This is a genomic window from Bradyrhizobium prioriisuperbiae (assembly GCF_032397745.1).
Classification (GTDB): domain Bacteria; phylum Pseudomonadota; class Alphaproteobacteria; order Rhizobiales; family Xanthobacteraceae; genus Bradyrhizobium_A; species Bradyrhizobium_A prioriisuperbiae.
The window spans coordinates 5900573-6355333 of sequence record NZ_CP135921.1; the positions used below are offsets into that span (position 1 = coordinate 5900573).

The following is a 454761-nucleotide window of genomic DNA, read 5'->3' on the forward strand; positions in this document are numbered from 1 at the left end:
AATTGTAGAACGTCGCATCGGATGTCGCGTTCACTTTCAGGGCGGTCTGCAGATACGGCTCGGCTTCGCCGTACTTCTTCTGGCTCATAAGGATCGCGGCCAGAATATTGAGGGCTGCGGGATGTCTCGTCTCTTTCCGCAGGAGCTGCTTGAACTGGCGCTCGGCCTCTTCGAGCCGTCCCTGCTGGAACGAGGACATCGCACGTTGGAATAGTTCAGCCGTCGTGGCCATGGGCGTGCGAGCGATTATGCGGCGCGGTCGCAGCGTGCGCAGAACGCGGCGATGCGGGCGATGGTTGGCGCGTCCGCCAGCAACGGCGCATGGCCCTGGTCGGCGACCGTGACCAACGCGAGATCGGGATGATGAGCCGCCATCTTTTCGACGGTTGCTCGGCTCAACAGGTCGGAGAGAGCGCCATGGATCAGCATCATCGGCAGATCCTTCATGGCGTCGAATGCCTCCCAGAGCTTCGGTAGAGGCGCGTCCGGATCCAGGCCGGCGAGGGTCTGGGCCAGGGCCGGATCGTAGGTCTGTTCGAAGCGCCCGTCAGTTTCCCGCCAGGCTCGCCCTGCCCAGGCCAACCAGCCGGCCTCGTCGAGATTCGGGAAATCGCTTGCGAACATGGTCCTGATCGCGTTGGCCGCGTCGTCCCACGACGTCGGCGTCGGCCGGATCCCCACATACCCCTTGATCTTCAACAGACCCGTCATCTCGAGCGCCGGGCCGATGTCGTTGAGCACGACGGCCGCGAGCAGCGGCGATTGCGACGCGGCCATCACCATGGAGATCAGACCGCCGCGCGAGGTGCCGATCACGATGGCCTTGCCGATGCCGAGATGGGTGGCGACCGCAAGCACGTCGCCCATTTCCACCGGTACGGCGTATTTTGCCGGATCCGGATCGTGGTCGGACAGTCCCCGGCCGCGATAGTCGATCGCGACGACACGGCGGGGGGTGTTGGGATCTTCGGCTAGTACTTGAGCGAGAACCTCGAAATCGGCGGTCGTGCGCGTGAGGCCAGGCAGGCACAGCACTGGCAGCGCACTGCTGGCTGCGGGACCGATCTCACGGGCATGCAGCCTCAGGCCGTCGGCGGACGCGCAAAAAACATCATGAAATTGGGCTGGCATGTCGGCGGTCTCGGGCTGGGAGGGACGCGAAACGGAAGCGAGCCCAACTCTATTCTACCGCCGCCCCCCGGCGCAAATCGGCCTCGATCTGCAGGTGCGATCCGCCGCCGAAGCGGGCGCGATAGACCTGCACGTTCTCCATCACCCGCTGAACATAATTGCGGGTCTCGGAGAACGGGATTTTCTCGACCCAGTCCACCGCATCGACATTGGGATCGCGCGGATCGCCATAACGCTCGATCCACTTCCTGACGCTGCCGCGCCCGGCATTGTAGCCGGCAAAGGTCAGGATGTAGGAGCCGCGATAGTCCTCGATCAGGCCGCCGAGCTCGGCTGCGCCGATCGAGGCATTGTAGGACGGGTCTGACAGCAGCCGTTTCTGGTCGAACACCTCGCCGTATTTCTTGGTGACGTATTTGCCGGCCGCCGGCGTCACTTGCAGCAGGCCCATCGCGTTGGCGCTGGACACCACCTTGGGATTGAACGCGCTTTCCTGCCGGGCGATCGCGAACACCACGCTGCGCTCGACCTCAGGCCCGACGGTCTTGTATTTGGGGATGCCGGAAACGGGGTAGGCATAATGGTCGAACGGCAGTCCGCGGTTGAGCGCGGCCTTGCCCAACAGCAGCATGCCGCGGGCATCGTTGTTGCGCTGTGCCAGTTCGCCAAGCGCCGCCAGCGCATCGGGATCGTCGGTGCGTTCGCCCATCTCGGCGAGGATCGGGATCGCGATTTCGCCTTCGTCGAGCGCGTACAAAAGCTCCACGGCGCGCACCACCTCCAGCCGCTCGCTGCCGCGCGCACGCGACGGCGCTTCGCGCAGGCCGAGTTGCGGCAAGCCGAGCTTCGCGCGTGCGAGCTGGCCGTAATAGCTGGTCGATTGCGTGGCGGCTGACTGATAGGCCGCACGCGCGTCCTGCGTCCGGCCCATCGCTTCGGCTGCGCGCCCCTGCCAATAGCCGGCGCGGGCGATCGCCGTGGGATTGCTGCTGTCGACACCGATGCGGGCAAAATGCTGGGCCGCGGTCGCCGGATCATTGAGAAAGCGTAGAGCGATCCAGCCGGCGGTGAACTCCTGCTCGGTCTTGTAGATGTCGCGCGCCGGCAGCGCCGCATCGCGGGCAATGAGATAGGCGTTACGCGCGTCGTTCTGGTCGAGTAGCTTGCGGGCGAGCAGACGGCGCTCGATCCACCATTCGTCGACATTGATCAGCCGCCCCGCATCGCGCGGCGCGTTGAGCATCAATTGGGCTGCTTCCGTGTATTTTTCGTCGCGGCGAAATTGCTGGATACGGCCAAAAATAAAGCTGGGATCGCCGTGCAGCTCACGCGGCACCGCGTCGAGCAGCGCCTTCAGATTGTCCGACTTGCCGTTGCCGGCAAGGCGCGCCTTCACCAGCGCCACGTAGCCTGCGCCGAGCCGCTGCGCCGAGCGCATGGCGGTCTCGCGATCATTGGCATATAGCGCGTAATCCATCCGCGCCTTGTGGTCGCCGCCGTTCAGCAGGGCGCCGAACTGGTCGAGCACTGCCGACTCGGTGTCGCCGGACATGGTGTCGCCACGCCAGGCCTCGCGAACAAGCCGCTCCGCATTGCGACGATCGCCGCGTGCAAGCAGCGTCCGCGCCATCACCAGCCGGCCTTTGCCGGAGATCGGTTCTTCGTTGCCGAACCAGCTCAGAGCCGTGGCGTCGTCGCGCTTGTCATCCCACAGCGCAGCTTCACCGCGCCGGCGCAGGAAGGTCTGGCTCGGCCAGCTCGGATTGGCGCTGAGGAAAGCGCGATAGCGCTCGACGGTGGCGCCATTGTTGTCGCTGCGAAGAATAATCCATTCGGCGAGTTTGCGCGCGACCGGATCGCCGATCCCGGCCGCAATCTGGGTTGCCCCTGCCGGATCCTTCTTGGTGCGGATCTGCTCGATGACTTCTTCAACGGCTTGTGCGTCGGCCTGTGGCGTCGACGAACTCGCCGACATCGCCAGCGGTGCATGGGGTTTCCGCGGCGCGGGTGCGGCACGGGTGGCGGCCTGCGACGGGGTCACCGCGGTGGAGGGGCCCGTTTTCGTGGCGACCGCCTTGGCCTCGATGAGTTTGACCGGCGGGGAGGCAGGAACGGTGCTGCGCGAGGTTGGCCGCGGTTTCGGTAGCGGGACCCCGGAGGCGGCCGGCGGCGCCAGCGCGCACACGGCGATCAAAAGACCGGCGGCAAGCGCCGTCGATCGCAGGGCGGATGCGCGGGCGGACGGCGTCACCTTGGGCCTCGATGGCGAATCACGCTTGGCTCTCGGAACAGGTTCTATTTCATTGAGTTTTTAGACAAAACATTAAATATGTTATCAGGTCGTTATCATCGCCCAGCACGGCGGAATCACGACTTTGCCGGGTTACCATGGTGCTTTCCTCCATGGCCCAGACCCGGTATCAATCCCGGTCCGAATTCGGGCAGTAATTCAAGGCACAATTGAGGAAGCCGCAAAGGCGGTGGTCGGAGCAGGAACATGGCAGGCAAGACGAATTTCCGGGGATCCTACACTGCCTTGGTCACGCCGTTCAAAAACGGCGCGCTGGACGAGGCCGGGTTCCGGCAATTCGTGAACTGGCAGATCTCCGAGGGAACTCATGGCTTGGTGCCCGTGGGCACCACCGGCGAAAGCCCGACCGTCGATCACGAGGAGCACCAGCGTGTGGTCGAATGGTGCATCGACGAGGCGAAGGGGCGGGTGCCGGTCATTGCCGGTGCTGGTTCCAATTCGACCGCAGAAGCGATCGGGCTGTCGCAGCATGCGGAAAAGGCCGGTGCCGCGGCGGTCCTGGTCGTGACGCCATACTACAACAAGCCGACCCAGGAAGGGCTCTACCAGCACTTCAAGGCGATCAATGATGCGATCGGCATTCCGATCATCATCTACAATATTCCGGGGCGCTCGATCATCGACATGTCGGTCGACACCATGAAGCGGCTGTACGACCTGAAGAACATCGCTGGCGTCAAGGATGCGACCGCGAATCCGGTACGGGTGTCGCAACAGCGGGCCGCGCTGGGCGAAGGCTTCAATCAGCTGTCGGGCGAGGATGGCACCGCGCTTGCGTTCAACGCCCATGGCGGGCACGGCTGCATTTCGGTGACGTCCAACGTGGCGCCGCGGCTCTGCTCGGAATTTCAGAGCGCGTGCCAGCGTGGTGACTATGCCCAGGCTCTGCAACTGCAGGACAAGCTGATGCCGCTGCACGTCAACCTGTTCATCGAGACCAATCCGTCGCCGGTGAAATATGCGCTGTCGTTGCTCGGAAAAATGAGTGCCGATGTGCGCCTGCCGATGGTGCCTGTCTCCGAGCCGACCAAGGCCGCGGTGCGCAGCGCGATGGTTCATGCGGGGCTGCTGAACTAGAAGCTGTGTGCAGAGGCCAAAACAGCGCTCGGTCGCGTGGCCGAGTTTTCGAATTTCCCTTGAGATTTTAGGCCCTTAGCGCCATATGTAGTTCTGCGGTCGCGCTTGGGGAGAACGCAGGCCCCGGATGTCGGGGAAAACCGGTTTCCCCTTTTCCTGATCATGCTCTAGGTTTTGGGCCGTGGAGAGAAACCCGTTTGCTCCACTCTTGAAAGTGAAAGGGAGGGCTGCACGTGCTCAAGGAATTCCGTGAATTCGCCATGAAGGGCAACGTCGTCGATCTCGCGGTCGGCGTCATCATTGGCGCGGCATTCGGCTCCATCGTCACATCGATGGTCGCCGACATCATCATGCCGATCATCGGCGCCATCACCGGCGGTCTTGATTTCTCCAACTACTTCACGGCGCTTTCGGCCAAGGTCAATGCCGGCAATCTCGCCGATGCCAAGAAGCAAGGCGCGGTGTTGGCCTGGGGCAATTTCCTGACGCTTGTACTGAACTTCCTGATCGTGGCCTTCGTGCTGTTCATCGTTATTCGCCTGATAAACAGACTGAAGAAGCAGGATGCCGCAGCACCCGCCGCGCCGCCGGCCCCGACCAAGGATCAGGAACTGCTGACGGAAATTCGCGACCTTCTCAAGCAGCGAGCCTGAACTCTCGCAGGACAGCGAAGCGGGATCTGATTCGGCCGCTCTCGGACGTGTTATTCCTGAATCAGCCCCATTGATGATTAGCGGGCCCGGTTTGTCGAACCGGGCTCGGAGGACGTTGAGACGATGACTGAGAAGACCAAGCGCGCGATCAAGGTCGTGGCCGAGAATCGCAAGGCGCGCTTCAACTATGCGATCGAGGACACGATCGAGACCGGCATCGCCCTGACCGGTACCGAGGTCAAATCGATTCGCAACGGCAAGAGCACGATCGCGGAGTCCTATGCGGATCCGCGCGCCGGTGAGATCTGGCTCGTCAACGCCAACATCCCGGAATATTTGCAGGCCAACCGCTTCAACCATGAGCCGCGGCGGCCACGGAAATTGCTGCTGCACAAGCGCCAGATCAACAAGCTGATCGGTGCCGTGGAGCGCGAAGGCATGACGCTGATTCCGCTGAAGCTGTATTTCAACGAGCGGGGGCGGGCGAAACTGGAGCTGGCGCTGGCCAAGGGCAAGAAGTTGCACGACAAGCGCGAGACCGAAAAGAAGCGCGACTGGAGTCGCGAGAAGGGCCGCCTGCTGCGGGCCAGGGGGTAACGTCTCATGAATCAGTCCAACCTGACCGATGTCGACTGGAGCAAGATTCCGGCGCCGGAAGACGATGGCGCCGCGCGGCATCTGCCGGGGATGACGGTGGCTTCAGTCAACCTCCCGGCGACCGACGGATCGTCGATTGATCTGTCCGCTCTGTCCGGCCGCGTCGTGCTGTTTGCCTATCCCCGAACTGGTGAGCCCGGCAAGATCGGCCTCACCGACGATTGGGACATGATTCCGGGTGCGCGCGGCTGCACACCGCAGACGTGTGCGTTCCGCGATCTCCATGCGGACTTGAAAGCGGGCGGTGCGGATCATGTGTTCGGGCTGTCGACCCAGAGCCCGTCATATCAGGGAGAGATGGTTGAACGCCTTCACGTTCCGTTTCCCGTGCTCTCCGATGAGCGCCTCGCGTTCGCGATTGCGATGAAACTGCCGACCATGACAGTCGCCGATCAAACCCTGATCAAGCGCCTCGCTGTGATCATCGATGCGGCGCGGATCGTGCACGTCTTCTACCCGGTGTTTCCGCCGGATCGTAACGCGGGCGACGTGCTGGCCTGGCTCAAGGCGCATCCGCGCTAAGGCGGGTCATTTCGGGAGAGAATGCGCGCCGCTCCGCCAACGCCGATGCGAAATGCTTCGTCGAAGTTGATGCCTCTGGCGCTCCATCGCGCGGCTTTGCCGGTATCCGCGAGCCGCCATTCGACGATCCAGCCGAGCGCGGCATCGCTCCATCTCAAAAGGCCGACCAGCGTGACTTCGGCTCCGGCATTGCCGGCCAATCGCCGCAATGCCGCGCCACCTGCGCGATCGACGGTTCGCGGCGTGAGGGCGGCTTCGCGCAAGACGGCCTCGGTGGGCAGCAGCACTTTCAAACCGAAGCGATCCGCCGCGTTCGCGAGCGCTTCGTCCATGCCTGGTCCGCGGCCGCCGTCGCGCGACAGCAGGAAAGAAAGGTCGCCGCGGCGCACGGCAACCAGCGCCAGCAATGCAGGCCGGTGAGCGATCCAGGGTTTGCGATTCAGTTTTGCCAGAAATGCATCAATGGGCGCGGCCTTGAAAGTCACGGTCAGATCGTAGGGCCGATCGCGCGTTCCCTGTTCGTCATGCACGGGGCGGCCGGCCTTCTGGTCGTGCAGCGCGATAGTTTCGATGAACGGTTCAATCCGGTCCGCGCTGAGGCTGGTGGCAGGATCGTTCATCAGGCGGCGATCGCCGGATACTTTCACCAGAACCAGTTTGAAGCATTCGATCAGGCCGGGCCCGCGTCGCTCGGGGTCCTGGCCCGTGATGACGGTGCGCGATTGGTAAAGTGGGCTCTCACCTTCCGCGGCGCGGCCCGCGACGGCGCTGCATAGCAGCCCGCTCATCGCTCCCTGCGCCAGCATCGCCAAGGCGGTCCTGCGGGACACGGTCATGCTCTGCTCTAACCCGTCTTCGCGGATTGGCGGGTTTTTGAAGGGTCGACATCAGCCAGATCAATGGCTTAGCTCGAAAGGTCTTCACTACAGCGGCTGGCTTGGTTGACGGCGGCTGTGGTGATCCTGGGCGGCGGTTGCGGTGGCAGCCGGAGCTTCAGCCGATCAATCAGGAGCTGCAGTTCCGGTTCGGGATGGGTGTAGCGGGTGAGCAGGATCTCGCGCCCATCTGTGGTCGGCAGATGGACGTCGATCATCTGGATGGCGGCGAACTTTTCGAGCGCGCGACGTGCGGTCAAGCCCGATGCGAGGGCATGAAGCCGGCGCGTCAGCGTGACCTGCATGCAGTAGGCCAGGAAGGCGATGAAGATGTGGGCCTCGATCCGGACCTCGTCTTGATGGAACACCGGACGAATCGCCAGGTCGCCCTTGAGATTGCGGAACGCTTCTTCGACGGCAACGAGTTGGACGTAGTATTGCCAGAGCTGGGCGGGGTCATTGTCGGCGAGGTTGGTGCGCAGCAGATAACGGCCTTCGCGACGTCGGGTCTTTCTCAATCTGTTTCGATTGAGTGCGAAGCTGAAGCTCGGGCGCTGCTTGTCGATCTCGATATCGACCAGACGCCAGGCCGCCGGCGCTTTGGATCGCGCGCCGCCAAGCTTCATCAGCAATTCTTCGCGCGTGATCTCCATCGCATCGATTTGCCTGAGCCGTTTCCACAACCACTTCAGCTGCCGCCGGCGCATCGCGCGTTCCTTACTGATCCGATCGGCGCTTTGAGCGAAGACGTAGAGCTCACCGTCCTCGGACAACAATTTGACCTGCACGCCCTCCCGCGCGTCCTGCCAGGGCTTGTCCAGCAGATGCTTCTCCAGCCGGTTCAGGCGTCCCTTCGGCGTACCGACCAGATATTGCACTGGCGGATCGCTGTGGCGCATTTCGGCCAGCACGGCCTCGGTCGGCACGCCACGATCCATCACCCAGACCCGGCGCGCCTTGCCGTATTGCTGCTCGATCTTGGCAAGGAACATCCGCAGTGTCTTGTTGTCAGCGGTGTTGCCGGGCAGCACCTCGTAAGCCAACGGCAAGCCATCGGGCGTCACCACCAGCGCGATTACCACTTGCGGGCAATCCGGCCGCTTGTCGCGGCTGTAGCCGTGGCGGCGCTTGCTGCCTTCCGGCAAGTCCGATGCGTTGACCTCGAAGTAGCTGCTGGTCAGATCGTACAGCAGCACGTCGAAGTCGGCATTGAACAAATCGCGCCAACGCCCGACCAGATGCGAGAATAGCGCCTCCTTATGCGCGAGCAGCAGATCGTGGCAGGCATAGAGTTTGTGCTCTTCCGCGAGGCCGAAGTCTGCTCCCAGAAGATCGGCCATTGCGCTCTGACCGAACCATTGCCGATGCAGCCGCCACTCGCTGCCCGGCGCGATCAGCCGGTAGGTTGCCAGCACCTGCAGGATCTGGTCCCACCTCGTCTTCTTGCGGCTTGGCGGCAGCCGCTCTGCCCAGAACCAATCGAGCTGAAGCTCCTGCCACAACTGTCCGGCCAGCCAGCAGGCGCCCCATTGCCGCGGACGTCGAAGCTGCATCTCGGACAGGCGTAGCTGGACGATCGACGCATCGCCCGCGATCGCCTCGCATCGATCTTCCGGAAACAGCGACAACGTTCGCGCATGTCCGGCGTCTTCGTCGAGCACGTCGATCGCCTTGCGCCACGCCGCTGCCTGCGAGGAATTGATCTCACCGAGATACAGCACATGCCGCTGCACCACTCGCCCGTTATCGAGACGCTTGTTCTCGACAACGTTCCAGTAGCTGTGCGTCTTGCCGTTCTTCTTTCGCTCGGTGCGTCGCAGGAACATGGCGCTGCGAATCTATCCGCACCGTCACGTCATTGGGAATCCGGTAGGTCTTCACTACAGCCGTTTTCGGCCGATTCCGGACACCTCACCCTTTGCAGATCAAAGACTTAGCTCGCCAAAAAATCGCAAAATCGCGATTTTCCAGCGCGAATCCGCGAACTCGGGTTAACGGCGCTAAGGGGCTGGTCGTCGACCTGACCAAGGTTGCGCGGCCTCCAGCTGCGCTGCCAGTCGGAACAGCGTGGCTTCGTCGCCGTGCTTTGCCACGAACTGCACGCCGAACGGAATCTCCGGTTCATCTGGAGCGATCCTTGCCCAGTGCAGCGGCACCGACATGCTCGGCGTTCCCGTGAGATTGGACAATTGCGTAAACGGGACGCGTTTCAGGCTGTTCACCGCCAGGCTCTTGACCGTTCCCATCATGTCGACGAAGCGACCGGCTCGGAGCGTGAGCATCAGGTGGGACAGCGGCTGTAACCAGCCCGGCGTATCGAGTTCGCCGATGCGATTGGGCGGTTCTGCCGTCGTCGGTGTCAGATAAAGGTCGTATTGCTGGTGAAACGCACCGAGATCGCGCGCATAGTCATCCCACCGTGCGCGTTCGCGCTTGTAGATATCAGGACTTCGGGCGTTGCCGACCAGGGCCAGCATGCGCGTGTCCAGTTCGAACGCGTCGTCACTCGCGCCGCTGCGCGCCTTGATCTTGCTGATCTCGTTGGCGACCTCGCGGTAGTAGAGCGAGACGAAGCCTTCCACCAATGCGGCGCCATCGACGTTCGGCTGTGCCGGCACGACTTCGTGCTTCAGGTCTTTCAGCAGTTCAACCGTGCGCTCCACCGCTCTCACGCATTCGGGATGCACTTTGTTGCCGATCGGCGACTGTGTGCTGAAACCGATGCGCAAGCGCCCAGGGGGAAGTTGTATCTCCTTTGCATAAGGCGTTGGCGGCGGCGGGAGTGGTGCGCCGATGGCGATGGCGTCGAGGATGCCTGCTGAATCGCGCACGCTGCGGGTCAGCGCATGCTCGCTGCAGGCGCCGTCCCAGTATCCATCCGGCCATGGCGGATCGGATGGCACGCGGCTGCGCGAAGGCTTCAGGCCGAACAGGCCGCAATAAGCGGCCGGGATGCGGATCGAGCCGCCGCCATCGGAGGCGCCGGCCGCGGGCACGATGCCGGCGGCGACGGCGGCGGCGGCACCGCCGGATGAGCCGCCGGGGACGCGCGCAAGATCCCACGGGTTGCGGGTCGGCCCCCACAGCAGCGACGAGGTTTCGGCCTTCAGTCCGAACTCGGGGGTGGCGGTCTTGCCGAAAATCACCAGGCCGGCGTCAAGGTAGCGATTGACCAATTGCGAGTTCGCGGTGGGTGTCCAGTCGCGCGATGCACGGCAGCCGGCGGTGGTGGGCACGCCGGCATAATGCTGGAGAATGTCTTTCAACAGGAATGGCACACCGGCAAAGGGGCCGGACAGATTTCCGCGTGCGCGCTGGCGGGCGATCTCCAGCATCGGGATACAAATCGCCTTGAGCTGTGGGTCGACCCTCTCGGCTCGCGCGATGGCGGCGTCCAGCACCTCGAGCGGCGTCACCTCGCGGCGCGCGATCAATTCGGCAAGGCCGGTCGCGTCGTGGTCGGCGTAATCCCTGAACATGCGGGCCCCCTGACAGCAGGCCAAAGCATACATGGCTTTGCTGGTGCAGGAAGGGGGCGGCTTGACCCGACCAGTCTCTCAGGATCTCTGCGCGCCGGCAGCCGAGGCCTTGGGGCGCTCCTTGCGGACCGCAGGCTTTCCCATCAGGGCATAACCGGCGGTCTGGACGATCCGCTCGATGATGTCGTCGACGTCATCGAGATCGCAGAGGTCGCCGGACAATTTCTTCAGGCGGTCGCTGTCGGTGATGGTCTGCCGGATCATGGCCAGCGCGAAGTGCAGGCCCCAATAGACGTCGACCTCGTCACGGTCCGGCAGGGCGCGGCGCAGCGCATCGGCGAAGCGCCGCAGATGGGTGATGTCGCGTTCGACGATCTTGCGGATCGGCGGCACGGTTTCGACCGATGCGCGCGTCATGAAACGCGCGGCAGCGGAGCGCTGCCGGTCGGCGCCGCGGCACCAGCGGATCGGCGGGCCGGCCAGTGCCCGCAGAATCGCTTCGACGTCGGCGCGGCCCCCGCCGGCCTCTTCTGCGGCTTTCAGCTCGGCGAAACGTTCGCGGTTGAGACTGGTGGCGCGGCTGAGGAACAATTCCGCCAGCAATTCGTCCTTGGAGCCGAAATGATAATTGATCGCGGCAAGGTTGACGTTCGCCGCTGCGACGATGTCGCGCAGGCTGACCTCGCCGAAGCTGCGCTCGGCGTAGAGTTTCTCGGCGGCAGTCAAAATCGCGGTCTTGGTATGGTCTGTGGACATCGATCAGCCATGTGAGATTTGCAATGCGTGGAAGGCAATGGTGCGTTGCCGGAACGTGTCGAAAGTCACCGATTGCAATTCAAACTATTGTATGAAACTATCGTTTAAGATCGGGAAATGTCAATGCGGCTGTGCCACATGACATTTTGATGGAGCATGATCCGGAAAAGTGGGAACCGGTTTTCCGAAAAGATCATGCTCGAACAAGGACAACGACGAATCTGATCCAACAAGTTGGATCAGATTCGCGGAGTTGAATTTGCAGGATTTTCCGTTCCGCGGGATTTCGACAAGGCTCTTGCGGGCAACGGACGGCAAGCAGACACTGTGACAAAGACTTTCAAACAAACAGCGAGGATCGCCTGATGGATTTTACAATGTCGGATCGCCAGCGTGAATGGCTCGAGCGCGTCTCGTCGTTCATGACCAAGCATGTTCGCCCCGCGGTGAAGACCTACAAGGAGCAGGACGCGGCCGGTGAACGCTGGAAAGTCATTCCGGTTCTCGAAGAGCTGAAGAAGAAGGCGCGGGCCGAAGGCCTCTGGAACATGTTCATGCCGCCGTCGTCGCATGAAGACGATGAATTCCGCGGTGCGGGACTGAGCAATTTGGAATACGCGCTGCTGTCCGAGCAGATGGGGCACATCGGCTGGGCTTCCGAGGTGTTCAATTGCTCGGCGCCGGACACCGGCAACATGGAAGTGCTGATGCGCTACGCGTCGAAGGAGCAGAAGCGGCAGTGGCTGCGGCCCCTGATGGACGGCGAAATCCGCTCCGCCTTCCTGATGACCGAGCCGGCGGTGGCGTCGTCGGACGCGACCAACATCGAAACCAGCATTGTGCGTGACGGCGATCATTATGTGATCAACGGCCGCAAGTGGTGGTCGTCTGGCGTCGGCGATCCTCGCTGCAAGATCGCGATCCTGATGGGCAAGACCGATTTCAAGGCGGCCAAGCATCAGCAGCAGTCGCAGATCCTGGTTCCGCTCGACACCAAGGGCATCACCGTCGAGAAGATGCTGCCGGTGTTCGGTTATGACGACGCGCCGCACGGCCACGCCCAAGTGCTGCTGGAGAACGTCCGCGTTCCGGTCGCCAACCTGCTGCTCGGCGAAGGCCGAGGCTTCGAGATCGCCCAGGGCCGCCTCGGTCCGGGCCGCATCCATCACTGCATGCGCACCATCGGCAAGGCCGAAGAGGCGCTGGAGAAGATGGTGCGCCGGCTGTCGTCGCGCACCGCTTTCGGCAAGAAGATCATCGAGCACTCGGTGTGGGAACAGCGCATCGGTGAAGCGCGCACCGACATCGAAATGAACCGCCTGCTGTGCCTCAAGGCCGCCGACATGATGGATAAGGTCGGCAACAAGAGCGCCCAGCTCGAAATCGCCATGATCAAGGTGGCCGCGCCGAACATGGCGTTGCGCATCATCGATCAGGCGATTCAGGCCTTTGGTGGCGCCGGCGTGTCCGATGAGGCGGGTCTCGCCAAGGACTATGCAGGCATTCGTACGCTGCGTCTTGCCGACGGCCCCGACGAGGTGCACAACCGTGCCATCGCACGGCTGGAGCTGCGCAAGTACGCCAACTCTCCGGCCTCGCACTAATAAGAGAAGCGGAGAGACGGCATGGGCCTCGGCGTGAGGGAAGACGCGGATTTTTCCGGCACCAAGCCGGTCGAGGAGCGGCATCGCATCGATGAAGCGAGCCTCGACCGCTGGATGTCCTCGCATGTCGAGGGCTATGCCGGACCGCTGACGGTGTCGCAGTTCAAGGGCGGGCAGTCCAATCCGACCTATCGTCTCGACACGCCGGGCCGTGCCTACGTGATGCGCCGCAAGCCGTTCGGCAAACTGTTGCCGTCGGCGCATGCGGTGGATCGCGAGTTCCGCGTCATCGATGCGCTGTACAAGCAGGGCTTTCCGGTGGCGCGGGCCTATGCCTTGTGCATGGACGATGCCGTGATCGGTGCGGCCTTCTACATCATGTCGATGGAAGAGGGGCGCGTGTTCTGGAATCCGACACTGCCGAAGCAGTCGCCGGAGGAACGTCGCGCCATCTTCACCAGCAAGGTCGAGACGCTGGCGAAATTGCATCAGTACGATCCCGCAGCGATCGGGCTCGGCGATTTCGGCAAGCCGGGAAACTACTTTGCCCGCCAGGTCGAGCGCTGGACCAAGCAGTATCGGGCGTCGGAGACCGACGTCATTCCGGAGATGGACCGTCTGATCGAGTGGCTGCCGAAAACCGTGCCGCAGCAGGACCGCGTCTCTGTCGTGCATGGCGACTACCGGCTCGACAACATGATCTTCCATGCCACCGAACCGCGGGTGACCGCGGTGCTGGACTGGGAGTTGTCGACACTTGGCGATCCGCTGGCGGACTTCACTTATTTGCTGATGCAGTGGGTGATGCCGGGGCTGGAGGGTGCCGACTTCAAGGCGCTGAATATCCCGACCATGGATGAGGCCGAGGCGATCTACTGCAAGGTCACTGGACGCACGAGCGTTCCGGACCTGAACTGGTACTTTTCCTACAACCTGTTCCGGCTCGCCGGCATTGTGCAGGGCATTGCCGCACGGATCCGCGACGGCACCGCCGCCAACGCCCGCGCTGCCGAATCCGCCGCGCGTCGCATCCCGCTGGCGCAGGCCGCGTGGGCCTATGCCCAGAAAGCAGGCGCCTGATCCACTCGCATCGCGCGAGGCCTGACCGGCGCCGCGCGACCCTCATCGGATTATCAAGGACACTATCATGGGTCGCCTCGAAGGCAGGTCTGTCATCATCACCGGCGCGGGCAGCGGCATCGGCCGCGCCGCGTCATTGCTGTTCACCAAGGAAGGCGCACGGCTGATTGCCGTCGACCGCAGTGAGGGCGTCAAGGACACCGTCGAACAGGTTCGCAAGGCCGGCGGCACCGCGGAAGCGGTGCTGGCGGATGCGGGTTCGGAACAAGATGTCCAGGCCTTCATCGCCAAGGCGATTTCCACCTATGGCAAGCTCGATGCGATCTGGGCCAATGCCGGCATCGGCGGCGGCCTGGTGCCGATCGCTGAGCAGACCCCGGAGCACTGGCAGGAAGTCCTGCGCGTCAACCTGATCGGGCCGTTCCTGGCAGTGAAGCATTCCATTCCGCACATGGTGAAGCAGGGCTACGGCGCGATCGTCTGCACGGCCTCCGTCGCCGGCCTGAAATCCGGCGCTAGTGGCCATCCCTACGCCGCAAGCAAGGCCGGCGTGATCAGTCTCGTGCAAACCACAGCCTATTCGCTGTCCGGCACCGGCGTACGCATCAATGCGGTGTGCCCCGGTCTGATCGAGACCGGCATGACCAAGCCGATCTTCGACGGCGCCAAGGAGCGCGGCACCGAGGGCAAGATCGGCCAGCTCAATCCGCTGAAGCGGGCAGGGCAGCCGCATGAACTCGCGGCAATGGGGTTGTTCCTGCTCAGCGACGAAGCCTCCTATGTCAACGGCCAGGCGTTCCCGGTCGACGGCGGTTTGACCGCGTCGATGCCGTACGCCGGCAAACCGATCTGATTGGTATCCGCATGTCCGCTCCCCTCCCGCACACCGGACCGAGCCGCGCAACGCCTGCGGGGGTCGAAGTCACCCGATGGTGGTGGGTGCGGCATGCGCCGGTCCGCGAGGACGGCGGAAATATCTACGGCCAAGCCGACCTCAACTGTGATTGCAGTGATACGTCGGTCTTCAACGCGGTCGCGCGCATCCTGCCGACGAACGCGACCTGGTACACCAGCAATCTGAAGCGCACGCATCAGACGGCGGATGCCATTCTGGCCGCCGGCGGCCGCGCGCCGGTCGGCATTCAGCAGGATATTGCGCTCGCCGAACAGGACATGGGCGAATGGCAGGGCCGCAATCGCGCTGATTTCGTTGCCACGCTCAGCCCGGAGGTCGCCAGTTACTGGTATGCCCCTGCCGACGTGCGCGCGCCCGGTGGCGAGAGCTTCGTCGATCTCTATGAGCGCGTGAGCGTCGCGATAGCGCGGATCAGCGCCGCCCATGCCGGCCAGGACATCGTTGCCGTTGCGCATGGCGGCACCATCAAGGCGGCCATTGCCGTTGCGCTCGGTCTCGAACCCAAGGCAGGCCTGACATTCGTGATCGACAATTGCTCGGTGACGCGGCTCGACCTGCTGAGCAGCCCGGGGCACGCCGGCTGGCGCATTGCCATGATCAACCAGCAGCCCTGGATCGCCGATCCGTCCCATGCGGCGATGCATCAGCCCGCCGGCCCCGAGGTGACCCCGCCGGGCAAGCTCGCGTAAGCCTCGCGCGCCGAACAATTCAGAAACAACATCAGGGAGAAACGTCATGACGCTGTTCGATATGACCGGGAAGGTTGCGGTGATCACCGGCTCGACGCGCGGCATCGGCCGCGCCATCGCCGAGCGCATGGTGGAACACGGCGCGCAGGTGGTGATCTCGTCGCGCAAACAGGACGTCTGCGATGCGGTGGCAAAGGAGTTCAACGAGCGTTTTGGCAAGGGCAAGGCGATCGCCATCGCCGCCAACATCTCCAGCAAGGAAAACCTGCAGAACCTGGTCGACGAAAGCAACCGTGCCTTCGGCAAGATCGACGTGCTGGTCTGCAATGCCGCGTCCAATCCGTATTATGGTCCGCTCGCCGGCATTTCCGACGACCAGTTTCGCAAGATCCTCGACAACAACATCGTCGCCAACAACTGGCTGATCGGCATGGTGGTGCCGCAGATGATCGAACGCAAGGATGGCTCGATCATCATCGTGTCCTCTATCGGGGGCCTGAAAGGTTCGACCATCCTCGGCGCCTACGCCATCTCCAAGGCCGCCGACATGCAGCTCGCGCGCAATCTCGCCTGCGAGTATGGCCCGCACAATGTGCGGGTGAACTGCATCGCGCCGGGTCTGATCAAGACCGATTTCGCCAAGGCGCTGTGGGACAATCCGGATAACCTGAAGGCCTCGACCGCACGCTCGCCGCTGCTGCGCATCGGCATTCCCGACGAAATCGCCGGCGCCGCGGTGTTCCTGGGCTCCGCCGCCGGCAATTTCATGACCGGACAGTCGATGGTGATCGACGGCGGCGCCACCATCAGTTGATGGACGTGTCACCCACGACCCAAGTGGCCACGACCGCGGCACTGTTCTCGGGGCTTATCATAATCTCCGCGCCGCGAGCGCGTTCGCCATCAGCTTTCGGACGCCGTACCTGTGAAACGGGACAACGAAAAACAGGTAGAGCTTGCCGGACAGGTTGTGGACCATGCAGATCGTGGAGACGACCACGCTCGTGTTGTCGCCGTCGGGCACTTTCAGCACCGATAGCCTGAAGTCCAGGTGTTTGTTATTTCGCCCGGCGACGATTTCATTCTCGCTCAGCGAGAAGATTGGCCAAACGCCGATCTTTTCGCCGATGACATAACGATCCTTGATCTCGACGCGCAGAATTTCGGACGCGGTCGGTGCATCCAGGCCCGCAAGCGAGGCGACCTTGTTGCGGACGATCAGGAGCAGCTTCATCCACAACGGATGATGCGCGAAAATGGCGGCGAAGATATCGGAAATGGCAAGCTCACCGTGGCTTAGCGGCGCCCGATAGGCGTCCCGGAAATACGCGCGCTCGATCGATTCCCGGCTCAGCACGCTGCCGGAGGGCACATCACATGCAACGACGTTCATGCCAAATTCCCAACATGGCTAGTCAGGCGCGTTGTCTCACTCCAGCGTCGCATACACCAGGCTACGGATCTGCGAACGGAAGTATTCGCGTTGTCCCGGACCCTGCGACAGGAACACCGCAAACATCTCTTCGGTCGGGTCGATCCAGAAGAACGTGCCGGCCATGCCGCTCCAGAAGAACTGGCCGACGGAGCCCGCGAACGGCGCCAGGCCCTGATGGGTGCGCACCGCGAAGCCGAGGCCGAAGGAATGGCCAGGTGGAATCAGGTGGGTTTCCACTTTGACATTCGACGCGAGATGATCGGCGGCCATGAACTGCAGGGTCTTGCGCGCGATGATGGACTGGCCGTCGAGGCTGCCGCCATTGAGCAGCATCTGGCAGAAGCGGGCGTAGTCCATCGCCGTCGATACCAGCCCGCCGCCGCCGGACTCCATGCTGGGCTTTTCGGTCTGATCGAACAGCATCACTTTGTCGCCGGTCCACGGATCATTCGGGAATGGTTCGGCGAGGCGTGGCTTGTTGGCGGCGTCGGTGTGGAAGGCCGTCTCCGTCATCTGCAGCGGCGCCAGGATGCGTTCGGTGAGGAAGGCGCTCAGCGTCTTGCCGGAAATCACCTCGATGACGCGTCCCAGGATATCGGTGGAGCGGCTGTAATTCCATTCCGTGCCGGGCTGGCACATCAGCGGCAGGCTGGCGATCAGCTTGGCATGCTCCTCATTGCTGATGTCGCGGCGGAATATTTTCGCCTCACGGTACATCTTCTGCACCAAACTGTTGCCGGTGATCTCGTAGGAGATGCCGGAGGTGTGGCGCAGCAGGTCGTGGATCATGATCGGGCGGCTGAGCGGCACCAGGTCGAGCTTGCCGTTGTTTTCGACGCCCACCTTCTGGTTGGCGAATTCCGGGATGAATTTCTGCAGGGGATCGTTCAACAGCAGATGGCCTTCTTCCAGCAGCAAGCCGATGCCGATCGAGACCAGCGGCTTGGTCATGGAGAAGATGCGGAACAGGCTGTCGCGGGCCATCGGGGTCGGGGCCGCGGGGCTCTGCCGCCCATCCAGTCGTCCTTGCGCCTCGAACCAGCCGATCTGGCCGCGTCGGGCGATCATGGTGACCACGCCGGGCGTGGTGCCACGGTCGATTTCGCGCTCAAGCGCATCGCGCATCTGCTGCAACCGTACCGGAGACAGCCCCAGCCTGGCCGGATCCGCGAACGGCAGGGACGGGGTTTGCAGCCCGGTGGCGGATTTCGGGGCGGATTGCGGGGTCATGGCGTCTCCAATGGTTTTTAGCCGCTTTTTTGCCGCTTGGCATGGTGGCCGGCCGGGGCTTGACCACAGCTTTACCCATAACTTCGCCCTTGAACAGCAACGTTTTCCGCAGTAACCAGCCGCGGATTTGCCGCGCAGCCGCGCCGGCCGCAGAGGGTGGACGTAAGAATGGCCAAAGCTAAGTTTGAACGTAATAAGCCGCATTGTAACATCGGCACCATTGGTCACGTCGACCATGGCAAGACCTCGCTGACCGCAGCGATCACCAAGGTGCTGGCGGAGACCGGCGGGGCTACGTTCACGGCGTACGACCAGATCGACAAGGCGCCCGAGGAAAAGGCGCGCGGCATCACCATTTCGACGGCGCACGTGGAATACGAGACCGCGAACCGTCACTATGCCCACGTCGACTGCCCCGGCCACGCCGACTATGTGAAGAACATGATCACCGGTGCCGCCCAGATGGACGGCGCGATCCTGGTGGTGTCGGCGGCCGACGGCCCGATGCCGCAGACCCGCGAGCACATCCTGCTGGCCCGCCAGGTCGGCGTTCCCGCCATCGTGGTGTTCCTCAACAAGTGCGACATGGTCGACGATCCGGAACTGCTCGAACTGGTCGAGATGGAAGTCCGCGAACTGCTGTCGAAGTACGATTTCCCGGGCGACGACATTCCGATCATCAAGGGTTCGGCTCTGGCCGCTCTTGAGAACAAGGATCCGAAGCTCGGCCACGACGCCGTGCTGGAATTGATGAAGGCTGTGGATGCAAGCATTCCGCAGCCGGCACGTCCGGTCGACCTGCCGTTCCTGATGCCGGTTGAAGACGTGTTCTCGATCTCGGGCCGCGGCACGGTTGTGACCGGTCGCGTCGAGCGCGGCATCGTCAAGGTCGGCGAGGAAATCGAGATCGTCGGTCTGAAGGACACCCAGAAGACCATCGTTACCGGCGTTGAAATGTTCCGCAAGCTGCTGGACCAGGGCCAGGCGGGCGACAACATCGGCGCGCTGCTGCGCGGCACCAAGCGCGAGGAAGTCGAGCGCGGTCAGGTGCTGTGCAAGCCGGGTTCGGTGAAGCCGCACACGAAGTTCAAGGCTGAAGCCTACATTCTGACCAAGGAAGAGGGTGGCCGTCACACGCCGTTCTTCACCAACTACCGTCCGCAGTTCTACTTCCGCACCACCGACGTGACCGGTGTGGTGCATCTGCCGGAAGGCACCGAGATGGTGATGCCGGGCGACAACATCGCGATGGAAGTGCACCTGATCGTGCCGATCGCGATGGAAGAGAAGCTGCGCTTCGCCATCCGCGAAGGCGGACGCACCGTCGGTTCGGGCGTCGTCGCTTCGATCATCGAGTAATCGATCGAGACCCATTAAAAGCAGAAATGCCCGGCTCGCGCCGGGCATTTTTGTTTTGTGACAGATGGAGGAGAGTGTCAGGCCGCGCGGACGTCGCGCAGGAAGGTATCGACCTGGGTCTTGAGGACGTCACCATTCCGGGCCAGTTCGGTTGCGGAATCGACCACGCGCCCGGCGGCCGTGCCGGTTTCGCGCGCGGCCTCGTCGACGCCGGAGATGTTTGCCGACACCTCGCCGGTGCCGCGCGCAGCTTCGGCGACGTTGTGGGCGATTTCCCGGGTCGCGGCGCCTTGTTCTTCGACCGCGGAAGCGATGGCGCTGGCGATCTCGTTGACCTTGCGGATCGTGGTGGTGATGGCTTCGATGGCGCGCACCGACGACTGGGTCGCCGACTGGATGGCGCCGACCTGGGCGGAGATTTCCTCGGTCGCCTTCGATGTCTGGGTTGCCAGCGCCTTCACCTCAGAAGCAACCACCGCAAAGCCGCGGCCGGCGTCACCGGCACGGGCGGCTTCGATGGTGGCATTGAGGGCGAGCAGGTTGGTCTGGGCGGCGATCTCGCTGATCAGCTTGACCACGTCGCCGATTTTCTGGGCGGCTTCGGCCAGTCCCAGCACTTCGGCGTTGGTTTCGCTGGCCTGTGCGGCTGCATCACTCGCGACCTTGGCCGACTCGTTGACCCGCTGGGCAATCTCGTTGATCGAGGCATTGAGTTCTTCGATCGCGGCAGCGACGGCCTGAGCGTTCTGCGAGGCTTCCTCGGAGGCCGCGGCAACGGTGGTGGTTTGGCGTGTCGCTTCCTCTGCCGTGCTCGCCATGGATGTCGCCGTGATCCGCAGGTCTGACGCGGCCGATCCGACCGCATTGACGACCTGGCCCACGCCGCTTTCGAACTTTGACGCCAGCGCATGCAAGGTCTCGCGACGATCCTGCTCGGCAACCGCCCGCTGCTGCTCCTGCACCTTGCGCAGGCGGCCGGTCTCCAAGAGGCTGTCCTTGAAGACTTCGACGGCTTTCGCCATCGCGCCGATTTCGTCGCCGCGCTGGGCGCCCGGCACCTCGACCGCATGCTGGCCCGAGGTGATCTGCCCCATCGCCGACTGCAAAGCGAGAATCGGCTGCGCCAGGCCGCGGCCGAGCCAGGCGGCAATCAGCGCCGCCAGCAGCACCACGGCTGCTGTTCCACCGCCCAGCCACATCTCGGACCGATAGGCGAGATCGGCATAAGCGGTGGTATCGCGCACGATTTCGACAACGGCGATCGGCTCGCCGGAGAAACTCTTGATCGGGCCAAGAGTGGAGGCGGTGGGATGGTTGTCCTGCTCGCCGGTCTGGAACACCATCTCACCACCGAGCGCGCGCTTCAGCACGGCTTCGCTTGGCGGCGGAGCCTTCAGCGTGGATGCGAGCGTCCTGCCGGTATTGCCGTCGATCTGATGGATCGCCACGTCGACGCCAAAGCGCTCTTTCATGGTCTTGACATAGTTGTCGCCGAACGGCGCGCCGATATCGACCACGCCGAGCAGCTTGTCGCCGTCGAGCAGGGGAGAGACACCGAACACGTTCAGCACTTCGCGGCCCGCCTCGACGCCGGCCACCGGCGCACGCGTGGCGAATGACTGCATCACCATCTTGCGGCGCTTGGAGAGGTCATCGCCGAACGAGTCGGGGGCGTGCACCCGGGCGAATGCGGTCGAGGGCGGAATCTGGATGGAAATCAGCTCCAGCCCCAGCGGCTTGATCTGGGCGAGGGCACCCTTGAGCAGGTTGATGGTTGCCGTCCGGTCGCCCGATCGGATCACGGATTTCACTTCGGGCAGGGTGGCCAATGCGTTGCTGACGGCCAGAACGCTGCGGGTCTGCCCGTCGAGGGCCGCCAGCATGTTGGCGTAGTCGGCGCGCAATTCGCGTTGCAGCGCGAGGTCGACGGTCATCTGCTGCCGCCACATGCCGAAGGCTGCGAGAACCGCGCAGGACACCGCAGCGACAAGAGAAATAGCGACCATGATCCGCGCGGACACGGATTTGAATTTCAGCATGAAGAAGGACCCCAAGCCCGAGGTTGACGGGATGAAAATTTTCAACCGGCATCCTATGAACGCGGCGTCAACAGTCCATTAATGATGCGGTGCGTGCGGACTATGCGGTCGCGCGCGAAGCGCCGGCTTGATCGCGCGGCTCGGCTTTCGGTGTGATGAAGCGGATGTGACAGACCAGCCCCGACGGCGGATAGCGGGACTCGGCGCTGCCGTGCATCTGACGGGTAAGGTTGGTGATCAGGCGGGTGCCGAAGCCTTCCTGCTGCGGGCGTTCGACGGTCGGACCGCCGCTTTCGCTCCAGGTCAGGCTCACCGCCGTGCCACGCTCGTCCAGCGTGGTGCTCCAGCGGATCTCGACGGCGCCGTTCTCGTTCGACAGCGCGCCGTATTTCATCGCGTTGGTGCAGAGTTCGTGCATGATCATCGCGATCGGCACCGCGCTTGTCGGCGGCAGGTCGACCGATGGCCCCGACAGCGTGAAGCGATGGCTTTCTTCGCGTAGCGTGGCCACCGCCACTTTCATGATGTCGGCCATATCGGCGTTTTCCCAGTTGCGCTGGGTCAGCAGATCGTGGCTGCGCACCAGCGCCTGTAGCCGCTCCTGGAAGCCGCGCAAGGCTTCCGGCCCCTGGCTGTGGCGAAAACTCAGGGATGCAATCGACTGCACCGTGGCCAGCGTGTTCTTGACCCGGTGCGCGAGTTCATGGACCAGGATTTCGCGGCGGGCTTCCGCGGTCTCGCGTTCACGCTCGCGTTGCTGGCTTTCGTCCATCAGGCGGTCGAAGGTCTGTCCGAGCAGGCCGATCTCGTCGTCACGATCGGTGATTCCGGTCCGCGCCATATCGTGTCCGCGCCGCCAGGCCTCCGCGGTGGCGACCACTTTCATAAGGGGCTGGCGAATCATTCCTTCGCCGACCAGCCACGCCAGCACCAGTGCGACCAGGCTCCCCAGCGCAAACAGCAGCAGGCTGCGGCGGGTGGCGTCATCGATCGGCCGCATGACCTCGTCGCGGGAGATGCCGGTCGAGACATAGAGGCCGAAGGGCGTGAGCGAAGCAGGGACGTAGCCCGCGATGCGGGTGGTGCCGTCGGGGCTCTCGATCTCGGCGGATCCCGCTGATGGCGCCGTGACGAAGGGGAGGCCGGACGGCACGATCCGGCTGCCGATGTATTTTTCAGGCGACGGTTCACGGGAGACGATGATGCCATCCCGGTCGGCGACGGTGATGGCGCTCCCGCGCGCAGCGCTGCGTTCACGGAGTTGCCGGCCCAGCCATTGCAGATTGAGGCCGGCCATCACCACGCCCTCGACGTTGCCGCCGTTCAACAGCGGCAAGGCCACCGGCACCAGATTGCGATCGGAGACCCGGCTTGCGGTGAAGGTGCCGACCGAGAATGTCTTGGTCTTCAGCACGTTCTGGAAATAATCGCGATCGCCCAGATAGGCGTTCGAACTCCGCGCTTCGCTGTAGCAGCGTACGGATCCATCGAGATTGAGAATCAGGATCGATGTCAGCGCATCCTGTCCTTTGCGGACGCGCGTCACATAACCGGAGCAGATCTCGGTGTTGTCCTGCCGGACCTCGGCGGCTTGCGAGACGGCGTGCAGGATGCCCCGGACGCCACCGAAGATCTGGTCCAGTTCGGAGACCGCGAGCTGGGTGTTGCGCAGCGCCTCGTCGTGGACTTCGGCATAGCGTGCCTTGCGCAGATCGACGGCATTGTAGGCCAGCGCCAGCAGGCCGGGCACCGCGGCAACCAGCGTCAGCGCCAGCAGCCGATGGGTCAGCGATAGCCGGCGGATAAACCCCAATGAGCGTAAAGCGTTGATCGTCCCCACCCCGTCCCCCGCCGCGTCCTGTTTGAACAGACGCAGCTCTGACCAGCCTACCCGATTGTTCCCCACGGGCGGCATTCGTAGTTCCCCGATTTGCCCGATACTGAACGCGAAATCGGGTCAGAACGGGGCACCGTCGGCGAAGTGTCGCACCCGACCGGCAATGGACTGCGCCGGGGGGCGAAAAATTGGCGACTTAAAATTATTTCGGGGGCGTGACGAGCGGCAAAGGCTTCGCTATAGAAGCGCCCAGTAGGAGTGTAGCTCAATTGGTAGAGCACCGGTCTCCAAAACCGGGGGTCGCAGGTTCGAGCCCTGCCACTCCTGCCAGATTTGAGACGCTGCCTCCGAAATCTCCCTGAAGGCCTTGAGTTTTTTGGATTAAAGCTCATTTGGCCGGGCGGCCTGAGGCCCTTTGTGAGGGCGGGGCGGCCGCAGTGCCACCTTGACGTCCCGAGCGGTCCGAAGTAGGAAGCTGCACCCGCCGTCGGCCCGATAACACGGACTTCCGAGGCGGCTTTGATTTTCCCAAATAGGGCCCGTCCGCCGGCCCCATCCTTGAAACAAGGTTGGGCACGCGAGGGGGCTTGTTCGGATTCCTGAATTCAGGGCCGGACCTGACGATGGACATGGACCAGACGATGGCGCTCAACCCGGGCAAGTTTCTGCAGGAAGTGCGGACCGAGACCAACAAGGTCTCGTGGCCGTCGCGGCGTGAAGTGGTGATCACCACCATCATGGTGTTCGTGATGGTCGCCGTGTCGTCGGTGTTTTTCTTCGCCGCGGATCAGATCATCCGCATCCTGGTGACATTCATTCTCGGCATCCAAGCCTGACGCAAGCGGACCTGACCACATGAGCATGCGCTGGTACATCGTTCACGCCTATTCGAACTTCGAAAAGAAGGTCTCGGAATCGATTCGCGAGCAGGCCAAGCAGCGCAATCTCGAGGACCTGTTCGACCAGATCCTGGTTCCGACTGAAAAGGTCACGGAAGTGCGGCGCGGCCGCAAGATCGACACCGAGCGCAAGTTCTTTCCCGGCTACGTGCTCGTGAAGATGAACCTGACCGACGAAGCGTTCCACCTGATCAAGAACACGCCCAAAGTGACGGGCTTCCTTGGCGCGGAAAACAAGCCGATGCCGATCTCGGAAGCCGAGGCCATGCGCATCATCCATCAGGTGCAGGAGGGTGTGGAGCGGCCGAAGGCATCTGTGTCCTTCGAAATCGGCGAGAACGTCCGCGTGGCGGATGGCCCCTTCGCTTCGTTCTCGGGTGTGGTCGAGGAAATCGACGAGGCGCGTTCCCGCGTCAAGGTCGCGGTGTCGATCTTCGGACGCGCGACGCCGGTCGAACTGGAATTCGGTCAGGTCGAAAAGGTCTGATCGCAGAGTTCCGTCCACGCGCGCGTGGACGGGGGAGACGGCGAGAGCCGTGTCCGCAATGCCGTGGGAGGAGGCTGCTGATCGCCAATCAGCTTGCCGAACCGAACCACGGTCCCTGAAGATCCGGATGGTCCGGATCGTTTAGAGGAGTCAAAGATGGCAAAGAAAGTGACCGGATACCTGAAGCTTCAGGTGCCGGCCGGTGCGGCGAACCCGTCGCCACCGATCGGCCCCGCGCTTGGTCAGCGCGGTCTCAACATCATGGAATTCTGCAAGGCGTTCAACGCGCAGACCCAGAAGGAAGAAAAGAACACCCCGATCCCGGTGGTCATCACCATTTATGCGGATCGTTCTTTCACCTTCGAAATGCGCACGCCGCCGATGTCCCACTTCCTCAAGCAGGCCGCCAAGATCCAGTCCGGTTCGAAAGCCCCGGGCCGCGACAAGGCCGGCGCGGTGACCAAGGCGCAGGTGCGCGAGATCGCCGAGAAGAAGATGAAGGATCTCAATTGCGACACCATCGAATCGGCCATGAAGATGGTCGAGGGCTCTGCCCGTTCGATGGGTCTGGAAGTGGCGGGGTAACGGTCATGGCAATCGGAAAACGTTTGACGAAGGCCCGCGAAGGCGTCGATCGCGAAAAGCTCTATCCGATCGCGGATGCGATCAAGATGGTGAAGGAACGCGCCAAGTCGAAGTTCGACGAGACCATCGAAATCGCGATGAATCTCGGCGTCGATCCGCGCCACGCCGACCAGATGGTCCGTGGCGTCGTCACCCTGCCGAACGGCACCGGCCGCACGCTGCGCGTCGGCGTGTTTGCCCGTGGCGCCAAGGCTGAGGAAGCCAAGGCGGCGGGTGCGGACGTGGTCGGTGCGGAAGACCTGGTCGAGAAGGTCCAGGCCGGCAACATCGATTTCGATCGTTGTATCGCCACCCCGGACATGATGCCGCTGGTCGGTCGCCTCGGTAAGGTGCTGGGTCCGCGCGGCATGATGCCGAACCCGAAGATCGGCACCGTGACCATGGACGTTGTTGGCGCCGTCAAGGGTGCCAAGGGCGGTTCGGTCGAGTTCCGCGTCGAGAAGGCCGGCATCGTGCAGGCCGGCATCGGCAAGGCTTCGTTCTCCGAGGACAAACTGGTCGAGAACGTCAAGGCGCTCGCCGACGCGGTCTCCAAGGCGAAGCCGGCGGGTGCCAAGGGCACCTACATCCAGCGCGTTGCGGTGTCCTCGACCATGGGCCCCGGCGTGAAGGTCGAGCCGGGCAGCGTGCTCGCCTGATCTCTGGAATGTTTGCATGAATCAAAGGCGGGACGGGTTTTTGCCTATCCCGCCTTTTTCTTTGGTTTCTGTTTGGTGTGGTGAGACATGGCTGCCGATCGGGTTCTGATCTATTCGCGATTTCCCAAAGCCCTGATGGTCCGGATCGGCCAGCATTTCGAACTGATCGATGCCGCCGGCAAGCCGCCGCGCGATGTCTTCAGCGCCGACCAGCTTGCTGATATCCGCGCCCTGATCACCGCTGGCGGGCAGGGGCTCGGCGCCGACGTGATGGAGATGCTGCCGAAGCTCGGCGCCATCGTCTGTTACGGCACCGGTTATGACGGCATCGATCTCTCCGCCGCCGCGCAGCGCGGCATTGCCGTTGGCAACAGCCCGGCGGCGAATGCCGCCGCCGTCGCCGATCTGGCGATGACCCTGATGCTGGCGGCGACCCGCCGCCTGATCCCGGCCGACAGTTATGTCAAAAGCGGCGGCTGGGCCTCGGCCACGCCATCGCCGCTGATGAGCGCGCCGCAAGGGCTGACCGGTGCGCGGATCGGAATCTACGGCATGGGCGAGATCGGCCGCAAGGTCGCCGCCCGCGCCGCCGCATTCGAGATGGACGTCGCCTATCACAGCCGCAGCCGTTACGACCTGCCGTTCGCTTATCATGCGACGCTCGGTGGCCTTGTCGACTGGTGCGATATCCTGGTCATCGCGGTGCGCGCCGGCCCGGACACCCAGCACATCATCGATGCGCCGATGCTGAAGCGGCTCGGACCCAACGGCACGCTGATCAACATTTCGCGCGGCTCGGTGATTGATGAGCAGGCGCTGGTCGCGGCGTTGCGCGACAAGGTCATCGGCGCCGCCGGCCTCGATGTGTTCGAGGTCGAGCCGCACAAGCCCGATGCGCTGACCGAGCTTCCGAACGTGGTGCTGACCCCGCACATCGGCGGCCACACCGCGCAGTCGCACATCGGCATGCAGGATTGCGTGATCGCCAATCTCTCGGCATTCTTTGCCGGGAAGCCGCTGGTTTATCCGGTTAAAGCCTGATCAATTCACGCTGACCAGCAGGGTGTCTTGCTGCCGTAGCACCCGGCCATCCTGTGCGCGCAACTCGATCTTGCGGATGCGCTTGCCTGTCTTGCGGTCGACCAGCCGGGTGTATTCTTCGCCCGGCTTGAACAGGTAATCGTCCGCCCACTGGCGTAACGCCACCAGCACTGGAAACAGGTCCTTGCCTTTGTCGGTGAGGACATATTCCTGATGCGGGCTGCCGTCCGATGCCGGCTTCAACTCGAAAATGCCGTGGGTCACCAGGGCGCGCAGCCGCGCGGCCAGGATGTTCTTTGCCATGCCCAGGCCTTTCTGGAATTCGCTGAAGCGTCGTCCTCCACCCAGCGCATTGCGAATGATCAGCAACGACCAGCCGTCGCCGACCACGTCGAGCGAGCGGGCGATCGGGCATTGCGCGTCCTCGAAACTGGTTCGTTTCACCATGGGAGGAGCCTCGAAGACGGGATGAGGGACCGGGGCGAATTATTTTTGCGATTCATGGTTGCAATATAAAACTCACCGATCTAAGTAGCAAGCGGAGGGTTTCATAATGAAACCATAACTGGCGGGAACAGGAACGGATCATGGCAGGCAGGCTTGCGAACAAGGTGGCGTTGATTACCGGCGGCAACAGCGGCATCGGGCTGGCCACCGCGCGGGTGTTCGTGGCGGAGGGGGCGCGGGTCGCGATCACCGGGCGCAACCAGGAAACGCTCGATCAGGCGGCGAAGGAACTCGGCGACAAGGTGCTGGCGATCACAGCCGACACCACGAATGTCGAAGACCTGGAGCGCGCCGTTGCCGCCACGGTGAAAGCATTCGGCAAGATCGACACGTTGTTCGCCAATGCCGGCATCGGCGGCGCCACGCCGCTCGGCGGCACCACGCTCAAGGCGTTCGAGGATGTCATCAGGACCAACCTGACCGCGGTGTTCTTCACCGTCCAGGCGGCGGCGCCGCATCTCAACGACAACGCGTCGGTCATTCTCAATGGGTCGGTCCATACCGCGCTCGGCATGCCCGGCTATTCGGCTTATGCCGCGACCAAGGCGGGTGTCACCGGCATGTCCCGCGTGCTGGCGTCTGAGCTCGCCCCTCGCGGCATTCGCGTCAATGTGGTGGCGCCAGGCGGCACCAAAACCCCGATCTGGAAAGGTGCGGCCCCCACGCCCGAAGCGTTCAATGCATTGGAACAGCGGATCGCCCACAGCACGCCGCTTGGCCGCATGGGCGAAGCCGATGACATCGCCAAGACAGTCCTGTTCCTGGCCTCCGACGATGCCCGCCATGTCAATGCGACGGAAATCTTCGTCGATGGCGGCACGATCGGTGCACGGATGGGGGCGGCGCTCTACCGTTGACGTCGACTTATGAGGATTGTTGCGGCGGGCCCTTCGCTCACCGCAGCTTGTCCGGATTGCGTTCCAATCAAAGTGCGGCTATCCGACCGCCGTCGCGCGCGCAACTGACCGCGAGAACACCGGCTCCGGCAGCCATGGGCCGGAACCTCCTGCGCTCGAGACGAGCGAGGAGGGCCGGATGTGACGGGGTCCGCAAATTTTGGTCGCGAATTTAAGGCCGATTCGGCCATTTCTCGGACAGGTTGCTGGAACCGGGAGGGAGAGGCCGGCCTATGCAAATTCCGGGCAACAAGGCGCTAAAAGGCCTTGGCAAGCCGGCGAAGAATCGTTAAAGAACCCCTTCCGGGCGTGCTGGCCTTTGCTGGCACGTTCGTGCGCGCTTTCCGAAAACCCAAGCTGTTAGGAGACCATTCCTCTCTGGACGTCCGCATGGAACGCTCAAAGATGGAAAGGGAGCCCACAACTGCTTGATGTTCAAGGATTTCGCGTGGGGCTGGTCTGAAAAGATCGGCTCATCCTGTCCAAGACTGCGGGTGTCAGCTGAAGGCCTTATAGGCCATTGGCCGACTTAATCTCCCGCATAGACGGGTGAAGACCGGATTTCGCATGTGGCCGTGGATGCGGTGCGCAGTGGATCGGGTTCGAACCTCGACACCTTGTGCCGGCTTCCGGTGCAAGAGGGCAGGCTACTGAAATGTCGTCCTGCCGGACGTGTCCTGACTGCGAGGTGACTCGTTGATTTGGGATCGAGGGTAGGGCGGCGGGTGCAACCCGGCGGTCCTGCCTCGTGCAAAGACCGCCAACCGGAGAGAGCTTGCTGTGGAACGAGCGGCAAAAAAAGAGGCGGTCGACGCGCTGAACGAGGTCTTTAAGGCCACCGGCGTTGCGGTCGTTGCTCATTATTCCGGCCTCACCGTGGCCCAGATGCAGAAGCTGCGTTCGCAGATGAAGCAGGCTGGGGCGTCGGTGAAGGTCTCGAAGAACCGTCTCGCCAAAATCGCTCTTGAAGGCACCGACGTTGTGGCCATCGGCTCCCTGCTAAAGGGGCCGACAGTGATCGCTACTTCCAACGATCCGGTCGCGGCGCCGAAGGTTGCCGTCGAATTCGCCAAGACGAACGAACAGTTCGTCATTCTCGGCGGTTCGATGGGTAAAACCGTCCTGAATGTCGACAGCGTGAAGGCTCTTGCCGCGCTGCCGTCTCTGGATGAACTGCGCGCGAAGATCCTCGGCCTCCTTGTGGCGCCGGCGACCAAGATCGCTCAGCTCACCACCGCACCGGCGGCGAAGCTCGCCCGCGTGGTTCAGGCATATGCCTCAAAGAACGAAGCGGCGTAGGCCCTTCGCAAATCCAACCTGGTTCGAACTGATACGCTGAAGGAAATACATCAATGGCTGACTTGCAGAAGATTGTGGACGATTTGTCGAGCCTGACCGTGCTCGAAGCCGCCGAACTCGCGAAGCTTCTCGAAGAGAAGTGGGGCGTTTCGGCTGCTGCTGCCGTGGCGGTTGCCGCGGCTCCGGGCGCGGCTGCTGCTGCCGTCGAAGAGAAGACCGAATTCTCGGTCGTGCTCGCGGCTGCCGGCGACAAGAAGATTGAGGTCATCAAGGAAGTCCGTGCGATCACGGGCCTCGGCCTCAAGGAAGCCAAGGACCTCGTCGAGGGCGCGCCGAAGCCGGTCAAGGACGGCGTGGCCAAGGACGAAGCCGAAAAGATCAAGGCTCAGCTCGAGAAGGCTGGCGCCAAGGTCGAACTCAAGTAAGTCGATTTGGGCCGGTTCCTTATTGGAACCGGCCCGCTTCTTCGAAATCTGCAGCATTTCAAGATGTTGGGTCTGGAACTGCTGCGAAAGCCGCCCATATAGGGGCGGAGGCACGAAAATGCGGTCCGCCCTCGGGAATCAGATAGATCTCGATGCCGGACAGCGGGAGACGAACCGATTTCGGGCTTTTGCAGTCCGTAACGACAGGATTCAGACGGGCAGAGCGTGGCAGCGCTCCGCACGTCGTTTTGCGTTCTGAGATTCAGGTCCGCTGGAATTCGGAACGAGTGGGATTTTAACCCGAAGCGCGATGCCAGTTTCGCTTTGGAAGGTCCGCCCCGGCAGGCGGCGAAATGAGAGGCCACGATGGCGCAGCAAACGTTCACCGGTCGCAAACGCGTTCGCAAGTTTTTTGGACAAATCAAGGAAGTGGCTGAGATGCCGAACCTCATCGAGGTTCAAAAGGCATCCTATGACCAGTTCCTGATGGTCGCCGAACCGGCGGGCGGACGGCTGGATGAAGGCCTGCAGGCGGTGTTCAAGTCGGTGTTCCCGATCTCCGACTTCTCCAACACCTCGATGCTGGAATTCGTCCGCTATGAGTTCGAGGCGCCGAAGTATGACGTCGACGAGTGCCGCCAGCGCGGCATGACCTTTGCCGCGCCGTTGAAGGTGACGCTGCGCCTGATCGTGTTCGATATCGACGAAGAAACCGGCGCGCGTTCGGTCAAGGACATCAAGGAGCAGGATGTCTACATGGGCGATATTCCGCTCATGACCATGAACGGCACCTTCATCGTCAACGGCACCGAGCGCGTCATCGTCTCGCAGATGCACCGCTCGCCCGGCGTGTTCTTCGATCACGACAAGGGCAAGACCCATTCGTCGGGCAAGCTGCTGTTCGCCGCCCGCGTCATTCCTTATCGCGGTTCGTGGCTCGACATCGAGTTCGACGCCAAGGACATCGTGTTCGCGCGTATCGACCGTCGCCGCAAGATTCCGGTGACGTCGCTGATGTATGCGCTGGGTCTCGACGGTGAAGAGATCCTGTCGACCTTCTACAAGAAGATCGCCTACAAGCGCACCAAGGAAGGCTGGCGCGTGCCGTTCGACGCCGCGCGTTTCCGCGGCTACACCACCATCAACGACCTGATCGACGCCGACACCGGCAAGGTCGTGCTCGAGGCCGGCAAGAAGCTCACCGTCCGTGCCGCCCGTCAGCTCCAGGAAAAGGGGCTGAAGGCGCTGCGCATGTCGGACGAGGAGTTGGTCACCAACTATCTCGCGGAAGATCTCGTCAACCCGAAGACCGGCGAAATCCATGCCGAGGCCGGCGACGAAATCACCGAGAAGTCGCTGAAGGTGCTCAACGAGATCGGCTACAAGGAACTGCCGATCCTCGACATCGACCACGTCAATGTCGGGCCCTACATCCGCAACACGCTCAATGCCGACAAGAACATGACGCGTGAAGACGCGCTGTTCGATATCTACCGCGTGATGCGCCCGGGCGAGCCGCCGACGCTGGATTCGGCGCAGAACATGTTCCAGTCGCTGTTCTTCGATTCGGAGCGCTACGACCTCTCGGCCGTCGGCCGGGTGAAGATGAACATGCGCCTCGAACTCGATGCGCCGGACACCCATCGCACGCTGCGCAAGGAAGACATCCTCTCCGTCATCAAGACGCTGGTGGACCTGCGTGACGGCAAGGGCGAAATCGACGACATCGACCATCTCGGCAACCGCCGGGTGCGTTCGGTCGGCGAATTGATGGAGAACCAGTACCGCATCGGTCTGCTGCGCATGGAGCGTGCGATCAAGGAGCGCATGTCGTCGGTCGATATCGACACCGTCATGCCGCAGGACCTGATCAACGCCAAGCCGGCCGCCGCCGCGGTGCGCGAGTTCTTCGGTTCGTCGCAGCTGTCGCAGTTCATGGACCAGACCAACCCGCTGTCGGAGATCACCCACAAGCGCCGCTTGTCGGCGCTTGGCCCGGGCGGTCTGACCCGCGAGCGCGCCGGCTTCGAAGTGCGCGACGTGCATCCGACCCACTACGGCCGTATCTGCCCGATCGAGACGCCGGAAGGCCCGAACATCGGTCTGATCAACTCGCTCGCTACCTTCGCCCGCGTCAACAAGTACGGCTTCGTCGAGACGCCGTATCGCAAGGTGAAGGACGGCCGCGTCACCGACGAGGTGATCTACCTCTCGGCGATGGAAGAGGGCCGTCACCACGTTGCGCAGGCCAACGTGCCGCTCGACGCCAAGGGCCGCTTCACGGAAGACTTGGTCGTCGCGCGTCATGCCGGCGACGTGTTGCAGGTCACGCCGGACAAGGTCGACTACATGGACGTGTCGCCGAAACAGCTGGTTTCGGTCGCCGCGGCGCTGATCCCGTTCCTCGAGAACGACGACGCCAACCGCGCGCTGATGGGCTCGAACATGCAGCGTCAGGCCGTGCCGCTGGTCCGTGCCGAGGCGCCGTTCGTCGGCACCGGCATGGAAGGCGTCGTGGCACGCGACTCCGGTGCTGCGATTGCATCCCGCCGTTCGGGCGTGATCGACCAGATCGACGCAACCCGTATCGTCATCCGGGCGACCGACGATCTCGATCCGACCAAGTCGGGCGTCGATATCTACCGCCTGATGAAGTATCAGCGCTCCAACCAGTCGACCTGCATCAACCAGCGTCCGCTGGTGAAGGTCGGCGACGTGGTCAAGAAGGGTGACATCATCGCTGACGGTCCGTCGACCGATCTCGGTGAGCTCGCGCTCGGCCGCAACGTGCTGGTCGCGTTCATGCCGTGGAATGGCTACAACTTCGAAGACTCGATCCTGCTCTCCGAGCGGATCGTGAAGGACGACGTGTTCACGTCCATTCACATCGAGGAATTCGAGGTGATGGCCCGCGACACCAAGCTTGGTCCTGAGGAAATCACCCGCGATATTCCGAACGTCTCGGAAGAAGCGCTGAAGAACCTCGACGAAGCCGGCATCGTCTACATCGGTGCGGAAGTGCGCGCCGGCGACATCCTGGTCGGCAAGATCACGCCGAAGGGCGAAAGCCCGATGACGCCGGAAGAAAAGCTGCTGCGCGCGATCTTCGGTGAAAAGGCGTCCGACGTTCGCGATACCTCGCTCCGCGTGCCTCCGGGCGTGCAGGGCACCATCGTCGAAGTGCGGGTGTTCAACCGGCATGGCGTCGACAAGGACGAGCGCGCCCTGGCGATCGAACGGGAAGAGATCGAGCGTCTGGCCAAGGACCGCGACGACGAGCAGGCGATCCTGGATCGTAACGTGTTCGGCCGTCTTGCCGAGCTCCTGAACAACCGCGAAGGCATCGCGGGTCCGAAGGGCTTCAAGAAGGACACCCGGATCACCAAGGCAGTGCTGGAAGAGTATCCGCGCTCGCAGTGGTGGCTGTTTGCCTCGCCGAACGACAAGCTGATGGCCGAGATCGAGGCCATGCGGAAGCAGTACGACGAGTCGAAGAAGGGCCTTGAACAGCGCTTCCTCGACAAGGTCGAGAAGCTGCAGCGTGGTGACGAACTTCCGCCCGGCGTGATGAAGATGGTCAAGGTCTTCGTCGCGGTGAAGCGCAAGATCCAGCCCGGCGACAAGATGGCGGGACGTCACGGCAACAAGGGCGTGGTGTCGAAGATCGTGCCGATCGAAGACATGCCGTTCCTGGAAGACGGGACCCATGCCGACATCGTGCTCAATCCGCTCGGCGTGCCGAGCCGCATGAACGTCGGTCAGATTCTCGAAACCCATCTCGGCTGGGCCTGTGCCGGCCTCGGCAAGCGGATCGGCCAGGCGGTCGATGCTTACCTGGCGAAGCAGGACACCAAGCCGCTGAAGGAGACCTTGAAGAAGGTCTACGGCGAGGACGAGACCATCAAGTCGCTCGGCGATACCGAGTTGCTTGAGCTCGGCCGCAATCTCACCCACGGCGTGCCGATCGCGACGCCGGTGTTCGATGGCGCCAAGGAAAGCGACATCGAAGAGATGCTGAAGCTGGCGGGTCTCGACGGCTCTGGTCAGTCGACGGTCTATGACGGCCGCACGGGTGACGAGTTCGATCGCAAGGTGACGGTGGGCTACATCTACATGCTCAAGCTGCACCATCTTGTGGACGACAAGATCCATGCCCGTTCGATCGGTCCGTACTCGCTCGTCACGCAGCAGCCGCTGGGTGGCAAGGCGCAGTTCGGCGGCCAGCGCTTCGGCGAAATGGAGGTGTGGGCGCTCGAAGCTTACGGCGCGGCTTACACCTTGCAGGAAATGCTGACCGTGAAGTCGGACGACGTCGCGGGCCGCACCAAGGTGTACGAAGCGATCGTGCGCGGCGACGACACGTTCGAGGCCGGTATTCCGGAATCGTTCAACGTGCTGGTCAAGGAAATGCGCTCGCTCGGCCTCAACGTCGACCTGCACAACTCCAAGCTCACCCCGGGGACGACTGCCGAGGCGGCTGAGTAAAGCATTCGCCCCTTCCGTGCGCGGAAGGGGCTCCCGGACGGGTTCGCGAACGCGGACCCGTTTGCGGCCTTCCCCGTAAGCGGGGCGAGAAGCGAAATTCGGAAAACGACCCGCGGGCCGAGGCTCTACGGTCGAGGAGAAGACGATGAACCAAGAGATTATGAACCTCTTCAATCCGACGACGCCGGCTCAGGTCTTCGACCAGATCCGGATCTCGATCGCGTCGCCGGAAAAGATTCTCTCGTGGTCCTACGGCGAGATCAAGAAGCCGGAGACGATCAACTACCGTACCTTCAAGCCCGAGCGCGACGGCCTGTTCTGCGCCCGCATTTTCGGGCCGATCAAGGATTACGAGTGCTTGTGCGGCAAGTACAAGCGCATGAAGTACAAGGGCATCATCTGCGAGAAGTGCTCGGTCGAAGTCACGCTGTCGCGCGTCCGGCGCGAGCGCATGGGTCATATCGAGCTCGCTGCTCCGGTCGCCCACATCTGGTTCCTGAAGTCGCTGCCGAGCCGCATCGGATTGCTGCTCGACATGACGCTGAAGGATCTCGAGCGGATTCTGTATTTCGAATACTACGTCGTCCTCGAGCCGGGTCTCACCGCGCTCAAGGACCGTCAGCTGCTGTCCGAAGAAGAGTATCTTCGCGCCCAGGACGAGTACGGCCAGGACTCCTTCACCGCCATGATCGGCGCTGAAGCCATTCGCGAACTGCTGAAGGGCCTCGATCTCGAGAAGCTCGAAGGTCAGCTGCGCGTCGACATGGGCGAGACTGAATCCGACATCAAGCACAAGAAGCTCGCCAAGCGCCTGAAGATCGTCGAGGCCTTCCGCCATTCCGGCAACAAGCCGGAGTGGATGATCCTCACGGTGGTGCCGGTGATCCCGCCGGACCTGCGTCCGCTGGTGCCGCTCGACGGCGGCCGCTTCGCGACCTCGGATCTCAACGATCTCTATCGCCGCGTCATCAACCGCAACAATCGTCTGAAGCGGCTGATGGAATTGCGGGCGCCGGACATCATCATCCGCAACGAAAAGCGCATGCTGCAGGAAGCAGTCGACGCGCTGTTCGACAACGGCCGCCGCGGCCGCGTCATCACCGGCGCCAACAAGCGTCCGCTGAAGTCGCTCGCCGACATGCTGAAGGGCAAGCAGGGCCGCTTCCGTCAGAACCTGCTCGGCAAGCGCGTCGACTATTCGGGCCGTTCGGTGATCGTGGTCGGTCCCGAACTGCGCCTGCATCAGTGCGGCCTGCCGAAGAAGATGGCGCTCGAACTGTTCAAGCCGTTCATCTATTCGCGGCTCGACGCCAAGGGTCTGTCCACCACGGTGAAGCAGGCGAAGAAGCTGGTCGAGAAGGAGCGTCCCGAGGTCTGGGACATCCTCGACGAGGTCATTCGCGAGCATCCCGTGCTGCTCAACCGCGCGCCGACGCTGCATCGTCTCGGCATCCAGGCGTTCGAGCCCGTGCTGATCGAGGGCAAGGCGATCCAGCTGCATCCGCTGGTCTGCGCCGCGTTCAACGCCGACTTCGACGGCGACCAGATGGCCGTGCACGTCCCGCTGTCGCTCGAAGCGCAACTGGAAGCGCGCGTGCTGATGATGTCGACCAACAACATCCTGCATCCGGCCAACGGTCAGCCGATCATCGTGCCGTCGCAGGACATCGTGCTCGGTCTGTATTATCTGTCGCTGATGCGTGAAGGCCTGCCCGGCGAGGGCAAGGTGTTCGGCGAAATGGCCGAGCTCGAGCACGCCCTGTTCTCCAAGGTGATCCACCTCCACACCAAGATCAAATACCGGTGGGAGGGAATGGACGAGACCGGCAAGGTGGGCAAGCGCTGGATCGACACCACCGCGGGCCGCGTCATGCTGGGTCAGGTGCTGCCGAAATCGCCGAAGATGCCGTTCGAAGTCATCAACAAGCTGATGACCAAGCGCGAAATCTCCGGCGTGATCGATCAGGTCTACCGTCACTGCGGTCAGAAGGAGACTGTGATCTTCTGCGACCGCATCATGGCGCTCGGCTTCTACAACGCCTTCAAGGCGGGCATTTCGTTCGGCAAGGACGACATGGTCGTGCCGCACGGCAAGTGGAAGATCGTCGACGACACCCGTTCGCTGGCGAAGGAATTCGAGCAGCAGTACAATGACGGCCTGATCACTCAGGGCGAAAAGTACAACAAGGTGGTCGACGCCTGGTCGAAGGCTACTGAAAAGATCGCCGAGGAGATGATGAAGGAGATCTCCTCCGTCAAGCGCAACCCGAAGACCGGGGAAGTCGCCCAGGTCAACTCGATCTACATGATGGCGCACTCCGGTGCGCGTGGTTCGCCGGCGCAGATGCGTCAGCTCGCGGGTATGCGCGGACTGATGGCGAAGCCGTCGGGCGAGATCATCGAGACGCCGATCATTTCCAACTTCAAGGAAGGTCTCTCGGTTCTCGAGTACTTCAACTCGACCCACGGCGCCCGCAAGGGTCTCGCCGACACCGCGTTGAAGACCGCGAACTCCGGCTACCTGACCCGGCGTCTGGTCGACGTCGCGCAGGACTGCATCATCACGGCTGATGATTGCGGCACCAAGCAGGGCATCAAGATGCGCGCCATCATTGATGCCGGCACGGTGGTCGCATCGCTGTCCTCGCGCATTCTCGGCCGCACCGCGGGCGAGGACTTGCGCGATCCGGTGAGCGGCAAGGTGGTCGTCAAGCGCGGCGTGCTGATGGAAGAAATCCATGTCGACGCCATCACCCAGGCCGGCATCCAGGAGGTCAAGATCCGCTCCGCACTGACCTGCGAGCTGGTCAACGGCATCTGCGGCAAGTGTTATGGGCGCGATCTCGCCCGCGGCACTCCGGTCAACCACGGTGAGGCGGTCGGCGTGATCGCGGCGCAGTCGATCGGCGAGCCGGGCACCCAGCTGACGATGCGTACCTTCCACATCGGCGGCGCGGCGCAGATCAACGAGCAGTCGTTCATCGAATCCAACTTCGACGGCAAGATCGTGATCCGCAACAAGGCCATTTCGACCAATGCCGAAGGGCATGCGATCGCAATGGTGCGCAACATGGTGGTGGCGGTGGTCGATCCCGACGGCACCGAGCGCGCGACCCATCGTATCCAGTACGGCGCGCGGATGCGCGTCGACGAGGGCGATATGATCAAGCGCGGCCAGCGCATCGCGGAGTGGGATCCCTATACCCGTCCCATTCTCACCGAGGTCGAAGGCATCATCGCGTTCGAGGATCTGGTCGAAGGCCAGTCGATTTCGGAAACGCTGGACGAGGCCACCGGTATCGCCAAGCGCGTGGTCATCGACTGGCGCACGTCGGGCCGTGGTGCGGACCTGCGTCCGGCCATCGTCATCAAGGGCAAGGACGGCAAGGTTCTCAAGCTCGCACGTGGCGGTGACGCCCGCTACATGCTGTCGGTCGACGCCATTCTGTCGGTGGACACCGGTGCCAAGGTGACGGCGGGCGACGTGGTCGCGCGTATCTCGACGGAAAGCGCCAAGACGCGCGACATCACCGGCGGTCTGCCGCGTGTTGCCGAGTTGTTCGAAGCGCGCAAGCCGAAGGATGCAGCGATCATCGCTGAAATCGCCGGCACGATCCGGTTCGGTCGCGACTACAAGAACAAGCGCCGGATCTCGATCGAGCCCGTCGACAAGACCGAGGAGACTCGCGAGTACCTGATCCCGAAGGGCAAGCACATCCATCTGCAGGACGGCGACATCGTCGAAAAGGGCGATTTCATCGTCGAAGGCAATCCGGCGCCGCACGACATTCTGGCGATCAAGGGCATCGAGGAACTCGCTGCCTATCTGGTCAACGAAATCCAGGAAGTCTACCGGTTGCAGGGCGTGCTCATCAACGACAAGCACATCGAGGTGATTGTCCGTCAGATGCTGCAGAAGGTGGAGATCACCGAGCAGGGCGAGACCGACATGATCTCGGGCGAACAGATCGACAAGATCGAGTTCGACCAGATCAACGCCAAGGCCAAGGAAGAGGGCAAGAAGATTGCAACTGGGACCCCGGTGCTGCTCGGCATCACCAAGGCCAGCCTGCAGACCCGCTCCTTCTTCTCGGCGGCGTCGTTCCAGGAGACCACCCGCGTGCTCACCGAAGCCGCCGTCAACGGCAAGGTGGACCCGCTGGAAGGCCTCAAGGAGAACGTCATTGTCGGCCGGCTGATCCCGGCTGGTACCGGTGCTTCGATGTCGAAGATCCGCGAAGTCGCAGGCAAGCGCGACAAGCTGATCCTGGACGAGCGCGAGAAGCAGGCCGAGGCGGCGATTGTGCCGTCCGCGCCGGAACCGGAGCCGCTGGCTCTGCCGTCCGCGGAGTAAGCCAGGGTTGTAAAACCTCACGAAAAGGCCGGCGCAAGCCGGCCTTTTTGCGGTTTTTACCCCTTACGGCCGTGAAAACTCCTTTTGTTCATCTTCCTTTCATATGAAAAAGTGCTTTGTTTGAGGCAACTTAGACTGGGCTTAAACCGGTTGGGGCGAACTTTGCCGCCGCCGCAGTCGGCGGGATAACAGGAACACTATGCTCGATCTTGCAATCGTTGGGGGCGGGCCGGGCGGCCTGATGAGCGCCTGGTATCTCAAGAAGAAACTGGGAAGCCTCTGCCGCATCACCATCTATGAAGCCACCGACCGGGTCGGCGGCAAGGTTCTCACGCGCAAATTCGACAGCGCGCCGGCGATGTATGAGGCCGGCGTCGCCGAGATTTATGACTACTCCATGACGGGCCCCGACCCGCTGCGCGAACTGATTCAGCACTTCGGCCTGCAGACCATCCCGATGGACGCTGAACAGGTGATGCTCGATGGCGAGCTGCTGGAGGATGTTCTGGGCATGCGCCGCAAGTACGGTGCCAAGACCGCGGACGCAATCGAGGCCTTCCGCAAGCTGTGCGCCAACGAGATTTCACCGGCGGAATACTATGAGGGCGTCGGCGCGCACGACAACGAGCATCCGTGGGCCTTCATGACTGCTGAGGAACTGCTCGACCGCGAGGTGAAGGACCCGGTCGCCAAGCGTTTCTTCAAGGTGATGGCGCGCTCCGATATCGCGACTGAGAGCCACAACACCAATGGCCTGAATGCGCTCAAGAACTTCGTGATGGATGTAGAGGGTTATATCGGCCTTTACTCGATCCAGAACGGCAACGAACAGCTGATCTCCTGCCTGGAGTCGGAGATTGACGCCGAGATCAAGCTCAATCACCGCGTACTGAGGGTCGGCAAGACCGAGGCGGGGCGCTATCAGCTGAACATGCTGAACGGCAAGCATCCGGTGGTCGAGGATTTCGACCTGGTGCTGATGTGCCTGCCGCACAACTGGTTGACCACCGTGAACTGGGGCGGCGAGAAGCTGCGGCAGTCGATGGTGAAGCACGTCGCCTATTTCGATCGTCCGGCGCACTATCTGCGGGTGTCGGTGCTGTTCGACAGCCCGTTCTGGGGCGACAAGATCCCGGGCGCTTGGTTCATGTCGGAGGCGTTCGGCGGCTGCTGCGTCTATGTCGAGGGCGCGCGCCACGATGTCGGCCGGCACGGTGTGCTGAACTGGCTGATCGCGGGCTCCGACGCGCTGGCCTATGTCGGCCTGCGCGATGAGCAACTGATCGATGTCGCACTGAAGACGCTGCCGGCGTCGCTGGGCGATGCTCGCGCGCATTTTGTCGAGGGCAAGATCCACCGCTGGCTGTCGTCGGTGAATGCTATTCCGGGCGGCCTGCCGGCACGGGACGTCATCACCAATCACCGGCCCGAGCCGGTCGAGCATCCAGGGCTGGTCGTGGTCGGCGACTATCTCTTCGATTCCACCCTGAACGGCTTGCTTGATTCGTCCGATGCGGCGACCGACATCATCCTGACGCAGATGATGAAGCTGCGGAATGCCCGCGGTGAGGGGGGGCACCAGGCTTCGGACAAGATCGACCGCGCCTATTTCGAGAATTATCGCGGGGTCGGGCCCTACCACGAGGTCTGGAGCCGATTCACCGATCCATCATATCTGACCGATCTGATCCGGATCGTGTGGGGCCGGGCGAGGGGCTACAAACTCCTGATCGCGGGCTCGGCCAGCGGCGAGCTGGTGGGTGCGCTGCGCGAGCGCGGCATCGACGCCTGGGGCATCGAGAACAATCGCGCCATTCACGCCAAGACGCCGAAAGCGCTGCGCAAGTACAACAAGCTCGGGTCCATCACCGATCTGCCGTTCCGCAACGGCCAGTTCGACTTCGTGTTCGAAACCAGCCTGTGCCACGTTTCGGAAAAACAGGTGGCGAAGGCGGTCCGCGAACTCAATCGTGTCATGAAGACGGGCCTGGTATTCGCCTCCGTCACCAGCGACATGCCGCCGGCGCTGATCGACCAGTACGACCTGCTGCGGGGTGTCAAGAAACTGGGCACCTGGTGGGAGTGGTCGGAACTGTTCTTTGGCAACGGCTTCGATCTGTCGATGAACCGGCGCGATACCATCGACGCCGTGTGGGCCGCGACCCTGGCCGCGGGCAAGGGACCGGGCAACTGGTACATCGACGCCGACAGCCTGCGCTATTCGTTCTTTGACAAGGTCGCCGCGGACGATTAATCGCATCATTGGATGCGACGCCGCTGCGGCGGTGCGCATTGATTTTGCGGATATGTGTGCCGCGCAGCGGTGATCGGGGTCCATGGTAGTGAAGCCGGCGTCCGATGAAGACCCCGCCTCGGGACGCGATCCCGGTGCGGTGCCGGCTGATGACAAGCAGGCGGCTGTGGCTGCCGTCGGCGCAAAGCCCGAGGACACAGCCGCTTCTCCGCTCCCGCCACCGTCGCCCGTCATCGATGACGACGATGACGACGAGGATCTAATTGCCTTTACCGCGCGCGAGGCGGCAGGCGCCTTTGCCACGCTCTACAGCTTCACCCGGCCTTTCCTGCGCAACTACCGCAAAGGGCTGCTGTTTGTCGGCATCGGTCTTCTGGTTGAGACGTTGTTCAACGTCATCATGCCGCTCAGCCTCAAGTACCTGATCGACGAGGCGCTGGGCGAGGAGGATTTCCAGGCGCTGGTGATCATCCTGTCGGTGCTGGCGGCGGCCGGCGTCGTGACCTCGCTGGTGGCGATCTGGTACGAACTGTGGGATGCGCGAACCTGCGCGGCGATTATCGCCGACGTGCGCAATAAGCTGTTCGAGCACGTCCAGAATCTGCCGTCGGCGTTTTTCGCCCGCACCAAGCGCGGCGAGATCCTGTCGCGTTTTTCCGTCGACATGGCGGCCTATGAAGGCGCGATCAAGCATCTCGCCAACAGCGCTTTGCTGCCGTTTTTCGAGCTGATCGCCGGCATCGTGCTGATGCTCTGGCTGAACTGGCAGCTTGCCGCCGTGGCGCTGCTGGTGTTTCCGATCACCCTGATCGGGCCGCGGATCCTGACCCCAAAGGCCGTGACGGCCAATTACGAGCAGAAGGTCAACGAGGCGGCGATCCTCGGCGTGGTGCAGGAAAACGTCGCGGCGCAGGCGGTGGTCAAGGCGTTTGGCCTGCAGCGCCGCGCGCTGGGTTGGTTCGGTTCACGCAACCATGATGCCCGCCGCTCGATGGCGAAGGCGACCTTCCTGTCCACCATGGTGGAACGCACCGTGACCATCTCGGTGCTGTTGCTGCATCTCGTCGTGCTGGCGATCGGCGCCTATCTCGCCACCAACGGCCAGATCACCATTGGAACCTTCGTCACCTTTGAGAGCGCGTTCTGGGAGATTTCCTACAACATCGCCCACCTGATGCATTTCATCCCGGTGGCGATTTCGTCGGCGGCAGCCGTGCAGCACATGCAGGAGATGCTCGACGAGCCGCAGCGCGGCGCCGATCGCACCGGAGCCCCGGATCTGCCGCGCATCACCCACGACATCACCTTCGATCGGGTGACATTCCGATACGAAAACAGCGAAACGCCGATCCTCGATGGGCTGACGCTGAAGCTGACCGTCGGCAAGAGCATCGCGATCGTCGGACCCAGCGGCTCCGGCAAGAGTACGCTGCTCAATTTGATTTTGCGGCTTTACGTGCCGGACGAGGGGCGGCTGACCATCGATGGCGTCGACATCCGCCGGGTCACCCGGGATTCGCTTCGCAGCAGTATGGCGGTGGTGTTCCAGGAGAACATGCTGTTCAACATGTCGCTGATGGAGAATATCCGTCTCGGCAAGGAAGGCGCGACCGACGAGGACGTGATCGAGGCCGCCAAAAGGGCCGAGATTCATACGCACATCATGAGCCTGCCACAGGGCTACGACACCGTGGTTGGCGAACGCGGTGACACGCTGTCGGGCGGCCAGCGCCAGCGCATCGCGATTGCGCGGGCCATCGTGCGCAATCCCTCGGTGCTGCTGCTGGACGAGGCGACCTCGGCGCTCGACCAGACCACGGAAGCGGCGATCAATCGCACGCTGCTGAATCTCGCCCGCGGCCGCACCATGATCTTCTCCACCCACCGCCTGACCTCGGTGGTGGAGATGGACGAAATCATCGTGATCAATGGCGGCCGTGCGATCGAGCGCGGCACGCACGAGGAACTGCTCGCGCTCAACGGCGCGTACCGTAAGCTCTGGGACGACCAGTCGCACACACCGCATCACGCTGTCGAGGATGCGGACGATGACGATGACGATGATGATGATGACGAGGACGACGACGACGACGACGAATAAAGCGCAGGCCGTCGCGTCGCCGAGCCGCGTACTTTACGCGGCGAGCTTGCCGGAGGTAGGACCCGCGTGGCCACCGGGGCGATGCGGCGCGCGCAACTGCCGCGCGGCTCCGATTCCGGCGCGCAGGATAAAGCGCGCCCAGCGCTGCGCCTCCCAGATCAAGCCGTCATTGATGGACACCGAGCGCAACTGATAGGCCTGCTCCATCGATGCCTGATCGGAGGCGCACTTGACCGGATCGTCGTAGAATTCGGTGATCTTGGTCGCGGCCATGCCGGGGCTCGCAAGCCAGTTCGGGATGTGGACACTGCAGAGCTGCTCGACGTCGGCGAACACCTTCCGGGTGCCGGTGCCGGCCGCGGGGCAGGAGGTCGCAAAGGCGTCGCCGACCAGCACGACGCCGGCCTGGCGATGCCCCTGGGTAACGTAGAGATCTGCCGGCCGGATCTTGATCGGGCCGACCACGTCGATCTCTCCGGTCAGCGGCCGAAGATTTGGCATTAGGTCGAACAGGCTGGTCTCCGGGGCGCGGCGCATGTCGCGCAGCCACGGATCGTCCATGGTGCGATAGACCATCAGGTTGGCGCGCATCGACGATCCGATCGGAAACAGCGTCAGATAGGCCATCCGGGCGGCTATGGTCTCGCCATAGTAGGTCAGGGCACCAAAATCGAACGCCAGCGCATGGCGCGGCTTGAGATCAAATCCGAGCGTGATCGAGTGGCATGCGCTGGTGACGATCCGCTCCACGCCAAGCTGATGGCGCAGACCGACGTTCAGTCCATTGGCGAGAACGACCAGGCGCGCACGCACGGTCTCGCCGTTCGACAATGTCACCTGTTGTTTGTCGGCGCTGGTGGAAACACCTGTCGCCTTGGCGACGATGACATCGACGGCCGCTGGAACGGCGGCCCGCATGGCGTTGACAAGACCGTCGTAGAGAAAGCCGTACTGGTCGCCGGGACGCCGGTCGATCACCCGTCCCAGGCGCGCGACCCAGACGGTCTTGTCGTAGGTCATGGCCGGCATCATCTGATCGGCGAGGCCGATCCGGCGCAGGATGTCGATCTGCGGGCCATCGAGTTTTTCGCAGCGGAAGTCCGGCGGATACACCGGATGCGGATCAATCAGCGCGACGCTGATGCCGGCGCGGCCGAGCATGGCGGCGGCGGTCGAGCCGGCCAGGCCTGCGCCAATGATCGCAACGTCGGTTTCCCGCATGTCGTGCCTCTTCAAGAGGGGTTATCATCGCCTCAGGCCAGCGAATAAAGTTTGAAGGATGTCGGTTAATAGTGCGCCGAAATATGTTTCAAAATACTATTTCCAAATATTGTTTCTAAGTATTTCGACGGCGGCGTCGCGGTAACCACGTGGGCTGAATGGCGCAAATTGTCTTAGTCTGCGGCGCCTATGTTGGTAGGTTGGCACCACTTGCTTTGCCGATCGAGGCTCCGATGCGGGCAGACGTCGTTGCGCAACCGCGGCGTACATCCGGTCGGCACTGCGGCCAGCGGTAGAGCGACGAGGGGCGTGAACCGCAGGGGGAAAACTGCGGACACAGACCAGCGTCCGTTGGATGTGGATGGCAGGCCGTCTCACGGCGCGGGCGGTGGCGGAACTGCGTGCGATGTAACAGACTCTGCTCGGCATGTCCGATTCCGGGGCAGGGTTTCCGGTTCCCATTCTGCCTGGTTTTAAGCCATCGCATTTCTATCTCCGAACCAAAGGCGCGTGATGATTGCAGGCCGAAATAGTCAGCTTCGGGTACGCCTCCCGGAGCGCCTCATATGATCGGATACGCCCTTTGAGCATCAGGGCTGAGCGCGAAGATCAGGTCGACTACGAGGAAACCGCTCGGCTGGCGAACCGGGTGTTCGCAGCGATGAAGATTTCTTTCGAGGCGCGGCAACTGCAGTGGTTCTACGAGCGCTGTTTTTCGCAGGGAGCAGCAGTCATCGCGCTTCGGCACAACGATCTCAAGGTCGGACAGATGGCGATGGTGCGCCAGACCATCATGACCAACGGCGGAGCGGAGGCCGCTGTGCAACTCGTCGATCTGTTCGTGCTGCCGGAACATCGCGGCCGGCAAAGTCTTGAACAGCTGTTTGGAGCGGTCGAGACCGAGTGTCTCGCCCAGGATATCCGTTTTGCGATCGGCATGCCGAATGCTGCGGCCACGGGTGTGAACGAGTTTTTTTTCAAACTCCAGCCGTTCCTTCGGATGCCGTTGTGCATGGGCGTGGCGCTGCCTTTCGAGTTGCCCTGGTCAGCACGACGGACGCCGTTGTCCTACCGCTTCGACCGGACCGACAGGAGCCGGAGCCTGGAGTTATTCGCGCGGTTTCGGACGGCGCCGGACGTCAACGGGCAACCATGGGATGAGACCAGCCTGTTCGATCGCCTGTGCGGGTACAAGCAGCGGTACGGTGTTCATGCGCTGGATGACCTGCTTCTGATCTCCTCGCCGCGGGTGTCGCGCGGCATCAGCTACACGCTGCTCTGCGGCTTCTTGACTAGCCCTGGCACGACCGCCGATCCCGGCACCATGCGTGCGCTGGTGCACAGCGCCTGTGGCATGTGGGGGCGGCGGGTGTTCGCTTATGCCGGCGTCAATTCCGGACTGGCGTCGCTGCCGGGGATTCGGCTGCCCGATAGCATCAGGCCATCCCCGTTGCTGGTCCAGTTGCGGGACTTCAAGCCGGACCGGGAGCCGCTGCGTCTGGACCGCTTTCAGCTGCTGGACTTCGATTTTGCCTGAGTGTCTCTCGGAATCGCTACCGAAATACCTTTATTCTGGTTCTGGGCGCCCCTAAGGCAGGTTCCGCTCCACCAAATTCGATAAAACCCGGATAGAATTTGGCGGCCGGTTCTGGCTTTTGACTCCGACCCCCGATGCGGCGCCGGGAGGCGAGGGACCCCAAGCAGCTCCGACTCGCGTGTCCGGCGATTCTCCCGCAACGCGCCAAACGTGTTGCGGAGCACCCGCGGCGATGTCAGAAGTGCCTGTGCGACACTGACTTCTTGAATCGTGTTTGTTCTTGACTTGATCGGCGAGGGCCGTTAGAACCCGGCCACTTAACGACAGGCGGTGAGCTTCGTCTGCGTCGGAACGGAACACCCAAATCATCTTCCAGTTCGTTAGATCTGGATCGAGACGGGCACCAACCTCGACGAATGTCGCTCAAACGCTGTCGATATAGCCAGTCACTGCCAAGTCAATCTTGATCCCTTATGCGACGCCGTCGGCGGCAGCATCAGGAGATAGGTTTCGGAAGCATGATCGCGGCGGACCTTATGGTGCGTTGTGATCCTCTGTGACTTCGAAGCGCCTCCGCTCAGATAATGAGTGGTTGGCGTGATTTCGTTTTGCGTGGATGCGTAGGTTCCCTGCACCAGATGGGGCCGCTGCATGAAGCGCGAAGCGACCCGACCGGACGGGATGTCCGACAAATTTTGCGAAACCGGTTGGTTTCGCGCGAACGAGGGTGAAGGCGAACAATGCCGACGATCAACCAGCTGATCGCAAATCCGCGGGCCGTCCAGAAGGCGCGCAAGAAGGTGCCGGCTCTGCAGCAGTCGCCGCAGAAGCGTGGCGTGTGCACGCGCGTCTACACCACGACGCCGAAGAAGCCGAACTCGGCGCTTCGTAAGGTCGCCAAGGTGCGCCTGACCAATGGCTTCGAGGTGATCGGCTACATCCCGGGTGAAGGTCACAACCTTCAGGAGCACTCGGTGGTCATGATCCGCGGCGGCCGCGTCAAGGATTTGCCCGGCGTGCGTTACCACATCCTCCGCGGCGTCCTCGATACCCAGGGCGTCAAGAACCGTAAGCAGCGTCGTTCGAAGTACGGCGCGAAGCGTCCGAAGTAAGCAGGAGCCGAAACAATGTCGCGTCGTCACGCTGCAGAAAAGCGCGAAGTGCTTCCGGATCCGAAGTTCGGAAACATCATCATCACCAAGTTCATGAACTCGATCATGTACGCGGGCAAGAAGTCGGTTGCTGAAGGCATCGTGTACGGTGCTCTCAATTCGATCGAGGTCAAGACCAAGCAGAGCCCGCTGACCGTGTTCGAGCAGGCGCTCGACAATGTGATGCCGACCATCGAAGTCCGGTCGCGTCGCGTCGGTGGCGCCACCTACCAGGTGCCGGTCGAAGTTCGCTCGACCCGCCGTCAGGCGCTGGGCATTCGCTGGATCATCACCGCGGCTCGCGGTCGCAACGAAAAGACCATGACCGAGCGGCTCTCCGCGGAGTTGCTCGATGCGTCGAACAATCGGGGCAACGCAGTCAAGAAGCGTGAAGACGTGCACAAGATGGCGGAAGCCAACCGTGCCTTCTCGCATTATCGCTGGTAACGGCGACACGAACGGAATTTAAGGAACAACCTATGCCCCGCGTTCATGCCATTGAGGACTACCGCAACTTCGGTATCATGGCGCATATCGATGCCGGCAAGACCACGACCACCGAGCGCATCCTCTATTACACCGGCAAGAGCCACAAAATCGGCGAAGTGCACGAAGGTGCCGCGACGATGGACTGGATGGAGCAGGAGCAGGAGCGTGGCATCACCATCACGTCGGCCGCCACCACCGCGTTCTGGAACGGCAAGCGTCTGAACATCATCGACACTCCCGGTCACGTCGACTTCACCATCGAAGTCGAGCGTTCGCTGCGCGTGCTCGACGGCGCCGTTTGCGTGCTCGACTCGAACCAGGGCGTCGAGCCGCAGACCGAAACCGTCTGGCGCCAGGGCGACAAGTATCGCGTGCCGCGCATCGTGTTCGCCAACAAGATGGATAAGACCGGCGCGGACTTCTACAAGTGCCTGCAGGACATCATCGATCGTCTCGGCGCCAAGCCGATTGCGATCCAGCTGCCGATCGGTTCGGAAAACAATTTCAAGGGTCTCATCGATCTCGTTCGCATGAAGGCTGTCGTCTGGAAGGACGAGGCGCTCGGTGCGAAGTACGATGACGAAGAGATTCCGGCCGACATGCTCGAGAAGGCCAAGGAATATCGCGAGAAGATGGTGGAAGCCGCCGTCGAACTCGATGACGACGTTCTCGCTGCCTTCCTCGACGGCAACGAGCCGGACGAAGCCACGCTGAAGCGGATGATCCGCAAGGCCGTGCTGACCGGTGCCTTCTATCCGGTGCTGTGTGGTTCGGCCTTCAAGAACAAGGGCGTGCAGCCGCTGCTCGACGCCGTCGTCGATTATCTGCCGTCGCCGATCGACGTGCCCGCGATCAAGGGCACCGACGAGGACGGCAACGAGCTGGTTCGCCTTCCCGACGACAAGGAGCCGCTCGCGCTGCTCGCGTTCAAGATCATGGACGATCCGTTTGTCGGCACCATCACGTTCTGCCGCATCTATTCCGGTACGCTGACCTCCGGCACCGGCGTCATCAATTCGACGCGCGACCGCAAGGAGCGTATCGGCCGCATGCTGCTGATGCATGCGAACAACCGTGAAGACATCAAGGAAGCCTATGCCGGCGACATCGTTGCGCTGGCCGGCCTGAAGGAAGCGCGCACCGGTGACACGCTGTGCGATCCCGACAAGCCTGTGATCCTGGAAAAGATGGAATTCCCGGAGCCGGTGATCGAAATCGCGATCGAGCCGAAGTCGAAGGCCGACCAGGAAAAGCTCGGCGTCGCGCTGGCGAAGCTGGCGGCGGAAGATCCGTCGTTCCGGGTGTCGACCGACCAGGAGTCCGGCCAGACCATTCTCAAGGGCATGGGCGAACTCCATCTCGACATCAAGGTCGACATTCTGCGCCGGACCTACAAGGTCGACGCCAACATCGGTGCGCCGCAGGTGGCGTTCCGTGAGCGGGTGACCAAGCGCGCGGAAGTCAAGTACACGCACAAGAAGCAGACCGGTGGTACCGGTCAGTTCGCCGAAGTGTCGATCATCGTTGAGCCGAACGAGCCCGGCAAGGGCTACGAGTTCGAGTCCAAGATCATCGGCGGCGCGGTGCCGAAGGAATACATCCCCGGCGTCGAAAAGGGCCTCAACAGCGTGATGGGCTCCGGCGTGGTCGCCGGCTTCCCGGTGGTTGACGTCAAGGTCCAGCTGGTCGACGGCAAGTATCACGATGTCGACTCGTCGGCACTGGCGTTCGAAATCGCGTCCCGCGCGGCGTTCCGTGAGGCTCTGCAGAAGGGCAAGTCGGTCCTGCTCGAGCCGATCATGAAGGTCGAGGTGGTGACGCCTGAGGACTACACCGGTTCTGTGATCGGCGATCTCAATTCCCGCCGTGGCCAGATCCAGGGTCAAGACATGCGCGGCAACGCCAACGTCATCAATGCGATGGTGCCGCTCATGAATATGTTCGGTTACGTGAACAACCTGCGCTCGATGAGCCAGGGGCGCGCGACCTTCACGATGCAATTCGACCACTACGCCGAGGCTCCGGCCAACGTGTCAGCGGAAGTCCAGAAGAAGTTTGCCTGATCGTCTTTGACTGAAGTCAAAGCCTGAACGGAGAGTGTCATGGCCAAAGCTAAGTTTGAACGTAATAAGCCGCATTGTAACATCGGCACCATTGGTCACGTCGACCATGGCAAGACCTCGCTGACCGCAGCGATCACCAAGGTGCTGGCGGAGACCGGCGGGGCTACGTTCACGGCGTACGACCAGATCGACAAGGCGCCCGAGGAAAAGGCGCGCGGCATCACCATTTCGACGGCGCACGTGGAATACGAGACCGCGAACCGTCACTATGCCCACGTCGACTGCCCCGGCCACGCCGACTATGTGAAGAACATGATCACCGGTGCCGCCCAGATGGACGGCGCGATCCTGGTGGTGTCGGCGGCCGACGGCCCGATGCCGCAGACCCGCGAGCACATCCTGCTGGCCCGCCAGGTCGGCGTTCCCGCCATCGTGGTGTTCCTCAACAAGTGCGACATGGTCGACGATCCGGAACTGCTCGAACTGGTCGAGATGGAAGTCCGCGAACTGCTGTCGAAGTACGATTTCCCGGGCGACGACATTCCGATCATCAAGGGTTCGGCTCTGGCCGCTCTTGAGAACAAGGATCCGAAGCTCGGCCACGACGCCGTGCTGGAATTGATGAAGGCTGTGGATGCAAGCATTCCGCAGCCGGCACGTCCGGTCGACCTGCCGTTCCTGATGCCGGTTGAAGACGTGTTCTCGATCTCGGGCCGCGGCACGGTTGTGACCGGTCGCGTCGAGCGCGGCATCGTCAAGGTCGGCGAGGAAATCGAGATCGTCGGTCTGAAGGACACCCAGAAGACCATCGTTACCGGCGTTGAAATGTTCCGCAAGCTGCTGGACCAGGGCCAGGCGGGCGACAACATCGGCGCGCTGCTGCGCGGCACCAAGCGCGAGGAAGTCGAGCGCGGTCAGGTGCTGTGCAAGCCGGGTTCGGTGAAGCCGCACACGAAGTTCAAGGCTGAAGCCTACATTCTGACCAAGGAAGAGGGTGGCCGTCACACGCCGTTCTTCACCAACTACCGTCCGCAGTTCTACTTCCGCACCACCGACGTGACCGGTGTGGTGCATCTGCCGGAAGGCACCGAGATGGTGATGCCGGGCGACAACATCGCGATGGAAGTGCACCTGATCGTGCCGATCGCGATGGAAGAGAAGCTGCGCTTCGCCATCCGCGAAGGCGGACGCACCGTCGGTTCGGGCGTCGTCGCTTCGATCATCGAGTAACACTGTCGTGCCCCGCAGCAATGCGGGGCACCCAGTAATCCGCGAGGTCGCGGGTTACATTCACGGCTGACGAATTACTGGATCGCTCACTGGAGCGATGACGAAAAGAAAGACAACGGCAATGAACGGCCAAAACATCCGCATCCGGCTCAAGGCGTTCGACCATCGAATTCTCGATACGTCGACCCGCGAGATCGTGAATACGGCGAAACGCACCGGCGCGCAGGTGCGTGGACCCATCCCGCTGCCGACGCGCATCGAGAAGTTCACCGTCAACCGTTCGCCGCACGTCGACAAGAAGAGCCGCGAGCAGTTCGAAATGCGTACGCATAAGCGCCTGCTCGACATCGTCGATCCGACGCCGCAGACGGTCGATGCTCTGATGAAGCTCGACCTGGCTGCCGGTGTCGACGTCGAAATCAAGCTTTAAGTTCAGGGTCCGGGTTTTCGGACGAAGAGATAGGAAGAACGCCAATGCGTTCCGGAGTGATCGCTCAAAAGATCGGGATGACGCGGGTCTTTACGGAGACCGGTGAACATATCCCTGTGACGGTGCTGAAGTTGAGCAACTGTCAGGTGCTTGGTCATCGTACCAAGGACGCCAACGGCTATGTCGCGCTGCAGCTCGGCTCCGGCGCCCGCAAGACCGTTTATCTGCCGAAGGCCGAGCGCGGCCAGTTCGCCGTCGCCAAGGTCGAGCCGAAGCGCAAGGTCGCGGAGTTCCGTGTGTCGGAAGACGCGCTGCTCCCGGTCGGCGCCGAGATCCAGGCAGATCATTTCGTGGTTGGCCAGTTCGTCGACGTCACCGGCACCTCGGTCGGTAAGGGCTTCGCCGGCGGCATGAAGCGCTGGAACTTCGGCGGTTTGCGCGCCACGCACGGTGTGTCGGTGTCGCATCGCTCGATCGGTTCGACCGGTGGTCGTCAGGATCCCGGCAAGACCTTCAAGAACAAGAAGATGCCCGGCCACATGGGCGTCGATCGCATCACCACGCTGAACCTGCGTGTGGTGCAGACGGACGTGGAGCGCGGTCTGGTGCTGGTCGAAGGCGCCGTTCCCGGCTCCAAGGGCGGCTGGATCACGGTGCGTGACGCCGTGAAGAAGCCGCTGCCGAAGGACGCGCCGAAGCCCGGCAAGTTCAAGGTCGCCAATGGCGGCGCAGAGGCTGCACCCGCGGAAGCGGCAGCCGAGAAGGAGGGCGTGTGACATGGAACTGAACGTCACCACGCTCGAAGGTAAGGCGGCCGGATCGGTGCAGCTGTCGGACGAGATCTTCGGTCTTGAGCCGCGCATCGACATCATCCAGCGCTGCGTCAACTGGCAGCTCGCCAAGCGCCAGGCCGGAACCCACAAGGCCAAGGGCCGTGCGGAGATCTGGCGTACCGGCAAGAAGATGTACAAGCAGAAGGGCACCGGCGGTGCTCGTCACGGCTCGGCCCGCGTGCCGCAGTTCCGCGGCGGTGGTCGCGCGTTCGGTCCGGTGGTGCGCAGCCATGCGTTCGACCTGCCGAAGAAGGTTCGCGCGCTCGCGCTCAAGCATGCTCTCTCGGCCAAGGCCAAGGACGGTGGGCTGATCGTGATCGACAATGCCGACCTCAAGGACGGCAAGACCAAGGGCCTGATCGCTCACTTCTCCGGTCTGGGTCTCACCAACGCGCTGATTATCGACGGCGCCGAAGTGAACACCGGGTTCGCGGCTGCTGCGCGCAACATTCCGAATATCGACGTGCTGCCGATCCAGGGCATCAACGTCTACGACATTCTGCGTCGTCAGAAGCTGGTGCTGACGAAGGCTGCACTCGATGCGTTGGAGGCGCGCTTCAAATGACAATCGATGCGAAGCATTACGACGTGATCGTCGCGCCGGTCATCACCGAAAAGGCGACGACGGCCTCGGAGCACAACAAGGTTGTGTTCAAGGTGGTGGTGAAGGCGACCAAGCCGCAGATCAAGGAAGCGGTTGAGAAGCTGTTCGACGTCAAGGTCAAGAGCGTGAACACGATCGTGCGCAAGGGCAAGACCAAGGTCTTCCGCGGCACCTTCGGCACGCAGTCGGACTCAAAGCGCGCGGTCGTGACCCTCGAAGAGGGCCACCGCATCGACGTTACGACCGGACTGTAAGGCGATACGACGATGGCATTGAAAAAATTCAACCCCACGACGCCGGGCCAGCGCCAGCTGGTGATGGTCGATCGTTCCGCCCTCTACAAGGGCAAGCCGGTCAAGACGCTCACCGAGGGCAAGCGTTCGTCCGGCGGACGCAACGCAACCGGCCGCATCACCGTGCGTTTCCGCGGCGGTGGCCACAAGCAGTCGTACCGCATCGTCGACTTCAAGCGTTCGAAGCTCGATGTGCCGGCGACGGTCGAGCGGCTGGAATACGATCCGAACCGCACCGCGTTCCTCGCCCTGATCAAGTATCAGGACGGTGAGCAGGCCTACATCCTGGCGCCGCAGCGCCTGGCAGTCGGCGATACCGTGATCGCGGGCAGCTATGTCGACGTGAAGCCGGGCAATGTCATGCCGCTGGGCAACATGCCGATCGGCACCATTGTCCACAATATCGAGCTGAAGATCGGGAAGGGCGGGCAGATCGCTCGCTCCGCCGGTACCTACGCTCAGATCGTCGGCCGCGATCAGGACTACGTCATCATGCGCCTGAACTCGGGCGAGCAGCGCCTGGTCCACGGCCGCTGCACGGGCACCATCGGTGCGGTGTCGAACCCGGACCACATGAACATTTCGATCGGCAAGGCCGGTCGCAACCGCTGGCTCGGCCGCAAGCCGCACAACCGCGGTGTTTCGATGAACCCGATCGACCATCCGCACGGCGGCGGCGAAGGCCGCACCTCGGGCGGCCGTCACCCGGTCACGCCGTGGGGCTTCCCGACCAAGGGCAAGAAGACCCGCAAGAACAAGTCAACCGCGAGATTCATCCTCGCCAGCCGCCACAAGCGGAAGAAGTAAGGGATCGCACGCCATGGTTCGTTCGGTGTGGAAAGGCCCGTTTGTCGAGGGTTCGCTGCTTAAGAAGGCAGATGCAGCCCGCGCGTCAGGCCGTCACGACGTCATCAAGATCTGGAGCCGTCGTTCGACGATCCTGCCGCAGTTCGTTGGTCTGACCTTCGGTGTCTACAACGGTCAGAAACACGTTCCGGTCGCCGTCAACGAGGAAATGGTAGGTCACAAGTTCGGCGAGTTTTCGCCGACCCGTACCTTCCATGGCCATTCGGGCGACAAGAAAGCCAAGAGGGCTTGAGGATTAGGTCATGAGCAAACCAAAGCGCGAACGGAGCCTCGCCGATAACGAGGCCAAGGCGATCGCCCGGATGCTGCGGGTGAGCCCGCAGAAGCTCAATCTGGTTGCGGCGATGATCCGCGGCAAGAAGGCGTCGTCTGCGCTCGCCGATTTGCAGTTCTCGCGCAAGCGGATCTCGGTCGACGTCAAGAAGTGCCTGGAGTCGGCGATCGCCAATGCCGAGAACAACCATGACCTCGAGGTCGACGATCTGATCGTCGCCGAGGCGCATGTCGGCAAGGGTATTGTGATGAAGCGTTTCGCGCCGCGCGGCCGTGGCCGTTCGGGACGTGTGTTCAAACCGTTCTCGCAGCTGACGATCGTGGTTCGTCAGGTCGAGGCGAGCGCTTAAGCGCAGGAGAAGACGATGGGTCAGAAGATCAATCCAATCGGGCTGCGTCTGGGCATCAACCGGACCTGGGATTCCCGTTGGTACGCCGGCAAGAACGAATACGGCAAGCTGTTGCATGAAGACGTCCGGATCCGCGAGCTGCTGCACAAGGAGCTGAAGCAGGCTGCTGTCGCGCGCATCGTGATCGAGCGTCCGCACAAGAAGTGCCGCGTGACCATTCATTCCGCGCGCCCCGGCGTCGTTATCGGCAAGAAGGGCGCCGACATCGACAAGCTGCGCAAGAAGATTGCGGACATCACCGCGTCCGACGTCGTTCTCAACATCGTCGAGATCCGCAAGCCCGAACTCGACGCGACCCTGGTCGCGGAATCGATCGCGCAGCAGCTCGAGCGCCGCGTCGCATTCCGTCGCGCCATGAAGCGCGCCGTGCAGTCGGCGATGCGTCTCGGTGCCGAGGGCATTCGTATCAACTGCTCGGGCCGTCTCGGCGGCGCCGAAATCGCCCGCATGGAGTGGTACCGCGAAGGTCGCGTGCCGCTGCACACGCTGCGCGCCGACATCGATTATGGCGTCGCGACCGCGTTCACCACGTTCGGCACCTGCGGCGTCAAGGTCTGGATCTTCAAGGGCGAAATCCTTGAGCACGATCCGATGGCTCAGGACAAGCGTCTCGCCGAAGGTGACAATTCGCGGCCGCGTCGCGACGCGGCTTGATTTGGTTTTTGGAAGGGTTGGCGTAAGCCAGGAACAAGAACATGTTGCAACCAAAGCGCACAAAGTTTCGCAAGGCGCATAAGGGCCGGATCCACGGCGTGGCGTCGTCCGGCGCGACGCTGTCGTTCGGCCAGTATGGGCTGAAGGCGATGGAGCCGGAGCGTGTTACCGCGCGCCAGATCGAGGCCGCCCGCCGCGCCCTGACCCGTCACATGAAGCGTGCCGGCCGCGTCTGGATCCGTGTTTTCCCGGACGTTCCGGTGTCGAAGAAGCCCGCCGAAGTGCGCATGGGTTCCGGCAAGGGAACGCCGGAATTGTGGGTCGCGCGCGTTAAGCCGGGCCGTATCCTGTTCGAGATCGACGGCGTCACCAATCAGACGGCGAAGGAAGCGTTGACGCTGGCTGCCGCCAAGCTGCCGATCAAGACGCGCTTCGTTGCGCGCATTGCGGAGTGAGGATTTAGCCATGGCCGACCTGAAACCCGCCGACATTCGCGCGATGAGCGCCGATCAGATGGACGACGAGATCGTCAAGCTGAAGAAGGAGCGCTTCAACCTGCGCTTCCAGCGCGCCACCGGGCAGCTCGAGAACACCTCGCGTCTGCGCGAGGCCCGTCGCGATATCGCTCGCGTCAAGACCATCGCCGCGCAGAAGCGCGCGAAGACGAAGTAAGGGGCCGAAGATGCCGAAACGAACTCTGCAAGGCGTCGTCGTCAGCGACAAGCAGGACAAGACGGTTGTGGTGCGCGTCGATCGTCGCTTCACCCACCCGATCTACAAGAAGACGATTCGCCGTTCCAAGAACTACCACGCGCACGACGAGAACAACGCGTTCAAGCCGGGCGACCAGGTGTGGATCGAGGAAAGCAAGCCGATCTCGAAGTTGAAGCGCTGGACGGTTGTCCAGGGCGAAAAGACGAAAACAGCTTAAAGCGCACTTTCGCGCATAGAAAGAGGACGAGGTGCATCAATGATCCAGATGCAGACCAACCTCGACGTGGCCGATAATTCAGGCGCGCGCCGTGTCATGTGTATCAAGGTTCTTGGGGGTTCCAAGCGCCGGTACGCGACCGTCGGCGACATTATCGTCGTGTCCGTCAAGGAAGCCATTCCGCGTGGGAAGGTGAAGAAGGGCGACGTCATGAAGGCGGTCGTGGTGCGTGTGGCGAAGGATATTCGCCGCGCCGACGGCTCCGTCATCCGTTTCGACCGCAATGCGGCTGTGTTGATCAACAACCAGTCCGAGCCGGTCGGCACCCGTATCTTTGGGCCGGTGCCGCGCGAGCTGCGCGCCAAGAACCATATGAAGATCATTTCGCTCGCGCCGGAGGTGCTGTGATGGCTGCCAAGATCCGGAAGGGCGACAAGGTCGTCGTGCTGTCGGGACGCGACAAGGGTCGCACCGGCGAAGTGTTCGAGGTGCGTCCGAGCGAGAGCCGAGCGCTGGTGCGCGGCGTTAATCTCGTCAAGCGCCACCAGAAGCAGACCCAGGCCCAGGAAGGCGGCATCATCTCCAAGGAGTCGCCGATCCACCTGTCCAACATCGCCATCGTTGCCAAGGACGGCAAGCCGACCCGCGTCGGCTTCAAGATCCTGGCCGACGGCAAGAAGGTGCGCGTTGCCAAGCGCACGGGAGCTGAGATCGATGGCTGAGACCGTGAACGTGCCGCGCCTGCGCGCGCAGTATGACAAGGAAATCCGAACCAAGCTCACCGAGCAGTTCGGTTACGCGAACGTCATGCAGGTGCCGACCTTGAGCAAGGTCGTCCTCAACATGGGCGTCGGCGAAGCTGTCAACGACCGTAAGAAGGTCGAACTGGCTGCTGCCGATCTCGCGCTGATCGCCGGTCAGAAGCCGATCGTGACCTATTCACGGATGGCGATCGCGACCTTCAAGCTGCGCGAAAACCAGCCGATCGGCGCCAAGGTGACGCTGCGCAAGGTCCGCATGTACGAGTTCATCGATCGCTTGGTGAACATCGCATTGCCCCGCGTGCGCGACTTCCGTGGCCTCAATCCGAAGAGCTTCGACGGCCGCGGCAACTATTCGCTCGGCATCAAGGAGCACCTCATTTTCCCGGAAATCGACTACGATAAGTCCGGCGAGACCTGGGGCATGGACATTACGGTTTGCACCACCGCGCGGACCGACGACGAAGCGCGGGCGCTGTTGACCGCATTCAATTTCCCTTTCCGGCAGTGAGACCTGATCGACAGGATCTCAAACGCGGAAATTCAGGAGCCTGATATGGCGAAGAAGAGTTCGATCGAGAAGAACAACCGTCGTCAGCGGATGACGAAGAACGCGGCTGAAAAGCGTGCGAAATTGAAGGCGATCATCGCCGACAAGAAGCTGCCGCTGGAAGAGCGTTTTGCGGCCACGCTGAAGCTTGCCGAGATGCCGCGCAATTCGTCGGCGACCCGCATTCGCAACCGTTGCGAAATCACGGGCCGGCCGCGCTCGGTCTACCGCAAGAACAAACTCAGCCGTATCGCGCTGCGCGAATATGGCTCCAAGGGCCTGGTTCCGGGCCTCGTGAAGTCGAGCTGGTAAGGAGGGTCGCAAATGTCCACGCACGATCCGATCAGCGATCTCATCACCCGCATCCGCAACGCGCAGATGCGTAACAAGCCGAAGGTTTCGACCCCGGGCTCGAAGATGCGCGCCAACGTGCTCGAAGTGCTGAAGAGCGAAGGCTACATTCGTGGCTTCGCCAGCGTCGAGCATGCCGGCGGCCGCAGCGAGCTGGAGATCGAGCTGAAGTATTTCGATGGTGAGCCTGTGATCCGCGAGATCGAGCGGGTGTCCAAGCCGGGCCGGCGTGTCTACGCCTCGGTGAAGAACCTGCCGCGCGTCAACAATGGCCTCGGCATTTCAGTGCTTTCCACGCCGAAGGGAATTATGGCTGACCACGCCGCGCGCGACGCGAATGTGGGCGGCGAAGTTCTCTTCACGGTGTTCTAATTCAGGAAGGGTAGAACCATGTCCCGCGTTGGCAAACGACCAGTACCGGTGCCGTCGGGCGTGACCGCGACCGTCGAAGGGCAGACCGTCAAGATGAAGGGGCCGAAGGGCCAGCTTCAGTTCATCGTTCACGATGACGTTGCGGTAAAGCTCGACAACGGAGCGATCAAGGTCGATCCGCGTTTCGAGACCAAGCGCGCGCGCTCGCTGTACGGCACCGCCCGTGCGCAGGTCGCGAACCTGGTCGAAGGCGTCACCAAGGGTTTCGAGAAGAAGCTCGAGATCACCGGCGTAGGCTACCGCGCCGCGCTGCAGGGCAAGAACCTGCAGCTCGCGCTCGGTTACAGCCACGACGTGGTGTATCCGATCCCGGACGGCATCACGATCGTGACTCCGAAGCCGACCGAAATCGTCATCACCGGCAACGACATTCAGCGTGTCGGCCAGGTCGCCGCCGAGATTCGCGGCTATCGTCCGCCGGAGCCCTACAAGGGCAAGGGCGTGAAGTACGCCGGCGAATTCATCTTCCGCAAGGAAGGCAAGAAGAAGTAACGGAGCGGGTCATGTCGAAACTCAAGATTACGAATGCCCGGCGCAAGAATCGCGTAAGGGGTCAGATCCGCCGCACGGCGAATGGCCGTCCGCGCTTGTCGGTGTTCCGTTCGTCGAAGCATATCTATGCCCAGGTCATCGACGACCTGAAGGGCGAGACCCTGGCTTCGGCTTCGTCGCTGGAAAAGTCGCTGCGTGAGGGTGCCAAGACCGGTGCCGACGTCGATGCGGCGACCCTGGTCGGCAAGCTCGTTGCGGAACGCGCCGTGAAGAACGGCGTCAAGGAAGTGATTTTCGATCGTGGTCAGTATCTCTACCACGGTCGCGTCAAGGCACTCGCCGATGCGGCGCGTGAAGGCGGTTTGAGTTTCTAAGGTTTTGAACAGGATAGGGGCCGACGGCCTCACAAGGATTGGACAGCACCATGGCAGGTGAACGCGAACGCGGCGGCCGCGACCGGAACAATCGTGAAGAGCGCGACAGCGAGTTTGTCGACAAGCTCGTTCACATCAACCGTGTCGCCAAGGTCGTGAAGGGCGGTAAGCGCTTCGGTTTCGCAGCGCTGGTCGTCATCGGCGACCAGAAGGGCCGGGTCGGTTTCGGCCACGGCAAGGCGCGCGAAGTTCCGGAAGCGATCCGCAAGGCGACGGACTCGGCGAAGCGCAACCTCACGCGGGTGCCGCTGCGCGAAGGCCGTACGCTGCATCATGACATTGCCGGCCGTCACGGTGCGGGCAAAGTGTATCTGCGCGCGGCTCCTCCCGGCACCGGCATCATCGCCGGCGGCCCGATGCGTGCCGTGTTCGAGAGCCTCGGCGTCCAGGACGTGGTGGCGAAGTCGATCGGTTCGTCGAACCCCTACAACATGGTTCGCGCCACCTTCGACGCGCTGAAGCACCAGGATTCGCCGCGTTCGGTTGCTTCGCGCCGCAATCTCAAGGTTTCGGTTCTGCAGTCGCGCCGCGTCGGCGGCGATGCTGAAGCGGCCGCGGACTAATTCGCGCCTGATTGGAGTTTGAGACAATGGCCAAGGCCGCAAAGACCATCAAGATCGAGCAGGTTGGCAGCGCGATCCGCCGCCAGGCGGATCAGCGCGGGACGCTGATCGGCCTCGGTCTCAACAAGATCGGTCGCGTCAATGAGCTGGAGGATACGCCTTCGGTTCGTGGCATGATCGCAAAGGTTCAGCACCTCGTTCGCGTCGTCGACGAGAAGTAAGGAGACAGGGCGATGAAGCTCAGCGATCTCGCCGATAATCCCGGCTCGCGCAAGAAGCGCATGCGGCTCGGCCGCGGCATTGGTTCCGGCAAGGGCAAGACCTCGGGCCGCGGCGGCAAGGGCCAGACCGCGCGTACCGGTGTGCGCATCAAGGGCTTTGAAGGCGGCCAGATGCCGCTGCATCGCCGTCTGCCGAAGCGCGGATTCAACAACATCTTCCGGCTGGACCTGGTAGAGATCAATCTTGATCGCCTCCAGGATGCGATCGATTCGAAGAAGATCGACATCAAGGAAACGGTCAACGCCGAGGCCTTGGTGAAGGCGGGCGTGCTGCGCCGCGCGCGCGATGGCGTGCGGCTGCTGGGTCGTGGCGAAATCAAGGCAAAGATCACCGTTGAAGTTCACGGTGCATCGAAGTCTGCCGTGGCTGCGGTCGAGAAGGCCGGCGGATCGGTCAAGATCCTGGCGCCGAAAGAGCCCGAGGGCGAGCAGAAGGCGTCGTAATCTTCACAGCACCGCTCGCGTCAGCGGGCGTTCTGCTGCTGCGCGGATGATGGATTTCCGGCAAGCCGCGACCCATATAAGGTCCGGTGCCGACTGGATGCCCCGCCTGCGCGGGGCGTCGTGGTCAGAGGGGCGCGGAACGCGGGAATAAGGCAACACAAATGGTCTCTGCAGCGGAACAACTCGCGGCCAATCTGAACTTTTCGGCGCTGGCAAAGGCCGACGAACTGAAGAAGCGCATCTGGTTTACCCTGGGTGCGCTACTTGTTTATCGGCTCGGCACTTACATTCCGCTGCCCGGTATCGATCCCGCGATCTGGGAGCAGGTGTTCCGCACTCAGCAGGGCGGCATTCTCGGCATGTTTAACATGTTCGCCGGCGGCGGCATCCACCGCATGGCGATCTTCGCGCTGAACATCATGCCGTACATCTCGGCGTCGATCATCATCCAGCTGTTGACGACGGTGTCGCCGCAGCTCGAGGCCCTCAAGAAAGAGGGCGAGGCCGGCCGCAAGACACTTAATCAGTACACCCGCTATCTCACCGTGATCCTCGCCGCGTTCCAGTCCTACGGCATCGCCGTCGGCCTCGAAGGCGCGGGCAATGTGGTCAGCGATCCCGGCATGTTCTTCCGGATCTCGACCGCGATCACGCTGACCGGCGGCACCATGTTCCTGATGTGGCTCGGCGAGCAGATTACCTCGCGCGGCATTGGCAACGGCATCTCGCTGATCATCTTGTCGGGCATTGTCGCCGAACTGCCGTCGGCGATCGCCGGGACTCTTGAGCTTGGACGTCAGGGCGCGCTCTCGACCGGCATCATCCTGCTGATCATCATCATGGCGGTGGTCGTGATCGCCTTCATCGTGTTCATGGAGCGCGCGCAGCGCCGCCTTTTGATTCAGTATCCGAAGCGCCAGGTCGGCAACAAGATGTTCGAGGGCCAGTCCTCGCATCTTCCGTTGAAGCTCAACACCTCCGGCGTGATTCCGCCGATCTTCGCCTCGTCGCTGCTGCTGTTGCCGACCACGGTTGCGAACTTCAATGCCGGCAAGGGGCCGGAGTGGTTTCAGTGGCTCAACACGCAGCTCGGCCACGGCCGGCCGTTGTTCCTGGTGCTCTATCTCGCGCTGATCGTGTTCTTCGCGTTCTTCTACACCGCAATCGTGTTCAACCCGACCGAGACGGCCGACAATCTCAAGAAGCACGGTGGATTCATTCCCGGCATTCGTCCGGGCGAGCGCACCGCCGAATACATCGACTATGTTCTGTCGCGAATCACGGTGCTCGGCGCTATCTATCTGGCGATCGTCTGTCTGATCCCGGAAATCCTGATTTCCTACGCATCGGTGCCGTTCTACTTCGGCGGCACTTCGTTGCTGATCGTGGTCAGCGTGACGATGGATACGGTGGCCCAGGTGCAGGGCTATTTGCTGGCCCATCAGTATGAAGGGCTGATCAAGAAATCGAAATTGAGGGGCCGTCGTCGATGAGACTTATCCTTCTCGGGCCGCCGGGGGCGGGCAAGGGAACACAGGCGAAGCTTCTCGTTGAACGTTACGGCATTGTTCCGTTGTCTACTGGCGATATGTTGCGCGCGGCCGTCGCCGCCGCCACGCCGATCGGGCTCAAGGCCAAGGACATCATGGCCGCCGGCGGCCTCGTCCCGGATGAGGTCGTGATCGGCATCATCGCTGATCGGATCGCGGAGCCGGATGCGGCGAAGGGATTCATTCTGGATGGGTTTCCGCGCACCGTGCCGCAGGCCGAGGCGCTGGACCAGCTGCTGCAGGAGCGGGGCCTGAAGCTCGACGCGGTGGTCGAGCTGCGGGTCAATGAAAGCGCGCTGCTGCAGCGGGTCGAGGCGCGGGTGGCGCAGATGGAAGCCCGTGGCGAGACAGTTCGAATCGACGATACGCCGGAGGTGCTGTCAAAGCGTCTCGCGGCCTACCGCACCCAGACTGAGCCGCTGGTGCACTATTATTCCGAGCGCCGGAAGCTCCTGACCATCGATGGCATGATGACCATCGACGAGGTCACCAAGGAGATCGAACGGCTGCTGTTGGCCATCGAGGCCGCCGAAAAGCGGGCGAAATCGACCGCCCGGAAGCCCAAGGGATCGAGCAACACCTCAAAGGTAGCGAAAAAGGCCTCAAAAACGGCCGTAAGAGCCCCAGCCGCCGCCAAAAAGCAGGCCACTGGCGCCAAGGCGACCGCCAAGAGGGCTCCCACAAAGGCTGCCACGACGGCTGGCAAGGCTGCCAAGAAGGCGGCGTTCCGGGATACCGCTAAAAAGGGCGCCAAGACGACGGCTAGGAAGACGCTCAAAGGGGCCAAACGCGCGGGTTCCACCGCGAAAAAGGCCGCAAAAAAGCGTACGAAACAGCCCGCCAAGGCGGCCAAAAGGTTGACGAAACGACGTTGAGTCCTTTAATACAGCCCGCATCCAGTCGGATACGTTTCTAACGATGCCGGGCCCCGAAGAGATCCAGGGGAGGGCGTCGTGTTTGCGTTTGTAAACACCGCCCGACAAAACGAAAACCGGCCGTGAGCGGTCGGTAACAGGAGTGAAGACCGTGGCCCGTATTGCCGGCGTGAATATCCCGACCAACAAGCGCGTGCTGATCGCGCTTCAGTATATCCATGGCATTGGCCAGAGGAATGCGGCCGAGATCCTGGAAAAGACCAAGATCCCGGTGGACCGCCGCGTCGCGCAGTTGAGCGATGCTGAGGTCCTGCAGATCCGCGAAGTAATCGACCGCGACTATCTCGTCGAGGGCGATCTGCGCCGTGAAGTCGGCATCAACATCAAGCGTCTGATGGATCTCGGCTGCTATCGCGGCCTGCGCCATCGCCGTGGCCTTCCGGTCCGCGGTCAGCGCACGCACACCAACGCCCGCACCCGCAAGGGTCCGGCGAAGGCGATCGCCGGCAAGAAGAAGTAATCGGCGGCATAGCCGTCCAGATACGCACCGGCCACGCATACCGCGTGGCCGGATTAATAGTTTGAAATTCCCCAGCATCCGGAATCACGGATGCGCTTGAAGGAAGAGAAGATGGGTAAAGAAGCCACTCGCGTTCGCCGTCGTGAACGCAAGAACATTGCCTCCGGCATCGCGCACGTGAATTCGTCGTTCAACAACACGACCATCACCATCACCGACGCGCAGGGCAACACGATTGCCTGGTCCTCGGCCGGCACCATGGGTTTCAAGGGCTCGCGCAAGTCGACACCGTATGCGGCGCAGGTTGCCGCCGAAGACGTCTCGAAGAAGGCGCAGGAACACGGCATGCGCACCCTTGAGGTTGAGGTTGCAGGTCCCGGTTCGGGTCGTGAGTCGGCGCTTCGTGCGCTGCAGGCCGCGGGCTTCACCGTCACCTCGATCCGTGACGTGACCACGATCCCGCACAACGGCTGCCGTCCGCGTAAGCGCCGTCGCGTTTGATTTTTGTTACGGGCGGCATGATGGCCGCCCGCACTGCTTTTGGGACAATTTGTTGCGCGGACTGATCCGCGATCTCCAACGCCGGTAATTCAGACGGCATGGGTGAAAAAAAGTGACGATCCAGAAAAATTGGCAAGAGCTTATTCGACCGAACAAGCTGCAGGTCACACCGGGCACTGACCCGACGCGTGTCGCTACCGTCGTTGCCGAACCGCTTGAGCGTGGCTTCGGTCAGACGCTGGGCAATGCGCTGCGCCGCATCCTGCTGTCCTCGCTGCAGGGTGCAGCGGTTCAGTCGGTGCACATCGACGGCGTGCTGCACGAGTTCTCCTCGATCCCCGGCGTGCGCGAGGACGTGACCGACATCGTCCTCAACATCAAGGACATCTCGATCAAGATGCAGGGCGAAGGCCCCAAGCGCATGATCGTGAAGAAGCAGGGCCCGGGTGCCGTCACTGCCGGTGATATCCAAACCGTCGGCGACGTGGTTGTGCTCAACCCCGACCTGCAGCTCTGCACCCTCGACGACGGCGCCGAGATCCGCATGGAGTTCACGGTCAACTCGGGCAAGGGCTATGTCGCCGCCGAGCGCAACCGTCCCGAGGACGCGCCGATCGGCCTGATTCCGGTCGACAGCCTGTTCTCGCCGGTGCGCAAGGTGTCGTACAAGGTCGAGAATACCCGCGAAGGCCAGATTCTCGACTACGACAAGCTGACTTTGACGATCGAGACCAACGGCGCGATTACACCGGACGACTCGCTGGCCTATGCCGCTCGCATTCTGCAGGACCAGCTCAACGTCTTCGTCAACTTCGAAGAGCCTCGTAAGGAAGTGGCCGCCGAGGTCATTCCGGATCTCGCGTTCAACCCGGCGTTCCTCAAGAAGGTCGACGAGCTCGAGCTGTCGGTGCGTTCTGCCAACTGCCTGAAGAACGACAACATCGTCTACATCGGTGACCTCGTGCAGAAGTCGGAAGCGGAAATGCTTCGTACCCCGAACTTCGGCCGCAAGTCGCTGAACGAAATCAAGGAAGTGCTGGCTCAGATGGGCCTGCACCTCGGCATGGAAGTGCCCGGTTGGCCGCCGGAGAATATCGACGAACTGGCCAAGCGCTTCGAAGATCACTACTGAACTGAGCTTGTGATCCGGGGTCGCGTGAGCGCGTCTCCGGAATCATTGGGCGAACGCAGGAAGCCCACCTGGGAAACTTGTCCGACGAACCGTCGTGGCAGAATTGAAGAAGGAATAGATCAATGCGTCACGGCAAGGTTCACCGCAAACTTAACCGCACCGCCGAACATCGGCGCGCGATGTTTGCCAATATGTCCGCAGCGCTGATCAAGCACGAGCAGATCGTCACGACGCTGCCGAAGGCGAAGGAACTGCGTCCGATCGTCGAGAAGCTGATCACGCTCGGCAAGCGTGGCGGGCTCGCGCTGCGTCGCCAGGCGATCGGCGAAATTCGCGATGTCGATCAGGCCAAGAAGCTGTTTGACGTGCTGGCGCCGCGCTACAAGGACCGCCAGGGCGGTTATACGCGCATCATCAAGGCCGGTTTCCGCTACGGCGACAACGCCGCGATGGCGGTGATCGAGTTCGTCGATCGCGACGTCGATGCCAAGGGCAAGGACTCCGGTCCGGTGCAGGAGAAGACCGAAGAGGCGGCGTAAGCGGCCTCAAGGTCTGAGAGATTTCAAAAGCGGCGCTTCTTCGGCGCCGCTTTTTTGTTGTCTGGGCTCCGGGCGCGCCGTCACGGCCTGTAAGGGCGGGTTGTTTTGGATCGGGCGCCACCCGATATCAGAGCGATCGCAGCAGGAGCAACGCAGATGAAAATCGACCTATCGGGCAAGACCGCGCTGGTTACTGGGTCCACTGCCGGCATCGGCCATGCCATTGCCAGGGGACTTGCCGCAACCGGGGCCGAGGTCGTGGTCAACGGCCGCAGCCAGCCCAACGTCGATGCGGCGGTTGCGTCGATCGCCAAGGCGGTGCCCGGGAGCAAGGTCAGGGGCGTCGCCGCTGACGTTTCGACAGCGGCGGGATGCAAGGCCCTCGTCGCCGCGCTGCCGCAGACCGACATCCTGATCAACAATGCCGGCATCTTCGAGCCGAAAGACTTCTTCGATATTCCCGACGAAGACTGGACCCGTTTCTTCGAGGTCAACGTGATGTCGGGTGTGCGGCTGTCGCGCGCCTACATGCAGGGCATGCTGAAACGCAACTGGGGCCGCATCGTCTTTGTCTCCTCGGAATCAGGACTGAACATTCCGACCGAAATGATCCACTACGGCACGAGCAAGACTGCGCAGCTCGCAATTTCGCGCGGCCTCGCCGAACTGACGGCCGGCACCGCCGTCACCGTCAACTCGGTGCTGCCCGGGCCGACCATGTCGGAAGGGGTCGAAACCTTCGTAGCGGATTTGGCCCGGCAGAACGGACAATCCGTGGAACAAGCTGCGGCGTCGTTCGTCAAGCAGCACCGGCCGAGCTCGCTGCTGCAGCGTTTCGCCAGTGTCGACGAGATCGCCAACATGGTTGTCTATGTTAGCTCGCGGGAGGCCTCTGCCACCAACGGCGCCGCGCTGCGTGTCGAAGGTGGCATCGTCCAGACCATCGCCTGATACGCCGCTCTCGGACGGTCTGGCATCGCCGTCCGAGTGTGGTGAACGGCGGTTCACCACGCCGCTGAAAGTGCTTCTGCCTCCCATGATTCTCTGGTTCCATCGCCGCCGGGGTTCAAAGAGGGGGCGAAGGCATGAGAGCATTGATAGCGGCCGTTCTGACGCTGGCAGCGTCGGCCGCGGGCGCACAGACACTGGTCGAACGGGGCGCTTATCTCGTCAACGCGGTAATGGCTTGCAATAACTGCCACACACCGTTCGGGCCGAATGGTCCGGATCTTTCCAGGCTGTTGTCCGGCGGCCGCACGTTTGACGAGCCGCGGTTCAAGGTCACCGGATCGAACATCACTCCCGACAAGGAGACCGGCATCGGCAGTTGGAGCGATGCCGATTTCAAGACATTCCTGCGCACCGGTGTTCGCCCCAACGGCGTGCCGGTCGCGCCGATCATGCCCAATATCTTCTACACGGTTTTGACGGCGCGCGATCTCGATGCGCTGGTCGCCTATCTGCGCTCGATACCCGCGGTGCATCGCGAGACGCCGGCGCCCGAATACCGGGCCAGGTCACCGCAAGAGGTCGCGCCATACGCGGGACAGGCGATGACCGAGGCCGACATGGCCGATCGGGTCCAGCACGGCCGTTATCTGGCGGCCATCGCGCATTGCCTGGAATGCCATACGCCGTCGGGCGAAACCGGCCACGACTTCACCAAGGCAGGGCGCGGCGGCACGGTCTTCAAAGGTCCGTTCGGAGAATCAATCTCCGCCAATCTCACGTCGCATCCGACCAAGGGTCTCGGCGGCTGGAGCGACGACGAAATCAAGCGCGCCGTGACGCAGGGAATCTCGCGCGATGGACGCAAGCTGAAACCGCCGATGGCCTATGCCGCCTACGCGCACATGACGCCGCAGGATCAGAGCGCGCTGGTGGCCTTCCTGCGCACGCTGCCGGCGCGATTGAGGGCGATCACGCAAGCAGAAGAGAGCGACGCTCTCTTCTGTCGATGACAGGCGCAATGCACGTTCAGATCGTAGGGCGGATAGCGCTCCGGCTGATCCGCCCGACAAGAGCGCCTACCAGCCTTCCAGCACCAGCTTGCCGGTGGAGCGGCCGCTCTCGATCGCAGCGTGGGCGCGCTTGAGATTCTCGGCATTGATCTTGCCCATCACCTTGTCGAGGGTGGTACGCAGCACGCCGTTGTCGATCAGGTTGCCGACATCGTTGAGGAGGCGATGCTGCGCGATCATGTCGGAGGTCTGGAATGAGGATCGCGTGAACATCGATTCCCAGTGCAGCGAGCACGCTTTGCTCTTGAGCAGGGAGACGTTCAGCGTTGCCGGATCGTCGATCAGTCCGAATTTGCCTTGCGGCGACAGGATGTCGGCCAGTGCCGGGAAATGTTGTTCGGTGCCGGTCAGGCTCGCGATCAGCCGCACCGGCGGCAGTTTCAGCTTTTCGATCTGCTCCTTCAGCGGCTGGGTGTGATCGATCACCGCGTGCGCGCCGAGGTCGAGGCACCATTTGGTCGATTCCGGTCGCGACGCGGTGGCGACCACGGCAAGGCCAGTGAGGCGGCGCGCCAGTTGAATCATGATCGAGCCGACGCCGCCGGCGCCGCCGACGATCAGCAGCGTGCGCGGATCGATGCTCTTGCCGGGCTGCACATCCAGCCGGTCGAACAGGAGCTCCCACGCGGTGATGGAGGTGAGGGGGAGGGCCGCGGCCTGTGCGAACGACAGCGACTTCGGCTTGCGTCCGACGATGCGCTCGTCGACCAGATGATATTCGGAATTGGTGCCTTGTCGCTGGATCGAGCCGGCGTAATAGACCTCGTCGCCAGCCTTGAACAGCGTGACGTCGGGCCCGACCGCGTCGACAACGCCGGCGGCGTCGAAGCCGAGGATCTTGGTTTCGCCCGCCGGCGGCGCCGCCCGCATACGCACCTTGGTGTCGACCGGGTTCACCGAAATCGCCTTCACCGCGACGCGGATGTCGCGCCCCTTCGGATCGGGTTTGGTGGTTTCGAAATCGATCAGGGCATCCGCCGCATCGATCGGACGTGATTTGGTGTAGCCGACGGCCTTCATCCACGTGTCTCCGTTGCGATCGACGGCGATCAGCCGTCCTGGTGCGGTAGTTGTCGGTGTGGGGCAGCAAATGCAAGTACGGTCCGCGGTGGGAGATAGTACACCACGTGATACGATCCGCCGGAACCGATTGACCAACGCGCAATACAAAAGGGCCTCCGGCGCGTGCCGGAGGCCCTGATGGCGTCGTTGGCTCGTTTATGCGTCAGAAGTTGCGACGGATCTCGACCGCGCCCTGAAACAGGTTCTGGTCCTTGAGCTGGAACTGGGTTCCCGCGGCAACGCCGGGGATTGAGGTGCCCGTCGAGGTGAAGGTGCCGTTCAGATGCTGGTCCATCCTGACATAGGTGAATTCGGCCGCCAGCGTCAGGTCCTTCACGGGAGTCCAGGCCGTCCGGGTGCCGACTTCCGCCAGCGCCAGATCGAAGCTGCCGGTGGCGTTGGTGAAGCCCGTGCTCAGCCGCCCAGCATTGGCCGCAGTCAGCAGCAGCGAGTTGCCGCCGGAGCCATAACCGATGTGGCTGTACGAGCCGAACAACGACGTCCGCCACTGCGGAGTCCAGTAGTGCTCGTAGAACGCGGCCACCTGCCACGCATCGCTCTTCTCGATGCTGGTGCCGTTGCCGTAGACGCCGTCCAGGATGTAGCCGAAGCCCATGCCTCCATCGCCGAGCTTGGCGAGGCGACCGGCACCGGATGAATCCCAGCTGCCGCCGAACACGTACTTGGCCGCGCCGTTGGCGAACGCGCCGACGACCTTCAAGCTGTCGCCCGCGCCGGTCGGCAGATTCTTCAGCTCGAACGCGCCCGTGACCGCGAAGCCCCAGGTCGAATCCGGCTTGCCCGAGTCGCTGGTCGTGGGGGTGTAGTAGGTGCCGTGCACTTCATGGGCGGCCGCACCGAGGTGCAGCGTGCCCCAGGATTGGTCGAGCCGCAGGTTGGCGACGATATCGGGCACATGATCACCGCTCTGGGCGTTGCCCTGGAAAGTATTGGACGAGGTGCCGTAACCGGTGGTCGCGCCACCAAACGGTCCAAGCAGGGCGTTGGCGCCGGTCAGCGAGGTGTTGACGACGCCGGCCGAGCGATAGGGCTGCGCATCCTCGAGCGAGAGCGTGCCTGACACGCCGTTGCCGAACTCCGCGGTGTAGGACAATTGTGGAATACCGGTGTCGTTGTGCGAGCCGGACAAGCCGCCGGTGGTCGTGCCGATGATCGGCTTCGCCAGCGCCCACTGCGGATCGAACTGCGACACCGCCTTGCCGAAGGTGAAGCCTGCGAACTGGATGAACAGGAAGTCGTTCTCGACAAAGCCACCGGCGATATTCTCGCGGCCCTGCGAGAAGTCGAACAGCAGGCTGGCGTAGGTCCTGAGCACGCCATATTCGGTCTGGGTACGGGTATCGAGGTTCAGATAAGCGCGCTCACGGGCGCCGAAATAGTTGCGGTTGTAGGAATTCGCGCCACCGGTGCCGCCCTGGAAGAGCGGCACGTCCCATGGATTGCCGTTGAGGGTGGTGCCGATGCGGATGGCGCCGCCGATGCGGATGCAGGTGTCGGTGCCCGGGATGTAGTAGAAGCCTGCGCCGTACAGCGAACAGATTTTGACGTACTCGACAGCCTTGGCTTTGACCGGAAGATCGGCGGCTTGCGCCGAGGTCAGTGCAACGACGCCGGCTGCGGTGCCGAGCGCGAGGCTGGTGAGTGTTTTGCTGACGGTGCTGATGGATAGACGTTTGGTCATGACTTGCCCTTGATGAATCCTGCGGACATGCCCTCCCGCTTGGTGCGACAATTTATACCACCTGTCGCTGGAGCAGGCGTGCTGAGGGCGGTCAGGCAGGTTGAAAAAGCTACGCCGTGACTTTTAGGTCTCGCATCGAAGGTATGAGGCCACCTCACGCAGTTGCGAAATCGATGTCACGCGACTGACATGGGGTGACTCTTGCAGCGCACAAAAAGCGGGGCACAAACAAACAAGAGAAGACACTGACAAAAAAAGACCTCCGGCGGGGCACGCCGGAGGTCCATGGAGGTCAACAAAGATTCGCTCCGCTCTCGCGGTGTTTGTTGACGATCAGAAGCTGCGAGTCACCTGAGCGTGGCCAGAGTAGATGTTCTGGTCCCTGAGCTGGAACTGCGTTCCGGCTGCGATGCCCGAGGGCGTTCCAGCTGCAGTGTTGGTGAACGTACCAACCAGGTTCTGGTCGAGCCGGGTGTAGTCGAACTCCACCGCGAAGGTGAGGTTCTTGACCGGATCCCAAGCAGTACGGGTACCGACCTGAAGCACGCCAAACTCGAACGAGCCCGACGCGTTCGTGGTGCCGGTGCTCAGCCGACCGCCGTTGGCTGCCGAGAGCAGCAGAGCGTTGCCGCTGGAGCCGTAGTCGATGTTGCTGTACGAGCCGAACACCGAAGTGCGCCACTGCGGGTTCCAGTAGTGCTCGTAGAACGCGCTGACTTCCCAGGCCGTGCTCTTGCTGATCGACGTGCCGTTGCCATAGACGCCGTCAAGCACGTAACCGAATGCCATGCCATTGCCGTTGAGCCTGGCGAGACGGCCCGCACCAGCGGAGTCCCAGGTGCCGCCGAACACATACTTGGCCGCGCCGTTGGCGAAGGTGGCCTGCACCTTCAAGCTGTCGCCCACGCCGGTCGGCAGGTTCTTGAGTTCGAACGCGCCGATGACAGCGTAACCCCAGGTCGACTCCGGCTTGCCCGAGTCGCTGGTGGTCGGGGTGTAGTAGGTGCCGTGCACTTCGTGCGCGGCGGCACCGACATGCAGCGAGCCCCAGGCCTGGTCGAGGCGCAGGTTGGCAACGATATCCGGCACGTGGTCGCCGCCCTGGGCATTGCCCTGGAAGGTGTTGGCCGTGGTGCCGTAACCGGTGGTCGCCGAGCCGAACGGGCCGAGCAGCGCGCTGCCGCCGGTCAGCGAGGTGTTAGCGACGCCAGCCGAACGATAGGGCTGGGCGTCTTCCAGCGAAAGGCTGGCCGACACGCCGTTGCCGAATTCCGCGGTGTAGGACAACTGCGGAATGCCGCTGGCGTCGTACGAACCGGAGAAGAAGCCGCTGGTGCTGATGATCGGCTTGGACAGTGTCCACTGCGGATCGAACTGCGACACCGCCTTACCAAAGGTGAAGCCGGCGAACTGGATGAAGATGAAGTCGTTCTCGACGAAGCCGCCGGCGATGTTCTCGCGGCCCTGCGAGAAGTCGAACAGCATGTTGGCGTAGGTACGAACAACGCCGTATTCGGTGGCGGTGCGGGTGTCGAGGAACAGCGTGAACCGCGAACGGGTGGTGAAGTAGTTACGGTTGAACGAGTTCGCGCCGCCGGTGCCGCCCTGGTAGAACGGAACGCCCCAGACGCCGCCGTTGAACGAGGTGCCCGCACGCAGCGCGCCGCCGATGCGGACGCAGGTGTCGGTGCCCGGAATGTAGTAGAAGCCCGCGCCGTAAATCGAGCAGATCTTCACGTATTCGACCGCCTTGGCCTTGACGGGAAGGTCGGCTGCCTGGGCGCCGGTCAGTGCGACGAGACCCGCCGCAGTGCCGAGCGCGAGGCTCTTCATCGTGTTGATATAAAGTCGTTTGGTCATGACGTACCCCTGTAAAGATTATGGGGATGCCGCCTGCCGCCCTCCCGGATCGGCCGAACGCATCACCCAGTACGCCATGGATTGTCAGTGTCTGATGACGTCGACAGGATCAACTCCCGCCGCGCCTTTGGTTTGCCCCACAGCGCACCCCATGCCTTGCTTAAGCCATTTGTTTGACAGTTTTTCTGAGCTATCGTGCATGGCAGCGCTGCCGCACGTCGCTCGAAAGGTGGCCCCGACTTTTATGACGCGCGGCCCCCGTCCCGGAGAAAAATTTATGTCATTTTCCCCTCGAATCGGGGGATTTTGATGTCTAGATTTCCGGGCGGCGAGCACAAAATTCTAGGAAGCCCGAAGTGTTGCAGGAAGACCCCATGCCTCGATTATCTCCAATTGTTACTGCGTTTCTGTTTGGGTTGATGGCGGCCGCGAGCCCTGCTCACGCGCAGGATCGAATCGTGCCCAATTCGGCCAGCCAGCTGCGTCTGTCCTACGCGCCGATCGTACAGCGGGTGCAGCCGGCGGTGGTAAATGTGTACGCGGCGAAGGTGATTCAGAATCGCAATCCGTTGCTGGACGATCCGATCTTCCGTCGCTTTTTCGGTGCGCCGGGACAGCAGCCCGAGCAGATGCAGCGCTCGCTTGGCTCCGGCGTCATGGTCGATTCCTCTGGCCTCGTGGTGACCAACAATCACGTGGTCGAGGGGGCCGACCAGGTGAAGGTGTCGCTCGCCGACAAGCGCGAGTTTGAGGCCGAGATCATCCTGAAGGACAGCCGCAGCGATCTGGCGGTGTTGCGGATCAAGGACAGCAAGGAACGTTTTCCTACCCTCGATTTCGCGAATTCAGATGAGCTGCTGGTTGGCGACGTGGTGCTGGCGATCGGCAACCCGTTCGGCGTCGGCCAGACCGTGACCCATGGTATCGTGTCGGCGTTGGCGCGCACCCAGGTCGGCATCACCGACTATCAATTCTTCATCCAGACCGATGCGGCGATCAATCCCGGCAACTCGGGCGGTGCGCTGGTCGACATGACCGGCAAGCTGGTCGGCATCAACACCGCGATCTTCTCCCGCTCCGGTGGCTCGCAGGGCATCGGCTTCGCCATTCCCGCCAACATGGTGCGCGTGGTGGTGGCGTCCGCCAAGAGTGGCGGCAACGCGGTGAAGCGTCCCTGGCTCGGCGCGCGGCTGCAGGCTGTCACGCCGGAGATTGCCGAGACCCTCGGGCTGCCGCGGCCGACCGGTGCGCTGGTGGCAAGTGTGGTCACCGGCAGTCCGGCGGCGCGCGCTGGGCTGAAGCTGTCCGATCTGATCATGTCGATCGACGGTCAGGTGATCGACGATCCCAATGCGTTCGACTATCGGTTCGCGACCCGTCCGTTCGGCGGCAACGCCGCGGTCGAGGTGCAGCGCGCGGGCAAGACCGTCAAGCTGGCGATCCCGCTCGAGGTCGCGCCCGACACCGGACGCGACGAAGTCACCATCACGTCGCGCTCGCCGTTCCAGGGCGCAAAAGTCGCAAACATCTCGCCAGCGCTGGCGGAAGAGCTGCATCTCGACAGCAGCGCGGAGGGCGTGATCATCACCGAGATTGCCGACGGTCTGGCCTCCAATGTCGGTTTCCAGAAGGGCGATATCATCAGTGCGGTCAATGGCCAGAAGATCGCCAAGACCGGCGACCTGGAGCGGGTGACCCGAGAACCCAGCCGTCTCTGGCGCATCACCGTGGTGCGTGGCGGCCAGCAGCTGTCGGTCGTGCTCGGCGGATGAGCCCGAAACGACCGCAGTCATCGCCGTCGCTATTCGCCGCTGCCGGCCTCGAGCATGATGCGCCGCATCCGCTGCCGGACAAGCTGCGTCCGCGCACGCTGTCCGACGTGGTCGGACAGGATCACATCCTGGGGCCCGACGGCGCGCTGACGCGCATGCTGGAGACGCGCACGCTGGGCTCGCTGGTGTTCTGGGGCCCACCGGGCACTGGCAAGACCACCGTGGCGCGGCTGCTGGCGGATGCGACGGAGCTGCATTTCGAGCAGATCTCGGCGGTGTTTTCTGGTGTCGCCGACCTGAAGAAAGTGTTCGACGCCGCGCGTGCCCGCCGCGAAACCGGCAAGGGCACGCTGCTGTTTGTCGACGAGGTGCATCGTTTCAATCGCGCACAGCAAGACTCCTTTCTGCCGGTGATGGAAGACGGCACCGTGGTGCTGGTCGGCGCCACCACGGAAAACCCGTCGTTCGAGCTCAACGCCGCTCTGCTGTCGCGGGCGCGGGTGCTGGTGTTCCGCTCGCTCGATACAGCCGCGGTGGAAAAACTGTTCGCGCGCGCCGAGCAGGTCGAGGGCAGGCAGCTGCCACTGGATGACGAGGCGCGCGCCGTGCTGGTGCGGATGGCGGACGGTGACGGTCGCGCGTCGCTGACGCTGGCCGAAGAGGTCTGGCGTTCGGCGCGGGCGGACGAGGTGTTCAATGCCGAGCAGTTGCAGACCATCCTGCAGCGCCGCGCGCCGATCTACGACAAGTCCGCCGACGGCCATTACAATCTGATCTCGGCCCTGCACAAATCGGTGCGCGGCTCCGATCCGGACGCGGCGCTGTATTATCTCGCGCGCATGCTGGATGCCGGCGAGGATCCGCTGTTTCTCGCGCGCCGCGTGGTGCGCATGGCGATCGAAGACATCGGCCTCGCGGACCCGCAGGCGCTGGTGATCTGCAACGCCGCCAAAGATACCTACGATTTTCTCGGCAGTCCCGAAGGCGAGCTGGCGATCGCGCAAGCGGTGATTTATCTCGCCACCGCGCCGAAATCCAACGCGGCTTACATGGCGTTCGGTGCCGCGATGCGCACCGCGAAAGAAGCGGGCTCGCTGCTGCCGCCGAAACATATCCTCAACTCGCCGACCAAGCTGATGAAGTCGGAAGGCTACGGCGGCGGTTATCAGTACGACCATGATGCGCCGGACGCATTTTCCGGACAGGATTATTTTCCGGAGGAACTGGGCCGGCAGACGTTTTACGATCCGCCGGACCGCGGTTTCGAACGCGAGATCCGGAAACGGCTGGATTACTGGGCCAAGCTGCGCGCGCAGCGGAGATAGGGCAGGAGGCGACGGATATGGCTGGGGGTGTTCGTCGGGGCACCGCCAGTGCGGTGGTGTTGTTTGCATGCGCGATCACGGTCGGACTGGTTTTGCAGCTTTGCTCGGCGGCTGCCGAAACGGTTGAGGTTGCGCCAGGGGTGAAAGTCACGAAGCGGACTTTTCAAGCCCCGTTCAACGAGCAGCCGTTTTTTGGATTCGCTGAAAAGTCGGCGTCCTTGCGTGAAGCCGACGAAGCCTTTGTATCCTCCGTGGTCAAGGCTTCCGGCTCGCGCAAGAATGCTTTTGATGAGACGACCTCTCGCGCCTGGCGCGCGATTGCCGCAGGAAACATTCCCGAAGCAGCCAAGCGGTTCAACCAGGCGTTTCTGCTGGCGCCGGAGCAGAGCGAAGTCTTCCACGGCTTTGCCATTGTCGTCGCCGCCCGCTTCGACGATGCCGCGTTTTCCGAAGAGCTGTTTCAGATTGCCCGAAACCAGCCCGCGCCATTGAATACGGTGAATGCGGACTATGGGCGGTTTCTCCTGATGGTGAAACGCCCCCGCGATGCCCAACCTGTGCTGGAGCAGGCCGTCAAGGATGTGCCCGCATTTGGCGATGCGTGGTCAAATCTGGCCATTGCGCGGGTCCACAACGGAGATCATGTCGCGGCCTGCACGGCGGCGGCAGAGGCTGCCAAACTTTCCAATCCCGCAAACGTCACTGACGATCTGGCGTGGGTTCGCCGTGAGGCCAGATGCAGCTGAAAATGCGTATATCGCAAGCCGCTGAATGATCGAGGCTCGGGCGGCTTTGCCGCTGGAATGCGGCAAAAAATCTTTCATTTGCAACGATTTGACCGTGACCCTGGGCTCCTTTTGGGCTAGGCCATAACCTCACGCCCCGGAACGGCCGCAGTGCGACTCCGGGGCCCTGTGGCAAGAGCTGGACCAGGCAGACATCATGAGCCGTCGCGTCAAACGACCGTTGCAAAAATCGAGAGTTCCCGCGGGCGACCGCTTCCGGGATGAGCGCCCGAAGGGCAAGCCGCCGGCGCGTTCCGGCGCATCGAAATTCGGATCAAAACCGGGTGGATCGCGGCCGGGTGCCTCGAAGCCCGGCTTCTCGCCGCGTTCGGGCGCCGACAAACCCTTTACCCCCAGATCGTTTCCCGACGTGGATGTGCGACCGGTCGAAAAGCCGGATGCCCCGCCGCTGCCCACCAAGGTTCAGACCGTCACCGTGACAGCCGACGAAAACGGCATGCGGGTCGATCGTTTTCTCGAGGCGCGGTTTCCCGGGCTGTCGTTCTCCCACATCCAGCGCATCGTTCGCAAAGGCGAGTTGCGGGTCAACGGCAAGCGTGCCGACAGCAAGGACCGTATTGAAGAGGGCCAGAGCGTCCGCATTCCGCCGTTGAAGCTCGATGCGCCGAAGGGGCCCGCCCGCGAATTGTCCGAAGCGCAGCAGAAGACCCGCGATGCGCTGAAGGCGATGACGTTGTACGAAGACGCCGACGTCATGGTGCTGAACAAGCCGGCGGGCTTGGCAGTGCAGGGCGGTTCCGGCACCACGCGCCATGTCGACCAGATGCTCGAGGTGCTGCGCGATTCCAAAGGGCAGAAGCCACGGCTGGTGCACCGGCTCGACAAGGAGACGTCGGGCTGCCTGTTGATCGCCAAGACCCGCTTTGCCGCGTCGGCCCTGACCGGCTCGTTCCGGCATCGCTCCGCGCGCAAGATCTATTGGGCGCTGGTCGCCGGTGTGCCGAAACCGAAGCAGGGGCGGATCTCGACCTTCTTGGCCAAGGAAGAGCGCGAAGACGATTCCGTGATGGTCATCGCCGAGCACGGCGACGAAGGCGCGAGCCACGCCGTCACTTATTACGCCGTGGTGGAGACCTCGGCGCAGAAGCTCGCCTGGGTGTCGCTGAAGCCGGTGACGGGACGCACCCACCAGTTGCGCGCTCACATGGCCCATATCGATCACGCCATCGTGGGCGATCCCAAATACTTCAACAAGGAGAACTGGGAACTCCCCGGCGGGCTGCAGAACCGGCTGCATCTGCTGGCGCGCCGCATCGTGATCCCACATCCCCGCGGCGGCTTTATCGATGCCACCGCGCCGCTGCCGCCGCATATGCAGCAATCGTGGAACCTGCTGGGGCTGGAGGCCGACCGGTTCGATCCGATCGAGAATGCGCCGGAGGAGTGAGCTTGCAATGCGGCGCGGCCGTTCCGATATCTGGAGTATGAAACGGCTTGTCGCGATCATGCTGGTGGTAACGGCGGTGGTGGTATCCGCACCACCCCATGCGGTTGCGCAGATCATCGGGCCCAACTCGTCACCCTCGCTGCTCCCGCCACCTCCACCGGCGCCTCCGCCGCCCAAGATCGAAGTGGCGCCGATCCCCCAGATGAATGCGCCGCTTGGGACGCCACGGCCCAATCTCGAGCAGCGCGGCTCGTTCAGCGATCGGGTCGGGCGCTGCCTGGATTATGGGGCGTCGCAGGGGCTTGGCCCGAACGAGCGTTCCGAGTATTCACGCGCCTGCGCCAACTAAATAACGAACTGGGACGAGCTGATGCGAGAGTTGTTCGATGAGGTCGCGGGGAAATCACCGCTCGATCCCAACGAGTCGGCGCGTCAATCGTCGCGCGGGCCGCGGCGCAAACGGTTCTACAGCAGTGTCGATGTTGCTGAGACCGCGGACGGTTATGTCGTCACGCTGGATGGCCGCACTCTCAAGACGCCGGGCAAGCGGCTGCTGGCGGTGCCGGTTCGCGACATCGCGGCGGCAATCTCCGCCGAATGGGCGGCGCAGACAGACATTATCGATCCCAGGTCGATGCCGCTGGCGCGCCTCGCCAATAGCGTGATCGATGGCGTCACCGACCGTACGCAGGACGTGGCCGACGACATCGCCAAATATTTCGGCTCCGATGAGCTGTTCTATCGGGCCGACCACCCCGAAGCGCTGGTGGCGCGGCAGGCGCAGCATTGGGATCCGGTGCTGTTCTGGGCGGCGGAGACGCTGGGCGCGCATTTCATCCTCGCCCAGGGCATCCTGCATGTGCAGCAGCCGGAGGAGGCCATCGCCGCCGCCCGTGCCGCCATGCCCGCTGACGCCTGGCGTCTCGGCGCATTGCACATCGTGACCACGCTGACCGGCTCGGCGCTGCTGGCGCTGGCGCTGCTGCATCGCAGGCTGGATGCGGATGCAGTGTGGACCGCGGCCCATGTCGACGAGGACTGGAATATCGAGACCTGGGGCGCCGACGACGAGGTGATGAGCAAGCGTGCCGCGCGTCGCGTCGATTTTGATGCGGCGGCCAAGGTGCTGGTCGCACACGCCTGATATTGCTTGGAATATCTCTTGGGATTTTGTCACCGGTGTGTGGGCTTGAGGTTCCCTCGGTTAAGTGCGGATTAACGACGAGGGCCTAGCTTCGCCTCATACGAGGCCCCCCGCATGCCGATATCGATCAATCCCGTCTTTCCGGTCATCGCCGCTCAGGAGGCCGCGCCAGATCTGGTACTGCAGCCGGGTTCGGTGATCGATGCGCGAGTGCTGAAGGTGCTCGAGGCGGGTCTGGTGCGGATCGCGATCGCGAGCCTGGCCATCGATGTGCTGTCGGAAGTGGACGTCCAGCCGGGCGCGATGCTCAAACTTGCGGTGTCGCAGACGCCGGATGGCATTCGCCTCGCCATCATCTCGCCGGAAGACGGCAGCGGTGCCACGCGCCCGGCCGCGGTGATGTCGGCCGCCACCGATCTCTCCGCTATCGCAATTCCGCGCCCTGTGGGCACCCCGACGCCGACGCTGACCCCGGTTGAGGCGCTGGCGGTGACGGCGGCAGCGCAAGCCGCAGCCGTGAAACAGACGGGGTTGTCGCCGCTGTTCGCCAATGCCGCGGCAGTCGCGTCCTCCGATGCACTGCCGGAGCCGCTGCAGGCGGCAGCCCAGCAATTGCTGGCCGCACGCCCGGCACTGACCACCAGCCTCACGGGCGACGACATCAAATCGGCGTTTCAGAACTCGGGATTGTTTTTGGAAACCTCACTGGCGTCCGGATCTCCGTTGACGCAGGGCGGCATGCCGGATCTGAAGGCGGCGCTGGTGGTGTTTCGCCAGACCCTGTCGACCTGGCTCGACCAGGCCGCGCCCGCGACGGCGCCGTCGCCGGCCCAAGCCAGCGCTACGACCGCAGGCAATGCGCCGCGCGAAACCGCGGGACAGCCTGCTGCCATCGCCTCGCTGGTGCCCGATATCGATGTCGAGGAAGTGTATCTGCCGAAAGCCCTGCTGCCGGTGGCGGAGGAGTTTTTCGCCTCTGACGCCCGCGGCCAGATGTTCACCGCTGGAGCTCCGCCCACAAGCCCCGGCGCGCGGGCCGCGGCTGTTACGGCCACTTTGAACATCCTGCAGGACGCTGATGGTGCGGTGCCCGCAGGCATGATCGAGACCATCCGGCGGATGGTGGACGGCAAACTCATCATCGAACCTGTGATCACCTCGGCGCGTGGCGCTCCGATGGCTGACGAGGGGTTCGCGCGCACCGACATGCCGCCACCACCGTTCCGCGGCGCGGCGCCTGCGCCGCAGCAGGTGGCATCGCCATCGATTGCCTCCGATGCCACGCCGGTCGAGGCCGTGCGCCGCCTGATCGATGATGCCGATGGCGCGATCGCCCGCCAGACCCTGCTGCAGATCGCGTCGCTGCCCGATCGCACCGACGTGCCCGGCGTGAGGATCGATCCCAGCGTGCCGCGCTGGAATTTCGAGATTCCATTCAGCACGCCACAGGGAACGGCGGTGGCGCAGTTCGAGATTTCGCGTGATGGCGGCGGCAAGTCCGCGTCGTCGGCGCATCGGGTCTGGCGCGCGCGCTTTTCCCTCGATGTCGAGCCCGCCGGTCCCGTGCATGCCATCGTCACGCTGACCGGGGAGACCACGTCGGTGCGGATGTGGGCGGAACGTCCCGCCACCGCGATGCAGTTGCGCGACAATGCCGTCCAGCTCACCCAGGCCTTGCGCCAGGCCGAGCTCGAGCCCGGCGATATCGTGATCGGCGAAGGCACCCCGCCGCAGCCGGCCGTGGTGGCGCCCGCCGGGCATTTCCTGGATCGTGCCACATGAGCGTGAAACCGGTCAGTTCGCTTGCGGTCGCGCTGCATTATGACAAGCAGGGCGCGCCGCGCGTTGTCGCCAAGGGCAAGGGCTCGCTCGGTGACAAGATCATCGAGGTCGCCAAGGCCAACAACATCCCGATCCAGGAAAACGAGGCGCTGGCCGGTGCATTGTCCAATGTGGAGCTTGGCGACGAAATTCCCGCCGAACTCTACAAGGCCGTGGCCGAAGTGCTGATTTTCGTGCTGCGGCTGTCGGGCCGCGTGAGGTGAGCGGGCGTCAAAAGCGTCATCTTTTCACCAAGATATCGGATGTATTGACGGGCATTATCTGAAATCCAGGTGTATCCGGGAACAGCCTTGATCAATCGTCGTCATGCCCTTGCGTTGTCTTTGGGACTGCTTGCTGCCGCGAGCAGACGTGCGTCCGCGACCGTGGCGCCGATGAAGAACGTCATCCAGGACAGCCTGGCCAAGCACTTCAGTGACAACGGCACCCAGGGCACTTTCGTCGCCTACAAGGTCGACGACTACACCGTGATCGCGAGCGATGCGGAGCGCTCCGGCGAGGCGATGCTGCCGGCTTCGACTTTCAAGATTCCGAATTCGGTGATTGCGCTGGAGACCGGCGTGGTCGGCGATCCCGACAAGGACGTGTTCAAATGGGATGGCGTCGTCAGATTCATTCCCGAATGGAACAAGGATCACACCTTGCGCTCCGCCATCGCCGCATCCGCCGTGCCGGTCTATCAGGAGATCGCGCGTCGGATCGGCGAGGAGCGGATGCAGAAGTATCTCGCCGCGTTCGATTACGGCAACCATGACATCGGCGGCGGCATCGATCGCTTCTGGCTTACCGGCGACCTGCGCATCGATCCGGTGCAGCAGGTCGATTTCATCGACCGGCTGCGGCGCAATGCCTTGCCGGTGTCCAAGCGGGCGCAGCAACTGACGCGGGACATTCTGCCTATCACCAAGGTGGGCAATGCCACCATCCGCTCCAAGACCGGACTGATCGGCGTCGACGACAAGACGGAAGGTGGTGGCGCCCGTTCCAGCGTCGGCTGGCTGGTGGGCTGGGTGGAAAAGGACGACAAGGAAACCGTGTTCGCCCTCAACCTCGACATCCGCGAAGAGCACCACCGCGCCGCCCGCATGAAACTCGCCGAACAGTGCCTGACGGATATCGGCGCGCTTTAATCCTCACGCGCTTGCTTTCGCAGGTACGATGGCGAGCGCCCGCCGGCTCGGCAACGCCAGCGCGACGATGGCTGCGGCGAACGACAGTGCCGCTGATACCCCGATCGCGACCGCGAATCCGCTGTTGAACGCCTGCGGCGAGGCGATGCTGCCGCGTGTCGCGAACACGGCCACCAGCAGCGCCACGCCGAACGCGCCGCCGAGAAAGCGCGACATGTTGAAGATGCCCGAAGCCTTGCCGATCTCCGTGAGCGCCACCGCGCCCAGAACGGCATTCTGGGCCGCGGGCATCGCCAGCGAAATGCCGGCTCCCGCGAGAATGAGTGGCGCCAGCAGATGGACGAAAGCGAGACCGGGGGTGGCGATCAGCGCGATCCAGGCAAAGCCGATCGCCTGCAGCAGCGTACCGCCCGCCACCAGCAGGCGCTCGCCAAGCCGATTGACAAGCCGGCCGCCGATCGGCGCGAATACGAACAGTGTCGCGGTCCAGGGCAACAGCCGCAATCCGGCGTCGAGCGGGCCGTACGACTGCGCGGTCTGCAGGAACTGCGGCAGGAAAAACACCACGCTGTACATCGATGCATAGAACAGGAAACTCGCTCCGATCGCGGATGAGAAGCCGATGTTGCGAAACAGCCGCATCGGCACCATGGGCGCCGGTGTCCTCAACTCCCAACCGACGAAGGTGGCGGCTGCGATCAGTCCCACGATCAGCGCGGTGGCCACTTCCGTACTGGCCCAACCGACATGATTGCCGCGCACCAGCGCCCACACGATCGCGAGTGTCGCGCCTGTCACCAGTGCCAGCCCTGGCATGTCGAGTGCGGCCGGAGGACCGAAGCTTTCCGGGCAGTGGCGCAACAGCAGCAGGATGACGACACAGCCGATCGGCAGGTTGATCCAGAAGATCCACTGCCAGGCGAGACCGCCGGCGATCGCACCGCCGACCACCGGACCCACGATCAAGGCAAGCCCGGTGATGCCGCTGAACAGGCCCAGCACACGGGCACGCTCCTCGCGCGTAAACGTGGCGCTCAGCAGCGCCATTGCCAGCGGCATCACCAGCGCCGCACCCATGCCCTGGATGGCCCGTGCCGCGATCAATGCGCCGATGTCGCGCGCCAGCGCGCAGCCAACCGATGCGGCCACGAACAGGCCGAGACCGGCGGCGAAAATGCGCCGGCGGCCGAACCGGTCGCCGAGCGCGGCGCCGGTCAGCAGCAAGACCGCGAAGGTGATATTGTAGGCATTGAACGTCCATTCCAGCGTGTCGATCGAAGTCTGCAGATCGGCGCGGATGGTGGTCAGTGCCGTTGTCAGAGTAAGTGCGTCCAGCGCGACCATGAAGGAGGCGATGGAGGTCAGCGCCAGCACCCAGGTTTTGGCGGTCTTGTGTGGGTCGTCGGTCATCGGGTGGGTCCTCGGTTGAAGCGGGGACCGGCGGTTCTTCGACGTTTCTTGGATCGCAGGCGCCGGCCGTCGATGACCAAGACGAACGGCCGGCCATAAAAGACTCCGGAAAATTTTTCATCGGAGCTGGAATCCTTCCGGTCAGCCCGAACGTCTTGGGGGTGAGAGCGGTGGGAAAGGCCCAGCCGAGGAGATCACTGATGAAACGGATGATTGTGCGCTATAAGACCAAGCCAGAGAAAGCTGCGGAGAACGAACGCTTGATCCAGAACGTGTTCCTCGAACTGGGCGCACGATCCCCCGGCGGCTTGCGTTATGCGGCGCTGAGGCTGCCGGATGATACGTTCATCCATGTGGTGGAACGCGATGACGGCACCGATCCGCTGCGGGAACTCAATGCATTCCAGGCTTTCCTGAGCGGAATTCAGGAGCGCTGTCTGGAGCCGCCGCAATCCGGCGAAGCGGTGATCGTGGGCAACTACAGAATGATCGGCGAAGGACGAAACCCATGAGCTGCACAGGGCGGTGGCGCGGCGCATGAGCATGTTGTCCTCCACCGACGCAAACGCCCGTGACGTCTTCAACCGGGTGCTGGGCGAGCTGCGTCCGAAACTGCATCGTTATACCGCGCGCATGACCGGCTCTGCGATCGATGGTGAAGACGTGGTGCAGGACGCCATGCTGAAGGCGATCGAAGCGTTCTCGGTGGCGGGGACCATCGTCAATGTGGAGGGCTGGATGTTCCGGATCATCCACAACACCACGCTGGATTATCTGCGCCGCCGCGGCCGGCAGAGCGCGCTGTATGCCGACAGCGATCCCGACATGGTAGCCGATCCCGCGTCGGTGATGAGCGAACATGAGATTGCGGCCACCAGCCTGCGCACGTTCATGCAGTTGCCGCCGGCCCATCGCAGTTGCGTCATCCTGATGGACGTGCTCGGGCATTCGCTGCAGGAGATTGCCGATCTCTCCGGGCTTACCATTCCCGCGGTCAAGGCGGCGCTGCACAAGGGCCGGCTGCGGCTGCGCGAACTGGCGCAGACGCCCGATGGCCGTGCTCCGTCGGTGCTCGACGAGGCCGAGCGCGGACGGCTCGCCGCTTATGTCGATCGTTTCAATGCGCGGGATTTCGATGCGCTGCGCGACCTCCTGGCCGACGATGTCCGGCTTGATCTGCTCGGCAAGAGCCGGTTGCAGGGGCGCAAGGACGTCTCGCGCTATTTCGAGAACTATGCACGCCTGGTCGACCTGCGTGTTGCGGTCGGGATGGCTGATGGCCGGCTGGCGCTTCTTGTGTTCGAGACGGACAAGCCGGCCCAGGGGCCGATCTACATCGTGGTGCTGGAGTGGCGCGAAGGCCGGATCGCGCATATCCGCGATTTTCACTATGCGCGTTACGCGATGGCAGACATCGAACTCGGTGGTTGACCGGCTGAGCTGTCAGGCCGCGGCATCTTGCGCCGTCATCGCCGCCCATCGTCCCGGCGACAGGCCGTAGGCTTTGGTGAAATGGCGAGTCATGTGGCTTTGGTCGGCGAAGCCGCAGGTGACGGCCGTATCGGCAAGTGATTTACCCTGGCGGATCAGCGAACGCGCCCGGTCGAGGCGGCGCAAGACCAGATAACGGTACGGGCTGGTGCCGAGGCAGGCGCGGAAATGCCGCGCCAGTTCGTACCGCGACAGCCCGGTGGCCGCTTCCAGGTCGGCCGATGTCACCATTGCCCCCGCATGATCATCCAGCACCGCGCGCGCCACGTTGACTGCCCGCCAGTGCCGCGCCGAGACTCTGCGCCGCGCGATCGACGGATCGGCCGAGGCGAGCGCGTCCGCCAATGCGGCGACGATCTGGTCGCGCTGCAACTCCTCCAGCGGCAGATCAAGATCATCGAGCGCAGGCAGGATTGCGGCTGCGATGCGCCGGTCGGTCGAGACGGCGTCGCGCACAAAGGGCAGGGGACTGCGCGTCTCGTTGAGCGCCTCGTGGATGGCGCTGGGCTCGATATAGAGCATTCGGTAACGAAAGCCGGCGTCGCTGCCGGCGCGGCCGTCATGGACCTCATCCGGGTGCAGCACCAGCACCTGGCCGGGCATGCTGTGTTGTGCCGCGCCGCGGTAGCGGAACGACTGCACGCCGTGGAGCGTAATACCTATCGCATAGGTGTCATGGCGATGCGGACCGAACGCGGCTCCAGCAAAGAAAGCCTCGAAGCGCTCCAGGCCCTCCGCCGGGGGTGCGCTCCGGATCCAGTCGGCGCCAGGACCCCACGATCGTTCAAGACGCCCCTTTGCGCTGTCGTTCATAAAAGTCGTCATGGATATTCATAACAGAAACGCGATCCGATGGAGAGTGCGGTGGATGGTTGGCTCGGCTTCGTTCTGGCCGCTCTTGCGCTGGTCGGAAGTCCCGGTCCGGCCACACTGAGTCTTGCGGCGACCGGTGCCGCATTCGGCGCCCGTCGTGGCCTCGGCTACATGGCCGGGATCATCGGCGGCATGATGGCCGTGATGGGGATTGTCGCCACCGGTGTCATGGGCGTCGTGCTGGCGCTGCCGGGTGCGACGCCCGTGGTGGCCACCCTGGCGGCAGGGTATTTCGTCTATCTCGCTTATCGCATCGCCACGGCGCCGCCACTGACCGGGCGGCCCGACACCGATCGCCAGCCATCGTTCACCGCGGGCGTGCTGCTGTCACTGATCAATCCGAAGGGATACGCCGCCATGGCGGCGTTGTTCTCCGGCTTCGTGCTGGTCCATGAGCGCCTTGCGCTGGATGCCGCGATGAAGGTAGGCGTGCTGTCGCTGCTGATCGCCGCGGTCAATGTGGCCTGGCTTTGTTCCGGCGCAGCGCTGACGCGTGCCTTTCGCAATCCCCGCAGCAACCGCGTCATCAATGTGGTCTTCGCAGTTCTCTTGATTGCATCGGTCGGCGTCGGGCTGCTGCTTTAGGGCGCAAGACGGAGTGCTCCTGGTATGACATGATGACGACTCATCGAAGTCATAATGGGAGGACAACGATGGTCCAGTTCAAGCGGCTGACGCTGTGCGATGACGGCGAGCATCCGGTCGACGTCAATCTCGACGCCGTGCTGTATTACAAGCGTGGTGGACACAGCACCACGCTGCATTTCGTCCATGACCATCGTCTCTGCGTCAAGGAAACGCCGGACCAGATCAGGGATGTCGCGTCGCGGCCCGAGCCTCGCTGAGAGGGCGAGGCCAGGATAAGACCGGCCGCTGATCCCCTTAATTCGAACCGGCAGCGCCCGCGGTGAAGCTGCGGTCGACGGACTTGCTCACGTCGACTTGCTTACTGACGATGCCATAGCGGGTGGCGCGGTCCGACGCGGCCTGGAACTCCCGCACCACGGCGTCGTCGATGACGATTGGGCTGGTGCGTTGCGCCGTGTAGGCGCGGGCCAGCACGTCCTCGGGCAGTTTCGTCAGCTCCGACGTGTTCTTCGCATACTCGGCGATATGGTCGAGCGACCACAGCCGCGCCTTGTCGAGCCGCTGCAGGAAATCGGCGACGGCCGCGCGCTTGGTCGCAATGGCGCTGTCGGACGCAACGATGAAGGTGATGGTCGGGGTCAGCCCTTGGCCGTCGGCCACGACGCGGGCATTATCCTTGAGTACGGCGAAGGAAACGTACGGCTCCCACACCGCCCAGCCGTCGATCGATCCGGCAACCAGTGCGATCTTGGCATCCACCGGGCCGAGCGGCGCGAAGGTGGCGTCCTCGATCTTGTAACCGGCCTTTTCCAGTGTCGCTGAGATCAGGAACTGACCCCAGCCGCCGCGCGTGCCGGCCAGCTTTTTGCCCTTGAGATCGGCGGCGGCTTTGATCGGTGAATCGTTGCGCACCAGGATCGCCTGGGTGCGCGCGTCGGAGCGGGTGCCGCCAATCGCCTTGATCGGCGCGCCGGCCGCATAGACCGTCAGGAACGAGAGATCGCCGGTGTAGCCGACATCGAGCGCGCCGGCGTTGAGGGCTTCCAGGATGGGCGCGGCCGCCGGGAATTCCGACCATTCGATCTTGTAGGGCAGGTCCTTGGCGAGGCCCGAGATCTCCAGTAGCGACCGGTTGCCGCCTTTTTGGTCGCCGACCCGCAGCGTCACCTGGTCCGCCGCGGAAGCCGACGTTGCAAACGCAAGCGTGAGCGCAAAAGCGGCAATCGTGCGTCGTGTGAAGCCAGTTTCAGCAAATCTCATTGATAGGTCCTTCCAGGCAATCCGTCTTGCATGACGTCGATGCGTATTCGTATGGAGGAGTGGCCTGTGGTCAATGAAATGGTCCGCTGAAGATTTTGATGTATAGGCAAGGATCGTCTCGAAAACCGCGACTTGGCGGAATAGTTGCCGTGCTGCGAAATCGTTACCTCCTGACCAGCGTTGCCGTGGAGAGAATGTCTCCCGTGCATTTCACATTCAAAATTCCATTTCATTGACGATGAACCGGGTGCTGACCATCATCACCGGCATGATTTGATCGATCGCGAGCCGGAAGCGGGCTGCAACCCTTCTCATGATCTGCTCGCCACGATCGGATTAAAAATCATTGGGGTGTCGGCGCCGTATCGGCTCGACGCGTAGGCGATGACGCTTGCGCGAGCGGGTTTCTGTGCGCTGTTGAGGAGATCGAGCATGGACAAGCGGGACAACGGCAGCCTCATTCATCGGCGGGCGCTGCTGCAGGGAGCCGCAGCCGCGGCCTTCGCTGCACCAATCGGTGTATTTGGCGCGCAGGCCTTCCCCGGAAGGTCGGCTCCGGCAAACATCGATTTCTCGGAATTTCCCATTTGCAAGACGGCGTCCGATGCGCCGGCGCTGACGGGCGCGCCGCGCAAGCTGAAGCTGTCATGGAACGCGGGCGCCGTCTGTCTCGCGCCGCTGCCGGTCGCCATCGACAACGGCTTTTTCCAGAAACACAATCTCGATGTCGAACTCGTCAATTACAGCGGCTCGACCGACCAGTTGCTGGAGGCGATCGCCACCGGAAAATCCGATGCCGGTCTCGGCATGGCGTTGCGCTGGCTGAAGCCGCTGGAGCAGGGATTTGATGTCAAGATCGCGGCCGGCACCCATGGCGGTTGCATGCGGGTGCTGACGCGCACCAATTCCGGTGTCGACAAGCTCGCCGACCTCAAGGGCAAGGTGGTCGGCGTCGGCGATCTCGCCGGGCCTGACAAGAATTTTTTCTCGATCCAGCTCGCCAAGCAGGGGATCGATCCCAATAAGGATGTCGATTGGCGTCCGTTTCCCGGAAATCTGCTGCAGCTAGCGGTCGACAAGGGCGAGGTGCAGGCGTTCCTCGCCTCCGATCCCCTCGCTTATCTGTGGCTGAAGAACACCGCCTATAAGGAAGTCGCCTCCAATCTGGACGGCGACTACAAGGACAAGACCTGCTGCATCGTCGGCCTGCGCGGCAGCCTGATCCGCGAAGAGCCGCAGACGGCGCGTGCCATCACCCAGGCACTGCTGGATGCTGCGATGTTCACCTCGCAGAATCCGGAAAAGGCGGCGAAATCCTTCCAGCCTTACGCGCCCAAGAACGCCAGCCTCGCCGATCTCGAATGCATGGTGCGTTATCACACCCATCACCATCATCCGGTCGGGGAAGTGCTGAAGCGGGAACTGAAGGCCTATGCGGACGATTTGAAGAGCGTGTCCGTGTTCAAGGCTTCGACCGACACGGCGAAATTCGCGGAGAAGATCTATGTCGACGTTTTCGGCGTCTGACGCCGGTCCGTATAGCGCCCCGCGGACTGGCCGCGACGGCGTCGTCGTTTCGCGGCTTCAGGCGGCCTTGCGGCTGATATGGCCGGCCGCCATCAGCTTCGCAGCCGGGGCGGCATGGTTTGCTTTTGGATTTTCCTGCCTCTGGCGGGACGATCTCGGCGACTGGTCCCGGACCCATGAACTGGCCATCACGGCGTTCGTGATCGCCGCGGGGCTTGCGGTCGTGGCTGCTGGGGGCAAATGGCTGGGGCGGGTCGGTGCGGTCGTGCAGCAGCGCGCACCTTGGTTTCTGGTTTTGGGTATCGCCCTGACGATATGGGAGATCGCGACGGCAAAACTGGCCTGGCTGCCGCTGCCGTTCTTCCCGCCGCCGCAGGCGATTATCGAGGTGTATACCGACGATCTGCCCAAGCTGCTGGACAGCGTCTGGGCGTCGGTCAAATTGCAGCTCGGCGGCTATGTCATCGGCGCCACCGTCGGTTTCCTCACCGGTGTCTCGATCGGCTGGTCGCGCAGCATCGGCTATTGGGTGCATCCGGTGTTACGCTTCATCGGTCCGCTGCCGGCGACCGCATGGCTGCCGATTGCATTCTTCACGTTTCCGTCGAGCTGGAGCGCCAGCACCTTCCTGATCGCGCTCGCGACTGGTTTTCCGGTCACGGTGCTGACCTGGTCGGGCGTGGCGAGTGTCAGCAACGCCTATTACGACGTGGCGCGCACGCTGGGGGCCAAGCCATCGTTCCTGGTGCTCAAGGTGGCGATCCCGGCAGCGCTGCCGCACGTGTTCGTTGGCCTTTTCATGGGACTGGGATCGTCGTTCGCCGTGCTGGTGGTGGCTGAGATGATCGGCGTTAAAGCGGGGCTCGGCTGGTATCTGCAGTGGGCCCAGGGCTGGGCCGCCTATGCCAACATGTATGCCGCGCTGATTGTGATGTCGCTGTTGTGCTCCGGCGCGATCACGCTGTTGTTCAGGGTGCGCGATCGGGCGCTGGTTTGGCAGAAGGGTGTTGTGAAATGGTAGCGCTTGCGACCAGGCTGCCGCCGGCGGGAGCCGCGCTCGACGTCGATCACGTCAGTCATCAGTTCGATATCGACGGCCGCGTGCTGCCGGTGCTCGACGATGTCAGCTTCAACGTCGCTCCCGGAGAGTTCGTGGCGTTGCTCGGGCCGTCCGGCTGCGGAAAGTCGACCCTGCTGCGTCTGGTCGCGGGGCTCGAGCCGCCGCGATCCGGTGTCGTTCGTGAGGACGGCGACCTGATCACCGGGCCCTGGCCGTCACGCGTCGTGGTGTTCCAGGATCCGACGCTGTTTCCCTGGCGAACCGTCTGGAACAATGTCGCGCTCGGCCTGGAGGCACAGGGCATCCTGCGCACCCAAAAAAGCCGGGTCGATGCCGCCCTCGAACTGGTGGGGTTGTCCGGGTTCCGCGATGCCTATCCACACCAGCTTTCTGGCGGCATGGCGCAGCGCGTCGCGCTGGCCCGGGCGCTGGTCAATGATCCGAAGATTCTCGTGCTCGATGAGCCGCTTGGCAAGCTCGACTCGCTGACGCGGATCACCATGCAGTCGGAACTGGTGTCGTTGTGGCAGCGCAGCGGGTTTACCGCTTTGCTGGTCACCCATGACGTGGAGGAGGCGCTGTTTCTCGCCAACCGTGTCATTGTGTTCAGCGATCGTCCGGCGCGGATCAAGGCCGACATCCAGGTCGACCGTCCGTATCCGCGTCATCGCGGCGATGCGCGCCTCACGGAGCTGCGGCGCGAAATTCTCGGCCTGCTTGGGCTCGATGCCACCTGGTAGACCTAAGGCGAAGAGAGATGGACGCGACCCCCACGATTTTCGACAAGGCCAATCTGCTCGCGCCGGGTTTTGCCGCGCGCGCGGCGCAGCATGATCGTGACGCGAGTTTTCCGTTCGAGAATTTCAGCGAGCTCGCCGACACAGGGCTGCTGGCCCTGACTGTGCCGGCCGCGCAGGGCGGCAGCGGAGCGGGTGCGCGGGAGGCCGCGCGTGTCATCAACATCTTCGGCAAGGCCGATCCGTCGACCGCGCTGGTGCTGTCGATGCACTACATCCATCATCTGACTATCGCCAAAAGTGGCGAGACGGGCCGTCGCTGGCCGGCGCATCTGGCTGGCCTGCTCCAGCGCGAAACCCTCGATGGCGTGGCGCTGATCAACGCATTGCGGGTGGAGCCCGATCTGGGATCGCCCTCACGTGGCGGCCTGCCGGCAACCACAGCCAGGCGCACACCGGACGGATGGCGGATCACCGGCCGCAAGATTTATTCGACCGGAGCGCCGATCCTGAAATGGTATGCGGTCTGGGCCAGCACCGACGAACCGGACGTTCGTGTCGGCATGTTCCTGGTGCCGGCCGGTTTGCCCGGCACGCGCATCATCGAGACCTGGGATCATCTCGGGCTGCGGGCCAGCGGCAGCCATGACGTGGTGTTCGACGACGTGCTGTTTCCGCTCGACCACGAGGTTGACGTGCGCGCGCCGGCGCAATGGCTGGCGCCGGATAATGCGCAGATTGCGATCAACGCGATTCTGGTGGCCGCTGTTTATGACGGCGTCGCCCAGGCGGCGCGGGACTGGCTGGTCGGTTTCCTGAAAACCAGGACGCCCGCCAGTCTCGGTGCGCCGCTGGCGACACTGCCGCGGGCGCAGGAAATCCTCGGCGGCATCGAGGCGCGGCTCGCCGTCAACGCGCGGCTGATCGCCAGTTTTGCCGACGATTATGATCAGGGGCGTGCCTTGACCGCGTCGGAGGCCAATATCGTCAAGCTGACCGTGACCAACAATGCGGTGGCCGCTGTGGAAGGCGCCCTCTCGCTCACCAGTAACCATGGCCTGAGCCGAACCAACCCCTTGGAGCGGCATTATCGCGACGTGCTGTGCGGCCGGGTGCACACGCCGCAGGACGATGCCACCCGGATCACGGCAGGGCGCCTCGCGCTCGGCCTTTAAGCCATCAATCCTATTTTCAGACGGAGCCGTCACATGTCAGTGGAATTCATCGGGTTCATCACCAACAGCAATGCGTCGGAGACCATCGTTCGCGAGGGCCCCGTCCTCGACCGTCATCACATCGAGACGGTGGCGAAGATCCATGAGAACTCCGGGTTCGACCGGGCGCTGCTGGCGTTTCACTCGACCATTCCCGATGCACTACAAGTCGGCCAGCATGTGCTCAGCGTCACCGAAAAGCTCAAGGTGCTGATCGCGCAGCGACCCGGCTTCACCGCGCCGACCCTGCTGGCGCGGCAACTGGCGACCATCGACCAGCTCTGGCACGGCCGTGTCGCGCTGCATGTCATCACCGGCGGCAATGCCACCGAGCTGAAGCAGGACGGCAACACCATCGACGACAAGGACGAGCGTTACGCCCGGACCGACGAATTCCTCGATCTGGTGCGCTCCGAATGGAGCAGCGACAAGCCGTTCAACTACAGCGGAAAATACTATCAGGTCACGAACGGCTTTTCACAGATCAAGCCGTACCGTCCCGAGGGCATTCCCGTGTTTGTCGGCGGCGGTTCTGACGCCGCGATCGAAGTGGCGGGCAAACACGCCGATACGTTCGCGCTGTGGGGCGAATCCTACGCCCAGGTGCGCGATGTGACGTCGCGCGTGCGCGCCGCCGCCGCCAAGCACGGCCGCCCGGCGCCGCGCTTCAGCCTGTCGATCCGGCCGATCCTGGCCGACACCGAAGAGAAGGCCTGGGCCAAGGCGGACGAAATTCTGGCACGCGCCACGGCGCTGCAGGACAAGACCGGTTACCGCCGCCCGGCGGATGGCCACGCCACCGAGGGCGCCAAGCGGTTGCTGGCACTGGCCGACCAGGGTACGCGGATCGACAAGCGGCTGTGGACCGAGATCGCAAAACTCACCGGCGCCAACAGCAACACCACCGCGCTGGTCGGCACGCCGGCGCAGGTCGCGGAGGTGTTCGCCGATTACTACGATCTCGGCGTCAGCCATTTCCTGATCCGCGGCTTCGATCCGCTGGTGGACGCGATTGAGTACGGCCGCGAACTGATCCCGCTGACACGCAAGCTCATTGCCGAGCGCCAGTCGGCGCGGGGAGTGGCCGCCGAATGATCCGCCTTGTTGCGCTCGCGGCATCGCTGCTTGTTGCCGCCACCGTCTCCGCCGCCGCGCAAGTGACGCTGCGCGTCGGCGACCAGAAAGGCAACGCCCAAGCCGTGATGGAAGCGGCCGGCGTGCTCAAGGATGTTCCCTACAAGATCGAGTGGAAGGAGTTTCCCGCCGCCGCGCCGCTGCTGGAGGCGCTCGGCGCCGGCGCGATCGAGGCCGGCCTGGTCGGCGATGCGCCGTTCACGTTCGCAGCTGCCGCCAATATCCCGGTCAAGGCGATCGGTGCCATCCGCCAGTCGCAGGAAGGACTGGCGATCCTGGTGCCCAAAGATTCTCCCATCAATAGTTTCGACGACCTCAAGGGCAAGAAGATCGCGACCGGCCGCGGTTCGATCGGCCATCAGCTGATTCTGGCTGCGCTCGAATCCAAGGCGTTGTCGGTGGACGATGTGCAGATCGTGTTTCTCGCGCCGTCGGATGCCAAGGTCGCTTATACGCGCGGATCGGTTGACGCGTGGTCGACCTGGGAACCCTATGTCAGTCAGGAAGAGGTGCTGTTCGCCTCGCGCCGCGTAATCACGGCGGAAGGCCTGACGCCCGGCCTCAGTTTCGTGGTGGCGCGGCCGGATGCGATCAGCGAGAAGCGGCCGCAACTGGAAGACTTCCTGCGGCGGCAGGCGGCGGCGCGGGTGTGGTCACAGTCGAACGTGGAAGGTTACGCGCAGACCTGGGGCAAGCTGATGAACATTCCGCCCGAGGTGGCGCTGAACTGGCTGCGTCGCGCCAGGATCCGGGTGGCACCGGTCGACGACAGCGTCGTTGCCGGCGAGCAGCAAACCATCGATCTCTACCACCGTGCCGGGCTGATCAAGCAGAAGCTCTACGCCGCCGACATCGTCGACCGCTCGTTCGCGGACGCGATCACAAAGGGGGCGGGCGGCTGAGGCTTTGGGGCCGACGGCGCTGTGTCGGCTGATGCGTGGTCTTGATGGACAGATGCGATTCCATGATGATGTCGATCCGGAACTGGGTCGGTCGGCGTCTGGAATCAATCCCACCATGGAAGAACCATCGCAGCATTGGTCGTCGCGGCTGCCATTCTATTATGGCTGGCTGATCGTCGGCATCGCCTTCGTGACCATGGCTGTCGGCGTCACAGCGCGGACGGCTTTTTCATTGCTGCTGCCGCCGCTGATCGACGAGTTCAAATGGGATCGCGGCGTGGCGGCGGGCGCTTTCTCGTTCGGGTTTCTGGTCTCCGCGGTGGTGAGCCCGGTGGTCGGCCGCGCCATGGATGCCCGTGGGCCGCGGTTCGTGATCCTGATCGGGGTTGTGCTGATGGCCTGCGGCCTGCTGCTCGCGCCCTGGGTGGCGTCGCCCTGGCATCTTTACGCCACGCTCGGTGTTGCCGTCGGCGGCGGCGCCAACATGATGACTTATACGGTGCATTCGCAATTCCTGCCGAACTGGTTCGTGCGCCGGCGCGGCCTTGCCATCAGCGTGGCATTCGCGGGCGCCGGTGTCGGCGCCATCGTGCTGCTGCCATGGCTGCAGCGGATCATTCTGACCGATGGCTGGCGAGCCTCGTGCGTGGCGATGGGGCTTGTCGTTGTGCTGGTGATCGCGCCGCTGACCCTGTTTGTTCGCAAAAGCCCGGCCGATGTCGGCCAGCGTCCGGACGGAGACACAGTGTCACCGGAGGCGGCGGCAACGCGCAGCGCCGCGGCGGTGGTGGATCCGGCGTGGGCTGCGACCGAGTGGACGCTCGCTCGTGCGTTACGCACTTCGCGGTTCTGGTGGATTACACTCGGCTATTTCCTGGCGCTGATCGCCTGGTACGCGGTGCAGGTGCACCAGACCAAGTATCTCATCGAGGTGGGCTTCTCGCCGGTGGTTGCCGCCTGGGCGCTTGGCGCCGTCGCCATCACTGCAATCCCCGGACAGATTCTGCTTGGCGCCTTGTCGGATCGCATCGGCCGGGAGTGGGTGTGGGCGGCGGGCTGCCTCGGGTTTGCCATGTCGTATGCGGCGCTGCTCGGGCTCGAGCAGGCGCAGTCGAATGTGCTGCTTTATACGATGGTGTTCACCCAGGGCTTCCTCGGCTACGCGCTGACATCGGTGATGGGGCCGATTGTCGCCGAAATCTTCGAGGGGCCGCACTTCGGCTCGATCTTCGGCACCATCACCATTGCACTGATCGGCGGCGGTGCCGTCGGGCCCTGGATGGCCGGCGTGATCCACGACGTGACCGGTAGCTACCGGCTTGCGTTTCTGCTGATCATCGGCTGCTGCCTCGTCTCTGCTGTTGCGATCTGGATGGCGGCTCCACGGGGAGTGCGGCTTGTGCCAGGGCGGGCAGGTCGCGCCTGATTCAGGCAAATGCGGGATGCGGCGGCTGCCGGAACATCGTCCACAAGGCAGGCCGGTTTCTGTCACATCACTGTCATCAAAGTCCTGAAAGGTCGCCGCCAACAGACGGGGTTGGTGACAGAAACATGAATTACTTTCAGCGCTTTACGTTCCTCTTTTCGGCTCCGGTGTTCGACGCCGATGATCTTGAAGGCCTGCGCCTTCAGCAGATCATGGCGGCGATCGAACAGATGGGGTTTCAGGTCGTCAAGGCGCGACGCACCGAGGATGCGGAAATCTCGGTTCAGACCGACGCCGCCATCGGCTGCATGGTGGTCGATTGGGGCAAGAAGGGACTGGAGGGCAAGACCGCGTCCCTGATCAACCTGATGCGGCGCCGCGGGCTGGAAATGCCGATCGTGCTGCTGGTGCGGCGCAAGCGGTTCGAGGATATCCCCGTCGAGGTGCTGGATTTCATCGACGGTTATATTTTCCTGGCCGAGGAGACCCCGGAATTCATCGCCAAGAATCTGGTCAGCCGGCTGAAGCAATATGCCGAGACATTGAAGACGCCGTTTTTCGGTGCCCTGACCGACTATGCCGAGGAGGGCAACCAGCTCTGGACCTGCCCGGGGCACAATGGCGGCATCTTCTACAGCCGCAGCCCGATCGGCCGCATCTTCATGGAGCATCTCGGCGAAGCGGTGTTCCGCGACGACCTCGACAATTCCGTGCTCGAGCTCGGCGACCTGCTGGTCCATGAAGGGCCGGCGCTGCAGGCGCAGAAGGAAGCCGCCGCCATCTTCGGCGCCGAGAAAACGTATTTCGTCCTCAATGGCACGTCAGCCTCCAACAAGATCGTGCTCTCCGCACTCGTGGCCGAAGGCGATCTCGTGCTGTTCGACCGCAACAACCACAAGGCCGCCCATCACGGTGCGTTACTGCTCGGCGGCGGCACGCCAGTGTATCTGCCGACAGAGCGTAATGCCTTCGGGTTGATCGGGCCGATCACGCCCGATGCGTTCGACGAGACCCGCATTCGCGAGGCGATCAAGGCCAATCCGCTGGTCAAGGATCCCGAGGCCTGGAAACGCGAACGCCCGTTCCGTGTCGCCGTCATCGAGCAGTGCACCTACGACGGCACCATCTATAATGCCCAGAGCATCCTGGAGCGGATCGGGCATCTCTGCGACTACATCCTGTTCGACGAAGCCTGGGCCGGCTTCATGAAATTCCACCCGATCTATGCCGAACGCTTCGCCATGGGATTGCGTGGTCTCAGCGAAAATTCGCCCGGCATCATTGCCACCCAGTCGACCCACAAGCAGCTCGCGAGTTTTTCGCAGGCCTCCCAGATTCATATCAAGGATCGTCATATCAAGGGGCAGCGCCGGCGCGTCGAGCATCGGCGGTTCAACGAGAGTTTCCTGCAGCACGCCTCGACCTCGCCATTCTATCCGCTGTTCGCATCGCTGGATGTCGGCGCACAGATGATGAAGGGGCGTTCGGGCGAAGTGCTGTGGGATGACACCATCCGGCTCGGCATTGAGCTGCGCAAGAAACTGCGCGCGATCCGCCGCGAATTCGACGAGAAGGAAGCCGATCCCGCCCGCCGCTGGTTCTTCGATCCCTTCGTGCCCGATCGGGTCGCGCTTCCCGACGTGGCGCGGGAAGGTGGCGCTCACAACGTGCCGTGGGAGAGTCTGTCGACCGACCAGCTTGCCAGCAACGCGCGCTTCTGGGAGTTTCTGCCGGATGAAAAATGGCACGGCTTCGGACGGCTGGCACCGGGTCTCGCCATCACCGATCCCAACAAGCTGACCTTGCTGACGCCCGGGCTGGACCGGACCACGGGGGAATATGAACAGCACGGCATTCCCGCGCCGGTGGTCGCGCAGTATCTGCGCGAAAATCGCGTGGTGTGCGAAAAGAACGATCTCAACTCGCTGCTGTTCCTGCTCACGCCGGGCGTCGAATCCAGCAAGGCCGGTACGCTGGTGAGTTCGCTGGTGGCGTTCAAGCGGCAGCACGACGCCAATGCATTGCTCGAAGATGTGATGCCCGAGTTCGTCCGGCGCCGGCCTGCGCGCTATCGTGGCGTCCGGTTGCGCGATCTCTGTGCGGACATGCATGATTTCTATAGCTCGGCGAATGTCAGCGAGCTGCAGCAGGCGCAATTCCGCAGCGAGCATCTCCCCGAACCGGCAATGACGCCGCAGGAAGCGGCGCGCCATCTGACGCGCAACAATGTCGACTACCTGCCGATCGACCAGATCGCGGGACGGATCGCGACAACGCTGTTCGTGGTCTATCCACCGGGCATCGCGACCATCGTCCCGGGGGAACGTTTGACCGAACGCGCCACTCCCATGATTGCCTACCTCAAGGCCTTCGAGCGCGCCGAGAACCTGTTTCCCGGGTTCGGCGCGGAAATCCAGGGCATCTACCGCGAAGTCGAGGCCGGCGGTACAATCCGCTTTCATACCTACGTCGTTCGTGAGACCAGTGATGGCCGCTGAACCGAGCCTTGACCTCCATGATGCGTCCACCGTGCATCCGCTGCCTCAGATCGTCATCCGTCCCTCCCGCGACGATGATGTCGATGCGATGCTGGCGATCTACCGCTATCATGTCCGTCACGGCGTCGAGCCCGGCGCCTTCCAGGTTGCGGAGATGCCACATCCGGACGACCTGAAGCAGCGGCGCAAGAACATGCGCAGCCGCCGGCTGCCGCATATCGTGGCCGAGATCGATGGCGCGGTGGTGGGTTATGCCTATGCCGTGCTATTCCGCAAACGCCCGGCGTATCGCTACACGGCCAAGCATTCGATCTATGTGCATCACGATCATCTGCGCCACGGTGTCGGACGCGCGCTGCTGCCGGCGCTGGTCGATGCCTGCGCTGCTGCGGGCTACCGGCAGTTGATCGGCTATATCGATGGCGTCAACACCGCGTCCATTCGCCTGCATGAAAGCTGCGGCTTCCGGCAGGTCGGTTACCTGCCGGCGATCGGTTACAAGTTCGGGCGCTGGGCCGACACGGTGATGATGCAGCGCTCGCTCGGCGCGGGAGACTCCACGTTACCCGAAGCGGTGGTTCAGTTGCATCCGCCCGGGGCGGGGGACACCTAACTTTACCGGAGCGTATCCCGACGTTTGTGTCGGCTTTTTTCTTCGTCATGGCCGCGCTTGTCGCGGCCATCTCGCTTAGGGACGCAGTGCTCTCCTTATCGGGGCCACCGGAACAAGTCCGGTGGCGACGAAAGAGAGAAACGCATCCGATCCTCAGTGGCCTTCCACCGGTGGCGTCCCGTGGGTGTGGAAGGACTCGATGGTCTTGAGTCCCCAGGCCTGGCCTTTCTTGCGCTCTTCTTCCGTCCACACGATCGGCTTCCAGTCCGGTGCCAGGATCAGCCGTGCGCCGGCATTGGCGACCTCGACGCGATTGCCGCCGGGTTCATAGACATAGAGAAAGAACGTCTGCTGCACCGCGTGCTTGTGCGGCCCCGTCTCGATGTGGATGCCGTTCTCCAGGAAGATGTCGGCGGCGCGCAGGATCTCCTCGCGGCTGTCGAGCGCATAGGTGACGTGGTGGAAGCGCCCCGGCGTGCCGGAATGGTCGCGGGTGTAGGCAAAGTCATAGGTCTTGTTCGAGACCGTCAGCCACATGCCGGCTTCGGTGCCGTCGTTCAGCACGATCTGCTCGGTCAGCCGGCAGCCGAGATAATTTTCGAAGAACAGGCGATTGGCCTTGATGTCGACGGCCAGGCAGTTGAGGTGGTCGAGGCGGCGCACATTGACACCGCGGGCGGGAAAGCGCTGCGCCTGGTTTTTCAGCGCCGGCTTCAAGTCCGGCGGTGGCTGGTACCATTCGGTCTCGTAGTAGAGTTCGACGACGTGGCCGTCGGGATCGCGGCAGCGAAACGACGGGCCGTGCCCGAGATCGCCATCGGTCCAGCCGATGTCGTGGCCTGATCCCTTCAGCGCCGCCACCCGGCGCTCCAGCGCCTGCGGGCTGCGCGCGCGAAACGCCATGTGCTCCATGCCGGACGTCTTCGACGCAGTGAGCTTGAGGGTGTAGCGCTCATAATCATCCCAGGCGCGCAGATAGACCGACTCGTTCTGCCGGCCGCTGACGGTCATGCCCATCACATCGACAAAGAACTTCAGGCTCTCATCCGGCTTCGGTGTCAGCAATTCCATGTGGCCGAGATGGGCCAGATCGAGAATGGGCTCGGGAGGCGGGGTGGAGGTCATGCGCGCTCGCTTTTTGGGGCCTCGGATAAAAGGGGCGTGGCTTATTATTGACAAGACCATATCTTTTGTACAAGTGTACAAATCAATCTGGAGAGGAAATTTGCATGGCGCGGAACCCGAACATGCGGGAAGCGATCCTGAGCGCGGCGGAATTGTTGTTTTCGACCAACGGCTACACCGCCGTGTCGATCCGCGACATCGCCCAGGAGGCTGGCGCCAATCCGGGCAGCGTGACCTACCACTTCAAGAGCAAGGACGGCCTGCTGCTGGAAATCTACAAGCGGCACTGCGGGCCGATGAACCAGCGCCGCATCGAGTTATTGGTCGCAGCCAACCAGGTCCGTGATCCGCAGAACCGGCTGGAGGCGATCGTGCGCGCTTATGTGCTGCCGGCGTTCTCCTCGCGGAGCGATCTCGCCGGCGGCGGCGCGCGGTTCACGCGGCTGCGAGCGGTGATGTCCGCCGAAGGCAATGAAGTGGTGGGGCGCATCATTGCGGAAATTTTCGACGATACGACGCAAGCGTTCATCGCCGCCGTCCAGCAAAGTGTGCCGCATGTGCCGCGCACCACGATCATCTGGCGTTTCCAGTTCCTGCTGGGCGCGCTGTATTACACCCTGATCACGCCCGAGCGGGTGACGCGGCTGTCGCGCGGCGAAGCCGATGGCTCCGACGTGGCTTACGCCATCGAACAGCTCGTGGCCTCGACCGTTGCATCGCTGCAGGCAGACGATGTCGATGAGGAGCTCAAGCCCAAGCTTCCGAAATCCCGCGCAATGCAAAGAGCAAAGGCTGAGTGACGGCACCGTCACCTCCCACGCGTTTTCCGATCGAACACCATCAGAACGAGACAGAGCATGCTGCAGCCGACAATCCCCGGACCCGATCCCGATACGCGTACCCCCAAATTCCGGTTGCCGGCCCTGGCCTGCGATGCCCACACCCACATCTTCGGCCCGCATGCCAAATATCCCTATGCGGAGGGCAGGCCCTATACGCCGCCCGACGCGCCGCTGGAGGACTTCCGCGCCCTGCACAAGAAACTCGGCATCGGCCGTGCTGTCATCGTCAATGCCAGCGTGCACGGCACCGATAACCGCGTCGCGCTCGACGCCATTGCGGAAAGCGGCGGCACGTTCCGCGCGGTGGCCAATATCGACGGCAGCATCACCGAGCGCGACCTGCGCGACCTGCACGAGGGCGGCTTCCGCGGCTGTCGCTTCAACTTTGTCCGGCACCTCGGCGGTGTTCCCGACATGGGCGTGTTTCATCGCATCGTCGCCATGATCGCGGAGCTCGGCTGGCATGTCGACCTGCACTTCGACGCGATCGATTTGCCGGAATATGCCGAGCTGCTGGCGAAGCTGCCGGTGCGCTACACCATCGACCACATGGGGCGGGTGAAGGCATCCGATGGGCTCGACCAACTGCCGTTCCGCACGTTGATCGACCTGATGCAGCGTGACGAGAAATGCTGGGTCAAGGTCTGCGGCTGCGAGCGGGTATCCTCGATCGGCCCGCCATTCCATGATGCGGTGCCGTTCGCGCGCAAGATCGTCGAGACCGCGCCGGAGCGGGTGATCTGGGGCACCGATTGGCCACACCCCAATGTCAAGGCCATGCCGAACGACGGCGACCTGGTTGATCTGATTCCGTTGTTTGCGCCGGAGCCCGCGCTGCAGCAGCAGATCCTGGTCGACAATCCGGCGCGCCTGTTCGAGTTCTGAAACATCAATCAAAAACGAATATGTCAGGGAGAGAGATGTGAGCCTATCGATGACGGAAACGACTGCTGCGCCACGCGCCGGCAAGGCCTGGTGGAAAGAGCTCTGGGCCCAGGTCATGATCGCCATGGCGCTGGGAATCGTACTTGGCATCACGCATCCCGCCTTCGCCACGCAGATGCAGCCGTTCGGCGACGCCTTCATCAAGGCGATCCGCATGCTGATCGCGCCGATCATCTTCTGCACCGTGGTCAACGGCATCGCGCACATGGCTGATATGGCGCGGGTCGGGCGGGTGGCGATCAAGGCGATCATCTATTTCGAAGTCATCACCACCTTCGCGCTGATCATCGGGCTTGTGGCCGTCAATCTCTGGCAGCCCGGCGCCGGCATGAACATCGATCCCGCGACCATCAATGCCAGTGTCATTGAGCCCTATGTCAAGCAGACCTCGGCGGTCGGCTTCGTGCCGTTCCTGATGAACATCATTCCCAACACGTTTGTTGGGGCCTTCTCCGAAGGCCACATCCTGCAGGTGCTGTTCCTGTCAGTAATGTGCGGCTTCTCCCTGATCTGGCTCGGTGAACGTGCCAAGCCGATGACCGATGTGATCGACGTCGGCGCCAAGATGGTGTTCGGCCTGGTCAAGATCGTGATGTGGGCGGCGCCGCTGGGCGCCTTCGGCGCCATTGCCTTCACCGTCGGCAAGTTCGGCGTCGGCTCGCTGTCGTCGCTGGGCAAGCTGATCGGCGGTTTCTACGTCACCTGCATCATCTTCATCGCGCTGGTGCTTGGCCCGGTGGCCGCTTTCTGCGGCTTCAACCTGCTGAAACTGATTCGCTACATCTGGGAAGAACTGCTGGTCTGCATCGCCACCACGTCGTCGGAAACCGTGCTGCCGCGGATGCTGACCAAGCTGGAGGCGCTGGGCTGCGAGAAGAGCGTGGTCGGTCTGGTGATCCCGACCGGCTATTCCTTCAACCTTGACGGCACCTGTCTTTATCTGGCGACCGCGTCGGTGTTCCTGGCGCAGGCCACCAACACCCATTTCGATCTCAGCCACCAGATCGGCCTGCTGCTGATCCTGCTCGTTACTTCGAAAGGGGCGGCCGGCATCGCAGGGGCGGCCTTCGTGGTGCTGGCGGCGACACTGGCTGCGGGCGGCACCATCCCGGTCGCCAGTGTGGCGCTGGTGCTCGGCGTGCACCGGCTGATGTCGCAGGCGCTGACCCCGACCAATCTGGTCGGCAATGCGGTCGCGACCATCGTGATCGCGAAGTGGGAAAATGCACTGGATACGGCGCGGATGCGGCAGGTGCTCGACGGCAAGCCCGTGCCTGCCGCGTAATCGGATCATGGTTTGGCCGTCACGAGCGGCCTGGGAGTAAAGAAAGGAAACATCATGGCTGCTGGAAAAACCGGCCTCGTGGTCACGGCGCATCCCGGCGACTTCGTCTGGCGGGCGGGCGGCGCGATCGCGCTCCACGTCAAGAAGGGCTACCGCGTCAAGATCGTCTGTCTCTCGTTCGGTGAACGCGGCGAAAGCCAGTTCGCCTGGAAGGAGGCCGGCGCCACCCTTGAGAAGGTCAAGGCGGGCCGGCGCGACGAAGCGGAGCGGGCGGCCGCGGTGCTCGGCGCGGAGATCGAGTTCTTCGACACCGGCGATTATCCGCTGCGGCTCAAGGAAGCCCATTTCGACCGGATGGTCGACATCTACAGAGAGACCAGTCCGTCGTTCGTGCTGACCCATGCCCTGGAAGATCCCTATAATTTCGACCATCCCAACGCGGCGCACTTCGCGCAGGAGACCCGGGTGGTCGCGCAGGCGATGGGGCACAAGCCCGGCGCGAAATACACCTATGCCGCGCCGCCGGTGTTCCTGTTTGAGCCGCACCAGCCCGAACAGTGCAATTTCAAGCCGCAGGTCATCCTCAACATCGACGAGGTCTGGGACCTGAAGCGCAAGGCCTTCGAGGTCCTGGCTGCGCAGAAACACCTTTGGGAGTACTACACCCGTGTTGCACTCAATCGCGGTGTGCAAGGTGGTCGCAACGCCGGCACGCCGATGACCTATGGCGAAGCCTATCAGCGGCTGTTCCCGTCCGTGGTGGGAGAACTGGCATGAAGACCGTGGTGGTGCGTAACATTCCGCGCGCGGACGAGGCGACGATCCAGACATTGGCCGGTGTCGGCGTGTCGACGGCGCATGAGGCGTTCGGCCGTTTCGGGCTGATGAAGCCGTACATGCGGCCGATCTGGGCCGATGCGGAAGTTGCCGGCAGTGCCGTGACGGTGCTGGCGCAGCCCGGCGACAACTGGATGCTGCATGTCGCCGTCGAACAGTGCCGCAAGGGCGACATCCTGGTGGTCGGCTGCACCACCGAGAACACCGACGGCATGTTTGGCGAGCTGCTGGCTACCTCGCTGATCGCGCGCGGGGTGGTGGGACTGGTGATCGATGCGGGGTGCCGCGACGTCAAGGCGCTGACCAGGCTCGGCTTCCCGGTATGGTCGCGGGCGGTCTCGGCGAAAGGCACGGTGAAGGCGACGCTCGGCGCAGTCAACGTTCCGGTGGTCTGCGCCGGTGCGCTGGTCACGCCCGGCGATGTTGTCGTCGCCGACGACGATGGTGTGGTGGTGATCCCGCGGGCGCAGGCAGCCGAGGTCGCGACCAAGGCCGCCAAGCGCAATGCCGACGAGGACGGCAAGCGCAAGCGGCTCGCGTCCGGCGAACTCGGCCTCGACATGTACAACATGCGCGAAGCGCTGCAGAAGGCCGGCCTTGTCTATGTCGACAAGCCGGAAGACGTGTAACGGGCAAGGTGTGGTGATGAACAGATGTCTGCGGGCTGGAGTCGCGATCCTGCTGCTCCTCACGGGGGGCGGTCTTGCATCGGCGGAGACCTTTCCGTCGCGCCCGGTGCATATCCTGGTGCCCTATGCCGCCGGCGGTGCTGTCGACATCATCGCGCGAACCCTGGGCGATGTGCTGGCGAAGACCTGGGGCCAGCAGCCGGTGATCGACAACCGGCCGGGGGCCGGCGGCATCATTGCCTCCCAGGCATTGGTGCAGTCGGCGCCGGACGGTTACACCCTGATCCTGGTGGCCAGCGGCCATCCCCTGAACCAGTTTTTCTATTCAAAGCTGCCCTACGACACCTTCAAGGATTTCACGCCGATCACCGAGGTGGGCTATTCGCCGCTGGCCGTCGTTGTCGACAGCAAGACATCGACCAGGGATCTCAGTGCTCTCCTGGCCGACATGCGGCAGAAGCCGGATGCGTTTTCCTACGCGACGTCAGGCATTGGAACATCGGCGCATCTGGCCGGCGAACTGCTCAAGCACATGGCTAAGGTGCAGATGACCATGGTGCCGTATCGCGGCGGCGCGCCGGCGGTGACCGCGGTGCTGTCCGGTGACGTGCCGCTGGCCATCAATCCACTGGCGGAGATCCTGAGCCAGGTCGAGGGCAAGAATCTGCGAGCGCTGGCGGTGACCACCAAGACTCGCTCGAGTGTTCTGCCTGATGTACCGACGGTCACCGAACAGGGTGTGCCCGGCTACGACGCCGCGGTGTGGTGGGGATTCCTGGGCCCCAAGGGCATGCCGGCCGATCTCGTCGATCGTCTCAACCGCGACCTCATCGCGGCGCTGCGCACGCCGTCGGTGGTGGAACGGCTGAAAAGCCTCGGCGCCGAGCCGGTCGGCAGTTCACCCGCCGAATTCGACGCCTATATGCGTGCCGAGGCCGAGCGTTGGGAGCCGATCCTGAAGGACGCCAACATCAAGATGCAATGATGGGATTCTTTGGAGTGCGGGGATGACGTCTGACCCCAAACGATTGCGGACGTTGCTGGGCGATCATCCGGGGACGGCTGCGCTCAAGAGTGGCCAGCTAGTCTCGGATCGCGTCGCACTGGAGTTCGCTGCCTATTCGCCGACCAACAAGGGCTTCAAGCCGATGGTCAGGGAGCAGGCGTTCGACGTCTCGGAAATGGCCATCGTCACCTATCTGATGGCGAGGGATCACGGCAAGCCGATGGTGCTGTTGCCGGCCACCGTGATGGGGCGCTTCCAGCACAGCTACGCGCTTTATCACGCCGAGCGCGGACCGCTGACGCCGGCGGATCTTCCCGGCAAGCGCGTCGGCATCCGTTCGTTCACCACCACCACCGGCGCATGGGTGCGCGGTATGCTGGCCGGCGACTACGGCGTCGACCTCGATCGTATCAAGTGGATCACCTTCGAGGATCCGCACGTCGCTGAATACGAGGATACGACTGAGCGAGCGCCCGTGGGCAAGAACATCATCCAGATGCTGCTCGACGGCGAGCTCGATGCGGTGGTTGGAGAGGTGTCCAGCGACCCCCGGCTGAAGCCTTTGTTCGCCGATCCGGAGGCCGAGGCCAGGGCTTGGTACGCCAAGCATGGTGTGGTGCCGATCAATCACGTTGTGGTTGTCAGCGAGGCACTGAACGACAGCGATCCGGACGCCGTCCGCGAGGTCTACCGGCTGCTGAAGCAGTCCAAGGCGCTCGCAGCGCCGTCGCAACCGGAGGCCACGCCGTTCGGCATCGCGGCGATGCGGCCGTCGCTGCAACTGATCATTGACTATGCCGCGCAGCAGGATCTGATCTCGCGGCGCTTTACGGTGGACGAGCTGTTCAGCGACCTGACCCGGAGCCTCAGCTGATCGTAACGGGCGCGGGCAGAGCGTTGCGATCAAGCAACGCGCCCTGGGCGATCAGCCTCTTGCGTACGGCTGAGACGTCGACCGTGCCGCTGCCGGCGAGCCCTGCGGCAGCCACGCCCGCGGCCTGTCCCGTCGCGAACGCCGTTCCCATGACCCGGATCGAGGCGCCGGCATTGCGGTCGCCGTCAGCGGTACGGCCCGCTGCGAACAGGTTGAGCGTGTCAACACTCATCAGGCAGTGCAGCGGGATGTCGTAGGCGCCACCGTTCGGCGGCATATGCATGGTGCTGACGAAGGTGGTGCGGTCATGCCATTCCACGCCCCAGGCACCGAGCGCGATGGTGTCGGGCTGCCGGACATCGTCGATGACCTCCTGCCAGGTCAATTGCCTCACCGAATTGATGTGACGGGATTCCCGGGTACCGAAATCGGGGCCGGTTGCGACGAGAAAGGCCTTTTCGCAGCCGGGGATGGTGCGAAGAATCTCCAGATAGACCCAGGCTTGCTCGCGACCGAACATTTCGGCGCGCGACAGGCTGGCGTTGTCGCGAGGGTCGTAATCGGCTGACGCCAGATAACAGACGATATCGCCGGAACCGGGCAGGCGGCTGACCACACTGCGGTCCTTGGTAATCGGGCCGACGCCGCGACTGCGCGCGCTTTCGACCGCGTTGAGCACCACGTCGGCCGTGATCTGTGCGTCCGGTGCGATGCCGCCAAAACGCGTGCCCAGCGTGCCGAGATTGACGTCGCCATGGTTGCCATAACGCGTGCTGGCGCCGCTGAAGGCTGCGAGGTCGCAGTCGCCGGTGGCATCGATGAAGGTCTTGCCGCGCACCGTATGGGCGCCGCCATGGTCGTAATAGGTGACGGAAGTGATACGGTCGCCCTCGCGTTGCGCGCTGCCGACAAAGGCATGCAGCGCCACCTCGAGATCGGCCTCGGTGCAGACCTCGTCGAGGGCGCGCTTGGTTGCCTCGGGATCGATCACGACAAAAACGCCGCGATGACGCTTTGGCGTGGTGATACCGCCAAGCCGGCGCAGTTTGGCCACGACGTCTTCGGCGACACCGAACACTGCCTGCTGCGGACGCTCGCCCAAGGTGTAGAGGCCGCAATAGGTCAGCACGTTGCGCATGGTCGATGCGCCGCCGAGGCAACCGGCGCTTTCGATCAGCAGGGTGCGGGCGCCGGTGCGACGTGCACCCACGGCGGCGCCGACCCCGGCGCTGCCGCCGCCAACCACAATGACGTCATAGAGCTCCGCCGACTGCGTCATGTCGTGTCCTTACTGGCTGATGCGGATATTGTTGGTCCTGATCACCGGCTCCCAGCGATCCAGCTCTTCCTTCATCACCGCGCGAAACGCCTCGGTCGAGTTCGCCACCGGTTCCATGTACAGCAGCGCGAGTTTTTCCCGTATCGCCGGATCCGCCGCGATCTCCGCAACCGTGTCCCGGATCTTATCCTGGATAGCCGGCGATAGTTTGGCCGGCGCGATGAGACCGATCCAGGCATCGGCCTCGACGCCCTCGATGCCGTTCTCGCGCAGTGTGGGCAGCTCCGGCAGCAGCGCGGAGCGTTTCGGGCTGGTCACCGCCAGCATGGTCAGCATGCCGGCCTTGGCCTGCTCGACCACGGCGGCTGCGGGCAGCACCGCCATCTGCACGTCGTTGCGGGTCAGCGCGGTGACGACGTTCGGCGATCCCGCGTAGGGAATGTGCTCGGGATGCGCATTGCTCTTCATGGCAATCGCAGCCATCGCCAGGTGGGAGAGGGAGCCATAGCCGATCGAGCCGAAATTCAGCTTTGCTGCGTCGCGTTTCAGCAGGGCGGCGAAATCGGCAAAGGTTTTCACCCCGAGATTGTTGCTGACCACGAGGATGCTGGGCTGGCTTGCGACAATGGTGATCGGGGCTAGATCTGTGGCGGGATCATAGGGCAGCGACTGGAACAGCAGCTTGTTGAGCACCAGCGGCCCGACAATGGAGAGGCCGATGGTGGTGCCGTCGGTCTCCGCTTTGGCGACGGCGTCCGTGCCGGTGTTGCCGCTGGCGCCGGGCTTGTTCTCGACCACGAACGGCGTGCCGAATTTCGCCTGGAATCGTTCGGCGACGATGCGGCCGACGCTGTCCGGTGTCGAGCCCGGTGCGAACGGCACGATCACTCTCACGTTCCGCGAGGGCCAGGATTGCGCATGGGCCAATCCGCCCGTCACCGTGAGGGCAAGCAGCACAGCCAGCAGCTTTTTCAAAGGCGTCTCTCCCAAGTATTTTTTGTCGTATCGTCGGGTGCCAGCTAGCCGGCGAGGCCGGTGCCGCCATAAAGCCAGGCCAGATGGTCGTAAAAATCTTCCGACGTCTTGGCCCGCATGATCTCGTTGCGAACCGCGGCATGGGCGCCGGCCGGATGATAGATGTGCTCGCCGATGGCGCGGGACTGCAACTGCACCCGCGCCGTGCGTACCACGCGCTGTTTGCGGTAGGCTTCCAGCGCGGCGGCCTGGTCGTCCGGATGCTGCTCCAGCATATGCGACAGACATACCGCGTCCTCCATCGCCATGCAGGCGCCCTGCGCGAAATACTGCATCATCGGGTGGGCGGCATCGCCAAGCAGCGCGACGCGGCCATCGATCCAGGTTTCCACCGGATCGCGGTCGCACAGCACCCAGAGTTTCCAATCCTTGCCATGGCGAATGATATTTTGAGCCCGCTCATGGACGTGATGAAATCCCTTCATCACTTCGCTGTGGGGAGCGGGCTGGCCGGCGACCGGCTCCGGCGCATCATTGTGGAAGGTGACCACGAGGTTGAATACCTTCCAGCCCGACAGCGGGTAATGGACGATATGACATTTCGGGCCGGCCCATAGTGTCGCCGCGTTCCAGCGCAGATCCTCCGGCATGTCCTGTGTCGGGATCACGGAGCGATAGGTGGTGTGGCCGGACACGCGCGGACGGCCATCTCCCACCACCTGCTTGCGGATGTTCGACCACAGCCCATCGGCGCCGACCAACAGCGATCCGGTGACGGTGCCACCGGAGGTGAGGCGGGCGGTCACGGATGAACCGTCCTGGTTATAGCCGGTCACCTCGCTGCGGACGCGAAGTTCGATCAGGTCGTGGGCCTGGCATTCCCTGAGGAACACGCCATGCAGGTCGCCACGATGCACCACCGCATAGGGATTGCGGAAGCGGGAGCGGAAGGCGTCGCGCAGGTCGATATGGGTGATCTCTTCGGCAGTCAGCGCGTCCATCAGCCGGAGTTGGTCGACATAGACGGCCATGCCGCGGGCGGCCTCGCCAACACCGAGATAATCGAAGGCGTGGAATGCGTTTGGTCCGAGCTGGATGCCGGCGCCGATCTCGCCCAGTGCAGCGGCCTTTTCCAGCACGATGCTGCGGATGCCTTTGCGGGCGAGGCCGAGCGCGGTGGCAAGGCCGCCGATGCCGCCGCCTGCGATCAGCACGGGATGTGGACTGGCTTGAATGCTCACGGTTGTCTCCGTCAGGTCGATTTCTTCAGATGCTCGACGGCGTCTTCCGCGCGCAACGGCACCCTGGAGGCTTCATTGTTGAGGTCGACGAGCTGGATCAGCAGCGCCAGCAGCGTCTTGCGATCGGCGGGCTTCAACGGCTGGAGCATGCGCGCCTGGGCGCTGTCGACCGAGACCATCACCTCCTGCAGCAGCGCCGCGCCGCCCTTGGTGAGGTGGAGCAGCTTGACGCGCTTGTCCTCGGCGTCGGGCTTGCGCTGGATCAGCTCCTTGGTTTCCAGCCGCTCGATCACGCTGCCGAGTGTCGAACGATCGAAGGCGATCACCGCCGACAGCCGCGTGGCATCGATGCCGGGATGGGCGCGGATCGCCACCAAAGCTGCGTACTGCACGGGGGTGAGGTCGAACGTCTTGCATTCTTCCATGAAGATGGAGACGGCGATCTGCTGCATCCGCCGGAACAGGTATCCCGGCTTGGTGTAGACGTCGTCCATCGAGATCGGATCGGTTTTATTCCGCATTGCAACAGCCTTTGCAGTGATGACGCAGCCATGGTTCGGCGCTGAAACCTGTCGGCTTCAACGTGATTCCCATGGGGCAGGAGGCGCTGTGCAATTTCAATCGAAACCTCCCGGGAGATTTTTTCTTGTTGTCGAATATTGACAGTATGCATTCTAACAGTATGCTGTCAATAAATCACAACAAGAAACCCGGGAGGCTGATCGTGGATCATCCCATTCAACAGACACCTGAGCGCGACGCGTTCTATCGCAGGATCGACGGCGAGAATCTGTCGGCGTTGTGGAACGTGATGGGGGACCTGATCACGCCGCAGCCGAAGTCTCCGTGCCGGCCGCATCTGTGGAATTTCGATGCGATCCGCGCCTACATGGTGGAAGCGGGCAAGCTGATCACCGCCAAGGAAGCCGAACGGCGGGTGCTGGTACTGGAAAATCCGGGCTTGCGCGGACAGTCCAAGGTCACGACGTCGCTTTATGCCGGCGTGCAGATGGTGATGCCGGGTGAAGTCGCCCCGGCCCACCGTCACAGCCAGTCGGCGCTGCGGTTCATCCTGGAAGGCAAGGGCGCACACACGGCCGTGGATGGCGAGCGCACCTATATGGAGCCCGGTGATTTCGTGATCACGCCGTCGATGACCTGGCATGATCACGGCAATGAAGCGTCCGAGCCGATGTTCTGGCTCGATGGCCTCGACATTCCCCTGGTGCAGTTCTTCGATGCTTCGTTCGCGGAAGGCCTCGAGGAGGACCAGCAGCCGATCACCCGCGCGGCCGGCGACAGCCTGGCCCGTTATGGCCACAACCTGCTGCCGGTCGACCACAAGCGGACGTCGCAGACTTCGCCAGTGTTCAACTATCCCTATGCCCACACCCGTGAAGCACTGGAAACCGCCAAGAAGCAGAGCGAGTGGGACGTCTGCCACGGCCTGAAGCTGCGTTACACCAACCCGGTCAGCGGTGAATTCGCGATGCCGACCATCGGCACTTTCATCCAGCTGCTGCCGAAAGGCTTTTCCACCACGCGCTATCGCTCGACCGACGCCACCGTGTTCGCGCCGATCGAGGGGCGGGGACGCTCGCGGGTCGGCGGCCACACCTTCGAATGGGGGCCGCGCGACATTTTCGTGGTGCCGAGCTGGCACTGGGTCACCCACGAGGCTGACGAGGAAGCCGTGTTGTTCAGCTTCTCCGACCGGCCGGTGCAGCAGAAGCTTGATCTGTTCCGCGAAAGCCGCGGCAACGCCTGAGGATTCATATGATCGACTACGTACTTTCTCCACCCGCCACACCAACCGTTGCCATGGCTGGCGAGCAGGGCCGTTTCCCGGTCCGGCGCGTCTTCTGTGTCGGCCGCAACTACGCCGCCCACGCGCGCGAGATGGGCAAGGATCCGGATCGCGAGCCGCCGTTCTTTTTCACCAAGCCGGCGGATGCCGTGGTCGACAGCGGGGCCACCATTCCGTATCCGCCGGAAACCAGCAATCTGCATTATGAGATCGAGCTGATCGTGGCGATCGGTCGCGAGGGGTTTGACGTCAGCCGTGAGGCGGCGCTTGACCTCGTGTTCGGCTATGGCGTCGGCATCGATCTCACGCGCCGCGACCTGCAGTTCGAGGCGCGCGACAAGGGCCGTCCCTGGGATTGGGGCAAGGCGTTCGACCAGTCGGCGCCGATCGCGCCGCTGCACCGGGTGCCGAATGGACAGCACCTCGCCAAGGGACGGATCTGGCTCGCGGTCAATGGCACCGTCAAACAGGACGCCGACCTCACCGAGCTGATCTGGCCGGTGCCGGATATCATTTCCATCCTGTCGCGTTCGATGGTGCTCAAGCCCGGCGACCTGATCATGACGGGAACGCCGGCCGGCGTCGGCGCCATTGTGGCCGGCGACAAGGTCACCGGCGGCATCGACGGTCTTAGCGGCATCGACATCACCATCGGTCAGCCGGCGGGCAAGCGCTCGCACGCCGCCTGACCAGACGGCACGTTTTCGACTGAACACCACACAACGAGAGCCTCAACGGCTCCGCACAGGGAGGGATACCATGAAGACGATTTCGCTCGCCGCTGCAGCCTTGATGCTGTCGGCGACGTCCACTTTCGCCCAGGAGCCGATCAAGATCGGCTTCATCTCCACTTTCTCGGGCCCGTCCGGACAGCTCGGGCAGGAGCTGCTCGACGGCTTCAAGCTCGGCCTGAAAAGCGTCGGCGACAAGCTCGGTGGCCGTCCGGTCGAATTGATCCAGGGCGACGATCAGACCAAGCCCGATGTCGGCCGGCAGCTCGCCGACAAGATGATCGAAAGCGATCGGGTCCAGATCATCACCGGCATCAATTTTTCCAATGTGATGCTGGCGGTGGCGAAGCCTGTACTGGAGGCCGGCGCGTTCGTGTTCAGCATCAATGCCGGTCCCTCGCAATACGCCGGCAAGCTCTGCCATCCCCGCTACTTCAACGCCTCCTTCCAGAACGACACATTGCCGGAGGCGATGGGGATTTATCTCCGTGAAAATGGCCTGAAGCGCGCCTATCTGATGGCGCCGAATTATCCGGCCGGCAAGGATTTCCTGGCCGGCTTCAAGCGGACCTTCAAGGGCGAGATCGCCGGCGAAGTCTACACCGCGTTCGGCCAGCTCGACTACGCCGCCGAGATCGCGCAGCTGCGCTCGGTGAAGCCCGATGCGGTGTTCTTCTTCTATCCCGGCGGCATGGGGATCAACTTCGTCAAGCAGTATGCCCAGGCCGGTCTCAAGGATCAGATCAAACTATACGGGCCGTCATTCTCGATGGACCAGACCGTCCTGCCGGGCATGGGCGATGCGGCGGTCGGTGCGTTCGTGTCGACGTTCTGGAGCGAGGATTTCGACAAACCCGCCAGCCGGAAATTCGCCGCCGATTTCGAGGCGGCCTATGGCCGGATCCCGTCGCCTTACGCCGCCAATGCCTATGACGGCGCCCGCATGCTCGATGCCGCGCTGCAATCCATCGGCGGCAAGATCGAGGACAAGGCGGCATTCCAGAAAGCGCTGGAGACTGTGAAGTTCGACTCGGTGCGCGGCAACTTCAAGTTCAACAGCAACCACCATCCGATCCAGGATTCGTATCTGGCCGAGATCGTCAAGGACGCCAAGGGGCGCCCGGTGATGAAGAAGCTCGAGCTGATCAAGGCGGAACAGGCCGACTCTTATGTCGGGGAGTGCGTCATGAAGGCCGCGAACTGAGGTCGCGAACTGAGCCCTGAAACACGGCCATCCGGAGGATGTGATGGGTGCAGCACTGTTCATCGAGCAGTCGCTCAACGGCCTGCAGCTCGGCGTCCAGCTGTTCCTGATGGCCGCCGGGCTGACGCTGGTGTTCGGCATCATGAACATGATCAACCTGACCCACGGCTCGCTGTTCATGATCGGCGCGTTTCTGGCGGCGGCGCTGCTGGCGCGCACCGGCAGCTTCGTGTTGGCGCTGCTGATCGCGGTGCCGGCCACCGCGCTGGCCGCGGCCTTGCTGGAGGCCGCGGTGCTGCGGCGGTTCTATCACCGCGGCCATCTCGACCAGGTGCTGGTGACGTTCGGCCTGATCATGGTGCTCAATGAAATCGTCAGGATGATCTGGGGGCCCGTTCCGGTGCCGATGCCATTGCCGCAGATGCTGTCCGGGTCGGTGACGCTGTTGCCCGGCGTGGTCTATCCCAGTTTCCGGCTCGCCATTCTTGGTGTCGGCATCGCGGTTGCGGTGGCGTTGTATGTCATCGTCGCGCACACGCGGATCGGCATGTGGGTTCGCGCAGGCGCCAGCAACCGCGACATCGCCTCGGCCATGGGGGTGAATGTCGAACTGATCTTTTCGCTGGTGTTCGCAGCGGGCGCGGCGCTGGCCGGGTTGGCCGGTATCATGGCGGGGCCGATCAGCGCCGTGCAAGTCGGCATGGGCGAGCCGGTGCTGATCCTGGCGCTGGTGGTGACGGTGATCGGTGGCATCGGTTCGATCAAGGGCGCATTCATCGCCGCTATTCTGATCGGCGTGGTCGACACCTTCGGGCGTGTGCTGCTGCCGCCAGCGCTCGGCAGCATGATGATCTTCATGATGATGGCCGCCATCCTGGCATGGCGGCCACGCGGATTGTTTCCGGTCCATGGCTGAGACTTCAATGACTGAGCAATTCGTCAGCGCGGCCATCCCCACGGCGCCCCGCCGCCCATTCGCGGATATGGCGGCGATTGCGGCCTTGATCCTGCTGCTGGCGCTGCTGCCGGTCGCTGCCTCTCTGCTCGGCAATCCCTTCCTGATCAAGATCGCCACCCGGATCGTGGTGTTTTCGATCGCGGCGGTGGCGCTCAATCTTGTGCTTGGCTTCGGCGGCCTTGTCAGCCTGCTGCATGCCGGCCTGTTCGGGATCGGTGGTTACGTGGTCGGTATCCTGGCGTTCCACGCCGAGAACGGCGACGCCTTTCTGGGACTTTTGCCGGGAACGGGTGAGCTGGCGATTCTGCTGCCGCTGGCCATGCTGGTGTCGGGTGGAGCGGCCGCGGCCATGGGCGTGATCTCGCTGCGCACCAGCGGCTCGTACTTCATCATGATCACGCTCGCCTTCAACCAGATGCTGTTTTATTTCTTCATTGCCCTGCAGCAGTACGGTGGCGAGGATGGATTGCAGATCAACGCCGATCTCACGCTGTTCGGGCACGCGGCGACGTCGCGTGTGCCGTTCTACTACGGCTGCGTCACCGTGCTCGCCATTGTCCTGGTTCTGTTGCAGCGCCTGATTGACAGCCGCTTCGGCGTGGTGCTGCGTGCCGCCGCCCAGAACGAGCGTCGGCTGACGGCGCTCGGCATTGCGCCCTTGCGCTACAAGCTCGCGGCGTTCGCGCTGTCTGGAGCGATTGCAGGCCTCGCCGGTGCGCTGCTCGCGTCGGGACAGCAGTTCATCAGCCCGTCGGAGATGTCCTGGGTGCGCTCGGGCGATCTCGTCGTGATGTGCGTGCTCGGCGGCATGGCCCTGGTCTGGGGGCCGGTGATTGGCGCAGCAGCTTTTCTGGTGCTGGAGATCGTGCTGTCGGGCTGGTCGGTGCACTGGCAGCTGGTGTTTGGTCTCTTCATCATCGCCGTGGTTGTGTCGCTGCGCGGCGGGCTGACGGATCTGTTTCGGCTGGCGGCCGGGCAGGAGGGGCGGTGATGAGCGAGCCCCTGTTGCAGGTGAAGGGCCTGGTCAAACGGTTCGGTGGCCTGATCGCCACCAATTATCTGGACCTGGATGTGTGGCCGGGCGAGACGCTGGCCCTCATCGGCCCGAACGGCGCCGGCAAGACCTCGCTGATCTCGCAATTGCAGGGTGATCTGACGCCCGACGGTGGCACCATTCGGTTTGCCGGCCGAGAGATTACGCGGGAGCCGGCGCATCGCCGCGCGCGGATGGGACTGGCCCGCTCGTTCCAGATCACCTCGGTGTTTCCGGAGTTCTCGCTGCTCGGCAACGTGGCCGTCGCGATCCAGGCCCGCTGCGGCCACAGCTTCCGCTTCTGGCGCAATGCACACCGCGATCCGGAGCTGACCGGGCCGGCGCGCGAAGCTCTCGACGTGGTCGGTCTTCCGTTTCCGGAACGGCGAGCCGGCGACGTCTCCCATGGCGAGCGCCGCCAGCTCGAGCTTGCGATGGCGCTGGCCATGCAGCCGCGCCTGCTGCTGTTGGACGAGCCGATGGCCGGCATGGGGCGCGAGGACAGTGCGCGGATGACGGGCCTGCTCAATGACCTGAAGCGGCGCTATTCGATCCTGCTGGTCGAGCACGACATGAATGCGGTGTTCGCGCTGGCCGATCGTGTCACCGTGCTGGTCTCCGGCCAGGCCATCGCCAGCGGCGATCCCGCAGCCGTGCGCGCCGATCCGGCGGTGCGGGCCGCCTATCTCGGGCAGTAGTGAGCGCACCGATGCTGGATATCCGCAACCTCAGTGCAGCTTATGGACAGAGCCAGGTGCTGTTCGGGGTCTCGTTGTCCATCGCGCGCGGGCAGGTGGTGACGCTGCTCGGCCGCAACGGCATGGGCAAAACCACCACGGTGCGGACACTCTCCGGACTCTTGCCCGCGACCGGCGGGACCATCACGCTGGCCGGCGAGCCGATCAATCGCCTGCCGCCGCATCGTATCGTGCGGCTTGGCCTTGGCCTGGTCCCGGAGGGCCGGCACATCTTTGCCAACCTGACCGTACGCGAGAACCTGCTGATGGCACAGGCCAACCCGCTGGCGGCAGCCGATCCCTGGACCATGGACAAGGTGATCGAGTTCTTCCCGCGGCTCGGCGCGCGGCTGTCGAACGGTGGGGCGCAACTCTCCGGTGGCGAGCAGCAGATGCTGGCCATCGGTCGGGCACTGATGACCAATCCCAGCCTGCTGGTGCTGGATGAGGCGACCGAGGGGCTGGCCCCGGTGATCCGCGAGGAAATCTGGGCGCGACTGAAGGTGCTCAAGGCGCAGGGGCTATCGATGATGGTGATCGACAAGGAGGTCGACGCGCTCACCGAGTTTGCCGATCATCATTACGCCATCGAGAAAGGCGAAGTGATCTGGAGCGGCGACAATGCCGCGCTGCTGGCCGACGAGACCATCCGGCACAAGTTTCTGGGCATCTGACTATATCAGGCGTCGCCAGGCTCGCGCCGCTCAGCGCACGCGCGCAAGGTAATAGGCGAGATCGGCGATCTGGGTTTCGGTGACCGGCTGCAGCACGTCGGCCATGGTCGCGTCATAGCCATGGCGGGTGTTGCTCTTGTACTCCAGCATGGTCTTGGCGAGATAATCTTCGCGCTGGTTGGCGATGCGGGGGATGTTGTCGCGTCCCGCGAAGTCGAGGCCGTGGCAGGAGTTGCAGCGGTTCTGCTGCACTAGCGTCTCGGCGCGCTGCATCCGCGCTGCGTCAGGCGCATCGGTCGGCGGCGCAGGTTTCGGCAGCTTGCCGATCAGGTCTGAGAACGTCCGCAGGTCGTCGTCGGTAAGGTCCTTCGCCATCTCGTTCATGACGTCGAACGTCCGCAGCTTCTCGCGGAACATGTAGAGCTGGATCAGCACATAGGCGGGCTGCTGGGCACCGAGCGATGGTGTGTTGTCGGTGGCCGATTGTCCCTTCTCGCCATGGCAGGCGAGGCAGGTCGCGGTCCGCTCTTCGACGGTTTCGGCTTTGGCGGCACAAGTCAGCAGCAGCAGGGCGAGCAGGGCAGATGTGACGCGCATTCAGCAAACCGATTCTAGGTTGTTCAATGGGGAAGAGCACCGGAGCCGGAAAACCGGCTCCAGTGCTGTCGGTGTTCAGCGGGCCGCGACCTTCGGCTTGCCGTAGGTGATGCGATATACGGCGCCGTTCCAGTCGTCGGACACCAGCAGCGAGCCGTCCTTCAACTGCAGCACGTCGACTGGGCGTCCCAGATAGTTGTTGTTCTCGATGAAGCCGGTCAGGAACGGTTCAACCGATTTCACGGTGCCGTCCTTGTTCAGCTTCACCACCTCGATGTCACCGCCGACCTTTTTGGTCTTGTTCCAGGAGCCGTGACGCGCCACGAAGATCGCGTTCTTGTAGGCCTTCGGGAACATGTCGCCGGTGTAGAAGCGCATGCCGAGTGCGGCGGAGTGCGGTCCCATCAGGGTGACCGGCGCCACGAATTCGCTGCAGGAACGGCCCCAGCCAAATTCCGGGTCGACGATATTGCCCTGGTAGCAATAGGGCGCGCCGAAATCCTGGCCGGCCTTGGTCACGCGATTGAGCTCGTCCTCCGGCACGTCTTCGGACATCCAGTCGCGGCCGTTGTCGGTGAAGTAGAGCTGCTTGTTCACCGGGTTCCAGTCGAAGCCGACGGTGTTGCGCACGCCGACGGCGTAGAGCTCGACGCCGGTGCCGTCCAAATTCATGCGGCGGATCTGGCCGTGGTCCTTGTCGTGCAGCACGTTGTTGCCGGGCTGGCCGACCGGGACGTACAGCTTGTTGTCCGGTCCGATGCCGATGAACTTCCAGCCATGGGCCTCGTCCTTCGGCAGGTCGTCATAGACCAGCGTCGGCTTCGGCGGATTGTCGAGGACGTCCTCGACCTTGTCGATCTTGGAGATCTTCGACAGTTCGGCGATGTACAGCACGCCGTTATGGTAGGCGAGGCCGTTGGGACGATAAAGGCCCGACGCGAGGGTCTTGACCTCGCGTTTGCCGTCCTTGTTGCGGATGGCATAGACCTTGTCGACGAGGCGGCTGCCGACGAACACGGTGCCTTTGTCGCCTTCGCGCATCGAGCGGGCATTGGCCATTCCGGATGCATAGACTTCGACATTGAAGCCGGGCGGCAGTTTCAGTTTCGCGGTCGGCAGCTTGTCGGCCGCCGATGGAATCGGTGGCGCCGCAACCGGCGCGAGTTTAGCGGCGGCAGCATTGTCCGGCCGGCCGATCAGCGGCGATCCCGGCGGAAGTGCAGGTGCTGTGGCAGCAGGCGCAGCCGCGGGGGCTGCCGGCTGTTGCGCATTCGCGTTCAGCGTCAGCAAGCTGAAAACAGCTCCTGCCAGCAACAGGCTGCGGGAAGCAGTCAAATAAGATGTCATGAAGTTCTCCCTCTCGGACGTCGCATTCAAACGGTTGCTTTGATCGCAAATCGCCAGCCAGCGTCCGCGGTTCCACTCTCTAATATTTCATTGAGGGGATGCAATCGCAATTTATCGGCTGCTCACTAAAGCATGATCCGGAAAAGCGGAAACCGGTTTTCCGAAAAAATCATGCTCAAACAGAAACGTGATGCAGTGCGAGAATCATTGTCCGCAAACAGCGATGAATTTTCCTGGCCTGGATCAATTGGTGCAGCCTCAACGCGCGGGATTGCTGCCTTCAACATGATGTGAAGATTGTGCACTGCCGCGGTGCGAAAGCGGCGGAGGAGAAGCCTAAAACCGGAACAATCCCAGGTCCTGCTGCACTGCAACCGTCCAGAATATATATCTCTTTCGCCGTCCCTGAACTTTCCACCGGCGGGATGTTTATTATATGCTAGCGAAGCGGCGGTAGCGCCGTTCCTCCCTAAGGGACTCAAGGAGACTTCATAATGGCCTGGAAAACACCAAAAATCGTCGAAGTGCCCGTGGGCCTCGAGATCAATATGTATGCTTGCGCGGTCCGGAAGTAATCACGTCCAACAATAAGATCTTCTGGAGAGGTGGAAGTCGGTCCCGCTGGGGCTGGCGTCACCTCTTTCAGTTTTTTGGGTTGCCGTCCGCCGGGCCGCAACGTGTCGAGACCCCCGCTGCCAGATCAATTTCATGCTTCGTGTGATCGTTCTCGGAGCTGCGGCGGGAGGCGGAATTCCGCAATGGAATTGCGGTTGTCCGGTGTGCCGCGCGGCGCGCGGCGATCATCCGGCTCTCCAAAGCACGCAGACATCGATCGCCGTCAGCGTGGACGATATCAATTGGTTCCTGATCAATGCCGCGCCGGATTTGCGCCAGCAACTGGTCGCGACACCGCGGCTTCATCCGCATGCGGGCCGTCTGCGTCACAGCCCCGTCGCAGGTGTGGTGCTGACCAATGGCGAGGTCGATGCGGTTGCCGGCCTGCTGTCGCTGCGCGAGGGATCGCCGTTCACGCTCTATGCCCATGACCGGGTGCTGGCGATTCTGCGCTCCAACAGCATCTTCAATGTGTTGAATGAAAAGCTGGTCGCGCGTGTGCCGATCGCCGTCGACGCCCCGGTCGAGTTGAGCCTGCCGGGCGGTGCGCCATCGGGTCTTGAAATTCTGCCGTTCGTCGTGCCCGGCAAGAGCGCGTGGTATCTGGATGGCACATCGCATCCGGCTGGCGAGGATGGCGACGGCGATACGCTGGGATTGCGCATCAGCAGCAAGCAGGATGGAAAGTCCTTTTATTTTATCGCGGCCTGCGCGAGGGTAACCGACGAACTGGCGCAACGTCTTGCCGGTGTTTCGCTGGTGTTCTTTGATGGCACGCTGTGGCGCGACGATGAAATGATCTCGCTCGGCTTGAGCGCAAAAACAGGAAGAAGCATGGGACACATCGCGATGTCGGGTCAGGACGGAGCGATTGACGCGCTGGCCGGTCTTGGGATCGGCCGCAAGGTCTTTCTGCATGTCAACAACTCGAATCCCGCGCTGATGCCGAATGCGCCGGAGCGTGAGACGGCGACACAGGCAGGCTGGGAATTCGCCCACGACGGAATGGAGATCGTGCTGTGAGCGTGGCGACGGCTTTTGCGATCAATCCCGGCGTCTCGTTGCGCTCTGCCGACGAGCTTGAGTTGCGGCTGCGCGAGATCGGCGCCACGCGTTATCACAACCTGCATCCGTTCCACGGGCTGCTGCACGGCGGCAAGCTCAACAAGGGGCAGGTGCAGGCCTGGGCGCTCAACCGCTACTATTATCAAAGCACCATTCCCATCAAGGACGCGGTGGTGATCTCGCGCTTCCGCGACCGCGACATCCGCATGGAATGGCGCCACCGGATCGAAGACCACGACGGCAATGTCGGCAGCGAAGGCGGCATCGAACGCTGGCTCAAGCTGACGGAGGGCCTGGGGCTGGATTCGGCCTATGTCGAATCCGCCGAAGGCATCCTGCCGGCAACGCGTTTTGCGGTGGATGCCTATGTCCATTTCGTGCGCGACCGCACGCCGCTCGAGGCGATCGCATCGTCACTGACCGAACTGTTTGCTCCGAACCTGCATGAGGAGCGGATTTCGGGCATGCTGGCGCACTATGATTTCGTCAATCCCGAGATCATGAGCTACTTCAAGCGCCGCCTGGAGCAGGCGCCGCGCGATGCCAATTTCGCCCTGAAGTACGTCAGGGAGCACGCCACCACGCCGGCGGAGCGCGAAGCGGTCTGCAACGCGCTGATCTTCAAGACCAACGTGTTGTGGGTGCAGCTCGATGCGCTCTATCACGCCTATGTCAGCGGCCACATTCCGCCCGGCGCGTTTGTTCCGGAGGCGAGCTGATGGCCGTCCGCCAGCGTATGATCGTGACCGAGGCGAGCCGGCCGGTGCTGCCGCGCCACGCCAAGCTGCGGTTCGACGAAACGCGGCAGCTGTGGGTGATCCTTGCGCCGGAGCGGGTGCTGGTTCCGGACGAAACCGCCGTCGAAGTCCTGCAGCTGTGCGATGGCGAACGGAACGTGTCTCAGGTGGTCGACGTTCTCGCGGCCAAGTACGCGGCGGACCGCGCGGCGATTACCACCGACGTGATCGCGATGCTGGCCGACCTCGCGGAAAAAGGCTTTCTGATCGAAGCGAAGGAGACGCCGTCGTGACGCCGGTATCGCCGGATCCTGTGGTGGTAAGCGACGCGAGGTCGGACGTCAGGTCCGATCCGACGGACGCGCTGGCCATCATGGAGTCCGGTGCCTCGACCGCGCAGACCTTCGGCATTCCGCTGGCGGTGCTGGCGGAGTTGACCCATCGCTGCCCGCTGCAATGCCCGTATTGTTCGAATCCGGTCGAGCTCGACCGCTCCGGCAGCGAGCTGACCACGGCGGAGTGGAAGAAGGTTCTGAGCGAGCTGGCCGAGATCGGCGTGCTGCAGATTCATTTTTCCGGCGGTGAGCCGACCGCGCGCAAGGATCTGGTCGAACTGATCCAGCACGCCAGCGACGTCGGTCTTTATTCCAATCTGATCACTTCTGCGGTGCTGCTCACCCGTGACAGGCTGAAGGCGCTGGTCGATGCCGGCCTCTGCCATATCCAGATCAGTTTCCAGGGCAGCGAGCCGGTGGTGGCCGACCGCGTCGGCGGCTTCAAGAATGGTCACGCCAAGAAGATCGAGGTCGCCCGCTGGTCGCGCGAACTCGATCTGCCGCTGACCGTCAATGCGGTAATGCATCGCCAGAACCTGTATCAATTGTCTGATATCATCGAGATGGCAGTCGAGGCCGGTGCCGACCGGCTCGAGGTCGCCAATGTGCAATATTACGGCTGGGCGCTGAAGAACCGCGCTGCCTTGATGCCGACACTGGAGCAGATCGAAGAGACCAGCCGCATCGTCGAGGACGCCGAAGTTCGGTTGAAGGGCATTCTCGCCATCGATTATGTGGTGCCGGACTATTACGCGCTGCGCCCGAAGAAATGCATGGGCGGCTGGGGGCGGCAGTTTTTCAACATCTCGCCGGCCGGCAAGATCCTGCCGTGCCACGCCGCCGAATCCATCACCGGGCTCGAGTTCGAATCCGTGCGCAGCAATCGGTCGATTGCCTGGATCTGGCAGAATTCCGAGGCGTTCAATCGTTATCGCGGCACCGGCTGGATGCCGGAGCCGTGCAAGAGCTGCGAATTCAGGGAAGTGGACTTCGGCGGCTGCCGCTGCCAGGCGTTCGCATTGACCGGCAGCGCCGGCAATACCGATCCTGCCTGCACGCTGTCACCGATGCATGAGCAGATCTTCAAGCTGGCGGAAACCGAATCGGCGGCGGACGCCAACCGATTCATCTATCGCAATTTCGCCGGCGGCACCGCCGAACCCGTGGCCGGGAGCGGCGATTGATCGGCAGGGCTCCCGCCAAGCTAGATTGATGAGTTGAGATTAGGCCATATTCCGTCATCCTGAGGTGGCCATGCGCAGCATGGCGCTCGAAGGGCGACGGCCCGAGCAGTGATTCTGTGGCCGTTCATCCTTCGAGGCGCGCAAGAGCGCGCACCTCAGGATGACGGATTACATTGATCGAACCTCAACTCTAGATCAACTGACGCAGCACCGTTTCGAAGTCGGTCTCGCCTTTGCGCGTCTCGCTCGGGGTCTCGAATTCGATCCAGCCTGCGTTGAAGCCGTCGAGCATGCGCATCCGCGGTGTCGGGTGTGTCATGCCCTGTGCTCTGAACAGTCCCTCCCAGCTGTCGCGCGCCACCGTCTCGATCCGGATCGGCTTTTCCAGCACCTTTGTAAAACTTGCCGCGATCTCGTTGGGGGTGATGCGACGTGGCCCTTCGAGTTCAACCACCTTGCGTCCGGTCCAGTCCTCCTGAAGCATCTCGGCGGCCACCCCGCCCACGTCAGTGGTCGCAACCATCGGCACCGGCTTATCGAGCGGCTGCAGGAAACTCTGCAGCACGCCGTTGTCGCGCGCCGGCGCGACATCCCACTTCGAATTTTCCATGAACCACCCCGCACGCAGGAAGGCGACTGGCATCGGCACGGTGCCGAGTGTCCGCTCCATCAGGCCGAGCCTGTTGAGCAGATTGGGTTGCGTGGCCTGGGCGCCAATGGTGGACAGGCACACCACTTTGCGGGGCTGCGCCGCGGTGAGGGCGGCGTGGACAGCGGCGTCGATCTTGACGGAGTCGGGGAAGCCCGGTTCGGGATCGAAGTTGGACGGCATCAGGATGAAGACGGCCTCCATGCCATTGAATGCCGCCGTCATGGCTGCGACATCGGTGAGTTCGGCGATGGCGATGTCGCAGCCGCGCGCGGCCCATGGCGCGCCTTTGGCGTTGTCGCGCACCACGGCGCGGACCATCAATTTGGCTGCCAGCAGGGCGCGCGCGACCGCGCCCCCGACCTGGCCGGTGGTTCCAGTAACGGCAAACATGTGAAGACGTCCTCGTGGGGTTGGAAGATGACGCGGCTGATGTCGCCGCGTCGGGGTTAGATCGCGATCATGCGGTGGCCTTGTCCCAGGCCGGCGCGAAGCCCGGATTAACGAAGCGCTGGTTTTTCGGCAACGCGGCGATCACGCGCCGGTCGTCGTCGTCCAGCCTGAGTTTTAGGGCATCGAGATTGCTTTGCTGGCTTGCCGGACGTCCCGCCTTGGGAATGGCGGCAACGCCATCCTGATCGAGCAGCCATTTCAGCGCGACCTGTGCCGGACTTGCGTCGTGTTTTTTGGCGATCGCAGTCAGTTGCGGATGCTCGGCGAGCCGGCCCTGCGCCAGCGGCGCATAGGCGACGATCGGGATCGCTTTGCCGGCCAGATAAGTGTGGATCGGCGTCTGCTCCAGCAGCACATGATATTCGATCTGGTTGCAGGCGATCGGCGCCCCGATGGTCTCGATGCTTTCACGCAGCAACGGCAGGGTGAAATTGCAGACGCCGATGGCGCGCGTGCAGCCCTCTTCCTTGAGCTTCACCAGGCTGTCGAACACCGCGCCGAGATTCATCGTGGGCGAGGGCCAGTGCACCAGATAGAGGTCGACGCGATCGAGCCGCAACTTGTCGAGGCTTACATCGCAGGCGCGGCGGATCGCGTCCGGCGCCAGCTGATCGTGCCAGACCTTTGTCGTGACATGCAGGTCGGCCCGGGCGATCCCGGATGCCGCGATGGCGGCGCCGACAGCCTCTTCGTTGCCGTACATCGTGGCGGTGTCGATGTGGCGATATCCCAGCGACAGTGCGCTTTCGACCGCTGTGCGACAGGCGTCGCCCTGCAGGCGGAAGGTCCCGAGGCCGAGGCGTGGCAGACTGATGCCCTGCGTGGTCAGATTGTCCATGATGGTGTCCTTGTTTTTGGGCAAGCGGCTGTGACGTTCACCAGCGAACCGTGCGCCCAAGGTAATCGAGATAACGAAGGCCGGCCTTGCCGGAGTAGCTGGAAATGGTGTCCACCACGCGCGGAATGCTGTCTTCAATACCCAGCGCGGCGTTGGCACCGCCCATGTCGGTGCGCACCCAGCCCGGGGACATGATGACCAGCGCACGTGGATCGTCGGCGTGCCGGGCCGCAAAGGATCGCATCAGCGTGTTCAGGCCTGCCTTGCTGGCGCGGTAGACTTCCCAGCCGCCGTTTTCGTTGTCGGCGACGCTGCCGAGGCCCGACGACATCACACCGATGGTGCCGGAGGCCGGAACGAGGCTTTCGAACGCCTCGATCATCCGCATTGGACCGAGCGTATTGGTCACCATGACACGGACGAATTCGTTGGTACTGGTTTTGCTGATGGTTTCACCGGGGCCGTTGGCGACGCCGGCATTGACGAACAAAAGGTCGAAGCTTCGCGGCCCGAGACGTTGACGAAGTGCCGTTACCTGATCGGGGTCGACGATATCGACGGTTTCGATCTCCAGCCTGCCTTCGCTGCGCGCGGCAAGGGCGTGCAAGGGCGTCTGGTCGTGCCCGCGGACGGTGGCGACGACGCGCCAGCCGCGCTTGAGATATTCCTCGGCCAGCGCCAGGCCGAGACCGCGAGAGGCGCCGATGATAAGCGCGGTGGAAGGAGCGGAAGGAGACATGTGGGGATCCGGCAAAAGGGGGCTCGAAGCGAACGGTCGGGACGGAGAAGATTGCCCGGCCCGATCACGCAACGCAAACATGCCATCGATCGAGCTTTGACTTAAGTGCGCTTCTATCACATCATTGCTGGCTAAAAGTCAGGAATGAGGACATCGCGTTCGATGGGCGATTGCTGGCTGGCGTGAGCGTGCCGGCCGCGGTGGTGGAGGGCGGCAGCTTTGTGCAGGCCGCGGAGATGCTGGGGCTGTCTGCGTCCGGCGTCAGCCGCGCGGTGGCACGGCTGGAAGCCCGAATGGGCGTGCGGCTGCTCGACCGCACCACGCGCCCGATGCAACTGACCGATGAAGGCCGCCGGTTCTACCAACAGGTCGGGCCGATGCTGTCGGGCATCGCGGATGCCGCGGTGGTGGCGTCGGGATCGGCAAGCGCGGTGCGTGGGCGATTGCGCGTGGACATCGATCCGTTTTTCGCGCAGCTGCTGCTGGCCGGGCGCATGGGTGACTTCCTCGAACGCCATCCGGAGCTGTCGCTTGAACTGGTGACTCGCGATCACGCCGGCGATCTGATCGCCGATGGCATCGATGTCGCCATGCGGTTCGGCGAACCCGTGCAGTCGTCTGCGATCGCGCGCAAGCTGCTCGAAACCCGGGTTTTGACCGTGGCGTCGCCCGGCTATCTCAAGCGGCATGGCCGGCCGAAGCATCCGACGGATCTGACCAGGCACACCTGTGTACATTTTCGCGATCCGGCGACCGGGCGTCCCTTCGATTGGGAGTTTCACAAGGGCAAGAAGGTGCTGACCGTCAACACCGCGGGACGGCTTGTGGTCAGCGATGTCGGGACCATGCAGAGCGCCTGCGTCGCGGGGGCGGGTGTCGCGCAGGTGCTGCGTTGTGCGTTCAGGATCTGCTCGACAAGGGCTTGCTGGTCGAGCTGTTTCCGGATTGGCCGGATGAAACCTTCCCGCTCTATGCGCTGCATCCCTCGCGACATCAGCCGGCCGCGAAAGTGAGAGCTTTTATCGATTTCGCGCTGCAGGCGGTCAGCTGATTGAATGTCGGCTTAAATTTTAGGCGCTGCGCGACGAATGTCGCTGCTTGGCCCGCTATGTCCGATTCACTATAAAGGCACCCATGCCGCAGCCACTCCTTGTCACGTTCATTGCCGGGACTTCGGGAGCCTGGCGGGTCGAACGTATCGATGCCGTTGTCGGGGACAGCCTGACCATGGCCGAAGCCCTCGATGTGGTGGAAAGCCCGAACTTTCCGGAACGAGCGAACAACGCAGCCTGGCAGCTCAGCGGCGTGACCAGCAACACGCGCTACACCAGCCGGACCGAGGTCGATGCGCTGGTCGCGGTTCAGCAAGGTCTGGGCCGGCCGCAGGCGACCCGCGCGGCGCTTATTCCCATTCGCAAGTCCGACGCCTGGTGGGCGCTGGCGCAGGATGAGCGCCGTGCGATTCTGGAAGAGCAGTCCCGCCACATCGCGATCGGGCTGGACTATCTGCCAGGTATTGCGCGGCGGTTGCATCACAGCCGCGAGCTTGGCGGACCCTTCGATTTTCTCACCTGGTTCGAATATGCGCCTGAGCACAGCGACGCGTTCGAGGATCTGGTGCTGCGGTTGAGGCAGACGCCGGAATGGTGCTACGTCACACGTGAGGTCGATATACGGCTGACGCGCCATCCGCGTTCTTGAAACGACGCGTTTGCTGCTGCTGCGACGCGGCTCAGTCGTGAGGGAGGACGGCGTAGGGGGTGGTGTAGGGTTCGACACGAAGCGAGCTATTGGCGATGAGGCCGATCTTGGCGGTGGGCGCCTGCTGCAACTCGCCGTTCTTGCCGCGATGGACATTGTATTGCCAGACCGTGATGTCGCCCTTTTGCACGATCGCGTGCGCCACCGCGCCGGCATCGGTGCCGCCCAGTGCCTTGAGTTCGGTGTCGGACAATCCGATGACGATCTCGTCCTTGACGGTAATGACCTTGAACAGGCTGGTCTTGATCTCCTGAGCCACGGCACTGTGGGCGATGGCGACCATCAACGCGACCAAAGCGGCGCGCCTGACAAGAGCGTGTCGGGAAAACATTCGTTTGTCCTTTGAAATGCTGGAGCGAGAAAATCTGAATCCGTATGTTGGGTTTGTCGCGCCGGCGGCCTCATGGTTCACAATGCCGTGCCATGATCGTGCCTGGTCTTTTCGGCGGCGCAACCAGATCGCGGCCCGCAGAGCATGACGTTGCCGTCCGGCTCTCGACAACAGGCCGGTTTCGGGTCATGCTAACTTATCAGGTTGTCGTATAGGTCGGCGACGCTCCCGCGTTCCGCCCGCCGAAATAAGCCGAGGACAAAAAGCAAAAATAGCCGGGATTCAAGGCGGCTTCGGGACGACAGCGACAAATCGAAATGCTGCGTCCGGAAAGACCGGGACACCCAACAAGAAACGCCTGGGAGGGCAAGCATGTCGATCACACGTCGCAACTTTACCATTGGTACGGCAGCTGTGGGCGCGGCTGCGCTCGGGATTGCCCGGCCGGCGATTGCTCAGGTCGAACCGATCCGGATCGGCTGGCTCGCGGCATTGACGGGGGCGAGTTCGGCGCCGGCCATCGGCTTCAATCGCGGTGTGATGTTTGCCGTCTCCGAGATCAATGCGGCTGGCGGCGTCAAGGGACGCAAGATCGAACTCACAACCCGGGATACTCAGGGCGATCCGGCGAAGGCTGTCAACGCGACCCAGGAAATGATCAGCCAGGTGAAGGTCCACGCGATCTGGGGGCCGACCAATTCGGGTGAATCGCTGGCGGTGACGCCGATCATGGCGCGCACCAAGATTCCCAATGTGCATCCCTGCGTGGTGGAAAGCCTGATCGATACCACGAAATTTCCCAACGCCTTCCGGATGGCGCCGTCGAACACCCAGTGGGACGATGCGGTTCGTTTCTATGCTATCAAAGTGCTGAAGGCTAAAAAGGTGGCGGTGGTCGCCGACACCACCGGTTACGGCGTGTCTGCCGTGAAATCCTCCGTCGAGGGCTTCAAGAAGGACGGTATCGAGGTCGTCTACCAGGCGACCATCGATGCAACCCAGCCCGACATGACCCCGGATATGCTGCGGGCCAAGAATGCCGGCGCCGAGGCCATCGTGATGTGGAGCACCTCGAGCGGAATGGCTGCGCGGATGTTCAATGCACGCGCTCAAATGGGATGGGATGTTCCCTTTGTCGGACACCCGTCGCTCTCTTCCGGTGATATTGCCGGCCTGATCGAGAAGAAGTCGAACTGGGAGAAGGTTTACGCGGTCGGTTATCGCAGCTGCAGCTTCGACCAGGCCGGCAAGTTGCCGCCGCGGTCGGAAGAACTGGTCAGCCGGATGAAGGGCAAGGTCGAGCTCAACGACTCCTTGCTCTGGTGGGTGGCCGGTGGTTTCGATGCGATCACTCTGATTGCAAAAGCCGTCGAGGCCACCGGATCGTCTGATAGCGCCGAGATCATCAAATACTGGAACAGCCTGAACCCATACCCCGGCTATTTCGGCGACTACACCTTCACGCCGGAGCAGCACAACGGCTATCCGACCAAGGACATCGTGATGTCGGAGGCAAGCTCGGCCAAGGGCGGAGCATTCGCGATCGCGCCCGGTTACACCTGATCGCAATTCGGCCGCTCCACCTCGTCAGAAGGATCGCCGGATGCTCGGTTCCATTCTTGCCTCGGGTCTGGCCGTGGGCGCGGTCTACGCGCTCATCGGCGTCACCTACAACACCATGTTCTCGACCTCGCGGGTCATGAGCTTCACCGCCGGGCAACTCGGCATGCTCGGTGGTGTGTTCGGATCGCTGTTTATTATCCGGCTTGGCCTGCCCCCGATCGTGGGTTTTGCGCTGACATTGATTGCGTGCGCGCTGGTCGGTGTGATCACCGAAATCGTGGCAGTGCGTCCGGTGCTCAAAAGCCTCGAACAGCATCTCTATGTGCTGTCGACCCTGGCACTGGCGCTGATGATCCAGCAGGTCACGGCGATTGAATGGAGCACCGAGCCGCAGAGCTTTCCGCGCCTGTTTGGCCTGGGATCGGGCATCTGGGATGAAAAGTTCTGGCTGCCGGTGGTGGCTTGCGGGCTGGTCATGGTCGGCCTTGAACTGCTGTATCGGCACACGCTGGTCGGGCGCGCCTTCCTCGCCATCGCCGAGGACAATTTCGCGGCGCGGGCGCTGGGCTTGCCGGAGCGCAATTTGCGCATTGCAAGTTACGCCCTGGCGGGCGCGATCGGCGGCGTTGCCGGCTTTTCCGGTGGCCAGCTGATGCTGGCGTTTGTCGCCAATGGGGCACTGCTCAATTTCTATGGCTTTGTGCCGGTGGCGCTGGGCGGCCTTGGCAACAATCGCGGGGCGATCATCGGCGGCTTTGCGCTTGGCATTTTTCAGCAGGCGATGAACTTCACCGTTGGCGGCATCTTTGCCTCTGTCGCGGTGTTTGCCTTGTTCATTGTCATTCTGGTGGCGGTGCCCGGCGGCCTGTTCGGCTCCTACGCCTCGCGGAGAGTGTGATGAGCGATGCCCCCGGAATAGCTGCGGAACTGCCCGCCACGGATGGGGCCGCATCGCTTCGTGACCTCCTTCCACGACTGCTGCCGTTTGTCGCGATTTTTGCGGTCGCGCTGGTGGTGCCGTTCCTGACCAATGATTATTGGGTGCTGATCGCGAGCCGTGCCGCGATCTACTGGGTCCTGATCGCAGCGCTTAATCTCGTGGTCGGCTTCGCCGGACAGCTTGCGATCGGCTACATAGCGCTGCTGACGCTCGGGGCCTACACCACCAGTGTGCTTGCCGCCGGCAATGTGTTGCCTCCGATTCCGTCATTTGCCGCGCTCGGCATCGCCGGCGTTGCGGGCGCGATCTTCGGCGTGGTGGTGGGATTGCCGGCGCTGCGTCTGCGCACCTTTTATTTCGCCATCTCGACGCTCGGTTTTGCCACCATCGTGACCCAGATCGCCTTGGCCTGGCAGAGCGTGACCGGTGGCGGCATCGGCTTGTCCGGGCCGCAGTTTCCCGGTCCGTTCGAATCGACCCACGGTTTCTACTATCTCTGTCTGGCGCTGGCGGCGCTCATCACCTGGATGACCGCGAATGTTGCGCACAGTCGTGTCGGGCGGGCGCTGGTCACGATCCGGGATGCCGATGTCGCGGCCGAGGCCAGCGGCATTTCCAAGCCGCGGCTGTTGATTTCGATTTTCATGTTCAGCGGCGCGGTGGCCGCGATCGCCGGCGGGCTGTTCGCCAGCCTGCAGACCTACATCACGCCGGACGCCTTCACCTTCGATCTGTCGGTGATGTTCTTCATCGCGATCCTGATCGGCGGGCGCGGCTCCATCCTGGGGCCGCTGATCGGCACCATCGTGCTGACGCTATTGCCGGAATTCGTCGCATCGCTGGCGGCATGGTCGACGTTTCTGTATGCGGTGCTGCTGCTCGGTGTAGTGCTGGTGGCGCCGGGCGGCATCGCCGCGCTGCTGGATATGCGCAACCGCACGCCGTTGCAGAGCAACCGGGCGATCACGCCACGGGTCGCTCTGCTCGACGACATGCTCGGCACGACAACGGGGGAGTCACAGATATCGCTGGAACGCATCGAGCTGCGGTTCGCCTCAGTGCGCGCCATCGACGGTGTCGACCTCGTGATCCGCTCCGGCAGGGTGCACGGTCTGATTGGCCCCAACGGCAGCGGCAAGACCACCATCCTCAATGTCATCTCCGGTTATTACCGTCCCCAGGTCGGCCGGCTGATGCTCGGCAACACGGAGCTTGAGACGGGGGCTCCGGTATTACGCGCCGCGCGCGGCATCGCCCGTACATTCCAGACGCCGCGCATCGTCGGCGAATCCTCCGTGCTCGACAATGTCCTGATCGGGGCCACCATTCGCGGCACGGCAAGTTTCCCGGAAATTCTGTTCGCGCTGGGCCGGCATCGCCGCGACGAGAGTGCGCTGCGGTCCGCCGGCCGTCTGGCGCTGCGGGTGGTCGGACTGGAGTCGCTCGCCGATGTGCGGGCCGATCGGCTGCAGCACAGCGAATTGCGTTTTCTCGAGATCGCCCGCGCGTTGATGCTGCGTCCGCAATTCCTGCTGCTCGATGAGCCAGCCGCAGGCCTGTCGGCCGACGAGATCCGCAAGCTCGGGCAACTGATCAAGGCGATCAGCCGCTGCGGGGTCGGGGTGCTGCTGGTCGAACATCATGCCGACTTGATTTTTGACATCTGCGACGACGTCACCGTGCTCAATCTGGGCAAGGTGCTGGCGCGGGGAACGCCGTCCGAAATCCGCGTACACAAGGATGTGGTGCATGCCTATCTCGGCGGGTGAAGCCATTCTGGGCGAAGCTATTTTAGATGTCCGCAATCTGTCCGCCGGCTACGGCAAGATCGGCGTGCTCAGCGGCATCGATCTCACCATCAAAGCCGGCGAACGCGTCACGCTGCTAGGGCCGAACGGCGCCGGCAAGACCACGCTGCTGCGCGCCATCTCCGGGCTGTTGCCCTGGAAGGGCGACATCTCCTTCGACGGCAACAGTCTGCAGGGGGCGGATGCCCGGCGAACGTCGAAGGCCGGGCTGGTGCATGTCATCGAGGGCCATCGGATCTTCACCCAGCTGTCGGTGTGGGACAACCTGCTGCTGGCGGGGTACGACCTGTCGCGCCATGAGCGCGCAAGCCGTATCGACGAGGCGCTGGCGTTCTTTCCGGAGATTGCGGAAAAGCGGGCACAGCGCGGCGCCGCACTCAGCGGCGGCCAGCAGCAGATGCTGGCGGTGGCGCAGGGATTGGTCCGGCGTCCGCGGCTGTTGATGCTGGACGAGCCGTCGGCGGGATTATCGCCGGTGCTGGTGGACCGGGTGCTCGACGTCATTCGCCGGTTGGGCGCGGCGGGTACCGCCGTGCTGCTGGTCGAGCAACTGGTGGAAAAAGCGCTGGCCGCCACCGATCGGGTTTATGCCCTGGCGAAAGGTCGCATCGTGCTGGAAGCGCCGACAACGCAACCGGATCTCGCGGCCGAGCTGGAGAAAGCGTACTTCCACTGATCCGATGCTTCAGCCGCCGAGCTTCGGCCGCAGCGATCGCTGCATTTCCATGGTGTAGGTGTAGCGGCCTTCCGGATGGGTGGTGATGGTCACCTCGAACAACTCGTCGCGCACGCCATAGTAGCGCCGCACCATGGTGAGGGCCGGGGAGTCCGGCTTCACGTCCAGCGGTTCGGCGAGATCGGCCGGCATGCCGCGGGCGAACACTTCGAGCTGGGCGTGCTCGATGGTCTGTCCGAACATCTTGGCGATCTGTTCGTGCACCGGGGTGCGGCCGTGGTCGCGCCGCTCCACCACCGAGGCATATTTCCGCAGCACATAGATCTCGGTCCAGCCCAGCGGAGCGGCGAAGGCGTCGGAACGGCGAATCGCCTCGATCAGGAACCAGCGCTTGCCGAGCTCGCATTTCAGCAGCGCGGCCAGCCTGTGGTCGGCGACCACTTCGCTGGTCCGGACCACCTCGCGGTAGGTTTCGTTGGGATAACGCAGCCATTCGGCCAGCGTGCCGACACTGTGGGTGAACAATACAGGCGGTTCGCTGGCGATGACAATGGAGCCGAGGCCCGCCCGCCGCACGATCAGGCCCTGTTCGGTGATGATGCGCAGCGCTTCGCGCACGGTCTGGCGGCTGGCCGAGAAGCGGGTCATCAGCTCGGTTTCAACCGGCAGCAGATTGCCGACCGGATAGACGCCAAGGCGAATCTCCTGCTGCAACTCGGTGGCGATCTCGCGATAGCGCGGCTGGCTGCGCTCCTTGTCTTTGTCCTTGTCCTTATTGGCCATCAGCATGCAATCACGGTCCTTGTCTGGATCGAGAGCAATGTAGCCTCGAAAGCGGCAAGAGTCGCCAGCACGTCTGCTTCGGGAACCGGAAATGGACGGCCTTCCGCCAGGCAGTCCACGAAGGCGTCGAACTCGGCGCGCAGGGCATTGACCGGGGGATAGATCCGCTGTTCCGGTGCCAATCCCGATTTGCGCAGCACCAGCGTGGCCTCGTCCAGCACCTCGGCCGAGCCCTCGGTTCCGAACACATGCACCCGCCAGTAGAACGGCGTCATCCGGATGGTGGTGAGCGTGCCGCTGACGCCATTGGTGAAATTCAGCACCAGCGACACGGTGTCGAGCTGCGGGGGCTCCTGTCGCCGCGGCACCAGCTGCGCATACACGTTGCGGATGGGGCCCATCAGGCTGACAAAGCCGTCCAGCACATGAAGCCCCGCGCCGGTCAGTCCGCCACCGGGAGATTCCTCCGGCGACAGCCGCCAGCCGCCGAGCACCGCCTTGGAATTCTCGTTGCTGTTGTGGCCTTCGACATGGAGCAGGGTGCCGAGTTCTCCGCTGGCGACAATCGCGCGCAACGCCTGCATCGACGGCCAGAAACGCCGGTTGTGTCCCACCGCCAGTGTCACCCCGGCCTTGCGGCACGCCGCGAACATTTCCCGCGCATTGTCCTGGTGCAGGGCCAGCGGTTTTTCGCAAAACACCTGCTTGCCGGCGGCGGCGCAGGCCTCGACCTGGGCGCGGTGCAATGAATGTGGCGTGGCCAGGAATACCGCGTCGATCGAGGGATCGGCGAGGGCTGTGGCGAGATCGTCGACCAGGGTCAGCTCATGCTCGGCGCAGTAGGCGCGGGCACCGTCGATGGCGGGCTCAATCGCGGTCACGAAACGCAGGCGGTCGTAACCGACCGAGGCATCGACAATGGCGCGTCCCCAGCGGCCGAGGCCGGCAATGGCGGCGTTGATCAAGGCGTGCTCCCTTCAGTTTCAGAGCTGGGCTCGATTGCCGCGATCACCGCGGCGCTGTCGCATTCGCCGCCCTTCAGGGCGATGGCCTGGCGCAGCAGTGCAGCCTGGGTCGATGTCATCGGCAGTGTCAGCTGATGTTTTTGCGCTTCGTTGATGATGAGCTCGGCGTCTTTCAGGGTTTGCGCGATGCGCGACTGCGGACGGAAATCCCGCTGCAGCATTTTCTCGCCTTTGGCGTCCATCACCCGCGAATAGGCGGCCGAGGCCCGAACCGCCGAGAGGAAGGCGGCTGGATCGAGGCCGATGGTTTCGGCGAAGACGATGCCTTCGGCAAGCGCGGCGCGGTTGCTCTGCAGCACCAGGTTGATGGCGAGTTTGATCCGACTGGCGTCGCCGATCTTGCCGACGGGCACGATGCATGGGCACAGCGTCGTCAGCAATGGGGTCCATCGTTCGATCACGTCAGCCGCACCGGAGACGAGGGCGCTGGCCTCGCCGGCGCGGACATCCCGGCTGGTGCCGGAGATCGGCGCCTCAACAAACGCGATGCCGGCGCGATCTGCACGTGCCGCGATCCGGTCGATGTCATCGGGATCGCACGTCGTGGTGCAGATCACGGTCGGCCGGTGTCCCGCGCCGGCAGCGGGTTCGAGTATGTCGAACACACTTTCGACCTGGCTGCCGTCGAACACGGCGAGCACAAGCACATCGCACTGCTGTGCAAGGTCTTTCAGCGAGGCCGGATGTCCACCGTTGCGTTCCAGCGCGTCACGACGGTCGCTTTCCGGATCGAAGCCCATGACCGGCATGCCGGCGGCGATCAGGCGGTTGGCCAGCGCGCTGCCCATCAGGCCGAGGCCGACCAGAGCGATGTGGATGTTGGATTGCATCGTCTGGATCGCCTCGTTCCTGACAGCCCTTGTCCGTGTTATTTCGCCTCGATGCCCGCTTCCTTGGCGTCTCGGGTCCAGCGATCGATTTCGCTGAGCACGAAAGCGCCGAATTCCTTGGGCGGCATCGGCGCGGTGATGACGCCGAGATTGGCGAGTTTTTCGCGCGTTGAGGACATGTTCAGGAATTTCGCGCTGGTTTCGTAAAGTTTGTTGACGATCGGCTCCGGTGTGTTGGCGGGGGCGAACAGGCCATACCAGATGGTGGATTGAAAGCCCGGCATCACCTCCGCGAGCGCCGGAAGATCGGGGGTGAGTTCGTTGCGGGTCGGCGATGTCACGCCGATGCCGCGCACGGTTTTACCCTGCATTTGCGGGATCGCGATCGAGAAGTCCGCGAAGGCGATATCGATCACGCCGGCCATCACGTCGGTGACAGTCTGCGGCACGCCGCGATAGGACGCGGTCACGAGCGACAGGCCGCCGCGGCTCTGCAGTTGCGCCGCCGAGATCTGTGATGCGCCGGAGCCGTAACCGGCGGTCATGCCGGGATGAGCCTTGGCATAGGCCATGAATTCGGTGATGTTCTTGGCGGGAAAGTCCGGCTTCACCAGCATCACCATCGCGGTGGTGATGGCGCGGGTGATCGGTGCGAAATCCTTGGCCGGATCATAGGGCAGGTTCTTCAGCATCGACACGTTTCCGGCCTGGGTCGTGTTGGTGCCCATCAGCAAGGTGTAGCCGTCGGGAGCGCTGCGGGCGACTTCCTGTGCGCCGATGCTGCCGAGCGCACCCGCGCGATTTTCGATCACGACGGTCTGGCCCAGGGTGTCCTGCAGATGTTGTCCAAGCATGCGCGCCACGTTGTCCGGGCCGGCGCCGGCCGGGAAGGGCACGATCAGGCGGATCGGTTTCTTCGGATAGTCGTCGTTCGCGGCGCTCGCGCGCTCGGCGGCACCAAACGCGAGCAGGCAGGCCATCATCGCAGGCAGCAGTCGCAGCATTTCCAGTATCTCCCCCAGGAAGGCGGCTTTCGTGCCGCCGGCTTTTTCATTCATAAAAGTTTATACGGACATTTATTGGCAATCAATTGGAAATCTGCTATATCTTCGATTATTGCACTTATATATTTGACCGTACAAATTGGTCCGGTCGATCGAGCCGTGCGAGGACAGCGTGGATACAAAAGATCTCTATGAGCGCGGACTTAAACTGCGCCAGGCGATGTTCGGCGAGGCCGATGTCGACAAGCGCATGCAGGCGTCCGGTGATTTCGGCGCGCCGCTGCAAAACATCATCAATGCCTATGTCTATGGCGACGTCTGGCAGCGGGATGGCCTTCCCAATCATGTGCGCAGCCTGGTGATGCTGGGGATCACCGCGGCCAGCGACCGGCCCGCGGAATTTCGTGTTCACGCCAAGGGCGCACTCGCGAACGGATGCACGCGTGAGCAGATTCAAGACGTGCTGCAACTTGTCGCGATGTATTGTGGCGTGCCCGCCGCGATCGAGACGTATCGCATTGCAGCAGAAGTTCTCGGAGAAGTCGATCCGGCTAACGAGGCGCCGCAGGGGCGTTGACGTCCGGTTTGGCTGCAACGCAGACGTGCGCGTCGCGTCATCAATTGTTGATCAGCCGGCGCGATATCTGGCGTGAAACTTGCTAACATCTTGGCGTGTTCAGTCCGTGCGGTTCTGGTTTCCGGAACACGACGTGGCCGAGAGAGACGCCGTATGTCTGCTTCCCGAAAAGAAGATGGATGCATGAGCCGCATTCTCGCCGTTGGTGCGGTCCACGCTGGGCTGCTCCACGAGAGGGGTGATTGCGTGTGCGTCGCGCATAGTGATTTGATACCTCACGCGCGCCAGCGCATGAACCAACACGACTGATCCTCTCGCCACTGTCTTCACGGCTTCACGTTCGGAGATTGCAATGCCTTTCGATTTGGTCCTGCGCGGGGGGCGGGTGATCGACCCGTCCCAGAAGCTCGACGCTGTTACCGATGTGGCCTTTGCCGGTGGCAAGGTGGTCATGGTCGGCAACGCGCTCAAGGTCGAGCCGGGCACGGATGTGCGCGACGTATCGGGGTATATCGTCACCCCGGGCCTGATCGATCTGCACACCCACGTTTATTGGGGCGGCACGTCGCTGGGCATCGATGCCGAGGAATTCTGCCGCACCTCCGGTGTCACCACGGCGGTCGACACCGGCAGCGCCGGACCCGGCAATTTCGCGGGTTTCCGCAAGCATGTGATCGAACCCAGCCATGTCCGCATTCTCGCCTATCTGCATGTCTCGCACGCCGGGATCTTCGGCTTCTCGAACAAGGTCATGGTCGGCGAGAGCGAAGAGCTCCGGCTGATGAATCCGATCGACGCCGTCGCCGTGGCGGACGCCAATCGTGACCTGATCGTTGGCATCAAGGTGCGAGTGGGCCGCCACTCATCGGGCACCTCGGGGATCGTGCCGCTCGATATCGCCCTCGAAGTCGCCCAGGAGGTCGGCATGCCGCTGATGGCGCATATCGATCATCCCCCGCCGAGTTATGAGGAGGTGGTCGCGCGCCTGCGCCCGGGCGACGTTCTCACCCACGCATTCCGTCCCTTTCCCAATACGGCCGTCACCGCGCAGGGTACGATAAAAAGGGTGGTTCTGGAGGCACGCGAACGCGGCGTTCTCTTCGACATCGGTCATGGCAAGGGATCTTTCGCCTTCAAAACCGCGCGCGCGATGCTGGCCAACGGCTTTTATCCCGACACCATCTCCTCGGACGTCCATCTGCTGTGCATCGACGGCCCAGCTTTCGATCAGGTGACGACCATGTCCAAGTTCCTGTGCATGGGCATGCCGCTTTCTGATGTGATCGAAGCATCGACAGTCAATGCAGCGATGGCGCTGCGGCGTCCCGAACTCGGCAGCCTCAAGCCCGGGAGTGTTGGAGACGCAACCCTGATTTCGGTCCGGGAAGGCCAGTTCGATTATATCGACGTAGTTGGCGAACATTTGATCGGCGATCGCAAGATCGTGTCCGAAGGAGTCGTCATTGGTGGTCGCTGGTGGCACTCGGCGCCGTCGTCGGAATTCAAGCAGCGCGCGGGCTAGGCGAAACGTCTGCGCTGGCATACCATTTGCAAACAACCAAGGGAGACTGCTGCATCATCTGATCGCCCGTTTCACACGTTGCGCCGATCCCCTCGGCCGGTGAGACGGGCAGACCCACCATACAACCCGACTGGGAGAGCTCTATGGATCGCAGGACTCTGTTGAAGGGATTGGCCGGAGCGGGCAGCCTGGCGGCAACGGGCGGGCTTTCGATGCCAGCGCTGTCGCAGGGCGCCGCCGCGCGCACCCTGCGTTTTGTGCCTCAGGCCAATCTCGCGAACTTCGATCCCATCTGGGGGACCCAATATGTGGTTCGCAACGCCGCCGCGCTGGTGTGGGATACTCTTTATGGCATCGACGACGCACTGCAACCGCAGCGCCAGATGGTCGAATCCGAAGAGGTGTCCGACGACGGCCTAGTCTGGACCTTCCGCCTGCGCCCCGGACTGAAGTTTCATGACGGCGAGCCGGTGCTGAGCAAGGATGTGGTGGCGAGCATTGCGCGCTGGTCGGCACGCGATCCCATGGGGCAGATGATCAAGGCGATCCAGAACGAACTGGTCGCCGTCGACGACAGGACCTTCAGATGGGCGCTGAAACAGCCTTATCCGAAGATGCTGCTGGCGCTGGCCAAGAACAATGCGCCGTGCTCCTTTATCATGCCGGAGCGCATCGCCCAGACCGATCCTTTCAAGCAGATCACCGAATATGTCGGCTCGGGCCCGATGAAGTTCGCGAAAAGCGAGTGGGTGCCCGGCGCGAAGGCGGTGTTCGAGAAATTTGCCGATTACGTGCCGCGGCAGGAGAAGGCGTCCTGGCTCGCCGGCGGCAAGCAGATGCTGGTCGATCGCATCGAATGGGTGGTGATCCCGGATCCAGCCACGGCGGCCGCTGCGCTTCAGAACGGCGAGGTCGACTGGTGGGAGAATCCGATTCCCGATCTCGTGCCGGTGCTGAAGAAGAACCGCAACATCAGCGTCGACATCGCCGATCCGCTCGGCAACATCGGCGTGTTCCGGATGAATCATCTGCATCCGCCTTTCAACGATGTCAGAGCACGCCGCGCCGTGCTCGCCGCGTTGAACCAGGAAGATTATATGCGGGCGCTGGTCGGCGATGACGAGTCGCTCTGGAAGCCGCTGCCGAGTTTCTTCACGCCGGGCACGCCGCTCTACACCGAGCAGGGCGGCGACATCCTGAAAGGCAAACGCGATATCGCCGCGGCCAAGAAGCTTCTGGCCGAGAGCGGATATGCCGGTCAGCCGATCACATGCCTGGTGGCGCAGGATCAACCGATCACCAAGGCGCAGGGCGATGTCACCGCGGAACTGTTGAAGTCGCTGGGCATGAACCTCGACTTCGTCGCCACCGATTGGGGCACGGTCGGCTCCCGCCGCGCCGTGAAGACGCCGCCGGGGCAGGGCGGCTGGCACATGTTCCACACCTGGCACTCGGGTGCCGACTGCCTCAATCCCGCCGCCTACACCGGCATTCGCGCCAATGGCGACAAGGCGTGGTGGGGCTGGCCGACCATCCCCGCGGTGGAAAAGGAAGTCGTGGCCTGGTTCGATGCCAAGACTCTCGATGAGGAGAAAGCCGCGATCGGTCGCCTCAACGCGGCGGCTTTCGAGGACGTGATCTATGCGCCGACCGGCTTCTTCCTGAGCTACACGGCGTGGCGCAAAAACGTTTCCGGCATTGTAAAGGGGCCGCTGCCGTTCTTCTGGGGCGTATCGAAAACCGCATGACGGGGCGGTGAACCCAGATGCTCTCATATATCCTCCGACGCATTCTCGCGACCTTGCCTGTGATGGCGATCGTCGCGCTGTTTGTGTTCAGCCTGCTTCACCTCGCACCGGGCGATCCGGCGGTGGTGATCGCGGGCGACCAGGCGAGTCCGGCCGACGTCGAACGCATTCGCCAGAGCCTCGGCCTCGACCGTCCCTTCCTGGTCCAGTTCGGCAGCTGGCTCTGGGGCATCCTGCATTTCGATTTGGGTACCTCGATCTTCACCAGCCTGCCGGTGACAGCCTTGATCGCGCAGCGCATCGAACCGACGCTCTCGCTGATGGTGATCACGCTGCTGCTGACCATTGTTGTCGCCGTGCCGCTCGGTGTGGTGGCGGCGTGGAAGGCGGGCAGCTGGATTGATCGCACCATCATGGCCTTCGCGGTGTTCGGCTTCTCGCTTCCCGTGTTTGTTGTCGGATATGTCCTTGCCTATGTGTTCGCGCTGGAGCTGGAGTGGCTTCCGGTGCAGGGTTACACGCCGCTGGCCCAAGGCGTCTGGCCATGGCTGAAGAACCTGATCCTTCCATCGATCGCGCTCGGCTGCGTCTACATCGCATTGATCGCGCGCATCACCCGTGCCGCCATGCTCGAGGTGCTGCAGCAGGATTATGTCCGCACCGCCCGCGCCAAGGGCCTGGGGCAGGGCAGCATCTTGTTCGTTCATGCGCTGAAGAATGCCGCCGTTCCCGTCGTCACCGTGATCGGTATCGGCATCGCGCTGCTGATCGGCGGTGCGGTGGTGACGGAGAGCGTGTTCGCCATTCCGGGCCTTGGCCGGCTGACCATCGATGCGATCCTGCGCCGTGACTATCCCGTCATCCAGGGCATCGTGCTGCTGTTCAGCTTTGTCTATGTGCTGGTCAATTTGATGATCGACCTCGTCTACACCCTGATCGACCCGAGGATCCGCTATTGACAGTCCAGACCGTTCGCACCGTGCCCGTGCCGCCGGGCCTTGTCATCGCGCCGCAACTGCCGGACCTGCTGTTGCCGGTGGCCGTCCGGCGCGGGATCATCGGCTTCCTGCGCAACCATCCGACCGTCGCGATCGGCGGCGCGTTGCTGCTCTGCCTCGTGCTGATGGCGATCTTCGCGCCTTATCTCGGCACGGTCGATCCGACCGCGCTGGCGCCGGCCAAACGCACGCGCGCGCCGTCGGCGGCCTTCTGGTTCGGCACCGACGCGCTGGGCCGCGATATCTATTCACGTGTGCTGTACGGGGCGCGGGTTTCGCTCACCGTCGGCCTGTCGGTGGCGGCGCTGGCATCGCTCGCGGGCCTCGCCATCGGTCTCGTCTCGGGTTTCGTGCGGTGGGCTGATGGGATCGTCATGCGGTTCATGGACGGGCTGATGTCGATCCCGCCGATCCTGCTTGCGATCGCGCTGATGGCGCTGACACGCGGCAGTGTCGGCAATGTCATTTTGGCGATCACGGTTGCCGAAATCCCGCGAGTGTCGCGCCTGGTGCGCAGTGTGGTGCTGTCGTTGCGCGAACAGCCCTATGTCGACGGCGCCACGGCGTCCGGCACGCGAACGCCGATGATCATCCTGCGGCACATCCTGCCCAACACGCTGGCGCCAATGCTGGTCCAGGCCACCTATGTCTGTGCCAGCGCCATGATCGTGGAGTCTATCCTCTCTTTTATTGGCGCCGGCACGCCGCCCACCATTCCGTCCTGGGGCAACATCATGGCCGAGGGCAGGGCTCTGTGGCAGGTGAAGCCCTACATCGTGTTCTTTCCCGCCGCGTTCCTGTCCGTCACCGTGCTTGCCGTCAATCTGGTCGGTGATGGCCTGCGCGATGCGCTTGATCCGCGCATGGCCAAAAATCTGTAGAGCGTTTTCTCTAGAACGCTTCACGATCCGGTTCGTCGTCACAATGGGGATACCAGACGGTGGCATTGCTCGAAGTCCAAAATCTGCAGACCCATTTCCGCACCCCCGAGGGGATCAACCGCGCTGTCGATGGCGTCTCCTTTCATGTCGACGAAGGCGAGACGCTGGCCATTGTCGGTGAATCCGGCTGCGGCAAGTCGGTCACCTCAATGTCGTTGATGCGGCTCATCCCCGAGCCCCCGGGCAAGATCGGTGGTTCGATCCGCTTTCAGGGCAAGGAGCTGCTGCAACTCTCCGACCGCGAGATGCGCGCCATCCGCGGCAACGACATCTCGATGATCTTCCAGGAGCCGATGACAAGCCTCAATCCGGTGCTGACGGTGGGACGGCAGATTGGCGAGACCTTGCGGATGCACCAGGGACTGGACAAGCAGGCCGCGGAGGCCCGAGCCATCGAGATGCTGACCCTGGTCGGGATCCCGGAGCCGGCGCGGCGGGTGCGCGAATATCCGCACCAGCTCTCCGGCGGCATGCGTCAGCGTGTGATGATCGCCATGGCGCTGGCCTGCAACCCGAAGCTCCTGATCGCCGACGAGCCGACCACGGCGCTGGACGTCACCATTCAGGCCCAGATCCTGAATTTGATGCTGGATCTCAAGCACCGCATCGGTGCCGCGATCGTGCTGATCACCCATGATCTCGGCGTGGTCGCCGAAATCGCCGAACGTGTCATGGTGATGTATGCCGGCCGCAAGGTCGAGGAGGCGCCGGTGGCCGAGCTGTTTCGCTCTCCGCGTCATCCCTATACGCAGGGTTTGCTCGGTGCGGTGCCGAGGCTCGGCTCCACTTTGACCGGTGCGGCGCGACGCCTTGCGGAGATCCCCGGGCAGGTGCCGAGCCTCAAACAGCGCATCGAAGGCTGCGTCTTCGCGGGGCGCTGTTCGCTGGTGACCGATCTTTGCCGAGAGGTCGCGCCGGGTCTTGAAGAGAAGGGGCCTCGTCACATCGCAGCCTGCCACTACGCGCGCAAGGAGGCAGCCGCCGCATGAGCAGCGCCCCGCTTCTTCAAGTCAACGATCTCAAGAAGTATTTTCCGGTTCGCGGTGGCCTGTTCAGCCGCATGTCCGGCAAGGTCCACGCCGTGGATGGCGTGTCGTTCGAGGTTCGGCGCGGCGAAACCTTGTCTCTGGTCGGAGAGTCCGGTTGCGGCAAGTCGACGGTTGGCCGGGCCATCCTGCGGTTGCTCGACATCACCGCCGGCCAGGTGGTGCTGGATGGTCAGCGTATCGACGGTCTGTCGCCCGATGGTTTGCGCGGCATGCGCCGCCGCGTGCAGGTGGTGTTCCAGGATCCGTTCTCCAGCCTCAATCCACGGATGCGGGTGCGCGATATCCTGGCGGAACCGATCCGCAATTTCGGCCTTGCCAAGTCGTCCGCCGATCTCGAGGCCAAGGTCGCGGCGCTGATGGACACCGTCCAACTGCCGCGCGATGCGCTCAATCGCCGGCCACACGAGTTTTCAGGCGGACAACGCCAGCGCATCGGCATCGCCCGGGCATTGGCGGCGGAGCCGGAACTGATAGTCTGTGACGAGGCGGTCTCTGCGCTCGATGTCTCGGTCAAGGCGCAGATCGTCAATTTGCTGCAGGACCTGCAGCGGGAGTTCGGCCTCGCGCTGCTGTTCATCAGCCACGATCTCGCGATTGTCGAACACATGACCCACCGCGTCGCGGTGATGTATCTCGGCAAGATTGTCGAAATGGCGCCTCGGCAACAGATCTTCACCGCGCCGCGGCATCCCTACACCCGGGCGCTGCTTTCCGCCGTGCCGGTGCCGGAGCCAGGAGCCGCCCGTAACCGGGTCATCCTGAAGGGCGACGTGCCGAGCCCGATCAATCCGCCCAGCGGGTGCCGTTTCCACACCCGCTGTCCCTACGTCTTTGATCGCTGCCGGACGGAGGAGCCGGAGTTCCGGCTGGCCGACGAGGGGCAATGGGTGGCGTGTCATCTCGACGCGTTGCCGGACAGGCCAGCGCCCGCGCAGTGACGCGCCGGCGGATCCTCTGGGACAATGGGCTATCAGCGCAATCTCGGTGCGCGGCGTTTGTCTGTCGGTCGCATGTCGGAATCTGAGTGCTGAAGGCGGCGCAGGATGCTGCTACACTGGTGCCCAATCTGTGCGGCTGCCGTTGGTCTCTGCCGCGAGTCAATCCGATGCACCGCGACGCGATTGTTCAGGAAGGCATCTTGCAATGAATAGTCAACCGACCGCTCTGGCGTCGAAGATCCCGTTCGACGCTGACAAGCTCGATACGCTGCTCGATCAGGCCGGGATCGATATCCTGATCGCCACGTCCAAGCACAACGTGCAGTATTTGCTGGGCGGATATCGTTTCTTCTTCTTCGATTACATGGATGCGATCGGTCTCAGCCGTTATCTGCCGGTTCTGATCTATCCCAAAGGGCGGCCCGACAAAGCGGTGTTTATCGGTTACGGCCTCGAGAAGTACGAGAAGGAGCTGAACCGGTTCTGGACTCCGACCGCAGACACGTCGAGCAGAACCAGTGTGGGGGCGGCGCAGTTGGCGGTCTCCCATATCGGGAAAATGGGCGTTGCTTCGGCAAAAATCGGCGTGGAGACCGCGTTTCTTCCGGTGGATGCCGCCGATGCGCTGCGCTCCGCATTTTCCGGCAACCAGATTGTCGATGCGACGGTGCCGCTGGAGCGGCTCCGCGCACGCAAGACGGCGGAGGAGCTGTCCTTCCTGAAGCAGGCGTCCGAGCGTGTCGTTGCCTCGATGCAGGCTGCGTTCGCGGCATCAAAACCAGGTATGACCAAACACGATGTCGTTCGGCGCTTGCGCCATGAGGAGATCGATCGTGACCTCATGTTCGAATATTGTCTGATCACCGCCGGCACCAGCTTCAACCGCGCACCCTCCGATCAGCAACTCAGGGTCGGTGACATCATGTCGCTCGACTCCGGCGCCAACTACCATAGCTACATCGGTGACCTCTGCCGTATGGGCATTCTCGGCCAACCGGATTCCGAGCTTGTGGATCTGCTGGCCGAAATCGAAACCATCCAGCAGGCCGCGCGCAAGCCGATCCAAGCGGGCGCGCGGGGCGGCGACATCTTCGCGACGGCGGAAGCCGTGATGCACAGCTCGCCAAATGTGTCTTGTCTCGAATTTCTGGCGCATGGAATGGGGTTGGTCAGCCACGAGGCTCCGCGGTTGACCAGCACGGGACCCGTTCCGTACCCGGGCTACGACGTCGACCGCGCGCTCGAGAGCGGCATGGTGATCTCGATTGAAACCACCATGCATCACCCGAAACGAGGTTTTATCAAGCTCGAGGATACCATTACTGTCACCGATAGCGGGTGGGAAGGATTTGGCGATGCAGGCCGGACCTGGAATGTCGTCACATAGGAGAAGTGCGGAACGGCTTGCATGAGCCGCGAGACAATGGACGTGGCGCCGAAGGACCGCCTCAATTCGCGTTGTCGATCTCCGCGCCTCGTTCCCGGGCGCTTGCGCAAGTGAGGCGTCGATCAATCTCAATTTCTGGACTTATGAAAATCCGGAAACGTGGCCAGGATTCCGGTTGGGAAATCATGACGCATCGATCGGGCCAGCCATGGTCCGCAATTGGAAGGAATGAAAGTTGAAGCCAATTCCCACCATCGACGGTCATCATCACATCTGGCGGCTCAAGGACCTGGCCTGGCTGTCCGGCCCGCAGGTGCCGCGCATCTTCGGTCCTTATGAATCGATCTGCCGCGACTATCCGGTCGACGAGTTTCGTGCCGACACCGACGGCTGTAATGTCGTCAAGTCAGTTTATGTGCAGACCAATTGGCCGGCCGGGCAAAGCTATGACGAAGCCAAATGGGTCCAGTCGGTGTCCGACGCCACCGGCTGGCCGCACGCCAATGTGGCCCATGCCGATCTTGCCGATCCGGACTGCGGCGCCCTGATCAAGCGCCTGGCGCAATTGCCGGCGACACGCGGCATCCGGCAGCAGCTGCACTGGCATCAGAATGCCCAGTATCGCTTCGCCCCCATCCCGAAGTCATGAACGATCCGATCTGGCGCAAAGGGCTCGCGCATCTCTCCGACCACGGGCTGCTGTTCGAGATCCAGCTGTTCACCAGCCAGATGGCGCATGGTGCGGCGCTGGCCCGCGCATTTCCCGATACCGTGTTCGTGCTGGAGCACGCCGGCCATGCTGGAGGATATGTCGGAGCAGGGCTGGACGCGATGGCGCGAGGGCATGCAGGCGCTGGCCGCCGCGCCGAACATGAACGTCAAGCTATCCGGGCTCGGGACCTTCGTCCACGCCTGCCGCGCCGATGTCATGGGGCCGATCATCAAGGAGACGGTAAAAATCTTCGGTGCCGACCGCTGTCTTTACGGCAGCAATTTTCCGATCGAGAAACTCTGGACCGATTACCGCACGCTCTACACCACGTTCCGTGGTGCGATCGATCATCTGAGCGAAGACGAGCAGAGCGCGATCCTGCACGGCACGGCGGCCCGGCTTTATCGCATTTGAAGCCAACCGTTCGGGGCCTTGGGCCAAATATGAGCAACTTTTCCCTTCGGGCGGCCTGAGTGCTAGGCAAACCAGCCCCACGCGTGGGCGGCGGTCAGCAGTGTGACCGCCAGCAACAAGGCCGGATACTCCACGCGCATGAATTCGCGGTGCCGCCATAACGTGGCAATCACGCCGAGCAGGACGATGACGGCGATCGCGCAGCCGATCGGGCGAAGCGAAGGGATCAACAGGGCAGCCGCCGCAATCCATTCCAGCACGCCGACTCCGATGCGCAGGCGCTCGGAGTATCCCCATGCGCGAAATTCCGCGCGGATGAAATCCGGCGCGGTCAGGTTCAGCCATCCCGCGCGAGCCATGACCACGGCGAGCAGGATGGACAGAATATCCGGGGTGCTCATCCCTTAGCGATCTCTGGGAAGCGCCGCGATCATGTCCAGCTCCACCCGCGCGCCGGGTGTCGAGAGCTGGTTGATGCAGATGGTCGTGCTCGCCGGCGTCCAGTCGCCGAAATATTCCTTCAGCACCGCCACCATGCCGTCCTGGTCGCGGATGTCGGTGAGATATTTCGTGACCTTGACGATATCGGTCCAGGTCAGCCCTTCGTGGTCGAGAATGGTCTTGATGGTGTCCATGGCGCGGCGGGTCTGGTCCACGATCGAGTTGGGATGATCGTGCTCCGCCAGCACATGCGGATGCTTGTGATAGAGCGGTGAGGGGGTGGAGCCCGAAATGAACAGCAGCCCGCAAGGACTCTCGACACGGATCGCCGGTGCATAAGGCATGTCGACCTTGCGCTCGGGATTGGTCTGGATCTCCTTGATGTCCGGGTTGGAGGGGGAGGTGGCGAAGGCGGGGCGTCTCGTCATGGGTGTTTCTCTCCAGGCTGCCCGAACCGTGACGTGACACCTGATCGGCTCCCGCGTTCGAGACGCGTCGCGTGGCGCACACCGGCTTGCGGCATCGTCTGTACCGCGATCAAATCGCATGTGCAATCGCTTGCACAAAATATTCGATGGATGATATGCCGGGCAGTCCAATATCTGCCTGTAAATACTGAATTATTATGGATTTTATCTTTTTCGGTCGACGGATTGCGACAGTTTTGCTCCGCTCGTGACGATTTTTCGAGCTTGATTGTGCAATCGTTTGCCAATATGGCTCGCTCAACAAAGAACGCATCTTGTGCGGTGAGGGGACGGATACGCGTGCTGATGAACGAGCAAAGCCCCGATCATGGGTCCGGATTGAAGGTGTCGTCGTTGCCTGGGGATATCGACATCAGACATGACGTGCCGCTGCTGCGGCTGATCGACATCAGCAAGTCGTTTCCAGGCGTGCATGCGCTCAAGGGCGTGTCGCTCGAAATCCATGCCGGCGAGGTGCACGTCATTCTCGGTCAGAATGGCGCCGGCAAGTCATCCCTCATCAAGGTGCTGTGCGGCGCTTATCTCGCCGATGGCGGTGCGATCGAGTGCGACGGTCGTAACGTCGTCGTTCGCGGTCCAGCCGATGCCAATGCCATCGGTGTGGCCGTCATCTTCCAGGAGTTCTCGCTCGCGCCGTATCTCGACATTGCGCAGAACATCTTTCTTGGCCGCGAGCGCGCTTTCACCAAGGCTGGCGTGATCGACAAGGCGGCGATGCATGCTGCGGCGCGCGATGTGCTGGCGCAGCTCGGCCTGGGTTACGACACCCGTACCTTCGCCGCCGATCTCGGCGTGGCGCAGCAGCAGATGGTGGAAATCGCCAAGGCGCTGTCGCAGAATGCTCGGATCCTGGTGATGGATGAGCCGACCGCGGCGATTTCCGACCGGGAATCGGAACGGCTGTTCGAGGTCATCGCGCGGCTCAAGCAGCGCGGCGTGGCCATCGTCTACATTTCCCACCGGATGAAAGAGGTCATGGCGCTGGGCGACCGCATCACCGTGATGCGGGATGGCTCCGTGGTGGCCACCTTCCGACGCAATGAAGTCAGTGCGGACGAGATGGTCCGCGCCATGATCGGGCGCTCACTTGACGGGCTGGCGCGGCGTGAGCCGGCGACCGCCGGCGCGCCGGTGTTGACCGTGACGCATATGCGCACTGCCAAACTGTCCGATATCTCACTGGAGGTACGTGCCGGAGAAGTGGTGGGACTGGCCGGTCTGGTTGGTTCGGGACGCACCGAAGTGGTGCGTGCGATTTTCGGCGTCGATCCCGTTCTCGGTGGCGATATCAGCCTGAATGGCGTGGCATTCGCGCAGCGTCCGGATCGCAGCACGCGTGCCGGCCTCGCGCTGTTGCCGGAAGACCGCAAGCGGGAAGGCCTCGCGCTGCCGCTCGCGGTGCGTGAGAACGCAACCGCGGCGGCGCTGTGGCGCTTGTTCCGGCGCGGCTGGTTCGCGCCGGCGACAGCCGAGCAGGTGTGCCGTGACCTGATTACACGATTGAACATCGCAACGCCCGGATCCGCGCAGGTGGTGCGTAATCTCAGCGGCGGCAATCAGCAGAAGGTGGTGCTCGGCAAGTGGCTCGCCGCCGGATCGCGGCTTTTCATGCTGGATGAGCCGACCCGCGGTGTTGACGTCGGTGCCAAGACCGAGATCTACCGCTTGATCGATGATCTCGTGAAGGACGGCGCCGCCGTGCTGGTGATCAGTTCGGAGCTGCCGGAGCTGATCCATCTGTGCGACCGCGCCTATGTCATGCGCGATTACCGCATCGTCGGCCATCTCGCCCGCGACGAGCTTTCGGAAAAAGCCATTCTCGACCTGGCGGTGCAGCAATGACGGATCAGATCGTCCATGAAAGTCCGGTGAGCCTCGGGGCGCTGTTACGGCGCATCCCCGGTGTCTCGTTCATCCTGGTCGGCATGATCGTGGTTTTCGCTGTTGGCAACCCGCGGTTCCTGTCCGGCGTCAATCTCGCCAACATCGGCCTGCAGGCCTCGCTGCTGCTGATGCTGGCATTGCCGATGACCCTGATCATTCTCACCGCGGGGCTGGACCTCTCGGTGGGGGCATTGCTCGGCCTGTGCGGTGTGGTGATCGCGGCGCTTCTGGTCGCAGGATGGAGCCTTCCGGTCGCCGTTGTGGCGGCGCTTTTTGTCGGGCTCGTGTTCGGCGCGGTGAACGGCATTCTGATCAGTTATCTTGCGCTGCCGGCGTTCGTGGTCACCCTCGGCACCATGGGACTTTGCGAAGGCTTGTCGCTGGTCATCACCAATGGCGATCCGATCGGCGGCTTCACGCCCGCGCTCGAGGTCTTCTATCGCTCCACGGTGCTTGCGGTGCCGACCCCGGTGGTGGTGGCCGCCGCGTTCTATGCTCTGCTCTGGCTGGTGCTCTACCGCACCCGTTTCGGCAATTATGTCTTCGCGATCGGCGGCAACAAGGATGCGCTGCATCTCGCCGGCATCAAGGCCAATCTCGTTCATATGAGCGCGTACGTGCTTTGCAGCCTGTCCGTCGCGCTGTCGGCGCTGTTGCTGCTGGGGCGGACCAATTCGGCGCATCCCTCGGTGGCTGTCGGCATGGAGTTCGAGGCCATTGCCGCGGTGGTGCTTGGCGGCACCTCGTTCGAGAAGGGGCAGGGCTGGCTGTTCGGGACGGTTCTCGGCGTGCTGGCCATCACGGTGCTTCGCAACGGCCTCAATATTCTGTCGGTCGAGCCGTCGCTGCAGGTCGTCTGCGTCGGCGTGCTCCTGATCGCGGCGCTGCTGATCGATCGCAACCGCAAACGCACATCCAGGGACGCGGCATGACGACCATGGTGAACCCGGCTCTTCCGTCCCGCTCCGCGCAGCAATTGGCTCCCGGCACGCTCGCCATCCTGGTGCGGCTCGGCCTGATCGCCGCGATTGCCGTGATGCTGGCGGTCGTCAGTCCGGGCTTCGTGGCCGCGGATAATCTTCTCAACATCCTGCGGCAGGCGAGCCTGCTGTTCCTGGTGGCGTCGGGCCTGACGCTGGTGATCATCGGCGGCGGGCTTGATCTGTCCGTCGGCGCCAACCTCACGCTCTGCGCGTGTCTTTCGGCCGCCGCGATCAAGAGCACGGGACAGCCGGTCGCGGGCGTCGTGGTCGCGCTGGGGTGCGGAGCATTGGTCGGCCTAACCAACGGTGTGCTGATCAACCGTCTGAAAATTCCCGCCTTCCTCGCCACCTTCGGCATGCTGTGGGTGGCGCAGGGCATCGCCTACTGGTTCATGGCCGGGCAGGTGGTGTACGGCTTCCCGCCCGCGTTCCGCTTCTTCGGCGGTGGTTTCTGGCTCGGCATTCCCGTGCCGATCTGGGTCATGTCGATGGTCGGCGCCTGCGGCCTGGTGTTCATGTCGCGCACCACCATGGGGCGGGAAGTCTATCTCATGGGTGCCAATGAAGCGGCCGCGGTGTTGTCCGGTATTCCGGTCGGCCGGCGCCGGGTCCTGCTTTATGTGGTGAGCGGACTGATGGCCGGGCTCGCCGCCCTGATCTATGTCGCCCGTCTCAACGCCGCGGAGCCCGGCATCGGCGAGCCGCTTCTGCTGCCGGCAATTGCTGCCGTGCTTGTCGGCGGCACCTCGCTGTTCGGCGGCAGCGGCGGCGTGTTCGGCACGCTGCTGGGCGCGATCATTCTCACCTTGATCGTCAACGCCCTGAATCTCCTGAACGTGAGCGCCACCTGGCATCCGTTCGTCACCGGCGCCATCGTGCTGGTGGCGATGCTGGCGGATGCGGCAGTCAATCGCGGGGCGCGGAAATGAGTACCCGGCCGCCCGTGCAGGCGTCTGGTTATCTGATGATGCAGCTGATTTTCATTGAGAGGGGTATCATGACGATCCGAACTGCCCAAAATACAGTCAAGAATGCCGGACGATCGCTTGCGGCAATCGGCGCTGCAGTCTGCTGGCTTGCTGCGTCGCCTGCGTTTGCCGACGGCGAGGTGATCGCGGCATTTACCAAGAACCAGGTCGATCCGCACTTCGAAGGCGTGCGCGCCGGGGTCGAGCAGGTCGCGAAGAAAATGGGCGCCACGGTCCGCCAGTATGTGCCGACCAAGCCCAACAACATCACCGAAGGCATGTCCCAGCTCGAGGATGTCGGGGTTACCAAGCCGAACCTCGTCCTGTTCATGCCGATTGATCCGAAGGCCCAGTTGCCTACCATCAAGCGGCTGATCGAGGCGGGCACACCGGTCGTCAACTACAACGACAAGGCCGGCGACGCGCCGTATCTCGCCTTTGTGGGCGAGGATGACTACAAGCTGGGATACGACATTGCCAAGACCCTGTTCGATCATCTCGGCGGCAAGGGCAATGTGGTGATCCTTGAGGGCATCAAGGGCTCCAACACCGGTGACGAGCGCAAGCGCGGCTTCGACGCTGCGCTCAAGGAGTATCCCAACATCAAGCTGCTGGCTTCTCAGCCGGCCAACTTCCAGCGCCTGCTTGGTCTGCAGGTGATGGAAAACCTGATCCAGCAGTTCAGCACCATCGACGGCGTCATTGCGGCCGCGGATGCCTCGGCGCTTGGCGCGGCGGAGGCGCTGAAATCGGCCGGACGCGGCAACGTGGCCGTGGTGTCGATCAATGGCGTTCCGGAAGCGGTGGAGGCGGTGAAGAACGGCGGTTTGCTCGCCATCGCCGAGTTCAACGGCTTCAAGATCGGTTGCGTCGCGACCGAGATCGGTCTCAAGGCGATACGTGGCGAGACCGTTCCGAAGCAGGTCGTAATCCCCGGCGCCATTATCACCAAGGCGAATCATGCGGAGTGGCTGGTGCCTTATCAGCGGCGGACGTGTCCGACCGCGGCGAGTTATGTCGCAAAATGGTAGTGGGCAGTACCAGTTGCTGAACCCTTCTCCCGGTGGGTTTGCCCGCCGGGAGACCATTTGCTATCTGCTGGCGCTTCGATTTCATGCAAGGACGTCTGACGATTGACAGGCCCTTCAAAAGGTAAACGGCCGACTCTCAAGGACGTCGCGGCGCATGTCGGCGTGCACTATTCGACCGTGTCGCGCGCGCTGGATCCCGCCACGGCGCATCGTATCACCGATGAAGTCCGGGCCCGCGTCCTGGCGGCCGTTGCCGAGCTAAATTATCGTCACAACGCGGCCGCGGCCACGCTGCGCACCAAATCCAGCAAGACCATCGGCATTGTCGTTCCCGACATCACCAACAGCCTGTTCGGCCCGATCATCAAGGGCATCGACAGCGTGTCGTCCCAGCATGGCTATGTGGCGCTGATTGGCAACACCGACAACAGTCCTGACAAAGAAGGACAGCTGATCAGCACTTTTCTCGCGCGCGGCATCGAGGGGCTGATCGTTGCCAGCGCGCTGCGCGAGGACGACGTGGTGTCGGCGGTCGCCCACGACGGTACGCCGATCGTGACGGTGAACAGCCATGTCGACGACGATTCCGTACCATCGGTCAGCTACAATGTGCGGCCCAGCATTGGTGCGCTTGTCAAGCATCTGGCGGACCTCGGCCACCGGCGCATTGCTTTTATTTCCGGACCGTCGTCCTGGTCGACCGCGGAGGAGCGTCTTGCGGCGTATCGCTACTGGATCGGCCGGGTCAAGGCGGTCGCCTCCGACGATCTGATCGTCTTCAGCCGGGAGTATCGCGAGGAGGAGGGCGCGCGCTGCACTGAGGAGCTGCTGAAGTCAGGCGTGTCCTTTACGGCGCTTATGTGCGCCAGCGACGTGCTGGCGTTCGGGGCGCTGAAGACGCTGGAACAGCACGGCCTGCAATGTCCGGCCGATATTTCGGTGACGGGCTTCAACGATGTCCCCATGGCGGAGCGGTGGTCGCCGCCGCTGACCACGATCCGGGTCGATCCCTTCCAGGCCGGCAAGGCCGCCGCCGAAATCCTGTTCGCCGACATGAAGGTCACCCCCGAGGAGCGGCTGCCCAAGCATGTGCTGCTGCCGGCGTCGATGGTTGTCCGGGGGTCGACCGCGGCGCCGTCGCCGCTGCGAAGGGCGAAGGAGATGTGATCGGCGAAAGGGTTTCAGCGCCCCTGGAACACCGGCTTGCGCTTTTCCATGAACGCGGTGCGGCCTTCCTCATAGTCCTTGCTGGCAAAGCACTTTGCGACCATGTCGGCGCATGTCTGCATGTCGCGCTTGCCTTCGTCCTTTACCGCTTCACCGGCAATGAACTTGATGGAATCGACCGTCAGCGGCGCGTTGGCGGAGATCATCTGGGCGTAGTCGCTGACATACTCTTCCAGTTTATCAGCCGCGACCACGCGGTTCACGAGGCCCATCTCGCGGGCCTCGGTGGCGTCGAACTGGCGCGCGGTGAAGAAGATCTCCTTGGTGAAGGAGGGGCCGACGATATCGATCAGGCGCTTCACGCCGGGATAGGCGTAGCCCAGTCCGAGCTTGGCAGCGGGCACCGCGAACTTGGAATTGTCCGAGCAGATCCGCAGGTCGCAGCAACTCGCCAGTCCCATGCCGCCGCCGATGCAATAGCCGCGGATCATGGCGATGGTGGGCTTCGGGAATTCGTGCACCGTAGCGTAGCCGATTTCCACGACCGCGTTGTAGGCCTTGACCGCGGCTTCGCTCGAGCGTTCCTCGCCGAATTTCGAGATGTCGGCGCCCGAGACGAACGCCTTGCCGCCGGCACCGGTCAGCACCACCACACGCACCTCGGGATCGGTGGCAAAGCCGTTGAGGATCTCGACACAGGCCTTCCACATGTCGAGGGACACCGCGTTGTGCCGCTCCGGATTGTTGAAGATGACGTAGCCGACGCCCTTGTCCTTGCGCGAGAGCATCTTGTCTGTTTGTGACATGTCGGTTTCCTGGTCCGTCAACGGTTGGTGGCGCAATCGGCGCGTGGATATTTCAGCCCGGCCGACGTGTCTCTAAACGATCTTGTGATCCCTGAGGTCTGCAATCTCCTCGGGGCTGAACCCGAATTCCGCCAGCACCTCATGGGTGTGCTCGCTGACTTCCGGAGGGCGGGCCGCCATCCGGCTTGGCGTCCGCGACAGTGTCACGGGCTGGCCGACCACGCGGATGCTCCGCCCGTCCGTATTGGGCACGTCTTGCGCGAGGCCAAGGTGCCGGACCTGGGCGTCGTCGAACATCTGGTCGACGGAATAAATCGGTCCGCAGGGCACGCCGGCCTGGTTTAGCAGGTCCACCCATTCGGCGCTGCTCCGGCCCACCGTGCGTTGTTCGATGGCGGCGTTCAGCACGTCACGGTTGGCCGAGCGTTTGGCGCCGGTCGCATAACGTTCATCTTCCAGCAGGTCCATCGCACCAATGGTGCGGGCGAGCCGCTCCCAGATGGCGTGTCCGGCGGCCGCGATGTTGATATAACCGTCCGAGGTCTTGAATACGCCGGTGGGAATGCTGGTGGGATGGTTGTTGCCGGCCTGCTTCGGGACCTCCTGATGCATCAGCCAGCGGGCCGCCTGGAAATCCAGCATGAAAATCTGGGCCTGCAGCAGAGACGTCTGCACCCACTGGCCCTGGCCGGATTGCTCGCGTTCCAGCAGGGCGGTGAGGACACCCATGGCGCAAAAAAGTCCCGCGGTGAGGTCGGCGACGGGAATGCCGACCCGCATCGGTCCTTCGCCGGGCGCGCCGGTGATCGACATCAGTCCGCCCATGCCCTGCGCGATCTGATCGAACCCCGGTCGCTTGTGATAAGGGCCGTCCTGTCCAAATCCCGAAATGCTGGCGTAGACGATCCGCGGATTGATCTTGCGCAAGGCGTCGTAGTCGATCCCCAGCTTGGTTTTGACGTCGGGCCGAAAATTCTCCACCACCACGTCGGCTTTCGCGGCCAGCCGCATGAACACGGCGTGGCCTTTGGGATCCTTCAGGTCCAGCGTCATCGCGCGCTTGTTGCGGTGCAGGTTCTGGAAGTCGGCGCCGTGGCGCGGGCCGCCCATCTGTTCGCCATCGGCGACATCGGTCGGCGCCTCGATCTTGATGACATTGGCGCCCCAGTCCGCCAGTTGCCGCACCGCGGTCGGGCCGGACCTGACTCGGGTCAGATCCAGCACGGTGAAGCGGGACAGGGCCGTTGAGGCGCTTGGAAATGTCATTCTCTGCTCTCCGGCAGTTTTTGAGCGTGCGCGGGGATGGCCGCGGGCGGCTGGAAATCGCTATCCGATATTAGCGGTTAGCCCAGCGGATTCGATCCCCGCAACTGCACAGCTCTCATCGTTTTCCGAGGTATCGCCACTGATGCCGATGGCGCCGAGCAGGGCGCCGCTGCCGTCCTGGATCAGCACGCCGCCGGGCACCGGCACGATGGCGCCGCGGGCCAGCGTGTTCACCGCATCGACGAAATAGGGCTGCTCGTTTGCCCGCTTGAAAATCGCGCGCGAGCCGATGCCCAGCGCCAGCGCGCCATAGGCCTTGCCATGGGCGATCTCGCTGCGCAGCAGGCTGGTGCCGTCCTGCGCGACGGCGGCCTTGATGCAGCCCCGCTCGTCGAGCACCGCGATCGCCAGCGGCTTCAGCTTGTTGTCGAGGGCCGTGGCGAGGGCGGAGTCCAGGATCTTGCGGGCGATATCGAGCGTCAGGGTGGTCATCTCTGTCTCTTGGTTGTGGTTCGAGGGAGCCGGCGAAACGGGTTCGCAGGCGGCTTAATGCAATGTCGAGGTCGTCGCTTGACGATGCTTGTCGAGGCTCAGCGCGAGGACTTTTGCGACGTGAAGAGCCTGCCGTCCGGAGCCGTCCTTGATCTGGTGCCGGCAGGAGGTGCCGTCGGCGACGATCAGTGTCTCCGGAGTGGCCTTGCGCGCCGCCGGCAGCAGCGAGGCTTCGGCCATGGCGATCGAGGCATCGTAGGTCTCCGCGCCATAACCGAATGCGCCGGCCATGCCGCAGCAGCTCGACTCGATGGTTTCGACCGCAAGATTCGGAATCAGCCGCAGCACCTGTTCGACCGGCTTGAACGCATCGAACGACTTCTGGTGACAATGGCCGTGGACCAGCGCCTTGCCGCCGATCGGCGACAGCGCAAGCGTGAGGCGGCCGGCCTTGGCCTCCCTGGCCAGAAACTCCTCGAACAGCAGGGCGTGTGTCGAGATTTTCGCGGCCAGGTCGTCCCGTCGCAGCGACAGCAGTTCGTCGCGGAGCGTCAGCAGGCAGCTTGGCTCGAGGCCAACGATGGGAATGCCGCGCGCCACAAACGGAGTCAGGCTCTCGACCACGCGATTGAGCTCGGCGCATGCCTGATCGACCAGCCCCGCCGACAGGAACGTGCGCCCGCAGCACAGCGCGCGCTTGCCGTCCGGTGGTTTGGGCAGGTGGACGCGATAGCCGGCGGCGGACAGCACGGCGAGTGCGGCGTCGAGATTCTCGCGCTCATAGACCCGGTTGAATGTATCGGCGAACAGCACGACCTCGGGGCCGCCCTCGGGCCCCACCGCCAGAGCCGTGGGATCGAACGTGTCGCCGCGCCATGCCGGCAGATCGCGCCGCGCGCTGAACCCGGCGAAGCGTTCGCCGAGACGGCGCAGAAGACGGCTGCGATTGCGCAGGTTGAGCAGCGGCGCCAGGCGCGACGCCAGCGCGGCATAGTGGGGAAGGTAGGCAACCAGGCGATCGCGCAATGTCAGGCCATGGCTGCGGGCGCGGGCCGCCAGCACCTCGATTTTCATCTTGGCCATGTCGACGCCGGTCGGGCACTCGCGGCGGCAGGCCTTGCACGAGACGCAGAGTTTCAGTGTCTCCATCATCGCATCGGACGACAGCGCATCCGGACCCAGTTGTCCGGAGATCGCCAGCCGCAGCGTGTTGGCGCGGCCGCGGGTCACGTCCTGCTCGTTGCGGGTGGCCCGATAAGAGGGGCACATCACGCCGCCTTCGAGCTTGCGGCAGGCGCCGTTGTTGTTGCACATCTCGACCGCGCCCTGGAAACCGCCGGCGGCGCCGGGATAGGTCGACCAGTCGAGCACGGTCTTGAAGTCGTTGATGCGGTAGTCCGGCGGGTACCGAAACAGCGAACGATCGTCCATTCGCGCCGCGTCGACGATCTTGCCGGGATTGAGCACATTGTCTGGATCGAAACGCTGCTTCACCTCGGAGAACGCGCGCACCAGCCGTTCCCCGAACATCGCCTCATGGAATTCCGAGCGGACAAGGCCGTCGCCATGCTCGCCGGAGTGCGATCCTTTGTACTCCCGCACCATCGCGAAGGTTTCCTCCGCGATTGCCCGCATCGCCTTGACGTCTTTATCAAGCTTGAGATTGAGCACGGGGCGCACGTGCAGGCAGCCTTCCGAGGCGTGCGCATACATGGTCGGACGGGTGCCGTGCTTCTCAAAGATGCGGTTGAGGCGGTCGGTGTATTCGGCCAGATGGGGCAGCGGCACCGCGCAGTCCTCGACGAAGGAGACCGGCTTACCCTCCTGTTTCATCGACATCATGACGTTGAGGCCGGCCGCGCGGAAATCGGCGATGCTGGCCTGCAGGGCCGGCTCGGTCACCTCGACCACGCCGCCCCAGCGCCGCTGCGGCTGATTCCAGCCGAAGCCGAGATCGGCCATCAGTTCTCCGAGCTGCTTCAGCCGCCGCAGATTCTCGTCCTGATCCTCTTCGGCAAACTCGACCACCAGCAGCGCATCGGGGTCGCCGCGTACCGCCGCTTCGATGGTCGGGCGGAACATGGCGATGTCGCGTCCCAGGCCGATCATGGTGCGGTCGACCAGTTCGACCGCGATCGGCTTGAGTTTCACCAGGTGCTGGGTCGCGTCCATCGCTTCATAGAAGCTGCCGAAGTGGCAGACGCCGAGCACCTTGTTGCGGATCAGTGGCCACAGCTTCAGTTCGACCTTGGTGGTGAACGCAAGTGTCCCTTCCGAGCCCACCAGGATATGGGCCATGTTGTTGTGCGCCCCGTTGGGCGTCAGCGCGTCGAGATTGTAGCCGCCGACACGGCGCTGCACTTGCGGGAAACGTTCGGCGATCTCGCCGGCTTCGCGCTCACCAAGCGCCAGCAGGTCGCGAAACAGCGCGATCTGCGGCTCGTCGGCATTCAGCTTGGCGATGTCGCGGGGCACCGTGCCGAACTGCAGCAGGCGGCCGTCGGCCAGCGCCGCTTCCAGCGAGATGGTGTTGTCGCGCATGGTGCCGTAGCGCAGCGAGCGTCCGCCGCAGGAATTGTTGCCGGCCATGCCGCCGATGGTGGCGCGCGATGCGGTGGAGACGTCGACGGGAAACCACAGTCCGTGCCGCTTGAGCTGGCGATTGAGATCGTCCAGCACGATGCCGGGCTCGACCACGCAGGTGCGCTTCTCCACATCGAGCGACAGGATCTTGTTCAGGTGCTTGGAGACGTCGACCACGATGCCGGTATTGACGGTCTGGCCGCACTGCGAGGTGCCGCCGCCGCGCGGCGTGACGATGCGGCCGTCGTCGCGCGCGATCGCGAGTGTTCGCAGCGCTTCGTCGACAGTGCGCGGCACCACCACGCCGGCGGGAAGGATCTGGTAGAACGATGCATCGGTCGCGTAGCGGCCGCGGTTGAAGGTGTCGAAAAACACGTCGCCGGTGACCTCGCGGCGCAGCCGCTGGGCGAGGGCGCTGTGGTCGCCGGTGTCGGACTCCGGCTTGCTGGCGGCCATCGTTGTCACGATCTCACCGCCGGGTTTTGCATGCTATAATTGTGCAACGCGGAAAATTTTTGCATTCAAACGGCCTGAGCTTCCGGAAGTGCACTTTCCGCAGGCGTGTCAGTGGCTTGATGGCTGGCCAGGTACTCGCATGTGGCCTCGCACTTGCGCCGCATGTGCTCGAACATCAGCAGGCTCAGTTCCTCACCGGCGCGCCGCCGCAGGGCGTCGACAATGCCCTCATGTTCGCGCATGGCGTCGCCCAGGCGGTCGCGGTGCACCAGATTGGCCGCATAACGCAGCCGGCGCACGATCGCATTCAGGTTGGCGTAGTTCGCGCTCAGGATCGGGTTGCCCGCGGCGTCGACGATGGCCTGGTGGATCTTCTGGTTGAGCCGGAAATAATCCGTCAGTTCGCGCCGCAGGTAATGGGTGTACATTTCCAGGTGCATGCGCTCGATCTCGGCGATCGCGGCGTCGGAAATGCGTTCGCAGGCGAGGCGGCCGGCGACGAAATCGAGCCCGGAGATCACTTCAAAAAGGCTCTTGATGTCAGTCTCGGTGAATTGCCTGATACGCGCGCCGCGGTTGGGCAGGAGTTCGATCAGGCCTTCGGCCGCGAGTACTTTGAGGGCCTCGCGCAGCGGGGTGCGCGAGACATTGAATTTCTCGCAGAGCTCGCGCTCGGGAACGCGCGCGCCGGGCTCCAGGTGGCCTTCGACAATGAAGTCGCGCAACTGGCTGAGGATGTCCTCGTGAAGCGACGCCGGCTGCGTTTCGATCAGCTTAAGGCCGGTGGCCGACATGCGATTGCTCAAGGTTCCACCCCCTGCAGAGGCGGGCAGGCTGGCCCGCTCAGCGCCGCCTTCTCGTGACTGGGCGGCGTGATTAAACGCAGCTTAGCTCAGATTGGGCTTGTCATGAAGCAAAATATGGATACAATTTTGATCACTGGCTCATCAGCCGTCAAAAAATTTGAATTCAAAATAGAGCAGGGAGTGATCCATGGCCACCAACGCCCCCGTCCACACCGGGCGCCACTTCTTGCAGATTCCCGGGCCCACCAATGTGCCGGACAGGGTGCTGCGGGCGATGGACATGCCGACCATCGATCATCGTGGTCCTGAATTCGCCAAGCTTGGCCTTGAAGTGCTGGAAGGCTGCAAGGATGTCTTCCGCACCAAGAATCCGGTGATCATCTATCCGTCCTCGGGCACCGGCGCGTGGGAAGCGGCGATCGTCAACACGCTGTCGCAGGGCGACAAGGTGCTGATGGCGGAGACCGGTCACTTCGCCACGCTGTGGTGCACGTTGGCGAAAAAATTCAATATCGAGGTGGAGTTCCTTCCCGGTGACTGGCGCCACGGCGCCAGCCCCGAGCAGATCGAGGCGCGCCTGCGTGAAGACCGTGCACACACCATCAAGGCGGTGATGGTGGTGCACAATGAGACGTCGACCGGCGTCACCAGTCGCATTGCTGCGATTCGCAAGGCGATCGACGGTGCAGGACATCCAGCGCTGTTTCTGGTCGACACCATCTCTTCGCTCGGCTCGATCGAGTACAATCACGACGCCTGGGGCGTCGACGTCACCGTGTCCTGCTCGCAGAAGGGCTTGATGCTGCCGCCCGGCCTCGGCTTCAATGCCATCTCCGACAAGGCGATGGCGGCGGCCAAGGCCAACACCATGCCGCGCTCCTACTGGGACTGGCACGAGATCATCGGCAGCAACAAGAGTGGTGGCTGGCCCTATACGCCGGCGACCAACATGCTGTACGGCCTGAAAGAGGCGATCACCATGCTGCAGGAAGAGGGGCTGGACAATGTGTTCGCCCGTCATCTGCGTCATGCCGCCGCAACCCGCGCTGCGGTCCGCGCCTGGGATCTCGAAATTCTCTGTCTCAATGAAGACGAGCACTCGCCGATCCTGACTGCGGTGCTGATGCCGGACGGTCACGATGCTGACCGTTTCCGCCAGGTGACGCTGGACAATTTCGACATGTCACTGGGCGCCGGATTGTCGAAGGTGAAAGGCAAGGTGTTCCGAATCGGTCACCTCGGACATTTCAACGATCTGATGCTGATGGGCACTCTGGCGGGTGTGGAAATGGGGCTCGCGCTCGCCAAGGTTCCTCACCGTGCCGGCGGTGTCACCGCGGCAATGGGTGTGCTGACCGGGGCGGAGGCCAAAGCCGCTCGCTCTTAAGTCTGGAAGTCTGGGTTGCCGATCGTCGCCAAGCTCTTGATGATGTGGGGACGCGACCGGTCGGGGATGTCGTGAGCGTGACACGGAAACAATCTGTTAAAGCCATCACGCCAAGAAGACCGGATTGAAGCGCAAGGGAGAGTTTGATGAGAAATTTCGTCAAGGCGGCTGCGGCATCCGCAGTCATTCTGGCCGCGGCACCGGCACATGCGTGGGAGCCGACCAAGCCGGTGGAAATCGTGGTGGCGGCCGGGGCGGGTGGTGCCTCCGACCAGATGGCGCGGATGATGCAGGCCGCGATCCAGAAGAACAATCTGATGAAGCAGCCCACCGTGGTGTCGCTGAAAGGCGGCGCGTCGGGCGCGGAAGCGCTGATCTACATGAAGTCCAGCGAAGGCGATCCGAACAAGGTGCTGATCGCCTATTCGCTGATCTACATGCTGCCGCTGTCGGCCAAGATTCCCTTCAACTGGCGTGAGTTGACGCCGGTTTCTGTGATCGCGCTGGACCAGTTCGTGCTGTGGACCAACGCATCGGCGCCCTACAAGACGGTCAAGGAGTTCGTCGAGGCCGCGAAGGCATCGCCGACCCCGTTTAAGATGGGCGGCACCGGCTCCAAGCGTGAGGACCACGTGCTGACCGCCTTCCTGGAAAAGAAGACCGGCGCGAAGTTCGCCTATCTGCCCTACAAGTCCGGCGGCGAGGCGGCGACGCAACTGGTCGGCAATCACACCGAAGCCAACGTCAATAATCCATCGGAGAATCTCGAGATCTGGCGCGCCGGCCAGGCCCGCGCACTCTGCGTGTTCGACAAGGAGCGGATTTCCTACAAGACCAAGGTCGCGGGCGATCTGTCCTGGAACGACATCCCGACCTGCAAGGACGAAGGGCTGGACCTGCAGTATCTGATGCTGCGCGCCATGTTCCTGCCCGGCAAGGTGACGGCCGAGCAGAAGGACTTTTATGTCGATCTGTTCGAGAAGGTGACCCGCACGCCGGAATACAAGGACTATATGGAGAAGCAGGCGCTGAAGCCGATTTTGCTCTTCGGCAAGGACATGACCCGCTTCCTTGAAGACGACGATGCGATCAACAAGTCGCTGATGACCGAAGCAGGATTTGTCGCCAACTGACGCGTTCCGGCTTGCCGCCTTGCCCTGAGGCGGGGCGGCAAGCCTCAACGACAAGTCTTCAACGACGTCACGGCCTCACTCGATATGCGTCTCATGCCCGGGCCTTTGCCGCAGGTGACGTGAGACGGTCTGCGACCTCTTCACATTCTTGAACGCTGCCGGGGGACCATGTCGAACTCTGAACTCGAAATCGTTGTCGAAGATCCCGATGCGCCGTCGGAAGATTCCCCGTCGGTGGTCAGCAAGCGCAGCGTCGAGGCCGTCGCCATGGCGCTGCTGATGGCACTGGCGCTCTTGATGGGGTTCGACAATTGGCGAACCGGCATCTCGTGGGCTTCCGACGGACCGCAGGCCGGATACTTTCCGTTCTATCTTTCGGTCATCCTGTTTCTGGCCTCGGCCTTCGGTCTCGTTGTCGCGTTGCGCTCCGGCGCAGCCGCGGGCGAGACGTTCGTCACCCGCGACCAGTTGCGGCGGGTGTCGCAGGTGTTCGTTCCGACGCTCGTCTTCTGCCTGATGACGCAGTGGCTCGGACTCTATGTCGCGAGCTTCCTGCTGATCGCCGGCTTCATGCGCTTCATCGGCAAGATCGCCTGGTGGAAGTCGGTGCTGACCGGCTTCGTGTTCTCGATGATCATGTTCGTCACATTCCAGATCGCGTTCGACGTGATCATGCCAAAGGGGCCGCTCGAAGCCCTCCTGGGATATTGAGGAGAGCGCCATGGAAGCCCTTTCACTGCTGTTTCACGGGTTCGCGGTCCTGCTGACCTGGAAGATCATTCTCCTGATGCTGCTCGGGCTTGTGCTCGGCATTTTTGTCGGCGTGCTGCCGGGGCTCGGCGGCCCCAACGGCGTGGCGATCCTGCTGCCGCTGACCTTCACGATGGATCCAACGTCGGCCATCGTGATGCTGTCGAGCATCTATTGGGGCGCGCTGTTCGGCGGCGCCATCACCTCGATCCTGTTCAACATCCCGGGTGAAGCGTGGTCGGTGGCGACCACCTTCGACGGTTATCCGATGGCCCAGCAGGGGCGGGCGGCGGAAGCGCTGACCGCGGCCTTCACCTCGTCGTTCATCGGTTCGCTGGTTGCGGTGATGTTGATCACGTTCCTCGCGCCGAGCATCGCCTCGTTTGCGCTACGGTTCGGACCGCCGGAATTCTTCGCCGTCTATCTCCTGACCTTCTGTTCCTTCGTCGGCCTCGGCCGCGAAGACAAGCACAAGGTGGTGATCTCGATGGCCCTGGGCCTGCTGATCGCCGGCATCGGCATGGACACTGTGTCGGGCACATTGCGCATGACGTTTGGCTCCGGTGACCTGCTGCGCGGCATCAACTTCCTGGTCGCCGTGATCGGCCTGTTCGGCATCAGCGAAATCCTGCTGACCATGGAAGAGCGCCTGGCACTGCGCGGCCATGCCGCGAAGATCAACCTGCGGGTGGTGCTGAGTGTCTGGAAGGATCTGCCGAAATATTGGGCGACGCTGCTGCGATCGTCTGTGATCGGTTGCTGGCTCGGCATCACGCCGGGCGGCGCAATCGCGGCCTCGTTCATGGGCTACAACCTGGCCAAGCGGTTTTCCAAGGACAAGGAAAGTTTCGGCAAGGGACGGATCGAAGGCGTGTTCGCGCCGGAAACCGCGGCGCATGCTTCGGGCACCGCGGCGCTGCTGCCGATGCTGGCGCTGGGCATTCCCGGATCGGGCACCGCCGCGATTCTGCTCGGCGGCCTGATGGTGTGGGGCCTCAATCCCGGACCACTGCTGTTCGTCGAACAGAAGGATTTCGTCTGGGGACTGATCGCCTCGATGTATCTCGGCAATGTCGTCGGCCTCGTGCTGGTGCTCTCCACCGTGCCGATCTTCGCGGCGATCCTGCGGGTGCCGTTTGCCGCCGTCGCCCCGATGATCGTGGTGTCCTGCGCCATCGGCGCCTATGCGATCCAGAACGCGATGTTCGACATCTGGCTGATGCTCGGGTTCGGCGTGGTCGGTTATATCTTCAAGAAGATCGGCATTCCGCTGGCGCCGCTGACGCTGGCGCTGGTGCTTGGCAGCCGCGCCGAAGATGCTTTCCGTCTGTCGATGATCGGCGCGGGCGGTGACGTCAGGGTGTTCTGGTCCAACGGCCTTGTCGGCTCGATCACCACGCTTGCCATCATCCTGCTGTTCTGGCCGGTGATCGAGAAGGCGTTTTCGCGGCTCGGCTCGCTCCGGCACCAGCCCGAAGGGGCTTGAGGTCGCGGGTGTTCTGACTCTAGTACCCGGAATCAGAGCCAAGTGACACGAGCAACCACTGTACGTGCCCACCGATTCTGAATCACGTTTGATCAAAAGTGGGTACTAGCGTTGCGGGGCTTGTCCCGGCACCCTCGATCAGGCAGTTGGCTTGATATCGCGGTTTAAACGGCGGCGGGGCTCACACCAACTCCATACGCAGCTGGCGCCCAACCGCTTGGGCGGCGCGCGTCAAAGTGCCGAGTGTGACAGACTCGTTCTCCGGATCGAGGAGACGGTCGAGTTGAGCGCGGCTGGTTTGCATGCGGTTGGCCAGTTCCGTCTTCGAAATATCCTCTCGCTTCATCAGCTCATCGAGTTGCCGGACAAGGACGCGCTTGATGGCGCGTGCGGTGACGCCCTCATAGATCCCCTCCTGCTTCAGGAAGTCGTCGAAGGACGAGCCAATTTTCCCGGCGACCTTTTTCTTTGCAGGCTTGGTCATGTGATGCCCTTTTTTCGCTTCATAGCCAATTCTAAATCTGCGTCCGGTGTTTTTTGCGTCTTCTTGATGAAGGCATGCAGCAGCACCATCTTGCCGTCGTGTTCGCAGAACAGCACCCGTGCGATGCGACCTTGTGTCAGGGTGCTGCGCACCTCCCACAACCCACGTCTCAACGGGCGGCATAGCGGCATACCTATCGGCCAGGCGAACTCGACATCCTTGATGTCTTCGCCGACGGTCCTGCGATCGTTCTCTGGCAACTCCTTGAGCCATTCGCGCACCGGCTCACGGCCGGATGGCAAGGCATAAAAGAAGGCAGGCAGCTGTTTCAGCGGCATCTTCTCCAAATGTACCATTTTTGATACGTTTGTTCAAGGCCCAACTCCGGTTAGAGGCCGTCTTGTCGCACGATGCGATTTGAAGTCAGGGCAGGGATCTCGTCGACCGGCGGACGATCAGCTCCGGCTCGAGAATAATGTGCTGAACCGCATGCGCCCGGGTTTCAATTTCCTTCAGCAGCAGCTTTGCCGCGTCGCGGCCCATGTCGCGATGCCCGATGCGCACCGTGGTCAGTGGTGGCGACACCAGGTCGACCAGCGGCATGTCGTTGTGACCGACGATCGAAATATCCTTTGGGCAGTTGAGGCCGAGCTGGCCGATCGCATCCAGCGTGCCCAGCGCGAGCAGGTCATTGGCGGCGACGATCCCGGTCAGTCCCGGAATTGATGAGATGAGCTTGGTCGCGGGGGCAATGCCGGCCTCGCGCGAATAACGCTCGGCCTCCTCGATATGACCGGACAGCCCGTGCTGGGCCATCGCCTTGTTGAAGCCGTCCCGTCGCAGCGCGCCGGTGGAGGTGGTCATCGGGCCGGAGAGGTGGCCGATGACCCGATGTCCGCGGCTCACCAGATGATCGACCGCAAGCCGGATGCCCTTTTCATCGTCGGACACCACCGACGAGACGCGGTCGCGGAATTCGAAACGATTGACCAGGACGACGGGAACGCCGCGGTCGAGACAATAGCTGACCACGTCGTCGTCGCGTGACACGGTGGCGAGCACCAGGCCATCGACCCGCTGGTTGATGAGATTGTCGATGAACGCGATCTGCTGTGACGCGTCGTTGCCGGCGTCGGCCACGATTGGGGAGTAGCCTTCGGCGGCCAGCGCTTCGGCGATGCCGCCAAGGATCGGTGCGAACACCGGATTGGCGATATCGGGAAGGATGACGCCGATCAGTTGCGAGCGTCCGGTGCGCAGGCTCGCCGCCAGCCGGTTCGGCTGATATCCGAGCGACTGCGCCAGGCTGATGATTTTTTCAGCAACATCCCCGGCTACCAGATGGCGCTTCTGCGGGTCGAGCGCGCGCGAGACCGTCGAGGTGTGCACCCCCGTGGCTTCCGCGATCTGTTTCAGGGTGGGCGGGCTGGCCCGGGTCATCATGTTTCGCCATTCAAATGAAGCGGACGCATTATGTCGAACCCCTTGACAAACTGCAATCGATTGCATTATTGCTGCAAACGATTGCAATAACAAGGAGGCTGCGATGTCCACATCATTGGCGGCGCGCGAGACCAAGGAATTCCAGGGGCGGATCATTGACGGGGTCGACGACGTCACCCCGACGGTGATTGCCGCAATGGCGCAGGCGTCGAACGTGCGGGTGCGCGAAATCGGCGAAGCCTTCGTTCGCCACATGCATGCCTTCGCCCGCGAGGTGAAGCTGACCGAGGCGGAATACGACATCGGCATCGATTTTCTTAATCGGATCGGCCAGGCCACCAACGATCATCACAACGAAGGCATCCTGTTCGCCGATGCCGTCGGCTTCTCCACCCTGGTCTGCCTGATGAACAATGGCAACTATGGTGCGACCGAGACTGCGGCGGCGCTGCTCGGTCCGTTCTGGCGCATGAACTCGCCACGGACGGAAGCGGGTGGTTCGATCGTCCGCTCGCCGACGCCCGGGGCGGAGCTGTTCGTGTCCTGCCAGATCAAGGACGCCAAGGGCGCGCCGATCGAAGGGGTCGAAGTGGATGTCTGGCAGTCCTCGCCGGTTGGTCTTTACGAAAACCAGGACGACACCCAGGCCGACATGAATTTGCGCGGCAAGTTCATGACGGACGCGCAGGGGCGCTTCGGTTTTCGCTCGGTCAGACCGGCGGGCTATCCGGTCCCGACCGATGGCCCGGTTGGCGATATGCTGCGCGCGCAAAATCGCCATCCATATCGCCCTGCGCACATTCACTTCCTCGGTTTCAAGCAGGGCTTCAAGACGCTCATCACCCAGATATTTGTCGACGAAGACAAATATCTCGAAACCGATGCGGTATTCGGTGTCACCCGTCATCTGGTCGGCAACTATCAGCGCCACGACAGCGGCACGCCGCCGGCCGCCGGCGTCACAGCACCATGGTATACCCTCGAATACACCTTTGTGATGGAAGCTGGCGAGGCCAAGCTTCCGATTCCTCCCATCAAGTGAGTGGTCATGCCGTATCCGGTTTCTTTGAAAGATAAAGTCGTTCTGATCATCGGCGGCGCGGGCGGCATCGGTGCCGCCAGTGCGCGCCAGTTTGCCGAGATCGGCGCGCGCGTCGTCATCACCCATCGCGACGGGGCCGACAAGGCGCTTGCGGCGAAGGCGCTGATCGACGGATTGCCGGGCAAGGGACATGCGGCGTTGCCCGCCGATGTCGCGACAACCTCGACACTGATTGCCTTGCGCGACGCCATTACCACGCAATACGGGCGGCTGGACGTGCTGGTAAACTCAGCCGGCTTTACCAAGGCGGTGCCGCATGCCGACCTCGAGGGGCTGAACGACGATTTCATCGACCGCATGTTCCAGGTGAATTGGCGCGGCCAGTTCGCTGCTATCAGGACCTTCGTGCCGCTGCTCAAGGCCTCCGGCGATGGCCTGATCGTCTCGGTGTCGTCGATCGCCGGCATCAGCGGCAGTGGATCGTCGATCGTCTATGGCGCGACCAAGGCCGGCATCGACGTGATGACCAAGTCGCTGGCGCGGGTACTGGCCCCTGAGGTGCGGGTGCTCGGCGTCTCGCCAGGTGCGGTGGATACCAATTTTGTGCCGGGACGCGGGGCCGAATTCAATGCCAAGGCGGCTGCCTCGATCCCCTTGAAGCGGGTTGCAACCCCGGACGATGTGGGCGCGGCCATCGTCGCCTGCGCAACTCATCTCGCTTACTCGACCGGCTCGACGATTCTCGTCGACGGCGGCCGGATTCTCTAGGGCCTTCCTGGTTGCATCGGAACCAGACTCTAAATTTTATATAGAGGACTTCGACATGCGCGATCCCCGCGACAAGGTTTTCATCACCTGTGCCGTCACCGGCAACCTGACCACGCCGGACCAGACCCCGCATCTGCCGATCACGCCGGAGCAGATCGCCGACGCCTGTCTTGGCGCCGCCGAGGCGGGCGCCGCGGTCGTCCACATCCATGTGCGCGATCCGGAGACGGGCAAGCCGTCCATGGAGCTCGGTTATTATCGCGACGTGGTCGAGCGCATTCGTGCCAGGAACACCCAGCTGATCCTGAACATCACCACCGGCCCGGGCGGCCGTTTCGTGCCGTCGCCGGATGAGCCGCGCATCGCCGGCCCCGGCACCACCTTGATGAATCCGGAAAAGCGGGTCGAACACATCGCGGCGCTGAAGCCGGAAATCTGCACCATCGACCTCAACACCATGAACTCCGGCAAGGAAGTGGTGATCAACACGCCCGGCAACGTGCGGCGGATGGCCAAGGTGATGCGGGAAGCCGGCGTCAAGCCGGAGGTGGAGCTGTTCGATTCCGGCGACATCGCGCTGATGCTCGATTTGCTCAAGGACGGCTCGCTGCAGGGCCCGGTGCTGTGCTCGTTCGTGATGGGCGTGCGGTATGGCTTCCAGCCGTCGCCGGAGACCGTGCTTTACGCACGCAACCTGCTGCCGTCGGATGCGCAATTCACCGCCATCGGCATCGGCCGCTCCGCGTTCACATCCGTAGCGCAATCTTATCTGGCCGGGGGCCATGTTCGCGTCGGCCTGGAGGATGCGGTCTATTTGTCGCGTGGCGAACTCGCGCCATCCAATGCCGTGATGGTGGAAAAGGCGCGCCGCATGGTGGAAGATCTCGGCGGCCAGATCGCAACCCCGCGCGAGGCGCGCGAGATCATCGGCCTGCCGGCGCGGCTGGCTGATGCCTGCGGCGCCTGAGGAGGGGACGATGACAGTTGCAAGCGCCAGGACGAACGCAACGGCCGTTGCCGTCGAGGCCACATGCCTGCGCCTGACCGCCAAGGCAGCCGATGCCGCCTCCGTCGCGCCCGTCGTCGAGCGGCACCAGCTGGTCCGCGGGCTCGACGATATGCTGGTCGAAGTGAAGGCGGCTGCCGTCAATCCGTCGGACGTCAAGGCGGCCACTGGACTGATGCCTTACGCGGTGTTTCCGCGTACGCCGGGACGTGACTTCGCCGGCATGGTCGTCGATGGTCCCGCTGAGTGGATCGGGCGCGAGGTGTTTGGCTCGTCCGGTGACCTCGGCATCCGCCGCGACGGAACCCACGCCACCCACCTTGTGGTCGAGGCGGCAGCGCTGGTCGAGAAGCCTGCGTCGATTTCGATGGAGGAGGCCGCCGGCATCGGCGTTCCCTTCGTCACCGCGATCGAAGGCTTTCGTCGCACCAGTCAGCCCAAGCCCGGCGAAACCGTCCTGATCATGGGAGTCAACGGCAAGGTCGGCCAGGCGGCGGCGCAGCTCGCCACCTGGCATGGCGCGCGGGTGATCGGGGTCGTGCGCAAGGACGAGCCGTACCAGGGGCACGCCAATGGGCCCATCGAATTGATCAACTCCGCGACCACGGAGATCGCGCCGCGGGCGCGCGAGATGACCGCCGGCAAGGGCGTCGATATCATTTTCAATACCGTCGGTGGCGAGGCGTATTTTCAGGCGGCCAACAAGGCGCTGGCTCTGGCGGGTCGGCAGATCCTGATTGCCACCGTCGACAAGACCGTGAACTTCAATATCCTGGAGTTCTACCGCGGACGTCACACTTACTTCGGTGTGGACACGCTGGCGTTCTCGTCGATCGCGAGCGGCGAGATCCTGCGGGAAGCCGTCGCGGGCTTTGCCAGCGGTCATCTCAAGCCGTTTCCGATCGCCGATAGCGCGATCTATTCCCTGCAGGACGCCAAACAGGCGTATGCGGCGGTGACCGGTTCGGCGCGCGATCGTATCGTTCTCAGACCGGTGGGGTAGGCCATGCATGTGACGCGGTTCGCCCAGGCGCTGGCCTACTTTCCACCTGAACATCATGACATGCGCTGCCTGCGCCTGCAGGGGCGCGAGGCCGGTCCGTCAGATACGCTGTGGCTGGGCATGTCGCAGATCCTGCCGGGCGGCCACACCTCGCTTGACGCATCACCGATCGAGAAGATCTATTTCGTCGTTGAGGGAGAACTGACCATCGAAACCCCTGACGGCGAAATCACGCTGTCACAGTTTGATTCCTGTCGCATCGCACCCAACGAGGCGCGGGCGCTCAAAAACAAAACCAACAAGCCGGTCATTGTCCTGTTGTCGATGCCTCTGGCAGCGGCAGGCAAATGAAGGCCATCACGGAGGAAACAATGCCCACGAAAGTTTTGAAACGACTGCTGCCCGCCGCTCTGATCATAGCGATGATCGCGTCATCAGCGACATCAGCTCTGGCGCAGACCCCGGTCAAGATCGGGATCGGATTCGGGATCGGCTTTCTGCCGACCTTCATCCTGCGCGACATGAACCTGATCGAGAAGCATGCCAAGGCCGCCGGCCTTGACGTCAAGACGGAGTATCAGCGGATTTCCGGCTCGTCGGCGATGCAGGATGCGGTGCTGTCCGGATCGGTTGACCTCGGCACCTACGGGGTTGCCGCCATGCTGTTCGCCTGGGACAAGGCGCGCAACACGCCGCAGCAGATCTTCGGTATCGCGGGGGTTAATTCCAGCCCGCTCATCCTCGTGACCAACAAGCCGGAGGTCAAGAAAATCTCTGATCTTGCGCCGACCGACAAGATCGCGATGCCGGCGCTGGTGTCGCCGCAGATGTATGCGCTGCAGATGGTGTCGGAAAAGATCTTCGGTCCGGGCCAGGAAGACAAGCTGAAGCCGCAGGTGGTGGCGCTGCCACATCCGGAATCGCTCAATGCCATGCTGTCCGGCGGCACCGAGGTGAAGGCTTATTTCGCCCCGCCGCCGTTCGCCCAGATCGCCTTGGAAAGCGGCAAGGCCCACGCCATCACCTCGACTGAGGAAGCCTTTGGCGGGCGATCGTCGTTTCTGATCGTCGGTGCGACCAAGCGTTATCTCGACGCCAATCCGAAAATGATCGAGGTCGTGGTCAAGGCGCTGACGGAGGCGAGCGACCTGATCCGCAACGAGCCCGATAAGGCCGCGGAACTGTATCTCAAGGCCGAGCCGTCAAAACTGTTCGACCAGGCCAAGGTGGCGGCGCTCTTGAAAGCCAACCCGGATGACTTCGGCGTCGCCGTCTACGGCGTGAAGCAGACGGCGGATTTCATGGCGCGGCAGAAGCTGATCAAGACCGTGCCGGCGAATTTCAAGGACGTCTTTATCGGGCCGGTCCAGCAGACCGCGAGCAACTGACCGGTATGGGCACGCCCGGTGCAACGGGCGGCGCCATGTCGTGACGAACCTGCCGTATCGGAGGAAGCAATGCAGATGGCCCAACGACTGACCCCCGCCGAGCCGGCCGACGCCACGATATCAGCCGTCGGGGCGCCGGTTCTCGCCGTCGATGGCGTCACCCTGCAGTACAAGACGCCGGAGCATCTGGTGACGGCGACCTATCGCGTCGGCTTCGATATCTATGCCGGTGACAGGTTGGTGCTGCTCGGCCCGTCGGGCTGCGGCAAGTCGACTTTGCTGAAGTCGATCGCCGGCTTCCACAAGCCGGTGGCGGGGTCGATCAAACTGAAGGGCAAGCCGGTCACGGGGCCCGGACCGGACCGCATGATGGTGTTCCAGGAATTCGACCAGCTGTTTCCCTGGAAGAGCGTGTTGGACAATGTCGCATTTCCGATGCGCGAGAACGGTGTCTCAAGGGCCGAGGCGGATGCGCGCGCCCGCGACGCCATCGCCAAGGTCAACCTGACCAAGTTCACCGACGTGTTTCCACACATGCTGTCCGGTGGCATGAAGCAGCGCGTCGCCATTGCCCGTGCAATGGCGATGAAGCCGGATGTGCTGCTGATGGACGAGCCGTATGCCGCGCTCGATGCGCTGACGCGGCGAAAAATGCAGGAAGAGCTGCTGCAGCTCTGGGACGATATCCGCTTCACCCTGGTGTTCGTGACCCACTCGATCGAGGAAGCGGTCATTGTCGGTTCGCGGGTGGTGGTGCTGTCGCCGCATCCGGGGCAGGTGCGGGCGGAGCTGAATTGCCATCATCTCGGCGTTGCGCACCAGGATGGCGCGGAATTCCAGATGCTGACGCGGCGGATCGCCGCGATGCTGTTCGAAGACAAGACCGTCGGGCAGTGAGGGAGGCGATCATGAGCGAGATGACTTTGAAACTGACCCCGCCGATCCGCACCGAGCACGAATACGCGGTGTCAGCTCCGGTCGGCCTTGGCGATGTCGAGAAGCCACTGTCGCTGCTGGAGCGGCTGGCCAACAATGTCGCGGTCCGGCGCGGGCTGATCCTGATCGGACTTGCCATTGTCTGGGAATTGTATGGCCGCTGGCTGAATTCGCCGCTGACGTTTCCGACCTTCCTCGACACGATTGATGCGCTGAAAAGCGGCATCGCCTCGGGTGTGATCCCGCAGCGGCTGTTCGTGACCCTGCAGACGCTCGTCGCGGGGTATGCGATCGGGCTGGTGATCGCCGCGCTGTTCACCAGCCTTGCGGTGACAACGCGGGTCGGCACGGATCTGTTGTCGACGCTGACGGCGATGTTCAACCCGCTGCCGGCGATCGCGCTGCTGCCGCTGGCGCTGTTGTGGTTTGGCCTGGGACGTTCCTCGCTGATCTTTGTCATCATTCATTCGGTGCTGTGGGCGGTGGCACTCAACATGCACAGCGGCTTTCTGTCGGTGTCGGAAACCCAGCGCATGGCCGGGCGCACCTTCGGCCTGTCGGGTCTTCGTCTTGTGCTGAAGATTCTGGTGCCGGCGGCATTTCCCGCCATCCTGGCCGGCCTCAAGATCGGCTGGGCGTTCGCCTGGCGCACCCTGATCGCGGCCGAGCTCGTGTTCGGTGTGTCATCGGGGCAGGGTGGGCTCGGCTGGTACATCTTTGAGAATCGCAACACGCTCGATACCGCTGCCGTGTTCGCCGGACTGTTGACCGTGATGGCGGTTGGCCTGTTTGTCGAAGGCGTGATTTTCCGTGCCATTGAAGCCAGGACGGTCCGGCGCTGGGGGATGCAGCGCGGCTAAGATTTCAAGCTCCATAACAAAAAACATTTGGGGGAAACATGTCCATCCTGACGATCGATCGCCGCAGTGTGCTGGCGGGCGCAGCCTTGCCTTTGCTCTCAGCGCAACTGCCGGCCCAGGCGCAAACCGCGCCTGCTGCGGGCCGCCCGATCCTGATCCGCGGCGCCACCGTCCTGACACTGGACGATGCCATCGGTACGTTGCCGCGCGGCGACGTGCTGGTGCGCGACGGCCGCATCGCCGACATCAAGCCGAACATCGAGGCCGCGGATGCCCAGGTGATCGACGGCACCGGCTGCATTGCGTCGCCGGGCTTCGTCAACAGCCACATCCATCTCGCGCAGGCGATCCTGCGCGGGCTGGCCGGCGATGCCACGCTCGATCAGTATTTCAAGCAGATCGTCTTCAAGTATACCCGTCACATCAAGCCGGAGGATCTCGCCGCCAGCGACTATGCCGGCGCGCTGGAGCAGTTATCCGCCGGCACCACGACATTGTTCGACTGGTGCCGCGAAGCGCAGACGCCGGCGCATGCCGATGCCATTGTCGATGCCATGAAGCGCTCGGGTATTCGGGCCTTTTTCGGGTATGGCGTCACCGGCCCCGCCCAGGGCGGTGCGGCGATTTGGGACGACGTCAAACGCCTGCGCAACGGTCCGCTGTCGTCTGACAGCGGTCGTGTTCGCCTTGCATTGGCATTGCGTGGGCCGGATTCCTCGCCGATGAATGAATCCGAAGATGATTTCCGCGCCGCGCGCGATCTCGGCCTGCTGCACCAGTTCCACGTCGGTGTGCTGCTCTATTCGGCGCGCACCCGGCGCGGTGTCGCCCAACTGGCGGAGAAGGGGCTGATCGGGCCGGGGGCCATCCTGGTCCATGCCAACGATCTCGACGAGGACGAGTACAAGATCACTGCCGACAAGGGCGCCAAGATCGCGACCACGCCAGAGGTCGAGATGATGATGGGCCATGGCCAACCGGTGATGGGGCGGGCCGTCAAAGCCGGACACCGTCCGGCGATTGGCGTCGATGTCGTGACCGGCGTCGGCGGCGACATGTTTGCCCAAATGCGCGCGGCGATCTCGGCGCAGCGCCTGGCCGATAATCTTGCGGCTGCTGCCGCCAAGACGCCGCTGCCCAAAGTGACGCTGACCGCTCGTCAGGCGCTGGAAGCCTCCACCATCGATGGTGCTCGGATGCTGGGGCTCGAGCGGGAAATCGGCTCGCTGACGCCGGGCAAGCGCGCCGATATCATTCTGGTGCGCGCCGATGCGCTCGGCACCGCGCCGCTCAACGATCCCGTTGGCACCGTAGTGCTGCAATCAAGCCCGGCCAATGTCGATACCGTGATGGTCGAGGGCGAGCTGATCAAGAGCGGCGGCCAGTTCGTTGGCCGTGATGCGGCCCGTGCTGTGAAAGAGCTCAGTGAGCGCTCACGCGATCTCAATGCTCGCGTCGAGGCGGCGGCGCGCAACCCGGGATAGTGAGTTCATGAATCATTGGGTCCCGCGTGAAGCAGGACCCAATGTTCTCAGGCTGCGTCCCGAGCAACCACCCCAGTACTGGCCGTCACGTCGCCGAACCCCATCGTATTGAGCAGGTTCTGCATCTCAAGCCGCGCACTCACGTGCGACAGCGTGGGGCGAGTCCCCAGCGTGACTTCGTCGAGGTCATCGACAGCCGTCAGGCCGCGTGGAAAGAACTCGCGGAAGATCACCCGTTTCGCCAAGCCGTCGACGCAGCGGAAATTATTCATTTGCGAGAGTTCTTGCAGTCCCTCTCCGACCAGGCGCTTGTTGCGCGACGCCAACATCGAGAGGCGGTTGCGCAGCACGATCCAGTCGGTGGCAGCCTCATGAAGAAGCTGTCGCTGGCGGCGCGCCTCTTCGACCATCTCGGAATAGCGGCTGGTGCCGGTGACGCCGAAACTCTCGGGGTCGACGGTGCCGAGCACGTCGAAGTCGACGAAGCTGTCGTTCAGCGGCGTGATCAGGGTGTCGGCCAGGGAATGCGCCAGTCGCGCCAGATAGCTGTCGTGACCGGGCGTGTCGATGACAATGGCGTCGTACAAGCGCGCGAGTTCGGCGACAGTGTCCGACAGGGTCTTGCATCCGGCCGCCTCGTCCTCGGCAGTGGGATAGGCGACGCTGCCGAAACAAAAATGATCCGGCGTTTCCAGGTCGCGCGCGATCCGCTTGGCCCAGGCCCGTCTGTTCTCGATGTAGTGGGTGAAGCTGCGTTGCCTGAAATCGAGATCGATTGTTGCAACACGTTGCTGCGACTTGAGCAGCGCAATGGCAATGTTCATCGCGACAGTGGACTTGCCCGATCCACCCTTTTCGTTGCCCACGACGATGACGCGAGCAGTTGCGCTTTCAACCGACATCAGAGCAGCCCTCGAAGATCTGGTTGATGTATAGGATGTGCATGTATTGCAGGTTGCAGCAGTAGCTCTGATTCTTCCGGTTCCCGCAAGTTGTTCGCGATGATCTCATTGATTGAGATAAAGTTGTGAGCGCGCGGTGCGACAATTCGCAGATGCGAGTCGTTCGATCGCTGCGTGTGCGTCAGCGCACCGGCAGCGCGATCGAGTATTTCACCTGGCTCAGCGCGAAACTCGATTCAATAGAAGCGATTCCATCGAGCCGCGTCAGTTTGGTCTTCAGGAATGTTTCATAGGAGGCGAGGTCGGCGGCGACGACGCGCAGGAGATAGTCGCGGTTCCCCGTCATCAGATAACACTCGAGCACTTCTTCCCAGCGCGAGATCGCCTTGGCGAAACGATCGAGGTCCTCTTCCTTCTGTCGCGCCAGCTTGATCGAGATGAAGACGCTGACATGCAGCCCCAGCGACTTCTGGTCGACGGTGGCGATATAGCCGGTGATGACGCCGCGTTCTTCCAGCAGCTTGACCCGGCGATGGCAGGGCGAGATCGACAGGCCGACCTGATCTGCCAGCTCCTGCATGGTCACACGGCTGTCCGCCTGCAGCACGGCGAGGATCTTGCGGTCTATCGGATCGAGGTCGGTCATTGGGATAAATCGCCTGATTTTGCATCATTATTGGTAATTTATACCAATAATGTGCCGGCTGGCGAGTGTCTTTGGGAACGAACTGGATCACATTATGATTAGGCTCGTGCTCATCCAATCTGAGTCCCGGGTGATGTCATGTCGAACGCGCCGTCCCGTATCGAGATCCTTTCTGCCCTGACCCGCAAGGCGCTGTGGCTCTCGTCGTGGACCATCCACAACGCCAACCACATCCGTCCCAATGTCGACGGCTTGAAAGTCGGCGGCCACCAGGCCTCGTCGGCCTCGCTCGCCGCGATCATGTCGGCGCTGTATTTCTCCGTGCTCAAGCCGGAGGATCGCGTCGCTGTGAAGCCGCACGCAAGCCCGGTGTTTCATGCCATCCAGTATCTGCTGGGGCAGCAGACCCGCGACAAACTCGAGAACTTTCGCGGCCTGAAGGGCGCGCAGTCCTATCCGTCGCGTACCAAGGACACCGACGATGTCGATTTCTCCACCGGCTCGGTCGGGCTCGGCGTGGCGCAGACACTCTTTTCCTCGCTGGTGCAGTCCTACGTCACCGCCCACGGCTGGATGAAGGACCGGCCCGAAGGCCGCATGATCGCGCTGGTCGGCGATGCCGAGATGGACGAGGGCAACATCTTCGAGGCGCTGGCCGAAGGCTGGAAGCAGGGCCTGCGCAACACCTGGTGGGTGGTCGACTACAACCGCCAGAGCCTGGACGCGGTGGTGCGCGAAGGCCTGTGGGAAAAATTCGAGGTGATGTTCCGCAATTTCGGTTGGGACGTCGTCATCATCAAGTACGGCAAGCTGATGCGCCAGGCGTTCGCCGAGCCCGGCGGCGAAGCCCTGCGCAAATGGATCGATGGGTGCCCCAACCAGATGTATGCGGCGCTGTCGTTCCAGGGCGGCGCGGCGTTCCGCAAGCACCTTTTGGACGACATCGGCGATCAGGGGCCGGTGACGCGGCTGATCGAGAAGCGGTCTGACGCGGAATTGCTGGCGCTGATGTCGAACCTCGGCGGCCATGACGTGGAAACGCTGATCGACGCCTTCGAGGCGATCGATCACGACCGTCCGGTCTGCTTCATCGCCTACACCATCAAGGGCATCGGACTGCCGTTCCAGGGCCACAAGGACAACCACGCCGGCCTGATGACCGTCAATCAGATGGAAGCCTGGCGCGCCACCCAAAAGATTCGTCCGGGGCACGAGTGGGACAAGTTCGAGGGGCTGGACTTGCCCCCAGCCGTGCTCGAGGAATTCCTGTCCAACGTGCCATTCGCGCGCGAGGGACGCCGGCGGCTGCAGGCGCCGCAGATCCCGGTGCCAGATCGCCTGCCGTTCAAGCCGGCCGCGCGAATGTCGACCCAGCAGGGCTTTGGCCTGGTGCTGAGCGAACTGGCGCGCACCGATACGGAGCTGGCGGAACGCATCGTCACCACATCGCCTGACGTTACAGTCTCCACCAATCTCGGCGGCTGGGTGAACCGGCGCGGCTTGTTTGCCCGCGCCGAGCAGGCTGACGAATTCCGCAAGGAAAAGATCCCGTCGACCTTCACCTGGGACTTCTCGCCGAAGGGACAGCACATCGAGCTCGGCATCGCGGAGATGAACCTGTTCATCCTGCTGTCCGCGCTCGGCCTGTCTCATTCCATCAATGGCGCGCGCCTGTTGCCGGTCGGCACGCTGTACGATCCCTTCATCGAGCGCGGCCTCGATGCGCTGAACTATGCCTGTTACCAGGACGCGCGCTTCATGGTCGCGGCGACGCCGTCGGGCATTTCGCTGGCGCCGGAAGGCGGCGCGCATCAGTCGATCGCCACGCCTTTGATCGGCATGGCGCAAGATGGGCTGTCGTCGTTCGAGCCCGCCTTTGTCGATGAGTTGGCCGCGATCATGCGCTGGGGGTTCCAGCACATGCAGAAGGACGCCCAGAAGGACGTGTCAGACTCGACGCAGCCGGGGCAGGAGGGTGGCGGCTCGGTGTATCTGCGGCTGTCGACCCGCACCATCGACCAGCCGCAGCGCCAGCTCACGCCGGAGCTGGAAGCCAACATCACTGACGGTGCCTACTGGATGCGCAAGCCAGGTCCTAACGCCGAGCTGGTGATCGCCTATACCGGCACGATTGCGCCGGAGGCCATCGAAGCGACCGGACTGCTCGGCGATGGCCGCCGCGACATCGGGCTGCTGGCGATTACCTCGGCCGACCGGCTCTACAGCGGCTGGACCGCTTCACGCCGGCGCCAGCGCGAGGGCGCGCTGACCAGCATGAGCCATATCGAACGGCTGCTTGCGCCGCTGCCGCGCCATTGCGGCATCGTCTCGGTGATCGACGGCCACCCGGCGACGCTGGCCTGGCTCGGCGGCGTGCACGGTCATCGCGTGGAGGCGCTCGGCGTCGACCACTTCGGCCAGACCGGCACCATCGACGATCTCTATGCGCACTACGGCATCGACACCAACGCCATCATCGAAGCCGCTGAGCGGCTGACGCGCGGCGGACCGATCTTCCATCGCAAGGTGGCGGTCTGACAGCGGGCGTCACCCAGCCGCTTGGAGATTTTCTGAAGCGGCAACTCAGACGTGCCTGCGACGATCTGACGATCGCGCAGGCACGGGAGCGGCGGCACGTTTGCCCCTGCTGGCTGACTTCGCTTCTTCCCGCATCAACGCGATGAAAGCGCGAAGCCCGGCCGTCATATGCCGGTGACCGGGGTAATAAAGACGCAGCCCCGGGAATGGCGGCGTCCAGTCTTCCAGGACGGCTTGCAGGTGTCCGGCGGCGAGATGATCCGCCACCCAGAAGTCGCTGAGAAACGCCAGCCCCAGGCCTTCGAGCGCGGCTTCGATCATCAAGCCGTCGTTGTCGAGCGTGAGCCTGCCCGGGACATCCATGGTGATCTCTTCGCCCCGCTTTTCAAATTCCCAGCGGTAGAGTTTGCCGCCGGGCATGCGTCTGCGAATGCATTCGTGTGACAGCAAATCCGCAGGTGTCAGCGGCATCGATGCGCGCGCGAAATAGGCCGGCGCTCCCACCACGATAAAACGGGAATCCGGGCCGCAGGGGATCGCGATCATGTCCAGCGGAACGGATTCAGCCAGGCGAACGCCGGCATCGAAACCTTCCGCGACAATATCGATAGGACGGCCTTCCAACACCAGTTCGACATTCATGTCGGGATAGCGCCGAAGAAATTTCGCGACCACAGGGCGCAGGATCTGATGCGCGGCGCGTTCCTTCAGATTGATGCGAAGCGTGCCGGCGGGCGTGTCGCGAAACGCGTTCACGTCTTCCATCGCCCCGGCGATCTCGCTCAGTGCAGGACGCACCCGGGCGAGAAAGCGCTCTCCCGCTTCCGACAACGCCACGCTGCGGGTGGTGCGATTGATGAGGCGGACCCCAAGCCGTTTTTCCAGCCCGGCGATGGCGTGGCTGAGGGCGGACGGCGAAATGCCGAGTTCTGCCGCCGCGGCACGAAAACTGCGATGCGCGGAAATCGTGGCGACGGCATTCAGTTCGAAAAGACCGGTCTGTAACATTGTGCGATATCCTGCATCAGGTCATGCCATTTTATGCGTATTATTGCATCAATCAAGGTGCCCTATATCGAGCCGACGATCAGGATCGAACAGGCATTCCAAAGGCATCCCCATGGCAAAGACATTCCTCATCACAGGCGTTTCCAGCGGTTTCGGCCGGGCATTGGCGGAGGCCGCGGTGAACGATGGCCACATCGTCGCCGGCACCGTGCGTAACGACGCCGACAAGACAACATTCGAGGCGCTGGGCCGAAGCGCGCATGCGGTGATCCTCGACGTCACCAACACCGCAGCGATCGCGCCCGCGGTTGCCGGCATCGAGACCAGGATCGGCGCGATCGACGTTCTGGTGAACAATGCCGGCTATGGCCACGAGGGCATTCTGGAAGAATCGTCGATCGACGATCTGCGGCGCCAGTTCGAGGTCAACGTGTTCGGCGCCGTTGCGATGATCCAGGCGGTGTTGCCCTCCATGCGCAAGCGACGTGCCGGGCATATCCTCAACATCACGTCGATGGGCGGAATCATCACGCTGCCGGGCCTCAGCTATTACCACGGCAGCAAGTTCGCGCTGGAAGGGATATCCGAATCTCTTGGCAAGGAAGTCAAAGACCTTGGCATCAAGGTCACCGCGGTCGAGCCAGGTGGCTTCCGGACCGACTGGGCCGGACGATCGATGGTGCGAGCGGGACGATCGATCGGGGACTACGATGCTGTCATGGAGCCAGTCCGCAAGCGCCGCATGGAAATGAGCGGCCGGCAGGTCGGCGACCCCACGAAAGCCGCACAGGCGATGCTGAAAGTCGCCCTGTCGGACAATCCACCGGCGCACCTGCTGCTCGGAAGCGACGCCGTGCGGATGGTCGAAGAAAAAATCAAATCGCTGCAGGCCGAATTCGACGCATGGAAAAGCGTTTCGCTGTCCACCGATGTGACCTGAATAATTGAAACCTCAAGAGTCCCGGGCGCAACACACTCAGCCTTGTCGCGCGTCCGGGGCATGTATGGTTCGACATCCGCAGGTCCGGTGGCTCCTGCTGCCGGCGGGCTGTGCCCTGGCTCATGCGTCAGATCCCCAGATAGATCTGGCGGATATACTCATCATCCGCGAGTTCAGCGGCCTTGCCCTCGCGCACCGTGCGGCCGTGCTCCAGCACATAGACCCGGTCGGTGATCCGCAGCGTCGAGGTTGCATCCTGCTCCACGATCAGGATCGCGGTGCCGTCGCGGCGGATCTGCTCGACCGCGTCGAAGATCAGTTTCTTCAGTCGCGGCGCGATGCCCACTGAGGGCTCGTCGAGCAGCAAGAGTTCAGGCCGTCCCATCATGGCGCGGCCGATCGCCACCATCTGCTGTTCGCCGCCGGACAGGGTGCTGGACTGCTGGGTCTGTCGTTCCCGCAGCACTGGGAACAGCGCGAACACCCGTTCCAGGTCCTGTTCGATCTCCGCCTTGTTGTTGCGGAGATAAGCGCCGAGCTGCAGGTTTTTCAGCACCGACAGTTCCGGAAACAGTTTGCGCCCCTCGGGGCAGTGGCAGATGCCGCGCGCCACCACATGATAAGCCGCGAGACCGTCGAGCGCCTGGCCCTTGAACGACAGCGATCCCTTGGAGGGAATGGCGCGCGAGATCGCCTTCAGGAGCGTGGTCTTGCCGGCGCCGTTCGGGCCGAGCACGCCGACCAGTTCGCCCTTGTCGACATGGATCGAGACGTCTTCGATCGCCAGCGCCTTGCCATAACTGACGCTGAGGTTTCGGATATCAAGCAGAGGCACGGTGGTCCTCCGACTGTCCGATATAGGCCTCGATCACCCGGGGATGGCGCACGATCTCCGACGGCGGTGAGATGGCGATGATCTCGCCGAAATTCATCGCGATCACCCGCGACACCAGCGCCATGAACTCGCGCAGCTTGTGCTCGATCAACAGGATCGTCAGGTCCTCCTCGCGGTGCAGCTTGCGGATCAACTGTGCCAGCGGCTCGATCTCGCTGCTGCCGAGGCCGGCGAAGGGCTCGTCGAGCAGGAGCAGCTTCGGCCGCGTTGCCAGTGCGCGTGCGATTTCCAGCCGCCGCAGATCGCCATAAGGCAGTGTCTCGACCGGCTCGCGGCCTTTGCCGCCGAGGCCGACTTGCTCCAGCAATTGCTGTGCGCGGGCTTCCTTGTCTTTGTCGGCGTGGGCGCGGGGCGAGAGACAGGCGACCACAACGTTTTCCAGCACGTTCATGCCGACAAAGGGACGGGTGAGCTGGAAGGTGCGGGCGATGCCGCGATTGACGATCTTGTAGGGCGCGAGGCGCTGCAGCCTCTCGCCCTCGAACATCACGCTGCCGGTGTCGAACGAGATGAAGCCGGTCAAGAGATTGAACAGGGTGGTCTTGCCGGCGCCGTTGGGCCCGAGGATTCCCGTCAGCTCGCCCTTCTGCAGGGTGAAGGAGACATTTTTCACGGCGGTGAGGCCGCCGAAGCGCTTGGAGACGCCGTCGACTTCGAGAAGGGCACTCATCGCCAGCGCTCCGTCAGCCGCCGCCACGCCGGCGCGATCAGCCCGTTGGGCAGGAAGAACAGGATCAGCATCAAGGTGAGGGTGTAGATCCAGAGCCGGTATTCGCCGAAGCCGCGCAACATCTCGGTGAGCAGGGTCAGCAGGATGGCGCCGACGGCGGCGCCGTAGATCGAGCCGATACCGCCGACATACACCATGATGATCACGGTGATGGACACGACCACCGAGAACAGCGGCGGACTGACCTGGAGTTGGTAGTGCGCGTAAAGCGCGCCGCCGAGGCCGGCAAACGCAGCCGAGATCGCCAGCGACGCGATCTTGTAGAAGGTCGCGTTGATGCCAGCCGCCTGGCAGGTGGCTTCGTCGCCGCGGATCGCCCGCAGCAGCAAGCCCCAGTGCGAGTGCGCCAGTGCTGTGAGGATCGCGACCGTGACCACCAGGATGGCCAGGACGAACCAGTAGTAATGCAGCGGGTTCTTGATCAGCGGATCGAGACCATAAAGCCCTTCCTCGCCGCCGGTGTACTCCCAGAAGATCAGGCAGAGCCGCTGCAGGATCGCGGACGCGGACAGCATCGCCAGCGCGAAGTAGGGCCCCCGCAGCCGCAGTGTCGGGAAACCGACGATGATGCTGAAGATGACAGCGACCGCGACGCCGGCCGGCAGGCTGTACCAGGGATCGGTGAACCAGGTCGTGCCCATGAAGCCGGCGGTGTAGGCGCCGGCGCCGATGAACAGCGAATGGCCGAAATTCTCCCGGCCGGTCAGGCCGGACATGAAGTCCCAGCTCGCCGCCCAGATGCCGTAGATGGCGCACACCGTCAGCACGCCGGTGAGATAATTGCTGGCCACCAGCATCGGCAACAGCGCGAGAATGGCGACGAGGATCACGGCGCCGGTGAGATCGATCAGTGCATTGCGCCGCATGCTAAAATGCCGCCCGCCGGCCGAGCAGGCCCGACGGCCTGACCATGAGAGTGATGACGACGGCAACGAGCGATACGAGTTCGGTCCAGGACGTCGAGACGAGGTAAGCGACGATGGTCTCGGAATATCCCAGCAGCAGCGACGCCAGGATGCTTCCGGGGATCGAGCCCAGGCCGCCGACAATCACAATGGCGAACGCCTTCACCATCGGCAGCAGCCCCATGGTCGGCTGCACCGTGAGGAACGGCGACACCAGCACGCCGGCCAGCGCCGCGGTGCCTGCCGAGATCGCCATCACGATGGAGAAGATGCGGTTGGTCGGGATGCCCATGTATTCCGCCGCCTGCGGGTCCTGCGATACCGCGAGAATGGCGGCACCGAGCCGGGTGCGCTGGATGAACAGCCACAGGCAGCACAGCATCAGCACCGAGGCTACCAGCGCCAACAGCCGCTGGCCGCTGATGTCGACGCCGCCGATGCTGAGCTTGTCGGCGACAAAGCTGGGCACATTGCGGTATTCGGAGCCGAAGGTGATGAACAGGCCCTGTTCGACCGCCAGCGACACCGCAAGGGTGATCATCAGCACCGCAAGCTGCGAGTGCCGCAGCGGGCGAACCAGATAGCGCTCCATCACCACGCCAAAGCCCGCCACCAGCAGCATGGCAAGCGGCGCCGCGATGAACAGCGGCAGCTTGAAAATGGCGGTGAAGACGTAGGCCGAATAGGCGCCGAGCGCGTAGAACGAGCCGTGGGCCAGATTGAGGATGCGGGCGACGCCGAAGATGAGGGTGAAGCCGACCGCCAGCATGGCGTAGATCGCGCTGGAGACCGCACCATAGATCAGGATTTGAAGCATGTGACCTGCATCGAACCGAGTTCAGTAAATGGCCGGACCCGATTGAGGTCCGGCCATCGTTCGAAACACAGGCTGTCAGTTGCTCAGCCAGGGCGGGTTGATCATCTTGCCGGTGGCGGCTTCCTTCGGCCACACCACCACGCGCGCGCCGTCCTTCTGCCACTGCACGAACAGCAGGTTTTGCAGGCCGGGGCCGGTCTTCACATCATGGGTCTCGTCGAACACCAGCTTGCCGGCGATGCCGACATGGTCGGTCTTCTCGAGCTCCTTGATGACCGCGTTGGGATCGGTCGACTTGGCGCGGGCGACGGCGTCGGCATAGACGTAAACAGCGTCGTAGGCGCCGATGCCGGTATAGACGGGAGCGGTTCCGAACCGCTTCACGAATTCATCCCAGAACGGGATGGTCTTCGGGGTCAGCGGGGCGCGGATCGCGAACAGGCCGACGGTCTCCGAGTTGGCCTTGCCGCCGACGCGGGTGAAGAAATCGGCGTCCTGGCTTTTCACGTCGATGCCGCCGATCGGAATTGGCACCTGGGCGTCATGCCACTGCTTGACGAAGATGTCGGACGAGGCGTGCGACAGGATCACGATCAGGTATTGCGCGCCGCTGTCCTTGACCTTGGCGAACAGCGGGGAGAAGTCGGAGGTCGAGGTGTCGAACAGCTCGGCCATCTTCACTTCGGTGCCGCCGTCGGTCGCGCCCTTCTTCAGGATCGGCACCAGGTCCTGCACCCATTTGGCGTTTTCACCGACAATGGCGATCTTGCTGAGCTTGAGATCGCCTTTAAGCTTGCCGTTGATGAAGTCGACCAGCGCGCGGGCCTGGTGCGCCGCGTTGATCGGGAAGGCGCGGAAGATGTATTTGTAGTTCTCGTAGTCGCTCTTGACCTTCGCCGTGATCGCGGGCGATGCAGCGCCGACCCCGATATAGATGGTTTTGGCGTTGGAGATATGCGGCAACTGCGCCAGCGTCACGCCGCTGGTGTAGCCGCCGATCAGGACGTCGACCTTGTCGTCGGCGGTCAGCTTCTTGATCGCGGCGATGCCCTGTTCCGGATTTTCGGTCTCATCCGCGACCACCAGTTCGATCTTGCGGCCGAGCAGGCCGCCCTTGGCGTTGATTTCGTCCGCCGCGATCTTGGCGGCATTCTGGGTGTCGCGTCCGACCTGGAGCTGGATCGAGGTCGGGATGCCGATCTTGATGGGTGGTTGCTGGGCTGACGCCGGCGCCGCGAAGATGAGTGCGCCGAAACTCACGACACTCGCGGATGCGAGCAGCTTCAGAAATGGTCGCATGTCGTTACTCCCTCAAGCATCTGGATTTGACTCCGATGCGTTTATTTTTGGGAGTTTCAGAGTGCCCGTCGGGAAAAGATCAAGTCAAGGGGTGAATGCCCGGCTGCGGCAACGTCTGCTCATTTCAGCATTGTGCAATGCAAGGGGAGGCCGTCATCGATCGGCGGATCGAAAACCGGCAAGTGCTTGCTCGTTTTAAACGTTTGACTGAATTGCCCGCCGCTGCTCAATAATGTGGCGGTGGCGGTTCCTGCTGGGCTGATACACCTGACTTGCTTTCCGCGTCCTGCACGCGATCGGTCAGGCGGGCGACCTCGCGCTTCAGCGCATCGATCTGGGCCCACTGCGCTGTCACAGTCTTGTTCAACGTCTCGATGATCTCGTCCTGGTAGGCGACGCGGATTTCGAGGGCGTCGAGCCGGTCGGTTGCCACATCACTCATCGCACGAGCCGCTGGTTTCCGTTTCACGAACGGGTGTCTGCTCGACAAGTCCATGTCCGAGCGCGACGCGCTCGTCGAACACGAAGCAGCCGCCGCGCCAGCGGCTGTCCGATTCCGGAATATCCTCGAGATATCTGAGGATGCCCCCCTTGAGGTGATAGACCTGTTCGAAGCCGTGCGACAGCAAATAGGAGCTGGCCTTCTCGCAGCGGATGCCGCCGGTGCAGAACATTGCGATCTTCTTGTGCCTGGCGGGGTCGAGCGCGGACTTGGCGAAGTCGCGGAAGTCGCTGAAGCGCGCCATCTTCGGGTCCACGGCGCCTTCGAAGGTGCCCATCTCCACCTCGAACGCATTGCGGGTGTCGATGACAAGCACATCCGGCGCGGCCAGCAGCTCATTCCAGTCGGCGGGCGCCACATAGGTGCCGACCCGGCGGGTGGGGTCGGCTATGTTGTCGCCGAGGGTGACGATCTCCTTCTTGAGGCGGATCTTCAGCCGGCGGAACGGCATGTCCGTTGCGGTCGATAGTTTCAGTTCGAGGCCGTCGAGCCGGCCGCCGAACAGGGGGCCGTTTCGCAGCTCATCGACGAAGCGGTCGATCGCGTCGGGCAGGCCGCTGATGGTGCCGTTCAGGCCCTCATGGGCCAACAGTAGGGAACCCTTCAGTCCGAGCCCTTCGCAAAGGTCGCGCAATGGTTCCCGCAGCGCACGGAAGTCCGGCAACGGGACGAATTGATAAAGGGCTGCGACCGCATAAGGCATTTGCGCGCTTTAGCATCTCCCGAACGCCTCGAAAACGGGCCATTGCAGTTGCGGTATCCTATTTGCACCACTTCACTTTTTCGAGACGTCGTTGCGGCGCCCGATAGCGGTCTGGTATATCAGTTGGGCGAGGGGATTCCTAAAAAACAACAGACATGTTTGACTTGGCCGCGGATCGGGGAATGGCATGCCGATGATCGGCCCTGTGTGAGCTTGAGCTGGGGGAACGGCAGACCCTGACGTCGAGCCATAAAGTACTGAATTTATGAATCCTGTTCATATGATTATGCGGCCCGGGACGGCTAATCGCGTCGGTTCGGTCGCCTTAATTAGAGGTCGCAACCCAGACCGCCCACCGGGGAAGTTGCAATGACAAAGGTGGGATCGAGAGACGACATGCGTGATGTGGGGCGCCGTTTTGAAACAGCGGCGCGGTGGGGATTCCAGAATCAACCAGGGCGCGTCCATGGCCGCGCGGCAGGGATAACGGCGCGCCGATGATCAATCTTGTTCGCATCGCGCTGACGCGCCCTTATACATTCGTCGTGCTGGCCCTGCTGCTCCTGATCGTCGGGCCGCTCGCCGCCTTGCGCACCCCGACCGATATTTTCCCCGAGATCCGCATTCCGGTGATCGGCGTGGTCTGGCAGTACACGGGTTTGCCGCCGGATCAGATGTCCGGGCGTATCACGACGCCGTTCCAGAAGGCGCTGACCACCACCGTCAATGACATCGAGCACATCGAAGCCAACTCCTACAACGGCTTCGGCATCATCAAGATCTTCTTCCAGCCCAATGTGGACATCCGCACCGCCAATGCGCAGGTGACGGCGATCTCGCAAACCCTGCTCAAGCAGATGCCGCCGGGTGCGACGCCGCCGCTGGTCCTGAACTACAGCGCCGCCACGGTTCCGATCCTGCAGATCGCACTGGCCGGCGAGGGGCTGACCGAGCAAAATCTCGGCGACCTCGCCATCAATGTGGTCCGCACCCCGCTGGTGACCATCCCGGGCGCCGCGATTCCCTATCCGTTCGGCGGCAAGCAGCGCCAGGTCCAGATCGATCTGGATTCCGGCGCCATGCAGGCCCGCGGCCTCTCCGGGCAGGACGTCGCCAATACGCTGGCGGCCCAGAACCTGATCACCCCGGTCGGCACCCAGAAGATCGGCAGTTTCGAATACACGATCCAGCTCAACAATGCGGCTGCGAGGCTGGAGGATCTGGGCAACCTGCCGATCAAGGCGGTCAACGGCGCGATGGTCTATCTGCGCGATGTCGCCCAGGTCCGCGACGGCAACCCGCCGCAGACCAACATCGTGCATGTGGAGGGCAACCGCTCGGCGCTGCTGCAGGTGCTGAAGAACGGCTCGGCCTCGACGCTGGCGATCATCGCCGGCATCAAGCAGACTCTCGTGCAGATGAAGGACACGCTGCCCGAGCAGCTCAAGATCTCGCTGCTGGCCGACCAGTCGGTATTCGTACGCGGCGCCATCACCGGGGTTGCGGTCGAAGGCGCCATCGCGGCGGCACTGACCAGCATCATGATCCTGCTGTTTCTCGGCAGCTGGCGCTCGACCGTGATCATCGCAACCTCGATCCCGCTGGCCATTCTCGGCGCGATCATTGCGCTGTCGCTGATCGGCGAGACGCTGAACATCATGACCCTCGGCGGTCTTGCGCTGGCGGTGGGCATCCTGGTCGACGACGCCACGGTGACGATCGAAAACATCAACTGGCATCTCGAACACGGCAAGGATGTCGAGACCTCGATCATGGACGGTGCGCAGCAAATTGTGACGCCGGCCTTCGTGTCGTTGCTCTGTATCTGCATCGTGTTCGTGCCGATGTTCTTCCTCGACGGCGTCGCCCGCTTCCTGTTTGTGCCGATGGCCGAAGCGGTGATGTTCGCGATGATCTGGTCGTTCATCCTGTCGCGCACCCTGGTGCCGACCATGGCGAATTACCTGCTGCGCGCCCACGACACCGATGCCCATGACAAGCCGCCCTCGCGCAATCCGCTGGTTCGGTTCCAGCGCGGATTCGAAGCCGGTTTTGAAAAATTCCGTGCCGGCTATCGCGGCCTGCTGGAAATGGCGCTGGCGCATCGCGCCGTCTTCGTCGGCGGCTTTCTGGCGTTTGTCGGGGTGTCGTTCCTGCTGACGCCGTTCCTGGGGCGGAATTTCTTTCCCGCCGTCGATACCGGCCAGATCCTGATGCATGTCCGCACCCAGGTCGGCACCCGGGTCGAGGAAAGCTCGTCGCAGTTCGCCGATATCACCAAGGCGATCCGCAAGCTGATTCCGGCCAGTCAGCTCGACACCATCGTCGACAACATCGGCATGCCGATCAGCGGCATCAACATGACCTACAACAACACCGGCGTGATCGGAGCCCAGGACGGCGATATCCAGATCAAGCTGAAGGAAGACCATCGCCCGACGGCGGAGTATGTTCGCCTGCTGCGCGAGGAGCTGCCGCGGGCGTTCCCTGGTACCACCTTCGCCTTCCTGCCGGCCGACATCGTCAGCCAGATCCTGAACTTCGGTGCGCCGGCGCCGATTGATCTGCAGATCCGTGGCGCCAATCTTCCGGCCAACTTCACTTACGCTAACTTGGTGCTGAACAAGATCCGCCATATCCCGGGCGTCGCCGACGCCCGCATCCAGCAGTCGCAGAGCAATCCCACCTTCAACGTGGATGTGGATCGCACCCGCGCCCAATACATCGGACTGACCGAACGCGACGTCACCAACAGCCTTGTGGTGAATCTTGCCGGCAGCTCGCAGGTGTCGCCGACCTACTGGCTCAATCCGGACAACGGCATTTCCTATCCGATCGTGATGCAGACGCCGCAGTATCAGATCGACTCCTTGGGCGCTTTGCAGACGCTGCCGATCACCGCGACGGGCATCAGCTCGCTGCCGATCCTTGGCGGCATCGCCAACATCTCGCGCACCACGTCGAATGCGGTGGTGTCGCAATACAACATCCAGTCGATGGTGCAGATCTACGCCACCACCCAGGATCGCGACCTTGGCGCCGTCGCGGCCGACATCCAGAAGGTGGTTGCCGATACCGCGAAGGATGTGCCGAAAGGCAGTTCGGTGGTGCTGCAGGGGCAGGTGAAGACCATGAACAGCGCCTTCTCCGGGCTGCTGTTCGGCCTGCTCGGCGCCATCGTGCTGATTTATCTGCTGATCGTGGTCAATTTCCAGTCATGGTCCGATCCGTTCGTGATCATCACGGCGTTGCCTGCGGCGCTCGCCGGCATCGTCTGGATGCTGTTCACGACCCAGACCACGCTATCGGTGCCCGCTTTGACCGGCGCCATCATGTGCATGGGCGTCGCCACCGCCAACAGCGTGCTGGTGATCAGCTTCGCCCGCGAACGCCTTGAAGAATTGGGCGACCCGATCGCGGCGGCGCTGGACGCCGGCTTCGTCCGGTTCCGCCCGGTTCTGATGACCGCGCTGGCCATGATTATCGGCATGGCGCCGATGGCGCTCGGGCTCGGGGAGGGCGGCGAACAGAACGCCCCGCTCGGCCGGGCTGTGGTCGGCGGCCTGATTTTCGCAACAATTGCAACCCTGCTGTTCGTTCCCGTGGTATTCAGTCTGGTCCATGGGAAACGGCAAACCCCTTCTGCTGCGCCAACGGAGACGCCCCATGCCGCCTGAACAACCCGCTTCCGCAATCAGCGGCCGGAAGCTCAGTATTGTCGGCGTGGTGGTCGGCATTGGCCTGATTGTCGTGGTCGTGACCGGCATCGTGGCTCGCGAGAAGGGCGATGCGCATCTGCGCGAGTGGACCGAGACCCAGTCGATTCCGACCGTCGCGGTCGCCCCACCGGGCAGCAAGACGCTGACCCCGGCACTCAACTTGCCCGGACGGCTCGAGGCTTACTCCCGCGCGCCGATTTTCGCGCGCGTCAGCGGTTATGTGACCAGTTGGAAAGTGGACATCGGCGCGCGCGTGAAGTCCGGCGATCTCCTGGCTGAGATCGAAGCCCCGGATCTCGACCAGCAGTTGCTGCAGGCCCGCGCCGATCTTGCGAATGCGCAGGCCGCGGCCAAGCTCTCGGAAGCAACCTTGAAACGCCGGCAAACCCTGCTGACGCAGAATTTCGCATCACAGCAGGACGTCGACGAGCGCACCGCCGACCTGAACAGCAAGAACGCGCTGGTCAAGTCCGGCCAGGCCAATGTCGACCGGCTGGAAGCGCTGGCTGCCTACAAGCGGCTGACGGCGCCGTTCGACGGCATCGTCACCGCGCGTGATACCGACGTCGGCGCCCTGATCAACGCCGGCAACGGTGGTGCCGCGATGTTCGTGATTTCGGACATCAAGAAGCTGCGCGTCTATGTCAACGTTCCGCAGAATTATGTGCCGTCCATCAAGATCGGCACCAAGGGCTCTATCACCGTTCCGGAATATCCGGAGCGCGCGTTCCAGGCGGTGGTGGAATCCTCATCCCAGGCCGTCGATGTGTCGTCGGGTACCACCCGCATGCAGCTCGGTGTCGAGAACGACAAGGGCGAGCTCTTGCCCGGCAGCTACAGCAATGTGCGGCTGGATCTGTCACGCGACGTGCAACCGCTGCACATTCCGGCCAGCGCATTGATCTTCGACCAGAACGGCCTGCGTGTCGCCACCGTCGGCGCGAACGATCGCGTGCTGTTCAAGAAGGTGACGATCGCGCGCGATCTCGGCCGCGAGATCGAGATCGCAACGGGACTTGCCGCCGACGACCGGGTGATCCTGACGCCGCCGGACGGATTGGCCGACAACGATCAGGTGCGCATCGCTGGCGCGCCACAACGCAAGAACGTTCCGACAGCGTCCGCTGCGCAGGATGGCAAGAGCTGACGTCTGCGGCGGTCCGCTGATATCGGGCCGCCGCCATGACGTCATTAGCGGTCCAAATTCCCCTGGTTCTGATCTGCCAAGGTGTCCTGGATCATCGTTTCGAGGCTGCTGGCGCGGACGCCGAGGAGTCGCTCGGTATCATCCGCGTCGACCAGCAGCGGTTTGTCGAACAGGTAGGACATCTCGATGGCTTCCCTGAAGCCAAGTCCTTCCAGTTCGATCGATGTGAGCCGGCGCAGTTCAGGCGCTTCGCGGTTGAGGGCAATTGCGAACTTTCCAATCAGCTCGCGGATTGACGCGTTCTGCGTTGGCACATGAAACGCATGCCCCCATGGCCCGGTATAGTGCGCGGCCGCCACCAGCGTCTTCGCGGTGTCCCTGGTAAACGACCAGGCGTGGAGCGCGTCTGGATCCCCCGGAAACTGGACCGCTTCATTCCTAAGAAGGGAGGGCAATGCAAGCAGCGAAAAATACGTGACCGCTCCCCGGCCCAGATAGTCGCTGGCCCGGACCTCGACGGCAGGAACGTTCGATCGGACAGCACGCTGCCACATCACGTTTCGAACCGCGCCCTTTCTCGTGGTCGGATCCGGCGTCAGGTCTGGTCGAAGGGGGATTGTGGCGTTTTCACCATAGGCGTACAGATTGCCGAGAATGACGATCTTGGCGCCCACCGCCTCGGCGGCCTTGACTGTCCCGTCCATGATCGGAAAGAAGTCCGTCGGCCATCGGTGGTAGGCGGCCATGGCGCACATCAGGATCGCGTCCGCGCCTTTGCTGATCCCAGCCAATTGCATTGCATCGCTGGCATCTGCCGAAACGGTGCGCACGGAGTTTGTCTCCAGCGAACCTGCGTTCCTGCTGGTCAGAACGACATGGTGTCCTTCTTCCGCAAGAAGGCGTGCTGTCTCACGACCGACAGGGCCAGCTCCAACAACGACATAAAAACTCATTTCCGGATCCTCAGCGCTGATTCCAAGAAATCAGCTTTAGCGCTTGGTGCCGTTGAAATTCGAGCACGATCCGCCAAATATTGGATACGTTCCGCCAAGAGTTCGAGAAGTAGCCAATGCGTCCTCAGATCGATTCAGCTCCATGGTCGACCGCCGTCAGTATTGCATCAACGCATGGCGAGCCGGGCTCGCATCCGTTGCCGGCGATCGATGCTCATCGGATCAGAGTGCACCTCAGTCCCGCCACCCGTTCCTTTTGTCGCGAGACGGGATACCCGGCTCTGCGCGAAGTGGGCGACATCGACCTCATTCCATCCGGAACTGCTGGCGGATTCGATGCGGAGACAGCCTACGAGTCGCTTGAGATCCGTCTTTCGCCCACGGTACTGGATCGTGTCGCAGCCGAGATCGGGCGCCCCGCAAGTGCCGGGGCGTTTGAAATGCGCCATATGCTGCGCAACGACCGAATTTTCTTGTTGGCTCGAGCTCTCGAAAATGACCTCACGGCGAGTTCGCCAAGCGGAATCTTGTATGCCGAGAGCGTCGGCGTCGCGCTGGCAATTCAGCTGCTCGGCCTGACTGAAGATCCACCCGCGCGTGCGATCCGCCTTTCCCCCAATCAGCTCAAGCGAGTGCTGTCCTATATCGACGCTCACCTGGATCAGCCTCTCACGCTCGAGACATTGAGCCGGGAGGCTGGCGTCAGCAGTTCGCATCTGCGGACATGGTTCAAGGTGGCCACGGGCCTGACGGTTCATCGCTACGTTTTGCGGAGAAGAGTGGAGCGGGCGCGTGTGCTCCTGCTTCAAGGAGCTCTAAGACCAAGCGAGGTCGCGCTGGAGGTCGGCTTCGCCCACCAATCCCATCTGGCACGATGGATTCGCCGGGAATTCGGTTGCACACCAAATAGCCTGCGTCGAACGCGACCTTCGAGATGAGCGCTGTGTCCGGCATTTTAACGATTCTCGACCGGAAACGTTAATCATACCTCTTAAGCTCCGGGAACCGTTTTTGCTGTCTAATCCTCTGCGATGAGTAGCTGAGTACGCGTATCGCTGGGGTTGGAGTATGTCGTTAGTTGATGGGTCTCTCGGCCGAAGGAATTTGCTTCTGGCGTCCGATCGGGGCGACCGGAGCCGGGAGCTCGAGCAGATTTTGTCCATGGTCGGCCATGTCGATGTGGTGTCCACGTCGGACATGCCGGAGAAGCCGGCCAAAAGCCTCTCGGGAATCGTGGTCGACATCGACCTGCGCTCGACTGAGAGCGTGCAGCGCGTTCGCAACAAGTTAGTCAGCAAGGCGTATCAGTCGATGCCGCGCCTGTTCGTGCTTGCCGATACCCTGCATCACGGCTCGACCCAGGCTTGGGCTCTCGGTGCCACCGATACGATCCAGCGTCCGTTCGACCCGCAGGCGGTTCTGCGCCGGCTGACCGCGTCATTCGCAGAGACATCCGAGAAGAGCGAGACGTCCAGTGCCGCCCGCGAAGCGCTGATGCGCGGCGTCGCGGCTGCGCATGCCGCGCTGGTGCGCGTGTTCGAGAAACTGCGTGCAGGCGTGCCGCTGTCGCCTGATGACGTGATGCAGGAAGAAACCCGCATCCTGAAAGCGCTCAAGCGCTCCTCGATCCGGGAATGGATCCTCGCCGTTCGCAAACATCATAACCGCAGCTACCGGCACTGCCTGCTGGTGACCGGCTTTGCCGTCGCCTTCGGCCAGCAGCTCGGCATGCGCGAGGAAGACCAGCGCCGGCTGGCGCGGGCCGGCCTCATTCACGATGTCGGCAAGGCGTTTATCCCGGTCGCTATCCTGAACAAGGCAAGCGCGTTGAGCGCGACTGAGGAAGAGACCATGCGCGAGCACACCCGCCGCGGCTTCGATGCGCTCTCGGCGCAGGCAAGTTTCCCGCGCGAGATGCTCGACGTTGTGCTGCATCATCACGAATTGCTCGACGGCACCGGATATCCAGACCGCCTGCGCAATGGCGAAATCTCGGACATCGTGCGCATCATCACCATTGTCGATATCTTCTCGACCTTTGTGGAGCGGGCCAACCACGAACCCGAATTCACCCGCGAGAAGGCCTTCTCCACCCTCGAGCACATGAGCGGCAAGGTGGACCAGCAACTGGTGCAGGCCTTCCGCCCGGTCGCGCTGGGCTCGTGAACCTGGGTCGGGTGACCCGTCAGCTTTGTCCAAGAGAGAAATTGTTTTGTCCGGGAGAGAAGTCTTGGCGATGAGACCCGGTCCGCCGGTGCTCGTCGCCCGGTCTTCCGCTCTTGCGCGGTATCGGGCGCGGTCCTAGGCTTGATGTCGACGCGGTGTTCGCGTCCAAATCTCTCTTGGAGGATGCAATGGCCTGGAAGACCCCTAAGGTTGTCGAAGTTCCGGTGGGCATGGAAATCAACATGTACGCCTGCGCAGCGCGCAAATAAGCAGCCAGATAAGCTGAATCGAAACAACTGGCCCGGCTCGACAGCAATGCTTGCGTCGAGCCGTGGCACGTCGTGTTATCACGCTACTACAAGTGATGCTGTGTTATGATGCTACTACAGTGATGGCGCACACGGCTTAATTTTGATTCGCAAAAAGAAAAACTAATCGAAGCAAAAATCACTTCGAGATCGCTTCCTGATGGAACCGGTGTCTCACTCGCAAGCCACATTGAGACGCGGGCCGGCGAAAAATCGTTCTTCGCAACCTCACTTTCGCGACGCCTTCACAGCCATCGCCGCGGCCGCGGTACGGTTCTCCACCCCGAGTTTGGCGTAGATCTGCTCCAGGTGTTTGTCGACGGTGCGCGGGCTGAGCCCCAGGATCTGGGCGATGTCCCGGTTGGCCTTGCCTTTGCTGAGCCACGCCAGCACTTCGCCTTCGCGAGCAGTCAGGCCCAACTCCTTGCTGAACTGCGCCGGGGTGTCAGGGCTGGTTTCCTTTGCGATCCGCAACAGGAATTCGTCGGGGCCGAGCTTGCCCATGAACTGCAGCCGAAGCTGGTCGTTCAGGAGCGGGGCGGCCGGCGGCTTGGCGTCGGCCCGTCCGTCCTCGATGTCCCGCAGCCAATCCGGCAGAGAGGCGGGGAGTGTGACCCGGTCGGATGTCGCCGATCCCAGCAGCTTCTGCGCCTGCGGCGTCGCCCACACCACCTTGCCCTCGCGATTGGCCGCAAACAGAAAGCGACCGGAGACGTCGAGTGCCATCCGGGCGCTCTGCGCCAGCCGCGCATTTGCCAGATGCACTCTGATGCGCGCCAGCATTTCCTGGATCGCGATCGGCTTGGTCACATAGTCGACGCCGCCGGCATCGAGGCCGCGCACGATATGCTCGGTGTCCGCCAATCCCGTCATGAAGATCACGGGCACATGGCCGAGGCCGGCATCGCCCTTCAGCCGCCGGCAGGTCTCGAAACCGTCCATGCCCGGCATCACCGCGTCGAGCAGGATGATGTCGGGGGTGATCTGCTCGACGATCCGCATGCCGGCCGCGCCATCGAGCGCGACCATCACAGTCATGCCGGCGGCATCCAGCGCATCGGTCAAGAGCCGCAGCGTTTCCGGCGAGTCATCGATGACAAGGGCGACGTCGCGCCGTTTCGGATCATGAATCATTGGATTGATGGTACGGGGAATCGACATCTTGCGAACACAGCATTTTCAGGGTGGCGGCGTATTGGTTGAAATCGAAATCGTCGACCAATGAACGGATCCGGGTAACGAAGGCGGTGTGCTCAGGATAATCCGCATCCAGCTGATCGAGCTTGGCCTGGATCGCCCGGACGTGGCCGATCTCGCCGAGGTCGATCAGCTCCTGCATGTCCTGGGTCGACGGCAGCGAGCCGCTGCCCGGCGTCCACACCGGCTCGGGTTTCTCGCGGCTGTCGTATTGCCAATCAATCTTCAGCAATTGTCCGATTTGCTCCAGCACCCGCGACACGTCGATCGGCTTCATCAGGTAGCCGTCGTGGAAGGGCTGCGCCAGCGGCATGCCGTGGGCTTCCAGTGCGCTGGCCGAAATCATCAGGATCCGTGCCTGGTGATGCCCGCTGCCGCGCAGCGCTTCGGCGACGCTCCAGCCGTCCATGCCCGGCATCGAGATGTCGAGCAGGAACAGATCGGGCCGGCAGTGCTGCGCCAGCGCAAGGCAGGAGGGGCCGTCCTGCGCGCTGAGGATGATGAAGCCGAGCGGGCTCAGCACCTGGCGCAGCAGGTCGCGGTGCGAGGGATCGTCATCGGTGATCAGGATGGTCTTGCGCGGGCCGTGATATCCGAACACGGGTTTCGCGATCGGAGCGATCCGGGTCGGGTTGGTGACTTCGGACAGCAGGAGTTTGACGCGGAAGGTGCTGCCGGTGCCCACCGTGCTGGTGACGCGGATGTCGCCCCCCATCACGCCGGCCAGCAGGCGGCTGATGGTGAGCCCAAGGCCCGTTCCGGTGTGCGGCTGCGAGCTGCCGAGCGCGCCGCGCTCGAACGGCGCGAAAATGCGCTCCAGGTCGTCCGGCTGGATGCCCGGTCCGGTGTCGATGATTTCGAACTCGGCGACCGGGCTGCGGTAATGCATCACGAACTGCACGCTGCCGCTGGCCGTGAACTTGATGGCGTTGGAGAGCAGGTTGATCAGGATCTGGCGCAGCCGTTTCTCGTCGGCGAACACCACCGGTGGCAGATAGCCCGGGCGGCGGAAGACGAAGTCGATGCCCTTGGCGGCGGCCTGCAGCCGGAACATCCCCACGAGCTGGTCGAGGAATTCGCCGAGGCGGACCTCGTCGCGGGAGAGATAAAGCCGGCCGGCCTCGATCTTGGAAATGTCGAGGATGCCGTCGATCAGTCCGGAGAGATGGTCGGCGCTCCGGCGCACCACACGCACCTGGTCGCGCGGCTTGGTTTCCAGGCTGGAATCCTGTTCCAGCAGTTGCGCATAGCCGCTGATGGCATTGAGTGGCGACCTTAGTTCATGACTGAGCCCCACCACATAACGGCTTTTGGCGAGGTTGGCGGATTCGGCGACCTCCTTGGCGCGCTGTAGTTCGGCATCGGTGCGCTTGTGGGCATCGATTTCCTGGATCAGCAGCGTGGTCTGCCGGCGGGTTTCGTCTTCCGCCGCGCGCCGGCTCTGCTGCGCCAGCACGAACAGCCAGGCCACCACGGCGATGATGATGACCAGCGCGAAAAACACCTTCCACAGCACGTCGGAGAGCTGCACCGCTTCGGTGGTGATTTCGGTGGATGACTGCAAATAGATCAGTCCCAGTGTCAGCCCGACCAGGCCGGACGAGATCAGGAACACCCGCAGATAATGCCCGAGCTGGGAGTTGAGATATGCCTGGATACGCTGCGGCAGGATCTTGCCGAGGGAGTCCGAGATCTGTCCCTGCACGCGGGCGTGCGGCTTGCAGAGGTCGTGGCAGCGCGCATCGAGGGAGCAGCACAGCGAACAGATCGGGCCGGAGTAGGCGGGGCAGGAGGCCATGTCCTCGGGCTCGAACGAATGCTCACAGATGCAGCAGGGAATCTGCTCCAGGTCCTGCCAGCTCCGCTTCGGCTTGCGCGCGATGTAGTATTTGCCGCGCGTCGCCAGCGCGATGGCCGGCGCCGAGACAAAGGCTGCCAATAGCGCCACGAACGGCGACAGTGCTTTCGCGGTCGGTCCGAACAGGCCGTAGAATGCGCTGACGGAGACGATGGTCGCGATTGCCATGGCGCCGACACCGACCGGATTGATGTCGTAGAGATGCGCGCGCTTGAACTCCATCAATTGTGGACGCAGCCCCAGCGGTTTGTTGATGACGAGATCCGCCACCAGCGCGCCGACCCAGGCGATCGCCACATTGGAGTAGAGCGCCAGCGTTTGTTCCAGCGCCTTGTAGACCCCGATCTCCATCAGGAGCACGGCGACCACGACATTGAACACCAGCCAGACCACGCGTCCCGGATGGTTGTGGGTCAGGCGCGAGAAGAAGTTCGACCAGGCGATCGATCCCGCATATGCATTGGTCACGTTGATCTTGATCTGCGAGAGAATGACGAAGGTGCCGGTCAGCGCCAGCGCCAGGTCGGGCTGCGACAGCACATATCGGAAGGCCGACAGATACATCTGCGTCGGCTCTGCCGCGTGCTCGGGGGCGATGCCATGACTGAGTGCGAAGAAGGCAAGAAATGATCCCGCCAGCAGCTTGATCGCACCGATCACGATCCAGCCGGGGCCGGCGCTGAGCAGCGCCACCCACCATGACGTCTTTGAGGTGCGGCGATCGCGCGGCAGGAAACGCAGGAAGTCGACCTGTTCGCCGATCTGCGCCACCAGCGAAAACACCACCGACGCCGCCGTGCCGAACAGCAGCAGGTCGAGATGGCCGGCCGGATTGCCATGCTCGCCGGTGAACTGTGTCCAGGCGACAAAGGAGTCGCGGTTACCGTAGGCGATCGCCGCGAACGGCAGGATATGCAGGATGACCCACAGCGGCTGGGTCCAGAGCTGGAAGCGGCTGATCAGCGTGATGCCGTGGGTCACCAGCGGGATGATCACCACGGCGCTGACCAGATATCCGATCGGGCGGGGGATCCCGAAGCAGAGCTCCAGCGCCATCGCCAGGATCACCGCTTCGATGGCGAAGAAAATGAACGTGAAGGTGGCGTAGATCAGCGAGGTGATGGTGGAGCCGATGTAGCCGAAGCCGGCGCCGCGGGTCAGCAGATCGATGTCCACGCCGCAGCGCGCGGCATAGTAGGCGATCGGCAGCCCGCAGCAGAAGATGATGACACTGACCACAAGGATGGCGGCGACTGAATTGGTGGCGCCGTAATTGAGAGTGATGGTGCCACCGATCGCTTCCAGCGCCAGGAACGAAATCGCGCCGAGCGCGGTGTTGGCGACGCGAGCGGCGGACCAGCGTCGCGCGCTCTTGGCGGTGAAGCGGAGCGCGTAGTCTTCCAGCGTCTGGTTGGCGACCCACTGATTGTACTGGCGCCTGACGCGGTCTATCCGCTGCCGCCCCTCCACCCTTGTTACCCCTCAAATTGGCCGAACCGCCTCGGCTCACCTCTTGCCAAAATCTACGTCGCTGTTTTGCGGTGCAGTATACGCGATCCTGCGTATCTGTGCAGCGCACAATTTCAGCAATCCTCGATCAGAACGTGAGCTTACAACCAGAAGGGGTGATCATGTCTGAGGAACAGGATAGAGGGTTGCAATCGGCATTTCGCCGAAAGCTGTTGATGGGGATGGCGGCGCTGCCCGCCATGTCGCTGCTGCCGACGCCATCATTGGCACAGGCGCCGGCAACGTCGGCGGTCAACACCACGGGCCTTGCGGTCACCGACACCGAGGTCACGGTCGGTATCCTGCACTCGGTGACCGGCACCATGGCCATCAGCGAGACTGGTTCCGTCGAAGCCGAAAAGCTTGCCATCGAGCAGATCAACGCCGCGGGCGGCGTGCTCGGCCGCAAGATCAAGTTCATCCAGGAAGACGGCGCCAGCGATTGGCCGACGTTTGCCGAAAAGGCCAAGAAGCTGCTGGTCAACGACAAGTGCGCCGCCGTGATGGGCTGCTGGACCTCGGCCTCGCGCAAGGCGGTGCTGCCGGTGTTCGAGCAGTACAACGGCATGCTGTACTACCCGACCTTCTATGAAGGCCTGGAGCAGTCCAAGAACGTCATCTACACCGGACAGGAAGCCACCCAGCAGATCATCGCCGGCCTCGACTGGGTCAACAAGACCAAGAGCGCCAAGAGCTTTTATCTGCTCGGCTCCGACTACATCTGGCCGCGCACCTCCAACAAGATCGCGCGCAAGCACATCGAGGGACACCTGCAGGGCTGCAAGGTGGTCGGCGAGGAATACTTCCCGCTGGGCCACACCCAGTTCAACTCGGTGATCAACAAGATCAAGCTGACCAAGCCGGACGTGATCTACGCCATCATCGTCGGCGGCTCCAACGTCGCCTTCTACAAGCAGCTCAAGGCCGCCGGCATCGATCTCTCCAAGCAGACCCTGCTGACCATCTCGGTCACCGAGGACGAGATCGACGGCATCGGTGGTGAAAACATCGCCGGCGCCTATGCCTGCATGAAGTATTTCCAGTCCCTCGACAACGCCAACAACAAGACGTTCGTGCCCGCGTTCAAGAAGATGTGGGGCGAAAAGACCGTGATCGGCGACGTCACCCAGGCTGCTTATCTCGGCCCGTGGCTGTGGAAATTGACGGTGGAGAAGGCCGGCAGCTTCGACATCGACAAGGTCGCGGCCGCATCCCCGGGCGTGGAATTCAAGGGCGCGCCGGAAGGCTATGTGCGCATCCACGAAAACCATCATCTGTGGTCCAAGACCCGCGTCGGCCGCGCCCGCGCCGACGGGCAGTACGAACTGATCTACGAGACCGCGGATCTGGTCGAGCCGGATCCGTTCCCCAAAGGTTACCAGTAAGCGTTTTCGGCCTCCCAGGCCCGGACCGTTCGGTCCGTGCCGACGCCCCGCGCCGCGGTCCTCATCCCGCGGCGCGGGCACTCTCCGGAGAGACGATGAGATGAAGTGGAACAGTTATCCGTCACCCTGAGGTGGCCGCGCAGCGGCCCTCGAAGGGCGACGGCCCGAGCGGGTAGCTCCGGGGCCGTTCCATCCTTCGAGGCGCGCAAGAGCGCGCACCTCAGGATGACGGAACTGCAGTTCAACCGCGTTTAGCAAAGACGACAGCAGGAGAGGTTGATGTTCGGCGACTATTCGCTTGGTGATCTCAGCTCGATCTTTGTGATGCAGGGCTTTGCAGGCCTGATCCTGTTCTCGGTGTTCGTGCTGATGGCGCTGGGCCTGGCGATCATCTTCGGCCAGATGGGCGTCATCAACATGGCGCACGGCGAGTTCATGATCCTGGGCGCCTACGTCACCTGGCTGACGTCGAGCTTCTTCCAGGCGCATTTTCCGGCGCTGTTCAGCGGCTACTTCTTTGTTGCGATGATCCTCGCATTCTTTGCCTCAGGCGCACTGGGCATGCTGGTGGAATGGGCGCTGATCCGCCATCTCTACAAGCGTCCGCTCGATACGCTGCTGGCCACCTGGGGCCTGAGCCTGATCCTGCAGCAGACTTATCGTTCGGTGTTCGGCGCCCGCGAGGTTGGCGTCGAACTGCCGGAATGGATGATGGGCTCCAAGCAGGTCACCGACACCATCGAGATTCCCATCAACGGCATCTTCGTGATGTGCCTGACAGTGCTGATCACGCTGGCTGTCGCCTACATCATGTACAAGTCGCGCTGGGGCCAGCAGGTGCGCGCCGTAATGCAGAACCGCGTCATGGCCGGTGCCGTCGGCATCAACACCGACAAGGTCGATCGCTACACCTTCGCGCTGGGCTGCGGCATTGCCGGGATCGCCGGCAGCGCCTTCACCATGATCGGCTCCACAGGGCCGACCGCCGGCCAGCTTTACATCGTCGACACCTTCCTGGTCGTGGTGTTTGGCGGCGCCGCCAGCCTCCTGGGCACCATAGCCTCCGCGTTCACCATCTCGCAGGCCCGCTCCACACTTGAGTTCTTCACCTCCGGATCGATGGCGCAAGTGATCACGCTGCTCGCGATCGTGGGCATTCTGATGCTGCGGCCGCAGGGGCTGTTCGCCCTCAAGGTCCGCAAATAACACGACGGGGGCTGGGGCTATGAACGACAATCCGCGCTTCTTTACGCGCTCCGAACTGGTGGGATTGGCCGCGCTCGCGCTGCTGCTGGTGGTGATCCTGCCGGTCAGCCTCGATGTGTTCCGGCTGAACCTGGTGGCCAAGTATCTGACCTACTCATTTGTCGCGCTCGGGCTGGTGCTGTGCTGGGGATACGGCGGCATTCTCAGCCTGGGGCAGGGCGTGTTCTTTGGCCTCGGCGGCTATTGCATGGCGATGTTCCTCAAGCTGGAGGCATCGAGTGTTGCCAACACCAAGATCCAGTCGACCCCGGGCATTCCCGACTTCATGGACTGGAATCAGCTGACCCAGCTGCCGTTCTTCTGGAAGCCGTTTCACAGCCTGACCTTCACCATCGTGGCCATTCTGGTGGTTCCCGCCATCTTCGCTTTCATCATCGGTGCGGCGATGTTCAAGCGCCGGGTCGGCGGCGTCTATTTCGCGATCATCACCCAGGCGGTGGCCGCCATCCTGACCATCCTGATCGTGGGCCAGCAGGGTTACACCGGCGGCATCAATGGCATCACCGACCTGCGCACCCTCAATGGCTGGGACATCCGCACCGACCACGCCAAGTTCATTCTCTACTTCGTCGAGGTCGCCTGTCTGTTCGGCTGCATCGGCGTGGCGCAATTCATCCGCCACTCCAAGCTCGGCCGCATCCTGGTAGCGATGCGCGACAAGGAAGACCGCGTCCGCTTCTCCGGCTACAGCGTCGCCAACTTTAAGATCTTTGCATTCTGCGCCGCGGCCGTGTTCGCCGCGATCGGCGGCGCGCTATTCACTCTCGAGGTCGGCTTCATGTCGCCGTCCTTCGTCGGCATCGTGCCCTCGATCGAAATGGTGATCTACACCGCGGTGGGCGGCCGTCTGTCGATCTTCGGCGCCGTCTACGGCACGCTGCTGGTGAATTTCGCCAAGACCAGCCTGTCGGAATCCTTCCCGCAATTGTGGCTGTTCGGCCTCGGCGCATTGTTCATTGCGGTGGTGCTTGCGTTCCCGGACGGCCTGGCCGGCATCTGGCGCGACCATGTGCAATCGCGGATCGACAGGTTGCTGTCACGCAAGGTCAAGAATGGCGCCGACAAGGGCAGCTGGACTGACAGTTCGGTCGCCGACGGCGCTCCGGCGGAGTGAGGAGGGCATCATGCTGGTCGGTCATCAACCCAAGGACTTCCTGCTCGCGGTCGAAAGTCTCACCGTGTCGTTTGACGGCTTCAAGGCGGTCAACGATCTCTCCTTCTATGTCGACGAGAATGAGATCCGCGTCATCATTGGGCCAAACGGCGCCGGTAAAACCACCGTGCTCGATTTGATCTGCGGCAAGACCAAGGCCACCGCGGGCTCCATCCAGTTCCGCGGCAAGGAGCTGACCCGGATGAAGGAAAACCAGATCGTCCAGGCGGGCGTCGGGCGCAAGTTCCAGACCCCGTCGATCTATGACGATCTCACCGTGTTCGAGAATCTGGAAATCTCCTATCCGCGCGGCCGCACCGTGTTCGGCGCGCTGGCGTTCAAGCGCGATGCGGCGGTGCGCGATCGGGTGGAGGAGATCGCCGAGATGATCTTTTTGAAGGATCGCCTCCATATGAGCGCGGACCTGCTCAGCCACGGCCAGAAGCAGTGGCTGGAGATCGGCATGCTGCTGATCCAGGACCCGGAACTTCTGATGCTGGACGAGCCGGTCGCCGGCATGAGCGTCAGCGAACGGGTGAAGACCGCCGAGCTGCTCAACCGCATCATCAAGGATCGTTCGGTGCTGGTGATCGAGCACGACATGAAATTCGTCGAGGATATCGCCCACAAGGTTACGGTGCTGCACCAGGGCCAGATCCTCTCGGAAGGCTCGATGGACAAGGTCAAGAGCGACCCCAAAGTCATCGAAGTCTATCTCGGACACTGAGCGGGAGACATGTGATGCTGGCAATCTCGGATCTTCATGTCGCCTACGGCCAGAGCGAGGTGCTGCACGGCCTTAATGTCTCCGTCGCGCCCAACGAAATCGTGGCGATCATGGGCCGCAACGGCATGGGCAAGACCACCCTGATGAAATCCCTGATGGGGATCGTGCCGACCAAAAGCGGTTCGGTCACCATGAACGGCGTCGAGGTGTCCGGACTCAAGAGTTACGAGCGGGTGGCCCAGGGCCTGGCCTATGTGCCGCAGGGCCGGATGATTTTTTCCGCCATGACGGTGCAGGAAAATATCGAGACGGGCCTCGTCACGTCGGGTGCAAAGAACGTGCCCGCGGATATCTATGAGCTGTTTCCGGTGCTGCTGGAGATGAAAGGTCGCCGTGGCGGCAACCTCTCGGGTGGCCAGCAGCAGCAACTCGCGATCGCCCGTGCGCTCGCAACCAAGCCCAAGGTGCTGCTGCTGGACGAACCGACCGAAGGCATCCAGCCCTCGATCATCCGCGAGATGGCGCGGACGCTCAAACGAATCCGCGACGAGCGAGGGCTCTCCATCGTGGTGTCTGAGCAGGTGCTGAGCTTTGCGCTGGATATCGCCGACCGCGTGCTGGTGATTGAGAACGGCGAGATCGTCCGCGACGATCCGCGCGCCGGGATCGATGAGGCTCAAATCGCCAAATTCCTGTCCGTCTAACTCCAAACGTCACTTGCAAAAGAAGGGGAGCGTTCGATGCCTGACACACTGATCAAGGTTGACCTCACGCAATCGGCTTATGAAAACGACAAGATCCACAACCGCTGGCATCCCGATATTCCGATGGTGGAATGGGTCAGCCCCGGCGATGACTTCATCATCGAGACCTACGACTGGACCGGCGGCTTCATCAAGAACAACGATTCCGCCGATGACGTCCGCGACATCGATCTGTCGATCGTGCACTTCCTCTCCGGCCCGATCGGGGTGAAGGGCGCCGAGCCCGGCGATCTCCTGGTGGTCGACCTGCTCGACGTCGGCCCGATGAAGGAAAGCCTCTGGGGCTTCAACGGCTTTTTCTCCAAGCAGAACGGCGGCGGATTCCTCACCGATCACTTCCCGCTGGCGCAGAAGTCGATTTGGGACTTCAAGGGCATGTACACCTCGTCGCGGCATATTCCCGGCGTGAACTTCGCCGGCCTGATCCATCCCGGCCTGATCGGTTGTCTGCCCGATCCAAAACTGCTCGCAACCTGGAACGAGCGCGAGACCGCGCTGATCGCCACCAATCCGACCCGTGTTCCCGGTCTTGCCAATCCCCCCTTCGGCCCGACCGCGCACATGGGCCGCCTCAAGGGTGACGACAAGGCCAAGGCGGCGGCGGAGGGCGCACGCACGGTGCCGCCGCGCGAGCATGGCGGCAACTGCGACATCAAGGATCTGTCGCGGGGCTCGAAGATCTATTTCCCGGTCTATGTGCCCGGCGGCGGCCTCTCCATGGGCGATCTGCACTTCAGCCAGGGCGACGGCGAAATCACCTTCTGCGGCGCCATCGAGATGGCCGGCTGGCTGCACATCAAGGTCGATGTGATCAAGGACGGCGTGGCCAAATACGGCATCAAGAACCCGGTGTTCAAGCCGTCGCCGGTGACGCCGAACTACAAGGATTATCTGATTTTCGAGGGCATCTCGGTCGACGAGCAGGGCAAGCAGCATTATCTCGACGTCCACATCGCCTATCGCCAGGCCTGTCTCAATGCCATCGAGTATCTGAAGAAGTTCGGCTACTCCGGCGCCCAGGCCTATTCTATCCTCGGCACCGCGCCATGCCAGGGCCACATCTCCGGCGTGGTCGATGTGCCCAACGCCTGCGCCACCCTGTGGCTGCCGACGGAAATCTTCGACTTCGACATCATGCCGTCGTCGGCGGGGCCGATCAAACACATCAAGGGCGGCATCGACATGCCGCTGTCGCAGGACAAATAAGCTGACCGTGTAGCCCGCATGAGCGTCAGCGACATGCGGGAGCCGCATCGCGATCAATCCCGGGTGTCGCTTACGCTCACCCGGGCTACAGCTCCTCTCTCTGGAGACCCAACATGCCGGTCTATGAATATCTCTGCGACGATTGCGGCCCCTTCACCAACATGCGCCCGATGGCGGAATGTGACGAGCCGGATGACTGTCCGGCCTGCGGCACGGTGGCGCCGCGCGTCATTCTCACCGCGCCACATTTCTCCTGTCTTCCGGCCTCCACCCGCAAGGCCCACGCGACCAATGAGCGCAGCGCCCATGCGCCGAAGACGCTGGGTGAGTACAAGGCCTCTCACGCTCCCGGATGCGGCTGCTGTTCCGGCAAGGCCTCGCGGCTGATGACCAAGAGCAAGAGCGGAGCCAAGGGCTTTCCCAGCGCAAGGCCGTGGATGATCAGCCATTGACGTCGACACTGGCTCTGCTGGCGCTGCGGCGCACACTGGTCGCACTGGCCGGCCGGTGCATTTAATCGTTTGGCGGGCTTGATGGGCCGGCCAAACCGACGCACTGTCGCGGCGTGCCGGCATTTCGGCCGACGGGCGACACATCATGACCACGACTTCGATGAGCCGACTGGTCCTGCCGGGATTGGGTCTGTGCGTCGTCTGTGCCGTGTCGGCTGCCGCGCTTGTGTTTGCGTATGTCCGCCACGAGGTGCCGTCTCAACCGAAAGTCGCGTTCGTGGCACCAACGGCGACAAAGCCGGCCACAGGCGTAGCTGAGGACAAGCCGGTTCCGCTCGCAAAGGCCTTGGCGGAGGCCAATGCCGTGGTGGCCGCACTCGGCACAGCAGCGCCGGATGTCAGTGACGGTGGTCCGGCCTTCGATGTCGCTAGCATCGAGCCGGGCGGCGATGCGGTGATCGCGGGCAGGGCAGCGCCCGGTGCGACGGTCGAACTGCTGCGGAACGGTGAGCCGCATGACCGTGCGGTTGCCGATCGCTCCGGGCAATTTGCCATGGTGCCGCCCCGGCTTCCGGCGGGCAGCTACGACCTGACCCTGCGGGTCACGCAGCCCGACGGCAAGCAAATCACATCCCGGCAAAGTGTGGCGGTGGTGATCGAGCCGGGCCAGCAGGAACGGCCGGTGGCGGCCTTGATGACCCCGGGCAAGCCGACCGTGGTCCTGTCGCAGCCGGCAACGCCCGCGCCGGCAGGCGGTCCGGTTGCTGTGGAGACGGTCGAGACGGAGGCGGGCGGCAAGCTCTACATCAGCGGCCGCTCTCGCCCCGGTGCGACGATCAGACTTTATCTCAACGACAGTTATCTGGCGTCTGTGACAGCGGCCGCCGATGGACGCTTTGCGGTGACCATCAACAAGGGTGTGGCGCCCGGCAGCTATCGCGTTAGGCTGGACGAAGTGGAGGGCAGCGCTGGAGCGGTCCGGTCGCGGGCGGAGGTTCCGTTCAACGTCCCGGATGCGGTGATGGCCACAGGGTCCGTGCCGGAGCAGAGCGCCGCGTCCAACGAGAAGAATGCAATTGCATCAGGGCCGCGGCTTGCCGCTGCCATCACGCCACCCGTCGGTGGATCGCCGTCTGCCGTGGTCGTGCCCGGCATTGTCACGACCACCGTATCCCGCGGTGACAGCCTTTGGCGCATCAGCCAGCTCGCCTATGGTGCCGGCACGCGATACGCGGTGATCTACAACGCCAACCGCCAGCAGATCCGCAATCCGGATCGCATCTATCCCGGCCAGATCTTTGTCCTTCCCACGAAGGAGCGCTGAGCTCACTTGCGGTACCGCGACCTGATTTCTGCGAGAGGTCACGTGCGGGCACCGTGGCCGGGGACATCCAGACCGGGCCCATATACGCAGTCCGCCGAGGTTTGCCATCGTTGGTTCCGACGGCTAACTTCGCGGTTGCGTCGGCAGGGGCGGTGACCGCGTCCGACGCGGATCGCGCGGAGGGCTTGGAATGACCAGGGGTTGGCAGCTCAAAACGATCTCTGCGGCCGTCCTTGTGGCGCTTGCTGGGATGATCGGCCAGGCGGTTGCCGCGCAGTGCGGCAGTACATCGGCCGGCTTCGAGGCGTGGAAGGAGCAGTTCGCCGCGGAAGCGCGGGGGCGGGCCAGCGCTTCTGCCATCGCCGCGCTGATGGGGACGACGTATTCCAGCGCCACCATCGCCGCCGACCGCAACCAGCACAGCATGCGGCTGTCGCTGGACCAGTTTCTTGCCAGGCGCGGCGGCCCTGCCATCGTGTCGCGCGGGCGGTCGCTCAAGCAATCCAGCGCGGCGATGTTTGCCTCCATCGAGCAGCGCTACGGCGTTCCGCCAGGCCCGCTCCTGGCCATATGGGGAATGGAGACGGGGTTCGGCCGCTCGCGGGGAAATCAGAACACGCTGTCCGCGGTGGCGACGCTCGCCTATGACTGTCGCCGATCGGAGTATTTCACCGACCAACTGAATGCAGCCCTGACCCTGGTCGGCCGGGGTGTCTTCTCGGCCAACACTCGCGGCTCGATGCATGGCGAGGTCGGCCATACCCAATTCCTGCCCAAGAACATCCTGACCTATGGCACCGGCGGAAGCCTCGACAATGCGAGCACCGCACTGAGCTCGACGGCCAATTTCCTGCGAGGCCATGGCTGGCGTGCGGGCGGGGGCTATCAGCCCGGCGACGGCAACTTTGCCGCGATCCAGGCCTGGAATGCCGCGCCGGTCTATCAGAAGGCCATCGCCATTATCGGCCAGCAGATCGATGGCGGAGAGCGCTGAAGCGAACTTGGCCAAAGCTTTTGTCGGCCGGCGGTTATTCCGTAACGCAGAAGCGCCGGTTCTCGATGCGCTCGCCATTGTCATACATCCAGCGGGCTATGGACTCGTACCGGTTTGTGGCGCACTGCGCCGAGGCGATCGTGGTCGCCGTCGCGGCGTCATGACCTGAGCTGTCGTCAGTACAGCGCGGCGCGGTTGAGCGCTTCGTCGAAATGTCGCGTCATCATCTTGCGCGCCTTGATGGCGTCGCGGTTGCGGATCGCCTGCACGATGCCTTCGTGGGTTTTCAGGATCTGCTTCCATTCGGCCAGCGACGTGATCGAGCAGAGCCCGTCATAGATCATGCTCTTGATCGACATGGTCAGCGCTTCGGTGGTGATGGCGTACAGCGGGTTGCCCGACGCCTGCGCGATGGCTGCATGCAGCTCGAAGTCGGTGACCAGGAACTGCTTGGGATTCTGCAGGCTGCCGCGCAGGCCTTCGATCGCCACGTCAAGCCGGCACAGATGCGCGTCGGTGCGTTCGCTGGCGGCGAGCACCGCGGCTTCGCATTCGACGGTCCGGCGAAACGTTCCGATATGTCGGAACGTCACCTGCCGCGTCGCGAGGCCATGATCGAAGGCCCGCGCCATCGCATTGGGCTCCAGCCGATGCACGATCGGCCGTCGGCCATTGGCAATGTCGACGATGCCGACCGCCTCGAGCTGGGTGAGGGCTTCGCGCACGACACCGCGACTGACGCCGAAGATCGCGCCGAGCTCCTGCGCGCTTGGGAGAAAATCGCCGGCGCCAAGACCGTTTTCCACAATGTGATCCCGCACGCGGTCCACGACCTGGTCCACCAGGCTCACGGCCTTGATCGGCTCCACCGGATTTTTCCTCACGTTCGTTCTTATTTATCTGTGCGCATCGGCGCTCGCCCCAACATGTGAGGCGAGGGCGAACATACATCGATCTGCGAACGCTAGACAATCCTACTGTCCGCCTATATGACAGCTAACAAGCAACACGGCGGATAACGCCGGGGCTGAGATGGACGAGGGGAGAGGCCGATGCGACAGTTTCCATCGTGCACGCACGCGTGGTTTGCGACATGATCGACGCGGACGATCGACCGATATCTGGCCGGCGGCGCGCTTGCGCCGCGGCATGCGATTCAAACGCAAATCAAATCAAAAATCCAAATCAAGAACTGTAGGAGGACTGGAATGGGGAGGTCTCACATGAAGTGTATGGTTGCGGCGGGATTGGCGGCGGCTCTGCTGTCATCGACCGCGCCGGCGTCGGCGGACACGCTGACGGTGTGGTGGGTGAAGGGCTTCTACAAGGCCGAAGACGATGCGCTGAACCACGCCATCAAGGGTTTCGAGGCGAAGACCGGCCACAAGGTCGAGCTGTCGCAGTATCCCGTGCAGGACATGATCCCGAAGACCGTCGCGGCGCTGGATTCCGGCACCCCGCCGGACGTGGCCTATGCGGACGTCTACGACTTCCAGGTCGCCGGCAAGTGGGCGTTCGACGGCAAGCTCGAAGACATCTCCGATATCATGGCGCCGCTCAAGGACAAGTTCGCGCCGAACACCCTAGAGACGGCCTATCTGCTCAATGGCAAGACCAACACGCGTGCCTATTACGCGTTCCCGATCAAGCAGCAGACCATGCATATCCAGTACTGGAAGGACATGCTGGAGAAAGCCGACATCAAGGCCTCCGACATTCCGACCGGATGGGACGACTACTGGAATTTCTGGTGCGAGAAGGTGCAGCCGGCCGTGCGCAAGGCCACCGGGCAGCGCATCTTCGGCATCGGCGTGCCGATGGGCGTGGACTCCAGCGACTCCTTCTATTCGTTCCTGACCTTCATGGACGCCTACAACGTCAAGCTTGTCGACGACAACGGCAAGCTCCTGGTCGACGATCCCAAGGTGAAGGAAGGCCTGGTCAAGGCGCTCAACAGTTATGTGATGCCGGCGCTGAAAGGCTGCGCGCCGCCGTCGGCCACCAGCTGGAAGGATCCGGACAACAACGTCGCCTTCCACAACCGTTCCATCGTGCTGACCCACAACGCCACCATCTCGATCGCCGGCAAGTGGCTCGACGACAGCAACAACGAGTCGCTGACGCCGGAGCAGCGGGCACAAGCCAAGAAGAACTATGAGGAACTGATCGCGACCGCCGGGTTCCCCAACAAGCCGGATGGTTCGAAGATGGTCTATCGCGCTGCGGTGAAGGTCGGTGCCATCTTCTCGAACTCGAAGAACAAGGCGGTGGCCAAACAGTTCGTGACATTCCTGCTGCAGGATGAGAACCTGAAGCCGTATGTCGAGGGATCGCTTGGCCGCTGGTTCCCGGTGACGAAGAGCGGGCAGGAAAGTCCGTTCTGGCAGGCGGATGCGCACCGCAAGTCGGTCTACAACCAGTTCAAGTCGGGGACCGTGACCTTCGAGTTCACCAAGAACTACAAGTTCACCGTCGTCAACAACGAGAATGTCTGGGCGGTGGCGATGAACCGCGTGGTCAACGAAAAGATGCCGGCAGACAAGGCGGTCGATGAAATGATTGCCCGCATCAAGGCGATCGCCAACTAGGCTCTTGAAGGGCGAGGCGGCGCGCGCCGCCTCGCTTTCCTTTCCGGATCACCAGGCGGGACTGCCCGCCGCACACGCAGAGGCACACCCATGTCCGTGCTGGCATCGGCCGCTCCCCCAGACACAGCCGAGGGACGATTCAGTCTGTCGCGGATGACGCCGGCGGAAAAGCTCGGCCTCATGATGATCGTGCCGTACGTCATCTTGTTCTTGGTGTTCGTGCTGTATCCGGTCTGTTACGGCCTGTGGCTGGCGCGCAATCCGGCGAGCTATGCCAAGCTTGCGGCCGATCCGATCTTCCTGCGCACCGTCATCAACACGGTGATTTTCCTCGGCGTCGGCATCACGCTGAAAATGATCATCGCGCTGTTCCTGTCGGATTTCTTCGTGCAGGACCGCTGGTGGATCAAGATCCTGGCGCTGATCTTCATCCTGCCGTGGGCGGTGCCATCGATCACCACCATCCTGTCGATCCGCTTCATGCTCAATCCGGAGTGGGGTATCATCAACCACACGATCTTTACCCTGACCGGCGACGACGGGCCGAACTGGCTGAACAATCCGACGCTGGCGCTGGCACTCGCCATGGTTGTACACATCTGGAAATCGCTGCCGTTCTGGACTCTGATTTTGGTTGCCGGGCGGCTGGCGATTCCGAACGACCTCTATGAGGCCGCCGATGTTGACGGAGCCACAACGGTGCAGAAATTCCGCTTCGTGACATGGCCGTCGCTGCAGACACTGTGGCTGACCTGCCTGATCCTGTCGACGTTGTGGTCGCTCGGCGACTTCAACAGTGTGTATCTCTTGACCGGAGGCGGGCCCGCCGATCTCACCCATGTGCTGGCCACGTTGGGGCTGCGCTATCTGCGGCTCGACCAGGTCGAGATGTCGGTGGCGGCGGTGGTCTGCGCCATGCCGCTGGTCATTCCCCTGATTTACTTCATGATGAAACGGTTGGCCAAATGAGCGCGGTCGCACGAGAGGCCTTCTGGCACAAGATCACCACCGAGGCGAAGCTGCTGCTGATCGGCATCCCGGTGCTGCTGTGGACCATGGCGCCGATCTACCACATGATGCTGTTCGCCTTCTCGGCGAAGGACAGCGCAATGTCCGGCGCGCTGTGGCCGAAGGAGCCGACCCTCAACAATTTCGCCATCGTGTTCGGCCAGAAGCACTTTTATCTGCATCATTTCTGGCTGCAGTTCTGGAATTCGTTCGTGATCGCTGCGGCGACCGGGATCATCACGCTGTTCATCGCCACGTTCGCGGCGTTCGCCATCAGCCGGCTGAAGGTGAGGGGCGGGGCGATGGTGATGAACCTCGCGCTGTTCACCTACTTCATTCCGGCGGCGTTCCTTGCCGTGCCGATGTATCGCACCATGGGCAATTACGGCCTGCTCAACACCCACTGGGCGATGATCCTGGCCATGGTGACGCTGTCGTCGCCCTACGCGATCTGGGTGCTCAAGCAGGCCTCCGACAAGCTGCCTTTCGAACTCGACGAGGCCGCCACCATGGACGGCGCCTCGCCCTGGCAGCTGTTCCGGCTGGTCTATCTGCCGCTGATGGTGCCGTCGCTGGTCGCGGTCGGCACCTACGCCCTGCTGCTCGCCTGGAACGAATATCTCTATGCTTTCCTGCTGTTGTCGCGCGACACCGACATCACGCTGGGCGTGGCGCTCGGCAACTTCCTGGCGGCGGACGACTCGCCTTGGGAGTTGTTGATGGCGACGGGACTGGTCTACTCGCTGCCGCCGGTCGTCATCTATTATGTGTTCAAGCGCTACATGGTGTCCGGGCTGACCGCGGGCGCGGTGAAGAGCTGAGGCGCTCCCGTCGGGCGTCGCCTTGCTGGTTGCATTTTGGAGAAAAACTTGTGGATCTGCGCGGTGTGAGACGACGCATGTCACGTGACTGCGCTACCGCTTGTTCTCGCCACAACTATAACTTATAGTTGTGGTTTATTGTTTCATAAACTGTTTGGCCTATGGGATTTTGTTTGTGCGGGGCGATGCCTGGAATACCCGCGATTTTATCTAAATTGTCTTCTCAACACGTGATTTTTGTCACCGCGCCGGGCGGACTTTCCGGTTTAGACCTCTTTTAGAACTCTAACCTGTAGTTGCACCTGGGGCGACAAACCGCAGCCGTTTGGCATGTGGCGTCCCCGGCAAGCGGGGAGCCATGTCTATGGCCGCGTTTTTGTCGGACCGATTTGTTCTGCTGGTTACAATCGCGCTGAGTGCAATTGCAGGGATAGGGGCAAGTCTAAGTTCAGCGTCGGCCGCAGACGCCGTCTGCAGCGATGGCCAGCGCCGCACCATGCAGGCGAGTGTCGTCGCGTTCGATCAGCCGATGATGATCAACCGGTTGGGCACCAACCGGCCGCAGGGCATGATCTACGCTTTGCTCGGCGATGTCGTTCCGATCGATGCCTCACAGAAGCTTGGACCGGGCAATGTCCAGCTTCGGTCCGACAAGCGTCCGCGCCCGCTGGTGCTGCGCGTCAATGTCGGCGATTGCCTGAAGATCGATTTCCGGAATTTTCTCAGCGCTGCTCCCGCAAGTCCGCAGCAGCCGGTCACCCGCACCGCGTCGATCCATGTCACGGGCCTCGAGCCCGCCACCAACATCGCTGATGACGGCTTCGATGCCGGCAGCAATCCCGACGGCCAGGTCGCCCAGAGCTCGTGGCGCACCTACACGCTGTATGCCCCCGCCGAGGGCACGTTCCTGATGTACAGCCCGGCCGGCGACTTCAACGGCTTCGGCACGTCCCAGCAGATGGCTGGCTTGTTCGGTGCGGTGCATGTCGAGCCCAAGGGTGCCGAGTGGTATCGCAGCCAGGTCTCCAACGCCGACCTGATGCAGGCGACGCGGGGATCGCGCAACGGCCAGCCCATCATCGATTATGACGCGCGCTTCCGCGACGGCCCGCGTCGCGGCCAGCCGGTGCTGCGGATGACCGATGGCGACACGATCGTCGCGTCCGACCTCACTGCCGTCATCACCGGGCCGAACCATGGCCGTTTCCCCAAGGGCAGCCGTCCCACCGTCAATCCGACATTGCTGCCGGATCGCGAAGCGCCGTTCCGCGAGATCACCTCGATCTATTCGGAGTCGCTCGATCTGGTTCAGGCGTTTCCGGATTACTACACCACGCCCGGCACCAATCTTGTGGTCAGCGGCGGCGGCGACGGCTTCGCCATCAATTACGGCGCCTCGGGCATCGTCAACGAGATCCTGGCCAACCGGCTCAAGATCGGCCCGTCCGCCGATTGTCCGGAATGCAAGTTCGAGGAGTTTTTCCTGAGCTCATGGCCGAACGGCGATCCCGGGGTCGTGGTGGATGTGCCGGCCAACCTGAACTGCGTCGACAACTGGCTGTCCAATATCGGCGTGTCCGCCGTCACGCCCAACTCCAACCCGCCGACCACCACGTCGCAGAGCTGGGGCACCACCCGTTGCAAGAATGCGGACATGCCGGGCCTGAAGCCGACCAAGGCGTTCTATCCGGACGATCCGTCGAACGTCTATCACAGCTATCTCGGCGACCACGTGATCTTCCGTGTGCTGCACGCCGGCGTGTCGGTCCATCACGTCCACCACCATCATGCGCATCAGTGGTTGTTCTCGCCGGAGCAGCCGGGCAGCAATTATCTCGACAGCCAAGCGATCGGGCCCGGTTCGACTTTCTCGATGGAGCTGGTCTATTACGGCGCCGGCAACCAGAACCTGACCGCCGGCGATTCCATTTTCCACTGCCATTTCTATCCACACTTCGCCTCGGGCATGTGGGCGCTGTTTCGGGTGCACGACACGCTTGAACTTGGCACCGAGCTCGATGCCAATGGGCGGCCGAAGCCGGGCAGCCGCGCGCTGCCAGATCCGGAGATCATGACGGGCACGCCGACGCCGGCGGTGTTGCCGCTGCCGATGTACGCGATGGCGCCGGTGCCGGCGCCGGTCGAGATCGCCAACGGCCAGGTGCATTTTGCCAAGAAGCCGGACCGCAATCCCGGTTATCCGTTCTTTGTGCCGGGCCTCGCCGGCCATCGTCCGCCGCATCCGCCGCTGGCGTTTGCGCAGGACAAGGGCGACGTGCTCGACGGCGGCCTGCCGCGCCATCTGGTGATGGCTGGCCGGGTCGCGACCAATGTGCACAGCCAGACTGATTACACCAAGAACCTCGATCTGATCGATGCGCTGCGGCTGCCCGAGCAGGGCACCGTGGTCGAGCAACTGGCCATGAAGGCGCATGAGCAGCGTTTCCAGCGCAGCATCACGCCGGAAGGGCAGCCCGCCGAATTCCGCCTGACCGGCGCGCCGCGCGCCTCCGGCGCACCGTTCGCCAATCCGACGCCGCAGGATACCAAGGTGCAGAAGCGCCTGTACAAAGGCGCCGACGTGCAGATCGACACGGTGTTCAACAAGGCCGGCTGGCACTATCCGCAGCAGCGCATGATGGCGCTGTGGGATGACGTCAAGCCGCTGGTCAATGGCACCAAGCCGCCGGAGCCGCTGTTCGTCCGCGCCAACAATGGCGAACTGGTCGAATACTGGCAGACCAACCTGGTGCCGTCCTATTACGAGCTCGACGATTATCAGGTGCGCACGCCGACCGACATCATCGGCCAGCACATCCATCTCGTGAAGTTCGATGTACTGGCGGCCGACGGCGCCGCCAATGGATTCAATTACGAGGACGGCACCTTCAGTCCGCAGGAGGTGCGCGACCGCATCAAGGCGATCAATGAGTTCGGCGGCATGTGCGAGCCGTTGCCCGGCCTGATCGATGTGCCGAAAACCTGTCCCCCCGGAGCGAACCGCGTGCCGAAGACCGCGAAGGCAATCCCCGCCCTCGGCGACGGCCCGACCAAGGACAGCCAGGACTGGAAGGGTGCGCAAGCGACCGTGCGGCTCTGGTACGTCGATCCCCTGAAGGATCTTCAGCGCGAGCGTTCCTACATGACCGTGTTCACGCACGATCATTTCTCTCCATCGACCCATCAGGAAGCCGGGCTTTACGGCGGCCTGCTGATCGAGCCCAGGGGCTCGACCTGGACAACACCGGGTGGTGCGCTGCTGGGGCAGGGGCGTGATGACGGCGGTCCCACCAGTTATGCCGCCAGCATCCTGCCTCCATCAGGCAGCCCGGAGACCAGTTACCGCGAGTTCGCGCTGGCGTGGGCCGATACCCAGCTGGTTTACAACAACATCAGCAAGACCCGGCCCGATTGTTATCCGACCGGTCCGACCGCGCCGGGCTGTGTCCCGGTCGCGCCCGGCACATACACCGGCTGGTCCGACACCGCGAACGCGGTCAATCCGGCCGCGTCGCCGGTCACCGGCGCGGCGCAGCCGCTGGTGATCGCCGATTTCGGCTCCGGCACGTTCTCGATGAACTATCGCAACGAACCGCTGCCGCTGCGTCTGAACAACGCGACCGATCCGCGCGCCGGCGATGCGGCGTGGTCCTACGCCTCGATCCCCGGCCGCAATGCGGCCTTCGCCAAGCAGCCCGATGCCGGCGGCAAGATCAATCCGGCCTGCACCGACAACTCCTGCTTTACCTATCCCAGGCTGCCGATCAGCAGCGGCATGAAGGGCGAGGATCCGTACACGCCGCTGTTCAACGTCTATCCGCAGGACCCGGTGCAGATCCGGCTGCTGGCGGGCGGCTTCACCACCATGCACGATGTCATCACCCACGGCCTGCCGTGGAAGTTCGAGCCGTACAACCCGAACTCGGGTTGGCGCGAGAGCCAGCTGACATTGCTGAGCGAGCATTTCGAACTGCATGTCAAGCCACCGCGCGCGGGCGATTATCTCTACAGCACCGGCGCGTCCTATGAGGGCATGACCAACGGGATGTGGGGGCTATTGCGCGCCCATGCCACGGCGCAACCGGATCTCAAGCCGCTGCCGTCGAATCCGGCGCCGACCAGCCTGCCGTTCACGCCACCCGCGGTCTCCGCGCAGTGCGACCGCGGCGTTCCCTGCAAGCGTCAGTTCGCCGTCACGGCGCTGACCATCGGCCAGGCGCTCGGGCAGGGGACTGCCCTTACTTACAATGGCCGTGGCCTGACCCTGAAGGCGGGTCTTGCTGCGAACGAAGTGCTGAACGATCCCATGGCGATCATCTATGTGCGCAATGAGGATCTCTGCCAGCCGACGTCGGCCGCATGCGTACCCGGCGGATTGTTGAAGCGCGGTATCAAGGTCGAGCCGCTGGTGTTGCGGGTGGCCGCCGGTGACGTGGTGGAAGTCACCTTGACCAATGGCGTCGACACCAATGCTCAGACCTTCACGACGGCGATTCCCGGCGCCCGGGTCGGGATTCCGTATTCCAACCCGTATCAGGCCATCAACCTGCTGCCGTCGACCAATGTCGGTCTGCATCCGCAGTTGCTGGCGTTCGACGTGAAGAGCGACAACGGCATCAATGTCGGTGAGAACACGGTCAGCACCGTGGCACCGACATACAACCGAACCTACACCTGGTACGCCGGCACAATCGAAGCCGGCCCGGGCGGCGTGCCGAAGGCGACGCCGGTGGAGTTCGGCGCGCTCAATCTGATGCCGGCGGATCCGCTCAATCATCCCTATCGTGGCCTGTTCGGCGGGCTCGTGGTCCAGCCGGCCGGTTCGACCTGGGTCGAGGATCCCGACAGCCATATGTCGGCCACGGTGTTTCTCGACGACGGCTCGTCGTTCCGCGATTTCGTGGTGATCGGCCAGGACGACGTCGACATTCTGCTCAACGGCAGCTCGAACTATGCCGCCGGCAATGCCTTGTCGGCGATCAATTACCGGACCGAGCCCGCGATCTATCGTTACGGTGAGTTGCTTGAGACATATCCCAATGCGCTGACCGCGGCGGTCAAGGATTGGTCGAACCTGACCGCCGCCAATCTCGGAACGCTTGGCAGCGTCAATTGGGCCGATGTGGACACCAGCAAGTATATCGCCAACGTGCTGGTCGGCGGTGAGCCGCAGACGCCGATCTTCCGTGCGCCCGCCGGCATGCCCGTGCGTTTCCGCCTGCTGCACGCCGGCGGCAACGGCGACAATCAGCAGGTGTTCGAGCTGAGCGGTCATGTCTGGCAAGCCGAGCCTTATCTCAACAACTCCACCGTGATCGGCGACAACAAGGCCTCGCCGATGCTCGGCGTCACCAGCGGCTATGGCGTGAGTTCGCATTTCGACGTGGTGATCCCGTCAGCCGGCGGCACCGCCAAGGTGGCGGGGGATTATATTTATCGCACCTGGACCGCGGATCAGTTCCAGGTCGGTTTCTGGGGCTTGTTCCGCGTGGCGCCTCTCGTCGGGCCGATTGCCGGCGGTTTCCCCGACACGGTCGCGGTGACCGGCGCCGGTCCCGCTGACGGCGGCAAGTTCGCGGTGTCGGGTCATGTCACTGTGGCCGCCGCGCGATCGGCGATAGGACGGGTCCAGGCCTCACAGCTTCAGCTCAAGATTGATGGCGCGGCAATGACCACATCAGTCAATGCGGATGGTCGCTGGGAGGTGGTGCTGGACAAGGAGCCGGTGCGTGTTGAGGTGAGCTCGCCGAACGGCGGTGTCACCCAATGGGAGCGCCGTGCGCCACAACTGGCGGCGGACTTCGTCGCAGCGGCGGCGCCAGTGCCGCCGCCATTGCGGCCGCGCCCGAGGGTTCCGAACCGGCGTCATGTTGGGCAACTGCAGTGATCCCCCGAGGGGAGCGGCTGAGGTCCGCATCCATGGCCGCTGCGTTTGCGCTGCTGCAGTTGGCTGCGTGGGGTGACGCCACACCCGCGCGGGCCGAGCAGACCGAGAAGCAAGCCGAATCTGCAGGCGTATGCATCAGCTTCACGCTGTCAGCGCTGACGTCGGCGACAGCGCCATCGGCTGGTCGTGATGCCGCGTTCGCTTTCAAGCTCGCCATGGGCAACGACGCGCCGCTGCGCGGCGCCAAGCCCGCGGCCTGGCTGGTGCCGCATGCACCCGGCGACACGCTCGACGAGCGTCGCTGCCGGCGCATCGCGGCGGCCTTCGTGCGCGGCGCCAGCATGACGGTGCCGGCCATCGACCTCAACGCCTTCTACATTCTGTCGCTCGGCGGCGACGCCAGTGTCTCGGTGATCGATCCCCGGATCGGCTTTGGCGGATCGCGGCTGCTGGATCTCGCCACCTTCGACGCCAACGCCACCGACTGGGCGCTGACACCGGACCAGGGCCTGCTGGCGGTGGCGCAGCCGTCCGTCGATCAGATTGCGCTGATCGACACCCGGGACTGGAGCATCAGGAGCAAAGTCAACGTGCCCGGTGCCACGCGACTGGCGCTCACGCCCGATGGGCGAACGTTGCTGGCGTCCTATCGGGCAGCTTCGGGCGGCAACGAAGCGGAGAACGGGCTCGCCCTTGTCGATCTCGGCACGCCGACTACGTCGCCGTCGCGCATCGCCACCGGTGCCGGTCCGCACGACATCGTTGTCGATAACGAGGGCCGGGTTGCCTTCGTGACCAATGCAGGGGCCGACACCGTGAGTGTCATTGACCTCGCAGCCAAGCGGATAGCACGCACCGTACCCGCCGGCCATCGGCCGACCGTGCTCGCCTATTCGGCGCTGGCCCGGCGAGCCTACGTGGCCGCGGAGGACGGCAAGTTGACGACTGTCAGCGCATCGCCATCGGCGCCGACAGCCACAATCGACGGGCCGCGCGGAATAACCGCGCTGCGATTTGCGCCGGGCGAGCGTTTCCTGCTCGCGGCCAGCCCGCAAGCGGGCGAGGTGGTGGTGCTCGATACCGCGACTGATCGCATCGTGCAGCGTTTTCCGGTCGCCGGCCAGCCCGACGCCATCGGCTTCTCCGATCACGTCGTGTACATCCGCCGGCGCGCCAGCGAGTTCGTCGATGCGTTTCCGCTGGACCAGATCGGCATCGAGGGGCGCACGCCAAGCGCAATGAGCGTCGGCATGGGGCAGCTGGCACTGGGCGCCATGAGCGCGTCGGCGCGCGCCGATGTGATGGCTCCGGTGCCGGGCGGCGACGGCGTGATGATCGCAAGCCCAGGCGAGCGCACCATCTATTTTTATCGCGAAGGCATGGCCGCGCCCTCCGGCAGCTTCACCACCTACGGCCGCGAGCCGCGCGCGGTGCAGATCCTCGATCGCCGCCTGCGTGAGGCCGAGCCCGGCGTTTATCGCACGGTTGGCCGATTGCCTCGCGCGGGCACCTACGACGTCGTGCTTTATATCGACGCGCCGCGGCTCGTGCAGTGTTTCGAGGTGCGTATCGATGAGGATTCCAAAGGCGGTGACGGCACGGCGGCAACACCGCGGGTTGCTGACCTTGCGTTGAACGGCACGCCGCGTGCCGGTGCGCCGCTCGCCCTGCAATTCCGCCTTGTCGATCCGCAGACCGGCGCGCCCATGAACGGCGTGAGCGACGCGCGCATCCTTTCCTTTGCCATCCCTGGGCAGAGCGCCGTGCGCAGCATTGCGAGGCCGCTCGGTGACGGCGCGTATGCGGCCGAAATCACCATGCCCGTGCCGGGCAATTATTACGTCTTCGTCGAGGCGCCTTCGGTCGCGCTGGCGCCGGCGGCAGGCCGGCTTGTTGCGGTCGCGCCTGCCGCCTCGCCGTAGAGAGAATTTGAACACTGGACGTTGGAAGGGGAGTGTTATGCCAGAGATCGATACCGGCAAGATTGCATACTGCCAGATTTACCCCGGGGTCGGCATCGCGCGGATCGGCAACAGTCCCACCGAGTTCTTCATCGGGCCGGAGACGCCGGACCAGGTGGTCGCGCCGGTTGGCGGCTTCAAGGACAAGGGCGGGCGGATCAAGCGGCAGGCCGCGCGCTTCCGTCTCTACGCCTTCGACAAGGACAACGCCTGTCTCGGTGAAGTCACCACGGGCGAGGGCGTCGACATCACCTGGACGGTGCATCTCGCCAATGCCAAGCCGAGCTTCAACACCTTTCTCGGCCGTTTCTGGCAAAGCCAGTATCCCAATTTCTACAAATACAATCCCAATGAGACACCGCTGCGCAACCAGGAGATCATGGATCCCGAGCAGCGGCGCAAGCTCCTTGTCATCGATCCCGGTCCACGCTCTATCAAGCCCGGCGAGGGGCCCGTGGAGTTCGACACCGGCACCATTGGCCCGCTGCCGTACTCAGACATTCCGGTGCCGGCGAATGGGCCCGATCCTCTCGCGGGCACGCGTGACGGCTGGTGGAATTGCCCGACCAGGGATCGGCTGCCCAAGCCGGTCAAGATGTCCGTGAAGGAGACTGTGGCGCTCGGGACCCTGCGGGTCGACGACTCTGGCCGGCTTCTGGTGCTCGGCGGTTACGGACGCAGCGACTCGCTGATTCCGAACAATCCGGTCGGCCGGCTGATGGACAGCAACTATTACGCCAACAACGATTACTGGTTCGACGATACGTCCGACGGTCCGGTGTCCGCCGAAGTACGGATCGGCGGCAAGCCGATCACGGTGAAGGACAGCGCGTGGGTGCTGGTGACGCCGCCCAAGTTCGCGGTCGATGCCCAGATGCCGACCACGCTCTACGACACGGCGATGGAAACCTGGGAGAAAAAACAAAACGGCGGCAAGCTGCCCGAGCGGAAGGTGTCGTTCAGCCGCGACATCTATCCCATCCTGCGCCGCCTGGACGGTATCACCTGGCTCAATCGCACCGCCTACCAGCATCACGGCGCCAACACCAACAACGACTTCGCCAATGTGCACAGCGCGCTGTTCCAGCTGCTGCACAGCAAGCAGAAGAAGCAGGAGGTCGAGGCGGCCCAGGCACGCCAGCACATCTTCGGACGATTGCGCCCGCCCGGGCTGGTGCCGGCGACGCCGAACGCGGCCGATACACCCGAAAGCCTGCCGTACGCCAGCTATCGGTTCATGCCGCAGATGTCCGGTGACGGTGGCGAGCCGACCACGCTGGAGGATCCGGCCAGCTCCATCAACGACAAGGTCTATGATTGCACCACCGGCCAGGAATGGCCGGTGACCACGCCGACATCGCCGCCACCGGGCGGCTGCTATATCACCTGGCTGACGCTGTCGGATCGCCAGTATGCCGACATGGGCCAGTGGGCGGCGGGCGCGTTCGACGACGACTGGACCGGGCCGCCGCAGCCGGTGCCGCTTGAAAGCCTGCCGGTCGCGGCGCAGCCGGATGCGCTCAATCGCGCCGCGTTTGATCCCTGCATCGGAGCGCCGTTCTATCCCGGCATCGAGATCACCTACATATCGACCGATCCGGCATTGTGGTCCGGTCCATGCCGCATCGACGCCGCGACCACGACGCCCGGTGGCATCACCTGCCACATGGCGCTGCCATGGCAGGCCGATTTCAGCGAATGCAATACCAACTGGTGGCCGACCGCGCGGCCGGACGATGTCGTCTCGGAAGCCGAACTCGACAGGGTGATGAACGCCTACAGCGAAGCCAGCGAAGGCACGCTCTCGCGCGCGCTGTCGGTGCGTGTGCCATGGGCGCGCGGCATTCCCTCCGTGTCGCCGGCGCTCGACAATGCGATGGTGAAGGCGTGGTCGCATTTCGGCTTCGTCGTGAAGAAGCAGGTCGCCAGCGGCGAGACCGTTTATGTCGAAACCGAGCGCTCGCCGTATTTCGGCAGCACTGAACGCGACTTCTTCTATTATCTGATGAACATCGACGCCTATCCGGACTTCGTGCCGCGTGCGCACCAGCTGGTGCACCAGTATCTGGCGGAGGGGCGGCGCAACGGGCAGGAGGCAGATCTGGATGAAGTGTGGACCTATTTCCCCTTCAGCCAGGAGGCGTTCGATGCGCGGCTGGAGCTGATCTACGCCAATTTCGTCCGCGACAATCAGACCACCGCCAATCCCGAGATGCTCTCGAGCCGCCAGTTCTCCCCGCCGAACTATCTCAGCACCAGCAACCGCGCCCAGCAGGCGTATCAGTTGCTGCAGATGGGGCCGTTCAATCAGCTTGATGGCGCCTGGCTGCGCCGGGCGGTTCCGGACGGGCCCGTGGACGAGGTCGGTGAGCTTTTGGCGCACATCCGCCAGGACGAGCTCGGCGACGGCGTGGCGTCGCAGAACCACTCGAACGTCTACACCGATCTGCTCAAGAGCCTGAACTTCTACCTGCCGGATCTCTACACCCGCGCATACGCCGACGATCCGCGCCTGCTCGACGCGGCCTTCACCCAGCCGTGCTTCATCCTTGCGATCTCGCAGTTCGACGACGAGTTCCTGCCAGAGATCCTCGGCATGACGCTCTATCTGGAGTGGTCGTCGATCGGCCTCGTCACCACCGTGAACACGCTGAACGCGTTCGACATCAACCCGCTGTACTATTCGCTGCATGTCGGCATCGACAACGCCGCCGCCGGCCACGGCGCGCTGGCCAAGCGCGCCATCGAGATTTATCTCGATCGCGTCAGAGCGAGCGAAGGCCCCGAAGTGATGCAGCAGATCTGGGAGCGGATCTGGACCGGCTATGTCACGTTCGGCACCCTGGGGAATCTGGGCGACGCGATCCAGCAGCAGTTCACCAGCCAGAGCCTTGCCAGCCAGGTGCAGGCGCTGATCGTCAGGAAGGCGCCCTACGCCAGCCAGACTCACGGCCAGAAGACCCTGGGCAATGCCGCGATCAATGACTGGTTCCTGGATCCGCCGGGCTTCATGAACGAGTTGCAGAAGTCGGGCCTGATCATTCCGGGCAAGCCGGAGATCAGCCCGTTCTTCCAGCTGCTCAGCTTCACCGGGCCGATGTACCACGTGTTCATGCCGGATGAGGAGCAGTTGCTGCGCGACTGGTGTTTCTCGCTCGCCGCGACCGCGGAGCCCCCGAACAAGACCATCCTTCAGGGCATGAATTACGTCATCGACACCTTGCGCCAGCGCCAGGTCGGGCAGGCCGGACACAATGTCCGCATCACCGGGCCGGATCCGGACAAGAAGGGCGCCAGGCGCACGGAGTCGGTGCACTGGTGGTTCGACAGGGGCAATCTGCCTTTGATGAGCGCCCTGGCCAATCCGGACAATGGCTGGGTCGTGCCGTTCGATTCCATCGCCAGCCCGATCATGACCAGCCTGCTCGCCGGCAACGGCGCCATGGCGGATGATTTCCGCTCCATCGTGCCCGACACCGGAGGCCTGACCTGCGCCAACGTGTTCGCGCAATGGATCGATGCCGGCTGCCCGCTGCAGGAAAAGGTGGAGGAGGAGGCGGTGATGCTGCAACGGCCGCGCGAGACAGCGCCGGTCACGCCGTATCGGATCTATCGGCGCAAGGATGGCAAGGTCTGGGGCATGGGTACGCCTCACTAAATGGGCACGCCTTACTAAGTGAGTGAAAGATATGGAAGTGAACACAACTCTGCCCGGTTACGTTGAAGTGGCTGTTATCGGTGGCGGCCCGGCCGGTGCCGTTGCCGCCCGAATGCTGGCGCAGCTCGGCGTCACCGTCGCATTGCTCGAAGCCGGACAGCATCATCCGCTGGTCGGCGAAACGCTGCCGCCTGCCGTGCGGCCGGTGCTGGATCGCCTGGGCTTGCGGGCTACGGTAGAGGCCGAGGGCTATCTTCCCTCGGTCGGCAGCTGGTCCGCCTGGGGTGATGCGGAGCCCTGGGGCCGCGACTTCATCTACAGTTATTTCGGTCATGGCTGGCATCTCGATCGCCGCCGCTTCGACGCGTTGCTGCGCGAAGCCGCGCGCGCGGCCGGAGCGCGGCTTGTGACAGGCGCATCAGTGATGGCATCCGCGCCTCTCGCGGGTGGTGGCTTCAGCCTGGCTCTTGCCGACGGCAGGGAGATCACCGCACGGATCGTGCTCGATGCCAGCGGACGCGGTGCCAGCTTCGCGCGGCAGCGCGGTGTCCGGCGCCAGACGCTCGACCGGATGGTGGCGCTGGTCGGCCATGTGGTGCGCCGCGCGGGTGCCGACGAGGAGCCGGCCGCCTCACTGGTCGAGGCGACGGCGGAAGGCTGGTGGTACTCGGCGCCGCTGCCGCAGGATCGCCTTGTCGTCGTGTTCATGACCGACAGCGATATCGCCCGCGAAATAGGGACCTCGACCGAAGGCTGGCTCGATCGGCTGTCCGCCGCGCCGCACACCGGCGCGCGCGCGCTGCGTTACGGCGCGGGCCTTGCCGGTCCGCCGGTCATCGTGCCGGCGGCGAGCGGCCGGCTGGAACGGTTCGGTGACGTGGATTGGCTGGCGATCGGCGATGCCGCCGCCACCCGCGATCCCTTGTCGTCGGAAGGCATTCTGATTGCGATGGAAAGCGGTCTCGACGCTGCTGAGGCCGCCGCGCGGGCGCTTCGCGGCGTTCGCGATGCGCTGCCGGCTGCGGCAGAGCGGCGCGAGGCCGGCTGGCGTGAGTATCTCGCGCTGCATGACCAGTATTACGACATGGAGCAACGCTGGCCGGACGCGCGATTCTGGCAACGGCGGCGCAGTCGCACGTTGCAGGCCGCCGAATAGACATCAGAGGAGCGTCGCATGAGACATTCAATCGCCGCCGGACTCGCCCTGCTGTTATTTGCCGCGGTGCCGGGTAAGGCTCATGAGATGAAGGCGTATGACATGCACATGCATCATCAGGCCAGTCCGCAGCCGACGCGGCCGCCGGCGGCCGCGGTGCCCGATATGCCGGTGGTCGATCAGGATGGCAAGCGCCTCAATTTCTACAGCGATCTGGTGCGCGGACGCACCGTCGCGATCGACTTCGTCTACACATCCTGCACCACCATCTGCCCGATGCTGACGGCTCACTTCCGCATGGTGCAGCAGGAGCTCGAGGCGCGCGTCGGCAAGGATATCGCGCTGATTTCGGTCTCGATCGATCCAGTGACTGACACCCCGGCGAAGCTCAAGGCGTTCGCCGCACCGTTCGAGCCGGGCCCGGGCTGGACCTTCGTCACCGGCGCACGCCCCGACATCGCAAGATTGCTCGACAAGCTGGGACAGCCGTTCGGCAACCCGGCGGACCATGCCCCGGTGGTGCTGGTCCGCAATGACAAGGTCGGTGGCTGGACCAATGTCGATGGCAACGATCCCGTCGCCATTCGCGAGGCGCTGATCGGCGCCGCCGGACCCGGCACGAAGATCGATACGCCCAAAGCTGACGCGACCAGACCTGATACGATCAAGCCCGATACAATCAAGCCCGGCACGACGAAAACCAGCACCACGAAGGTCGATCCGACCGATGCCGCCTTGGCCTATATGCGCAACCCGCTGCTGCGAACGCAGGACGACAAGCCGGTGCATTTTTTCGATGATCTGTTGCGCGGCAAGGTCGTGCTGATCAATTTCATCCTGACCACCTGCAAGGACACCTGTCCGATGGTCACGGCCAATCTGTCCAAGGTCCAGGAGCTGCTGGGGGACAAGGTCGGCCGTTCCATCAACATGATCTCGCTGTCGGTCGATCCGCAGCGCGACCAGCCGGCTGAGCTGAAGAAGTTCGCCGATAATTTCGACGTCAGGCCCGGCTGGTACTTTCTGACGGGTGAGCGGCCGGAGATCGATCCCTTGCTGCGCCGTCTCGCGGCCTATACCACCGATCCGCTCGACCACAGCACTGTCCTGGTGATCGGAAATATCGAAACTGGAAACTGGACCAAGATTTTCGGGATGGCGGAGCCCGCGTCCATCGCGCGCGCCGTGCTCGCGCTGCAGTCGTCGACCCAATGACGTGATGCGCCGCGCGCTGGCGATCACCGTCGTTGCGCTCGCGATCACGACAGGACTGGCGTCAGCTGCGGACAATCAGCCGACCTCCGGCCAGCGCATCTTCCGGTTCGGCGGCGACGCGGGCGAGGTGCGCGCAACATTCGCTGCGTCCAACGCGATGCTGCCGCCGGTCGTGCGGCGTTGCGCGGGCTGTCATGGCGCCGACGGCGCGGGCACGCGCGAAGGCGGGGTGCCGACCCCGCCGATCTCCTGGGCTGCACTGGCTGTGCCGCGCGCCCCGTCGCCGGCGCGGCCGGGCCGCCCTGGTTACGATGAAGCCACACTCAAGCGCGCCTTGACCGAAGGGATCGATGCTGCCGGACGTCCGCTTGCCGCCGGCATGCCGCGCTTCCAGCTGTCGCCGACGCAAGTCACCGCGCTGCTGGACTATCTTCGCATCGTCGGAACCGACGCCGATCTCGATCCCGGCGTTTCGGTCGACGAGATTCGTGTCGGCGCCGTGCTGCCGCTGTCCGGCTCGCAAGCGGCGTGGGGGCAGGCGATGCACAGGGGGCTTGAGGCCGCGCTTGCCGCTGCGGGGCCGATCTATGGCCGCCGGCTGCGGATCGTGGCTGTCGATGCCGGTAACGATGTGTCGGCGACGTTCCAGCGCCTCGCAGCCAGCGATCAGGTGTTCGCCATGGTCGCGACCCTGCTGCCGGGGCGCGAAGCAGCGGGCGAGATCGAGGACGTGCCGGTGGTTGGGCCGCTGGCGCCGACACCGGCGCAGCTCCCGGCCAATCAATTTCATCTGCTTGCACCGGTCGAGGACCAGATGCGGGTGCTGGTGGATGAACTCGCCAGCGAGACTCCGCGTTCATTGCGGCTGGCCGTCATCGGTCCTGAGGGAGCCGTCGCCGACGCCGTTGCCGATCAGGCGCGCCGTAATGGCGCGACGATCGTGCGCCGCACGACAAGCGACGATCTCGCCGCGGTGCTTCCGCCCGCGATCGCGCCGGCTCCCGATGCCGTTGTTGTCCTGCCGGGTGTCGATCTCAACCACCTTGTCGCCGAACTTGCCGGTCGTTCCGGCGATTGGCGGCTCGCTGGACTGGCGGAAGCCGTGACTCTCAGGGGCGCGATGGACGAGCGGTTGCGGCTTGTCCTGCCGCTGTTGCCTCATGATCCGCGACAGCGGGAGACATCGGCCGCGGCAATGGAAATCCCGCCGCTCGCGGCCGCATCGGCCGCCGTTCTTGTCGAGGGGGTGAAGCGAATGGGCGCCCGTGCCAGTCGCGCCGGCCTGATCGCGGCGATCGAGACGGTGCGCGATTTTCCAACCGCTGTCCTGCCGCCGGTCAGCTTCGGGCGCGGGCAGCACGCCGGCACGCGCGCCAGCGTGATGATCCGGCCCGACAACAGTCGTGGCATCGTTGTGCTCGGAGATTGGCGCGCGCCGCGTTGAAGCGGTTGTGATCCGCAGCGCGAGGCGACATCAGCCGCGCCTTGGCTTTGCCGGTTTGCCGGCAGCACCGGCCTTCATTCGGCCGACGGTCTCAATGAAGGCCTTGATCATCGGGGAGTGCGCGCGCTCCCTGTGATAGGCGATGCTGTATTGCGTCGTGATCACGCGATCCTGGATGTCGAGCGCGCGCAGGTTTTGGTGCGGGACAAACTCGAAATCCGCCACCACGCTGATGCCAAGCCCGCGTTCGACGGCCTTCCAGACACCCTCGCGGCTTTCGATCTCGAACACCGGATTGATTTGCAGGCCTTCGCGCCGGATCGCCGCCTCGAACGCCCGTCGTGTGGTCGAGCCGCGTTCGCGCAGCACAAAGGGCTGATCGGCGAGTTCGCGCAGCTTGACCGATTTTCGATTGAACCAGGGATGGTCGCCGTTCACGAACACGATCACCCGATGGCTTCGATAGGGCATCATGATGACGCGCTTGTCCTCCGGTACGTCGGCGAGAATGGCGACCTCTGCTTCGAAGTCGATGATATGGCGAAGCGTGCGCTCGGAGTTTCCCAATAGCGTCGAAATCTGCACGCCGGGATGCTCGCGCTTGAAGGCGGCCAGGATTTCGGTGGCGTGAAAGGGCCCGACGGTCGCCAGGCGCAGATACCCCGCGGTGGACTGGCCGTGTGACGCCAGCAGCTCATGGGCCTCGTCGCAGAACTTCATGATGCCGCGGGTCATCTCGAACAGCGCCGCGCCGGTTTCCGTCAGCTCGACCCGCCGCGATCTGCGGATCAGCAACTCGACGCCGTAGGTCTCCTCGAGCTCCTTGACCTGGATGGTCAGCGTCGGCTGGCCGACGTTCAGAACGCGTGACGCGGCGGTGAAACCGCCGTGCGCGGCCACCGCATGGAAGGCCCGTAGCTGGCTGAATACTATTGGCATAATCAATAGCTATTGTCAAAAATATAAATTTGTCAATAGATGGAAATGGCCGCACGTTGCGCGAAACGGAGGAGCGCAATGGTGTGGAAATACACAAACCCGGTTCGAATCGAATTCGGCGTCGACAGTTTCGCGGGGCTGCCCGCTCTGATCGGTAAACGTCGCTATGCGCTCGTGACCTACGGCGAACCGTTCTTCGACGAACTGTCCGCGCGCCTGGAAAAGACGGCGGGTGCGCCCGTGCTGACCGTCCGCAACGTCGCCCCCAATCCCGATTACCGGTTGCTGGCGGAACAGACCAGCAGCTTCGGAGCGCTGAAGTCCCAGCCAGACGTGATCGTGGCTCTCGGCGGCGGCTCGGTGATCGACTCGGCCAAGGTGTTTGCGGCCGCCGGCGGCGACTTCGGACGGGTCGCGACATTCCTCGAAACCCAGAAGGGCGGGGAACGGCTGTCGGCGATCCCGATCATCGCCGTTCCGACCACCGCGGGCACCGGTAGCGAAGTCACCTGTTGGGGTACGGTGTGGGATCAGGCCACCGGCAAGAAATATTCGCTGGCCCGGCCGGATCTCTATCCCACTCACACCGTGGTGGATCCGCGTCTGATGCTGGGCAAGCCGCGGCTCTTGACCATCAGCACCGGCCTCGACGCGCTGTCCCACGCGCTGGAGAGCCTGTGGAACGTCAACAACAATCCGGTCTCGGCCAATCACGCGGTGTTCGCCGCGCGCAACATTCTCGACGTGCTGCCGAAGCTTGTCGGTGACCTCGGCAACATCGAGCTGCGCAGCCGGATGGCGATGGCGGCGCTGTTCGCCGGGCTGGCCTTCTCCAACACCAAGACCGCGATCGCCCATTCGCTGTCCTATCCGATCACGCTGCGGCACGGCGTGCAGCACGGCATTGCCTGCTCGTTCTCGCTGCCCATGGTGTTGCGCAGCGTCCAGGGCGCCGGTGGTCTCTGTGAAGACAGCCTGAAACAGATTTTCGGCGCCGATCTCGCGCGTGCGGCCGATGGGCTGGAGGATGTCCTGGGCATGCTCGGCATCTCCTGCAATCCCGCGGCCTACCGCATTGGTCGTGAGGAATGGGAGCTGCTGATCGAGGACTCGCTGCAGGGTGAGCGGGGAAGGAATTTCCTCGGCTCGCGGGAGAAGCTGATCGCGGCCTCGCAGACCCGGCGCCTGCCGATGGCTCAAACAGCGTAACGACGATCGTCTCCGACAGAACAGGCGCGCCATCCGCGCCATGGACAAGGAAAGCAATCATGAAACCGAACGGACACCCCATCGTCGTCAATGGTCGCAACTACAAGGCTCCGGAGCGGCCGACCGTGGTCATCTGCCTTGACGGGTCGGAGCCGGGCTATATCGAGAGAGCTATCGACGCCGGCGTGGCACCGACCTTTGCCCGCTTCATGAAAGACGGCGCCCATGTTCACGCCACCAGCGTGATCCCGAGCTTCACCAACCCGAACAACCTGTCGATCATCACCGGCCGGCCACCGTCGGTGCACGGCATTGCCGGAAATTACTTCTACGACACCGCCAACGATGCCGAAGTCATGATGAACGACCCGAAGTTCCTGCGGGCGCCGACCATTCTGGCGGGTGTGCACGATGCGGGCTTCAAGGTGGCCGCCGTCACCGCCAAGGACAAGCTGCGCACGCTGCTGTCGCATGGACTCGACTATGCGAGCGGCCGCGCCATCGCGTTTTCATCCGAGAAGGCGAACCAGGCGACGAAGGCCGATAACGGCATCGACAACGTGCTCGATTTTGTCGGGCTGCCGCTGCCGGAGGTCTATTCCGCCGGCCTGTCGGAATTCGTGTTCGCGGCCGGCGTCAAGCTTGTCCGGCATCATCGCCCCGACCTGATGTACCTGTCGACCACGGATTACATCCAGCACAAGGTCGGCCTCGGCACCAGGATTGCCAACGACTTCTACGCCATGATCGACGGCTATCTGGCGCAGCTCGACGAGCTCGGTTGCAACATCGTGGCGACTGCCGACCACGGCATGAATGATAAATACCTGCCGGATGGCAAGCCGGATGTGCTGTATCTGCAGGACGTCATGGACGGCTGGGCCGGGAAGGGCGAAACGCGGGTGATCCTGCCGATCACCGATCCCTACGTCGCCCACCACGGCGCGCTTGGATCGTTCGCGACCATCTACACGCGGCCGGGCCGCAGTGTGGACAGGCTGCTGGGCCAGCTTCGTGGCATGACCGGGATCGATCTGGCGCTGACGCGCGACGATGCCTGCGCCCGTTTCGAACTGCCGGCCGACCGGATCGGCGACATCGTGGTGATCTCATCCAAGCATAAGGTGCTGGGCACCAGCCGGGATCGGCACGATCTGTCGGGGCTGACCGAGCCGCTGCGGTCTCATGGCGGGCTGACCGAGGAACGCGTTCCGGTCATCGCCAACCGAAAGATCGCTCTTCCGCCGGGCCATGCGCTGCGCAACTTCGATGCCTTCGACGTTGCCCTCAACCGCGTTCAGTAATCCGGCACAGCCGAGAGCAGGATCGTTCGATGAACATTCAGACCCAGGCCATCCGCCGCGAGCAGATGCGGATCGCAGGCTCCCTCGTGGACACCGACGAACGCGTGGAGGTCTTCAATCCCTACACCAACAAGGTGATCGGGACGGTTCCGGCCGCGCGGCCGGAGCATGTGCGCAAGGCCTTTGCAACGGCCGCGGCGTTCAAGCCCAAATTGAGCCGCTATGAGCGGCAGAAAATCCTGCTGCGGACCGCGGATATCCTGGCAGACCGCAAGGATTTTTTTGCCCGGCTGATCACCGCCGAGTCCGGTCTGTGCTGGAAGGATTCGCTCTACGAGGCCGGGCGCGCCTACGACGTCTATTCGTTCGCCGGCCAACTGGCGATCCGGGACGATGGCGAGACCTTTTCCTGCGACATCAGCCCGCAGGGCAAGGCCCGCAAGATCTTCACCACGCGGACGCCGCTGCTCGGGGCCATCTCCGCCATCACGCCCTTCAATCATCCGCTCAACATGGTGAGCCACAAGATCGCCCCGGCGATCGCCACCAACAACCGGGTGGTGCTGAAGCCGACGGAACTGACGCCGCTGACCGCGCTGGCGCTCGCCGACGTGCTTTACGAAGCGGGGCTGCCGCCGGAAATGCTGTCGGTTGTGACGGGCAATCCGCAGTCCATGGGCGATGCGATGATCACCGATCCCGACGCGGATCTCGTCACTTTCACCGGTTCGGTCCGCGTCGGCAAGCATATTGCGGCTCACGCCGGCTACAAGCGCGTGGTCCTGGAACTCGGCGGCAACGACCCCCTGATCGTGATGGAGGATGCCGATCTCGAGAAAGCCGCCGAACTCGCCGTGGTCGGCGCCACCAAGAATTCCGGCCAGCGCTGCACCGCGGTCAAGCGCATCCTCTGCGTGGAATCGGTCGCGGACCAGTTCAGCGAACTCGTCCTCAAGAAGGCGAGGACACTGAGATGCGGGGACCCGATGGATCCCACGGTCGACGTCGGCACGGTGATCCATGAGGGAGCCGCAAAGGAATTCGAGCGCCGTGTCAATGATGCCGTGCAGAACGGTGCGCGACTGCTTCATGGCAATGACCGGCAGGGCGCGCTTTATCCGCCGACGGTGGTGGATCATGTGCCCTACACCTGTGAACTGGTGATGCAGGAAACGTTCGGCCCGGTGATTCCGATCATCCGGGTGCCTGACGAGATCGACAGTGTGATCCGGATTTCCAACGCGACTGCCTTCGGCCTGTCGTCGGGCGTCTGCACCAACCGGCTCGATCATGTGACCCGCTTCGTCAACGAACTCGATGTCGGTACCGTGAACGTGTGGGAGGTGCCGGGCTATCGCATCGAGATGTCTCCGTTCGGCGGCATCAAGGACTCCGGCCTCGGATACAAGGAGGGCGTCCAGGAGGCCATGAAGAGCTTCACCAACGTGAAGACCTATTCGCTTCCCTGGCCCGCCTGAGCGGGACGCCACGGTTCGCAGAGAAATGGATCCGAACGCACGGGACATGACGCGTGCGGCGGAACGGTGAGGAAACAAATCAATCAGGGAGGGTTAAAATGTCGGTGATATCCGATCCTGCGAGTGTCGGCGCATTGCGTGTATCAAATCCCGAGCTGGCGACGTCGTTCCGCCGCGCGCAATGGCGGATGCTGCTCGCGGCGATGTTCTGTTATCTGTTTTTCTACACCGGACGGCAGACCTTCGGGTTCGCCATTCCCGGAATCCAGGCAGAGTTCGGCGTCAGCAAGGCGACGCTGGGCTGGGCCAGCGCGGCGCTGTTGTGGTGCTATGCGATCGGCCAGGCGGTCAACGGCAACCTCGGCGACAAGTTCGGCGGCCGCCGCGTGATGAGTGCCGGCGCAATCCTGTCCTTCATCATGAACTGGGCGACAAGCCTGTCGACCGGCATTGTCAGCCTGTCGGTGTTCTGGGGCATCAACGGTTATTTCCAGTCCATGGGCTGGGCGCCGGGCAGCCGTCTGCTATCCAACTGGTGGGGGCGGCACGAGCGCGGCACGGTCTATGGGCTCTATACCTTCGCGGCGGGGCTCGCGTCGGTGCTTTCGTTCGTGACGTCGCTGGTCGTGGTCGGCTATTTCCAGCTCGACTGGCGCTGGATCTTCCGGATTCCGGTTGCGCTGCTGCTGGTGGGCGGCATTGCGTTCTATCTCGTCGCCCGGGAGAAACCCGAGGATATGGGATTCGCCTCGCCGCACGATGACGCGGAGGAAGTTGATGCCGCCGCGAGCCGGGCCATCGATACCGAGAGTTCGTTCGCCCGCTACAAGGCCGTGCTGTTCAACTGGCGGCTGCTGGTGGCCGGGCTTGCCATCGGCTTCCAGAATGCCGCCCGCTACGGCTTGCTGGTGTGGGTGCCCGTGCATTTCCTGGGGGCCAACTGGGCCAAGGCCGGTGCGACGGCGGCCATCGACCCACGCTGGATCAGCATCGCGCTGCCGGTCGGCATGGCGGTTGGCGCATTCAGCAATGGCTGGGTGTCGGACAAGCTTTTCAACTCGCGCCGCTACGTGGCCATCGTGCTCTACATGGTGCTCGCGGCGATCGCTTCGATCTACATGTACACCATTCCCACCAGCAGCGTTTATCTCGGGATGGTGGTGTTGTTCCTGTGTGGGTTCTTCGTTTATGGCCCGCAATCCTCGTTCTGGGCGCTATGCCCCGATCTGGTCGGCCACAAGCGGGCAGGGACTGCGACAGGCGTGATGAACTTCTGTGCCTACCTGTTCGCCGGCCTCGGTGAGCCGCTGATCGGGCATTTCATGGATACCCGCAACGACACCTCGCTGGTGTTTCTCGTGGTCGCAACCTGCGCGGCGGCGAGCGCTGTGGTGGCATCCTTCATCCGGCGATAGTTCTCCGGAAAATGCCGCTTCTCAGGTCTCTCGGCCGCCGACTGGCGGCCGAGACTCTTTGCAATGCAACGGACGAGCGGCTGCGGCTGGTGCTCCCGCTGCTGCCGCATGATCTGCGACAACGTGCAGCAGCGGTCGCGCTGGCGATCTCGCACGCGCAGCAGCAGGAGTGCGCTGGACATTGCCTTCAACGAAACGCTGTCGACCGCGTGAGGGCGATCACGCGTCGGCATGCCACTCCAGAAGTCCGTCGTCGGCCCCGTTGATGGGGCCGGCGAGACCGATCGGGCTGCGGTCGAGGTCCGTCAGCCGGGCGAGGGTGCGGGTATCGTCCGCGCACACCCGTGCCAGGGTGCGGGATCCATCTGCCGTGCGCAGGATGACCACGCCGTGCTGGACTTCGCCGGTGCGCTGATAGATCACGGTGAAGGTCTCGACGGTGCCGGTGCCCGAGGCTTCGGTCACCACCGCGGGCACCGGGCCGCGTCGCCGATCGGCCGTGGCCTGGACGCTCGCGTCCTGCGCCAGCGGTTGGCGTGACGGCTGTGACGACAGCACCAGCGCATGGTGCTTGGTGACGTATTCGCCCTGGCCGTAGAGCAGGCCGAGCTTTGCACCGCCGCGCAGGCGGCGGACCATCGCGCAGGCGGCGTGGGTCATGTAGTTGTTGAGCGGCGCGCCGAAGAAGGTGAGGCCGCCGGTGACGGTGGGCTGCACGTCCGCTCCGAGACCCAGCGTCCGCCGCGCCATTTTCGGCACGCAGGGGAAGCAGCTGTAGAGCTCCAGCGCATCGAACGCTTTGCCGTCACCGCCGGCAATGTCCATGGCCGTCTCCAGCACCGCATCCTGGCAGTCGCTGCGGTGGAATTGGTCGCGGTTGAGGAAGTCGCGCGGCTCGATGGCCCAGGCGCTGCCCCAGACATGGATCATCTTGCTGTCAGGGATTGCGGCCTCACGAGCGGCCTTCAGGCTGGTGATCAAAATGGCCGCACCTTGGTTTACCGTCGGATTGGCCACCATCAGCTTGGTATAGGGCCACGCGATCAGCCGGTTGTCGGGCGAGGGCGTCGCAATGGTGTCGGCCGAGACTGCGCGCCTGATCCAGGCGCTGGGATTGTCCGCGGCGGTGGCCGCATAACGCGCCCACAGCTCACCGGATTCGCGCAGCGCCTCGCGTGGCGCCTGGCCCCAGTGGGTGGCTGAAGCGGCGTCGTAAAACGGATACGCCGTCATCGGCCGGGCAACACCGAGCTTGACCGACATCGGATGCTGATAACTCGCCCCGCGCACCGGCGCGGGCGCATCGTGCGCATAGGGGGTCCAGGGCAGGTCGAAACCGGCCTTCTCGGCTTTCGCCACCGTACTCTGTGCTTCCGCACCACAGATGGCCCCGACCTGGCTCTCGCCGCGCGCGATGCGCAAGGCTGCCTCGTGCAAATAGCGCACCGGGCTTTCACCGCCGACGGGGCCATACACCGCGCGGGCCGGCGCGATGCCGAGGCGGCGGCATAACAACTGCTCCGGTGTGTGATAGCGCCAACTGACGAAATTGACCACGTCGAGGGAGTCGATCCGCGCCAGCAGCGAGGCTCCGGCGTCGCGTTCGGCGTTCTGGAGTGCCGCCGCCATCAGCGCCAGCGGTTCGAGTCCTTTGGCCGGATCGGTGGGACGATCAAGACGCTCTCCGACGCCGACGATCACGGGAATCCGGTCGTCGGGCGTTTCAACAGGCGATTTCATTGAATTCATGCTGCCTTGCCGCGCCGCTGCAGCGCTTCGCGGATCAACGGCAGGCGGTCGTTGCCGAAATACATGTCGGTGCCGTCGAGATAGATGGTGGGCGAGCCGAAACCGCCGCGCTTGATCACGTCGTCGGTGTTCTCCTTCAGCGTCTGCTTCACCGCCGGATCGGCGATGCCCGCAAAGAACTTGTCGCTGTCGACGCCGACCCTGGCGCAGATCTCGGCCAGCACCGTATCCTGCGAAATGTCCTTGTCGTCGCTCCAGTAGGATTCGAACACGGCGGTGGCGAACGCGACCAGCTTGCCTTCGGGCGCGAGATAAATGCAGCCGCGCATCGCCTTGACGCTGTTCACCGGAAACACCGTCGGCGGCATCTTGATCCTCAGTCCCGCGGAGCGCGCCCAGTCCTGCATATCCTTTGCGGTGTAGCGCTGCTTGGCGGGCACCGGATGTTCACGCGACGCATAGACGCTCGGGTTGATGCTGTTGAAGATGCCGCCCACCAGGATGGGCCGCCAGACGATCGGTTCGTTGAACTCCTTGGCCAGCGGCTGGATGTTGTGGAAGGCCAGATAAGTCCACGGACTTGAACAGTCGAAAAAGAATTCCATCGGGTGTTCCCCTTAGGTGCTTATTGGTTTTGTCGTCCGGGATGGTAGGGCCCCGCGATTGTCCGGTCGAGCCCCCTTCGCGCAACCCCGATCCGCCAAACTTGATTTGCCATGGCAAGGTTGCAGGTTCCGGCAGGTGGAATGTCGATCATGATGTCTGTTGCATTGCCGCCCGCAGGCTCGCAACATCCGGCCGAGCTCATGACAAGACTCCGGCGTCCGACCGGAGCTCGGAGGAAACACCATGCTGTTCGGCGAGGAGCATGATCAGGCGCGCCGCATCCTGCAGAAGCTGATCGAGACCGAGATCAATCCCCATGTTGACGCCTGGGAGGAGGCGGGCATCTATCCCGCTCATCAGGTGTTCAAGAAGCTCGGCGATCTCGGCTTCCTGGGGCTGACCAAGCCGGTCGCATTCGGCGGGCAGGGGCTCGACTATAGCTATGGCGTGATGATGGCCGAAGAACTCGGCAATATCCGCAGCGCCTCGGTGCCGATGTCGATCGGCGTGCAGACCGACATGGCGACACCGGCGCTGGCGCGGTTCGGCTCAGACGACCTGCGACGCGAATTTCTTGCGCCGGCGATTGCCGGCGACATGGTGGCCTGCATCGGCGTCTCCGAGGCGGGGGCGGGATCGGACGTGGCGTCGATCAAGACCACCGCGCGATCCGACGGCGACGACTATGTCATCAATGGCGGCAAGATGTGGATCACCAACGGCACCCAGGCCGACTGGATCTGCCTGCTCGCCAACACCGGCGAGGGCGACAAGCATCGCAACAAGTCGCTGATCATCGTTCCGATGCAGACCAAGGGCGTCAACATCGCCCGCAAGCTCGACAAGCTCGGCATGCGCGCCTCCGACACCGCGCAGATCTTTTTCGAGGATGTGCGGGTGCCGAAGCGGCATCGGATCGGCGAGGAGGGGCGCGGCTTCACCTACCAGATGATGCAATTCCAGGAAGAGCGGCTGTGGGCGGCCGCGGCCTGCCTGAAGGCGCATGAGCGCACCATCAGCGAGACCATCGACTATACCCGCAGCCGAATCGCGTTCGGGCAAAGCATCCTCGATAACCAGACCGTGCATTTCAAGCTCGCCGAGCTGCAGACCGAGGTCGAGATGCTGCGCTCGCTGGTCTATCGGGCGGCGGAAGCACTGGTCGCCGGAGAGGACGTCACGCGCCTGGCGTCGATGGCGAAGCTGAAGGCCGGTCGACTCGGGCGGCTGGTGCCCGATGCCTGCCTGCAGTACTGGGGCGGAATGGGTTTCATGAATGAGACCCCGGTCAGTCGCGCCTATCGCGACCGCCGGCTGACCTCGATCGGCGGTGGCGCCGACGAGGTGATGCTGACCATCATCAGCAAGCTGATGGGAATATTGCCCGGTTCGGCGCAGAGGTGAACGGCAGCGCTCAACCGAACGGCTGACGTTTGGGCCGGGCCAGATAGTCCGCCGTCTCCGGGCGCTCCTTCAGCCAGCCGGCCCAGCGGTTCATCACCTTGGCCATCCGCTCCGGCGCGACGCCGAGCTGCGCCATCGCCACCCCGCCGTTCACGGATTCGCGGTACTCGGAAATCAGTCCGTCGCGCAGGACAAATCGGCTCATGCCGTCGATGATCACGAACTGGCCTTTGAATTGGGGCACCAGCGACGTGAAGCTCGACAATGACCATGCATAGCCGGTGCGGCCGTCGCACATGGGATCGAACATCTCCCAGCGGTAGTCGTCGGCCGCATCCCGCCGGAACAGGTGTTCCAGCATATGCGCGATATCCGCACGCCCCCGATGCGGACCATAGATGTAATCATGATAGACCGCGTCGGTCGTGAAGCAGCTTGCGAACCGCTGTCCATCTGCCGCCTCCGCCGCTCGGGTGAGTTTTTCGAGCAGGTCGGCGAAATCCTGTGGGGTCATGTTTGCCTCGGCGAGCCGTCATCTTGGCGCAAGCCCAATTGGGCCTGAACATGGATCTGAAAATGCCCGCCCAGCCGAGGACCGTCAACGACAGTCCGGGGGGCAGCCTTTGACGCGGCTGCCCCATTTCGCTCCAGAAGATGTGTGGCGGGGCGGGAACGGGGCAGGCTATATTGCCGGTTCGCTTTCGGATTTTTAATCTCCCTCGGCTTATCGTCTGCGGGGACTTGAGACGCTGCTCCGCTTTTCTGAACATCAGGTTGGCCGCCATGGAAATCTCGGACGTTGCCCATCAAGCCGTCAGTATCTTCGCCACGATCTTGGACCGTGGTGAATGATCCGGTCGAAACGGGCGCCGGGACAGGCAATGTGGACGGAGGCACGATGACGCTCCCTCAATGGTCGACCACGGTTGTCGTCGGCCCGTTGGTGATGTGGATGCTGCTTCTGACCGTGAAGCACGTGATCGCCGATTTTGTCCTTCAGAACACCTGGATGGCGATGGGCAAGGATGCGAAGGTCGGCTGGTTATTGCCGCTCACCTTGCACTGCCTGATCCATGGTGTGCTGGCGACATTGCTGTTTGCGGTGCTCGCACCCAAACTCTGGTTTCTCGGCATCGCCGATTTCGTGGTGCACATCATCATCGATCGCGCCAAGGGCCTGATCGCGTCCCGATGGGAGGTCCGCCCCGGTCACCCGTGGTTCTGGACATTGATCGGCGTCGATCAGGCGCTGCACCATGTGACGGACTTTGTCTGGGCGCTGCTGGTGGTCAGCGCTCCGTAATTCGTGGCGTCATCATCGTTGCAGCGCTTACCAGGCCCGGAAGATTACGGTGGCATTGACGCCGCCAAAGCCGAAGCCGTTCGACACCACGTGCTCGATCCGCATTTTCCGGGCCTCGCCGCGCACCAGGTCAATGCCTTCGGTTGCCTCATCCGGATGATCCAGGTTGAGGGTTGCGGGCGCGATCTGGTCGCGCAGCGCCAGCACGGAAAAGATCGCTTCCAGTCCGCCGGCCGCGCCGAGCAGGTGCCCGGTCGCGGACTTGGTGGAGGTCACCGCGACAGTGCCGTTGGTCCCGAATACGCGTTTGATGGCTTCGATCTCGCCGAGATCGCCGACCGGAGTGGATGTCGCATGCGCATTCAGGTGCTGGACATCGAGCGGCGAAATCGCTGCCTGGCGCAGGGCGATCTCGATTGAGCGCCGCGCGCCGTCGCCGTCCGGCGGTCCGGAAGTCATATGATAGGCGTCCGCCGTGGTGCCATAGCCGACCAGTTCGGCGATCGGCGTGGCGCCGCGCGCCAGCGCGTGGTCGAGGGATTCGATCACCATCACGCCTGCGCCTTCGCCCATCACGAAGCCGTCGCGATCCCGGTCGAACGGGCGCGAGGCGCGGGACGGCGTGTCGTTGAATCCGGTCGACAGCGCCCGCGCGGCGGCGAAGCCGCCGAGACTGACCCGATCGATACAGGCCTCCGCGCCGCCGCAAACGGCGACATCGACTTCGCCGGCAAGGATCATGCGAGCAGCGTCGCCGATGGCCTGGACGCTGGCGGCGCAGGCCGTGACCGGCGCGCCGAGCGGGCCCTTGTAGCCGTAGCGAATCGAGATCTGGCCGGCCGCCAGATTGACCAGGAAGCCGGGGACTGTGAACGGCGAGAGGCGGCGCACGCCGCGCTCATTGACGGTGCGCACCGCATCGACAATGGCGGGAAAGCCGCCGACACCGGAGCCGATGATGGTTGCGGTTCGTTCCCGGCTGTGGTCGTCCTCGGGTTTCCAGCCGGACTGCGCCACCGCCTCGTCGGCCGCCATCAGCGCAAACTGGATGAAGCGATCCATCTTGCGCTGATCCTTGTGCGGCACCGCGCGATCGGGATCGAATCCGGCCTCCGGATCCTGCTCGATACTCTGGACATCGCCGACCACTTTGGCCGGCAGGTCGGCGCCGATATTGTCGGACATCGCCCGCAGGCCGGACTGCCCCGCGATCAGCCGTGCCCACGACGGCTCGACGCCGCACCCGAGTGGTGAAACCATGCCCATTCCGGTGACGACGATGCGCCGCAGGTTGGATTTCCGCTGCATGAAGAGCCCCGTAGATAGATAACAAGTTAGGTAACAAGTCGGTAAAGTCAGATGACGTATATCATATGAAATGATCTCGCAATTGCAATGCGGGAGCCGCCGTGGCGGCTTCCCCAATATAGCCTATCGTTTTGCAAACGCTTGATTATTTCTTGCGCTCCAGGAACGTTTTCATATGCTGTTGCGGTTCGCCGGTGAGGAATGCGTTGCCGAAGATGGCGATGCTGTTTCGGATCGAATCCTGTAGCGGAAGCTCCTCCCATTGCCGGCACAGCACCTTCTGGGCTTTCAGCGCCTCGTGCCCGCAGGCGAGCAGTTCGTTCACGGTCGCCTCGACAGCCGCATCGAGTTTGCCTGTCTCGGAGATCGCGTCGACAAAACCCCAATCGCGCGCGGTCGCGGCATCGATGGTTGCGCCGGTCATCACCAGCCAGCGGGTGCGGCCGGCGCCGATCAGCCGGGGCAAAAGGGCGGCATGAATCACCGAGGGGATTCCGACCTTCACCTCCGGCATGGCGAACTTGGCCGTCGGCGCTGCGATGCGGAAATCGCAGGCGGCCGCGACCTCGAGCCCGCCGCCCAGACACCAGCCCGGGATGCGGGCGATCACCGGCACCGGGAACAGCCGCGTGGTTTCGCAAAGTGCGCCCAGGCCGGTGATGAAGGTTTCGGCCGAGGTCTGGTCGAGCCGCGACATCTCCTTGATGTCGGCGCCGCCGATGAAGGCCTTTTCGCTTTCGGCACGGAACACCAGCACGCGAATGCGGTCGTTCTTGGCAAGCTCCTCCAATCCCATCCGGACGCCGGTGATGGTCGGCGTGTCGAGAATGTTCAGGCTGCCTGCGTTTCGGATGGTCAGTTGTGCGACGCCGCGTGCATCCATTTCGGCGCCGCAAAACTCATTGATAATGTCCATGTGTGTCTCGTGTCCCGGCTGATGAAGGTTTGTATTTAGGCCCAAAAGCATTATATGATCACAATCATCTTCAGGACCGTTCATGCGTTATTCCAAGGACCACAAGGCCGATACCCACGCCAAGATCGTCAAGCATGCGTCCTCGCAGCTTCGCGAGAAGGGCACGCGCGGGATCGGCGTCGCCGACCTGATGAAGGAGGCGGGGCTGACGCATGGCGGGTTCTATGCCCATTTCGAGTCCCGTGAAGACCTGGTGATCGAAGCCATTGCGCATGCGATGGACCAGACCACCGCGCGCTGGGGCAAGCTGGTCGAGGACAAGCCCGCGGAGGAGCGGCTGGCGATGCTGGTCGATACCTATCTGACCACCCAGCATCGCGACGGAGCGGGTCGCGGCTGCGCCATTCCGTCACTGGCGGCCGACGTAGTGCGCGAGTCCCCGAAAACCCGCCGCGTGTTTCTGGGCAAGTTCGAGGACATGATCAATCTGTTCGCCGGCCAGCTTGCCGATCAGCCGAGTGCTGTCGCCCGTCAAAAGGCCATTTCGACCATCGCGACCTTGATGGGAACCCTGGTGCTGGCGCGGGTCGCCGGAAACAGCGCCTTCTCCCACGAGATTCTCGACGCCGGCCGCGCCGCCGCACTCGGCACCGGCGCCGAGGTCAAGGCGCTGCGCAAGGCGTCAGCGCGCAAAAAATCGCTCAAGCCGGATTGAACAGCGCGCGGTCGCTCTCCACCGTCGCATAGATATAGTCGGCGACGGCGCGAATGCGGGCGAGATCCTTGCTGTCGGCGTGCATCAGCAGCCAGAAGGCGCGCAGGATCGAAATCTCCGGCAAGATGGCCTGCAGCCCCGCCTGGCGAGCTGCCATGAAGCGCGGCAGCACCGCGATGCCGAAGCCGGCGAGGGTGGCGTTGTACTGGGCAATGAGGTTGGCGCTGCGAAACCGGGCCGAGATCTTCGGCGAGACCTGCGGCAGATAGTCCAGTTCCGGCGTGTACAGCAGCTCTTCGATGTAGCCGACAAAGCGGTGCGCGGGCAGGTCGTCTCGGCTCCTGATCTCAGGCGAGCGCGCGAGATAGGCGGGCGCGGCATAAAGGCCGAGGCTGTAGTCGACAAGCTTGCGCCCGATGATGTGGCCTTCCTTGGGCAGCGCCAGGCTGATGGCGATATCCGCTTCGCGTTTCGACAGGCTGAACAGCCGTGCCGTCGCAACCAGCTGAATATCCAGGTCGGGATAGAGATCGGCAAATCTCACCAGCCGCGGCGCCAGGAAATGCGTGCCGAAGCCATCCGGTGCCCCGATCCGGACGTTGCCGGTCAGGTGGGCCTTTGAACCACCGATCAACTCCTGATTGGCGACAATGGTCGATTCCATCGCTTCCGCGCTGGTCGCCACCCGATGCCCGGATTCGGTGAGCTGGTAGCCGGTCTTGCGGCGGTCGAACAGTTTGGCTGACAAATGCCGTTCCAGCCGGTCCACGCGCCGGATCACCGTGGTGTGGTCGACGCCCAGTTGTTTCGCGGCCGCCGAGACGGTACCACTTCGAACGATCGCCAGCACGAAGCGGAAATCATCCCAATCGACGTCGCTAGCTTGATCCGGCATTTCCGCACATCTATCCTGCAATATAACGCAGTTGAATGTTATAAAATGCACGTCAAAAAGTCTCGCAGAGACTTCCAACGAGACTCCCAGGGAGAATATTCATGCGTTCGATCGGGCACTTTGTCGGCGGCAAGGAAATCAAGGGCACGTCAGGCCGGTTTGCCGACGTGTTCGAGCCCATGACCGGCGAGGTGCAGGCGCATGTGGCGCTGGCGTCCAAGGCCGAGATGCGGGAGGCGATCCTGAACGCCAAGGCGGCGCAGCCGGCCTGGGCGGCGACAAACCCGCAGCGCCGCGCGCGCATCATGATGAAGTTCCTCGAACTGGCCCAGCGCGACTATGACAAGCTTGCCGATCGCCTGGCGCGCGAGCATGGCAAGACCGTCCCCGATGCCAAGGGCGACATCCAGCGCGGCCTCGAAGTGGTCGAGTTCGCCTGCGGCATTCCGCATCTGATGAAGGGCGAATACACCGAAGGCGCCGGCCCCGGCATCGACATCTATTCGATGCGCCAGCCGCTCGGTGTTGTTGCCGGCATCACGCCGTTCAATTTCCCGGCCATGATCCCGATGTGGAAGTTCGCCCCGGCCATCGCCTGCGGCAATGCCTTCATCCTCAAGCCGTCGGAGCGCGATCCCGGCGTGCCGATGATGCTGGCCGAGCTGATGCTGGAAGCGGGCCTGCCGCCCGGCATCCTCAATGTGGTCAATGGCGACAAGGAAGCCGTTGACGCCATCCTGGACGATCCGGACATTCGTGCGGTGGGTTTTGTCGGCTCGTCGCCGATCGCGCAGTACATCTATGAGCGGGCGGCTGCGACCGGCAAGCGCGCGCAGTGTTTCGGCGGCGCCAAGAACCACGCCATCATCATGCCGGACGCCGACATGGACCAGACCGTCGATGCGCTGATCGGCGCGGGTTACGGCTCCGCCGGCGAGCGCTGCATGGCGATCTCGGTCGCGGTGCCGGTGGGGCAGGCGACTGCCGACAGACTGATGGAAAAGCTGATTCCGCGGGTCGAGAACCTCAAGATCGGTCCAAGCACCGATCCGACCGCCGACTACGGTCCGTTGGTCACCCGTGCCGCGCTGGAGCGCGTCAAGGGCTACGTCGAGACCGGCATCGCGGAAGGCGCCAAGCTTGCAGTCGACGGCCGCGGCTTCAAGATGCAGGGCTATGAGAACGGTTTCTACATGGGCGGCTGCCTGTTCGACCATGTCACGCCGGAGATGAAGATCTACAAGGAGGAGATCTTCGGGCCAGTGCTGTCGGTTGTGCGCGCCAAGGATTATAACGAGGCGCTGCGACTGCCGAGCGAGCACGAATACGGCAACGGCGTTGCCATCTTCACCCGCGACGGCGATGCCGCCCGCGATTTCGCCGCCAAGGTCGAGGTCGGCATGGTCGGCATCAATGTGCCGATCCCGGTGCCGATTGCGTACTACACCTTCGGCGGCTGGAAGCGCTCCGGCTTCGGCGATCTCAATCAGCATGGTCCGGATTCGATCCGCTTCTACACCAAGACCAAGACCGTCACCTCGCGCTGGCCCTCCGGCGTCAAGGACGGCGCGGAGTTCAGCATTCCGACCATGAACTGACGTCGGCCGAGCGCGATGCAGTTCGCTCTCACCGAAGATCAGCTTGCAATCCGCGACATGGCGCGCAGCTTTGCCGCGGAGAGGATCGCGCCGCATGCACTCGATTGGGATGAGCGCAAGCACTTCCCGATCGATGTGATGCGCGAGGCGGCGGCACTCGGCATCGGCGGCATCTACATCAAGGACGATGTCGGCGGATCGGCGATGACCCGGTTCGACGCCGCGCTGATCTTCGAGGCGCTGGCGACGGGCTGCCCGACGGTCTCCGCCTTCATCTCCATCCACAACATGGCGTCGTGGATGATCGATGCCTATGGCTCCGACGCGCAGCGCCGCAAATGGTTGCCGAAACTCTGTACCATGGAGCTCGCCGCGAGTTATTGCCTGACCGAGCCGGGCTCCGGATCGGATGCGGCCGCGCTGCGCACCCGCGCGGTGCGCGATGGCGATCATTATGTGCTCAACGGCCAGAAGCAGTTCATCTCCGGTGCCGGTGCCGGCGATCTCTATGTGGTGATGGTGCGCACTGGCGGCGAAGGCCCCGGCGGCATTTCGACGCTTGTGGTCGAGGCTGATACCCCCGGCCTGTCGTTCGGCGCGAACGAGCGCAAGATGGGCTGGAACGCGCAGCCGACCCGCGCGGTGATTTTCGAGAATACCCGCGTTCCCGTCGCCAATCGTCTCGGTGACGAAGGCATCGGCTTCAAGGTCGCCATGGCGGGGCTCGACGGCGGCCGGCTCAATATCACGGCCTGTTCGCTCGGCGGCGCGCAGTCCGCGCTCGATAAGGCGCTGGCCTACATGAAAGAGCGCAAGGCGTTCGGCAAGCGGCTGGACGAATTCCAGGCACTGCAGTTTCGTCTCGCCGACATGGCGACGGAGCTGGAGGCGGCGCGCACTTTCTTGTGGCGGGCCGCCGCCGCGCTGGACCGCAAGGATGCCGACGCCACCATGCTATGCGCGATGGCGAAGCGTTTCGGCACCGATATCGGTTTCGAGGTCGCCAACCAGGCGCTGCAGCTGCATGGCGGTTATGGCTATCTTGCCGAATACGGTATTGAGAAGATCGTCCGCGATCTGCGGGTGCATCAAATCCTGGAAGGGACCAACGAAATCATGCGTCTGATCGTGGCCCGCAAGCTGGTCGAGCCGGGACGATGAGTGACAGTACGAATACCGTAGCCGCAGAAGCCGATCTGATCGTCCGCAGCGAGGGAAGCGTTGGCGTGCTGCGGCTGAATCGTCCCAAGGCAATCAATGCCCTGACGCTGGAGATGACACGCGAGATCGACGCCGGGCTGGACAGTTTCGAACTCGATCCGGCGATCAGCGTGATCCTGCTCGAAGGCGCGGGCGATCGCGGGCTGTGCGCCGGTGGTGACATTCGCGGGCTTTACGAGAGCGCGCGGGTCGGCGGCGATCTCGGCAAGGTGTTCTGGAGCGAGGAGTACATCGTCAACGCCCGCATCGAAGCCTATCCGAAACCCTACGTCGCCTACATGGACGGCATTGTGATGGGTGGCGGCGTCGGTCTCGCCTGCCACTCCAGCCACCGCGTCGTCACCGAGAAGACGCGGATCGGCATGCCGGAAGTCAGCCTCGGCTTTTTCCCCGATGTCGGCGGCACCTGGCTGTTGTCCCAGGCCCCGGGAGAGGTCGGGACGTATCTGGCGCTGACCGGGCAGACCGCCAATGGGTCCGATGCGGTCTACGCGCATCTTGCCGACGCCTTTGTGCCGACGGCGCAATGGCCGGCGCTGCGTGAGGCGCTGACAAAGGCGCCTCGCGATGCGACCCATGCCGATGTGCAGGCGATCATCGACCGGTTCGCCACATCAGCACCAGCAGGGCCGATTGCCGCCAACCGTGCGCTGATCGACCGTGTCTTTGCCTTCGATACGATGGAAGAGATCGTTGCGGCGCTCACCGCCGATGGTTCGGAGTTTGCCCAGGCAACACTCAAGACCATGTTGGAGAAGTCACCGCGTGGGCTGAAGGTGACGCTGCGGCTGCTGCGCCAGGCGCGACACCTCCCGTCGCTCAAGCAGGCCCTGGTGCATGAATATCGCGCGGCGCTTGAAGTCTTCGCCAGCCAGGATTTCGTCGAAGGCATTCGCGCCGCGATTGTTGACAAGGATCGCAATCCGAAGTGGTCTCCGCCGCGGATCGAGGACGTGACGCCGGAGATCGTCGACGCTTACTTCGCGCCGCGTGCGGACCGCGAACTGGTCTTTCCGGATTAAGAACAAGACACGCAGAGGAAACGTCATGGCAAAAGTCGCATTCATCGGCCTCGGCAACATGGGCGGTCCGATGGCCGCCAATCTGGTCAAGGCCGGTCACCAGGTGACGGGTTTCGACCTTGTCCCGGCATCGCTCGACGCCGCGAAAGCTTCCGGCGTCACCATCGCAGGATCGGCGGCGGAGAGCGTCAAGGGCGCCGAAGTAGTGATCACCATGTTGCCGGCGGGCAAGCATGTGGTCGCGGTCTGGAGCGAGGTGCTGCCGTCGGTGGCCAAGGGTACTCTGATGATCGATTGCTCGACCATTGATGTCGACAGCGCCCGGCAGGCCCACGCGCTGGCCACAAAGTCGTCGCTCGGCTCGGTCGACGCGCCGGTGTCCGGCGGCGTCGGCGGCGCCACGGCGGCGTCGCTGACCTTCATGGCCGGCGGCACCGCACAGGCGTTCGCTGCCGCGAAGCCGGTACTGGAGGCCATGGGCAAGAAGATCGTGCATTGCGGCGAGGCCGGAGCGGGGCAGGCGGCGAAGATCTGCAACAACATGATCCTCGGTATTTCCATGATCGGTGTGTCCGAAGCATTTGCGCTCGCCGAAAAGCTGGGGCTGTCGCATCAGGCACTGTTCGATGTGGCCTCGACCTCATCCGGCCAGTGTTGGTCCCTGACGACCTATTGTCCTGTGCCTGGCCCGGTGCCGACGTCACCTGCCAATAACGACTACAAGCCGGGTTTTGCCGCGGCACTGATGCTGAAGGACCTCAGGCTGTCCCAGGAGGCGGCCAAGGCCTCTGGTGCTGCGACACCGCTCGGCGCCCATGCGGCGGAGATCTATGAGACCTTCGACAGGGCCGGCAATGGCGGTGTCGATTTCTCTGGCATCGTCCGGCATCTGCGTGCGCTCGGACAGCAATGAGGGGGACGCGATGACCTCATTCCAGCAGGCCCGGGCATTTTTGCTTGAGCACCGCACCGACTACGACAAGGCTGTGGCCGAATTCAAATGGCCTGATGCGGTCGACTTCAACTGGGCGCTGGATTGGTTCGACGCGGGCCTTGCGGGTGATCCGGCGAGCCGCGATCGCACCGCGCTGTGGATCGTCGATGCCGCCAGCGGCAACGAGACCAAACTCAGTTTCGCCGATCTGTCGCGCCGCTCCAATCAGGTGGCGAACTTTCTGCGAGCCAAGGGCCTGAAGCGCGGCGATCATCTCTTGCTGCTGCTCGGCAACGTGGTGCCGCTGTGGGAAACCATGCTGGCGGCGATCAAGCTTGGCGTTGTGATCATTCCTGCGACCACGCTGCTGACCCCGGACGAACTGCAGGATAGGCTGGATCGCGGGCGGGCGAGGGCAGTGGTCGCCTCGCAGGATCAGGTGGCGAAATTCGACGGTCTCAAGAGCGATGGTCTGACGCGCGTCGTGGTCGGCGCCGCCGCAACGCATGGCGAATGGGAGCGTTTTGAGACCGCGGACAGCTTCCCCGAGACATTCGCACCCGATGGCGTCACCGGCGCCCACGATCCGATGCTGCTGTACTTCACCTCCGGCACCACGGCGAAACCGAAACTGGTGCTGCACAGCCAGCGCAGTTATCCGGTCGGCGCGCTGTCCACGATGTACTGGATCGGCTTGCAGCCGGGTGATGTCCATCTCAACATCTCGTCACCGGGCTGGGCGAAGCATGCCTGGAGCTGTTTCTTCGCGCCCTGGAATGCCGGCGCCACCGTGTTCGTGGTCAACCAGCCGCGCTTCGATGCCAAGGCGTTGCTCGCTGTCGTCGAGCGCTCAGAGGTGACCACGCTGTGCGCGCCGCCGACGGTGTGGCGGCTTCTGATCCAGGAGAAGCTCGCGTCCTACAAAATGTCTCTGCGCGAGGTCTGTGGTGCGGGCGAGCCGCTCAATCCGGAAGTGATCGACCAGGTCAAGGCCGCGTGGGGGCTGACCATCCGCGACGGTTATGGCCAGACCGAAACCACGGCCCTTGCTGGCAACTCGCCAGGGCAGCCGGTCAAGGTCGGCTCGATGGGCCGGCCGCTGCCGGGCTATCGCGTGCGGGTCAGCGATGCCGACGGCAACCCGGCGAAGGAAGGCGAGGTCGGCCTCGTGCTCGGCGCAGATCGGCCCGCTGGCCTGATGCAGGGTTATCAAGGCGAGGATGGACAGCCGCGCGGCGCCGACGGCGATATCTATCGCACCGGCGACGTGGTGTTTCTAGATGACGACGGCTATCTCACCTTCGTCGGCCGTTCCGACGACGTGTTCAAATCGTCCGACTACCGCATCAGCCCGTTCGAACTGGAGAGCATTCTGCTGGAGCACGAGGCGGTGGCGGAAGCCGCCGTGGTGCCGTCGCCGGACCCGATCCGGCTCGCAATCCCGAAGGCCTATGTGCTGCTGGTCGGTGGTATCGCGCCGTCCCGTGACACCGCGCTCTCGATCTTCAAATATGTCCATTCGCGCCTGGCGCCGTTCAAGCGCATCCGGCGCATTGAGCTCGTCACCGAATTGCCCAAGACCATCTCGGGCAAGATCCGTCGCGTCCAGTTGCGGCGGCTGGAGCACGACAATGACCGCAGCGACAAGCTGCGCGGGCAGGAGTTCCGCGAAGAGGATTTCCCGGAGTTGCAGGTCGGCCGGCCCGCTAGCGCATCGGACGGTTAGGGCCTTCCACGGACTTCGCCGGGTGCAAGTCTAGACGATCGGCAGTGACGGCGCTGCGCCCTTCTGCCAGACGTTGAAGGTGGCTTCCCATTTGGCGATCTCATCGCCACGCATGGTCAGGAGCTCGATTCCGCGCCCCTGCATCTGTTGTCCGTTGTGTCCATCTTCCCACTCGGCGTCCCAGGAGCAGGCGATGACATTGCCCGTGACCGCGCGCAGCTGCTTTTGCAGCCGGTAGTTCTTCAGGCGTGCGAATCTCGCGATCAAAAACGTTTCAACCGGCGATCTGCCGTGCATGTCGGGAATATCGGCAAATCGCACCATGACATCTGGAGCGAAGGTCTTCATGATTTCGGAGATATCACCGGTGTTGATCAGCCTCTGGGCCCGCGCGAGGACCGCTTCGGCATCACGAACAGTCAGGCCTGCTGTATCCAGTGCTGTCGACATCTTGCGCTCCCGGGGTTGCGGTTCTGATGGCCGCGCGAGCGCGAAAGCTAGAGCGTCGCAATGACAGTTTCTGTCAGCATGTGATGACGGGAAATTCGCCGAGCGGCGTGGACAGAGGTCGACGTGGGTCGGATTTTTCCGCCGCTAGCACTGGGTCGCCTCCCACCCAGCCCTGTCCCGTGTTCCCAATCGCGTAATCCTGTGCGGCGAAAGTTCGCGGTTGCAACCCCGCGCCCTTGCGCGCTCCCGGAAAAAAGCTTCCTATCAGGCACCAACCGCCCCGGGACGTGCCGAATTCTCCATGATCGACAAGCTTGAATTCTTGCTGGCGCTGGCGCGCGAACAGCATTTTGGCCGCGCCGCCGAATTCTGCGGCGTCAGCCAGCCGACCTTGTCGGCGGGCATCAAGCAACTCGAGGAGTCGCTGGACCTGTTGCTGGTGAACCGCGGCTCCCGGTTCCAGGGCTTCACGCCGGAGGGCGAACGGGTGCTGGAGTGGGCGCGGCGCATCGTGGGCGACGCCCGCGCCATGCACCAGGATCTCGATGCGATGAAGCGTGGTCTGGTCGGCCATATCAAGATCGCCGCCGTTCCGACCGCGCTGGCCATGACGGCGAGCCTGACGACGCCGTTCCGCGCCAAGCATCCGGGCGTGAAGTTCACCATCGTCTCCTCGACCTCGATCGAGGCGCTGCGGCTGCTGGACAATCTCGAAGTCGACGCCGGCCTGACCTATCTCGACAACGAGCCGCTCGGCAACGTCAACACCGTGCCGCTCTATCTCGAACAGTATCGCCTCCTGACGGCGGCGGACGGCGAACTGGGTGACCGCGACAAGGTGACCTGGGCGGAGGTCGGCAAGATTCCGTTGTGCCTGCTCACCCCCAACATGCAGAACCGTCGTATCATCGATCAATTGCTGCAGCGGGCCGGCGCCATCGCGTCGCCGACACTGGAATCGAACTCCATGATCGTACTCTATGCGCACGTTCGCACCGGCCGCTGGGCCAGCGTGATGCCGGCGCGGCTGGCGGAAACCTTAGGCTTGACCGACAAGGTGCGTTCGATCCCGATCGTGGAGCCGAGCAGCGCCCACGTGGTTGGCCTCGTCGTTCCGCACCGCGAACCGATGACACCGCTTACGGCAGCACTGGTCGAAGAGGCCAGGCTGCTGGCCAAATCCATGAATACGCTGACCTGATGCATTGCTTGCATGTGCTGACGATTCCGCGTGGACAAAGCCTCCGTTCCATGGAATCTGCGATCCACAACAATGAAACAAGTGAAATCAGGGATCGGCAAGGCTGAAACAATCATGGCTGAAACAATCACTCGTGACGCCTACATCAAGCTGGTCGGTCAGGAGATCGGCGTCTCGTCCTGGTTTCTCGTGGACCAGAATCGCATCGATGCGTTCGCCGAAGTGACCGAGGATCATCAGTTTATCCATGTCGACCCCGAACGCGCCGCGCGTGAAACGCCATTCGGCACCACCATCGCGCATGGTTTTCTCAGCCTGTCGCTGATGAGCGCGTTCGCCTACGAGGTGCTGCCATCGATCGCGGGCACCACCATGAGCGTGAACTACGGCTTCGACAAACTGCGCTTTGTCTCGCCGGTGCGGTCCGGGGCGCGGGTTCGCGGCCGCTTCATCTTGACGGACGCGACCCTGCGCGCGCCCAACGAGTTGCTATCGCGCACCAGCGTGACCGTCGAGATCGAAGGCGAGACCAAACCCGCTCTGGTGGCCGATTGGCTCGGCCTGATCTTCTCCGCATAATTGAAGGACCAACATCATGGCAATCAGATTTGACGGACGCGTGGCAATCGTCACCGGTGCGGGCAACGGGCTTGGACGCGCGCATGCGCTCGGCCTTGCGGCGCTCGGCGCCAAAGTGGTGGTCAATGATTTCGGTGGCGCCCGCGACGGCTCCGGAGGATCGCTCGGCCCCGCCGATGCGGTGGTCGAGGACATCCGCAAAGCCGGTGGCGAGGCGATCTCCGACGGCGCCGACGTCTCGAATTTCGAGCAGGTGCAGGCGATGGTCGCCAAGGCCACTGTGCAATGGGGTGGTGTCGATCTCCTGGTCGCCAATGCCGGCATCCTGCGCGACAAGTCGTTTGCCAAGATGGAGCCGGACGATTTCCGCAAAGTCGTCGACGTGCACCTGATCGGCACCTTCAACTGCTGCAAAGCAGTGTGGAACGGCATGCGCGAGCGCAACTACGGCCGCATCGTCATCACCACCTCGAGCTCCGGGCTGTTCGGCAATTTCGGCCAGGCCAACTACGGGGCTGCCAAGGCCGCCATGGCCGGCCTGATGAACGTGCTGGCGGAGGAGGGGCGCAAGACCAATATCCGCGTCAACACCATCTCGCCGACCGCGGCGACCCGGATGACCGAAGAACTGCTGCCGCCGCAGGCGCTCCAGTTGATGAAGCCGGAATCGATCACCCCGGCCGTGCTGTATCTCCTGAGCGAGGACGCCCCGACCCGGACCATCATGGGAGCAGGGGCGGGCTCCTTCGCGGTGATCAAGATCGTGGAGAGCGAGGGGATCAATTTGTCGCAGGCCGACTGGACCCCTGATGCGGTGGCGGCCCACTTCAAGGACATCAGCGACATGTCGAAGGCCCAGGCGCTGGAAGGGGCCTTCCAGCAGACCCAGAAATATGTCGCCCAGGCCGCCGCAAAGGCCGGAATCAAGCTCTAACCGGCTCCGGGCCGCGGGGCTCCGGGGCTCGCACCCGGGGCCACCGGTCTCCGTTGACGTATTTTGCCTCTCAAGAAGAGGAATATTGATAGGTTTTTGCTATCGCAGCATAGGACCTGCACCCTTGATCGATTCTAAGTTTTTATCCAGCGTCTCCTGAACGTTGGATAAGGCCGGAACGGTGTAGGGATGGAAACCAAGCTGCAGTCTCAGAGGGTGTCACACTCTCGAGGGGAACCCTGGAGCGAACAGCTCGCCCAGGACATCATTGCCGAGCACAAGGCCCTGGATGGGGCGACTTTGCCGATCCTGCACGCCCTGCAGGAGGCGTTCGGCTACGTCCCGGAGGCGGCGATCCCGCTGGTGGCGCAGGCGATGAACCTGTCCCGCGCCGAAGTTCATGGCGTTGCGACTTTTTATCACGATTTCCGTAAGGTCCCCGCCGGCAAGCATGTCCTGAAACTGTGCGGCGCCGAGGCCTGCCAGGCGATGGGCGCCGATCACCTCGCGGCCTGCGCCGAAAAGAAGCTGGGCGTGAAGGTGGGCGAGACCACCGGCGACGGCCAGGTCACCCTCGAACACATCTATTGTCTCGGCCTGTGCGCGGTCGCGCCGTCGGGCATGATCAATGGCCGCATTGTCGGCCGGCTCGATGAAGCCCGGCTCGATGCCATGCTCGCGGAGGCGCGGACATGAGCGTGCGGATTTATCTGTCGCGCGATGCGGCGTCGGTGGCCGTCGGTGCGGATGAGTTGGCTGAGGCCATCACCCGCGATGCCGAGCGCCGTGGTCTTGCGGTCGACCTGGTGCGCACCGGCTCGCGCGGGATGTGCTGGCTCGAGCCGCTGATTGAGGTCGCGACCCCGGCCGGCCGGGTGGCTTATGGTCCGGTTGCGGTCGGTGATGTGGCATCGCTGCTCGATGCCGTCACCAAAGACGGTGAAAAGGATGGTGCGCATCCGTTGTGGCAGGGCCTGACCGACGAGATCCCCTGGCTCAAGCGCCAGACCCGGCTGACCTTTGCCCGCTGCGGCGTGATCGATCCCCGTTCGATCGACGACTATCGCGCCCATGGCGGATTCAAAGGTTTGGAAAACGCACTGCCGCTCGGCTCCGATGCGATCATCGAGCAGGTGCTGCAGTCCGGCCTGCGCGGCCGCGGCGGCGCCGGTTTCCCCACCGGCATCAAGTGGAAGACCGTGGCCCAGGCGAAAGGCCCGCAGAAATACATCGTCTGCAATGCGGACGAAGGTGATTCCGGTACCTTCGCTGACCGCATGATCATGGAAGGCGATCCGTTCCTGCTGGTCGAAGGCATGACCATCGCCGGCATTGCGGTCGGAGCTGATAAAGGCTTCATCTACATCCGCTCCGAATATCCCCATGCCATCGAGGCGATGAAAGCGGCAATCATTGCCGCCCGACGCGCCGGCTTTCTCGGCAAGGCGGTGGCCGGATCGACCCATGCGTTCGACCTCGAAGTGCGGACCGGCGCCGGCGCTTATGTTTGCGGCGAGGAAACCTCGCTTTTGGAAAGCCTCGAGGGCAAGCGTGGCCTGGTGCGCGCCAAGCCGCCGCTGCCGGCTCATGTCGGCCTGTTCGGCAAACCGACCGTCATCAACAACGTGCTGTCTTTCACGGCCATTCCCTTCATCATGGCCGAAGGCGCCAAGGCCTATGCCGATTACGGCATGGGGCGTTCCCGCGGCACCATGCCCATTCAATTGGCTGGCAACATCAAGCACGGCGGCCTGTTCGAAACCGCATTCGGCATCACCCTGGGTGAGCTGATCGACGATGTCGGCGGCGGAACGGCCACCGGCAAGCCGGTGCGGGCGGTGCAGGTCGGCGGTCCGCTCGGGGCGTATTTCCCGCGTGAGCTATTCGACACGCCGTTCGACTATGAAGCCTTCACCAAGCGCGATGGCCTGATCGGCCACGGCGGCATCGTGGTGTTCGACGACAGCGTTGACATGTCCAGGCAGGCCCGCTTCGCCATGGAGTTCTGCGCCATCGAATCCTGCGGCAAGTGCACGCCGTGCCGGATCGGATCGACCCGCGGCGTCGAGACCGTGGACAAGATCCGCGCCGGCATCGAGGTGTCGAAGAACCTCACGCTGCTGTCAGATCTCTGCAACACCATGAAGTTCGGTTCGCTGTGCGCGCTGGGCGGCTTTACGCCGTATCCGGTGATGAGTGCGGTGAAACATTTCCCTGAAGACTTTGGTCCGGTCCCGTCGCGCCTGCAGGCCGCGGAATAAGGAGAGCACGCAAATGTCGCTCATTCATGAAACCGATTATGGCACGCCGCTCTCGAAATCCGAAAAGATGGTCACGCTGACCATCGATGGCGAGCAGGTGACGGTGCCGGAGGGCACGTCCATCATGCGCGCCGCCATGGAGATGGGCACGCAGATCCCCAAGCTGTGCGCCACCGACATGCTCGATGCCTTCGGTTCCTGCCGCATGTGCCTGGTCGAAGTGGAGGGACGCGCCGGGACGCCGGCCTCCTGCACCACGCCGGTGGGCGAGGGGCTTGTGATCCACACCCAGACCGACCGACTGAAGCAGCTGCGCAAGGGTGTGATGGAGCTCTACATCTCCGACCATCCGTTGGACTGCCTGACCTGCGGCGCCAACGGCGACTGCGAACTGCAGGACATGGCCGGTGCCGTGGGCCTGCGCGATGTGCGTTACGGCTATGAAGGCGAAAACCATGTGTTCGCCAAATCCGATGGCAAGGCCAATGAGAACTGGCTGGCCAAGGACGAATCGAACCCGTACTTCACCTACGATCCGTCCAAATGCATTGTCTGCTCGCGTTGTGTCCGCGCCTGCGAAGAAGTGCAGGGCACCTTCGCGCTGACCATTTCAGGCCGCGGCTTCGACAGCCGCGTGTCGCCCGGCATGAGCGAGAGTTTCCTCGGCTCCGAATGCGTTTCCTGCGGCGCCTGCGTGCAGGCCTGCCCGACCGCGACGCTGACCGAAAAGTCCGTGATCGAGATCGGCCAGCCCGAGCACTCCGCCGTGACCACCTGCGCCTATTGCGGGGTCGGCTGCACCTTCAAGGCCGAGATGCGCGGCGAGGAAGTCGTGCGCATGGTGCCGTACAAGGACGGCAAGGCCAATCGCGGCCACTCCTGCGTCAAGGGCCGCTTCGCCTGGGGTTACACCACCCACAAGGAACGTATCCTCAAGCCGATGATCCGCGACAACATCGCCGATCCCTGGCAGGAGGTGTCGTGGGATGAGGCGTTCAATTTTGCCGCGGCCAAATTCAAGGGCATTCAGGCGAAATACGGCCGCGATGCCGTCGGTGGCATCACCTCGTCGCGTTGCACCAATGAAGAAACCTATCTGGTGCAGAAGCTGATCCGTGGCGGCTTCGGCAACAACAACGTCGATACCTGCGCGCGCGTCTGCCACTCGCCGACTGGTTACGGCCTCTCCACCACCTTCGGCACCTCGGCCGGCACCCAGGATTTTGACTCGGTCGAGCACACCGACGTCGTCATGATCATCGGCGCCAATCCGGCGTCCGCCCATCCGGTGTTCGCCTCGCGGCTGAAGAAGCGGTTGCGCCAGGGGGCCAAGCTGATCGTGGTCGATCCGCGCCGCACCGAAATGGTGGAATCGCCACACGTCAAGGCACTGCATCTGCCGCTGATGCCCGGCACCAATGTCGCCGTGCTCACCGCGTTGGCGCATGTGATCGTCACCGAAGGCCTGGTCGATGAAGCCTTCGTGCGCGAGCGTTGCGACTGGAGCGAGTTCGAGGAATGGGCGGCTTTCGTGGCCCAGCCGAACCACAGCCCGGAAGCCACCGCCATCATGACCGGCGTCGATCCCAGGGATCTGCGCGCGGCGGCGCGGCAGTTCGCCACCGGCGGCAATGGTGCGATCTATTACGGCCTCGGCGTCACCGAGCACAGCCAGGGCTCGACCACCGTGATTGCGATCGCCAACCTCGCGATGGCGACCGGCAATATCGGCCGTCCCGGCGTCGGCGTGAACCCGCTGCGCGGCCAGAACAACGTGCAGGGCGCCTGCGACATGGGCTCGTTCCCGCATGAGCTGCCCGGCTATCGTCACATCTCCGGTGACGCGGTTCGCGAGCAGTTCGAATCCTTGTGGAACGTCAAGCTCAATCCGGAACCGGGTTTGCGGATTCCCAACATGTTCGATGCCGCGATCGAAGGCACCTTCATGGGCATCTATGTGCAGGGCGAGGACATCCTTCAGTCCGATCCCAACACCAAGCATGTCGTGGCCGCACTGTCGGCGATGGAATGCGTCGTCGTCCATGACCTCTTCCTCAACGAAACCGCCAATTACGCCCACGTCTTCCTGCCGGGCTCGACCTTCCTCGAGAAGGACGGCACCTTCACCAATGCGGAACGACGTATCCAGCGCGTTCGCAAGGTGATGACGCCACGCAACGGGCTCGCCGACTGGGAGGTCACCATCCGCCTTGCCAAGGCGCTGGGCTATGACATGCACTACGATCATCCCTCGCAGATCATGGACGAGATCGCGGCGCTGACGCCGTCGTTCGCTGGCGTCTCCTATGCCAAGCTCGATGAACACGGTTCGGTGCAGTGGCCCTGCAATGAGAAGGCGCCGCTGGGCACGCCGGTCATGCACATCGACGGCTTCGTCCGCGGCAAGGGCAAGTTCGTGCTCACCGAATATGTCCCGACCGACGAGCGCACCGGCCCGCGTTATCCGCTGCTGCTGACGACGGGGCGCATCCTCAGCCAGTACAATGTCGGCGCGCAGACCCGGCGCACTGACAATGTCGTCTGGCATAGCGAGGACCGGCTGGAGATTCATCCGCATGATGCCGAGCAGCGTGGCATTCGTGATGGCGACTGGGTGCGGCTCGCGAGCCGCGCCGGGGAAACCACGCTGCGGGCGGAGATCACCGACCGGGTCGCGCCGGGCGTGATCTACACCACGTTCCATCACCCCGACACCCAGGCCAACGTCATCACCACGGATTTTTCCGACTGGGCGACCAACTGTCCGGAGTATAAGGTGACCGCTGTGCAGATCTCACCGTCGAACGGTCCCAGCGAGTGGCAGAAGAGCTACGACGAGCAGGCCCGCAACTCACGTCGGATCGCGCCCCTGGAAGCGGCGGAGTAACCATTGGCTGACACCGTTCATATCGCTCATCGGCAAATCTGGCGGGAGAACGGTGGTTTCAGCGCGGGCGACCGTGCCATCCCGGAAGAGACGGCCATTGCCCTGTCTTATGACGGCGGTACGTATGCCGTCATGATGGGAACACCGACCGATCTGGAAGATTTCGCGGTCGGATTCAGCCTGTCCGAGGGGGTCGTCGACCGCAAGGACGACATTGTCTCGATCGATGTCGTCGTTCTCGACGACGGCATCGACGTGCAGATGTGGCTGGAATCGTCGCGGGCGACACGACTGGGCGAACGGCGCCGGCATATCGCGGGACCGACCGGCTGCGGTTTGTGCGGCATCGATTCGATTGCGGAGGCGGTTCGGCCCGCGGCCATTGTCGGGCAGGGGCTTCACGTGGCGCCGCACCAGGTCATGACCGCGATGCAGGCCTTGTCGCCACTGCAGAAACTCAACATCGAAACGCGTGCGGTCCATGCCGCCGCATTCTGGCATCCGGAGCGCGGCATTGTTGCGCTGCGAGAGGATGTCGGCCGGCACAATGCGCTCGACAAGCTTGCGGGTGCCCTGGCGCGCCAGTCGATGCCGGCTGCGGATGGTGTGGTGCTGCTGACCAGCCGCGTGTCGGTGGAGATGGTGCAGAAGACAGCGGCGATGGGGGCGTCCGTCATCGTCTCGGTGTCGGCGCCAACAGCGCTCGCAGTGCGAATGGCCGAGGCGGCCAATATAACCCTTTGTGCAATTGCCCGGGCCGATGGCTTCGAGGTATTTACCCATTCACAGCGTATTACGGCGGGAGCCTCAACCGATGTCGCCTGACAGGCTGATCTACATGGCCAATCAAATTGGCGCTTTCTTCAAGAGTCAGGGCGAGGCCAAGGCGGTTCCGGGCATTGCCGACCACATCAATAAATTTTGGGATCCTCGAATGCGCTCCGCGATCCTGGCGCATTGGGAGGCAGGGGGCGAGGGGCTGGATCCACTCGTTCGCACCGCAATGTCGGCGCTGAGGAGACCAGGGACGCACTAACACCAACTGGCTGCAGACCGCCCACAAAAAACAAAGGGTGGCTGTCATGGGGAATAAAATCGATGGCTTCTCTTGAAAACACGGGGACGATGTCCGGTGCGGGCGTCGGCATCCTCGATCGCGAACGCATCATTGCAACCGCGGGCTTCAACCGGTGGCTGGTGCCGCCGGCGGCGCTCTGCATTCATCTCTGCATCGGCATGGCCTACGGCTTCAGCGTGTTCTGGTTGCCCCTGTCGCGTGCCGTCGGCCTGAGCGCGCCGAAGGCGTGCCCGGACATGACGATCGTGCAGGAGCTGTTCACCACCACCTGCGACTGGCGCGTGGCCAGTCTGGGGTGGATGTACACCCTGTTCTTTGTCATCCTCGGCCTCTCCGCCGCGCTGTGGGGCGGCTGGCTGGAGCGGGCCGGTCCGCGCAAGGCGGGCGTCGTTTCGGCGTTGTGCTGGTGCGGCGGCCTCGTGCTGGGATCGATCGGCGTCTATACCCATCAGCTCTGGATTCTCTGGCTGGGTTCCGGCGTGATCGGCGGCGTCGGTCTCGGCCTTGGCTACATCTCGCCGGTGTCGACCCTGGTGAAGTGGTTCCCGGATCGCCGCGGCATGGCCACCGGCATGGCCATCATGGGCTTCGGCGGCGGCGCCATGATCGGCGCGCCGCTGGCCGACATGCTGATGAACTACTTCAAGACCCCGACCTCGGTCGGTGTCTGGGAGACGTTCCTCGCCATGGGCGCAATCTACTTCGTGTTCATGATGATCGGCGCGTTCCGCTATCGCCTGCCGCCGAGCAACTGGAAGCCGGACGGCTGGACCGCGCCCGCCGAAAACAAGAGCATGATCACCACGCATCATGTGCATCTCAACAACGCGCACAAGACGCCGCAGTTCTGGCTGATCTGGTGGGTGCTCTGCCTCAACGTGTCGGCCGGCATCGGCGTGATCGGCATGGCGTCGCCCATGCTGCAGGAAATCTTCGCCGGCTCCCTGCTGGGATTGCCGGACTTGAAGTTCAACGCGCTGAGTGGTGAACAGAAAGTCGCCATCGCGGCGATCGCGGCCGGCTTCACCGGTCTGATCTCGCTGTTCAACATCGGCGGCCGTTTCTTCTGGGCGTCGCTGTCGGACTATATCGGGCGCAAGAAAACCTACTTCACGTTCTTCTTGCTCGGCATTGCGCTGTATGCGCTGGCTCCGACCGCCGCGACCATGGGATCGAAGCTGCTGTTCGTCGGCGCGTTCTGCATCATCCTGTCGATGTATGGCGGCGGTTTCGCCACCGTGCCGGCCTATCTCGCCGACATGTTCGGCACCCAGTTCGTGGGCGCGATCCACGGCCGGCTGCTGACGGCGTGGTCGACTGCCGGCATCATCGGTCCGGTGGTGGTGAACTACATCCGTGAAGCGCAGCTCGCCGCCGGCGTGCCGCGCGACCAGCTCTACAACACCACCATGTATATTCTCTGCGCCATGCTGGTCGCCGGGTTGATCTGCAACTACCTGATCAAGCCGGTCGATCCGAAGTGGTACATGAGCAATGAAGAGGTCGCCAAGCTGCAGGCCGCGACCAAGGGCGCGACATCAGGGCCGTCCGGCTCGTTCGGCATCGGCAAGGGCGGTTTCGATGCGCCCGCGCTGCTGTTCTGGGCCTTTGTCGGCGTCCCGTTGGCCTGGGGCGTCTGGATCACACTGAAGAACGCGATGCGGATCTTCTGATCGTCCGGAAAATCCTGGTTGTGATGTGAGACTTCACGGGGCGGTGGCTTGTGCCACCGCCCCGTTGTCGTTGCAGCCGAGATCGTCGCAACATACTCAGTGTCGTCGTCCGGCTCGACCGGACGACCCAGTAGGCGACGCGGCCAATGGTTTGAACGTTGAAGCAAAAACGGCAGGGCGGTGACCTCCGTCGTATCCGCATATGTCCTGGGATACTGGATCGCCCGGTCGTCGCCGGGCGATGACACCGAGAGTGCGGCGGCCTCTCGACTCGCAAAACACGCTTGGCTTTCTGACGGGCGCGGAAAAAAGTTGACCACATCATCCATAGGTCCACCCCTTGCGGCGTAACGCCAAATCGCTGATGCTCGTTACATTCGCAAGAGACTTGCCTTCAAGCGCCTGACGGAGCGGGCGGCGGGGGCTTGCTGCGAAAAACCTGCTTGGCTTCGGCGCCGTGCCGGTCGATAACGCGCACACCATGATGTCTGATGCGCGCTCCTGATGCCCAGCCCTTCGCTCAACGTCGCCGTTATCGGCGCCGGTCCCGCCGGCCTGATGGCCGCGGAGACGCTGGCGAACGGTGGTGCGCGCGTCACCGTCTACGACCACATGCCGTCGGCCGGGCGCAAGTTCCTGATGGCCGGGCGGGGCGGGTTGAACCTGACCCACAGCGAGCCACTGGACCGGTTCATGGCGCGGTACGGGGCGGCGGAGCCATGGCTGCGCGAGACCATTGCGCGGTTTTCACCTGACGATCTGCGCGCCTGGTGTGAAAGTCTGGGACAGCCGACCTTTGTCGGCAGCAGCGGTCGTGTCTTTCCGAAAGCGCTGAAAGCGTCGCCGCTGCTGCGCGCCTGGCTGCGTCGTCTCGATCAGGCGGGCGTCCAGATCGCGCTGCGGCATCGGTGGACCGGCTGGGCGCCGGATGGTGCGCTGGTGTTCGACAGTCCCGGCGGTCCCGTGCCCATCGCCGCCGACGCCGTCGTGCTGGCGCTGGGCGGCGCGAGCTGGCCGCGGCTCGGTTCCGATGGCGGATGGTCGGCGTTGCTGCAGGCGCGCGGCGTGGAGGTCATGGCGCTGCGCCCGGCCAACAGCGGCTTCCTTGTCGCCTGGTCGCAGATGTTCCGCGATCGTTTCGAGGGTAGCCCGCTCAAGGGCGTAGCGCTCGAATTCGGCGCGCGCACCACGCGCGGCGAGATCATGGTGACCCGCGATGGCCTCGAAGGCGGCGGCATCTACGCGCTGTCGTCGGTGCTGCGCGAGGAGATCGCGCAAGCCGGATCGGCTCTGCTGAAGATCGCGCTGCGCCCGGATATCGCAACATTAGATCTCGTCAGACGGCTGTCCGGTCCCCGCAACAAGCAATCGCTATCGACCTTTTTGCGCAAGGCGACAGGGCTGTCGCCTGTTGCCATCGCACTGCTGCAGGAGAGCGCGATCACGGATGGCCGCAGTCTCTCGGCGCTGTCGCCGGTGGAACTGGCCGAAACCATCAACGCCGTCCCGGTCCGGCTGACAGGCACGGCATCGCTGGCGCGCGCGATCTCGACGGCCGGCGGCATCGCATGGAGCGAGGTCGACGACAGCTTCATGTTGAAACGTCTGTCCGGTGTGTTCGTCGCCGGCGAAATGCTCGACTGGGAGGCGCCGACAGGCGGCTATCTGCTGCAGGCGTCGTTTGCGACGGGCGTGGCCGCGGGGCAGGGTGCGTTGGGGTCGGCCCGTTGTGAAAAGCATGACGATTGAGTGACACCAAGAGTTTGATGTGCGGCGGAAACTCAATCGCGGTGGATTCACGAACAGATCATTGGTGCTCGATACTGCAGAGCTGAATTTTGCCAAGTGTAGAGAAATAGTCGGTGGCTTGGTTCTCTGCGAAGGGCATCCGCCGTAGAAAAATTTGCTTACAGTTGTCTCACCGATCAATATTTCGAGAGACCGTAGATATTTCGAAATGCGGGTGCATCGCGGGGTTGCAAATTGCCGCAGGCACATGCTCAACTGCGACAATAAGTCATGTTGCCTTTGTCTGTGACTCAAAAGCGCAGGTTTTTTCATGTCGCAACGCAACTTTAAGAGTTTGAACAGCGGGTGGAACCACGCGTCAGCGTCTAGCTGACTGGCGGCAGCGGCTGTCTAAGCTATCTTTCATCTCCTCAGCATTGCTTGTCGGGGTCAGTCGAATGCTTGGCGTTCGCCGGCTATCGAGGTCGCGGATTCTTTGCGGCTTCGTTAGTCTGTGCGCTTTTGTTACAGCGCTCACGACAGAAGCATTGCATCGAATCCGGGGATGGTAATGTTCATCGGTCTCTCGTCGACGCCGGGATTCTATTCAGATAACCGAGGCCGCTTCAATCATGAGAGCACGTAGCGCGCACATCAATCTCGCACAATTCGTGAGTGCCCTGTTTTTTGCTTGCTGCAGTCAGATTGCGACGGCCGCCGAGTCGTCATTCTACTCGCAATGCCACAAGTTGCTTCCGGTCGCGAACGAATTCGCCCGCGAATGTCAGCAGCGAGCTCGCTCCTTTTCGCGAACATTCTATCCGGGGGGTGGAACGAGGGGCGAGGTCGAATCGTACAGCACCTACTTCCGACCTCTCGATGCTCCCTCTCATTTTGTCCTGGGGTGCGTGCTCGACTTCAAGCACAAGATCAATTTCGCGGGCCTTTACTACACGGCGCAGCCTTTGGATATGTCGCACTTTGACGAATACAAGATCGTTTTTGTCTCTCCAGACGACGCTGTTGGGCTGGAGATCGAGGGTGTTCAAAACACGCTCGTCCCCGTCAGGCAATTCGTCACCGACATCGTTCCTCCGCGTTTGACCGGCCGACCGAAGAATTGCGAGGAACATATTGTCGAAACGACGAAGGAAGCGGTTGCGACGGGTTACGAACGCATACGGCAATTAGCCGATAACAAGTTCGAAGTTTGCCATGGTATTGGCGGCGATAACTATTGCGCGCGGCATGAATACTCATTCTTCGTCGAGAAGCACCAAGCTCCTGTCGTTTATATTTTTGACCTCGACAGCCTATTTTTTATCGACGGCAATGGAGCATTCATCGCGAAAGAGAAATTCTACAGTTCATCGTGTAGATGGAAAAAAGATTCAACATCAGTCATCAACGTTATCCATGAAATGTGCGCGCGTCCAAATCAGTCAACCGAGGAAAAGTAAATGGCAAACGGTGCTCTGATTCCTGTTGTGCTTCCGAACTACAATGTCGCTTCCGATGGGGCGTCGATCGGTTTCGGGCACGCCGCGTTCATACTTGTGCTATCCGATGGATCGGCGACCTACTACGAGTACGGGCTGTATGCTAACAGCGCGCAAAATGCCCCCTTCTTAGCGGCGGTAAACCCCAACGGGGCTGGCGCCGTTAGGCGGTTGCCACTTGAGGGCCTTTGCAATTTGATTCACAAGGAAACGTAACGCAGGCCTCTTTGAAAACCGCTCTGGACCAGGTATTCGGATCGAGTGGGCTGTATACGACTGACACAGGCGAAGCGATTGCGACTTCGTTCAGCCTTTCTCAACAGCAGGTCGACAATGTGCAAACTTTCATTGCTTCACAGCTTACGGCAATTAGCAGTGGTCAGGAGTCGTATAGTGTCAGGAACAACAACGATTGTCTGAGTTTTGTCTACAACACGGCGACTGCGGCGAATGTCACGGTCAGTCCGTCCCAAAATAGCTCGTTGCCAGAATGGCCGGTCATGGCGGGATCTGACACTCTTGGTCAAGCCGGCACGGGGTATCAGTACTTTGGCCCAAACTCGGTCTGGCATGCGAATGATATTCAGCCCATCACCAGCGCCGCAAATAACGGCGGGGCTGTCGGCGTGGTCAACTCCGACAGCGCGATAGATGAGGTGGTGCAGGATGCAAGAGCAATACGAACGACCTCCGGAAGTGTGTATAATGCATTGAGTGCTGCTGGGCAGTCGCTGATAAATTATATTGGAGCCTCGATAATCACTCCGGCAAAGGGTGAGGACAGTATAAGTGTAACAAATAACGGCGCGACTGTTTCAGACGGCTCTGGTGACTCGGCCGTCTTTTTGTTCGGTAGCGGGCAGGACTATTCGAGTGCCGGCAATCAGATGGTTTTCGATGTATCGGGAGGAAACACCGTCTCGATTGGCCCCAGTGGGACAATAGCTGTTTTAGGGAATAACGAGACTGGTGGGCCGGATGTTCTGAGCGTTGCAAATGCCTCTGTAATTTTAGGCGATAGCAGTGCGACCGTTACTGGTGACAGCAATAAGGTTTTCGGCAGCGACGGCTCTGCTATCACAGTGGCAGGCAATAACGCGACTGTAGTTCTCGATGCCGACAGCGGTTCGACGCTGAATGTGTCCGGGAGTAGCGAGACGGTTAATGCAATTGGCGACACGATCGCTCTGGGCAATAGTACCGGTGCGGCTATTACTGGCAGCAGCGACACCATCGGTATCGGAACTAACAGCTCGGTAACGATGAGTGGCAGCAACAATAGCCTAAACCTCAACGGGACGGATTATGTCCGGATCAACAACGGCTCCGGTAACGTCGTCAACAATGACAGTGCCACCACGATGACCAGCAATGGTCCGGTCGGCGATATCGTCGATCTCGCCAGCAATACCTCGACGACGATCAACGGCAGCGGCGGCTATTTCGGTGTGCTCGGCACCAATGTCACGGTGAACGCATCGGGGGATTCTGCTGCGACGCTCAGCGGCGTTTCATTTGCCCTCAACGGCAGCGGCGATTCGATCACGTTGGGTGCCCACAGTTCGGTCACGGAAAGCGGCAGCAACGACACCCTGAGCCTCAACGGGTCGGACTATGTCCGGATCAACAGCGGCTCCGGCAATGTCGTCAACAATGACAGCGCCACCACGATGACCAGCAATGGTCCGGTCGGCGATATCGTCGACCTCGCAAGCAACACCTCGACCACGATCAACGGCAGCAGCGGTTATTTCGGTGTGCTGGGCACCAATGTCACGGTCAACGCATCGGGGGAGTCGGCTGCGACGCTCAGCGGCGTTTCATTTGCCCTCAACGGCAGCGGCGATTCGATCACGTTGGGCGCCCACAGTTCGGTCACGGAAAGCGGCAGCAACGACACCCTGAGCCTCAACGGGTCGGACTATGTCCGGATCAACAGCGGCTCCGGCAATGTCGTCAACAATGACAGCGCCACCACGATGACCAGCAATGGCCCGGTTGGCGATATCGTCGATCTCGCCAGCAACACCTCGACGACGATCAACGGCAGCGGCGGCTATTTCGGTGTGCTCGGCACCAATGTCACGGTCAACGCATCGGGGGAGTCGGCTGCGACGCTCAACGGGGTTTCATTCACCCTCAACGGCAGCGGCGATTCGATCACGTTGGGTGCCCACAGTTCGGTTGCGGAAAGCGGCAGCAACGACACCCTGAGCCTCAACGGATCGGATTATGTGCTGGTCGAAAGCGGCTCCGGCAACGTCGTCAACAATGACAGCGCCACCACGATGACCAGCAATGGTCCGGTCGGCGACATCGTCAATCTCGCAAGCAACACCTCGACGACGATCAATGGCAGCAGTGGTTATATCGGAGTTCTCGGCACAAATATTTCCGTCAACGCATCGGGGGAGACCGTTGATACGGCGAGTGGCGCCTCGTTCAATCTTGCAGGCGGCAACGATATTGTTGGTCTCGGCGGCACGGGCGACTATCTCGGGCTGCTCGGCGGCGCGGGCTATTCGGTCAGCGGCGGCGGTGAGACGATCGCGACCCTGGCCAACACGAGTTTCAACCTGTCCGGCGGCAACGATACCGTCAATCTCGGCGGCACGGGCGACTATCTCGGGCTGCTCGGCGGCTCGGGTTACTCGGTCAACGGCGGCGGCGACACGATCGCGACCCTGGCCAACACGAGTTTCAACCTGTCCGGTGGCAATGATACCGTCAACCTCGGCGGCACGGGCGACTATCTCGGGCTGCTCGGCGGCTCGGGCTATTCGGTCAGCGGCGGCGGCGACACGATTGGGACCCTGGCCAACACGAGCTTCAACCTGTCCGGTGGCAACGATACCGTCAACCTCGGCGGCACGGGCGACTATCTCGGGCTGCTCGGCGGCTCGGGTTACTCGGTCAACGGCGGCGGCGACACGATCGCGACCCTGGCCAACACGAGCTTCAACCTGTCCGGTGGCAATGACACCGTCAACCTCGGCGGCACGGGCGACTATCTCGGGCTGCTCGGTGGCTCGGGCTACTCGGTCAGCGGCGGCGGCGATACGATCGCAACTTCAGCCAATACGAGCTTCGTTGTTTCGGGGGCCAATGACACCTTGGATCTCGCGGGCAACAGCACGGTCACGGTGAGTGGAAGCAGCGACACGATCTACGTCGACGGGACGGGCGATACGGTTAATGCTTCAAATGAGGTGGTTGTTGTCGGCTCCAATGAAAGCGTGACGGTGGGCGGAAGCGGAGACACGATCGACGTCGGGGGAACTGGAGATAGCGTGATCGCCTCGGGTGACTCGATCGTGTTTGGCGGCAACAACCTTAGCGAAACGATCTATGGCAGCGGCGACAATATTTATGGAGGCAGCGGCGAGACGATCTACGTTACCGGATCGAACGATATCATTACGGCTAGCAATGAGACCGTTCACCTGGGCGATAATACCACCGCCACGATTACAGGAAGCGGAGACACGATCATCGCTGGAAGCGGCGATACGATCTATGCCGGGAGTGGCGACACGATCAATGCCGGGAGCGGAGATGCGATCAATCTGTCCGGCGGCGGCGATATCGTTAACGGATCAAACGACACCGTGACCATTGGCAACAATTTATCGGAGACGATCAATGGTGCCAGCAACACGATCGACGGTGGAGCCGGCGACACCGTAAACGCCTCGGGAAACAGCGATAGTCTGTATTTGGGAACTGGCGCGACGATCAATCAGAGCGGCTTGTCCGAAGCGGATCATGTTACAGATGCTCACATCAATTATGGCACAGGCAACACCACCGCAACCATCTATGGTGCAGCCAATTACATCGATGCTTCGGGGGACACGATCTGGGCAACTGGAGAGGGGAGCAAGTCCTCTGAAATCTTTACCGGAGGAAACGGCCACGACGTTATTCACATTGAGGCAGGAACGGTCGGCGACATATTCGACAGTCATGAGACCGCGATAACTGGTGGATCTGGCAGTGAGATTTATGTCACCGGATCGTACGATCCGATCTACGCGCAGAATGCGACGATCGATATTTATGGAACTAATGACGAGCTATTCGGGTCTGATGACGCGGGCACCGGCTGGTCCGCGGAAGAGACGGGATACTATGATGGATACGAACTGGCCAGCTCTGCCTACGCAAAGCCGCCTGGATCCTCGATCGACGTCGTCGCACAGTATGACCGCGCTTATGGAAACAACGCTGCCGCGGACGCAGCCGAGCGGGCGCGCTGGCAGGCCTACCAGAGCGCAATTGCGCCGTTGTCTGCGGCAGGGGGCGGAAATGTGGTGCTCGAAGGCGCCTTGTGGGATCACAAGGTCATTACCTGGAGCATTGCCAATGGCCCCGGCCCCGACGCATCGCCCTTCAGTTCTTCCATGGACGCGCAATACCAGGCGACCATTGCCAAGGCGTTTGCCGTCTGGTCGGCCGTTACGGGATTGACATTCGAAAACGTCGACGACGCGAGCACATCCGATATCCGTATCGGTTGGGGCGATTTGCAAACACCAACATCAGGCGTTCTCGGCAATACGAGTTTCCGGGCGCAAGGCGGCTCAATTCAGCCCGGTGCCGTCATTAGCCCGTCTTCGCGGATTGGCGGGTTTTTGAAGGGTCGACATCAGCCAGATCAATGGCTTAGCTCGAAAGGTCTTCACTACAGCGGCTGGCTTGGTTGACGGCGGCTGTGGTGATCCTGGGCGGCGGTTGCGGTGGCAGCCGGAGCTTCAGCCGATCAATCAGGAGCTGCAGTTCCGGTTCGGGATGGGTGTAGCGGGTGAGCAGGATCTCGCGCCCATCTGTGGTCGGCAGATGGACGTCGATCATCTGGATGGCGGCGAACTTTTCGAGCGCGCGACGTGCGGTCAAGCCCGATGCGAGGGCATGAAGCCGGCGCGTCAGCGTGACCTGCATGCAGTAGGCCAGGAAGGCGATGAAGATGTGGGCCTCGATCCGGACCTCGTCTTGATGGAACACCGGACGAATCGCCAGGTCGCCCTTGAGATTGCGGAACGCTTCTTCGACGGCAACGAGTTGGACGTAGTATTGCCAGAGCTGGGCGGGGTCATTGTCGGCGAGGTTGGTGCGCAGCAGATAACGGCCTTCGCGACGTCGGGTCTTTCTCAATCTGTTTCGATTGAGTGCGAAGCTGAAGCTCGGGCGCTGCTTGTCGATCTCGATATCGACCAGACGCCAGGCCGCCGGCGCTTTGGATCGCGCGCCGCCAAGCTTCATCAGCAATTCTTCGCGCGTGATCTCCATCGCATCGATTTGCCTGAGCCGTTTCCACAACCACTTCAGCTGCCGCCGGCGCATCGCGCGTTCCTTACTGATCCGATCGGCGCTTTGAGCGAAGACGTAGAGCTCACCGTCCTCGGACAACAATTTGACCTGCACGCCCTCCCGCGCGTCCTGCCAGGGCTTGTCCAGCAGATGCTTCTCCAGCCGGTTCAGGCGTCCCTTCGGCGTACCGACCAGATATTGCACTGGCGGATCGCTGTGGCGCATTTCGGCCAGCACGGCCTCGGTCGGCACGCCACGATCCATCACCCAGACCCGGCGCGCCTTGCCGTATTGCTGCTCGATCTTGGCAAGGAACATCCGCAGTGTCTTGTTGTCAGCGGTGTTGCCGGGCAGCACCTCGTAAGCCAACGGCAAGCCATCGGGCGTCACCACCAGCGCGATTACCACTTGCGGGCAATCCGGCCGCTTGTCGCGGCTGTAGCCGTGGCGGCGCTTGCTGCCTTCCGGCAAGTCCGATGCGTTGACCTCGAAGTAGCTGCTGGTCAGATCGTACAGCAGCACGTCGAAGTCGGCATTGAACAAATCGCGCCAACGCCCGACCAGATGCGAGAATAGCGCCTCCTTATGCGCGAGCAGCAGATCGTGGCAGGCATAGAGTTTGTGCTCTTCCGCGAGGCCGAAGTCTGCTCCCAGAAGATCGGCCATTGCGCTCTGACCGAACCATTGCCGATGCAGCCGCCACTCGCTGCCCGGCGCGATCAGCCGGTAGGTTGCCAGCACCTGCAGGATCTGGTCCCACCTCGTCTTCTTGCGGCTTGGCGGCAGCCGCTCTGCCCAGAACCAATCGAGCTGAAGCTCCTGCCACAACTGTCCGGCCAGCCAGCAGGCGCCCCATTGCCGCGGACGTCGAAGCTGCATCTCGGACAGGCGTAGCTGGACGATCGACGCATCGCCCGCGATCGCCTCGCATCGATCTTCCGGAAACAGCGACAACGTTCGCGCATGTCCGGCGTCTTCGTCGAGCACGTCGATCGCCTTGCGCCACGCCGCTGCCTGCGAGGAATTGATCTCACCGAGATACAGCACATGCCGCTGCACCACTCGCCCGTTATCGAGACGCTTGTTCTCGACAACGTTCCAGTAGCTGTGCGTCTTGCCGTTCTTCTTTCGCTCGGTGCGTCGCAGGAACATGGCGCTGCGAATCTATCCGCACCGTCACGTCATTGGGAATCCGGTAGGTCTTCACTACAGCCGTTTTCGGCCGATTCCGGACACCTCACCCTTTGCAGATCAAAGACTTAACTCGCCAAAAAATCGCAAAATCGCGATTTTCCAGCGCGAATCCGCGAACTCGGGTTAGGTTGGAAGATCCTGCCGATGATTCATTTGTCGCGGGGAGCGACGGCAGTTTGAACTATTCCGGCACCGATGCCACTCTCGATCAATTACTTCTTCACGAGATCGGCCATGCCCTCGGATTGGCCGACAATTCCGACCCGAATTCGATCATGTACGACGCGGCGACGGCGAACAATCGAACGTTGGATCAGAACGATCGAATTGGCGCACAGCTGCTGTACCCCACTGCCAACTCTCTTGATGCCCAGATCCTCCGATTGGTGGCAGCCACGGCGACGAACTTCGACAATTCTGGAGGCTTCGGAGCCTCGGGCGCCATTCCGATGGATCCGACTGCGGTAGCCAGCAGCAGCCAAACGGCCTTCAGCCTGGCTCAACATGTAACCCACTAATCGATGCACAAGCCGAAAAGGAGAACGAATAGCCATTCTCGCATGGCTTGATCTCATGCAACGGCACACCGCGTGAAAGTGAACATGGACACATGATCTCAAAAATTCACTTTATCTCCGGATTGCCCCGCTCCGGCTCGACAATGCTTGCCGCGATACTCCAGCAGAATCCGATAATTCATGCGTCGGTGACCAGTCCGCTGTCAATGCTCTGCGGCGTGATGCAGGAAGCTATCAGCGACAAGAATGAATTCAGGAGTCAATTCGACGATGCGCGGCGCGAAGCGCTCCTGAGTGGGGTGTTTTCTTCCTACTACCACGATCTGCCGAAAAACAAGCTGATCATGGATACGAATCGCGCATGGACAGGCAAAATGGCCTTGTTGGCCAGGCTGTTTCCCGCGTCACGGGTGATCTGTTGTGTGCGAGAGGTCGGATGGATCATCGATAGCGTCGAGAGGATGCTCAACAAAAACCCGACCCAGCTGTCCGGCATGTTCGGTTTCAAGCTTTCGCAGTCGGTTTATTCTCGCGCGGATTCGCTGATGAATTCCAACACGGGTCTCGTCGGCAAGACGTGGAGCACGCTTCGGGAAGCCTGGTTCGGCGAGCACGCCGCAAACTTGATCATCATTCGTTATGAGGTGTTGGCTCGCGATCCAAGGAGTTCAATCAAGCGCCTCTATTTTGAGCTCGGGGAGGAACCCTTCGATCATGACTTTTTTGGTCTTGATCTCGAGGAGCCGGAATACGACGCGCACCTTGGAATGCCCGGGCTCCACACGGTTCGACAAAATGTGGAATACGTGCCTCGCCAGGCCTGCATTCCTCCTGATCTTTTCGCGAAATATGCGGACACGGGTTTTTGGTCGAAGCCGGAGCTGAACCTCCGATCGGTCACTGTTATCTGAACGAATGGATCAGCAACGATGAGTGTTCCGACAGGAATCCCGGCCGGCATTCGACGGGTTTTCGGCTGCTGATCTACGTGCCTGGCTGGGGCGCCTGGACCAGGCCAGCGTAGCACCTAAGCGCTGTCGGCGTTTCTGCGCAAGGCTTGGGGCTGCCGTCGGTTGCGATTGCGCTGCTGCCGGAGAGCGCGATCGCCCACGGCGAACTTGCTGAGCTCATCAACACGGTGCCGGCAGCGCCGACGGGGGCTATCTGTTGCAGGCCTCTTTCGCGACGGGGATGGCGGCGGGCAGGGGCGCGCTGGCGTGGTGCGATCGGGCGGGGTCGTTGACAGGGTGATGATCGGTCTGCTGGTGAACTCTGCTCACCACCCGTCTTGATGCGATCACGTTCAAGCTGCCTCTGGAGGCAGGTCAAACTGGTCTTGAATGCGAAAACCTGTGACCTGCAACAGAGCGGCATAAACGGTGTAGAACAGCATGATGATGAAAAGCAGGGACCAGATTCGCGAGAACTTGGTCCGTTCGCCAGCATGATGATGTGCCGCAACTAGCTTTTCGGTCCGTGCCAGCCCCCACATTGCTACCAACGTAGCGATTGCGAGGATCATCGCGATTACGAGGATGGGATGAACGGCCCCAAGCTCGCGGTAGCGCCAGCGATGCCGGGGGCCGCAACCAAACCGAGCGCAAAACCCGCACCCATCTGAGCCAAAGCAGCAGTGCGATGCTCGTGCGCCATTGTATCGGCAATGTAGGCTTGCGCCGTGGGAAGAATGGCGGCGGCGAATAGGGAAAGCCCCATCCTTCCTACCACAAGACCGAGAAAGGTTGCCGTGGTGGAAAGCTCATCGCTAAGCCGAAGGACTATCACCAAACCAAATGCAATCGTCGAGGCGGCCGCCGCGATCGGGGACAGAACGATGGTCTGCTTTTGACCGATCCTGACATTCAGTCGTCCCCACAAGGGGCCTGTCAGAACGAAAACGAGCGCAGCGGGAGCGACCACCAATCCAAGCTGAATTCGCTTAATCCAAGCGATCGACCGATTGCGGGAAGGATAGCGAAAACGAAGGAAACGCTCGTCGCAATCGCAAAGACTGCCAGAAAGATCGACCATGCAGCCTTGCGATCGACGTGCGAGGGAGGCGATCCCATCAACGTCACCGTTCGTCCGGTCGTGCCGCGATAAGGCTGAAAGCGTATCGCAAGAATTCTGCGTCGTCTGGTAGGGCATCGCCCGTAACGCTTACTGCATCTTGCATTTCGAGCTGGCTATGCAGGCGATATTGAATGACGCTGCCAGCCGTCACCATGGCTTGCCCGGCCGGAACATCGCTGCGGATAAAGCCCGCTTCCTGTGCCCGAAGGAAAATCGGTACGATGCGTCGGTTGAGACGTTCGACACGGGTGCGTCGTTCCGCTTCCGGTGCGCCTAGAACACGCCAAATCTGTAAGCGCAGCGCCGATGGATGGTCGCGCCAGTAACCCATGTAGGCTGCGAGAATGGTTGGAATTGTCTCGGCATCGACCTGCTCGACCTCAAGAGCAGGTCCAAGATATTCGAGAAAGTCTTCCGAGACACGCTCGCCGACTAAATTCCAAAGCCGCTCTTTGTCTCCGAAATGATGGGTGAGCAGCCCTTGGGAAACGCCGGCCCGTTGGGTGATGTCGCGGACGGTAGCACCATGGAAGCCTAATTCGGCAAAGGCCGAAAGCGCTGCTTCGAGCAGCTTATCGCGGGCGTCGATCGTCGAGAAGATCGGTTTCAATTCCGGCATGGGTTGCTCCTGCGCTTCCTTTGCTGGCCCCTTATGAGTCGCATCTTAGAATGATTTGTATATATAGTCAATTGACTGAACGTACGTATAGTGCGATTGGCTCGCACTAGCGACGGCCGAGCACCTCATGGGGAGAACGCGGGAAAATCCGGCGCGAAGGAATCATGACGATGCGAAGAAAGAAGGAATTTGCGATAGAAGACGAATCTACTGTCTTGCCGACGAAGGCGGCCCGCCATCGGGTTGTGAGTGGCCGGGTTGGGAGGTTTCGGTCGGCAGCGGCAGTGGTCGGAGTGCTATTCGGTTCGACGGCACTGACACCGGACGCCGCTAATGCACAGGAGGCTTCGCAGCCTCAAGCTCACGCTCTGCCCCCTGTTGTCGTGGCGTCGCCTTCTACATCAACACCCGCGCCGCGACGTGTTGGCGGTAAAACGGCGCGATCTGCCCGTAGCCGTGCAACTGTGCATCATGCGACCGGAGCAGGCACAGAATCGGGCGTCACTCAGTTAGAAACTATCGTGGTGACAGCGCAAAAGCGGCCCGAAGATGCGCAACGAGTGCCTGTCGCAATATCTGTCATGGAGCCGAAAAATCTTTCGGAAGTATCGCCCCTGTCGTCCAATGCGGACATTGCTCGGCGGACGCCCAACTTCACGTATCTGGAGTCAGGGGGACAATACACGAATAGCGGCAACATCCGTGGTGTCGGGTCTTTCTCGCCCCTATCGCCGAACGATACGTCGATCTCCTACAATATCGACGAAATTCCGCAGTCGGCTTACGGGATACAACCCTCGACCCTCGATATGGAGCGCGTCGAGGTTCTGAGAGGTCCGCAGGGAACACTCTACGGCCTCAACGCTCAAGGCGGAGCGATCAACTATATCCCCAACCGCCCCTTCTTCGGCCATGAACTTACGATCGGGACAGAGTTCGGCAGCAACGGTTGGCGAATGGGACAACTCACCGCCAATGAAACGCTGATCGATGGCGTTCTCGCCGGCCGACTGGCTCTGCGCTACAACGGCCGCAATGGTGATTTCGGCAACGCCGTCATCGGTGGCAAGGACGGGGAATCTAACATCGGCGCGGCTCGCGGGTCGTTATTGTTCACTCCCGATGCAAGCACCAATGTCCTTTTCTCGTTCAACTACAATCGGTCCGACGACTCGATGCCGCGCTTTGTTCTGAGAAGCGCGCCTTGCTTTCCCTGTGATGGGCTGAATACGCACCCTGATTTCAATCGCGAGGACTATGGCGGTAATTTGCGCATCGATCACGATTTCGACGCCTTCCGCTTCACGTCTCTTTCGAGCATTCAACGGAATAACTTCCATCAAAAGCTCGATATGACCGATAGCCTTATCTTCGGCAAACTCTTGGGCGTCCCCGCTTCCACGCTCAATAATCCAACCCAGGACATTTATACCGGAAATATCGACGAAACTCGTTATTATCAGGAACTTCGCCTTTCCTCGCTGGAAGATTCAGAAACCAGATGGACGACCGGCGTCAATTTTTTCCGATCAGACGCCAACATCTCAACTGACGGAAATAATTTCTCCCTCCCTAACTTTTCGGTCTTTAGCGGTCAGCAGAACAACAAGCTGACGGTTAATAGCTATGCGGCGTTTGCGGACGCCTCCGTGCCGATCGTTGGCGGTCTTAGGGCGCTTGGGGGGCTTCGCCTCACTCATCTCGATGCAGATGCCACTTATCGTTACACCGGCGGCGGGGTGCCTGGAACGGTGGCAGCGTTCAATCAGGATTCATCCTTCTCGGACACCTTTTTGACCGGGCGCTTGGGCCTGAGCTATGACTGGTCGCCAAACTTCATGGCATATGCAACGGTCGGTAGGGGCGCGGTCGGCGGCGGGTACGCTTGGAATGGCAGCAATCTTCCATCAGGTCGCATGGAGCCTTCCTTCCCGACCTCAATGAGTTGGAGCTACGAGGCAGGCTTCAAGTCCACGCTGTTGGACGGTCGGGCAACTCTCAACGGCGCGATCTTCTATAACAACATCAAGGATGGCCATCTCTACGTCATGAATAGGTCGCTGCTGACCTACGAGACGGCAGCCCTCGATTTTGACACCTACGGAGCGGAGATCGAAGGTCGTTTCCAACTCACGCCGGAGTTCTCCTTGCAGGGCGGTATCGGATATACACACGCGGAGTTGCAAAACGTCCCCATTGGTTCTTGGACGGGTGCGAAGTCTGGTAACAAGGTTCCGAACGTCCCAGCAATAACGGCGTCGATTGGTGCCGAATATCGCACTGACGCCTCGTTGATCGGTATCAATCAGGGCACAATCTATCTGTCAGGATCATACCAGTTCGTAGGCAAACGGGCGGCCGACGTTGGCAACAACTACAATCTCGACAGCTACGGTCTTGCCAATGCGCGTATAGGCTGGGACGGCGCTTCCGCCAAATTCTATGTCTTTGCGAACAACATTTTCGACAAGCGTTATGAAGCGGTAGGCACCTATTACGGTCCCGGCGTTGAGGCAGTAACCGTTGGGCTAGGTCGAACGATCGGTGTCGGCACCTCGTTTCAGTTTTGAGGCGAGGCCATAGATGTCTAGTCCCAATGTCCTGGGAGACGCGGCAGCGTCTCCTTCTTCCGCTGTCCGGGTGTCGAGCGCGGACGGGCTACCTGGTCCGGTCTGGCCGCTGCTCGCGTCCACCGCGATCCTCTATGCATCTTTCGGCTTGATCTATGGATTGATGCAGGGTGGTTTGCCCCCGTTGATGCGGGCGCGCGGTATTGATCTCGCGTCGATCGGCTGGGCCTTCCTAATGTTGGTCCCGTTCGGTCTTACATTCCTATGGGCGCCTATCATTGATGCCATTCGCCCTATCCGTTCAGCGCCTCGCATCGGCTGGATCGTGCCGATGCAGGCGGTCATCGTCTGCACGTTGCTTATTATCGCGCAAGGCGAAAGGTTTCCGCCCTTCGTGCTTCTCGCACTCGGAATCCTTATCGCCTTTGCCGCTGCGACGATGGACGTTGCTCTCGACGCACTTTCGACGGCGAGTGTTCCGGCCCAGCATCGGGCGATTGCGGGGGGCTTGAAAGTTGCTGCGCTGGGGCTTGGCGCGATCCTGGGCGGAGGCGTCTTTGTCGCGACGGCGAGTCAACTTGGTTGGACTGCGACCTTCCATATCTGCGCGGCCGTCTCGGCACTAGCAACCGTGCCGATCGTGCTAAACCGCACATGGGACCGCCCGGCAGGACGCTCACAAGGGCTGCGCCCCGACATTCTCGTTGTGATCCGCAAACACGACATGCGGCTACGAATAGCGTTCCTGACGCTTGCTACCTGCTCCATGGTTGCGCTGTCCTTCTTCAATCGTATCATGCTGGTGGACCTTGGCGTGCCGGTCGAGACAATCGGCTGGATCGTCGGCACCGGCGCACCGCTTTGCGGTCTATTAGCCTCGCTGATCGCCATTCCGATCGTGCGCCGAAGTGGTTCGGGTATCGCCATCCTCGTCTTCGCCGCTATTTGCCTTCTCGCTTCCGCTGCAATGATCGCCGGTGTTTGGTGGCACGAAGCCTCGCCCGCTCTGGTCGGGGCAATCCTGATGAACGCAGGAACGAGCGGGTTCTTTGTCATCCTGAGCGCAACGACGCTCGGCTGGGCACAAGGCACTCAGCCGGCGACGGATTACGCGGTGCTCTACGGTGCAAGCAGGCTCGTTGCCACATTGCTTCTGATCGGCCTCGCCAACGTCATCGCCTGGATTGGTTGGCCGATATTCTACATCGGCGCGAGCACCGCTCTCGTAATCGCGACGCTGCTGCTGCGCCGGATTTTGCCCGATCTTCGCGCTGGACTGCCCGACAACACTTCAACGCCAACGGAATGACCAATCTCCCATTAACACCAAGGGAATTTCGAGATGATCCGACACGATTTGACACAGTGGCCGCTTGTTTTGTCTGTCATGCCTGGTACCACGGCGCTTGATGATCAAATCGGTTTTTTCTCCGAATGGAACCGCTGGCTCGATCGACGCGAGCCTTTCGTCACACTACGAGTTTTTGCGGATGCTGCTCGCTGGAGCGACCGGAGGGCGGTGCCAAGGAAGCGAAAGCGTGGCTCCAGGCGAATGCTGAGCGCGTGAAATCTCTCGTCATGGGGATGGCGACCGTGGTGCCAGCGGAGTCATTCGAGGAAGTGAGCCGCATGAACGCCGAAAAGCTCTTTGGTGTGCCGGCGATGTCTTTTGACGATGCGACGGCGGCAATCGCTTGGGTGCGCGATAGCATTCGCCAGCGCCTCGAAGGGCTCATGCTCGTCCGTAAAAATCGGTGCGATGTCGGCGCAGGCGTCCATTTCGCGGCGGAATAGCGGCCACTTCAATTGCTGATTGCCGGTGCCTGATTAAGGTAGGTGCGGTCTGTCACTTGAGCCAACAGAAACGCGGCCATGTCGGCGCGGGTGATGGAGAGGTCGACGATGCCGTGGCCGTAATGACCGGTCTTGATCCGGCCGGTCGCGGGGCCGTTGCCAAGCCTGGCCACTCGAACCAGGGTCCAGTCGAGGCCTGATGCGCGGACCAGTTCTGCCGCTCGCCGGATTTCTCCGTAAGGGCCCGGCGCGGCCGTCTTCACGAAAGCGACGAGCGCCTTGAACTTGAGGTCGGGCAGATCGGCCGGATCCGGCACGCTGCAGGTCGAAACGGCAACCAGCCGGCGAACGTTGGTGCGCTGCATGGCTGCGACGATGCGTCGGGTACCGTCGCTCACGGCGCCGACGCCCTCGATCACGGCATCGGCGCTGCGAGTCGCCTGCTCGATCGCCGTGTCGTCGTCGAGTGTCCCAACGACGACACGGAGCCGGGTATCGATGATGCGCAATTTTGTGGCGTCGCGGACATAAGCGACGACCTCGTGGTCATGGTCTAGCGCCTGTTGCACCAGCAAATGGCCCATACGCCCGCTTGCCCCGAAAATTACGATGTTCATCCCAACTCCTGTTCGCCGAGGAGCCGCTCGGCTAATCTGCTGCAGAATACATACCACAGTCCGCGAGACGCCGGGCGCGAATGCGCTCTGCCTTGGGGAAGTGAACGTCGGTGAGTTCGCGCATGCAGGCCGCGAAGTCGACCGCGGCACGGCGGTCAGTGACCTTGACCTTGCGCCAGGGCCGGTGCACCGACGGCACAACGCAACTCGAGACACTTGGCGATCTCGGCGATCTGACCACCGACACTACCCAAACAGTCTTGTCGGCTGGCGCCAGAATTCTGGGCAGCGCGATTTGGAGTCTGTTTGAAAAGTCTCTGGGCTGTTTCGCTCAACATCGGAAAAGGCAGGCCCTGCTTTCTCACTGAGCGCAAACTCCTGCCGCGATCGTGGCAACGATGGCGGATTTTTAACTGGTACGCGCGCATCTGTGCAGTTCACTGCATAGCGAAGGAGTTGGGGCGTGACGTGCTATCGGGGGCTGCTGCTCGCCGCGATGCTGCTGGAAGGTGCCGTGGTCGCGAACGCCCAGGCACTACCGCCCTATATCGCGCCGATTGCCGGCATGGTCCGGGTCACGCCTTTCGACATCGCGACAAAGGATGTGCTGGCGCTGAATACTGGCATGTTCGAGCTGTATGGCGATGCGCTGAAAATCTTCCAGGCGAACATTCTTGCCAAGCATCCCGTCATCCTGGGCTTGTTCTCCGGCAGCGGCGGCCGGTTTACGCTCTATCGCCCGGGACAGGCGCCGCTCGAGGCTCCCCAGGTTCCCGTTGTCTACCAGCTTCTGAAATCAGTCGGCCACAGCACGATGGCGCTGGCCGAGGTTGTTGGGCCGTATCTGGATAATCCCGCCAATACGTCCTGGCGCGGCTCGATGCTGGCATACCGCAGCCGGATGCAGTCGGCGCTGGATGGCTTGGATGCGACGGCGATGCCACCGGACTGGCGCAACAACAACCGCACCATTCTGAAAAACAATCTCGCTTTCATGGACGATTGCGTCGTCAAGGGTGTCATCACCTTCGCCGCGCTCGAAGCCTTCGGCAAAACGCAAGCCCCGTATCTGGCGAAGAATGTCGCCTGGGCGGCGCAGACCCAGGTTGCTCACTGGATGGCTGTGCTGGCCGACTGGAAGACGATGCTCGGGGCCGACTGGGACAAGACTTATGCGGCCAGCAACACCATCTATGTGGCGCGCCAGAACAACGTGTTGTTCGGCGTGCTGGCCCAGTTCTTCGGACCCGATGCAATCAACGACCGGCTGCTGCTGATCGAGACGATTTCATTCACGACCACCCAGGCCGACATGCTGGAGTCGCTCACCCGCATCATCGCAGACCGTTCGGTGGGGGCGCTGTTCTTCGGCAATTATCACCTGATGGATTATGAGCTGATGGGCGGCGATGCCCGTGCTGCGATCATCGCGGAAAGCGGCAAACGAGGCATGACGCCGTTCCTGCCGCCGGTGGTGCCGTTCGGGTCGCGCCAGTGGCCGACGTTGGTGACCCCGGGGCCGGGGCCCGCGACCATCGCCGACTTGAAATAGGCGCGGCCCTCGGCGGTTTTGCAGTCCGTGATGTGTTGCCACTTGATGTCGACTGTTGCATTTGCGACGGCGTCCTGGAGATGAAAAGCATGCAGCTCTCGCGCCGCGAGCTTGTGAAATGGATGTCGGCCGGCGGCATTGCGTTGAGCATGTCGCGTCTGGGATTGGCCGGGCAGGCTGGTTTCGCCGACCGCGAGACCTTGCCGGGGCGGCACACCTGGAATCCGGCCGTCAATGGCGCAGGCCGGGTCGACGGCGTTGCCAAGGTGACCGGGGCAAAACTCTATGCGTCCGATTTTCGTGCCGCCGATCTTCCGGGCTGGCCGGCGAACACGTCGCACGCGCTGCTGGTCCGTGCGCCGGATGCGACGCACGTTTTTATCGGCCTCGATCTTGCGCGCCTGACGGGCGCTCTCAAGCCGTCGGTCGTTGTCACCGCGGCTGATCTGGAGAGGATCAACAGCCGCGTGCCCGAATTCTATACCGGCGATTTGTTCTGCCCGGCCGGCAAGACGCCGCTGTATCTGGGCCAGCCGGTGGCGCTGTTGCTGTTCGAGCAGTTCGATGCGTTCGATCGGGCGCGGCTGGCGCTGCGCGATGGGACCTTTGTGAAATTCGGCGAGGAAACCGGGCCCGTCGCGGCTCCCAATTATGGGGCGTATCGCTTCACCCGTGTCGCCGGCGCGACGCCGGATACGCCCGATGTCTATTCCCCGATCCTGGCCGGCTGGGTCAGCCCGGGACGCCTGCAGAATTCGGCGCTGCCGGTGTGGTCGCCTCTGGCAAAGGAAACCAGGCCCGACTACGGCAAGGCCGCGATCCTCGGCGACAAGATTCGCGCCGAGCTCGACGCCAGTGATCCGTCACGGCTGTTGCTGGACCGCGAGTTTGAAACGCAATCCGTCGATCCGATGTTTCTCGAGCCGGAGTGCGGTCTTGCCTGGTTCGACAGCGGGAGCGGGAAACTGGAACTCGTGCTCGGCGTTCAGTCGCCCTATGAAGCGGCGGAATCGATTGCTCATCTCCTGGGGGAGGCGCGTGCACCGTTCAAGCCGAAGCGTATCAACGCGCAGTTCGCTTACGTTGGCGGCGGCTTCGGCGGACGCGACCATACGCCTTTCATTCTCTATGTCGCGCTGGCGGCGATGTTCCTTCCGGGCCGGCCCGTGCGTCTGGCCCATGACCGCTATCAGCAGTTTCAGGGCGGCATCAAGCGTCACCCGATCAAGATGCGGTCGCGGATCGGCGTCGATCGGGCCAGCGGCAAGATCGTGGCCTTTGCCGCCGATCATGTGCTCGACGGCGGAGGGCTGGCCAACTTCTCTCCCAACGTGGCGACGGTGGCGGCAACCGCCGCGATCGGCATCTATGACGTTCCGAAAGTCGACGTCACCACGGTCGCGCTGCATACGCGCGGCGTGACAGCGGGCTCGATGCGCGGCTACGGCACGCTGCAGACCATGACCGCACTCGAAGTGCTGGTCGACGAAGTCGCCAGGGCGCTGCCGCTCGATCCCATCGAATTCCGGCGGCGCAATGCGCTCAGGCCCGAGGGACGGACCATGACGGGCAATCCGTACAGCGTCTCGGTCCGCACCACGGAGATCCTGGACAAGCTCGAGGCGCATCCGATCTGGCAGCGGCGCAAGCTGGAGAAGGCTTATGCGCAACAAGGCGGAACGCTGGTCGGCACCGGCGTTGCCTGCGTGACCAAGGATTACGGCACCGGCGCGGACTGCTCGCTGGGCCGGGTCGAAATCGATCCCGAGGGCCGCATTGCGATCTTCTGCGATCACGTCGAGATGGGCAACGGCATCGGCACGGCCCTCGCCAACCGCGTGGGTGCGTATCTCGGTGGCGTCGCGGACGAGGTCGCGGTGGCGCAGGTCGGCGGCTTCGATGCGCTGGCGCTTGTCACGTCGGGCGATCCCTACACCATGGATCAGAAGAGCCAGGATGCCGCGGCCCGCAATCCGCGCTGGGTGCCATCGATCAGTTCGGCCACCAGCGCCTCGATCGGCGCGCATGTCGGAACCCATGCCGCGGCCGAAGCCGCGCGTGTCATCTTCCGTTTCGGCCTGTGGCCGGCGGCGCTCGATCTCTGGCGCATCGCACCGAGCGATCCAAGGGCCGGGGAATGGGAGAAGGCGCGCTGGACCAATGGACAGCTTGTTCTCTCCGGCTTGACGCCGTTGTCGTTGCCAGCGCTTGCGGCAAGGGCGCATGCGCGCAATTTCGCCACGGGAGCGATCGCGCACGGATTCTCCCGTTGGGCGTGGTCGCGGGCGCGCTTCCCGGTGTTCGGACAGCAATGGACGGCCGATATCGATGCACTGGCCGTGCGCCGGGGCGGCGGCACGTTCGAACGCATCGATCGCGCCAGTGTCAAATTCCCGCCGACCGACAACAACCGGATCGGCACCGTCTACACCTCGATGTGCGGCACGCTGGTCCGTGTCGAGATCGCCCGCGCCACTGGCGCACTGCGCATTGCCAAGGCCTACAGCGTGTTCGAATGCGGTCAGGCGCTGGTGCCCGAAGTGGTGCTGGGACAGGCGCAGGGCGGTTTCGCCATGGGGGTGGGCTATGCGCTGCTTGAAACGTTGCCGCCCTACGAAGGCGGTCCCGGCAACGGCCAATGGAATCTCGGGCAGTATCTCGTCGCGCGTGGATCGGACCTGCCGCTGCGCGACCTCGAGATCGAGATGTTACAGCCGCTGACACCGGACGAACCGCCGAAGGGCATGGCGGAGGTCGTGATGATCCCCATCGTGCCAGCGCTGCTGAATGCCATCTTCGATGCCACCGGGCACCGCTTTCAATCGCTGCCGGTGACCCAAAGCACCCTCAAGGGAGTTCTCGCGTGACCACACTGGGCCTCACCATCAACGGCCGCGCTCATGGTCCGACGGACGTGCGCGACGATCTGTCGATGAACGATTTCCTGCGCGAGCATCTGGGGATGACCGGCACGAAGTTCGGATGCGGCGCCGCGCAATGCCTGAGTTGCGCGATCATCATCGACAACCCGGACGGAACCAGCTCCACCAGCCCGACCTGCGTCCTGCCGGCCGCGAGTTTCGACGGCAAGGCGATCCGCACGGTCGAAGGGCACGCCAAGGACGGCGAGCTCACTGCGCTGCAGAAGGCCTTCATCGCTCATTTCGCATTTCAGTGCGGCTATTGCACCGCGGGTTTCCTGAACGAGGGCCAGGTTCTGCTGGAGCGTCTGGCGAAGACGCCCGTTGCCCGCGCTGACCTGGAGGCAACCATTGCGGATGCGCTTGATGGCCACATCTGCCGCTGCACCGGCTACATCAAATATCACGAGGCCGTGCGCGATGTGATCCTGGCCGATCCGAAGCGCTACCTGGTTTAGTGGACGGGAGCGAGGGATGAAGTCTGACGTCTGGATCAATGTAGCTCTCGCCGCGGCAGCGCTTTTGATGAGCATGCTCACGGCATACGCGCTGGTCCCCGAGCCATCGCGTGGTCTTGCGGCGCCGGAGAGCTTTGCCGCCATCGGTGATGCAGACAAGCGATCGGTGGCGATCTTTAACGAGCTCGGCAAGGTCCTGACCCATCCGCGCTGCCTCAATTGTCATCCCGCCGGCGATCGCCCGCGCCAGGGCGACCTCAGCCGGCTGCACCAGCCGCCGGTCGAACGCGGCGCCGACGGTCATGGCTTGCCGGCGATGCGCTGCGCGACCTGTCATGGCAACGCCAACTTTGATCCGGGGCGCATGCCGGGGCATCCGGAATGGCATCTCGCGCCACGCGAGATGGGATGGGAAGGCAAGACGCTGGCCGAGATCTGCACCCAGCTCAAGGATCCCGCGCGCAATGGCGGCCGCAAGCCCGAGGACCTGATCCATCACATTGGCGAGGATACGCTGGTCGGCTGGGCCTGGGCGCCGGGGTATGGCCGCGCTCCCGCGCCGGGCACGCAAGCGCAAGCCGGTGCGCTGGTCGAGGCCTGGGTGAAAACCGGGGCGGCGTGCCCGGCGAATTGAGGCGAAGGACGACGTGCGAGTCACGATGTTCCTGATGTCGTGACGATGTCGGTGATCAGCGCCAGCACGCCGAATGCTCCGGCCACGCCGCACACTGCCGTCCATCCTCCGAGCGGCCAGACGATCGCCGCCGCCGCGGCGCCGATCGCGCCGCCAATGAAAAAAAGGCCGACGAACAGTCCGTTCAGGCGACCGCGCGCCTCCGGCCGCAACAGGTTGACCGCGCGGCGTCCCAGCGTCTGGTCGCTGGTGACGGCGATGTCGAACAGCACGGTGCCGATGCTCAATGTCACGAGCGCCGCGAACTGGGTGTCGAGATAGCCGGCGAGAGCGCACAGTGCGAGCGAGCCGATGATCAGGGCATGCGACGTGATCAGTATCGGCCGCGCCCAGCCGCGGTCGCCGAGTCGCCCGGCCAGCGGGGTTGCCGCAGCACCCGCGGCGCCGACCAGTGCAAATACCGCGATGCCGCGCGGGCCGAGATCGAACGGCGCGGTCGACAGCCGCAGGGCCGCCGCCGCCCAATAGGCGGTGAACGCGGCCATCACCAGCGCCGCGGTCCAGGCCCGCACCCGCAGCACCGGCTCGTCGCGCAGCAGTGTCCAGAACGAGCCGAGCAGGCGGATGTAACTCACCTTCGCGGTCGGCTGCAGCGAGGGCAGGCGCAGGCTCAGCGCGCCGGTCAGGATTGCGATGGCGCCTGCCGACAGCGCGTAGAAGCCACGCCAACTCCAGGCATCGGCAATGAAGCTCGCCAGCGGCCGTGACAGCAGGATGCCGACCATCAAGCCGCCCATCACCTCGCCGATCACCCGGCCGCGTTCGGAGGGAGCTGCCATTGATGCGATCAGCGGCACCAGCATCTGGATCGCGGCGCAGGAGCCGCCGAGCAGAAACACCGCGACCAGCAGCAATGTCCCCGAGGGGGCAAGTGTGGTGCAGACTGCGGCGGCTAAGGCGCCGCCCAGCGTCAGCAGGATCAGCCGCTTGTTCTCGAACATGTCGGTCAGCGGCACCAGCAGGAATAATCCACAGGCATAACCGAGCAAAGTGAGTGTCGAGATCATCCCGGCGGCCTGCGCGCTCATGCCCAGCGACGGCCCGATCAGGCCGACCAGGATCTGCGGCGCAAACAGGTTGGTGACGATGATGCCGGTCGCGATCGCGCCGAGCCAGATGAAGGAGCGCGTGACGGTCGGTCGGGGGGCGGCGCAGAGGGCAGTTTCGGAAACGGTCATTGGGGCCTCGCACATGAGCGTGAAGGCCCTTTAAGCAGCCGCTATAATATGCGACAATTGAAATATGTTGATAATCAATATGCGGATTACTGATGAACACCAATGACCTGGTGGCCTTCGTCACGGTTGTCGAAACCGGTTCGATTGTCGCGGCCTCGGCACGGCTCAATCTCACCCAACCCGGCGTCACGCGCCGCGTGCAAAATCTGGAAGACCTGCTCGGCGCCGAATTGCTCGACCGCCAGTCGAAGCCGCTGCGCCCGACCGCGGCGGGACGCGAGGCCTATGAACATGGCCGGCGCGTGCTGCGATCGCTCGATGATTTGAAGTCGGGCCTCGCGAAAGACGGCGAGGTCCGCGGCGAGTTTCGCCTCGGCATCACGCCGTATCTGTCCGAGAGCGGGCTCACGGGTCCGCTGGATGTGCTGCGCGAAGCGTTTCCGTCGCTCGCGGTGCGCATCGTGTCGGGCTGGTCGCCCGATCATGCGGCGCGGGTTGTCCGCAACGAACTGGATGCGGCGGCGATCTGCCTGCCCGATGGCGTGCCGCCGCCGAGCGAACTCATCGGCGAGGATCTCGGCGCCCAGCCGGTTATTTTTGTGGTCGCGCGCGACATGAAGCTGCCGCGGTCGGTCACCCTGCAGGATCTGTCGCGGCTGTCGTGGGTGATCAATCAGGATGGCTGCGGCTTTCGCCTCGCGTTGAAGCGTCACTTCGATGCCGCGCATCTGCCGTTCAACGTGGCGGTCGAGGCGCTCGATGTCGAACTGCGGCTCTCGCTGGTGGCGCGCGGCCTCGGCGTCGGCGTGGTGACGCCGGTCGCCCTGAAGCAGACGCCGCATCGCGACCGGCTCAAGACCGTCAAGGTGCCGGGCTTCACGCCCGCGGTCCGGGCCTGGGTGGTGCATCGCCCACCGGCCGGCCGGCTGGCGCAGCCGATCAAAGTGTTCCGCGATGCGCTGGATAAGGAATTCCAGCGGCTGGTGGGCGGATAGCGTTTTCCAGCGAAGTGGATACCGGTTCGCGCAAAGAAAACGCGTCAAACAAAAATTTAGAACCGATACGTCACGTTGCCGAGCACGGTGCGGCGCGCGCCATAGAAGCAGTCGCCGCGCGCGAGACAGGTGGTGACGTGCCGCTTGTCGCCGAGATTGGTGGCGTTGACCTGGAAGGTCCAGGGGCCGGTGTCATAGCGCGCCATGGCATCGAACAGCGTGTAGTCGGGCGTGCTGAAATTGTCGACGCCATCCCAGGTTTTGCCGATATAGCGCGCGCCGGCACCGAGCGTAAGGCCGGGCAGGCCGAACGCGCTCAGCCGGTACTTGGCCCACAGCGAGGCCTGCTGCTCCGGCACGGTTTCCAGCCGCTTGCCGGTGTTGTCGCCGGACTGCACCTTGGCGTCGAGATAACTGTAGGTGCCGATGAGGTCGAGATCGGAGGTGACGCTCGACAGCACCTCGAGCTCCACGCCGCGGATGCGGACCTTGCCGATCTGAACCGAGAATTCCGGGTCCGGACCGCTGGCAAGTCTGTTGTTTTCCGTCGTGTCGAATAGCGCGCCATTGATGGCCAGGCGCTTGTTCGGCTGATATTTGAATCCGACCTCGACCATTTCGCCGCGCTGCGGCTTGCAGTAGTCGACGCAGATGTGGCTGCCGAAGATCGGGGTGAACGACTGCGCGTAGGTGACGTAGGGTGTCAGGCCGAACGGCAGGTCATACATCAGCGCCGCGCGGCCTGTCGTCGCCTTGTCGTTCTGCTTGGGCGCATCAGCGACATCGCTGCTGACGAAATCCTGCCGCATGCCCAGCACCGCGCGCCATGGCCCGAACCGCATCTGGTCCTGGACGTAGATGCCGGCCAGGCTCTGCAGCGTGCGCGGCTCGCCCGTCAGCTCCGGTGCCATGACTGGCGTATAGACAGGGGCGTAGAGATCGAACGGCGTGGTGTCGAGATAGTAGCCCGACTTGGCGCGTTCCAGCAGCCGCCGATAGTCGAAGCCGAGCAGCACCTTGTGCTCCACCGGACCGGTCGCGAGCTTCAGCTCGGCGTTGTTGTCCATTGTGAAGCTGTCTTTGGTGGTGCTGCGCCCGGACACATACCGATTGACCGAGCGCCGCTCCGCATCGACGAAGGGATTGGCAGGATCGCCGTACACATCCGGATAGGTGAAGTTGTAGATGCCCTCGACATGGGCAAAACGCATGTTCTGCCGCAGCTTCAGCACGTCACCGAAACTGTGTTCGAACAGGCTCGACACCGCGCCGGTCTCGGTCTGGTAGCGGTCGAAGGTCGGGTCGCCGGTAAAGCGGTTGACCGGGATGCGGCCGTTTGGCCCCGCATACAAGGTGCCTTCGATTGGAAAGAACGACCCCACCTTGCTCTTGTCCTTCTGGTAGGTGCCCATCACCGTCCAGTTGGTGTCCTTGGTCGGCCGCCAGGTCAGCGACGGCGCGATCACGATGCGGTCGTCGTTGATATGATCGGTCTGGTAATCGCTGTCGCGGAACACGCCGACAAAGCGGTACAGCCATTCACCGTCCTTGGTGAGCTTGCCGGTCATGTCGGTCTGGATCTGCTTGCGATTGAAGGTGCCGTACTGCACGCCGATTTCGCGATACTCCTGCTCCTGCGGGCGCTTGGAAATCAGATTGAGCAGGCCCGCGGTCGAGGTGTCGCCGTACAGCACCGAGGCGGGGCCGCGCAGCACTTCCATTCGCTCCAGTGTATAGGGTTCTGGCCGCCACTCGTTGAAGGTGTAGACGTTCACCATGCGGGTGCCGTCGAGATAGATGTTGGGGTCCTGGCCGCGAAACCGCGGATAGTCGCCGCGGGAGTCCGGACCGTAGGCATCCGCGAACACGCCCGGCACGTAGCGCAGCGCTTCCTGCACCGTGGTGGCGCCCTGGTCGCGCACGCGGTCCGCGGTGACGACCGTGATCGACTGCGGCGTCTCGCGCAGCGGCGTGTCGGTCTTGGTGCCGGTGGCGCTCTGGTTGGCGATATAGCCCCGCACTGGCCCGGTCGCGGTTTCGATGGCACCTCCGCTCGAGGCGGCCGTCGACCGCGCCGCGCTGCCCTGTCCGCGCGGTGCGCGGGACGCGCGGGCGGCCGTCGCCTGACGGGTGCGCATCGGCTTGGCCCGGCGCTGCGCCTGGTTTTGCTTTTCGACCACGACGGGCGGCAGATTTTGCGCTCCGCCGGATGTCGTTTGAGCCGTGGCGGAGGTCGTCACGAGACTGGCAAGCAGAACCGACAGGGAAACGCCGGACAGACATCCAGCCACACGCAAACCTCTTGAAGTCATGCCGTAGAAGCCCCCAGAAACTGACTCAGATCACGTCGCCGTGATGGTCATAACCAGCGTAGGGGTGGCCCGTAAGGACATTTCGGGCAACAAGATTTAGTATCGATCTAAGATGGATTCTAAATCGCGGCGGCTGCGACGGATCGAAGCGGCTCGCTGCGCAAACCGTGCTTAGCCGTTCTCGATATCCTCGCGCAGGATCTCGAGTTCCAGCCAGCGCTCCTCGGCCTCGTGCAGCTTGGTTTGCGCGGCGACAAGGGCCGCCGATGCCGCGTCGAAAGCGTTGCGATCGCGGGCATATAGCGCCGGATCGTGGAGTTGTTTCTGGTGCTTCGCAATCTCGGCCTGCAGCTTCGCCATGGTTTTTGGCAGCGTGTCCAGCGCATGCTTGTCGTTGAAGCTGAGACGACGTTTTGGCGCGGCCGACGCCTGTTGCTTCGGCTCTTTTGTATCTTTGGCCAACGCGGCCTTCGGCGCTTCGCGCTGCAGGTCCGCACCGCGCTGTGTCAGCATGTCGCTGTAGCCGCCGGCATACTCGATCCAGCGTCCCTGGCCGTCAGGCGCGATCACCGACGTCACCACGCGATCGAGGAAATCGCGGTCATGGCTGATCAGCAGCACGGTGCCGGTATAGTCGCCAAGCATGTCTTCGAGCACGTCGAGGGTGTCGAGATCGAGGTCGTTGGTCGGCTCGTCCAGCACCAGCAGGTTCGACGGCTTCGCCAGCGCGCGCGCCAGCATCAGCCGTCCGCGTTCGCCGCCCGACAGCACTTCCAGCGGCGTGCGGGCCTGTTCCTGGGTGAACAGGAAGTCCTTCATGTAGCTCACCACATGCTTCGGCTTGTCGCCGACCATCACATGGTCGCCGCGGCCACCGGTCAGGGCTTCCGACAGGGTCGACTTGGGATCGAGGCTTTCGCGATGCTGGTCGAGTGTCGCCATCTCAATATTGGCGCCGAACCGGATCTTGCCGCTGTCGGGCTCTGCCGCGCCGGTCAGGATGCTGATCAGCGTGGTCTTGCCGGCGCCGTTCGGGCCGACGATGCCGACACGGTCACCGCGCTGGATGCGAATCGAGAAATCGCTGACGATGGCTCGTTCGCCAAAGGATTTGGCGATGCCGATGGCCTCGACCACCAGCTTGCCGGAGTTTTCGCTGCTGGCCGCGGCCAGATTTGCCTGGCCGACGGCGCCGCGATAGTCGCGGCGCTGGTCGCGCAGCGCATGCAGGTTGGACAGGCGTTTGACGTTGCGCTTGCGCCGGCCGGAGACGCCGTAACGCAGCCAGTGCTCCTCGGCGACGATCTTGCGGTCGAGCTTGTGCTGGTCGCGTTCTTCTTCCGCCAACACCTCGTCGCGCCATTCCTCGAAGGCGCTGAAGCCGCGCTCGATCCGCCGCGCCTGGCCGCGATCGAGCCACACCGTGCTGCGCGATAGATTGGAGAGAAAGCGCCGGTCATGGCTGATCAGCACCAGCGCGCTGCGCCGGCTGTTCAGTTCGCTCTCCAGCCATTCGATGGTGGTGAGATCGAGATGGTTGGTCGGCTCGTCCAGCAGCAGGATGTCGGGCGAGGGGGCCAGCACACGGGCCAAGGCGGTCCGGCGCGCTTCGCCGCCGGAGAGACTGTTGGGATCTTCGTCGCCGGTCAGGCCGAGCTGCTCCAGCAGGAAATGCGCCTGATAGTGGTCGTCGCCCGGTCCGAGACCTGCCTCCACATAGGCCAGCGTCGTCGCCATCCCGGAGAAATCCGGCTCCTGCGGCAGATAGCGAATGGTCGCTCCCGGCTGCACAAAACGTTCGCCCCGGTCCGGCTCGATCAGGCCGGCCGCGATCTTCAGCAGGGTCGATTTTCCGGAGCCGTTGCGGCCGATCAGGCAGACCCGTTCGCCGGCGGAGACGCTCAATTCCACGCTGGTCAGCAGAGGTGTGCCGCCGAAGGTCAGCGCGATGTCCTTCATCTGGATCAGGGGAGGAGCCATACGATGCGAACCTGACGCTATGCTCGTTGCGCGCGCTGGATGCGGCGGATGGTCTGGTCGATCGCAGACAGAAACGCCGAACGATCGCGGGGCGAAAACGAACGGGGCCCGCCGGTGACTTCGCCGCTGGAACGCAGGTCGGTCATCAGGTTGCGGACGGCCAGCGCCATGCCGATCGAATCTTCCGTGAATGTCTTTCCATTCGGCGCCAGCACCTCGGCGCCAGCTTTGACGCAGCGGCTGGCCAGCGGAATGTCCGAGGTGATCACGATGTCGCCTTTGTGGGCCCGCTCCGCAATCCAGTCATCGGCGGCATCCATCCCGTCGCCGGCCGCGATTCGATCGATCAGCGGATGCTGCGGCACCCGGATGAAGCCGCCGGCCACCACGGTGACCGGCAGGGCGTGCCGTTCCGCCACGCGATAAATCTCGTCCTTCACCGGACAGGCGTCGGCGTCGACATAAATGTGGCTTTGGGATGGGGTGTCCGTCATCGGCCGTGGGTTAGCCCAGCGGAGCGTAAATTGCGAGGAAAAACGGCGACTTGACCAGGGTTGCGTGGTCCGATTGTTGGCGTACGATTGGGCAGTGACAACAAGAACAGCGGATACGTCATCCGTGGAGGAAACATGCAAGGTCTCTTGGAACTGAAGCCGTACCGGGTCTCCGCCTACAACCTCGCCAAAAACTCCGAAAACAAGATGCACGACGACACCGTGGCGCGCCGGTTCGGCTTTTCCGGGGGGCTCGTGCCGGGCGTGGATGTGTTCGCCTATATGAGCCACATGCCGGTGGAGGTTTGGGGTCGCGGCTTTCTCGAACGCGGGGTGATGGAGGGACGTTTCCTGAAGCCGGTTTACGACGGCGAGATTGCCGAGGTGACGGCGCAGGAGATCGACGGCGGGCTTGTCCTCAAGGTCGAAAGCAAGGGAGAGCTGTGCGCCACGGGGCGCGCGTCGCTGCCCGCATCAGCGCCGCGGTTGCAACTCGACGACTTTCAGAGCGTGGCACCGGTGGTGAAACGCGCACCGGTGGATGTCGGCTCTTATGAGCCGGGAAAATGGCTCGGCATTCCGACGTACCGGCAAGGCGTGGAGCCGCTGGCGCAATATCTCAGCGACATCCGCGAAGCCGCGCCGATCTATCGCGATGAGGCCATCGTTCATCCTGGCACACTGCTGCGGATCATGAACTGGGCCTTGATGGAAAACGCCATCCTCGGTCCGTGGATTCATGTCGGCAGCACGATTCAGCATCTCGGAGTCGCATCGGCCATCGATGAACTCACGGTGCGTGCCAAGGTCACAGCCAACTATGAGCGCAAGGGCCACCGGTTCGTCGAGTTGGATGGAATAATTGTCGCGAACGGCGAAAGGCCGATTGCGCACTGCCAGCACACTGCGATCTATCAGCCGCGTGAGATTGCTGCGGCGTAGTTCTTCTCCTCATGGTGAGGAGGCGCTCTTGCGCCGTCTCGAACCATGAGGCCGGGGCGCTTCCGCACGGGCCTCGTCCCTCGAGACGCGGCCAAGAGGCCGCTCCTCGGGATGAGGAGCGAAGGGAGCGGGCCGGGGCCCGCCGCCTACGCAGCCGTGGTCTTGCTCTTCCCGTCCTGGATCGCGCGCCACACCCGTTCCGGTGTCAGCGGCATGTCGATGTGGGTGACGCCGTAATCAGAGAGTGCATCCACCACCGCATTGACGATGGTGGAGAGGCTGCCGGCGCAGCCGGCTTCACCGCAGCCCTTGGTGCCGAGCGGATTCGATGTCGCGGGCGCCGGATGGTCGCCGAGCGTCATCGGCGGAATGTCGCCCGCGCGTGGCAGGGCGTAGTCCATGAATGAGCCGGTCACCGGCTGGCCGTTGTCGTCGTAGCTGACAAGCTCCATCAGCGCCTGGCCGATGCCCTGAGCGACGCCGCCATGGATCTGTCCCGCGACGATCATCGGATTGACCACGGTGCCGAAGTCGTTGACGCCGGTGTAGCCGACGATCTGCACCACGCCGGTGTCGGGATCGACCTCGACCTCCGCCACATGGCAGCCGTTCGGGAATGTCGACGGCACTTCCTTGCTGACATGATCGACATTGAGCGAGGCGGGGGCGCCGTCCGGCAAACCGCCTTCGCGCAGCCGCTTCGCCAGGTCCATGATGCCGATGCTGCGGTCGGTCCCGGTGATGGTGAAGCGTCCCTCGCTGAAGTCGATATCGCCCTCAGCGGCTTCCAGCACGTAGGAGGCTGCGGTCTTGCCCTTTTCGATCACCAGCTGTGCGGCTTCCACGATGGCCTGGCCGCTTGCGGTGATCGAACGGGAGCCGCCGGTGCCGTTGCCGGTATGGACGATGTCGCTGTCGCTCTGCTCCAGTCTGACGGCGTCGAACGGCACGCCCAGGCGATCGCACAGCACCTGGGCGAACGGCGTGGCATGGCCTTGGCCGTAATCCAGCGTTCCGGTCACGAGCTGCACCGTATTGTCGTCGATGAACTCGATCTTGCCGAGCTCGACGCCCGGAGGCGCGGTGATTTCGAGATACGAGCCGACCGCGATGCCGCGCAGCTTGCCCTGCTTGCGGCTTTCGCGCTTGCGCTTGGCGAAACCCGCATGATCGGAGAGTTTCAGCGCATCGTTGAACACGCCCTGGAAATCGCCGCTGTCGTAGGTCAGGCCGTTGGCGGCGGCGTAGGGGATCTGTGTCGGCTTGACGAAATTGCGCCGCCGCAACGCCAGCCGATCGGTCTTCATCGAGTCAGCCGCGCAATCGATCAGGCGTTCGAGGAAGTAGTTGGCTTCCGGCCGGCCGGCCCCGCGATAAGCGCCCATCAGCGTCGTGTTGGTGACGACACACTTGATGTCGACCTCGATCAGAGGCGTGCGATAGACGCTGGCGATGTTCTTGGCGATGTTGAGCGACAGCGGGATCGGTGCGACGCCGGTGATGTAGGCGCCGAGATTGCCGTAGCCGGAGACCCGCACGCCGAGGAATTCGCCGTCCGCGGCCAGCGCCAGCTCGGCGTGGATATCCTGGGCGCGGCCATGGCTGTCCGACAGGAAGCTGGTCGAGCGCTCGTCGGTCCATTTCACCGGGCGGCCGAGCTCACGCGCCGCATGCAGGATGCAGATGTATTCCGGATAGTTGATGTTCTTCATGCCGAACGAGCCGCCGACATTGTGGGTCAGCAGGCGGACCTTGTCGTTCGGCAAATTGAGATTCTTGGCGAGCGAGGTGCGGTTGCCGGCGACGCCCTGGGTCGGCGCGTGAATGGTGAAATGTTCTCTGGCCTTGTCATAGACGGCGATGCCGGCGCGCGGCTCCATCGGCACCACCGCGAGGCGGGTGTTGGCGATATCGAGCTTGGCGATGTGGGCAGCCTTGGCGAAGGCGGCATTCACCGCGGTGGTGTCGCCGGAGTGGAAATCGAGCGCCACATTGTTGGGAATGTGGTCGTAGAGTTGCGGGGCGCCTGGCTGGGTGGCGGCCTCCGCATCGGTCACCGCTAGCAGCGGATCGATGTCGAGCACGACGGCCTCGGCTGCGTCGCGCGCCTGGGCCAGGGTCTCGGCGACCACAAAGGCCACGGGGTCGCCCACGAAACGCACCTTGTCCGTGACCAGGGGCGGGCGGTTGGTCTGGTACACCGGTTTGCCGTCGCGGCTCTTCAGCGGCACCCCGGTGGTGAACACGCCATAGCCGGCCTTGGCGAGGTCGGCGCCGGTCCACACACCCAGCACGCCGGGCATGGCGCGGGCCGCTTCGATGTCGATGCCCCGGATCACGCCATGGGCGTGGGTCGAACGAACGATCCAGGTGTAGACTTGGCCTTTCAGGTTGATGTCGTCGGTATAGGTGCCCTTGCCGCGGACCAGGGTGTCGTCCTCCTTGCGCCGGACGGGCTGGCCAACACCGAATTTTTGCGTCGCAACAGCGTTATCGAAGGTGCTGCCGAGGGGGCGGTCCTGCATGGGAATGTCCGGTTGGGGGCGTGGATGGATGGCGTCGGATCGCGCATAACCGCGCTCAAAAGCCGTATGCCATAAAATAATGCAATCTAATCAACCATTCAACGGCTCCCGGGACATGCCGCGTCTGCGCCAAGGTTGCACCGGAATACCTGACTGATACACTTTGTATCGAACAGAAATTTGACCCACCGCCGGAGCCCGGTGGTGGAGAACGGGCTTTTATGACGGAGCAGATACGGCTTCGGGACAGCGTCGCGCTGTGCGAGGAGCCGGGGACAGCGGGTGTGGCCGAGCCGCGCGAGGGCGGTTCGCAGTCTTGCGCGCCTGGTTCCGTCTATGCGGCGCTCGATCTCGGAACCAACAATTGCCGCCTGCTGATCGCCCGCCCGTCCGGCGACAGTTTCCGCGTGGTCGATTCCTTCTCGCGGATCATCCGGCTCGGCGAGGGGGTCTCCACGTCAGGCCGGATCAGCGAGGCTGCGATCGAGCGGGCGATGGCGGCACTCACGGTGTGCCGCGACAAGATGGTGATGCGCAACGCCCGCCGTTTGCGCCTGATCGCCACCGAAGCCTGCCGCGCCGCCGCCAACGGCGACGCCTTCCGGGCTCGGGTGGCCGACGAACTCGGCATCAAGCTCGAGGTCATCGACCGCGAAACCGAGGCCACGCTGGCGGTGACCGGCTGTTTGCCGCTGGTGGATCCCGCGGCCGACGGCGCCATCCTGTTCGATATCGGCGGCGGATCGACCGAACTGGTTCGTCTCGAACGCCCCCGCGACATCCCCCGGGCTATTCCGGCCATGGCTGGTTGGGCCTCTCTGCCGCTCGGCGTGGTGACGCTGGCGGAGAAGTTCGGCGGCAAGAACGTGACCCGGGAGTCCTACGCGGCCATGGTCGCGGAGGTCGCCCGGCATCTGGCGCCTTTTGTCGCCGAACATGGCAGCAACCTGGCCAACTCCCATCTGCTCGGCACCTCCGGCACCGTGACCACCATCGCGGGCGTTTACCAGAACCTGCTGCGCTACGATCGCCGCCGCATCGACGGCATCTGGATGAACACCGCCGACGTTACCTGCGTCATCGAGCGGCTGCTCTCCACGAGCTATACTGAGCGCGCCGGCAATGCCTGCATCGGCCCCGATCGGGCCGATCTGGTGCTGGCCGGTTGCGCCATTCTGGACGCGATCCGCAACGCATTCCCGCTGCCGCGGCTGCGTGTCGCCGACCGCGGCCTGCGCGAGGGCATGCTGATCGAGATGATGCGCCACGATGGCGCGATCGCGGCGGCTTGACCTATCGTTTTCAAGCGAAGTGGAGACCGGTTCCCCCGCGACAAACGCGAAGCGTTTGCGCGGAGAAAACGCGTCAAAATAAGAAGCTGGAGCCGGTTTCCTCGCGTCAAATCCAACATACTGGCAAGACCGGCCTGCAGGTGCTAGAGGCTCGGCATGGCCAAGGACGACACCGGACGGCTGCATGTCACCGTCAAGACCGGCGGTAAGCGCAAGCTTTCCTCCAAGCTCTGGCTCGAACGCCAGCTCAATGATCCCTATGTCGCGCAGGCGAAGCGCGACGGCTATCGCTCGCGTGCGGCTTACAAGCTGAAAGAGATCGACGACAAATACAAGCTGTTGAAGAGCGGCATGGCGGTGATCGATCTCGGCGCCGCACCCGGTGGCTGGAGCCAGATCGCGGCACGCAAGGTGGGTTCGGTCGAGGGGCGGGGCAAGGTCGTCGCCATCGATCTCCTGGAGATGCCCGAACTTCCGGGCGTCACGTTTGCCCAGCTCGATTTTCTCGATCCGTCCGCGCCGGACAAACTGCGGGCGATGCTCGGCGGCGGCGCCGATTTTGTGATGTCGGACATGGCCCCCAATACGACGGGCCACCGCACCACCGACCAGTTGCGCATTTTGGGTCTGGTAGAGGGCGCCGCAGCGTTCGCCGTCGAGGTACTCAATCCCGGCGGATCGTTCCTGGCCAAGGTGTTTCAGAGTGGCGCGGATGCGACGTTGCTGGCAGAGCTCAAGCGCGACTTCGCGACCATCCGGCATGTTAAGCCTGCGGCCAGCCGGCAGGATTCATCCGAGCGCTATCTCTTGGCGACAGGGTTTCGCAAAGATAGATCCGGTTAAAGGCCGGCGTTACAGCTTTTGATCGCGCGCGTCGGCGGTGCTCTCGCTGGCCTTTTTCTCGGCGGCTTTCTCCGCACCCTTGCGGCTTGAGATTTCGGTTGCCTTGCGGCCGGAAATCTCGTGGCCGGCGTCCGGCGGCAATTTATGGAAGAAGATCGCTGACAGCGCGGTGATCGCGGCGACGATCAGGAAGGCCGGCCAGAAATCATCCGCCGACAACTCCGTGGCGTGGCGCAGCAGCATCGTACTTTCGACCGAGAACGCGCCGATCGCGACGCCCGCCGAAATCGCCAGTTGCTGGTTGACGCTGACGATCGTGGTTGCGCGGCTGAGCTGCGCCTGGTCGATCTCCGCATAGGCAATGGTGTTGATCGCGGTAAACTGCAGCGAGCGGAAGAAGCCGCCGACGATCAAAATGATCAGGATCAGCAGCAGCGGCGTCGCCGGCGTGAAGATGGCGCAGGCGGCAAGGAAAACCGCGCTCACCACTGCGTTGACGGTCATGATGTTGCGGAAGCCGAAGGCACGGATGATGCGGGCGGCCAGGGTCTTCATGCCCATGGCTCCGACGGCCGAGCCGAATGTCACCAAGCCCGATCTGAACGGCGACAGGCCGAATCCGATCTGCATCAGCAGCGGCAGCAGGAACGGCAGCGCGCCGATGCCGAGGCGGAACATGAAGCCGCCGATCAGGCTGGCACGCATGGTCGGCAGCCGCATCAGCGAGAAATCCAGCACCGGGGAGGCGGTGGTCTTGGCATGCCGCAGGTACATGGTCATCGAGATGGCGCCACAGACGATCAGCGACACCACCACCTCCCACGGCAGCAGATTGAGGCCGGCCACCGACAAGCCGAACGCCAGCCCTGCAAGGCCGACGCCGGCGAGCACCAGTCCCTTCAGGTCGAACCGTTCGGGATTGTCGCTGCGGATCGGATCGATGTAGCGCTGCGCCATGTAGATGCCGAGCAGCCCGATCGGGATATTGATCAGGAAGATCCAGTGCCAGGAGAAATAGGTGGTGATGAAGCCGCCGAGCGGCGGCCCGACCACGGGGCCGATCAGCGCCGGCGTGGTCAGCCAGGCCATTGCATTGACCAGCGCGCTCTTGTCGATGGAGCGGACCAGCACCAGCCGTCCGACCGGTGTCATCATCGCACCGCCGATGCCCTGCAGGATGCGGGCGAACACGAACTGCGTCACCGACGACGAGAGCGCGCAGCCGATCGATCCCAGCATGAACACCGCGATTGCGGTGGAGAACACCGTGCGGGCGCCGAAGCGATCGGCGGTCCAGCCGCTCGCCGGAATGAACACCGCAAGCGACAGCAGATACGACGTGATGGCGAGCTTGAGCGTGAGGGGGCTGGTGCCGATATCGGCCGCGATCGCCGGCAGCGAGGTCGCGATCACCGTGGAGTCCATGTTTTCCATGAACAGGGCGGTGGCCACGATCAGCGGGATCAGGCGTTCCTTCTGCATGCGCGGCTCAAAACCTCGTTTTTGAAGCGGGACGGCGGCCAAATCGGCAAGGAATCCATCGAAATCCGCCTGGGCAGGTCAATAAGTTCGTTGGGTTTCGCCGTCCAGTCGCAATCGGACAGGGCCACCCGGCAGGAAGGCGGGGCGCAGACGCGCCATGCGCAAAAAGCGCCTGTAAAACCGCATGAAACCCTTTGAAACGTCATGGTCCCATGCTATCGACCACCGCCAACCCCAAAGAAGGGCTTCGATTCGAGTACGGCACCTGTGCCGGCGAACGATAAGCCTTTTCCGAAGGTTCTATTGCGGCGTGCGCGCCGCCAGATGGAGTTGGCAATGGCTGTCATTCAGCGTCCGGGTTCGCAGGGTCCGAGATTTCAAGAAGCATTCACGTTCGATGACGTGCTGTTGAAGCCCGGCCTGTCGGAAATCCTGCCCTCCGAGGCGGATGTCCGGTCGTTCCTGACCAAGGCCGTGCCCCTGAACATTCCCGTGATGGCCTCCGCCATGGACACCGTGACCGAGGCGCGGATGGCGATCGCCATGGCCCAGGCCGGCGGCATCGGCGTCATCCATCGCAACTTCGACATCGACGGCCAGGCGGCGCAAGTCCGCCAGGTCAAGAAGTTCGAATCCGGCATGGTGGTCAATCCGCTGACCATCGGTCCCGACGAAACGCTGGCCGACGCGCTGACGCTGATGAAGGACAATGGCATCTCCGGCATCCCGGTGGTCACCGGCGGCGGCCATGGCAAGCCGGGCAAGCTGGTCGGCATTCTCACCAACCGCGACGTGCGGTTTGCGACCGATCCGCGCCAGAAGGTCTCGGAGCTGATGACGCACCAGAATCTGGTGACGGTGCGCGAGAACGTCGGCCAGGCGGAAGCCAAGAAGCTGCTGCATCAGCGTCGCATCGAGAAACTGCTGGTGGTCGACGATCAGTATCGCTGCGTCGGTCTGATCACGGTGAAGGACATCGAGAAGGCGGTGGCGTATCCGCTGGCCTCCAAGGACGAGCAGGGCCGGCTGCGGGTCGCAGCCGCAACGACTGTCGGCGACAACGGTTTCGAGCGTACCGAGAGGCTGATCGACGCCGGCGTCGATGTGGTCGTGGTCGACACCGCGCATGGTCACTCCGTGCGGGTGCTGGAGGCGGTCAACCGCATCAAGCGACTGTCCAATGCAGTGCAGGTCATTGCCGGCAATGTCGCGACCACTGAAGCGACCCAGGCGCTGATCGATTCCGGCGCGGATGCCATCAAGGTCGGCATCGGTCCCGGTTCGATTTGCACCACCCGCATCGTTGCCGGTGTTGGCGTGCCGCAGCTGACCGCGATCATGGATTCGGTCGAAGCAGCTCACAAGGCCGGGATCCCGGTGATCGCCGATGGCGGCATCAAGTTTTCAGGCGACCTCGCCAAGGCGCTTGCGGCCGGCGCAAGCATTGCGATGGTCGGCTCGCTGCTGGCCGGAACGGATGAGACGCCCGGCGAAGTGTTCCTGTGGCAGGGCCGCTCCTACAAGGCGTATCGCGGCATGGGCTCGGTCAGCGCCATGGCCCGTGGCTCGGCCGATCGCTATTTCCAGCAGGACATCAAGGACACGCTGAAGCTCGTGCCCGAGGGCATCGAAGGCCAGGTGCCCTACAAGGGGCCGGTCAGCAATGTGGTACATCAGCTGGTCGGCGGCCTGCGCGCCGCGATGGGGTATGTCGGCGCGAAGACAATTTCCGACTTCCACGACAAGGCGCAGTTCGTCCGCATCACTGGCGCAGGTCTGCGCGAAAGTCACGTCCATGATGTGACGATCACCCGCGAAGCACCGAACTATCCGGGCGGGGCGTAAGATACCGACTCGCGCACAGCTTATCCCGTCGTCCTGAGGTGGCCGTGCGTAGCGCGGCCCTCGAAGGGCGGCGGCCCGAGCGGTCGCTCCGGGGCCGTTCATCCTTCGAGGCTCGCTTTGCTCGCGCCTCAGGATGACGGAGCTAAAGCTTTCCGAAAGTTGCCTACTCGCCCTTCGTCTTATACTTCAGCCGCGACGGAGCCACGCATTCGCAGGCGTCGTCACACGTCGCGTGCGACGTTTCCCGCTCCAGGCCGGCGGCCGACATCACTCGCCAGGTGGAGGGTTTTGTCGGCGCCGCATAGTCGGGTTTGCGGAGCAGGGCGGCCAGCAGATCCCTGGTGAAGCCGTCCTTCATCAAGCCTCTCCGTTGCCGCGCCGCCAGCCGGGGAACGGGTCACGCAGCCCGGTCCACAATTTCGGACCCAGCGCCATCTCCTGGCCGGTCAGCAGGCACGCATCGAGCTTGGCGATGGTCTGCTCCTTGTCCATCTCCGGCGTGCCGATGAACACCAGTTCCTGCCGTCGGTCGCCATAGGGTTCGGTCCAGCTGCGCATCACGCCGGCGCGCCATTCCTCGTCCTGCGGCCATCTTGGTTTGGGCGTGGCCGCCCACCACACGCCGGCCGGTTCATGCCGCACGATGGCGCCTGCGCGCGACATCGAGCCGGCAAAATCCATCCGCGACGCCAGCCAGAAGAATCCTTTGGCGCGGATCACGCCCTGCCAGTTGGCGGTCAGGAATTTGTGAAACCGGTCGGGGTGGAACGGCCGCCGCGAGCGATAGACAAAGCTCCAGAAGCCGTACTCCTCGGTTTCCGGCGCGTGTCCGAGACCCTGCAATTCCCGCAGCCAGCCGGCCGACTGGTTGGCTTTCTTGTAAGAAAATTTGCGCGTATTCAGAATGCGTTGCAGCGGCACCTTGCCGAATTCCGTGAATACGAGATCGGCGGTGGGATTGAGCTTCTTCAACACGTTTGTGAGGAAGGTGCGCTCCTCGCTGGTGACGAGGTCGATCTTGTTGATCACGATGACATCAGCGAACTCGACCTGTTCGACCAGCAGTTCGGCGATGGCTCTGGTGTCACCGTCGCCGGCGACCTGGTCGCGGTCCGCCAGCAGATCGACCGAGGTGTAATCGAGGGTGAAGTTGAGGGCGTCGACGACGGTCACCATGGTATCGAGCCGGGCGAGGGAGGCGAGAGTCTTGCCGTTCTCGTCCTCGAACTCGAACGTGGCGGCAACCGGCATCGGTTCGGAGATGCCGGTGGACTCGATCAGCAGATAGTCGAAGCGCTTTTCGCGCGCCAGCAGTTCGACCTCTTTCAGAAGATCGTCGCGCAGGGTGCAGCAGATGCAGCCGTTCGACATCTCCACCAGCCGTTCGTCCTGGCGTTTCAGGTCAGCTCCGCCGTCGCGCACCAGCGCGGCGTCGATGTTGACCTCGCTCATGTCGTTGACGATCACAGCCACCCGCATGTTCTCGCGGTTGTGCAGGATATGGTTGAGAAGGGTGGTCTTGCCGGCGCCCAGAAAGCCGGACAGCACCGTGACGGGCAGTCGCTCCATATCATCGTCCTCAAATATGTTATGTTATAACATAACATACACCTATTGAGGCGCAATCAAGGCTGGCATTCCGCTTCACGGAAACTTCCTGCTTCGGAATTGGCGCATGGGCTGCATGCGGCGCCGCTGCTCTTGTCAGCCTGAGGCCTCAGCGCCTATCGAGGAACCACAAACGCGACAACAACCACTCGGAAGGAAACGTCATGTCCCAGCAAGCCCAGCGCATCGTCCTTGCCGCGCGTCCCATCGGCGAGCCGAAGGCCTCCGATTTTCGCCTGGAGGATGTTGCGATCCCGACTCCGGGACCCGACCAGGTCCTGCTGCGCACGATCTGGATGTCGCTGGATCCCTATATGCGTGGCCGTATGAGCGAGGGGCCGTCCTATGCCGAACCGGTCGCGATCAACGGCGTGATGGAAGGCGGCACGGTGGCGGAAGTGGTGACTTCCAACAGCGACAGGTTCGCCAAGGGCGACATCGTGCTCGCCCACTCCGGCTGGCAGACCCACGCGGCCGTCGACGCCAAGGGACTGCGCAAGATCGATCCGCAGCTGGCGCCGATCTCGACAGCGGTGGGCGTGCTCGGCATGCCCGGCATGACCGCCTATACGGGCCTGCTCGAAATCGGCAAGCCGCATCCGGATGAAACCGTGGTGGTGGCAGCCGCCTCCGGCGCGGTCGGCTCCGCTGTTGGCCAGATTGCCCGGATCAAGGGCGCGCGAGCTGTCGGCATTGCCGGCGGCGCGGACAAGTGCCGCTACGTCAAGGACGAGCTCGGCTTCGACGAATGCCTCGACCATCGCGATCCGGACCTCGCGGCCAAGCTGAAAGAGGCGTGTCCGAAGGGCATCGACGTCTATTTCGAGAATGTCGGCGGCAAGGTGTGGGATGCGGTGCTGCCGCGGCTCAACCCGTTCGCGCGCGTGCCGGTGTGCGGCCTGATCGCCGATTATAATGCGCTCACCGGCGATGTGCCGGGCCCGAACCGCGCGCCGGCGCTGATGCGCGCCATCCTGGTGAAGCGGCTGAACCTGCGCGGCTTCATCGTCCGCGATTTCGCGTCACTGCATGGCGCCTTTCTGCGCGACATGTCGGAATGGCTGCGCGAGGGCAAGCTCAAGCACCGCGAGTTCGTCACCGAGGGCCTTGCCAGCGCGCCCGATGCTTTCATCGGCCTGTTGCGCGGCGCGAACTTTGGCAAGCAGCTGGTGCGTGTCGGGGCTGACCGCGCCTAACCGACCGCGTATCCGTCACCTCTTTCACGCAGGAGGTGACGGGATCGCTTCAGCCGATCATAAAAAACAACAGGGGAAACGCATGCCCAATCCCGAGATGATGCCGGGGCAGATCAGTCCCTTTGCCGGGCTGGATGTGCCGTGGCTGTTGCGGCTGCGGGCGGAAACCCGCCGCGATCATCCGTTCCTGATCTGGGCGCCGTTCGATGCGCCGGCCCGTCCCTGGAGTTACGGTGAATTTCACGAACGCGTCGGCGCACTGGCGGCTGGCCTCGCCAGGCGCGGCGTCAAACCCGGCGAATGCGTGCTGATCCATCTCGACAACTGCATCGAGGCGATGCTCGCCTGGTTTGCCTGTGTCGAGCTCGGCGCTATCGCGGTGACCACCAACACCCGGTCTGCGGCGGCAGAGATGGCGTACTTCGCCGATCATTGTAGCGCGGTGGCCGGCATCACCCAGCCGGCCTATGCCGATCTGATCGCAAGCTCCTGTCGCAACCTGCGCTGGCTTGCGGTGATTGCCCATGATGCCGGCGCGCCGCCGGCGCAAGCGGAGCGGCCGGCGCGCAGCGAGGCCTTCGAGGCACTGTTCGCCGACAGCGCCGACCGGCCGCGACGCCCGGCCGATCCTGAGGCCTCCTGCAGTGTGCAATACACCTCCGGCACCACGTCGCGGCCGAAAGCGGTGCTGTGGACCCATGCCAACGCGCTGTGGGGCGCCAAGATCAATGCGGCGCATGAGGATCTGCGCGCCGACGACATTCACCAGGTGCATCTGCCGCTGTTTCACACCAACGCGCTGGCTTATTCGATGCTGGCGACTTTGTGGGTTGGCGCCACCGCGGTGATCCAGCCGCGTTTCTCGGCCAGCCGGTTCTGGGGCGCGGCGCTGGCGCATCGCTGCACCTGGGTGTCGCTGGTGCCGTTCTGCGTCAAGGCGCTGATGGAGCGGGAGATCCCGAAGCAGCACCATTTCCGCCTGTGGGGATCGGCAATCTGCGAGCCGCCCACCGACAAGCTGTTCGGCGCCAGGACCATCGGCTGGTGGGGCATGACCGAGACCATTACCCACGGCATCGTGGGCGAAGTCACTCAGCCGAACATTCCGCTGGCCATCGGCCGCGCCGCGCCGGAATACGCAATCCGCGTGGTCGATGCCGATGGCGCGCCGACCCAGGCTGGCGAGACCGGTGACCTGCTGATCCGCGGCATTCCCGGCCTGTCGCTGTTCAAGGAATATCTGCACAACGAGAAAGCCACCCGCGACAGTTTCAACGACGATGGCTATTTCATCACCGGCGATCGTGTGAAGCTGCTGGAGAACGGCTTCCTCCGCTTCGGCGACCGCGCCAAGGACATGCTGAAGGTCGGCGGCGAGAATGTCGCCGCGTCCGAAATCGAGCAGGTGGTCATCACCGTCGCCGGCGTGCGCGAAGCCGCGGTGGTCGCCAAAAAGCACCCGATGCTCGACGAGGTGCCTGTTGTGTTCATCATCCCGCTGGCGGGAACTGAGAAGGCATCGCCCACGCTGCAGGACGATGTGCTGGCGGCGTGCAAGCGGTCACTGGCCGATTTCAAGGTGCCGCGCGAGATACGCCTTGTCGACGAACTGCCGCGCTCGACCTTGGAAAAAGTGGCCAAGGCGGAGTTGCGCAAGCTGCTGGAACAGGGGGCTGCGTGAGCTTGTCGCATTACAAAGCCGCAGCGAGTTCCTTCACCGAATAGAGATCGACGTCGATTTGCCCGGCGGCACGGGTGTGGCGAACCTCGAAGCCGTCGGGCCTGAACACATAGTCCACCAGCCCGACCTCCTTGGCGCCGATCAACTCCTGTTTCTCGTCGGGCTTGATGATGAAGGACGCCGACGGCGCCCAGATGTGCCTGACATTGCGATAGGTGTAGTCGCGGCGTTGGTGCACGTGGCCGCAGGCCACCAGCCGCAGGTCGACGGTGGTCAGGAGGTCGATGAGTTGAGTGCGCGCCGGCATTGGCACGTAGCGGAACGAGGTCGCGGCCAACTCATCGTCGTCGGGCGTTTGCAGGAACAGCGGCTTGTGGATGAACAGTGCCAGCGGCCGGCCGCGCACCGTCGACAGCTCTGCGGCAAACCATTCCTGCTGCTCGGCCTCGCACGCAAGCCCCGTGTTCATGATGAGCGAATTCAGGCCGATGAAGCTCCAGCCGGCGGCATCGAAGCGCCAGTGGTCGTCACCGAACGCGTCGATGAACTGTCGTCGCGTTTGCTCCGAGACAAGTTGCGACGGTGGTTTGCCGACCTGGGTCGGGTTGTCGCCGATGTCGTGGTTGCCGGGGATGAAGCGGCAGTCCACCGGAAGCGCGTCGTGCAGCTCCCTGGCGAAGGTCAGATCCTGCGGATGATCCGAGCCGTCGAAGGCGACATCGCCGCTGTTGACCACGAGGTCCGGCCGCGTGTCGTCGATGTACTGGCTGACCTTTTCGAAATTCGTTACGAACGGCGCATACTGTGCGCCGAGATGGGTGTCGGTGATCTGCGTGAGGCGAAAGGCGGACATCAGGTTGGACATGGCGTGCTCCCTTTGCCGCCACGCTACGCCCGCCGGATGTCAGTCAGATGGCTCGCCGCGTGTTTAAAACAGGCGTTTTTCAGCCGGTCAGCAGCCTTCTACAACCAACCTTGGGGATCATCGATCGGGCGCTCGTCCATCGCCCGGATCAGGCCGCGAATGACGCGGAACAGTTGCCAGACCGCAAGCACGCCGAGAATGATGAAGCCGATCCCGAGGAACATCAGCACAAAGCCGATGATGCCTGCGATCAGGCTGATCCAGAAGGTGCGGATCGCCGATGTCATATGCGATTCATAGGGCGTGCCGGCAAGCTCGCCGCGTTTCACATAAGCGATGATCAGGCCGATCACCATGGTCAGCGCGAAGGTGAAATAGGTGGCGATGTAGAGACCCCAGACCACGATCGCCCAGGTCTTGGGTGACGTGGCCGAGTTGGCCGGCTGCAGTGACATGGATGCCCCCATTTCCGCGTTGTGCGCCACAGAGCCTATCGCCGGGCTGGGAGGGTGTCTATTGCGACGGAACCGGTTCGCGCTGGGATTGTTGCCGTAGCGTTGCCGTGTCTTTGTCTTTGGGGGGCAACGGTGTTGCGGCTGCGGGCAGCCGCGGGGATCGCGAGGAGGGACGTTCACGATGATGGTTCAGGGGATTCTGCTGCCGGTGTTCGTGCTGGTGGGGCTGACGTTCGCGCTGTTGTTCTGGAGCGGCGCCAGGCGTCCCAGCTGGTTTGCGCAGGGCAAGGCTGGCCCTGCGGATGCGGGCGCCGCCATCTATGATCCGCTGCAGCTTGTCACCCTGTTCTATGTGCTGGTCGCCATGGCGCTGCCGCTGCGGCAGGCCGATCTGGTGATGGTGATGCTGGCGTGGGTGTTCGTGGTTACCCGCTTTCTCTATGCCGGCGTTCTCGTCTCGTCCCAGGGCGAGCGCAACCGCCCGATGGCCTATCTCGCCGGCGCCCTTGTGTTGCTGGCCATGTGGGTCTATTTCGCGCTGAAGATACTTATGCCGCTCTGAGTGCGGCATCTCAGCAGCCGAAAGATCTGAATGACCCCCGCCGCACGGCTCTCCGCCGCCATCGAGGTTTTGAGCGCGATCGACACCCAGCGCATACCCGCCGCCAATGCTTTGAAGGATTGGGGCACCGCGCACCGCTTTGCCGGATCGGGCGACCGCGCCGCTATTGCGGGCCTCGTGTTCGACGTGCTGCGCCGTCGTGCGTCGAGTGCGTACCTGCTCGATGCCGATACGCCGCGCGCCCGGGTGCTGGGCATGCTCCGGCTTGAGCGCGGCCTCGATGCAGATGCCATTGCTGCCCTGTGCGATGGATCGCGTTTCGCCCCCGAGCCGCTGAGCGAGGCCGAGCGATCGGCGCTGACATCGCGTTCGCTCAAAACCGCACCGGATCATATCGCCGGCGACTATCCCGAATGGCTCGATCCCTACCTCGCACGCGTGTTCGGTGATAGCCGGGTGGAGGAGGCGGTGGCGATGGCCAGCCGCGCGCCGCTGGATCTGCGGGTCAACACCCTGAAGTCGACGCGTGACAAGGCGCTGGCATCAATCGCCCATCTCGGCGCGGAGCCGACCCGGTGGTCGCCGCTGGGCTTGCGCATCGCGCTTGGCGCGGATGCGCGCAATCCCGGTGTGCATTCGGAAGAGGCCTTCATCAAGGGCGGCGTCGAGGTGCAGGACGAAGGCTCGCAACTCGCGGCGCTGTTGTCCGCTGCCAAGCCCGGCGAGCAGGTGATCGACCTCTGTGCCGGCGCCGGCGGCAAGACCCTGGCGCTGGCGGCGATGATGCAGGGCAAGGGCCGCCTGATCGCCACGGATTCCGACAAGCGCCAGCTGGCGCCGATCCACGAGCGGCTGTCCCGCGCCGGCGTCCACAATGCCGAGGTGCGCACCCCCAAAGGGGCGGCCGATCCGCTGGCCGATATCAAGGCCTCCGCCGATCTCGTGGTCATCGACGCACCTTGCACCGGCACCGGAACCTGGCGGCGCAATCCCGACGCCAAATGGCGGATGCGGCCCGGCGCCCTCGAGGTCCGGCTGAAGGGGCAGGCCGAGGTGCTGGACCGTGCCGCGGCGCTGGTCCGCCCCGGCGGGCGGATCGCCTACATCACCTGTTCGGTGCTGGCCGAGGAGAATGGCGATCAGGTCGCCGCCTTTGTTGGCCGCCATCCGGGTTTCACGGTGATGCCGACGGCGTGGTCCATCGGCCCCCTCGGCACCGCCGCGGATGCCTTCGCAGGCGCGGTTCTGACCACCCCGGAAGGGCTCCTGATGACCCCACGCCGGACCGGGACGGACGGGTTTTTCGTCTCCATCCTGAGCCGTGGCCAGGCCTGAAACCGAGCCGAAACCTGGCTGAAAATACCGCTTGAAAGGCCAATTCCGGCATTGCGGCGGGCCGTCGGGTCGCGTAATTCCTGACCATGACAGCACACAGCCAAGCCTCGAATCCGGCGCCCCTCACGGCGCCGGAGCACGACAAGATTCTGATCGTCGATTTTGGCAGTCAGGTGACGCAGCTGATCGCGCGGCGGGTCCGCGAGGAGGGCGTCTACTCCGAAATCGTCCCGTTCCAGAAGGCCGAAGCGGCCTTCCAGGAGATGAAGCCGAAGGCCGTGATCCTGTCCGGCGGCCCTGAATCGGTCCATGAGACCGGCTCGCCCCGGGCGCCCCAGGCGATCTTCGATTCTGGCGTTCCCGTGCTCGGCATCTGCTATGGCCAGATGACCATGGCCGCGCAGCTGGGCGGCACCGTCGAGGGCGGCCATCACCGCGAATTCGGCCGCGCCGACGTCGAAGTGAAGGCGCCGAGCTCGCTGTTCGAATCCACCTGGACAGTCGGCGAGCAACATCCGGTGTGGATGAGCCACGGCGATCGGATCACACAACTGCCGCCGGGTTTCGAGGTGGTCGGCGTCTCGCCCAACGCGCCGTTCGCGATCATCCAGGATGAAGTGCGGAAATATTACGGCCTGATGTTCCACCCCGAGGTGGTGCACACCCCTGACGGTGCCAAGCTGTTGCGCAATTTCGTCCGCAAGGTAGCCGGCCTGAAGGGCGACTGGACCATGCGCGCCTTCCGCGAGGAAGCGGTTGAGAAGATTCGCGCCCAGGTCGGCAAGGGCCGGGTGATCTGCGGTCTCTCCGGCGGCGTCGATTCCGCTGTCGCCGCGGTGCTGATCCATGAAGCGATCGGCGACCAACTCACCTGTGTGTTCGTCGATCACGGCTTGCTGCGTCTCGCCGAAGCCGAGACCGTCGTCGACATGTTCCGCAATCACTACAACATCCCGCTGGTGCACGTGGATGCGTCCAGGGAATTCCTTGGTGAACTCGCCGGGGTCACCGATCCGGAAGTGAAGCGCAAGACCATCGGCAAGCTGTTCATCGATGTGTTCGATGCGGAGGCGAAGAAGATCGGCGGCGCCGAATTCCTGGCGCAGGGCACGCTCTATCCCGACGTGATCGAAAGCGTCTCCTTCACCGGCGGTCCCTCGGTGACCATCAAGTCGCACCACAATGTCGGCGGCTTGCCCGCGCGCATGAACATGAAGCTGGTGGAGCCGCTGCGCGAGCTGTTCAAGGACGAGGTGCGCGTGCTGGGACGCGAGCTCGGTTTGCCTGAAGTGTTCGTCGGCCGCCATCCGTTCCCGGGCCCGGGCCTCGCCATCCGCTGCCCCGGCGAGATCACGGTGGAGAAGCTCGACATCCTGCGCAAGGCGGACGCGATCTACATCGAGGAAATCCGCCGCGCCGGCCTCTACGACATCATCTGGCAGGCCTTCGCCGTGCTGCTGCCGGTAAAGACCGTCGGCGTGATGGGCGACGGCCGCACCTACGATTTCGTGGTCGGGCTGCGCGCCGTCACCTCCACCGACGGCATGACCGCCGACTTCTATCCCTTCGACATGCGTTTCCTCGGCGCGACGGCAACGCGCATCATCAACGAGGTGAAGGGGGTGAACCGGGTGGTGTATGACGTGACGAGCAAGCCGCCGGGGACGATCGAGTGGGAGTGAGGGGGGCGTAGAAAAGCGTAGGTTGGGACAGACGCGGATAGGATGGCGAATTGGAATCAATTTTTCGTCTTCGATAGTCCTTGAAAGGTCCTTGGGCCGATCTTGGCAGTAGATCGGGGTTAGCTTGGGACCGTCGATAGCAATGCGCGGGTCTCGGCGACGACGCGGTCCTGGAATTTCCGATCGCGCAAGAGCGCGGAGCCTTGCATGGGATGACCGCCTTCGTCGCAGTAGACACCGGTTTGACCGGATGTATCGATCAGGATCTTGGCGATCACGCGCGCGGCTCGCTTCGGGGTGCTCAAGATCGTGATAAAGGGCACGAGGAGCGGGATGACGAATATCTGCAGGAAGCGTACGAACGCGCCGACATCGCCCCCCCCCCGAGGCCGGTGGTTGGATTCAAGCCCGGCTCGATCGCGTTGAAGTGCAGCCGTGGAGTCTCACGGGCGAACGCCATCGCTGCGGCAAGGATGGCCTGTTTGGAAGTTGCATAGGCATCGAAGCCCGGCCGCTTGGAGCCGCCGGGTTTCCATTCACCCCGCGCACTCGCCTCTGCGGAGATATAGCGACCACCTCGAAAACCCGCGGCCACAGCCGGCTTGCGTTCGGGGTCTTCTACAGCGGAAACGACGAAAACGACATTTGCGCCGTCGGGAAGACTTGGCACAAGCGCCTCTGTCAGGGCAAACGGGCCGAGATGGTTCGTCACGAACGACATGTCCCATCCGAGCGCGTTCTTAGTCGGACGCATCTGCATGATGCCCGCGTTGTTGAGCAGCCCGGCAATCGGGAGATGGAGCGCGACGATCTCCGCTGCCGCCCGCTGCACGCTCGCAAGATCTGACAAGTCGCACACGACCGGCACCGCGTGCTGGCCCTTTCGCTCGATGCTTTTCCGCACCTCGTCGAGCTTTCCGCGATCGCGGCCGACCAGCACAAGCATGCCGTGCTTGGCCAGTTCGAATGCCGTCCGGCGACCTATCCCGGAGGTGGGTCCGGTGATGATATACGCCTTGCGACCTGCGGGATTTTTTACGTCTGCTTTCGACATGACGTCCTTCATATCTGCATGCCGCCGGCGACTTCGATCCGCTGGGCGTTGATCCAACCGAAGTCGTCGGACAGTAGCCCGGCGATGACCGGCCCAACATCCTCAGGCTCGCCGGCACGGCCGAGCGCTGTGTGATCGGCGATCATCTTGTTGACCTCCGGATTGTCGCGAACGGCGCCACCGGAAAAATCGGTCGCGATCGGGCCCGGCGCGATGGCGTTCGCCACGATCCGGCGCGGTCCCAATTCCATGGCCATATATCGTGTCAGCGTTTCGACCGCCGCCTTCATCGAACCGTAGCCGATGCGATTACGTCCGGCGAAGCGAGCCAATCCCGAGGAGATGTTCACGATGCGGCCGCCATCATTCATGAGTGGCAGCAGTTTTTGCGTCAGGAACAGGACGCCCTTAAAGTGGACGTTATAGAGCGCGTCCATCTCGGCTTCAGTTATTGACTCAAGGCTCGCGGCAGATGAGATCCCGGCATTGTTGACGAGGTAATCGAAACGCTTGGCTTTCATGTCAGCCAGCGCGTCTCCCACCTGCCCCACGAAGCCATCGAACGAGCCCACATTGCCCGTGTCGAGTTGCAAGGAGATCGCCTGTGCGCCCGCTTCCGCTGCAAGCGCCACGACCTTATCAGCTTCTGCACGATTTGAATTGAACGTGAGTATCGAACGGACCCCGCGCTTGGCGAGGCAGAAGACTGTGTTACGGCCGATCCCCCGGCTACCGCCGGTGACGATCGCGATTTTACTATCTGGCATGATTACTCCGTCCGACAGGAACTGGCGTTCCCGAGCCGATTGCGTTGATCGATTATGGTGGCGGAAGGCCAGAAAGCGGAATGCCGGAACTCGCCCATTTCTTGCCTATTTCTGCTTCACGAGATATTCTCGCCGGTGGTTTCAACGGAAACGAAGGGCCGTACGTGCCCGATCAATTGGCGAAGGCGCTCCTGCGCTATACGGAAAGCCAGCCCGGAGAGAACCCGTTCATGACGGCCATCGACGGATTGGCCATCTTGCGATCGGATCATCCGAAGCCGCCGACTCACATGATCTCCAGGCCAGCCATGTGCATCGTGGCGCAGGGCGCCAAATGGGCAACGTTCGGCGACAACCGCCTTGAGTACAGGGCAGGGCAGGCCCTCGTGATCGGCGTCGAGACGCCCTCGATCGGCCGAGTGGTCGCAGCGAGCCCCAGGCAGCCCTGTCTAGTCCTCGCGTTCGAACTGGACCTCGCGATCATGCGGAGCGTTGCGGAGGGACTGGATGCGCCGCCGAGGATGCGCGGTGAGCCTGGCCGCGGTGTCTTCGTTACGGATTTTCAAGGCCCGCTGGCCGACTGCGCCCTGCGCCTGGTCCGACTGCTCGATACGCCCAAGGCGATACCGACGCTCCAGCCCATCATCATGCGCGGGATTTGCTATTGGCTGCTGACCGGCCCTCATGGCGGCGATGTCGCAAGAATATCGCTGGTGGACAGCCCGTCGCAGCGGGTGATCAATGCCATGCACAGCTTACGAAATCGCTTCAAAGAGACGGTTCGGATCGAGGAACTGGCCGCGATCGCCCTGATGAGCCCCTCCGCCTTCCACCGTCAATTTAAGGCGCTGACTTCGTTGACGCCGCTGCAATATCAGAAGCAGCTCCGCCTGCTGGAGGCGCGCCGCTTAATGGTCTCGCGTGCGTTCAACGTCGAAGCATCAGGTTTCGAGGTCGGTTACGAAAGTCCCTCGCAGTTCAGCCGAGAATATACCCGCATGTTCGGTGCGCCGCCCAAGCGGGATATAAGGCGCTTACGGATGCTCTTTCACCAAGACGAGGAGATTACGCCAGACGCAGCTTAGTGGGTCCTCCATGGGTGCTGACGGTATTTTTTATAGGCGAGCGAGTGATGTCTCGTCGCTGCGATTTTCGCAAATCGACCGATCGATGCCGATAGTAGCTGAAACCGAGCAGATCGCGGATCGTCGAAATTCGTGTTTGAAATCAAGAGCGCCATTTTTTGACGGATCGGCGAGACGGCTCTTTGTCGTGCGTATAAAAATTTGTGCCGTTAAATCAGCGCGTTACGATGGCTCAGAACAATCGAGTGGGAGTAGGTGGGCGTATCGTAGACGGAGTAGCCTCGGTATGTGTGCCCCTTGTCGCGATGGGTTTTCAACTTCGCGGTGAGCAGGCACGGCGGGGCAATCCCGATGTCGACAGGATATCTTGGCGAACGCTCGTCGGCGCACGCCGAAGCCAAGCGGATAACCTCATTGCTAGATGTCGAGATCGAGGTACACTTGATCGCGAAGAGGTATGCCATCGATTGAGATTCCCATGGCGTAGCCCGATTCGGGTCGGAAGGCATCGCGCACGATCCTAAACATGCGAAACCCCAGCCTCTGATAGAAATGCAGCGTTCCAGTGGAGGCCGCGGCGGTCGACACAATCAACCGATGTCCGCCTCGCCGACGGCAATGATCAACTGCTGCACGCATCAAAGCCTCACCAATGCCCTGACGTTGTCGGGCTTCATCGACCGCCATGCTTTTCAGGTCGAACTCATCCGCGCGTTCTGTTTCAACGATCTGCAGGTGCCCCACTATCTCGTCGCCAATTCGGGCAACCAATACCTCGCCCAATTCCATGTAGCTTGACACCTGATCTAAGGAGTCATCTGCGAGAGTCATAAGCGGCAAAAGCGTCTGTCGGTCGCCATCGTATCTTTCTATCTGCATTTCCGCTTCACGATGATCGCGTTGTGAGAGTATTGGATATCAAGACTAACGGGTGACAGTCAGGCGGATACCGGTAGCGGTCAGCAGGACACCGGTTAGCAGAGAGGCGTTGATCGGTTCATCCAGCACCCAGGCCGAAATCAGAAGTCCGAGGCTGGGAGTCGCGAGCAATGCCATGGACATCGTGCTGGCCGCAAACCGGCGCCCGGCTTCAACCACGGCCCAATAGGCGAAGGCGGTTGCGACAGGCGCAACGTAGGCGAGCGTGGCCACGCCAAGGAGCGTGAACTGTCCCGGGAATCCCTCGATGAACATAGCGACGGGGAACAGCAACATCGCCGCGATCAGCATTTGCCAGGGCGCAAGATTGAGCGCCGAGGATTTGAAGCGATGGCCGCGGACGGTCACGATGGCAATGGCCCAGGCTGTCGCCGCCCCCATCAGCATCGCATAAGCCATCGCCTGCTTACCCCCGATGGCAAAGGAGGGCGAGGCAATGATGACAATCCCTGCGCACCCGATCATCACGCCTGCGGCTATCTTCGAGCTCATCTTTTCGCCAAGGCGCCATGCGGCAAGCGGTGCGACCAGGACAGGTGTGGAGAAGGCCAGCACGGACGCGCGTCCTGGCGGCAAGATTGTCAAGGCAAGGCCGGTCAACGCGGAATAGGCCGCCATCTGAAGCGCGCCGGAAATAACGACAAGCGAGAGATCGGATCGCGGCGGCAGCGCGAGTTCGCCTCTCACCGCCACCAGTCCGAACAAAATGAGTGCTGCAATCGCATAGCGCAGGCAGCCGTACCAGATTGGCGGGATCTGGCCGATGCCGATCTTGATGACCGGCCAGCTGACCGCCCAGATCAACACCAGCGACAGCACCAACAGCCAATCCTGTGGTTTCGGCTTCGCCGCTTGAGTAGAAGCGGCGGTCGGCGACTCAGAACTTTTCACTGGACGGCCGTAAGTCAAGCTCGTGGGTCCACGCAGCGCGGTCCTGGAGGTGCAGCTGATAGTAGGTCTCGGCAATCGCGGCAGGTTGAAGCAGGCTCTCGGAAGGAGAGTCTTCCTGCGCAATCATGCCGTCGAGAACGACATGGGCGACGTGAATGCCTTTCGGCCCCAGTTCGCGAGCCATGGCTTGCGCCAGCGCTCGCAGCGCAAATTTCGGTGACGCGAAGGCAGCAAATCCCGCTCCGCCGCGAATCGATCCGGTCGCGCCCGAGAAGATGATCGTTCCGCTTCCCCGGCTCAACATGGACGCTGCCGCAGTCCGACCGACCAGGAAGCCGGCAAAGGAACCGGTGCGCCAGGCCTGCTCGAACAGCTCCTCGGAAATATCGAGAATGCCGCCCCGATCCCAAATGCCGACGTTGAAGACGACCAGGGATGGTGGGCCGAGTTCATTCGCGACACTCTGGAAAACGTTCCTGACCTGCTCACCAACCGTCGCATCGCAGGAATAGCCGCGAACCAGATCGCGATGCGGCTCGCCAGCAACGCCTCTCCGCGACACCGCGGCGACCCGCATGCCCGCTTCCGCGAAGCGTCCGACAAGTGCGTTGCCCAATCCGTGGCCTGCTCCCACAACGACGGCAACTTCACGCGCGCTCATTTCCGATCTCCGACGTTCGCTTGACGGTCAAGTCTTGGACTTCACGTACCTGACGAAGCCGATCACGTCTTCGGCAACCAGTCTGCCGATCGCGCCGCTCGAATAGACGGCGGTGATCACCCTTCCATTGGGATCGAGTACAAGGCCGGTCGATTGCAGGTAGCGCGGGCTGTTGTTGACGTAAGCGCCGGTCGAACCCGCAATCTTGTCGGCATCGGCGCCATAGCCGACCGGAAAGTTCAGGTGGTGCTTGTCGACCAACGTCGCCGCGTCCGCTTTGTTGTCGACGGACAAGGCGGCGATCTTGAGTCCGAGTTCATCGAGTTTCTCTTTGGCGCGAGCAAATGCCGCAAGCTGCGTATTGCAGTAAGGGCACCACGAGCCGCGATAGATCAGGACAGCGCCATAGGAACCGGCCAGATGGTCCGTGACCGACAAAGTACCGTATCCGACCGTATCAAGGGTCAGGATCGGAAAGGCGTCGCCAAGACGGGGCATTACTCTTAAATTCCTTAAAACTGGACTAATTAGTCCAATTACCTTGCAAGCCCCGGCGCTGTCAAGTACGATGAAGGGCATGATTACGAATGCCACGGCATTGCCCAGAACAGCGCGGGGCGCAGCAACGCGGGCGCGCATCGTCGACGCCGCGACCGACCTCGTGCGTGCGCATGGCGTCGCCAACACAACAATCGATGCGGTGATCGAGGCCAGCAGGGTCAGCAAATCGCAGATCTATCACTACTTCGACGACAAGGACGATCTCGTTCTGGCCGTGATTCAGCGACAGGCCGAGTGCGTTCTCGGAACGCATGAAGAGCTGCTGCGAAAGCTCAATTCCCTTGCCGGGCTTCGCAGCTGGCGCGACGCGGTCGTCGAGTTGACACGGCAAACCAATTGCGCAGGCGGCTGCCCGCTGGGTTCGTTGGCCGCCGAGCTTTCGGAGACGCCGCGCACCCGCGCAGCGTTGGCGGAAAGCTTTGCACGCTGGGCATCCTATTTCGAAACGGCGTTCGCAAGGATGCAGACGCGAACAGGAAAAAGGCCCAGTGGCAATTTGAAGGAGCTTTCAGAGGCGATGCTCGCCAGCCTGCAGGGTGGACTCTTGCTCGCCCAAACCATGCGTTCGACAACGCCTCTGGAACTCGCGCTGGACATGGCGATCGATTACGTCGCAGCCCGACTCAGGCTTCACCCACCGGAGAACCGATCAGCCCGACGAGAGTAGGGTGACGGTATTTTGGCCGAAGAGCGAATGGCGGCCTGTTGCTGCGGCTGTGAAAATCGACCAATCGTTGTCGATAGTCGCTGATACCGAGTAGATTCTGAATCGGCGAAATTCTTCTTTGAATTCAAGGGCGCAGATTTCTGACGGATCGCAGAGTCGGTTCTTTATGGCGCGTATAAAAATTTGCACTGCCATATCAACGCGTTACCATGGCTCAGAACAATCGAGTGGGAGTGAGGGAGAGTAGCGCGGGATAGAGTAGGTTAGCGTGGCGTATTAGTTGCGATGTTGTCTGTGCAATAGCAGTCGATAGGTTTCGCATTGTAGTTTGCTGTAAGTAGAGATATCGCTCCGCCCCTGCCACGTCAGCGCATTTTCGTCCCGCGCGTTCGCTTGTCATCAACGTGAACTCGCGTTTTGTCGGTAGCGACCGAACGGCCTTTCACGTGATCGATGAAGGCTCGCAGTTTCGGCATCATTTGATGGCGGCTGGGATAATAGAGAAACACGCCCGGTGCCATTGGCGCGAACGGCTTCAGGACGTGTACGAGTTTTTCCGCTCTCACCAGGCTGGCGGCGATCGGCTCGGGCACTTGCGCAAGCCCCATATCTTCCACGGCAGCGCCAAGCATGGTGGGAAAGTCGTGAGCAATCAGCGGCCCCGAGACGACCGCTTCGACAGTCTTGTTGCCATCGACAAACGACCAAGGCGCGATCGACCCGTTCGTGCGGCGAATGCGTAAGCAAGCGTGCTGACGCAGATCGTCGATACGCTCGGGCCGTCCGTGCCGGCGTAAATACTCGGGGCTGCCGACGACCACGAACGGGAAAGGCGGCGTCAGCCGCACCGCGACCATGTCGGCGGCGATGAGCTGGCCCATCCGGACGCCGGCATCAAACCCTTTGGCCGCAAGGTCGACCAATTCCTCGCTTGCGGCGATCTCCACCTCGACCTCGGGATAGGCTTGGCAGAAGGATGCGATCAGCGGCTCCAGCAGGATCGGCATAGACGGCTATCCCAATGTGCTGACCCCCGCTTTCGTCGTGCCGTGCTCGATCCTGCTGCACGCGCTGTCGCTGCGCCAACTGCGCCGCCGTAGTCGAACCGACGCTCGGGAGCGCTAGGAGACCAAATGTCCACGGAATTGCTATTCCAAACCCATCTTGTTCTAGGCTACGTCGCGTGGCTGCTTTGCCCCGGCACGTACGTTCTGCCGTGGCTCAGGTCGATGGACCGGGTCTCTGCGCAACGCGCCATCGCTACTCTGCATAGCTTCCGCTTCTTCGGGCTCGTCTTCATCCTTCCGGGTGTCGTCAGTCCCGATCTGCCCGCCGGCTTCGCCACCTATGGCGACTTCGCAACCGGGGTACTGGCCATACTGGCGCTTCTCACGGTGAGGATGCGCCCGCTCTTCTGGCTGTTCGTTGTTGCGTTCAATCTCGTAGGGACGGTCGACCTCATCGTCGACTATTACCACGCCGTCCAGGTCGGCCTTCCTGCGCACGCGGAGTGGCTCGGCGCCACCTACGCGATCCCGATCATCTACGTACCGCTGCTGATGATCACGCACATCGCCGCATTCTATTTTCTGGTACGTCCTCAGTCCAAGGCGGCCCAAGCCTTCGCCGGTGATGCAGCCGTATCTTAGATTGCTCTGCCATCGCAGACGTCCATCGTCGCCGCGATGGCAGATCGTTGCCGAAGAGACATCAATCGCGATGGCGTGGTGACGGTCTTTTTTGCGCACTGCTACTCGTTCGAGGCTGGGAACGCGGCGCCAAAAATCGACCGATCGATGCCGATAGTCGCTGAAACCGAATAGATTCCGAATTGGTGAAATTATCCTTAGAATTCAACAGCGCAAATTTCTGACGGATCGGGTAGACGGTTCTTCATTGCGTGCGGAAAAATTTGCCCCGTTAAATCAACGTATTATGATCGCTCAGAACAATCGAGTGGGAGTGAGTGGTACATTCTGCGGGATAGTCAAGGATGGCTCGGGATACAGGTGCCGAGCCGCACGGATCGATAGCAGGTGATCGTCGACAAACGTCAATACCAGTCTGCCACAGCGCACTCATAGTCCCTTGGCCACCAAGCTCTGGAACATCGTATCCATCCGTTCGGGCGGAAGCTTTGCGCCGCCGTCGAGCCACCAGGTCAGCACGGCCATGTAGGCACCGACAATGTGCTGCACGACGAACTCGCGGGGGACTCCATTCGCGCCCTTGCCTTCAGTCTTCGCAAGTTCATGCCGGACGAAGTCGCAGAGCGTTTGCCGGATGGTGTCCAACGCGATGGCGCCGCCTTTGCTTCCCACCAGCGCCCGATAGAGGTGCATGTGCTCGCGCGCATGCTCGAACATCGCCAGACTGAATCCCAGGGGCTGGGCGCTTGCCTGCCCCGAAGTCGACGTGCTCTGGTGCCGCTTGAGAAGTTCCCGCCGTAGATGCTCAAGGCCGCTCCGCTTGAGATCGTCCTTGCTCGTGAAGTGGGCGTAGAAGGTCGAGCGGCCGATATTGGCGCGTTCGCAAATGTCCTCGACCGAAATCGCCTCGTAGCCCTTCTCCAGGATCAGGGAGAGCAATGCCTGGTGCAGCATTCCTCGGGTGCGCGCTACGCGACGGTCGATCGGCTTCTTCGCCATGGCCCTCCGTTCCGGGGCAAATCGCTGTTTTTGTCCGATAGGAGACATCGCTGTCGGCATCATCCGGGAAAAGAATTTTGAACGCAGCGTCCTTTATCGTACATCATGTGCGGTTACGTAAGGAAGCGGGTCTTGCCGATGGTGCACTGCCCAGCAGGCCAATCGTAGGAAAACACCCAAGGAACAGTCTTCATGCACAGGGTCGAAGCCCGCATCGCCACGGAGCACGCCGCCCGCTATCTCGCGCTACTGTGCCGTCACACCAGCAAGATGGGCCAGCACCTGAGCAGCGGCCACCTCTCTCGATCCCGCCATCCCAAGGGCGCACCCCCGCCGATGCGGCAGGTCGAGTGGTCAGAGACCAGTGGAACTATTCGCTTCGGCGAAGGCCACTGCATCCTGCAGGCAGAAGACAACGTGTTGCTGCTGCGCGTTGAAGCCGGCACCGAGAACGCCTTACACCAACTCCAGGACGGCATTGCCCACCGGCTGGAAACTTTCGGCCATCGCGAGCACGTCACGGTCCACTGGCAACCGTCAACGTCCCAGCCGACCGGTCACCCCGAGGAAATCCCCAGCCGCGTTCCCGCACCCGTCGGGCCCATGACGGTCCGGTGGAGGTCACGACTCACCCGCAACCTCGCCCTAGCCGCAGTTGCGGCCGTCGTCATCGCGGCTCACCTCGGCCTGCTCGGCGCCACACTCGCCGCCGCCATCCTCGGATTACGGTGATGGGGTGGACGGCGCCCCGAACGGCATCGATGTGCCAAGATGGTCGTTGTCACAACCCATCTGAGGGGAGCCGTCCATGGGCAAGTCTACTGATAATGTTGCGTCTGTCACCACGATTGGTCTTGATCTCGCGAAGAACGTCTTCCAGATCCACGCGGTCGATGCGCGGGGAGCGGAGATTGTCGCGCGTTCAGTTCGGCGGGGGTAAGTTTTTGAGCTTGCTGGCGACATTTCCGCGCTGCGTGGTGGCGATGGAGGCCTGTCCATCGGCTCATCACTGGGAATTAAGGTGACACCCACCCATTAGCCGGCCCCTCGTCAAGGGTGCAAAACTACTTTTCAGCAGCGCGAGCTGCTCAATGTTTCGTTCGTCGTTCCAGCGATAGTGTTCGAGCCGCGCCCGTTTCTTCGGTTTGTGGCTGCGCCGCATCACGGATCGCGCCAGACACCCATGAGGATCAAGCATCGGCCCGATTGAGGCCTGCGCCCTGGCGGCATAGCCGCCCCAGAAGAACGTTGGTACCGAGCCGCATCCAAAAGAATTTCACAGAACCGTGGCTACCGGCGTGCCGGCGCCAATCTCCGAATGGCTTGCGGTGCGGGCGATCGTCGTCACTGCAACTGGTGACGGCGATCCGGCGTCCAATTCAGTGCAGCTGGTTGCGACCCCAGTCACCGTACGTGGCTCGCCGGATCGTCGTCGTCCTTCAGGCAAAGCAGCGCGTTACGTCGAACGGTTTGCTCTCCTTCAGGATGTGGTAGCAGGCGCGCGCCAGCTTGTGCGCCAACGCCTTGGTGGCGACAATGTTGTTGGTCCGGGCCTTCTTGCGCTCGTGGAAACGCTTGGCCTCTGGGCAAAACCGCACGGCAAAATTCGCCGCCTCGACGAACGCCCAGGCGAGATACTTATTGCCGTTCTTGACGTTGCCTTCGCCTTTCTTCTTGCGATTGCTGGTGTGCACGCTGTTGACGCAGCGCGCGTAGGACGCAAAGTTGCCGACGCCGGCAAACCGATCGATCGGACCGGTTTCCAGAAGAATGACGGTGGCGAGCGTCGGGCCGATGCCGGGTACGCTAGTCAGGAAGCCGTAGTGAGGTCGGGGTTTGACGCATTCTTGCAGGCGCTTTTCGAGGACCGAGATCTGTGACTGCAGGGTCGCGATGACCGCGACGTTGGTCTTGATCGCCAGGCCGACATCGGCCGCCAGCGGCATATTGTCGATTGCGTCGGCGGTCAGGCGCTTGATCTGATTGCTGGTCATCCGCCCACCCAATTGCCTGGCCATGATGTTCTCGACCGCGAGGACATGCGTGGTGCAGCAGTGCACCATCTGCATGCGCTTGCGCGCCAGATCGCGGACGACGCGGTGCTCTCGTGGCAGGATCGTGCCCGTCGGCAGGATACCCAGCCGCAGCAGGTGGGCCAGGTGCTGCGCATCCGTCTCGTCGCCACTGTGCTTGAGTCCGTCGTATTGCTTGATCGCGGCGGTGTTGGCGAGGTGCACGTGGAGTCCCGCGTCCTGCAACCCGTCGACCAGCCAATACCAGTTGTAAGTCGACTCGACCACGACGCCGGCCAAGTCATCTTGCCATCGAGTTAGAAATCCGACGATCTTCGTGATGTCGTTCGGCAGGCGCTTCTGCGCCACAACGCGATCGGCATCGTCGATGATCGCGATAACGCTGTTGTTGGAATGCAGATCAATCCCGCTGTACATCATCTTCGCCTCCTTGTGGCCTAAAGTGATTCGGTGATGCCGAATTCACATTAGCCCCACCGCCTTCTGTGTTGCGAAGGCCGGCTAGATGATCTTCAGTGCACTTAACTGCTGCTACGGGTGACTTGGATCGGTGCGAATTAAGTGCACTGTCAGAGCGCCGGGAGACCGGCAAGGAGTAGGTGGTGGAAGTCCACTACGATGAAGGAGTAGCGAACCACATCGGCCCCGAGCCGTGCGTCGCTGTCCGCGAGGACAGAGGCGAAGCGTCGGCAGGGGTGAGCATAGGCCAGCCATTGAGCCGCGAAAGGCATTTCCCGAGCGCCGACGCCGTTGACAGCGCGGAAGGCAACATGGACGGGCGCGGTATCGCGAGCGCCCGTCCAGCTCGGCGTGGTCGCAGACCCTGGCATGTGCAGAAGGTCCTTGCTCGGGAACCGGGAGGTCCCACGCCCGACCGCCGCAAGTATGCTTACGACGGTCCGCATCGGGAAGGCGAGGAGCCGTAGCCGATGGTGCACGTGCGTGGGAAGTCTGACTCCGCCATAGTAGCTGTGAAGCCGGTGAACAAGGCGGAGCAATCCGCTGCGGAACTGGTGGAGCCAAGGGTGGAGACCGAGGGGAAGGCGGATCAGCAAAGCACGTTCCGGGCGCAGAACCGGGCAGACGTGTCACAGGCGCTGGAACGCCTACGGCAAGCAGCAAGACAGAGGAAGAAGGAGCGGTTCACCGCGCTCTTCCACCATCTCAGCATCGAACTGTTCGGGGAGGCCTTCTTCGATCTGAAGAAGAATGCCGCCTCCGGCGTGGACGGACTGACATGGCAGGCCTACGAGGCAGACCTTGAGCGCAAGCTCGAGGACTTGCATGCACGGGTCCAAAGGGGAGCGTATCGGGCGCTGCCGAGTCGGCGGGTCTATATTCCCAAGCCGGACGGTGGACAACGTCCGCTCGCGGTTGCCGCACTGGAGGACAAGATCGTTCAACGGGCGACGGCTGCGGTGCTGAATGCGATCTACGAGGAAGACTTCCTCGGGTTCTCATATGGCTTCCGGCCCGGACGCAGCCAACATGATGGGTTGGATGCGCTCGTTGTCGGGATCACCAGCACGAAGGTGAACCTCATTCTGGACGCCGATATCCGAAGCTTCTTCGACACGGTGAACCAATCATGGCTCATCCGTTTCGTGGAGCACCGGATCGGCGATCAGCGCATCATCCGCCTGATCCGCAAATGGCTCAAGGCGGGCATCCTCGAAGACGGGGTCGTGACGATCGGTGATCAGGGAACGGGACAGGGATCGGTGATTTCACCGTTGCTTGCCAATATTTACCTGCACTATGTCTTCGACCTATGGGCCAATCGCTGGCGACGGCGCGAGGCTGCGGGCAACGTCATCATCGTGCGCTACGCCGACGACATCATCGTCGGTTTCGAGCACGAGAATGACGCCCGGCATTTTCTTGGCGCGATGCGGGAGCGGTTCAAGGAGTTTGCGTTGTCGTTGCATCCGTACAAAACCCGCCTGATCGAGTTTGGTCGCCACGCTGCGGCCAACCGCGAGCGACGCGGGCAAACCGGAGACGTTCAACTTTCTGGGCTTCACCTTCATCTGTGGGCAGACACGCGCGGGCAAATTTCTGCTTAAGCGAAAAACCCGGCGTGATCGCATGCAGGCGAAACTGAAAGCCATCAAGCAGGAGTTGCGACAGCGAATGCACCAGCCAATACCCGTGCAGGGAAAATGGCTGGGGCAGGTCGTCACGGGTTATTTCAACTACCACGCCGTGCCGACCAACAGTCGTGCGTTGGTCACGTTTCGCTTCTTCGTCACCGAACTCTGGAAGCGATCGCTGCGGCGGCGCAGCCAGAAGGACGACACGACCTGGCAGCGGATCACTCGGCTGGCCAACGACTGGCTTCCCAAACCGCGTATCCTTCACCCTTGGCCACAAGCACGCTTCGCCGTCAAACACCCAAGGTAGGAGCCGTATGCCTTAATTGGGCGAGTACGGATCTGTGCGGGGGGCGCTCAGAAATGAGCGTCCCTACCGCGAACCGTTACGCTGTTCGAAGAAGTTAGCGCGCGACCGGTTCTCGGCGTCGATCACACGGTCGTAGATCGATTACTGCTCCTTCTTGAACAAATCCTGGAAGATGAGCTGGCCCCAGATGCGGTCGCGTGCGTGCACCAGCGCGCCACCCTCGTTGAGCTTTCCCAGCTTGACGGGGGCGAAGCCGAGTTGTTTGGCCAGGGCGGCCACGGGAGCGGTCGCGTCCTCGTCGTCGCTGGACAGAAAGACGACCCGGTGGCCGCCCTCGACGATCGGATCGGCAGCCAGGGTGGCTGCAATCAGGTGATTGAAAGCTTTCACGAGCTTGGCGCCGGTGAACGCCTTCGCGACGAAAGCGGAGGACGGGAGACCGTCCAGCTCTTCAAGGGGAACCAACGCGTTCATCGCGTCGATGACCGTCTTGCCTTTCCAGCTCGGCAGGGCCTTCGCAACCTCGCGATGCTCCCCGAACGGGACCGCCAGGATGATCGTGTCGGCCTCGAGTGCATCCCGCAGCGACTTGGCGACGACCGTGGGTCCAATCGCCCGAGCCTGCGGCGCCAATGCCTCGGGCGGTCGGCGGCTCGCGACGGTGACGTCGATGTTTTTGCGGGCGAAGGCGCGGGCGAGGGCCTGGCCTATCTTACCGAATCCTACAATTGCGTAGCTCATAATGCTTCTCCGATCCGTGTGGATATTGAGTCCCCGGCCTTTCAGATGGCCGAGAAGCCGCCGTCGACAGACAACTCCAGCCCATTCACGAAGCTCGAATCGTCTGACGCAAGAAACAGCGCGGCCGTCGCAATTTCCTCAGGACGCCCCATTTTTCCCCGCGGGATCAGGGATTCGAACATCCGCTTCGCCTCCTCGGTGAGAACCTGGTCCTGCATCGGTGTGGCGATCGGCCCCGGGTGCAGCACGTTCACCCGGATATTCCGGCCCTTCAGTTCGTTGAGCCACCCGCGTGCGAATGCGTGCAACGCCGCCTTGCTCGCCGCATACACGCTGTAACCAGGAAAACCTTTCACCGAAGCAACTGATCCGGTCATGAAGATCGATCCGCCATCGTTGAACAGCGGCAACGCCTTTTGCACTGTGAACATCGTGCCGCGCGTATTCAGACCGAAGGTCGCATCAAAATGCTGCTCGGTAATCTCGCCCAGCGGGACGGCTTCGCCTGTGCCGGCGCTCGCGTACAGCACGTCGATCCTGCCCTTTTCCTGTTTGACCGTGTCGAACAGGCGGTCGAGATCGTCGAGATTGGCCGCGTCGCCGCGCACGCCGGTCACGTTCCGGCCAATCAGCCTGACGGCCTCGTCGAGCGCTTCCTGCCTCCGGCCCGTGATGAAAACATAAGCGCCTTCTTCGACGAACCGCTTGGCGCTCGCCAGCGCCATGCCGCTCGATCCACCCGTGATGACTGCAACCTTACCCTCAAGCTTTCCCATGACTTCTCCTTTCGTGGTGTCGGGACAGCATTCTGTCCCCGAGGACCTCGACATGGGTCTGCCCGCGTCAGGCGTTGAGTGCAGAAGCGCGCACATCGGTGGTGCAAAATCGAACCGGGCGAGCTAATAACTTCAGCCACGGCATGCGGTGAGCGCCGGCCAGGTGCCAAGGTCGCGGCCCCACTTGTCGGAGGACGAAACGTTATTCGATGGTATTGGGCACGGGCTTTGGAAGGCGCACCGCGCGGTGCGGGATTGCACCATGATCGACTGGGATGACGTTCGCTACTTTCTTGCCGTTGCGCGCGGACGCTCGGTGCGGGCAGCCGCCGAGCGCCTCGGGGTGAACCACGCGACCGTGCTGCGACGCGTCGCCCAACTGGAGGAACGGCTCGGGGCGCGCATGTTCGAGAAGCTGCCTTCGGGCTACCGCCTGACGGCTGCGGGGGAGGAGGTCCTCGAGCTCGCTGACCAGATGGAAGCGTCGTCGCACCAACTGGAGACGCGCGTCTTTGGCCGCGACCAGAGCGTGCGCGGGCTTTTGCGGGTGACACTGGCACCGCCCCTCGCGACACACCTGCTCATGCCGGACTTCGCCGATTTCGCCCGTCTGTATCCGGACATCGAGATGGAAATCTTGTCGTCCGGCGAGCTGGCAAATCTGACCAACCGAGAGGCCGACGTCGCGATCCGCGTCGTCTACGACCGCAAAACCCTGCCGCTCAATCTTCACGGCCTGAAGGGACCGGAGCTGTTCGGCGGCGTCTACATGTCCCGCGATCGACTAGCCGCGTGGCGTGCGGGCGCGCCTGATCCCATCCGGTGGATCGTCATAAGCATTCATGGAATTCCGGATTGGGCCAGCGAGGGGGAGGTTCGTACCACCGGGGTTCCATTCAGGACCACGGACGCCGAGGCGCAGATCGTTGCTGTACGGCAAGGGCTCGGTATCACGACGCTGCCGTGCTTCGTCGGAGATGCCGACCCCCTGCTGGTAAGGGCGCCGGGCACCGACCTGCACATGTACGGAACGCTTTGGCTTCTCACACAGGGGGAGACACGCAAGACGAAGCGCGTGCGGCTCTTCACCGAGTTCGTATCCCGCAGGCTCGCCGCATACGCTCCGCTTCTCGCGGGGCTGTCCATATCGCGCGACTGACGCACGACGGGTCGCTGGCGACTTGCCGCGCCGGGGGCGATTGAGTGGGAGTGAGGTTTGGTATAATCCATTGATTATATTTAACAAATTTATTTTAAAAATACCGTCTGCATCGTCGGTGGCATTCTTCGTGGTATTTCGCTTGGCGCACTACTGTTGAAGCGCCAATGCATGGAAGGCAATTGATTCGTTTCATGGTATCGGCGCTGCGCGTGGCTGGCTTTGTCGATGTCCGTCACGAAGCCGTTGGGGCGCGCGCCAGCCCCCGGTCAAGTTCGTGCGCATGGGGCTGCGTCGGACAGCTTGAGGCTGATGGCGGGCGTAGAGGCGCTCGGCCCAGGTGGAAGCGGCATTCATCTTGGGCGGCTCAGCCGACAAAACGGCGCCAGTTGCCCTCGGAGATCACCTCGACCTCGCCGTCGACCACCTGGATGGCCGTCTGGTCATCGATGGCGTAGGCTAGGCCGCCAATCTCAGTTGCCCATTTCTCGGCGCAGGCCATCGTGTTTTCGTCGAAGCCCGGATGGTCCAGGTGAGGAAAGATTGAGAAGTCGACGATGCCGAGCGCCCGATCTTCACCGGTGATTGGAGGCTTCATTGCGATGAATGCCTCGCCCACCATGGGCGTCATCACCATGCTGCCAGCGCTCAATCCCACCCATACCGTGTGTTCCAGTAAAGGAAGTAGCGCCGCCAGCCCCGACTCCCGCATCCAGTGCGCCAGATAGAGAGCATCGCCGCCGTTCACCAACAGAGCATCGGCGCCACGAACCCAAGGTTCCCAGCGTGCGGCCCCGATGCTTGGCAACGCAGAGAGTTCCAGCAGGCCTACCGACTTCCATCCAAGTTCGACCATCGGACAGACGCTCGGTCGGCCCGAGACGAAGCGCCACGCCCCCTCAGGGCTCCCCTTGGGATGCCCGTAGCCTGCCGTTGGAATGCATAGGGCCGTGCACTCGTCGATAGGCTTCCCAAGCAGATTGAGCAGTGCTTTGTGAATGCTGGCGTTACGGACGCCACTAGAGGTCAGGAGCAGTTTCATCGTGTGCCGTCCATTGGTCGTTGCGGATCCGAGGTCCGTGAAGGACCTCTAGGGTCTACTGTTGTTCCCTCTCGCAGAACGAGCACCGTCAAGGCCCGTAAGAGCGGCGGTTGTGTACGCATGAACAACTATGAGTGCCAAGCAGCAGAGCGATAACGTGATATGACAACATCAACTCGGAACCATCACACATTGTCACTCCAGTGCAAATACGTCGGGATTACGGTGACGCTGCTTCGACATGCGCTTCCTCGGCGCGACCGCGACGCGCATCATCAACGAGGTGAGGGGGGTGATCGGGTGGTGTATGACGTGACGAGCAAGCCGCCGGGACGATTGAGTGGGAGAGCGCAAAGCATTCTTGGCCATTCAAGGGGATTGAGGTGCGCCGCGTCGAACAGCTTGAGGCGTGGTTCCAGTCCATCCGCGGAAGGCACGGACGAAGGAATTTGCGTCCTCGAAACCAAGTAACAGAGCGATTTCGGCGCTCGACATCATCGTCTTGCGCAAATAGTGCTCGGCAAGCGAGGATCGTACGGCGTCAAGGGTCAGCTGAAACGAGCTGCCCTCTTGCTGAAGCCTGCGCTGAAGTGTGCGCGTGCCCACCCCCAGCCGCTTTCCAACTGATTGCATGGAGACATCACCGGCGGGCAAAGCTTCTAGCAAAGCGCTCCGGACCCGCTCGACCATGCTGGCGGTCCGATCAAGATCCGACAGCCTTTGGCGCAAGGACGGTTCGAAAAACTGCCACAGTTTGTGGTTTTCGGTCAGGAACGGGCGATCGAAATCCTCGGCACGAAAAACCATTGTCGCTGACGGCGCCTCTTCAACGGAGACGCCAAAGAAGTCCTTGTACAAAATGGCATCGTCCTCGGCTGCGTCGGCAGCTGACGGCCAGGTCACTTTAAGGGGGGTGATGGCAGTGCGCGTGGCAAGGCGCGCGAGCTGGACAAAGAACACGAGCTTGAAAGCAAGGAATACGTCCGGCGGCGGTTTGGTCTGGTCCAGAAAGTCGATCGTAACGGTGGCGCTCGGCGCCATTCGCGCGACCTTGATCGTCATCGGTGCGATCAGCCTTGCATATTTGGCCATGCGCTCGAGTGCGCTGCCGAGATTGGCGCTGCACAGAGCAGCGAACAGTTCCGGATCGAACCAGTCGCTGGTCATGACCTTTGCAATTCGCAAGGGCGCAGGCAACGCTGCGTCCAGCGATCGGGCCTCTTCCTCGATCGCCACCCATAGCTTGAAAAAATCGTGAGACGTCAGGCGAACCTGTTCTCGAGCAAACAGATCGCCGGGAAGGTCGGCGCGGCGCAGAACGGGGGCCGCGGCCAATCCCGCATCCTGCATCAGCAAGCGCCAGCCCGGCCAGACAGCATAATCCAAGGTGGCGATCGATCGACCGGCAAATGCGTTATCTGCTTTCATCAAAGCACGATTGTATCTTGCGGATCATGCCAGAACAATCGCGGATGGCGCCAATCTGTCCTGGATGCTTTGCCAACGACCAGGCTTGGCAAGCAGGCGCATCGACGTGAATCCCGCGCCTCGGATTGACGCAATCGGCATTTCCCTTGGCATGTTCCGCTAGTGAAAATGTGGGCTCCACGGGGCATGTATCGTCTCACCCCATTACTCTCACCGCGATGATGCGACGGATGCAATGACATGACAAAGACTGTTCTCATCACCGGTGCGTCGTCAGGTTTCGGCTTGATGCTCGCAAACAAGCTTCACAAGCAGGGCTTCAACGTCATCGGCACCAGCCGGGATCCGGAAAAATATATCGGGAAAGTCCCTTTCAAGCTCCTTCGTCTCGACATCGATGACGATGCTTCCATCCAGGCCTTCCCGGACGAATTGTTTCGACACGTCAAGCAGTTTGATGTCCTGGTCAACAATGCGGGTTACATGGTGACCGGTCTGGCCGAGGAGACCCCGCTTGATGTGGCCCGGCAACAGTTTGAGACCAATTTCTGGGGAACCGTGAAGGTCACCAATGCCGTCCTGCCGCATTTCCGGCGGCAGAGGTCCGGCAAGATCATCACGGTGAGCTCGATCGTTGCCCTTATCGGCCCGCCCAATCTGTCATTCTACACGGCGTCGAAGCATGCCGTTGAGGGTTATTTCAAGTCGCTGCGCTTCGAGCTGAACCCGTTCAACATCAAGGTCAGCATGGTCGAGCCGGTGTGGTTCAAGACAAACCTTGGCGCCAATGCCGTAAAGGCGACGTCTGGGACGATCAGCGACTACGACGCCTATCGCCGCAAGGCCGATGCCGCGACGAAAAAGGGTATCGACGATGCGGAAAGCCCGGATGCCGTCGTCGAGAAGATTGCCGAGCTGATCGCTGCCAAGGAGCCGAAATTCAGCAATCCGGTAGGCAAGATGACCGGCATGTTCCTGTTTCTGCAAAACTATGCGCCCAGGATGTTCGAGGGGTCGATCCTCAAGAGCGTGGCGCAGGCGGGAGGCGAATGATGAGCAAGCTGGCCATCATCGGCACGATGAAGCTTGTCCCCGGCAAGAGGGAGGAATTTGTGCGTCATCTCGCCCAGCATCGCCTTCGTTGCCTTGCCGAGGAGCCGGACACCCACGTGTTTGAGATTTTGCTGCCGCACGACGAGCCGGACACCGTCATGCTCTATGAGGTCTATACCGATCAGGCCGGATTCGACGCCCACTTGTCGGGACCGTCGATCAAGATCATGCGGCGCGACACGCCCGGCATGTTGCTTTCTCTGACCGGGGTTTCATGCGACCTTGATCCAGTGGCGATGTCCGGCGATGCGAGTGCTTGACATCGATTACCAGGCCAGTGCGATTAGGTCGGGCGTTGTGCAACTTGCATAGCTTTCGACTGCTGTCCCACTTTCTGCTGTAGCGGGGCTGGGTTTCCGCAAGGATGCGAGGCAGATCCCAGACACTCCACCATGACCTGCGGGGTGCGACGGTCGAGGATCTGCGCTGGCTCGGGGCTGACCTGAGCCGGCGCGGCTGGGTCGAAACAGTATTTCCAGCGCGGGTGGCTGTCTCGCACTTGCTAATCCGAGATCGGCTTCATGACCGTCCCGCGCTCCCGCTCAGCTGACGAGAAGCGCGTCCAGCTCCTCGAACTGCTCGCTGAACGCACCCGTGCTGCCGGACGCGATCGCATCGTCGAGCGCTTCCTTCGAGGGATAGAGGTCGTGCACGACGACCAGTGTCTTGCCGTCTCTCTCCTCAAAAGTCACCGTGGTCACGGCTCCGTCGTCGCCGCCTTCGTCATTCGTCCAGACCAGGCGGGAGGGCGGTGTCACGTCGATGTACCTGCCGAAGAACGCGGCGCCTTGGCCGAACACCAAACGATATGTGCCCCCGACACGGACATCCAGTTCGCAGGACACGAGGGTCAGGCCAAACGATTTCGGAACCCACCACCGTCTGAACAGTTCGGGTTTGGTCCACGCGTCGAAGACGATGCGCGCCGGTGCGTTGAAGGTCCGCGTGACGACGAGCTCGCGGTCCGACTTTCGTTCCACCGTCGTGCGGTTCGTCCCGGGATCACTTTTTCCGTTTGCGGCCATCGCTTTTTTCCTTCTGTTTCAGTTCTTCGACAATCTGGTCCAGCTCGTCGAAGCGCGAGGCCCAGAGCAGGCGATACGCCGCGATCCAGGCCGTCTCTTCCGCCAGCCGGCGGGGGCCGAGCTTGCAGGTCCGCACGCGCCCGATCTTTTCCGTGGCAACGAGCCCGGCCTGCTCCAGGACGCCGACGTGCTTCTTCATGCCCGTGAGGGTCATGTGGAACTTGTTGGCGAGTTCCGTGATCGATGTATCGGCACGCCCCAACTGCTCCAGAATGCCGCGTCGGGTTGCATCCGAGAGCGCGGCGAACGAGGCATCGAGGCGGGCTGTTATATACTGAACCATTTGGTTCAGTATATAACGCAGGGATTGGCGGCGCGCAAGGGAGGCCGCGCGCAGATTGTGTGAGGAGACCAAGGTTGGAGTCAGTGCAGTGACAGCGCACTGATTTTGGAGATAATCAGGTGTACGGCAATCCAATGGCCCGCGGTGTGGCTATCGACTCGGAGCAAGAGCATGGCGAACGATGATGCGCTGGGGGAGCCCATCCGCGCGTTTTTTGAATCTGCCGAAGGCGAGAACCTCTTCCCCAACTGCCCCTTTCGGCCAGACCTTGATCGTTTGCATGAATTTGATGCCGAGTCCGCCAACATGATTTTGGTCCATATGCTGGGCCACATCATCGATCACAAGGCAGGCCAGCCGTGCCGTAATGAAGCGGGTGACACGATATCGGCAATCAATCAGGACGGTATCAATGATGAACTCCGGTACGTGTACAATGATTCCAACAACGGCGGCTTGAATGAAGCAAGGCGGGTCAATCCTGATGTCGATCCATCCGACAGGCCTGAATATCAGGGCTTCGGACCCGAACAGCGCGGGTGCTTTGGCGCCGATGCGCGGGCCGAACTGATGGCGGAAGCCATCCGGGCTTACATGCGGGATCCAAATTACCTGAAAACCGTAGCGCCGAATGTGGCGGCCCGGATTCGCTCAGCGGTGAATCCAAATCCCAACCTGAACAGGATCATTCAATTCAACTGAAGGCTGACCGTTGGGCCGGCGTAGCTGGAGCAGGCCAGCTACGCCGGAGACCGTCATCCTTTAGGGATCGATGATCACTGCGCCGGTCCCGGCGCCGAAACCAATATATTTTCTCAGGCCCGTCGAGTTTTGCGCCAATCCGTCGAAGGGCTGGAATCCAAAGTCGTTCGACGTGAAGCGGCACGGGAAGTCAGGGATCACGGCTCCCACCGAAGCGTCGTAAGCGTAGCAATCGGCTGTTGTCGGCACCGGTGGCGTACCCTGATGGCCGTTGACGGAGCGGTGGTAGTTCTTTTGCGCCGTGAGATTCCACACGTCGCTCTGAAGATTGACATGTACGAGGGGGCGCATGAACGGTGTGCCGACGGTGAAAACGCTGCCGGTGTTGCTGTCAAACGTTTGCGACAGGAAACGGTTGCGCTCCAGCAGGAGGTCGCGGCTGCGGATGAGATTGATGTGGTAGGAAAAATTGGTGTCGAACTCGTTGCCGTAGACATGGGCCACCATGCTTGCTCCCTCGGCCGTGTCGAACAGCAAGCCTCCTTCGCCACCATAGCTTCCGTTAGCCACGATCAGATTCTCGCCGATCTCGCACTGGCCCGTCGTCGAGCGAATGCCGCCGCCCGCATTGCCGGAGATGACGGACCATTTCAGCTCATAGAGCCCCGGAGACTGTCCGGCACCGAAATCGATGCCCCAGCCCGTACAGCTGCCGACCCAGATCTGACTGAGGCGAACGCTGAAGTCCTGGTACGAGTCGGAGACGGTCGGATCGATGTCGGTTCGAAGCGATGCGATCAGTCCTCGTCCGGACAGGCCGTCGACCTTGACGCGATCGATCGAGACAAGCCAGGCCGCCGTCAGTTGAATGCCGTTCAGCCCGGTTCGTCCAGCGGCCTTTGAGATGTTGAAGTTCGATAGCTCGGACTCGACCGTGTATCCGCCGATGACACTGGTGTCATAACGAAGCACGGCACCCTTGACGGAATCGCCGTTGTAGTCGGCGACGATACCGCCATCCAGCATCCCGTCTCCAAAGATCGACAACCCGCGCTGATAGCCCGCGACCGTCGCCGTTCGCGCTATATCCTGCGTGATCCGGAAGACGTGTCCGCCCGGCAGATACATTTTTTTCTTGTTGGCGATGCAATCGGCCACGCAGGCCATGATCGCCGCCGTGTCGTCAGCGCCGCCGCCGACGCCGTAAACCGAGTTGCCAACCGCATTGTAGGGAGGATCGAGAGGGCAAAGCCATGGGAGGGGAGCCATCGGTGTTCCTTTCAGGTTTGCTTTTGGAACGGCAGGCAAACGAGATCGGGCACGCGCCACCGTTGCCTCGGCGGAGCCGGGCGGCGCGTTGCGTCTCGGTTGTCTGTCCTATTCCGTTGGGGTTGCACGTCCACCAGACCGAGTGCGCGGCCTGTCGACGTGAAGCAATTTTACGCCTGCGACGAGCGATGCCCGAGTCCGGGAGGCTGTGGGTTCTGTGGGCTCTGCGGAGTCGTCAACGATGCTGCTGTCGCGGCCATGCGTAATGCCGCGGAATAAGACCGTTGATCGACGGATCTGGCGAGTTCAGGTTCGTTGCAACGATCGTGCGGGAGCAAGACGACGGTCTCACCATGATGGTATGTGCGTCGATGCGAACGAGTGGGTCGTTTGTCATCCACCGAACTTACATCGCTCGCGGATACGCGCATGGCGAAGGGTCCAGCAGTTTCCGAACTGATGAGTTCGAAGGCCTTTCCAAGGGCGTGGCGGTGCAGATTCATCAGGCGGCGCGCCCCCGCAACTGAAGGTGGGGAGCTGATTGGTGGCCATTGGTGGAGCAGTTGTCAGGTGATGCTAAGTCATTGATTTGGCGTTACAGTTCGACAAGATGCGAGCGTGCTGCTTTCATAATTGACATTCTACCGACTAGAAGGTAGATGACGATCATGAGCAACCTGTCAACCACCGCAGACGTCATCCTTGCCTGCGCGCGCACCCTGATCATCGCCGGTGGCTACAACGGCTTCAGCTACGCCGACATTGCGGACGCGGTCGGGATCCGCAAGCCGAGCATCCATCATCATTTCCCGACCAAGGCGGATCTGGTGCGCACGCTGGTCTCCCGATATCGGGAGGAAGCGGTCGCCGGCCTCGCTTACCTGGAGCGACAGGCGTCCGATCCGCTCGAGCAGCTTCGGAGCTACACGGGGTATTGGGTCGCCTGCATCAGCGACGCCAGCGCGCCGTTCTGTGTGTGCGCGCTGTTGGCGAGCGAACTGCCTGTTCTCCCGGCGGATGTCGCCCGCGAGGTGAGAGCTCATTTCCGCGCGCTCTCGGCCTGGCTGACCTCTGTTCTGGAGCGTGGCGGGCGCGAAGGAAGACTTGCGCTGACGGATACGCCCCGCATGGAAGCGGAAGCTTTCATGGCGACCGTTCACGGGGCGATGCTGTCGGCACGCGCCTATGACGATCCCCAGATATTCGGCGCCGTCACCACGCGACTGATCGACCGGCTCTGTCACCCACAGTGAGAGCGGACGTGACGACATGGGCGCCAATCAGTTTACCCATTCAACCTACCTACTAGTCGAAAGGAAGCTTCAAATGACTGATAACGATATGGATTTCGCCCGCACCGATCAGGAGCAATGGCTCAAGCTTTACTACTTCATCCGGGCGGGATTTTCGGTGGTTTGGGTGGCCGCGGCCTTCACTGTGGGTCAGCAGTCGCCAATCCTCGCGGCCATCCTGCTGGTCGTTTATCCCACCTGGGATGCTGCGGCGAACTATGTCGACGCGGCGCGCAGCGGCGGATTGGGCAGGAATCGGACGCAGGCCATCAACATCGTCGTGAGCGTTGCAACGACACTCGCCGTCATCGCGGCGCTGCAGGCGGGCATGAATTGGGTGCTGGCGGTGTTCGGCGCCTGGGCCATTCTCTCAGGCCTGCTGCAACTCGGCACCGCCATTCGGCGCTGGACAAGTTTCGGCGCGCAGTGGGCGATGGTCCTGAGTGGTGCCCAGTCGGCGCTGGCGGGTGTCTTCTTCATTTTCCAGGCCCGGATGCCGGCGCCTCCGTCGATCACCAATGTGGCCGGTTATGCCGCGGTGGGTGCGGTTTATTTCCTGGTCTCGGCGGTATGGCTAACCGTGATCGATCTGCGCCGCAGAGACGCGCGGGCGTCCTGAGATTACGGGGACGGAGTTGCGGTGGCAGTGCGCCAATAGGTTTCGTGCGCTGTCACCGCAAACTTCGCTGCGGGGCATGTCCGGCCATACCTTGAAAGCCGAATCCAACAGAGATCGTCGGGACGGGACAAACGAACACCTGTCAGGCGCTCATAGCTTCCTGACGGATCGTCGTCCGCAACGAAATCCGAGCCGGGCCATGCAACAGGCCTGCCTTTTTTCCGATCGGGCTGCGCGATGTCGAGCGAGGCCAACGAAAAACGGGAGGACCGCCGTCCTCCCACTTAGATATGTGGGGTGTGGGGGGCTTGCTTCAAGGCCCCGGTCATGCCGTAGAACGCCTGCCGACATCAGCACGGATGGAGGCGGACGATGCAAGATTTCACGAAACATGCGGTGGTGATCGCCGGCTGTGGCCCGACGGGCCTGATGCTGGCGGCTGAATTGGCGCTGGCAGGGGTCGACATCGCCATTGTCGAGCGGCGTGAGAGCCAGGAGCTTGCGGAAGCGCGCGCCGGCGGTCTGCATGCACGCACCCTGGAAGCGCTGGACCAGCGTGGCATCGTCGATCGGTTCCTTATCGAGGGACAGAAGACACAGAATGTCGGGTTCGCCGGGGTCATTCTGGACCTCGGCAATTGTCCGACCCGGCATGCTTACGGGCTTGGTCTGTGGCAGAAGCACATCGAGCGTCTGCTGGCCGGCTGGGTCGATGATCTCGGGGTGGCGGTCTATCGCGGGCGTGAGGTGACGGGTTTCGCGCAGGACGACGGCGGTGTCGATGTCATGCTGTCCGGCGGCCACGCGCTGCGGGCGCAGTATCTCGTCGGGTGCGACGGCGGACGCAGCCTGGTGCGCAAGGTTGCCGGCATCGAGTTTCCGGGATGGGATCCGACCACAAGCGCCCTGATCGCCCAGGTGGAAGTGGCCGACGAGCCGCCATGGGGCATTCACCGCAACGCCCTTGGCGTGCATTCCTTCGGCCGGGAGGAGTATGTGATCCGCGACGGCCAGGTGATCTTCACCGGCGGGCCGGTGCGGCTGATGGTGACGGAAGAAAACACCGGCGCCACCGCCGAGCCCAGCCTGCATGATCTTCGCGCCGCGCTGGTTGCGGCCCACGGCACCGACTACGGCGTCCACAACCCCGCCTGGATCTCCCGTTTCACCGACACGACGCGACAGGCGGCGTCTTATCGCAAAGGGCGTGTGCTGCTCGCCGGCGACGCTGCGCACGTGCACGCGCCGGACGGCGGCCAGGGCCTTAACACCGGCGTGCAGGATGCGGTCAACCTGGGCTGGAAACTGGCGCAGGTGGTCAAGGGCATCTCGCCCGACAGCCTGCTGGACAGCTATCACAGCGAGCGCCATCCGGTGGGCGCGCGCGTGCTGCGCACCACCATGGCGGCGGTGGCGCTGCGTCGCGCGGATGAGCGCACCAATGCGCTGCGCGAGAGCATGGCCGAACTGCTCGGTTTGGACGAGCCGCGCCAGCGGTTTGGCGCGATGCTGGCTGGCCTGGACATCCGTTACGACCTCGGCGAGGGACATCCGCTGCTCGGGTGCCGCATGCCCGATCTCGATCTCATCACCGCCAGCGGCCCGCTGCGGATGTTCGCGCTGTTGCATGACGCGCGGCCGGTGCTGCTCAATCTCGGCGAACCCAGCGGCCTCGACATCACGCCATGGGCGGATCGGGTGAAGCGGGTTGATGCCAGCTACATCGGGAAATGGGAGCTTCCGGCGATCGGTGCGGTTAGTGCTCCGACCGCGGTGTTGATCCGGCCGGACGGTCATGTGGCCTGGGCTGGAGAGCGAACCGGGGAGGGGCTCTCCGACGCGCTGACCACATGGTTCGGCTCGCCAGTCGCGGCGTAGCAGGACTTGTTCACCTTTCGGCGGTAAATTCATGCAGCAGTTTTAACTGTTGATTCATGCGCCATCGCGCGTGCCGCAGGGACGATGCCGATCACGCAAGTCGCGACCATGCCGAAGGACCAGGCGGCCGCCCAGAGCGAGCGGCTGCTGGACAATTTGAGCAACGGCATCGGCCAGCTTGGTGTCGACCTGGCGGACGTGCTCGGCAATCTGCAGGACGTCGCCAGCCGGGTGTCCCGCCAGTCGGCGCAATTCGGCCAGTTGAAGCAGGCCGCCGATATTATGGTGGCTGCCAACAAGAATATCGATGGCGTGGCGCGCACGGTTCAGGCGGCAACATCCAGTGCCGTCTCCGACATCGCTGGCGCGCGAAACACGGTCGACAGCGCCGTCCAGAACACGGCGGACCTGGTCGGCGCTGTCGGTCGCATCGAACAGCGGCTGGGGTCCGTGGGCGCGGTCCTGGCACAGGTCGCGAAGGTGTCCGGAGCGATCGAGGCCATCGCCCGGCAGACCAACCTTCTGGCGCTCAACGCCACCATCGAGGCTGCCCGTGCCGGCGCGGCCGGGCGCGGCTTTGCCGTTGTCGCCAGCGAGGTGAAGAACCTCGCGGAGGCGACGCGCACGGCAACCCTGCAGATCGGCGAGACCGTCCGCAATCTGGATGCGGAGGTCGGCCGGTTGATCGAAGAAAGCGGCACGGCGACGCGCCATGCCAGGCAGGCCGGCGAGGGAGCGGAGCAGGTTCGCCAGGTGATGGAGCGGGTCCATCACGGTTTCTCCGAGATGGGGCGGGATGTCGACGCGATCGCGGGCGCAGCCGGCACCAATCTCGGTCATTGCGATGTGCTGATCAGCGAGTTCGGCGATTTGGCGAGGGGCGTGGAACTGTCATCAGGCGATCTCAAGGTCGCGGACACGCGCGTGGAAGGCCTGCTGGAGACCTCCGAGACTCTGATCCAGTCGATCGCCGACAGCGGCGTCGCGATGGACGATACATCGCTCGTTCCGGTGGTTCTCGATACGGCGAGGCGGATCGCGGAGGCGTTCGAAGCCGCGATCGTGCGCGGCGACATCACCCTTGCTCAGCTGTTCGATGAGAATTATCGCGAAATTCCCGGCACCGATCCGAAGCAATATCTGACGGATTATGTCGCGCTGACCGACCGCATCCTCCCGCCGATTCAGGATCCGCTTCAAAGCATGGATCCTCGCGTCGTGTTTTGCGTGGCATGGGCCAACGGCGGTTATCTGCCCACCCACAATCCGAACTATCGTCAGCTGCAGGGCAGGGACCCCGCGTGGAACGCCGCGCATTGCCGCAACCGGCGGCTGTTCAACGATCGTGCCGTCCGCAAGGTGGCGGCGAGCACGAGGCCCTTCCTGCTGCAGACCTACCGGCGTGAGATGGGCGGCGGCCAGTTCGTGCTGATGAAGGACCTGTCGTCCCCGATCATGGTGCAGGGACGGCGCTGGGGCGCGTTTCGCATCGGCTTTCGCCAGCACTGACCTGAGGCGTGGCGAGCGGCGTGTTCCGCCAGCACGTCCTGGTGGTTTGTCTCCTCACGGGTTTTGCACTAGTCTTGCGCGTCCTCACTTGCATTCGAAATCCATTCAAGAATCTCCAGTCCAAGGATTTTCAGTCAGCGACAAGCGGAGGGGCATCCATGAAGATCGTCGTCATCGGCGGCACCGGCCTGATCGGCACCAGGACCGTCGCCAATTTGCGCGCGCGTGGCCACGAGGTCGTCGCGGCCTCGCCCAAAAGCGGCATCAACAGCATTACCGGCGAGGGGCTCAACGAGGCTCTGGCCGGCGCACAGGTGGTGATCGACCTCGCCAATTCACCGTCGTTCGAAGACAGCGCGGTGCTGGCGTTCTTCGAGGCCTCCGGCCGCAATCTTGCCGCGGCGGAGGCGGCCACGGGTGTCCGGCACCATGTCGCGCTGTCGATCGTCGGCACCGACCGCACGCCCGAAAACGGTTATTTCCGCGCCAAGGTCGCGCAGGAAAGACTGATCGTGGCCTCGGGCATTCCCTACACCATCGTCCGCGCCACTCAGTTCATGGAATTCCTCGGCGGTATCGCCGCCTCGGCCGCGGATGGCAATGTGCTCCGCGTGTCGCCCGGCCTGTTCCAGCCGATCGCGGCTGATGATGTGGCGCCCCTCGTTGCCGAGGCGGCGCTCGCTCCGCCGCGCAACGGCATTGTCGAGATCGCCGGCCCCGACCGCGCGCCGTTCAATGAGATCGTCGCGCGTTATCTGAAAGCCGTCGGTGACCCGCGCGAGGTGGTGCGTGACCCCGAGGCGCGTTATTTCGGTGGCCGCGTCGAAGAGCACTCGCTGGTGCCGCTGAGCGAAGCGCGCCTCGGCCAGATCGGTCTCGACGAATGGCTTCGCCGCTCAAAACCAGCGAGCTGATCTCGCGCACTTGCCCTCACGATGCTTGCTGCAACCTTCTCCCCGCAAACGGGGAGAAGGGGCGCACCGCGTTTGCCGCAACGCCTTGTCTGAACCGATCCTGCCCTAATGCAGATGCTTCAGCTTATCGGGATTCCTCACCACATAAATCGCCGTGATCTTTCCATCCTCGATGTCGAGGGCGGTGGTCGAAAATTCACCGTCGGCCTCCAGCGTGATGAAGCCGGGCAGCCCGTTGACGAAGCCGGCGCGCACGAGGTCCGAGCGAATCTCCTGGAACAAGGCTGCCAGCTGCTCATGGAGTTTCATCACCGCCTCGAAGCCGACAATCGGCGCTGTGGCGGCCGGACGTTTGCCGCCACCGTCGGCATGAACACTGACATCGTCAGCCAGCATTGCACCCAGCGCCTTCATGTCGCCGCTGCGCGAGGCGACGAAGAAGGCCTCGGCCAAAGCGAGGCCGCGCTGCTTCTCCACCTGGAAGCGAGGCCGCGCGTCGCGGATATGGCTGCGCGCGCGGGCCGCGAGCTGGCGGCAGGCCGCGGCGTCGCGCTGGATAGTCGCCGCGACCTCGTCAAATCCCAGCCCGAACACATCGTGCAGCAGGAAGGCGGCACGCTCGAGCGGTGACAGGCGTTCCAGCGCCAGCATCAGCGGCAGGGTGACGTCGTCGTCCCGCTCCTCTTCCACAACGGGATCCGGCAGCCAGGGGCCGACATAAGTCTCGCGCTGGCGCAGCGCCGATTTGAGCTGATCGAGACAGAGACGCGTCACCGTGCGGCGCAGGAAGGCCTCGGGCTCGCGCACGTCGCTGCGGTCGGCGCCCATCCAGCGGATGAACGCCTCCTGCACCATATCCTCGGCGTCGGTGACAGATCCCAGCATGCGGTAGGCGACACGCACGAGCTTGGGACGCAGCGGCTCGAAAGCCGCCGCTGCGTCGTCTGGTGTGGCGTTCGCCGTCACGCGGCGGCCGCCTTGCTGGCAGCCTTGCTCGCTGCCTTGACGGCGGCCGGATCGGCCCAGCCGCGGAATCCCACCGCGATCCGGTTCCAGCCGTTGATGATGTTGATCAGCAAGGTGAGCTTGACCTGTTCTTCCGCCGTGAAATAGGCCTTCAGTGCTTCATAGGCATCGTCATTGGAATGCCCTTCGCACTGCCGCGTCAACGCCTCGGTCCAGCCCAGTGCAGCGCGTTCGCGATCACTGTAGCAGGGAGCCTCATGCCAGGCCGAGAGCAAATAGAGGCGCTGCTCGGTTTCGCCGTATTCGCGCGCGTGGGTGGTGTGCAGGTTGATGCAGTTGGCGCAGCCGTTGATCTGGGACGCCCGGATCTTCACGAGTTCGGCAAGGGTGTGGTCAAGACTGGAGTTGATCGCGACCGAGGCCTCGAACCAGGTCTTCATGAGGGCGGGGGCGGCAGCCATGGGGTCTAGTCTGGCAGTCATGGTCGGTGTCCTTTCCGTTGGTTCCGACCTCATGACGAACTGGGAATGACCAGTGTGACATCCTACCAAAAAAATCTCAGGGATGGGCCCGCCCGTCAAATCAAACTACATGGAGATGTTCGCCTCCCTCACCACCGGTCCCCATTTCTGCAATTCGGTGGCGATAAAGGCTTTCATGTCGGCCGGCGAGCCGCCGACGGCCTGCATGCTGAGCGTGGCGAGCACCTCCTGGCCCTTCGGGCTTTTCAGGAAGGCGGCGGTTGCCGCGTTGAGTTTGTCGATGATGTCGCCGGGCGTGCCCGCCGGCGCCGCCAGCGCATACCAGGCCGAGGCCTCGAAACCCCGGAAGCCGGCCTGCTGCACCGTCTGCACGTCAGGCAGGTCGCTCGATCGCTCAGCGGTGGTGACGGCGAGCGCGCGGATCCGGCCGTCGCGCACCAGCGGCACATAGGACGGCATGAAATCCATCGCCAGGTCCACCTGGTTGCCGAGAAGGTCGTTGATCACCGGCGCCGTGCCGCGGTACGGCACGTTGGTCATGCTGATCCCGAGCTCCTTCTGCAGCAGCAACGAGGTGATGTGGCCGAGCGTGCCGTTGCCGGGAACCGCGACGGTGAGCTTGCCGGGATTTGCCTTGGCGTGGGCGGTGAGCTCCTTGATGTCCTTCACCGGCAGCGATGTCTTCGCCGCGATGATGAGGGGCGACTTGGCGATCAGCACGATCGGCATGAAGGCCTGCTCGGGATCGAACGGCAGGTTCTTGTACATCAGCTTGTTGTTGGCGAGCGGCCCGGGCGTGCCGAACATGATGGTGTAGCCGTCGGGAGCGGCCTTGGCGACGGCGCCGGCGCCGATGTTGCCGCCTGCGCCGGTGCGGTTGTCGACAAGAAACTGCTGGCCGAACCTGTCGCCGAACTCCTGCGCAAGCGCGCGGGCCAGAAGGTCGGTTCCTCCACCTGCGGGAAACGGCAGGATCATGGTGACGGGGCGCGACGGCCAGGCATTGGACGAAGAATTGGCCGCGGATTGCGCCCGCACGACCGATGGTCCCGCACAGAGGCCCGCAGCCGTCATGGCAAGCGCGGCCCTTCGCGTGATCAGCGTTTTCACGATGTCCCTCCCGTGCCGGGAGCTGTGCCGGCGATTATGTTTCGTGCAGCCTAGCCGAGCCGATGGCTGGCGGTGCGGCTTTGTCGCGGTGTTTCACATCGTGAAACGGCAAGCGGGGCGGCAGCCGCGAACCGATGCTCCGTCACGGCGCGCGCATCGCCGCGATGCTCTGCTCGATGTGGGCGCGGGCGTCCTTGAGCGCAGGCACCAGGGTGTCGATCACGGTCGAGCGCCGGACCGCCGAGCGGAAATAGGTCAGGCCCAGTGTCGCCAGCACCGCGCGGTCGGCCATGATCGGCACGGCGATGGTGCCGGAGTTCTTCGGTTCGACGTTCGGATCCCGCTCGGCGAAGCCGCGGCTGCGCGTCACGCGCACCAGTTGCTCGACGGTGCGTGTGAGGTTCCTGGGGCGGTCCTCGGCGTGACGGGACGCGCTCAGCATGCGCACCAGCAACTGCCGCTCCGCCTTCGGGCAATAGGCCAGATAAGCGCGGCCGAGCGCGCGCGACATCAGGCTGAGGCGCATGTTGATGGTGGCGTGGAACGGCGACACCGGGCTGTCCGGAATGGTGCTGAAACGCACCACGACGGCGTCCTCCTGCAGCATCGTCACCGCCACCGGCCATTTGAACCGTCGCGTGAGGTCGGTCGCCCACGGCCGCGCGGCCTCGATCACCATCGGCGCACCGTGGAAGCCGCTGTTCAGCGCGGCAACCTTGGACGTCACCTGGTAACCGCCGAGCCGGCTGTCGTTGATCGCAAAACCCTCCGCGATCAGGGTCTCCAGCAGGCGGACGATTGTCGGTTTCGGCAGGCCGGTGCGCCGGTGCAGCTCGCTGATGCTGGAGACATGCTGCCGGTTGAGCTCGGTCAGGAGAACGAGCGCGCGCTGCACGGACTGGACCGGGGCAAAGGACGGCATGGACCTGCGTTACCGCAGGTCGGCCGCGCTGTCACGATGGTCTCGCTTGCGGATTCCTCGTGCAACGAGCGGGTGCGGTAAAATAGCTGTTCGTTGCACCGGCCCGGCATGAACCTTTGTCGCCATCATCACGTCGAAACAAGGGCTGCCGTGCATGGGGACGGGATGATCCAATCTGCCACTCAATTCGGGATTGACGGCGTGAAGCGGCGAGATTTGCTCACGTGTCCCGGCCATCATTCGGGCGAACGACATGATCAGGGGCGGTGCAGATGACGACGCAGGTGATCGTGATCGCAGACCAGCGCTGCCGCGCCATGATCGAGCAGTGGGTCCACAACCCGGCTTGGATGATTGTCCAGGTCGAGAGTCCGGATATGCTGCGCGGCAAGGTCCACAACATCACCGCGGAAGCGGAGGCGCGCGTCGGCCGAGTCGGCCGCCATCGGGAACGCTCGGTGATCATGCTTGAAGGCGGGCCAGACCGCGATCGGACCTGGTCGGTCTGGGTCCGCGCCACCTTCTCGAATTATAAGCGGGCATATCTGGCATTCATCCGCCACGCCTATGGGGTCACGCTGACCGGCGATGATGTGCCGGGCTACCAGGTCGATCATCTCAGCAACAAGGCTTATGCTCCGACCGGGCAGGAGTTCATCCGGCTCGAGGCCATCCCGAAAGTGGCCAACCAGCGCTGGGGCGTGAACTTCGAAAGTCGGCGGACGGAGAATACCGACGCACGCCCGTCGCACCGGCTGAGTTACATGAGCTGCGCCAAGCTCGGCGGCCAGCTGCCTCCTGCCGGACCGAACGACAGCGTCGGCATCAATGCGCTGGTCGCCTATTTCACTTCGATCGGGCTTGATCCCCAGGAGGCCCGAAACGGTGTCACGAGCATGCTGCAGCACGCCTACTGGCGTCGTTAGACTGGACGTTGCCTGAGTATCGCGCCTCCCGTCATCGCGCACCCCCGTTTGTGGTGCCAATCCCTGAGGGAATCCCGTCACATTTGTCACTCCCACCGTTCGAGTGCCTGGCGGCACACTGTCTCGGACCAACCGCGAGTGATCGGCCAACCGAAGACAGATCGCTCTCATTCGAAGAAGGACATGCGATGAAGATACCACAGATTGTTTCTCCGCAGGACTGGACAACCGCGCGCGAGCAGCTTCTCGTCAAGGAGAAGGCTCACACCCGCGCCCGCGATGCGCTGGCGGCGGAACGGCGGCGAATGCCATGGATGGCCGTGGACAAGGCTTATGCGTTCGACGGGCCGCAGGGCAAACTGAACCTGCTTGATCTGTTCGCGGGCCGCCGGCAACTGGTGGTCTATCGCGCCTTCTTCGAGCCCGGCGTGCACGGCTGGCCGGAGCATGGCTGCATCGGCTGTTCGCTCGGCGCGGATCAGGTCAGCCACCTGGCTCACCTGAATGCGCGCGACACCACGCTGGTGTATGCCTCGCGCGCGCCGCAGGCCGATATCGCGCGCCTGAAGGCGCGGATGGGCTGGGAGCACATCCCCTGGGTCACCATCACCGACAGCTTCGACGCCGACTTCGGGGTGGACGAATGGCACGGCCACAACGCGTTCATCCGCGATGGCGAACGAATCTTCCGCACCTACTTCATCAACGGCCGCGGCGACGAGGCGATGGGCACGGTCTGGAGCTATCTCGACATCACCGCGCTCGGACGCCAGGAAGAATGGGAGGACTCGCCGGAGGGTTACCCCAAGAGTCGGCCGTACAAATGGTGGAACTGGAACGAGAGTTACGTCCCCGACGCCGCACCGGATCCGAAGTGGATCGCGGTGTCGGGCGCTGGAGAGGCTGCGTTTCGTCGCAACCAGGAAAAATAGCGCTCGTCGTCACTTCACCAACGTGAGAAGCGGCTTGCCCTTTTCGACGATGTAGGTGGCAAGCTCGCTTCCGGTCACGGTGCCGGCATTCCGCGCCGAATGAACCGTGCCGGCCGGAATGAACAGGACGTCGCCGGCCTTCAAGGTCACCGGCGGCTTGTCCTCGATCTGATATTCCAGCGTGCCTTCCAGCACGTAGATGATCTCCTCACCCGGATGGGTGTGCTTGCCGAAGGCGACGCCGGGCGCGAGGTCGACACGCACCTGCACGGCTTCGCGTCCGGGCGCACTGAGATCGTGCCGCTGCAGGTCGGTTCGTTTGACGCCGGGCTGCTGCGCCTGCGCCGTGGGCGCCAGAAAAATGTTGCCGGTGATCAGCATCGCCGCCGTGGCCATCACGCGTGCTGTGGTTCGGATCGTCTGAACCAGGGTTTTGCTGATGTCGAACTCCTTGAGGGGGCGGGCAGCCGCTGCCGTGACCGCTGCGGCCTGCAGGTCCTGCTTGTTTGCGATGTGCGCGTTGGCGCAGCCGTCGCTCAGAGCAGTGTGGTGGTCACCTCGATGTTGCCGTGCACGGCCTTGGAGTACGGGCAGATGCCGTGCGCCGCATCGACCAGCGATTGCGCGACATCGCGATCGACGCCCGGCAGGCTGACGTTCAGGCGCGCGCGCAGGAAGAACGAGCCGCCGGCCTGGTTCAGGTCGATCTCGGCGTCGACAGCCGGCTCGGCCGGAAGCGTCACCTTGCGCTGGCCCGCGGCGAGCTGGATGGCGCCGAGATAGCAGGCTGACCACGCCGCGCCGAACAGCTGTTCTGCGGCCGGGTGCGGCTGCGGCAGCTTGACGTCGAGGAAGCCGTCGCTGCTGCGCGCCGCGCCATTGGCGCCAGCCGTGATGTGGGTCTTGCCGGTGAAGAGAACTTTTGCGGTGGCGGTCATGGCCTGGATCCTTCTGAATGACGGGTTGCTGTCTTCCGATTAAATCGGATGCGATTTATTTAGAGGGGTGGCAAGGCGATGTCAATCGCTTTCGATTTAATCGTATGCGATTATACTATTGGAGATCGAGACTGCGCAGGTGAGTGGCGAGTCGCAGAGCGCTTTAAACTGAGTAAAATCAGTTCATTAAGCTCGACGGCCGGTTGGGCTGGCGGCAAGTGAAATGTCGCCTGAGACCGAGGCACACGATCGCGTGACCGAAAAGAATCGTCGTGCTTCGGGGACGGGGCTGCGCCGTCCGGGCCGTCGACAAGTGAAAACTGCTGCTCTGAGCGGATGGCCTGCTGAGCCACGACTCAAAGCGTCATGGCTCAGCGTGACTATGAAAGTTTCAGCGCTTGGGCCGGCGCACCGCGCGCACCTTGCCGGTGCTGCCGCCGCCGCAGAAGAAGCGGTCACCGCCGTCGGACTCCAGTCCCGACACGCCCATGCCTTGTGGCATTTCGAGGCTCTCGAGCACGTCGCCGGTCTTGGGATCGATCCGTCTCACGTCACTCTCGTTGCCTTCCCAGGTGCCGTGCCAGAGTTCGCCGTCGACCCAGGTGACGCCGGTGACCACACGGTTGGAGTCGATGGTGCGCAGGATCGCGCCGGTATCGGGATCGATCTGATGGATCTTGCGGCCGCGGTGCTGCCCGACCCAGAGCGAGCCTTCCGCCCATGCCAGACCGGAATCGCCGCCGTTGCCGGGCGAGGGAATGGTCGCGACCACGCGGCCGGTCTTGATGTCGATCTTCTGGATGCGGTTCTCGGCGATCTGGAACAGGTGCTGGCCGTCGAAGGCGGTGCCGGCATGGGCGGCGACATCGATCGCGCGCACCGTCTGTCCGCTTGCGGGATCGAAGGCGTTGATCTTGTCCCCGGAGGCGAACCAGACATGATGGCCGTCGAAGGTGACGCCATGCACCTGCTCGGCGCCCGGAAAGGGGCCGTATTCCTGGATGATCTCAGCGGCTGATGTCTTCATGGTTGATCCTTCCTGGCGCGTTGCTGCTGTCACGCACGAGAAGCTAATCGCTCGGCAGCGGACCCGGGAGTAACAAGGTTGTCGTGTATCCCGGCAGTGGCTGCGTCATCCAGCGCCGGGCCCGCGCGCGGCCATACGACTGCACCTTGCCGTCGGTCGCAAGCTCGTCGAGTGCCCGCTGCACGGTGCGCTGGCTGGCCCCGAGCGCCAGCGCGAGCGCCGAGCTCGACCAGGATTCCCCGTCGGCGAGAAAGGCGAGCACTGTCCCATGTTCCTCATCGACGGGCCGCGCCAGCACCATCATGTCGCGCGCACGGCGCGGCGCCAGCTTAAAACCCTGTTTGGTCGCACTGACATCGGCGAGCGGCCGCAGCGCCTTGCGCAGCCGCCCGATCTCGACCCGCAACCGTGCGCGATGCGATTCATCGGCATGCTTGGCCCGGAAGGCGCGTGCGACCAGTGTGTCCCGCGACACATCGTCCGGCCAGGCCTCGCCGAGCGCGCGGGCGAGTGCGAACAACACCGGGCGCGTCGCCAGCGAGACCACGCCGCGGGCGTCGCGCACCACGTAGCGGCAAGCATCCACCACCAGCGTTTTCGATGCGAACAGCGTTTCGACATCCGCGAGCAGGAGAGGCCGCTCTTCACCTCGCGCGATCAGGCGCGCCGCGGGCGTATTCAGGATAAGCGACGCGCTGTCGACCTCGGCGGTCAGCGCCGGGATGCTCGCCAAGCGCGCGGCACGCTCGGCGCGGCCGAGGGCCGCGCGTGCAATCCCGATCCGCAGGCGGCGCATTGCGATTCCCGCCACCACCAGTTCATGGGCGGCCTTCCACGCCGGCGGGAAGGTCGTGGCGTCGAGCCCGGCAAGGGCGTGCTCGGCCTCGTCGAGGTGGCCGATCAGCAGCAGGCGGCGGACCTGCAGTGTCCGCGCATGCGCGGCATTGATGCGGTCGCCGTGCGCTTCCAGCGTTTCCCGCGCGACGTCCAGCGCTTTCGCCGGCCAGCCGAGATCGCGCGAGACCAGTGCGATCTCGGCTTCGGCCACGACGCAGCGTGCGCGGGCCACGGCCTCTTTCGCGCCGAAACCACGTGCCGCGCGCCGCAGCAGCGGTTTGGCGCGGTCGAAATCGCCGAGCTGCGCCATGGCGATGCCGCGCAGCGCAAGCGCAGGCGCATCCTCGCGCAAGGCGACTCGCTTCAGCGCGCCGAGCACATCGCCGGTTGCAAGCGCACGCGCCGCGGCCGTGATCATCGAGTCCATGGGAATCCCGTCACACTTGTCACTCTCATGGCGAGATAGTCCCGCGTTAGAACGGAATCGTGGAAAGGTCCGTGGCCTGCCACGATGGCGCAGCCGGCTCCGCCGGTCTATCCTCGTGACAGAGTTCCAATTGCCCGACCGCGGCGGGCATCGCAACCGTGGAGACAATCGATGCAAGAGTCCCTGGTCGTCCGCCGTGAGACCCACATTTCGGCGCCGCCTGCTGCGGTGTTTGCGCTTTTGACCGATCCGGAGAAGATCCTGCGCTGGATGGGCACGGAGGCGCAGCTCGATCCGCAGCCCGGCGGGCTTTATCTGGTCAATGTCACCGGCGCGCGCTTCGCCCGCGGCTCGTTCCGCGAAGTGGTGCCGGTGCATCGCCTGGCCTACAGCTTCGGCTGGGACGGCAGCGAGGTGGTGCCGCCGGGGTCGAGCCTGGTCGAGATCGACCTGATCGAGAAGCCGGACGGAACCCTGGCGCGCCTGACTCACACCGGCCTGCCGACGACAGAGCAGTGCGCCGGTCATGCGCAAGGCTGGGCTCATTACTTCGATCGGCTGGCCGAGGTCGCTGCCGGGCAGGACCCGGGCCCGGACCCCTGGCACGGCCGCACCGATTGATGGCCATTCGCTCACGTGCAAAGCGGGACAGTGGCCGCGACGCGGATGACATGCCGCGGCCGTAACGGCATGATCGCGGCATGGATTTGCCAACACCTCTCGCCTGGCTGGTCGACCAGGCCAGCGTCTCATCCGGTCCCGATCGTTTCCTGGCCGAACTCGGCAGCCGGCTGTTGGCCGACGGCCTGCCGCTGGCCGGCGGCGCCCTGACACTTGCGGTGCCGCATCCGATCATCGCCCGCCGCACCTGGCTGTGGCGGGCGGAGACCGGGGCGGTGATCGAGGCCTTGAGTTTTGCCGGCGGTTCGCTGGACTTGGCCGGGCATGACTGGCTCGTTGGGCTTGGTCCGGTGCAACAGGACATGATCGGCGCGGCTCTGGACAGCCCGATGCTGGGCTGGGCTGCAACGCGGCCATTCGATCCCGCTGACATCGATCGGCTGCGCCAGGTCGCGCGTTTCGTAGCCGCACCCTTGGCGGCCTTGGCTGCACGGGCGGCACTGACCGCTTTGCTCGAAGCTTATCTTGGCCGGCGCTCGGCGACGCGGGTCCAGGCCGGGGCGCTCAGCCGCGGGAGCGGGGAGACCATCCGCGCCGTATTGCTGTGTGCCGATCTGCGCGGCTTTACGGCGTTGTCCGAGGCGGCGGACCCGGCGACAACGATCGCGGCTCTCGATGCGTGGTTCGATCGCGTGGCCGGGGCGGTGCACGCCTTTGGCGGCGAAGTGCTGAAGTTCATCGGCGACGGCGTGCTGGCGATTTTTCCCGTCACCGGCAGCCCGACGGCAGCCTGCGAGGCGGCGCTGCGCGCGATCGCCGCCGCACGTGCCGGCATGGCCCATCTCGACACGGCGCGACAGACTCAGGGGTTGCCGCCGCTGCCGTTTGGCGCGGCATTGCATCTCGGCGAGATCCTGTGGGGCAACATCGGCGCAGCCGACCGTCTCGACTTCACCGCCATCGGTCCCGCGGTCAATCTGGTCAGCCGGCTGGAAGGACTGTGCCGGCCGCTCGGCCGGTCCGTGCTGATCTCCGGCGCGGTGGCGGCCGAGACCGCCACGCCGCTGGTGCCGCTGGGCGAACACGTGCTGCGCGGCATTGCCGCGCCGTGCGCAGTGTTCACTCTTTTGGATGCCTGAAAAAAGATCCTCGGCTTCCGCGGCTGAAATCACGTCACACTTGTCACTCCCACCCGGTGGTGGCCAGTCCCTAGTCTGTATCTCGAGCCTGACGCTGTCGCGCGATTGGAACGCGCGGCGCAGGGCACCTCAAGGGAGACAGGACGATGACTGGTCATCTGATTGGCACACGTGATGAGTGGCTGATTGCCCGGCGCGAACTGCTCGCGGCGGAGAAGGATCTCACCCGGCGCAGCGATGATGTGGCGCGGTGGCGGCAGGAACTGCCATGGGTAAGGGTCGACAACACCTACCGGTTCGAAACCGATCACGGAGCCGCGTCGCTGGCCGATCTGTTCCAGGGCCGCTCGCAGCTTCTGGTCTATCATTTCATGTTCGGCCCGGACTACAAGGCGGGCTGCCCGTCCTGTTCGGCGATCGCGGATGGATTCAATGGCTTTGCCGTTCATCTCGCGAACCACGATGTCACGCTCTCCGCGGTATCGCGAGCGCCGCTCGCAAAACTGCGAGAGTACAAGCAGCGGATGGGGTGGACGTTTCCCTGGGCCTCCTCGTTTGGCGACGGTTTCAACTTCGACTTCAATGTCGCATTCACCGAGGAGCAGCAGCGCGAGGGCAAGGTCGAGTACAATTACGAGCGTGGCGGTCATGCGATGGACGTGACACCGGTTCCGGCGCCCGTCGCAGAGTTCGCGGCCACCTGCGGAACCGATGCGCCCACGTACGCCCGCGACAGGCCCGGCCTGAGCGCGTTCGTGCGCGAGGATGGCGTCGTCTACCACACTTATTCGACCTATTCGCGCGGCGTGGACAGCCTCTGGGGCATGTACCAGTGGCTCGACCGCGCGCCCAGGGGACGCAACGAGACCGGCCCGTGGTGGCGGCGTCACGATGAATACGCCACGCGCTGAATCAGGATACAACATGAGGCCAAGCATGATGATCGCGCATCATTCAAATCTTGAAGCGCAAACTGCTGACGGACGGAGTGCAGCGACTGCTCGAGGAGCGGGCGACTGGCTATCTCTCGCGGCGGCGCCGACCTTCGCGCTGATGGCGCTGCTGACGGCTGTCTTCGATGGAGGTCCGCTGGACGCGCTCTGCGCGGCCACGCATACGTCACCGCTGCATGGAATGGCGCTGATGTACTTGCTGATGAGTGCATTTCATTGCGGGCCTTGGCTGAGGCTGATGTCGAAGCGGTGATCGACACGTTCTGCCGGGTCACTTTGGTAGAGACGGCTTTACCCCCACCACAATGTCATCACCGGGCTTGTCCCGGTGATCCCGCTTAGGGGCGCACTTCCTTCCTAAGCGGGGTTGTTTCCGCGACTTCGGCAAAGCCGAAGTCGCTGAGGACAAGCCCGGCAACGACAAAGAAAAGTATCCTTTCACCGCCGCTCACTTCAAAGCCGCACAAACACTCTCCTGCAACGGCCTAAACGCATCCTTCGCCGGAATCGTCGCCTGCAGGTCGTAGAAGTCGAACGGCTCCTTGCTCTCCGCGGGCGACTTGACGCGGAACAGATAGGAGTCGTGCACCATCCGCCCGTCGGGTCGCAGCGTTCCATTGCGGATGGTCGCGTCCGAGATCGGCAGTTCATGTATCTTTTTCATCACCGCCGCTGTGTCGGTGGTGCCGGCGGCCGCCACCGCCTTCAGGTAATGCAGCGTCACCGAATAGACCCCGGCCTGGATGGTCGACGGCATCGCCTTTTCGTAACGGGCGAGGAAACGCTTACCGAACTCGCGGGCCTGCGCATCCATGTTCCAGTAGAAGGCTTCGTTGACGGTGACCCCTTGCGTGATATCGAGGCCGAGCGCCGCGACGTCGGGCAAAGTGAGGACAAAGCTCGCGATCTTCTGCTTGCCCTTGCCCAGCCCGAACTCGCGGGCCTGCTTGAGCATGTTGATGAGATCGCCGCCGGTGCTGCCGACCGCGACCACGCTGGCGCCGGAGTTCTGCGCCTGCAGCAGGTAGGACGCAAAATCCCCCGTCGCATTGAAGGGATGGCGCACCGAGCCGACCACACGGCCGCCCGCTTTTTGCACCAGGCCCGTTGCATCCGCGATCAGCGAGTTGCCGAACGCGTAGTCGGCGGCAACGAAGAACCAGGAGCTGTCCGGCGTGGCCAGCGGCCGGGTGATGCCGACCGCCTGGCCATAGGTGTCCCACATCCACAGCACACTGGTCTGCGGCGCGCAGTCCTCGTTGGCGAGCCGCGCCGTGCCGCCTGGGAACAGGGCAATGCGGTTCTTTTCCTTCATCAGGTTCTGGATCGCGAGTTGCACCGCCGCCTGGATGATGTCGGTCACCGCATCCACACCGTCGACGTCGACCCATTTGCGCACGATGTTGACGGCAATATCAGGCTTGTTCTGGTGGTCCGCGGACAGGATCTCGATGGTCATCCCGGCGCATTCTTTAGCCAGGCAATCGTCGACCGCCATCTGTGCGGCGATCACGGAGCCGCGCCCGCTTTGCGCGGCGAGGCTGCCGCTCATGTCGGTGACCACGCCGATCTTCACGGTCTTGGACGGGGGAGCGGCCGCGACACCAGCGACAGCCGACATCGTCAGGAGGGCGGCAAGGCCCAGCCGGGAGAACAGTCTGTCCATGGCGCCTACTCCGCCATCGAGAGGATCTGCGAGGGATCGGCGCCGACGCGGCCGGTCTCGTTATCGGCGGCGCGCCCCAGCCGGAAATCGTAGCGAATGGCCGGGATGCCCTTGATCGGGGCGTCCGGATCATTGTCGCGCGGCGATACCACGAGCGAACTCGAGACACCGAACACGGTGTCGGAATCGATATGTTCGTCATCGGCGAGATAGATCGCGGTGACCAGCTCCCGATAGCCGTCCGCGCCGATCAGGAAATGGATGTGCGCGGGCCGGCAGCCATGGCGCCGCTGCGCTCGGATCAGTGCGCCGACCGGCCCGTCCATCGGGATGTAGTAGCCCAGCGGCTTGACGGCGCGGAAATGGAAACGCCCCTCGGAGTCGCAGCGGAAATTGCCGCGCATGTCCATCTGTTCGCCATGGAATTTCTGCAGGTCGTATTCGCCCTTGGCATCGGTCTGCCACACCTGCACCGAGGCATTCGGCAATGGCTTGCCGGTCTTGTCCGTGACCTGGCCGTAGAGCAGCAGCTCCGGTTCGTCGGACGTGGCGGCGATCGAGTCTCCGAGCGCGAACGATGGCGCGTTCTGCTGATAGAACGGGCCGAGCAGGCTGCTTTCCGTCCCCAGCTCCACAGCGGTCTTGTCGTGCAGCAGGTTGACCAGGGCGCTGAACCCAAGCACGTCGGACAACAGGATGAACTCCTGGCGCGCGGGCGTGCAGGTCTGGCCCACCTTGGTCAGGAAGCCGATCGCCTTGAGCCATTCATCGGGCGTGAGCTCGACGTCGCGGGCGAAGTCATGCATGTGACGCACCAGGCTTTCCATGACCTGCTTCAGTCGTGGATTTGGTGTCTCGCCCATTTGTTCGAAAACGGCGTCGGTGACGCTCGTCGTGGTCAGGTCGCGCATCGTTGTCCTCCCTTGGTTATGTTCTGGGTCAGTCGACATCGTTGGTCGAGCTGGTCGGTCTGAAGTCGGTCAGTCCAAACTGGTCAATTCAAGTCGGAGACATAGTCGTCGATCGGCAGCATCCGTTCGCCCCGTCGGATCGGCACGCAATCCGGCGGAAAATCCTGGCGGAAACGCGCGCCGGCGTCCTCCGCATTGTCGAGAAAGCGCTGCAGATGCCGCATGGCGCCGGTCGGCAGATCGTGCAGCACCATCAAGGTCCAGCTTTGTGCCCGGCATTGGTCGAGTGCGCGCGCGACCCAGCCGTCGGGATCGCTCCAGTCGCGCGGGATCGCGTTCCACAGCACGCAGGTGTAGCGCTCTCGTTCGAGATATTTGACGATCGACGGCCTGAACAGGCCGTCGTTCAGAGCCCCGCCGCCGCCATAGGGGCGGAACAGGCGCTCCGGTCCTGCGAGGTCGCCGAGTGCGGCCTGGGTGTCGGCAATTTCGCTCTCGGCAAGGGCTGCATCGGGCTGCCGCCCGAACGGCACCGCATGGGTGTAGGTGTGGTTGCCGATCCAGTGGCCTTCAGCCCGGGCACGTTCGGCAAGAGTACGGCGCGGGGGATCCGCGATCTTCTCGCCGATCACGAAGAAGGTCGTCTTGATATCGCGTCGGCCGAGGATGTCGAGCACGCCGGGCGTGACCTCGGGCTCGGGGCCGTTATCGAAGCTGAGCGTCAGATCGAACACGCATTCTCCCGCACTTGATGGCAAGTCAGAGGTTATTTGCGAGCCTGCTCACTCGCTTTGTTGAACCACCTCTTGGATCGATACGGTTCTCCGTTTCACCAGGTCTTCCGTTCGCGAGAAATGGACGGTGAGGGCGGCGACGGCCGCGTCAGAGTCCCGCCGCAGCACCGCATCGACGATCTGGCGATGTTCGGAATCGACGTCGCGCAAGCCCGGATCGACCGGGATCGACAATTGCCGGTAGCGCTCGCTCTGCTCATAGAGCGTATCGCGAAAACGCAGCAGCCAGGGCGAATCGCAGGCGCTCACCAGCGTCCGATGGAACATGCGATGGCGCACCAGCCAGGGTTCGTTGTGGATCTTGGGATCGGAGGGATCGCGATAGGGCACGGCAAGCAGCGCCGCGAAGGCGGCTTCCACAGCGGCCTGCCAATCCCTGCCGCCGAACTCGATCGAGCGCCGCAGCGCCAGTCCCTCGATGTCGATCCGTGTGCGGGTAATGTCCTGGAGATCGGCGATCGACACCGGGCTGACATGAAAGCCGCGCTGGTCGGCGGCTCGCACCAGCCCATCGGCGACCAGCCGCGACAGCGCCTCGCGCGTAGCCGCGAGGCTGACGCCGAAGCCTTTGCTGAGATGGGCGATATGAAGCTTCTGTCCCGGGGACAGCCGCGCCGACAGGATGTCCCGGCGAAGTTGCTCGTACACCGCGGATGTCAGGGTACGTGGACCGGCCGCATCTGCACTCAACGCAATCACCGCGCTCGATGACATGCCCGTCCTCCCTTGCAGGGATAATGAAACGCAGATAGTCATAATCGTCAATCGAAAATCGATTTTTATAAAAACCAGGTCATCTTGGGGAAACGAACGTGGCAGAAACACTGATTCCGACAACGGTTGTCGGCAGTTATCCGCAACCCGACTGGCTGGTCGACCGGGCGATGCTCAAGGCCCACATCGTGCCGCGCACCCGCCTCAAGGCGGTGTGGCGTGTGCCTGAGACCTATCTGGAGCAGGCGCAGGACGATGCGACCCGTCTGGCCATCGGCGACATGGAGCGTGCTGGCATTGATATCATCACCGATGGCGAGATCCGCCGGGAGAGCTATTCCAACCGCTTCGCCACCGCGCTCGACGGCATCGACATCGACAATCCCGGCACGGTGAAAACGACCCACGGCGTCGACACGCCGGTGCCCCGCGTGGTCGGCCGCATCAGGCGCAATGCGCCTGTCGAAGTCAGGGACATGGAATTCCTGCGGCGCAACACCGACCGTCGCGTCAAGATCACGCTGCCGGGTCCCTTCACCATGGCGCGGCAGGCGCAGAATGATTTCTACCGTGACTTCGACGAGATGGTGATGGACTTCGCGGCGGCGCTCAACGAAGAGGCGCATGACCTCCAGAAGGCCGGCGCGGATGTGATTCAACTCGACGATCCCTGGCTGCGCACCGATCCGGCGGCTGCGAAACGCATTGCCATCAAGGCGATCGATCGCGCGCTCGAAGGGCTCACCGTCACGACCGCGGTGCATCTGTGTTTCGGCTACGCGGCTGTCGTCAACACCAAGCCGACCGGCTATTCCTTCCTTCCCGAACTCGCCGATTGCACCGCACAGCAGATCTCCATCGAGGCGGCACAGCCGAAACTCGATCTCGGGATTTTGTCGGACCTCTCCGCGAAGGCGATCATCCTTGGCGTGATCGATCTCGCCGACGCCAAGGTGGAAACCGCTGATGAAGTCGCCGTGCGGCTGCGCGCCGCGCTCAAGCATGTCGCGGCCGAGCGCCTGATCGCGGCGCCCGATTGCGGCATGAAGTATCTTCCGCGCGATGTCGCGTTCGGCAAGCTCGCGGCTTTGTCTGACGGTGCGAAGATCGTTCGCGGGGAGTTGTCCTGACGCCGGCCGAGGCTGTGGCGCTTGGCTTGCATCCGATGACAGCGGTCCGGCGTCAAGCTGCACGCTTTTGAGGCGAGGCGCTGAGGAGGAGCCGCTAGCCAATCCTTGATTGGAGCTGATACCATAATACCGTTATAGGCGGGGCCGATACATGTGCGGACTGGTGAGGACGATCATTGCTGACGATCACGCCATCATTCGGGAAGGTCTGAAACAGCTTCTGTCGACCGTTGATGGGCTGACAGTCAGTGGAGAAGCGGCGGACGGCGAAGCCGTTCACCGGCTGCTGAACGAAAGCTCCGCCGATCTTCTCATCCTCGATCTCGGCATGCCCGGTGTGAGCGGGTTTCAGTTCATAGCCAACCTGAGAACCGAATGGCCGGAGCTGCGCGTTCTTGTCGTCACTGCCAACGTTGAGCCGCGTTCCGTTCGAGCAGCTTTTTCCGCGGGCGCGCATGGCTATTTGACCAAGAGCGGCGATCCATCCGAACTGATCGCGGCAGTCGATGCCATTACAAAAGGCAACGCCTATGTGGCGGAGGAGGTTCGCTTTGCGGTGGACCAGCAAAGTGGCTCGAACGACCCCCCGGAGCCTACAGCTGCGATTATGTCTCCGGTCACGCTGACAAGGCGTGAGCTGCAAATCCTCGGGATGATCCCTCACGGCGCCACCAGCCGCGATATCGCCAGCCGTCTCGGCATCAGCCCGCTGACCGCCCGGAAACATCGCGAGAATCTCATGCGGAAGCTTGATCTGCACAGTGGTGCTGAATTGACGGCTTACGCGGTTCGTCTCGGCCTTCCTGCGGGTTAGCGCAACGGCAACTTGCGAACGAAGTCGCCGCACCGACCGGCGCGCGGAGAGGTTTCGATGCAGGAAGACAAGATACGCGAGGCGCTCGTCGAGCTTTTGTATCGCAATTCCTACGGGGTGGTGGTCGCCAACATCCTCATATCCCTGGCGGCAGCGTACGTCCTGAGCAGCACCGTATCGGCGAACTGGTTGATTGGATGGCTCGGCGCGCTGTATCTGCTCACCGCCATGCGCGTCCTGGCGGCGCGCCGGTTCTTCAGCCGAGATAGAGAGGGGACGCCTGCGTTGCGATGGGCCTGGCTTGCGGCTGGGTTTTCCTGCGTGTCAGGCCTGCTGTGGGGAATGCTCGGCTGGGTTGGATTCCTTCCTGAGGCGCCCGTTATTTTTTCATTCACCGTCATTGTTTTGACCGGTCTGATCTGCGGCACCGTTCCGTCGCTCTCGGCCTTTCCGCCGGCTCTGGTCGGCTCGATCATCGCAACGGTGCTGCCGATCACGGTACGCTCTATAACCAATGGAGGCGATATCGCCGGCGCGTATCTCGCCCTGCTTGCGGGGCTTGTGACCATCAATCTCTATTACTGCCGCACAACCTACCAGATGCTGCGTGAGACCATCAGGTTGCGCCTGGAAAATGTCGATCTGGTCAGCCACCTGCAGGAGGAACGCGACCGCGCGCAAGCCGCTGATCGTGCGAAAACGCGTTTCCTCGCGGCCGCCAGTCATGATCTGCGCCAGCCGATCCATGCCTTGAGCCTGCTCATCGCCACGCTCGCGGTGCTGGGTCACCGCGGCGCCGTCCCATCCGGCGATGCAAGCGACCTGGCCGGCAAGGCAAAATCCATTGTCGGCAACCTCAGCGCCCTTCTGAATGGACTGCTCGACATCTCCCGGCTTGATGCCGGTGTCGTCACTGTTGCGAGGGAGACGGTGAATCTGCCCCAGCTTTTCAACCAGCTCAGCAACGAATTTGCTTCAGCAGCGAAGGAGCGCGGTCTTGACTGGCGTGTTGTTGAACGCGGTCTGCAGGTGGACAGCGATCCCATGATGCTGAAACGGATTCTGGGCAATCTGCTGTCGAACGCCTTTCGGTACACGAGCTCCGGCGGCGTTCTGCTCGGCTGCCGCAGGCGCGGCGCGTCGGTGGAAATCCAGATATGGGATACCGGCCCTGGCATCCCCGCAGATCAGCAAGCAATGGTATTCGAGGAATTCGTGCAATTGCAGAACCCGGCGAGGGATCGCACGCAAGGCCTTGGCCTCGGCCTCGCCATCGTTCGCCGCACCGCCGTCCTGCTGCAACATCCGCTGAAGCTGGCCTCCGTCACCGGGCGCGGTTCGATGTTTTCCGTTACGGTCCCGAAAGCCAGTGCGGTGGAAACTCCCTCCTTGCCCGATAACAGGACATCACCTGCAGGCATCGCCGTCAGCATCATGGTCGTGGAAGACGAGGCGGATGTTCTCGATATCATGGTGCAGTTGCTCACGCTGCAGGGGCATCGGGTCTATGCCGGCCGATCTGCCACCGAGGTGCGGCAGATCCATGCAGAGGCGATGGTGGCCGGCGACGCGCCGGTCGATCTGATCATCGCCGACTACCGCCTCGGGGATGGTACGACGGGCCTGGACGCAATCGAGGCTCTTTGCGCCCATATCGGCCGCTCGGTCCCTGCCGTTATCGTGACCGGCGATACCTCGCCGTCGCGCATCAAGGAAGCCACCGCCAGCGGTCATCGTATTCTGCACAAGCCGATCACCGGCGAGGAGTTGCACGAAGCGATTGTTGCTGCCTGTGTTGGCGGCAGGGAATCGATCAACTGTGATTGCTGAAAGGATGTGCAGCTGCCTCCAAGATTGGCGATCACCCGGCCACGGTTGAGATCGTCTCTCGGCGCTGATCTCCCTCGGCGCCACTATCTGCAGCGGCGCAGGGCCTTTCGACATTAGCCTCCTGACCGACGACGAAGTACGACATCTGCCGTATCGCTCGCGAATGAACCTAGCGATATCTTCCGCCCCAACTGGACTCGCTTGAACAGCAGCCGATCCTGGCTTGGGCGGTTGGGAGCAGGGGGGCCATCAACGGGGCCTATCAAGACGAGCCGCTTCGCTTCGGGAAGTCTCGCACGACGGCGGTGAAGCTGATGGGTTCTGATACAGCGATGAATGAGGAGTGCGCTTTCAAAGTGACAATCGAATTTTCGAACGCGCTACAAGAAGGTAATTTGGATATGGCAATTGCCGACAGCTCCCACGCCCGGCGACCATCGCCACCTCTCAGGGCTTGGACAATCGCTGTCCTGGCCGGCTTCGGCATCTTGCACGTCGTCGCAGGATACATGCTGCATCACGCGCCGAGTAGCCGACCCATCGAAACGGCAACAGCGGCGATCCACGGCGACTAGATGGATTGTCGTCACTTGAGTGAGTTCGGACGCCCCACGCTGTCCCGCCATTGACGACGATCAGCGTTCCAGAGAAAGCGATGCCATGTCGGACGTAGCGGCTTATTTGGTGCTGAGTGGGGCGGTCTTTGCGGGGGTGGTCGTTTCCGGCCTTGCTGGGTTTGCGTTCTCGGCGATCGCCGGCGCTATTCTGCTACACGTTTTTCCGCCTACAGAGGCTGTGCCATTGATGATGGCTTGCAGCATCATCGTGCAAGCGGCCAATTTGTTTGTACTACGCAAAAGCATGCAATGGAAAACCAGCCTCGTTTTCATCGCTGGTGGACTGTTAGGCATTCCGATCGCGATCTATCTCCTGCAGAATGTGGATACGGGGACCTTCAGACTGGGTTTTGGAGCTCTCGTATCCCTCTACGCGATATATGCCTTGTTCCGGCCAACGCCTGCCGACGTGCGTCAGATAGAGAGCCGGAGCAGGAACGCGCTGGTCGGGTTTGGTGGGGGACTGGTCGGCGGGTTGACAGCGATGCCCGGCGCACTTCCTGCGATCTGGTGCGACATCCATGGTTTCCCGAAAAATCAGCAGCGCGGCCTGGTTCAACCCTACATCGGGGTGATGCAACTTTTCGCTCTCGCTCTCATGCTTTCGCACCAGAGCCTCTCGTTAAAGGTCTTGATCGATTTTGGCATGTCTCTGCCTGCCCTGGCTGCTGGAACGGCTGTCGGTATCCTCCTGTTCGGACGGATCAACGAATTGGCCTTCAAGCGAATTATCCTGGGCTTGTTGCTGTTTTCGGGACTTTGCCTTGTGATCTAGAAGGAGGTCTTCGAGGACAGGTGTGCGGGGTTGCGGGCGGATCATCATCTGAAAGCCGATTCAACCGCTTTCCGTCGCATTTGATTGCGCTGGGTTCTCCCGATATCGATGTCCCGTGGATATGACGCTTCGCTGCGGCCGCTACGAATTGCAGGCCGGCGACAGGTCCAGCGACCTCAGCAATGTGCCGAAGCCATCGCGTCGGCACTGGAAGGTGTGGCTGGTCGTCTTTCCCTGATCGCTGGTCGTGGTCGCGCGGTCGTTGCTTGCGCTTGCCGCCTGTGGCTTTGCTTTCGCGCGACGCGGTGGCGGTGGATCGTCAACCAGCTTGGCGTTGGCATCCTGCCAGCGCTTGTGCGCAGTCTTCTTCCCGGTCGGTGCGTCGTTTGCCGGGGGCTTGTTGACTGCTCCGCGGGTTGGTTCGAGAGGCTCGGGCGAGGCCTTCACAGGTATCGTCTTCACAAGCGGCCTGACAGGATCGGTGTCCGTCGGTTGGACTTTCCCAGGGATGTACAACCTGTCCGATTTCGCCGCCGTGTTCGGTCCGGCGGCGTCTTCGATTGCGGTCTGAGCATGTGCCGTCGCGACGGCGGAGGGGGCCGGCGTCATCGCGATCCTGATCGCGGCTGCGGTGCAGAGGATCGCCACGCAGACAAAGGCGAACCACATCGTCCTGAGCATTCTCGGTCCCACTATTCGGCCGGTCGGGACAAGAGCTCATCCTTGGGCCCATCCTCGCCAAACCGCGGGAGATGAAAAGCCGATCTTCGGGACTGAATTCGGGCGGTGAAGTGGCGGGCCCGTTAATTCTTGTGGCCGTTGCGCCGTCATTGTGCCCGGGAGGGCGGATCACGAGCGCTCCTCACAATGGTAAATGGGGACGAAAGATTTCAGTTCAAGAATTGCCAGGGCTCGTGCCGACGGCGTAGGTGACGCCTCCCCCAAGCAAGGCATCAAGAGGAGCGCAGCATGTCGCAGATCGAGGGCTTCACACATGACGCGTTCTCGGGGGTGCGCGACGTCTTCGCGGCCAACTTCGCCAATGGAGAGGAGTTGGGCGCGTCGTTCTGCGCCACGGTAGAGGGGGAGACGGTCGTCGATCTCTGGGGCGGCTTTCCCGATGAGGCGAAGACGCGGCCCTGGACCCGCGACACCATCGTCAATGTCTATTCTACCACCAAGACCATGACGGCGCTGACCGCGCTGCTGCTAGCCGACCGCGGCGAACTCGATGTGGCAGCGCCGGTCGCCCGGTATTGGCCCGAATTCGCCGCGAATGGGAAGGAACGGATCACGGTTGCCCAATTGATGAGTCATTCGTCCGGCCTGTCCGGATGGCGTCCGGCCATCGGCGGCGAGGACTTCTACGACTGGGACCAGGTGACGGCGAAACTGGCCGCTCAGGCGCCGCTATGGGAGCCGGGCACAGCCTCCGGCTATCACGTCTACACCTTCGGATTCCTGATCGGCGAGGTGGTGCGACGCATCACCGGCAAGAGTCTCGGCACTGTGTTCCGTGAGGAGATCGGGCAGCCGCTGGGCGCGGATTTCTGGATCGGCCTGCCGGAAACGGAAGACCATCGTGTCGCCGACCTCGTGCCGTTCGAATTGTCGGCAAGCGCTGCCGGCGTGCAGATGAGCGAGATCCAGAAACTCAGTTTTGTTTTGACGGGGACCGATGCCGCGTCAACCCGCACCCGCGCCTGGCGCGCCGCCGAGATCCCGGCGGTCAACGGCCATGGCAACGCGCGCTCCATTGCCGAGATTCAGTCTCTGCTGGCCAATGGCGGCGTGGCCAAGGGCAAGCGGATCATGTCCGAGGCCGGCTGTCGCCGCGCGCTGCAGCAGCAAACGGAGGGGCCGGACCTTGTGATGGCGGGCATGCAGGTCCGCTTCGGTCTGGGGTTCGGTTTGCCGAGCCCGATTCTGCAGCTCGAACTGCCGCATCCCAACAGTCTGTTCTGGGCCGGTGGCGGCGGCTCCTTCGTCCTCATCGACCTGGATGCGCGGACGACCTTCGCCTACACCATGAACAAGATGCAGCGCTCGTTCGTCGGCGACGAACGCTCGTTCCGGATCATCCGGGCCATGTGGCAGGGGCTCGACGGAGACTGATGTCTTTCATGTCATGAGTTTCGGCAAAGCCGCCGCCAGCGCATCGACAGCAAGGCGGATCTTCAGCGGCAGGCGAGGGGCCTGCAGCCACATCGCATGGCAGTCGTAAAGAAATGGCGGTTGACCCGGCAGCAACTGCATAAGCGCGCCGGCCTGAACACGCTCGCGCACCAGCCAGCTTGGCAGCCAGGCGAGCCCCATGCCGGCGGCTGCCGCATCGGCGATGGCATCGAGGTCGTCCAGCCGCACCCGGTTGGCCGGCGTGATCTCCACGGGAGGCTGCCCCTCGCGCGGAAACAGCCACGGACGCACACGGCCGGACCGGCGGTAGATGATGGCCTGGTGTTTGCCGAGATCCTCCAGTCGCCGCGGTCGTCCATGCTTCCTCAGATAGGACGGTGATGCGCAGACGATCATCTGCTGGCGTGCGAGGCGGCGCGCGATCACTCCGGTTTTGTCCTCCAACTCGCCGGTGCGGATCGCAAGATCGTAGCCGTCCTCTGCAAGGTCGGCGAAGCGATCGCTGAGCGACAGATCCAATTCCAGTGTTGGATATGTCTGCGCGAGCTGCAGCAGGATCGGCGCCACGCAGCGCCGGCCGAAGTGCGCGGGCATGGCGACCCGCAGCTTGCCGTGCGGTTCGGACAACTGATCGGCTGCCAGCGCATCCGCGGCGTCGGCTTCGGCCAGCACCAGGCGGCAGCGTTCGTAATAGGCGCGCCCGAAGTCGGTCAGGTTCTGCCGCCGTGTGGTCCGATTGATCAGGCGCACGCCCAGACGCTCTTCGAGAAACCGGACATGTTTGCCGACCATCGGCCCGGAAAGATCGAGCGCGGCGGCGGCGGCCGCGAACGAGCCGAGGTCGACGGTTCTCACGAACACGGCCATGCTGGTCAGGCGATCCATATTCGAAACTCATGGTTTTGACTATTCTGCATATGAGACTATTTATCCTCTGGCATAGCTTATTCAGTTCAATTGTTTTGGAATCGGTGACTGAATGGCACGGGTTGTTCGTTTTCATGAGTTTGGTGGTCCCGAGGTTCTGCGTTTCGAAAACGTCGATGTTCGCGGTCCCGGTCGGGGCGAGATCCGGATTCGCGTCAAGGCGCTGGGCCTGAACCGGGCCGAGGCGTTGCTGCGATCGGGCGCCTATATCGAGACGCCGATGCTGCCGTCCGGCCTCGGCCTCGAGGCCGCGGGCCTGATTGAGTCCATCGGCGAGGGCGTGGATGGTTTCGCGCCGGGCGATGCGGTGAGCGTCGTGCCGCCACGATCGATGGTCCGCTGGCCGGCCTATGGTGAACTCGCGACATTTCCTGCCGGACTGGTCGTCAAGCATCCACCATCGTTGAGTTGGGAAGCTGCTGCCGCCGTCTGGATGCAGTATCTCACCGCCTATGGCGCACTGATCGATATTGCCGATCTCAGCAAGGACGACTTTGTCGTCATCACCGCCGCCTCCAGCAGCGTCGGGCTGGCCGCGATCCAGATCGCCAACAAGATCGGCGCGACCGCGATCGCGGTGACGCGGACATCAGGCAAGAGACAGGCCTTGCGCGAGGCTGGTGCGGCGCATGTCATTGTGTCGGAGGATGAGAACCTGGAAGCCCGGCTGAAGGAGATCGCCGGCGAAGAGGGCGTGCGTGTCGTGTTCGACCCGATCGGCGGCCCGATCTTCCAACCACTCACGGCTGCGATGGCGTGGGGAGGTATTCTCATCGAATACGGTGGCTTGAGCGCGGAGCCGACACCGTTCCCGCTGGGCGTCGTGCTGGGCAAGACCCTGACGCTGCGCGGCTACCTCGTCCATGAAATCACCGGCGATCCCCTGCGGCTGGAGGCCGCCAAGGCGTTCATCCTCGACGGGCTGGCATCGGGGTCGCTCAAGCCGGTCATCGCCAAAACGTTTGCATTCGACGACATCGTCGCAGCGCATCGCTTTCTGGAGTCGAACGCGCAATTCGGCAAGATCGTGGTCACGGTTTGAGGGGCGGCTCAGAGCGCGGGCCGAAAATGTCCGGGTGAGTGTTTTGTCTCGCGCCGGATCAGGCGGCGCAAGGTCGACGGCTCCGCATAGCCGACCCGGCGGGCAATGTCGTCGACGGAGAGACGCGTGGTCTCCAGCAGATGTCGCGCCGTCTCGATCCGGATCCGCTGCACGAACTGAATCGGGGAGACGCCGCAGGTCGCGGCGATCAGACGGGCAAAGGTGCGCGGCGCCAACGCGACGGCGTTGGCGAGTTCGTTCATGGCGAAGTCGCGGGCGATGTTGTTGCGCACCCAGCTCTCGGCCTTGGCGACCTTGGGATCCTGGCCCGCCAGATACGTGATCGCCATGAACGGGGCCTGGGAGCGTCGCTCATCCAGCAGCAGGTAATTGGCGCACGCCTTGGCCAGGCCCGGTCCGGCAAACCGGCTGACCACCGCCAGCATCAGGTCCATCTGCGCCATGGCGGTGCCACCGGTCGCGATCGGCCAATCCGCCACCACCATCTGCTCGACCATCAACTCGGTCGTGGGATAGCGGCGTCGGAACAGCGGCGCGAACCACCATGTCGTGGTCGCCCGCCGGCCGTCCAGCAGACCCGTGTCCGCGAGCAGGAACGTGCTTGCGCAGGACGCAGCGAGCGCGGCGCCCGAATGATACGCGTCGACCAGCATGGTGCCCGCGCGCCGGCAGGCGGGGCTTTTCAGTTTCGTGTCCAACTCATCGGCGGAGGTGACGCCGAGGCCGGGGACGATCACGAGATCGGCGCCGCGCAGCGTCGCGCCACTTCGGCGTGCTCCGCAGAGCATCGTCGTGACGTCGAACGGCCGCGTGCGTTTCGAAGCCCCGCTGATCTGATTGGCTGTCGCCATCACGTCATGGGTAATGGCCGCGCTTGACGCCAGACAGCCCTGGATTTCGAGAACCGCAACCTTGGTCATGTCGGCAGGGTAATTCAGGATATGAAGCTGTGTCAAAAATTACCCGATTAATGTCATTTTAGACACTGGCCGGTTCATCTCCGAATCGGGAAAATCGCCTCCAGTGGACTGCCGTGTCGTTGGTCCAAGCTCGAGCCGAATTTAACGAACAGGAAAACAATGATGACAAAGCGCAACTTGAACGCGGACGATGCGCTCGAGGATTTCCAGTCGCGCGAGATCACGCTTGATGGCGCCACGAAGGTGGTGCATGTGGCCGGCGAGGGGCCGGCCGTCATTGTCATGACGGAGATGCCCGGCATCAGCCCGCATGTCGCCCGCTTCAGTCGCTGGGTCCGCGATGCGGGGTTCACCGTGTACATGCCCTCGCTGTTCGGCCGCGACGGCGCGGTGCCCCAGGCGGAAGAGGGAGTGGCGGTGTTTCGGCGGGCCTGCGTCAGCGCGGAATTCCGCGCGTTCGCCGCCAATCAGTCCAGCCCGGTGACCCAGTGGCTGCGGTCGCTGGCGAAGCTTGCGCATGCGGAATGCGGCGGCCCTGGCGTCGGCGCCATCGGCATGTGTTTCACCGGCAATTTTGCGCTGAGCATGATGCTCGAGGAGTCGGTACTGGCACCCGTGCTGTCGCAGCCGTCGCTTCCGCTCGACAAGCCCGCCGACATCGATATTGCGCCGGACGAACTGGCGGCTGTTCGCCAGCGCCTGGAGCGGGACGACCTGACCGTGATGGCCTATCGCTTCGAAGGCGACCAGATCTGCAAAGCGGAGCGGTTCACGGCTCTGTCGGCAGCACTGGGCGACCGCTTCATTCCCCGCGTGCTGCCCGACAGCGCGGCCAATTCCGACACACCACCGTTTTTTCAGAAACTGGTGCCGTATCCGCACAGCGTGGTGACGGCACACCTGATCGATGAAGCGGGACAGCCGACGATCGCCGCCCGCGACGAGATCCTGTCGTTCTTCAAGCGCCGGCTTGCTTCGGGACACTCATAAGGTTGGAGTGTCCGCACCCTCGATCTCTGGGAATGAGGAATTGGGCTGCCTCGGGCTTAAACGCAACAGGCTCTCGGTCAGACCCAGTTCTCGGCTCTGATTCCCGGCATGCGGCTGAACTCGCGCATATTGTTCGTGACGATGATCAATCCTTCGCTGCGGGCGTGACCGCCGATCTGCATGTCGTGCGGGCCGCAGGGCGTTCCCGCTCGTTCCAGTTCTGCACGAACCTGTCCGTAGTGCGCAGCCGCCTTGGTCTCGAACGGCAGCACATCGAGACGCGCCACGAAATGCTCGATGGCCGTCAGGTTTTCCACGCGGCGAGCCGACTTCTCGGCCCCGTAATGCAATTCGCCGAGCGTAATGCTGGAAATACAGAGTTGTTCGGCCAGAGCGTTGAATTTCTCTCGCAGCTTCAGTGGATAGTTCTTCATCACATAGATGCAGATATTGGTGTCGAGCATGTAGGTGAGCATCAGAACGGCTCACGTTCCTCGACCGGTGGCTGCTCACGTTCGGCCATGAAATCCTCGCTTGCGCGCGGACCATTCTGAAACAGATCGTCCCACCGCTTACCTTGCGGCACGATCACACGGCTGCGACCGATCTTCAAAATATCGACGTGATGCACGTCCTCCGGGAAGGCGACGGCCTTGGGCAGCCGTACGGCTTGGCTGCGATTGCTCGTGAATACTGTGGAGCTTGTCATGGTCAATCTCGTTGTATATCCAATTGGGATATACATAGCTTAGCCGGAGTGTTTTTGCAAGGGCGTCCGCCTACGGACAAAGGGACGGCAAGCAACGGCGAACAGGACATCGGATACTTCGGCCACGCTGCCTTCGCGACTGAAACGGTGGATAGTCATGAAAACGGCAATGCGCCAAATGCGATTTCGTGAACATTGGTCGTCCGGCATTGTTGCAAGAAGCAGGTGCCAGCGCAGGGGGGATGTCGGATCCAAATCTTGCGAGAAGACTTTTGCTGATGGAATGTGCCGATGACGTCCAAGCGCCGAAACCTGAAGTCTGCGCCCAAGCCGAACAAGGAACCCAAGTTCTCGCGCACCCATGCGCCCGCCGATCTGTCTCCGGTGGACTGGCAACGCGGCTTGCGCCGCCAGTTTGGCCGCGAGCAGGCCTTCGGGCTCGAAAATCTGACCAGTGAACCGTTCTTTTCCGAGTTTCGGGTCAGCAATTCCGCCTCGAAATCCAGCTATCGCGTGGCGATACGAGGATTGGGGCCGGGTGGCAATTTCTGCTCGTGCCCTGATTATGCGTCCAGCGAATTGGGCACTTGCAAGCACCTTGAATTCACGCTCGCCCGGCTGGAAAAAAAGCGCGGCGCCAGGACCGCGTTCGCGCGTGGCTACCAGCCTGCGTTTTCCGAGCTGTATTTGCGCAATGACGGCAAACGCCGTGTGCATTTTCGCGCCGGGACGGATTGCCCGCCGGCGGTCAGTAAGGCCGCCGCCGGCTTGTTCGACACCGAACACGCGGGGACGTTACCGGACGAGCGCTTCCGCGAGTTGGAGGCCTTCGTGTCGCTGGCGTCGAAGTGCGGTCATGAATTGCGGGCCTACGACGATGCCCTCGATTTCATTGCGGGAAGGCTGGACGCAGACCGGCGAGCCTCGACGCTCGATCAGTTGTTCCCGCGCGGTATTGTCGATCCCAAGCTGCGCGCACTTCTGAAGGTGCCGCTCTATCCCTATCAGGCCGAGGGCGCGCTGTTCGCGGTGCGGAACGGCCGAGCCCTGATCGGCGACGATATGGGGCTGGGCAAGACCATCCAGGCAATTGCCGCGGCAGAAATCCTGGCCCGCCATTTCGGCGTATCCAAAGTTCTGGTGATCTGCCCGACTTCGCTCAAATACCAGTGGCAAAGCGAGATCACCCGCTTCTCCGGACGCAAGGGCAAGAATGCAGCACGCGTCATCAGCGGCGGCCGTGCCCAGCGGCAGAAGGACTATGTCCTGGAAGACTTCTGCAAGATCACAAACTATGAGAAGCTTCAGCCCGATCTCGACCTGATCGCCGCCTGGGCGCCGGAACTCGTCATTGTCGATGAAGCACAACGGGTCAAGAACTGGAACACTATCGCGGCCCGCGCCCTGAAGCGTATCGATAGCTCATATGCGATCGTGCTGACGGGCACGCCCCTGGAAAACAAACTGGAGGAACTGATTTCCATCGTCCAGTTTGTCGACCAGCACCGGCTGGGCCCGACCTGGAAGCTGCTGCACGAACACCAGGTCAAGGATGAGGCTGGTCGCGTCACGGGCTATACTGGGCTGGAGAAGATCGGCCAGACACTGGCGCCGGTGATGATCCGCCGGCGCAAATCCGAAGTGCTGCGCCAGTTGCCGAGTCGGACCGACCAGAACCTGCTGGTGCCGATGACCGAGATGCAGTTGCTGCTCCATCAGGAAAATGCCGACGTGGTGGCGAAAATCGTCCAGCGCTGGCGCAAGACCAGGTTTTTGTCGGACAAGGATCAGCGGCGGCTGACCTGCGCCCTGCAGAACATGCGCATGTCCTGCAACAGCACCTATCTGCTGGACCAGGAAACCGACCATGGCGTCAAGGCCGACGAACTGGCGGCGCTGTTCGACAAACTGTTCGCTGACCCCAAGGCCAAGGCGGTGGTGTTTTCGCAATGGACGCGGACCCACGACATCATCATCCGCCGCCTCGAAGCGCGAGGGATCGGTTACGTTAGTTTCCACGGTGGCGTGCCGTCGGACAAGCGGCCGGCACTCGTCGAGCGATTCCGTGACGACCCTTCCTGCCGTGTATTCCTGTCCACCGATGCCGGCAGCACGGGACTCAATCTTCAGCATGCCTCGACCCTCGTGAATATGGACTTGCCATGGAATCCGGCGGTCCTCGAACAACGTATCGCGCGCATTCATCGCATGGGGCAGGTACGGCAGGTGCAGGTTGTCAATTTCGTGGCGAAGGGTACCATCGAGGAGGGCATGCTCTCGGTGCTGGCGTTCAAACGCTCTTTGTCGGCAGGAATTCTCGATGGCGGCAATGGCGAGATTTCGCTCGGCGGCTCGCGCCTCAACCGTTTCATGAAGGACGTGGAGAATGTCACCGGGCGCATGGGTGAAGGCGAGGCAGTGACGCCTTCGGAGGAGGCGGGGACTATCGTCGCAGGATCCGCGGGAGCGGAAGATATAAATGCCGATGTCGACACTGGCATGGGTGAGCTGGCGGCTGGGCAGACTGATGGGGCCGCGCCACCACTGCGCGATATAGGTCTCGATCCATGGCAAGCCTTGATGCAGGTCGGTACGCAGTTCGTTACCGCCCTGGCGGCGGCGAGCAATCCCAACGCAGCGGCGCATCCATGGATCGAGCGCGATTCAATTACCGGCGCACAGAGTCTCAAAATACCCCTGCCGGCGCCGGAAACCGCGAGACAAATTGCCGATGCGCTTTCTTCACTCGCGGACAGCTTCCGCAACAGGATTGCGTGATGGAGCGCCGCGCGGCCATAGAGGAGCGTCAGCGCCGGTTCCGCATGGCCGCAGATGTTGTAACTGACGCCTGGATGACCACCACCTCGTCTGATCTTTTCCAGCCTGTCTCCGAGTCAGGCATCTGAGGGACGATGCGTGTCAAAGCCGAAGAACGCCGCGGGATTGTCCACCAGCATCCTGCGCCTTGAGGCCTCGTCGGGGACGATGTCCCCGATGAAATCGACGAGATCGCCATCATCAGGCATTGATCCCTGAAGATTCACATGGGGCCAGTCGGTTCCCCACAACATCCGCTCGGGCGCGTGCCGGGCGAGGCTCGCCGCGATCGGTTTGGCGTCGCGATAGGGCGCGCCGGCTGCGGAGAGCCGGTCGCCGCCGCTGAGCTTGACCCAGACCTTGCCGCCGTCGACCAGAGCGCGCAGCGTCCTCATCGCGCTTCCATCGGGTCCGGCCGAAAGCGGGGGCCGCGCCATGTGGTCGATGACCACAGGCGCTGCGATCGTGCGAATGACATCAGACCAGATCGTGATGTCATCGCCGGCAACGTGAACGGCGACATGCCATCCGAAGGGCCTGACCTTGGCGATGATCGCCCGCATGGCGTCGATGTCGGGGCGACCGCCGAGATGCGACAGGAAATTGAAGCGAACGCCGCAGATGCCGGCGGCGTCGAAAGCGGCGATCTCCTCCTCGCTGCAGGATGGCTTCAGCAGGGCGACCCCGCGATAGCGCCCAGCACTCCGCGCCAGCGCGTCGAGCAGCGGACGATGGTCGAAGCCGTGGCCCTGGCTCTGGACGATGACGGCGCGCGCGATGCCGAGATGACCGTGCAGGCGCCGCAGCGCCGTTTCCGGCGCCTCGTTGGGGGTGAAGCTCCGATCTCGCGGAAGCGGGAAACGATCGAACGGCCCGTAGATGTGGCAGTGGGAATCGCAACTGCCGGGCGGGAGTGCGAGCACAGGTTTGCGAGGATGCGGATGGGGCGGCGGTCCGTCGGGCTGCGGGGGCTTGGTCATTGTCATTTGGTCGAGTTGTCTGGTCAATCGCAACGCGCGGTCATGCCGCCGTCGACGACGATTTCCGTGCCGGTGATGAAGCGCGCTTCGTCGGAGGCGAGGAAGAGGGCCGCATTCGCAGTGTCGCGTCCGTCACCCATGAAGCCGAGGGGAATGCGGGCGAGGCGGGCGGCGAGCAAGGCGTCCACGTTTCCATCGGCGCGTTGTCCGGCGAGGCGTGCCTCCACCATCGGCGTGTGCATCTGGCCGGGCACGACAGTGTTCACGCGGATCTGCTTGGGCGCATATTCGACCGCCGTGACGCGCGAGAACTGGATGATTGCGGCCTTGGCGGAGGCGTAGCCGACCTGGGCCGCGCCGGTCCAGCGCAGCCCCGAGGTCGAAGCCGTGTTGACGATGGCGCCGCCGCCGGTTTTCTCCATCACTGGAATGACGTGCTTGCAGGTCAGGAACACACTGGTGAGATTGGTGTCGAGCTGGCGCTGCCAGTTCTGTTCGGACAGCGCGACCGCGCCACCTGGCGCCGACCCGCCGACATTGTTGACGAGAATATCGATGGTGCCGAATGTCTCGCGGCAAGCCCGCACCGCTTCGGCGACCTGGCCTTGATCGGTCACGTCACACAGATGGCTGCGGATCGTGCCGCCGTCTTTCTCCACCAATGCGAGTGTCTCGACCATGGTTTCGGCGCGCAGGTCGATGGCAAAGACCTTGGCACCTTCGCGTGCGAACAGCACCGCAGCCGCCCGTCCATTGCCCCAGCCGGGGCCGACGCAGCCGGCCCCCGTAATCATCGCGACCTTGCCGGCCAGACGTCCTGACATCGTGTTTCTCCTCAGGGCTCGAGTTCGGGGGCCTCGTCGGGGGGCAAGCCGATCTCGAAAGCGTTGAGCGTCATCGAGACGAGGGTGTAGTAGCCGAGCAGGCCGACCAGTTCGACGACGCCGGCTTCGCCGAGTTCGCGTATCGCAGTCGCGTGGATCGTGTCGGAAATGACATGATTATCATGCAGCGTCGTCGCATAGTCATAGACGGCCTGTTGCGCGGTGATGGAAAAGACTGGCCGGCGCCGCTGCGCGATGGCATCGACGACCGCCGGATCGAGTCCGGCCTTCAATGCTTCACGCTTGTGAACAAACCATTCGTACTGCGAGGTCCAAAAGCGCGCGGTGACCAGGATGGCGAGTTCCGAGAGCTGTGGGCTGAGCGTGGTATCGTAGCGCAGGAATTCCCCGAGGCGCTGGGCACGCGCGCCGAACTGCGGACTGTGAATCCAGGCCCGGAGCGGAGCCGGCATGCGACCGCGCTTGCCGGACGCCGCTTCGGCGGCGACGTCCCGCTGCGCGTCGCTCATCTCGTTATGGGTAAAATCCTTGATCCGCATGTGCTCTCCGCGTCAGGTGCGCCAATAAGGGGCGTAGAGGTTGATCAGCTTCGCTCCATCGGCCGTTCCGCCCAAAACCTCGTCGACCAAAGCTGCGGAGACGGGCCGCGTGAAAGCCGCCAGCGACCAGAGGTCGCCGGCCATATCCCGGTACACGCGAAGCTGTTTCAGGCCGTCCAGCGCAGTGCTCGCGCGAAGCAATTCATCGACGGCGTCTTCGCGGGCGCCGGGAAAGTGCGCCACACAAAGCCGCGCGATCTCATTGGGAGAGCAGGCGAGGTCGTCGCCTGGATGAATCTGCTCGGCGACGATGCGCCGCCGCCCGATCGTGCGAGGCAGCACACGCTTGCTCCACGGCGTTGAGTTGTCGCCGGACACCGCCGTGTACTCCGGTGTGTCCAGCGCGGCAGTGGAGCTCAGATCATAGATCGCGAGCCAGCGTGGCCAGCCGCTGACACAGACCCAGCGCGATGCGCTCTCGAAGCCGGGCAGGCGATGGCGTTGCGGCAGATGCTCGCTGTCGTACCAGTCGTTGAATTCTTCCTCCAGCGCCGCGGGGGGCTCCATGGTCACAAGCAGCAGTCCCTTACTCATGATAACTCTCGTCGATCGCTTCCCGCTGACGTTCGGGAGCAAAGAAGCGCAGGAGATGCTCCGCCATCGCCTGCGGCGCCTGAACCGGCATCAGATGCCCGCTGTCGATCGTGGCGAAGGTTGCGTTGGGAATGGCGCGCGCCGTGGCCTCGACGTCGGCCGGCGGGCGCAGCAGGTCGTGGCGGCCGGCAAGCACGAGGCACGGCATCGTCAGGCCTGGCAACGCCTCCGCGATGCGCGTCGTCGCGAGCGCCATGTTGGCCTCCGCATAGCTGACGGGATCGTTGGCCAGGAAACGGCGGCGATAGGCCTCGTAGGTGTGGTGATCCGTCCGCAGCGCATCCGGATAGGAGCGGCCGAGTGTACTTTCGACGATGTCAGCCATGCCGTTGCGGCGCACGTCATCCGAGCGCGCGACAAGATAAGCCCTCCGCTCGGGCGAGACGGCCAGTGCCGGTGCGCAGAGCGCGAGTGCGGGAACGGCGGCGTCCGACCTGCTCGCGAACGCGACGGCGATGGCTGCGCCGGCGGCGACGCTGGTGATGCGGCAGGTCGGCGCGAAGCCAACCGCGGCGAGCAGTTGCGCGAGGTCGGCTGCATGATCCTCGATCGTCATGCGGCCATGAACTGCCCGCGAGCTGCCGGCGCCGCGCTGATCGTAGCGCAGCACGCGAAACCTCTGTGTCAGCAGCGGCACGAGCGTGTCGAAGCTCTGCAGCGTTCCGCCGAGTTCATGCAGCAGCACCAGTTCGGCGCCTTGTCCGGCCACCTCGTAGTGAATGTCGGCATCCTGGAGCGACGCGCAGGGCATGGCGGTCAATTCGACCTGACGTTGGCCGCTTTGACGACATCCGCCCACTTGTCGATCTCGCTGCGGATATAGGCCGCGAACGCGTCGGGCGAATTCGCCACCACGATCGCGCCCTGAAGCGCCAGCTTGTCCTTGACCTCCGGTGACCGCAGCGCCTCGACCAGCGCGGCGTGCAGAATGTCGACGATGGCCTGGGGTGTCGCTGGCGGTGCGACGATGCCATACCAATTGTCGGCGACGACTTGCGGCAGGCCCAGTTCAGCCGTGGTCGGCAGATCCGGCAGGCTCGGCGAGCGCGTCGCGCTGCCGATTGCCAGCGCCTTGATGGTGCCGGCCTGGACGTGGGGCAACAGCACTGCGATGTCCATGAACATCATCTCGACCTGGCCGGCGAGCAGGTCGGTCACTGCCGGCGCCGCGCCACGATAGGGCACATGGGTCATCTCGATCTTGCCGTACTGCTTGAGCAGTTCGCCGGCCAGATGCGGCATGCTTCCGACGCCGGAGGAGGCGAAGTTCAGCGCGCCCGGCTTTGCCTTCGCCAGCGCCAGCAGGTCGGGCAGGGTCTTGGCCTTGACGTTGGCGCCAACCACCAGCAGTTCGGGCACGCTGGCCGCGAGTGTCAGGGCACGCAGATCCCTGCGCGGATCGTAGCCGATGGCCTCTTGCATGCTGACGCTGATGGCGAGGGCGCCCGCCGTGCTGATTCCGATGGTGTAGCCATCCGGCTCGGCCTGGGCGACCGCCTTGGTGCCGACCGCCCCGCCGGCGCCGCTGCGGTTGTCGATCACCACCGGCTGCTTGACGATGACAGACATCTTCTCGGCCACGGCACGCGCGATGGTGTCTGCGGGACCGCCGGCTGCGAACGGCACGACCAGCCGGATCGGTTTGGTGGGAAAAGTCTGCGCCGCCGCATCATGGGCGACCAGGGTGACGGCGGCGAGCAGCGCGCCGCGAAGCATCGCGTGCATTTCGTTCCTCCGGAGGGGCGGTTCCGCGCGCTCTGGATGGCGGGTTCGACCGTGCGACGCATGGTGGCATCGCGGAGCCGGCTGCACCAAAACCGAGTTGGGCTAGCTGGCGATGCCGTAATGGCATAACTTCTTGCTCCTATGCCTGTTCGGCAGCGGGAGTTTTCACGTTGGATTCGCGCAAATTGAGGTATTTCGCCGAGGTGGCGCGCACCGGCAGCTTCAGCCGCGCCGCGGAGGAACTGCGCATTGCGCAGCCAGCCTTGAGCCGGCGGGTACGCGAGATCGAGGACGAGCTCGGCCAGAAGTTGCTGGTCCGGCACGGGCGCGGGGTCCGGCTGACGCCGTTCGGCGCGGCCGTGCTGGGGCGGGTCGACGAGATCGAGTACCTGCTGGCCCAGATCAGAAGCGAGGCGGCGCAAGGAAGCCTCGCGGTGCGCGGCGCGGTCTCTCTCGCGCTGCCGCCCGCCGCAGGGCTGCTGGTCGGGCCGCCGTTGGTCGCGTCGCTCGCGGAGAGCCATCCTGACGTGGTGCTGAACCTGCGCGAAGGGATCAGCTCACTGATCCACGAATGGCTGGCCGAAAAGCGGATCGACCTCGGTCTCGTTTACAACGCGGTGCCGATCGAGGGGTTGCACATCGTGCCGCTGCTGCGCGAGCGCATGGTGCTGGTCGGGCCGCCGGGAGACGGCAGGGGCCTGTCGCATACGCCCGACATCCGCATCAAGGACATCGCCGGTCTGCCGCTGATCATGCCGACCCTGCCGCATAACAACCGCCGGGTGCTGGAACAGGCCGCGGCCCGCCATGGCGTCCGTCTCGACATCCGATCGGAAGTCGACAGCGTCGCCCTGACCAAGGCGCTGGTGCGCACCGGTCGAGGTTACACCATTCTCACTTACGCGTCGGTGCGAGACGAGGTGGAGCGTGGCGACCTGAGTGCGCGCGCGATCGAGCATCCTCCGATCATCGCGACATTGTCGATGGCCATGCGAAACGAAACCATGGCGGCACCGCTCGCCCGCGAAGTCGCGCTGGAGATCCAGAACCTGCTGCTGGAGCTGTCGCGCTCTGGCGCCTGGCCCGGGGCGGCGGCGGTCGGAGCCGACCAGCACGTCGGTGTTCATCATGCACAATCATAACGTCTGAGAAAGCGTCGGCGTGGCGCTATTGTGCCAACACGGCCAGTACGCGGCTGTGGCGGACGCCGTGGTCGAAGTGCCCTAGTCTTCCTGACGTAGCGCTTGCTCGAAATTTCGACCGCCGTAAGCGATGGTGACAATCTCCACCCGGGTTTTGAAAACCCGGAAAGCGATCGTCGCCCGGCGTTCGAAGCCGATTGTCCGTAGGCCCGGCAGAATATCGTCGCGTTTGGTGCCGCGCTCGGGGAAGGTCGCCAGTTCCATGCACGCCTTTTGAATGCGCCGGATGTAGCCGATGGCGATTTCTAGACTGCTCTCGCTGGCGATGTAATCGTACAACGCGGCCAAGTCGGCCAGCGCCTCGTCACGATACTCAACCTTATGCGTCACGTTTGGAGGCTTTCACTTTCCGCGCGTGCCTCGCCTCTAACCGTTTAAACACGGCCTCGGCCGGGATGTTCGGCTTCTTGTTCGCCATCGAGGCCAGCACCTTCTGGCGCAGCAAGTCATCCAGGGCGGCTTCCTCGCGTTCGAGTGCCCGCAATCCTGCCCGCAACACCTCGCTGGCGTTATCATATTGTCCGCTTGCCAACCGGCGGTTGACGCTGGCCTGCAAGGGACCAAGAGTGACGCTGATGGGTTTACTCGTTCGCATGGTCGTGCCTTTCCTTTGTGCTCTTATACCACAAAGTACGACTTTGTCATACAGGCCTCCTGGCAGGGTGTTGCATTTGGGCGCGCCAAGAGGCCGGGCTTTTGGCTGCGCCTGGAGCCGTTACACATCTCCGCTCAGCGGGTGACAATCCCTCGCGCAAAAACAGTGAGCTCCTCGCCGGAGGCACTCGGTCACGCCTCTGCCTGCGGCACCGCTATCACTGAGGCGCGCGCCGCGTGCCGTTCTTAACCAGCCTCGTCGCCGCAGTCGGTCCCGCATCCCGCTTTGCGGAGCTATGCTGATGCTCCTGCGGCTGCTTTTTTTGGTAATGCGAGTGCCTTCCCATCCCGGCCGCATCAAGGCCAAAGCCTTCGGCGCTTCGCGGCCTGGACCGCGATCTCTGAAACGCTATTCTCCATGCTAAAGCACGACGCCCCCAATGTGGTTGCCGCTGGACCGCGATCTCTGAAACGCTATTCTGGTCCGACGGCTTCTGCAGGAACGCGGCCCGTTGCCGCTGGACCGCGATCTCTGAAACGCTATTCTGCATTCGTGAAGCTCTACTTCGGTTGATACGTTGCCGCTGGACCGCGATCTCTGAAACGCTATTCTCGCGCCTTTAACTTGCCACGACGCCCCGCGTTGCCGCTGGACCGCGATCTCTGAAACGCTATTCTGGGCCCCAGCATGGGAGCCCGGCCGAAAGAGTTGCCGCTGGACCGCGATCTCTGAAACGCTATTCTTGGTCGGCGATCTCAACGCGCATCGTGTTGTTGCCGCTGGACCGCGATCTCTGAAACGCTATTCTCACGGCCGCGAAGTTGCCGGAAGAGCCGCGGTTGCCGCTGGACCGCGATCTCTGAAACGCTATTCTGGCCGCCAGCTTTCGCCAGCGGCCAAGTCAGTTGCCGCTGGACCGCGATCTCTGAAACGCTATTCTGCTGGGAAGACATGGACCTCGTCAATCGCTGTTGCCGCTGGACCGCGATCTCTGAAACGCTATTCTAAAGGCTTGCTCACACCGCGCCCTCCGGGGGTTGCCGCTGGACCGCGATCTCTGAAACGCTATTCTGTCGACTTCTATGGCGACTGACGCGCCCGAGTTGCCGCTGGACCGCGATCTCTGAAACGCTATTCTCAGACCATTCAAGTCCTGACGCTGAATTGAGTTGCCGCTGGACCGCGATCTCTGAAACGCTATTCTAACGATTGCGAATGGAAACTTCACGAGCGGGTTGCCGCTGGACCGCGATCTCTGAAACGCTATTCTCATCGATTCCAGCAGGACGATTACGGGGCCGTTGCCGCTGGACCGCGATCTCTGAAACGCTATTCTGCGTCATCGCTAAGGGTGAGGCGGGCGGCAGTTGCCGCTGGACCGCGATCTCTGAAACGCTATTCTTTCCGATCGTTCTATCCGAAGTCCCGCAGGGTTGCCGCTGGACCGCGATCTCTGAAACGCTATTCTGGCCAATGACAATTTCCGGGGCCATGCGGAGTTGCCGCTGGACCGCGATCTCTGAAACGCTATTCTTGACGGGCAAAGAGGCAGAGGCCGCGGCTAGTTGCCGCTGGACCGCGATCTCTGAAACGCTATTCTAGCTGGTTGCCGGCCATCAGCAACCGCTCTGTTGCCGCTGGACCGCGATCTCTGAAACGCTATTCTGGTAGCGACTCACGATGCGCCCCCAATTGCGTTGCCGCTGGACCGCGATCTCTGAAACGCTATTCTCCTCGTCAGCTAGGGCACAACCCTAGGACAGTTGCCGCTGGACCGCGATCTCTGAAACGCTATTCTCCGGTGCCTGATAGTTGGTAATCCGCACCTGTTGCCGCTGGACCGCGATCTCTGAAACGCTATTCTTGAACGGTTAAGACATCGCCGATATTTCGAGTTGCCGCTGGACCGCGATCTCTGAAACGCTATTCTATCCGCTTCCGCGCCGGCTACCTGGACCAGTTGCCGCTGGACCGCGATCTCTGAAACGCTATTCTTCTTCCGCCAGCTTTCCTGCGCTCTGATGCGTTGCCGCTGGACCGCGATCTCTGAAACGCTATTCTGTTTTTGCGCCGCGTCACACCCGGCCGCAAGTTGCCGCTGGACCGCGATCTCTGAAACGCTATTCTCATCTTCGCCTCTGACCCAACCGGCGCATCGTTGCCGCTGGACCGCGATCTCTGAAACGCTATTCTGAGAAACCGGAAGATTGCTTGTCACTCTTGGTTGCCGCTGGACCGCGATCTCTGAAACGCTATTCTCAGGCCAGTTCGTGAAGCGCAGCGACCGCAGTTGCCGCTGGACCGCGATCTCTGAAACGCTATTCTGGGCGCGGCGGGTGGCCCAGGCTTTCTGCGGTTGCCGCTGGACCGCGATCTCTGAAACGCTATTCTAATCTGGATAAGGGCCGACATCATCCGCGGTTGCCGCTGGACCGCGATCTCTGAAACGCTATTCTTCATCCATCACACCGGCAAGGACGTAACGCGTTGCCGCTGGACCGCGATCTCTGAAACGCTATTCTGGTTGCCGGATCTACCGTAGCGACTAAAAAGTTGCCGCTGGACCGCGATCTCTGAAACGCTATTCTTTCCCGGAGCCACTTTTCGAGGAAGATATTGTTGCCGCTGGACCGCGATCTCTGAAACGCTATTCTCAGTCCGGACGCGTAGCAGTAAGCGCGCAAGTTGCCGCTGGACCGCGATCTCTGAAACGCTATTCTAATAGGTGGCGACGGCTGATAGAGCGCGCCGTTGCCGCTGGACCGCGATCTCTGAAACGCTATTCTGATCGACGCCAACGACCGGGTGAAGAAAGCGTTGCCGCTGGACCGCGATCTCTGAAACGCTATTCTCGATCGTCGTCTTTATGAATTGCGCACAAGGTTGCCGCTGGACCGCGATCTCTGAAACGCTATTCTTGGTGGCCGCAGTAACGTCGGCGCTGACAAGTTGCCGCTGGACCGCGATCTCTGAAACGCTATTCTGGATAAGCAGGTATCCCGTTGAAAATAAACGGGATACCTGTCCTTTCCAGAGGAGAGAATTGGCTATAAATCTCAAAAAAGGGCGAGCTGATCTGGGTTTTTCTTTTGCCTCTTGCGCCGTTGCCCCGAGAATCGAACGATGTTTTCATATTGCTTGTCCGTGAAAGTCAGGATGTGCACATCGCCCCGGTCGGGCAGACTGTTCTCGATACGCCGCATATAGGTTTCGAACTGTTCTTTACCGTTGCAGAAGCGAGCATAGACCGAAAACTGGCTTTTCTCGAAGCCCTGATCGAGCAGGAATTCACGAAATTTCGTGGCGGCCTTGCTCTGGGCCGGGGTCGTGACCGGCAAATCGAACATCACAAAAATCCACATGAGGCGATAGCCGTTGAGTTGGGTGACGGTCATGCGATCAGTGATCCCAGGCCGGCCAATTCGATCGCCGAAGGAGGGCGCGGAAGGACCAGATCCAGAGTTTTTCCTGTTTCGAAACAACGTGACAGAGATTGAGCTAGTCTTCCGGCTGCCACTGAAACGGTCGTGGTTCCGTTTTCGCCGGGAAGATCCACGGCGATCAGTCCCGCGAAAGCGCGTTTGGCCTCGGGGGTTACCTCCACACATCCTCGCGCCGCGAGTTGCACCGCGATAACGTCTACGAGGGGTCTGAACGGTTCGATGAGATCGTCTGCCAGCGCAAACGCGTTGCCGCGATTGGCATGGTGAATGCCTATGGATGGATGCAGGCCTGCCGCGACGACGGAACGGGCGAGCAACGAGCGTAAAACGGTGTAGCCGTAGTTCAGCAATCCATTGACGCCGCCAGCCTCGCGGTTACGGCGAAAATCCTCGCCCATTAACAGCGGCCAGTAACGGCGCGCGGCTTGCGCCTCCACATTCTCGGGATCGCCGGAACGAACCCGACGTGACAACATGTCGAAGGCGTCGGTTGGAATGCCTTGCGCTTCCAGCACCGCCGCCTGCCAGTTGATTTTTGCAACGACGACGTCTCGCCACAACTGCTTGGTCAGCGGTTTACTCGCCTCCCATTGCGCGCGCATTCGTGCATTCTGGCCGTGATGTCCCTCCAAGGGCGTACACACGGCAACCGGTGCATGGTTCGAGCCGCATAGCACCATCACCGCGCCACGCTGAGCTAGCGCCACAACGAGGTTGGTGCTCCAGGTTGTGCCATGGGCATGGACAATCACCGCGGCGACATCGTCGAGAGGAATGCGGCCGATCTCCGCCTTGTCCTTGCTGACGATGAGAAAGCCGCGATAAGCTGAGAGATGCTGGCCGTCGATCGCGATGTCGACGATGCGCTCCACTAGCCGGTCGTCCCCGGGCGGTCGCGGGGGCCGGGATCGAGTACCTGTCCGAGTTCGTCGATCCTGACCTGTCGCGCTTTCACCCGCTTCAATCCGCCGGCTGTGGGGGCGAAATACTTGAACGGATCGAGCTCGCTCGACACGGCATCTCTTCTCTTGAGGTCTCCTGCCTCATGTGGTTCCGCCAGCGTGACCTGGCCGCTTTGAGCGAATTTGACGACACGCATCAATTTGCGGCCATGTCCATTCTCTTCGATCGCGAGAAGATCGTACTGATGCAGGGAAAGGACCTTTCTTGCCGTCGGGTTGTCGCGGCGAATGGTTGAAAGCCAATTCGGTTGATGTGCATCGAACATCGACACCACTTCGGGAACCCACTTGCCATCCTTCAATTCCCAGACATCGTACCGATAGTTTGAGTCACCCTTGTAGCCCTTGTAGGCACGGCCCTGCTTGTCGCGAATAACGATCACGGACAGCGGCTCTGTGATGCGGAGCCGCCGAATGCCGCGAAACGGCGCTGGTCCGAGCTCCGGGAATTTCAACAATCTGGTTTCGAACGCTTTTCCATCCAGGCCCTTTGTCCAACTGAGAAGAGCTGAACGCAGATCGGGATCACGCACGCCCTCGATATCTGCAGCCTTCTTCAGCGCCGTCAGGGGGACGCGATGCACGACAAGATCGTTGCCTTTGCCGTCTTTTTCGCCGGTGAGGCCATAAGCGGTGTCGTTGTGCAGCCGCCCGGCTGTCGTGTCCCGTTTTTTCGATGATGTGGTTTTGGCCACGGTGCCATGGTCGGGGCGATGGCTCACGACAATGCGGTTGACGATTGCACCGAGATGCTCGCGAAAATCGTCCCAGGGTTCCGGCAGATTTGCGGTCATGCGGTTTGCCGCGTCGTGGCCGCGCGATCCGGCTTCCCGTGAAATACGCTGCAGCAGATGCCGATCGGTCACGGCGGTGACGGCCGCATCGATGGCGTGATGGCGATGATCGCGCCGGTTCTTCGGCTGATCCGCTCCGCCGCCGAAATTGTGGTCCGGCAGCAGGCTGTTCAGTCCCCAGCTTCGGCGCAGCATCTCCGTGAGGCGGCCGGGCGAGACCCAGACACGGCCGCTGCCTTCGCCTGTGTCAGGAAAAAGCGCGCTCAGATATTCGCGGGCGAGGCTTGACAGATACTGCGTATCGACGAGCTGGCGGGCGAGAAAACCGCCTTGCGCATCGTGCCGTGACATCGCATCCGGCTCGAAGCGCCAGCGTTTCCCGCGCGGCAATCGGGCGGCACGGGCGGCAATCTCCTCCCAGTCCGGCTGATGACCGAAGGCTTCGTAAGGGGAGCGTTTGCGTTTCTCGCGGTTCGCCTCCCGCATGCAGAGCAGGCGATTGTCGCTGGAATCGTCCAGCGTGGCACTGAAGGGAAGGATGTGGTCGACCTCCACCGCGCTTGAGAACAGCATCTCGATCGAGATCTGCTGTCCGGTATAGATGCAGCGCCGGTCCAGGGCGTTGTCCCGGTTCAATTCCTCCCAGAGTTTAAGCAGTGCGCGGTTGCTGCCGCGGTCAGCGAGACCGATTTCAACCAGCTTTTTAGAGCGTTGCTCGGCGGCCTCGCGGTTTTGCCGATTGCGGGTGTTGATCTCGCGTTTGCGCTCTTCGTCGAGCTTCAGCTCACGGGCGAGTTCGATCGCAATCTGCTCCGGCGGCCCATAGCTCTTGATCAGGCGATTGACGATGCGGCGAAGCTGGTTGAGTCCGATATGAACGGTCGGGTTGGTGAGCCGGCCGATCCGCAGTTCGGCCGCGTCATCCGGATTGCCTGTGCCGGGCATGATATGGCGCTCGAGCACGGCGCCATAGTAGGGGAGCTCATCGAGAACTTCGCCGCTGCGAAAGTCCGAGTGATCGCCGAGACCGGCCTTCTGCACGGCCTCGCTATAGACGATGACCTCCGCGCGCAAAGCGCCGATCAAGCGCGTCGTTGCGGTGATGCCGAAGCGGCCATATCCCTCGGGCAGGCGTGCGCCGGCCGTCGCCCGCGCTTGATCCGGTGTCAGACCATGGCTGGTCTGCAGCCAGTCGAGCAGGGCCTGCTCATCCGCGTCGCTTTCCTGCTCGCGAATACGGGATACGATCTGCCATTGCGTGTCGGCATCGATGCCTGGCCATCGGTGACTGAACCGTGTCTTGGCACCGAACTCGGCCGCGACCTCGTCTCCCTTGAGATCCCTACGATTCTCGCTCTCCTTGTTGAAGCGTGCATCGGGATCGAGCTTGAGCGTTTTGCGCAGGCTTTCGAAGGTGACGACGCGCTTATCCTTCAGTTTGAGATAGAGAATATCGCGCTGCTCCAGTGTCAGCGCTACAGCGGTCTGCCCGGGCCGCACGATCTTGAGGGCGTTCAACTCCTCCAACAGTCGCCGTTTTTGAAACAAGGGGTGCGCTTTGGGCAGACGCGTTTCGCGAGCAACAAGGGTACAGGTACCGATTTTCGGTTGTTTCAGCGGGCGCTGGTAAAAGATGATTTCATAAAGACGATCTCTGACTTCAGCAGTCAGAGCGTGGGGATGATGCGGCATCTGGGCGGCCCAGATCGCATCGAACTCCTCTTCCAGCATCTGGCGGTCGGGATAAAAGTCATAACCGTCACCCTTGGCGTTCTCGCCTGTCTCCGGCCGCAGGCGGGTGCGTACGCTGGGGGTCGCGTTGGGGTTGGTGCCGCTGGCCCGCAGGCCGTGCAGGTATTCACCGAGTGTCTCCGCACCGGCGTCCCGCATGGCTTCGTGGAGCCGGATTACGCCGAGCCGGATCTTGCCGTCTTCGTCGTTTTTGCCCCGATCGGCCTTGCGGTTGGACTTGAAGCCGCGCCGCTGGTTGAGGTGAAACAGAGCCCGTCCCAAATGATGCAACGGCAGGGACTCGCGTAACGCTCGGGCACGCAATGCAAACGGATCGAGAATGGCGAGGGCGTTGCGTTCGGTGTCATCGGCCGGGAAAAGTCCAGCCAGTGTCAGGTGCTTGAGAAGCGCGGCTTGCCGCTGCTTAAACCGGTCGCGCCGCCGCCGCATCGCCCGTGCCGCACGGCGATCGACCGCGAGTGACGCGCCTGATTTTGGATCGCGGCCATCGGAGAAGATGCGCGAGCCAGCCGCGATGATGCCGCAAGGCATGTCGCGGTCGTCCAGTTTGACGGCGGTCCAGCCCAAAGAATTCGTGCCGAGATCGGCCCCCAGCCTCCAACGCATGCGCAACTCCCCCGAGCAATTGCTAGTGTAAGATACTTGCGAGTTAGAATGCAATATAAATTTATGTAAGAGCGGTTGAGGAATTTGCGTTGGCGTCCGAATCGATCTAGCTTCGTTTTCCGTAATCAGAGGGTAGATATCCAAAGTCTGTCTGACGTCGTGGTCCGCACTCGGCGTCGCAAGCGGGCACCGTCTTGCTTGATTGCGAATAATCGTTCGGGGCGACAAAGCTCTCCTTTGCCACCAAGAGCGGTTGGTTGCCGCTTGACCGGGCTCTGAAGTCGCGCAATTCTGCGGCTTCAGAGATCGTGGTCTGGCGGTTAACAAGCAGCCAGTCTGCACCAGATAAGGGCGGCGCTCCGGCGTCGCCTTTTTTGTTGATGTGGCATCGGCATGAGCACGAAGGAAGCACGCTCATGGTACGCTCGTCCAGGGATTGAAAATCCACGGATCGAAGGCGCCGGGTGCGGTCCTCCACCCTCACTTCACCTGGCGCTTTTCCAGTTTGCGGGCCAGCGTGCGTCGATGCATACCGAGCCGCCGGGCGGTCTCGGAGATGTTGAAATCGGACTCCACCAGGGTCTGGTGGATGTGCTCCCATTCCAGGGTCTTGATCGAGGTCGGCCGCTCCGTCAGCGCGATCTGGGCGTTGCCGGCGGCCTTGCTGAAGGCCTCTTCGATATCGTCGGTGTTGGAGGGCTTGGCCAGATAGTGGCAGGCGCCCAGCTTGATCGCCTCGACGGCGGTGGCGATGCTGGCATAGCCGGTCAGCACCACGATGAGCATTTCCTGGTCATGCGCATGCAGGGCCTCGACGCAGGCGAGGCCGGAGACGCCGGCGAGCTTCAAATCGACGACGGCATAGCCGGGCTGCTCGGTTTTGAGAATGTCGGCCAGCGCCTCGAAGCCGGTGGCATGCAGGACGCGGTAGTTGCGCCGTTCGAACGAGCGCTTCAGCGTCCGGGCAAAGCCTTCGTCATCCTCGACGATGATCAGCAGGCGCTCATCCGGCATGGGCTCATCCGACATGATCGCGGGCTCCGATTGCGAGGGCTGACAACGGCAGGTTCAACGTGACCACGGCGCCGCCCTGGGGGCGGTTCTCCGCGGAGGCCACGCCGCCCAGCTTGCGCACCACATTGACCACGAGAAACAGGCCGAGGCCGCCGCCCTGACGGCCCTTGCTCGATTGATAGGGCTTGCCGAACTGCGCCAGCATGTCCGGCGCAAAGCCCGGTCCCATGTCGCGGACCTGCAGCACCAGCGTCTCCTCCTCCCGGGTCGCGCTGAAGCGAACCCAGTTCGGCGAGACCTCGAAGGCATTGTCGAGCACGTTGAAAATGACCTGCTTGAGCGCCGTATCGGAGACGATGGGGACGTCGTCGCCGAACGCATTGTCAAATGACAGCGTCGTGGCCGAGCGCGCCGCGCGCCATTCGGCGACGAGCTCGGCGAGAAACCCGTTGACGCTGGTCACCCGCGGGGCTTCGCCGCGCGCTTCGCCCGCCGCCATCAGAATGCCGGTGACGATGGATTTGCAGCGTTTCAGTTCGCTCTGCATTTCATCGATTTCCTGCAGCCGCTCCGGGTCGGCGGCCAGCGCCGGCATCCGCCGCCAATCGCCGAGGATCACCGACAACGACGAGAGCGGTGTTCCCAACTCGTGAGCGGCGCCGGACGCCAGCAGGCCCATGCGCACGATGTGATCCTCCTCGGCGGCGTGCTGCTTCAGCGCGGCCAGCCGCGCGTCACGATCCCGGAGGTTTTTTGCGATCCGTGTCATGAACACGACCAGCAGCGCCGCATCCAGGGCGAAGCACACCAGCATGCCCGCGATGTGCAGGGTGAAGAGATCGCTGGCCAGATGCGACGGCAGCGCCAGTGGCCGGTGGAAGACGATGAGGCCGGCGAAACTCGCTGAGGTCACCGCAACGATTGCCCAGGTCGAGCGTGCATCGAGCAGCACGGCGCCGAGGATCACCTGCAACAGATACAGCGAAATGAACGGATTGGTCGCGCCGCCGCTGAAAAAAAGCTGGGCGGTGAGGGCCGCGACGTCGAGCAGCAGCATCATCAGCAGCACGCGGTTGCTGATGTCGGTGCGGTTGCGCAGCCAGGCGAGGCTGGCGAGATTGAGTGCCACCAGGGCTGCGAGCACGGCCGCCATCGGCCGCAACGGCAGCGCCACGCCAAGTCCGAACTGAACCACGGCAATGGTCGCGATCTGCCCGACCACGGCGATCCAGCGCAGCTGGATCAGCAGCAGGATGTTTTTGCGGTTGGTGGTGTCGTCGGGCAGCAGCAGGGCTGAGCGTGCCGTTGGTCGCTCCGACGGCGGCGCTGTCACAGCGTCTGCGGGCCGCAGCGCCGCTATGGTTTCCGCACTTTGGTCCTGAGTTCGGCTCAGCATTACTGATCTTCGGTTCTATCGCGCCTCCTCATGATGAGGAGGGATTGGCTCTGCTTATACCATGCCAGGCGTCGCGCGCGACAAACACCATGGCGCCGGCCAGCATCAGTGCGAGACCGAACCAGGTGAATGCGTAGACCAGATGATTGTTGGGAAATGCGATCACCGTCAATCCGCCCCGGGGGCCTTTGTCCGTATCAAGCCTGGCATCCGCATCGATGAAGTAGGGTGCGATCTCGCTGGCCCCGAGGTCACGCGCTGCGGCGATGGCGGCGACGTCGCGGGAGTACCAGCGACCCTCGGCGGGATTATTGGTGCGCAGGAAGCCGCCTTTCGGCTCGGTGATGCGCAGCAGGCCAGTCACTGTCGTCTCGCCGGTGATCTGCCCGGCGATCCGCGCCGCCGGATCGCGACGGTCCGAGGGAACGAAGCCGCGGTTGACCAGCACGGTGAAGCCGGTGTCGGTGCGCAGCGGCGTCAGCACCCAGAAACCGCGGCCGAGGTCGGTGACGGCCTGCACCAGGGTTTCGCGGTTATTGAGAAACCGGCCGCGCGTCTGCAGCCGCAGATAACTGTCGTCGGCTGCGTTGATTGCTGGCCATGCGGCGGGGCCGGGCGCGGCGACGGGCGTTGCATGGATGCGCTGGTTCACCCGATCAATCAGATCCAGTTTCCACATCCGGCGCTCGAGCTGCCAGCCGCCCAGTGACGTCAGTGCGACGATGCCGGCGAGGGCAACGATGCCCAGCAGGATCAGCGCCGGCAGCGAGCGCACGGGGCGGGTTCGACTTTGCGCACGATCGTCCGAGGGCAGGGGCGCGTGCTGCGCGATCCCATGATCGTTCGCGTGCGCCGTCACGGTCACGGCATCTGCCTCATGTCGTGGATCGGCATCATGTTGGCGTTGAGGTGGTACATCACCCACAGCGATCCGCTTAGCGCAATCACCACCACGATGAGGGTGAAGATCAGCGCCATCATGGTCCAGCCGCCCTCGGAGCGGGCGTTCATGTGCAGGAAATACACCATGTGAACCACGATCTGGATCACCGCCATCGCCATCACCACCAGCACCGTGGCCTGCTTGCTGCCGAGCGCGCCGGTCATCACCAGCCAGAACGGGATCGCGGTCAGCACGACGGACAGCCCGAAGCCGATCAGATAGGAGCGCAGCGAGCCGTGATCGGCTTGATGCTCGTGGTGATCATGCTGTGGGCCGGCGTGCTCGGTGGGCTGGCCGGCGTGTGCATTGGCGCTCATCGCAATAGTCCCATCAGGTAGACGAAAGTGAACACCCCGATCCAGATCACGTCGAGGAAATGCCAGAACATGCTCAGGCACATCAGCCGTCGCCGGTTGGCCTCGATCAGGCCGAAGCGGGCGACCTGGGTCATCAGCGTCACCAGCCAGACCAGGCCGAAGGTGACATGCAGGCCGTGGGTGCCGACCAGGGTGAAGAACGACGACAGGAAGGCGCTGCGCTGCGGTGTTGCGCCCTCATGGATCAGGTGGGCGAACTCGTAGAGCTCGATGCCGATGAAGGCTGCGCCGAACAGGCCGGTGATCGCCAGCCACGCCTGGGTCTGGCCGACGCGGTTCTGCGCCATGGTCAGCATGGCGAAGCCGTAGGTGATCGAGGACAGCAGCAGCATCGAGGTGTTGAGCGCCACCAGCGGCAGCTCGAACAGATCTTTTGGTGCGGGTCCGGCCGCATAGTTGCCGCCGAGCACGCCGTAGGCTGCAAACAGCATGGCGAAGATGAGGCAGTCGCTCATCAGATACAGCCAGAAGCCGAGCATGGTGCTGCTGCCCTCGGCGTGCGGATGCTCGTCGACCTGATAGAAAACGGGGGCGTCGGTCGTGGTGGCCCCGGCTGTCGTCACATGGACCGTCATGGCGTGGCCTCCGCAGCGAGCAGGCGGGTGCGTTCACCCTCCGTGCGCACCACGTCATCCGCCGGGATGTGGAAATCCCGGTGATAGTTGAAGGTGTGGCCGATCGCGGTGATGAGGAGGCTGGCGAAGCTGAAGGCAGCGAGCCACCAGATGTGCCAGATCAAGGCGAAGCCGAGCACCGAGCTGAGGCCGGCCAGGATCACGCCCGCGCCGGTGTTGCTCGGCATGTGGATAGCGCGGAATCCCTGCAGTGGCCGCTTGTAGCCGCGGCTCTTCATGTCCCACCATGCGTCGAGGTCATGCACCACCGGCGTGAAGGCGAAGTTGTAAGCCGGCGGCGGCGAGGAGGTGGCCCATTCCAGCGTGCGTCCCTGCCAGGGATCGCCGCTGACATCACGCAGCGCCTCGCGGTTGCGGATGCTGACATAGATCTGCACCAGGAAGGCCACGATGCCGAGCAGGATGAGGAAGGCGCCGAAGGCGGCGATCACGAACCAGATCTGCAGCGAGGGGTCGTCGAACACCCTGAGACGTCGCGTGACGCCCATCAGGCCGAGTACATACAGCGGCGCGAACGCCAACCAGAAGCCGACCACCCAGAACCAGAACGAGACGCTACCCCAAAAATGGTCCAACTTGAATCCGAACGCCTTGGGAAACCAGTAGTTGATGCCGGCGAACAGCCCGAACAGCACGCCGCCGATGATCACATTGTGGAAGTGCGCAATCAGGAACAAACTGTTGTGCAGCACGAAATCCGCCGGCGGCACCGCCAGCAGCACCCCGGTCATGCCGCCGATCACGAAGGTCAGCATGAACGCCACCGTCCACATCATCGGCACCTCGAAACGAATCCGCCCGCGGTACATCGTGAACAGCCAGTTGAAGATCTTGGCACCGGTCGGGATCGAAATGATCATGGTGGTGATCCCGAAGAACGAGTTGACGCTCGCACCCGATCCCATGGTGAAAAAATGGTGCAACCAGACGAGGTAGGAGAGAATGGTGATGACGACGGTGGCGTAGACCATCGAGGTGTAGCCAAACAATCGTTTGCCCGAGAAGGTCGAGGTCACTTCGGAAAAAATGCCGAATGCCGGCAGGATGAGGATGTAAACCTCCGGATGACCCCAGATCCAGATGAGGTTGACGTACATCATCGGATTGCCGCCGAAGTCGTTGGTGAAGAAATTGGTGCCGACATAACGGTCGAGCGCCAGCATCGCGAGCACCGCGGTCAGCACCGGGAAGGAGGCGACGATCAGCACGTTGGTGCACAACGAGGTCCAGGTGAAGACCGGCATCTTCATCATGGTCAGGCCGGGCGCGCGCATCTTCACGATGGTTGCGATCAGGTTGATGCCGGACAGCGTGGTGCCGACACCGGCGACCTGCAGCGCCCAGATGTAGTAATCCACCCCGACATCGGGACTGTAGCCGAGGTTGGAAAGCGGCGGATAGGCGAGCCAACCGGTGCGGGCGAATTCGCCGACGAACAACGACATCATCACCAGCACGGCGCCGCCGACTGTCATCCAGAAGCTGAAATTGTTGAGGAACGGAAACGACACGTCCCGCGCGCCGATCTGCAGCGGCACCACATAGTTCATCAATCCCGTGACCAGCGGCATCGCCACGAAGAAGATCATGATCACGCCGTGGGCGGTGAAGACCTGATCGTAGTGATGCGCCGGCAGATAGCCGTCCGAGCCGTTGAAGGCGATTGCCTGCTGCAGCCGCATCATGATGGCGTCGGAAAAGCCACGCAGCAGCATGACGATGCCGAGCACCATGTACATGATGCCGATGCGCTTGTGATCGACGGTGGTGAACCACTCGCGCCACAGATAGCCCCAGAGGCGGAAATAGGTGAGGGCGCCGAACAGTGCGAGACCGCCAAGCGCGACCACGGCGAAGGTCACGACCAGGATTGGTTCGTGCAACGGCAGCGACTCCCAGGTCAGCCGACCGAACAGGAATTTGGCAAGGTTGGGATTGTCGAACATGAAACGCGTCCCGATCAGGAGTTGGACGGCCGGCCAGCCGCCGGCGGAGCGGAGGTCGAGAACCGGAATGGCGGGGGCACGGGGCGGGAGAGGCCGGCGCCGAGCAGCGGTGTTGATGCGCGGAGCGGTTGGACCGCGCGCGCCTCGCCGCCTGATCCGTCGACGTCGTCGGGCGTGCAGACACTTGCGACATACGTTCGCGGAGCATCCGGCGTAGCGCCACGGCGCGCATACTTGTCGTATTGCAGCGGCAGCACGTTGCGCAAGCCGGCGAGGCCCAGGCCACCCCTGGCGTCGATCGACATCATCTCGTTCATGCACATCTTGCCGGGCTCGACGCACATGTTGAGGATGGCCTTGTAGAGGCCGGCTTCCACGCTCTTGTAGTAGCGCACCGGGACGTTCTCGCTCGGCCGCTCCAGTTCGAGATAGTCGGTGCGATTCAGGGCGCTGCCGTCGGCCTTCGCCTTCGTTACCCACTTGTCGTAGTCGGTTTGCGACAGGCCATGGAATGCGAAACGCATGCCGGAGAACCCGGCACCGCTGTAGTTGGCGGAGAAGCCCTGGTAGACGCCGGACTTGTTGATTACGGCATGCAACTTGGTTTCCATGCCGGGCATGGCGTAGATCTGGCCGGCCAGTGCAGGGATGTAGAACGAGTTCATCACCGACGACGCCGTGATGCGGAAGTTGATGGGCCGGTCGACGGGAGCCGCGAGCTCATTGACCGTGGCAATTCCCTCGTCCGGATAGATGAACAGCCACTTCCAATCGAGCGCCACCACATTGACTTCGAGCGGTGTCGATTCCTGCGCCATCTGTTGGCCGGCGGCGACGCGCCCGAGCGGGCGGAACGGGTCGAGCAGATGGGTCCCCATCCAGGTCAGCGCGCCCAGGCAGATGATGATGAGCAGTGGCGCGGCCCAGATCACCAGTTCGAGCTGGGTCGAGTGGTCCCAGTCCGGCTCATAACGCGCAGTTGTGTTGGAGTGACGATAGCGCCAGGCGAACAGCACGATGAGCGCCATCACCGGGATGATGATGAGCAACATCAACACCGTGGAGATCACCACGAGATCGCGCTGCTGGAGCGCAATGTCGCCGGAGGGATTGAGCACCACGGCGTTACAGCCACTCAGCAGCAGCATCAGCGGCAGCAGGGCGATCATGCGGAAGCGTTTCAAGATCTGATCCTGTCGGTCGAGCGTTGTTCCACTCAACCGCTAACTGCACCGCAGCAGGATCGACATTGGACAATTTGCCCAATCCTCGAAACGCCCGAAGTTCGCGACAACGGGGACGTAGAGTGCGGAGTTATGTGGGATGTGAGCGGACCGCCTGCGGCCGCAAGTTCGGAAGTTTGCTTCCGAACCGATATCGGGTTTGTGATCAAGGCGTGGGCAGAGTTGATGTCTTTACAGCCGGTTCAGGGAGCTGGATGAATTCATGACGACCGAGACAGCGGACTCATCATCGATGGAACGGGCACACCATGGCGGTGCGAATCCCGGCGAGATCGCGACTGGCGTCATCATCGGCCGGACGTCGGAGTTTTTTGATTTCTTCGTCTACGCCATCGCCTCGGTGCTGGTGTTTCCCAAGCTTGTCTTCCCTTATGTGGATCCGCTGACGGGGACGCTCTATTCGTTCGCCATCTTTGCGCTGGCTTTCGTGGCGCGGCCGGTTGGTTCGATCATCTTCATGGCGGTCGATCGCGCGTATGGTCGTGGCGTGAAGCTGACGATCGCCTTGTTCTTGCTCGGCACCTCGACCGTCGCAATCGCGTTTCTGCCGGGATACGACCAGATCGGGTCCGGCTCGGCGGTGTTGCTGGCGCTGTTCCGCATTGGCCAGGGGCTGGCACTGGGCGGCGCATGGGACGGCCTTGCATCACTGCTCGCGCTCAATGCGCCGGAACGCCATCGCGGCTGGTACGCGATGGTTCCCCAGCTTGGCGCGCCGCTCGGCCTGATGGTCGCGAGCGCATTGTTCGCATTTTTCGTCGCCAACCTGTCGGCGGAGGATTTTTTCGACTGGGGCTGGCGCTATCCGTTCTTTGTCGCTTTCGCGATCAATGTCGTGGCGCTGTTCGCACGACTGCGCATCGTTGTGACGCCGGACTACAAGACCCTGTTCGAGAGTCAGGAATTGCAGCCGGCGCGGGTGCGCCAGACGCTACGCATGGAGGGGCGCAATGTCGTGATCGGCGCTTTCGCGCCGCTGGCGAGCTTTGCGCTGTTTCATATGGTGACCGTGTTCCCGCTATCCTGGGTGTTTCTATTCACCCGGCAGGGTCCAGCACGCTTCCTGGTGATCGAGGCGATCAGTGCGGTAGCCGGTGTCGCGGCGATCGTGGCATCGGGGATGATTGCGGATCGGGTTGGCCGCCGTACGCTGCTGGCGGTGTCGGCGGCGGCGATTGCCGCTTACAGCGGATTTGCGCCGCAACTGCTGGACGGTGGCGACGTCGGCGAGATGGTGTTCATGGTGCTCGGTTTCGTGCTGCTCGGGCTTTCTTTCGGGCAGTCGTCGGGGGCGGTGGCCTCGAATTTCTCGATTGCCTACCGCTATACTGGCTCCGCACTGACGTCGGATCTTGCCTGGCTGTTAGGCGCTGGCTTCGCGCCCCTGGTGGCTCTGTTGCTGTCGAGCCATTTCGGGCTGATCTCGGCCGGCGCTTACCTGCTGTCGGGTGCGGTCTGCACGCTGGTGGCGCTCAGCATCAACAGGCAGATCGAATTTCGCAATCAGTGACAGCGGTCACTCGCCAGCGCTGCTCAACCATCAGGGCTGTTTTTTCAGGGCTGCTTTTTCTTGGCGCCTGCGCCGGCTTTGGCGCCCTGTAGCTTCGCCAGCATGGCACACATGTCTTTTTTGAAGCTTTCTTCGCCTGACAAGGCGCCGACCCTGAGTTTGACCAGCAGCAAGGCCCTGGTGCCGTTGGGCTCGGCGACAGCAGTGAAATCGAACAGAATGGCCTTGTGCGTAAAGCTCTCGGGGAGCTCCAGCTCCATCTGGCCCGCGGCGGGATTCGCGCTGACCACATCAAGCTTTTCCTGAGGTGCAATGATCCGCATCTGATTAACCGCACCTGCCGGCGTCAGATTGGGGATAGACGTCGCTGCGGTGTAGCGCGTGCCGGTCAGGGGATTGCCGATCGCGGTGAATTGGCAGGTCGCCTGGGCGATACCAGGAGTGGCGCATAGCGTTACGGCAAGTGCAATCGTCAGTCGTCTCGAAGTCATCATGCCAACCTGGTGTGAGAGCAAGGAAAAAAGGCGAGGGGCGTTGGCGGCAAACTAGAGCATGCTGTTTTTAGACAGAAACATATCCAGAGTTTGTAAGATAGTTTTTGCACTCCGCGGGTGAGAAGAGCTCAAGGAGCTCTCCGACCTTACGCCATGTCGCTTCGACGGTGCGCGGCTGCGCCTGGCGCATCAGATGTTTGAGCTTGGCAAAGACTTGTTCGATCGGATTGAGGTCCGGGCTGTAGGGCGGCAGGAAGATGAGATGCGCGCCTTTGGCCCGGATTGCCTCGCGCGCCGCCTTACCCTTGTGGCTGCCGAGATTGTCGAGGATAACAACCTCGCCTGCCGCCAAGGTTGGAGCCAGCACGTTCTCGACATAGAGCGTGAAGAGTTCACCATTGATAGGTCCATCGATGACCCAAGGCGCAGTGATCCGATCATGGCGCAGAGCCGCGATGAAGGTCAGGGTCTTCCAATGGCCATAAGGTGCCGTTGCTTCAAGACGTTGCCCTCTGGGTCCCCAGCCACGCAGCGGCGCCATGTTGGTTTTGACCCAAGTCTCATCGATAAAGAGCAGGCGCGACGCATCGATTCTGCCCTGGTAGGCCTTCCAGCGTTTGCGTCGGCGGGCGATATCAGGACGATCCTGCTCAGCCGGCAGGATCGTTTTTTTTGAAGCTCAGACCTTCCGCGTGAACAAAAACCCATACGGCGCGCGAGTCTGTCTTGATCCCGCGCTCGGCCAGTTCCGCCGTCAGTTTGCGTAAGGAGAATGGTCCGGAGCGAAGCCGCTGCCGCAGCCAATCAGCGGTCGCGCCCGACAGAACGCGCTTCTTGTGACCATTCATCTTGCCTGGCGCGAGGCTCCCGGTCTCACGCCTCAGATTCTTCCATTTGGTCACGCAGGATGGGCTGATCTGCAGAGCCGCAGCAATTGATCGCACCGTCTCGCCGGCATCCGCTCGCGCCAGAGCTCGTTCCCGAAGGTCTTCCGAGTAGGGTTGCGTCATACACGCGGGCTCCGCTTCCCAGCATGTACTTTGAATCAGAAACTCCCTCCCTTGGGAATCCCGATTCCGTCAAAAAACACCGTGCTCTAGAGGCAACAGGAAGCTTCGTCGCGTGACAATTCGCCTCGTTCCTTTTTCAGGAATCAGATTTTGCTGATGCAATCGACTTCGGCAAGTCCAGCTGGACCAGTGTGGAAGCTGCGCTTCATGGTTAAAGTTGTGTGCTCAAGGTTCGATAAACCGCCAACAACTCCTGCCACCATTCGCCGTGCCGCCGCAGAAAGACGTTGTCCGGCATGGTGTGGCGCGCCACATGGTCCGGTGGCACGCTGCCCCAGCCGCGATGCTCGACGGTGACCCGTGTTTCATTCCCGACCGGTTCGAACCGCACCTCGACGTCCGTGATCTGTCCCGGCGCGAACGTCGCCTGGCGCCAGGTGAAGGCGAGGCGATGCGCCGGTTCCCACGCCGTGATGCGACCGATCTCGAATATCTTGCCGTTCGGCAGTGTCTCGGTGAAGCGGCCGCCGAGGCCCAATTCGAACGCAATCACGCCGGGCGAGCGCGGGGTGAAACGGAATAGTTCGTTGGGGCGCCACCACTGGCTGATCTCGCGGGTAAACACATCGAAGGCGCGCTCCGGAGACGCCGCCACCCGCAACGACACCAGCACGCGAGAGGTCATGACGTTCGCTCGATGTGCGCTTTGAACGCAGCGAGCTGTGCGCTCCAAAGCTGTTCCGTCTCGTCAACCCAGCGCTTCAGGTCGGCCATCGGCTGTGGCCGCAGGCTGTAGACGCGAACGCGCGCATCGAACTGCGGGTGGGTTTCCTCGATCAGGCCGCTGGCCTTCAGAGTCCGCAGATGACGGCTGAGGGCAGGCGGGTTTAGTCCGACGGCCTCCGCCAATTCGCCGGCGCGGCGCGGCCGTTCGCGCAGCAGTTCGATCACGCGTCGTCGCGATGGATCGGCGAGCGCTGCGAGTGTGCGGTCGAGATGGCGCGCTGTGCTCAAACCCAGCCTTCGATCTTGAGCCCGCTGGCCTTCTCTGCGTCTTCACGCGAGACGAACCTGACGGCCTGACCGAAAATCCAGTGATGTCCTTCCGGATCGCGGGCGCGATAGGTTCGGTCGCCATAAAACTGATCAGCGGGCTCCTGGACGATTGCAGCACCTGCGGCGCGGGCCCTGGCGCAGTGCTCATCGAGTCCGCTTTCGAGCTGCACGTGGATCGTCTGCGTGTTCTTGCCGCCGACCGCAATTGGGCTCGCGACAAAGTCGCTCCACTCGGAGCCCACATAAATCAGGCCGGTGCCAAAGCGCATTTCCGAATGCGCGAGGTTTCCATCATTGTCGGTGATGACCATGCTGCGTTCAAAGCCAAAGGCCTGCTCCAGCCAGTCGAGCGCCTTCCAGGGATCTTTGTAGAATACGCCCGAGGAGAGGGTGGGACGGCGGAACGGATCGGTCATGGTCAATTCCTTCTCGAGATCGACAATATTTAACGATAGAGAGAAGTATTAGTCAAGCCCAACGCGTTGGCTCAACCGGTATGATTGCGTCAGTCCTGGCTGCGGTATTTGGTCTGGTCGATGCTGTGGCGATGCAGCTTGTCGTAAAACGTCTTGCGGGGAATGCCGAGCATTTCGATGGTTTTCTGCACGTCGCCGCGATGCGTGGCGAGAGCTTCGCGAATGAGTTCCGCTTCAAAGGCCTCGATTCGCTTCGGCAATGTCATGCCATCGCTCGTGTGTGGGGATGGCGTTGAATCGTTCGCAAAGCCGAGTGCGACCCGTTCGGCGTAGTGGGCGAGCTCGCGCACGTTGCCGGGCCAGAGATGGTTCTGCAGGTAGCGCCGCTCGGTATGCCCGATCGATGGCGGTTCGCGGTTGAAGCGCTTGGCGGCGTGGGACAGAAAATGTCCGAACAGCAGCGGAATGTCGCTTCTGCGCTCCCGCAAGGGGGGAATCTTGATCGCGACGACGTGAAGCCGATAGTAGAGGTCTTCGCGAAAGCTGCCCTGTTTGACCAGTGTCGGCAGATCAGTCTTCGTGGCCGCGACAATGCGAATATCGACATTGCGGATATCGTTGGTGCCGAGTGGCGTAATCTGCCGCGTTTCCAGCACTCGCAGCAATTTGACTTGTAGCGCCGGCGACATGGCCTCGATCTCGTCCAGGAACAGCGTGCCTCCCTGGGCATATTCGATCCGGCCGATGCGCTTCTTCAGTGCTCCCGTGAAGGCGCCGGCCTCGTGGCCGAACAATTCGCTTTCGATCATGGTTTCGGGCAATGCGCCGCAGTTTACGGCGACGAACGGCCGCGCCGCGCGCCGGCTCCAGCGATGCAGGGCGTTGGCCGCGACGTCCTTGCCGCTGCCGGTTTCCCCTTCGATCAGGGCGTCGACGTCGGCATTGGCGATCTGGCGCAAGGTCTGGCGCAACTGTTCGATGCGGGGGTCCGTTCCAATCAGCGGGTTATCGTCGGCGGCGGCCGTCATAGCACGGCGCAGGGCGCGATTTTCCAGCACCAGCCGTCGCTGATCGAGGGCGTGGCGAATGCTGCCGAGCAGACGGTCGGAAGCATAGGGTTTGGCGAGGAAGTCGTAGGCGCCTTCACGCATCGCGTCGACGGCCATGGCAATGTCGCCATGACCGGTGATGAGGATAACGGGAATTTCCGGATCGATGCGGCGCAGCCGCCGGAACAGCTCCAGCCCGTCGACGCGCGGCATCCGCACGTCGGTCACGACAACGCCGGTGAACTCCGCATCGATCTCGTCCAGTGCGGCGACGGCCGAGGCATAGGGAGAAACCGTCAGGCCGGCGAGCAGCAGCGCCTGCACATTTGCCGCGCGCAGATTTTCGTCATCATCGATGAAGGCGACATCTGTCATGCGAACCTCGGAAGTGTGACGGTGAAAATAGCGCCGCCGATGGCGGCATTGCTGCCCGAGAAGCTGCCGCCAAGCTCGCTCACGATATCCTTGGAGATCACCAGGCCGAGGCCAAGGCCCGTCGCCTTGGTGGTGGTGAAGGGAACGAACAGCGATTGCATCACGGTGTCCGGCAGGCCAGGTCCGTTATCGGACACGGTGATGGAGACGCGATCGTCGGTGCTGACGGCATCGATCCGGATTCTCGGCTCAAGGTGTCCCGTCAGGGCCTCGATGGCGTTCTGCAGCAAGTTGACGAAGACCTGTTCCAGACGAATGCGATCGGCTGCAATAATGATGTCGCCGCCGGCAATGGTAAGTTCGAAGCCGATCGCCTGCTGCCGCAGGCGATGTCCAACCAGCAGCAATGCACCGTCGATGGTCGATTGCAGCGAGACGGCTTCGACCTTGCTCGGCGACTTGCGCGCAAAGGCGCGTAGTTCGCCGGTAATGGAACCGATCCGATCGGTCAGGCTGGCGATCCTGGCCAGATTATCGCGCGTCTGCTGCAGATCATTGCGGGCGAGCAGGGTGGCTCCATTGTCGGCGAACGTGCGGATCGCGGCCACCGGCTGATTGATTTCGTGAGCCACGCTCGCCGCGATCTGGCCGAGCACGGTCAGTTTATTGGCCTGAACCAGTTCGTCCTGCAACTGGTTCAGTACTGTCTGGGCGCGTTGCCGCTCCGTCATCTCCGAACGCAGTCGGGTGTTGGCATCTTCGAGTTCGGCCGTGCGGTCGCGCACGCGGTCTTCCAGTTCGCGGCGCGTATTCTCCGCCTGGATGCGTTGCTGCTGCTGGCTGCGGCGCCGAATCCACCAAAGGGCGATAACGCCGAGGCTGAAGACGCCACCGAGCAGGGCCAGCGCGCGCGCGGCGGTCGTTGCGATGGTGATGGCGGCGTGGGTGGGCGTGAGCAGGTGCAGCGTCCAGGTGGTGGTCGGAACCGCGGCTGCGACCTCGATGAAATCGATGGGGGCCTTGGCGCGTGGCGGTTGCACCGACACCATGCCGGGCCGGCCACCTTTGGGATGCACCGGCAGGAGATTGAGTGGGGCGTTGCCGAACTGGAGCGAAGCGCGAATGCTGTCCTGCTGCTCGGAGGACAGCGGCACGGTCGACATGAAGCGCCAGGTCGCCTCGCTGGTCACCAGCACGATGCCGCGATCGTCGAGCACGAACACGCGTTCTGCAAAACGATGCCACTCGGCTTCGATCTCCTGGAACTCCACCTTGACCACGATCACGCCAAGGGGGCCGGACGTGGCGTCGATGCGGCGGGAGAGGTAGAGGCCGGGCTGCTGGCTGACCGTGCCGAACGCAAAGGCCTCCGCGCCGCCGTTCGCCATGGCGAGCTGGTAGTAAGGCCGGAACGCATAATTGTTGCCGACGAAACTGATCGGCGTCTCGTAGTTGCTGGCCGCGATGGTCAGGCCGGTGATGTCGAGCAGGTAGATCACGCCCGCTCGCGTTCCAGCGGCAAGTGTCGCCAGTTTGCGATTCAGCGGATCGATGGTGGCGGCGTTGGGGCGGGACAGGGCCTGGCGGACGTCCGGATCCTGCGCCAGCACGAAGGGCAGGGCGCGCTGCTTCTCGATTTCGCTCTGGAGCACGGCCACACGTTGCGAGGCGGTGGCCTCCGCTTCACTGCGCAGCCCAGCGAGCGCCCGCTGCTCCGCCCAGATGTGGGCGCTCTGATCGAGCGCCAGCAGCACGACGACGGCCGCGGCAACTGGCAGGAGCCACCATCGCCAGGATCGGCTGTGCAGCAAGCTGCTGTCCGAAACCAGTCTCAAAACCATCTGCTATCCACCTAAGGTGCCCGTGCGGGAAAACGCACATGCTTGGTAAAATTGTGCGGAAAATCGCACAAAATGTCCAGCGTGTTGTGCGCGATGCTATATTTTTGTGATGTAAATCAATGGCTTGAATGCTGCGATGTCGCTTGGCACGCCGCCTGCTTAAGGCACGCCACTTGCGGCGCGTCTGGCGCCGCCATTTCGCAAACAAGCCGCGATCCCAGGCTCCGCACAAGAAGCCGCCGCAGGATCGCAAGGAGGATACGATCATGCAGCCCATTCCGATGGCCGACGCCCATGCGGCCGTGCGTGCGTCCCAACCGTTCTATCGCCATCTCTATGTCCAGGTGCTGGCGGCGATTTTTGCCGGCATCCTGCTCGGACATTTTTATCCCCAGCTCGGCACCAGCCTGCAGCCGCTCGGCGACGCCTTCATCAAGCTGGTCAAGATGATCATCGCGCCGGTGATCTTCCTGACCGTCACCACCGGCATTGCCGGCATGGGCGATCTCAAGAAGGTCGGTCGTGTGGCCGGCAAGGCGATGCTCTATTTCCTCACCTTCTCGACGTTGGCGCTGATCATCGGCCTCATCGTCGGCAACGTGATCCAGCCGGGCGCTGGACTGAACATCGATCCTGCGAGCCTCGATCCGAAGGCGACGGCCTCCTATGCGGCCAAGGCACATGACGCGACCATCGTTGGCTTCCTCATGAACGTTATTCCGGCCACGCCGATCGCCGCGCTGGCCTCCGGCGATATCCTGCAGGTCCTGTTCTTTGCAGTGCTGTTCGGCATCGCGCTGGCGCTGATCGGTGAGAAGGCTGATCCGGCGATGACGGTGATGACGTCGCTGACACAGGCGATGTTCCGCCTGGTCGCGATCCTGATGAAAGCCGCGCCTATCGGTGCATTCGGCGCCATGGCCTTCACCATCGGCAAATACGGCATCGGCTCGATCGCCAGCCTCGCGTTCCTGGTCGCGACTTTCTACATCACCTCAGCACTGTTCGTGTTCGTGGTGCTGGCGCTGGTCGCGCGCTACAATGGCTTTTCGATCGTCGCGCTGCTGCGTTACATCAAGGAAGAGCTGTTGCTAGTGCTCGGTACCAGCAGTTCCGAAGCGGCTCTGCCGAGCCTGATGGAAAAGATGGAGCGGGCGGGGTGCAAGCGCTCGGTGGTCGGCCTGGTGATCCCGACCGGGTACTCGTTCAATCTTGATGGCACCAACATCTACATGACGCTGGCGTCGCTGTTCATCGCGCAGGCCTGCGGCATCCATCTCAGCCTCAGCGATCAGGTGTTGCTGCTGCTGGTCGCCATGCTGAGCTCGAAGGGGGCCGCCGGCATCACCGGAGCGGGCTTCATCACGCTCGCCGCGACCCTGTCGGTTGTGCCGTCGATTCCCGTCGCCGGCATGGCGCTGATCCTGGGCATCGACCGCTTCATGTCGGAGTGCCGCGCCATCACCAACTTCATCGGCAATGCGGTCGCAACCATCGTGGTGGCGCGGTGGGAAGGTGAGCTCGACACCGCGAAGTTGTCGGCCGCGCTGAGCGGCTCCACGGTGGAGGCGGATGTCGACGTGGTTCTGGCGCCGGCCGAATAAGCGCGACGGTTTAAACGACATCGCCGCACGCACCGGACATGGTGCGTGCGGCGATTTTCTTTTGAGGGATGCTTAGAGGCGCTCCTAAAGCGTCTTCACCAGCTTGTTGAGCTGGTCGATGCACGTGCCCCAGCCCTGATGGAAGCCCATTTCCTCGTGCTTGCTTTTGCCGGCTGGGTCCCGATGGATGGCGCGGGCGATGTAGCGGGTGACGTCGCCTTGCGTATCCAGGGTGACGATCGCCGTAAAGAACGGGTTCTCGGACGGGCGCCAGCCCCGCTTCAGCGCATCCGTCCACACCAGCCGTTCCTGTGGCACGATGTCGAGAAAGCAGCCGTCATTCGGGAATTCCTGGCCCTCGGGGGATCGCATCACGGTGCGGAAGATGCCGCCGGGCCGCAGGTCGATCTCGCAGGCCGTGATGGTCCAGGGTGCCGGCACAAACCATTTGACGACATGTTCGGGCTTGGTGAGGGCGGACCACACCAGAGCGAGCGGAGCGTCGATTGTGCGTTCCAGAACGAGATCGAGATTCGGGTCGATGGTCGGGATCGATGATTGTGTCACGTATCTGTCTCCTTGAGGCTCATCACATAGGCGTCGAACTGATCGAAGCGGCGTTCCCACAGCGCGCGCTGCTGGCTTAGCCAGTCTTCCGCGAGGCGGAGCTGTTGCGGGGCGAGGCGGTAAGTGCGGACACGGCCGGACTTCGCTGAATGCACCAGTCCGCATCCTTCCAGAATCTTCAGATGCTGGACGAAGGAGGGCAGCGCCATCTTGAAAGCGCCAGCGAGTTCGCTGACCGAGGCGGGGCTTTGGCTCAGCCGCTCCAGCACGTGGCGGCGCGTCGGATCGGACAGTGCGCGAAACACATGATCGATAGGCGGTGCCGGCGAACCCTGGCTGATAGCGGTGGCTGTCATTTCACGATTCCAGGCGGCTCTGGCGTGGCTGGTGAGGTGGCCCTGTCCGGGCTACGCGTGGACCTCTAGATCAGAGCAATACTTAGGTCAACACCTAAGTTTTGAGCTGAGGTCAGAGCGAACTTTACATACGCAATTGTTCGTGATTTGTTCTTGTCTTGGAGATTGCGTATGGCGTGGCGTCGAAGAAGTCATCCCAACCAGTTGCAATTCGACTTTGGGGGCGGCCCGGCCGAGCCGAACCGCGATCCTGTGTTCTTCGCGAACCTGATCGACCCCACCAATGCCGCCGCTCTCGGACGTGTTGCGCAGGCACAGAACGATCAGTTCGAATTGCAGGGAGCGTTGCGGCCGACGCGAAACCTGCACCTGTCGCTCAACCCGATCGGGCACCGTTGGATGCTTGATGACCGCTTGATCGATATTGCAAGACAGGCTGCGTCCACTGTCGAGATGTCATGCTTCGATCTCGTGTTCGACCGCGTCATGAGTTTTAAGACCCGGCAGCCGTATCCACTGGTCTTGCGCTGCGGTTCCGGTTCGGCATCGGTCATAGCGTTGTATCGTGCGATCGGCGAGGCGATGGCAGGCAGCGAATTGCGCGTGCGTGCTCCGTTATCGTTCACGCCCCACGTCACCCTGCTGTACGGCAGCAAGCTCGTTCCCGCGACGGCTTTGGACGAACCGGTCATGGTGCGGGTGCGCGACTTCACACTGGTGCACAGTCTCCACGGCCAGAGCTTGTACAAGGAACTGGGACGTTGGCCGCTGCGCGCTAACGTTTGAGCGGGTTGACGATCCGATACAGCAGGTGGGGTCGCAGAATATGGCCTACGGGCACGGTGGTATCATTGAAGTCGGCACCTGGAACATAACTCATGCCGACCTTCTCCATGGCGCGTTGCGACGGCAGATTGATATTCGAGGTGTAGCCGATGACCTCCGCGAGGTGCAGCCTGGTCCAGGCGACATCGAACAGGGAGGCAGCCAGTTCGGTCGCATAGCCTTGCCGCCAGTACGCGCGGCCCAGAATCCAGCCGATCTCCGCCTCGTGAGATCCCGGCACTTCCGGCCCGGGGCGCGATAGGCCGGCCCCTCCGATCAGAGCCCCGTCCAACTCGCGCTGGACCGCGAGAAAGCCGAAGCCGTTCTGCCGCAACTGGTCGATCTCGGCATCGATCAGGTCATTGGTCTCGGCAGTACTCAAGGTGCTGGGATAATAATAGCGCCGCACCTCGGCATCGGCATTGATGGCAGCGAAAGAGGCGCGGTCGCCGTCTTGCCAGGGTCGCAGGATCAGCCTTGGTGTTTCGAGCCGCATAAATCTTGGATCCGTGACGGATGAGTTCTGAGGGCGAGCCGCATGAGCGTCATGCCGCGGGAGAATGACGATCGACGTGACGATTGCCTTTTACGGCATCAAGAACTGCGAGGCCATCCGGAAGACGACACTTGCAAGACGATGCAGGTTTGGCTCGACAGTCACAAGATCGCGACCGGGCCGGACTGACCGAGAAAAGACCTTGAGGCTGCGCAGCCGACGACATCACCCGTTCGGACTAGTGATCCGGACCGCGGCGTTCTCGGATAGTCAAAGAAATGACCGGGCGCTCGGCCGATTTGCCGTGAACCTCGTCGCGGGCGAACCCGACCAACGTCATATTCGCAATGGTTTTGCTGAAGCAATTGACGTGACGAACCGGAAGGCGCTCCATGGCCTGTGAGCTGAAAGACGACGGCAAAACCTTTCCCGGCCGGACTTTATTTACGACGTCCGGCAGTACGTGTATGCGGCCGACTGCCGTCTATCTTTCGCCGAAACACCTGACTGCCGACAAATCCGCTTCGGGCAACGCGTCCTTGAATGCCACTCTGGACGTGGTCCTCTGGCTGCACGGATACGAAGTCCAAAGCCACACGGCTTTTTTCTACGACAATGCCTCCAAGGTGCGGGAGCAGGTTCGTGATTCCAACAAGGATGTGATCTTGATCGCGCCCTGGCTCGGCTTCAGGCATTCCGTCAAGGACGGGCCGAAGTCATCCCATTGGGAAGGAAAGTATCACTCGGAGATCCTGGTGGGGGACAAGTGGGGCGAGCAATATCTCGACGAGGTGCTTGGTGCCCTGGCGCGGCTGCAGAACCCGGATTCTCCGCCGAAGTTCGGTATCAGGAACCTCGTCATCGCCTGCCATTCCGGCGGCGGGGTCTCGATGCGCAATCTCGCCGTCACGCTCGGCAGCTATCGTGCCCAGCTGAAGGGGTGCTGGGGCTTTGACTGCCTCTACACCACCAAGCCCGCGGACAATGATGATGCCAGTTTCTGGTATAAATTTGCATCGGCAAAGAATGCCTGTCCGGTCGATATCGTCTTCGGTCCCACCACATTGCCGCAATCGGTCAAACTGGATCTGATGGGACGAGGGATCATCACCGGCGACGGCGACAAGGCCGTTCCGGCCCGGACCACGATCAATGGACTAAGCGTCAGGATCGGCCATGACGCGACATCGGCGCCGCATCAGAAGATCAAAGTTGACGACACTGATCCTGCCTTCCTGGATAATTTCACGTCGGCGTCTGTGCCGGCGAAAGGTCGACACAAGGTACCGGCGCCCGGAGCCTTTCTTCGGAGCGCGATCGAAAACCTCACCAAGGCGGTTAACTTTCCCGGTGACATTCATTATATGATCGCGCGCGGCGGTTTTCTGGACAAACTCAAGAATGCGAGCTTCTTGGGATAATGCGGACGATGAGGCGCCGCGGGCTCGCACAGCGATTTGGACGGGGCGTTCGGCGTGACCACTACCATCTATGGCATCAAGAATTGCGACACCATGAAGAAGGCGCGGGCGTGGCTGGACGGCCACAAGATCGCGTACGACTTCCATGACTACAAGGCCGCCGGCATCGACCGGAAGCGGCTCGAGAGCTGGAGCAAGGAGGTCGGCTGGGAGACGCTGCTCAACCGCGCAGGCACCACCTTTCGCGCCTTGCCGGATGCCGACAAGGCCGGACTCACCGAGAAGAAGGCCATCGCGCTGATGCTGGCGCAGCCCTCCATGATCAAGCGGCCGGTGCTGGATCTCGGCGGACGGGTCCTTGTCGGCTTCAAGCCGGAGATCTATGCGGCTGATGTCGGCAAGCGCTGACCATTGGTCTCTGCGTTGGCGTCGATCAGGACAGTGGCGGGGCGACGAAGCGCTGGAAGCCCGCGCGGCCCACTAGTCCCGCGTACCAGCGCTCCAGATGGGGCAGGGTCGGTTTGCGAACGCCTTCGACACCAAACCAGCGGCGCGCATAGGTGCCGAGCGTAATGTCGGCGAGGGTGAACTGATCGCCCTCAGCGAAAGTGCGGCCTGTGAGGTGGGCATCGAGGATCTGCCACAACGCTGCGACGGCGTCGGTGGCCTGCTGCAGCGCCGCCATGTCGCGCTGATCCGGCGGTGTTCGGACCAGCCCCCAGAACACCGGGCGCTCGGCCGGCTGCAGCGTCGAGAGCGACCAGTCGAGCCAGCGCTCGAGGCTGCCGCGGACTTGCGGCTTGCCCGGATAAAGCGTGGAGTTCGGATCGAACTGCAGCACGAGATAGCGCATGATCGAATTGGATTCCCATAACACGAAGTCGCCGTGCACCAGGGTCGGCACGCGTGCATTGGGATTCATGGCCAGATAATCGGCGTCCTGGGTGCGGCCGAATTGCATGCCGGCGTCGAGGCGCTCGTAATCGATGCCGAGTTCGTGACAGCACCACAGGACTTTTTGAACGTTGACGGAGTTGGCGCGCCCCCAGATCCGGAGCGGTTGAGCATCTTGTGATTGCATCTTGAAAAATCTGTTTGGGTGGGGTGGCCCACGGCGTGGCTGCGAACAATGACCGTGCAATAATTCCGCTCGGATCGCAACTTTGTCCGTCAGATCAGTTCGATGATGTCGCCGGGTGGAATGAGCCCGGGCCTGCGATGAGCCAGGTCACGATCGATGATGGTGCGCAGCTTGAAGACCGGCGCCGTGAGGTGGGCCCGCATCAGATTTCGGATCTCGAAGCCACCACTCTCGCTGATCGTCTTGAGCGAGGCGATGATGGTGTTGACGCCGTCGCCCTCGGAAAACGGCAGCAGTAGGCGTTCGTAGTCGACGGAGCGGCCGTAAATGTCATCAACCATTGAAATGGTGTAAGCGGGACGGGCTCGGCGATAACATTCCTCGTAGACCGCCACCGCGCTGGGTCCCAGTTTGGGGCCGAGATATTCGTCGAGATAGCGGCCCTTGCCGGCGCTGCCATGGGCATCGGCGGGCCGTATGCCGTCGCTTTCGATGATAAACCGCGGCGATCCTGGCCCGCGTTCGACCCGCAAAAACACCAGATCGGGCAATTCCTCGTCCATGCGTTCGGGCCGAAAATCGTCTCGGCACGGAACCCGTCCACCTCTGGCAAAAAGCCGCAGCCAGGCATTCAGCAGATCGCGCTGTCGGATCGATTTCACGATCGATGGAGACGCTGCCTCGAAATCAGTCGTGAAGCGGTTCTCGGGGTCCATTGTCCTTGCCCGGCGCGGATCTTTCAGAGCGATGGCGCCTCAGGGTTGCATGGTGCAGGAAACACTTCATGAAACGGCAGGAATTGCTGCAATCAGCCTTAATGACAGCCTGCCGGAGGGAGTGATGGATAAGGCGAACACCGGGGGCAGAGGCGAAACGTCCTGCAGACCCCTGGTAATTAGCCGAATATCCCCTTGGGGATAGGCCCGGAAGGTGCCTCGCTTTCCGGCTTGCAGAAAGCGCGGTCTTGGCGGCATAGTCCCGGCCAAGCTGGCTCCGGACGATGGCGTATGCCGTCTCCGAGGGCGACGGCATGTCACTAATCGGCCACGGCGGCGACACACCGCATGAAGGCTGTGGGGGAAATCTGATTGTCGGATGAGTTCATTCTCGAAACCAAGGGCTTGACCAAGGAGTTCGCCGGGTTTGTCGCCGTCAACGACGTCAACCTGCGGATCAAGCGCGGAAGCATCCATGCTTTGATCGGGCCCAACGGGGCCGGCAAGACGACTTGCTTCAATCTTCTGACCAAGTTTCTGACGCCGTCGCGCGGTCAGATTCTGTACAAGGGGCAGGACATCACGGCGCTGAAGCCGGCCGACGTCGCCCGGCTTGGTCTTGTGCGCTCGTTCCAGATCTCGGCGGTGTTCCCGCATCTGACGGCGCTTGAAAATGTCCGGGTCGCGCTGCAGCGGCAGCACGGTCATTCATTCGATTTCTGGCGCTCCAAGAGCGTGCTCGATCGGTTCAACGACCGGGCGCGCGAGCTTCTGGATGATGTCGGCCTCAGTGCATTTTCCGACACCCAGGCTGTCGAGATGCCGTACGGCCGCAAACGCGCACTCGAGATCGCCACCACGCTGGCGCTTGATCCCGAGATGATGCTGCTGGACGAACCGATGGCCGGCATGGGCCATGAGGACATCGACAAGATCGCCGCGCTGATCAAGCGTATCTCGGCGAAGTACACCATCGTCATGGTCGAACATAATCTGAGCGTGGTCGCGAACCTTTCCGACATCATCACCGTGCTGACGCGCGGCCGGGTGCTCGCGGAAGGCAACTATGCCGACCTGACCAAGGACGAGCGCGTCAAGGAAGCGTATCTGGGAGCGGGTCATGCTTGATAAATCGCCTGCGCCCAAACAGGCGGCGAATACCGCCGACACCGTGCTTTCGGTCGAAAATCTGGAAGCCTGGTACGGCGAATCCCACGTTCTGCACGGCATTAATTTCAACGTCCGTGAAGGCGAGGTGGTGACGCTGCTTGGCCGCAACGGCGCCGGCAAGACCACCACGCTGAAATCGGTGATGGGCATCATCGGCAAGCGTTCGGGGTCGATTCGCTTCAACGGTCAGGAGATCGTGCGCACATCCTCCGACAAGATCGCGCGCCAGGGTATCGCCATTTGTCCCGAAGAGCGCGGCATCTTCGCAAGCCTCGACGTCCGCGAGAACCTGCTGCTCCCGCCGACGGTGCGTCCGGGCGGACTCACGCTGGACCAGATCTTCACGCTGTTTCCCAATCTGAAGGAACGTCTCAACAGCCAGGGCACCAAGCTCTCCGGCGGCGAGCAGCAGATGCTCGCGATCGCGCGCATCCTGCGCACCGGAGCGCGGTTTCTGATGCTGGATGAGCCGACCGAGGGGCTTGCGCCCGTCATTATCCAGCAAATCGGTCATACGATTGCGCGCCTGAAGTCGGAAGGTTTCACAATCCTGCTGGTGGAACAGAATTTCCGTTTCGCATCGACGGTGGCGGACCGCTTCTACATCGTCGAGCATGGCAAGGTGATCGACGGGTTCGCCAACTCCGAACTGGAAGCGAACATGGACAAGCTGCACACCTATCTCGGCGTCTAACAATAGCGCTCAAAACTGGGGTTCAAGGAGGAAACATGAACAGGATACTCTCGGCTCTGCTGCTCAGTACGGCGATTGTCTTTGCCGGTAGTTCGGCATTCGCTCAGGATAAAACCGTCAAGATCGGTGTGCTCAACGATCAGTCCGGACTTTATGCTGATCTCGGCGGAGCGGGGTCGACGCTCGCCGCACAGATGGCGCTCGAAGATTCCGGCCTGCTGAAGAAGGGCTGGAAGATCGACTTGATTTCGGGCGATCACCAGAACAAACCCGATATCGGCAGCAACATCGCACGGCAGTGGTTCGACGTCGACAAGGTCGACGTCATCGTCGACGTGCCGAATTCCGGTGTCGCGCTCGCGGTCAACAACATCGTCAAGGAGAAGAACGGCGTCTACATCAATTCGGGCGCAGCGACATCCGATCTGACCAATGCGCAGTGCTCGCCGAACACCGTGCACTGGACTTACGACACCTACCTGCTGGCGCACAGCACCGGCGGCGCGCTGGTGAAGGCCGGCGGCGACAGCTGGTTCTTCCTGACGGCGGACTACGCCTTCGGTGCCGCGCTCGAGCGCGATACCACGGCTGTGATCAACTCTGCCGGCGGCAAGGTTGTCGGCGGCGTCAAGCATCCGCTGAACAGCTCGGACTTCTCGTCCTTCCTGCTGCAGGCGCAGGCTTCGAAAGCCAAGATCATCGGGCTTGCGAACGCCGGCGGCGACACCACCAATGCAATCAAGCAGGCGGCTGAGTTCGGCATCGTCAGCGGCGGACAGAAGCTCGCCGCGCTGCTGCTGTTCCTCACCGACGTGCATTCGCTCGGCCTCAACGTGGCGCAAGGCCTGAACTTCACCGAGACGTTCTACTGGGACCTGAACGACCAGACCCGGGCGTTCAGCAAACGGTTCCAGGACCGCATGAAGACCAAGGCGGCGCCGTCGATGGTGCAGGCCGGCGTCTATGCGGGCGTGCTGCATTATCTGAAGGTGCTGGAGGCTGCCGGCGGCAACTCCCACGACGGAGCCAAGATCGTCGCCCAGATGAAGGCGACGCCGACCGACGATCCGCTGTTCGGCAAGGGTACGATCCAGGAAAACGGCCGCAAGATTCATCCGGCGTATCTCTTCGAAGTGAAGAAGCCGTCGGAATCGAAGGGGCCGTGGGATTATTACAAACTGGTTGCAACCGTTCCGGCCGACCAAGCTTTCACGCCACTGTCCGAAAGCAAGTGCGCGCTGTTGAAGAAATAAGCCTTCGATCCCGGCGGCGTTGTTTGTCGCCGGGATCTCAATCTTCCCGCCCAAGAAAGCCTGACACGCGAGCCTGAGACGAAAGACCGATCGACATGCAAGCCCTTTACGCCCAGCTCCTGGTTGGTCTGATCAACGGCTCGTTCTATGCGCTGCTGAGTCTCGGCCTGGCCGTGATTTTCGGCATGCTCAACATCATCAACTTCGCCCACGGCGCGCTCTACATGATGGGCGCATTTGTGGCCTACTTCTTCCTGGAATATGCCGGCATCGGCTACTGGTGGTCGCTCTTGCTGGCACCGATCGTGGTCGGCCTGTTCGGCGTCATTCTCGAACGGACCATGCTGCAATGGCTGTCAGGCCTGGATCACCTCTATGGCTTGCTGCTGACGTTCGGCATGGCGCTGATCATCCAGGGCTTGTTCCAGAACTATTTCGGCTCGTCGGGCTTGCCCTATGCGATCCCGGACCTGCTGAAGGGCGGCGTCAATCTCGGCTTCATGTACCTGCCGATCTATCGTGGCTGGGTGGTGATCTTCTCGCTGATCGTCTGCATCGCAACGTGGTACCTGATCGAGCGGACGCGGCTCGGCGCAAACCTGCGCGCGGCCACCGAGAATCCCACCTTGGTGCGGGCCTTCGGCATCAACGTGCCGCGGATGATCACTCTGACCTACGGGCTCGGCGTCGGCCTTGCCGCGCTCGCCGGCGTGCTGTCGGCGCCGATTAACCAGGTGCGTCCGCTGATGGGCGCCGATCTGATCATCGTGGTGTTCGCGGTGGTGGTGATCGGTGGAATGGGATCGATCATGGGGTCGATCATCACCGGTTTTGCGCTCGGCGTGGTCGAGGGCATGACCAAGTATTTTTATCCCGAAGCCTCCAACACCGTCGTGTTCGTTCTGATGGTGCTGGTGCTGCTGGTGAAACCGACGGGACTGACGGGACGGGCGCACTGACATGACCTCGATCACTGAAAATGCAGCCCCCGTTCACCGCTCGAGCCGCGACGAAGTCGTCGCGTTCGTTATCATGGCGCTGGCGCTGGCGGTGGTGCCGTTCACAGGCATCTATCCTTATTTCGTCATGCAGGCGCTGTGCTTTGCGCTGTTTGCGTGCGCTTTCAACCTGCTTATCGGCTATGGCGGCCTGCTGTCGTTCGGGCACGCGATGTTCCTGGGCACCGCCGGTTATGTCACGGCGCATGCGCTGAAGGTGTGGGGCGTCGAGCCCGAATTCGGCATTCTGCTTGGGGTCGCGGCCTCCGTCGTGCTTGCCGTGATCACCGGCCTGATCGGCATCCGCCGGCAGGGCATCTATTTCTCGATGATTACGCTGGCGCTGTCGCAGCTTCTGTACTTCATCTATCTGCAGACGCCGTTCACCCACGGTGAAGATGGCATCCAGGGCGTGCCGCAGGGCAAACTGTTCGGCATTTTCAATCTCGCCCAACCGATAACGCTCTACTACACGGTGCTGATTGTCTTCCTGCTCGCATTCCTGCTGATTTTCCGGATCATCAATTCGCCGTTCGGCGAGGTGCTGAAGTCGATCCGGGAGAACGAGCCGCGCGCGGTGTCGCTGGGCTACAAGACCGATCAGTATAAGCTGATGGCCTATGTCCTGTCCGGTGGCTTGGCCGGGCTTGCCGGTTCGATGAAGATCTTTGTCGCGCAGAACGCCTCGCTGACCGACGTGCACTGGTCGATGTCCGGCGAAGTGGTGCTGATGACGCTGGTCGGTGGCCTCGGCACGATCTTTGGGCCGGTCGTGGGAGCCTTCGTCATCATTGCCATGCAGCAGTACCTGGCCCAGTTCGGTCAGTGGGTGACGGTGATCCAGGGCGTCATCTTTGTGGTCTGCGTGCTGACCTTCCGCCGCGGCGTGATCGGTGAGATCGCGCATTACTTCAAGCGTTCGCTGTAGTCTGCAAGACACGCGGTTTCGCCGAAACCGCTAGGGTCGCAATCAATACGTAGAACAGAGCCGCCCACAAACCGGTGGATGAGGGCGGAAACGGCGTCGCGGACGTCCCCGTTTCGCGCTGAATGATTTATGACAGTCACGTGACAGTGCGGCGGTTGCCTGATATTGGCGGCCTGCCGGGCGTCGGCGCGCACGCAACGGATTGATGGAACAGCATTTTTCGACGCAAGCGGGGTCTTGCGGGAGCGGAAAATGCGCAAGGCAGGGGAAGACGATGCTGCGTTGGTTCAAGGCTTTGCTGCCGCATGAAGAGGGCTTCTTCGAGCTGTTCGCGCAACATTCCCAGACCATCGTCAATGGCGCCGAGGCCCTGCAGGGGGTTCTGCGCGGCGGCGATGAGGTGCCGGCCTATTGCCAGAAGGTTAGCCAGTTCGAGCAGCAGGCCGACGAGATCACCCGCAGTGTGCTGACAGCGGTCCGCCGCACCTTCATCACGCCGTTCGACCGCGTGGATATCAAGGACCTGATCACGTCGATGGACGATGCGATCGACCAGATGCATCAGACCGCCAAAGCCGTGACATTGTTCGAGGTGCGCGAGTTCGAGCAGCCGATGCGCGAGATCGGTTCCATTCTGGTCGATTGCTCCAAACTGATCGGGCGGGCGCTGCCGCTGCTGCAGGCGATCGGCGGCAATGTCACGACCTTGACCGCGATCACCGAGGAGGTGACCAAGCTCGAAGGCCGGGTCGACGACCTCCACGACATCGGGCTCAAGGAGCTGTTTCTCAAACACCGCAACGCCAACACCATGGATTTTATCGTTGGCGCGGAAATCTATGACCACCTTGAAAAGGTTGCCGACCGCTTCGATGACGTCGCCAACGAGATCAACAGCATCGTGATCGAACAGGTTTAGGGCAGGGCCACCCCGTGGACGCCACTTTAGGTCTTCCGCTCCTTATCGGCTTGATCGGAGTCGCGCTGCTGTTCGACTTCCTCAATGGCTTGCACGACGCCGCGAATTCGATTGCCACCATTGTCTCGACACGGGTGCTGCGGCCGCAATACGCGGTGTTTTGGGCTGCGTTCTTCAATTTTATCGCGTTTCTGTTTTTCGGGCTGCATGTCGCGCAAACGCTCGGCACCGGGATCATCGATCCCGGTGTGGTCGATCCGCGGGTGATCTTCGCCGCGCTGATCGGGGCGATTGTCTGGAACCTGATCACTTGGGGCCTGGGCATTCCGTCGTCGAGTTCGCATGCGCTGATCGGCGGCCTGGTTGGGGCCGGCTTTGCCAAAGCGGGCTTCGCGGCCATGGAATGGAGCGGCCTGACCAAGACGGTGCTCGCGATCGTGGCGTCGCCGGTGCTCGGTTTCCTGCTGGCGCTGGTGCTGGTGGCCGTGGTGTCCTGGCTGTCGGTCCGCTCGACGCCGTTTGCGGTCGATCGGGCCTTCCGCACCCTGCAGTTCGTCTCCGCGTCGCTTTATTCGCTGGGCCACGGCGGCAACGACGCCCAGAAGACCATGGGCATCATCGCCGTGCTGCTCTACTCACAGGGCTATCTCGGTACGACGTTCAGCGTGCCGCTTTGGGTGGTGCTGGCGTGTCAAACCGCCATGGCGCTGGGAACGCTGATGGGCGGCTGGCGGATCGTGCGCACCATGGGCAATCGCATTACCAAGCTGACGCCGGTGCAGGGCTTCTGTGCCGAGACCGGCGGAGCGATAACGCTGTTCCTTGCCACCTGGTTCGGTGTGCCGGTGTCGACCACCCACACCATCACCGGCGCCATTGTCGGCGTCGGCGCGGCCCGGCGGACCTCGGCGGTGCGCTGGAACGTGGCGAGTTCGATCGTGATTGCCTGGGTCATTACGATCCCGGCGTCGGCTCTCGTTGCCGGGTTGAGCTACTGGATCGTCTCGGTGCTGCGCTGACCCAGGCTACGTCGCCAGTTTGAGGCCGAAAATACCGGCGACGATCAGGCCGATGCAGGCGAGACGGACCGCGGTCGCAGGCTCACCGAACAAGGCGATGCCGAGCAGGGCGGTACCCACGGTGCCGATGCCGGTCCACACCGCATAACCAGTGCCGACCGGAAGCGTCTTCAGGGCCAGTCCGAGCAGCAGAATGCTGGCCAGCATGCAGCCCAGCGTCAGCACCGAGGGCACCAGCCGGGTAAAGCCGTCGGTATATTTCAGGCCGACCGCCCAGCCGATTTCCATCAATCCGGCGACAAACAGAATAATCCAGGCCATGACAGACCTCTTCCTTCCGTGGACACACGTCTCCGGAACCCGGGGCGGTGTTCCCGGATCGTGTGATGGCAGAGCCGTCCCTGCCGCATGTGGGGAAGTGCGAGGTCGTCCTCGCAACTCAGATATAGGTACGGTTATCGGTCTGGTCAAAATTGGATGCAAGTGCATCCAATGTCGCACTTGACCGAACCGAAAAGGCCATATTCGCGGACCCCTTGATCCCGCCGCGTTTCTTTGTCACACGCACGCATCATGTCCGATCTTGCACTCACCACCGACGCCCCGTCGTCGCCGCTCGCCGCTGAAGTGGCCAGGCGGCGGACCTTTGCGATCATTTCCCACCCCGACGCCGGCAAGACCACGCTGACCGAAAAGCTCTTGCTGTTCGGCGGCGCCATCAATCTGGCGGGGCAGGTCAAGGCCAAGGGCGAGCGACGCAATACCCGCTCGGACTGGATGAAGATCGAGCGCGAGCGCGGCATCTCGGTCGTGACCTCGGTGATGACCTTCGAATTCGACAATCTCGTCTTCAACCTGCTCGACACCCCAGGCCATGAGGACTTCTCGGAGGATACCTACCGGACCCTGACCGCGGTCGATTCGGCCGTGATGGTGATCGACGCCGCCAAGGGCATCGAAGCGCGCACCCGCAAGCTGTTCGAAGTCTGCCGTCTCCGTGACATTCCGATCATCACCTTCATCAACAAGATGGACCGCGAAACCCGCGATCCGTTCGATTTGCTGGACGAGATCGAGAAGACGCTGGCGCTCGACACCACGCCGATGACCTGGCCGGTGGGGCGGGGGCGAGACTTCCTCGGCACCTACGACATTGCCACCGGTGGCGTCCGTCTGCTGGAAGGCGGCGGTGCCAAGACCGGTGCGGCCGAGAAGATCGAGATTTCCGAGCTCGCCGGCCGCAACGCCAATCTCGACGCGGAAGCCATCAAGGAAGAGCTCGCGCTGGTCTCGGAGGCCTGCAAACCGTTCGATCTCGATGCGTTCCGCGAGGGCCATCTGACTCCGGTATTCTTCGGCAGCGCGTTGCGCAATTTCGGCGTCGGCGATCTCCTGGAAGGGCTCGGGCGCTATGCGCCGCCACCGCGCGCGCAAGAGAGCAACCTGCGCAAGGTGGAAGCCGCCGAATCGCGGATGTCCGCCTTCGTTTTCAAGATCCAGGCCAACATGGATCCGAACCACCGCGACCGCATCGCGTTCGCGCGGCTGTGTTCGGGCAAGCTCGTGCGCGGCATGAAGGCGAAGCTGACGCGTACCGGCAAGCCGATGAGTCTGTCGTCGCCGCAGTTCTTCTTTGCGCAAGACCGCGCGCTGGCGGACGAAGCCTTCGCCGGCGACGTCGTCGGTATTCCCAATCATGGCACCCTGCGGATCGGCGACACCCTGACCGAGGGCGAGGACATCACTTTCGTCGGCGTACCCAGCTTCGCGCCGGAAATCCTCCGCCGCGTCAAGCTGACCGACGCCATGAAGGCCAAGAAGCTGAAGGAAGCCTTGCAGCAGATGTCGGAGGAGGGCGTGGTGCAGGTGTTTCGCCCGCGCGATGGCTCGCCGGCCTTGGTGGGCGTGGTCGGACAACTGCAACTCGACGTGCTGAAAGCGCGCCTCGACGCCGAGTATGGCTTGCCAGTAGACTTCGAGGTCAGTGAGTTCTCGCTGGCGCGCTGGATTGCCGCCGATGAGCGCAAGACCTTCGATGCCTTTGTCAACGCTAACGGCTCCAGCATCGCGGAAGATGTCGACAGCGATCTGGTGTTCCTGGCGAAGAACCAGTTCTATCTCGACTACACCCGCGAGCGCGCGGAAGGCATTGCGTTTACTAATGTCAAGGACGTGAAGAAGAAGGGGTGAGGGCGGTCGCGGCCGCCTCCTTTCGCGTTCCCGGTTTTATCCAGAACAACCACGATCCCTCTCTTGCGATCGAGCCCATGAGGTCTGATCGAGGGCGGCCGTCCGCTGCGAGAGCGTTTTCCAGCGAAGTGGATACCGGTTCGCGTCAAGAAAACGCGTTAAAATAAAATGCTAGAGCCCCGTTCCGATTCTATCGGAACGGAAAAGGCTCTGGCCGGATCATCTCGTGTGACACGACGACACACTTGCATCGGATCCTGCTTGCCCTAATGTATCCATTGGATGCTTTAGGGAGGAACCGATGCTGGATCCGGTGACTTACACGCGCGCAGGTGCGGTCAGCATCATCGTCATGAACGATGGCAAGGCCAATGTGATGTCGCTCCACATGCTGAACGCACTTCACGCCGCGTTCGACGCAGCGGAGCGGGACAAAACGGTGGTGATCCTGACCGCACAGGGACGGCATTTTTCGGGTGGTTTCGACCTCAATGTGTTCGCCAAGGGCAGCGCGACCGAGCAGTATCTCATGGTCCGGGCAGGTGCGGAGCTTGCGCTGCGCATTCTGTCGTTCCCCACACCGGTTGTCGCTGCGTGCAATGGCAACGCTTTTCCGATGGGAGCATTCCTGATCTTGTCGTCCGATCATCGGATCGCCGCGGAAGGCGCGTATCGGATCGGCATGAACGAGGTTGCCATCGGACTGACGGTTCCTCGGTTTGCCGTCGAAATTGCGCGCCAGCGGCTGACCCCGGCCTACTTCAATCGCGTCGTGGTGACGGCGGAAATGTTTGGCCCTGCAGAAGCTGTGACGGCGGGGTTCTTCGATCGCCTGGTGCCGGCCGACGACCTGGTCCGCGCGGCAGAGGAGGCGGCGCACGCTCTGAGCACACTCAACATGGCGAGCCATGCCGCGACCAAGGCGCGGGCGCGCGGTGCGGTGATCGCAATGATCCGGGCGATGATCGATGAGGACCTGACCCCACAGTATGGCGAGGATCGGGTGGCCAGCCGCGCCAGTGCCTGATCGGCAGGCCAAGAGACCGCCGGCCGGCCGGTGCTCCCCATCAACGTGGTAATTTGGCGGAGTGCTTTGTAAAAGGGGGCGCATGACGACCAGGCCGCGCCGCACCACCTATCGCCATGGCAATCTCAAGTCCGAGGCACTTGCGATCGCTTATCGTCTCGTGGCCGACGCCGGCCACGAAGCCCTGAGCATGAGACAAGTGGCTGATGCGGTCGGGGTCGCGCATCGCTCCCTTTACAATCATTTCGAAGATCGTGAGGCGCTGCTCGATGCGGTCGCCACCGAAGCTTACGAGCGGCTGGCTGCGATCCTGGCCGAAACCCAAACCTCCGATGATTATGTCGCGCAATATGTCCGCTTCGCGCTCGCGCACCGGACGATCTACGGCTTGATGGTCAGCCGGCCGCACGGGACCATGAAGAACTCGCCGTCGCTTCAAGCCGCCGTCCACAAGGTCATCACCGAAGCGATGCGGATTTTCTGCGGAGATATCGAGGCTCCATCGGAACGGCGCCGCGCCGTGATGAAGATCTACATCCTGCTCTATGGTGGCATTTCGCTCTATGGGGCCGGCATTCTGGACCTTCCAAGCGAGACGGCGCTGATTGCCGAGCTCTCGGCGATGAGCGCAAAAATGTGATGCAGGCTTGATGGCTTTTTGCCATGCGTCCGGGGTTATGTTGAGCATGTCGGACTCGAGAGCTTGATCATGCTGCGGTGCGTTTCTAGTTGGCTGGTTGCCGGGTTGGTGATGCTCGTCACGGCCGGGGTGTCCGTGGCCGCTGAACGCCCTCCCGCCGACCCTTCTCCTTTCGCGCATGCGCCTTGCAGCGTGCTGGACAGCGGTCCCTGCACACCGTCGGTGTGCAGCCCGCTTGACCATGGTCCCTGCAACCCCGAGATCGATTATCCTATCGGAGAGAACCTGCAGGTCACGGTGGAAAGCAAGCCGGCTGAAAAGGACACTGCCAAGTACCAGAAACCCGACCACGACCTCGATACCATCGGCGACTTGTTCAGGGCATTGCGGTCCTGCTGGACGCCGCCGCCGGAAGATGCGGCGCAGGCGGACATGCAGATGGCTGTGAAGTTCAGTTTCAAACGCGACGGTGCGTTGATCGCGCCGCCGCAGCTGACATATGCGACGCCCAGCGTGTCCTCGGATACGCGCAATGCCTACCGGCAGGCGATCGACGAGTCCCTGGCGCACTGTGCACCGCTGTCGTTCAGTCAGGGATTCGGCGGCGCGATCGCCGGCCGGCCGATCCTGATCCGCTATGTCGATAACCGGACACTGGGGCGCCCGGCGCAGCCTTGAGAATTTTAAATCGGCTCCGAACGAAAAAGTCCCCAGGGATATCCCCGGGGACTTTCAAGCATCAGCAAGCAAAACTTACTTCGCCTTGAGCAGATCGCCGACCTCAAGCAGCATCATCTCGTTGTCGTCGGCCTTGTTGGGCTCACGGCTCGAGGAGAACGGCAGGTTGTTGTCGTTACCGACCACGATATGCGTCGCATCGACAACGTCGACATTCTCGATGGTGAAGAATGGGAAGGTCAGCACGCCGTTGGTCAGCGGCTTCCTGGCCTTCTTGTCCGGGTCCTGAATCTTCATCAGGTCGATGTAGCCGATCTTGCGCACCGGCTGGCCGGCATTGGCATCGGTCAGCTCGATCTTGTAGACGCGCTTGAACTTGGCGAGATCGCCGAAGCAATCCGGTCCACGCACGCCGGCGGCGCAAGCCTTGTCCGCCGTGCCTTCGCCGTTGTCGCGCTCGATCACGAGGCCGGTGGTGCCGTCGATCATGTTGAAGTCGCCGATCGCATTGCCGTTGGCCTCGAAGCGGTAGTACCAGAACCGCCCGGTGAATTTCTGCGCAGCGACATCGAACTCGAGGATGCGGGACGCCTCGTTGCCGTCGAGCCGTTCCCAGTCTTTCTTCTCGGCATCCCAGAGCGGGCCTTCCAGCAGGCCGTAGAGGAACTTGCCATCCTTGCTGGCGGCAAAGCCTTCAAAGCCCTTGGAGCGGCGCAGGTTGACGTTGGTGTAGGTGGCGCCTGGCGCGCCAGGCGAGGCGGCGGCATAGTTGTCAGGCGAGCGCACCGGCTTGCCGTCGGCCGTGGTCTCGAACACCGCCTGCACCTTGCCGGTCATGTCGGCTTTGATGATGTAGGGACCGAACTCGTCGCCGATCCACAGTGTGTCGCCGATGATCTGGAAGCCTTCGGTGTCGAAGTCTGAACCGGTCAGATAGCGCTTATCGGTGCCCTCATGGACGATGCGGAACGGCACCTTCTTGTCGGGATCGTGCAGGAACACGGTGCCGAGGTTCTTCCAGTCACCGTTGGCCCAGTCGATGGTCCAGTGATTGAGATACAGCATCGAGTCCGGCGAGTTGGCCTTGGCGCCCATGCCGTTGTCGGTGATGATCCAGAACGAGCCGTCCGGCATCACCTTGATGCCCGAATGGCCCTGGATCGGCTGTCCCTTGAAGGGCAGCTTCACCCCGGTGTCACGCTCGTAGGACTTGCCCATCACGGTGCCGAGGTCGTCGACGCGCTTGCCGGTGGTGTATTTGCCCGATGTCTTCAGATCGACCGGCGCATCGGCCGGGGCCGCGACGAAGGTTTCCGCCGGCAGCACGGCGTGGCCGGCGAGCTTGGCGGGAAACTCCTGTTGTGCGAACGCGGGAAAGATGTGGACGAGACAGACGGCAGTGCTCGTCAGCAGTAGCTTGCGGATCATGGAGGCCCCAATTGGTGGTGAAACCGGGCCTTTGTGGACAGCGACCGTGACGGTGCGGCTACCCGAATATGACAGACAGATGAAACGCAGCCGTCATCCCGTGGCATGGGGCCGCGGTCGCTATTTCTCTGGTGCGACGAACGGATCGAGCCCCGTCTTCTTCAGCACCGGGGCCGCCTGGGGCGAGGCGAGGAAGGCAATCAGCGCTTTGCCGGCTGCGGGTTCCTTCGCCGCGGCTGCGATGCCGGCGGAAAAGATCGTGATCTTCTGCACAGCTCCCGGCAGCGGGCCGACCAGGTCGATGCCGGGCACAGGCAGGAGTTCGCTGATTTGCTGGAAACCCAGTTCGCTGTCGCCCCGGGCGACGCCTGCGGCCACCGGTTCAGCCGGAATCATCTTCGCCTTGCCCTTCATCTGCTCGACGATGCCAAGTTTCTCAAACAGTTCGCCACCGACATAGACGCCACTGGCGCTGTCGGAGTAGGCGACCGACTTGGCGTTGAGCAGCGTCTGCTTCAGCGCATCCTGCGTGCTGATGTCCGGCTTCGGCGCGCCCGTTTTCACCACCATGCCGATGGGGGAACGCACGAGATCCACGCGACTGCCTTCCATCGCTTTGCCCTGTTCGATCATCTTGCCGAGCGCGTCACCGACCATGATCAGCACGTCGGCAGCTTCGCCGCGAGCAAGCCGCACGGGAATCGCATTTTCCGTGGTGCCCATCGAGGGGCCATAGGCGGTGACGACGGTATTTCCGGTCGCCTTTTCGAACTGCGGCACCAGCTCCTTGTAGGCAGCGGAGAGGCCCCCGGAGATCATCACCTTGACCTCGGCTGCGTGGGCCACGCCCTGAAGCAACGCGACGGCGAGGGCGGCGCAGGCAAGATTCGCTGCAATGGTTTTGACTTTCATGGGGTGTTCTCCCGTTCTTGCTATTGGTTGATAGGTCAGGGCGGCGGTCAGTTGATCTTGATGTCGGCGGCCTTGACCACATCGGCCCATAGTTTTTTCTCCGCTGCCATGCGTGCGCTCACCTCTTCGGGTGTCGAAGGCACCGGCGTGATCAGCTGCGTGCGCAGCTTTTCGATCACTTCGGGCTTGCGCAGCGCGTCGCCGACCTCGGCGTTGATCCTGGCAATGATCGCCGGCGGTGTGCCGGCCGGCGCAATCAGCGCGTTCCAGGCATCCGATTCCACGTCGATACCGCTTTCCGTCAGCGTCGGAATGTCCGGCAGGAATGGCGAGCGTTTGGCGGTCGTCACCGCCAGGATTTTGACTGCGCCCGACGCGAGCTGCGGTGTCACCGCGATGGCGGGCAGGCAGGCGGCCTGCACATCGCTGCGGATCACGGCAGTGACAGCCTGCGGCGAGCCGCCGAACGGGATATGGACCATTTTGCCCCCGCCGGCCTTCAGTCCGATCGCTTCCATGCAGAGTTGCGACAGAGAGCCGGCGCCGATCGAGCCGTAACTGATCTTGCCGGCATCACTCTTCAGCAGCGCCACGAAATCCCTGACCGTGCCGACACCGAGGCCCGATGGCACCACCAGCACGCTCGGCAGGGCGGTCAGCATGGTGATCGGCGCGAGATCCTTGGCCGGATCGTAGGGCAGTTTCGAAAACAGCAGGGTGTTGATCGCGAGCGGTCCGCCCAGGCTGATACCGATCGTCGCACCGTCCGGCTCGGATTTGGCGACATAGTCCGTTCCGGTGTTGCCGGAGGCGCCGGGCTTGTTTTCGATGATGAAGCTCGTCCCCGGATGGCGTGCCTGCAGGTCCTCGGCGATCACCCGGCCGACCATGTCGGGCGTCGATCCCGGCGCGAACGGCACCACGATCTTTACCGGTTTGGTCGGCCAGTCCTGCGCCGCCAGCGGCGCCGGGGCCAGCAGCAGGGCAAGGACAGCAGTCGTGGATATTTTCATGAGATCAACCAATCAATTTCGTTCAGCGAGAAAAGAGATTGCAATCCTGGATGCGGGCGTTGCATGGCTGGTCCAGGGAACGGCGAAGTAACGGTGGAAGGCGGGCGGCATTGCGCGCAAGCCCGGAAAAGTGATACCCGGACTGAACGCGGCGGCATCATATCAAGGCGCCCGCACCGCGGAAATGCTCCGGCGCGGCTTTTCACGGCACAGTGTCCGGTGGGGAACGATTAAAGGGTGGGATTGAGCCGATGGGCCTCGTGCTGCTCGTTGTGGGGCTGGTGCTGTTTCTCGGCGTTCACACGCTGACCATGCACCGCGATATTCGTTCGGCTTTCATCCAGTCGCTGGGCGACGGGACCTACAAAATTCTTTATTCGCTGATCTCTGCCATGGGGATTGCGTTGATTGTGTGGGGTTTCGCCCGGTACCGCGCTGATGGCTGGTTCAATGTCTGGTATCCGCCAGTTGCGATGAAGCACCTGGCCGTCGCGCTGATGCTGCCGGCGATCATCATGGTGGTGGCCTCATATCTGCGGGGAAAAATCTACACCACCCTGAAGCATCCGATGCTTGCTGGTTTCAAGCTCTGGGCGGTGGCGCACCTGCTGGCCAATGGCGATCTCGGATCGATCATCCTGTTTGGATCGTGCCTTGCCTGGGCGGTCTACGATCGGATCTCGCTGAAATCTCGCGACGACGCCGGCGCCCCGCCCATACCCGTCGGTGGTGTCACCAACGATCTGATCGCGATGGCTGTTGGTATCGTCGTCTTCCTCGCCCTCGGCTTCGCCTTCCATCCCGTGGTGATCGGCGTGCCCGTTTTTGGAGTTTGACCATGTCCGTACAGACCGCTGTGAAGCGCAAGACGGCGCCGGATATCCGCGCCCGCAAGGGGGGCGATCCGATCGTGATGCTGACCTCGTATCATGCTCACACCGCGACGCTGGTCGACCGCTATTGCGACGTGATCCTGGTTGGCGATTCGCTCGGCAACGTCATGCACGGGTTTGAGACCACCGTGCCGGTCACGCTGGAAATGATGATCCTGCAGGGGCATGCGGTGATGCGCGGGTCGAAGCAGTCGCTGGTCGTGGTCGACATGCCGTTCGGCTCCTATGAGGCTTCGAAGGAGCAGGCGTTCCATTCCGCCGCCCGCATCATGAAGGAGACCCACTGCGGCGCCGTGAAGCTCGAGGGGGGCGCACGCATGGCCGACACCATCGCGTTCCTGTCGGAGCGCGGCGTGCCCGTGATGGCGCATATCGGCCTGACGCCGCAGTCCATCAACACCCTGGGCTCGTTCCGTGCCCAGGGCCGCGAGGAAGCCGACTGGGCTCGTATCGAGAACGATGCGCGAGCGATTTCGGAAGCCGGCGCGTTTTCGGTGGTGGTCGAGGCGGTGGCGGAGCCGCTGGCGCGGCGTATCACCGAAAGCATCAGCATTCCCACCATCGGCATCGGTGCCAGCGCGGCCTGCGACGGCCAGGTGCTGGTGCTGGAGGATATGCTCGGGCTGTCGGCCAAGGTGCCGAAGTTCGTCAAGCGCTACGGCAATCTCGCGCCGGCGATCGAAGCCGCCATCGAGGGGTATGCCACCGAGGTCCGCTCTCGCGCCTTTCCCGGACCGGAGCATGTCTACGGAATGAAGCCCAAAACCTGAGCGCAAGACCTGAGCCGCCGGAGGCGGGGGCTGTGTCGGTCGGCACGTCACCCACCGTCGCGTTGGTCCCTTTATCGCGCCACCCGGCTGCGGCCGGAGCGACGCACCGGGCGATCAGTGTCGGCGCGGGTATCGCTGCTCTCCGCAACTAAACGTGGGTTGCGGGTGCAATCCAGGCCCAGGCCGGAGATCGCCGCCTGGCACTGCTCGAAGCTCGAATAGAAGCAGTTGATGCTTTCCGCTGAACACCACGGATATTCGATTGCCCGTGCTGGGGCCGAGAGCGTCAGCATGGGTATCGTCAGGAGGACCGCGGCGAAGAGCAGATGGCGCATGACGTGTCCCTGTAAGTGTCGTTTGGATCTCTGATGTGGTGTCGTGTCGGTCCACCGCTAAGACCGGCGGACAGGCTCGGGTCTGCGGACGATGGGGCTTCAGCGGCTGGTAACTCGTTGAACAGGCTCACTTTGCCTTGCCACCGCCATATCGATAGGGTATCGCGCCGTCAGATTGGGGCTGGCGCAGGCCGGCATGTGGTTGCCTGGGCCTGCGGCAGGTTTTGGGGTGGATGACATAAGTGTCTGAGTTATTTGACGAAGTTGACGAGGAATTGCGCCGCGAGCAGCTCAAGAAGCTGTGGGATCGCTATTCCATCTTTATCATCGGGGCGGTGGTCCTGATCATTGCCGCCGTCGCCGGCTGGCGCGGCTATCAATATTGGGAAGGCAAGCGGGCCGCTGAGGCCGGCGCGGCCTTCGAGGCTGCCGTGACACTGGCGGAGCAGAACAAGCAAACCGAGGCCGAGGCGGCCTTCACCAAGCTGGCGGCCGACGCGCCGGCCGGTTATCGGACACTGGCACGCCTGCGCGCTGCGTCGGAGACAGCCTCGCGCGATCCGCAGGCGGCGATCAAACTGTTCGATGCCATCGCTGCTGACGGCAGCGTGGGGCAGTCGGAGCAGGACCTCGCCAAGACGCGGTCAGGTTTGCTGTTGATCGATACCGCGCCCTATGACGAGATTCGTCAGCGCCTGGAACCTGTGACCGCGGGCGGGCGTGCTTTCCGCCACACCGCACGGGATCTGCTGGCGCTGTCTGCCTGGCGTGCCAATGACGTGGCTGCGGCGCGGCAGTGGGTGGAGCTGATCATGAACGATGCGGAAAGCCCCGGCAGCATCCGCAACCGCGCGGAAGCGCTGCAGGCCTTGCTTCCGCCCGTCGCCAAAAGTTGACGGCGGCAACCGAGATCGAAAAACGGCGGCGCTTCGCAACACCGCGGTGCCTCCGGACCACGACGACAACAAATCGAGTGATACCATCATGCGACGCTCGCAACGTCTGATTACCGCCGGTGTTCTGTTCGCGCTTTGCAGCGTGCTCGCGGGCTGTGGTGGCGGCGGACTGAGCAGCTTCGATCCGACCGACATGCTCGATTTCCTCGACACCAAGAAGAAGGTGCCGGGCAATCGCCAGCCGGTATTCCCTGAAGGGGTTCCAGGCCTCGAGCAGGGCGTACCGAAGGACCTTTACAAGGGCGCGGCCGACCAACGGCAGCGCGAAGAGCAGCTCCAGCAGCAGCAGGCCGCGGCCGCCGCCGAGGAGCAGAAAGCCCAGCCTAAAGCCAAGTCCAGGGCGCGGCGGCACGCCGCGGCGCCGGCCGCAGCACCCGCCGCCCAGGACGCGCCTGCGGCCGATGGGGCGGCTGCCCCAGCAGCCCCGCCGCCGCCGGCCAAACAGGTGACCAAGCGGACCCGTACGACGGCCCCGCCGCCCGACCCGCAGGCCCAGCAGCAGGCGGCGCCGGCCCAGCAGTCACAGTCGGCATTCCCGGCGCCGCTCCCGAGCGGCAGTTTCTCGCGCTGAGGCTTGATCCAGGCTGCGATTTTCGCAGTGTTGCCGTGGTCAGACCTTGTCGATCAACCCCCGTTGTTGACATGTTGTCCGTAACGGGCGAACGGATCAGCCATGCCTTTTACGTTTGCGATCATCGGCCGGCCCAATGTCGGCAAATCGACCCTGTTCAACCGTCTGGTCGGGCAGAAGATCGCGCTGGTCGACGATCAGCCGGGGGTGACGCGCGATCGTCGCGAGGGTGAGGGCCGGCTCGGCGACCTCGAATTCACCATCATCGACACCGCTGGCCTCGATGAGGGGCCGCGTGGCTCACTGACAGCGCGGATGCAGGAGCAAACCGAGACCGCGATCGGCGACGCCGATGCCCTGCTATTCGTGATCGATGCCCGCCTGGGACTGACGCCCGCCGATCGCACCTTTGCCGACCTGGCGCGGCGCGCCAACAAGCCCGTGGTCCTCTTGGCCAACAAGAGCGAAGGCAAGCACGGCGAACTGGGGGCGATGGAATCCTACGCGCTCGGGCTCGGCGATCCCGTGCAGATTTCGGCGGAGCACGGCGAAGGTCTGAGCGAATTTTACGACGCGCTGCGGGTGCTGATGCCTGAGCCGGAGCAGGATGACGACGGCGCCACAGATGATGTGGAGACCTGGGACTCCCATGCCAATCGTCCGATCCGGGTGGCCATTGTCGGCCGGCCCAATGCCGGGAAGTCGACGCTCATCAATCACCTGCTCGGCGAAGAGCGGCTATTGACCAGCGATCAGGCCGGCACCACCCGCGATTCCATCTCGGTCGACCTGGACTGGAAGGGACAGCGTTTTCGCCTGTTCGACACCGCCGGAATGCGACGGCGCTCGCGGATCGAGGAGAAGCTGGAAAAACTGTCGGTCGCCGATTCGCTCCGCGCCATTCGTTTCGCCGAAGTCGTGGTGTTGATGATGGATGCGCAGAACCGGTTCGAGGAACAGGACCTGCGGATCGCGGATCTGATCGAGCGCGAAGGGCGCGCGCTGGTGATTGCGGTCAACAAGTCGGATCTGCTCGGCAAGCAGGCCAATCTGATCTCGTCGCTGCGGCAGGATGCCGATCATCTGCTGCCCCAGGTCAGAGGCGTGCCGGTCATTCCCGTCTCGGGACTGATGGGCGAGGGCATCGACAAGCTGATGAAGGCAATCGAGGACGCTTACGCGATCTGGAACCGCCGCACCTCCACCAGCACGCTCAATCGCTGGTTTGAGGAGGCGACATCGGCCAATCCGCCGCCCGCGGTATCCGGCCGACGGCTGAGGCTGAATTACGTGACCCAGGCCAAGGCGCGGCCGCCGAGCTTTGTGGTGTTCTGCTCGCGCGCCGACGCGGTGCCCGAGTCTTATCTGCGCTATCTCACCAACAGCATGCGAACTGCGTTCGATCTGCCGGGAACACCGATCCGCATTACACTACGCGAAAAGGCCAACCCGTTCGCCCACAAGGCCAAGCGCAAGTCCTGACGTCGGGACTGGCTCCGTCGGAGTTTGCCGTAGCGGGGGACCGCCCGTCGACCTGAGCGGCCTTTAAAGAAATTCGACGCCGAGCAGGAGGCCCTTGCGCCAGGCCACCTTGCAGCGGCGACCATGGTCGGTTCGCGAAAACTTCAGCCGGAATTGCGGTCGGATGAACTGCGGATCCTCAATTTTCAGTTTGGCGCCGTTCTCGGAGATATCGACCACAGTGCATTTGCGGGCCGCAAAATCGCCTTCAAGGGACATCCAGGCGTCCTGGTTGACCCTGCGCCGAACCGAACGTGATTTTCTTCCGAACAACAACGCCATCCGCAAACCTTTCGAATGAACAACGCAAAAGGTGCTTCATCCGTTTCAGGTCGGCGGCATTTGAACAAATATTTTGGCGGTTCGGTGTCGATCGAACCGCCCGAAAACGCGGGAAACAAAATTCGTGATCTCTGCGCATGGTTTCGGCAGCGCTGCGGCTTCATCGTACCGCAGTCGCTCGTTTAGTGATGTTTCCGATGCTGCGACCGGCTCAGTTCACCCGCGTCCAGGTGGTCGATTTGCAGATCATGCCGCCCATCACGCAGCCGGATGTCGTCAGTGTATCGCCTGACAGCGACATCTTGCCGGAATAGGTTTTACCGTCCTCCGGATTGAAGGCGTTGCCGCTCCAGGAATCCGCGCCGCTCGGCTTCATGTCGAAGAAGATCCGTTGCCCGACCTTGGCGGGTGTTTCGACGCCGGGTTTCAGCCACACCAGATTTCCGCAGATCGCGCCGCCGCAGGGCGCGAACTTGACCCGCGACGCACCGGTGTCGCGCAGCCAGGTGCCGGAAACGTCCGCGGCGAAGGCTGGGGACATCGCCATTGCGCTGAGAGCGAGGCCGAAAAGGATCTGTCGGGTCATGCATGATCTCCCTGATGGTGTTCTGTATGTCGATGTTGGTCGCGGTGGAAGGCGGTCGGTTCACGGCAAGAAACTGTCAGCGCAGCGCATCCGAAGTCAGCTTGAATTTCTGGATGCGCTTTCCGGTGTCCACTTCGGCGGTATAGACATTGCCTTTCTGGTCGACAGCGAGGGCGTGAACCCAGTGGAATTGGCCGGCATTGCGTCCGTTGCGGCCGAAACTGCCGACTACGCTGCCATCGTCGCGTTTCAGGATACGTACTTCGTTATTCTCGCCGTCGGCACTGAGCAGATAGCTCTGCGCCGGATTGGGCCAGATCGCGATATCCCAGATAGCGCCGTTGCCGAGGGTGTTCTTCTCGTAGAACCACTCCTTCACGAAGGTGCCGTCCTTCTTGAACACCTGAACCCGATTGTTGATGCGGTCGCAGACATAGACCAGTCCGTCGGCTGCGATCTTCACGCAATGCACCGGATTGCCGAATTGTTGCGATACCGGCGCCTTGGGATCATAGGCCGCCTGCTTGTCGTCGTTCGGTGGCTTGCCGTAAGCGCCCCAGTGCCGCTTGTAGGTTCCCGTGGTGGCGTCAAACACGATGACACGGCGATTGCCGTAACCATCGGCGACGTAGATCTCGTTGGCATCCTTGTCGATGGCGGTCTCCGCCGGTTTGCCGAGCTGAGCGGTGTCGTTGCTGCCCTTGCTCGGCGCGATGCTGCCGATCTGCATCACGAACTTGCCGTCCAGCGTGAATTTGAGGATGGCATTGTCGTTGTCAGCGTTGCCGCCGATCCAGACAAAGCCTTTCTCGTCGACCTCGATGCCATGTTCGCGTCCGACCCATTCATAGCCGGTCCCGGGGCCGCCCCAGGCGCGCAGCATATTGCCCTCGACATCGAACTCGAGCACCGGCGGCGCCGACACGCAGCATTTCGAACGCGGCGGAGTGAGTGCTGCGCCTTTTTCATCATCGGTCAGCGAGCGCGGGCGGTGGATCAGCCAAATGTGTCCCTGGGAATCCACCGTGATGCCGCCGACCTGGCCGAGGATCCAGTTGTTCGGCAGGGGTTTTGGCCATGATGCGTCGACCTCGAAGCGAGGGATGTCGCTCGCAAAAGCGTCGCGCGACGTCGCAGCCGAGAGCAGCGCAACGGCTGCGAGGAGACAGCAGGCGGCACCAGAGAGAATTCTGCGGATGCGACGCTCAGCGTTCGCGCGTCGTGCTCGCCCGCTATTCGGCCTTGGCGTCATGGCGTTCTCTCCCTGGCATTATCGGTGCGGGGTGTTTCCCCGCTTGAATGCCAAGTGAATAGCGCAGACGGCGGCAAGTCAATCGAGCGGAAATCTCGAAGTGGAGCGGGCGATCAGGGGTGAGCGGGCGCGCGAAAATCCAGGATGGTGCGGGCCGGATAGTCGTAGAACTTGCCGTTGTCGGTCCATGAGGGCAGGCACATCGGCACAATGAATTCGGCGACCTGCTCCGGCGTGTCGAGGGTCATCGGATCTTCGCCGGGCATGAGGCCGGCGCGCATCCGGGTGCGGATCGGTCCTGGGTTGAACAGATTGACGCGGAGCAGTGTCGACGCCACTTCGTTGGCCCAGACCCGTGCCAGGGTTTCGACGGCAGCTTTCGAGGTGGCGTAGGGACCGAGATAGGCGCGCGCTTTGTTGGCCGCGCCCGAGGTGACGAACACGGCGCGTCCGGCATCGGATTGCTTCAGTAGCGGCTCCATGCAGCGGACTAGCTGGAAGTTCGCGGTGACGTTGATCGCCATCACCTCGTTCCAGCCCTTGAGGTCGATGTGGCCGAGCGGCGAGGACGGACCCAGGATGCCCGCATTGCCGATGAGGATGTCGAGCTTACCATGGCGCTCGTTCAGCGCCGCGCCGAGCCGGGCGATGCCGTCGGTATCCGTCATATTGAGCGGGACTAGTGTCGCACTGCCGCCGTCCTTGCGGATCTCGTCGTCGAGTTCTTCCAGCCCGCCGACGGTCCGGGCAACCGCTACGATATGTGCCCCGGCTCGCGCCAGGGCGCGGGCGGTGGCATGGCCGATCCCACGCGAGGCGCCTGTGATCAGAGCGATGCGATCCTGAAGCGGTTTTGCCATGGCTGTTACTTGCCCCGTGATATCGAGCGACCGTCATGCCCGGCCTGCGCCGGAGCGTTCTGATGGGGGTTTTATAGACGCAGACGGCCGGGACAAGCCCGGCCGGCACGAATATCGGGCCAAAAACGCCCGAAAGATCTCAGCTCGCTTCCGCCAGCAGCGACAGCTGCCGTGGGGTCGGCTCGGTCTGGTTCTGGTCGGTCAGCGGTGTCGGATAATCGCCGGTGAAATAATGATCGGTGAACTTCGGGTGCGCCGGGTCGCGGCCGGGCTCGCCCATGGCGCGGTACAGGCCGTCGACCGAGAGGAAGGCCAGGGTGTCGCAGCCGATCAACTCGCGCATTTCTTCGATGGTGTGGGTGGCCGCCAGCAGGTTGGCGCGGTCCGGCATGTCGATGCCGTAATAGTCCGGGTGCGTGATCGGCGGCGAGGCGATGCGGAAGTGCACTTCACGGGCGCCGGCGTCGCGCATCATCTTCACGATTTTCTTCGATGTGGTGCCGCGCACCAGCGAGTCGTCGATCAGGATGATGCGCTTGCCTTCGATCGCTGCGCGATTGGCGGAGTGCTTCATCCGTACGCCCAGTTCGCGGATGCTCTGGGTCGGCTGAATGAAAGTACGCCCGACATAGTGGTTGCGGATGATGCCGAGTTCAAACGGCACCCCGGAATGCTGGCTGTAGCCGATCGCTGCCGGCACGCCGGAGTCCGGCACCGGGACGATGACGTCGCAATCGATGTGGCTTTCGCGCGCGAGCTCGGCGCCGATCGATTTGCGCACGTCGTAGACCGAGCGGCCACCGACGATCGAATCCGGGCGCGAGAAATAAATGTACTCGAACATGCAGGGGCGGGCCGCCTGCGGCGGGAATGGCTTGTGGCTCTGCACGCCCTTCTCGTCGAACACGATCACTTCGCCGTTTTCGATGTCGCGGATGTACTTGGCACCGATAATGTCGAGTGCGCAGGTTTCCGAGGCGAGGATAGGACAGCCGTCGAGCTCACCCAGCACCAGCGGACGGATGCCAAGCGGGTCGCGCGCGCCGACCAGCTTCTTGTTGGTCAGCGCCACCAGGGAGTAGGCGCCTTCGATGGCGCGCAGCGACTCGATGAAACGATCGATGAAATGATTTCGCTTGGACTGTGCCACCAGATGCAGGATCACCTCGGTGTCGGTTGTCGACTGCATCATGGCACCGGCGCGCACCAGTTCGCGGCGCAGCGTCAGGCCATTTGTGAGGTTGCCATTGTGTCCAACGGCGAAACCGCCAGCATTCAGTTCGGCGAACAGCGGCTGTACATTGCGCAGGATGGTTTCACCGGTGGTGGAATAACGCACATGGCCGACGGCGGACGTGCCGGGCAAGCGCTCGATGACTTCGCGGCGGGAAAACGTATCGCCGACCAGGCCGAGCCGGCGCTCGGAATGAAAGCGTGTGCCGTCGAATGCCACGATGCCTGCAGCTTCCTGGCCGCGGTGCTGGAGCGCGTGAAGGCCCAGCGCGGTGATTGCAGCGGCATCCGGATGCCCGAAAATGCCAAACACCCCGCATTCTTCGCGGAGCGTGTCGCCATCAAGATCCTTGTCGATGAGATCGGTCTGCAGGTCGGCTTGGTGAAGATCGGGCCTGTTGCGGCCTTTCAGGTGGGAGTCGCTGGAAGGGCCCTGCATCTCGTCCATTGCGCCACTCCTTGCTGGACCTAGCGTCCAGCAGCTTTGCCGTCGATTAACTGTTTGAGCCCGTCGCGGGCAGATTTCGCGTAGCCACCGTCTGCTGCACCGGTGGACTTCGGGTCCGATTTGGGATCGGGAGCAGCATCGGTCTGCTGATCGTCGTCCGTTTTCTTCTTGAACCTCTTCAAGATGGTGTTTTCAGGGTCATCCGGCAAGAGCGACTTTACCCATTCCCCAGCGCCCTCCAGGACCGTCCGTGACTTTGCTGACCGGACCCAGTCCGGCTGCTGCTTTTCGGGAACCAGCCATGCGAAAAACAGGAACGCCACCACGATAATCAACAGGCCGCGAGCCAGACCGAACAGGAAGCCGAGGGTGCGGTCCAGGGCGCCGATTCGCGAATCCAGGATCATGTCGGAGATGCGGACCGTGATGATCGACACCACGATCAGGGTGCCTATGAACACGCCGGCGATCACGGCAATGGTCGCGACCGTATCGTTATTGAAATAGGTCTTGGCGGTGGGGAGCAGCTTGTTGAAGGTGTAGAGCGTGGTCACGGCAGCCGCGCCCCAGGCTGCGATGGAGAGGATTTCGCGCATGAAACCGCGAATCATCGCCAGCAGGCCCGACAACAGCATCACGGCGAGCACAATAATATCGAGAAGCGTTATCGGCATCGGCTGGTCAGGTCCGCTCTTCCATTCATCGTCAGCGAATCGGCTCCATGATCCCCATCAGGAGACGGCGATATGGCATGCCCCGCAAGGCCGGGGAACCATCCCGGGCGCGCGATCCCAAGCATTTCGATCGAATGACGTTAATCGATCGTATTGGGGCGGCGTCCGTCCGCGCGGGTTGTATAGCCGCGTCGAACGCCAGCGTCATCCGTGGTCTATCCCTCGTCGCGGCGGAATTTGGCCGGTGTGGCATTTTTCCCAGCCGCTCCCGCGGGGCGCGGGGTGCCGCGGGACGCAATATCCGCGACCAGGCTGGTCAACGATCCGACCGCGTTCAGGATCAAGCCGGCATCATTGCCGTTAGCCTCGCCACGGCCGGTTTCCGGCACCACGGCGCGGCCGAAGCCCAGTTTGGCGGCTTCTTTTAGGCGGGCGGAGGCCTGGGCGACCGGCCGTACCGCGCCGGAGAGCGAAATCTCGCCGAAATAAACAGCGTCCGTTGGCAGCGGCGCATTGGCCAACGAGGACACCAGGGCGGCGGCTGCGGCGAGATCGGCGGCAGGTTCCTGGATCCGCAGTCCGCCGGCGACATTGAGGTAGACGTCATAGCCGCCAAGCTTGACCCCGCAATGGGCCTCCAGCACCGCGAGCACCATGGAGAGCCGGCTCTGGTCCCAGCCGACCACGGCGCGGCGTGGGGTGCCGAGCGAGGTCGGCGCCACCAGCGCCTGCAATTCCACCAGCACCGGCCGGGTACCCTCGATGCCCGCGAATACCGCAGTGCCCGGGCTGCCGAGATCGCGCTCCGACAGGAACAATTCAGACGGGTTGATCACCTCGCGCAGACCGAGCCCAGTCATCTCGAACACACCGATTTCGTCGGTCGGTCCAAAGCGATTTTTGACGGCGCGCAGGATGCGAAACTGCTGCGAGCCCTCGCCCTCGAACGACAGCACCGCATCGACCATGTGTTCGACCACGCGGGGGCCCGCGATCTGGCCATCCTTGGTGACATGGCCGACCAGGATCAGCGCGGCGCCGGATTTCTTCGCAAATCGAATCAGCGCCTGCGCCGACGCGCGGACCTGGGTCACAGTACCGGGCGCGGATTCCACAGTGTCGGTCCACATGGTCTGGATCGAATCGATCACGACAAGTCGGGGTGTTGCGCCCTCCGACAGCGTCGCGATAATGTCCTCGACCGAAGTCTCGGCCGCGAGCTGCACCGGCGCATCCGCAAGCTCCAGCCGTGCGGCGCGTAGCCGTACCTGGGCAACAGCTTCTTCGCCCGAGATATAGACCGAGCGATGGCCGGCGCGCGCCATCAGACTGGAGGCCTGGGTCAACAGCGTCGATTTGCCGATCCCGGGATCGCCGCCGACCAGCAACACCGAGCCGCGCACAAAACCGCCGCCGGTGACGCGATCGAGTTCGGTCAGGCCGGAGGGCAGGCGGGGGGCGTCGCGACTTTCGCCGGTCAGGCTTTCCAGCGCAAAGGCACGGCCCTTGCGCTTGGGGCGAATGCTGGCCGGCATGGTGGTGACGCCGGTAGTGTCCTCCTCGACCAGTGTGTTCCACTCGCCGCACGACTCGCACTTGCCCTGCCAGCGGTTGTAGGCCGTGCCGCAGTTCTGGCAGACGAAAGAGAGCGTGTTCTTGGCCATCGGGGAGCAGGACTCGAAGTTAGGCGTGTGTCGCGTTCCATAGCATGGAAAGGCCGGACAGGATCATCAAACCGTCCATCACCAGCTGGAACGATCCCGGGTCTATTTTCAGCACGAAGCGTTTTGCGATGAACGCGCCAGCCATCAGCGAGGAGCCCGCGATCAGGCCCTTCACCAGCGTATCGGTCGGCAGCGCGCCGAAGCGCTGGAAGGTCAGCGTCTTGCTGACATAGATCACGAGAGAACTCGCGGCTTCGGTGGCGAGGAAAGGCCCCTTCGCAAGGCCGTAAGCGAGAAACAGCGGCACGCTCAATGGTCCGGTGGAGACCACGATCCCGGTCAGGTAGCCGATGATCGCTCCGCCAATGGCCAGATGAATCAGCGACGCCTTGAGCTCGTGCCGCGCCATCCAGTGCCGCACCGGGACCATTGCGATCAGGAACAGTCCGATGCTGATATCGACAAGATGCGAGGGCAGCACCAGCAACGTCCGCGCCCCCAGAACGGCCGCAGGAATCGCCGGCAGCGCATAGGCCGCGCAAGCGCGCCAGTCGACGTCTCGCCACCACGCCAGAATGCGCGAGAGATTGGCCATGATGGCGGCGACCGCCATGATCGGCACCGCTTCCTTCGGTCCGAATTCGTAGACGAGCACCGGCACCAGCATGATCGACGAGCCGGTGCCGACAATGCCGCTGATGGTGCCGGCCACAAGGCCGACTGCCAGCACGAACAGGAAAGCGAGGAGCATGGCCGATCGTGATGTGATGGAGAGCTAGTGGCTGCAGAAAATCGTCAACGCGGCTGATTCTCAAGCAGAGAACCGCCGCGTCAACCGATCGGTGCCCGGCCTCAGGCTCCGACCTTCACCGCATTGCGATTGGCGATCCGGCGCTGCTCGATGGCAATGGCCAGCCGCTTCAGCACCACGACGGTTTCATCCCAATCGATACAGCCGTCGGTGATGCTCTGGCCGTAGGTGAGGGGTTTACCATCTTCCTGGTCCTGACGTCCCGCGACGAGATTGCTCTCGATCATCACGCCGATGATGCGGTTGTCGCCGGCCGCGACTTGTTCGGCGATGTCTTCGACCACCAGCGTTTGCCGCTCCGGTTTCTTGGAGCTGTTGGCGTGGCTGGCGTCGATCATCACCAGCGGTGCGAGACCGGACTTGGCGATCTCCGTGCAGGCTGCAGCAACGCTCTCCGCACCATAGTTCGGTGTCTTGCCGCCGCGCAGGATGACGTGGCAGTCCCCGTTGCCCGTTGTCGAAGCGATGGCTGAGCGGCCATCCTTGGTCACCGCCATGAAATGATGCGGCTGCGAGGCCGACTTCACGGCGTCCACCGCAATACGGACATTGCCGTCGGTGCCGTTCTTGAATCCGACGGGGCAACTCAGGCCGGATGCGAGTTCGCGATGGATCTGGCTTTCCGTGGTGCGTGCTCCGATCGCGCCCCAGGCGACGAGGTCGGCGATGTATTGCGGCGTCGTCATGTCGAGGAATTCGCAGGCTGCCGGCAGACCGAGGTTGTTGATATCGAGCAGCACCTTGCGGGCGACGCGCAGGCCCTTGTCGATCTGGAAGCTGCCGTCGAGATCGGGGTCGTTGATGAGACCCTTCCAGCCCACCGTGGTGCGCGGCTTCTCGAAATAGACCCGCATGATGATGTCGAGCGAGGAACCGAGGCTTTGGCGCAGCTCGACCAGGCGCGATGCGTAGTCGAGCGCGGCTGCGGGATCATGGATCGAACAGGGACCAACCACGACCGCGAGACGATCGTCGTGTCCCTGCAGGATGGCGTGGAAGGCATTGCGGGCGTCGGACACCACGCGGGTGGCCTCCAGCGTGCGCGGATGCTCGTGCACGACCTCCGCCGGGGTGGTCAGTGCCTTGATTTCACGAATGCGAAGATCGTCGGTGGTGCTTAACATGGCCTGGGTTCCCTTGATGGGTTTCCCGGCTGACGGCACAAAAAAACCGCCAGTCGGACTGGCGGTTGTTCGGGACTTGATTTGCTTCAATCTTCAGATCGAGCGCACCCCTACCTCCGCCAGCAGCCTGGGAAAGCTAAAATACCAATAAAAGCTGGGGGCGGATGCGAAGGTCATGGCGTGCATATAGTCGCGCGGTGGCCGTTTGTCACGGGTCTTTTGCGCCTCGTGCGGGGATTGCGTGCGAGCGTGACCGGGGCGCCACGCCGGGCGTTCCCGCGGCGGCTGCAATAGCTTAGGCTGACTGGATTAACAACGACCGCGCGGCACGGCCTTGGCCGGCTCAGCGCGGCAAAGGGAGTGATATCGATGAGATGGATTGCCACGTTGTCCGGGCTGCTGTTCGTAACCACGGCCTATGCGGCCGATGTGCCGAAATTCAAGGTCGACCCGTTCTGGCCGAAACCGCTTCCCAACAACTGGATCATGGGGCAGGCCGCCGGTGTCGCGGTGGACGGACAGGACCACATCTGGGTGGTGCAGCGTCCGCGCACGCTGACGGATGACGAGAAGGCGGCCTCGCTCAAGCCGCCAACCAGCAAGTGCTGCGTGGCCGCGCCGCCGGTGATGGAGTTCGACCAGGACGGCAACCTGCTGAAGGCCTGGGGCGGGAAGGGCGATGGTTATGACTGGCCTGAAAACGAGCACGGCATCTACATCGACGCGAAGGGATTTGTCTGGCTGGCCGGCAATGGTGCGCGCGATGGGCAGATCCTCAAATTTACCAAAGACGGCAAGTTCGTGATGCAGATCGGCAAGCTCGGTGATCAGACCAACAGTGTGGACACTGCGAGGCTTGGCAAGCCGGCGAACATCACGGTCGACGCCGCGGCAAACGAACTCTACGTCGCCGACGGGTATTACAACCACCGTGTCATCGTGTTCGATGCAGACACCGGTGCGTTCAAACGGATGTGGGGCGCCTACGGCAAGCCGCCGACCGATGAGAAAGTGCCCGCTTACGATCCCGCGGCTGCGCCCTCGCAGCAGTTCGGCAACCCGGTGCATTGCGTGCGCATCGCCAAGGACGGCCTGGTCTATGTCTGCGACCGCATGAACGATCGCATCCAGGTATTCCGCAAGGACGGCACGTTCGTGAAGGAGATGTTCGTCGAGAAGAATACGCTCGCCAACGGATCGGTCTGGGATCTGGAGATCTGGAATGATGCCAACCAGACCTTCCTGATCAATGCCGATGGCGCCAACAACGAGGTACGGACGTTGCTGCGCGACAATGGCGAGATCGTCGGGCGTTTCGGCCGCAATGGCCGCATGGCGGGCGAGTTCCACTGGGTGCACAATCTGGCGATGGACTCCAAGGGCAATCTCTTCACCACGGAGGTCGATACCGGCAAGCGCGCGCAGAAATTTGTGGTTCAGCCCTGAAGGGCCGATGATGATTGCGTGATTTATCGCGGTGGCGTTAGGCCTTGCCGCCGCGATAGACCCGCGCGTAGCGTCGGCCAAGGCTGGTCAGCACCTCATAGCCGATGGTGCCAGCGTGATGGGCGAGTTCGTCGACAGTGACGCCTTCGCCGATCAGCGTGACGAGATGGCCGCGGCGTACGGCATTGGGCGGCAGTTCCGTAATGTCGATCGCGATCAGGTCCATGGAAATCCGGCCGGCAACCGGGCAGCGCTGGCCGGCGACCACAGCCTCCGCGCTACGCACGCCGTCGACGCCGCCTGCGGCACGGAAATAGCCATCGGCATAACCTGCCGCAACAATGGCCAGCCGGGTGGGGCGGCGCGCGGTCCAGGTTGCGCCGTATCCCACCGTGTCGCCGCGCTCGACATTGCGAACCTGCACGATGCGGGCTTTGAGATTGACGACCGGTTGCATAGGGTTGTCGGCTTCCGGCGTCGGATTGACGCCGTAGAGGGCGGCCCCCGGACGCACCAAGTCGAACTGGAATTGCGGTCCGAGAAAAACACCGGAGGAATTGGCCAGCGATGCCGGGATGCCGGAAAACGCATGGGCGATTTCCCGAAAAGCCGCGATCTGCCGGGCGTTCATCGGGTGGCCGAGCGTCTCCGCGCAGGCGAGATGGCTGATCACCAGCGTGAAGCCGTGGCTGCCGCCCTGAATGCGCGGCAACAATCCCTGCGCTTCGGTCATGCTGAGGCCAAGCCGGTTCATACCGGTGTCGACGTGGATCGCGGCGCCGCCGGCCCAGCCGGTGCGGCGGCAGAACGCATCCCATTCCGCGAGTTCAGCGAGATCACCAATCACCGGACGTGCGTCAATGTCGGCAAACACCTCGGCCGTGCCCACCAGGCAGCCGTCCAGCACATAGATCGCTGCCGATTTCGTTGCTGCGCGCGCCGCGCGAGCTTCATTCAGCGTGGCGACGAAGAAGGTCTTGCAACCTGCCGATGCCAGTGCGGTCACCACGGCGGGGAGGCCGCAGCCATAAGCATCCGCCTTCACCACGCCAGCGCATTCCGCCGGGATCGAACGGCTCTCCAGCTTGCGCCAGTTGGCGACCAGGGCATCCAGGTCGATAGTCAGGATGCCCGTCAAAGCGGACAGCGACACGCTATCGACGCTCTCGAGTGCGATACTTCGGTGTGAAGCGGTGGAGGGGAGGTCGGGCGCGTTCATCGGGCTGATGTATCCTGGCGCGAACACGTCGAACAATGACGCGCCGCAACCGCCGGAGCATACGCGTACGGACGCCGCGGTTCAACCGCAGGCGACTATCGTGTGTTGTTCGACTGCTGCGGCAAGTCGTCTGATTGCCGCGCCAGCTCGCTATTCGCGCGTGGGAATATAGCCGTCCTGAGCCAAATCGCCGAACTTGGTGATGTTGGCGTCGAAATGCAGTTCCACGCTCCCGGTCGGGCCGTGGCGCTGCTTGCCAATGATGACTTCAGCCTTGCCATGAGCCAGATCCATTTCGACCTGCCACTTCTCGTACTCCGGCGTACCGGGGCGCGGCTCCTTGTTCTGCAGATAGTACTCTTCGCGATACACGAAGATGACGACGTCGGCGTCCTGCTCGATCGAGCCGGATTCACGCAGATCCGACAGTTGCGGACGCTTGTCCTCGCGATTTTCGACCTGACGCGACAACTGCGACAGGGCAATGATCGGAACGCTCAGTTCCTTCGCCAGTGCTTTCAGGTTGGTGGTGATTTCGGTCACCTCCTGCACGCGGTTGTCGGATCGCTTGCCGGAGCCCTGCAGCAGCTGGATATAGTCGATGATCAGCAGATCGAGGCCTTTTTGGCGCTTCAGCCGTCGTGCCCGCGCGGTCAGCTGCGAAATCGAGATGCCGCCGGTTTCGTCGACATAGAACGGCAGGGTCTGCAGTTCGATGGCATGGTCGCGAATGACGTCGAAGTCGGTCTCGGATATGCCACCGCGGCGGATCGAGCTTGATGAAATCCCGGTGACTTCGGAAATGATACGGGTGGCGAGCTGGTCGGCCGACATTTCGCAGGAGAAGAAGCCGACAATGCCGCCATTGACGGTTTTGTGGGTGCCGTCCGGGGCCAACTCGTAACTGTAGGCGCGGGCGACATTGTAGGCGATGTTGGTGGCGAGCGACGTCTTGCCCATGCCGGGGCGGCCGGCGAGAACGATGAGGTCGGAGCGCTGCAGGCCGCCCATCCGGGTGTCGAGATCACGCAGGCCCGTGGAGATGCCCGACAGTTTTCCGTCGCGGTTGTAGGCCGCCGCCGCCATATCGATGGCGATGGTGAGGGCTTGCGAGAACTTCTGGAAGCCGCCGTCATAGCGACCCTGCTCGGCGAGCTCGTAGAGCCTGCGTTCGGCGTCTTCGATCTGGGCGCGCGGCGCGAAGTCGACCGGCGCATCGTAGGCGACGTTCACCATGTCCTCGCCGATGCCGATCAGGTCGCGGCGCAACGCCAGTTCATAGACCGTGCGGCCGTAATCCTGGGCGTTGATGATGGTGGTCGCCTCGGCGGCGAGACGGGCGAGGTACTGCCCAACGGTCATGCCGCCAATGTCGGTGTCGGCCGGAACAAAGGTCTTCAGGGTGACCGGGGTGGCGATCTTGCCGGCGCGCACCAGACTCCCCGCGGTCTCGAAGATCAACTGATGAATCGGCTCGAAGAAGTGTTTGGCTTCAAGGAAGTCCGAGACGCGATAAAATGCATCGTTGTTGACCAGGATCGCGCCGAGAAGGCTCTGTTCCGCCTCGATATTATGCGGAGCCGTCCGGTAGGCCGGCGTTCCGGCGTCAGGCGCCAGTTTCAGAACATTCGAATCAGGGGGCATGGGGCGAGATTAGCCGCTTATGTCGACAAATGCAGGGCGCGTATGAAGCACCCCGCATCGTCGCCGCGAAAGCACCATGTGATCTTATGCCCGATTCCCACACGCAGCGAACAATGACCGCGTTGGCTCAAGCCAACGCTTGACCGTGGCTTGAACCTGATCTTTCAACGGCTTGCGCCGATCATTCGCCGGCGAGCTGCAGTTTCGGTCCCCTGACGCCCTCGACGCCACGCAATCGGGCTTCCTCGCGCGGGATGTAGTCACGGGTCATCGGCACGACGTCCTGCCGCTTGGTGATCTGGATCTGGAAGTTCATGGTGGCCTGCTTGCGGAACGACATTTCCGAAGACGCCAGATAGAATTCCCACATCCGGACAAAGCGGGCATCGTACAGCTGCTCGGCCTCCTCGCGGCGGGCGAGGAAACGTTCGCGCCAGGCTTTGAGCGTTTCCGCATAATGCAGCCGCAGGATTTCGATGTCGGTCACCAGCAATCCGGCTTTCTCGATCGCGGGCAATACCTCCGAGAGCGCGGGGATGTAGCCCCCCGGGAAAATGTACTTGGCGATCCAGGGATTGGTAATGCCCGGTCCTTCGGAGCGGCCGATGGAATGCAGCAACATCACGCCGTCGTCGGCCAGCAGTTCGGCACACCGCTCGAAAAAGCGGTCATAGTAATCGACACCCACATGCTCGAACATGCCGACCGACACGATGCGGTCGAACGGGCCGGGAACATCGCGATAGTCCTGCAGCAGGAATTTGGTCGACTGGGAGAGTTTTTTCTCGGCGGCGCGGGCATTCGACACGCCGAGTTGTTCTTCCGACAGCGTGACGCCGGTCACCTTGGCTCCGGTCATCTCGGCGAGATAGATGCCGAGGCCGCCCCAGCCCGAGCCGATATCCAGCACCCTCTGGCCGCGCGTGATCAGCATTTTGGCTGCAAGATGTCGCTTCTTGGCCAGCTGCGCATCGTCGAGCGTGGTGTCCGGGGTGTCGAAGTAGGCGCAGCTATACTGTTTGTCGGCATCGAGGAAGAGAGAATACAGCCGCCCGTCGAGGTCATAATGATGGGCGATATTGCGTTTCGATCGTCCCCGCGGATTGAACTGCTGCAGATGTCGCAACAGATAGCGGAGCAGCCATTGCAGCTTGGCCCAGCGCGGCAGCATGTCGGGCTGATCGAGGGCGATCGCCAGGAGATCGGCAATCGATCCCCGCTCGACCACGAAGGTCCCGTCCATGTAAATTTCGCCAAAGGCGAGTTCGGGATCGAGGATCAGGCGGCGCTCCGCCTCGGCGGTCAGGAAGCGGACGGCGACCGGCGGTCCGCTATCGTCGCCGCAGGTAAACCGACTGCCATCCGCCGTCGTCACGGTCAGGGAACCGCGTCGGATGAATTTATCTAGAACGAACTTTAGCAAGCTGGTCATTGTCGCCACCCAATGATTCAACCAGCGCAAGCGGGCATTTCAGCTCCCGCGATTGCGCGGAATTAAAGCCTTTCCTCAGTCCCCGGGGTCCTCCAAGGCGATATGTAAGCATGGCTTCCGGGGAAGACCAATGCGTGGGGAACAGGGCGGATAGAACTTGGCAGAGTTTGCAAGTGCTTGCCGGGAGCCTGGCGACCGGGATTTGACCACTGGGGGGTGGGGATCGGGAGCCTGATGATAGCGTGGTTGTGTCAATCGAAGTGCTTCCATTCGCCGGATAATCAGCTAAATCTGTCGGTCGAAACGAAGGTAATTTCCGTATCTGGAGAATTTGAATGTTGGGCCGAGCGCTCAATTTGGCGGCGGCGAGTCTGGTCGGCTGTCTTGTTGCAACCGCCGCTCAGGCGCAGAACCTGGATGCGGGCAAAAGTCCTGGGCAGATCTTCAACAGCAACTGCGCGGCCTGCCATAAGAGTGCGCGCGGACTGCTGAAGACGGTGTCACCGTCGTCCCTGTCCGGCTTCCTGCGCCAGCACTACACGACCGGCAGCGACATGGCGCAGATGCTGAGCGGCTACCTGATGGCGAATGGCGCGACAGCGGCTGATTCGCGCCAGGGTGGTGCCAGGCGAGGGCGGCCGGAGGCAGGCACGAACCTGCGCCCGGATGCACCGATCGGCAGTGCTGCCCCCGAAGGCGATCGGGCCAGGGAGCAGGCTCAACGGCCCGACTCGGGGCCGGCCGGCCGCAGACAGCGCCAAAACCCGGACGCTGCCGTGCAGCCTGATGGCACCCAGGTGTCTGGCGCACCGGCTGAACCGGCCGGGATGAAGGCCAAGCAGAAGCTCGCCAAAAAGAATCGGAAGGGCGAGCCGCCCAAGACCGAAACCAAGACCGAGCCGGCGGCAACCGAGCCAACCCCTGACGTCGCTGCCAAGCCCGAGGCTGCCCCGGAGGCAGCAACGAGTGCTGCCGTCAAGGACGTCGCGAAAGAGCGGGCCATTGATGCCGCGGTCCCGGTCCCCGAGCCGGTCGATCTGCCGCCACCGACGGCGGCCGACATCAAACCGTCGGCGGTCGAGGCCCCCAAAGCATCCGCAGACAAAGCTCCCGCGGACAAGGGGCCAACGGAGAAGGCCGATACCGAGAAGGCCGGAACCGAGAAGAGCGGTGCCGAAAAAGCAGCCGCCGATCCCCCTAAACCGCCACCGCCTGCATCCCCGCCGGCCCATGGCGCACCGCCATCGGCTTCGGCGTCGGCTGTGGGAGGTCCACCGGCGCCGCCTATTTCTCAGTAAGACCTCCATTGTCACGGCCATTGGTCATGCTGCCTGAGTGCAGTGCTCGGCCGGGCGCGTTGATACGGAAGAACAATCCAAAAGAAAAACCCGGCCTGCTCCAGCAGGCCGGGTTTTCGCGTTTAATAATTTGGTCGTGTCTTTGACCGCTTACTTCTCGGTCTCGGCAACCGGCTCGTCGTCGTGCTGAGCTTCCGGATCGAAGAACTCGCCGGCGGCGGCCAGCGCTTCGGCAGCAGCGTCCTGGTCTTCCTTGCGGCTGTTGACGTCTTCGCCGCGGTTGATGCGATCGGCTTCATCGGCGCTGCGGGCCACCGTCACGGTGACGCCGGCTTCGACTTCCGGATGCACGGCAATCGCAACCTTATGCTGGCCGATGACCTTGATCGGCGCATCGAGCAGGACCTGCGAGCGGTTGATGCTGACGCTATCGGCGGCGAACGCCGCGATGATGTCGCGCACCGACACCGAGCCGAACAGCTGGCCGGTTTCAGAGGCCTGGCGCAGGATGACGACGTTCTTGCCGTTGATCTTCTCGGCCACCGTGGTGGCTTCGCCCTTGGCTTCAAGATTGCGAGCCTCGAGGTCGGCCTTCATGCCCTCGAACTTCTCGCGGTTGTCCTTGGTGGCGCGCAGCGCCTTGCCGCGCGGCAGCAGGAAATTGCGGGCGAACCCGTCCTTGACGCGAACCACTTCGCCCATCTGGCCGAGTTTGGCGACGCGCTCCAAAAGAATGACTTCCATGTTGTAATCTCCTTGTGAGTTTTGATGCAGTTGAACGTCAGGATGAAATCGTTGGTGGCTTGAGTTGCTGGATCTTGCGCTGGCGGAAACCAAAAATCGCATCGGCAATGCCGATCAGTGCGACGACCAGGAGCGGCCAGCCGAACACCATGACCACCGCGTAGCTGCTGCCGAGCCAGAGGCCGCGCATCGCGGTCGCCTGCGTCAGGGTGTGGAGTACGGCAAAGCCGACAAAGGCGTAGCCCATCACCAGCGCGGCGGTGATGATCTGCGAAAACAGCGCGAGCAGGCCGCCGGTAAAGCACAGCGCGATCGCCAGCGACAGCGCGGCCAGCGTCATCGGCGGAAGCTCGACGGCCGCCAGCGCGGGCCATGGCCGCGGCAATCGGCCGGATGTCCTGGTGATCTTGCCGGCAAGCCAGAGATTGAGGGTCAGTGTCACCATGGCGACGATGGTGGCCGCGGCCGGCGCGATTGCGACCAGCATGGTGATGACCTTGTCGGCATCCGCGGCGTCGATGCCGCTGGAGTCGCGCATGCCGAGCATCCGCGTCAGGCCTCGCTTGAGAACGTCGGTGATGCTGGTGGCGTCGTAGCCGAGCGAGAGCAGCGCGGTGATCGTGGTCAGCGAGGCAAACGCCGCGAGCCACGCCAGCAGGCGGCCCGGCGGATACCATTCGAGAATCGGCTGCGCTGCCTCTGGGGAACCATCGGCCGGCTTCGCCAGCAGGGCGAGATGGCCGAGCCACCAGGCCGGCAGCGCCACGGTGACAATAAACGCCAGCATATAGGGCAGACCGATCATTGCGCCGATCACGGCGCTGGCGGCCAGGCCGCCGATCAGGGCGGAGCCGGCGCCCCATCCCAGGGCCGCGACCATCAGCGGCAAGGGCGCGAGATAGAACAGGACGAGCGAAATCAGCGCGCCTGAGATGATGGACACGAACATCAGCGCCGAGGCAGCGCCGGCGGCGAGGGCGATGAGAATTTGTACCATCATCAGCTGTCCCGCTCCTTTCGAGCGGTTAGAGGTCGCCTGACCCCAGCCATCGACTGCAGGCGCGATCCCGCAGTCTTATGAAAACGCCTTATGAAAACGAAATCGGCACTGGCGGTGCAATCCGCCGGTGCCGTTGCCGCGTTAGCGGATCACGTAGGGAAGCAGACCAAGAAAGCGCGAGCGCTTGATGGCGCGGGCGAGTTCGCGTTGCTTCTTGGCGGAGACGGCCGTGATACGGCTCGGCACGATCTTGCCGCGCTCGGAGACGTAACGCATCAGCAGCTTGGAATCCTTGTAGTCGATCTTCGGCGCGTTATCGCCCGTGAACGGGCAGGACTTGCGGCGGCGAAAGAACGGGCGGCGTGCACCAGCTTCAGCCATGATTCTTACTCCTCGGTCTCGGCAACGACTGCGACGTCTTCACGGGGGCGACGCGGGCCGCGGTCGCCACGGAAACCGCCACCTTCGCGGTCGCCACGGAAGCCACCGCCTTCGCGGTCGCCGCGGAAGCCGCCGCCACGATCATCACGATCGCGGTCGCGCTCGGCCTTGCGCATCATCGCCGAGGGACCTTCCTCGAGCTCGTCGACGCGCACGGTCAGATAACGAATGACGTCTTCGTTGATCCGCTCCTGGCGCTCGATCTCAGTCACCACCGCGGCCGGGCCGTCGATGTTGAACATGACAAAGTGGGCCTTGCGATTCTTGTTCATGCGATAGGTGAGGGAGCGAATGCCCCACGACTCGGTCTTGGTGACCTTGCCGCCGAGACCTTCGATCACACCCGTCAGTTGTGTGGTGAGTTCTTCAACCTGCTGGGCGCTCGCGTCCTGGCGCGCCAGAAATACATGCTCGTAAAACGGCATGGTCGTCCTTTCCTTGTTGCTGTGGCGCCACCGGCGGCAAGCCCTTCGAGCCCTTCGGGAAAGGCTCGATTGCTCAGAAGGCGGGAACACGGGACAACGGGCAACAAGGCCCTACCGCATCAATCGACCAAAAGAAGATTGCTGAGATCGTCCGTTCAGCTCCCGGCCGGAAGCCCACGAATGGCGCGGGTTATAAGCGATATTTCCCGGATGGCAAGCCGGAACCAGGGTTTTGGGAGCTTTCTTGGGCGGGTAGGGGGAAGCTATCGGCAGTAATCCAGCGGGTTTGGCACATTGAAACCGCTTGTATTATTTGTTTGTATATCATACAAATACTAAGAAGGCAGGCCACATGGTGGAGGGCCGTTCAGGGCAAGGCATTCAAGCCCAGGCATTCAAGCCCAAGCGTTTAGGCCCGGGCGTTTAGGCCCAGGCATTCAGACCCCAAGCGTTCAGGGCCAAGCACTCAGGCCCAGGGCAGACAGGCCCCGAGGAAGATCGAATGGCATCCAAGCCGGTCCGCAGCGAGCCGAAGCATACCGCCCGCGCCACCCGCACGGCGGGCCAGCGGACGCGCTCGCGGCTGCTGGACGCGGCGAGCCGTCTGTTCAAGCAGCAGGGCCTGAGCGCGGTTTCGATCGCGGACATCGCGGCTGCCGCCGACACCTTTCCCAGCCAGATCACCTACTATTTCAAGACCAAGGAGGCGCTGTTTGTGGAGGCGGCCTGTCGCGACGTGCTGCATCTGGCGCGCGCCGCGGAAGAGGCCGCGCACAGCGCCGCGATGCCGGCCGACTACACCCGCACGCTGGTCGACAGCGTCATGCGCGCCGATGCGGTCGGCTTCCTTGTCGAGGCGATGACATTGACGCGCCGTCGCCCCGATCTGGCACCGCTGATCGAGCGCACCGTCGAACGGCTGCATCAGGAGGGCGAACGGGCCTATGCCGGCGAAGTGCAAGCGCGCGGGTGGCGCTCACGGCGCGATCCGGCGATCAGTGCGCGCAAGTTCTGGACGATTGCGGTCGGCGTCACCCTCGAAGGCCACGCGATGCGACGCTCGCCGGACGAGCTTGTCGCGGACATGCTGCGGTTGCTGGAGACGCAGGCGGATGCCGCCGCCTCGGGCCGGGTCGCGCTGCGGCTGATCGACAACGACGATTCAACGAACAGTTTGGACTCGGCGGAGGAGGACACCCCATGACGGCGCTCCGGATTCGGGCCCGCGACCTGATGAGCGATGCCGAACTGATCGAGGTGCGCACCCGCTCGTCCTGGAAGGGCGTGGCGCTGATCGCTCACGCCTGGACGCTGATCTTTGCCGCCATCGCGCTGGTCGCCTGGTGGCCCAATCCGCTGACCTATCTGCTCGCGGTCGCCATCATCGGATCGCGGCAGCTTGGGCTCGCCATCCTGATGCATGACGGTGCGCACGGCAGCCTCGCCAACGGCGACAGGCTCAACATGGGACTGAGCCAGTGGCTGTGCGCCTATCCGGTGTTCGCGGAGACGCGGGCCTATCGCCGCTATCATCTGCAGCATCATGCCCACACCCAGCAGGACAACGATCCCGATCTGGTGCTGTCAGCACCGTTTCCGATCACCGACAAGAGTTATCGGCGCAAGTTCATCCGCGACATCACCGGACAGACCGCCTACCAGCAGCGCAAGGCGCAGTTGCTGAATGCACTGGGAGAGCCGGAGTGGCCGTTCAAGCAGCGCCTGATGCATTTTTGGGACAAGCTCGGACCGCAACTTGTTGTCAATGCCGTGCTGTTCTCCGGCCTGGCGCTTGCCGGCGTATGGTGGGCTTATCCGCTGTTGTGGCTGGTGCCCTTCGTCACCTGGATGATGGTCATCACGCGCATCCGCAATATCGCCGAACACGCGGTGGTGCCCGACAGCAACGACCCGCTGCGCAACACGCGAACCACCAGGGCCGGCGTCTTCGAACGGCTGTTCGTCGCGCCATACTATGTGAACTATCATCTCGAGCATCATCTGCTGTTCTATGTTCCTTGCTACAACCTGCCGCGCGTGCACGCGATCCTGTCGCGCGGGCCGCATGTCGGCCGCATGGAAGTGCAGCCCGGTTATCTGGCCGTGCTGCGGCTAGCGACAGCGAAGCCAAGGGATCAGGACCGGCCGGGGAAAATCGTCAGCAATGCGCGGCGGGCGCGAGCCGGGACCAGCATGGGCGGTGATCAGGCAGCCTCCGGTTTCTGACTGCGCTATTCGCCGGTGTAGACCGGCTGCCGCCGTGCCATCCATGCCGCAAGACCTTCACGCAGGTCGTGGGTCGGTACCATGCGCGCGAACTGTTCGCTCTCCATCTGCAGCCCTTCACCGATGCTCACATTCAGTCCGCGGGTCACCGCGGTGATGATACGGCCGGTTGCCAGTGGCGAATGGCGCAGGATGCGTTGCGCCAAATCGAGGGCGCTCGGCAGTAACTCGTCGTGGGGTACCACGCGATTGACCAGGCCGATCTCGCGGGCATGAGCCGGCGAAAACGGATCGCCCGTCAGCAACAGTTCGAGCGCGCGCTTGCGCCCGGCCAGCCGCGGCAGCCGCTGTGTTCCACCGAAGGTCGGCGGCATCCCGAGGTTGATTTCCGGCTTGGCGAACAGTGCGCTCTCGCTGGCGATGGCCAGATGAACCGCCTCGGTGATCTCGCAGCCGTCGCCGAACGCAAGCCCGTTGATGGCGGCGATCACTGGCTTCGGAAACGCCTCCAGCCGCGCCGTCATCGCCTGGCCGCGCCGAACGAAGTCGCGTACGGCCGTATCAGTGCCGCGCTGCACGCTTGCGGAGAACTCGTGGATATCGGCCCCTGCGGAAAAGGCGCGTTCGCCCGCGCCGGTCAGGATCACGGCATGCACGTCGGGGGCGGCCTCGATTGCGTCGAGGTGTGCTATCAGCGCGTCCACCATGGCGTAGTTCAGGGCGTTGAGCTTGTGCGGCCGGTTCAGGGTCAGCAGCGCGATGCGGTCTTTAACCTCGATGAGGACGGGTTCGGACATTGGATCTTCCATGCTTGGTGCGTTGACATCCAGGCTAGGTTGACCGGAGCATTGTGTATACTCACTGACCGGTATACATCGGGCTCATGCCTCGATCCGCTCAACCGACCCGCGACCGCATTGTCGCAACAGCCTCCAGGTTGTTCTATAGCGAAGGTATCCGCGGCGTGAGCGTGGATGCGGTCGCCGACGCAGCCGGTCTCACCAAGCGCACGCTGTATTATCATTTCAAGAGCAAGGACGATCTGGTGGCGGCCTACCTCGAGGCCCGCGACCAGCCGAACCTCGCGCTGTTCAAGCGCTGGTTTACCGAGACCAAAGGCAGTTCGGCGGCGAAGGTGCAGGGCATCTTCCGCAATCTGGCCCGTTCGGCGCGGCATCCGAAATGGAAGGGCTGCGGCTTCCTGCGCACCTCGGCGGAGCTCGCCAACATGCCGGGACATCCGGCGATCAAGATCGGTGCCGCGCACAAGAAGAAGTTCGAGGCTTGGCTGCGGATGTGTTCGAGGCGGAGAAGACGGGAAGCGGCGCACAACTGGCCCGGCAGATTGTCCTGCTGCTCGACGGATCGTTCGCGGTTGTTTTGTTGCACCGCGATGCGTCCTACATGGAGACCGCGGGTGAGGCTGCGTTTTCGCTGGTCAGCGCGGCCTTGAAGGGGCGGTAGTGCTGATGCCGGCGGCGGCGGTTCGGTTTTGCGATGTCAGGCGGCTTGACAGGACCGCCTCGACCGGTGTCTTACGGCCCAAATCTTGAGGGACACCAGCATGACGGCAGCATTTACATTCCCCGGGCAGGGCTCGCAGGCGGTTGGCATGGGCAAGGCGCTGGCCGATGCGTTTCCGGCCGCGCGTGCGGTTTTCGACGAGGTCGATGCCGCGCTCGGCGAGAAACTGACCGCCATCATCTGGGACGGTCCGGCGGAGACGTTGCAGCTCACAGAGAATGCCCAGCCCGCCCTGATGGCGGTGTCGCTGGCGACGCTGCGCGTGCTGGAAAGCGAGGCCGGAGTTTCGGTCGCCCGCGATGCAGCGTTCGTCGCGGGACATTCGCTCGGGGAGTATTCCGCGCTGGCGGCGGCGGGCGCACTGTCGATCAGCGACACCGCGCGACTGTTGCGCACCCGCGGGCGTGCGATGCAGAAGGCTGTTCCTGTCGGCGTCGGTGCCATGGCCGCATTGCTCGGCCTCGATTACGACACCGCGGTCGCGATCGCAGCGGAAGCGGCGCAGGGGCAGGTGTGCGGCGCGGCCAATGACAATGGTGGTGGCCAGGTTGTTGTTTCCGGCAACACCGAAGCGGTCGATCGGGCGGTGGAGATCGCCAAGGGCAGGGGCGCCAAACGTGCGATGCTGTTGCCGGTGTCCGCGCCATTTCATTGCGCGCTGATGCAGCCGGCCGCCGATGCCATGGCGGAGGCGCTTGCCGGCGTGACTATCAATGCACCGCTGGTGCCGCTGGTTGCCAACGTGCTGGCCGCGCCGATCATCAGTCCGGATGAGATCCGCCGGCGCCTTGTCGAGCAGGTGACGGGAACGGTGCGCTGGCGTGAGTCCGTGACGTTCATGGCTGGACAGGGCGTGAAGCTGTTCGTCGAGATCGGCGCCGGCAAGGTGCTGTCGGGCCTGGTCAGGCGCATCGCGGACGGTGCGATCGGCACCGCGGTCGGCTCGCCCAACGATATCGCCGGCGTGAAGGATGCCATTGCGGCCGCGCGCGCAGGTTGATCTTGAGGGGAAGGCTATGGTCGCGGCAGGGTTTTGCTGCCGCTACCGGGAGCCATCAGCGCCAGATCGCTTTCGTCCTTGAGATCGACCCCGGTGACGGCGCGGCGCAGCGCCTCGCGGATCAGCCAGTTCAGTTTGAACGCAGCCATCGCATAGCTCAGGCCTTCAGGGCGCACGTTGGAGATGCAGTTGCGGCCCGCATCGTTGCGGCCGCGATAGGGCGCATGGGTGATGTAGATGCCGAGGCTGTCGGGTGAACTGAGGCCCGGTCGCTCGCCGATCAGCATGATCGAGAGTTTCGTGTTCATGATGTCAGCCACTTCGTCGGCGAGGGCGACCCGCGCCTGCGTCGCAATGACGACCGCGGGCGCGCAGCGGACGTGGTCGGCGAGCAGTGGCTGCAGCGCTGCCAGCAGCGGCGCGGCATGGCGGTCGATCGCCAGTGACGACAGGCCGTCACCGATCACGATGCAGACGTCCGATGGCGACGCTTTCATCGCCTGCAGTTTCCTGACATCCTCGGGGTCGAGCACCCGGCCGAGATCGGGGCGTCGCAGATAGGTCATGCGGTCGGACGCCTGGCTGCGCACCTCGATGACATCACGTCCCTGCTGTCGCAATGCCGCATCCAGTGCCGGCACGTCGAGCGCGGCATGAATGGCGTCGCGGGCCATGGCGTGCGCCCAGCCAAAACGCAGCACCTCGTCGGTCGGCATGCCGGCGCCAGCGCGTCCCAGCGCGAGGCGCGCCGGCGTGACGCTGCGCCAGTCGGTCCACGGACTTTCCGTGACGACATCGTCGGTCATGCGACCAATGCCTTGAGTGCGGCCATGCCGCCAATCAGCGGATTGGGCGAGGGCGGACGCAGCCGCCCTCCGACATCGGTGATCTGCATCCGCTGCAACCAGGCTTCGAACTCGGGAGCGCGCTTGAGGCCGAGGGTATCGCGCAGAAACAGCGCGTCATGAAACGATGTGCTCTGGTAGTTCAGCATCACGTCGTCGGCACCGGGGATGCCCATGATGAAGCTGATGCCGGCGGCGCCGAGCAACACCAGCAGAGTGTCCATGTCGTCCTGATCGGCTTCGGCGTGATTGGTGTAACAGATGTCGCAGCCGAGCGGCAGTCCCAGCAGCTTGCCGCAGAAATGATCCTCCAGGCCGGCGCGAATGATCTGCTTGCCGTCGTAGAGATATTCGGGGCCGATGAAGCCCACTACGGTGTTGATCAGGAGCGGCTTGTAGCGCCGCGCCAGCGCGTAGGCGCGCGCTTCGCAGGTCTGCTGGTCGACGCCGAAATTGGCATCGGCCGACAGTGCGCTGCCTTGTCCGGTCTCGAAATACATCACGTTGTCGCCGACGGTGCCGCGTTTCAGGGCAAGCGCGGCGTCGCGGGCTTCATCCAGCAATTCCGGCGTGACACCGAACGAGCGATTGGTTTTCTCGGTGCCGCCGATCGATTGAAACACGAGGTCGATCGGCGCGCCGCCCTCGGCGAGCTTCAGCGTGTTGGTGACATGGGTGAGCACACAGCTCTGGGTCGGAATTTCGAACCGCTCGATCACCTCGTCCAGCATGCGCAAGAGATCACCCAGCACCGGCATGCTGTCGGACGCTGGATTCAGCCCGATCACCGCGTCCCCCGATCCCATCAGGAGGCCGTCCAGCGTCGAGGCTGCGACGCCGCGCAGATCGTCGGTTGGATGATTGGGCTGCAGCCGCACCGCGAGATGGCCGGGAAGACCGATGGTATTGCGAAAGCGTGTGACCACCCGGCATTTGCGGGCGACCGCGACCAGATCCTGGTTGCGCATCAGTTTGGAAACCGCAGCCACCATTTCGGGCGTCAGCCCCGGCGCTAGCGCGGCGAGCGCCTCGGTCGTCGCCTTGTCCGACAGCAGCCAGTTGCGGAAATCGCCAACGGTCAGGTGCGAAACCTGTGCGAAGGCCGCCGCGTCGTGCTCGTCGATGATCAGCCGGGTGATGTTGTCGTCTTCGTAGGGAATCAGCGCCTCGACCAGGAACTGCTTCAATGGCGTCTCGGCCAGCACATGACGGGCCGCCATCCGCTCTTGCGCGGTGGCGGCGCCGATGCCTGCGAGATAATCCCCCGAGCGCGCTGGGCTCGCAAACGCCATCACCTGCTTCAGGTCGTCGAAGACGAAGAGCTGCGATTCGATGGCGGTTCGATAACGCATCGGCGGCTACCACTTAGACGGTGACGGAAAGCATCTCGTCGGGCGCAGCGGTCCTGCGTTGTTCGGCCGTGAGCCTGAAGTATCCATAAGCAAGGGCCATCAGCACCAGGAAAAGCAGCGTCAGCATACCATTAAACCAGACCATGGCGCCAAGACAAACCAGACCCAGTACGAATGCAATAGCGGGGAACACCGGATAGAATGGGGCGCGATAGGTGCGCAGCATATCCGGCTCACTGCGGCGAAGCTTGAAGAGGGCGGCCATCGAGATCAGGTACATGATGATGGCGCCCAGCACCGACATGGTCACGATATTGGCAGTCAATGTCTGACCGCCGAACTGCACCCACTCATCGCTGAAGATTGCGACAATACCGATGATGCCGCCCGCAAGCAGCGCCCGATGCGGCGTGTTGAAGCGTGGGCTCAGGGCGGCGAAGGTTGCAGGCAGATAGCCGGCGCGGGCCAGCGCGAAAATCTGGCGCGAATAGCCCATGATGATGCCGTGGAACGAGGCGATCAGTCCGAACAGGCCGATCCACACCAGCATGTGCAGCCAGCCGCTGTTTTCTCCGACCACCACCTTCATCGCCTGCGGCAGCGGATCATTGATGTTGGCGAGCGTGCGCCAGTCGCCGACACCGCCGGCGAAAATCATGACGCCGAACGCCAGCACGACCAGCGTGAGAATGCCGACAGTGTAGGCGATCGGAATGGTCCGGTGTGGATCGCGGGCCTCCTCGGCGGCCATAGCGGCGCCTTCGATCGCCAGGAAGAACCAGATGGCGAACGGAATGGATGCGAAAATGCCTGATATCGCCGCACCATTGAGCGAGTTTCCGCCAGCCCAGCCATTGGCCATGAAGTTCGACAGCGTCCAGCCCGGCGCCACTACACCCATGAACACCAGAAGCTCGGCGATCGCGAGAATTGTCACGAACAGCTCGAAGGTCGCGGCGATGCCTACGCCGATCCAGTTCAGGCCGATGAAGATCACGTACGATCCGAGCGCGAACCACTTCGGATTGATTCCCGGAAACTGCACATTGAGATAGGCGCCGATCGCCAGCGCGATGGCCGGCGGCGCGAACACGAATTCCACCAAAGTGGCGAAGCCGGCGATGAAGCCGCCGTTTGGTCCGAAGGCGCGACGGGCATAGGCGAACGGCCCGCCGGCATGCGGGATGGCGGTCGAGAGTTCGGTGAAACTGAAAATGAAGGTTGTGTACATCGTCGCGACCAGCACGGTGGCAACCAGAAAGCCCAGCGTACCGGCGGTATTCCAGCCGTAGCTCCAGCCGAAATACTCTCCCGAGATCACGAGGCCGACCGCGATGCCCCAGAGCTGGAACGGGCCCAGAACCTTTTGCAGACCGGCCGACGGGGAGTTTTCAGGTTGGGACATGTGTTTTCCTCGATGTTGGCGGGTAACAACATGCAAGGGCGGTGCCATATGATTGTCATATCTTCATCGCCGGTGGCATTGACGAGAAGCATTTTCTTGCGGCACACCCACGTTCAATTGACCGTATAAGGCTCCGAGGGGAACACAATGTTTGATTTGACTGGCAGGAGCGCTCTCGTCACCGGCGCGACCGGCGGCATCGGTGGCGCCATTGCAAAGGCGCTGCATGCGCAAGGCGCGACTGTGGCGATTTCCGGGACCCGCCGCGAGGTGCTCGATACGCTGGCGGCGGAACTGGGCGATCGTGTCCACGTGCTGCCCTGCAATCTGTCCGACGCGGCCGAGGTGGAGGCCCTGGTGCCATCCGCCGAGAAGGCGATGGGGCAGCTGGACATCCTGGTCAGCAATGCCGGCATCACCCGGGACAATCTGTTCGTGCAACTGCGCGACGAAGATTTCACCGACGTCATCAATGTCAATCTGACGGCGACCTTCCGGCTGGCCCGTGCCGCCACCAAACTGATGATGCGCAAGCGCTTCGGCCGCATCATCGCGATCACGTCGGTGGTCGGCGTCACCGGCAATGCGGGGCAGGGCAATTATGCTGCCTCCAAGGCCGGCCTGATCGGAATGATGAAGTCGCTGGCCCAGGAATACGCCAAGCGCAATGTGACCGCCAACTGCATCGCCCCGGGCTTTATTGCGACGCCGATGACCGATGTTCTGAACGAAAAACAGCGCGAAGCGGTGCTGTCGAAGGTGCCGGCCGCGCGCCTGGGGAGCCCGGACGATATTGCTGCGGCTGCGGTTTATCTGGCCTCGAACGAAGCCGCCTATGTCACCGGCCAGACCCTTCATGTCAACGGTGGAATGGCAATGATTTGAAGCCTCTACCGACCCTTTTGAACACTTTTTGCGACTTTCCGTCGGCTGGCTTATGGCCGGGAAGTATGCTAACCGGACGGCAATCGGGTGGGGACAAGAACGCCATTGCAGGATTCCAAAACCCTGTATATTGCCGTGGCAGAACCGGTCGCCGTTTCTGGGGCCACGCAGGCTGCCTTTTGCAGTCTGTATGGGAACGGGCGGAGCTGGCAGCAGGGCTTTAGCGAATTGACGTACCCGATGGCTTTTGCCGCGTTGCGGCTGAGTCCAATGGAACAAGCACGAGGTTGAAATGAGCGAGATTGGCGAGCGAGTTAAGAAGATCGTGGTCGAACACCTTGGTGTTGAGCCTGAGAAAGTTGTCGACAACGCGAGCTTCATCGACGATCTCGGCGCGGACAGCCT

At 62.8% G+C, this 454761-nt stretch carries 425 protein-coding genes, 1 tRNA gene, 6 pseudogenes and 1 CRISPR repeat array (2 of these 433 only partly in view); of the genes and pseudogenes, 262 read left to right on the plus strand and 170 right to left on the minus strand.

What is annotated here, in order from left to right:
• The 3 genes in view from RS897_RS27970 to RS897_RS27980 are tightly spaced (at most 49 nt apart) and all read right to left on the minus strand, a layout consistent with a single transcriptional unit that may run on beyond the window.
• Nucleotides 1-232: the beginning of an O-linked N-acetylglucosamine transferase, SPINDLY family protein gene (locus RS897_RS27970; protein ID WP_315831951.1), read on the minus strand. Its footprint begins 1748 nt before the window's first position; only the first 232 of its 1980 coding nucleotides appear in the window; its start codon is at nt 230-232; its stop codon lies beyond the left edge, outside the window.
• Between the two features lie 14 nt (nt 233-246).
• The gene (locus RS897_RS27975) at nt 247-1131 is read right to left on the minus strand and encodes an alpha/beta fold hydrolase (RefSeq protein ID WP_315831952.1); all 885 of its coding nucleotides are present in this window, start codon (nt 1129-1131) and stop codon (nt 247-249) included.
• Between the two features lie 49 nt (nt 1132-1180).
• Nucleotides 1181-3382 carry a lytic transglycosylase domain-containing protein gene (locus RS897_RS27980; RefSeq protein WP_315831953.1) on the minus strand — a complete coding sequence of 734 codons (2202 nt, stop codon included), beginning with the start codon at nt 3380-3382 and terminating at the stop codon, nt 1181-1183.
• Nucleotides 3383-3628: 246 nt separating this feature from the next.
• Here RS897_RS27980 and dapA point away from each other — a divergent pair, with 246 nt between their 5' ends.
• The 4 genes from dapA (at nt 3629) to RS897_RS28000 (ending at nt 6351) form a co-directional block, all read left to right on the plus strand.
• On the plus strand, nt 3629-4519 hold the full coding sequence (gene dapA / locus RS897_RS27985) for a 4-hydroxy-tetrahydrodipicolinate synthase (RefSeq protein WP_315831954.1): 891 nt from the start codon (nt 3629-3631) through the stop codon (nt 4517-4519).
• Nucleotides 4520-4752: 233 nt separating this feature from the next.
• Nucleotides 4753-5172: a large conductance mechanosensitive channel protein MscL gene (mscL, locus tag RS897_RS27990; RefSeq protein WP_315831955.1), complete on the plus strand. Its 420-nt coding sequence runs from the start codon at nt 4753-4755 to the stop codon at nt 5170-5172.
• A 123-nt stretch (nt 5173-5295) separates the two neighbouring features.
• Complete coding sequence (smpB, locus tag RS897_RS27995; RefSeq protein WP_315831956.1) at nt 5296-5769, plus strand: SsrA-binding protein SmpB; 474 nt, start codon at nt 5296-5298, stop codon at nt 5767-5769.
• Nucleotides 5770-5775: 6 nt separating this feature from the next.
• Nucleotides 5776-6351, plus strand: coding sequence for a peroxiredoxin (locus RS897_RS28000; protein WP_315831957.1), 576 nt, complete (start codon nt 5776-5778; stop codon nt 6349-6351).
• On the opposite strand, the gene RS897_RS28005 is transcribed toward RS897_RS28000, so the two are convergent.
• The 4 genes from RS897_RS28005 to RS897_RS28020 form a co-directional block, all read right to left on the minus strand.
• The gene (locus RS897_RS28005; RefSeq protein ID WP_315838764.1) at nt 6348-7157 is read right to left on the minus strand and encodes a DUF2066 domain-containing protein; all 810 of its coding nucleotides are present in this window, start codon (nt 7155-7157) and stop codon (nt 6348-6350) included. The two genes, RS897_RS28000 and RS897_RS28005, sit on opposite strands and share 4 nt — an antisense overlap.
• 98 nt (nt 7158-7255) lie before the next feature.
• Entirely contained in the window at nt 7256-9052 is a 1797-nt protein-coding gene (locus RS897_RS28010) for an IS1634 family transposase (protein WP_315831529.1), read from the minus strand.
• A gap of 174 nt (nt 9053-9226) precedes the next feature.
• Nucleotides 9227-10705, minus strand: coding sequence for an amidase (locus RS897_RS28015; RefSeq protein ID WP_315831958.1), 1479 nt, complete (start codon nt 10703-10705; stop codon nt 9227-9229).
• 78 nt (nt 10706-10783) lie between these two features.
• Nucleotides 10784-11461: a TetR/AcrR family transcriptional regulator gene (locus tag RS897_RS28020; RefSeq protein WP_315831959.1), complete on the minus strand. Its 678-nt coding sequence runs from the start codon at nt 11459-11461 to the stop codon at nt 10784-10786.
• 365 nt (nt 11462-11826) lie between these two features.
• On the opposite strand from RS897_RS28020, the gene RS897_RS28025 reads away from it, so the two are divergent.
• The 5 genes from RS897_RS28025 (at nt 11827) to RS897_RS28045 (ending at nt 16564) form a co-directional block, all read left to right on the plus strand.
• A complete protein-coding gene (locus tag RS897_RS28025) occupies nt 11827-13065 on the plus strand; it encodes an acyl-CoA dehydrogenase family protein (RefSeq protein ID WP_315831960.1) in 1239 nt (412 codons plus the stop codon).
• A gap of 21 nt (nt 13066-13086) precedes the next feature.
• Complete coding sequence (locus RS897_RS28030; protein WP_315831961.1) at nt 13087-14145, plus strand: phosphotransferase family protein; 1059 nt, start codon at nt 13087-13089, stop codon at nt 14143-14145.
• A gap of 67 nt (nt 14146-14212) precedes the next feature.
• The gene (locus tag RS897_RS28035; protein WP_315831962.1) at nt 14213-14998 is read left to right on the plus strand and encodes an SDR family NAD(P)-dependent oxidoreductase; all 786 of its coding nucleotides are present in this window, start codon (nt 14213-14215) and stop codon (nt 14996-14998) included.
• A gap of 11 nt (nt 14999-15009) precedes the next feature.
• Nucleotides 15010-15750 (plus strand): histidine phosphatase family protein, encoded by a 741-nt coding sequence (locus RS897_RS28040; RefSeq protein ID WP_315831963.1) that lies wholly within the window; start codon nt 15010-15012, stop codon nt 15748-15750.
• Nucleotides 15751-15796: 46 nt separating this feature from the next.
• Nucleotides 15797-16564: an SDR family NAD(P)-dependent oxidoreductase gene (locus RS897_RS28045; RefSeq protein ID WP_315831964.1), complete on the plus strand. Its 768-nt coding sequence runs from the start codon at nt 15797-15799 to the stop codon at nt 16562-16564.
• A gap of 57 nt (nt 16565-16621) precedes the next feature.
• On the opposite strand, the gene RS897_RS28050 is transcribed toward RS897_RS28045, so the two are convergent.
• Nucleotides 16622-17143 carry a DUF2867 domain-containing protein gene (locus RS897_RS28050; RefSeq protein ID WP_315831965.1) on the minus strand — a complete coding sequence of 174 codons (522 nt, stop codon included), beginning with the start codon at nt 17141-17143 and terminating at the stop codon, nt 16622-16624.
• 36 nt (nt 17144-17179) lie between these two features.
• On the minus strand, nt 17180-18415 hold the full coding sequence (locus RS897_RS28055; RefSeq protein WP_315831966.1) for a serine hydrolase domain-containing protein: 1236 nt from the start codon (nt 18413-18415) through the stop codon (nt 17180-17182).
• A 168-nt stretch (nt 18416-18583) separates the two neighbouring features.
• Between RS897_RS28055 and tuf (RS897_RS28060) the strand changes: the two genes are divergently transcribed.
• Nucleotides 18584-19774: an elongation factor Tu gene (gene tuf / locus RS897_RS28060; protein WP_315831967.1), complete on the plus strand. Its 1191-nt coding sequence runs from the start codon at nt 18584-18586 to the stop codon at nt 19772-19774.
• Between the two features lie 77 nt (nt 19775-19851).
• On the opposite strand, the gene RS897_RS28065 is transcribed toward tuf (RS897_RS28060), so the two are convergent.
• Nucleotides 19852-21813, minus strand: a complete 1962-nt coding sequence (locus tag RS897_RS28065) for a methyl-accepting chemotaxis protein (protein ID WP_315831968.1) — start codon at nt 21811-21813, stop codon at nt 19852-19854.
• Between the two features lie 100 nt (nt 21814-21913).
• Nucleotides 21914-23653 (minus strand): sensor histidine kinase, encoded by a 1740-nt coding sequence (locus RS897_RS28070; protein ID WP_315831969.1) that lies wholly within the window; start codon nt 23651-23653, stop codon nt 21914-21916.
• Between the two features lie 251 nt (nt 23654-23904).
• Here RS897_RS28070 and RS897_RS28075 point away from each other — a divergent pair.
• The 6 genes from RS897_RS28075 to RS897_RS28100 all read left to right on the plus strand — a co-directional run bounded on the left by RS897_RS28075 (nt 23905) and on the right by RS897_RS28100 (nt 27360).
• Nucleotides 23905-23980, plus strand: a tRNA-Trp gene (locus RS897_RS28075).
• 311 nt (nt 23981-24291) lie between these two features.
• Nucleotides 24292-24486, plus strand: coding sequence for a preprotein translocase subunit SecE (gene secE / locus RS897_RS28080; RefSeq protein ID WP_315838765.1), 195 nt, complete (start codon nt 24292-24294; stop codon nt 24484-24486).
• 19 nt (nt 24487-24505) lie between these two features.
• Entirely contained in the window at nt 24506-25036 is a 531-nt protein-coding gene (gene nusG, locus RS897_RS28085; RefSeq protein WP_315831970.1) for a transcription termination/antitermination protein NusG, read from the plus strand.
• A 156-nt stretch (nt 25037-25192) separates the two neighbouring features.
• Complete coding sequence (rplK, locus tag RS897_RS28090) at nt 25193-25621, plus strand: 50S ribosomal protein L11 (RefSeq protein ID WP_315831971.1); 429 nt, start codon at nt 25193-25195, stop codon at nt 25619-25621.
• Between the two features lie 5 nt (nt 25622-25626).
• Nucleotides 25627-26319 (plus strand): 50S ribosomal protein L1, encoded by a 693-nt coding sequence (rplA, locus tag RS897_RS28095; RefSeq protein ID WP_315831972.1) that lies wholly within the window; start codon nt 25627-25629, stop codon nt 26317-26319.
• 87 nt (nt 26320-26406) lie between these two features.
• Nucleotides 26407-27360, plus strand: a complete 954-nt coding sequence (locus tag RS897_RS28100; RefSeq protein ID WP_315831973.1) for a 2-hydroxyacid dehydrogenase — start codon at nt 26407-26409, stop codon at nt 27358-27360.
• Here the strand turns inward: RS897_RS28100 and RS897_RS28105 are convergent, their stop codons facing one another.
• The gene (locus RS897_RS28105) at nt 27361-27807 is read right to left on the minus strand and encodes a winged helix-turn-helix transcriptional regulator (RefSeq protein ID WP_315831974.1); all 447 of its coding nucleotides are present in this window, start codon (nt 27805-27807) and stop codon (nt 27361-27363) included.
• Nucleotides 27808-27947: 140 nt separating this feature from the next.
• Between RS897_RS28105 and RS897_RS28110 the strand changes: the two genes are divergently transcribed.
• The 7 genes from RS897_RS28110 (at nt 27948) to RS897_RS28140 (ending at nt 43681) form a co-directional block, all read left to right on the plus strand.
• Nucleotides 27948-28724 (plus strand): SDR family NAD(P)-dependent oxidoreductase, encoded by a 777-nt coding sequence (locus tag RS897_RS28110; protein WP_315831975.1) that lies wholly within the window; start codon nt 27948-27950, stop codon nt 28722-28724.
• An 819-nt stretch (nt 28725-29543) separates the two neighbouring features.
• Entirely contained in the window at nt 29544-30062 is a 519-nt protein-coding gene (gene rplJ / locus RS897_RS28115) for a 50S ribosomal protein L10 (RefSeq protein ID WP_315831976.1), read from the plus strand.
• Nucleotides 30063-30115: 53 nt separating this feature from the next.
• Entirely contained in the window at nt 30116-30487 is a 372-nt protein-coding gene (rplL, locus tag RS897_RS28120; protein WP_315831977.1) for a 50S ribosomal protein L7/L12, read from the plus strand.
• A gap of 366 nt (nt 30488-30853) precedes the next feature.
• Complete coding sequence (gene rpoB / locus RS897_RS28125; protein WP_315831978.1) at nt 30854-34972, plus strand: DNA-directed RNA polymerase subunit beta; 4119 nt, start codon at nt 30854-30856, stop codon at nt 34970-34972.
• Between the two features lie 145 nt (nt 34973-35117).
• A complete protein-coding gene (gene rpoC, locus RS897_RS28130; RefSeq protein WP_315831979.1) occupies nt 35118-39326 on the plus strand; it encodes a DNA-directed RNA polymerase subunit beta' in 4209 nt (1402 codons plus the stop codon).
• Between the two features lie 199 nt (nt 39327-39525).
• On the plus strand, nt 39526-41580 hold the full coding sequence (locus tag RS897_RS28135) for an FAD-dependent oxidoreductase (RefSeq protein ID WP_315831980.1): 2055 nt from the start codon (nt 39526-39528) through the stop codon (nt 41578-41580).
• An 82-nt stretch (nt 41581-41662) separates the two neighbouring features.
• Nucleotides 41663-43681, plus strand: a complete 2019-nt coding sequence (locus tag RS897_RS28140; RefSeq protein WP_315831981.1) for an ABC transporter ATP-binding protein — start codon at nt 41663-41665, stop codon at nt 43679-43681.
• A 33-nt stretch (nt 43682-43714) separates the two neighbouring features.
• Here RS897_RS28140 and RS897_RS28145 read toward each other — a convergent pair whose 3' ends face one another.
• Nucleotides 43715-44902, minus strand: coding sequence for an FAD-dependent monooxygenase (locus RS897_RS28145; RefSeq protein ID WP_315831982.1), 1188 nt, complete (start codon nt 44900-44902; stop codon nt 43715-43717).
• 583 nt (nt 44903-45485) lie between these two features.
• Between RS897_RS28145 and RS897_RS28150 the strand changes: the two genes are divergently transcribed.
• The 34 genes from RS897_RS28150 (at nt 45486) to RS897_RS28315 (ending at nt 68053) form a co-directional block, all read left to right on the plus strand.
• Nucleotides 45486-46439, plus strand: coding sequence for a GNAT family N-acetyltransferase (locus RS897_RS28150; RefSeq protein WP_315831983.1), 954 nt, complete (start codon nt 45486-45488; stop codon nt 46437-46439).
• A gap of 740 nt (nt 46440-47179) precedes the next feature.
• Entirely contained in the window at nt 47180-47551 is a 372-nt protein-coding gene (rpsL, locus tag RS897_RS28155; RefSeq protein ID WP_315831984.1) for a 30S ribosomal protein S12, read from the plus strand.
• 15 nt (nt 47552-47566) lie between these two features.
• Nucleotides 47567-48037 carry a 30S ribosomal protein S7 gene (gene rpsG, locus RS897_RS28160; protein ID WP_315831985.1) on the plus strand — a complete coding sequence of 157 codons (471 nt, stop codon included), beginning with the start codon at nt 47567-47569 and terminating at the stop codon, nt 48035-48037.
• A 32-nt stretch (nt 48038-48069) separates the two neighbouring features.
• The gene (gene fusA, locus RS897_RS28165) at nt 48070-50142 is read left to right on the plus strand and encodes an elongation factor G (RefSeq protein WP_315831986.1); all 2073 of its coding nucleotides are present in this window, start codon (nt 48070-48072) and stop codon (nt 50140-50142) included.
• 39 nt (nt 50143-50181) lie between these two features.
• Entirely contained in the window at nt 50182-51372 is a 1191-nt protein-coding gene (gene tuf, locus RS897_RS28170; protein WP_315831967.1) for an elongation factor Tu, read from the plus strand.
• Between the two features lie 121 nt (nt 51373-51493).
• The gene (rpsJ, locus tag RS897_RS28175; RefSeq protein ID WP_002712302.1) at nt 51494-51802 is read left to right on the plus strand and encodes a 30S ribosomal protein S10; all 309 of its coding nucleotides are present in this window, start codon (nt 51494-51496) and stop codon (nt 51800-51802) included.
• Between the two features lie 44 nt (nt 51803-51846).
• The gene (gene rplC, locus RS897_RS28180; protein WP_315831987.1) at nt 51847-52578 is read left to right on the plus strand and encodes a 50S ribosomal protein L3; all 732 of its coding nucleotides are present in this window, start codon (nt 51847-51849) and stop codon (nt 52576-52578) included.
• 1 nt (nt 52579) lies between these two features.
• Nucleotides 52580-53200 carry a 50S ribosomal protein L4 gene (rplD, locus tag RS897_RS28185; RefSeq protein WP_315831988.1) on the plus strand — a complete coding sequence of 207 codons (621 nt, stop codon included), beginning with the start codon at nt 52580-52582 and terminating at the stop codon, nt 53198-53200.
• Nucleotides 53197-53493, plus strand: coding sequence for a 50S ribosomal protein L23 (locus RS897_RS28190; protein WP_315831989.1), 297 nt, complete (start codon nt 53197-53199; stop codon nt 53491-53493). The genes rplD and RS897_RS28190 overlap by 4 nt, the downstream gene beginning before the upstream one ends.
• Before the next feature lie 12 nt (nt 53494-53505).
• Nucleotides 53506-54339, plus strand: coding sequence for a 50S ribosomal protein L2 (gene rplB, locus RS897_RS28195; RefSeq protein WP_315831990.1), 834 nt, complete (start codon nt 53506-53508; stop codon nt 54337-54339).
• Between the two features lie 13 nt (nt 54340-54352).
• On the plus strand, nt 54353-54631 hold the full coding sequence (rpsS, locus tag RS897_RS28200) for a 30S ribosomal protein S19 (RefSeq protein ID WP_074116739.1): 279 nt from the start codon (nt 54353-54355) through the stop codon (nt 54629-54631).
• A 10-nt stretch (nt 54632-54641) separates the two neighbouring features.
• On the plus strand, nt 54642-55022 hold the full coding sequence (gene rplV, locus RS897_RS28205) for a 50S ribosomal protein L22 (RefSeq protein ID WP_042002491.1): 381 nt from the start codon (nt 54642-54644) through the stop codon (nt 55020-55022).
• Between the two features lie 15 nt (nt 55023-55037).
• The gene (gene rpsC, locus RS897_RS28210) at nt 55038-55736 is read left to right on the plus strand and encodes a 30S ribosomal protein S3 (protein WP_315831991.1); all 699 of its coding nucleotides are present in this window, start codon (nt 55038-55040) and stop codon (nt 55734-55736) included.
• A gap of 41 nt (nt 55737-55777) precedes the next feature.
• Complete coding sequence (gene rplP / locus RS897_RS28215; RefSeq protein WP_042002493.1) at nt 55778-56191, plus strand: 50S ribosomal protein L16; 414 nt, start codon at nt 55778-55780, stop codon at nt 56189-56191.
• Between the two features lie 10 nt (nt 56192-56201).
• Entirely contained in the window at nt 56202-56408 is a 207-nt protein-coding gene (gene rpmC, locus RS897_RS28220) for a 50S ribosomal protein L29 (RefSeq protein ID WP_315831992.1), read from the plus strand.
• Between the two features lie 10 nt (nt 56409-56418).
• Nucleotides 56419-56667, plus strand: coding sequence for a 30S ribosomal protein S17 (gene rpsQ / locus RS897_RS28225; protein WP_315831993.1), 249 nt, complete (start codon nt 56419-56421; stop codon nt 56665-56667).
• A 39-nt stretch (nt 56668-56706) separates the two neighbouring features.
• Complete coding sequence (gene rplN / locus RS897_RS28230) at nt 56707-57075, plus strand: 50S ribosomal protein L14 (RefSeq protein ID WP_042002496.1); 369 nt, start codon at nt 56707-56709, stop codon at nt 57073-57075.
• Nucleotides 57075-57389, plus strand: a complete 315-nt coding sequence (gene rplX / locus RS897_RS28235) for a 50S ribosomal protein L24 (RefSeq protein ID WP_315831994.1) — start codon at nt 57075-57077, stop codon at nt 57387-57389. The genes rplN and rplX overlap by 1 nt, the downstream gene beginning before the upstream one ends.
• Entirely contained in the window at nt 57382-57939 is a 558-nt protein-coding gene (rplE, locus tag RS897_RS28240) for a 50S ribosomal protein L5 (RefSeq protein ID WP_315831995.1), read from the plus strand. Before rplX ends, rplE begins: the two co-directional genes overlap by 8 nt.
• A gap of 45 nt (nt 57940-57984) precedes the next feature.
• On the plus strand, nt 57985-58290 hold the full coding sequence (gene rpsN / locus RS897_RS28245; protein ID WP_315831996.1) for a 30S ribosomal protein S14: 306 nt from the start codon (nt 57985-57987) through the stop codon (nt 58288-58290).
• Between the two features lie 12 nt (nt 58291-58302).
• A complete protein-coding gene (gene rpsH, locus RS897_RS28250; protein WP_042002500.1) occupies nt 58303-58701 on the plus strand; it encodes a 30S ribosomal protein S8 in 399 nt (132 codons plus the stop codon).
• Between the two features lie 18 nt (nt 58702-58719).
• Nucleotides 58720-59253 carry a 50S ribosomal protein L6 gene (gene rplF / locus RS897_RS28255; RefSeq protein ID WP_315831997.1) on the plus strand — a complete coding sequence of 178 codons (534 nt, stop codon included), beginning with the start codon at nt 58720-58722 and terminating at the stop codon, nt 59251-59253.
• 11 nt (nt 59254-59264) lie between these two features.
• A complete protein-coding gene (gene rplR, locus RS897_RS28260) occupies nt 59265-59627 on the plus strand; it encodes a 50S ribosomal protein L18 (protein ID WP_315831998.1) in 363 nt (120 codons plus the stop codon).
• A gap of 50 nt (nt 59628-59677) precedes the next feature.
• Nucleotides 59678-60250 carry a 30S ribosomal protein S5 gene (rpsE, locus tag RS897_RS28265; protein ID WP_042002503.1) on the plus strand — a complete coding sequence of 191 codons (573 nt, stop codon included), beginning with the start codon at nt 59678-59680 and terminating at the stop codon, nt 60248-60250.
• Nucleotides 60251-60276: 26 nt separating this feature from the next.
• On the plus strand, nt 60277-60471 hold the full coding sequence (gene rpmD, locus RS897_RS28270) for a 50S ribosomal protein L30 (RefSeq protein WP_315831999.1): 195 nt from the start codon (nt 60277-60279) through the stop codon (nt 60469-60471).
• A gap of 12 nt (nt 60472-60483) precedes the next feature.
• Nucleotides 60484-60975: a 50S ribosomal protein L15 gene (gene rplO, locus RS897_RS28275; protein ID WP_315832000.1), complete on the plus strand. Its 492-nt coding sequence runs from the start codon at nt 60484-60486 to the stop codon at nt 60973-60975.
• A 161-nt stretch (nt 60976-61136) separates the two neighbouring features.
• The gene (gene secY, locus RS897_RS28280) at nt 61137-62468 is read left to right on the plus strand and encodes a preprotein translocase subunit SecY (RefSeq protein ID WP_315832001.1); all 1332 of its coding nucleotides are present in this window, start codon (nt 61137-61139) and stop codon (nt 62466-62468) included.
• A complete protein-coding gene (locus tag RS897_RS28285; protein WP_315832002.1) occupies nt 62465-63400 on the plus strand; it encodes an adenylate kinase in 936 nt (311 codons plus the stop codon). The genes secY and RS897_RS28285 overlap by 4 nt, the downstream gene beginning before the upstream one ends.
• A gap of 151 nt (nt 63401-63551) precedes the next feature.
• On the plus strand, nt 63552-63920 hold the full coding sequence (rpsM, locus tag RS897_RS28290; protein WP_315832003.1) for a 30S ribosomal protein S13: 369 nt from the start codon (nt 63552-63554) through the stop codon (nt 63918-63920).
• A 111-nt stretch (nt 63921-64031) separates the two neighbouring features.
• Nucleotides 64032-64421 (plus strand): 30S ribosomal protein S11, encoded by a 390-nt coding sequence (rpsK, locus tag RS897_RS28295; RefSeq protein WP_006021048.1) that lies wholly within the window; start codon nt 64032-64034, stop codon nt 64419-64421.
• 112 nt (nt 64422-64533) lie between these two features.
• Nucleotides 64534-65553, plus strand: coding sequence for a DNA-directed RNA polymerase subunit alpha (locus RS897_RS28300; RefSeq protein WP_315832004.1), 1020 nt, complete (start codon nt 64534-64536; stop codon nt 65551-65553).
• Between the two features lie 122 nt (nt 65554-65675).
• Entirely contained in the window at nt 65676-66092 is a 417-nt protein-coding gene (rplQ, locus tag RS897_RS28305; RefSeq protein WP_315832005.1) for a 50S ribosomal protein L17, read from the plus strand.
• Nucleotides 66093-66248: 156 nt separating this feature from the next.
• Entirely contained in the window at nt 66249-67043 is a 795-nt protein-coding gene (locus RS897_RS28310; RefSeq protein ID WP_315832006.1) for an SDR family NAD(P)-dependent oxidoreductase, read from the plus strand.
• A 134-nt stretch (nt 67044-67177) separates the two neighbouring features.
• Entirely contained in the window at nt 67178-68053 is an 876-nt protein-coding gene (locus RS897_RS28315) for a c-type cytochrome (protein WP_315832007.1), read from the plus strand.
• 66 nt (nt 68054-68119) lie between these two features.
• Here the strand turns inward: RS897_RS28315 and RS897_RS28320 are convergent, their stop codons facing one another.
• The 3 genes from RS897_RS28320 to RS897_RS28330 form a co-directional block, all read right to left on the minus strand.
• Nucleotides 68120-69133, minus strand: coding sequence for a zinc-binding alcohol dehydrogenase family protein (locus RS897_RS28320; RefSeq protein ID WP_315832008.1), 1014 nt, complete (start codon nt 69131-69133; stop codon nt 68120-68122).
• A 205-nt stretch (nt 69134-69338) separates the two neighbouring features.
• Nucleotides 69339-70877, minus strand: a complete 1539-nt coding sequence (locus RS897_RS28325) for a porin (RefSeq protein ID WP_315832009.1) — start codon at nt 70875-70877, stop codon at nt 69339-69341.
• A 333-nt stretch (nt 70878-71210) separates the two neighbouring features.
• Nucleotides 71211-72737 (minus strand): porin, encoded by a 1527-nt coding sequence (locus tag RS897_RS28330; protein WP_315832010.1) that lies wholly within the window; start codon nt 72735-72737, stop codon nt 71211-71213.
• Between the two features lie 419 nt (nt 72738-73156).
• Between RS897_RS28330 and RS897_RS28335 the strand changes: the two genes are divergently transcribed.
• The 9 genes from RS897_RS28335 to blaOXA all read left to right on the plus strand — a co-directional run bounded on the left by RS897_RS28335 (nt 73157) and on the right by blaOXA (nt 82143).
• On the plus strand, nt 73157-74509 hold the full coding sequence (locus tag RS897_RS28335; RefSeq protein ID WP_407654573.1) for a DegQ family serine endoprotease: 1353 nt from the start codon (nt 73157-73159) through the stop codon (nt 74507-74509).
• A complete protein-coding gene (locus RS897_RS28340; RefSeq protein WP_315832012.1) occupies nt 74506-75834 on the plus strand; it encodes a replication-associated recombination protein A in 1329 nt (442 codons plus the stop codon). Before RS897_RS28335 ends, RS897_RS28340 begins: the two co-directional genes overlap by 4 nt.
• 17 nt (nt 75835-75851) lie before the next feature.
• Nucleotides 75852-76580 (plus strand): tetratricopeptide repeat protein, encoded by a 729-nt coding sequence (locus RS897_RS28345; RefSeq protein WP_315832013.1) that lies wholly within the window; start codon nt 75852-75854, stop codon nt 76578-76580.
• A 196-nt stretch (nt 76581-76776) separates the two neighbouring features.
• Complete coding sequence (locus RS897_RS28350; protein WP_315832014.1) at nt 76777-78027, plus strand: RluA family pseudouridine synthase; 1251 nt, start codon at nt 76777-76779, stop codon at nt 78025-78027.
• A 37-nt stretch (nt 78028-78064) separates the two neighbouring features.
• Nucleotides 78065-78376, plus strand: coding sequence for a hypothetical protein (locus RS897_RS28355; protein ID WP_315832015.1), 312 nt, complete (start codon nt 78065-78067; stop codon nt 78374-78376).
• A 21-nt stretch (nt 78377-78397) separates the two neighbouring features.
• Complete coding sequence (locus RS897_RS28360) at nt 78398-79171, plus strand: ATP12 family chaperone protein (RefSeq protein ID WP_315832016.1); 774 nt, start codon at nt 78398-78400, stop codon at nt 79169-79171.
• 114 nt (nt 79172-79285) lie between these two features.
• Nucleotides 79286-80953: a flagellar hook-length control protein FliK gene (gene fliK, locus RS897_RS28365; protein ID WP_315832017.1), complete on the plus strand. Its 1668-nt coding sequence runs from the start codon at nt 79286-79288 to the stop codon at nt 80951-80953.
• Nucleotides 80950-81216, plus strand: a complete 267-nt coding sequence (locus RS897_RS28370) for an EscU/YscU/HrcU family type III secretion system export apparatus switch protein (RefSeq protein ID WP_315832018.1) — start codon at nt 80950-80952, stop codon at nt 81214-81216. The genes fliK and RS897_RS28370 overlap by 4 nt, the downstream gene beginning before the upstream one ends.
• An 87-nt stretch (nt 81217-81303) precedes the next feature.
• Nucleotides 81304-82143: a class D beta-lactamase gene (gene blaOXA, locus RS897_RS28375; protein WP_315832019.1), complete on the plus strand. Its 840-nt coding sequence runs from the start codon at nt 81304-81306 to the stop codon at nt 82141-82143.
• Nucleotides 82144-82146: 3 nt separating this feature from the next.
• Here the strand turns inward: blaOXA and RS897_RS28380 are convergent, their stop codons facing one another.
• Nucleotides 82147-83553 carry an MFS transporter gene (locus tag RS897_RS28380; RefSeq protein WP_315832020.1) on the minus strand — a complete coding sequence of 469 codons (1407 nt, stop codon included), beginning with the start codon at nt 83551-83553 and terminating at the stop codon, nt 82147-82149.
• A gap of 200 nt (nt 83554-83753) precedes the next feature.
• Here RS897_RS28380 and RS897_RS28385 point away from each other — a divergent pair, with 200 nt between their 5' ends.
• Together RS897_RS28385 and RS897_RS28390 are read left to right on the plus strand one after the other, a co-directional pair.
• Entirely contained in the window at nt 83754-84065 is a 312-nt protein-coding gene (locus RS897_RS28385; protein WP_315832021.1) for a hypothetical protein, read from the plus strand.
• Nucleotides 84066-84090: 25 nt separating this feature from the next.
• A complete protein-coding gene (locus RS897_RS28390) occupies nt 84091-84984 on the plus strand; it encodes a sigma-70 family RNA polymerase sigma factor (protein ID WP_315832022.1) in 894 nt (297 codons plus the stop codon).
• A gap of 12 nt (nt 84985-84996) precedes the next feature.
• Here the strand turns inward: RS897_RS28390 and RS897_RS28395 are convergent, their stop codons facing one another.
• Entirely contained in the window at nt 84997-85857 is an 861-nt protein-coding gene (locus tag RS897_RS28395) for an AraC family transcriptional regulator (protein WP_315832023.1), read from the minus strand.
• A 51-nt stretch (nt 85858-85908) separates the two neighbouring features.
• Here RS897_RS28395 and RS897_RS28400 point away from each other — a divergent pair, with 51 nt between their 5' ends.
• A complete protein-coding gene (locus RS897_RS28400; RefSeq protein WP_315832024.1) occupies nt 85909-86502 on the plus strand; it encodes a LysE family translocator in 594 nt (197 codons plus the stop codon).
• Between the two features lie 68 nt (nt 86503-86570).
• Nucleotides 86571-86762: a hypothetical protein gene (locus RS897_RS28405; protein ID WP_315832025.1), complete on the plus strand. Its 192-nt coding sequence runs from the start codon at nt 86571-86573 to the stop codon at nt 86760-86762.
• Between the two features lie 37 nt (nt 86763-86799).
• Here RS897_RS28405 and RS897_RS28410 read toward each other — a convergent pair whose 3' ends face one another.
• Nucleotides 86800-87765: an ABC transporter substrate-binding protein gene (locus RS897_RS28410; RefSeq protein WP_315832026.1), complete on the minus strand. Its 966-nt coding sequence runs from the start codon at nt 87763-87765 to the stop codon at nt 86800-86802.
• 432 nt (nt 87766-88197) lie between these two features.
• Here RS897_RS28410 and RS897_RS28415 point away from each other — a divergent pair, with 432 nt between their 5' ends.
• The 9 genes from RS897_RS28415 to RS897_RS28455 all read left to right on the plus strand — a co-directional run bounded on the left by RS897_RS28415 (nt 88198) and on the right by RS897_RS28455 (nt 98876).
• Nucleotides 88198-89292 carry an ABC transporter substrate-binding protein gene (locus RS897_RS28415; protein ID WP_315832027.1) on the plus strand — a complete coding sequence of 365 codons (1095 nt, stop codon included), beginning with the start codon at nt 88198-88200 and terminating at the stop codon, nt 89290-89292.
• A complete protein-coding gene (locus tag RS897_RS28420) occupies nt 89270-90313 on the plus strand; it encodes an ABC transporter permease (protein ID WP_315832028.1) in 1044 nt (347 codons plus the stop codon). The genes RS897_RS28415 and RS897_RS28420 overlap by 23 nt, the downstream gene beginning before the upstream one ends.
• Nucleotides 90307-91092, plus strand: coding sequence for an ABC transporter ATP-binding protein (locus RS897_RS28425; RefSeq protein ID WP_315832029.1), 786 nt, complete (start codon nt 90307-90309; stop codon nt 91090-91092). Before RS897_RS28420 ends, RS897_RS28425 begins: the two co-directional genes overlap by 7 nt.
• A gap of 17 nt (nt 91093-91109) precedes the next feature.
• Nucleotides 91110-92264: an acyl-CoA dehydrogenase family protein gene (locus RS897_RS28430; protein WP_315832030.1), complete on the plus strand. Its 1155-nt coding sequence runs from the start codon at nt 91110-91112 to the stop codon at nt 92262-92264.
• A gap of 33 nt (nt 92265-92297) precedes the next feature.
• Nucleotides 92298-93398 carry an LLM class flavin-dependent oxidoreductase gene (locus RS897_RS28435; RefSeq protein ID WP_315832031.1) on the plus strand — a complete coding sequence of 367 codons (1101 nt, stop codon included), beginning with the start codon at nt 92298-92300 and terminating at the stop codon, nt 93396-93398.
• Nucleotides 93395-94339, plus strand: a complete 945-nt coding sequence (locus RS897_RS28440) for an ABC transporter substrate-binding protein (protein WP_315832032.1) — start codon at nt 93395-93397, stop codon at nt 94337-94339. The genes RS897_RS28435 and RS897_RS28440 overlap by 4 nt, the downstream gene beginning before the upstream one ends.
• 115 nt (nt 94340-94454) lie before the next feature.
• Nucleotides 94455-95765, plus strand: coding sequence for an MFS transporter (locus tag RS897_RS28445; RefSeq protein WP_315838766.1), 1311 nt, complete (start codon nt 94455-94457; stop codon nt 95763-95765).
• Between the two features lie 125 nt (nt 95766-95890).
• A complete protein-coding gene (locus RS897_RS28450; protein ID WP_315832033.1) occupies nt 95891-98263 on the plus strand; it encodes an Orn/Lys/Arg family decarboxylase in 2373 nt (790 codons plus the stop codon).
• Nucleotides 98253-98876 carry a GNAT family N-acetyltransferase gene (locus RS897_RS28455; RefSeq protein WP_315832034.1) on the plus strand — a complete coding sequence of 208 codons (624 nt, stop codon included), beginning with the start codon at nt 98253-98255 and terminating at the stop codon, nt 98874-98876. Before RS897_RS28450 ends, RS897_RS28455 begins: the two co-directional genes overlap by 11 nt.
• 153 nt (nt 98877-99029) lie before the next feature.
• On the opposite strand, the gene RS897_RS28460 is transcribed toward RS897_RS28455, so the two are convergent.
• The gene (locus RS897_RS28460) at nt 99030-100001 is read right to left on the minus strand and encodes a catechol 2,3-dioxygenase (protein WP_315832035.1); all 972 of its coding nucleotides are present in this window, start codon (nt 99999-100001) and stop codon (nt 99030-99032) included.
• Between the two features lie 104 nt (nt 100002-100105).
• On the opposite strand from RS897_RS28460, the gene RS897_RS28465 reads away from it, so the two are divergent.
• The 7 genes from RS897_RS28465 to RS897_RS28495 are packed head-to-tail and all read left to right on the plus strand — an operon-like array spanning nt 100106 to nt 106419.
• Complete coding sequence (locus RS897_RS28465) at nt 100106-100801, plus strand: TetR/AcrR family transcriptional regulator (protein WP_315832036.1); 696 nt, start codon at nt 100106-100108, stop codon at nt 100799-100801.
• Between the two features lie 57 nt (nt 100802-100858).
• Nucleotides 100859-101728: an amidohydrolase family protein gene (locus tag RS897_RS28470; RefSeq protein ID WP_315832037.1), complete on the plus strand. Its 870-nt coding sequence runs from the start codon at nt 100859-100861 to the stop codon at nt 101726-101728.
• 49 nt (nt 101729-101777) lie between these two features.
• Nucleotides 101778-103073 carry a C4-dicarboxylate transporter DctA gene (gene dctA / locus RS897_RS28475; RefSeq protein WP_315832038.1) on the plus strand — a complete coding sequence of 432 codons (1296 nt, stop codon included), beginning with the start codon at nt 101778-101780 and terminating at the stop codon, nt 103071-103073.
• A gap of 54 nt (nt 103074-103127) precedes the next feature.
• Complete coding sequence (locus RS897_RS28480) at nt 103128-103850, plus strand: PIG-L deacetylase family protein (protein ID WP_315832039.1); 723 nt, start codon at nt 103128-103130, stop codon at nt 103848-103850.
• Complete coding sequence (locus RS897_RS28485; RefSeq protein WP_315832040.1) at nt 103847-104539, plus strand: 4-carboxy-4-hydroxy-2-oxoadipate aldolase/oxaloacetate decarboxylase; 693 nt, start codon at nt 103847-103849, stop codon at nt 104537-104539. Before RS897_RS28480 ends, RS897_RS28485 begins: the two co-directional genes overlap by 4 nt.
• Before the next feature lie 16 nt (nt 104540-104555).
• Nucleotides 104556-105524, plus strand: a complete 969-nt coding sequence (locus tag RS897_RS28490) for a Bug family tripartite tricarboxylate transporter substrate binding protein (protein ID WP_315832041.1) — start codon at nt 104556-104558, stop codon at nt 105522-105524.
• Nucleotides 105525-105546: 22 nt separating this feature from the next.
• Complete coding sequence (locus RS897_RS28495) at nt 105547-106419, plus strand: substrate-binding domain-containing protein (RefSeq protein ID WP_315832042.1); 873 nt, start codon at nt 105547-105549, stop codon at nt 106417-106419.
• On the opposite strand, the gene RS897_RS28500 is transcribed toward RS897_RS28495, so the two are convergent.
• The 4 genes from RS897_RS28500 to RS897_RS28515 are packed head-to-tail and all read right to left on the minus strand — an operon-like array spanning nt 106412 to nt 110435.
• A complete protein-coding gene (locus tag RS897_RS28500) occupies nt 106412-107698 on the minus strand; it encodes an FAD-dependent oxidoreductase (RefSeq protein ID WP_315832043.1) in 1287 nt (428 codons plus the stop codon). The two genes, RS897_RS28495 and RS897_RS28500, sit on opposite strands and share 8 nt — an antisense overlap.
• Before the next feature lie 9 nt (nt 107699-107707).
• Nucleotides 107708-108673, minus strand: coding sequence for a Bug family tripartite tricarboxylate transporter substrate binding protein (locus tag RS897_RS28505; protein WP_315832044.1), 966 nt, complete (start codon nt 108671-108673; stop codon nt 107708-107710).
• 44 nt (nt 108674-108717) lie between these two features.
• On the minus strand, nt 108718-109914 hold the full coding sequence (locus RS897_RS28510; protein ID WP_315832045.1) for a 3-hydroxybenzoate 6-monooxygenase: 1197 nt from the start codon (nt 109912-109914) through the stop codon (nt 108718-108720).
• Nucleotides 109915-109925: 11 nt separating this feature from the next.
• Nucleotides 109926-110435, minus strand: coding sequence for a MarR family winged helix-turn-helix transcriptional regulator (locus tag RS897_RS28515; protein ID WP_315832046.1), 510 nt, complete (start codon nt 110433-110435; stop codon nt 109926-109928).
• Nucleotides 110436-110638: 203 nt separating this feature from the next.
• On the opposite strand from RS897_RS28515, the gene gtdA reads away from it, so the two are divergent.
• The 7 genes from gtdA (at nt 110639) to RS897_RS28550 (ending at nt 117058) form a co-directional block, all read left to right on the plus strand.
• The gene (gtdA, locus tag RS897_RS28520; RefSeq protein WP_315832047.1) at nt 110639-111682 is read left to right on the plus strand and encodes a gentisate 1,2-dioxygenase; all 1044 of its coding nucleotides are present in this window, start codon (nt 110639-110641) and stop codon (nt 111680-111682) included.
• Between the two features lie 8 nt (nt 111683-111690).
• A complete protein-coding gene (locus tag RS897_RS28525; protein ID WP_315832048.1) occupies nt 111691-112410 on the plus strand; it encodes a fumarylacetoacetate hydrolase family protein in 720 nt (239 codons plus the stop codon).
• A 70-nt stretch (nt 112411-112480) separates the two neighbouring features.
• Nucleotides 112481-113656, plus strand: a complete 1176-nt coding sequence (locus RS897_RS28530; protein WP_315832049.1) for an ABC transporter substrate-binding protein — start codon at nt 112481-112483, stop codon at nt 113654-113656.
• Between the two features lie 43 nt (nt 113657-113699).
• A complete protein-coding gene (locus tag RS897_RS28535; protein WP_315832050.1) occupies nt 113700-114572 on the plus strand; it encodes a branched-chain amino acid ABC transporter permease in 873 nt (290 codons plus the stop codon).
• Between the two features lie 7 nt (nt 114573-114579).
• The gene (locus tag RS897_RS28540; RefSeq protein ID WP_315832051.1) at nt 114580-115605 is read left to right on the plus strand and encodes a branched-chain amino acid ABC transporter permease; all 1026 of its coding nucleotides are present in this window, start codon (nt 114580-114582) and stop codon (nt 115603-115605) included.
• Complete coding sequence (locus RS897_RS28545) at nt 115605-116345, plus strand: ABC transporter ATP-binding protein (RefSeq protein WP_315832052.1); 741 nt, start codon at nt 115605-115607, stop codon at nt 116343-116345. Before RS897_RS28540 ends, RS897_RS28545 begins: the two co-directional genes overlap by 1 nt.
• Before the next feature lie 11 nt (nt 116346-116356).
• A complete protein-coding gene (locus tag RS897_RS28550; protein WP_315832053.1) occupies nt 116357-117058 on the plus strand; it encodes an ABC transporter ATP-binding protein in 702 nt (233 codons plus the stop codon).
• Between the two features lie 30 nt (nt 117059-117088).
• On the opposite strand, the gene RS897_RS28555 is transcribed toward RS897_RS28550, so the two are convergent.
• On the minus strand, nt 117089-117655 hold the full coding sequence (locus RS897_RS28555) for a c-type cytochrome (RefSeq protein ID WP_315832054.1): 567 nt from the start codon (nt 117653-117655) through the stop codon (nt 117089-117091).
• Between the two features lie 75 nt (nt 117656-117730).
• Complete coding sequence (locus RS897_RS28560; RefSeq protein ID WP_315832055.1) at nt 117731-119002, minus strand: PQQ-dependent sugar dehydrogenase; 1272 nt, start codon at nt 119000-119002, stop codon at nt 117731-117733.
• Nucleotides 119003-119496: 494 nt separating this feature from the next.
• Between RS897_RS28560 and pqqA (RS897_RS28565) the strand changes: the two genes are divergently transcribed.
• The 5 genes from pqqA (RS897_RS28565) (at nt 119497) to pqqE (ending at nt 122938) form a co-directional block, all read left to right on the plus strand.
• Nucleotides 119497-119577 carry a pyrroloquinoline quinone precursor peptide PqqA gene (pqqA, locus tag RS897_RS28565; RefSeq protein ID WP_315838767.1) on the plus strand — a complete coding sequence of 27 codons (81 nt, stop codon included), beginning with the start codon at nt 119497-119499 and terminating at the stop codon, nt 119575-119577.
• Between the two features lie 133 nt (nt 119578-119710).
• The gene (gene pqqB / locus RS897_RS28570; RefSeq protein ID WP_315832056.1) at nt 119711-120640 is read left to right on the plus strand and encodes a pyrroloquinoline quinone biosynthesis protein PqqB; all 930 of its coding nucleotides are present in this window, start codon (nt 119711-119713) and stop codon (nt 120638-120640) included.
• The gene (pqqC, locus tag RS897_RS28575; protein ID WP_315832057.1) at nt 120637-121401 is read left to right on the plus strand and encodes a pyrroloquinoline-quinone synthase PqqC; all 765 of its coding nucleotides are present in this window, start codon (nt 120637-120639) and stop codon (nt 121399-121401) included. Before pqqB ends, pqqC begins: the two co-directional genes overlap by 4 nt.
• A complete protein-coding gene (pqqD, locus tag RS897_RS28580) occupies nt 121401-121712 on the plus strand; it encodes a pyrroloquinoline quinone biosynthesis peptide chaperone PqqD (protein ID WP_315832058.1) in 312 nt (103 codons plus the stop codon). The genes pqqC and pqqD overlap by 1 nt, the downstream gene beginning before the upstream one ends.
• A gap of 80 nt (nt 121713-121792) precedes the next feature.
• Complete coding sequence (gene pqqE, locus RS897_RS28585) at nt 121793-122938, plus strand: pyrroloquinoline quinone biosynthesis protein PqqE (RefSeq protein WP_315838768.1); 1146 nt, start codon at nt 121793-121795, stop codon at nt 122936-122938.
• A gap of 190 nt (nt 122939-123128) precedes the next feature.
• On the opposite strand, the gene RS897_RS28590 is transcribed toward pqqE, so the two are convergent.
• The 3 genes from RS897_RS28590 to RS897_RS28600 all read right to left on the minus strand — a co-directional run bounded on the left by RS897_RS28590 (nt 123129) and on the right by RS897_RS28600 (nt 125617).
• A complete protein-coding gene (locus tag RS897_RS28590) occupies nt 123129-123980 on the minus strand; it encodes an NmrA family NAD(P)-binding protein (protein ID WP_315832059.1) in 852 nt (283 codons plus the stop codon).
• A 67-nt stretch (nt 123981-124047) separates the two neighbouring features.
• A complete protein-coding gene (locus tag RS897_RS28595; protein WP_315832060.1) occupies nt 124048-124878 on the minus strand; it encodes an aldo/keto reductase in 831 nt (276 codons plus the stop codon).
• Between the two features lie 37 nt (nt 124879-124915).
• Entirely contained in the window at nt 124916-125617 is a 702-nt protein-coding gene (locus RS897_RS28600) for an SDR family NAD(P)-dependent oxidoreductase (protein ID WP_315832061.1), read from the minus strand.
• 152 nt (nt 125618-125769) lie between these two features.
• Here RS897_RS28600 and RS897_RS28605 point away from each other — a divergent pair.
• A pseudogene (locus RS897_RS28605) lies at nt 125770-126668 on the plus strand (LysR family transcriptional regulator).
• An 83-nt stretch (nt 126669-126751) separates the two neighbouring features.
• The gene (locus RS897_RS28610) at nt 126752-127318 is read left to right on the plus strand and encodes a chlorite dismutase family protein (RefSeq protein ID WP_407654319.1); all 567 of its coding nucleotides are present in this window, start codon (nt 126752-126754) and stop codon (nt 127316-127318) included.
• 31 nt (nt 127319-127349) lie between these two features.
• Here RS897_RS28610 and RS897_RS28615 read toward each other — a convergent pair whose 3' ends face one another.
• Nucleotides 127350-127709 carry a hypothetical protein gene (locus RS897_RS28615; RefSeq protein ID WP_315832062.1) on the minus strand — a complete coding sequence of 120 codons (360 nt, stop codon included), beginning with the start codon at nt 127707-127709 and terminating at the stop codon, nt 127350-127352.
• A gap of 372 nt (nt 127710-128081) precedes the next feature.
• On the opposite strand from RS897_RS28615, the gene RS897_RS28620 reads away from it, so the two are divergent.
• From RS897_RS28620 to RS897_RS28635, 4 genes and pseudogenes are all read left to right on the plus strand, one after another.
• Complete coding sequence (locus RS897_RS28620) at nt 128082-129272, plus strand: ABC transporter substrate-binding protein (protein ID WP_315832063.1); 1191 nt, start codon at nt 128082-128084, stop codon at nt 129270-129272.
• A 40-nt stretch (nt 129273-129312) separates the two neighbouring features.
• Nucleotides 129313-130170, plus strand: a complete 858-nt coding sequence (locus tag RS897_RS28625) for a branched-chain amino acid ABC transporter permease (protein WP_315832064.1) — start codon at nt 129313-129315, stop codon at nt 130168-130170.
• Complete coding sequence (locus tag RS897_RS28630) at nt 130170-131981, plus strand: branched-chain amino acid ABC transporter ATP-binding protein/permease (RefSeq protein ID WP_315832065.1); 1812 nt, start codon at nt 130170-130172, stop codon at nt 131979-131981. Before RS897_RS28625 ends, RS897_RS28630 begins: the two co-directional genes overlap by 1 nt.
• A gap of 76 nt (nt 131982-132057) precedes the next feature.
• Nucleotides 132058-132696, plus strand: a pseudogene (locus tag RS897_RS28635) (ABC transporter ATP-binding protein); the annotation flags it as partial.
• A gap of 9 nt (nt 132697-132705) precedes the next feature.
• On the opposite strand, the gene RS897_RS28640 reads toward RS897_RS28635, so the two are convergent.
• From RS897_RS28640 to RS897_RS28655, 4 genes are read right to left on the minus strand one after another with little or no spacing between them, the layout of a single operon-like run.
• Nucleotides 132706-133485 carry a GntR family transcriptional regulator gene (locus RS897_RS28640; RefSeq protein WP_315832067.1) on the minus strand — a complete coding sequence of 260 codons (780 nt, stop codon included), beginning with the start codon at nt 133483-133485 and terminating at the stop codon, nt 132706-132708.
• Nucleotides 133479-134444 carry a Gfo/Idh/MocA family protein gene (locus tag RS897_RS28645; protein ID WP_315832068.1) on the minus strand — a complete coding sequence of 322 codons (966 nt, stop codon included), beginning with the start codon at nt 134442-134444 and terminating at the stop codon, nt 133479-133481. The genes RS897_RS28640 and RS897_RS28645 overlap by 7 nt, the downstream gene beginning before the upstream one ends.
• A complete protein-coding gene (locus RS897_RS28650) occupies nt 134441-135448 on the minus strand; it encodes an NAD(P)-dependent oxidoreductase (protein WP_315838770.1) in 1008 nt (335 codons plus the stop codon). The genes RS897_RS28645 and RS897_RS28650 overlap by 4 nt, the downstream gene beginning before the upstream one ends.
• Entirely contained in the window at nt 135373-136338 is a 966-nt protein-coding gene (locus RS897_RS28655; RefSeq protein WP_315832069.1) for a Bug family tripartite tricarboxylate transporter substrate binding protein, read from the minus strand. The genes RS897_RS28650 and RS897_RS28655 overlap by 76 nt, the downstream gene beginning before the upstream one ends.
• Nucleotides 136339-136510: 172 nt before the next feature.
• Here RS897_RS28655 and RS897_RS28660 point away from each other — a divergent pair, with 172 nt between their 5' ends.
• From RS897_RS28660 to RS897_RS28705, 11 genes and pseudogenes are all read left to right on the plus strand, one after another.
• Nucleotides 136511-136915, plus strand: a complete 405-nt coding sequence (locus RS897_RS28660) for a carboxymuconolactone decarboxylase family protein (protein WP_315832070.1) — start codon at nt 136511-136513, stop codon at nt 136913-136915.
• 352 nt (nt 136916-137267) lie between these two features.
• The gene (locus RS897_RS28665) at nt 137268-138437 is read left to right on the plus strand and encodes an amidohydrolase/deacetylase family metallohydrolase (RefSeq protein ID WP_315832071.1); all 1170 of its coding nucleotides are present in this window, start codon (nt 137268-137270) and stop codon (nt 138435-138437) included.
• A 143-nt stretch (nt 138438-138580) separates the two neighbouring features.
• Nucleotides 138581-140185 carry an ABC transporter substrate-binding protein gene (locus RS897_RS28670; RefSeq protein WP_315832072.1) on the plus strand — a complete coding sequence of 535 codons (1605 nt, stop codon included), beginning with the start codon at nt 138581-138583 and terminating at the stop codon, nt 140183-140185.
• 17 nt (nt 140186-140202) lie between these two features.
• On the plus strand, nt 140203-141144 hold the full coding sequence (locus RS897_RS28675) for an ABC transporter permease (RefSeq protein WP_315832073.1): 942 nt from the start codon (nt 140203-140205) through the stop codon (nt 141142-141144).
• Nucleotides 141141-142064, plus strand: coding sequence for an ABC transporter permease (locus RS897_RS28680; RefSeq protein WP_315832074.1), 924 nt, complete (start codon nt 141141-141143; stop codon nt 142062-142064). Before RS897_RS28675 ends, RS897_RS28680 begins: the two co-directional genes overlap by 4 nt.
• 59 nt (nt 142065-142123) lie before the next feature.
• On the plus strand, nt 142124-143113 hold the full coding sequence (locus RS897_RS28685) for an ABC transporter ATP-binding protein (RefSeq protein ID WP_315832075.1): 990 nt from the start codon (nt 142124-142126) through the stop codon (nt 143111-143113).
• Nucleotides 143110-144111 (plus strand): ABC transporter ATP-binding protein, encoded by a 1002-nt coding sequence (locus RS897_RS28690; RefSeq protein WP_315832076.1) that lies wholly within the window; start codon nt 143110-143112, stop codon nt 144109-144111. The genes RS897_RS28685 and RS897_RS28690 overlap by 4 nt, the downstream gene beginning before the upstream one ends.
• A 205-nt stretch (nt 144112-144316) precedes the next feature.
• Nucleotides 144317-145498, plus strand: coding sequence for a Xaa-Pro peptidase family protein (locus RS897_RS28695; RefSeq protein WP_315832077.1), 1182 nt, complete (start codon nt 144317-144319; stop codon nt 145496-145498).
• Nucleotides 145499-145733: 235 nt separating this feature from the next.
• The gene (locus RS897_RS28700; RefSeq protein ID WP_315832078.1) at nt 145734-146147 is read left to right on the plus strand and encodes an amidohydrolase family protein; all 414 of its coding nucleotides are present in this window, start codon (nt 145734-145736) and stop codon (nt 146145-146147) included.
• Nucleotides 146144-146242, plus strand: a pseudogene (locus tag RS897_RS42355) (hypothetical protein); the annotation flags it as partial. The gene RS897_RS28700 and the pseudogene RS897_RS42355, both read left to right, overlap by 4 nt.
• Nucleotides 146243-146294: 52 nt before the next feature.
• Nucleotides 146295-146624: an amidohydrolase family protein gene (locus RS897_RS28705; protein ID WP_407654320.1), complete on the plus strand. Its 330-nt coding sequence runs from the start codon at nt 146295-146297 to the stop codon at nt 146622-146624.
• Between the two features lie 62 nt (nt 146625-146686).
• Here RS897_RS28705 and RS897_RS28710 read toward each other — a convergent pair whose 3' ends face one another.
• Nucleotides 146687-147025, minus strand: coding sequence for a DoxX family protein (locus RS897_RS28710; protein ID WP_315832079.1), 339 nt, complete (start codon nt 147023-147025; stop codon nt 146687-146689).
• Between the two features lie 3 nt (nt 147026-147028).
• Complete coding sequence (locus RS897_RS28715) at nt 147029-147493, minus strand: RidA family protein (protein ID WP_315832080.1); 465 nt, start codon at nt 147491-147493, stop codon at nt 147029-147031.
• A gap of 345 nt (nt 147494-147838) precedes the next feature.
• On the opposite strand from RS897_RS28715, the gene RS897_RS28720 reads away from it, so the two are divergent.
• From RS897_RS28720 to RS897_RS28740, 5 genes are all read left to right on the plus strand, one after another.
• Nucleotides 147839-149395 carry a sugar ABC transporter ATP-binding protein gene (locus tag RS897_RS28720; RefSeq protein ID WP_315832081.1) on the plus strand — a complete coding sequence of 519 codons (1557 nt, stop codon included), beginning with the start codon at nt 147839-147841 and terminating at the stop codon, nt 149393-149395.
• Nucleotides 149392-150369, plus strand: a complete 978-nt coding sequence (locus RS897_RS28725; RefSeq protein ID WP_315832082.1) for an ABC transporter permease — start codon at nt 149392-149394, stop codon at nt 150367-150369. Before RS897_RS28720 ends, RS897_RS28725 begins: the two co-directional genes overlap by 4 nt.
• Entirely contained in the window at nt 150366-151349 is a 984-nt protein-coding gene (locus RS897_RS28730) for an ABC transporter permease (RefSeq protein ID WP_315832083.1), read from the plus strand. The genes RS897_RS28725 and RS897_RS28730 overlap by 4 nt, the downstream gene beginning before the upstream one ends.
• A gap of 68 nt (nt 151350-151417) precedes the next feature.
• Nucleotides 151418-152419 (plus strand): sugar ABC transporter substrate-binding protein, encoded by a 1002-nt coding sequence (locus tag RS897_RS28735; protein ID WP_315832084.1) that lies wholly within the window; start codon nt 151418-151420, stop codon nt 152417-152419.
• Between the two features lie 102 nt (nt 152420-152521).
• Nucleotides 152522-153586, plus strand: a complete 1065-nt coding sequence (locus RS897_RS28740) for a LacI family DNA-binding transcriptional regulator (protein WP_315832085.1) — start codon at nt 152522-152524, stop codon at nt 153584-153586.
• A 14-nt stretch (nt 153587-153600) separates the two neighbouring features.
• On the opposite strand, the gene RS897_RS28745 is transcribed toward RS897_RS28740, so the two are convergent.
• From RS897_RS28745 to RS897_RS28765, 5 genes are all read right to left on the minus strand, one after another.
• The gene (locus RS897_RS28745) at nt 153601-154392 is read right to left on the minus strand and encodes an enoyl-CoA hydratase (RefSeq protein WP_315832086.1); all 792 of its coding nucleotides are present in this window, start codon (nt 154390-154392) and stop codon (nt 153601-153603) included.
• Nucleotides 154393-154464: 72 nt separating this feature from the next.
• Complete coding sequence (locus RS897_RS28750; protein ID WP_315832087.1) at nt 154465-155658, minus strand: CaiB/BaiF CoA transferase family protein; 1194 nt, start codon at nt 155656-155658, stop codon at nt 154465-154467.
• Between the two features lie 60 nt (nt 155659-155718).
• Nucleotides 155719-156150 (minus strand): GlcG/HbpS family heme-binding protein, encoded by a 432-nt coding sequence (locus RS897_RS28755; RefSeq protein WP_315832088.1) that lies wholly within the window; start codon nt 156148-156150, stop codon nt 155719-155721.
• A gap of 54 nt (nt 156151-156204) precedes the next feature.
• Nucleotides 156205-159189: an FAD-binding and (Fe-S)-binding domain-containing protein gene (locus tag RS897_RS28760; protein ID WP_315838772.1), complete on the minus strand. Its 2985-nt coding sequence runs from the start codon at nt 159187-159189 to the stop codon at nt 156205-156207.
• Nucleotides 159190-159254: 65 nt separating this feature from the next.
• Nucleotides 159255-159983, minus strand: coding sequence for a GntR family transcriptional regulator (locus tag RS897_RS28765; protein ID WP_315838773.1), 729 nt, complete (start codon nt 159981-159983; stop codon nt 159255-159257).
• 199 nt (nt 159984-160182) lie between these two features.
• Between RS897_RS28765 and RS897_RS28770 the strand changes: the two genes are divergently transcribed.
• From RS897_RS28770 to RS897_RS28785, 4 genes are all read left to right on the plus strand, one after another.
• Nucleotides 160183-161382 (plus strand): pyridoxal-phosphate-dependent aminotransferase family protein, encoded by a 1200-nt coding sequence (locus tag RS897_RS28770; RefSeq protein ID WP_315832089.1) that lies wholly within the window; start codon nt 160183-160185, stop codon nt 161380-161382.
• Between the two features lie 146 nt (nt 161383-161528).
• Nucleotides 161529-162515: a Bug family tripartite tricarboxylate transporter substrate binding protein gene (locus RS897_RS28775; protein WP_315832090.1), complete on the plus strand. Its 987-nt coding sequence runs from the start codon at nt 161529-161531 to the stop codon at nt 162513-162515.
• A 168-nt stretch (nt 162516-162683) separates the two neighbouring features.
• Nucleotides 162684-163226: a tripartite tricarboxylate transporter TctB family protein gene (locus RS897_RS28780; RefSeq protein WP_315832091.1), complete on the plus strand. Its 543-nt coding sequence runs from the start codon at nt 162684-162686 to the stop codon at nt 163224-163226.
• Nucleotides 163227-163236: 10 nt separating this feature from the next.
• Entirely contained in the window at nt 163237-164751 is a 1515-nt protein-coding gene (locus RS897_RS28785) for a tripartite tricarboxylate transporter permease (protein ID WP_315832092.1), read from the plus strand.
• 181 nt (nt 164752-164932) lie between these two features.
• Here RS897_RS28785 and RS897_RS28790 read toward each other — a convergent pair whose 3' ends face one another.
• The 3 genes from RS897_RS28790 to RS897_RS28800 all read right to left on the minus strand — a co-directional run bounded on the left by RS897_RS28790 (nt 164933) and on the right by RS897_RS28800 (nt 166675).
• Nucleotides 164933-165235, minus strand: coding sequence for a helix-turn-helix domain-containing protein (locus RS897_RS28790; protein ID WP_315832093.1), 303 nt, complete (start codon nt 165233-165235; stop codon nt 164933-164935).
• Entirely contained in the window at nt 165232-165573 is a 342-nt protein-coding gene (locus tag RS897_RS28795) for a type II toxin-antitoxin system RelE/ParE family toxin (RefSeq protein WP_315832094.1), read from the minus strand. The genes RS897_RS28790 and RS897_RS28795 overlap by 4 nt, the downstream gene beginning before the upstream one ends.
• Before the next feature lie 85 nt (nt 165574-165658).
• Nucleotides 165659-166675 carry a LacI family DNA-binding transcriptional regulator gene (locus RS897_RS28800; RefSeq protein ID WP_315832095.1) on the minus strand — a complete coding sequence of 339 codons (1017 nt, stop codon included), beginning with the start codon at nt 166673-166675 and terminating at the stop codon, nt 165659-165661.
• 106 nt (nt 166676-166781) lie between these two features.
• Between RS897_RS28800 and RS897_RS28805 the strand changes: the two genes are divergently transcribed.
• The 9 genes from RS897_RS28805 (at nt 166782) to RS897_RS28845 (ending at nt 175165) form a co-directional block, all read left to right on the plus strand.
• On the plus strand, nt 166782-167720 hold the full coding sequence (locus RS897_RS28805) for a dioxygenase family protein (protein WP_407654321.1): 939 nt from the start codon (nt 166782-166784) through the stop codon (nt 167718-167720).
• Between the two features lie 6 nt (nt 167721-167726).
• The gene (locus RS897_RS28810; RefSeq protein ID WP_315832096.1) at nt 167727-168488 is read left to right on the plus strand and encodes an SDR family NAD(P)-dependent oxidoreductase; all 762 of its coding nucleotides are present in this window, start codon (nt 167727-167729) and stop codon (nt 168486-168488) included.
• A 55-nt stretch (nt 168489-168543) separates the two neighbouring features.
• Nucleotides 168544-169455: a beta-keto acid cleavage family enzyme gene (locus tag RS897_RS28815; RefSeq protein ID WP_315832097.1), complete on the plus strand. Its 912-nt coding sequence runs from the start codon at nt 168544-168546 to the stop codon at nt 169453-169455.
• 10 nt (nt 169456-169465) lie between these two features.
• Nucleotides 169466-170497 carry a quinone oxidoreductase family protein gene (locus RS897_RS28820; protein WP_315832098.1) on the plus strand — a complete coding sequence of 344 codons (1032 nt, stop codon included), beginning with the start codon at nt 169466-169468 and terminating at the stop codon, nt 170495-170497.
• Between the two features lie 3 nt (nt 170498-170500).
• Nucleotides 170501-170848, plus strand: coding sequence for a cupin domain-containing protein (locus tag RS897_RS28825; RefSeq protein ID WP_315832099.1), 348 nt, complete (start codon nt 170501-170503; stop codon nt 170846-170848).
• Between the two features lie 20 nt (nt 170849-170868).
• Nucleotides 170869-171885, plus strand: a complete 1017-nt coding sequence (locus tag RS897_RS28830; protein WP_315832100.1) for an ABC transporter substrate-binding protein — start codon at nt 170869-170871, stop codon at nt 171883-171885.
• Nucleotides 171886-171960: 75 nt separating this feature from the next.
• Nucleotides 171961-172782: an ABC transporter ATP-binding protein gene (locus RS897_RS28835; protein ID WP_315832101.1), complete on the plus strand. Its 822-nt coding sequence runs from the start codon at nt 171961-171963 to the stop codon at nt 172780-172782.
• Nucleotides 172783-172793: 11 nt separating this feature from the next.
• A complete protein-coding gene (locus tag RS897_RS28840) occupies nt 172794-173681 on the plus strand; it encodes an ABC transporter permease (protein ID WP_315832102.1) in 888 nt (295 codons plus the stop codon).
• Nucleotides 173682-173719: 38 nt separating this feature from the next.
• Nucleotides 173720-175165 carry an amidohydrolase family protein gene (locus RS897_RS28845; RefSeq protein ID WP_315832103.1) on the plus strand — a complete coding sequence of 482 codons (1446 nt, stop codon included), beginning with the start codon at nt 173720-173722 and terminating at the stop codon, nt 175163-175165.
• Between the two features lie 47 nt (nt 175166-175212).
• Here the strand turns inward: RS897_RS28845 and RS897_RS28850 are convergent, their stop codons facing one another.
• On the minus strand, nt 175213-176067 hold the full coding sequence (locus RS897_RS28850; protein ID WP_315832104.1) for a division plane positioning ATPase MipZ: 855 nt from the start codon (nt 176065-176067) through the stop codon (nt 175213-175215).
• Between the two features lie 181 nt (nt 176068-176248).
• Nucleotides 176249-176713: an Lrp/AsnC family transcriptional regulator gene (locus RS897_RS28855; RefSeq protein WP_315832105.1), complete on the minus strand. Its 465-nt coding sequence runs from the start codon at nt 176711-176713 to the stop codon at nt 176249-176251.
• Between the two features lie 138 nt (nt 176714-176851).
• Here RS897_RS28855 and RS897_RS28860 point away from each other — a divergent pair, with 138 nt between their 5' ends.
• Nucleotides 176852-179251 carry a transketolase gene (locus RS897_RS28860; protein WP_315832106.1) on the plus strand — a complete coding sequence of 800 codons (2400 nt, stop codon included), beginning with the start codon at nt 176852-176854 and terminating at the stop codon, nt 179249-179251.
• Nucleotides 179252-179296: 45 nt separating this feature from the next.
• On the opposite strand, the gene RS897_RS28865 is transcribed toward RS897_RS28860, so the two are convergent.
• Entirely contained in the window at nt 179297-180259 is a 963-nt protein-coding gene (locus RS897_RS28865; RefSeq protein WP_315832107.1) for a LysR family transcriptional regulator, read from the minus strand.
• A 112-nt stretch (nt 180260-180371) separates the two neighbouring features.
• Between RS897_RS28865 and RS897_RS28870 the strand changes: the two genes are divergently transcribed.
• Nucleotides 180372-181199, plus strand: a complete 828-nt coding sequence (locus RS897_RS28870) for an oxidoreductase (protein ID WP_315832108.1) — start codon at nt 180372-180374, stop codon at nt 181197-181199.
• A 127-nt stretch (nt 181200-181326) separates the two neighbouring features.
• Here the strand turns inward: RS897_RS28870 and RS897_RS28875 are convergent, their stop codons facing one another.
• The 7 genes from RS897_RS28875 to trhO all read right to left on the minus strand — a co-directional run bounded on the left by RS897_RS28875 (nt 181327) and on the right by trhO (nt 187050).
• Nucleotides 181327-182028, minus strand: a complete 702-nt coding sequence (locus tag RS897_RS28875) for an ABC transporter ATP-binding protein (RefSeq protein WP_315838775.1) — start codon at nt 182026-182028, stop codon at nt 181327-181329.
• Nucleotides 182021-182764 (minus strand): ABC transporter ATP-binding protein, encoded by a 744-nt coding sequence (locus tag RS897_RS28880; RefSeq protein ID WP_315832109.1) that lies wholly within the window; start codon nt 182762-182764, stop codon nt 182021-182023. The genes RS897_RS28875 and RS897_RS28880 overlap by 8 nt, the downstream gene beginning before the upstream one ends.
• Nucleotides 182761-183690, minus strand: a complete 930-nt coding sequence (locus tag RS897_RS28885; RefSeq protein WP_315832110.1) for a branched-chain amino acid ABC transporter permease — start codon at nt 183688-183690, stop codon at nt 182761-182763. Before RS897_RS28885 ends, RS897_RS28880 begins: the two co-directional genes overlap by 4 nt.
• Before the next feature lies 1 nt (nt 183691).
• Nucleotides 183692-184546, minus strand: a complete 855-nt coding sequence (locus tag RS897_RS28890; protein WP_315832111.1) for a branched-chain amino acid ABC transporter permease — start codon at nt 184544-184546, stop codon at nt 183692-183694.
• 75 nt (nt 184547-184621) lie between these two features.
• Nucleotides 184622-185845 carry an ABC transporter substrate-binding protein gene (locus RS897_RS28895; RefSeq protein WP_315832112.1) on the minus strand — a complete coding sequence of 408 codons (1224 nt, stop codon included), beginning with the start codon at nt 185843-185845 and terminating at the stop codon, nt 184622-184624.
• A gap of 226 nt (nt 185846-186071) precedes the next feature.
• Complete coding sequence (locus RS897_RS28900) at nt 186072-186287, minus strand: SlyX family protein (protein WP_315832113.1); 216 nt, start codon at nt 186285-186287, stop codon at nt 186072-186074.
• Nucleotides 186280-187050: an oxygen-dependent tRNA uridine(34) hydroxylase TrhO gene (gene trhO, locus RS897_RS28905; protein ID WP_315832114.1), complete on the minus strand. Its 771-nt coding sequence runs from the start codon at nt 187048-187050 to the stop codon at nt 186280-186282. Before trhO ends, RS897_RS28900 begins: the two co-directional genes overlap by 8 nt.
• Nucleotides 187051-187547: 497 nt before the next feature.
• Here trhO and RS897_RS28910 point away from each other — a divergent pair, with 497 nt between their 5' ends.
• Entirely contained in the window at nt 187548-190727 is a 3180-nt protein-coding gene (locus RS897_RS28910) for an efflux RND transporter permease subunit (protein ID WP_315832115.1), read from the plus strand.
• Nucleotides 190717-191916, plus strand: coding sequence for an efflux RND transporter periplasmic adaptor subunit (locus RS897_RS28915; protein WP_315832116.1), 1200 nt, complete (start codon nt 190717-190719; stop codon nt 191914-191916). The genes RS897_RS28910 and RS897_RS28915 overlap by 11 nt, the downstream gene beginning before the upstream one ends.
• A gap of 44 nt (nt 191917-191960) precedes the next feature.
• On the opposite strand, the gene RS897_RS28920 is transcribed toward RS897_RS28915, so the two are convergent.
• On the minus strand, nt 191961-192869 hold the full coding sequence (locus tag RS897_RS28920; protein ID WP_315832117.1) for an NAD(P)H-binding protein: 909 nt from the start codon (nt 192867-192869) through the stop codon (nt 191961-191963).
• Nucleotides 192870-192985: 116 nt separating this feature from the next.
• Here RS897_RS28920 and RS897_RS28925 point away from each other — a divergent pair, with 116 nt between their 5' ends.
• The 3 genes from RS897_RS28925 (at nt 192986) to pqqA (RS897_RS28935) (ending at nt 195304) form a co-directional block, all read left to right on the plus strand.
• Complete coding sequence (locus RS897_RS28925) at nt 192986-193807, plus strand: helix-turn-helix transcriptional regulator (RefSeq protein ID WP_315832118.1); 822 nt, start codon at nt 192986-192988, stop codon at nt 193805-193807.
• Nucleotides 193808-193937: 130 nt separating this feature from the next.
• A complete protein-coding gene (locus RS897_RS28930) occupies nt 193938-195035 on the plus strand; it encodes an HD-GYP domain-containing protein (protein WP_315832119.1) in 1098 nt (365 codons plus the stop codon).
• A gap of 188 nt (nt 195036-195223) precedes the next feature.
• Complete coding sequence (gene pqqA, locus RS897_RS28935) at nt 195224-195304, plus strand: pyrroloquinoline quinone precursor peptide PqqA (protein WP_315838776.1); 81 nt, start codon at nt 195224-195226, stop codon at nt 195302-195304.
• 267 nt (nt 195305-195571) lie between these two features.
• Here pqqA (RS897_RS28935) and RS897_RS28940 read toward each other — a convergent pair whose 3' ends face one another.
• Both RS897_RS28940 and RS897_RS28945 read right to left on the minus strand, forming a co-directional pair.
• Nucleotides 195572-196477 (minus strand): response regulator, encoded by a 906-nt coding sequence (locus tag RS897_RS28940; protein WP_315838777.1) that lies wholly within the window; start codon nt 196475-196477, stop codon nt 195572-195574.
• The gene (locus RS897_RS28945; RefSeq protein ID WP_315832120.1) at nt 196467-199868 is read right to left on the minus strand and encodes a hybrid sensor histidine kinase/response regulator; all 3402 of its coding nucleotides are present in this window, start codon (nt 199866-199868) and stop codon (nt 196467-196469) included. Before RS897_RS28945 ends, RS897_RS28940 begins: the two co-directional genes overlap by 11 nt.
• 161 nt (nt 199869-200029) lie before the next feature.
• Here RS897_RS28945 and urtA point away from each other — a divergent pair, with 161 nt between their 5' ends.
• The 9 genes from urtA to RS897_RS28990 all read left to right on the plus strand — a co-directional run bounded on the left by urtA (nt 200030) and on the right by RS897_RS28990 (nt 209178).
• Nucleotides 200030-201292 carry an urea ABC transporter substrate-binding protein gene (urtA, locus tag RS897_RS28950; protein ID WP_315832121.1) on the plus strand — a complete coding sequence of 421 codons (1263 nt, stop codon included), beginning with the start codon at nt 200030-200032 and terminating at the stop codon, nt 201290-201292.
• A 279-nt stretch (nt 201293-201571) separates the two neighbouring features.
• A complete protein-coding gene (gene urtB, locus RS897_RS28955) occupies nt 201572-202498 on the plus strand; it encodes an urea ABC transporter permease subunit UrtB (RefSeq protein ID WP_315832122.1) in 927 nt (308 codons plus the stop codon).
• Between the two features lie 19 nt (nt 202499-202517).
• Nucleotides 202518-203672 carry an urea ABC transporter permease subunit UrtC gene (gene urtC / locus RS897_RS28960; protein WP_315832123.1) on the plus strand — a complete coding sequence of 385 codons (1155 nt, stop codon included), beginning with the start codon at nt 202518-202520 and terminating at the stop codon, nt 203670-203672.
• A 10-nt stretch (nt 203673-203682) separates the two neighbouring features.
• Entirely contained in the window at nt 203683-204438 is a 756-nt protein-coding gene (urtD, locus tag RS897_RS28965; RefSeq protein WP_315832124.1) for an urea ABC transporter ATP-binding protein UrtD, read from the plus strand.
• A gap of 14 nt (nt 204439-204452) precedes the next feature.
• Nucleotides 204453-205142, plus strand: coding sequence for an urea ABC transporter ATP-binding subunit UrtE (gene urtE / locus RS897_RS28970; RefSeq protein WP_315832125.1), 690 nt, complete (start codon nt 204453-204455; stop codon nt 205140-205142).
• A 36-nt stretch (nt 205143-205178) separates the two neighbouring features.
• Nucleotides 205179-206408, plus strand: coding sequence for a formamidase (fmdA, locus tag RS897_RS28975; RefSeq protein WP_315832126.1), 1230 nt, complete (start codon nt 205179-205181; stop codon nt 206406-206408).
• Between the two features lie 113 nt (nt 206409-206521).
• Nucleotides 206522-206860 carry an FmdB family zinc ribbon protein gene (locus RS897_RS28980; protein WP_315832127.1) on the plus strand — a complete coding sequence of 113 codons (339 nt, stop codon included), beginning with the start codon at nt 206522-206524 and terminating at the stop codon, nt 206858-206860.
• A gap of 145 nt (nt 206861-207005) precedes the next feature.
• On the plus strand, nt 207006-208184 hold the full coding sequence (locus RS897_RS28985) for a LysM peptidoglycan-binding domain-containing protein (RefSeq protein WP_315832128.1): 1179 nt from the start codon (nt 207006-207008) through the stop codon (nt 208182-208184).
• 190 nt (nt 208185-208374) lie between these two features.
• Nucleotides 208375-209178 carry a lytic murein transglycosylase gene (locus RS897_RS28990; protein ID WP_315832129.1) on the plus strand — a complete coding sequence of 268 codons (804 nt, stop codon included), beginning with the start codon at nt 208375-208377 and terminating at the stop codon, nt 209176-209178.
• A 176-nt stretch (nt 209179-209354) separates the two neighbouring features.
• Here RS897_RS28990 and RS897_RS28995 read toward each other — a convergent pair whose 3' ends face one another.
• Nucleotides 209355-210047: a FadR/GntR family transcriptional regulator gene (locus RS897_RS28995; RefSeq protein ID WP_315832130.1), complete on the minus strand. Its 693-nt coding sequence runs from the start codon at nt 210045-210047 to the stop codon at nt 209355-209357.
• Between the two features lie 354 nt (nt 210048-210401).
• Here RS897_RS28995 and RS897_RS29000 point away from each other — a divergent pair, with 354 nt between their 5' ends.
• The 9 genes from RS897_RS29000 (at nt 210402) to RS897_RS29040 (ending at nt 228916) form a co-directional block, all read left to right on the plus strand.
• Nucleotides 210402-211766: an ABC transporter substrate-binding protein gene (locus RS897_RS29000; protein ID WP_315832131.1), complete on the plus strand. Its 1365-nt coding sequence runs from the start codon at nt 210402-210404 to the stop codon at nt 211764-211766.
• A 90-nt stretch (nt 211767-211856) separates the two neighbouring features.
• A complete protein-coding gene (locus RS897_RS29005; protein WP_315832132.1) occupies nt 211857-212735 on the plus strand; it encodes a carbohydrate ABC transporter permease in 879 nt (292 codons plus the stop codon).
• Nucleotides 212732-213595 (plus strand): carbohydrate ABC transporter permease, encoded by an 864-nt coding sequence (locus RS897_RS29010; RefSeq protein ID WP_315832133.1) that lies wholly within the window; start codon nt 212732-212734, stop codon nt 213593-213595. Before RS897_RS29005 ends, RS897_RS29010 begins: the two co-directional genes overlap by 4 nt.
• A gap of 496 nt (nt 213596-214091) precedes the next feature.
• Nucleotides 214092-219482, plus strand: coding sequence for a hypothetical protein (locus RS897_RS29015; RefSeq protein ID WP_315832134.1), 5391 nt, complete (start codon nt 214092-214094; stop codon nt 219480-219482).
• A gap of 32 nt (nt 219483-219514) precedes the next feature.
• Entirely contained in the window at nt 219515-221404 is a 1890-nt protein-coding gene (locus tag RS897_RS29020; RefSeq protein ID WP_315832135.1) for a YncE family protein, read from the plus strand.
• 37 nt (nt 221405-221441) lie between these two features.
• Entirely contained in the window at nt 221442-225101 is a 3660-nt protein-coding gene (locus RS897_RS29025; RefSeq protein WP_315832136.1) for a LodA/GoxA family CTQ-dependent oxidase, read from the plus strand.
• 37 nt (nt 225102-225138) lie between these two features.
• Nucleotides 225139-226257 (plus strand): tryptophan 7-halogenase, encoded by a 1119-nt coding sequence (locus RS897_RS29030; protein ID WP_315832137.1) that lies wholly within the window; start codon nt 225139-225141, stop codon nt 226255-226257.
• 18 nt (nt 226258-226275) lie between these two features.
• A complete protein-coding gene (locus RS897_RS29035; RefSeq protein WP_315832138.1) occupies nt 226276-227472 on the plus strand; it encodes an SCO family protein in 1197 nt (398 codons plus the stop codon).
• Between the two features lie 4 nt (nt 227473-227476).
• The gene (locus tag RS897_RS29040) at nt 227477-228916 is read left to right on the plus strand and encodes a cytochrome c/ABC transporter substrate-binding protein (RefSeq protein ID WP_315832139.1); all 1440 of its coding nucleotides are present in this window, start codon (nt 227477-227479) and stop codon (nt 228914-228916) included.
• A 30-nt stretch (nt 228917-228946) separates the two neighbouring features.
• Here RS897_RS29040 and RS897_RS29045 read toward each other — a convergent pair whose 3' ends face one another.
• Nucleotides 228947-229855 (minus strand): LysR substrate-binding domain-containing protein, encoded by a 909-nt coding sequence (locus RS897_RS29045; RefSeq protein WP_315832140.1) that lies wholly within the window; start codon nt 229853-229855, stop codon nt 228947-228949.
• Nucleotides 229856-229933: 78 nt separating this feature from the next.
• Between RS897_RS29045 and psrA the strand changes: the two genes are divergently transcribed.
• From psrA to RS897_RS29065, 4 genes are all read left to right on the plus strand, one after another.
• The gene (psrA, locus tag RS897_RS29050; RefSeq protein ID WP_315832141.1) at nt 229934-231064 is read left to right on the plus strand and encodes an iron-containing alcohol dehydrogenase PsrA; all 1131 of its coding nucleotides are present in this window, start codon (nt 229934-229936) and stop codon (nt 231062-231064) included.
• 59 nt (nt 231065-231123) lie between these two features.
• Complete coding sequence (gene phnA, locus RS897_RS29055; protein ID WP_315832142.1) at nt 231124-232368, plus strand: phosphonoacetate hydrolase; 1245 nt, start codon at nt 231124-231126, stop codon at nt 232366-232368.
• A gap of 29 nt (nt 232369-232397) precedes the next feature.
• Nucleotides 232398-233846: a phosphonoacetaldehyde dehydrogenase gene (gene phnY, locus RS897_RS29060; RefSeq protein WP_315832143.1), complete on the plus strand. Its 1449-nt coding sequence runs from the start codon at nt 232398-232400 to the stop codon at nt 233844-233846.
• Nucleotides 233847-233944: 98 nt separating this feature from the next.
• On the plus strand, nt 233945-235261 hold the full coding sequence (locus tag RS897_RS29065; protein WP_315832144.1) for an MFS transporter: 1317 nt from the start codon (nt 233945-233947) through the stop codon (nt 235259-235261).
• Nucleotides 235262-235480: 219 nt separating this feature from the next.
• On the opposite strand, the gene RS897_RS29070 is transcribed toward RS897_RS29065, so the two are convergent.
• Nucleotides 235481-237001 (minus strand): acetyl-CoA acetyltransferase, encoded by a 1521-nt coding sequence (locus RS897_RS29070; RefSeq protein WP_315832145.1) that lies wholly within the window; start codon nt 236999-237001, stop codon nt 235481-235483.
• Nucleotides 237002-237006: 5 nt separating this feature from the next.
• Nucleotides 237007-237615, minus strand: a complete 609-nt coding sequence (locus RS897_RS29075) for a 2-hydroxychromene-2-carboxylate isomerase (protein WP_315832146.1) — start codon at nt 237613-237615, stop codon at nt 237007-237009.
• Between the two features lie 244 nt (nt 237616-237859).
• Here RS897_RS29075 and RS897_RS29080 point away from each other — a divergent pair, with 244 nt between their 5' ends.
• Nucleotides 237860-239020 carry an acyl-CoA dehydrogenase family protein gene (locus tag RS897_RS29080; RefSeq protein ID WP_315832147.1) on the plus strand — a complete coding sequence of 387 codons (1161 nt, stop codon included), beginning with the start codon at nt 237860-237862 and terminating at the stop codon, nt 239018-239020.
• Nucleotides 239021-239030: 10 nt separating this feature from the next.
• Here RS897_RS29080 and RS897_RS29085 read toward each other — a convergent pair whose 3' ends face one another.
• Nucleotides 239031-239534, minus strand: a complete 504-nt coding sequence (locus RS897_RS29085) for a nuclear transport factor 2 family protein (RefSeq protein WP_315832148.1) — start codon at nt 239532-239534, stop codon at nt 239031-239033.
• Nucleotides 239535-239918: 384 nt separating this feature from the next.
• Between RS897_RS29085 and RS897_RS29090 the strand changes: the two genes are divergently transcribed.
• Nucleotides 239919-240323, plus strand: coding sequence for a DUF3307 domain-containing protein (locus RS897_RS29090; protein WP_315832149.1), 405 nt, complete (start codon nt 239919-239921; stop codon nt 240321-240323).
• A 27-nt stretch (nt 240324-240350) separates the two neighbouring features.
• Here RS897_RS29090 and fabF read toward each other — a convergent pair whose 3' ends face one another.
• Together fabF and RS897_RS29100 are read right to left on the minus strand one after the other, a co-directional pair.
• Nucleotides 240351-241613 carry a beta-ketoacyl-ACP synthase II gene (fabF, locus tag RS897_RS29095; RefSeq protein WP_315838778.1) on the minus strand — a complete coding sequence of 421 codons (1263 nt, stop codon included), beginning with the start codon at nt 241611-241613 and terminating at the stop codon, nt 240351-240353.
• Between the two features lie 163 nt (nt 241614-241776).
• On the minus strand, nt 241777-242547 hold the full coding sequence (locus RS897_RS29100) for an enoyl-CoA hydratase (RefSeq protein ID WP_315832150.1): 771 nt from the start codon (nt 242545-242547) through the stop codon (nt 241777-241779).
• A gap of 82 nt (nt 242548-242629) precedes the next feature.
• Between RS897_RS29100 and RS897_RS29105 the strand changes: the two genes are divergently transcribed.
• A complete protein-coding gene (locus RS897_RS29105; RefSeq protein ID WP_315832151.1) occupies nt 242630-243262 on the plus strand; it encodes a TetR/AcrR family transcriptional regulator in 633 nt (210 codons plus the stop codon).
• Here the strand turns inward: RS897_RS29105 and RS897_RS29110 are convergent.
• A complete protein-coding gene (locus RS897_RS29110) occupies nt 243249-244157 on the minus strand; it encodes a LysR family transcriptional regulator (RefSeq protein ID WP_315832152.1) in 909 nt (302 codons plus the stop codon). The two genes, RS897_RS29105 and RS897_RS29110, sit on opposite strands and share 14 nt — an antisense overlap.
• 101 nt (nt 244158-244258) lie before the next feature.
• Between RS897_RS29110 and RS897_RS29115 the strand changes: the two genes are divergently transcribed.
• Genes RS897_RS29115 through RS897_RS29135 form a run of 5 tightly spaced genes read left to right on the plus strand, consistent with a single transcriptional unit; the run spans nt 244259 to nt 250658 of the window.
• Nucleotides 244259-245755, plus strand: a complete 1497-nt coding sequence (locus tag RS897_RS29115) for a CoA-acylating methylmalonate-semialdehyde dehydrogenase (protein ID WP_315832153.1) — start codon at nt 244259-244261, stop codon at nt 245753-245755.
• Nucleotides 245756-245770: 15 nt separating this feature from the next.
• Nucleotides 245771-246916 carry an isobutyryl-CoA dehydrogenase gene (locus RS897_RS29120; RefSeq protein WP_315832154.1) on the plus strand — a complete coding sequence of 382 codons (1146 nt, stop codon included), beginning with the start codon at nt 245771-245773 and terminating at the stop codon, nt 246914-246916.
• Nucleotides 246913-247998: an enoyl-CoA hydratase/isomerase family protein gene (locus RS897_RS29125; protein ID WP_315832155.1), complete on the plus strand. Its 1086-nt coding sequence runs from the start codon at nt 246913-246915 to the stop codon at nt 247996-247998. The genes RS897_RS29120 and RS897_RS29125 overlap by 4 nt, the downstream gene beginning before the upstream one ends.
• Before the next feature lie 25 nt (nt 247999-248023).
• Nucleotides 248024-248911 (plus strand): 3-hydroxyisobutyrate dehydrogenase, encoded by an 888-nt coding sequence (gene mmsB / locus RS897_RS29130; RefSeq protein ID WP_315832156.1) that lies wholly within the window; start codon nt 248024-248026, stop codon nt 248909-248911.
• A gap of 10 nt (nt 248912-248921) precedes the next feature.
• Nucleotides 248922-250658 carry an AMP-binding protein gene (locus tag RS897_RS29135; protein ID WP_315832157.1) on the plus strand — a complete coding sequence of 579 codons (1737 nt, stop codon included), beginning with the start codon at nt 248922-248924 and terminating at the stop codon, nt 250656-250658.
• A 30-nt stretch (nt 250659-250688) separates the two neighbouring features.
• Here RS897_RS29135 and RS897_RS29140 read toward each other — a convergent pair whose 3' ends face one another.
• The gene (locus RS897_RS29140; protein ID WP_315832158.1) at nt 250689-251108 is read right to left on the minus strand and encodes a nuclear transport factor 2 family protein; all 420 of its coding nucleotides are present in this window, start codon (nt 251106-251108) and stop codon (nt 250689-250691) included.
• A 301-nt stretch (nt 251109-251409) separates the two neighbouring features.
• On the opposite strand from RS897_RS29140, the gene RS897_RS29145 reads away from it, so the two are divergent.
• From RS897_RS29145 to RS897_RS29200, 12 genes are all read left to right on the plus strand, one after another.
• Entirely contained in the window at nt 251410-252309 is a 900-nt protein-coding gene (locus RS897_RS29145; protein WP_315832159.1) for a LysR family transcriptional regulator, read from the plus strand.
• A 114-nt stretch (nt 252310-252423) separates the two neighbouring features.
• A complete protein-coding gene (locus RS897_RS29150) occupies nt 252424-252888 on the plus strand; it encodes a MaoC family dehydratase (RefSeq protein ID WP_315832160.1) in 465 nt (154 codons plus the stop codon).
• Between the two features lie 16 nt (nt 252889-252904).
• The gene (locus RS897_RS29155) at nt 252905-253822 is read left to right on the plus strand and encodes an SDR family NAD(P)-dependent oxidoreductase (RefSeq protein ID WP_315832161.1); all 918 of its coding nucleotides are present in this window, start codon (nt 252905-252907) and stop codon (nt 253820-253822) included.
• Nucleotides 253823-254011: 189 nt separating this feature from the next.
• Entirely contained in the window at nt 254012-254518 is a 507-nt protein-coding gene (locus RS897_RS29160) for a formate dehydrogenase subunit gamma (protein ID WP_407654322.1), read from the plus strand.
• Nucleotides 254515-256083: a formate dehydrogenase beta subunit gene (locus RS897_RS29165; protein WP_315832163.1), complete on the plus strand. Its 1569-nt coding sequence runs from the start codon at nt 254515-254517 to the stop codon at nt 256081-256083. The genes RS897_RS29160 and RS897_RS29165 overlap by 4 nt, the downstream gene beginning before the upstream one ends.
• A 13-nt stretch (nt 256084-256096) precedes the next feature.
• Entirely contained in the window at nt 256097-258970 is a 2874-nt protein-coding gene (gene fdhF / locus RS897_RS29170) for a formate dehydrogenase subunit alpha (protein WP_315832164.1), read from the plus strand.
• A 3-nt stretch (nt 258971-258973) separates the two neighbouring features.
• Complete coding sequence (fdhD, locus tag RS897_RS29175) at nt 258974-259795, plus strand: formate dehydrogenase accessory sulfurtransferase FdhD (RefSeq protein ID WP_315832165.1); 822 nt, start codon at nt 258974-258976, stop codon at nt 259793-259795.
• Nucleotides 259785-260006, plus strand: a complete 222-nt coding sequence (locus tag RS897_RS29180) for a formate dehydrogenase subunit delta (protein WP_315832166.1) — start codon at nt 259785-259787, stop codon at nt 260004-260006. Before fdhD ends, RS897_RS29180 begins: the two co-directional genes overlap by 11 nt.
• Nucleotides 260007-260068: 62 nt before the next feature.
• The gene (locus RS897_RS29185; protein ID WP_315832167.1) at nt 260069-261721 is read left to right on the plus strand and encodes an OFA family MFS transporter; all 1653 of its coding nucleotides are present in this window, start codon (nt 260069-260071) and stop codon (nt 261719-261721) included.
• Between the two features lie 504 nt (nt 261722-262225).
• Nucleotides 262226-263470 (plus strand): BaiN/RdsA family NAD(P)/FAD-dependent oxidoreductase, encoded by a 1245-nt coding sequence (locus RS897_RS29190; RefSeq protein ID WP_315832168.1) that lies wholly within the window; start codon nt 262226-262228, stop codon nt 263468-263470.
• Nucleotides 263471-264081: 611 nt separating this feature from the next.
• Nucleotides 264082-264909, plus strand: coding sequence for a hypothetical protein (locus RS897_RS29195; RefSeq protein ID WP_315832169.1), 828 nt, complete (start codon nt 264082-264084; stop codon nt 264907-264909).
• A gap of 266 nt (nt 264910-265175) precedes the next feature.
• Nucleotides 265176-269654 (plus strand): beta strand repeat-containing protein, encoded by a 4479-nt coding sequence (locus tag RS897_RS29200; RefSeq protein ID WP_315832170.1) that lies wholly within the window; start codon nt 265176-265178, stop codon nt 269652-269654.
• Here RS897_RS29200 and RS897_RS29205 read toward each other — a convergent pair.
• Entirely contained in the window at nt 269614-271410 is a 1797-nt protein-coding gene (locus RS897_RS29205; RefSeq protein WP_315831529.1) for an IS1634 family transposase, read from the minus strand. The genes RS897_RS29200 and RS897_RS29205 overlap by 41 nt on opposite strands.
• A gap of 92 nt (nt 271411-271502) precedes the next feature.
• On the opposite strand from RS897_RS29205, the gene RS897_RS29210 reads away from it, so the two are divergent.
• The gene (locus RS897_RS29210; protein WP_315832171.1) at nt 271503-271970 is read left to right on the plus strand and encodes a matrixin family metalloprotease; all 468 of its coding nucleotides are present in this window, start codon (nt 271503-271505) and stop codon (nt 271968-271970) included.
• A 92-nt stretch (nt 271971-272062) separates the two neighbouring features.
• On the plus strand, nt 272063-272881 hold the full coding sequence (locus RS897_RS29215; RefSeq protein ID WP_315832172.1) for a sulfotransferase family protein: 819 nt from the start codon (nt 272063-272065) through the stop codon (nt 272879-272881).
• A gap of 392 nt (nt 272882-273273) precedes the next feature.
• Here the strand turns inward: RS897_RS29215 and RS897_RS29220 are convergent, their stop codons facing one another.
• The 3 genes from RS897_RS29220 to RS897_RS29230 are packed head-to-tail and all read right to left on the minus strand — an operon-like array spanning nt 273274 to nt 274662.
• Nucleotides 273274-273492: a hypothetical protein gene (locus tag RS897_RS29220; RefSeq protein WP_315832173.1), complete on the minus strand. Its 219-nt coding sequence runs from the start codon at nt 273490-273492 to the stop codon at nt 273274-273276.
• Between the two features lie 5 nt (nt 273493-273497).
• Nucleotides 273498-274001, minus strand: a complete 504-nt coding sequence (locus RS897_RS29225; RefSeq protein WP_315832174.1) for an MFS transporter — start codon at nt 273999-274001, stop codon at nt 273498-273500.
• 43 nt (nt 274002-274044) lie between these two features.
• Complete coding sequence (locus RS897_RS29230; RefSeq protein ID WP_315832175.1) at nt 274045-274662, minus strand: TetR/AcrR family transcriptional regulator; 618 nt, start codon at nt 274660-274662, stop codon at nt 274045-274047.
• A 521-nt stretch (nt 274663-275183) separates the two neighbouring features.
• Between RS897_RS29230 and RS897_RS29235 the strand changes: the two genes are divergently transcribed.
• From RS897_RS29235 to RS897_RS29245, 3 genes are all read left to right on the plus strand, one after another.
• Nucleotides 275184-277232: a TonB-dependent receptor gene (locus RS897_RS29235; protein ID WP_315832176.1), complete on the plus strand. Its 2049-nt coding sequence runs from the start codon at nt 275184-275186 to the stop codon at nt 277230-277232.
• Nucleotides 277233-277245: 13 nt separating this feature from the next.
• Nucleotides 277246-278541 carry an MFS transporter gene (locus RS897_RS29240; RefSeq protein ID WP_315832177.1) on the plus strand — a complete coding sequence of 432 codons (1296 nt, stop codon included), beginning with the start codon at nt 277246-277248 and terminating at the stop codon, nt 278539-278541.
• Between the two features lie 254 nt (nt 278542-278795).
• Nucleotides 278796-279026, plus strand: a complete 231-nt coding sequence (locus tag RS897_RS29245; RefSeq protein ID WP_315832178.1) for a hypothetical protein — start codon at nt 278796-278798, stop codon at nt 279024-279026.
• Nucleotides 279027-279034: 8 nt separating this feature from the next.
• Here the strand turns inward: RS897_RS29245 and RS897_RS29250 are convergent, their stop codons facing one another.
• Nucleotides 279035-279643, minus strand: coding sequence for an NAD(P)-dependent oxidoreductase (locus RS897_RS29250; protein WP_315832179.1), 609 nt, complete (start codon nt 279641-279643; stop codon nt 279035-279037).
• A gap of 463 nt (nt 279644-280106) precedes the next feature.
• Between RS897_RS29250 and RS897_RS29255 the strand changes: the two genes are divergently transcribed.
• From RS897_RS29255 to RS897_RS29270, 4 genes are all read left to right on the plus strand, one after another.
• Entirely contained in the window at nt 280107-281195 is a 1089-nt protein-coding gene (locus RS897_RS29255; RefSeq protein ID WP_315832180.1) for a hypothetical protein, read from the plus strand.
• 89 nt (nt 281196-281284) lie between these two features.
• Complete coding sequence (locus RS897_RS29260) at nt 281285-284062, plus strand: xanthine dehydrogenase family protein molybdopterin-binding subunit (RefSeq protein ID WP_315832181.1); 2778 nt, start codon at nt 281285-281287, stop codon at nt 284060-284062.
• Entirely contained in the window at nt 284059-284574 is a 516-nt protein-coding gene (locus RS897_RS29265; RefSeq protein ID WP_315832182.1) for a (2Fe-2S)-binding protein, read from the plus strand. Before RS897_RS29260 ends, RS897_RS29265 begins: the two co-directional genes overlap by 4 nt.
• Nucleotides 284575-284641: 67 nt before the next feature.
• Nucleotides 284642-285208, plus strand: a complete 567-nt coding sequence (locus RS897_RS29270; RefSeq protein ID WP_407654574.1) for an Isoquinoline 1-oxidoreductase subunit — start codon at nt 284642-284644, stop codon at nt 285206-285208.
• Nucleotides 285209-285228: 20 nt separating this feature from the next.
• Here RS897_RS29270 and RS897_RS29275 read toward each other — a convergent pair whose 3' ends face one another.
• Complete coding sequence (locus tag RS897_RS29275; protein WP_315832183.1) at nt 285229-286446, minus strand: MFS transporter; 1218 nt, start codon at nt 286444-286446, stop codon at nt 285229-285231.
• A gap of 92 nt (nt 286447-286538) precedes the next feature.
• On the opposite strand from RS897_RS29275, the gene RS897_RS29280 reads away from it, so the two are divergent.
• Nucleotides 286539-287441, plus strand: a complete 903-nt coding sequence (locus RS897_RS29280; RefSeq protein WP_315832184.1) for a LysR family transcriptional regulator — start codon at nt 286539-286541, stop codon at nt 287439-287441.
• A gap of 56 nt (nt 287442-287497) precedes the next feature.
• Here the strand turns inward: RS897_RS29280 and RS897_RS29285 are convergent, their stop codons facing one another.
• The 3 genes from RS897_RS29285 to RS897_RS29295 all read right to left on the minus strand — a co-directional run bounded on the left by RS897_RS29285 (nt 287498) and on the right by RS897_RS29295 (nt 292227).
• Nucleotides 287498-289732, minus strand: a complete 2235-nt coding sequence (locus tag RS897_RS29285; RefSeq protein WP_315832185.1) for a TonB-dependent siderophore receptor — start codon at nt 289730-289732, stop codon at nt 287498-287500.
• Between the two features lie 192 nt (nt 289733-289924).
• Nucleotides 289925-291733, minus strand: a complete 1809-nt coding sequence (locus tag RS897_RS29290) for an ABC-F family ATP-binding cassette domain-containing protein (protein WP_315832186.1) — start codon at nt 291731-291733, stop codon at nt 289925-289927.
• Between the two features lie 17 nt (nt 291734-291750).
• Nucleotides 291751-292227 (minus strand): YaiI/YqxD family protein, encoded by a 477-nt coding sequence (locus tag RS897_RS29295; RefSeq protein ID WP_315832187.1) that lies wholly within the window; start codon nt 292225-292227, stop codon nt 291751-291753.
• Nucleotides 292228-292362: 135 nt separating this feature from the next.
• On the opposite strand from RS897_RS29295, the gene RS897_RS29300 reads away from it, so the two are divergent.
• Complete coding sequence (locus RS897_RS29300; RefSeq protein ID WP_315832188.1) at nt 292363-293169, plus strand: hypothetical protein; 807 nt, start codon at nt 292363-292365, stop codon at nt 293167-293169.
• 146 nt (nt 293170-293315) lie between these two features.
• On the opposite strand, the gene RS897_RS29305 is transcribed toward RS897_RS29300, so the two are convergent.
• Entirely contained in the window at nt 293316-295694 is a 2379-nt protein-coding gene (locus tag RS897_RS29305) for a xanthine dehydrogenase family protein molybdopterin-binding subunit (RefSeq protein ID WP_315832189.1), read from the minus strand.
• Nucleotides 295695-295915: 221 nt separating this feature from the next.
• On the opposite strand from RS897_RS29305, the gene RS897_RS29310 reads away from it, so the two are divergent.
• Entirely contained in the window at nt 295916-296986 is a 1071-nt protein-coding gene (locus RS897_RS29310) for a Ppx/GppA phosphatase family protein (RefSeq protein ID WP_315832190.1), read from the plus strand.
• A gap of 156 nt (nt 296987-297142) precedes the next feature.
• On the plus strand, nt 297143-297829 hold the full coding sequence (locus RS897_RS29315) for an RlmE family RNA methyltransferase (RefSeq protein ID WP_315832191.1): 687 nt from the start codon (nt 297143-297145) through the stop codon (nt 297827-297829).
• A gap of 9 nt (nt 297830-297838) precedes the next feature.
• On the opposite strand, the gene RS897_RS29320 is transcribed toward RS897_RS29315, so the two are convergent.
• On the minus strand, nt 297839-299311 hold the full coding sequence (locus RS897_RS29320) for an MFS transporter (RefSeq protein WP_315832192.1): 1473 nt from the start codon (nt 299309-299311) through the stop codon (nt 297839-297841).
• Nucleotides 299312-299647: 336 nt separating this feature from the next.
• On the opposite strand from RS897_RS29320, the gene guaB reads away from it, so the two are divergent.
• Nucleotides 299648-301156 carry an IMP dehydrogenase gene (guaB, locus tag RS897_RS29325; RefSeq protein ID WP_315832193.1) on the plus strand — a complete coding sequence of 503 codons (1509 nt, stop codon included), beginning with the start codon at nt 299648-299650 and terminating at the stop codon, nt 301154-301156.
• Between the two features lie 163 nt (nt 301157-301319).
• Here guaB and RS897_RS29330 read toward each other — a convergent pair whose 3' ends face one another.
• Nucleotides 301320-301514, minus strand: coding sequence for a hypothetical protein (locus tag RS897_RS29330; RefSeq protein ID WP_315832194.1), 195 nt, complete (start codon nt 301512-301514; stop codon nt 301320-301322).
• Complete coding sequence (zigA, locus tag RS897_RS29335; RefSeq protein ID WP_315832195.1) at nt 301514-302725, minus strand: zinc metallochaperone GTPase ZigA; 1212 nt, start codon at nt 302723-302725, stop codon at nt 301514-301516. The genes RS897_RS29330 and zigA overlap by 1 nt, the downstream gene beginning before the upstream one ends.
• Before the next feature lie 203 nt (nt 302726-302928).
• On the opposite strand from zigA, the gene RS897_RS29340 reads away from it, so the two are divergent.
• Together RS897_RS29340 and RS897_RS29345 are read left to right on the plus strand one after the other, a co-directional pair.
• On the plus strand, nt 302929-303960 hold the full coding sequence (locus RS897_RS29340; RefSeq protein ID WP_315832196.1) for an NADP-dependent oxidoreductase: 1032 nt from the start codon (nt 302929-302931) through the stop codon (nt 303958-303960).
• Between the two features lie 82 nt (nt 303961-304042).
• Entirely contained in the window at nt 304043-305641 is a 1599-nt protein-coding gene (locus RS897_RS29345; RefSeq protein ID WP_315832197.1) for an AMP-binding protein, read from the plus strand.
• Nucleotides 305642-305651: 10 nt separating this feature from the next.
• Here RS897_RS29345 and RS897_RS29350 read toward each other — a convergent pair whose 3' ends face one another.
• Both RS897_RS29350 and RS897_RS29355 read right to left on the minus strand, forming a co-directional pair.
• Nucleotides 305652-306494: a metallophosphoesterase family protein gene (locus RS897_RS29350; protein ID WP_315838780.1), complete on the minus strand. Its 843-nt coding sequence runs from the start codon at nt 306492-306494 to the stop codon at nt 305652-305654.
• 110 nt (nt 306495-306604) lie between these two features.
• The gene (locus RS897_RS29355) at nt 306605-306961 is read right to left on the minus strand and encodes a DUF4870 family protein (RefSeq protein ID WP_315832198.1); all 357 of its coding nucleotides are present in this window, start codon (nt 306959-306961) and stop codon (nt 306605-306607) included.
• A gap of 181 nt (nt 306962-307142) precedes the next feature.
• On the opposite strand from RS897_RS29355, the gene RS897_RS29360 reads away from it, so the two are divergent.
• The 3 genes from RS897_RS29360 to guaA all read left to right on the plus strand — a co-directional run bounded on the left by RS897_RS29360 (nt 307143) and on the right by guaA (nt 310540).
• The gene (locus tag RS897_RS29360; protein ID WP_315832199.1) at nt 307143-307523 is read left to right on the plus strand and encodes an MAPEG family protein; all 381 of its coding nucleotides are present in this window, start codon (nt 307143-307145) and stop codon (nt 307521-307523) included.
• Nucleotides 307524-307553: 30 nt separating this feature from the next.
• Nucleotides 307554-308858 (plus strand): RsmB/NOP family class I SAM-dependent RNA methyltransferase, encoded by a 1305-nt coding sequence (locus tag RS897_RS29365; RefSeq protein ID WP_315832200.1) that lies wholly within the window; start codon nt 307554-307556, stop codon nt 308856-308858.
• An 86-nt stretch (nt 308859-308944) separates the two neighbouring features.
• Nucleotides 308945-310540 carry a glutamine-hydrolyzing GMP synthase gene (gene guaA, locus RS897_RS29370; RefSeq protein ID WP_315832201.1) on the plus strand — a complete coding sequence of 532 codons (1596 nt, stop codon included), beginning with the start codon at nt 308945-308947 and terminating at the stop codon, nt 310538-310540.
• A gap of 119 nt (nt 310541-310659) precedes the next feature.
• On the opposite strand, the gene RS897_RS29375 is transcribed toward guaA, so the two are convergent.
• Genes RS897_RS29375 through RS897_RS29385 form a run of 3 tightly spaced genes read right to left on the minus strand, consistent with a single transcriptional unit; the run spans nt 310660 to nt 312361 of the window.
• Complete coding sequence (locus tag RS897_RS29375) at nt 310660-310818, minus strand: hypothetical protein (RefSeq protein WP_315832202.1); 159 nt, start codon at nt 310816-310818, stop codon at nt 310660-310662.
• Between the two features lie 23 nt (nt 310819-310841).
• Nucleotides 310842-311594: an SDR family NAD(P)-dependent oxidoreductase gene (locus tag RS897_RS29380; protein WP_315832203.1), complete on the minus strand. Its 753-nt coding sequence runs from the start codon at nt 311592-311594 to the stop codon at nt 310842-310844.
• Nucleotides 311595-311602: 8 nt separating this feature from the next.
• Nucleotides 311603-312361, minus strand: a complete 759-nt coding sequence (locus RS897_RS29385) for an SDR family NAD(P)-dependent oxidoreductase (RefSeq protein WP_315832204.1) — start codon at nt 312359-312361, stop codon at nt 311603-311605.
• 80 nt (nt 312362-312441) lie between these two features.
• On the opposite strand from RS897_RS29385, the gene RS897_RS29390 reads away from it, so the two are divergent.
• Nucleotides 312442-313446: an AraC family transcriptional regulator gene (locus tag RS897_RS29390; protein ID WP_315832205.1), complete on the plus strand. Its 1005-nt coding sequence runs from the start codon at nt 312442-312444 to the stop codon at nt 313444-313446.
• 417 nt (nt 313447-313863) lie between these two features.
• Here the strand turns inward: RS897_RS29390 and RS897_RS29395 are convergent, their stop codons facing one another.
• From RS897_RS29395 to RS897_RS29410, 4 genes are all read right to left on the minus strand, one after another.
• Complete coding sequence (locus RS897_RS29395; RefSeq protein ID WP_315832206.1) at nt 313864-314235, minus strand: GNAT family N-acetyltransferase; 372 nt, start codon at nt 314233-314235, stop codon at nt 313864-313866.
• A gap of 135 nt (nt 314236-314370) precedes the next feature.
• On the minus strand, nt 314371-315204 hold the full coding sequence (locus tag RS897_RS29400; RefSeq protein WP_315838781.1) for a DMT family transporter: 834 nt from the start codon (nt 315202-315204) through the stop codon (nt 314371-314373).
• A 58-nt stretch (nt 315205-315262) separates the two neighbouring features.
• A complete protein-coding gene (locus tag RS897_RS29405; RefSeq protein ID WP_315832207.1) occupies nt 315263-315937 on the minus strand; it encodes an SDR family NAD(P)-dependent oxidoreductase in 675 nt (224 codons plus the stop codon).
• A 27-nt stretch (nt 315938-315964) separates the two neighbouring features.
• Nucleotides 315965-316435, minus strand: coding sequence for a redoxin domain-containing protein (locus RS897_RS29410; RefSeq protein ID WP_315832208.1), 471 nt, complete (start codon nt 316433-316435; stop codon nt 315965-315967).
• Nucleotides 316436-316514: 79 nt separating this feature from the next.
• Between RS897_RS29410 and RS897_RS29415 the strand changes: the two genes are divergently transcribed.
• Nucleotides 316515-317165 (plus strand): TetR/AcrR family transcriptional regulator, encoded by a 651-nt coding sequence (locus RS897_RS29415; protein ID WP_315832209.1) that lies wholly within the window; start codon nt 316515-316517, stop codon nt 317163-317165.
• A 365-nt stretch (nt 317166-317530) separates the two neighbouring features.
• On the opposite strand, the pseudogene RS897_RS29420 reads toward RS897_RS29415, so the two are convergent.
• A pseudogene (locus tag RS897_RS29420) lies at nt 317531-318172 on the minus strand (LysR substrate-binding domain-containing protein); the annotation flags it as partial.
• Between the two features lie 126 nt (nt 318173-318298).
• Here RS897_RS29420 and RS897_RS29425 point away from each other — a divergent pair.
• Nucleotides 318299-318814: a hypothetical protein gene (locus RS897_RS29425; RefSeq protein ID WP_315832210.1), complete on the plus strand. Its 516-nt coding sequence runs from the start codon at nt 318299-318301 to the stop codon at nt 318812-318814.
• Between the two features lie 429 nt (nt 318815-319243).
• Here RS897_RS29425 and RS897_RS29430 read toward each other — a convergent pair whose 3' ends face one another.
• Nucleotides 319244-319813 (minus strand): TetR/AcrR family transcriptional regulator, encoded by a 570-nt coding sequence (locus tag RS897_RS29430; RefSeq protein WP_315832211.1) that lies wholly within the window; start codon nt 319811-319813, stop codon nt 319244-319246.
• Between the two features lie 192 nt (nt 319814-320005).
• On the opposite strand from RS897_RS29430, the gene RS897_RS29435 reads away from it, so the two are divergent.
• Entirely contained in the window at nt 320006-320545 is a 540-nt protein-coding gene (locus RS897_RS29435) for a DUF2218 domain-containing protein (RefSeq protein WP_315832212.1), read from the plus strand.
• 707 nt (nt 320546-321252) lie between these two features.
• Here RS897_RS29435 and RS897_RS29440 read toward each other — a convergent pair.
• Nucleotides 321253-322266 carry an IS110 family RNA-guided transposase gene (locus RS897_RS29440; RefSeq protein WP_315832213.1) on the minus strand — a complete coding sequence of 338 codons (1014 nt, stop codon included), beginning with the start codon at nt 322264-322266 and terminating at the stop codon, nt 321253-321255.
• Between the two features lie 509 nt (nt 322267-322775).
• On the opposite strand from RS897_RS29440, the gene RS897_RS29445 reads away from it, so the two are divergent.
• Together RS897_RS29445 and RS897_RS42435 are read left to right on the plus strand one after the other, a co-directional pair.
• Complete coding sequence (locus tag RS897_RS29445; RefSeq protein ID WP_425476418.1) at nt 322776-323912, plus strand: reverse transcriptase domain-containing protein; 1137 nt, start codon at nt 322776-322778, stop codon at nt 323910-323912.
• Nucleotides 323913-323934: 22 nt separating this feature from the next.
• The gene (locus tag RS897_RS42435) at nt 323935-324249 is read left to right on the plus strand and encodes a retA reverse transcriptase (RefSeq protein WP_425476419.1); all 315 of its coding nucleotides are present in this window, start codon (nt 323935-323937) and stop codon (nt 324247-324249) included.
• A gap of 141 nt (nt 324250-324390) precedes the next feature.
• On the opposite strand, the gene RS897_RS29450 is transcribed toward RS897_RS42435, so the two are convergent.
• On the minus strand, nt 324391-324990 hold the full coding sequence (locus RS897_RS29450; protein ID WP_315832214.1) for an NADPH-dependent F420 reductase: 600 nt from the start codon (nt 324988-324990) through the stop codon (nt 324391-324393).
• A 41-nt stretch (nt 324991-325031) separates the two neighbouring features.
• The gene (locus tag RS897_RS29455; RefSeq protein ID WP_315832215.1) at nt 325032-325766 is read right to left on the minus strand and encodes an SDR family NAD(P)-dependent oxidoreductase; all 735 of its coding nucleotides are present in this window, start codon (nt 325764-325766) and stop codon (nt 325032-325034) included.
• 262 nt (nt 325767-326028) lie between these two features.
• On the opposite strand from RS897_RS29455, the gene RS897_RS29460 reads away from it, so the two are divergent.
• A complete protein-coding gene (locus tag RS897_RS29460) occupies nt 326029-326925 on the plus strand; it encodes a LysR family transcriptional regulator (RefSeq protein ID WP_315832216.1) in 897 nt (298 codons plus the stop codon).
• Between the two features lie 367 nt (nt 326926-327292).
• Here the strand turns inward: RS897_RS29460 and RS897_RS29465 are convergent, their stop codons facing one another.
• A complete protein-coding gene (locus RS897_RS29465) occupies nt 327293-327967 on the minus strand; it encodes a Type 1 glutamine amidotransferase-like domain-containing protein (protein WP_315832217.1) in 675 nt (224 codons plus the stop codon).
• Between the two features lie 235 nt (nt 327968-328202).
• Between RS897_RS29465 and RS897_RS42465 the strand changes: the two are divergent.
• Nucleotides 328203-328314, plus strand: a pseudogene (locus RS897_RS42465) (GMP synthase (glutamine-hydrolyzing)); the annotation flags it as partial.
• 22 nt (nt 328315-328336) lie between these two features.
• On the opposite strand, the gene RS897_RS29470 reads toward RS897_RS42465, so the two are convergent.
• Nucleotides 328337-329395, minus strand: coding sequence for an AraC family transcriptional regulator (locus RS897_RS29470; protein WP_315832218.1), 1059 nt, complete (start codon nt 329393-329395; stop codon nt 328337-328339).
• 240 nt (nt 329396-329635) lie between these two features.
• Between RS897_RS29470 and RS897_RS29475 the strand changes: the two genes are divergently transcribed.
• Both RS897_RS29475 and RS897_RS29480 read left to right on the plus strand, forming a co-directional pair.
• Nucleotides 329636-330448, plus strand: a complete 813-nt coding sequence (locus RS897_RS29475) for an SDR family NAD(P)-dependent oxidoreductase (protein WP_315832219.1) — start codon at nt 329636-329638, stop codon at nt 330446-330448.
• Entirely contained in the window at nt 330448-330768 is a 321-nt protein-coding gene (locus tag RS897_RS29480) for a putative quinol monooxygenase (protein ID WP_315832220.1), read from the plus strand. The genes RS897_RS29475 and RS897_RS29480 overlap by 1 nt, the downstream gene beginning before the upstream one ends.
• A 282-nt stretch (nt 330769-331050) precedes the next feature.
• Here RS897_RS29480 and RS897_RS29485 read toward each other — a convergent pair whose 3' ends face one another.
• Both RS897_RS29485 and RS897_RS29490 read right to left on the minus strand, forming a co-directional pair.
• Nucleotides 331051-331533 carry an SRPBCC family protein gene (locus RS897_RS29485; RefSeq protein WP_315832221.1) on the minus strand — a complete coding sequence of 161 codons (483 nt, stop codon included), beginning with the start codon at nt 331531-331533 and terminating at the stop codon, nt 331051-331053.
• On the minus strand, nt 331511-331876 hold the full coding sequence (locus RS897_RS29490) for an ArsR/SmtB family transcription factor (RefSeq protein WP_315832222.1): 366 nt from the start codon (nt 331874-331876) through the stop codon (nt 331511-331513). The genes RS897_RS29485 and RS897_RS29490 overlap by 23 nt, the downstream gene beginning before the upstream one ends.
• A 171-nt stretch (nt 331877-332047) precedes the next feature.
• On the opposite strand from RS897_RS29490, the gene RS897_RS29495 reads away from it, so the two are divergent.
• Nucleotides 332048-332578 carry a hypothetical protein gene (locus RS897_RS29495; RefSeq protein ID WP_315832223.1) on the plus strand — a complete coding sequence of 177 codons (531 nt, stop codon included), beginning with the start codon at nt 332048-332050 and terminating at the stop codon, nt 332576-332578.
• Nucleotides 332579-332638: 60 nt separating this feature from the next.
• On the opposite strand, the gene RS897_RS29500 is transcribed toward RS897_RS29495, so the two are convergent.
• Nucleotides 332639-333907: a hypothetical protein gene (locus RS897_RS29500; RefSeq protein WP_315832224.1), complete on the minus strand. Its 1269-nt coding sequence runs from the start codon at nt 333905-333907 to the stop codon at nt 332639-332641.
• 608 nt (nt 333908-334515) lie between these two features.
• Between RS897_RS29500 and RS897_RS29505 the strand changes: the two genes are divergently transcribed.
• The 5 genes from RS897_RS29505 (at nt 334516) to RS897_RS29525 (ending at nt 340059) form a co-directional block, all read left to right on the plus strand.
• Complete coding sequence (locus RS897_RS29505; RefSeq protein ID WP_315832225.1) at nt 334516-335100, plus strand: TetR/AcrR family transcriptional regulator; 585 nt, start codon at nt 334516-334518, stop codon at nt 335098-335100.
• Nucleotides 335101-335173: 73 nt separating this feature from the next.
• Nucleotides 335174-335758, plus strand: coding sequence for a DUF308 domain-containing protein (locus tag RS897_RS29510; RefSeq protein ID WP_315832226.1), 585 nt, complete (start codon nt 335174-335176; stop codon nt 335756-335758).
• A 372-nt stretch (nt 335759-336130) separates the two neighbouring features.
• Nucleotides 336131-337636 (plus strand): FAD-dependent monooxygenase, encoded by a 1506-nt coding sequence (locus tag RS897_RS29515; protein WP_315832227.1) that lies wholly within the window; start codon nt 336131-336133, stop codon nt 337634-337636.
• Nucleotides 337637-337720: 84 nt separating this feature from the next.
• Nucleotides 337721-339145, plus strand: coding sequence for a methyl-accepting chemotaxis protein (locus RS897_RS29520; protein WP_315832228.1), 1425 nt, complete (start codon nt 337721-337723; stop codon nt 339143-339145).
• Between the two features lie 158 nt (nt 339146-339303).
• Nucleotides 339304-340059 carry an SDR family oxidoreductase gene (locus RS897_RS29525; RefSeq protein ID WP_315832229.1) on the plus strand — a complete coding sequence of 252 codons (756 nt, stop codon included), beginning with the start codon at nt 339304-339306 and terminating at the stop codon, nt 340057-340059.
• A 105-nt stretch (nt 340060-340164) separates the two neighbouring features.
• Here RS897_RS29525 and RS897_RS29530 read toward each other — a convergent pair whose 3' ends face one another.
• The 4 genes from RS897_RS29530 to RS897_RS29545 all read right to left on the minus strand — a co-directional run bounded on the left by RS897_RS29530 (nt 340165) and on the right by RS897_RS29545 (nt 343539).
• Nucleotides 340165-341025: a sigma-70 family RNA polymerase sigma factor gene (locus RS897_RS29530; RefSeq protein ID WP_315832230.1), complete on the minus strand. Its 861-nt coding sequence runs from the start codon at nt 341023-341025 to the stop codon at nt 340165-340167.
• Complete coding sequence (locus tag RS897_RS29535) at nt 341022-341507, minus strand: carboxymuconolactone decarboxylase family protein (RefSeq protein ID WP_315832231.1); 486 nt, start codon at nt 341505-341507, stop codon at nt 341022-341024. The genes RS897_RS29530 and RS897_RS29535 overlap by 4 nt, the downstream gene beginning before the upstream one ends.
• 105 nt (nt 341508-341612) lie before the next feature.
• Nucleotides 341613-342617: a Bug family tripartite tricarboxylate transporter substrate binding protein gene (locus RS897_RS29540; RefSeq protein ID WP_315832232.1), complete on the minus strand. Its 1005-nt coding sequence runs from the start codon at nt 342615-342617 to the stop codon at nt 341613-341615.
• A gap of 142 nt (nt 342618-342759) precedes the next feature.
• Entirely contained in the window at nt 342760-343539 is a 780-nt protein-coding gene (locus tag RS897_RS29545; protein ID WP_315832233.1) for a DNA-binding transcriptional regulator, read from the minus strand.
• Between the two features lie 272 nt (nt 343540-343811).
• Here RS897_RS29545 and RS897_RS29550 point away from each other — a divergent pair, with 272 nt between their 5' ends.
• Nucleotides 343812-344465, plus strand: a complete 654-nt coding sequence (locus RS897_RS29550) for a hypothetical protein (RefSeq protein ID WP_315832234.1) — start codon at nt 343812-343814, stop codon at nt 344463-344465.
• A 188-nt stretch (nt 344466-344653) separates the two neighbouring features.
• Nucleotides 344654-345397 (plus strand): DUF899 domain-containing protein, encoded by a 744-nt coding sequence (locus RS897_RS29555; protein ID WP_315832235.1) that lies wholly within the window; start codon nt 344654-344656, stop codon nt 345395-345397.
• Nucleotides 345398-345406: 9 nt separating this feature from the next.
• Here RS897_RS29555 and RS897_RS29560 read toward each other — a convergent pair whose 3' ends face one another.
• The 4 genes from RS897_RS29560 to RS897_RS29575 form a co-directional block, all read right to left on the minus strand.
• Nucleotides 345407-345793, minus strand: a complete 387-nt coding sequence (locus RS897_RS29560; protein WP_315832236.1) for a cupin domain-containing protein — start codon at nt 345791-345793, stop codon at nt 345407-345409.
• 140 nt (nt 345794-345933) lie between these two features.
• A complete protein-coding gene (locus RS897_RS29565; protein WP_315832237.1) occupies nt 345934-346335 on the minus strand; it encodes an Ohr family peroxiredoxin in 402 nt (133 codons plus the stop codon).
• 391 nt (nt 346336-346726) lie between these two features.
• Nucleotides 346727-347362: a Vgb family protein gene (locus tag RS897_RS29570; protein ID WP_315832238.1), complete on the minus strand. Its 636-nt coding sequence runs from the start codon at nt 347360-347362 to the stop codon at nt 346727-346729.
• A 43-nt stretch (nt 347363-347405) separates the two neighbouring features.
• On the minus strand, nt 347406-348626 hold the full coding sequence (locus RS897_RS29575; protein ID WP_315832239.1) for a helix-turn-helix domain-containing protein: 1221 nt from the start codon (nt 348624-348626) through the stop codon (nt 347406-347408).
• A 171-nt stretch (nt 348627-348797) separates the two neighbouring features.
• Between RS897_RS29575 and RS897_RS29580 the strand changes: the two genes are divergently transcribed.
• The 4 genes from RS897_RS29580 to RS897_RS29595 all read left to right on the plus strand — a co-directional run bounded on the left by RS897_RS29580 (nt 348798) and on the right by RS897_RS29595 (nt 351592).
• Nucleotides 348798-349247 (plus strand): SRPBCC family protein, encoded by a 450-nt coding sequence (locus RS897_RS29580; protein ID WP_315832240.1) that lies wholly within the window; start codon nt 348798-348800, stop codon nt 349245-349247.
• An 80-nt stretch (nt 349248-349327) separates the two neighbouring features.
• Entirely contained in the window at nt 349328-350386 is a 1059-nt protein-coding gene (locus tag RS897_RS29585; protein WP_315832241.1) for an adenylate/guanylate cyclase domain-containing protein, read from the plus strand.
• Nucleotides 350387-350532: 146 nt separating this feature from the next.
• Complete coding sequence (locus tag RS897_RS29590; protein WP_315832242.1) at nt 350533-351297, plus strand: DUF899 domain-containing protein; 765 nt, start codon at nt 350533-350535, stop codon at nt 351295-351297.
• 28 nt (nt 351298-351325) lie between these two features.
• Complete coding sequence (locus RS897_RS29595) at nt 351326-351592, plus strand: hypothetical protein (protein ID WP_315838782.1); 267 nt, start codon at nt 351326-351328, stop codon at nt 351590-351592.
• Nucleotides 351593-351787: 195 nt separating this feature from the next.
• Here RS897_RS29595 and RS897_RS29600 read toward each other — a convergent pair whose 3' ends face one another.
• The 4 genes from RS897_RS29600 to RS897_RS29615 form a co-directional block, all read right to left on the minus strand.
• Entirely contained in the window at nt 351788-353005 is a 1218-nt protein-coding gene (locus RS897_RS29600; RefSeq protein WP_315832243.1) for an ABC transporter substrate-binding protein, read from the minus strand.
• A gap of 5 nt (nt 353006-353010) precedes the next feature.
• Nucleotides 353011-353916, minus strand: a complete 906-nt coding sequence (locus tag RS897_RS29605; RefSeq protein WP_315832244.1) for a dioxygenase family protein — start codon at nt 353914-353916, stop codon at nt 353011-353013.
• Between the two features lie 83 nt (nt 353917-353999).
• Nucleotides 354000-354650, minus strand: a complete 651-nt coding sequence (locus RS897_RS29610; RefSeq protein WP_315832245.1) for a polysaccharide deacetylase family protein — start codon at nt 354648-354650, stop codon at nt 354000-354002.
• 48 nt (nt 354651-354698) lie between these two features.
• Nucleotides 354699-355424: a GntR family transcriptional regulator gene (locus RS897_RS29615; protein WP_315832246.1), complete on the minus strand. Its 726-nt coding sequence runs from the start codon at nt 355422-355424 to the stop codon at nt 354699-354701.
• Nucleotides 355425-355522: 98 nt separating this feature from the next.
• Between RS897_RS29615 and RS897_RS29620 the strand changes: the two genes are divergently transcribed.
• The 4 genes from RS897_RS29620 to RS897_RS29635 all read left to right on the plus strand — a co-directional run bounded on the left by RS897_RS29620 (nt 355523) and on the right by RS897_RS29635 (nt 360590).
• Nucleotides 355523-356554 (plus strand): uroporphyrinogen decarboxylase/cobalamine-independent methonine synthase family protein, encoded by a 1032-nt coding sequence (locus RS897_RS29620; RefSeq protein WP_315832247.1) that lies wholly within the window; start codon nt 355523-355525, stop codon nt 356552-356554.
• Between the two features lie 151 nt (nt 356555-356705).
• On the plus strand, nt 356706-357368 hold the full coding sequence (locus RS897_RS29625; RefSeq protein WP_315832248.1) for a response regulator: 663 nt from the start codon (nt 356706-356708) through the stop codon (nt 357366-357368).
• 57 nt (nt 357369-357425) lie between these two features.
• The gene (locus RS897_RS29630; protein ID WP_315832249.1) at nt 357426-359198 is read left to right on the plus strand and encodes a hybrid sensor histidine kinase/response regulator; all 1773 of its coding nucleotides are present in this window, start codon (nt 357426-357428) and stop codon (nt 359196-359198) included.
• 660 nt (nt 359199-359858) lie between these two features.
• On the plus strand, nt 359859-360590 hold the full coding sequence (locus RS897_RS29635) for a sulfite exporter TauE/SafE family protein (protein ID WP_315832250.1): 732 nt from the start codon (nt 359859-359861) through the stop codon (nt 360588-360590).
• A gap of 141 nt (nt 360591-360731) precedes the next feature.
• Here the strand turns inward: RS897_RS29635 and RS897_RS29640 are convergent, their stop codons facing one another.
• On the minus strand, nt 360732-361271 hold the full coding sequence (locus RS897_RS29640; protein WP_315832251.1) for a hypothetical protein: 540 nt from the start codon (nt 361269-361271) through the stop codon (nt 360732-360734).
• A gap of 288 nt (nt 361272-361559) precedes the next feature.
• Here RS897_RS29640 and RS897_RS29645 point away from each other — a divergent pair, with 288 nt between their 5' ends.
• Nucleotides 361560-362705, plus strand: coding sequence for a serine hydrolase domain-containing protein (locus RS897_RS29645; protein ID WP_315832252.1), 1146 nt, complete (start codon nt 361560-361562; stop codon nt 362703-362705).
• Between the two features lie 6 nt (nt 362706-362711).
• Here RS897_RS29645 and RS897_RS29650 read toward each other — a convergent pair whose 3' ends face one another.
• Nucleotides 362712-363611, minus strand: coding sequence for a LysR family transcriptional regulator (locus tag RS897_RS29650; RefSeq protein ID WP_315832253.1), 900 nt, complete (start codon nt 363609-363611; stop codon nt 362712-362714).
• A gap of 94 nt (nt 363612-363705) precedes the next feature.
• On the opposite strand from RS897_RS29650, the gene RS897_RS29655 reads away from it, so the two are divergent.
• Complete coding sequence (locus RS897_RS29655) at nt 363706-364695, plus strand: zinc-dependent alcohol dehydrogenase family protein (RefSeq protein ID WP_315832254.1); 990 nt, start codon at nt 363706-363708, stop codon at nt 364693-364695.
• Between the two features lie 8 nt (nt 364696-364703).
• Here the strand turns inward: RS897_RS29655 and RS897_RS29660 are convergent, their stop codons facing one another.
• Nucleotides 364704-365672 carry a GlxA family transcriptional regulator gene (locus RS897_RS29660; protein ID WP_315832255.1) on the minus strand — a complete coding sequence of 323 codons (969 nt, stop codon included), beginning with the start codon at nt 365670-365672 and terminating at the stop codon, nt 364704-364706.
• A gap of 126 nt (nt 365673-365798) precedes the next feature.
• On the opposite strand from RS897_RS29660, the gene RS897_RS29665 reads away from it, so the two are divergent.
• Nucleotides 365799-366626, plus strand: coding sequence for a dienelactone hydrolase family protein (locus tag RS897_RS29665; RefSeq protein WP_315832256.1), 828 nt, complete (start codon nt 365799-365801; stop codon nt 366624-366626).
• A gap of 77 nt (nt 366627-366703) precedes the next feature.
• Here RS897_RS29665 and vapC read toward each other — a convergent pair whose 3' ends face one another.
• A complete protein-coding gene (gene vapC, locus RS897_RS29670; RefSeq protein ID WP_315832257.1) occupies nt 366704-367102 on the minus strand; it encodes a type II toxin-antitoxin system tRNA(fMet)-specific endonuclease VapC in 399 nt (132 codons plus the stop codon).
• Complete coding sequence (gene vapB / locus RS897_RS29675; RefSeq protein ID WP_315838783.1) at nt 367102-367335, minus strand: type II toxin-antitoxin system VapB family antitoxin; 234 nt, start codon at nt 367333-367335, stop codon at nt 367102-367104. Before vapB ends, vapC begins: the two co-directional genes overlap by 1 nt.
• 291 nt (nt 367336-367626) lie before the next feature.
• Here vapB and RS897_RS29680 point away from each other — a divergent pair, with 291 nt between their 5' ends.
• Nucleotides 367627-370113, plus strand: coding sequence for a DEAD/DEAH box helicase (locus tag RS897_RS29680; protein WP_315832258.1), 2487 nt, complete (start codon nt 367627-367629; stop codon nt 370111-370113).
• A 116-nt stretch (nt 370114-370229) separates the two neighbouring features.
• On the opposite strand, the gene RS897_RS29685 is transcribed toward RS897_RS29680, so the two are convergent.
• The 6 genes from RS897_RS29685 to RS897_RS29710 are packed head-to-tail and all read right to left on the minus strand — an operon-like array spanning nt 370230 to nt 374895.
• Entirely contained in the window at nt 370230-371132 is a 903-nt protein-coding gene (locus RS897_RS29685; protein ID WP_315832259.1) for an amidohydrolase family protein, read from the minus strand.
• Nucleotides 371133-371155: 23 nt separating this feature from the next.
• A complete protein-coding gene (locus RS897_RS29690; RefSeq protein WP_315832260.1) occupies nt 371156-371956 on the minus strand; it encodes an SDR family NAD(P)-dependent oxidoreductase in 801 nt (266 codons plus the stop codon).
• A gap of 11 nt (nt 371957-371967) precedes the next feature.
• Nucleotides 371968-372516: a carboxymuconolactone decarboxylase family protein gene (locus RS897_RS29695; RefSeq protein WP_315832261.1), complete on the minus strand. Its 549-nt coding sequence runs from the start codon at nt 372514-372516 to the stop codon at nt 371968-371970.
• Between the two features lie 12 nt (nt 372517-372528).
• Nucleotides 372529-373110: a DUF4286 family protein gene (locus tag RS897_RS29700; RefSeq protein ID WP_315832262.1), complete on the minus strand. Its 582-nt coding sequence runs from the start codon at nt 373108-373110 to the stop codon at nt 372529-372531.
• On the minus strand, nt 373103-373921 hold the full coding sequence (locus tag RS897_RS29705; protein ID WP_315832263.1) for an alpha/beta fold hydrolase: 819 nt from the start codon (nt 373919-373921) through the stop codon (nt 373103-373105). The genes RS897_RS29700 and RS897_RS29705 overlap by 8 nt, the downstream gene beginning before the upstream one ends.
• Before the next feature lie 5 nt (nt 373922-373926).
• Nucleotides 373927-374895 (minus strand): Bug family tripartite tricarboxylate transporter substrate binding protein, encoded by a 969-nt coding sequence (locus tag RS897_RS29710; protein ID WP_315832264.1) that lies wholly within the window; start codon nt 374893-374895, stop codon nt 373927-373929.
• A 170-nt stretch (nt 374896-375065) separates the two neighbouring features.
• Between RS897_RS29710 and RS897_RS29715 the strand changes: the two genes are divergently transcribed.
• Complete coding sequence (locus tag RS897_RS29715) at nt 375066-376037, plus strand: LysR family transcriptional regulator (protein WP_315832265.1); 972 nt, start codon at nt 375066-375068, stop codon at nt 376035-376037.
• Nucleotides 376038-376118: 81 nt separating this feature from the next.
• On the opposite strand, the gene RS897_RS29720 is transcribed toward RS897_RS29715, so the two are convergent.
• The 12 genes from RS897_RS29720 to cyoA form a co-directional block, all read right to left on the minus strand.
• On the minus strand, nt 376119-376427 hold the full coding sequence (locus RS897_RS29720; protein WP_315832266.1) for a type II toxin-antitoxin system RelE/ParE family toxin: 309 nt from the start codon (nt 376425-376427) through the stop codon (nt 376119-376121).
• A complete protein-coding gene (locus RS897_RS29725) occupies nt 376417-376692 on the minus strand; it encodes a type II toxin-antitoxin system ParD family antitoxin (protein WP_315832267.1) in 276 nt (91 codons plus the stop codon). Before RS897_RS29725 ends, RS897_RS29720 begins: the two co-directional genes overlap by 11 nt.
• A 379-nt stretch (nt 376693-377071) precedes the next feature.
• Nucleotides 377072-379676: a CRISPR direct-repeat array (repeat unit 36 nt; unit sequence GTTGCCGCTGGACCGCGATCTCTGAAACGCTATTCT).
• A gap of 72 nt (nt 379677-379748) precedes the next feature.
• A complete protein-coding gene (gene cas2 / locus RS897_RS29730; protein ID WP_315832268.1) occupies nt 379749-380087 on the minus strand; it encodes a CRISPR-associated endonuclease Cas2 in 339 nt (112 codons plus the stop codon).
• Entirely contained in the window at nt 380084-381007 is a 924-nt protein-coding gene (cas1, locus tag RS897_RS29735) for a type II CRISPR-associated endonuclease Cas1 (protein WP_315832269.1), read from the minus strand. Before cas1 ends, cas2 begins: the two co-directional genes overlap by 4 nt.
• A complete protein-coding gene (gene cas9 / locus RS897_RS29740; RefSeq protein WP_315832270.1) occupies nt 381007-384477 on the minus strand; it encodes a type II CRISPR RNA-guided endonuclease Cas9 in 3471 nt (1156 codons plus the stop codon). The genes cas1 and cas9 overlap by 1 nt, the downstream gene beginning before the upstream one ends.
• Nucleotides 384478-384729: 252 nt before the next feature.
• Nucleotides 384730-385263, minus strand: a complete 534-nt coding sequence (locus tag RS897_RS29745) for a response regulator transcription factor (protein ID WP_315838784.1) — start codon at nt 385261-385263, stop codon at nt 384730-384732.
• Nucleotides 385264-385267: 4 nt separating this feature from the next.
• Nucleotides 385268-386659 carry an ATP-binding protein gene (locus RS897_RS29750; protein ID WP_315832271.1) on the minus strand — a complete coding sequence of 464 codons (1392 nt, stop codon included), beginning with the start codon at nt 386657-386659 and terminating at the stop codon, nt 385268-385270.
• Between the two features lie 28 nt (nt 386660-386687).
• Nucleotides 386688-387434: an SURF1 family protein gene (locus RS897_RS29755; RefSeq protein WP_407654575.1), complete on the minus strand. Its 747-nt coding sequence runs from the start codon at nt 387432-387434 to the stop codon at nt 386688-386690.
• An 86-nt stretch (nt 387435-387520) separates the two neighbouring features.
• On the minus strand, nt 387521-387919 hold the full coding sequence (cyoD, locus tag RS897_RS29760; RefSeq protein WP_315832272.1) for a cytochrome o ubiquinol oxidase subunit IV: 399 nt from the start codon (nt 387917-387919) through the stop codon (nt 387521-387523).
• Nucleotides 387916-388554: a cytochrome o ubiquinol oxidase subunit III gene (gene cyoC / locus RS897_RS29765; RefSeq protein ID WP_315832273.1), complete on the minus strand. Its 639-nt coding sequence runs from the start codon at nt 388552-388554 to the stop codon at nt 387916-387918. The genes cyoD and cyoC overlap by 4 nt, the downstream gene beginning before the upstream one ends.
• Complete coding sequence (gene cyoB / locus RS897_RS29770; protein ID WP_315832274.1) at nt 388551-390560, minus strand: cytochrome o ubiquinol oxidase subunit I; 2010 nt, start codon at nt 390558-390560, stop codon at nt 388551-388553. The genes cyoC and cyoB overlap by 4 nt, the downstream gene beginning before the upstream one ends.
• A gap of 14 nt (nt 390561-390574) precedes the next feature.
• Complete coding sequence (cyoA, locus tag RS897_RS29775; protein ID WP_315832275.1) at nt 390575-391744, minus strand: ubiquinol oxidase subunit II; 1170 nt, start codon at nt 391742-391744, stop codon at nt 390575-390577.
• Between the two features lie 262 nt (nt 391745-392006).
• Between cyoA and RS897_RS29780 the strand changes: the two genes are divergently transcribed.
• Nucleotides 392007-393314, plus strand: a complete 1308-nt coding sequence (locus RS897_RS29780) for an MFS transporter (RefSeq protein WP_315832276.1) — start codon at nt 392007-392009, stop codon at nt 393312-393314.
• A gap of 44 nt (nt 393315-393358) precedes the next feature.
• Here the strand turns inward: RS897_RS29780 and RS897_RS29785 are convergent, their stop codons facing one another.
• The 7 genes from RS897_RS29785 to RS897_RS29815 all read right to left on the minus strand — a co-directional run bounded on the left by RS897_RS29785 (nt 393359) and on the right by RS897_RS29815 (nt 399555).
• Entirely contained in the window at nt 393359-393808 is a 450-nt protein-coding gene (locus RS897_RS29785) for a hypothetical protein (RefSeq protein WP_315832277.1), read from the minus strand.
• 67 nt (nt 393809-393875) lie between these two features.
• A protein-coding gene (locus tag RS897_RS29790) for an IS630 family transposase (protein ID WP_315832278.1) occupies nt 393876-394818 on the minus strand; the annotation gives its coding sequence in 2 pieces (ribosomal slippage) (nt 393876-394481 and nt 394483-394818; 942 coding nt in all).
• Between the two features lie 211 nt (nt 394819-395029).
• Entirely contained in the window at nt 395030-395503 is a 474-nt protein-coding gene (locus RS897_RS29795; protein WP_315832279.1) for an SRPBCC domain-containing protein, read from the minus strand.
• On the minus strand, nt 395500-395832 hold the full coding sequence (locus tag RS897_RS29800; RefSeq protein ID WP_315832280.1) for an ArsR/SmtB family transcription factor: 333 nt from the start codon (nt 395830-395832) through the stop codon (nt 395500-395502). Before RS897_RS29800 ends, RS897_RS29795 begins: the two co-directional genes overlap by 4 nt.
• A complete protein-coding gene (locus RS897_RS29805; RefSeq protein WP_315832281.1) occupies nt 395829-396296 on the minus strand; it encodes a VOC family protein in 468 nt (155 codons plus the stop codon). The genes RS897_RS29800 and RS897_RS29805 overlap by 4 nt, the downstream gene beginning before the upstream one ends.
• Before the next feature lie 83 nt (nt 396297-396379).
• Nucleotides 396380-397714, minus strand: coding sequence for a sigma-54-dependent transcriptional regulator (locus RS897_RS29810; RefSeq protein ID WP_315832282.1), 1335 nt, complete (start codon nt 397712-397714; stop codon nt 396380-396382).
• A complete protein-coding gene (locus RS897_RS29815; RefSeq protein ID WP_315832283.1) occupies nt 397711-399555 on the minus strand; it encodes a sensor histidine kinase in 1845 nt (614 codons plus the stop codon). Before RS897_RS29815 ends, RS897_RS29810 begins: the two co-directional genes overlap by 4 nt.
• A gap of 281 nt (nt 399556-399836) precedes the next feature.
• On the opposite strand from RS897_RS29815, the gene RS897_RS29820 reads away from it, so the two are divergent.
• Nucleotides 399837-401159 carry a dicarboxylate/amino acid:cation symporter gene (locus RS897_RS29820; RefSeq protein WP_315838786.1) on the plus strand — a complete coding sequence of 441 codons (1323 nt, stop codon included), beginning with the start codon at nt 399837-399839 and terminating at the stop codon, nt 401157-401159.
• 84 nt (nt 401160-401243) lie between these two features.
• Here the strand turns inward: RS897_RS29820 and RS897_RS29825 are convergent, their stop codons facing one another.
• The gene (locus RS897_RS29825) at nt 401244-401726 is read right to left on the minus strand and encodes an SRPBCC family protein (RefSeq protein ID WP_315832284.1); all 483 of its coding nucleotides are present in this window, start codon (nt 401724-401726) and stop codon (nt 401244-401246) included.
• On the minus strand, nt 401723-402082 hold the full coding sequence (locus RS897_RS29830; protein WP_315832285.1) for an ArsR/SmtB family transcription factor: 360 nt from the start codon (nt 402080-402082) through the stop codon (nt 401723-401725). Before RS897_RS29830 ends, RS897_RS29825 begins: the two co-directional genes overlap by 4 nt.
• A 171-nt stretch (nt 402083-402253) precedes the next feature.
• Here RS897_RS29830 and RS897_RS29835 point away from each other — a divergent pair, with 171 nt between their 5' ends.
• On the plus strand, nt 402254-402868 hold the full coding sequence (locus RS897_RS29835) for a 2'-5' RNA ligase family protein (protein ID WP_315832286.1): 615 nt from the start codon (nt 402254-402256) through the stop codon (nt 402866-402868).
• Here the strand turns inward: RS897_RS29835 and RS897_RS29840 are convergent.
• A complete protein-coding gene (locus RS897_RS29840) occupies nt 402858-403403 on the minus strand; it encodes a GNAT family N-acetyltransferase (protein ID WP_315832287.1) in 546 nt (181 codons plus the stop codon). The two genes, RS897_RS29835 and RS897_RS29840, sit on opposite strands and share 11 nt — an antisense overlap.
• A 64-nt stretch (nt 403404-403467) precedes the next feature.
• Between RS897_RS29840 and RS897_RS29845 the strand changes: the two genes are divergently transcribed.
• Genes RS897_RS29845 through RS897_RS29855 form a run of 3 tightly spaced genes read left to right on the plus strand, consistent with a single transcriptional unit; the run spans nt 403468 to nt 405232 of the window.
• Nucleotides 403468-403806: a hypothetical protein gene (locus RS897_RS29845; RefSeq protein WP_315832288.1), complete on the plus strand. Its 339-nt coding sequence runs from the start codon at nt 403468-403470 to the stop codon at nt 403804-403806.
• On the plus strand, nt 403796-404824 hold the full coding sequence (locus RS897_RS29850; protein ID WP_315832289.1) for a hypothetical protein: 1029 nt from the start codon (nt 403796-403798) through the stop codon (nt 404822-404824). The genes RS897_RS29845 and RS897_RS29850 overlap by 11 nt, the downstream gene beginning before the upstream one ends.
• 54 nt (nt 404825-404878) lie before the next feature.
• Entirely contained in the window at nt 404879-405232 is a 354-nt protein-coding gene (locus RS897_RS29855; RefSeq protein ID WP_315832290.1) for an ArsC family reductase, read from the plus strand.
• A gap of 25 nt (nt 405233-405257) precedes the next feature.
• Here the strand turns inward: RS897_RS29855 and RS897_RS29860 are convergent, their stop codons facing one another.
• Both RS897_RS29860 and RS897_RS29865 read right to left on the minus strand, forming a co-directional pair.
• Nucleotides 405258-405905 carry a glutathione S-transferase family protein gene (locus RS897_RS29860; protein WP_315832291.1) on the minus strand — a complete coding sequence of 216 codons (648 nt, stop codon included), beginning with the start codon at nt 405903-405905 and terminating at the stop codon, nt 405258-405260.
• Nucleotides 405906-405994: 89 nt separating this feature from the next.
• Nucleotides 405995-406621 carry a PAS domain-containing protein gene (locus RS897_RS29865; RefSeq protein WP_315832292.1) on the minus strand — a complete coding sequence of 209 codons (627 nt, stop codon included), beginning with the start codon at nt 406619-406621 and terminating at the stop codon, nt 405995-405997.
• A 372-nt stretch (nt 406622-406993) separates the two neighbouring features.
• On the opposite strand from RS897_RS29865, the gene RS897_RS29870 reads away from it, so the two are divergent.
• The 7 genes from RS897_RS29870 (at nt 406994) to RS897_RS29900 (ending at nt 413602) form a co-directional block, all read left to right on the plus strand.
• Nucleotides 406994-407749, plus strand: a complete 756-nt coding sequence (locus RS897_RS29870; protein WP_315832293.1) for an ABC transporter ATP-binding protein — start codon at nt 406994-406996, stop codon at nt 407747-407749.
• On the plus strand, nt 407742-408485 hold the full coding sequence (locus RS897_RS29875; protein ID WP_315832294.1) for an ABC transporter ATP-binding protein: 744 nt from the start codon (nt 407742-407744) through the stop codon (nt 408483-408485). Before RS897_RS29870 ends, RS897_RS29875 begins: the two co-directional genes overlap by 8 nt.
• 35 nt (nt 408486-408520) lie before the next feature.
• Complete coding sequence (locus tag RS897_RS29880) at nt 408521-409738, plus strand: ABC transporter substrate-binding protein (RefSeq protein ID WP_315832295.1); 1218 nt, start codon at nt 408521-408523, stop codon at nt 409736-409738.
• A gap of 95 nt (nt 409739-409833) precedes the next feature.
• Nucleotides 409834-410697, plus strand: coding sequence for a branched-chain amino acid ABC transporter permease (locus tag RS897_RS29885; protein ID WP_315832296.1), 864 nt, complete (start codon nt 409834-409836; stop codon nt 410695-410697).
• Between the two features lies 1 nt (nt 410698).
• Nucleotides 410699-411664 carry a branched-chain amino acid ABC transporter permease gene (locus RS897_RS29890; protein ID WP_315832297.1) on the plus strand — a complete coding sequence of 322 codons (966 nt, stop codon included), beginning with the start codon at nt 410699-410701 and terminating at the stop codon, nt 411662-411664.
• A 274-nt stretch (nt 411665-411938) separates the two neighbouring features.
• Complete coding sequence (locus RS897_RS29895) at nt 411939-412583, plus strand: DUF47 domain-containing protein (RefSeq protein ID WP_315832298.1); 645 nt, start codon at nt 411939-411941, stop codon at nt 412581-412583.
• Nucleotides 412584-412597: 14 nt separating this feature from the next.
• The gene (locus RS897_RS29900; protein WP_315832299.1) at nt 412598-413602 is read left to right on the plus strand and encodes an inorganic phosphate transporter; all 1005 of its coding nucleotides are present in this window, start codon (nt 412598-412600) and stop codon (nt 413600-413602) included.
• A 6-nt stretch (nt 413603-413608) separates the two neighbouring features.
• On the opposite strand, the gene sugE is transcribed toward RS897_RS29900, so the two are convergent.
• Nucleotides 413609-413923 (minus strand): quaternary ammonium compound efflux SMR transporter SugE, encoded by a 315-nt coding sequence (gene sugE / locus RS897_RS29905; protein WP_315832300.1) that lies wholly within the window; start codon nt 413921-413923, stop codon nt 413609-413611.
• A 252-nt stretch (nt 413924-414175) separates the two neighbouring features.
• Between sugE and RS897_RS29910 the strand changes: the two genes are divergently transcribed.
• From RS897_RS29910 to RS897_RS29925, 4 genes are all read left to right on the plus strand, one after another.
• A complete protein-coding gene (locus RS897_RS29910) occupies nt 414176-415792 on the plus strand; it encodes a peptide chain release factor 3 (protein ID WP_315832301.1) in 1617 nt (538 codons plus the stop codon).
• 301 nt (nt 415793-416093) lie between these two features.
• Nucleotides 416094-416819, plus strand: a complete 726-nt coding sequence (locus tag RS897_RS29915) for a crotonase/enoyl-CoA hydratase family protein (protein ID WP_315832302.1) — start codon at nt 416094-416096, stop codon at nt 416817-416819.
• 82 nt (nt 416820-416901) lie between these two features.
• On the plus strand, nt 416902-417459 hold the full coding sequence (locus RS897_RS29920) for a TetR/AcrR family transcriptional regulator (protein WP_315832303.1): 558 nt from the start codon (nt 416902-416904) through the stop codon (nt 417457-417459).
• A gap of 69 nt (nt 417460-417528) precedes the next feature.
• Nucleotides 417529-418137, plus strand: coding sequence for a hypothetical protein (locus tag RS897_RS29925; RefSeq protein WP_407654576.1), 609 nt, complete (start codon nt 417529-417531; stop codon nt 418135-418137).
• Between the two features lie 75 nt (nt 418138-418212).
• Here RS897_RS29925 and RS897_RS29930 read toward each other — a convergent pair whose 3' ends face one another.
• The 3 genes from RS897_RS29930 to RS897_RS29940 all read right to left on the minus strand — a co-directional run bounded on the left by RS897_RS29930 (nt 418213) and on the right by RS897_RS29940 (nt 421490).
• A complete protein-coding gene (locus RS897_RS29930; protein ID WP_407654343.1) occupies nt 418213-419565 on the minus strand; it encodes an esterase-like activity of phytase family protein in 1353 nt (450 codons plus the stop codon).
• A gap of 120 nt (nt 419566-419685) precedes the next feature.
• Nucleotides 419686-420477 (minus strand): substrate-binding domain-containing protein, encoded by a 792-nt coding sequence (locus RS897_RS29935; protein ID WP_315832304.1) that lies wholly within the window; start codon nt 420475-420477, stop codon nt 419686-419688.
• 47 nt (nt 420478-420524) lie between these two features.
• Nucleotides 420525-421490: a Bug family tripartite tricarboxylate transporter substrate binding protein gene (locus RS897_RS29940; RefSeq protein WP_315832305.1), complete on the minus strand. Its 966-nt coding sequence runs from the start codon at nt 421488-421490 to the stop codon at nt 420525-420527.
• Nucleotides 421491-421741: 251 nt separating this feature from the next.
• Between RS897_RS29940 and RS897_RS29945 the strand changes: the two genes are divergently transcribed.
• Nucleotides 421742-422326 carry an NnrU family protein gene (locus RS897_RS29945; protein ID WP_315832306.1) on the plus strand — a complete coding sequence of 195 codons (585 nt, stop codon included), beginning with the start codon at nt 421742-421744 and terminating at the stop codon, nt 422324-422326.
• Between the two features lie 2 nt (nt 422327-422328).
• On the plus strand, nt 422329-423153 hold the full coding sequence (gene panB, locus RS897_RS29950) for a 3-methyl-2-oxobutanoate hydroxymethyltransferase (RefSeq protein ID WP_315832307.1): 825 nt from the start codon (nt 422329-422331) through the stop codon (nt 423151-423153).
• Nucleotides 423154-423224: 71 nt separating this feature from the next.
• On the opposite strand, the gene RS897_RS29955 is transcribed toward panB, so the two are convergent.
• The gene (locus RS897_RS29955) at nt 423225-423488 is read right to left on the minus strand and encodes a DUF3551 domain-containing protein (RefSeq protein ID WP_315832308.1); all 264 of its coding nucleotides are present in this window, start codon (nt 423486-423488) and stop codon (nt 423225-423227) included.
• 242 nt (nt 423489-423730) lie between these two features.
• On the opposite strand from RS897_RS29955, the gene RS897_RS29960 reads away from it, so the two are divergent.
• From RS897_RS29960 to der, 3 genes are all read left to right on the plus strand, one after another.
• Complete coding sequence (locus RS897_RS29960) at nt 423731-424384, plus strand: tetratricopeptide repeat protein (RefSeq protein ID WP_315832309.1); 654 nt, start codon at nt 423731-423733, stop codon at nt 424382-424384.
• Nucleotides 424385-424472: 88 nt separating this feature from the next.
• Nucleotides 424473-425015 (plus strand): hypothetical protein, encoded by a 543-nt coding sequence (locus tag RS897_RS29965; protein ID WP_315832310.1) that lies wholly within the window; start codon nt 424473-424475, stop codon nt 425013-425015.
• Between the two features lie 102 nt (nt 425016-425117).
• On the plus strand, nt 425118-426497 hold the full coding sequence (der, locus tag RS897_RS29970) for a ribosome biogenesis GTPase Der (protein ID WP_315832311.1): 1380 nt from the start codon (nt 425118-425120) through the stop codon (nt 426495-426497).
• A gap of 63 nt (nt 426498-426560) precedes the next feature.
• Here the strand turns inward: der and RS897_RS29975 are convergent, their stop codons facing one another.
• From RS897_RS29975 to RS897_RS30015, 9 genes are all read right to left on the minus strand, one after another.
• Entirely contained in the window at nt 426561-426818 is a 258-nt protein-coding gene (locus RS897_RS29975; protein WP_407654344.1) for a PilZ domain-containing protein, read from the minus strand.
• Nucleotides 426819-427029: 211 nt separating this feature from the next.
• The gene (locus tag RS897_RS29980; protein ID WP_315832313.1) at nt 427030-427404 is read right to left on the minus strand and encodes a DUF2147 domain-containing protein; all 375 of its coding nucleotides are present in this window, start codon (nt 427402-427404) and stop codon (nt 427030-427032) included.
• 76 nt (nt 427405-427480) lie between these two features.
• Entirely contained in the window at nt 427481-428656 is a 1176-nt protein-coding gene (locus RS897_RS29985) for an NHL repeat-containing protein (RefSeq protein WP_315832314.1), read from the minus strand.
• Nucleotides 428657-428769: 113 nt separating this feature from the next.
• Complete coding sequence (locus RS897_RS29990; RefSeq protein ID WP_315832315.1) at nt 428770-429516, minus strand: SDR family NAD(P)-dependent oxidoreductase; 747 nt, start codon at nt 429514-429516, stop codon at nt 428770-428772.
• Between the two features lie 139 nt (nt 429517-429655).
• Entirely contained in the window at nt 429656-431197 is a 1542-nt protein-coding gene (purF, locus tag RS897_RS29995; protein ID WP_315832316.1) for an amidophosphoribosyltransferase, read from the minus strand.
• Between the two features lie 20 nt (nt 431198-431217).
• A complete protein-coding gene (locus RS897_RS30000) occupies nt 431218-431871 on the minus strand; it encodes a CvpA family protein (RefSeq protein ID WP_315832317.1) in 654 nt (217 codons plus the stop codon).
• Nucleotides 431872-432086: 215 nt separating this feature from the next.
• Nucleotides 432087-433535, minus strand: coding sequence for a DNA repair protein RadA (radA, locus tag RS897_RS30005; protein WP_315832318.1), 1449 nt, complete (start codon nt 433533-433535; stop codon nt 432087-432089).
• 19 nt (nt 433536-433554) lie between these two features.
• A complete protein-coding gene (locus RS897_RS30010; protein WP_315832319.1) occupies nt 433555-434286 on the minus strand; it encodes a sulfite exporter TauE/SafE family protein in 732 nt (243 codons plus the stop codon).
• Nucleotides 434287-434387: 101 nt separating this feature from the next.
• Complete coding sequence (locus tag RS897_RS30015; RefSeq protein WP_315832320.1) at nt 434388-435470, minus strand: 3-deoxy-7-phosphoheptulonate synthase; 1083 nt, start codon at nt 435468-435470, stop codon at nt 434388-434390.
• Nucleotides 435471-435839: 369 nt separating this feature from the next.
• Here RS897_RS30015 and RS897_RS30020 point away from each other — a divergent pair, with 369 nt between their 5' ends.
• Nucleotides 435840-436916, plus strand: a complete 1077-nt coding sequence (locus tag RS897_RS30020) for an NHL repeat-containing protein (RefSeq protein WP_315832321.1) — start codon at nt 435840-435842, stop codon at nt 436914-436916.
• A 37-nt stretch (nt 436917-436953) separates the two neighbouring features.
• On the opposite strand, the gene alr is transcribed toward RS897_RS30020, so the two are convergent.
• The 3 genes from alr to RS897_RS30035 all read right to left on the minus strand — a co-directional run bounded on the left by alr (nt 436954) and on the right by RS897_RS30035 (nt 441211).
• The gene (alr, locus tag RS897_RS30025) at nt 436954-438135 is read right to left on the minus strand and encodes an alanine racemase (RefSeq protein ID WP_315832322.1); all 1182 of its coding nucleotides are present in this window, start codon (nt 438133-438135) and stop codon (nt 436954-436956) included.
• 150 nt (nt 438136-438285) lie between these two features.
• The gene (locus RS897_RS30030; RefSeq protein WP_315832323.1) at nt 438286-439779 is read right to left on the minus strand and encodes a replicative DNA helicase; all 1494 of its coding nucleotides are present in this window, start codon (nt 439777-439779) and stop codon (nt 438286-438288) included.
• A gap of 181 nt (nt 439780-439960) precedes the next feature.
• Nucleotides 439961-441211, minus strand: a complete 1251-nt coding sequence (locus tag RS897_RS30035) for a cyclopropane fatty acid synthase (RefSeq protein WP_315832324.1) — start codon at nt 441209-441211, stop codon at nt 439961-439963.
• Nucleotides 441212-441546: 335 nt separating this feature from the next.
• Between RS897_RS30035 and RS897_RS30040 the strand changes: the two genes are divergently transcribed.
• Nucleotides 441547-442509, plus strand: a complete 963-nt coding sequence (locus RS897_RS30040) for a hypothetical protein (RefSeq protein WP_315832325.1) — start codon at nt 441547-441549, stop codon at nt 442507-442509.
• A 150-nt stretch (nt 442510-442659) separates the two neighbouring features.
• Here RS897_RS30040 and rplI read toward each other — a convergent pair whose 3' ends face one another.
• The 4 genes from rplI to rpsF all read right to left on the minus strand — a co-directional run bounded on the left by rplI (nt 442660) and on the right by rpsF (nt 445119).
• Entirely contained in the window at nt 442660-443253 is a 594-nt protein-coding gene (gene rplI, locus RS897_RS30045; RefSeq protein ID WP_315832326.1) for a 50S ribosomal protein L9, read from the minus strand.
• A gap of 37 nt (nt 443254-443290) precedes the next feature.
• Complete coding sequence (locus RS897_RS30050) at nt 443291-444253, minus strand: DUF2232 domain-containing protein (RefSeq protein WP_315832327.1); 963 nt, start codon at nt 444251-444253, stop codon at nt 443291-443293.
• A gap of 141 nt (nt 444254-444394) precedes the next feature.
• Entirely contained in the window at nt 444395-444634 is a 240-nt protein-coding gene (gene rpsR / locus RS897_RS30055) for a 30S ribosomal protein S18 (RefSeq protein WP_315832328.1), read from the minus strand.
• A 5-nt stretch (nt 444635-444639) separates the two neighbouring features.
• Entirely contained in the window at nt 444640-445119 is a 480-nt protein-coding gene (gene rpsF, locus RS897_RS30060; RefSeq protein WP_315832329.1) for a 30S ribosomal protein S6, read from the minus strand.
• A gap of 502 nt (nt 445120-445621) precedes the next feature.
• Between rpsF and RS897_RS30065 the strand changes: the two genes are divergently transcribed.
• Both RS897_RS30065 and RS897_RS30070 read left to right on the plus strand, forming a co-directional pair.
• Complete coding sequence (locus RS897_RS30065) at nt 445622-446323, plus strand: TetR/AcrR family transcriptional regulator C-terminal domain-containing protein (RefSeq protein ID WP_315832330.1); 702 nt, start codon at nt 445622-445624, stop codon at nt 446321-446323.
• Complete coding sequence (locus RS897_RS30070) at nt 446320-447345, plus strand: fatty acid desaturase family protein (protein ID WP_315832331.1); 1026 nt, start codon at nt 446320-446322, stop codon at nt 447343-447345. Before RS897_RS30065 ends, RS897_RS30070 begins: the two co-directional genes overlap by 4 nt.
• A 5-nt stretch (nt 447346-447350) precedes the next feature.
• Here the strand turns inward: RS897_RS30070 and RS897_RS30075 are convergent, their stop codons facing one another.
• Nucleotides 447351-448142 (minus strand): crotonase/enoyl-CoA hydratase family protein, encoded by a 792-nt coding sequence (locus tag RS897_RS30075; RefSeq protein ID WP_315832332.1) that lies wholly within the window; start codon nt 448140-448142, stop codon nt 447351-447353.
• Between the two features lie 86 nt (nt 448143-448228).
• On the opposite strand from RS897_RS30075, the pseudogene RS897_RS30080 reads away from it, so the two are divergent.
• Together RS897_RS30080 and fabD are read left to right on the plus strand one after the other, a co-directional pair.
• Nucleotides 448229-448809 (plus strand): annotated as a pseudogene (locus RS897_RS30080) (TetR/AcrR family transcriptional regulator).
• 100 nt (nt 448810-448909) lie between these two features.
• Nucleotides 448910-449869, plus strand: coding sequence for an ACP S-malonyltransferase (fabD, locus tag RS897_RS30085; protein ID WP_315832333.1), 960 nt, complete (start codon nt 448910-448912; stop codon nt 449867-449869).
• Nucleotides 449870-449883: 14 nt separating this feature from the next.
• On the opposite strand, the gene eutC is transcribed toward fabD, so the two are convergent.
• Genes eutC through eat form a run of 3 tightly spaced genes read right to left on the minus strand, consistent with a single transcriptional unit; the run spans nt 449884 to nt 453471 of the window.
• Entirely contained in the window at nt 449884-450675 is a 792-nt protein-coding gene (gene eutC, locus RS897_RS30090) for an ethanolamine ammonia-lyase subunit EutC (protein WP_315832334.1), read from the minus strand.
• Nucleotides 450672-452066 carry an ethanolamine ammonia-lyase subunit EutB gene (locus tag RS897_RS30095; RefSeq protein WP_315832335.1) on the minus strand — a complete coding sequence of 465 codons (1395 nt, stop codon included), beginning with the start codon at nt 452064-452066 and terminating at the stop codon, nt 450672-450674. The genes eutC and RS897_RS30095 overlap by 4 nt, the downstream gene beginning before the upstream one ends.
• A gap of 13 nt (nt 452067-452079) precedes the next feature.
• The gene (gene eat, locus RS897_RS30100; protein WP_315832336.1) at nt 452080-453471 is read right to left on the minus strand and encodes an ethanolamine permease; all 1392 of its coding nucleotides are present in this window, start codon (nt 453469-453471) and stop codon (nt 452080-452082) included.
• Between the two features lie 147 nt (nt 453472-453618).
• Here eat and fabG point away from each other — a divergent pair, with 147 nt between their 5' ends.
• Together fabG and RS897_RS30110 are read left to right on the plus strand one after the other, a co-directional pair.
• The gene (gene fabG / locus RS897_RS30105; RefSeq protein ID WP_315832337.1) at nt 453619-454356 is read left to right on the plus strand and encodes a 3-oxoacyl-[acyl-carrier-protein] reductase; all 738 of its coding nucleotides are present in this window, start codon (nt 453619-453621) and stop codon (nt 454354-454356) included.
• A 292-nt stretch (nt 454357-454648) separates the two neighbouring features.
• On the plus strand, nt 454649-454761 hold the beginning of the coding sequence (locus RS897_RS30110; RefSeq protein WP_006610957.1) for an acyl carrier protein. The gene runs 127 nt beyond the window's last position; only the first 113 of its 240 coding nucleotides appear in the window; the start codon lies at nt 454649-454651; its stop codon lies off the right edge, out of view.

Coding starts and splice junctions, on each gene's coding strand:
- RS897_RS27975 (WP_315831952.1), bottom strand. CDS start 1,131: ATGCCAGCCCAATTTCATGATGTTTTTTGCGCGTCCGCCGACGGCCTG.
- dapA (WP_315831954.1), top strand. CDS start 3,629: ATGGCAGGCAAGACGAATTTCCGGGGATCCTACACTGCCTTGGTCACG.
- smpB (WP_315831956.1), top strand. CDS start 5,296: ATGACTGAGAAGACCAAGCGCGCGATCAAGGTCGTGGCCGAGAATCGC.
- RS897_RS28000 (WP_315831957.1), top strand. CDS start 5,776: ATGAATCAGTCCAACCTGACCGATGTCGACTGGAGCAAGATTCCGGCG.
- RS897_RS28005 (WP_315838764.1), bottom strand. CDS start 7,157: ATGCTGGCGCAGGGAGCGATGAGCGGGCTGCTATGCAGCGCCGTCGCG.
- RS897_RS28010 (WP_315831529.1), bottom strand. CDS start 9,052: ATGTTCCTGCGACGCACCGAGCGAAAGAAGAACGGCAAGACGCACAGC.
- RS897_RS28015 (WP_315831958.1), bottom strand. CDS start 10,705: ATGTTCAGGGATTACGCCGACCACGACGCGACCGGCCTTGCCGAATTG.
- RS897_RS28020 (WP_315831959.1), bottom strand. CDS start 11,461: ATGTCCACAGACCATACCAAGACCGCGATTTTGACTGCCGCCGAGAAA.
- RS897_RS28025 (WP_315831960.1), top strand. CDS start 11,827: ATGGATTTTACAATGTCGGATCGCCAGCGTGAATGGCTCGAGCGCGTC.
- RS897_RS28030 (WP_315831961.1), top strand. CDS start 13,087: ATGGGCCTCGGCGTGAGGGAAGACGCGGATTTTTCCGGCACCAAGCCG.
- RS897_RS28035 (WP_315831962.1), top strand. CDS start 14,213: ATGGGTCGCCTCGAAGGCAGGTCTGTCATCATCACCGGCGCGGGCAGC.
- RS897_RS28040 (WP_315831963.1), top strand. CDS start 15,010: ATGTCCGCTCCCCTCCCGCACACCGGACCGAGCCGCGCAACGCCTGCG.
- RS897_RS28045 (WP_315831964.1), top strand. CDS start 15,797: ATGACGCTGTTCGATATGACCGGGAAGGTTGCGGTGATCACCGGCTCG.
- RS897_RS28050 (WP_315831965.1), bottom strand. CDS start 17,143: ATGAACGTCGTTGCATGTGATGTGCCCTCCGGCAGCGTGCTGAGCCGG.
- RS897_RS28055 (WP_315831966.1), bottom strand. CDS start 18,415: ATGACCCCGCAATCCGCCCCGAAATCCGCCACCGGGCTGCAAACCCCG.
- tuf (WP_315831967.1), top strand. CDS start 18,584: ATGGCCAAAGCTAAGTTTGAACGTAATAAGCCGCATTGTAACATCGGC.
- RS897_RS28065 (WP_315831968.1), bottom strand. CDS start 21,813: ATGCTGAAATTCAAATCCGTGTCCGCGCGGATCATGGTCGCTATTTCT.
- secE (WP_315838765.1), top strand. CDS start 24,292: ATGGCGCTCAACCCGGGCAAGTTTCTGCAGGAAGTGCGGACCGAGACC.
- nusG (WP_315831970.1), top strand. CDS start 24,506: ATGAGCATGCGCTGGTACATCGTTCACGCCTATTCGAACTTCGAAAAG.
- rplK (WP_315831971.1), top strand. CDS start 25,193: ATGGCAAAGAAAGTGACCGGATACCTGAAGCTTCAGGTGCCGGCCGGT.
- rplA (WP_315831972.1), top strand. CDS start 25,627: ATGGCAATCGGAAAACGTTTGACGAAGGCCCGCGAAGGCGTCGATCGC.
- RS897_RS28100 (WP_315831973.1), top strand. CDS start 26,407: ATGGCTGCCGATCGGGTTCTGATCTATTCGCGATTTCCCAAAGCCCTG.
- RS897_RS28105 (WP_315831974.1), bottom strand. CDS start 27,807: ATGGTGAAACGAACCAGTTTCGAGGACGCGCAATGCCCGATCGCCCGC.
- RS897_RS28110 (WP_315831975.1), top strand. CDS start 27,948: ATGGCAGGCAGGCTTGCGAACAAGGTGGCGTTGATTACCGGCGGCAAC.
- rplL (WP_315831977.1), top strand. CDS start 30,116: ATGGCTGACTTGCAGAAGATTGTGGACGATTTGTCGAGCCTGACCGTG.
- rpoB (WP_315831978.1), top strand. CDS start 30,854: ATGGCGCAGCAAACGTTCACCGGTCGCAAACGCGTTCGCAAGTTTTTT.
- rpoC (WP_315831979.1), top strand. CDS start 35,118: ATGAACCAAGAGATTATGAACCTCTTCAATCCGACGACGCCGGCTCAG.
- RS897_RS28135 (WP_315831980.1), top strand. CDS start 39,526: ATGCTCGATCTTGCAATCGTTGGGGGCGGGCCGGGCGGCCTGATGAGC.
- RS897_RS28140 (WP_315831981.1), top strand. CDS start 41,663: ATGGTAGTGAAGCCGGCGTCCGATGAAGACCCCGCCTCGGGACGCGAT.
- RS897_RS28145 (WP_315831982.1), bottom strand. CDS start 44,902: ATGCGGGAAACCGACGTTGCGATCATTGGCGCAGGCCTGGCCGGCTCG.
- rpsL (WP_315831984.1), top strand. CDS start 47,180: ATGCCGACGATCAACCAGCTGATCGCAAATCCGCGGGCCGTCCAGAAG.
- rpsG (WP_315831985.1), top strand. CDS start 47,567: ATGTCGCGTCGTCACGCTGCAGAAAAGCGCGAAGTGCTTCCGGATCCG.
- fusA (WP_315831986.1), top strand. CDS start 48,070: ATGCCCCGCGTTCATGCCATTGAGGACTACCGCAACTTCGGTATCATG.
- tuf (WP_315831967.1), top strand. CDS start 50,182: ATGGCCAAAGCTAAGTTTGAACGTAATAAGCCGCATTGTAACATCGGC.
- rpsJ (WP_002712302.1), top strand. CDS start 51,494: ATGAACGGCCAAAACATCCGCATCCGGCTCAAGGCGTTCGACCATCGA.
- rplC (WP_315831987.1), top strand. CDS start 51,847: ATGCGTTCCGGAGTGATCGCTCAAAAGATCGGGATGACGCGGGTCTTT.
- rplD (WP_315831988.1), top strand. CDS start 52,580: ATGGAACTGAACGTCACCACGCTCGAAGGTAAGGCGGCCGGATCGGTG.
- RS897_RS28190 (WP_315831989.1), top strand. CDS start 53,197: ATGACAATCGATGCGAAGCATTACGACGTGATCGTCGCGCCGGTCATC.
- rplB (WP_315831990.1), top strand. CDS start 53,506: ATGGCATTGAAAAAATTCAACCCCACGACGCCGGGCCAGCGCCAGCTG.
- rpsS (WP_074116739.1), top strand. CDS start 54,353: ATGGTTCGTTCGGTGTGGAAAGGCCCGTTTGTCGAGGGTTCGCTGCTT.
- rplV (WP_042002491.1), top strand. CDS start 54,642: ATGAGCAAACCAAAGCGCGAACGGAGCCTCGCCGATAACGAGGCCAAG.
- rpsC (WP_315831991.1), top strand. CDS start 55,038: ATGGGTCAGAAGATCAATCCAATCGGGCTGCGTCTGGGCATCAACCGG.
- rplP (WP_042002493.1), top strand. CDS start 55,778: ATGTTGCAACCAAAGCGCACAAAGTTTCGCAAGGCGCATAAGGGCCGG.
- rpmC (WP_315831992.1), top strand. CDS start 56,202: ATGGCCGACCTGAAACCCGCCGACATTCGCGCGATGAGCGCCGATCAG.
- rpsQ (WP_315831993.1), top strand. CDS start 56,419: ATGCCGAAACGAACTCTGCAAGGCGTCGTCGTCAGCGACAAGCAGGAC.
- rplN (WP_042002496.1), top strand. CDS start 56,707: ATGATCCAGATGCAGACCAACCTCGACGTGGCCGATAATTCAGGCGCG.
- rplX (WP_315831994.1), top strand. CDS start 57,075: ATGGCTGCCAAGATCCGGAAGGGCGACAAGGTCGTCGTGCTGTCGGGA.
- rplE (WP_315831995.1), top strand. CDS start 57,382: ATGGCTGAGACCGTGAACGTGCCGCGCCTGCGCGCGCAGTATGACAAG.
- rpsN (WP_315831996.1), top strand. CDS start 57,985: ATGGCGAAGAAGAGTTCGATCGAGAAGAACAACCGTCGTCAGCGGATG.
- rpsH (WP_042002500.1), top strand. CDS start 58,303: ATGTCCACGCACGATCCGATCAGCGATCTCATCACCCGCATCCGCAAC.
- rplF (WP_315831997.1), top strand. CDS start 58,720: ATGTCCCGCGTTGGCAAACGACCAGTACCGGTGCCGTCGGGCGTGACC.
- rplR (WP_315831998.1), top strand. CDS start 59,265: ATGTCGAAACTCAAGATTACGAATGCCCGGCGCAAGAATCGCGTAAGG.
- rpsE (WP_042002503.1), top strand. CDS start 59,678: ATGGCAGGTGAACGCGAACGCGGCGGCCGCGACCGGAACAATCGTGAA.
- rpmD (WP_315831999.1), top strand. CDS start 60,277: ATGGCCAAGGCCGCAAAGACCATCAAGATCGAGCAGGTTGGCAGCGCG.
- rplO (WP_315832000.1), top strand. CDS start 60,484: ATGAAGCTCAGCGATCTCGCCGATAATCCCGGCTCGCGCAAGAAGCGC.
- secY (WP_315832001.1), top strand. CDS start 61,137: ATGGTCTCTGCAGCGGAACAACTCGCGGCCAATCTGAACTTTTCGGCG.
- RS897_RS28285 (WP_315832002.1), top strand. CDS start 62,465: ATGAGACTTATCCTTCTCGGGCCGCCGGGGGCGGGCAAGGGAACACAG.
- rpsK (WP_006021048.1), top strand. CDS start 64,032: ATGGGTAAAGAAGCCACTCGCGTTCGCCGTCGTGAACGCAAGAACATT.
- rplQ (WP_315832005.1), top strand. CDS start 65,676: ATGCGTCACGGCAAGGTTCACCGCAAACTTAACCGCACCGCCGAACAT.
- RS897_RS28310 (WP_315832006.1), top strand. CDS start 66,249: ATGAAAATCGACCTATCGGGCAAGACCGCGCTGGTTACTGGGTCCACT.
- RS897_RS28315 (WP_315832007.1), top strand. CDS start 67,178: ATGAGAGCATTGATAGCGGCCGTTCTGACGCTGGCAGCGTCGGCCGCG.
- RS897_RS28320 (WP_315832008.1), bottom strand. CDS start 69,133: ATGAAGGCCGTCGGCTACACCAAATCACGTCCGATCGATGCGGCGGAT.
- RS897_RS28325 (WP_315832009.1), bottom strand. CDS start 70,877: ATGACCAAACGTCTATCCATCAGCACCGTCAGCAAAACACTCACCAGC.
- RS897_RS28330 (WP_315832010.1), bottom strand. CDS start 72,737: ATGACCAAACGACTTTATATCAACACGATGAAGAGCCTCGCGCTCGGC.
- RS897_RS28335 (WP_407654573.1), top strand. CDS start 73,157: ATGGCGGCCGCGAGCCCTGCTCACGCGCAGGATCGAATCGTGCCCAAT.
- RS897_RS28340 (WP_315832012.1), top strand. CDS start 74,506: ATGAGCCCGAAACGACCGCAGTCATCGCCGTCGCTATTCGCCGCTGCC.
- RS897_RS28345 (WP_315832013.1), top strand. CDS start 75,852: ATGGCTGGGGGTGTTCGTCGGGGCACCGCCAGTGCGGTGGTGTTGTTT.
- RS897_RS28350 (WP_315832014.1), top strand. CDS start 76,777: ATGAGCCGTCGCGTCAAACGACCGTTGCAAAAATCGAGAGTTCCCGCG.
- RS897_RS28355 (WP_315832015.1), top strand. CDS start 78,065: ATGAAACGGCTTGTCGCGATCATGCTGGTGGTAACGGCGGTGGTGGTA.
- RS897_RS28360 (WP_315832016.1), top strand. CDS start 78,398: ATGCGAGAGTTGTTCGATGAGGTCGCGGGGAAATCACCGCTCGATCCC.
- fliK (WP_315832017.1), top strand. CDS start 79,286: ATGCCGATATCGATCAATCCCGTCTTTCCGGTCATCGCCGCTCAGGAG.
- RS897_RS28370 (WP_315832018.1), top strand. CDS start 80,950: ATGAGCGTGAAACCGGTCAGTTCGCTTGCGGTCGCGCTGCATTATGAC.
- RS897_RS28380 (WP_315832020.1), bottom strand. CDS start 83,553: ATGACCGACGACCCACACAAGACCGCCAAAACCTGGGTGCTGGCGCTG.
- RS897_RS28385 (WP_315832021.1), top strand. CDS start 83,754: ATGAAACGGATGATTGTGCGCTATAAGACCAAGCCAGAGAAAGCTGCG.
- RS897_RS28390 (WP_315832022.1), top strand. CDS start 84,091: ATGAGCATGTTGTCCTCCACCGACGCAAACGCCCGTGACGTCTTCAAC.
- RS897_RS28395 (WP_315832023.1), bottom strand. CDS start 85,857: ATGAACGACAGCGCAAAGGGGCGTCTTGAACGATCGTGGGGTCCTGGC.
- RS897_RS28405 (WP_315832025.1), top strand. CDS start 86,571: ATGGTCCAGTTCAAGCGGCTGACGCTGTGCGATGACGGCGAGCATCCG.
- RS897_RS28410 (WP_315832026.1), bottom strand. CDS start 87,765: ATGAGATTTGCTGAAACTGGCTTCACACGACGCACGATTGCCGCTTTT.
- RS897_RS28415 (WP_315832027.1), top strand. CDS start 88,198: ATGGACAAGCGGGACAACGGCAGCCTCATTCATCGGCGGGCGCTGCTG.
- RS897_RS28420 (WP_315832028.1), top strand. CDS start 89,270: ATGTCGACGTTTTCGGCGTCTGACGCCGGTCCGTATAGCGCCCCGCGG.
- RS897_RS28425 (WP_315832029.1), top strand. CDS start 90,307: ATGGTAGCGCTTGCGACCAGGCTGCCGCCGGCGGGAGCCGCGCTCGAC.
- RS897_RS28430 (WP_315832030.1), top strand. CDS start 91,110: ATGGACGCGACCCCCACGATTTTCGACAAGGCCAATCTGCTCGCGCCG.
- RS897_RS28435 (WP_315832031.1), top strand. CDS start 92,298: ATGTCAGTGGAATTCATCGGGTTCATCACCAACAGCAATGCGTCGGAG.
- RS897_RS28440 (WP_315832032.1), top strand. CDS start 93,395: ATGATCCGCCTTGTTGCGCTCGCGGCATCGCTGCTTGTTGCCGCCACC.
- RS897_RS28445 (WP_315838766.1), top strand. CDS start 94,455: ATGGAAGAACCATCGCAGCATTGGTCGTCGCGGCTGCCATTCTATTAT.
- RS897_RS28450 (WP_315832033.1), top strand. CDS start 95,891: ATGAATTACTTTCAGCGCTTTACGTTCCTCTTTTCGGCTCCGGTGTTC.
- RS897_RS28455 (WP_315832034.1), top strand. CDS start 98,253: ATGGCCGCTGAACCGAGCCTTGACCTCCATGATGCGTCCACCGTGCAT.
- RS897_RS28460 (WP_315832035.1), bottom strand. CDS start 100,001: ATGACCTCCACCCCGCCTCCCGAGCCCATTCTCGATCTGGCCCATCTC.
- RS897_RS28465 (WP_315832036.1), top strand. CDS start 100,106: ATGGCGCGGAACCCGAACATGCGGGAAGCGATCCTGAGCGCGGCGGAA.
- RS897_RS28470 (WP_315832037.1), top strand. CDS start 100,859: ATGCTGCAGCCGACAATCCCCGGACCCGATCCCGATACGCGTACCCCC.
- dctA (WP_315832038.1), top strand. CDS start 101,778: ATGACGGAAACGACTGCTGCGCCACGCGCCGGCAAGGCCTGGTGGAAA.
- RS897_RS28480 (WP_315832039.1), top strand. CDS start 103,128: ATGGCTGCTGGAAAAACCGGCCTCGTGGTCACGGCGCATCCCGGCGAC.
- RS897_RS28485 (WP_315832040.1), top strand. CDS start 103,847: ATGAAGACCGTGGTGGTGCGTAACATTCCGCGCGCGGACGAGGCGACG.
- RS897_RS28490 (WP_315832041.1), top strand. CDS start 104,556: ATGAACAGATGTCTGCGGGCTGGAGTCGCGATCCTGCTGCTCCTCACG.
- RS897_RS28495 (WP_315832042.1), top strand. CDS start 105,547: ATGACGTCTGACCCCAAACGATTGCGGACGTTGCTGGGCGATCATCCG.
- RS897_RS28500 (WP_315832043.1), bottom strand. CDS start 107,698: ATGACGCAGTCGGCGGAGCTCTATGACGTCATTGTGGTTGGCGGCGGC.
- RS897_RS28515 (WP_315832046.1), bottom strand. CDS start 110,435: ATGCGGAATAAAACCGATCCGATCTCGATGGACGACGTCTACACCAAG.
- RS897_RS28525 (WP_315832048.1), top strand. CDS start 111,691: ATGATCGACTACGTACTTTCTCCACCCGCCACACCAACCGTTGCCATG.
- RS897_RS28530 (WP_315832049.1), top strand. CDS start 112,481: ATGAAGACGATTTCGCTCGCCGCTGCAGCCTTGATGCTGTCGGCGACG.
- RS897_RS28535 (WP_315832050.1), top strand. CDS start 113,700: ATGGGTGCAGCACTGTTCATCGAGCAGTCGCTCAACGGCCTGCAGCTC.
- RS897_RS28540 (WP_315832051.1), top strand. CDS start 114,580: ATGACTGAGCAATTCGTCAGCGCGGCCATCCCCACGGCGCCCCGCCGC.
- RS897_RS28545 (WP_315832052.1), top strand. CDS start 115,605: ATGAGCGAGCCCCTGTTGCAGGTGAAGGGCCTGGTCAAACGGTTCGGT.
- RS897_RS28550 (WP_315832053.1), top strand. CDS start 116,357: ATGCTGGATATCCGCAACCTCAGTGCAGCTTATGGACAGAGCCAGGTG.
- RS897_RS28555 (WP_315832054.1), bottom strand. CDS start 117,655: ATGCGCGTCACATCTGCCCTGCTCGCCCTGCTGCTGCTGACTTGTGCC.
- RS897_RS28560 (WP_315832055.1), bottom strand. CDS start 119,002: ATGACATCTTATTTGACTGCTTCCCGCAGCCTGTTGCTGGCAGGAGCT.
- pqqA (WP_315838767.1), top strand. CDS start 119,497: ATGGCCTGGAAAACACCAAAAATCGTCGAAGTGCCCGTGGGCCTCGAG.
- pqqB (WP_315832056.1), top strand. CDS start 119,711: ATGCTTCGTGTGATCGTTCTCGGAGCTGCGGCGGGAGGCGGAATTCCG.
- pqqD (WP_315832058.1), top strand. CDS start 121,401: ATGGCCGTCCGCCAGCGTATGATCGTGACCGAGGCGAGCCGGCCGGTG.
- pqqE (WP_315838768.1), top strand. CDS start 121,793: ATGGAGTCCGGTGCCTCGACCGCGCAGACCTTCGGCATTCCGCTGGCG.
- RS897_RS28590 (WP_315832059.1), bottom strand. CDS start 123,980: ATGTTTGCCGTTACTGGAACCACCGGCCAGGTCGGGGGCGCGGTCGCG.
- RS897_RS28595 (WP_315832060.1), bottom strand. CDS start 124,878: ATGGACAATCTGACCACGCAGGGCATCAGTCTGCCACGCCTCGGCCTC.
- RS897_RS28600 (WP_315832061.1), bottom strand. CDS start 125,617: ATGTCTCCTTCCGCTCCTTCCACCGCGCTTATCATCGGCGCCTCTCGC.
- RS897_RS28610 (WP_407654319.1), top strand. CDS start 126,752: ATGCCGCAGCCACTCCTTGTCACGTTCATTGCCGGGACTTCGGGAGCC.
- RS897_RS28615 (WP_315832062.1), bottom strand. CDS start 127,709: ATGTTTTCCCGACACGCTCTTGTCAGGCGCGCCGCTTTGGTCGCGTTG.
- RS897_RS28620 (WP_315832063.1), top strand. CDS start 128,082: ATGTCGATCACACGTCGCAACTTTACCATTGGTACGGCAGCTGTGGGC.
- RS897_RS28625 (WP_315832064.1), top strand. CDS start 129,313: ATGCTCGGTTCCATTCTTGCCTCGGGTCTGGCCGTGGGCGCGGTCTAC.
- RS897_RS28630 (WP_315832065.1), top strand. CDS start 130,170: ATGAGCGATGCCCCCGGAATAGCTGCGGAACTGCCCGCCACGGATGGG.
- RS897_RS28640 (WP_315832067.1), bottom strand. CDS start 133,485: ATGCTGATGGCCAATAAGGACAAGGACAAAGACAAGGAGCGCAGCCAG.
- RS897_RS28655 (WP_315832069.1), bottom strand. CDS start 136,338: ATGCTGCGACTGCTGCCTGCGATGATGGCCTGCCTGCTCGCGTTTGGT.
- RS897_RS28665 (WP_315832071.1), top strand. CDS start 137,268: ATGCCTTTCGATTTGGTCCTGCGCGGGGGGCGGGTGATCGACCCGTCC.
- RS897_RS28670 (WP_315832072.1), top strand. CDS start 138,581: ATGGATCGCAGGACTCTGTTGAAGGGATTGGCCGGAGCGGGCAGCCTG.
- RS897_RS28675 (WP_315832073.1), top strand. CDS start 140,203: ATGCTCTCATATATCCTCCGACGCATTCTCGCGACCTTGCCTGTGATG.
- RS897_RS28690 (WP_315832076.1), top strand. CDS start 143,110: ATGAGCAGCGCCCCGCTTCTTCAAGTCAACGATCTCAAGAAGTATTTT.
- RS897_RS28695 (WP_315832077.1), top strand. CDS start 144,317: ATGAATAGTCAACCGACCGCTCTGGCGTCGAAGATCCCGTTCGACGCT.
- RS897_RS28705 (WP_407654320.1), top strand. CDS start 146,295: ATGCTGGAGGATATGTCGGAGCAGGGCTGGACGCGATGGCGCGAGGGC.
- RS897_RS28710 (WP_315832079.1), bottom strand. CDS start 147,025: ATGAGCACCCCGGATATTCTGTCCATCCTGCTCGCCGTGGTCATGGCT.
- RS897_RS28715 (WP_315832080.1), bottom strand. CDS start 147,493: ATGACGAGACGCCCCGCCTTCGCCACCTCCCCCTCCAACCCGGACATC.
- RS897_RS28720 (WP_315832081.1), top strand. CDS start 147,839: ATGAACGAGCAAAGCCCCGATCATGGGTCCGGATTGAAGGTGTCGTCG.
- RS897_RS28725 (WP_315832082.1), top strand. CDS start 149,392: ATGACGGATCAGATCGTCCATGAAAGTCCGGTGAGCCTCGGGGCGCTG.
- RS897_RS28730 (WP_315832083.1), top strand. CDS start 150,366: ATGACGACCATGGTGAACCCGGCTCTTCCGTCCCGCTCCGCGCAGCAA.
- RS897_RS28735 (WP_315832084.1), top strand. CDS start 151,418: ATGACGATCCGAACTGCCCAAAATACAGTCAAGAATGCCGGACGATCG.
- RS897_RS28745 (WP_315832086.1), bottom strand. CDS start 154,392: ATGTCACAAACAGACAAGATGCTCTCGCGCAAGGACAAGGGCGTCGGC.
- RS897_RS28750 (WP_315832087.1), bottom strand. CDS start 155,658: ATGACATTTCCAAGCGCCTCAACGGCCCTGTCCCGCTTCACCGTGCTG.
- RS897_RS28755 (WP_315832088.1), bottom strand. CDS start 156,150: ATGACCACCCTGACGCTCGATATCGCCCGCAAGATCCTGGACTCCGCC.
- RS897_RS28760 (WP_315838772.1), bottom strand. CDS start 159,189: ATGGCCGCCAGCAAGCCGGAGTCCGACACCGGCGACCACAGCGCCCTC.
- RS897_RS28765 (WP_315838773.1), bottom strand. CDS start 159,983: ATGTCGGCCACCGGCCTTAAGCTGATCGAAACGCAGCCGGCGTCGCTT.
- RS897_RS28770 (WP_315832089.1), top strand. CDS start 160,183: ATGGCCACCAACGCCCCCGTCCACACCGGGCGCCACTTCTTGCAGATT.
- RS897_RS28775 (WP_315832090.1), top strand. CDS start 161,529: ATGAGAAATTTCGTCAAGGCGGCTGCGGCATCCGCAGTCATTCTGGCC.
- RS897_RS28780 (WP_315832091.1), top strand. CDS start 162,684: ATGTCGAACTCTGAACTCGAAATCGTTGTCGAAGATCCCGATGCGCCG.
- RS897_RS28785 (WP_315832092.1), top strand. CDS start 163,237: ATGGAAGCCCTTTCACTGCTGTTTCACGGGTTCGCGGTCCTGCTGACC.
- RS897_RS28790 (WP_315832093.1), bottom strand. CDS start 165,235: ATGACCAAGCCTGCAAAGAAAAAGGTCGCCGGGAAAATTGGCTCGTCC.
- RS897_RS28795 (WP_315832094.1), bottom strand. CDS start 165,573: ATGCCGCTGAAACAGCTGCCTGCCTTCTTTTATGCCTTGCCATCCGGC.
- RS897_RS28800 (WP_315832095.1), bottom strand. CDS start 166,675: ATGACCCGGGCCAGCCCGCCCACCCTGAAACAGATCGCGGAAGCCACG.
- RS897_RS28805 (WP_407654321.1), top strand. CDS start 166,782: ATGTCCACATCATTGGCGGCGCGCGAGACCAAGGAATTCCAGGGGCGG.
- RS897_RS28810 (WP_315832096.1), top strand. CDS start 167,727: ATGCCGTATCCGGTTTCTTTGAAAGATAAAGTCGTTCTGATCATCGGC.
- RS897_RS28815 (WP_315832097.1), top strand. CDS start 168,544: ATGCGCGATCCCCGCGACAAGGTTTTCATCACCTGTGCCGTCACCGGC.
- RS897_RS28820 (WP_315832098.1), top strand. CDS start 169,466: ATGACAGTTGCAAGCGCCAGGACGAACGCAACGGCCGTTGCCGTCGAG.
- RS897_RS28825 (WP_315832099.1), top strand. CDS start 170,501: ATGCATGTGACGCGGTTCGCCCAGGCGCTGGCCTACTTTCCACCTGAA.
- RS897_RS28830 (WP_315832100.1), top strand. CDS start 170,869: ATGCCCACGAAAGTTTTGAAACGACTGCTGCCCGCCGCTCTGATCATA.
- RS897_RS28835 (WP_315832101.1), top strand. CDS start 171,961: ATGGCCCAACGACTGACCCCCGCCGAGCCGGCCGACGCCACGATATCA.
- RS897_RS28840 (WP_315832102.1), top strand. CDS start 172,794: ATGAGCGAGATGACTTTGAAACTGACCCCGCCGATCCGCACCGAGCAC.
- RS897_RS28845 (WP_315832103.1), top strand. CDS start 173,720: ATGTCCATCCTGACGATCGATCGCCGCAGTGTGCTGGCGGGCGCAGCC.
- RS897_RS28850 (WP_315832104.1), bottom strand. CDS start 176,067: ATGTCGGTTGAAAGCGCAACTGCTCGCGTCATCGTCGTGGGCAACGAA.
- RS897_RS28855 (WP_315832105.1), bottom strand. CDS start 176,713: ATGACCGACCTCGATCCGATAGACCGCAAGATCCTCGCCGTGCTGCAG.
- RS897_RS28860 (WP_315832106.1), top strand. CDS start 176,852: ATGTCGAACGCGCCGTCCCGTATCGAGATCCTTTCTGCCCTGACCCGC.
- RS897_RS28865 (WP_315832107.1), bottom strand. CDS start 180,259: ATGTTACAGACCGGTCTTTTCGAACTGAATGCCGTCGCCACGATTTCC.
- RS897_RS28870 (WP_315832108.1), top strand. CDS start 180,372: ATGGCAAAGACATTCCTCATCACAGGCGTTTCCAGCGGTTTCGGCCGG.
- RS897_RS28880 (WP_315832109.1), bottom strand. CDS start 182,764: ATGAGTGCCCTTCTCGAAGTCGACGGCGTCTCCAAGCGCTTCGGCGGC.
- RS897_RS28885 (WP_315832110.1), bottom strand. CDS start 183,690: ATGCGGCGCAATGCACTGATCGATCTCACCGGCGCCGTGATCCTCGTC.
- RS897_RS28890 (WP_315832111.1), bottom strand. CDS start 184,546: ATGCTTCAAATCCTGATCTATGGTGCGGTCTCCAGCGCGATCTACGCC.
- RS897_RS28895 (WP_315832112.1), bottom strand. CDS start 185,845: ATGCGACCATTTCTGAAGCTGCTCGCATCCGCGAGTGTCGTGAGTTTC.
- RS897_RS28900 (WP_315832113.1), bottom strand. CDS start 186,287: ATGAGTGATGTGGCAACCGACCGGCTCGACGCCCTCGAAATCCGCGTC.
- trhO (WP_315832114.1), bottom strand. CDS start 187,050: ATGCCTTATGCGGTCGCAGCCCTTTATCAATTCGTCCCGTTGCCGGAC.
- RS897_RS28910 (WP_315832115.1), top strand. CDS start 187,548: ATGATCAATCTTGTTCGCATCGCGCTGACGCGCCCTTATACATTCGTC.
- RS897_RS28915 (WP_315832116.1), top strand. CDS start 190,717: ATGCCGCCTGAACAACCCGCTTCCGCAATCAGCGGCCGGAAGCTCAGT.
- RS897_RS28920 (WP_315832117.1), bottom strand. CDS start 192,869: ATGAGTTTTTATGTCGTTGTTGGAGCTGGCCCTGTCGGTCGTGAGACA.
- RS897_RS28925 (WP_315832118.1), top strand. CDS start 192,986: ATGCGTCCTCAGATCGATTCAGCTCCATGGTCGACCGCCGTCAGTATT.
- RS897_RS28930 (WP_315832119.1), top strand. CDS start 193,938: ATGTCGTTAGTTGATGGGTCTCTCGGCCGAAGGAATTTGCTTCTGGCG.
- pqqA (WP_315838776.1), top strand. CDS start 195,224: ATGGCCTGGAAGACCCCTAAGGTTGTCGAAGTTCCGGTGGGCATGGAA.
- RS897_RS28940 (WP_315838777.1), bottom strand. CDS start 196,477: ATGATTCATGATCCGAAACGGCGCGACGTCGCCCTTGTCATCGATGAC.
- urtA (WP_315832121.1), top strand. CDS start 200,030: ATGTCTGAGGAACAGGATAGAGGGTTGCAATCGGCATTTCGCCGAAAG.
- urtB (WP_315832122.1), top strand. CDS start 201,572: ATGTTCGGCGACTATTCGCTTGGTGATCTCAGCTCGATCTTTGTGATG.
- urtC (WP_315832123.1), top strand. CDS start 202,518: ATGAACGACAATCCGCGCTTCTTTACGCGCTCCGAACTGGTGGGATTG.
- urtD (WP_315832124.1), top strand. CDS start 203,683: ATGCTGGTCGGTCATCAACCCAAGGACTTCCTGCTCGCGGTCGAAAGT.
- urtE (WP_315832125.1), top strand. CDS start 204,453: ATGCTGGCAATCTCGGATCTTCATGTCGCCTACGGCCAGAGCGAGGTG.
- fmdA (WP_315832126.1), top strand. CDS start 205,179: ATGCCTGACACACTGATCAAGGTTGACCTCACGCAATCGGCTTATGAA.
- RS897_RS28980 (WP_315832127.1), top strand. CDS start 206,522: ATGCCGGTCTATGAATATCTCTGCGACGATTGCGGCCCCTTCACCAAC.
- RS897_RS28985 (WP_315832128.1), top strand. CDS start 207,006: ATGACCACGACTTCGATGAGCCGACTGGTCCTGCCGGGATTGGGTCTG.
- RS897_RS28990 (WP_315832129.1), top strand. CDS start 208,375: ATGACCAGGGGTTGGCAGCTCAAAACGATCTCTGCGGCCGTCCTTGTG.
- RS897_RS29000 (WP_315832131.1), top strand. CDS start 210,402: ATGAAGTGTATGGTTGCGGCGGGATTGGCGGCGGCTCTGCTGTCATCG.
- RS897_RS29005 (WP_315832132.1), top strand. CDS start 211,857: ATGTCCGTGCTGGCATCGGCCGCTCCCCCAGACACAGCCGAGGGACGA.
- RS897_RS29010 (WP_315832133.1), top strand. CDS start 212,732: ATGAGCGCGGTCGCACGAGAGGCCTTCTGGCACAAGATCACCACCGAG.
- RS897_RS29015 (WP_315832134.1), top strand. CDS start 214,092: ATGCAGGCGAGTGTCGTCGCGTTCGATCAGCCGATGATGATCAACCGG.
- RS897_RS29020 (WP_315832135.1), top strand. CDS start 219,515: ATGGCCGCTGCGTTTGCGCTGCTGCAGTTGGCTGCGTGGGGTGACGCC.
- RS897_RS29025 (WP_315832136.1), top strand. CDS start 221,442: ATGCCAGAGATCGATACCGGCAAGATTGCATACTGCCAGATTTACCCC.
- RS897_RS29035 (WP_315832138.1), top strand. CDS start 226,276: ATGAGACATTCAATCGCCGCCGGACTCGCCCTGCTGTTATTTGCCGCG.
- RS897_RS29040 (WP_315832139.1), top strand. CDS start 227,477: ATGCGCCGCGCGCTGGCGATCACCGTCGTTGCGCTCGCGATCACGACA.
- RS897_RS29045 (WP_315832140.1), bottom strand. CDS start 229,855: ATGCCAATAGTATTCAGCCAGCTACGGGCCTTCCATGCGGTGGCCGCG.
- psrA (WP_315832141.1), top strand. CDS start 229,934: ATGGTGTGGAAATACACAAACCCGGTTCGAATCGAATTCGGCGTCGAC.
- phnA (WP_315832142.1), top strand. CDS start 231,124: ATGAAACCGAACGGACACCCCATCGTCGTCAATGGTCGCAACTACAAG.
- phnY (WP_315832143.1), top strand. CDS start 232,398: ATGAACATTCAGACCCAGGCCATCCGCCGCGAGCAGATGCGGATCGCA.
- RS897_RS29065 (WP_315832144.1), top strand. CDS start 233,945: ATGTCGGTGATATCCGATCCTGCGAGTGTCGGCGCATTGCGTGTATCA.
- RS897_RS29070 (WP_315832145.1), bottom strand. CDS start 237,001: ATGAAATCGCCTGTTGAAACGCCCGACGACCGGATTCCCGTGATCGTC.
- RS897_RS29075 (WP_315832146.1), bottom strand. CDS start 237,615: ATGGAATTCTTTTTCGACTGTTCAAGTCCGTGGACTTATCTGGCCTTC.
- RS897_RS29080 (WP_315832147.1), top strand. CDS start 237,860: ATGCTGTTCGGCGAGGAGCATGATCAGGCGCGCCGCATCCTGCAGAAG.
- RS897_RS29085 (WP_315832148.1), bottom strand. CDS start 239,534: ATGACCCCACAGGATTTCGCCGACCTGCTCGAAAAACTCACCCGAGCG.
- RS897_RS29090 (WP_315832149.1), top strand. CDS start 239,919: ATGACGCTCCCTCAATGGTCGACCACGGTTGTCGTCGGCCCGTTGGTG.
- RS897_RS29100 (WP_315832150.1), bottom strand. CDS start 242,547: ATGGACATTATCAATGAGTTTTGCGGCGCCGAAATGGATGCACGCGGC.
- RS897_RS29105 (WP_315832151.1), top strand. CDS start 242,630: ATGCGTTATTCCAAGGACCACAAGGCCGATACCCACGCCAAGATCGTC.
- RS897_RS29110 (WP_315832152.1), bottom strand. CDS start 244,157: ATGCCGGATCAAGCTAGCGACGTCGATTGGGATGATTTCCGCTTCGTG.
- RS897_RS29115 (WP_315832153.1), top strand. CDS start 244,259: ATGCGTTCGATCGGGCACTTTGTCGGCGGCAAGGAAATCAAGGGCACG.
- RS897_RS29120 (WP_315832154.1), top strand. CDS start 245,771: ATGCAGTTCGCTCTCACCGAAGATCAGCTTGCAATCCGCGACATGGCG.
- RS897_RS29125 (WP_315832155.1), top strand. CDS start 246,913: ATGAGTGACAGTACGAATACCGTAGCCGCAGAAGCCGATCTGATCGTC.
- mmsB (WP_315832156.1), top strand. CDS start 248,024: ATGGCAAAAGTCGCATTCATCGGCCTCGGCAACATGGGCGGTCCGATG.
- RS897_RS29135 (WP_315832157.1), top strand. CDS start 248,922: ATGACCTCATTCCAGCAGGCCCGGGCATTTTTGCTTGAGCACCGCACC.
- RS897_RS29140 (WP_315832158.1), bottom strand. CDS start 251,108: ATGTCGACAGCACTGGATACAGCAGGCCTGACTGTTCGTGATGCCGAA.
- RS897_RS29145 (WP_315832159.1), top strand. CDS start 251,410: ATGATCGACAAGCTTGAATTCTTGCTGGCGCTGGCGCGCGAACAGCAT.
- RS897_RS29150 (WP_315832160.1), top strand. CDS start 252,424: ATGGCTGAAACAATCACTCGTGACGCCTACATCAAGCTGGTCGGTCAG.
- RS897_RS29155 (WP_315832161.1), top strand. CDS start 252,905: ATGGCAATCAGATTTGACGGACGCGTGGCAATCGTCACCGGTGCGGGC.
- RS897_RS29160 (WP_407654322.1), top strand. CDS start 254,012: ATGGAAACCAAGCTGCAGTCTCAGAGGGTGTCACACTCTCGAGGGGAA.
- RS897_RS29165 (WP_315832163.1), top strand. CDS start 254,515: ATGAGCGTGCGGATTTATCTGTCGCGCGATGCGGCGTCGGTGGCCGTC.
- fdhF (WP_315832164.1), top strand. CDS start 256,097: ATGTCGCTCATTCATGAAACCGATTATGGCACGCCGCTCTCGAAATCC.
- RS897_RS29180 (WP_315832166.1), top strand. CDS start 259,785: ATGTCGCCTGACAGGCTGATCTACATGGCCAATCAAATTGGCGCTTTC.
- RS897_RS29185 (WP_315832167.1), top strand. CDS start 260,069: ATGGCTTCTCTTGAAAACACGGGGACGATGTCCGGTGCGGGCGTCGGC.
- RS897_RS29190 (WP_315832168.1), top strand. CDS start 262,226: ATGCCCAGCCCTTCGCTCAACGTCGCCGTTATCGGCGCCGGTCCCGCC.
- RS897_RS29195 (WP_315832169.1), top strand. CDS start 264,082: ATGAGAGCACGTAGCGCGCACATCAATCTCGCACAATTCGTGAGTGCC.
- RS897_RS29205 (WP_315831529.1), bottom strand. CDS start 271,410: ATGTTCCTGCGACGCACCGAGCGAAAGAAGAACGGCAAGACGCACAGC.
- RS897_RS29215 (WP_315832172.1), top strand. CDS start 272,063: ATGATCTCAAAAATTCACTTTATCTCCGGATTGCCCCGCTCCGGCTCG.
- RS897_RS29220 (WP_315832173.1), bottom strand. CDS start 273,492: ATGATCCTCGCAATCGCTACGTTGGTAGCAATGTGGGGGCTGGCACGG.
- RS897_RS29225 (WP_315832174.1), bottom strand. CDS start 274,001: ATGGTCGATCTTTCTGGCAGTCTTTGCGATTGCGACGAGCGTTTCCTT.
- RS897_RS29230 (WP_315832175.1), bottom strand. CDS start 274,662: ATGCCGGAATTGAAACCGATCTTCTCGACGATCGACGCCCGCGATAAG.
- RS897_RS29240 (WP_315832177.1), top strand. CDS start 277,246: ATGTCTAGTCCCAATGTCCTGGGAGACGCGGCAGCGTCTCCTTCTTCC.
- RS897_RS29250 (WP_315832179.1), bottom strand. CDS start 279,643: ATGAACATCGTAATTTTCGGGGCAAGCGGGCGTATGGGCCATTTGCTG.
- RS897_RS29260 (WP_315832181.1), top strand. CDS start 281,285: ATGCAGCTCTCGCGCCGCGAGCTTGTGAAATGGATGTCGGCCGGCGGC.
- RS897_RS29270 (WP_407654574.1), top strand. CDS start 284,642: ATGAGCATGCTCACGGCATACGCGCTGGTCCCCGAGCCATCGCGTGGT.
- RS897_RS29275 (WP_315832183.1), bottom strand. CDS start 286,446: ATGACCGTTTCCGAAACTGCCCTCTGCGCCGCCCCCCGACCGACCGTC.
- RS897_RS29280 (WP_315832184.1), top strand. CDS start 286,539: ATGAACACCAATGACCTGGTGGCCTTCGTCACGGTTGTCGAAACCGGT.
- RS897_RS29290 (WP_315832186.1), bottom strand. CDS start 291,733: ATGGCTCCTCCCCTGATCCAGATGAAGGACATCGCGCTGACCTTCGGC.
- RS897_RS29295 (WP_315832187.1), bottom strand. CDS start 292,227: ATGACGGACACCCCATCCCAAAGCCACATTTATGTCGACGCCGACGCC.
- RS897_RS29300 (WP_315832188.1), top strand. CDS start 292,363: ATGCAAGGTCTCTTGGAACTGAAGCCGTACCGGGTCTCCGCCTACAAC.
- RS897_RS29305 (WP_315832189.1), bottom strand. CDS start 295,694: ATGCAGGACCGCCCCCTCGGCAGCACCTTCGATAACGCTGTTGCGACG.
- RS897_RS29310 (WP_315832190.1), top strand. CDS start 295,916: ATGACGGAGCAGATACGGCTTCGGGACAGCGTCGCGCTGTGCGAGGAG.
- RS897_RS29315 (WP_315832191.1), top strand. CDS start 297,143: ATGGCCAAGGACGACACCGGACGGCTGCATGTCACCGTCAAGACCGGC.
- RS897_RS29320 (WP_315832192.1), bottom strand. CDS start 299,311: ATGCAGAAGGAACGCCTGATCCCGCTGATCGTGGCCACCGCCCTGTTC.
- guaB (WP_315832193.1), top strand. CDS start 299,648: ATGGCTGTCATTCAGCGTCCGGGTTCGCAGGGTCCGAGATTTCAAGAA.
- RS897_RS29330 (WP_315832194.1), bottom strand. CDS start 301,514: ATGAAGGACGGCTTCACCAGGGATCTGCTGGCCGCCCTGCTCCGCAAA.
- zigA (WP_315832195.1), bottom strand. CDS start 302,725: ATGGAGCGACTGCCCGTCACGGTGCTGTCCGGCTTTCTGGGCGCCGGC.
- RS897_RS29340 (WP_315832196.1), top strand. CDS start 302,929: ATGTCCCAGCAAGCCCAGCGCATCGTCCTTGCCGCGCGTCCCATCGGC.
- RS897_RS29345 (WP_315832197.1), top strand. CDS start 304,043: ATGCCCAATCCCGAGATGATGCCGGGGCAGATCAGTCCCTTTGCCGGG.
- RS897_RS29350 (WP_315838780.1), bottom strand. CDS start 306,494: ATGTCCGCCTTTCGCCTCACGCAGATCACCGACACCCATCTCGGCGCA.
- RS897_RS29355 (WP_315832198.1), bottom strand. CDS start 306,961: ATGTCACTGCAGCCGGCCAACTCGGCCACGTCACCCAAGACCTGGGCG.
- RS897_RS29360 (WP_315832199.1), top strand. CDS start 307,143: ATGATGGTTCAGGGGATTCTGCTGCCGGTGTTCGTGCTGGTGGGGCTG.
- RS897_RS29365 (WP_315832200.1), top strand. CDS start 307,554: ATGACCCCCGCCGCACGGCTCTCCGCCGCCATCGAGGTTTTGAGCGCG.
- guaA (WP_315832201.1), top strand. CDS start 308,945: ATGACAGCACACAGCCAAGCCTCGAATCCGGCGCCCCTCACGGCGCCG.
- RS897_RS29380 (WP_315832203.1), bottom strand. CDS start 311,594: ATGTCGAAAGCAGACGTAAAAAATCCCGCAGGTCGCAAGGCGTATATC.
- RS897_RS29385 (WP_315832204.1), bottom strand. CDS start 312,361: ATGCCAGATAGTAAAATCGCGATCGTCACCGGCGGTAGCCGGGGGATC.
- RS897_RS29390 (WP_315832205.1), top strand. CDS start 312,442: ATGCCGGAACTCGCCCATTTCTTGCCTATTTCTGCTTCACGAGATATT.
- RS897_RS29395 (WP_315832206.1), bottom strand. CDS start 314,235: ATGGAATTGGGCGAGGTATTGGTTGCCCGAATTGGCGACGAGATAGTG.
- RS897_RS29405 (WP_315832207.1), bottom strand. CDS start 315,937: ATGAGCGCGCGTGAAGTTGCCGTCGTTGTGGGAGCAGGCCACGGATTG.
- RS897_RS29410 (WP_315832208.1), bottom strand. CDS start 316,435: ATGCCCCGTCTTGGCGACGCCTTTCCGATCCTGACCCTTGATACGGTC.
- RS897_RS29415 (WP_315832209.1), top strand. CDS start 316,515: ATGATTACGAATGCCACGGCATTGCCCAGAACAGCGCGGGGCGCAGCA.
- RS897_RS29425 (WP_315832210.1), top strand. CDS start 318,299: ATGTCCACGGAATTGCTATTCCAAACCCATCTTGTTCTAGGCTACGTC.
- RS897_RS29430 (WP_315832211.1), bottom strand. CDS start 319,813: ATGGCGAAGAAGCCGATCGACCGTCGCGTAGCGCGCACCCGAGGAATG.
- RS897_RS29435 (WP_315832212.1), top strand. CDS start 320,006: ATGCACAGGGTCGAAGCCCGCATCGCCACGGAGCACGCCGCCCGCTAT.
- RS897_RS29440 (WP_315832213.1), bottom strand. CDS start 322,266: ATGATGTACAGCGGGATTGATCTGCATTCCAACAACAGCGTTATCGCG.
- RS897_RS29445 (WP_425476418.1), top strand. CDS start 322,776: ATGGTGCACGTGCGTGGGAAGTCTGACTCCGCCATAGTAGCTGTGAAG.
- RS897_RS42435 (WP_425476419.1), top strand. CDS start 323,935: ATGCAGGCGAAACTGAAAGCCATCAAGCAGGAGTTGCGACAGCGAATG.
- RS897_RS29450 (WP_315832214.1), bottom strand. CDS start 324,990: ATGAGCTACGCAATTGTAGGATTCGGTAAGATAGGCCAGGCCCTCGCC.
- RS897_RS29455 (WP_315832215.1), bottom strand. CDS start 325,766: ATGGGAAAGCTTGAGGGTAAGGTTGCAGTCATCACGGGTGGATCGAGC.
- RS897_RS29460 (WP_315832216.1), top strand. CDS start 326,029: ATGATCGACTGGGATGACGTTCGCTACTTTCTTGCCGTTGCGCGCGGA.
- RS897_RS29465 (WP_315832217.1), bottom strand. CDS start 327,967: ATGAAACTGCTCCTGACCTCTAGTGGCGTCCGTAACGCCAGCATTCAC.
- RS897_RS29470 (WP_315832218.1), bottom strand. CDS start 329,395: ATGAAAGCAGATAACGCATTTGCCGGTCGATCGATCGCCACCTTGGAT.
- RS897_RS29475 (WP_315832219.1), top strand. CDS start 329,636: ATGACAAAGACTGTTCTCATCACCGGTGCGTCGTCAGGTTTCGGCTTG.
- RS897_RS29480 (WP_315832220.1), top strand. CDS start 330,448: ATGAGCAAGCTGGCCATCATCGGCACGATGAAGCTTGTCCCCGGCAAG.
- RS897_RS29485 (WP_315832221.1), bottom strand. CDS start 331,533: ATGGCCGCAAACGGAAAAAGTGATCCCGGGACGAACCGCACGACGGTG.
- RS897_RS29490 (WP_315832222.1), bottom strand. CDS start 331,876: ATGGTTCAGTATATAACAGCCCGCCTCGATGCCTCGTTCGCCGCGCTC.
- RS897_RS29495 (WP_315832223.1), top strand. CDS start 332,048: ATGGCGAACGATGATGCGCTGGGGGAGCCCATCCGCGCGTTTTTTGAA.
- RS897_RS29505 (WP_315832225.1), top strand. CDS start 334,516: ATGAGCAACCTGTCAACCACCGCAGACGTCATCCTTGCCTGCGCGCGC.
- RS897_RS29510 (WP_315832226.1), top strand. CDS start 335,174: ATGACTGATAACGATATGGATTTCGCCCGCACCGATCAGGAGCAATGG.
- RS897_RS29515 (WP_315832227.1), top strand. CDS start 336,131: ATGCAAGATTTCACGAAACATGCGGTGGTGATCGCCGGCTGTGGCCCG.
- RS897_RS29520 (WP_315832228.1), top strand. CDS start 337,721: ATGCCGATCACGCAAGTCGCGACCATGCCGAAGGACCAGGCGGCCGCC.
- RS897_RS29525 (WP_315832229.1), top strand. CDS start 339,304: ATGAAGATCGTCGTCATCGGCGGCACCGGCCTGATCGGCACCAGGACC.
- RS897_RS29535 (WP_315832231.1), bottom strand. CDS start 341,507: ATGACTGCCAGACTAGACCCCATGGCTGCCGCCCCCGCCCTCATGAAG.
- RS897_RS29545 (WP_315832233.1), bottom strand. CDS start 343,539: ATGCCGTCCTTTGCCCCGGTCCAGTCCGTGCAGCGCGCGCTCGTTCTC.
- RS897_RS29550 (WP_315832234.1), top strand. CDS start 343,812: ATGACGACGCAGGTGATCGTGATCGCAGACCAGCGCTGCCGCGCCATG.
- RS897_RS29555 (WP_315832235.1), top strand. CDS start 344,654: ATGAAGATACCACAGATTGTTTCTCCGCAGGACTGGACAACCGCGCGC.
- RS897_RS29560 (WP_315832236.1), bottom strand. CDS start 345,793: ATGGCCACGGCGGCGATGCTGATCACCGGCAACATTTTTCTGGCGCCC.
- RS897_RS29565 (WP_315832237.1), bottom strand. CDS start 346,335: ATGACCGCCACCGCAAAAGTTCTCTTCACCGGCAAGACCCACATCACG.
- RS897_RS29570 (WP_315832238.1), bottom strand. CDS start 347,362: ATGAAGACATCAGCCGCTGAGATCATCCAGGAATACGGCCCCTTTCCG.
- RS897_RS29575 (WP_315832239.1), bottom strand. CDS start 348,626: ATGGACTCGATGATCACGGCCGCGGCGCGTGCGCTTGCAACCGGCGAT.
- RS897_RS29580 (WP_315832240.1), top strand. CDS start 348,798: ATGCAAGAGTCCCTGGTCGTCCGCCGTGAGACCCACATTTCGGCGCCG.
- RS897_RS29585 (WP_315832241.1), top strand. CDS start 349,328: ATGGATTTGCCAACACCTCTCGCCTGGCTGGTCGACCAGGCCAGCGTC.
- RS897_RS29590 (WP_315832242.1), top strand. CDS start 350,533: ATGACTGGTCATCTGATTGGCACACGTGATGAGTGGCTGATTGCCCGG.
- RS897_RS29595 (WP_315838782.1), top strand. CDS start 351,326: ATGATCGCGCATCATTCAAATCTTGAAGCGCAAACTGCTGACGGACGG.
- RS897_RS29600 (WP_315832243.1), bottom strand. CDS start 353,005: ATGGACAGACTGTTCTCCCGGCTGGGCCTTGCCGCCCTCCTGACGATG.
- RS897_RS29605 (WP_315832244.1), bottom strand. CDS start 353,916: ATGCGCGACCTGACCACGACGAGCGTCACCGACGCCGTTTTCGAACAA.
- RS897_RS29615 (WP_315832246.1), bottom strand. CDS start 355,424: ATGTCATCGAGCGCGGTGATTGCGTTGAGTGCAGATGCGGCCGGTCCA.
- RS897_RS29625 (WP_315832248.1), top strand. CDS start 356,706: ATGTGCGGACTGGTGAGGACGATCATTGCTGACGATCACGCCATCATT.
- RS897_RS29630 (WP_315832249.1), top strand. CDS start 357,426: ATGCAGGAAGACAAGATACGCGAGGCGCTCGTCGAGCTTTTGTATCGC.
- RS897_RS29635 (WP_315832250.1), top strand. CDS start 359,859: ATGTCGGACGTAGCGGCTTATTTGGTGCTGAGTGGGGCGGTCTTTGCG.
- RS897_RS29640 (WP_315832251.1), bottom strand. CDS start 361,271: ATGCTCAGGACGATGTGGTTCGCCTTTGTCTGCGTGGCGATCCTCTGC.
- RS897_RS29645 (WP_315832252.1), top strand. CDS start 361,560: ATGTCGCAGATCGAGGGCTTCACACATGACGCGTTCTCGGGGGTGCGC.
- RS897_RS29650 (WP_315832253.1), bottom strand. CDS start 363,611: ATGGATCGCCTGACCAGCATGGCCGTGTTCGTGAGAACCGTCGACCTC.
- RS897_RS29655 (WP_315832254.1), top strand. CDS start 363,706: ATGGCACGGGTTGTTCGTTTTCATGAGTTTGGTGGTCCCGAGGTTCTG.
- RS897_RS29665 (WP_315832256.1), top strand. CDS start 365,799: ATGACAAAGCGCAACTTGAACGCGGACGATGCGCTCGAGGATTTCCAG.
- vapC (WP_315832257.1), bottom strand. CDS start 367,102: ATGCTCACCTACATGCTCGACACCAATATCTGCATCTATGTGATGAAG.
- vapB (WP_315838783.1), bottom strand. CDS start 367,335: ATGACAAGCTCCACAGTATTCACGAGCAATCGCAGCCAAGCCGTACGG.
- RS897_RS29680 (WP_315832258.1), top strand. CDS start 367,627: ATGACGTCCAAGCGCCGAAACCTGAAGTCTGCGCCCAAGCCGAACAAG.
- RS897_RS29685 (WP_315832259.1), bottom strand. CDS start 371,132: ATGACCAAGCCCCCGCAGCCCGACGGACCGCCGCCCCATCCGCATCCT.
- RS897_RS29690 (WP_315832260.1), bottom strand. CDS start 371,956: ATGTCAGGACGTCTGGCCGGCAAGGTCGCGATGATTACGGGGGCCGGC.
- RS897_RS29695 (WP_315832261.1), bottom strand. CDS start 372,516: ATGCGGATCAAGGATTTTACCCATAACGAGATGAGCGACGCGCAGCGG.
- RS897_RS29700 (WP_315832262.1), bottom strand. CDS start 373,110: ATGAGTAAGGGACTGCTGCTTGTGACCATGGAGCCCCCCGCGGCGCTG.
- RS897_RS29705 (WP_315832263.1), bottom strand. CDS start 373,921: ATGCCCTGCGCGTCGCTCCAGGATGCCGACATTCACTACGAGGTGGCC.
- RS897_RS29710 (WP_315832264.1), bottom strand. CDS start 374,895: ATGCACGCGATGCTTCGCGGCGCGCTGCTCGCCGCCGTCACCCTGGTC.
- RS897_RS29725 (WP_315832267.1), bottom strand. CDS start 376,692: ATGCGAACGAGTAAACCCATCAGCGTCACTCTTGGTCCCTTGCAGGCC.
- cas2 (WP_315832268.1), bottom strand. CDS start 380,087: ATGACCGTCACCCAACTCAACGGCTATCGCCTCATGTGGATTTTTGTG.
- RS897_RS29745 (WP_315838784.1), bottom strand. CDS start 385,263: ATGCCGGATGAGCGCCTGCTGATCATCGTCGAGGATGACGAAGGCTTT.
- RS897_RS29750 (WP_315832271.1), bottom strand. CDS start 386,659: ATGCTGAGCCGAACTCAGGACCAAAGTGCGGAAACCATAGCGGCGCTG.
- cyoD (WP_315832272.1), bottom strand. CDS start 387,919: ATGAGCGCCAATGCACACGCCGGCCAGCCCACCGAGCACGCCGGCCCA.
- cyoC (WP_315832273.1), bottom strand. CDS start 388,554: ATGACGGTCCATGTGACGACAGCCGGGGCCACCACGACCGACGCCCCC.
- cyoB (WP_315832274.1), bottom strand. CDS start 390,560: ATGTTCGACAATCCCAACCTTGCCAAATTCCTGTTCGGTCGGCTGACC.
- RS897_RS29780 (WP_315832276.1), top strand. CDS start 392,007: ATGACGACCGAGACAGCGGACTCATCATCGATGGAACGGGCACACCAT.
- RS897_RS29785 (WP_315832277.1), bottom strand. CDS start 393,808: ATGATGACTTCGAGACGACTGACGATTGCACTTGCCGTAACGCTATGC.
- RS897_RS29795 (WP_315832279.1), bottom strand. CDS start 395,503: ATGACCTCTCGCGTGCTGGTGTCGTTGCGGGTGGCGGCGTCTCCGGAG.
- RS897_RS29810 (WP_315832282.1), bottom strand. CDS start 397,714: ATGACAGATGTCGCCTTCATCGATGATGACGAAAATCTGCGCGCGGCA.
- RS897_RS29815 (WP_315832283.1), bottom strand. CDS start 399,555: ATGGTTTTGAGACTGGTTTCGGACAGCAGCTTGCTGCACAGCCGATCC.
- RS897_RS29820 (WP_315838786.1), top strand. CDS start 399,837: ATGGCCGACGCCCATGCGGCCGTGCGTGCGTCCCAACCGTTCTATCGC.
- RS897_RS29830 (WP_315832285.1), bottom strand. CDS start 402,082: ATGACAGCCACCGCTATCAGCCAGGGTTCGCCGGCACCGCCTATCGAT.
- RS897_RS29835 (WP_315832286.1), top strand. CDS start 402,254: ATGGCGTGGCGTCGAAGAAGTCATCCCAACCAGTTGCAATTCGACTTT.
- RS897_RS29840 (WP_315832287.1), bottom strand. CDS start 403,403: ATGCGGCTCGAAACACCAAGGCTGATCCTGCGACCCTGGCAAGACGGC.
- RS897_RS29845 (WP_315832288.1), top strand. CDS start 403,468: ATGACGATCGACGTGACGATTGCCTTTTACGGCATCAAGAACTGCGAG.
- RS897_RS29850 (WP_315832289.1), top strand. CDS start 403,796: ATGGCCTGTGAGCTGAAAGACGACGGCAAAACCTTTCCCGGCCGGACT.
- RS897_RS29860 (WP_315832291.1), bottom strand. CDS start 405,905: ATGCAATCACAAGATGCTCAACCGCTCCGGATCTGGGGGCGCGCCAAC.
- RS897_RS29865 (WP_315832292.1), bottom strand. CDS start 406,621: ATGGACCCCGAGAACCGCTTCACGACTGATTTCGAGGCAGCGTCTCCA.
- RS897_RS29875 (WP_315832294.1), top strand. CDS start 407,742: ATGCTTGATAAATCGCCTGCGCCCAAACAGGCGGCGAATACCGCCGAC.
- RS897_RS29880 (WP_315832295.1), top strand. CDS start 408,521: ATGAACAGGATACTCTCGGCTCTGCTGCTCAGTACGGCGATTGTCTTT.
- RS897_RS29885 (WP_315832296.1), top strand. CDS start 409,834: ATGCAAGCCCTTTACGCCCAGCTCCTGGTTGGTCTGATCAACGGCTCG.
- RS897_RS29890 (WP_315832297.1), top strand. CDS start 410,699: ATGACCTCGATCACTGAAAATGCAGCCCCCGTTCACCGCTCGAGCCGC.
- RS897_RS29895 (WP_315832298.1), top strand. CDS start 411,939: ATGCTGCGTTGGTTCAAGGCTTTGCTGCCGCATGAAGAGGGCTTCTTC.
- sugE (WP_315832300.1), bottom strand. CDS start 413,923: ATGGCCTGGATTATTCTGTTTGTCGCCGGATTGATGGAAATCGGCTGG.
- RS897_RS29910 (WP_315832301.1), top strand. CDS start 414,176: ATGTCCGATCTTGCACTCACCACCGACGCCCCGTCGTCGCCGCTCGCC.
- RS897_RS29915 (WP_315832302.1), top strand. CDS start 416,094: ATGCTGGATCCGGTGACTTACACGCGCGCAGGTGCGGTCAGCATCATC.
- RS897_RS29920 (WP_315832303.1), top strand. CDS start 416,902: ATGACGACCAGGCCGCGCCGCACCACCTATCGCCATGGCAATCTCAAG.
- RS897_RS29925 (WP_407654576.1), top strand. CDS start 417,529: ATGCTGCGGTGCGTTTCTAGTTGGCTGGTTGCCGGGTTGGTGATGCTC.
- RS897_RS29930 (WP_407654343.1), bottom strand. CDS start 419,565: ATGATCCGCAAGCTACTGCTGACGAGCACTGCCGTCTGTCTCGTCCAC.
- RS897_RS29935 (WP_315832304.1), bottom strand. CDS start 420,477: ATGAAAGTCAAAACCATTGCAGCGAATCTTGCCTGCGCCGCCCTCGCC.
- RS897_RS29940 (WP_315832305.1), bottom strand. CDS start 421,490: ATGAAAATATCCACGACTGCTGTCCTTGCCCTGCTGCTGGCCCCGGCG.
- RS897_RS29945 (WP_315832306.1), top strand. CDS start 421,742: ATGGGCCTCGTGCTGCTCGTTGTGGGGCTGGTGCTGTTTCTCGGCGTT.
- panB (WP_315832307.1), top strand. CDS start 422,329: ATGTCCGTACAGACCGCTGTGAAGCGCAAGACGGCGCCGGATATCCGC.
- RS897_RS29955 (WP_315832308.1), bottom strand. CDS start 423,488: ATGCGCCATCTGCTCTTCGCCGCGGTCCTCCTGACGATACCCATGCTG.
- RS897_RS29965 (WP_315832310.1), top strand. CDS start 424,473: ATGCGACGCTCGCAACGTCTGATTACCGCCGGTGTTCTGTTCGCGCTT.
- der (WP_315832311.1), top strand. CDS start 425,118: ATGCCTTTTACGTTTGCGATCATCGGCCGGCCCAATGTCGGCAAATCG.
- RS897_RS29975 (WP_407654344.1), bottom strand. CDS start 426,818: ATGGCGTTGTTGTTCGGAAGAAAATCACGTTCGGTTCGGCGCAGGGTC.
- RS897_RS29980 (WP_315832313.1), bottom strand. CDS start 427,404: ATGACCCGACAGATCCTTTTCGGCCTCGCTCTCAGCGCAATGGCGATG.
- RS897_RS29985 (WP_315832314.1), bottom strand. CDS start 428,656: ATGACGCCAAGGCCGAATAGCGGGCGAGCACGACGCGCGAACGCTGAG.
- RS897_RS29990 (WP_315832315.1), bottom strand. CDS start 429,516: ATGGCAAAACCGCTTCAGGATCGCATCGCTCTGATCACAGGCGCCTCG.
- purF (WP_315832316.1), bottom strand. CDS start 431,197: ATGGACGAGATGCAGGGCCCTTCCAGCGACTCCCACCTGAAAGGCCGC.
- RS897_RS30000 (WP_315832317.1), bottom strand. CDS start 431,871: ATGCCGATAACGCTTCTCGATATTATTGTGCTCGCCGTGATGCTGTTG.
- radA (WP_315832318.1), bottom strand. CDS start 433,535: ATGGCCAAGAACACGCTCTCTTTCGTCTGCCAGAACTGCGGCACGGCC.
- RS897_RS30010 (WP_315832319.1), bottom strand. CDS start 434,286: ATGCTCCTCGCTTTCCTGTTCGTGCTGGCAGTCGGCCTTGTGGCCGGC.
- RS897_RS30015 (WP_315832320.1), bottom strand. CDS start 435,470: ATGTTAAGCACCACCGACGATCTTCGCATTCGTGAAATCAAGGCACTG.
- RS897_RS30020 (WP_315832321.1), top strand. CDS start 435,840: ATGAGATGGATTGCCACGTTGTCCGGGCTGCTGTTCGTAACCACGGCC.
- alr (WP_315832322.1), bottom strand. CDS start 438,135: ATGAACGCGCCCGACCTCCCCTCCACCGCTTCACACCGAAGTATCGCA.
- RS897_RS30030 (WP_315832323.1), bottom strand. CDS start 439,779: ATGCCCCCTGATTCGAATGTTCTGAAACTGGCGCCTGACGCCGGAACG.
- RS897_RS30035 (WP_315832324.1), bottom strand. CDS start 441,211: ATGACCAGCTTGCTAAAGTTCGTTCTAGATAAATTCATCCGACGCGGT.
- RS897_RS30040 (WP_315832325.1), top strand. CDS start 441,547: ATGTTGGGCCGAGCGCTCAATTTGGCGGCGGCGAGTCTGGTCGGCTGT.
- rplI (WP_315832326.1), bottom strand. CDS start 443,253: ATGGAAGTCATTCTTTTGGAGCGCGTCGCCAAACTCGGCCAGATGGGC.
- RS897_RS30050 (WP_315832327.1), bottom strand. CDS start 444,253: ATGATGGTACAAATTCTCATCGCCCTCGCCGCCGGCGCTGCCTCGGCG.
- rpsR (WP_315832328.1), bottom strand. CDS start 444,634: ATGGCTGAAGCTGGTGCACGCCGCCCGTTCTTTCGCCGCCGCAAGTCC.
- rpsF (WP_315832329.1), bottom strand. CDS start 445,119: ATGCCGTTTTACGAGCATGTATTTCTGGCGCGCCAGGACGCGAGCGCC.
- RS897_RS30065 (WP_315832330.1), top strand. CDS start 445,622: ATGGCATCCAAGCCGGTCCGCAGCGAGCCGAAGCATACCGCCCGCGCC.
- RS897_RS30070 (WP_315832331.1), top strand. CDS start 446,320: ATGACGGCGCTCCGGATTCGGGCCCGCGACCTGATGAGCGATGCCGAA.
- RS897_RS30075 (WP_315832332.1), bottom strand. CDS start 448,142: ATGTCCGAACCCGTCCTCATCGAGGTTAAAGACCGCATCGCGCTGCTG.
- fabD (WP_315832333.1), top strand. CDS start 448,910: ATGACGGCAGCATTTACATTCCCCGGGCAGGGCTCGCAGGCGGTTGGC.
- eutC (WP_315832334.1), bottom strand. CDS start 450,675: ATGACCGACGATGTCGTCACGGAAAGTCCGTGGACCGACTGGCGCAGC.
- RS897_RS30095 (WP_315832335.1), bottom strand. CDS start 452,066: ATGCGTTATCGAACCGCCATCGAATCGCAGCTCTTCGTCTTCGACGAC.
- eat (WP_315832336.1), bottom strand. CDS start 453,471: ATGTCCCAACCTGAAAACTCCCCGTCGGCCGGTCTGCAAAAGGTTCTG.
- fabG (WP_315832337.1), top strand. CDS start 453,619: ATGTTTGATTTGACTGGCAGGAGCGCTCTCGTCACCGGCGCGACCGGC.